373 protein-coding genes, 1 tRNA gene and 2 pseudogenes (2 of these 376 running past the window's edge) are annotated in these 461,373 nt (G+C 71.7%); 226 read left to right on the top strand and 150 right to left on the bottom strand.

Annotated features, from left to right (window positions below; translation table 11 throughout):
* On the bottom strand, positions 1-945 hold the start of the coding sequence (gene cas3 / locus F4559_RS12395) for a CRISPR-associated helicase Cas3' (RefSeq protein WP_246445171.1). 1,791 nt of this gene lie to the left of the window's left edge; 945 of the gene's 2,736 nt are visible here — the first part of the coding sequence; it begins with the start codon at positions 943-945; the stop codon falls past the left edge of the window.
* 337 nt (positions 946-1,282) lie between these two features.
* Between cas3 and F4559_RS12400 the strand changes: the two genes are divergently transcribed.
* Positions 1,283-1,840 carry an NUDIX hydrolase gene (locus F4559_RS12400; RefSeq protein WP_184668555.1) on the top strand — a complete coding sequence of 186 codons (558 nt, stop codon included), beginning with the start codon at positions 1,283-1,285 and terminating at the stop codon, positions 1,838-1,840.
* Here the strand turns inward: F4559_RS12400 and F4559_RS12405 are convergent.
* The gene (locus F4559_RS12405; RefSeq protein ID WP_184668556.1) at positions 1,814-3,205 is read right to left on the bottom strand and encodes a helix-turn-helix domain-containing protein; all 1,392 of its coding nucleotides are present in this window, start codon (positions 3,203-3,205) and stop codon (positions 1,814-1,816) included. The two genes, F4559_RS12400 and F4559_RS12405, sit on opposite strands and share 27 nt — an antisense overlap.
* 159 nt (positions 3,206-3,364) lie before the next feature.
* Between F4559_RS12405 and F4559_RS12410 the strand changes: the two genes are divergently transcribed.
* The 4 genes from F4559_RS12410 to F4559_RS12425 all read left to right on the top strand — a co-directional run bounded on the left by F4559_RS12410 (position 3,365) and on the right by F4559_RS12425 (position 5,388).
* A complete protein-coding gene (locus F4559_RS12410; RefSeq protein WP_184668557.1) occupies positions 3,365-3,631 on the top strand; it encodes a hypothetical protein in 267 nt (88 codons plus the stop codon).
* Positions 3,632-3,718: 87 nt separating this feature from the next.
* Positions 3,719-3,940, top strand: coding sequence for a hypothetical protein (locus tag F4559_RS12415; protein WP_184668558.1), 222 nt, complete (start codon positions 3,719-3,721; stop codon positions 3,938-3,940).
* A 36-nt stretch (positions 3,941-3,976) separates the two neighbouring features.
* On the top strand, positions 3,977-4,282 hold the full coding sequence (locus F4559_RS12420) for an HC3 family zinc finger protein (RefSeq protein ID WP_184668560.1): 306 nt from the start codon (positions 3,977-3,979) through the stop codon (positions 4,280-4,282).
* Entirely contained in the window at positions 4,279-5,388 is a 1,110-nt protein-coding gene (locus tag F4559_RS12425; RefSeq protein ID WP_184668562.1) for a hypothetical protein, read from the top strand. Before F4559_RS12420 ends, F4559_RS12425 begins: the two co-directional genes overlap by 4 nt.
* Before the next feature lies 1 nt (position 5,389).
* Here F4559_RS12425 and F4559_RS12430 read toward each other — a convergent pair whose 3' ends face one another.
* The 4 genes from F4559_RS12430 to F4559_RS12445 all read right to left on the bottom strand — a co-directional run bounded on the left by F4559_RS12430 (position 5,390) and on the right by F4559_RS12445 (position 9,023).
* Positions 5,390-5,590, bottom strand: coding sequence for a hypothetical protein (locus F4559_RS12430; protein WP_184668564.1), 201 nt, complete (start codon positions 5,588-5,590; stop codon positions 5,390-5,392).
* Between the two features lie 295 nt (positions 5,591-5,885).
* A complete protein-coding gene (locus tag F4559_RS12435; protein ID WP_184668565.1) occupies positions 5,886-6,428 on the bottom strand; it encodes a flavoprotein in 543 nt (180 codons plus the stop codon).
* On the bottom strand, positions 6,425-7,741 hold the full coding sequence (locus F4559_RS12440; protein ID WP_184668566.1) for a helix-turn-helix transcriptional regulator: 1,317 nt from the start codon (positions 7,739-7,741) through the stop codon (positions 6,425-6,427). Before F4559_RS12440 ends, F4559_RS12435 begins: the two co-directional genes overlap by 4 nt.
* A 469-nt stretch (positions 7,742-8,210) precedes the next feature.
* The gene (locus F4559_RS12445; protein ID WP_184668567.1) at positions 8,211-9,023 is read right to left on the bottom strand and encodes a dioxygenase family protein; all 813 of its coding nucleotides are present in this window, start codon (positions 9,021-9,023) and stop codon (positions 8,211-8,213) included.
* Positions 9,024-9,206: 183 nt separating this feature from the next.
* Here F4559_RS12445 and F4559_RS12450 point away from each other — a divergent pair, with 183 nt between their 5' ends.
* The 6 genes from F4559_RS12450 to F4559_RS12475 all read left to right on the top strand — a co-directional run bounded on the left by F4559_RS12450 (position 9,207) and on the right by F4559_RS12475 (position 17,381).
* Entirely contained in the window at positions 9,207-9,947 is a 741-nt protein-coding gene (locus F4559_RS12450; protein WP_184668568.1) for an AfsR/SARP family transcriptional regulator, read from the top strand.
* A gap of 87 nt (positions 9,948-10,034) precedes the next feature.
* Positions 10,035-10,226, top strand: coding sequence for a DUF6229 family protein (locus F4559_RS12455; RefSeq protein WP_184668569.1), 192 nt, complete (start codon positions 10,035-10,037; stop codon positions 10,224-10,226).
* A 5-nt stretch (positions 10,227-10,231) separates the two neighbouring features.
* Positions 10,232-13,078, top strand: coding sequence for a type 2 lanthipeptide synthetase LanM family protein (locus F4559_RS12460; protein ID WP_221447211.1), 2,847 nt, complete (start codon positions 10,232-10,234; stop codon positions 13,076-13,078).
* Positions 13,075-14,937, top strand: a complete 1,863-nt coding sequence (locus F4559_RS36300; protein WP_184668570.1) for an ABC transporter ATP-binding protein — start codon at positions 13,075-13,077, stop codon at positions 14,935-14,937. Before F4559_RS12460 ends, F4559_RS36300 begins: the two co-directional genes overlap by 4 nt.
* Entirely contained in the window at positions 14,930-16,297 is a 1,368-nt protein-coding gene (locus tag F4559_RS12470; protein WP_184668572.1) for an FAD-binding oxidoreductase, read from the top strand. The genes F4559_RS36300 and F4559_RS12470 overlap by 8 nt, the downstream gene beginning before the upstream one ends.
* 412 nt (positions 16,298-16,709) lie before the next feature.
* Complete coding sequence (locus F4559_RS12475) at positions 16,710-17,381, top strand: isochorismatase family protein (RefSeq protein ID WP_312865610.1); 672 nt, start codon at positions 16,710-16,712, stop codon at positions 17,379-17,381.
* A 166-nt stretch (positions 17,382-17,547) separates the two neighbouring features.
* Here F4559_RS12475 and F4559_RS12480 read toward each other — a convergent pair whose 3' ends face one another.
* Positions 17,548-18,276: a hypothetical protein gene (locus F4559_RS12480; RefSeq protein WP_184668574.1), complete on the bottom strand. Its 729-nt coding sequence runs from the start codon at positions 18,274-18,276 to the stop codon at positions 17,548-17,550.
* 108 nt (positions 18,277-18,384) lie between these two features.
* Positions 18,385-19,584, bottom strand: coding sequence for a cytochrome P450 (locus F4559_RS12485; RefSeq protein WP_184668576.1), 1,200 nt, complete (start codon positions 19,582-19,584; stop codon positions 18,385-18,387).
* A 71-nt stretch (positions 19,585-19,655) separates the two neighbouring features.
* Here F4559_RS12485 and F4559_RS12490 point away from each other — a divergent pair, with 71 nt between their 5' ends.
* The 8 genes from F4559_RS12490 to F4559_RS12525 all read left to right on the top strand — a co-directional run bounded on the left by F4559_RS12490 (position 19,656) and on the right by F4559_RS12525 (position 31,154).
* Positions 19,656-20,900: an MFS transporter gene (locus F4559_RS12490; RefSeq protein ID WP_312865611.1), complete on the top strand. Its 1,245-nt coding sequence runs from the start codon at positions 19,656-19,658 to the stop codon at positions 20,898-20,900.
* Positions 20,901-20,948: 48 nt separating this feature from the next.
* Positions 20,949-21,689 (top strand): class I SAM-dependent methyltransferase, encoded by a 741-nt coding sequence (locus F4559_RS12495; RefSeq protein ID WP_184668578.1) that lies wholly within the window; start codon positions 20,949-20,951, stop codon positions 21,687-21,689.
* A complete protein-coding gene (locus F4559_RS12500; RefSeq protein ID WP_184668580.1) occupies positions 21,679-22,722 on the top strand; it encodes a FecCD family ABC transporter permease in 1,044 nt (347 codons plus the stop codon). Before F4559_RS12495 ends, F4559_RS12500 begins: the two co-directional genes overlap by 11 nt.
* The gene (locus F4559_RS12505; RefSeq protein ID WP_184668582.1) at positions 22,722-23,531 is read left to right on the top strand and encodes an ABC transporter ATP-binding protein; all 810 of its coding nucleotides are present in this window, start codon (positions 22,722-22,724) and stop codon (positions 23,529-23,531) included. The genes F4559_RS12500 and F4559_RS12505 overlap by 1 nt, the downstream gene beginning before the upstream one ends.
* A complete protein-coding gene (locus F4559_RS12510; RefSeq protein ID WP_184668584.1) occupies positions 23,528-24,523 on the top strand; it encodes an ABC transporter substrate-binding protein in 996 nt (331 codons plus the stop codon). The genes F4559_RS12505 and F4559_RS12510 overlap by 4 nt, the downstream gene beginning before the upstream one ends.
* A gap of 5 nt (positions 24,524-24,528) precedes the next feature.
* On the top strand, positions 24,529-25,578 hold the full coding sequence (locus tag F4559_RS12515) for a pyridoxal-phosphate dependent enzyme (protein WP_376774636.1): 1,050 nt from the start codon (positions 24,529-24,531) through the stop codon (positions 25,576-25,578).
* Positions 25,575-26,768 carry an ATP-grasp domain-containing protein gene (locus F4559_RS12520; protein ID WP_184668586.1) on the top strand — a complete coding sequence of 398 codons (1,194 nt, stop codon included), beginning with the start codon at positions 25,575-25,577 and terminating at the stop codon, positions 26,766-26,768. The genes F4559_RS12515 and F4559_RS12520 overlap by 4 nt, the downstream gene beginning before the upstream one ends.
* Before the next feature lie 546 nt (positions 26,769-27,314).
* Positions 27,315-31,154 carry an amino acid adenylation domain-containing protein gene (locus F4559_RS12525; RefSeq protein WP_184668587.1) on the top strand — a complete coding sequence of 1,280 codons (3,840 nt, stop codon included), beginning with the start codon at positions 27,315-27,317 and terminating at the stop codon, positions 31,152-31,154.
* On the opposite strand, the gene F4559_RS12530 is transcribed toward F4559_RS12525, so the two are convergent.
* From F4559_RS12530 to F4559_RS12545, 4 genes are all read right to left on the bottom strand, one after another.
* Positions 31,102-31,953: a VOC family protein gene (locus tag F4559_RS12530; RefSeq protein ID WP_184668588.1), complete on the bottom strand. Its 852-nt coding sequence runs from the start codon at positions 31,951-31,953 to the stop codon at positions 31,102-31,104. The genes F4559_RS12525 and F4559_RS12530 overlap by 53 nt on opposite strands.
* Positions 31,954-31,985: 32 nt before the next feature.
* The gene (locus F4559_RS12535) at positions 31,986-32,165 is read right to left on the bottom strand and encodes a hypothetical protein (protein WP_184668589.1); all 180 of its coding nucleotides are present in this window, start codon (positions 32,163-32,165) and stop codon (positions 31,986-31,988) included.
* 275 nt (positions 32,166-32,440) lie between these two features.
* Positions 32,441-32,767 (bottom strand): hypothetical protein, encoded by a 327-nt coding sequence (locus F4559_RS12540; RefSeq protein WP_184668590.1) that lies wholly within the window; start codon positions 32,765-32,767, stop codon positions 32,441-32,443.
* Positions 32,764-33,366, bottom strand: coding sequence for a bifunctional DNA primase/polymerase (locus F4559_RS12545; protein ID WP_184668591.1), 603 nt, complete (start codon positions 33,364-33,366; stop codon positions 32,764-32,766). Before F4559_RS12545 ends, F4559_RS12540 begins: the two co-directional genes overlap by 4 nt.
* A gap of 554 nt (positions 33,367-33,920) precedes the next feature.
* On the opposite strand from F4559_RS12545, the gene F4559_RS12550 reads away from it, so the two are divergent.
* From F4559_RS12550 to F4559_RS12560, 3 genes are all read left to right on the top strand, one after another.
* The gene (locus F4559_RS12550; protein ID WP_184668593.1) at positions 33,921-35,177 is read left to right on the top strand and encodes a helix-turn-helix transcriptional regulator; all 1,257 of its coding nucleotides are present in this window, start codon (positions 33,921-33,923) and stop codon (positions 35,175-35,177) included.
* On the top strand, positions 35,174-35,689 hold the full coding sequence (locus tag F4559_RS12555) for an NUDIX domain-containing protein (RefSeq protein ID WP_246445176.1): 516 nt from the start codon (positions 35,174-35,176) through the stop codon (positions 35,687-35,689). Before F4559_RS12550 ends, F4559_RS12555 begins: the two co-directional genes overlap by 4 nt.
* Positions 35,690-35,917: 228 nt before the next feature.
* Positions 35,918-36,757: a DMT family transporter gene (locus tag F4559_RS12560; protein WP_184668596.1), complete on the top strand. Its 840-nt coding sequence runs from the start codon at positions 35,918-35,920 to the stop codon at positions 36,755-36,757.
* A 146-nt stretch (positions 36,758-36,903) separates the two neighbouring features.
* On the opposite strand, the gene F4559_RS12565 is transcribed toward F4559_RS12560, so the two are convergent.
* Positions 36,904-37,398 carry a hypothetical protein gene (locus F4559_RS12565; protein WP_184668598.1) on the bottom strand — a complete coding sequence of 165 codons (495 nt, stop codon included), beginning with the start codon at positions 37,396-37,398 and terminating at the stop codon, positions 36,904-36,906.
* Positions 37,399-37,546: 148 nt separating this feature from the next.
* On the opposite strand from F4559_RS12565, the gene F4559_RS12570 reads away from it, so the two are divergent.
* From F4559_RS12570 to F4559_RS12600, 7 genes are all read left to right on the top strand, one after another.
* Positions 37,547-38,911 (top strand): alpha/beta fold hydrolase, encoded by a 1,365-nt coding sequence (locus F4559_RS12570; protein ID WP_312865612.1) that lies wholly within the window; start codon positions 37,547-37,549, stop codon positions 38,909-38,911.
* A 138-nt stretch (positions 38,912-39,049) separates the two neighbouring features.
* Positions 39,050-39,904, top strand: a complete 855-nt coding sequence (locus F4559_RS12575) for a DUF4132 domain-containing protein (protein WP_184668600.1) — start codon at positions 39,050-39,052, stop codon at positions 39,902-39,904.
* Complete coding sequence (locus F4559_RS12580; RefSeq protein ID WP_184668602.1) at positions 39,901-44,718, top strand: NACHT domain-containing protein; 4,818 nt, start codon at positions 39,901-39,903, stop codon at positions 44,716-44,718. The genes F4559_RS12575 and F4559_RS12580 overlap by 4 nt, the downstream gene beginning before the upstream one ends.
* Positions 44,719-44,959: 241 nt before the next feature.
* On the top strand, positions 44,960-46,114 hold the full coding sequence (locus tag F4559_RS12585) for an ATP-binding protein (protein ID WP_184668605.1): 1,155 nt from the start codon (positions 44,960-44,962) through the stop codon (positions 46,112-46,114).
* Positions 46,095-49,544, top strand: coding sequence for a DUF5682 family protein (locus F4559_RS12590; RefSeq protein WP_184668607.1), 3,450 nt, complete (start codon positions 46,095-46,097; stop codon positions 49,542-49,544). Before F4559_RS12585 ends, F4559_RS12590 begins: the two co-directional genes overlap by 20 nt.
* Positions 49,541-51,268 carry a hypothetical protein gene (locus tag F4559_RS12595; protein ID WP_184668609.1) on the top strand — a complete coding sequence of 576 codons (1,728 nt, stop codon included), beginning with the start codon at positions 49,541-49,543 and terminating at the stop codon, positions 51,266-51,268. The genes F4559_RS12590 and F4559_RS12595 overlap by 4 nt, the downstream gene beginning before the upstream one ends.
* 76 nt (positions 51,269-51,344) lie before the next feature.
* Positions 51,345-52,256, top strand: a complete 912-nt coding sequence (locus F4559_RS12600) for an aminoglycoside phosphotransferase family protein (RefSeq protein ID WP_184668611.1) — start codon at positions 51,345-51,347, stop codon at positions 52,254-52,256.
* Here the strand turns inward: F4559_RS12600 and F4559_RS12605 are convergent.
* Positions 52,228-52,707, bottom strand: a complete 480-nt coding sequence (locus tag F4559_RS12605; RefSeq protein WP_184668612.1) for a hypothetical protein — start codon at positions 52,705-52,707, stop codon at positions 52,228-52,230. The two genes, F4559_RS12600 and F4559_RS12605, sit on opposite strands and share 29 nt — an antisense overlap.
* Before the next feature lie 137 nt (positions 52,708-52,844).
* On the opposite strand from F4559_RS12605, the gene F4559_RS12610 reads away from it, so the two are divergent.
* Positions 52,845-53,672, top strand: a complete 828-nt coding sequence (locus F4559_RS12610) for a hypothetical protein (protein ID WP_184668613.1) — start codon at positions 52,845-52,847, stop codon at positions 53,670-53,672.
* Between the two features lie 60 nt (positions 53,673-53,732).
* Positions 53,733-55,733, top strand: coding sequence for an NB-ARC domain-containing protein (locus F4559_RS12615; protein WP_184668614.1), 2,001 nt, complete (start codon positions 53,733-53,735; stop codon positions 55,731-55,733).
* An 82-nt stretch (positions 55,734-55,815) separates the two neighbouring features.
* Here the strand turns inward: F4559_RS12615 and F4559_RS12620 are convergent, their stop codons facing one another.
* The 4 genes from F4559_RS12620 to F4559_RS12630 all read right to left on the bottom strand — a co-directional run bounded on the left by F4559_RS12620 (position 55,816) and on the right by F4559_RS12630 (position 59,847).
* On the bottom strand, positions 55,816-57,441 hold the full coding sequence (locus F4559_RS12620; RefSeq protein WP_184668615.1) for a CDP-glycerol glycerophosphotransferase family protein: 1,626 nt from the start codon (positions 57,439-57,441) through the stop codon (positions 55,816-55,818).
* 93 nt (positions 57,442-57,534) lie between these two features.
* On the bottom strand, positions 57,535-57,657 hold the full coding sequence (locus F4559_RS35860; RefSeq protein ID WP_281386305.1) for a hypothetical protein: 123 nt from the start codon (positions 57,655-57,657) through the stop codon (positions 57,535-57,537).
* A 120-nt stretch (positions 57,658-57,777) separates the two neighbouring features.
* Positions 57,778-59,415, bottom strand: a complete 1,638-nt coding sequence (locus tag F4559_RS12625; protein ID WP_184668616.1) for a cellulose binding domain-containing protein — start codon at positions 59,413-59,415, stop codon at positions 57,778-57,780.
* Positions 59,416-59,574: 159 nt separating this feature from the next.
* The gene (locus F4559_RS12630) at positions 59,575-59,847 is read right to left on the bottom strand and encodes a GlsB/YeaQ/YmgE family stress response membrane protein (protein ID WP_184668618.1); all 273 of its coding nucleotides are present in this window, start codon (positions 59,845-59,847) and stop codon (positions 59,575-59,577) included.
* Between the two features lie 217 nt (positions 59,848-60,064).
* Between F4559_RS12630 and F4559_RS12635 the strand changes: the two genes are divergently transcribed.
* From F4559_RS12635 to F4559_RS12670, 8 genes are all read left to right on the top strand, one after another.
* Positions 60,065-60,913 carry an STAS domain-containing protein gene (locus F4559_RS12635; RefSeq protein ID WP_312865613.1) on the top strand — a complete coding sequence of 283 codons (849 nt, stop codon included), beginning with the start codon at positions 60,065-60,067 and terminating at the stop codon, positions 60,911-60,913.
* The gene (locus F4559_RS12640) at positions 60,913-61,287 is read left to right on the top strand and encodes an STAS domain-containing protein (RefSeq protein ID WP_184668620.1); all 375 of its coding nucleotides are present in this window, start codon (positions 60,913-60,915) and stop codon (positions 61,285-61,287) included. Before F4559_RS12635 ends, F4559_RS12640 begins: the two co-directional genes overlap by 1 nt.
* On the top strand, positions 61,284-61,697 hold the full coding sequence (locus tag F4559_RS12645) for an ATP-binding protein (protein ID WP_184668622.1): 414 nt from the start codon (positions 61,284-61,286) through the stop codon (positions 61,695-61,697). Before F4559_RS12640 ends, F4559_RS12645 begins: the two co-directional genes overlap by 4 nt.
* Entirely contained in the window at positions 61,685-62,701 is a 1,017-nt protein-coding gene (locus F4559_RS36305; RefSeq protein ID WP_184668624.1) for an ATP-binding SpoIIE family protein phosphatase, read from the top strand. The genes F4559_RS12645 and F4559_RS36305 overlap by 13 nt, the downstream gene beginning before the upstream one ends.
* A complete protein-coding gene (locus F4559_RS12655; RefSeq protein WP_184668626.1) occupies positions 62,698-64,404 on the top strand; it encodes an ATP-binding response regulator in 1,707 nt (568 codons plus the stop codon). The genes F4559_RS36305 and F4559_RS12655 overlap by 4 nt, the downstream gene beginning before the upstream one ends.
* Positions 64,401-65,930, top strand: a complete 1,530-nt coding sequence (locus tag F4559_RS36310; RefSeq protein WP_184668628.1) for a fused response regulator/phosphatase — start codon at positions 64,401-64,403, stop codon at positions 65,928-65,930. Before F4559_RS12655 ends, F4559_RS36310 begins: the two co-directional genes overlap by 4 nt.
* A gap of 69 nt (positions 65,931-65,999) precedes the next feature.
* Positions 66,000-66,182: a hypothetical protein gene (locus tag F4559_RS12665; RefSeq protein ID WP_184668630.1), complete on the top strand. Its 183-nt coding sequence runs from the start codon at positions 66,000-66,002 to the stop codon at positions 66,180-66,182.
* Positions 66,183-66,623: 441 nt separating this feature from the next.
* Positions 66,624-67,904 carry a hypothetical protein gene (locus tag F4559_RS12670; protein WP_184668632.1) on the top strand — a complete coding sequence of 427 codons (1,281 nt, stop codon included), beginning with the start codon at positions 66,624-66,626 and terminating at the stop codon, positions 67,902-67,904.
* Positions 67,905-68,092: 188 nt separating this feature from the next.
* Here the strand turns inward: F4559_RS12670 and F4559_RS12675 are convergent, their stop codons facing one another.
* Positions 68,093-68,713, bottom strand: a complete 621-nt coding sequence (locus F4559_RS12675) for a TetR/AcrR family transcriptional regulator (protein WP_184668634.1) — start codon at positions 68,711-68,713, stop codon at positions 68,093-68,095.
* 94 nt (positions 68,714-68,807) lie between these two features.
* On the opposite strand from F4559_RS12675, the gene F4559_RS12680 reads away from it, so the two are divergent.
* The gene (locus F4559_RS12680) at positions 68,808-70,541 is read left to right on the top strand and encodes an ABC transporter ATP-binding protein (RefSeq protein WP_184675725.1); all 1,734 of its coding nucleotides are present in this window, start codon (positions 68,808-68,810) and stop codon (positions 70,539-70,541) included.
* A complete protein-coding gene (locus tag F4559_RS12685) occupies positions 70,538-72,376 on the top strand; it encodes an ABC transporter ATP-binding protein (protein ID WP_246445179.1) in 1,839 nt (612 codons plus the stop codon). The genes F4559_RS12680 and F4559_RS12685 overlap by 4 nt, the downstream gene beginning before the upstream one ends.
* Before the next feature lie 34 nt (positions 72,377-72,410).
* On the opposite strand, the gene F4559_RS12690 is transcribed toward F4559_RS12685, so the two are convergent.
* From F4559_RS12690 to F4559_RS12700, 3 genes are read right to left on the bottom strand one after another with little or no spacing between them, the layout of a single operon-like run.
* Positions 72,411-73,427 carry a peptidyl-alpha-hydroxyglycine alpha-amidating lyase family protein gene (locus F4559_RS12690; protein WP_184668637.1) on the bottom strand — a complete coding sequence of 339 codons (1,017 nt, stop codon included), beginning with the start codon at positions 73,425-73,427 and terminating at the stop codon, positions 72,411-72,413.
* Positions 73,428-73,477: 50 nt separating this feature from the next.
* A complete protein-coding gene (locus F4559_RS12695) occupies positions 73,478-74,332 on the bottom strand; it encodes a class I SAM-dependent methyltransferase (protein ID WP_184668639.1) in 855 nt (284 codons plus the stop codon).
* A gap of 20 nt (positions 74,333-74,352) precedes the next feature.
* Positions 74,353-74,811, bottom strand: coding sequence for a MarR family winged helix-turn-helix transcriptional regulator (locus F4559_RS12700; RefSeq protein WP_184668641.1), 459 nt, complete (start codon positions 74,809-74,811; stop codon positions 74,353-74,355).
* 130 nt (positions 74,812-74,941) lie between these two features.
* On the opposite strand from F4559_RS12700, the gene F4559_RS34940 reads away from it, so the two are divergent.
* Positions 74,942-75,790: a serine/threonine-protein kinase gene (locus F4559_RS34940; protein WP_312865614.1), complete on the top strand. Its 849-nt coding sequence runs from the start codon at positions 74,942-74,944 to the stop codon at positions 75,788-75,790.
* A 38-nt stretch (positions 75,791-75,828) separates the two neighbouring features.
* Here F4559_RS34940 and F4559_RS12710 read toward each other — a convergent pair whose 3' ends face one another.
* Entirely contained in the window at positions 75,829-79,611 is a 3,783-nt protein-coding gene (locus F4559_RS12710) for a DEAD/DEAH box helicase (protein WP_312865615.1), read from the bottom strand.
* 172 nt (positions 79,612-79,783) lie between these two features.
* Between F4559_RS12710 and F4559_RS12715 the strand changes: the two genes are divergently transcribed.
* Positions 79,784-80,272 (top strand): CAP domain-containing protein, encoded by a 489-nt coding sequence (locus tag F4559_RS12715; RefSeq protein WP_184668644.1) that lies wholly within the window; start codon positions 79,784-79,786, stop codon positions 80,270-80,272.
* A gap of 3 nt (positions 80,273-80,275) precedes the next feature.
* Here the strand turns inward: F4559_RS12715 and F4559_RS12720 are convergent, their stop codons facing one another.
* Positions 80,276-80,959, bottom strand: coding sequence for a response regulator transcription factor (locus F4559_RS12720; RefSeq protein ID WP_184668646.1), 684 nt, complete (start codon positions 80,957-80,959; stop codon positions 80,276-80,278).
* A gap of 199 nt (positions 80,960-81,158) precedes the next feature.
* On the opposite strand from F4559_RS12720, the gene F4559_RS12725 reads away from it, so the two are divergent.
* From F4559_RS12725 to F4559_RS12745, 5 genes are all read left to right on the top strand, one after another.
* Positions 81,159-82,892 (top strand): sensor histidine kinase, encoded by a 1,734-nt coding sequence (locus F4559_RS12725; protein WP_184668648.1) that lies wholly within the window; start codon positions 81,159-81,161, stop codon positions 82,890-82,892.
* Positions 82,893-83,074: 182 nt separating this feature from the next.
* Complete coding sequence (locus tag F4559_RS12730) at positions 83,075-84,403, top strand: preATP grasp domain-containing protein (protein WP_184668650.1); 1,329 nt, start codon at positions 83,075-83,077, stop codon at positions 84,401-84,403.
* Positions 84,400-85,506: a scyllo-inosamine-4-phosphate amidinotransferase gene (locus F4559_RS12735; RefSeq protein ID WP_184668651.1), complete on the top strand. Its 1,107-nt coding sequence runs from the start codon at positions 84,400-84,402 to the stop codon at positions 85,504-85,506. Before F4559_RS12730 ends, F4559_RS12735 begins: the two co-directional genes overlap by 4 nt.
* A gap of 24 nt (positions 85,507-85,530) precedes the next feature.
* Positions 85,531-86,763, top strand: coding sequence for an MFS transporter (locus F4559_RS12740; protein WP_221447212.1), 1,233 nt, complete (start codon positions 85,531-85,533; stop codon positions 86,761-86,763).
* Positions 86,764-86,901: 138 nt separating this feature from the next.
* The gene (locus F4559_RS12745; protein ID WP_184668654.1) at positions 86,902-88,326 is read left to right on the top strand and encodes a NucA/NucB deoxyribonuclease domain-containing protein; all 1,425 of its coding nucleotides are present in this window, start codon (positions 86,902-86,904) and stop codon (positions 88,324-88,326) included.
* A gap of 60 nt (positions 88,327-88,386) precedes the next feature.
* Here the strand turns inward: F4559_RS12745 and F4559_RS12750 are convergent, their stop codons facing one another.
* The 7 genes from F4559_RS12750 to F4559_RS12780 all read right to left on the bottom strand — a co-directional run bounded on the left by F4559_RS12750 (position 88,387) and on the right by F4559_RS12780 (position 95,804).
* Positions 88,387-88,809 carry a hypothetical protein gene (locus F4559_RS12750; RefSeq protein WP_184668655.1) on the bottom strand — a complete coding sequence of 141 codons (423 nt, stop codon included), beginning with the start codon at positions 88,807-88,809 and terminating at the stop codon, positions 88,387-88,389.
* Positions 88,810-88,915: 106 nt separating this feature from the next.
* Complete coding sequence (locus tag F4559_RS12755; RefSeq protein ID WP_184668656.1) at positions 88,916-91,303, bottom strand: DUF4082 domain-containing protein; 2,388 nt, start codon at positions 91,301-91,303, stop codon at positions 88,916-88,918.
* 128 nt (positions 91,304-91,431) lie between these two features.
* A complete protein-coding gene (locus F4559_RS12760; protein WP_184668657.1) occupies positions 91,432-92,187 on the bottom strand; it encodes an IclR family transcriptional regulator domain-containing protein in 756 nt (251 codons plus the stop codon).
* On the bottom strand, positions 92,184-93,362 hold the full coding sequence (locus F4559_RS12765; RefSeq protein ID WP_312865616.1) for a thiolase family protein: 1,179 nt from the start codon (positions 93,360-93,362) through the stop codon (positions 92,184-92,186). The genes F4559_RS12760 and F4559_RS12765 overlap by 4 nt, the downstream gene beginning before the upstream one ends.
* Positions 93,359-94,105: a CoA-transferase subunit beta gene (locus F4559_RS12770; RefSeq protein ID WP_221447213.1), complete on the bottom strand. Its 747-nt coding sequence runs from the start codon at positions 94,103-94,105 to the stop codon at positions 93,359-93,361. Before F4559_RS12770 ends, F4559_RS12765 begins: the two co-directional genes overlap by 4 nt.
* Entirely contained in the window at positions 94,102-94,899 is a 798-nt protein-coding gene (locus F4559_RS12775) for a CoA transferase subunit A (protein WP_184668659.1), read from the bottom strand. The genes F4559_RS12770 and F4559_RS12775 overlap by 4 nt, the downstream gene beginning before the upstream one ends.
* Positions 94,900-94,946: 47 nt before the next feature.
* Positions 94,947-95,804 carry a TIGR03620 family F420-dependent LLM class oxidoreductase gene (locus F4559_RS12780; protein WP_184668660.1) on the bottom strand — a complete coding sequence of 286 codons (858 nt, stop codon included), beginning with the start codon at positions 95,802-95,804 and terminating at the stop codon, positions 94,947-94,949.
* A 75-nt stretch (positions 95,805-95,879) separates the two neighbouring features.
* Between F4559_RS12780 and F4559_RS12785 the strand changes: the two genes are divergently transcribed.
* On the top strand, positions 95,880-96,416 hold the full coding sequence (locus F4559_RS12785) for a TetR/AcrR family transcriptional regulator (RefSeq protein WP_184668662.1): 537 nt from the start codon (positions 95,880-95,882) through the stop codon (positions 96,414-96,416).
* Here F4559_RS12785 and F4559_RS12790 read toward each other — a convergent pair whose 3' ends face one another.
* Positions 96,417-96,755 carry an ArsR/SmtB family transcription factor gene (locus F4559_RS12790; protein WP_184668663.1) on the bottom strand — a complete coding sequence of 113 codons (339 nt, stop codon included), beginning with the start codon at positions 96,753-96,755 and terminating at the stop codon, positions 96,417-96,419.
* Between the two features lie 70 nt (positions 96,756-96,825).
* On the opposite strand from F4559_RS12790, the gene F4559_RS12795 reads away from it, so the two are divergent.
* From F4559_RS12795 to F4559_RS12820, 6 genes are all read left to right on the top strand, one after another.
* Positions 96,826-97,797, top strand: a complete 972-nt coding sequence (locus F4559_RS12795; RefSeq protein ID WP_184668664.1) for a cation diffusion facilitator family transporter — start codon at positions 96,826-96,828, stop codon at positions 97,795-97,797.
* A gap of 141 nt (positions 97,798-97,938) precedes the next feature.
* The gene (locus tag F4559_RS12800) at positions 97,939-99,015 is read left to right on the top strand and encodes a hypothetical protein (RefSeq protein ID WP_184668665.1); all 1,077 of its coding nucleotides are present in this window, start codon (positions 97,939-97,941) and stop codon (positions 99,013-99,015) included.
* Positions 99,015-100,145, top strand: coding sequence for a toxic anion resistance protein (locus F4559_RS12805; protein WP_184668666.1), 1,131 nt, complete (start codon positions 99,015-99,017; stop codon positions 100,143-100,145). The genes F4559_RS12800 and F4559_RS12805 overlap by 1 nt, the downstream gene beginning before the upstream one ends.
* Complete coding sequence (locus F4559_RS12810) at positions 100,142-101,752, top strand: VWA domain-containing protein (RefSeq protein ID WP_184668667.1); 1,611 nt, start codon at positions 100,142-100,144, stop codon at positions 101,750-101,752. Before F4559_RS12805 ends, F4559_RS12810 begins: the two co-directional genes overlap by 4 nt.
* A complete protein-coding gene (locus F4559_RS12815; RefSeq protein WP_184668668.1) occupies positions 101,749-102,348 on the top strand; it encodes a hypothetical protein in 600 nt (199 codons plus the stop codon). Before F4559_RS12810 ends, F4559_RS12815 begins: the two co-directional genes overlap by 4 nt.
* Positions 102,349-102,368: 20 nt before the next feature.
* Entirely contained in the window at positions 102,369-103,295 is a 927-nt protein-coding gene (locus tag F4559_RS12820) for a hypothetical protein (protein WP_312865617.1), read from the top strand.
* A gap of 153 nt (positions 103,296-103,448) precedes the next feature.
* On the opposite strand, the gene F4559_RS12825 is transcribed toward F4559_RS12820, so the two are convergent.
* The 4 genes from F4559_RS12825 to F4559_RS12840 all read right to left on the bottom strand — a co-directional run bounded on the left by F4559_RS12825 (position 103,449) and on the right by F4559_RS12840 (position 110,428).
* Complete coding sequence (locus F4559_RS12825) at positions 103,449-106,727, bottom strand: TIR domain-containing protein (RefSeq protein ID WP_184668669.1); 3,279 nt, start codon at positions 106,725-106,727, stop codon at positions 103,449-103,451.
* A gap of 92 nt (positions 106,728-106,819) precedes the next feature.
* Positions 106,820-107,509, bottom strand: coding sequence for a hypothetical protein (locus F4559_RS12830; RefSeq protein WP_184668670.1), 690 nt, complete (start codon positions 107,507-107,509; stop codon positions 106,820-106,822).
* 146 nt (positions 107,510-107,655) lie between these two features.
* Complete coding sequence (locus F4559_RS12835) at positions 107,656-109,215, bottom strand: hypothetical protein (protein WP_184668672.1); 1,560 nt, start codon at positions 109,213-109,215, stop codon at positions 107,656-107,658.
* Positions 109,216-109,228: 13 nt separating this feature from the next.
* Positions 109,229-110,428 carry an OmpA family protein gene (locus F4559_RS12840; RefSeq protein WP_184668673.1) on the bottom strand — a complete coding sequence of 400 codons (1,200 nt, stop codon included), beginning with the start codon at positions 110,426-110,428 and terminating at the stop codon, positions 109,229-109,231.
* A gap of 356 nt (positions 110,429-110,784) precedes the next feature.
* Here F4559_RS12840 and F4559_RS12845 point away from each other — a divergent pair, with 356 nt between their 5' ends.
* A complete protein-coding gene (locus tag F4559_RS12845; protein WP_184668674.1) occupies positions 110,785-113,136 on the top strand; it encodes an immune inhibitor A domain-containing protein in 2,352 nt (783 codons plus the stop codon).
* Positions 113,137-113,202: 66 nt separating this feature from the next.
* The gene (locus F4559_RS12850) at positions 113,203-113,772 is read left to right on the top strand and encodes a hypothetical protein (RefSeq protein ID WP_184668675.1); all 570 of its coding nucleotides are present in this window, start codon (positions 113,203-113,205) and stop codon (positions 113,770-113,772) included.
* 215 nt (positions 113,773-113,987) lie between these two features.
* Here the strand turns inward: F4559_RS12850 and F4559_RS12855 are convergent, their stop codons facing one another.
* Positions 113,988-114,218 (bottom strand): hypothetical protein, encoded by a 231-nt coding sequence (locus tag F4559_RS12855; RefSeq protein WP_184668676.1) that lies wholly within the window; start codon positions 114,216-114,218, stop codon positions 113,988-113,990.
* Between the two features lie 211 nt (positions 114,219-114,429).
* On the bottom strand, positions 114,430-114,771 hold the full coding sequence (locus F4559_RS12860) for a histone-like nucleoid-structuring protein Lsr2 (RefSeq protein ID WP_184668677.1): 342 nt from the start codon (positions 114,769-114,771) through the stop codon (positions 114,430-114,432).
* A gap of 202 nt (positions 114,772-114,973) precedes the next feature.
* Between F4559_RS12860 and F4559_RS12865 the strand changes: the two genes are divergently transcribed.
* Together F4559_RS12865 and F4559_RS12870 are read left to right on the top strand one after the other, a co-directional pair.
* Positions 114,974-116,173: a cysteine desulfurase-like protein gene (locus F4559_RS12865; protein WP_184668678.1), complete on the top strand. Its 1,200-nt coding sequence runs from the start codon at positions 114,974-114,976 to the stop codon at positions 116,171-116,173.
* Between the two features lie 134 nt (positions 116,174-116,307).
* Positions 116,308-118,392, top strand: coding sequence for a putative bifunctional diguanylate cyclase/phosphodiesterase (locus tag F4559_RS12870; protein WP_184668679.1), 2,085 nt, complete (start codon positions 116,308-116,310; stop codon positions 118,390-118,392).
* A 3-nt stretch (positions 118,393-118,395) separates the two neighbouring features.
* Here the strand turns inward: F4559_RS12870 and F4559_RS12875 are convergent, their stop codons facing one another.
* Positions 118,396-118,764 carry a VOC family protein gene (locus F4559_RS12875; RefSeq protein ID WP_184668680.1) on the bottom strand — a complete coding sequence of 123 codons (369 nt, stop codon included), beginning with the start codon at positions 118,762-118,764 and terminating at the stop codon, positions 118,396-118,398.
* A gap of 63 nt (positions 118,765-118,827) precedes the next feature.
* On the opposite strand from F4559_RS12875, the gene F4559_RS12880 reads away from it, so the two are divergent.
* The gene (locus F4559_RS12880; protein ID WP_184668682.1) at positions 118,828-119,274 is read left to right on the top strand and encodes a MarR family winged helix-turn-helix transcriptional regulator; all 447 of its coding nucleotides are present in this window, start codon (positions 118,828-118,830) and stop codon (positions 119,272-119,274) included.
* Between the two features lie 88 nt (positions 119,275-119,362).
* On the opposite strand, the gene F4559_RS12885 is transcribed toward F4559_RS12880, so the two are convergent.
* The gene (locus F4559_RS12885) at positions 119,363-120,034 is read right to left on the bottom strand and encodes a thiaminase II/PqqC family protein (RefSeq protein ID WP_184668683.1); all 672 of its coding nucleotides are present in this window, start codon (positions 120,032-120,034) and stop codon (positions 119,363-119,365) included.
* A gap of 152 nt (positions 120,035-120,186) precedes the next feature.
* On the opposite strand from F4559_RS12885, the gene F4559_RS12890 reads away from it, so the two are divergent.
* Entirely contained in the window at positions 120,187-122,517 is a 2,331-nt protein-coding gene (locus tag F4559_RS12890; RefSeq protein ID WP_184668684.1) for a diguanylate cyclase, read from the top strand.
* A 54-nt stretch (positions 122,518-122,571) separates the two neighbouring features.
* On the opposite strand, the gene F4559_RS12895 is transcribed toward F4559_RS12890, so the two are convergent.
* The 9 genes from F4559_RS12895 to hpaD form a co-directional block, all read right to left on the bottom strand.
* Positions 122,572-122,958 (bottom strand): nuclear transport factor 2 family protein, encoded by a 387-nt coding sequence (locus tag F4559_RS12895; RefSeq protein WP_184668685.1) that lies wholly within the window; start codon positions 122,956-122,958, stop codon positions 122,572-122,574.
* A gap of 8 nt (positions 122,959-122,966) precedes the next feature.
* Positions 122,967-123,740 carry a molybdenum cofactor biosynthesis F family protein gene (locus tag F4559_RS12900; RefSeq protein ID WP_184668686.1) on the bottom strand — a complete coding sequence of 258 codons (774 nt, stop codon included), beginning with the start codon at positions 123,738-123,740 and terminating at the stop codon, positions 122,967-122,969.
* A 90-nt stretch (positions 123,741-123,830) separates the two neighbouring features.
* Positions 123,831-124,619: an SDR family NAD(P)-dependent oxidoreductase gene (locus F4559_RS12905; protein WP_184668687.1), complete on the bottom strand. Its 789-nt coding sequence runs from the start codon at positions 124,617-124,619 to the stop codon at positions 123,831-123,833.
* A 57-nt stretch (positions 124,620-124,676) separates the two neighbouring features.
* Positions 124,677-125,276: an SDR family NAD(P)-dependent oxidoreductase gene (locus tag F4559_RS12910; RefSeq protein ID WP_184668688.1), complete on the bottom strand. Its 600-nt coding sequence runs from the start codon at positions 125,274-125,276 to the stop codon at positions 124,677-124,679.
* Positions 125,277-125,401: 125 nt separating this feature from the next.
* Positions 125,402-126,877: a 5-carboxymethyl-2-hydroxymuconate semialdehyde dehydrogenase gene (gene hpaE, locus F4559_RS12915; RefSeq protein WP_184668690.1), complete on the bottom strand. Its 1,476-nt coding sequence runs from the start codon at positions 126,875-126,877 to the stop codon at positions 125,402-125,404.
* A 35-nt stretch (positions 126,878-126,912) separates the two neighbouring features.
* Entirely contained in the window at positions 126,913-127,851 is a 939-nt protein-coding gene (gene dapA / locus F4559_RS12920; RefSeq protein WP_184668691.1) for a 4-hydroxy-tetrahydrodipicolinate synthase, read from the bottom strand.
* On the bottom strand, positions 127,848-128,528 hold the full coding sequence (locus tag F4559_RS12925; RefSeq protein ID WP_184668692.1) for a GntR family transcriptional regulator: 681 nt from the start codon (positions 128,526-128,528) through the stop codon (positions 127,848-127,850). The genes dapA and F4559_RS12925 overlap by 4 nt, the downstream gene beginning before the upstream one ends.
* Positions 128,525-129,922, bottom strand: a complete 1,398-nt coding sequence (locus F4559_RS12930) for a fumarylacetoacetate hydrolase family protein (protein WP_184668693.1) — start codon at positions 129,920-129,922, stop codon at positions 128,525-128,527. The genes F4559_RS12925 and F4559_RS12930 overlap by 4 nt, the downstream gene beginning before the upstream one ends.
* On the bottom strand, positions 129,919-130,782 hold the full coding sequence (gene hpaD, locus F4559_RS12935; protein WP_184668694.1) for a 3,4-dihydroxyphenylacetate 2,3-dioxygenase: 864 nt from the start codon (positions 130,780-130,782) through the stop codon (positions 129,919-129,921). The genes F4559_RS12930 and hpaD overlap by 4 nt, the downstream gene beginning before the upstream one ends.
* Positions 130,783-131,033: 251 nt before the next feature.
* Between hpaD and F4559_RS12940 the strand changes: the two genes are divergently transcribed.
* The gene (locus F4559_RS12940; RefSeq protein ID WP_184668695.1) at positions 131,034-131,999 is read left to right on the top strand and encodes an AraC-like ligand-binding domain-containing protein; all 966 of its coding nucleotides are present in this window, start codon (positions 131,034-131,036) and stop codon (positions 131,997-131,999) included.
* 89 nt (positions 132,000-132,088) lie between these two features.
* The gene (locus F4559_RS12945) at positions 132,089-133,516 is read left to right on the top strand and encodes an aldehyde dehydrogenase family protein (RefSeq protein WP_184668696.1); all 1,428 of its coding nucleotides are present in this window, start codon (positions 132,089-132,091) and stop codon (positions 133,514-133,516) included.
* 218 nt (positions 133,517-133,734) lie between these two features.
* On the opposite strand, the gene F4559_RS12950 is transcribed toward F4559_RS12945, so the two are convergent.
* The 14 genes from F4559_RS12950 to F4559_RS13015 all read right to left on the bottom strand — a co-directional run bounded on the left by F4559_RS12950 (position 133,735) and on the right by F4559_RS13015 (position 149,942).
* Positions 133,735-134,757 (bottom strand): helix-turn-helix transcriptional regulator, encoded by a 1,023-nt coding sequence (locus F4559_RS12950; RefSeq protein WP_184668697.1) that lies wholly within the window; start codon positions 134,755-134,757, stop codon positions 133,735-133,737.
* Positions 134,758-134,883: 126 nt separating this feature from the next.
* A complete protein-coding gene (locus F4559_RS12955; RefSeq protein ID WP_184668699.1) occupies positions 134,884-135,852 on the bottom strand; it encodes an aldo/keto reductase in 969 nt (322 codons plus the stop codon).
* A gap of 1 nt (position 135,853) precedes the next feature.
* Entirely contained in the window at positions 135,854-136,798 is a 945-nt protein-coding gene (gene lipP1, locus F4559_RS12960) for a LipP1 family hormone-sensitive lipase (protein WP_184668701.1), read from the bottom strand.
* Positions 136,799-136,801: 3 nt separating this feature from the next.
* Complete coding sequence (locus tag F4559_RS12965) at positions 136,802-138,949, bottom strand: N,N-dimethylformamidase beta subunit family domain-containing protein (protein WP_184668703.1); 2,148 nt, start codon at positions 138,947-138,949, stop codon at positions 136,802-136,804.
* Complete coding sequence (locus tag F4559_RS12970) at positions 138,946-139,689, bottom strand: SDR family NAD(P)-dependent oxidoreductase (protein ID WP_184668705.1); 744 nt, start codon at positions 139,687-139,689, stop codon at positions 138,946-138,948. Before F4559_RS12970 ends, F4559_RS12965 begins: the two co-directional genes overlap by 4 nt.
* Positions 139,689-140,654 carry a methyltransferase gene (locus F4559_RS12975; protein WP_184668707.1) on the bottom strand — a complete coding sequence of 322 codons (966 nt, stop codon included), beginning with the start codon at positions 140,652-140,654 and terminating at the stop codon, positions 139,689-139,691. Before F4559_RS12975 ends, F4559_RS12970 begins: the two co-directional genes overlap by 1 nt.
* An 11-nt stretch (positions 140,655-140,665) precedes the next feature.
* Positions 140,666-141,778, bottom strand: coding sequence for a zinc-binding dehydrogenase (locus tag F4559_RS12980; protein WP_184668709.1), 1,113 nt, complete (start codon positions 141,776-141,778; stop codon positions 140,666-140,668).
* A complete protein-coding gene (locus F4559_RS12985; protein ID WP_184668711.1) occupies positions 141,778-142,494 on the bottom strand; it encodes a dienelactone hydrolase family protein in 717 nt (238 codons plus the stop codon). Before F4559_RS12985 ends, F4559_RS12980 begins: the two co-directional genes overlap by 1 nt.
* Positions 142,491-143,354, bottom strand: coding sequence for a branched-chain amino acid ABC transporter permease (locus F4559_RS12990; protein ID WP_184668713.1), 864 nt, complete (start codon positions 143,352-143,354; stop codon positions 142,491-142,493). The genes F4559_RS12985 and F4559_RS12990 overlap by 4 nt, the downstream gene beginning before the upstream one ends.
* Before the next feature lie 11 nt (positions 143,355-143,365).
* Positions 143,366-144,529 (bottom strand): ABC transporter substrate-binding protein, encoded by a 1,164-nt coding sequence (locus F4559_RS12995; RefSeq protein ID WP_184668714.1) that lies wholly within the window; start codon positions 144,527-144,529, stop codon positions 143,366-143,368.
* Positions 144,526-146,316: a branched-chain amino acid ABC transporter ATP-binding protein/permease gene (locus F4559_RS13000; protein WP_184668716.1), complete on the bottom strand. Its 1,791-nt coding sequence runs from the start codon at positions 146,314-146,316 to the stop codon at positions 144,526-144,528. The genes F4559_RS12995 and F4559_RS13000 overlap by 4 nt, the downstream gene beginning before the upstream one ends.
* 5 nt (positions 146,317-146,321) lie before the next feature.
* Positions 146,322-147,032: an ABC transporter ATP-binding protein gene (locus F4559_RS13005; RefSeq protein WP_184668718.1), complete on the bottom strand. Its 711-nt coding sequence runs from the start codon at positions 147,030-147,032 to the stop codon at positions 146,322-146,324.
* A gap of 234 nt (positions 147,033-147,266) precedes the next feature.
* Positions 147,267-149,174, bottom strand: a complete 1,908-nt coding sequence (locus tag F4559_RS13010) for a primary-amine oxidase (RefSeq protein ID WP_184668720.1) — start codon at positions 149,172-149,174, stop codon at positions 147,267-147,269.
* A gap of 297 nt (positions 149,175-149,471) precedes the next feature.
* A complete protein-coding gene (locus F4559_RS13015; protein ID WP_184668722.1) occupies positions 149,472-149,942 on the bottom strand; it encodes a hypothetical protein in 471 nt (156 codons plus the stop codon).
* A gap of 214 nt (positions 149,943-150,156) precedes the next feature.
* Here F4559_RS13015 and F4559_RS13020 point away from each other — a divergent pair, with 214 nt between their 5' ends.
* Positions 150,157-151,365, top strand: a complete 1,209-nt coding sequence (locus F4559_RS13020; protein ID WP_184668724.1) for a cytochrome P450 family protein — start codon at positions 150,157-150,159, stop codon at positions 151,363-151,365.
* 8 nt (positions 151,366-151,373) lie between these two features.
* Here the strand turns inward: F4559_RS13020 and F4559_RS13025 are convergent, their stop codons facing one another.
* On the bottom strand, positions 151,374-151,781 hold the full coding sequence (locus F4559_RS13025; protein ID WP_184668726.1) for a hypothetical protein: 408 nt from the start codon (positions 151,779-151,781) through the stop codon (positions 151,374-151,376).
* 85 nt (positions 151,782-151,866) lie between these two features.
* On the opposite strand from F4559_RS13025, the gene F4559_RS13030 reads away from it, so the two are divergent.
* Positions 151,867-152,406: a hypothetical protein gene (locus F4559_RS13030; RefSeq protein ID WP_184668728.1), complete on the top strand. Its 540-nt coding sequence runs from the start codon at positions 151,867-151,869 to the stop codon at positions 152,404-152,406.
* Positions 152,407-152,408: 2 nt separating this feature from the next.
* Here F4559_RS13030 and F4559_RS13035 read toward each other — a convergent pair whose 3' ends face one another.
* Positions 152,409-153,302 (bottom strand): CE1 family esterase, encoded by an 894-nt coding sequence (locus tag F4559_RS13035; protein WP_184668730.1) that lies wholly within the window; start codon positions 153,300-153,302, stop codon positions 152,409-152,411.
* A gap of 89 nt (positions 153,303-153,391) precedes the next feature.
* Here F4559_RS13035 and F4559_RS13040 point away from each other — a divergent pair, with 89 nt between their 5' ends.
* Positions 153,392-153,799 (top strand): VOC family protein, encoded by a 408-nt coding sequence (locus tag F4559_RS13040; RefSeq protein ID WP_184668732.1) that lies wholly within the window; start codon positions 153,392-153,394, stop codon positions 153,797-153,799.
* Here the strand turns inward: F4559_RS13040 and F4559_RS13045 are convergent.
* Positions 153,786-154,520 (bottom strand): TetR/AcrR family transcriptional regulator, encoded by a 735-nt coding sequence (locus tag F4559_RS13045; RefSeq protein WP_184668734.1) that lies wholly within the window; start codon positions 154,518-154,520, stop codon positions 153,786-153,788. The genes F4559_RS13040 and F4559_RS13045 overlap by 14 nt on opposite strands.
* Positions 154,520-155,089: a TetR/AcrR family transcriptional regulator gene (locus F4559_RS13050; RefSeq protein ID WP_312865618.1), complete on the bottom strand. Its 570-nt coding sequence runs from the start codon at positions 155,087-155,089 to the stop codon at positions 154,520-154,522. Before F4559_RS13050 ends, F4559_RS13045 begins: the two co-directional genes overlap by 1 nt.
* A gap of 80 nt (positions 155,090-155,169) precedes the next feature.
* On the opposite strand from F4559_RS13050, the gene F4559_RS13055 reads away from it, so the two are divergent.
* The 3 genes from F4559_RS13055 (at position 155,170) to F4559_RS13065 (ending at position 159,203) form a co-directional block, all read left to right on the top strand.
* Positions 155,170-156,063 carry an SDR family NAD(P)-dependent oxidoreductase gene (locus F4559_RS13055; RefSeq protein ID WP_184668738.1) on the top strand — a complete coding sequence of 298 codons (894 nt, stop codon included), beginning with the start codon at positions 155,170-155,172 and terminating at the stop codon, positions 156,061-156,063.
* A 261-nt stretch (positions 156,064-156,324) separates the two neighbouring features.
* Positions 156,325-157,323 (top strand): IS481 family transposase, encoded by a 999-nt coding sequence (locus F4559_RS13060; protein WP_184668740.1) that lies wholly within the window; start codon positions 156,325-156,327, stop codon positions 157,321-157,323.
* Positions 157,324-157,367: 44 nt separating this feature from the next.
* Entirely contained in the window at positions 157,368-159,203 is a 1,836-nt protein-coding gene (locus F4559_RS13065; protein WP_184668742.1) for a CHAT domain-containing protein, read from the top strand.
* Between the two features lie 3 nt (positions 159,204-159,206).
* On the opposite strand, the gene F4559_RS13070 is transcribed toward F4559_RS13065, so the two are convergent.
* Both F4559_RS13070 and F4559_RS13075 read right to left on the bottom strand, forming a co-directional pair.
* On the bottom strand, positions 159,207-161,270 hold the full coding sequence (locus tag F4559_RS13070; protein ID WP_184668744.1) for a putative bifunctional diguanylate cyclase/phosphodiesterase: 2,064 nt from the start codon (positions 161,268-161,270) through the stop codon (positions 159,207-159,209).
* Complete coding sequence (locus F4559_RS13075; RefSeq protein WP_184668746.1) at positions 161,267-162,100, bottom strand: SAM-dependent methyltransferase; 834 nt, start codon at positions 162,098-162,100, stop codon at positions 161,267-161,269. Before F4559_RS13075 ends, F4559_RS13070 begins: the two co-directional genes overlap by 4 nt.
* Positions 162,101-162,337: 237 nt before the next feature.
* Here F4559_RS13075 and F4559_RS13080 point away from each other — a divergent pair, with 237 nt between their 5' ends.
* The 3 genes from F4559_RS13080 (at position 162,338) to F4559_RS13090 (ending at position 165,777) form a co-directional block, all read left to right on the top strand.
* Positions 162,338-163,681 carry a cytochrome P450 gene (locus F4559_RS13080; protein ID WP_312865619.1) on the top strand — a complete coding sequence of 448 codons (1,344 nt, stop codon included), beginning with the start codon at positions 162,338-162,340 and terminating at the stop codon, positions 163,679-163,681.
* Between the two features lie 53 nt (positions 163,682-163,734).
* Positions 163,735-164,739: an alpha/beta hydrolase gene (locus F4559_RS13085; RefSeq protein ID WP_184668748.1), complete on the top strand. Its 1,005-nt coding sequence runs from the start codon at positions 163,735-163,737 to the stop codon at positions 164,737-164,739.
* Positions 164,740-164,949: 210 nt separating this feature from the next.
* Positions 164,950-165,777: a bifunctional DNA primase/polymerase gene (locus F4559_RS13090; protein WP_184668750.1), complete on the top strand. Its 828-nt coding sequence runs from the start codon at positions 164,950-164,952 to the stop codon at positions 165,775-165,777.
* A 536-nt stretch (positions 165,778-166,313) separates the two neighbouring features.
* Here F4559_RS13090 and F4559_RS13095 read toward each other — a convergent pair.
* On the bottom strand, positions 166,314-167,414 hold the full coding sequence (locus F4559_RS13095) for a histone deacetylase-like amidohydrolase (protein ID WP_184668752.1): 1,101 nt from the start codon (positions 167,412-167,414) through the stop codon (positions 166,314-166,316).
* A 210-nt stretch (positions 167,415-167,624) separates the two neighbouring features.
* On the opposite strand from F4559_RS13095, the gene F4559_RS13100 reads away from it, so the two are divergent.
* Positions 167,625-168,737, top strand: coding sequence for a S1 family peptidase (locus tag F4559_RS13100; protein WP_184668754.1), 1,113 nt, complete (start codon positions 167,625-167,627; stop codon positions 168,735-168,737).
* Positions 168,738-168,787: 50 nt separating this feature from the next.
* Positions 168,788-169,060, top strand: coding sequence for a hypothetical protein (locus F4559_RS13105; RefSeq protein WP_184668756.1), 273 nt, complete (start codon positions 168,788-168,790; stop codon positions 169,058-169,060).
* On the opposite strand, the gene F4559_RS13110 is transcribed toward F4559_RS13105, so the two are convergent.
* Positions 169,051-169,542, bottom strand: coding sequence for a 5-methylcytosine restriction system specificity protein McrC (locus F4559_RS13110; protein ID WP_184668758.1), 492 nt, complete (start codon positions 169,540-169,542; stop codon positions 169,051-169,053). The two genes, F4559_RS13105 and F4559_RS13110, sit on opposite strands and share 10 nt — an antisense overlap.
* An 89-nt stretch (positions 169,543-169,631) precedes the next feature.
* Between F4559_RS13110 and F4559_RS13115 the strand changes: the two genes are divergently transcribed.
* Both F4559_RS13115 and F4559_RS13120 read left to right on the top strand, forming a co-directional pair.
* Positions 169,632-171,038 (top strand): aminobutyraldehyde dehydrogenase, encoded by a 1,407-nt coding sequence (locus F4559_RS13115; RefSeq protein ID WP_184668760.1) that lies wholly within the window; start codon positions 169,632-169,634, stop codon positions 171,036-171,038.
* A 17-nt stretch (positions 171,039-171,055) separates the two neighbouring features.
* Complete coding sequence (locus tag F4559_RS13120; RefSeq protein WP_184668762.1) at positions 171,056-171,766, top strand: AMP-binding enzyme; 711 nt, start codon at positions 171,056-171,058, stop codon at positions 171,764-171,766.
* Here the strand turns inward: F4559_RS13120 and F4559_RS34345 are convergent.
* A complete protein-coding gene (locus F4559_RS34345) occupies positions 171,708-173,297 on the bottom strand; it encodes a GNAT family N-acetyltransferase (RefSeq protein WP_221447215.1) in 1,590 nt (529 codons plus the stop codon). The genes F4559_RS13120 and F4559_RS34345 overlap by 59 nt on opposite strands.
* A 23-nt stretch (positions 173,298-173,320) precedes the next feature.
* The gene (locus F4559_RS13130) at positions 173,321-174,355 is read right to left on the bottom strand and encodes a hypothetical protein (protein ID WP_184668764.1); all 1,035 of its coding nucleotides are present in this window, start codon (positions 174,353-174,355) and stop codon (positions 173,321-173,323) included.
* A 283-nt stretch (positions 174,356-174,638) separates the two neighbouring features.
* Between F4559_RS13130 and F4559_RS13135 the strand changes: the two genes are divergently transcribed.
* A complete protein-coding gene (locus F4559_RS13135; RefSeq protein ID WP_184668766.1) occupies positions 174,639-175,085 on the top strand; it encodes a DoxX family membrane protein in 447 nt (148 codons plus the stop codon).
* Here F4559_RS13135 and F4559_RS13140 read toward each other — a convergent pair.
* Positions 175,082-176,200 (bottom strand): hypothetical protein, encoded by a 1,119-nt coding sequence (locus F4559_RS13140; RefSeq protein ID WP_184668768.1) that lies wholly within the window; start codon positions 176,198-176,200, stop codon positions 175,082-175,084. The genes F4559_RS13135 and F4559_RS13140 overlap by 4 nt on opposite strands.
* 200 nt (positions 176,201-176,400) lie before the next feature.
* Between F4559_RS13140 and F4559_RS13145 the strand changes: the two genes are divergently transcribed.
* Entirely contained in the window at positions 176,401-176,631 is a 231-nt protein-coding gene (locus tag F4559_RS13145; RefSeq protein WP_184676553.1) for a hypothetical protein, read from the top strand.
* Here F4559_RS13145 and F4559_RS13150 read toward each other — a convergent pair whose 3' ends face one another.
* From F4559_RS13150 to F4559_RS13160, 3 genes are all read right to left on the bottom strand, one after another.
* A complete protein-coding gene (locus tag F4559_RS13150; RefSeq protein ID WP_184668770.1) occupies positions 176,632-178,581 on the bottom strand; it encodes an NIDO-like domain-containing protein in 1,950 nt (649 codons plus the stop codon). It lies immediately after the preceding gene.
* A gap of 224 nt (positions 178,582-178,805) precedes the next feature.
* Positions 178,806-180,356: a beta-N-acetylhexosaminidase gene (locus F4559_RS13155; RefSeq protein ID WP_184668772.1), complete on the bottom strand. Its 1,551-nt coding sequence runs from the start codon at positions 180,354-180,356 to the stop codon at positions 178,806-178,808.
* 231 nt (positions 180,357-180,587) lie between these two features.
* The gene (locus F4559_RS13160; RefSeq protein ID WP_184668774.1) at positions 180,588-181,244 is read right to left on the bottom strand and encodes a TetR/AcrR family transcriptional regulator; all 657 of its coding nucleotides are present in this window, start codon (positions 181,242-181,244) and stop codon (positions 180,588-180,590) included.
* Positions 181,245-181,328: 84 nt separating this feature from the next.
* On the opposite strand from F4559_RS13160, the gene F4559_RS13165 reads away from it, so the two are divergent.
* On the top strand, positions 181,329-181,943 hold the full coding sequence (locus F4559_RS13165; protein WP_184668776.1) for a DUF4386 domain-containing protein: 615 nt from the start codon (positions 181,329-181,331) through the stop codon (positions 181,941-181,943).
* 70 nt (positions 181,944-182,013) lie between these two features.
* A complete protein-coding gene (locus F4559_RS13170; RefSeq protein WP_184668778.1) occupies positions 182,014-182,382 on the top strand; it encodes a hypothetical protein in 369 nt (122 codons plus the stop codon).
* Between the two features lie 103 nt (positions 182,383-182,485).
* Here F4559_RS13170 and F4559_RS13175 read toward each other — a convergent pair whose 3' ends face one another.
* The 5 genes from F4559_RS13175 to F4559_RS13195 all read right to left on the bottom strand — a co-directional run bounded on the left by F4559_RS13175 (position 182,486) and on the right by F4559_RS13195 (position 185,991).
* Positions 182,486-182,716, bottom strand: a complete 231-nt coding sequence (locus F4559_RS13175; RefSeq protein ID WP_184668780.1) for a hypothetical protein — start codon at positions 182,714-182,716, stop codon at positions 182,486-182,488.
* A gap of 10 nt (positions 182,717-182,726) precedes the next feature.
* Entirely contained in the window at positions 182,727-182,954 is a 228-nt protein-coding gene (locus F4559_RS13180; protein ID WP_184668782.1) for a hypothetical protein, read from the bottom strand.
* Positions 182,955-183,116: 162 nt separating this feature from the next.
* Positions 183,117-183,746, bottom strand: coding sequence for a helix-turn-helix transcriptional regulator (locus F4559_RS36315; RefSeq protein ID WP_184668784.1), 630 nt, complete (start codon positions 183,744-183,746; stop codon positions 183,117-183,119).
* The gene (locus F4559_RS36320; protein WP_184668786.1) at positions 183,743-184,864 is read right to left on the bottom strand and encodes a hypothetical protein; all 1,122 of its coding nucleotides are present in this window, start codon (positions 184,862-184,864) and stop codon (positions 183,743-183,745) included. Before F4559_RS36320 ends, F4559_RS36315 begins: the two co-directional genes overlap by 4 nt.
* Positions 184,852-185,991, bottom strand: coding sequence for a sensor histidine kinase (locus tag F4559_RS13195; protein WP_184668788.1), 1,140 nt, complete (start codon positions 185,989-185,991; stop codon positions 184,852-184,854). Before F4559_RS13195 ends, F4559_RS36320 begins: the two co-directional genes overlap by 13 nt.
* A 100-nt stretch (positions 185,992-186,091) precedes the next feature.
* Here F4559_RS13195 and F4559_RS13200 point away from each other — a divergent pair, with 100 nt between their 5' ends.
* Positions 186,092-187,705 carry a cation:proton antiporter gene (locus F4559_RS13200; protein ID WP_221447217.1) on the top strand — a complete coding sequence of 538 codons (1,614 nt, stop codon included), beginning with the start codon at positions 186,092-186,094 and terminating at the stop codon, positions 187,703-187,705.
* Positions 187,706-187,762: 57 nt separating this feature from the next.
* Positions 187,763-188,176, top strand: a complete 414-nt coding sequence (locus tag F4559_RS13205; protein WP_184668790.1) for a hypothetical protein — start codon at positions 187,763-187,765, stop codon at positions 188,174-188,176.
* Positions 188,177-188,236: 60 nt separating this feature from the next.
* On the opposite strand, the gene F4559_RS13210 is transcribed toward F4559_RS13205, so the two are convergent.
* The 5 genes from F4559_RS13210 to F4559_RS13230 form a co-directional block, all read right to left on the bottom strand.
* Positions 188,237-188,992: a hypothetical protein gene (locus F4559_RS13210; protein ID WP_184668791.1), complete on the bottom strand. Its 756-nt coding sequence runs from the start codon at positions 188,990-188,992 to the stop codon at positions 188,237-188,239.
* A gap of 32 nt (positions 188,993-189,024) precedes the next feature.
* Complete coding sequence (locus tag F4559_RS13215; protein WP_184668792.1) at positions 189,025-189,240, bottom strand: hypothetical protein; 216 nt, start codon at positions 189,238-189,240, stop codon at positions 189,025-189,027.
* Positions 189,241-189,636: 396 nt separating this feature from the next.
* On the bottom strand, positions 189,637-191,157 hold the full coding sequence (locus F4559_RS13220; RefSeq protein WP_184668793.1) for a PQQ-binding-like beta-propeller repeat protein: 1,521 nt from the start codon (positions 191,155-191,157) through the stop codon (positions 189,637-189,639).
* A 48-nt stretch (positions 191,158-191,205) separates the two neighbouring features.
* Complete coding sequence (locus F4559_RS13225) at positions 191,206-192,690, bottom strand: glycosyltransferase family 39 protein (RefSeq protein WP_184668795.1); 1,485 nt, start codon at positions 192,688-192,690, stop codon at positions 191,206-191,208.
* A gap of 150 nt (positions 192,691-192,840) precedes the next feature.
* Positions 192,841-194,388: an MFS transporter gene (locus tag F4559_RS13230; protein ID WP_184668797.1), complete on the bottom strand. Its 1,548-nt coding sequence runs from the start codon at positions 194,386-194,388 to the stop codon at positions 192,841-192,843.
* Between the two features lie 127 nt (positions 194,389-194,515).
* Between F4559_RS13230 and F4559_RS36325 the strand changes: the two genes are divergently transcribed.
* The gene (locus F4559_RS36325) at positions 194,516-194,986 is read left to right on the top strand and encodes an Lrp/AsnC family transcriptional regulator (protein WP_184668799.1); all 471 of its coding nucleotides are present in this window, start codon (positions 194,516-194,518) and stop codon (positions 194,984-194,986) included.
* Positions 194,987-195,879: 893 nt separating this feature from the next.
* Positions 195,880-195,962 (top strand) — tRNA-Leu (locus tag F4559_RS13240).
* Positions 195,963-196,015: 53 nt separating this feature from the next.
* Here F4559_RS13240 and F4559_RS13245 read toward each other — a convergent pair.
* From F4559_RS13245 to F4559_RS13255, 3 genes are all read right to left on the bottom strand, one after another.
* Positions 196,016-197,428, bottom strand: coding sequence for a recombinase family protein (locus F4559_RS13245; protein WP_184668801.1), 1,413 nt, complete (start codon positions 197,426-197,428; stop codon positions 196,016-196,018).
* A 522-nt stretch (positions 197,429-197,950) separates the two neighbouring features.
* Entirely contained in the window at positions 197,951-198,226 is a 276-nt protein-coding gene (locus tag F4559_RS13250) for a hypothetical protein (protein WP_184668802.1), read from the bottom strand.
* Between the two features lie 32 nt (positions 198,227-198,258).
* Complete coding sequence (locus F4559_RS13255; RefSeq protein ID WP_184668804.1) at positions 198,259-198,654, bottom strand: DUF6247 family protein; 396 nt, start codon at positions 198,652-198,654, stop codon at positions 198,259-198,261.
* A gap of 893 nt (positions 198,655-199,547) precedes the next feature.
* Between F4559_RS13255 and F4559_RS13260 the strand changes: the two genes are divergently transcribed.
* The 3 genes from F4559_RS13260 (at position 199,548) to F4559_RS13270 (ending at position 203,691) form a co-directional block, all read left to right on the top strand.
* Entirely contained in the window at positions 199,548-200,078 is a 531-nt protein-coding gene (locus tag F4559_RS13260) for an RICIN domain-containing protein (protein ID WP_184668806.1), read from the top strand.
* A 192-nt stretch (positions 200,079-200,270) separates the two neighbouring features.
* Positions 200,271-203,030: an AfsR/SARP family transcriptional regulator gene (locus F4559_RS13265; RefSeq protein ID WP_184668808.1), complete on the top strand. Its 2,760-nt coding sequence runs from the start codon at positions 200,271-200,273 to the stop codon at positions 203,028-203,030.
* A gap of 103 nt (positions 203,031-203,133) precedes the next feature.
* Positions 203,134-203,691 carry a DNA-binding protein gene (locus tag F4559_RS13270; RefSeq protein ID WP_184668810.1) on the top strand — a complete coding sequence of 186 codons (558 nt, stop codon included), beginning with the start codon at positions 203,134-203,136 and terminating at the stop codon, positions 203,689-203,691.
* A gap of 399 nt (positions 203,692-204,090) precedes the next feature.
* Here F4559_RS13270 and F4559_RS13275 read toward each other — a convergent pair whose 3' ends face one another.
* A complete protein-coding gene (locus tag F4559_RS13275) occupies positions 204,091-205,638 on the bottom strand; it encodes a serine/threonine protein kinase (protein ID WP_184668812.1) in 1,548 nt (515 codons plus the stop codon).
* 311 nt (positions 205,639-205,949) lie between these two features.
* Here F4559_RS13275 and F4559_RS34350 point away from each other — a divergent pair, with 311 nt between their 5' ends.
* Together F4559_RS34350 and F4559_RS13290 are read left to right on the top strand one after the other, a co-directional pair.
* Positions 205,950-206,258 (top strand): transposase, encoded by a 309-nt coding sequence (locus tag F4559_RS34350; RefSeq protein WP_221447218.1) that lies wholly within the window; start codon positions 205,950-205,952, stop codon positions 206,256-206,258.
* Between the two features lie 53 nt (positions 206,259-206,311).
* On the top strand, positions 206,312-207,013 hold the full coding sequence (locus tag F4559_RS13290) for a DDE-type integrase/transposase/recombinase (protein WP_184668813.1): 702 nt from the start codon (positions 206,312-206,314) through the stop codon (positions 207,011-207,013).
* Here the strand turns inward: F4559_RS13290 and F4559_RS13295 are convergent.
* On the bottom strand, positions 206,987-209,482 hold the full coding sequence (locus F4559_RS13295; RefSeq protein WP_184668814.1) for a tetratricopeptide repeat protein: 2,496 nt from the start codon (positions 209,480-209,482) through the stop codon (positions 206,987-206,989). The two genes, F4559_RS13290 and F4559_RS13295, sit on opposite strands and share 27 nt — an antisense overlap.
* 156 nt (positions 209,483-209,638) lie before the next feature.
* On the opposite strand from F4559_RS13295, the gene F4559_RS13300 reads away from it, so the two are divergent.
* The 8 genes from F4559_RS13300 to F4559_RS13335 all read left to right on the top strand — a co-directional run bounded on the left by F4559_RS13300 (position 209,639) and on the right by F4559_RS13335 (position 222,723).
* A complete protein-coding gene (locus tag F4559_RS13300) occupies positions 209,639-209,935 on the top strand; it encodes a WXG100 family type VII secretion target (RefSeq protein WP_184668815.1) in 297 nt (98 codons plus the stop codon).
* Positions 209,932-214,125 carry an FtsK/SpoIIIE domain-containing protein gene (locus tag F4559_RS13305; protein ID WP_184668816.1) on the top strand — a complete coding sequence of 1,398 codons (4,194 nt, stop codon included), beginning with the start codon at positions 209,932-209,934 and terminating at the stop codon, positions 214,123-214,125. The genes F4559_RS13300 and F4559_RS13305 overlap by 4 nt, the downstream gene beginning before the upstream one ends.
* Positions 214,122-216,578, top strand: a complete 2,457-nt coding sequence (locus F4559_RS13310; RefSeq protein ID WP_184668817.1) for a WD40 repeat domain-containing serine/threonine protein kinase — start codon at positions 214,122-214,124, stop codon at positions 216,576-216,578. Before F4559_RS13305 ends, F4559_RS13310 begins: the two co-directional genes overlap by 4 nt.
* Complete coding sequence (locus F4559_RS13315; protein ID WP_184668819.1) at positions 216,562-218,115, top strand: serine/threonine-protein kinase; 1,554 nt, start codon at positions 216,562-216,564, stop codon at positions 218,113-218,115. The genes F4559_RS13310 and F4559_RS13315 overlap by 17 nt, the downstream gene beginning before the upstream one ends.
* The gene (locus F4559_RS13320; protein ID WP_184668821.1) at positions 218,116-220,242 is read left to right on the top strand and encodes a serine/threonine-protein kinase; all 2,127 of its coding nucleotides are present in this window, start codon (positions 218,116-218,118) and stop codon (positions 220,240-220,242) included.
* Positions 220,243-220,373: 131 nt separating this feature from the next.
* The gene (locus F4559_RS13325) at positions 220,374-220,661 is read left to right on the top strand and encodes a Rossmann-fold NAD(P)-binding domain-containing protein (protein WP_184668823.1); all 288 of its coding nucleotides are present in this window, start codon (positions 220,374-220,376) and stop codon (positions 220,659-220,661) included.
* A complete protein-coding gene (locus tag F4559_RS13330; protein WP_184668825.1) occupies positions 220,658-222,181 on the top strand; it encodes a hypothetical protein in 1,524 nt (507 codons plus the stop codon). Before F4559_RS13325 ends, F4559_RS13330 begins: the two co-directional genes overlap by 4 nt.
* Positions 222,178-222,723, top strand: a complete 546-nt coding sequence (locus F4559_RS13335) for a hypothetical protein (RefSeq protein WP_184668827.1) — start codon at positions 222,178-222,180, stop codon at positions 222,721-222,723. The genes F4559_RS13330 and F4559_RS13335 overlap by 4 nt, the downstream gene beginning before the upstream one ends.
* Positions 222,724-222,951: 228 nt before the next feature.
* Here the strand turns inward: F4559_RS13335 and F4559_RS34950 are convergent, their stop codons facing one another.
* The 8 genes and pseudogenes from F4559_RS34950 to F4559_RS13375 form a co-directional block, all read right to left on the bottom strand.
* Positions 222,952-223,494, bottom strand: coding sequence for a hypothetical protein (locus F4559_RS34950; protein WP_184668829.1), 543 nt, complete (start codon positions 223,492-223,494; stop codon positions 222,952-222,954).
* Between the two features lie 87 nt (positions 223,495-223,581).
* A complete protein-coding gene (locus tag F4559_RS34955; RefSeq protein WP_184668831.1) occupies positions 223,582-223,989 on the bottom strand; it encodes a hypothetical protein in 408 nt (135 codons plus the stop codon).
* A gap of 154 nt (positions 223,990-224,143) precedes the next feature.
* Positions 224,144-224,308, bottom strand: a pseudogene (locus tag F4559_RS36710) (IS3 family transposase); the annotation flags it as partial.
* A gap of 269 nt (positions 224,309-224,577) precedes the next feature.
* Positions 224,578-225,126 (bottom strand): type 1 glutamine amidotransferase domain-containing protein, encoded by a 549-nt coding sequence (locus F4559_RS13355; RefSeq protein ID WP_184668832.1) that lies wholly within the window; start codon positions 225,124-225,126, stop codon positions 224,578-224,580.
* 1 nt (position 225,127) lies between these two features.
* Positions 225,128-226,288, bottom strand: a complete 1,161-nt coding sequence (locus F4559_RS13360; protein ID WP_184668833.1) for a glutathione-independent formaldehyde dehydrogenase — start codon at positions 226,286-226,288, stop codon at positions 225,128-225,130.
* Between the two features lie 199 nt (positions 226,289-226,487).
* Entirely contained in the window at positions 226,488-227,648 is a 1,161-nt protein-coding gene (locus tag F4559_RS13365) for a hypothetical protein (RefSeq protein ID WP_184668834.1), read from the bottom strand.
* Positions 227,649-227,843: 195 nt separating this feature from the next.
* Positions 227,844-229,019, bottom strand: coding sequence for a zinc-dependent alcohol dehydrogenase (locus F4559_RS13370; RefSeq protein ID WP_184668835.1), 1,176 nt, complete (start codon positions 229,017-229,019; stop codon positions 227,844-227,846).
* A complete protein-coding gene (locus F4559_RS13375; protein WP_312865620.1) occupies positions 229,016-229,963 on the bottom strand; it encodes an SRPBCC family protein in 948 nt (315 codons plus the stop codon). Before F4559_RS13375 ends, F4559_RS13370 begins: the two co-directional genes overlap by 4 nt.
* A gap of 302 nt (positions 229,964-230,265) precedes the next feature.
* On the opposite strand from F4559_RS13375, the gene F4559_RS13380 reads away from it, so the two are divergent.
* Positions 230,266-231,981: a hypothetical protein gene (locus tag F4559_RS13380; protein WP_184668836.1), complete on the top strand. Its 1,716-nt coding sequence runs from the start codon at positions 230,266-230,268 to the stop codon at positions 231,979-231,981.
* On the top strand, positions 231,978-232,289 hold the full coding sequence (locus F4559_RS13385) for a hypothetical protein (RefSeq protein ID WP_221447219.1): 312 nt from the start codon (positions 231,978-231,980) through the stop codon (positions 232,287-232,289). Before F4559_RS13380 ends, F4559_RS13385 begins: the two co-directional genes overlap by 4 nt.
* Before the next feature lie 352 nt (positions 232,290-232,641).
* Here F4559_RS13385 and F4559_RS13390 read toward each other — a convergent pair whose 3' ends face one another.
* Positions 232,642-234,768, bottom strand: a complete 2,127-nt coding sequence (locus F4559_RS13390) for a tetratricopeptide repeat protein (RefSeq protein ID WP_184668838.1) — start codon at positions 234,766-234,768, stop codon at positions 232,642-232,644.
* Between the two features lie 720 nt (positions 234,769-235,488).
* Here F4559_RS13390 and F4559_RS13395 point away from each other — a divergent pair.
* Together F4559_RS13395 and F4559_RS13400 are read left to right on the top strand one after the other, a co-directional pair.
* The gene (locus F4559_RS13395) at positions 235,489-236,454 is read left to right on the top strand and encodes an alpha/beta fold hydrolase (protein WP_184668840.1); all 966 of its coding nucleotides are present in this window, start codon (positions 235,489-235,491) and stop codon (positions 236,452-236,454) included.
* A gap of 478 nt (positions 236,455-236,932) precedes the next feature.
* Complete coding sequence (locus F4559_RS13400) at positions 236,933-237,187, top strand: hypothetical protein (RefSeq protein ID WP_184668842.1); 255 nt, start codon at positions 236,933-236,935, stop codon at positions 237,185-237,187.
* 49 nt (positions 237,188-237,236) lie between these two features.
* On the opposite strand, the gene F4559_RS13405 is transcribed toward F4559_RS13400, so the two are convergent.
* Positions 237,237-237,719, bottom strand: coding sequence for a hypothetical protein (locus F4559_RS13405; RefSeq protein WP_184668844.1), 483 nt, complete (start codon positions 237,717-237,719; stop codon positions 237,237-237,239).
* Positions 237,713-237,835: a hypothetical protein gene (locus F4559_RS35890; RefSeq protein ID WP_281386307.1), complete on the bottom strand. Its 123-nt coding sequence runs from the start codon at positions 237,833-237,835 to the stop codon at positions 237,713-237,715. Before F4559_RS35890 ends, F4559_RS13405 begins: the two co-directional genes overlap by 7 nt.
* Before the next feature lie 969 nt (positions 237,836-238,804).
* Here F4559_RS35890 and F4559_RS13410 point away from each other — a divergent pair.
* From F4559_RS13410 to F4559_RS13415, 3 genes are all read left to right on the top strand, one after another.
* Entirely contained in the window at positions 238,805-239,176 is a 372-nt protein-coding gene (locus F4559_RS13410; protein ID WP_184668846.1) for a helix-turn-helix domain-containing protein, read from the top strand.
* Between the two features lie 1,453 nt (positions 239,177-240,629).
* The gene (locus tag F4559_RS35895; protein WP_281386308.1) at positions 240,630-240,764 is read left to right on the top strand and encodes a hypothetical protein; all 135 of its coding nucleotides are present in this window, start codon (positions 240,630-240,632) and stop codon (positions 240,762-240,764) included.
* Between the two features lie 166 nt (positions 240,765-240,930).
* Positions 240,931-242,556, top strand: a complete 1,626-nt coding sequence (locus tag F4559_RS13415; protein ID WP_184668847.1) for an amidase — start codon at positions 240,931-240,933, stop codon at positions 242,554-242,556.
* A gap of 109 nt (positions 242,557-242,665) precedes the next feature.
* Here F4559_RS13415 and F4559_RS34360 read toward each other — a convergent pair whose 3' ends face one another.
* On the bottom strand, positions 242,666-243,094 hold the full coding sequence (locus F4559_RS34360) for a hypothetical protein (RefSeq protein WP_221447220.1): 429 nt from the start codon (positions 243,092-243,094) through the stop codon (positions 242,666-242,668).
* A 514-nt stretch (positions 243,095-243,608) separates the two neighbouring features.
* Here F4559_RS34360 and F4559_RS13425 point away from each other — a divergent pair.
* The 5 genes from F4559_RS13425 to F4559_RS13445 all read left to right on the top strand — a co-directional run bounded on the left by F4559_RS13425 (position 243,609) and on the right by F4559_RS13445 (position 249,691).
* Complete coding sequence (locus F4559_RS13425; RefSeq protein ID WP_184668848.1) at positions 243,609-243,746, top strand: hypothetical protein; 138 nt, start codon at positions 243,609-243,611, stop codon at positions 243,744-243,746.
* 93 nt (positions 243,747-243,839) lie between these two features.
* Entirely contained in the window at positions 243,840-244,571 is a 732-nt protein-coding gene (locus F4559_RS13430; RefSeq protein WP_184668849.1) for an HlyD family efflux transporter periplasmic adaptor subunit, read from the top strand.
* The gene (locus F4559_RS13435; RefSeq protein ID WP_312865621.1) at positions 244,568-246,724 is read left to right on the top strand and encodes a cysteine peptidase family C39 domain-containing protein; all 2,157 of its coding nucleotides are present in this window, start codon (positions 244,568-244,570) and stop codon (positions 246,722-246,724) included. The genes F4559_RS13430 and F4559_RS13435 overlap by 4 nt, the downstream gene beginning before the upstream one ends.
* 4 nt (positions 246,725-246,728) lie before the next feature.
* Positions 246,729-247,667 carry a hypothetical protein gene (locus F4559_RS13440; protein WP_184668850.1) on the top strand — a complete coding sequence of 313 codons (939 nt, stop codon included), beginning with the start codon at positions 246,729-246,731 and terminating at the stop codon, positions 247,665-247,667.
* The gene (locus tag F4559_RS13445; protein ID WP_184668851.1) at positions 247,664-249,691 is read left to right on the top strand and encodes an ATP-binding cassette domain-containing protein; all 2,028 of its coding nucleotides are present in this window, start codon (positions 247,664-247,666) and stop codon (positions 249,689-249,691) included. Before F4559_RS13440 ends, F4559_RS13445 begins: the two co-directional genes overlap by 4 nt.
* A 148-nt stretch (positions 249,692-249,839) precedes the next feature.
* On the opposite strand, the gene F4559_RS13450 is transcribed toward F4559_RS13445, so the two are convergent.
* Both F4559_RS13450 and F4559_RS13455 read right to left on the bottom strand, forming a co-directional pair.
* The gene (locus F4559_RS13450; protein ID WP_184668852.1) at positions 249,840-250,289 is read right to left on the bottom strand and encodes a DUF4383 domain-containing protein; all 450 of its coding nucleotides are present in this window, start codon (positions 250,287-250,289) and stop codon (positions 249,840-249,842) included.
* A gap of 257 nt (positions 250,290-250,546) precedes the next feature.
* Positions 250,547-250,951: a DUF6292 family protein gene (locus F4559_RS13455; RefSeq protein WP_184668854.1), complete on the bottom strand. Its 405-nt coding sequence runs from the start codon at positions 250,949-250,951 to the stop codon at positions 250,547-250,549.
* Between the two features lie 135 nt (positions 250,952-251,086).
* On the opposite strand from F4559_RS13455, the gene F4559_RS13460 reads away from it, so the two are divergent.
* Positions 251,087-251,533 (top strand): hypothetical protein, encoded by a 447-nt coding sequence (locus F4559_RS13460; RefSeq protein ID WP_184668856.1) that lies wholly within the window; start codon positions 251,087-251,089, stop codon positions 251,531-251,533.
* Positions 251,534-251,659: 126 nt separating this feature from the next.
* On the opposite strand, the gene F4559_RS13465 is transcribed toward F4559_RS13460, so the two are convergent.
* Together F4559_RS13465 and F4559_RS13470 are read right to left on the bottom strand one after the other, a co-directional pair.
* Complete coding sequence (locus tag F4559_RS13465; protein ID WP_184668857.1) at positions 251,660-251,875, bottom strand: CDGSH iron-sulfur domain-containing protein; 216 nt, start codon at positions 251,873-251,875, stop codon at positions 251,660-251,662.
* A complete protein-coding gene (locus F4559_RS13470; RefSeq protein WP_312865622.1) occupies positions 251,872-252,762 on the bottom strand; it encodes an iron-containing redox enzyme family protein in 891 nt (296 codons plus the stop codon). The genes F4559_RS13465 and F4559_RS13470 overlap by 4 nt, the downstream gene beginning before the upstream one ends.
* Before the next feature lie 584 nt (positions 252,763-253,346).
* On the opposite strand from F4559_RS13470, the gene F4559_RS34960 reads away from it, so the two are divergent.
* A complete protein-coding gene (locus F4559_RS34960; protein WP_312865623.1) occupies positions 253,347-254,393 on the top strand; it encodes a glycosyltransferase family 2 protein in 1,047 nt (348 codons plus the stop codon).
* 383 nt (positions 254,394-254,776) lie between these two features.
* Here F4559_RS34960 and F4559_RS13480 read toward each other — a convergent pair whose 3' ends face one another.
* Positions 254,777-254,968 (bottom strand): YhjD/YihY/BrkB family envelope integrity protein, encoded by a 192-nt coding sequence (locus F4559_RS13480; protein ID WP_312865624.1) that lies wholly within the window; start codon positions 254,966-254,968, stop codon positions 254,777-254,779.
* Between the two features lie 225 nt (positions 254,969-255,193).
* Between F4559_RS13480 and F4559_RS13485 the strand changes: the two genes are divergently transcribed.
* Positions 255,194-256,759, top strand: a complete 1,566-nt coding sequence (locus F4559_RS13485) for an eCIS core domain-containing protein (protein ID WP_184668860.1) — start codon at positions 255,194-255,196, stop codon at positions 256,757-256,759.
* A 17-nt stretch (positions 256,760-256,776) separates the two neighbouring features.
* Here F4559_RS13485 and F4559_RS13490 read toward each other — a convergent pair whose 3' ends face one another.
* On the bottom strand, positions 256,777-260,337 hold the full coding sequence (locus F4559_RS13490; protein ID WP_184668861.1) for a BTAD domain-containing putative transcriptional regulator: 3,561 nt from the start codon (positions 260,335-260,337) through the stop codon (positions 256,777-256,779).
* 383 nt (positions 260,338-260,720) lie between these two features.
* On the opposite strand from F4559_RS13490, the gene F4559_RS13495 reads away from it, so the two are divergent.
* From F4559_RS13495 to F4559_RS13515, 5 genes are all read left to right on the top strand, one after another.
* Positions 260,721-260,963 (top strand): hypothetical protein, encoded by a 243-nt coding sequence (locus tag F4559_RS13495; RefSeq protein ID WP_184668862.1) that lies wholly within the window; start codon positions 260,721-260,723, stop codon positions 260,961-260,963.
* 122 nt (positions 260,964-261,085) lie between these two features.
* Entirely contained in the window at positions 261,086-262,339 is a 1,254-nt protein-coding gene (locus tag F4559_RS13500) for an ABC transporter substrate-binding protein (protein WP_184668863.1), read from the top strand.
* Positions 262,339-263,226, top strand: coding sequence for a carbohydrate ABC transporter permease (locus F4559_RS13505; RefSeq protein ID WP_184668865.1), 888 nt, complete (start codon positions 262,339-262,341; stop codon positions 263,224-263,226). Before F4559_RS13500 ends, F4559_RS13505 begins: the two co-directional genes overlap by 1 nt.
* Positions 263,223-264,029, top strand: coding sequence for a carbohydrate ABC transporter permease (locus tag F4559_RS13510; protein ID WP_312865625.1), 807 nt, complete (start codon positions 263,223-263,225; stop codon positions 264,027-264,029). The genes F4559_RS13505 and F4559_RS13510 overlap by 4 nt, the downstream gene beginning before the upstream one ends.
* A 7-nt stretch (positions 264,030-264,036) precedes the next feature.
* Entirely contained in the window at positions 264,037-265,407 is a 1,371-nt protein-coding gene (locus F4559_RS13515) for a GH1 family beta-glucosidase (protein ID WP_184668868.1), read from the top strand.
* 3 nt (positions 265,408-265,410) lie between these two features.
* On the opposite strand, the gene F4559_RS13520 is transcribed toward F4559_RS13515, so the two are convergent.
* Complete coding sequence (locus F4559_RS13520) at positions 265,411-266,670, bottom strand: COG1470 family protein (protein ID WP_184668869.1); 1,260 nt, start codon at positions 266,668-266,670, stop codon at positions 265,411-265,413.
* 147 nt (positions 266,671-266,817) lie between these two features.
* Between F4559_RS13520 and F4559_RS13525 the strand changes: the two genes are divergently transcribed.
* Positions 266,818-267,444, top strand: coding sequence for a LuxR C-terminal-related transcriptional regulator (locus tag F4559_RS13525; protein ID WP_184668870.1), 627 nt, complete (start codon positions 266,818-266,820; stop codon positions 267,442-267,444).
* Between the two features lie 165 nt (positions 267,445-267,609).
* A complete protein-coding gene (locus F4559_RS13530) occupies positions 267,610-268,197 on the top strand; it encodes a hypothetical protein (RefSeq protein ID WP_184668871.1) in 588 nt (195 codons plus the stop codon).
* A gap of 72 nt (positions 268,198-268,269) precedes the next feature.
* On the opposite strand, the gene F4559_RS13535 is transcribed toward F4559_RS13530, so the two are convergent.
* The 3 genes from F4559_RS13535 to F4559_RS13545 all read right to left on the bottom strand — a co-directional run bounded on the left by F4559_RS13535 (position 268,270) and on the right by F4559_RS13545 (position 270,971).
* Positions 268,270-268,395 (bottom strand): hypothetical protein, encoded by a 126-nt coding sequence (locus tag F4559_RS13535; RefSeq protein WP_246445189.1) that lies wholly within the window; start codon positions 268,393-268,395, stop codon positions 268,270-268,272.
* Between the two features lie 161 nt (positions 268,396-268,556).
* Complete coding sequence (locus F4559_RS13540; RefSeq protein ID WP_184668872.1) at positions 268,557-269,474, bottom strand: phosphotransferase family protein; 918 nt, start codon at positions 269,472-269,474, stop codon at positions 268,557-268,559.
* 6 nt (positions 269,475-269,480) lie between these two features.
* Positions 269,481-270,971 (bottom strand): NsdA family TPR-like regulatory protein, encoded by a 1,491-nt coding sequence (locus tag F4559_RS13545; protein ID WP_221447222.1) that lies wholly within the window; start codon positions 270,969-270,971, stop codon positions 269,481-269,483.
* 156 nt (positions 270,972-271,127) lie between these two features.
* On the opposite strand from F4559_RS13545, the gene F4559_RS13550 reads away from it, so the two are divergent.
* The 11 genes from F4559_RS13550 to F4559_RS13600 all read left to right on the top strand — a co-directional run bounded on the left by F4559_RS13550 (position 271,128) and on the right by F4559_RS13600 (position 280,502).
* Complete coding sequence (locus tag F4559_RS13550) at positions 271,128-271,439, top strand: hypothetical protein (RefSeq protein WP_184668873.1); 312 nt, start codon at positions 271,128-271,130, stop codon at positions 271,437-271,439.
* Between the two features lie 223 nt (positions 271,440-271,662).
* The gene (locus tag F4559_RS13555; protein ID WP_184668874.1) at positions 271,663-272,010 is read left to right on the top strand and encodes a hypothetical protein; all 348 of its coding nucleotides are present in this window, start codon (positions 271,663-271,665) and stop codon (positions 272,008-272,010) included.
* Between the two features lie 18 nt (positions 272,011-272,028).
* Positions 272,029-272,181: a hypothetical protein gene (locus tag F4559_RS13560; protein ID WP_184668875.1), complete on the top strand. Its 153-nt coding sequence runs from the start codon at positions 272,029-272,031 to the stop codon at positions 272,179-272,181.
* Positions 272,182-272,434: 253 nt separating this feature from the next.
* Positions 272,435-272,914, top strand: a complete 480-nt coding sequence (locus F4559_RS13565) for a hypothetical protein (protein ID WP_184668877.1) — start codon at positions 272,435-272,437, stop codon at positions 272,912-272,914.
* Entirely contained in the window at positions 272,911-273,162 is a 252-nt protein-coding gene (locus tag F4559_RS13570; protein WP_184668879.1) for a hypothetical protein, read from the top strand. Before F4559_RS13565 ends, F4559_RS13570 begins: the two co-directional genes overlap by 4 nt.
* Before the next feature lie 187 nt (positions 273,163-273,349).
* Positions 273,350-274,630: a methyltransferase, FxLD system gene (gene fxlM / locus F4559_RS13575; protein WP_221447223.1), complete on the top strand. Its 1,281-nt coding sequence runs from the start codon at positions 273,350-273,352 to the stop codon at positions 274,628-274,630.
* A gap of 12 nt (positions 274,631-274,642) precedes the next feature.
* On the top strand, positions 274,643-274,834 hold the full coding sequence (locus tag F4559_RS13580; protein WP_184668881.1) for an FxLD family lanthipeptide: 192 nt from the start codon (positions 274,643-274,645) through the stop codon (positions 274,832-274,834).
* Positions 274,835-274,929: 95 nt separating this feature from the next.
* The gene (locus tag F4559_RS13585) at positions 274,930-278,109 is read left to right on the top strand and encodes a lantibiotic dehydratase (protein WP_184668883.1); all 3,180 of its coding nucleotides are present in this window, start codon (positions 274,930-274,932) and stop codon (positions 278,107-278,109) included.
* The gene (locus tag F4559_RS13590; RefSeq protein ID WP_184668885.1) at positions 278,106-279,314 is read left to right on the top strand and encodes a lanthionine synthetase C family protein; all 1,209 of its coding nucleotides are present in this window, start codon (positions 278,106-278,108) and stop codon (positions 279,312-279,314) included. The genes F4559_RS13585 and F4559_RS13590 overlap by 4 nt, the downstream gene beginning before the upstream one ends.
* A complete protein-coding gene (locus tag F4559_RS13595; protein WP_184668887.1) occupies positions 279,296-280,276 on the top strand; it encodes a thiopeptide-type bacteriocin biosynthesis protein in 981 nt (326 codons plus the stop codon). Before F4559_RS13590 ends, F4559_RS13595 begins: the two co-directional genes overlap by 19 nt.
* 88 nt (positions 280,277-280,364) lie before the next feature.
* The gene (locus F4559_RS13600) at positions 280,365-280,502 is read left to right on the top strand and encodes a hypothetical protein (RefSeq protein WP_184668889.1); all 138 of its coding nucleotides are present in this window, start codon (positions 280,365-280,367) and stop codon (positions 280,500-280,502) included.
* Between the two features lie 78 nt (positions 280,503-280,580).
* On the opposite strand, the gene F4559_RS13605 is transcribed toward F4559_RS13600, so the two are convergent.
* The 3 genes from F4559_RS13605 to F4559_RS13615 all read right to left on the bottom strand — a co-directional run bounded on the left by F4559_RS13605 (position 280,581) and on the right by F4559_RS13615 (position 282,689).
* Positions 280,581-281,096, bottom strand: coding sequence for an Imm1 family immunity protein (locus F4559_RS13605; RefSeq protein WP_184668891.1), 516 nt, complete (start codon positions 281,094-281,096; stop codon positions 280,581-280,583).
* Positions 281,097-281,263: 167 nt separating this feature from the next.
* On the bottom strand, positions 281,264-281,692 hold the full coding sequence (locus tag F4559_RS13610) for an Imm1 family immunity protein (protein WP_184668893.1): 429 nt from the start codon (positions 281,690-281,692) through the stop codon (positions 281,264-281,266).
* A gap of 166 nt (positions 281,693-281,858) precedes the next feature.
* The gene (locus F4559_RS13615; protein ID WP_221447224.1) at positions 281,859-282,689 is read right to left on the bottom strand and encodes a class I SAM-dependent methyltransferase; all 831 of its coding nucleotides are present in this window, start codon (positions 282,687-282,689) and stop codon (positions 281,859-281,861) included.
* An 817-nt stretch (positions 282,690-283,506) separates the two neighbouring features.
* Between F4559_RS13615 and F4559_RS13620 the strand changes: the two genes are divergently transcribed.
* The 19 genes from F4559_RS13620 (at position 283,507) to F4559_RS13710 (ending at position 303,420) form a co-directional block, all read left to right on the top strand.
* The gene (locus F4559_RS13620; RefSeq protein ID WP_312865626.1) at positions 283,507-285,930 is read left to right on the top strand and encodes a hypothetical protein; all 2,424 of its coding nucleotides are present in this window, start codon (positions 283,507-283,509) and stop codon (positions 285,928-285,930) included.
* Positions 285,931-285,943: 13 nt separating this feature from the next.
* Positions 285,944-286,627, top strand: coding sequence for a Pvc16 family protein (locus tag F4559_RS13625; protein ID WP_184668897.1), 684 nt, complete (start codon positions 285,944-285,946; stop codon positions 286,625-286,627).
* Positions 286,624-288,522: an ATP-binding protein gene (locus F4559_RS13630; RefSeq protein ID WP_184668899.1), complete on the top strand. Its 1,899-nt coding sequence runs from the start codon at positions 286,624-286,626 to the stop codon at positions 288,520-288,522. The genes F4559_RS13625 and F4559_RS13630 overlap by 4 nt, the downstream gene beginning before the upstream one ends.
* 103 nt (positions 288,523-288,625) lie before the next feature.
* Positions 288,626-290,140, top strand: coding sequence for a phage tail sheath family protein (locus F4559_RS13635; RefSeq protein WP_184668902.1), 1,515 nt, complete (start codon positions 288,626-288,628; stop codon positions 290,138-290,140).
* A 38-nt stretch (positions 290,141-290,178) separates the two neighbouring features.
* Positions 290,179-290,619 (top strand): phage tail protein, encoded by a 441-nt coding sequence (locus F4559_RS13640; RefSeq protein WP_184668904.1) that lies wholly within the window; start codon positions 290,179-290,181, stop codon positions 290,617-290,619.
* Complete coding sequence (locus tag F4559_RS13645) at positions 290,616-291,059, top strand: hypothetical protein (RefSeq protein ID WP_184668906.1); 444 nt, start codon at positions 290,616-290,618, stop codon at positions 291,057-291,059. Before F4559_RS13640 ends, F4559_RS13645 begins: the two co-directional genes overlap by 4 nt.
* Entirely contained in the window at positions 291,056-291,214 is a 159-nt protein-coding gene (locus F4559_RS13650; protein ID WP_184668908.1) for a DUF6760 family protein, read from the top strand. The genes F4559_RS13645 and F4559_RS13650 overlap by 4 nt, the downstream gene beginning before the upstream one ends.
* A 2,142-nt stretch (positions 291,215-293,356) precedes the next feature.
* A complete protein-coding gene (locus tag F4559_RS13655) occupies positions 293,357-294,208 on the top strand; it encodes a hypothetical protein (protein WP_184668910.1) in 852 nt (283 codons plus the stop codon).
* A 22-nt stretch (positions 294,209-294,230) separates the two neighbouring features.
* Entirely contained in the window at positions 294,231-294,653 is a 423-nt protein-coding gene (locus tag F4559_RS13660) for a phage tail protein (protein WP_184668912.1), read from the top strand.
* 21 nt (positions 294,654-294,674) lie between these two features.
* Entirely contained in the window at positions 294,675-295,397 is a 723-nt protein-coding gene (locus F4559_RS13665) for a CIS tube protein (protein WP_312865628.1), read from the top strand.
* Positions 295,394-297,070 carry a VgrG-related protein gene (locus F4559_RS13670; RefSeq protein WP_184668914.1) on the top strand — a complete coding sequence of 559 codons (1,677 nt, stop codon included), beginning with the start codon at positions 295,394-295,396 and terminating at the stop codon, positions 297,068-297,070. Before F4559_RS13665 ends, F4559_RS13670 begins: the two co-directional genes overlap by 4 nt.
* Before the next feature lie 13 nt (positions 297,071-297,083).
* Positions 297,084-297,401, top strand: coding sequence for a PAAR domain-containing protein (locus tag F4559_RS13675; RefSeq protein ID WP_184668916.1), 318 nt, complete (start codon positions 297,084-297,086; stop codon positions 297,399-297,401).
* A complete protein-coding gene (locus F4559_RS13680; protein WP_184668918.1) occupies positions 297,398-297,805 on the top strand; it encodes a gp25 family contractile injection system sheath assembly initiator in 408 nt (135 codons plus the stop codon). The genes F4559_RS13675 and F4559_RS13680 overlap by 4 nt, the downstream gene beginning before the upstream one ends.
* The gene (locus F4559_RS13685; protein ID WP_184668920.1) at positions 297,805-299,727 is read left to right on the top strand and encodes a putative baseplate assembly protein; all 1,923 of its coding nucleotides are present in this window, start codon (positions 297,805-297,807) and stop codon (positions 299,725-299,727) included. Before F4559_RS13680 ends, F4559_RS13685 begins: the two co-directional genes overlap by 1 nt.
* Positions 299,724-300,239: a phage tail protein gene (locus tag F4559_RS13690; RefSeq protein WP_184668922.1), complete on the top strand. Its 516-nt coding sequence runs from the start codon at positions 299,724-299,726 to the stop codon at positions 300,237-300,239. The genes F4559_RS13685 and F4559_RS13690 overlap by 4 nt, the downstream gene beginning before the upstream one ends.
* 317 nt (positions 300,240-300,556) lie before the next feature.
* The gene (locus F4559_RS34965; protein ID WP_312865629.1) at positions 300,557-301,483 is read left to right on the top strand and encodes a zinc ribbon domain-containing protein; all 927 of its coding nucleotides are present in this window, start codon (positions 300,557-300,559) and stop codon (positions 301,481-301,483) included.
* A gap of 138 nt (positions 301,484-301,621) precedes the next feature.
* Complete coding sequence (locus F4559_RS13700) at positions 301,622-302,572, top strand: NAD-dependent epimerase/dehydratase family protein (protein ID WP_184668926.1); 951 nt, start codon at positions 301,622-301,624, stop codon at positions 302,570-302,572.
* Between the two features lie 52 nt (positions 302,573-302,624).
* A complete protein-coding gene (locus tag F4559_RS13705; RefSeq protein ID WP_184668930.1) occupies positions 302,625-303,248 on the top strand; it encodes a helix-turn-helix transcriptional regulator in 624 nt (207 codons plus the stop codon).
* A 1-nt stretch (position 303,249) separates the two neighbouring features.
* Complete coding sequence (locus tag F4559_RS13710) at positions 303,250-303,420, top strand: hypothetical protein (RefSeq protein ID WP_184668931.1); 171 nt, start codon at positions 303,250-303,252, stop codon at positions 303,418-303,420.
* 60 nt (positions 303,421-303,480) lie between these two features.
* Here F4559_RS13710 and F4559_RS13715 read toward each other — a convergent pair whose 3' ends face one another.
* A complete protein-coding gene (locus tag F4559_RS13715) occupies positions 303,481-306,876 on the bottom strand; it encodes an ATP-binding protein (RefSeq protein WP_184668932.1) in 3,396 nt (1,131 codons plus the stop codon).
* 181 nt (positions 306,877-307,057) lie between these two features.
* Positions 307,058-308,827 carry an ATP-binding protein gene (locus F4559_RS13720; RefSeq protein ID WP_184668934.1) on the bottom strand — a complete coding sequence of 590 codons (1,770 nt, stop codon included), beginning with the start codon at positions 308,825-308,827 and terminating at the stop codon, positions 307,058-307,060.
* Between the two features lie 433 nt (positions 308,828-309,260).
* Here F4559_RS13720 and F4559_RS13725 point away from each other — a divergent pair, with 433 nt between their 5' ends.
* From F4559_RS13725 to F4559_RS13785, 13 genes are all read left to right on the top strand, one after another.
* Complete coding sequence (locus F4559_RS13725; protein ID WP_184668935.1) at positions 309,261-310,055, top strand: hypothetical protein; 795 nt, start codon at positions 309,261-309,263, stop codon at positions 310,053-310,055.
* A 119-nt stretch (positions 310,056-310,174) separates the two neighbouring features.
* Positions 310,175-310,654, top strand: a complete 480-nt coding sequence (locus F4559_RS13730) for a TY-Chap domain-containing protein (protein WP_184668936.1) — start codon at positions 310,175-310,177, stop codon at positions 310,652-310,654.
* 504 nt (positions 310,655-311,158) lie between these two features.
* Positions 311,159-312,145: a ParB N-terminal domain-containing protein gene (locus F4559_RS34970; protein ID WP_312865630.1), complete on the top strand. Its 987-nt coding sequence runs from the start codon at positions 311,159-311,161 to the stop codon at positions 312,143-312,145.
* Positions 312,146-312,178: 33 nt separating this feature from the next.
* Positions 312,179-312,715 (top strand): GtrA family protein, encoded by a 537-nt coding sequence (locus F4559_RS13740; RefSeq protein ID WP_184668938.1) that lies wholly within the window; start codon positions 312,179-312,181, stop codon positions 312,713-312,715.
* 115 nt (positions 312,716-312,830) lie between these two features.
* Positions 312,831-312,953 (top strand): lasso RiPP family leader peptide-containing protein, encoded by a 123-nt coding sequence (locus F4559_RS13745; RefSeq protein ID WP_184668939.1) that lies wholly within the window; start codon positions 312,831-312,833, stop codon positions 312,951-312,953.
* Between the two features lie 277 nt (positions 312,954-313,230).
* Positions 313,231-314,778, top strand: coding sequence for an asparagine synthase-related protein (locus F4559_RS13750; protein WP_184668940.1), 1,548 nt, complete (start codon positions 313,231-313,233; stop codon positions 314,776-314,778).
* Complete coding sequence (locus F4559_RS13755) at positions 314,775-315,200, top strand: lasso peptide biosynthesis B2 protein (RefSeq protein ID WP_184668941.1); 426 nt, start codon at positions 314,775-314,777, stop codon at positions 315,198-315,200. Before F4559_RS13750 ends, F4559_RS13755 begins: the two co-directional genes overlap by 4 nt.
* A complete protein-coding gene (locus F4559_RS13760; RefSeq protein ID WP_184668942.1) occupies positions 315,197-315,454 on the top strand; it encodes a lasso peptide biosynthesis PqqD family chaperone in 258 nt (85 codons plus the stop codon). The genes F4559_RS13755 and F4559_RS13760 overlap by 4 nt, the downstream gene beginning before the upstream one ends.
* 20 nt (positions 315,455-315,474) lie before the next feature.
* Entirely contained in the window at positions 315,475-317,211 is a 1,737-nt protein-coding gene (locus tag F4559_RS13765; protein WP_184668944.1) for a tryptophan halogenase family protein, read from the top strand.
* Positions 317,212-317,246: 35 nt separating this feature from the next.
* Positions 317,247-317,705 (top strand): flavin reductase family protein, encoded by a 459-nt coding sequence (locus F4559_RS13770; RefSeq protein ID WP_184668945.1) that lies wholly within the window; start codon positions 317,247-317,249, stop codon positions 317,703-317,705.
* Positions 317,706-318,203: 498 nt separating this feature from the next.
* Positions 318,204-321,122 carry an AAA domain-containing protein gene (locus F4559_RS13775; RefSeq protein ID WP_221447225.1) on the top strand — a complete coding sequence of 973 codons (2,919 nt, stop codon included), beginning with the start codon at positions 318,204-318,206 and terminating at the stop codon, positions 321,120-321,122.
* Between the two features lie 161 nt (positions 321,123-321,283).
* Positions 321,284-321,532 carry a hypothetical protein gene (locus tag F4559_RS13780; RefSeq protein ID WP_246445843.1) on the top strand — a complete coding sequence of 83 codons (249 nt, stop codon included), beginning with the start codon at positions 321,284-321,286 and terminating at the stop codon, positions 321,530-321,532.
* Between the two features lie 187 nt (positions 321,533-321,719).
* Positions 321,720-322,520 carry a metallophosphoesterase gene (locus F4559_RS13785; RefSeq protein WP_184668947.1) on the top strand — a complete coding sequence of 267 codons (801 nt, stop codon included), beginning with the start codon at positions 321,720-321,722 and terminating at the stop codon, positions 322,518-322,520.
* A gap of 35 nt (positions 322,521-322,555) precedes the next feature.
* Here F4559_RS13785 and F4559_RS13790 read toward each other — a convergent pair whose 3' ends face one another.
* Positions 322,556-323,473: a hypothetical protein gene (locus F4559_RS13790; protein ID WP_184668948.1), complete on the bottom strand. Its 918-nt coding sequence runs from the start codon at positions 323,471-323,473 to the stop codon at positions 322,556-322,558.
* Positions 323,474-324,875: 1,402 nt separating this feature from the next.
* Here F4559_RS13790 and F4559_RS13795 point away from each other — a divergent pair.
* The 4 genes from F4559_RS13795 to F4559_RS13810 all read left to right on the top strand — a co-directional run bounded on the left by F4559_RS13795 (position 324,876) and on the right by F4559_RS13810 (position 328,046).
* Positions 324,876-326,054 (top strand): hypothetical protein, encoded by a 1,179-nt coding sequence (locus tag F4559_RS13795; RefSeq protein ID WP_184668950.1) that lies wholly within the window; start codon positions 324,876-324,878, stop codon positions 326,052-326,054.
* A gap of 362 nt (positions 326,055-326,416) precedes the next feature.
* Positions 326,417-327,121: a hypothetical protein gene (locus F4559_RS13800; RefSeq protein ID WP_184668951.1), complete on the top strand. Its 705-nt coding sequence runs from the start codon at positions 326,417-326,419 to the stop codon at positions 327,119-327,121.
* Positions 327,122-327,184: 63 nt separating this feature from the next.
* Positions 327,185-327,553, top strand: coding sequence for a roadblock/LC7 domain-containing protein (locus F4559_RS13805; RefSeq protein WP_184668952.1), 369 nt, complete (start codon positions 327,185-327,187; stop codon positions 327,551-327,553).
* Between the two features lie 121 nt (positions 327,554-327,674).
* Positions 327,675-328,046, top strand: coding sequence for a hypothetical protein (locus F4559_RS13810; protein ID WP_184668954.1), 372 nt, complete (start codon positions 327,675-327,677; stop codon positions 328,044-328,046).
* Between the two features lie 10 nt (positions 328,047-328,056).
* On the opposite strand, the gene F4559_RS13815 is transcribed toward F4559_RS13810, so the two are convergent.
* The 4 genes from F4559_RS13815 to F4559_RS13830 are packed head-to-tail and all read right to left on the bottom strand — an operon-like array spanning position 328,057 to position 331,070.
* Positions 328,057-328,929, bottom strand: a complete 873-nt coding sequence (locus tag F4559_RS13815) for an SAM-dependent methyltransferase (RefSeq protein WP_312865631.1) — start codon at positions 328,927-328,929, stop codon at positions 328,057-328,059.
* Positions 328,899-329,492, bottom strand: a complete 594-nt coding sequence (locus F4559_RS13820) for a cysteine hydrolase family protein (RefSeq protein ID WP_221447226.1) — start codon at positions 329,490-329,492, stop codon at positions 328,899-328,901. Before F4559_RS13820 ends, F4559_RS13815 begins: the two co-directional genes overlap by 31 nt.
* Positions 329,493-329,509: 17 nt before the next feature.
* Positions 329,510-330,535, bottom strand: a complete 1,026-nt coding sequence (locus tag F4559_RS13825; RefSeq protein WP_184668958.1) for an isocitrate/isopropylmalate family dehydrogenase — start codon at positions 330,533-330,535, stop codon at positions 329,510-329,512.
* Position 330,536: 1 nt separating this feature from the next.
* Positions 330,537-331,070 (bottom strand): EF-hand domain-containing protein, encoded by a 534-nt coding sequence (locus F4559_RS13830; protein WP_184668960.1) that lies wholly within the window; start codon positions 331,068-331,070, stop codon positions 330,537-330,539.
* A gap of 476 nt (positions 331,071-331,546) precedes the next feature.
* Between F4559_RS13830 and F4559_RS13835 the strand changes: the two genes are divergently transcribed.
* Both F4559_RS13835 and F4559_RS13840 read left to right on the top strand, forming a co-directional pair.
* Positions 331,547-332,137: a hypothetical protein gene (locus tag F4559_RS13835; RefSeq protein ID WP_184668962.1), complete on the top strand. Its 591-nt coding sequence runs from the start codon at positions 331,547-331,549 to the stop codon at positions 332,135-332,137.
* A gap of 92 nt (positions 332,138-332,229) precedes the next feature.
* Positions 332,230-333,009 (top strand): hypothetical protein, encoded by a 780-nt coding sequence (locus F4559_RS13840; protein WP_184668964.1) that lies wholly within the window; start codon positions 332,230-332,232, stop codon positions 333,007-333,009.
* A gap of 211 nt (positions 333,010-333,220) precedes the next feature.
* Here the strand turns inward: F4559_RS13840 and F4559_RS35900 are convergent, their stop codons facing one another.
* Entirely contained in the window at positions 333,221-334,444 is a 1,224-nt protein-coding gene (locus tag F4559_RS35900) for a pentapeptide repeat-containing protein (RefSeq protein ID WP_184668966.1), read from the bottom strand.
* A 102-nt stretch (positions 334,445-334,546) separates the two neighbouring features.
* Between F4559_RS35900 and pip the strand changes: the two genes are divergently transcribed.
* The gene (gene pip / locus F4559_RS13850) at positions 334,547-335,524 is read left to right on the top strand and encodes a prolyl aminopeptidase (RefSeq protein ID WP_184668968.1); all 978 of its coding nucleotides are present in this window, start codon (positions 334,547-334,549) and stop codon (positions 335,522-335,524) included.
* Between the two features lie 10 nt (positions 335,525-335,534).
* Here pip and F4559_RS13855 read toward each other — a convergent pair whose 3' ends face one another.
* Positions 335,535-336,332 (bottom strand): alpha/beta hydrolase, encoded by a 798-nt coding sequence (locus tag F4559_RS13855; protein WP_184668970.1) that lies wholly within the window; start codon positions 336,330-336,332, stop codon positions 335,535-335,537.
* On the bottom strand, positions 336,332-337,159 hold the full coding sequence (locus F4559_RS13860) for an alpha/beta fold hydrolase (RefSeq protein ID WP_184668972.1): 828 nt from the start codon (positions 337,157-337,159) through the stop codon (positions 336,332-336,334). The genes F4559_RS13855 and F4559_RS13860 overlap by 1 nt, the downstream gene beginning before the upstream one ends.
* A 141-nt stretch (positions 337,160-337,300) precedes the next feature.
* Between F4559_RS13860 and F4559_RS13865 the strand changes: the two genes are divergently transcribed.
* From F4559_RS13865 to F4559_RS13890, 6 genes are all read left to right on the top strand, one after another.
* Positions 337,301-338,254 (top strand): helix-turn-helix domain-containing protein, encoded by a 954-nt coding sequence (locus F4559_RS13865; protein ID WP_184668974.1) that lies wholly within the window; start codon positions 337,301-337,303, stop codon positions 338,252-338,254.
* Between the two features lie 619 nt (positions 338,255-338,873).
* Positions 338,874-339,206, top strand: coding sequence for a hypothetical protein (locus F4559_RS13870; protein WP_184668975.1), 333 nt, complete (start codon positions 338,874-338,876; stop codon positions 339,204-339,206).
* A 327-nt stretch (positions 339,207-339,533) separates the two neighbouring features.
* Positions 339,534-341,192 carry a helix-turn-helix domain-containing protein gene (locus F4559_RS13875; RefSeq protein WP_184668977.1) on the top strand — a complete coding sequence of 553 codons (1,659 nt, stop codon included), beginning with the start codon at positions 339,534-339,536 and terminating at the stop codon, positions 341,190-341,192.
* Between the two features lie 687 nt (positions 341,193-341,879).
* A complete protein-coding gene (locus F4559_RS13880; protein WP_184668979.1) occupies positions 341,880-342,269 on the top strand; it encodes a hypothetical protein in 390 nt (129 codons plus the stop codon).
* Between the two features lie 236 nt (positions 342,270-342,505).
* Entirely contained in the window at positions 342,506-345,832 is a 3,327-nt protein-coding gene (locus F4559_RS13885) for a S8 family peptidase (protein WP_184668981.1), read from the top strand.
* 126 nt (positions 345,833-345,958) lie between these two features.
* Positions 345,959-346,492 (top strand): DM13 domain-containing protein, encoded by a 534-nt coding sequence (locus F4559_RS13890; RefSeq protein WP_184668983.1) that lies wholly within the window; start codon positions 345,959-345,961, stop codon positions 346,490-346,492.
* Between the two features lie 124 nt (positions 346,493-346,616).
* On the opposite strand, the gene F4559_RS13895 is transcribed toward F4559_RS13890, so the two are convergent.
* Positions 346,617-347,840: an alpha/beta hydrolase family protein gene (locus tag F4559_RS13895; protein WP_312865632.1), complete on the bottom strand. Its 1,224-nt coding sequence runs from the start codon at positions 347,838-347,840 to the stop codon at positions 346,617-346,619.
* A gap of 341 nt (positions 347,841-348,181) precedes the next feature.
* Between F4559_RS13895 and F4559_RS13900 the strand changes: the two genes are divergently transcribed.
* Entirely contained in the window at positions 348,182-348,652 is a 471-nt protein-coding gene (locus tag F4559_RS13900; RefSeq protein ID WP_184668987.1) for a hypothetical protein, read from the top strand.
* A 174-nt stretch (positions 348,653-348,826) separates the two neighbouring features.
* Here the strand turns inward: F4559_RS13900 and F4559_RS13905 are convergent, their stop codons facing one another.
* Entirely contained in the window at positions 348,827-349,516 is a 690-nt protein-coding gene (locus F4559_RS13905) for a type 1 glutamine amidotransferase domain-containing protein (RefSeq protein WP_184668989.1), read from the bottom strand.
* Positions 349,517-349,644: 128 nt separating this feature from the next.
* Here F4559_RS13905 and F4559_RS13910 point away from each other — a divergent pair, with 128 nt between their 5' ends.
* Positions 349,645-350,214, top strand: coding sequence for a TetR/AcrR family transcriptional regulator (locus F4559_RS13910; RefSeq protein ID WP_184668991.1), 570 nt, complete (start codon positions 349,645-349,647; stop codon positions 350,212-350,214).
* Positions 350,215-350,575: 361 nt separating this feature from the next.
* Here F4559_RS13910 and F4559_RS13915 read toward each other — a convergent pair whose 3' ends face one another.
* The gene (locus F4559_RS13915; protein ID WP_184668993.1) at positions 350,576-353,389 is read right to left on the bottom strand and encodes an AfsR/SARP family transcriptional regulator; all 2,814 of its coding nucleotides are present in this window, start codon (positions 353,387-353,389) and stop codon (positions 350,576-350,578) included.
* Positions 353,390-353,579: 190 nt separating this feature from the next.
* Here F4559_RS13915 and F4559_RS13920 point away from each other — a divergent pair, with 190 nt between their 5' ends.
* From F4559_RS13920 to F4559_RS34980, 6 genes and pseudogenes are all read left to right on the top strand, one after another.
* Positions 353,580-354,020 carry a hypothetical protein gene (locus F4559_RS13920; protein WP_184668995.1) on the top strand — a complete coding sequence of 147 codons (441 nt, stop codon included), beginning with the start codon at positions 353,580-353,582 and terminating at the stop codon, positions 354,018-354,020.
* Positions 354,021-354,659: 639 nt separating this feature from the next.
* Positions 354,660-355,655: an AvrD family protein gene (locus F4559_RS13925; protein WP_184668997.1), complete on the top strand. Its 996-nt coding sequence runs from the start codon at positions 354,660-354,662 to the stop codon at positions 355,653-355,655.
* Complete coding sequence (locus tag F4559_RS13930) at positions 355,652-356,152, top strand: hypothetical protein (RefSeq protein WP_184668999.1); 501 nt, start codon at positions 355,652-355,654, stop codon at positions 356,150-356,152. Before F4559_RS13925 ends, F4559_RS13930 begins: the two co-directional genes overlap by 4 nt.
* A gap of 10 nt (positions 356,153-356,162) precedes the next feature.
* Complete coding sequence (locus F4559_RS13935) at positions 356,163-356,933, top strand: AAA family ATPase (RefSeq protein ID WP_184669001.1); 771 nt, start codon at positions 356,163-356,165, stop codon at positions 356,931-356,933.
* 19 nt (positions 356,934-356,952) lie between these two features.
* A complete protein-coding gene (locus F4559_RS13940) occupies positions 356,953-357,669 on the top strand; it encodes an SDR family NAD(P)-dependent oxidoreductase (protein ID WP_184669003.1) in 717 nt (238 codons plus the stop codon).
* Positions 357,659-358,213, top strand: a pseudogene (locus tag F4559_RS34980) (HAD family hydrolase); the annotation flags it as partial. The gene F4559_RS13940 and the pseudogene F4559_RS34980, both read left to right, overlap by 11 nt.
* A 19-nt stretch (positions 358,214-358,232) precedes the next feature.
* Here F4559_RS34980 and F4559_RS13945 read toward each other — a convergent pair.
* A complete protein-coding gene (locus F4559_RS13945; protein ID WP_184669004.1) occupies positions 358,233-358,724 on the bottom strand; it encodes a MarR family winged helix-turn-helix transcriptional regulator in 492 nt (163 codons plus the stop codon).
* Positions 358,725-358,827: 103 nt separating this feature from the next.
* On the opposite strand from F4559_RS13945, the gene F4559_RS13950 reads away from it, so the two are divergent.
* The 7 genes from F4559_RS13950 (at position 358,828) to F4559_RS13975 (ending at position 365,351) form a co-directional block, all read left to right on the top strand.
* Positions 358,828-360,210: an MFS transporter gene (locus F4559_RS13950; RefSeq protein ID WP_184669006.1), complete on the top strand. Its 1,383-nt coding sequence runs from the start codon at positions 358,828-358,830 to the stop codon at positions 360,208-360,210.
* A 20-nt stretch (positions 360,211-360,230) separates the two neighbouring features.
* Entirely contained in the window at positions 360,231-361,331 is a 1,101-nt protein-coding gene (locus F4559_RS13955; protein ID WP_184669008.1) for an NADH:flavin oxidoreductase, read from the top strand.
* A 14-nt stretch (positions 361,332-361,345) separates the two neighbouring features.
* Positions 361,346-362,437, top strand: coding sequence for a Gfo/Idh/MocA family protein (locus F4559_RS13960; protein WP_184669010.1), 1,092 nt, complete (start codon positions 361,346-361,348; stop codon positions 362,435-362,437).
* Between the two features lie 2 nt (positions 362,438-362,439).
* Positions 362,440-362,811 carry a nuclear transport factor 2 family protein gene (locus F4559_RS13965; protein ID WP_221447227.1) on the top strand — a complete coding sequence of 124 codons (372 nt, stop codon included), beginning with the start codon at positions 362,440-362,442 and terminating at the stop codon, positions 362,809-362,811.
* A 96-nt stretch (positions 362,812-362,907) separates the two neighbouring features.
* Positions 362,908-362,997, top strand: a complete 90-nt coding sequence (locus F4559_RS36330) for a putative leader peptide (protein ID WP_312865633.1) — start codon at positions 362,908-362,910, stop codon at positions 362,995-362,997.
* 39 nt (positions 362,998-363,036) lie between these two features.
* A complete protein-coding gene (gene sfnG, locus F4559_RS13970) occupies positions 363,037-364,137 on the top strand; it encodes a dimethylsulfone monooxygenase SfnG (RefSeq protein ID WP_184669012.1) in 1,101 nt (366 codons plus the stop codon).
* Positions 364,134-365,351: an acyl-CoA dehydrogenase family protein gene (locus F4559_RS13975; RefSeq protein WP_184669014.1), complete on the top strand. Its 1,218-nt coding sequence runs from the start codon at positions 364,134-364,136 to the stop codon at positions 365,349-365,351. Before sfnG ends, F4559_RS13975 begins: the two co-directional genes overlap by 4 nt.
* A gap of 52 nt (positions 365,352-365,403) precedes the next feature.
* Here F4559_RS13975 and F4559_RS13980 read toward each other — a convergent pair whose 3' ends face one another.
* Positions 365,404-366,141, bottom strand: a complete 738-nt coding sequence (locus tag F4559_RS13980; protein WP_184669015.1) for a phosphotransferase family protein — start codon at positions 366,139-366,141, stop codon at positions 365,404-365,406.
* 89 nt (positions 366,142-366,230) lie between these two features.
* Between F4559_RS13980 and F4559_RS13985 the strand changes: the two genes are divergently transcribed.
* The 4 genes from F4559_RS13985 to F4559_RS14000 all read left to right on the top strand — a co-directional run bounded on the left by F4559_RS13985 (position 366,231) and on the right by F4559_RS14000 (position 369,529).
* Positions 366,231-367,256, top strand: a complete 1,026-nt coding sequence (locus F4559_RS13985) for a MerR family transcriptional regulator (protein ID WP_184669016.1) — start codon at positions 366,231-366,233, stop codon at positions 367,254-367,256.
* Between the two features lie 44 nt (positions 367,257-367,300).
* Positions 367,301-367,921: a DUF4360 domain-containing protein gene (locus F4559_RS13990; RefSeq protein WP_184669017.1), complete on the top strand. Its 621-nt coding sequence runs from the start codon at positions 367,301-367,303 to the stop codon at positions 367,919-367,921.
* A 40-nt stretch (positions 367,922-367,961) separates the two neighbouring features.
* Complete coding sequence (locus F4559_RS13995; RefSeq protein WP_184669018.1) at positions 367,962-368,564, top strand: DUF4291 domain-containing protein; 603 nt, start codon at positions 367,962-367,964, stop codon at positions 368,562-368,564.
* 95 nt (positions 368,565-368,659) lie between these two features.
* Positions 368,660-369,529 carry a tetratricopeptide repeat protein gene (locus tag F4559_RS14000; RefSeq protein ID WP_246445852.1) on the top strand — a complete coding sequence of 290 codons (870 nt, stop codon included), beginning with the start codon at positions 368,660-368,662 and terminating at the stop codon, positions 369,527-369,529.
* Positions 369,530-370,042: 513 nt separating this feature from the next.
* On the opposite strand, the gene F4559_RS34985 is transcribed toward F4559_RS14000, so the two are convergent.
* The 4 genes from F4559_RS34985 to F4559_RS14020 form a co-directional block, all read right to left on the bottom strand.
* Positions 370,043-370,294, bottom strand: a complete 252-nt coding sequence (locus F4559_RS34985) for an asparagine synthase-related protein (RefSeq protein WP_184669020.1) — start codon at positions 370,292-370,294, stop codon at positions 370,043-370,045.
* A 386-nt stretch (positions 370,295-370,680) separates the two neighbouring features.
* Positions 370,681-371,094 (bottom strand): hypothetical protein, encoded by a 414-nt coding sequence (locus F4559_RS14010; protein ID WP_184669022.1) that lies wholly within the window; start codon positions 371,092-371,094, stop codon positions 370,681-370,683.
* An 11-nt stretch (positions 371,095-371,105) separates the two neighbouring features.
* Positions 371,106-372,398 carry a NucA/NucB deoxyribonuclease domain-containing protein gene (locus F4559_RS14015; protein WP_184669024.1) on the bottom strand — a complete coding sequence of 431 codons (1,293 nt, stop codon included), beginning with the start codon at positions 372,396-372,398 and terminating at the stop codon, positions 371,106-371,108.
* 79 nt (positions 372,399-372,477) lie between these two features.
* The gene (locus F4559_RS14020; RefSeq protein WP_184669026.1) at positions 372,478-373,461 is read right to left on the bottom strand and encodes a hypothetical protein; all 984 of its coding nucleotides are present in this window, start codon (positions 373,459-373,461) and stop codon (positions 372,478-372,480) included.
* A 490-nt stretch (positions 373,462-373,951) separates the two neighbouring features.
* On the opposite strand from F4559_RS14020, the gene F4559_RS14025 reads away from it, so the two are divergent.
* From F4559_RS14025 to F4559_RS14150, 6 genes are all read left to right on the top strand, one after another.
* Positions 373,952-374,194: a hypothetical protein gene (locus tag F4559_RS14025; protein WP_221447229.1), complete on the top strand. Its 243-nt coding sequence runs from the start codon at positions 373,952-373,954 to the stop codon at positions 374,192-374,194.
* Between the two features lie 846 nt (positions 374,195-375,040).
* A complete protein-coding gene (locus F4559_RS34990; RefSeq protein WP_281386309.1) occupies positions 375,041-397,204 on the top strand; it encodes a type I polyketide synthase in 22,164 nt (7,387 codons plus the stop codon).
* A 5-nt stretch (positions 397,205-397,209) separates the two neighbouring features.
* Entirely contained in the window at positions 397,210-414,162 is a 16,953-nt protein-coding gene (locus F4559_RS34995; protein ID WP_246445195.1) for a type I polyketide synthase, read from the top strand.
* Complete coding sequence (locus F4559_RS36335) at positions 414,149-416,392, top strand: cytochrome P450 (protein WP_184669036.1); 2,244 nt, start codon at positions 414,149-414,151, stop codon at positions 416,390-416,392. The genes F4559_RS34995 and F4559_RS36335 overlap by 14 nt, the downstream gene beginning before the upstream one ends.
* Before the next feature lies 1 nt (position 416,393).
* The gene (locus tag F4559_RS14145; RefSeq protein ID WP_184669038.1) at positions 416,394-417,569 is read left to right on the top strand and encodes a macrolide family glycosyltransferase; all 1,176 of its coding nucleotides are present in this window, start codon (positions 416,394-416,396) and stop codon (positions 417,567-417,569) included.
* A complete protein-coding gene (locus F4559_RS14150) occupies positions 417,563-419,503 on the top strand; it encodes a carbamoyltransferase family protein (protein ID WP_312865634.1) in 1,941 nt (646 codons plus the stop codon). Before F4559_RS14145 ends, F4559_RS14150 begins: the two co-directional genes overlap by 7 nt.
* 30 nt (positions 419,504-419,533) lie before the next feature.
* Here the strand turns inward: F4559_RS14150 and F4559_RS14155 are convergent, their stop codons facing one another.
* The 3 genes from F4559_RS14155 to F4559_RS14165 all read right to left on the bottom strand — a co-directional run bounded on the left by F4559_RS14155 (position 419,534) and on the right by F4559_RS14165 (position 422,519).
* The gene (locus F4559_RS14155; RefSeq protein ID WP_312865635.1) at positions 419,534-419,749 is read right to left on the bottom strand and encodes a ferredoxin; all 216 of its coding nucleotides are present in this window, start codon (positions 419,747-419,749) and stop codon (positions 419,534-419,536) included.
* 3 nt (positions 419,750-419,752) lie between these two features.
* Entirely contained in the window at positions 419,753-420,937 is a 1,185-nt protein-coding gene (locus F4559_RS14160) for a cytochrome P450 (protein ID WP_312865636.1), read from the bottom strand.
* A 79-nt stretch (positions 420,938-421,016) separates the two neighbouring features.
* Positions 421,017-422,519: a caspase family protein gene (locus tag F4559_RS14165; RefSeq protein WP_184669041.1), complete on the bottom strand. Its 1,503-nt coding sequence runs from the start codon at positions 422,517-422,519 to the stop codon at positions 421,017-421,019.
* A 259-nt stretch (positions 422,520-422,778) separates the two neighbouring features.
* On the opposite strand from F4559_RS14165, the gene F4559_RS34395 reads away from it, so the two are divergent.
* The 6 genes from F4559_RS34395 to F4559_RS14190 all read left to right on the top strand — a co-directional run bounded on the left by F4559_RS34395 (position 422,779) and on the right by F4559_RS14190 (position 428,987).
* Entirely contained in the window at positions 422,779-423,174 is a 396-nt protein-coding gene (locus tag F4559_RS34395; protein WP_221447230.1) for a site-specific integrase, read from the top strand.
* Positions 423,175-423,219: 45 nt separating this feature from the next.
* The gene (locus F4559_RS34400) at positions 423,220-424,005 is read left to right on the top strand and encodes a site-specific integrase (protein ID WP_221447231.1); all 786 of its coding nucleotides are present in this window, start codon (positions 423,220-423,222) and stop codon (positions 424,003-424,005) included.
* A 322-nt stretch (positions 424,006-424,327) separates the two neighbouring features.
* Positions 424,328-425,773, top strand: coding sequence for a hypothetical protein (locus tag F4559_RS14175; RefSeq protein ID WP_184669043.1), 1,446 nt, complete (start codon positions 424,328-424,330; stop codon positions 425,771-425,773).
* On the top strand, positions 425,770-427,944 hold the full coding sequence (locus tag F4559_RS14180) for a site-specific integrase (RefSeq protein ID WP_184669045.1): 2,175 nt from the start codon (positions 425,770-425,772) through the stop codon (positions 427,942-427,944). Before F4559_RS14175 ends, F4559_RS14180 begins: the two co-directional genes overlap by 4 nt.
* A gap of 1 nt (position 427,945) precedes the next feature.
* Positions 427,946-428,389 carry a hypothetical protein gene (locus F4559_RS14185; RefSeq protein ID WP_184669060.1) on the top strand — a complete coding sequence of 148 codons (444 nt, stop codon included), beginning with the start codon at positions 427,946-427,948 and terminating at the stop codon, positions 428,387-428,389.
* Between the two features lie 91 nt (positions 428,390-428,480).
* A complete protein-coding gene (locus tag F4559_RS14190) occupies positions 428,481-428,987 on the top strand; it encodes a hypothetical protein (protein WP_184669061.1) in 507 nt (168 codons plus the stop codon).
* A gap of 180 nt (positions 428,988-429,167) precedes the next feature.
* On the opposite strand, the gene F4559_RS14195 is transcribed toward F4559_RS14190, so the two are convergent.
* The gene (locus F4559_RS14195) at positions 429,168-429,746 is read right to left on the bottom strand and encodes an HSP18 transcriptional regulator (protein ID WP_246445855.1); all 579 of its coding nucleotides are present in this window, start codon (positions 429,744-429,746) and stop codon (positions 429,168-429,170) included.
* 176 nt (positions 429,747-429,922) lie between these two features.
* Here F4559_RS14195 and F4559_RS14200 point away from each other — a divergent pair, with 176 nt between their 5' ends.
* From F4559_RS14200 to F4559_RS14215, 3 genes are all read left to right on the top strand, one after another.
* Complete coding sequence (locus tag F4559_RS14200; RefSeq protein ID WP_184669063.1) at positions 429,923-430,363, top strand: Hsp20/alpha crystallin family protein; 441 nt, start codon at positions 429,923-429,925, stop codon at positions 430,361-430,363.
* A gap of 355 nt (positions 430,364-430,718) precedes the next feature.
* A protein-coding gene (locus tag F4559_RS14210; RefSeq protein ID WP_446689142.1) for an IS3 family transposase occupies positions 430,719-432,160 on the top strand; the annotation gives its coding sequence in 2 pieces (ribosomal slippage) (positions 430,719-431,094 and positions 431,094-432,160; 1,443 coding nt in all).
* Between the two features lie 586 nt (positions 432,161-432,746).
* Positions 432,747-433,205, top strand: coding sequence for a DUF6292 family protein (locus tag F4559_RS14215; protein WP_184669064.1), 459 nt, complete (start codon positions 432,747-432,749; stop codon positions 433,203-433,205).
* Between the two features lie 58 nt (positions 433,206-433,263).
* Here F4559_RS14215 and F4559_RS14220 read toward each other — a convergent pair whose 3' ends face one another.
* Positions 433,264-433,590, bottom strand: a complete 327-nt coding sequence (locus F4559_RS14220; protein ID WP_184669066.1) for a MerR family transcriptional regulator — start codon at positions 433,588-433,590, stop codon at positions 433,264-433,266.
* 929 nt (positions 433,591-434,519) lie between these two features.
* On the opposite strand from F4559_RS14220, the gene F4559_RS14225 reads away from it, so the two are divergent.
* The 3 genes from F4559_RS14225 to F4559_RS14235 all read left to right on the top strand — a co-directional run bounded on the left by F4559_RS14225 (position 434,520) and on the right by F4559_RS14235 (position 435,700).
* Positions 434,520-434,951, top strand: coding sequence for an Hsp20/alpha crystallin family protein (locus tag F4559_RS14225; RefSeq protein ID WP_184669068.1), 432 nt, complete (start codon positions 434,520-434,522; stop codon positions 434,949-434,951).
* Positions 434,952-435,092: 141 nt separating this feature from the next.
* Entirely contained in the window at positions 435,093-435,488 is a 396-nt protein-coding gene (locus F4559_RS14230; protein WP_184669070.1) for a hypothetical protein, read from the top strand.
* Positions 435,485-435,700, top strand: coding sequence for an Rv3202a family protein (locus F4559_RS14235; RefSeq protein WP_184669072.1), 216 nt, complete (start codon positions 435,485-435,487; stop codon positions 435,698-435,700). The genes F4559_RS14230 and F4559_RS14235 overlap by 4 nt, the downstream gene beginning before the upstream one ends.
* Positions 435,701-435,803: 103 nt before the next feature.
* Here the strand turns inward: F4559_RS14235 and F4559_RS14240 are convergent, their stop codons facing one another.
* A complete protein-coding gene (locus tag F4559_RS14240) occupies positions 435,804-436,085 on the bottom strand; it encodes a hypothetical protein (RefSeq protein WP_184669074.1) in 282 nt (93 codons plus the stop codon).
* Between the two features lie 87 nt (positions 436,086-436,172).
* Between F4559_RS14240 and F4559_RS36715 the strand changes: the two genes are divergently transcribed.
* Positions 436,173-436,502: a DnaJ domain-containing protein gene (locus F4559_RS36715; protein WP_184669076.1), complete on the top strand. Its 330-nt coding sequence runs from the start codon at positions 436,173-436,175 to the stop codon at positions 436,500-436,502.
* Positions 436,503-436,752: 250 nt separating this feature from the next.
* Here the strand turns inward: F4559_RS36715 and F4559_RS14250 are convergent, their stop codons facing one another.
* Together F4559_RS14250 and F4559_RS14255 are read right to left on the bottom strand one after the other, a co-directional pair.
* A complete protein-coding gene (locus tag F4559_RS14250) occupies positions 436,753-437,193 on the bottom strand; it encodes an effector-associated constant component EACC1 (RefSeq protein WP_184669078.1) in 441 nt (146 codons plus the stop codon).
* A 402-nt stretch (positions 437,194-437,595) separates the two neighbouring features.
* Complete coding sequence (locus F4559_RS14255; RefSeq protein ID WP_184669080.1) at positions 437,596-438,048, bottom strand: GNAT family N-acetyltransferase; 453 nt, start codon at positions 438,046-438,048, stop codon at positions 437,596-437,598.
* A gap of 133 nt (positions 438,049-438,181) precedes the next feature.
* Here F4559_RS14255 and F4559_RS14260 point away from each other — a divergent pair, with 133 nt between their 5' ends.
* Complete coding sequence (locus F4559_RS14260) at positions 438,182-438,817, top strand: hypothetical protein (protein WP_184669082.1); 636 nt, start codon at positions 438,182-438,184, stop codon at positions 438,815-438,817.
* 39 nt (positions 438,818-438,856) lie between these two features.
* Here the strand turns inward: F4559_RS14260 and F4559_RS14265 are convergent, their stop codons facing one another.
* Together F4559_RS14265 and F4559_RS14270 are read right to left on the bottom strand one after the other, a co-directional pair.
* Positions 438,857-439,516, bottom strand: coding sequence for an ABC transporter ATP-binding protein (locus tag F4559_RS14265; RefSeq protein WP_184669084.1), 660 nt, complete (start codon positions 439,514-439,516; stop codon positions 438,857-438,859).
* Positions 439,513-440,565: an ABC transporter permease gene (locus F4559_RS14270; RefSeq protein ID WP_184669086.1), complete on the bottom strand. Its 1,053-nt coding sequence runs from the start codon at positions 440,563-440,565 to the stop codon at positions 439,513-439,515. Before F4559_RS14270 ends, F4559_RS14265 begins: the two co-directional genes overlap by 4 nt.
* 160 nt (positions 440,566-440,725) lie before the next feature.
* On the opposite strand from F4559_RS14270, the gene F4559_RS14275 reads away from it, so the two are divergent.
* The 4 genes from F4559_RS14275 (at position 440,726) to F4559_RS14290 (ending at position 447,774) form a co-directional block, all read left to right on the top strand.
* Entirely contained in the window at positions 440,726-441,892 is a 1,167-nt protein-coding gene (locus F4559_RS14275) for a sensor histidine kinase (RefSeq protein WP_184675776.1), read from the top strand.
* The gene (locus F4559_RS14280; protein ID WP_184669088.1) at positions 441,889-442,536 is read left to right on the top strand and encodes a response regulator; all 648 of its coding nucleotides are present in this window, start codon (positions 441,889-441,891) and stop codon (positions 442,534-442,536) included. Before F4559_RS14275 ends, F4559_RS14280 begins: the two co-directional genes overlap by 4 nt.
* Positions 442,537-442,666: 130 nt before the next feature.
* Positions 442,667-443,128, top strand: a complete 462-nt coding sequence (locus F4559_RS14285) for a TIR domain-containing protein (RefSeq protein WP_184669089.1) — start codon at positions 442,667-442,669, stop codon at positions 443,126-443,128.
* A gap of 2 nt (positions 443,129-443,130) precedes the next feature.
* Positions 443,131-447,774 (top strand): pentapeptide repeat-containing protein, encoded by a 4,644-nt coding sequence (locus tag F4559_RS14290; RefSeq protein WP_184669090.1) that lies wholly within the window; start codon positions 443,131-443,133, stop codon positions 447,772-447,774.
* A gap of 416 nt (positions 447,775-448,190) precedes the next feature.
* On the opposite strand, the gene F4559_RS14295 is transcribed toward F4559_RS14290, so the two are convergent.
* On the bottom strand, positions 448,191-449,366 hold the full coding sequence (locus F4559_RS14295; RefSeq protein WP_312865638.1) for a 4-hydroxybenzoate 3-monooxygenase: 1,176 nt from the start codon (positions 449,364-449,366) through the stop codon (positions 448,191-448,193).
* 183 nt (positions 449,367-449,549) lie between these two features.
* On the opposite strand from F4559_RS14295, the gene F4559_RS14300 reads away from it, so the two are divergent.
* On the top strand, positions 449,550-450,113 hold the full coding sequence (locus tag F4559_RS14300; protein WP_184669092.1) for a DUF3558 domain-containing protein: 564 nt from the start codon (positions 449,550-449,552) through the stop codon (positions 450,111-450,113).
* Positions 450,114-450,249: 136 nt separating this feature from the next.
* On the opposite strand, the gene F4559_RS14305 is transcribed toward F4559_RS14300, so the two are convergent.
* Positions 450,250-453,042: a hybrid sensor histidine kinase/response regulator gene (locus tag F4559_RS14305; protein ID WP_184669093.1), complete on the bottom strand. Its 2,793-nt coding sequence runs from the start codon at positions 453,040-453,042 to the stop codon at positions 450,250-450,252.
* Between the two features lie 238 nt (positions 453,043-453,280).
* Positions 453,281-453,433, bottom strand: coding sequence for an acetyl-CoA hydrolase/transferase C-terminal domain-containing protein (locus F4559_RS35010; protein ID WP_312865639.1), 153 nt, complete (start codon positions 453,431-453,433; stop codon positions 453,281-453,283).
* A gap of 704 nt (positions 453,434-454,137) precedes the next feature.
* On the opposite strand from F4559_RS35010, the gene F4559_RS14315 reads away from it, so the two are divergent.
* From F4559_RS14315 to F4559_RS14325, 3 genes are all read left to right on the top strand, one after another.
* Entirely contained in the window at positions 454,138-454,560 is a 423-nt protein-coding gene (locus F4559_RS14315) for a hypothetical protein (RefSeq protein WP_184669095.1), read from the top strand.
* 895 nt (positions 454,561-455,455) lie between these two features.
* Entirely contained in the window at positions 455,456-456,829 is a 1,374-nt protein-coding gene (locus F4559_RS14320) for an FAD-binding oxidoreductase (RefSeq protein WP_184669098.1), read from the top strand.
* Between the two features lie 50 nt (positions 456,830-456,879).
* Positions 456,880-457,080: a hypothetical protein gene (locus tag F4559_RS14325; protein WP_184669100.1), complete on the top strand. Its 201-nt coding sequence runs from the start codon at positions 456,880-456,882 to the stop codon at positions 457,078-457,080.
* Between the two features lie 54 nt (positions 457,081-457,134).
* Here the strand turns inward: F4559_RS14325 and F4559_RS14330 are convergent, their stop codons facing one another.
* Positions 457,135-457,317, bottom strand: a complete 183-nt coding sequence (locus tag F4559_RS14330; RefSeq protein ID WP_184669102.1) for a hypothetical protein — start codon at positions 457,315-457,317, stop codon at positions 457,135-457,137.
* Between the two features lie 130 nt (positions 457,318-457,447).
* On the opposite strand from F4559_RS14330, the gene F4559_RS14335 reads away from it, so the two are divergent.
* The 4 genes from F4559_RS14335 to F4559_RS14350 form a co-directional block, all read left to right on the top strand.
* A complete protein-coding gene (locus F4559_RS14335; RefSeq protein ID WP_184669104.1) occupies positions 457,448-457,702 on the top strand; it encodes a hypothetical protein in 255 nt (84 codons plus the stop codon).
* A gap of 170 nt (positions 457,703-457,872) precedes the next feature.
* Positions 457,873-458,304, top strand: a complete 432-nt coding sequence (locus F4559_RS14340; protein WP_184669106.1) for a contact-dependent growth inhibition system immunity protein — start codon at positions 457,873-457,875, stop codon at positions 458,302-458,304.
* Positions 458,305-458,635: 331 nt separating this feature from the next.
* A complete protein-coding gene (locus F4559_RS14345) occupies positions 458,636-459,322 on the top strand; it encodes a hypothetical protein (RefSeq protein WP_184669108.1) in 687 nt (228 codons plus the stop codon).
* A gap of 149 nt (positions 459,323-459,471) precedes the next feature.
* On the top strand, positions 459,472-461,373 hold the 5' portion of the coding sequence (locus tag F4559_RS14350; RefSeq protein ID WP_184669110.1) for a M14 family zinc carboxypeptidase. The gene runs 540 nt beyond the window's last position; only the first 1,902 of its 2,442 coding nucleotides appear in the window; it begins with the start codon at positions 459,472-459,474; its stop codon lies off the right edge, out of view.

Here is a 461,373-nt window from a genome sequence, read left to right on the forward strand (position 1 = left end):
GGCCAGCAACGCGGCCTCGGTCTTGCCGACGCCCATCGGGGCTTCCACGATCACCAACCCGGGGACGGACTGCGTGGCAGCCACCTCCACCGCCGCGGCCTGGACGGGCCGCACGACACCGCCGGGAATCGCGAACCGTTCGCTGAACGCCGCGTCCACGTTCGAGGAGACAGGCGACGCACGCCACCGTCGCGGCAGGGCCAACCGCTTCCAGGCATGATCGACCCGCGCGGCGGTGTCGAGATCCCGAGGCGGCTCATGGGCCTCCAACAACGGGAAATAGTCCGCGTTCGAGGCGATCCAGTCGGCCAGGATCACGATCGCGGTCAACAGCACCTGACTGGGCATGCTGAGCCGGATGTCCTGGTACCGCGACCAGTCCACACCCTCGGAAGCCCGCCGCAGGAAGAACTCCCGCGCCTCCTGCCACACGCCGCCGCCGATCAACTCGGTCAGCCCGGCGACCTCGGCCAGCGTGGAACGCTCCGGCGGCACGCCGTGATGAGCGGCCACGACGGAAGCCATCTGGTCGGCGAACACCGGTCCGACCTCGGCCGCGAGGAAGTCCCGGACGGCCAGGTAGCCCACGACTGTGTGGTGCGCCCGGCTCCGGTCGGGGTGCGTCATCAACATCGGGTTCGCGACGATCCCGGCGTCACGCATTCGATCGGCGAGCAATGGAACCTGGACGGCGAACGCACATGACGCCTTGGCTACGTCGTGCACCCGCGCCAACCAGCACGCCAACTCCCGGACCGCGTCGACGTCACCGCCCAGGTCCTTCGCGATCCGGCCCAGGACCTGAGGTGAGACCCAGTGGTCGACCAGCCGCGCGGCGACTCCGGCGGCATCGTCCAGATGCTGCTGCAATGGCAGCCAATGGGTCGGTCGCCCGTGGTCGTCCATCACTGACTTGGCCCACACCCAGCGAAGGTCGACAGGCAAGCACGCCTCCGTTGCAGCGGTAGTACTGGGCCGATTGGTCGGCCCAGTACTAGTCTGTTTCGGCAATGCTTCATACGCAGAAATGCGGATTGCACCTTGATGTCGTGCCGCATTGAGATCTGTCGGTGTCGTGCTGATCAGACCGCGGTCAGGTTGAGGGCCTGGCCCGGCTACGGCAAGGCAAGGTCGTGGTATCGGCAGAGGTCGTTACTGTTGATGACTGCTCGCGGCGACGAGGAAAATCGACGTGAACGCCAGTGTCCGTCTGACGGGCCGTCGTGGTTTGCACCCGGAGCGCATCGACTCCATCTGGCGTGAATGAGTAACGTTAGGCCACGTGGCCGATGAGCAGACCCCCGCCGAGCTGACCCGCTGGACGATCCACGGCGAACGACTGGTGGACGACACCCGCAAGCTCAACGTCAGCATCGCCCACGTCGAACTGCCGGACGGTGTCCACTTCGAGCAGTGGGTCCTGAGGATGCCCAGGGCCGTGATGACCCTCGTCCTGAACGACGAGGCGACCCACGTGTTGATGATCTACCGCCACCGGTGGGTGCCCGACCGCTGGACCTGGGAACTCCCCGGCGGCTACCTCGACCCCGACGAGGACCCGGCACGCTGCGCCGAACGCGAGGCGGTCGAGGAGACCGGCTGGAAACCCCGCGGCGTCCGTCTCCTCACGACCTTCCAGCCCCTGACCGGCACGGCCGACTTCGAGAACCTGATCTACGTCGCCGAGGGTGCCGAGCACACCGGAGAGGCCCCGGACGTGAACGAGGCCGAGCGGGTGGGGTGGATTCCCCTGGACCGCGTGAAGACCATGATCGAGGACGGCCGGATCATCGGGGCCGCGGCCCAGATCGGCCTACTGCACGTACTCGCGTTCCGGTGACGTCACAATCCCCATGGCCCGCATCTCCGCGAACAGCTCCGTCACCGCCGGGACGTCGGCGAAGGGCTTGAGCCGGGCGGCCACGTCGGCGAGGTACGCGACCGTGCGCACCGAGTTCAGGTTGCCCGCCATCTGCAACGCCGCCCGCCCGGCCTCGCACGCTTCCTCGATCCGTCGCTGATCGGCCAGGATCGAGGCGAGCAGCGCCGTGTTGAACAGCCGTCCCCGGTCGAACCCGGCCGCCATCTCCAACGATCGCCGGGCGAACCGTTCGGCTTCGTCCGACCGCCCCAGGTCACGGAAGCAGTGGGCGAACTTGGCCGCCAGGTAGGCTGCGTCGAAGTAGCGCAGCCACTCGGGAGCCGACTCGCCTTCCGCACCTTCGAAGCTGGTCTCGGCGTCCCGCAACGCGGACAAGGTTCCCTTTGCGTCCCGCAGCAAGGCCAGCCCGTGCGCTTCCATCACCGCGGCTTCCGCCTGGAGAACCCCGATGCCGGTGCGTGCGGCGCTGTCCCTTGCCCCGCGCGCCAGGTCGACCGCCACCAGCGGCGATCGCGAGAATGCCGCGTGGTGGCTCAGACCGGCGAGCATCTCGGCGGCGTGGGCGTCGTCGCCGACCTCGTTGCTCAGCCGCAACGCCACCCGCAGGTGTTTGCGACCGGCCGACGCGTCGCCGACGTCGTAGGCCATCCACCCGGCGAGGTGATTCATCTCCGCGACCGCGCCGAACAGCTCCCGCCGGACACCGTCGCGAAAGCGCCCGGCCCGGAGCATCGGCACGACCTCGCCCACCAGGTACTGGCCGACGGTCGATCGCGCGTGGCCGCCGCCGAAGCGGTTGTCGAGTTCCCGGAACATGCGGGTCATCGCCCGCAGCATGTCGACGTCCGCCAATTCGACGGTCCGGTCCATGACCGTGGGAGGCTCGCTCACCGCGAACCACCCGAACGGCCGCCCCTGCCGTTTCCCCCGCGCGACGGACGAGGACCCGCTCAGCCGGAACCACAGCAACGCCTGAGGCACCCGCAGCGCTCGCGCCCAACGCTCCAGCCGAACGAGGTCGCTCGGCGCGACCGCGTGGTCGGACTCCAGGTTCGACACGTGCGACTGCGACAGGTCAAGCCAGCCCGCGAGTCGCGACTGGGTGATCACAGGGTCGTGTGCGTGCCGATAGACCTTCATGATCCGACCGAAATGGCGGGACGCGAACGCCTCTCGGAATTCCGGGGTGGCCCAGAACTTCGCCGGAACCTCCGGAGCCCGATCGACCTGGACGTCCCGCCGCCCACAGGCCGAGCAGAGCCGCGAGCGGTTGTCGGCCGCCAGGTTCGCGCCGCAGTCGCGACACTGCCGATTCAGCTTCATCACCACTCCTGACCTGCGACTCGACCCGAGTGTAGCCACAGCGACACGCCTCGACCGTTGGATATCGGTACCACCGATAGCGCATCCACCGATGAGGTGGACCAAGGTCGATGCGCCGCTCATCGTGGTGATCGAAAGCCACGACGAAGGGAATCGGAAATGTCCTTTTACGTACTGGCACGCCCGGATGGGCACGCGTCGGCTGCCCTGGTCGAGCAAACACCGGGTCAACCCAACCTGATCGCGGAAGTGGGGGATGCCCAGATCGCCGTTCAGGCCGCCGACCACCCGGAGGGGCTCAAACTGGCCGCCGGCTTCGCCTGGAACCTGGCCAAGGCCGCCACCGAGTTCGCCACCCGGTGTCAGGAACTCGCGATGGCCCAGGATTCGGACGCCCATGGCCGGCGCTCCCGGTCCGTCGGCTGACAGAACCAGACAACGGACCCACCTCGCGGTCGTCACGGTGTGAGACCCCTGCGCTGGTCCTTCTTCCGAGAAAGAGGAGATTCTTCGATGAACAGTGTCCTGGCCATCCCGACCAGCGTGTGCGCCGCGATCGGCGACACCACCCCCATCCGGCACGAAGTCGTCGGCGACGAGGTCCGCATCGCCTTCGGCCGCAACGAGATCGACCTCGTCCTGAGCCCCCGGGCCGCACACGAACTCGCCACCCGCTGCACCGTCGCGCTGGACACCCTCACCGCACCCGAACCCGACGAGGACGTCCCGGCCTGACCGGTACCGGCAACGGTGTGAGGGAGGTGGCGGGGCGTGGCGCGCAGGTTCCGGTGGCTGCCCCACGACGGCGGTCGGCACGCCGTCCCGGTCGAGTTGGTGGCCGGGGCCGACGGGGCGACGTTGTGCGGTCTGGCGGTGACCGTCCCGTCCACGTCGCCTCCCCGCCACCCGCACGGGTGTTGGCCCACCTGCCCGGCCTGCGACACCGCCTGGCGACGCGCAGAGGGCATCCCGCTGCCCTCCGAGCGTCGGCGGGCCAGCGGGCCTCCCGGACGAGCGCGAGCCGCTACGGCGTTCGACGTCCACATCACCGATCGGTCCGAAGTGGATGAATCGTGATCCCGTCATCTGTGCCCGACGAGGCGGCGAGTGTCGCGCTGATCGGGATCGACCTCGCCGACGGGAGGTGGTGCGCCGCGCTCGACCGTGCCTTCCTGCTCCCGGGCCTGCCCGTGAGGGACAGGCACGATCCGGCACGGCGGCTCGGGATCATCGCCCACACCCTGGCCTGCGCGGGCCGCGCCTCCGGAGCGAGGCACTATACGGCACTCGCCTGTCAAGCATTGCCCGGAGGCGGTGATCAGCTCCGGTGGATCGCGGCGAGTCTCGGCGTGCCGTCCCGTGCGGGCTGCGACAGGACCGCGCCCGTTCGGCAGGGGACATCGCGGTCGCGAGGGATCGGCATCGACGCGGCGCGGGCGGTGGGGCGCGCGGAGGAGGCGTTGGCGTGGCTGGACCACACCGCTACCCGGTCACCCCGCGCGGACGCCTGGGCGCGGATGGTGTCGTGGTGCGAAGCCCGGGACTCGGCGCGTCTTGACGGGGTCCACGCCGCCCTGCTGGAGTTTCTTCACCGCGACCTTCCCCCGTCGGGCAATCATCCCGTCTTCATCGACCCCGACCTCGTCCCCTACCTCGCCCCGCCCGCGGACGTGACCCGATCCCCGCCCGACGACCTCGTCGACATCGCGGGCCGCCACTTCCTCCGGAGGTCGACCACCCCACACACGGAGCTGGCCGCCGACCTCTCCCGACACCTGTCCGGACCCTGGCTGCCGATTCAGGGAGCACTCGCCGACCGCCACCGCGCCGTCGACACCGCGACCGAGGTCGAACCGTTCACCCGGCTGATCGCCGACGCGACCACCGCCGCCTGTCACACCGCCGTGAACGCCTTGCACGACCTCGACCTGCTGTACCGCCGGCTCACCACTCGGCTGCCGTCCGGGCGCCTGTCCCGCCTGGCCCTGCGTGACCTGTTCACCCAGGGCCTGGTCACCGCCCCTGCCCTCGCCCGGCGGCACCCCATGTGCGCGAAAAGTGCCCACAACGTCCTCGACCGGTTCCTCGACCTCGGCCTGGCGGTGCCTTACGACCACCGCCACTATGCCCGAGCCGTCTACAACCCCGACCTGATCGATCTGCTCACCCGAGTCCGGGGGTAGGTCAGCGGGTCGGGGTGGGGGAGCCGGGCATCATGCCCGACATGCCCGACATGCCCGGCGGGAACGGGCCGGTCATCGCGTTGTCGTCGTTGCCGGTGACCTCGTCCGTCAGGTCCAGCGCGATGCCGAACGTGGCGCGGTGGCCGCGGCCCACCCGGCGGGGGTTGAGGAGTAGTTGGTCGCCGCCCGCCTGGTAGATCACGTCCGCCGCGTTGGTCGTGTCCTGGGGGCCGTTCGGCCTGTACGGCCCGTCAGGTAGGCCGCGTCGAAGTAGCGCAGCCGCTCGGGAGCCGACTCGCCTTCCGCGTGATCACCTGGTTGCCGAGCACTTTGGGCCGAACCCGAGATCACTGCCACTGTGTCGGTCGACGGCACACCCGAGTACTTCGAGTGGTTGAGTCGGACCGTCGCTTCGGAATCCTGAGCGTCGCGGGACCCGTCGGCCGACGAGCGGGCACGTCGTTCGCCACGCGTGGGGCAAACGCGGTCGGTCGGGATCAGTCGCCCACTGTTCGCCGGGTGGTGTGCGGTCGTGGTTCGTGTGTGCGGGTGAGGTCGTCGAGGGTGGCTGCCACCAGCTCCCAGTCGAAGGTGGTCTGCCCCTCGGGCGTCCGGGTCGTGACGGCGTCGGGGTCGAGGAGGTGGACGCCGGCGACGGTGAGGGTGTGGGTGCTGCGCGGGTAGGCGGGGTGGTCGCGCAGGGCTTGCTTGACGCAGGGGGCGGCGACGATCGGCAGGTCGGCGGCGAGGAGTTCGGCGAGTACCGACAGGGCGTGGTTGTCGGCGATGCCGGCGGCCCACTTGTTGAGGGTGTTGAACGTGGCCGGGGCGACCAGGACTGCGTCGGCGCGGGGTGCGGGGTCGGATCGGTCACGGGGATGGCCGGGTTCGTGGCGGGCGGGGGTGGTCAGCCAGGTGGCGGCGGTGGGGGTGGCGAGGAGGTGGACGTTCCATCCGGCCTCGTGCACGCGGTGGACGAGGCTGTCGACGTGCAGTGCGGGTGGTGCGGCGCAGACGACGAGGTGGAGGGTGCGGTTCACGCGATCACCCCGGTCCGGACGCCGAGCGGTCGCAGCCCCGGTGTCCTCGTGACGCGCTCGCGGGAAAGCAGTTCCCGCAGGACGGCTTTGCCCTGGCAGTCGGTGGCGACGAGTTGGGGTGCGAAGCGCTCGGCTTCAAGCAGGTGGATCACCGCGAGGGCGTCCTCACGTCGGCGGGTGTGCGCCCAGGCGTTGTCCAGATGGAAGCGGCCCCGACGACCGTGCAGGCCCGGCGGGAGCACGGTGACGTCGACCTCGGCCGCCTCGGCGAGCACGAGGTCGGGGTCGCCGACGGCCACGGCGACGCCGACGCGGTGGATGCTGACATTGGTCGGCCCGAACGCGGTATGCCCGATGTTCACCTCGCCGCGTAGCGCCTCGGCGAGTCGACCGGCCCGGTCCAGTCGCTGCCGGGCGCCGCGGATGTCGCCGTCGCGGGCGGCGAGGACCGCGGCGAGCAAGGTGGTCATGCCCTGCCAGGTGAGGGTGTGCGGGTCGTGGCCGCGCAGGGAGTCGGCGGTGTCGAGCGCGTGGCTTTCGGCGCGTTCGGCGTCGTCCAGTCGGATCAGGGCGCAGGAGAGTTGGTAGGCGGCCGACGCGCGGCCGAACGGATCGCCGGCTTCTTCCGCGGCGTGCCGTGCGCGTTCGGCCGCCTCGAAAGCGGTGATCCCGTCGCCGCGTTTGGTGGCCACTTTGGCATGCACGACGGCTGCCTGGCACCGCAACCGCAACAACCGTCGGCGATCCCCGCCGGAGTCGGCGAGCAACGCCTCGACGGTGTCGGCGACCTCGGGCAGGTGCTCTTCCACCTCGGCGTACTGGGCGGCCTGGTAATCGCGGTGGAGACGCTCGACGGACGCCGCCGCGTGGAAGATCGCCGAATCGACCGCCATCGACCGATCGTGATGCGGTCGGACATCGTCGTGTGACGACCGGGCTCGCATCGATTCCCGGTCCTGCTCGGATCGCGTGCCGCCGTGGAACGGCGAATCGGGCCGGGTGTCGGCTGTGTCGGAATCCGCAACGGCCTCCACGGTCTGCATGCGCAGGTTTATGCGTTCCTCTTTGGCTTTCTCTCGTAGTGCGACAAGGGCCCCGCGTGCGTCGAGGGCGGTGTCGAGTGCCCTGACCAGATCGATCGACGGCAGGTTGTGGTTGGGGCGTTCGGCCCGGGAGACGTACTGGCGGGTGTAGCCGATCAGGCGGGCGAGCTTCGGCTGGCTGAGTCCTGCCTGGTCGCGGCGTTGTCGGATCTGGCGGGCGAGTTCCTCGCCTGCGCTTTCGGGTGCCGGTGGGATCTGGTCGTCGTTCACGGTGACCGCCTGCGCGAAGTGGGGGCAACTGCTGATTGCTGGGGGCAAACCGGGGGCAACAGCATGGTTGACCCTGCCCGATCATAGCGCGCCCGGATTGAATGATCGCTGTCGCCGGATTCGGGATTGGAGGTCGTGGTGGACGGTGGTGAAGGGTCGTCGGTTCGTGGTGTGCGGTTGTTGGACGATCGGGAACTTTCGGGCATGCGGTCGGATTTGACTGAGGTGGTGGAGTATCGGAAGTCGGGGTTGAGTCTGAACTGGATCGTGGGGTGTCCGTTGGATTGCGGGTACTGCGTGCGGCGCCTGTTCGGGAATTTCGGGATGAAGGTGCCGCGGGCGGTAGTGCCGAAAAGTGCCCGCGACGTCCTCGACGGGTTCCTCGACCTCGGCCTGGCGGTGCCTGACGACCTCCGCCACTATGCCCGAGCCGTCTACAACCCCGACCTGATCGATCTGCTCACCCGAGTCAGCGGGTCGGTGTGGGGAAGGTGCCGGGCATCATGCTCGGCATGCCCGGTGGGAACGGGCCGGTCATCGCGTTGTCGTCGTTGCCGGTGACCTTGTCCGTCAAGTCCAGCGCGATGCCGAATGTGGCGCGGTGGCCGCGGCCCACTCGGCGCGGGTTGAGGAGTAGTTGGTCGCCGCCCGCCTGGTAGATCACGTCCGCCGCGTTCGTCGTGTCCTGCGGACCGTTGGGCTTGTACGGGCCTGTGGCCAGGTACTGCGCGGTGAACGTCTCCGGCAGGTAGAGCTGTGACGTGAACTCGTACGGGATGTTCGTCGCGCCCGTCGTCCTGATCTTCACGTGGTAGTGGACGGTCCTGCCCTTGTACCAGCCCGGCAGGATCGTGACGAAGCGTACGCGGCCGGCACGGTCCGTGACCTGGAGTCCGCGTAGGAACTTGGTGCCCTGGGTGCCTTCCGACGCGATGTCCGAGTACTTCCCCTTCGCGTCGGCGTGCCACAGGTCGACGATCGCGCCCTGTAGAGGTACGCAGTCCTTGCCTTCCAGGCGCGACACGACAAGGTCGAGGGTGAACAGGGTCCCCTCGCACAGCAGGCCGGTCGACGGCTCCAGGCGCAGGTCGGAGCGTTTGAGGCCCTCGTCGACGAAGTACGGGCCCTCCATCTGCTCCGGGACCACCACGCAGTCGGGGGCGCCCGCCGAAGCGGTCGCGATGCCCACGCCCGCCAGGGTGGCCGTGCCCGCCAGGCCGAGTAGTGCCAGGGCCTGACGCCGGCCGAGGACTCGGCCGACCGGTTCGTCGTCGTCGTGCATTGATCAACCTCGAAACTGTCGCGGTGGTCCGTGAAGTGTGAACGTCGCTCACCTCGACCTGAAGGCCCCGGTCTTCTGGATCGCTTCCGACCGCGTCCGTTCGGAATACCGTCGCAACGTCGTAACACGGCCGCGCGAAGACCAGGTGTCCGCACTGGTGCGGCGGAGACGGGGTGGTCTGTGGTGGTGGTCGTGCTGGGCCGGCCCGGTGTGCTCGTCGACGGTGTGGTCGTCCACCCCGCCCGGCGGCGGGTGCGGTTGCTCCTCGGGTTGCTCGCGGTGCGGGCCGATCGGGCGCTGTCGTCGGAGTGGTTGATCGACGCGCTGTGGCCCGGACGGCCGCCCGTGTCGGCGGCGGCGAACGTCCGTTCGCACCTGGCCGAGCTGCGCCGCGTGCTGCGGGCCGCCGACCCGGACGGTCCCGGGATCGTCGCTTCCGGTGACGGGTACGTGCTCGTCTCGGGTGTGGACGGGGTCGACGTGACGCGGTTCCGAAGGCTCAAGAGCGAAGGGCGGACCTTACGGTGTGCGGGGGCGTACGGAGCCGCCGCGCGCTGTCTCACCGACGCCGTCGACTTGTGGCGGGGGCCGGTGATGTCCGGTGTCCCGGTGCCCGACGCGGTGCGCGCGGACGTCACCGTGCTCGACGAACAACGGGTCGACGCCTGGGAAGAGCTGATGGACGTCCGGCTCGCGCTCGGCGCGCACCAGGACCTCGTGCCCGTGCTGGCCGGTCTGGTCGTCGAGCACCCGTTGCGTGAACGCCTCTGGTGTCAGCTCGTCACGGCGTTGTGCGGCGCGGGCCGTCGGTCCGAGGCGGTCGCGGTCTACCAACGCCTGGTCCGGGTGCTCGACACCGAACTCGGGGTCGAGCCGTGCCCGGAGAGCCGGGCCCTGTACGAGGCGATCCGGGGGAGGGCGTGACAGGAAGCGCGGAGGCGACTTCGTTGTGTACGCGTCCGTGTACACGGCATTTCTACACTTCCGGCTCCGTCAACGAAAGGAGTGCTCATGACCACCGCACTGCTGCCCGACGCCGAGGAACTGGTCGCCCGCTGGCGCGCGGGCCTGGACGGGATCGACAACCCGGCCGGTCCGCTGTTCGCCAACGGCGAGTTCGCCGAGGGCGACATCGTCGCCTGCAACCCGCCCGGCAGCCGCTGTTCGGCCTGCACGGCGTCACGTCCCGTGTACTGCTGCTGACCACGATGACCCACGACGAGGTCGGCGGACTCGACCGGACCCTGGACTGGCTCGTCGGACCGGCCCTGAGCCGGACGGCGAGCGGGCTGGCCGAGGTCGCCGGCCTCGCCGTCACCGAGGCGGACGCCGTGCTCGCCGCCACCCGGGAGGCACTCCTGGACGTGCTGCGGCGCAAGGTGATCCGCGTGCTCGTGCTCGAACTGAACGCGGCCCGCGTGACCGGACGCCTCACCGCGTCCGACCCGGAGGGCCGGTGGCGTGAGTTCGTGGCGAGCGCGCAGCGCCCGGAGTTCTGGCAGGACCTGACGAAGCACTACCCGAAGCTGGTCGACCGGCTGACCGCCGTGACCGACCGCCGGGTGGCCGCCGTGCTCGCCTTCGCGCGGAGGTTCGCCGCCGATCGCGACGCGTTGACCGACCTGCTCGGCGGACCGGCGGGCGAGCTGCGCGCGGTGGAGATCGGCGCGGGCGACAGCCACCACGGCGGGCACACGGTCGTGATCGTGCGCTGCACGGGCGGGACCGTGGTCTACAAGCCGAGGCCGATGGAGGTCGACCGCGAACTGGCCGGCCTCGTGTCCGTGCTCAGCGATGCCATCCGCGTCCCGCGTGCGGTCGTGCGCGACGGCTACGGCTGGGCCGAGCACGTCGACCACCGCTACTGCGCCGACGAGACCGAGCTGGTCCGCTTCTACCGCGCCCTCGGCCACTGGCTCGCGGTCATGCGCCTGGTCTCGGGCACGGACCTGCACGCCGAGAACCTCATCGCCCACGGGCCGGTCCCGGTCGTCGTGGACTGCGAGAGCGTCTTCACGCCCCGGCCCGCGCACCCGTCGACGGGTGCGGGCGAGGCCACCGACCTGGTCGCCGAACAGCTCACCGGCACGGTCATGCGCACCGGTCTGCTGCCCGGTCGCGGCGCGGGCCTGGGCTGGCGCGGCGTCGACGGCTCGGGCATGGGCGGCCTGCCCGGCGAGCAGCCCGAGATCGGCATCCCGGACCTGGTCGGCGCGGGCACGGACACGGCCCGGGTCGAGACCGTGCCGCACCGGGTGCCCACGACCGCCAACCTGCCCTCGCCCGAACCCGATCTGGTGCGCTACTGGCCCGAGGTCGTCGCCGGGTTCGACGAGCTGGCCGAGCGGATCACCGCGCTGGACAAGGCCGGTGAGCTGGAACAGGCGCTGTACCGGTTCGCCGACGTGACCGTGCGCGTGATCGTCCGCGACACCGAGTCGTACACGGAACTGGCCCGCATGCTGTGGCACCCGGCCGGTCTGCACGACCAGGACGCCGCCGAACTCAAGGCCCGGACGCTGCTGGCCCGGCACTCGATGAACACCCGCGGCCCGGGCGACCCGGACGTGCACGTCGCCGAGGTCGCGGACCTGCTCGTCGGCGACATCCCGGTGTTCACCACGACCCCGGCCGAGGGCACGCTGCACACGCCCGGCGACCACCGGTGCATGCCCCGCGCCGACCAGATCGCGCTCGCCCTGCGCCGGTGGCGCGACGCCGACTTCGCGCTGGAACGCCGGGTCACGCAGGCCGCGCTGGTCAGCGCGTACCTCAACCAGGGTGGCACCCCCGACCTGCACCGGATGTCCGAGCCCACGTCGAACAGGTCCGATGTGGACGGACGGCGACGCGTGCTCGCGGCCCGGCTGGTGCGCGAACTGCTCGGCGAGGCGGTCCGCGGCACCGACGGCACGGCGACGTGGTTCGCGCCCGTCCTGGACCGGGGCGGCTGGCAGACCACGCCGCTGACCCCCGATCTGTACGGCGGCACGCTCGGCGTGGCCGTGCTGCTCGCGGGCTACCGGAACGAGGTCGCGGCGGGCCGGGCCGACGAGGTGGACGGCGTCGACGACCTGCTCGCCGCGACCGTGCGTACGGCCCGGCTGACGCAGGAGTGGTGGATGGCGCAGCTCGCGCACACCAAACGCCGCCCCGACCCGGTCGGCGCGTACATCGGGCTGGGTTCGCAGATCTGGTGCTGGCTCACGCTGCACCGGCTCGGCCTGGACTGCCTGCCCGACGCCCTGTTCCTGGCCGACCACGTGCCCGCCGCCCTGGCCGCGAGCGAGGGCCCGGACCTGGTCGTGGGCACGGCGGGCGCGATCGTGCCGCTGCTCGCGCTGGCCGCCCGCACCGGCGACCGGCGGTGGCACGCCCTGGCCGTCGAGGCGGGCGAACGGCTGGTCGCCACGGCACTGGTCGAGGACGGGAAGGCCCGCTGGCCCGCGCCGACCTGGCCGGGCGGCATCGGCGGGTTCGCGCACGGCGCCACGGGCATCGGCTGGTCGCTGGACCGGTTGGTGCTGGCCGGCGAGGAGCGGTTCGCCGAGGTCGCCCGCGCGGCGGCGGCGTTCGAGGAGTCGGTCTACGACCCGGACCGGCAGGGCTGGCCCGACCCGAGGGCCGCCGACACGCTCGCGGCGGCGTGGTGCCACGGCGCGGTGGGCGTCGGCCTCGCCCAGGCCGACCTGTTGGACCGGGGCGGACCCGGTTCGCGCGGGGTACTGCGCCGGGCCGCCGAGTCGGCCCTGCGGGACGGACTGGGCTGGACGCACACGCTGTGCCACGGCGACAGCGGCACGTGGGAGCTGCTGGTGGCCGCGCTCGACCACGGCGTGGCACCCGAAGGACTCGACCGGGCCGCGGTCGACGCCCGGTTGATCGGCGGTCTGGAGGCCCACGGCGCGGTCACCGGCCTGGCCCGCGAGGTGTACTCGCCGAGCATGATGTCGGGCTCCGGCGGCATCGCCTACCAGTTGTTGCGCCTGCATCCCGACTGCGCGTTGCCGTCGGTGCTCGTCCTGGCCGACGCCGACGGCACGGAGCGCCGGTGACCGAATCCGACCCGAGGGACGGCAACCTCGTCACGCCGCACTGGCAGCTCGACCGGTCGGCGGCGGCACCCCGCCGGGTGCTGCGCGGGTTGCCCCGGGCGACCTGGCCGGTGCTGGGCATGATCAGGGCCGCCGCACCCCGGGCGGCGGCCGTGGTGCTGGTGTTGCAGGTGTTGTCGGGGCTGGCGGCGGCGTTCGGGCTCGTCGCCACGACCGGCGTGCTGGTCGAGCTGCTGGCCGGCGGGCCGTCCGGCGAGCGGGTCCTGGCCGCGTTGCCCCGGTTGCTCCTGGTGGGTGGCGCCTTCGCGTTGCGCGGCGCCTTGGAGGTCGGCGTCTCGCTGGCCCGCGCGCGCATCACGCCCGCCGTGCGGCGGCTGGCCGAGGAGCGCCTCTACACGGCGAGCCTGGGCGCCGATCTGGCCGCGTTCGACGACCCGACGTTCCACGACCGCATGCACCGCGCCCGCGACCGGGGCCTGTTCTACCTCGAACGCGCCGCCGACAACCTCGTGGAGCTGCTCGGCGCCCTGCTGGGCATCGCGGCGGCCGTGGGCAGCCTGGCCGTGCTGCACCCGGTGCTCGTCCCGGTCATGCTCCTGGCCGTCCTGCCCGACGGGTGGGCGGTGCAGCGCGCGGCCCGGCTCGCGTACGCCAGCGTCGGGCGGACGGTGGCGCTGGACCGGCGCGTGCAGATGGTCTCCGACCTGGCCACCGAGCGCGAGCCCGCCGCCGAGATCCGGGCCTACCAGGCCGAACCCTTCGTGCTGCACGAATACCGCCTGGCCGCCGACCCGCTGCGGGACGAGGAGGTGCGGCTGGCCACCGCCCAGGCGCGGGTGCGCGGCGTCGGCCGCGCGCTGGCCGGACTCGGGCTGGCGGTGACGTACGCCGTGCTGGGCCTGCTGGTCGCCGCGTCCTGGGTGCCGCTCGCGGCGGCGGGCACGGCGGTGATCGCGGTCCGGGTGGCCACGACCGCGCTCAACCGGCTGGTGCTGGCCGCCAACCAGCTCGTCGAGCAGGGCATGTACGTGGCGGACTACCAGGAGTTCCTGGCGACCGCCCGCGACACCGCCCCGGGCGCCGCGCGGAAGACGCCGGTCGAACCGGGCGAGGTCGCGTTGGAGCACGTCACGTTCACCTACCCCGGCGCGGACCGGCCGGCGTTGCGCGACGTGACGCTCACCGTCCGGCCCGGCGAGACCGTGGCGCTGGTCGGCGAGAACGGTTCGGGCAAGTCGACGGTGGCCAAGCTCGTCGCCGGGCTGTACGCGCCGACCGAAGGGCGCGTCCGGTGGTCCGGTGCGGACCTGGCCGGCCTCGACCGGTCGGCGGTGGCGGACCGGGTCATGGTGGTGTTCCAGGAACCCGTGCGGTGGCCGCACACCGCGCGCGTCAACGTCCGCGTGGGACGGCACGGCCGGGTCGACGAGCACGCGCTCGCCGACGCCGCCGGGCGGTCCGGCGCGGACGAGGTGGTCGACCGGTTGCCGGCGGGCTGGGAGACGTTGCTGTCCAAGCACTTCCGGGGCGGCGTCGAGCTGTCCGGCGGCCAGTGGCAGCGGCTGGCCGTGGCACGCGGGCTGTACCGGGACGCACCGCTGCTCGTCTGGGACGAGCCGACCGCGCCGCTGGACGCCAAGGCCGAGTTCGCGGTGTACGAGTCGCTGCGCGCCCTGGCCCGCGACCGGACCGTCCTGCTGATCACGCACCGGCTGGCCAGCGTGCGGCACGCGGACCGGATCCTGCTGCTGCACGAGGGCGAGTTGGTCGAGCAGGGCACGCACGCCGAACTGCTGGCCTTGAACGGACGGTACGCCGACCTCTACGCCCTGCAGAGCCGGATGTACGCCGATGCCTGACCTGGTGTTCCCCGCAGACCCGGCGTACGCGTTGTCCCGCAACAGGTTCATCGGCCGCCCCGACGAGGTGCTGCCCCGTGCCGTCGCCCGGTGCGCGGACGTCGAGGACGTACGGGCGGCCTTGGCCCTGGCCCGCGAAGAAGGGTGGTCGTTCGCCCTACGATCGGGGGGTCACAGCAACGCGGGCCACTCGTCGACCACCGGGCTGTCGATCGACCTCACGCCCTTGGACACCGTCGAGGTGCACGGCGACCGCGTCACGATCGGCGGTGGTGTCCGAAGTGGACGGCTCGCGCGCGTGCTCGCCGGGCACGGCCGCCTGGTCCCGCTCGGGTCGTGCCCGTCGGTCGGCGTGGTCGGTGCCGCGCTCGGCGGCGGGTTCGGCTGCGACGGTCGCGAGTTCGGCCTCACCTGCGACGCCCTGGTGGCCGCCCAGGTCGTGCTCGCCGACGGGCGGGTCGTCGAGGCGTCCGGCGACGACGACCTGTTCTGGGCGCTGCGCGGCGCGGGCGGCGGCCACTTCGGCGTGGTGACCGCGGCGACGTTCGCCGCGGTGCCCGCCCGGCCGCGCACGCACCTGGTGCTGGAGTGGGATTTCCGGTACGCGTCGGCGCTGGTGTCCTGGTGGCAGCGGATCCTCCCGGACGCGCCCGACCCGGTGTCGGTCGAGTTGCAGTTGGTGGTGCCGGAGGATACCGACGCCGACCCGGTGGCGCTGCTCGTCGGCGCGGTGCCCGACCGGGCCGCGGTCGACGCGCTCGTGGCGGACTTCGGCGTTCCGCCACGCCGGTCGGAGATCGTCGACCTCGACGCGGCCCAGGCCGTCGTCTGCCGTCCCACGCCGCACTCGGCGGCGGCGGTCGACCCCGAGCGCGACCCGCTGACCCACCACCGGCCGGGCATGATGACCTGCCGCACGGCGTTCTTCGCCGACCCGCTGCCCGACGACGCGACGGCCGCGCTCCTCGCGCACTTGACAGGAGAAAGAGAGTTCGGGGAGTCGAGGGAACTCTCGTTCACACCCTGGCGTGGCGCCTACGGGCGCGTGCCCGTCGCCGCGACGGCTTTCGCGCACCGCGACGCCGCGTTCCTGCTGAAGCACTCCGTGCTCCTCGGTCCCGGTGGCGCACAACGGCGTGGCGCGGCCGTGCTCGACCGGATCACCGCCGGGTGGGAGATCGCGCGTCCGCACGGTACCGGCGGGGTCTACCCGAACTTCCCCGATCCCGCGCACGCGGACTGGCCGACCGCTTACCACGGCGCCAATCTCGCCCGCCTTCGTGCGGTCAAGGCGCGCTTCGACCCCGAAGAGGTGTTCCGCCACGCGCAGTCGATCCGGCCGCGCGTCTCAAGCAGGTGAGCGATATTCACTCGTTTCGAGCACGTTCGGAACTCCATCGGGCGTGGTGCGGGACACTGCGGCGATGTCACTCTTCCTGACACACTTTTCTTGTAGGGGAGGAGCCGCCGTGAACCACGTCCCCGTTCCCGACACCGGCCGCGACCTCCGGGCGCTCCTGCGCGTCGCACGACACGTGGTTCGGCGACACCGTCCCCGAACCGGCGCGGCCGACCACGCCCCGGTCTGACCGCGTCATTCTTTCGCATCGCGAAATTCCTTGTCCCGCAACGCTTCCGCCGCCACGCATCCGACGAAACCGTACGGCCGTTCCCTGTGACGGCCGGTTTCGTTCTTCACGACAAGGTTTGTAGACCGAAAACGGGACGACCGTTCCGGGAGGAGGTCTACCTTGGGAACAGGGGAGGGACCCGTGGAAGCGAAGATGCACGTCTGGTACTTGGAGGAACCGGAGTACGCCCGACACGAGCGGCGGCGCGGCCGGCGGTTCGCCTACACCAGCCTGGTGCCGGAGCGCACCGCGCTGATCGTGGTGGACATGGTGCCGTTCTTCGTCGCCGGAAGTCCGTACTGCATGGGCATCCTGCCCAACATCGACCGGCTGGCCACGGTCGTCCGCGACGCGGGCGGCACGGTCGCGTGGGTGATGCCCGGCGTCGTCGCGCGCAGCGACGTCGGCGACGAGTTCTTCGGGCCGGAACGCTCGGCCCTGTACCGCAACTCCGGCGGCACCGGGCCGCTGGAGGCCCGCATCTGGCCCGACCTGACCGTGCACGACGGCGATCTGCTCGTCGAGAAGGGCGCGGCGAGCGCCTTCTTCCCGGGCCGCTGCGACCTGCCGCAGCGGTTGGCCGAGCGGAACATCGACACGGTCGTGATCACCGGCACGCTCACCAACGTGTGCTGCGAGTCGTCCGCGCGCGACGCCAGCACGCTCGGGCTGCGGGTGATCATGGTGGCCGACGCCAACGCGGCCCGCCGCGACCAGGACCACAACGCCACGCTGCACACCGTCTACCGGACCTTCGGCGACGTGCGGACCACGGACGACGTGGTGGCGCTGGTCAAGGGCGCGGCAGGCTGACGGGGTCGTCGGGCCCGGCGCCGGACGGGCCCGAACCACCATCCATTGTGGACATCCTCTGCGGTATGCCGACGCGTGGAGACCCATCCCGTCACGTCCCGGTCGGACTGACCGCGGGCGGGACCGGTGGCGCGGCGCGCGGGACCGCGCCACCGGAGTACGCGGGTCAGGCGGGCAGCGCGTCGACGAACCGGCTCCCCGACGTGGACGCCTTGGTGCGGCCGACGATGCCGTCGTGCACGGCACGCCAGTGGCCGGCCGCGGGCTCGGCGGCGCCGGTGTTGTAGATGTAGCTGCCGTTGTGGAACGGCGTGGCGCCGACGGTGGCCTTCGTCGTCCAGGCGACGCCGTCGGGCGAGTACTCGATCCGGACGTACACCGTGTGGTCGTAGGGCAGGTACTTGCTCGGGACGCTCAGTCCGCCGCGCACGTAGACGTTGCCCGTCGTGGTCCGGCCGGTGTCGACCAGGAAGGTGTCGGTGAGCTGCTGGACGTTGACGTACTCGGGGTACGCGGCGGCGGGGTCGGCGCCCGGGAAGCCGGGCTCGTGGGGCCACCCGTCGTAGCCGACCCGCCAGGAGCCGCTGGACACCGGCTTCGCGGCCACCGTGTAGTAGCCGTTCGCGTCGGTCTTCGGGAACTCGGTGCCGCCGAAACCGTTCCAGGCGTCGAAGCGCGCCCGGATGGTCTGGTTCGCCAGCGGTCGCTCGCCGGAGGGCGTGGTGATGGTGAGCCGGCCGCTGAGGGTGGAGGTCTGGCCGCCGTCGATCGACGCGGGCGCGACGGTGGCGGTGAGCGTCGACGGGTATGGCGTGGCGGCGAAGGCCGGGGTGGCGACGCCCGCGAACGTGGTCGCGAACACGGCGGCGACGACGACGGATCTTCGGAACGGCATGGTGTCCCCAAACTGTTCTCGTCGGACCTTGGTATCCGGTCTCGTCGCACTGCGTGCCCGAAGCGTTACCCGCTGCACCTTTCCGGGCAACGCGGCCGGCCGAGCGGCCTACCAGGCGACCGGCAACGCGTCGAGTCCGCGCACCATCCGCCCCGTCCGCCACGACAGCGAGTCCGGGTCGGCCGCCAGGCGCAGCCCCGGGAACCGCTCCACCAGCGCGCCGAGCGCGACCTGGATCTCGGCTTTGGCCAACCGCGCCGCCACGCAGTAGTGCGGGCCGAACCCGAATGCCACGTGCGGGTTGGGCCGGCGGGTCACGTCCAGCTCGTCCGGCCGGTCGAACACCCGGTCGTCGCGGTTGGCCGAGTCCAGGTGCACCATCACCGCGTCGCCCGCCCGCACCGGCACGCCGCCGATCTCCAGGTCCTCCACCGCGATCCGGGTGAACCCCGCCGTCGTGACCACGGGCGTGAACCGGAGCAGCTCGTCCACGGCGGTGTCCAGCAGTGTCGGATCGGCGCGCAGCGCGGCCCACTGCCCCGGATGCGTCAGCAGGTTGTAGACCACGTTGCCGATCTGGTTGGTCGTGGTCTCCAGGCCCGCGTACAGCAGGGTCGTACCGAGCACCACGAGTTCGTCCTCGCCGAGCCGGTCGTCCCGGTCGCGGGCCTCGACGAGCGCGCCGAGCAGGTCGTCGGTCGGCGTGGTCCGCCGCTGCCGCACCAGCTCCGCCAGGTAGGACTTGAGGTCGGCGAACGCCCGGTGGATGCGCTCGGCGGGGAACGCCGTGGTCGCCATGGCCACGTCGATCAACCCGGTGAACGCCTCCCGGTCGGCGAGCGGCACGCCCAGCATCCGGCAGATGACCTCGATCGGCAGCGGCAGCGCGAGACCGGTGACCAGGTCCGCGGGCGGTCCGGTCCGGACCACGTCGTCGAGCAGTCCGGCGGCGATCTCCCGGGCCTGGTCGGTCAACGCGTCCACCCGGCGCGGGCTGAACGCGTGCGCGACCAACCGGCGCAGCCGGTTGTGGTCCGGCGGGTCCATCGTGTGCAGGGTCGCGTCGGTCAGCCGGCGCGGCGACGTGCGCGGCACGTCCCGGTCCAGCACCGCGGCGCGGCTGAACCTCGGGTCGGACAGCACGAAGCGCACGTCCTCGTACCGGGTCGCGAGCCACGCCTGCCCGCCGTAGGGCAGGCTGATCCGGCACAGCGGTTCGCTTTCCCGAAGCCGGGCGTACTCCGGTTCCAGGTCGAGCCGGTGCGGCTCGCGGAACGGGTATTCCCGGGTGGTGCCGGTCCAGGCCATCGACGATCCCGCCCTTCGGACGATGTGCTTCCCCAGCGCAAGTCGGGCCGCCGACGTGGAAAGTTCCCCCTGTGCGCGAAAAAGCGGTGAAGGAAGGCGAAACACAGGCGGTGACCAGGCCCGGCGACCTGGCGATGGTCCGGGCGTTGGCACCGGTCCTGCTCGCTTCGGCGGTGAGCCTGCTGCCTTATACGGTCTACGGCACGTTCTTGGTGGCCATCGCCCACGACACCGGCGGCGGCATCGCCGCGGTCGGCGGCCTGCGCGGACTGGGCGGGCTGGCCGCGCTGGCGGTCGGCGCGCTCGTCGCGCCGTTGCTGGACCGGCTGCCCAGGATGCGCGTGGCGGCGATCGGCCTGGCGCTGATCGCGCTCGGGTCGCTGGTCGGCGCGCTCGCGGAGTTCCTGGCGTTGGTGGTGTTCTCGCTCGTCCTGGGCGCGGGCATGGCGGTCCTCTCGCCCGCGCTCGGCGCGGCGGCGGCCGACCGGTTCGGCGGGGGACCGGCGGCCGGCCGCGCGGCCACGCTGGTCAACGCCGCCCAGTCGGCGACCGTGATGCTGGCCGCGCCGCTGGTCGTGGCACCCGCGCTGCTGTGGGGGTGGCGGGGCGACCTGCTCGCCCTCGCGGTGCTCGCGCTGGCGCTGGCGGTGTGGTTCCTGCGCGACCGGACGCCACCGCCGGGCACGGACGTGCGGCTGGGCTACCTGGCGTCGTTCCGCGCCCTGGTCGACCTGCGGCCCCTGCTGCTGGTGGCGTTCCTGCGCAACGCGACGTTCATGGGCTACCTGTCCTATCTCGCCGCGCTCTACGACCGCTACCACCTGTCGGCCGGGCAGTTCGCGGCGGTGTGGACGCTCAGCGGCGCCTCGTTCTTCGCGGGCAACCTGACCGCCGGACGGCTCGTGGGCCGGCGGGTGCGGGCCGACCGGCTGCTGACCGGGTCGTGCGTGGTGGTCGCGCTCGGCGTGACCGGGATCTTCTTCAGCCCGTGGGTGTGGTCGGCGGCGGCGTGCTCGGCGGTGATCGCGTTCACCAGCTCGATGGCGATGGCGAGCGTCGTGGTGCTGATCGTCGACCGCGCGCCGACCGGGCTGCGCGGTGCCGCGCTCGGCGTGAACGGCGCGGCGAACAGCGTCGGCGTGTTCGCGGGCGCGGCGGCGGGCGGTGTCGGCCTGGCCGTCGGCGGCTTCCCGGGCATGGCCGCCGTGTTCGGCACGATCGGTGCGGTCGCGGTCGTGACGTCCCATCGGTTTTCCCGAAAGGTGGGAATTTCACACACGTCCGGGAACCACGCCACCGCCGCACCCGACCTGTAGGGCTGGACCCCGCGCCGGCGCGGGGGGAGCCGAGCGGGCGGGGTGTGCATGCACTGGTACGAGGACGACGGGCTGTGGGTCGGGTTCGCCGACGTCATGTTCCCGGCCCGGCGGGTGGCCGAGGCCGCCCGCCTGGTGGCCGAGTCGCCGCTGCTGCGGACGGACCCCGGCGCCAGGGTGCTGGACCTGGCCTGCGGCCCCGGGTTCCACGTCGTGCCGCTGGCCCGCGCGGGCGCGGACGTGACGGGTGTCGACCTCAGCACCGCGATGCTCGACCGCGCGGCGAAGGCGTGCGCCGAGGCCGGTGTCACCGCCCGACTGGTCCGGGCCGACATGCTGCACCACGTCGAGCCGGACACGTACGACCTGGTCGTGAACATGTACACGTCGTTCGGCTACTTCACCGACCCCGGCGACAACCTGGCCGTGCTGCGCAACGCGCACGACTCGTTGGTGCCGGGCGGGAAGCTCGTGCTGGACATGATGGGCAAGGAGATCTTCGCGGGCTGGGTCGGGCGTCCCCAGGCGGTGGACGTCGAGGGCGGCACGGCGTTCCTGCGCGACACCGTGCTCGACGACTGGACGCGGGTGCGCACGGACTGGACGCTCGTGCGCGGCGACGAGGTGCGGCGGGCGAGCATCGTCTCGGCGCTCTACAGCGCCGCCGAGTTACGGGCGTTGTTCGAGACTGCCGGGTTCGGCGAGGTCGAGGTGTACGGCGACTTCGACCTGTCGCCGTACGACAACCACGCCCGGCGGCTGATCGTGCGCGGCACTCGTGTCGGATGAGTCCCGGAGCCTCACGCTTCCCCTGCTGGTGCTGACGGTCGTGCTGCTGGTCTCGATCGTGGTCGGCATCGCGCTCGGACCGACGACGGTGCCGCTGCCGGACGTGCTGTCGTTCCTCTGGAAGGCCGTCACCGGCGGCACGATCCGGCCCGACGAGGTCACCGGCTACTCGATCGTGTGGCACGTGCGCGCACCGCGCGTGCTGCTCGCGGCCGTCGTCGGCGCCGGGCTCAGCGTCGTCGGCGTGGCCGTGCAGGCGTTGGTGCGCAACGCGTTGGCGGACCCGTTCGTGCTGGGCATCTCCTCGGGTGCGTCCGTGGGTGCCACGGCCGTGGTGGTGTTCGGCGTGTTCTCCGGGCTCGGCGTGCTGGCGCTGTCCACGGCCGCGTTCCTGGGCGCGTTGGGCGCGACCGTGCTGGTGTACGTGACCGCGCGCAGCCGCCTCGGGCTCACGCCGTTGCGGCTGGTGCTGACCGGGGTCGCGCTGGCGTACGCGTTCCAGGCCGTGATGAGCGTGCTGGTGTTCCTCTCGCCCAACGGCCAGTCCGCGCAGACCGTGCTGTTCTGGCTGCTGGGCAGCCTCGGCGCGGCCACCTGGTCGTCCTTGCCGCTGGCTCTGGTCGGGGTGTTGGTGGCGGTCGTCGTGCTGCTGCGCAACGGGACCGCGCTGGACGTGCTCTCGTTGGGCGACGAGACCTCCGCGAGCCTGGGCTTCGACGCGACCCGCCTGCGCCGGTGGCTGTTCCTGCTCACGGCCGTGGTCACCGGACTGCTGGTGGCGGTCAGCGGCGCCATCGGATTCGTCGGCCTGGTGCTGCCGCACGTGGTGCGCATGGTCGTCGGCTCGGGGCACCGGCGGGTGCTGGCCGTGTCGCCGCTCGCCGGGGCGGTGTTCCTGGTGTGGGTGGACGTCGTGGCCCGCACGCTGGTCGCGCCCGAGGAGTTGCCGCTGGGCGTGATCACCGCGCTGATCGGCGTGCCGGTGTTCGTCGTGGTGATGCGGCGGCGTGGCTACGCGTTCGGGGGTGCGTGATGGACGCGCTCCCGCTCTCACTGGCCGACGTGTCCGTGGAGATCGCGGGTGCCACGCTGGTGCGTGCGCTGCGGTTGGACGTGCGGCGCGGCGAGGTCGTCGGGCTGCTCGGACCCAACGGCAGCGGCAAGTCCACCGCGCTGCGGTGCGTCTACCGGGCGTTGAAGCCGACATCCGGCGCCGTGCTGCTCGACGGCGAGGACCTGGCCGGGCGCGGGTTGCGCGAGACCGCGACCCGGATCGCCGCGCTGACCCAGGACAACCGGGCCGAACTCGACTTCACCGTCGAGGAGGTCGTGGCCCTGGGCCGGGCCCCGCACCAGGGCGGCAACCTGCGGCTGAGCGCGCGGGAACGTGAGCTGTGCCGGGAGGCGTTGCGGCGCATGGACGTCACGCACCTGGCCAAGCGCAGCGTGCTCACCCTGTCCGGCGGCGAACGGCAACGCGTGCTCGTCGCCCGCGCCCTGGTACAGGAACCGGCCGTGCTCGTGCTCGACGAGCCGACCAACCACCTGGACGTGCGCCACCAGGTCGAACTGCTGCGGTTCCTGCGCGACTGCGGGCTCACCGTCCTGGTCGCGCTGCACGACCTCAACCTGGCCGCCGCCGTGTGCCACCGGATCGCGCTGCTCAAGGAGGGCGCGCTGGTGGCGTGCGGCAAACCCGCCGAGGTGCTCGCGCCGGACATGGTCCGCGTGGTGTTCGGCGTGGAGGTGACGCCGGTCGTCCACCCGGAGACCGGCGTGCCGCAACTGCTCTACGACGTGCCGGTGGACGGCACCGCGACGGCCGAGGGGAACACGTCATGATCCTGTCCCGCCCGACCGCACTGCTCGCCGCGGCGGTGGTGCTGACCGCGTGCGGCGCGAAGGTCGAATCGGCTCCGCCCGGCGAGACCGCGCCCCAGGAGGTCACGGTCGTCAACTGCGGCCGTGAGGTCACGTACCCGGTGCCGCGGCGCGCGGTGTCGTACGACGTGTCCGGCTCCGAGAAGGTGTTCGCACTGGGCCTGGGTCCCCGGCTGCGCGGCTACGTCATGAACGCGCTGGGCGACCCGTCCATCGCGGGCTCGCCGTGGAAGGACCAGTACGCCTCGGTCGAGCGGCTGGGCACGTCCCGCGTGACCAAGGAGATCCTCGTCGAGGCCAAGGCCGACTGGGTGATCGCGGGCTGGAACTCCGGGTTCAGCGAGGAGCGCGGCATCACGCCCAAGCTGCTCGACCAGCTCGGCATCCGCAGCTACCTGCACACCGAGACGTGCTGGGAGTTCCCGGACGCCAAGCAGGACGTGAACCCGATCGAGGCCCTCTACACCGACCTGCGCAACCTCGGCGACATCTTCCAGGTCCGGCCGAGGGCCGACGAACTGGTGAAGGAGTTGCAGGACCGGTTCGCCAAGGTCCGCGCCACGGCACCCAAGGACAAGCCGCCGGTCAAGGTGTTCGTCTACGACTCCGGCACCGACCAGCCCTACACCTCCGGGCGGCACGCCGCGCCGAACGAGATCATCGCGGCGGCGGGCGGGCGCAACATCTTCGACACCCTGGAGGACGGGTGGGGCGCGGTCGGCTGGGAGCCGGTCGTGCAGAGCGCGCCCGAGGTGATCGTGATCGTGGACTGGGCCGGGCAGACCGGCCAGGAGAAGATCGACTACCTGAAGGGCCTGCCGCAGCTGGCGAACGTGCCCGCGGTGCGCGACAACCGGTTCCACATCCTGTCGTACGGCGACCTGGTCAGCGGTCCGCGCAACGCCCAGGGCGCCGAGTCCCTGGCGGGCTACCTGCGGTCCATCGGGCGGTGACCGCGGTGACCGAGCCGGTGGTGCACGAGCACGTCACGGACGCGGTGAAGACACCGGACCTGGTGCGGCTGGCGCCCAACGTCGTGCTGCTGAGGTTCGAGACGTTGAAGATCCACGCCGCGCTGGGCGCGGTCCGCGCACTGCTGGGCGCGGGCGTGGTGCGGCCCGGCCAGACCGTGGTCGACAGCTCCAGCGGCATCTACGCCGTGGCGCTGGCCATGGCGTGCCACCGCTACGGGTTACGATGCCACATCGTCGCGTCCACCACGGTCGACGTCACGATGCGCGCCCAGTTGGAGATCCTCGGCGTCACCGTCGACCAGATGCCGCCGTCGGACGATTTGCGGCTGGACCAGCGCCGCCGGGTGCTGCGCGTGCGGGAACTCGTCGAACGCCACCCGGACATGCACTGGATGCGCCAGTACCACGACCCGGTGCACTACCTCGGGTACGCGGAGGTGGCGGGTCTGGTGGCCGGGGCGCTGCCCGGGCCGCTGACCGTGGTGGGCAGCGTGGGCACCGGGTCCTCGACCGGCGGGCTGACGCGGTCGTTGCGCGAGCGGGGCGTGGACACGCGGCTCGTGGGCGTGCAGCCGTTCGGCAGCGTCACGTTCGGCAGCGAGCGGTTCACCGACCCGGACGCGATCATCGCGGGCATCGGCAGCGCGATCCCGTTCGACAACGTCCGGCACGCGCTCTACGACCGGGTGCACTGGCTGGACTTCCAGCACGCCATGGCCGCCACGGTCGCACTCCTGCGCGACCACGCCGTGTTCGCCGGGCTGTCCACGGGCGCGGCGCACCTGGCCGCCGGATGGGAGGCCGGCCGCGAGCCGGGCCGCACGCACGTGGTGATCGGCGCGGACACCGGACACCGCTACACCGCGCGGGTCTTCGCCCGCCACCGCGAGGCGCTCGACCCGGCGGACCTCGCGCCCCGCGAGGTCGACGCCGTGGCGGACCTGTGCCCGCCGTGGTCCACAATGGACTGGCAGCGGCGTGCCTACGAACCGCTCGTGCCCGCGCAGGAACGACGTAAGGACCCGGTGTCGTGAGCATCGTGCTGCTGGAGTTCCTGTCCTTCGGCCTCGGTCGGCTCGCCGAGGCGGCCGAGGCGCTGGACGAGGAACTGGTCCTGTTCACCGCGCACCGGCCGCTGTACGCGCACGAGCTGGCGACCGTGCCGCCGGACCGCGTGCGCGTGGTGGACATCGACACCACCGACACCGCGAAGTGCGAGGCCGCCGCCCGTGACCTGCCCGACCTGCGCGGCCTGATCAGCTCGACGGACACGTGGGCGGCGCCCGGTGCCGACCTCGCGGCGCGACTGGGCCTGCCCGGTCCGGACCCGGCGGCGGTGCGCGTGCTGCGGGACAAGGCGGCCGTCCGCGCCCGGCTGTACGAGCACGGTCTGAGCCGGGGTGTGGCCGTGCCCCCGCACGAGGCGGCGTCGCTCGGCTTCCCGTTGGTGGTCAAGGACTCCGCGGGCACGTCGTCGCGCGCGGTGTGGGTGGTGCGCGACGACGCCGAACTCGCCGAGGTGCTGGCGCGCGCCGCCGATGTGCCGCTCAAGGGCGATCTGCTGGCCGAACCGTACTTCGCCGGGCCGCTCTACAGCGCCGAGACGATCACGTGGGAGGGGCGGACGCGGCTGCTCGGCGTGACCAGCCGGCACCTGTCGCCCGAACCGCTGCGGCGCGAGGAGAACTCGTCGTTCCCGGTCGTCCTCCCGCAGGACGAGCACGGCGCGCTGGTGGACTGGATCTCGCGGGTCCTCGCGGCGGCGGGCCACGGGCGCGGGTTCGCGCACACCGAGTTCGTGTGGACCGTCGACGGCCCCGAGGTGGTCGAGATCAACGCCCGGATCGGCGGCGCGCTGGTCGGCGAGGCCCTGTGCACGGCGTTGGCCACCAACGTCTACACCGCGCTGGTCGAGGTGGCGCTGGGCCGCGAACCCGACCTGCTGACCGCGCCCCTGGGCACCGGGCCCGCGGTGGCGTTCCAGGCGCTCTACCCGACCACGACCGGCGTGCTCGACGGGTGGACCGGACTCGACCGGCTGGCCGGGCTGCCCGGCTCGCCGCGCTGGTTCCCGACCACGACGCCGGGCGCGGTCGTCGAACACTTGGAGGACCAGCGCGGCTGCACCGGAATCGTCCTGGTGGAAGGGCCGACCGCCGAGTTGGCGCTGCATCGCGCGGCGGCGGCCGGAAATGTGATCGGGCACACCGTACGGGCGGGCTGACGGTTTCGGTCGGCACGAATCGAGACAGGCGCACGAGTCGGCGCCCGCTTCCGCCGGAAGCGGGCGCCGACTTGCGGTAAGGGGCTGTTCCGGCTGGTCCGCCGGGGCTATCGGCAGGGCATCCGACCTCTTTCCGGGGACGATTCGAGACCGGGTCCGGACACGGTCCGTGACTTCGGTGCGGAGTGGAAAACCGAAGGTCGCAGGACGGGCCGGCCGGTCGTGACGTGCCGTGTGCGGATACCTCGGAAAACACCACAATATGCTGTCGGTTTGCTGTCGATTTCGATCCCGGGCATCGGAAAGGCGAATCGCGGCTGGAAATAGGCCGTGCCCGGCCGCCGTTCGGCTCCTGTCGACCTTGACGATCACAGGACGGTTAACTACCTTCTGGTCCGGGTCGATCTGCCACTGTTTGTCAAGTCGACGCCGATTCGCGTACCCGTTCCTCCCTGCCGCGTTCCTCCGCTTGACGGAAGGATTCGCCGAATGCGCGATACGGGACGCGTGAACACTTTCCACGTGAGAACGGACCTGGGGTCACCAATGGAAACTTCGGTCGATGAAACGCCGACACCCGGCAGCGCGGGTCCCGGTCCCGGCACGCTGCCCGAGTTGCTCCGGGAGCACGCCCGGCGGCAGCCCGACGAACCCGCCGTGATCGCCGGGGCGGACACCCTCACCCGTCGTGAACTCGATACCCGTGCCGCCGCCGTGGCCGCCCACCTGCGCGCGCTCGGCGTGGGGCCCGACGACGTCGTCGGGCTGTACGTCGAGCCGTCGCCGGACATGGTCGTCGGCACGTGGGGCATCCTCACCGCCGGCGCCGCGTACCTGCCGCTCGCCCCCGAGTACCCGGAGGACCGGGTGCGCTACATGGTGGAGGACTCGGGCGTCGACGTCGTGCTGACCCAGCCGCACCTGCGCGGGCGGCTCGCCGGGCTGGCCGTGCCCGGACTGCGCGTGGTCACGCTCGACGAGGTCGACCCGGACGCCCGTGCCACCCCCGACGACTTCGCCGGCGGAAACCTCGCCTACGTCATCTACACCTCCGGCACGACCGGCCGGCCCAAGGGCGTGGCGATCGAGCACCGGGCGATCGTGAGCCAACTGGAGTGGCTGCGCGCGGAGATCGGTATCGACGACACGAAAACCGTGCTGCGCAAGACGCCCATGAGTTTCGACGCCGCGCAGTGGGAACTGCTCGCGCTCGCATGCGGCAGCCGGATCGTGGTGGGCGCGAAGGACGTCTACCGCGACCCGTCCGGTCTGATCGAGACGATCATCACCCACGACGTGACGACGCTCCAGTGCGTGCCGACCCTGTTGCAGGCACTGGTCGACGACGACCTGTTCACCCAGTGCACCTCGCTCACCCAGGTGTTCAGCGGCGGCGAGGCGTTGTCCAAGAAGCTCGCGTCCCGCTTCCTGGAGGTGCTGCCCGACTGCGAACTGGTGAACCTCTACGGGCCCACCGAGTGCACGATCAACGCCTCCACGCAGCGGGTCGACGCCGAGTACGTCCGGACCTGCGCGAACGTGATCGCGATCGGCACCCCGGTCGCCGGCACCACGTTCCACATCCTCGACGAACGGCAGCGGCCCGCGCCCTCGGGCGAGCTGTACATCGGTGGACGCCAGCTCGCGCGCGGCTACCTGCACCGCCCCGAGCAGACCGCCGAACGGTTCCCCACGCTCCCGCTCGGACCCGGCGGCACGCCGCTGCGCGTCTACCGCACCGGCGACCTCGCCCGGTGGAACGACGACGGCACCGCCCAGTTCACCGGGCGGATCGACGGCCAGGTGAAGCTGCGCGGCCACCGCGTCGAACTGGACGAGGTGCGGCTGGCGATCGAGAACCACGACTGGGTCAGGAGCGCGGGCGTGCTGGTGCGCACGGACCCGCGCACCGGACACCGCAACCTGGTCGCGGCCGTCGAGCTGAACCCGCGCGAGGCCGCGCTGATGGACCAGGGCAGCCACGGCTCGCACCACCAGTCCAAGGCCGGCCGCGTGCAGGTGCGGGCCCAGCTCGCGAACCTGGGCGTGCGGACCGACCTGGAACTGGCCGGGCTCCCGGCCGTCGACCTGCCCGGCCGGGAGGAGACGCCGGAGCAGCGGCGGTTCGCGTTCGCGCGCAAGACCTACCGGTTCTACGACGGCGACCCGGTCGACGTGGCGGCCGTCCGGCGTCTGTTCGAGAGGCCGGAGCGCGAGGTCGAGTCCCGCCCGCTCGACGGGCTCGGCCTGGCCGACCTCGGGGTGCTGCTGCGCAACCTCGGGCCGTTCCACAGCCCGGACCGGTTGCTGCCCAAGTACTCCTACGCCTCGCCGGGCGCGTTATACGCCGTGCAGACGTTCATCGAGGCACGTGGTGTCGCCGGATTGCCCGCAGGCCACTACTACCTGCACCCCGTACGACACCGGCTGGTACGCGTGACCGACCTCGATCCGGGTGCGGAGCCGGTGCTGCGGCTGCACCTGGTCGGCAAGCGGTCCGCGATCGAGTCGGTGTACCGCACCAACGTCGTCGAGGTGCTGGAGTTCGAGGCCGGGCACCTGCTCGGCATGCTCGACGAGGTGTTGCCCGCGCACGGCCTCGGCGTCGGCGCGGGCACGAGAGAGCCCGACGTCATGGCCGTCCTCGGCTGCGCGCCGGACCACGAATACCTGGCCACCTACGACGTGGTGCCGTTCGACCGGCGTCATCCGGCGGGACCGGTGGACCGGTACGTGCAGGCGCACCCCGGCAAGGTCGCCGGTCTCGCGGCGGGGCAGTACCGGGTGTCCGACGGCGACTTCGACCGGGTCGCCGACGACCTGGTGCTGCGCAAGCACGTCGTCGCGATCAACCAGGCCGTGTACGACCGGGCGAGCGTCGGCGTCACGCTGACCGCCCGCGCGCACCCGGCGTGGTCGCGCTACCTCGACCTGGGCCGGGAACTCCAGCGGTTGCAGCAGAACGACGCCGGGTTCGGCCTGATGTCGTCGGGCTACAGCTCCGAGTCCGGCCACGACCTGGTGTCGCACAAGCGGTTGCGCGCGATCCTGCCCGGCGTCGGGCCGACGTACTTCGCCGTCGGCGGCCCGGTGAGCCGCGCGCAGGTCGAGAGCGAGGGCATGCGGGAGGACGCCGTCCACACCAAGGGCCCGGCCGAGCTGATCAAGCAGGACATCGCCACGTTCCTGCCGGACTACATGGTGCCCGGCCGCGTCGTCGTCGTGGACCGGTTGCCGCTCTCGGCCAACGGCAAGGTCGACGTGAAGGCGTTGGCCGAGTCGGACGTGCTGGAGCAGGAGGCGGCCGAACGCGTCTTCGAGGCACCGCGCACCGAGACCGAACGGCTCGTCGCGCGGGCGTGGGCGAAGGTCATGAAGACCGAGGACGTGTCCGTGCACGACGAGTTCTTCGAACGCGGCGGCAACTCGCTGCTGGCCGTGATGCTCGTGCAGGAGGTCAACCGCACGCTCAACGTCGCGCTGCCGCTCCAGGTGATCTTCGACGAGTCGACGGTGGCGGGCCTGGCCCGCCACGTCGACCTGCGCGACACCCGACCGGCATCCCGGCTCGTGCCGCTGCGGGTCGAGGAGGTCCACCGGCCGGTCTTCTGCTGGCCGGGCCTGGGCGGCTACCCGATGAACCTGCGGCTGCTGGCCACCAGCATCGGCACCGGCCGCCCGTTCTACGGCATCCAGGCCGAGGGCATCAACGAGGGCGAGACGCCGTACCCCACCATCGCCGACATGGCCGCCGCCGACGCCGAGCGGATCACCCGCCTGCAACCGGTCGGCCCGTACACGCTGTGGGGCTACTCGTTCGGCGCCCGTGTCGCCTACGAGACCGCGCACCTGCTGGAGAAGGCGGGGGAGCGGGTCGACCACCTGTTCCTGATCGCGCCCGGCCAACCGCGCGTGCGCGAGAAGCCGACGACCGGGCGGGCGGACTTCGCCGACCGGGCGTTCGTGACGATCCTGTTCTCGGTGTTCGCCAACGCGGTGAGCGGCCCGCTGTTGGACGAGTGCCTGGCGACGACCCGCGACGAGGACACGTTCGCGGCGTTCGTCCACCGCCTGCACCCCGGCCTGCCCGGCGGGCTGGTGCGGCGGATCATCCGGATCGTGCGGCTGACCTACAGCTTCGAGTACACCTTCCGCGAACTGCGCGAGAAGAGCGTCACGGCGCCGATCACCATCTTCAAGGCGCGCGGCGACGACTACTCGTTCCTGGAGGGCGCGGTCGACTCGCTCGCCGTGCCGCCGACCGTGGTGGAACTGGAGTCGGATCACTACGGCCTGCTCAAGGCCGGGGGTGTGGAGGAGTTGGTGGCCGCCGTCACCCGGCGGACCGGAACAGCACCGCGGCACCGAATGTCTCCCGCGCACTGACGAGGAACCCGCCCGGCACGTCCCGCGTCGGCACGCCCGCGCCCTCGACCAGGGCGCGGGCGGCGTCGACGTCCGCCACCCCGACCTCCTGCGCGACGAAACCCGGCGACGACGGCGGGGTCTCGCCGGGCAGTGCCGCGTCGAGGTCGACGACGAGTTCCAGCCGGCCGCCGTCGAGGTCGAACACCCGGCCGTGGTCGACCTTTCGGGACTCCCGGTCGAGCAGCGTGGCGTAGCGGTCCCGGATCGAGTCCACTTCGGACCCGTCGGCGAACAGGAGGACGCCGGTCAGCGCGCGGGCGCCGTTGGCGTGCGGCACGGCCCGGACCAGTTCGGGCGTGAGGTGCTCGGCGGAGTGCACGATCCCTTCCGGCGTGCGCGCCCGGTCGACGTGGACGCTGCGGGCACGCAATACACCCGAGCCGACCGGCCGCTCCAACGACAGCACGCCGGACCCGGCCAACCCGGTGTCCCGCAACCGGTCGAGGACGCGGTCGGAGTCCCCGAGCCCGAACGACACCCCGCGCAACCCGCCGTCGCCCCCGGCGATCAGCGGCAGGACCCGCCACGGGTCGGGCGCGGCCTCGTCGATGATCCCGATCAACTCGACGAACCCGCCGTCGAGGTAGGCGCACCGGTTGGCCGTGCAGCCGAGCACGGGCGGACCGTCGGGTGTCGTGGTCACGCGATGGCGTGACACGGGACTGAGCGTGAACCCGAGCCGGGTGAACAGCGCCCACGCGTCCTCGGGCCGACGGGTGATCACGATGGAGTGGTCGAGCCGTGCGGGTGTCGCCACGAGTCCCCCCTGGACCGCCGGTCCTCCCGACCTTACTCGTCCGACTGCGGGATCTTCCGGAACCAGTCGAGGTCCACGCCCGGTCCGGGGTCCGACAGTGATCGCCTCTTGCCCCCTGCGGCGACGACGAAGTCGGCGGCGTCCGGGGCGGTCAGGCGGGGGTGGAGCCGCTCGACCCACTGCGTGTGGGACTCGACCGCGCGTTGCACCATCTCGTCCGTGATCCGAGGCAGCACACCAGTCGGCCAGGCGCCTTCCCCTCGGCTGCGAACCAAGCCGTCTGTCCCGGTGTCCGAGTCTCGCCAGTCGAGCGGCAGGGGACGGCCGGCCTTCGCTTCCCGCTCCACCAGCTCGGCCACGGTCACCGACTGCGGGCCATGCCCACGGAGATCACACCCCTCCATCTGAGGGCGCCAGGAAGCAGCTCGTCGCCAAGGACAGGCAGAGGAGGGGGGCTACCTCCTCCGAACCGTTCGCTGCGCGTCGTTTAGCCCTGGTGCGCCACGGCGGTTGTCTCGTCCAGCCACACCACGTGCACCTGATGTACCCCCGCCGACCGTGAGGAGATCTCGAACAGCGTCCGGGCGCGCTCCACGTCCTGGGACTTCAACGGGAAGTCGCCTTCCACGGAGTTGACGTCGGCCCGGTCGGTGTAGGCCAGGCCGTAGCCCGCGACGCGGACGTCCTCAGGCTCGCCGTACTCCTCCACGAGCGCGAACAGCCGTGGTGCCTCCTCTCGCGCCACCTCGTGCAGCAGGATCGTGAAGGCCGTGTCCACCTCGGCCGTCTGCTCGACTTCGGCCAGCCCGGTCACGCGCTCTTCCTCTCGTAGCTGTGGATCAGGTCGGCCAGGGCGTCACCAGGCATCAGGCGGTTGCCGGCCTGTTCGGGAGTGACGAGCCAGATCACGGGCGTGGTCTCCAGGGCGCTGGGCGGCAGGGGCATCGGCATCCCGGCTTCCACCACCCGTGCTTCGTGGCTCAGCAGCACCGAGGGCAGCGGTGGCCGAACCAGGAAGTAGGCGACAGGCATGTTCGGGAAGGCGAGTACCGGCGTCGGCAACTTCGAGAACCACGGGTCATCCGCGAGCATCATGACCAGCGACTCAACGACGGCGAAGGCCCCCAGTTCCGAACCGGTCACCGTGAAGACGTTCGGCTGGTGCAGCCCAGGCGTCGACCACCACGCGCGCACCAGCTCGGCGTCGGTGGTCGCTTCCTCGATCGGTTGGAGACAGGGGGTGGTGACGGGTAGCTCGTCAGTCGGGTTGGCGAGGTGGCCGTTCTTCCAGATCGCTCCCGGTATCACGGGCCAGCCCAGTTCGACGTAGTGCAGAGCGGCTTGCAGGGTCGTGGACGCTTCGGTGTCCGGCGTGCTGGTCGGCACTGCCTTGCCTTTCTGTCGGGGAATCATCTGCGGAAGTGGGAGCGGGTGCGACCTCGAACAGGTCGTCGAACTGCATGGGTGCGAGGGCGACGAGGGCGCCGCCGATGAACGCGGGACCGGGTTGCAGGTCACCGCTCACCACCCGTGCGACCGTGGAGCGGTTGACGCCCATCGCCTTGGCCAGCCCGTAGTCGGAGTGGAAGCCTGCGAGCTGTGCCGTACGAGCGAAGATGTTGGTAAGCAATCGGATGGTGTGCGGCATTCTCTGCGTCCAGTCCTATGTGGATGGGTAGACATTGCCGGGTGACATGGGTGCTGCTCCCTTGGCGTCGGTGTCGTCATCCGGTGACGCCCGGCACCAGGCGGCGCGGTAGCCGCCGGGGACTTGGGGAGGCAGGTTCCCCGGAGGGCTTGCCTGGTGCTGGGGTCGAGACCAAGGGTGGAATCCCCGAGGGGCGACGCACAGCGCCGTCATAGCGCCCGGGTGTCGCCCAAACGGGGCCAGCGTGATGCACCGCTACGCTCGACCAGCGGGAATGTTCACCCGAGGACGCGGTAGGCAACTGCCAGGAGGTCACCCGATGGCGGCACGACGCACGGGCTTGATTCGTGTCCGGAAGGCGGCCGGCTTCACCCAGGAGTCATTCGCCGAGGCCATGCATGTCGACCGCTCCACGGTGGCCCGCTGGGAGCAGGGAGCACGTGAACCCCTGCCCTACCAGCGTCCGAAGCTGGCCCGGCTGCTGAAGATCACCATGAACGAGCTGGACGAGCTGCTGCACGAGGAGGCGGGAAGCGTTGCGGTGAGGCAACATGCCGGCTCATCTCTTGGAGATAGGCTTGTCGACCACAACAGCTCCGTGGCGGTTGAGACTCTGCCCACTCCTGCTCAGCCGGTAGCCATGCGAGAGGTGATCGGCTTCCGCACCGTGTCCGAGGCGTTCCAGGCCGCTGACCGGAAAATCGGCGGCGGCGTTCTCTACGGGCAGGTTGTGCGTTTCCTGCAAGATGAGGTCGCGCCGAGGCTGCTTGCGCCGCCGTCCGGCGCAACCCATTATGAGGTTTTCTCGGCAGCAGCGTCCTTCTCGGAGTTTGCGGGATGGATGGCCCATGACAGTGGCCGTGACCCCCAGGCGAAAGTGCATCTGACGCAGGCGTACCACTTGGCTGCGACCGCACAAAACTTCCAGCTCGGCTCCAACATTCTTGCGTCGCTGGCCCATCTAGCCGTACAGATGAATGATGCCCAGGCTGCCGAACGATTGGCCCGTAAGGGAATCTCCCAAATGTCGGGCAGTCAGGCTCATGCGCCCCACCTGGTTGCACGACTCCACGCCATGCAGGCTCGGGCGCTCGCTCTACAAGGCAAAGAGTTGGAGACTCGTCTGGCGCTCGATGCTGGAGAGAGTGCTTTGGACTTTGTCGAACGAGATGCTCAGGACAGTTGGCTTTCTGGTTTTGACCGGGCTTCCTTCGCTGCTGAGGTTGCGCTTTGTATGTATGACTTGCGGCGGTATGAAGATGCGGCACGGGGTGCAGCGCAAGTCATTGCACTGCGAAGTGGCAGCGACCGCGTCCGGAGTCGAACTCTCGCCGGCTTGACGCTGGCAAATGCTCTGGTGGCGCTAGAGGATCACGCAGGTGCAGTGCGAGTCGGCATGGAGATAATCGCGGCTGCTCCGGGACTCAAGTCCGCACGTGTACACTCCGGCCTCGCGCAGTTGCAGCAGCGGATTTCGGAGCAGGCGGACTTGCCGGAGGTCAGGGAGATGAACGACCGTTTGGCGGCGTCTGCGAGCGCGCAGATTCCAACAGCACAAGCGGAATGGCCGGTATGAGCACGGAAGAAGACAACGACCCGGAGCGCTTTCGGTGGCTGGCCGAAGGAAACGCACGGCAAGCTCGTAAGCGCGTCTCGGCGAAGGTCGTCATCTGCGGCAAGGACGGCCGGGTTCTGCTGGTCAACCCAACATACAAGCAGTACTGGGATCTGCCGGGCGGCATGGCAGAAGCGAACGAATCGCCAACTACTGCGGCTATCCGCGAGGTTTCAGAGGAACTGGGCATCACTGTCCAAATCAACGGCCTGTTGCTCGTTGACTGGGTGGACGCGCATGGCCCCTGGGACGACCTGCTGGTGTTCATCTTCGACGGCGGGGCGGTTGGCGAGGAAGACATGCGCCGCATATCGGTGATGGACAAGGAGCTGTCTGAGTTTGCATTCTTCTCGCTGGAACTTGCGGAAGCACAGTTGAGGCCGGATATGTGGCTCAAGCTCCAACGTGCTGTCGAGGCGAAGCGGGTAGGCGTAGTGTCGTACGAGGAGTTTTGTCAAAGTCGGACGGAGTGATCAGCGATGAACGTTGAAGCATGGGAACTTGCTGTCCAGACCGGTTCCGGTTGCAACTGACGCCGGGTACGCGAGCTGCTGCCTCAGTTCCGGCCATGCCGGCAGCTCGGCGTTGTACGGACGTTGCTTGAGGCAGCCCCGTAGCATCGGCCCTGTGCCGTTTGAGCGTGAAGACCGCACCGAGAGCGCCAGGCGATGAACCGTAGGAGCCGGCTTCTGCTCGGAGCGTTGTCCTTCCTGTGGGGTGCCGCCTATCTGGTCATAGCGGTCGCGCTGCGTGGGTTCTCTCCGGTGGTCGTGGTGTTCGGGCGGGTCTTCCTCGCTGCGCTGTTTCTAATACCGCCGGCTATCCGCCGTGACGTCTTGAGGCCACTGCTGAAGCATCCTTGGTGGGTGCTGGTAACGGTGCTCGTGCAGTCCACCGCGCCTCTGCTCTTGCTTACCTATGGGCAGCACTGGCTGTCTGCCGGCCTCACGGGGGTGCTCATCGGAGCGCAACCGCTGTTCGTTGCGGCCCTCGCCACCTGGTTTGCGCCGGATGAAAAGCCGAAGGGTGCCAGAGGAATTTTCGGTCTCGTCATGGGATTCACGGGTATCGGGCTGCTGTTCGGGGTCGACATTGGCGGTGGTTCGCATTTGCTGCTCGGCGGCATCCTGGTCACTGCGGCTGCCTTGTGTTATGCCGTTGGCTCTATCTTGATTCACCGCAAGCTCGGCTTTGCTGAGCCGCTTGGTGTTGCCACGTCGGCCATGCTGGTGAGCAGCGCTGCGACTGCGATTCCAGCCGCGCTGATGCTGCCCCGGCACATGCCACCGTTCGCCAGTGTGATCGCCCTGGTCGCGCTTGGTGTGGTGTTCACGGCCCTGACGCTCACCATATTCTATGGCTTGATCGCACACGCTGGGCCAAGCAAGGCGACCTTGGCGTTCTATCTGTCGCCTGCCGTTACGGTTGTGCTTGGTTGGGTACTGCTGGACGAGCAAGTGCGCTGGTCGACGGTGGTTGGGCCGGCGGCAATTGTTATGGGGTCGGTGTTGGTGGCGGGCAGGGCGGAGGTTGGTGCGTAGTAGCCAGAGCATTTGCGAGGCTGGGAAGTGGCAGTTGCCCGTCTCGTTGCGCCCACGCGTCCTCGGGTCGACGGGTGATCACGATGGAGTGGTCGAGCCGTGCTGGTGTCGCCACGAGGCCCCCTGGACCGCCGGTCCTCCCGACCTTACTCGTCCGCCGGCGGCATTTTCCGGAACCAGTCGAGGTCCAAGCCCGGTCCGGGGTCCGACAGAGAACGCCTGCTTCCCCCTGCGGCGACGACGAAGTCGGCGGCGTCCGGGGCGGTCAGGCGGGGGTGGAGCCGCTCGACCCACTGCGTGTGGGACTCGACCGCGCGTTGCAGGACGAGCCAGGAGCGGCAGTTGTCCAGGAGCGGCTGGTCGCCCGCGGACCGTGTGGCGGCCACCAGTTCTTTCAGTCCGACGACGTGGCGGAAACCGTCGAGTTCCAGGATGACGAGGATGAACATGTAGTCCTCCCACCCGTCGCAACTCCAGTCGTACCTCAGACGGCCGTTCGAGTAGTCCACCTCCGAGGCCCCGACGAACCGGTTGTCGGCCGGTACCTCGATCAGACCAAACTGCTCCGCGAGAGGCCCGAACCGGCGCCGGACCTCCGTCTCGAACGTCTCGCCCTTGCGTCGTTTCCGCCCCTTGGCCATGCCTCGGATGATCTCCGAACACACCCGTCGTCCCTGCCGGCGGCAACGAACTGACCCGCAACTGGCCGGCCGCTCAGCCTCGGGGACGACCACCCACCAGACCACGGGATGACGCCCGCCTACCCGGCTCGATCCGAAGATCCACCCCGTGTGGAAAACCCTCGTCGTCACCACGGCGCTCACCCTCACCCTGACCCCCGCCGCCCAGGCCGGGACCGGACTGTCCTGGCGGGCCTGCGGCGACCGCGGTGCCGAGTGCGCCGACGTCTCCGTGCCCCTGGACTGGTCGAAGCCCGGCGGCGACCGGGTCACCGTCGCGATCTCCCGGATCAAGGCGACCGACCCGGCGCGGCGCCTCGGCGTCCTGTTCTTCAACCCCGGCGGTCCGGGCGGTCCGGCCGTCCCGATCGTCCGCGACCTGGCCGAGGAGGTCTTCCCGGCCCGGCTGCGGGAACGCTTCGACATCATCGGCATCGACCCGCGCGGCGTCGGCGACAGTCGGCCCGCCATCACCTGCGACCGCGACGCCCAGGACCCGGCCGTCGACCAGTTCCCGACCACCCAGGCCGGTTACCAGGCGCTCGTCGCGCACAACCGGGCCGTCGCCGACGGCTGCCGGCGCCTGACCGGACCCCTGATCGACCACGTCGACACCATCAGTGCCGCCCGTGACCTCGACGTCGTCCGCGCCGGGCTGGGCGAGCGGAAGATCTCCTGGCTGGGCGTTTCCTACGGCACGCTGCTCGGCGCCACCTACGCGGGCCTCTTCCCGAACCGGGTCCGGGCCGCCGTCCTCGACGGCGCCGTGGACCACACGATCGGCAGCCGCCGGCTCGCGGTCGACGAGGCCCGGACCGTCGAGCAGGTGTTCGCGAAGTTCGCGAAGTGGTGCCGCGAGAACTGCGGGCGGGACGACGTCGCCGCCGACTACCGGGCCCTGCTCGCCCGCGCCGCCGAACACCCGGTGCCCGCCACCGGCCACCCGGAGGGCGTGAACGCGCAGCGCATCGGCTACGTGACCTACTCCCTGCTGTCCTCGCCCAAGGCGTGGCCGGTGCTGGCCGAGGCCATCGCCGCGGCGACCGCGCCGACGCCCGACGCGCAGGCGTTCGCCGAGACCGGGGACGCCAGTGCCTACCGCGTGATCGCCTGCCACGACTTCCCCAGCGACGTCCGGGACCACGCCGGGCTGCGTGACCGCGTCCAGGAGATCCGCCGGATCGCCCCGACGACCCGCGGCCACGTGGAAGGTTGGGACGTCCAGGCGGGCTGCACGGGCTGGCCGATCCGGTCCGCCAACCCGTGGGCCGCGACCCCCGTGCGCGGCGTGCGCAACGTCCTGGTCGTCAGCGGCGCCTTCGACCCGGCCACGCCCCACGTCTGGGGCATCGGGCTGGCCTGCCAGATCGAAGGGGCCCGGATGCTGCACTGGTCCGGGGTCGGCCACACCGCCTACTTCAACGACGACCAGACCCGTGACCGTGAGGTGGAATACCTCCTCGACGCCGTGTGACCCACGTCATCGGAACTGATCCAGCCCACACGTCAGGGGTCACGTGCAGATTGCGAAGACGACCGTCCCGCCGGTTTTGTCGGACCCCGTCGCTAACCTCCCGCCATCGACTTCGTGAACGACTCGCAGGAGGAAACCGTGAGCTGGCTCGACGCCGCGTCCGGTTACCAGGTGCGGCTCGGGGAGAACGGTCGCGTCCAGTGCCGCAACGGCAAGGGAAAGACACTCTCCTCGGTGCCCGCGTCCATCAAGGACGATCCCCAGGTGGTGCAGCTCAGACAACTCGCCGAGTGGCTGTCGCGCCACGACGAGGAGTGCCGGTCCGCAGTGGACGGCTGGATGGTCCGGTCGCTGCCGGTGCCCACGGCCGTGCTCATCGAGGTGTGGGCGGACGAGGCGTGGGCGTCCGCGCTGCGCGACCTCGTCGTCACCGCCGACGGCGAGACCGGCTTCCTGCGGGACGTCGACGCCGAACGCGGCCTGGGCGTGGTCACCCTCGACGGCGAGACCCTGCGGGTCAAGCCCGAGACGGTGGACATCCCGCACCCGGTGCTGCTGGCGGACCTGGAGGAGCTGCGCGAGTTCGGCGCCGAACTGGGCGTCGAGCAGAAGGTGCAGCAGCTCTTCCGGCAGACCTTCGTCAAGCCCGACAGCTTCCCGAAGGGCCGCACCTCGGTCGCCGACTTCTCGAACGGCAAGTTCGAGCAGCTCAACCACGCGACGGGTCGCTGCCGCACGCTGGGCTACCCGGTGCGCGGCGGCGACGCGGTCTACGCCGCGTTCGAGGGCGGCCGGATCGTCGAGGCCCGGTTCTGGATCGGCTCGGACTACCCCGAGGGCGAGACCTGGACCGGCGACCTGAACTGGACGCTGGAGGACGGAACCACCGTGCCCCTTGCCGACGTCGGACCGGTCGCGTGGTCGGAAGGCATGCGCATGGCGGCCTCGATCCACGCGGGCCGCGTCGTCGAGGAAGCGAAGGTCGAGTCGTGAGCCGCAAGAAGGACCAGACCTCGGCGCTGCTCTCGGTCGGCGCGATCCTGCCCGGCACGCGGAGCAAGGGCGACGACCGCGACACGCTCACCGCGCGCCGCTACACCCACCCCGGCCTCGGCGAGCGCGCCGTCGTCCGGCTGGTGCCCGCCACCCTCGGCCAGGCCGAGGACCTCACCTGCGAGTTCCTCGGCTTCGGCACGCCCGAGCGGACGCCGTCGGTGGGCACCGCGCGCCGCGTCGCCCTGGGCTTCCCGGCGTGGGCGCTGGTCAACGACCCGGCCAACGCCCACCACGCGCTCAACCTCGTCAAGGAGGTCGAACGCCTGGCGCGCACCGCGAAATCACGCGCCGGTGCGGCCAAGGACGGGTTCACCCAGCTCGGCACCATGCTGGGCCGGTCCGCGCCGCACTTCCTGCCCACGTTCTACGAGCAGGCCGGGCGCATCTTCATCGAGCACAACAACCACACCTACGCCGCGTCCATGTTCGGCAAGGCGCGCGAGGCCGAAGAGGTGCACGACCTCGACGTCGATCCGCAGCGACTGCGCGAGGTCTTCCTGGAGTTCGCCTTCGCGGGCGCGTTGACGGCCAAGGCGCTGTCCGCCCAGTCGAAGGGCCTGACCCGCCGGCACGACCCGGACGACGCGTACGAGCTGTTCTTCACGCTGTGCGTGGAGCGCACGCGCGGCGGCCTGCCCCCGTACACCGGCATGCCCGAGGACCTGCGCCGCCTGGCCAAGGTCGCCAAGCGCGACCTCAAGGCCGAGGACGAGCGCGTCCTGCGCGCCGTGCTCGACAGCTCCGCGATCAGCCGTGCGGGCGCCGGGTTCTGGAAGTCCTACCGGGACTCGCTGATCGGCCTGGCCAAGCGCGACGCGGGGATCCGTGCGCTGCTGCTGACCTTCGTGCCGAACTCGGCGTCGTTGACCGACCAGTGGCTGGAGATCCTGGAGTCCGGCGGTTCGACGGCCGTGCTCGTCGCGGACGAGGCCGTCGAGGGCGCGCCCGTGCCCGCCGAGTGGTTGTCGTCGCTGCTGAACGTCCGCATGGCGTCCTGGCACGGCACGCCCCGGTCCGAGGCACTGCTCGACCTCGTCGACCGGATGGCACCCAGGCTGGTCGCCGACGACGTGCCCGTGCGCGTCCTGCGCCGCTGGTGGCAGGGCGAACTGGACCTGCTCGACCTGTTCGCCCTGCGCGGCGTGCCGATCGCCGAGTCCAAGACGAAGGACGTCCGGCTCAACGTCGAGGCGTGGCTGGAGGACGAGCGGCCCGGCCGCCGCGACCTCGTCGCCCTCGCGGCGCACCCGGACCTGGGCCGGGCGCTGGGTACCGGGCTCGTCATCTACCTGCGCAACCACCAGGTCAACGGCATCGCCGACCCGGAGCGCCTGGCGCCCGCCGTGGACGTGCCCGGCCTGCGCACCGCGTTGCGCGACTGGATCACCGCGCACGTGGACGAGGCCGTGACCCTGGCGTTGCCGGGGCTGGACAAGCACATGGACGTGTGGCGTCCGTTGCGGCTGCCCGCCGCGTTCGCCGACGTGCCGGAGGCGGCGGACAAGCTCGCCGCGGTCGACGTCGGCGCCGCGCTGCACCACACGCTGCGCACCGGTCTGGTCGACGAACTCGGCTGGCCGGCGCTGGACGAGGCGGTCGAGAAGCTCGAAGCCGACAACCAGCCCGGCAAGGAACGCGTGACCGTGGTCGGCGAGGGCTGGCCGGCGCTGGTGGTCCGCCGGGGCGACACGCTCGTCGTCGCCGGTCCGGACGGCATCCTGGCCGAGCACGTCGTCCGCATCCCGCCCGCGCGGCGGCACAGCTGGTCGTTCCTGCCCTACGGCCGGTGGTTCGACGGCACGCTGCTGGTGCGCTGGCGCAACCAGGACGGCGAGGACGAGGCGTACTGGAGCGACGCCCCGGACACGATCTTCCACCCGTCCGACGAGACCAACTACTACGGCGGGCCGGACGTCTCGCCGTCGATCCTGCTGCCGGACGGCTCCCGGTTCAACGGCCGCCGCGCGGTGCGACCCGGCGACACCGGCGTCCGGCTCGGCCGGGCGGTGCGCGGCGACGGCACCTCGCTGTGGGCGCTGACCAGGATCGACTGGAAGACCCGCTGGGTCGAGGTCGACCCGGCGACCGGCGAGTCCGGCCGGCAGAGCCTGCCGCGCTTCGTCGAGGAGTTCGCGGCCGACGGCACCACCCTCGACCTGGACGCGAGCGATCTGCGGCCGGCCGTGGCCGCGACCGCCGCCTCGCCGCTCGGTCTCGCCGACGGCCTGCACGGCTGGCGCGTGCGCCAACAGGCGGACGAATCGTGGCTGGGCGAGGGCGTCGACGGTCGGCGGGCGACCGCCGGGCCGGGCAACGACGTCCCGGTGGGCGTGCTGACCCTGCCCGGCTCGGAGCTGGTCCTGACCCGGGAGAACGACACGTACTCGCTGCGGGACCGCGCGGGCGTGGTCCTGGGCACCGTGTCCCCGATGGACCTGCGGACCACCTACGCGGCCGGCACGCCGCTCGTGGCGCCGTTCCGCTGGTGGCACCTGCTCCGGCCGCGCGACGAGGCCGGGTCCGCGGCGCTGCGCGCCCTGTCCCGGGAGACCGTGGACGAGTTGCTGGAGGTCGCCGTCGCCGAGAACTCACGGGTGCGGACCGCCGAGGTCGACCCGGTGGCGGAGAAGGCTTTCCGGGACCGCGTCGCCGCCCTGCTGCCGGCCGTGACCGACGCGCGACTGCTCGCGGGCGTCGTCGAGGTGGTGCGGCGGGCGGGCAGCCTGCTGTGGGGCTACCGCGAGTTCGGCGTGACCGCCGAGCAGGCGCGTGCCGTCGACCTGTCCTCGATGTCGGTCGCGGCGCACGACGTGACCACGACCGACCTGAGCGACGCCGTGGGCTGGTTCAACACCACCATCGTGCGGGAGAGCCGCGGCACGACGCGCACCGCCGTGCCCGAACTGCTCGCCGCGCTCACCGAGGCGGTGGCGAACCCCGTGGCGGGCCCGTTGCCGGACTCGCTGACGGCGTACTGGTACCCGGCGGTGCCGGTCGTCGAGTCGCTGGCCCACCGGGCGGTGTCGCCGTTGGTGCCCGACCGCCACCGGGACGCGTTGCTGCTCCTGCTGCGGTCGCTGGCCGACAGCGCGCTGTTCGCCGGCACCGGCAAGTGGCGCACGGTCACCGTGGTCGTGCCCGAGAACACGCCGAGCCCCCGCAACCGCGTGACGCCGGTCGGGGACGGCTTCCTCGCACTGCTCAACGAGCAGTGGCTCGACGGCAGGTCCACCCAGTACCACGGTCTCCAGTACTCGGTCGCCGGCACGTTCGAGCTGCCCGCGAAGTGGACGGCGTCGACGGAGAGCCGGTTCGCCGAGCACGTCGACCGCGCGTGGCTGACGAGGCTGCTCGACACGTACGAGGAGCGCGGTCCGGTGCCGTGGCACCCCGGTGCGGTCGAGGCACTGGCGGAACCGACCGGCATGACCGGTCCGGAGGCCGCGATCGTGCTCGCCGGCATGCCGGGCGTCGAGCGGTGGGACGCGGTCTACATGACGACCGAGCACCGCCGCCTGATCGGCCTGTCGCAGGCCGAGGCCAAGGCCGGGCGCCAGCGGCTCAAGCCGTTGAGCGACGACCTGCGGCGTCACCTGCTGGCCGCCGCGGTCCCGTCCGACCCGGCCGACCTGTGGACGTCGGGTCCGGACGTGGCCTCGCTGGCCGCGATGTGGAACGAGTTCATCGGGCAGCGGCTGCGCGTCCCGGACGAGATCGCCGTCGAGGCGTCCAAGGTGCTGCCGATGCGCGACTCGGCCGACTACCTCGTCGGCGTGCTCGACCCGGAGAACACGCACTGGCTGACGTCCGACCGCGACATGTTCCTGGGCGAACGGGGTCTGGAGAGCCGCAACAACGGGTTCGGCTCGGCGAACCTGCTGGCCGTGCCGCAGGTCCTGCTGTGGCTGGCCCACCGGCTGCCGGGCGGCTCGCCGCTGCGCGCGGCCCTGCCGAGGGCGCTGGAACTGGCCCGGCAGCGGGTCGCGGACCCGGGCTTCGCCCTGGAGCTGGGCCGCTGGGAGCACTGGGATTCGCTGCGCGGCGCGCTCGACGCCGAGCCGCCGGCGGACGGCACGCAGACCGCGGTGCGCGACTGGCTGATCGTCGAGCGGCGGGTCGACAACTACTGCACGGTGGTCGTGCGACCGGGCCTGGTCGGTCCGGGCGACCGGGAGCTGCTGGTGGCGGTCATGTCCGTGACGTCCTCCACCCGGTTGCTCGGGGCACTCGACCTGGTCGCCGCGCCCGGCACGGAGAGCGCCTGCGCCGCGTCGCTGCCCGAGGGCGCGGACCCGGAGTCCTACTTCCAGGACCCGACCGTGTCCGCGCCGCACCTGGTCGGCGAGGTCGCGGCGAAGACGGGCCTGTCCGAGGACGCGGCGGTGCTGTACCTGCAACTGCTGGCGATGCCCGACCCCACCGACGCCAACGTGGCGCGGTGGACCGGGTGGAAGCCGGCCCGCCTGCGCGCGGCGCGGGAAGCGCTCGCCGCGACCGACCTGGTGCTGACGGCGAAGCGGGCGCGGGCGGGGCGCACCCTGTTCCTGCCCGGCGGCTGGGAGGCGTTGAGCACCCCGCACCTGCCGCTGGAGTCGTGGAAGTTGCCGTTCTACTCGTTGGCCCAGGACCGCCACTGGACGGTGATCACCCCGCGCGAGCCGGCGGGGGAGCTGTTCGCCCGCGCCTGGCAGCGCGTGGTGGACGGCGACGCCCCCGCGTACGAGGAACTGCGGACGGGCCGTCGTCGATGACCCGTCGTACCACCCGCCCCGGCCGCACCACGCGGCCGGGGCGGGCGCCCCGCGCCAGTGTCCACAGTGGAATGATCGGGTCGATACGCGCCGGTTCGCGCGTCCCGTCGCGGACGACCTCCGGCCGGAGCCGCACGGGGATTCCCGACCGCCGCGGGCGGGCCGCCGGGCCGACGTGCCCGAGCACGACTGCCGACCACGACACCCCTACGACGCTCTGCCCCGAAACCGGAGGACGACGGTGACCGTCACCGCACCCAGGCAGGTTGATCCCGCCGAGGACGCCCACAGCGAGGAGCTGGCCTTCCTCGCGGCCTACGACGACGGGCCGCGCCCGCCCGGCTGGCGGCTCACGCCCCGCGCGGTCGTGACCTTCGTCGTCGGCAGCGGCGGCGACACGCTCGCCCTGCCCAAGGGCCGCAAGGCCGCCGGCGCCCCGGCCCGCCTGGAGATCAAGGCCAAGTTCGTCGGCGAACGCGCCCTGGTCGAGCGGGCCGTCGTCACGCTCGCGGGCGAGCGCGGCCTGCTGCTGGTCGGCGAGCCCGGCACGGCCAAGTCGATGCTCTCCGAACTGCTCGCCGCCGCCGTGTCCGGCAGCAGCCAGCTCGTCGTGCAGGGCACCGCGGGCACGACCGAGGACCAGCTCCGCTACGGCTGGAACTACGCGCTGCTGCTGGCCGAAGGCCCGAGCCCGCGCGCGCTGGTGCCCTCGCCCGTGCTGACCGCGATGCGCGGCGGCGGCGTGGTGCGCGTCGAGGAGGTCACCCGCTGCCTGCCCGAGGTGCAGGACGCGCTGGTGTCGATCCTGTCCGACCGGCGCATCGCCGTCCCCGAGCTGTCCGGCACGGCCGACTCGACGGTGCACGCCGCCCCCGGCTTCACCGTGATCGCCACGGCCAACCTGCGCGACCGGGGCGTGTCGGAGATGTCGGCCGCGCTCAAGCGCCGTTTCAACTTCGAGGCCGTCGGCCCGATCGGCGACCTCGCGGCCGAGACCGAGCTGGTCCGCCGCCAGGCCACGGCCGCGCTCGCCCGCGTCGAAGCCGAGTTCTCCGTGGACGCGGTGGTGCTCGAAGCCCTGGTCACCGCGTTCCGCGACCTGCGCTCGGGCGTCTCGCAGGAGGGCTGGTCGGTCGAGCGGCCGTCGACGGTGATGAGCACCGCCGAGGCCGTGGCCGTGGCGACCTCACTGGGTCTGTCCGACGCGTACTTCCCGGGCGACCGCGACACGCTCTCGCTGCTGCCCGGCCACCTGCTCGGCGTCGTGCGCAAGGACGACCCGGCGGACGCGGCGCGGCTGCTCGGGTACTGGGACGGTCCGGTGCGGCGCCGGGCCGAGTCGGGTGCCCGCACGTGGCGACGGCTGTGGGAACTCCGTGACGTCCTCGACGCCTGACGCGGACGCGGTGGTCGACCGGCTCGCCGACCACCGCGCGCCCTACCTGATCGGTGTGCGGCACCACTCGCCCGCGCTCGCCGCGGCGGTGCCCGAGCTGCTGGCCGCCGCCGATCCCGAGGTGCTGCTGATCGAACTGCCCGAGGAACTGGGCACCTGGCTGCCGCACCTGGCCGACCCGGAACTGGTCGCACCCGTCGCGCTGTCCGGCGCGCACCGCGACGGCGGCGGGCTCGCGTTCTACCCGTTCGCGGACTTCTCGCCGGAGCTGGCGGCCGTGCGGTGGGCGTTCGCCCACGGCGTCGAGGTGCGGCCGTGCGACCTGCCGATCGCCGCACGCGGCGACGGCTACGCCGGCGGCGGACGGTCGGGCACGCCGATGGCCGACGCGTTGCGCAAGGCCATCACCGGCCGCGACGACGAGGACCTGTGGGACCGGCTGGTCGAGGCCACCGCGCCCGGCCAGAGCGCCGAGGCCGTGCGCCGGGCGGCGCTGCTGGTCGGCTGGGCGCTGCGCCGGGACGCGGCCGGACCCGAGGGGACCGGCGTCGACCCGTACGACCTGCGCCGCGAGGCGTGGATGCGGCGGGCGATCGCCGAGGTCGGCGACAAGCGCTGCGCGGCCGTGATCGGTTCGTTCCACGCGTCGGCGCTCACGGCGGGCGAGCGAGCCGGCGAGGTCGACCGGTCCGGTCCGGAACCGGTCACGGCCCTGGTGCCGTACGGGTTCGCGCTGCTCGACGAGCGATCCGGCTACCCGGCCGGCATCCGCGACCCCGAGTGGCAGCAGGCCGTGTTCGAGGCGGCGGGCGATCCGCACGCCGTGGAGGCCGCCGCCGCGAGCGTGATCGTGCGGATCAGCGCCCGCATCCGCGAACTGGGCCACCCGGCCGGTCCGGGCGAGGCCCGCGAGGCGTTGCGGCTCGCGGTCGACCTGGCCCGGCTGCGCGGGCTGCCCGCACCCGGTCGCGGCGAGGTCGTCGAAGCCGTGCAGACCGTGCTGACCCACGCCGAACCGCTGGGCCGGGGCCGGGTCGTCGCGCGGGCGGCCGGCGACGTGCTGATCGGCCGCCGGTCGGGCGCGCTCGCGCCCGGCACCCCGCGTTCGGGCCTCGCGCCCGGCGTGGAGGACCTGCTGGCCGCGCTGCGCCTGCCCGGACCGGGCGCCAAGGAACCGGTCCAGCTCCGACTCGACCCGTTGCGGTCGCCGCTGGACACCCGGCGCGAGGTGGCGTTGCGGCAGTTGGCCGTGCTCGGCGTCCCGTACGCGGAGGAGACGGCCACGACCGGCGTCGGCGGCGGTGAGGCGTTGAGCACGCGGTGGACCGCGACGTGGACGCCGTCGACCGCCGCGACCCTGCCCGTGGCCGGCCTGTGGGGGCCGACGCTGCCGTTGGCCGCGCACGGCCGCCTGCGGGCGCGGCGGGCGGAACGCGAACGCGCCGGCGGCACCACGGCCGCCGAGCTACTCGGCGACCTCGACGCCGCCGCCAGGTGCGCGTTGCCGGAACTGGTCGACGACCTGCTCGGTGACGCGGCGAAGGCGCTGCCGTCCTCGGCCACGCTGCCGGAACTGCTGACCGCGCTCGGCCTGCTCGACCGGCTGCGCGCCGGTCACGTGCCCGGCCTGTCCGGCGACGTGCTCGACGGCCATCCGCTGCTGGTCGGCGACCTGGAGACCACCGCCGTCACCCAGCTCGAAGGGCTCACCGGGTCCGACGAGCCGGACGACGCGCGGGCGTTGGTCGAACTCGGCCAGCGGCACGACGCGAACGGCACCGGCGTGCGACTCGCGGCGACGTTGCGGCGCCTGGCCGACGAGGGCGTGCCGCTGATCGCGGGTGCCGCCGGAGCGGCCCGGGTGCTGCTGGACCTGGTGGCGCCCCAGGTGCTCGGCGAGCGCATCTCGTCCTGGGTGGACGGTGCCACGACGCCCGAGCGGCGGACCGTGCTCAAGCGCGGCCTGACGGGCGTGCTCGTGGCCGCCGGTCCGCTGCTGGAGACGCCCGAGGCGCTCGAACCGCTGCTGGAGCGAGTGGAAGTGTTGGGGGACAAGGACTTCCTCGTCCGCCTGCCCGCGTTGCGCGGGGCGTTCACCTCGATCGGTCCGGCCGCGCGGGCGCGCATGCTGGAGGTCGTGGAGCAGCGCACGGGCGACCGGGTCGACCAGGCGGACGCGCCGGACCCGGAGCTGCTCGCCGTGCTGGTGGAGGCGGAACGGGCGGCGGTCGCCTTCGCGACGGCGCACGGCCTCGTGTCGGCACCCGAGGTGCCCGCCGGTTCCGTGCCCGACGCCGAAGAGTCCGCGGAGAAGTCCACTGTGGACGCCTCTCGTGAGCTGTCGGCGATCCTGCGGTGGCGCCTGGTGCTGGGCCGCCGGGACGACCGACCGCAGGGCGGTGCGCGGTACGCCGCCGCGCTCGACGAGCTGTACGGGCACGACCGGGGCGAGGGCGCGACGGAGGCCGAGCTGGGCGCCGGTCGCGAGACGCCGTTCCCGGACGTGCGCGAGTGGTCGGACGAACTGCGTGCCCTGTTCGGCGACCGGGTCCGGGAAGAGGTCCTGGCCGCCGCCGCCGAAGGCGGCCGGATCGAGGCCGCGCTGGAGATCGACCCGACGTCCGTGCGGCCGTCGATGGACCTGCTGCGCACCGTGCTGTCGTTGGCGGGCGGGCTGTCCGAGTCGACGCTGGCCCGGCTGCGCCCGCTGGTGGCCCGGCTCGTGCGCGAGCTGACCGAGCAGTTGGCCAACCGCGTCCGCCCGGCGCTGACCGGCATCCAGTTGCCGATCCCGACCCGGCGGCCGGGCGGCAAGCTCGACCTGCCGCGCACCCTGCGGGCCAACCTCGCCACGGCGCGGCGCACCGAGGACGGCGGCGTGCTGGTCGTCCCGGAACGCCCGATCTTCCGCACGCGTGGGCGCAGGTCCAGCGACTGGCGGCTGATCCTCGTCGTCGACGTGTCCGGCTCGATGGAGGCGTCGACGGTGTGGGCGGCGCTGACCGCGTCGGTGTTCGCGGGCGTGCCCGCGCTGTCGACGAACTTCCTCGCGTTCTCCACGGAGGTCGTCGACCTGACCAACCGGATCTCCGATCCGCTGTCGCTGCTGCTGGAGGTCCGGGTCGGCGGCGGCACGCACATCGCGGGCGCGCTGCGGCACGCCCGGTCGATGGTGACCGTGCCGGAACGGACGATGGTGGTGCTGATCAGCGACTTCGAGGAGGGCGGCCCGGTGGGCGCCCTGGTCGGCCAGGTGCGCGAGCTGGTGACCTCCGGCGTGACCGTGCTGGGCTGCGCGAGCCTGGACGACACGGGCAAGGCCCGGTACTCGGTGTCGACGGCGAGCGCGCTGGTGGCGGCGGGCATGCCGGTCGCCGCGCTCAGCCCGCAGGAACTGGCCCGCTGGGTGGGGGAGAAGGTGCGCTCATGACAGTGCCTCCCGTGGCACCGGCGGTGGTGGCCGACGTCCTCGACGCCCTGCCACCCCGCCTGCGCAAACGCGTGGACGCGTCGCTGGACAAGGTCGCCTCGTGGACCGTGGCGACCGAGTCCGGCGCGGCCCGTGCGGAACTCGACGCGGACACCGTGCTGACGTGGACGTTGCACGACGGCGTCCTCACGTCGGCGGACGACCTGGTCTGCGGCTGCCTGCTCGCGCCCAAGTGCCTGCACCGGGGCATCGCGGTCGCCGCGGCGGACGTGTCGGACGCCGTGGTCACGGCGGACGAACCGGTCGAGGCGGTCGTAGCGGAACCCGAGGTCCGCGTGGAGGTCCGCGAGGACGAACGCGCGGCGGCCGGGGAACTGTGGGACGCGTGCTCGACCGTGCTGCGCTCCGGCGCGAGCGGCAGCGGCGTGGTGGTGCGGGCGGAGTTGCTCCGTGCTGTGCACGTCGCACGGGTCGCCGGACTGCACCGGGCCGCCGCGACGGGCCTGCGGGTGGCGTCCGCGTTGAACGCCGCGCGGACCGGTGCGTCCACGTTCGACCGCCGGGTGCTGACGGCCGACCTGGTCGACCTGATGCTGTTGTGCCACGACCTGCGCACGGGTACCGGGGACACGGCCGTGCTGCGCGGAACGGCCCGTCGCGAGTACACGCCGATCGGGTCGCTGCGGCTGTACGGGCTGTGCACCGAGGCGGTGGTGGCGTCGTCCGGCTACGCGGGCGTGGTCACGCACCTGGTGGACGACAGCGGCGTGCTGTGGACCGTGCCGTCGATCATGCCGGGTGGCCCGGAGCTGGTGGTGGCGGCGGCGAGCGGGCCGGTGGCCGTCGGTGAGTCCGGGCTGTCCCAACGGGCACTGGGCCGCGGTGGTCTGCTGCTGTCGGGTGGCACCGGTTCGCCGGATCGCCGGCTCGGCGCGGGCAAGGCCGTCCGGGCGGTGTCGGCGTCCGGGGCGGACTGGACCTCGCCTCCGCTCGCGGGTCTGTGGGAGACCCCGTTGGCGGACCAGGTGGCGCGGGCGTTCGCCGCCGCCGGGCAGCCGGAAAGTCACCGTCCGTCGGGAGATTCGCTGCTGTTCCTGGAGGGGACGGTGCTCGGCGCGGCCGGGCCCGCGGTGCGGTTGGCCGTGGGCGAGGGGCAGTTGGACCTGGTGGGCGCGGGGGAGCGGACGAGGGCCAACCTCAAGGTGCTGGCCGGGGCGACCGGCCGGGTCCTGCGGTTCGTGGCGCGGATCCTGCCGGAGCGGCCGGGCACGGCGGTGGCGTTGGCCGTCGCCGGGGACCTCGTGCTGCCCGCCGACCTGCGGCACCACGTCGACCTGGGGCTGGACGTGCTCCAACGGTCCCACGCGCCGGGTGACGGCGACGTGGAGTTGCCCGAGCCGGTGGCGGTGGGCGAACGGGTGCCCGCCGCGTTGCGGCCGTTGGACAACGTCCTGCACCGCGTGACGTTGGGCGGCCGGGCGGTGGCGGCGGTGGCGTCCACGGGTCGTGACGTCGCGGTGCTGGCCGGGCACGGGTTGACCGGCACGGCCGCCGTGCTGGCGGACCTGACCACGACGTCGCGGGATCGGCAGCGCGACGCGTTCGGCCGGGTGGTCCGGGACGCGGGCGACTCGTTCCCGATGGCCTGGCTGCGCGCGGGCGTGCACGTGCGCGAGTTCGGGCAGGCCGTCGCGCAACGGGCCTGGTTGGCCGCCGCGCAGTGAGCGGGGACGCCCCGGCTCCGGCCGGGGCGCCCCGTTCCCGGTTGGCGTCCGCCGCCATCCCGTGCACTGTGGGGCCATGGGGTTCGTGGTTCCGCGAGCGGTGGTGGCGCGGTGTCGTGACGCCGCCGAGGCGGCTTGGGTCGAGGCGTTGCCGGTGCTCGCCGAAGAGCTGTTCGGCCGGTGGCGGGTGGCGGTGGACGGGCCGGCCCGGTACGGCATGGCGGGGGTGGTCGTGCCCGTCGTCGGTGCCGACGGGGTGCCGGCCGCCGTGAAGTTCCAGCGACCCTCTCCCGAGAGCGCGGACGTCGTGGCCGGTCTGCGTGCCTGGCGTGGGGAGGGGATCGTGCGGTTGCTCGATCACGACCCCGACAGCGGGACGCTGCTCCTGGAACGCCTGGACGCCGACCGTCCGCTGTCGGTGGTGTCCGAGGACGAATCGCTCGAAGTCCTCGTCGGGCTCTCGCGGCGCCTGTGGGCGGTCCGCGCGCCCGAAGGCGTCCGGCGACTGGAGGACATCGCCCGGGACATGATCGCCCAAGTGCCCGGGGCGGTGCCGGGGTTGCGCGATCCGCTCGAACGGCGGCTCGTCGAATACTGCGCGGCCAGGGTCGCCGAGTTGGTCGACGACGCGGGCGACCGGCTGCTGCACTGGGATCTGCACTGCGACAACGTGCTCGCCGCCGAGCGCGAGCCGTGGGCGGCGATCGACCCGGAACCGCTGGCGGGCGATCCCGGGTTCGACCTGATGCCGATGCTGGACGGGCGGTGGGACGAGGTCGTGGCCGGCGGTGCCGCGGTCGCGGTCGTGCGTCGGCGGTTCGACGTGCTCACCGAGGGGCTCGACCGGGAGCGGGCGGCGGGGTGGACCTGTGGCCGGCTGCTCCAGAACGCCCTGTGGGAGGTCGAGGACGGTCGAGGCGCCCTCGCCCCCGAACAGCGCGTGGTCGCCGACGCGTTGATCAGCGCTGCGGCCACATCGAGTAGATGAGGTTGTCCTCGTCGGAGCAGACCACCTGCGCGAGTTGGCCCTCGGACGCCTGGTTGCACGCCAGCGGGCCCAGGGCCAGCGGCGGGCGGCCGAACAGCGGGTCGGGCCGCAGCGTGTAGTAGTCGAACAGGATCGCCTCGGCCTGGTCGCAGGTCAGCCGGCCCGCCGGGGTCTCCACGACCACCGCGGACATGTCCCGGCCCAGGGCGCCTTTGAAGGTCCGTTCGCAGTACTGGGCCGGTGCGCCCTCGTCCACCAGGGCGGGCGGGTCGAACGTCGCGGTGGTCTCGGTGGTCTTGGCTTCGGTCGTCGGTGCGACGTCCTCGGTGGTGGCGGTCTTGGCGGATGTCGGCGCGGCGGTGGTTGTCGTCGTGCCGCCGCCACCGGTGACCGTGACGGTACAGCCGGTGACCAGGGCGGACAGCAGCACGAGCAGGGCGACGGGTCTCATGGCGAGATTCTCACCCGACGCCTCCCACGTCCGGTCCACCACTCCGGCGGCCGTCCGGGCGAGTCCTTCACAGTCCTCTGTGGACTGTGATAACGCGCCGCCGAGCGCCGTCGATGCGCGGGTCGAGGAGGTGCGCCGTGGTCACGAAGCTCCGTGCTCGGCTCCACCCGTTCGACCTGCTGCCGCTCGTCGTCCCGCTGCTGTACGCCGTGCTGCTCGGCGGCCTCGTCGGCGTGGCACCGGGCCTGACCGACCAGACCATCCACAAGATCTACACGTCGGCCTTCGAGATCGACCAGGTCGACATCGACTGCGTCTCCGCGGGCACCCTGCGCGTGTGCGACACCGAGGTCGCCGGCCGGACCCTGCACATCGAGGTCGACACGGAGATCGTCCTCGTCGGCCCCTGCCACGCGAGTTACGCCGGTGAGCAGCTCGCGTGCGCGAAGCAGTCGCAGTACGGGCAGTCCTCGCCCACGGTGATCGTGACGGGCCTGCTCGGGTTCCTGTCCGAGGACGACATCGCCGCCATGCGCGACCGCGTCCCGTGGTGGCACCCGCTCGTCGAGGACTGGGAGTCCGCGCTCCTGCCCGTGCCGCTCGCCCTGGCGGCGCTGGTCTTCCTGATCGCCCTGTTCGAGCCGTCCCACGGTGGCCGACGGCTCCTGCCGCCGGCGGGACTCGTCGCCGTGGTGGCGATCGGGGTGTGGTTCGTGACGGCCGCGATCGCCGTGTTCGCGGTCCCCGCCGATCGGCCGAACCCCGTTGCCTGGGTGCCGATGCTGGCGGTCCACGTGGGCAGCATCGTCGCCGCCACCTACCTGGCCTGGGCGTTCGCCGAGTTCGGCCCGCGCCCCGGCGTGCTCAACCGGATCTGGTACGTCGCGGTGATCACCCTGACCACGGGGTTCCTCGCTTCGGCGGGGCTGCTGTACGTCGCGGTGTTCAGCGGGTTCCCGGACTGATCCGGGACGGCTCATGCGTTGCGCTGCGACACCGGCCCTGTCGTCGGTAGGCTGCGCGCGGTGAACGGTTCAGGGGGCGAGGCAGTGCGCAACGAGATGCCCGGCGTGGCGCACAACGTGGTTCAGGCCGGTGTGGTCCACGGCGACTTCCACCTGCACGGCCCGAGCCGGCCCCAACCGCGCCAGCTCCCCAACCCCGTCGACGAGTTGATCAACCAGGTGCGCGTGCTGGCCGAACTCGGCCGGGGCGCGGACGACCGGCCGGCCCTGGACGAACCGCTGGTGAAGGTCGTCGTCGGGCCGCGCGGCAGTGGCAAGACCGCGGTGGCCACGCACTGGATGCGCAGCCGCGACGCCGATTTCGTCGACGGCACCCTCTACGCGAACCTCGGCGCGTGGACCGACCACCAGGTGGCCCCACGCGAGGTCCTCGGCGAGTTCCTGGTGGCGCTCGGCGTCGCCCGCGCCGACCTGCCCGGCGACCTGGAGGGCCGGGCCGCGGAGTTCCGGTCGCGCACGCACGGCCGTGCGGTCGGCGTGCTGCTCGACGACGTGGTCTCGGCGGCGCAGGTGCGGGCCCTGCTGCCCGGTGCCGGACGCTCGGTCGTCGTCGCGACCGGTCACGGTGCGTTCGGAACGCTGGCGCGTGGACGCACCACGTTGATCGACGTCGACCCGCTCGAGGACGACATGGCGCCGACGCTGCTGCGCCGGTTCGCGGGCGACCGCGTCGATGCCGACCCGGCCGCCACCGCACGGCTGCTGGCGCTGTGCGAGGGACTGCCGGTGGCGCTGTGCCTGGTCGGCGGGATGCTCGCCGAGCGGCCGGACCTGACCGTGGCCGAGCTGCTGACCGAACTGGCGGACAGCCCGCTCACCTCGGTCGCCGTCGGCGACGACCCGACGCTGGCCGCCCTGTTCGACCTGACCTGGGCACGCCTGTCCCCGGTGGCCCGTGAGGTGTACCGGGCGCTGGGCGCGCACCCCACCGGTGACGTGCCCGTCGCCGCGCTGCGCGGCGTGCTGCCCGAAGCCGGTCTCGCCGCCGCGATCCGTGAACTCGGCACCCTGCGCGTGGTCGACAAGCCCGTGCCCGACCGCCTCCAGGTGCACGCCCTCATCCGTGAGCACGCGGCGAGTCGTGGTGGGCACGTGAGGTTCGTCGACTGGTACCTGACCGGGGTGGTCACCGCCGACGACGCCCTGATGCCCCGCCGGCCGTGGCGCCGTCGGCTGTTCCCGGACCTGTGTCCCGATCCCGCCCACCCGGCGGCCGGTACCGGTGCGCGGCGGTGGCTGGAGGCGGAACGCGTCAACCTGCGTGCGGCCGTCGCCGACGCCCACCGGCGGGGACTGCACGCCCAGACCGCCGCGTTCTGCCTGGTGCTGTGGTCGCTGCACGAGCCCGGCAAGTTCTACGACGACCTGCTCGCCATCGCACCCCTGGGCCTGGAATCGGCCCGGCAGCTCGCGGACCCCGTCGTCGAGTCGGTGCTCCTGACCCAGACCGGGTTCGCGCACCTGCACCTCGGCGCACCGGACGCCGCCGCCGACGCGTGCCGCCGTGCGGTGGCCGTCGCCGCCGGGGAACCGGAGGCCGAGGCCACCGCGCTGGAAGGGTGGGGACTGGCCGAACTGGACCTCGGGAACGTCGAGGCCGCGCGTGACGCGCTGCGCCGCAACCTCGCCCTGGCGGAACGCATCGCCGACCCCAGGCGCCACGCGCTGGCCCGCTTCCACCTCGCCAAGGCCGAACCGCCCGAGGTCGCGCTGGGGCTGCTCGCCGAGGCGCTGACGACGTTCCGGGACTCGGCCGACGCGCGCAACGTCGCCAAGGCGACCCTGTGGCAGGGCCGCAAGACCGCCGAGCTGGGACGCGCCGACGAGGCCGCCGTGCTGCTGCGCGAAGCCGAGACCCTGGCCGCCGACTGGCCTTTCGACCGCGCCCAGGCGGTCGAGGCGCGGGGCGTCCTGGACCCGGCCGAGTACGCGCGGGCGCACGCGCTTTACGTCGAGCACGGCTTCGTCCGGCACGCGGCGGCTGTGGGGCGTTTGCTCTAGGTGGTGCCTCTTCGGCGTCGTGCGCGTTCGGCAGCACGCGGCCTGGAATGGAGCCTTCGCCACGAGTATCCCGGGATACCGCCTAGCCCCGGGCGAACGCTGTGACCTCCGCGTCCGCGTGTTCGGCGCCGAGCCGGGCGGTGATCCGGGACGGTGGGGGGAGTTCACGGGTCCAGTGGTCCAGCAGGATCGACGCCCAGACCGGTCCGAAGCGGTCCGGTCCGGTGCAGACGAGCGGCTCGTCGCCCCGGATCGCCACCAGCCAACGGCCGGGTTCCAGGGGCATGGTCGCGACCAGGGCGCCGGGTAAGGCGTCGAACGTCTCCGCGGTCCAGACGTGTGCGTCGCCGGGCTCGGCGTTCACCACGACGTCGGCCGCCTCCAGCAGGTCCGCACGCGGGGTGTCCGTGCCCACGACCAGGTGGCAGCCGGCGGGTGTCGCCCGCGACGGGTCGGCGGGGAACCGGGTGACCCGGTCGTCCGCCACCCGGACCCAGTGCTGGACGACCGGGACCTCGGCCACGCGCGGCGTGGGAACCGTGCGCACCTCGGCCCGACCCGGCGGTTCGGGAAGATCGAGCAGTCGGTACAGCTCCGCCCGCAGGAGCGCGGCGGAACCACCCGGCGCGGACGTCACCAGACCGGCCGCCGCACGGGTCTCCGGCGTCGTCGCGGCCCGGTCGATCTGCGGCCCGACCGGGCGCGTCGGGTCGAGGTGCGGTGCCACGGCCAGGAACCTGCCCACCGCCGAGGCCGGGTCGACCGCGTCCACCGCGCGTGTGGCCAGCAGGACCGGGATGCCCAGCGCGGCACCGTAGTAGGTCACCGAGCCGTGGTCGCCCACCAGCACGTCGGCCGCCACCAGCGCGGCCCGCCAGCCTTCCTCCGGCGGCAGCACGACGACGCCCGCGCGCGTGCACTCGTCGAGCCACGTCCGCACCTGCCACGACGAGTGGCCGAACCACGTGTTGGGGTGCAACGCGAGCACCACCCGGTACTCGTCGACGGGCAGGTCGAACCGCAGCCGCCGCACCACGTCGGCCGCGTGGTCGAACAGGCTGTCGCGTCCCCACGTCGACGACACGACCACGAGCTTCTGCCCACGCCGGACACCGAGGGCCGAGCGGTAGGTCGCACGCAACGGCCGGGACACGAGCATGCGGTCGAAGCACGGATCACCCGCGACCACGGCCCGCGCGACGGCCGGCGGACACCCCACCGCCAACCGGTCGAGCTGTTCGGTGTGGGACAGGACCAACGAGGTCGGGATGACTCGGCCGTCGTGCACGAGCCACTCGGGGGACAGGCCGAAGACGGGCAGGCGATCGCCCTCGCCGCGGGCGAGGTACTTGTTGTACCCGATGCCATGGGGCAACACGACCAGCGGCACGTCGAGGCTTTCCAACGCCCCGTGGCTGGCCGACACGGCAAGGTCGAACCTGGTCCGGACGGCCTGGTCCCAGGGAACCGTGAGCGCGCCCAGGCCGGTCAGGTGCTCCACCGTGCCCGGCGTGAACGGCGACGAGCCGGTGCAGCTGAACACCACCTGGACCCGGGGATCGGCCGCCAGGAGCGGAAGGACGTCGAACAACCGCGTCGCGGACGTCACGTTGTGCACGACACCCAGCACCGACCGGGCCGCGCGCCGGGTGGCCCAAGGCGTGGCAACGGGCCGCGCGGGTACCTCGGCCCAGCGCTCGTCGAACACGCAAACGATCTTAACGGCGCGGCCGGCGCCCACGGTCCCGTAGGCACACACCGGTGGGGCAAGGACATTCGGGAGTCCGAGCCCGCAGCGCGTTCACCACTTCCACGGGGGAGCCGGGATGTCCCCGCCTTGCGCGCGATAACGTTCGGTGGACTCGTCGAGCACCTTGGTGCCTTCGGCGTAGCGCACGGTCCCACAGTTCATCACGAACAGCACCGTCCGCGTGGTCGGGGCCTGAGCGTCGGGAAACCGCCCGCGTCCTGGGCTTCGGGGTGCCTGCGGCGAGCGATCGCTCCGAAGCGCTTCCGTCGACTCCACCCACCCAGGCGCCGACGCCTACGGCGTCACCCCCACGTTGGTCAACCCCGTCACCGCCCGCTCCACCGTGTTGGACGCGTGCACCACGTTGGCCCGCTCCGCGCACTTCGACACCGAAGTGATCTTGATCGCGTACCGCCCCACCCCGCCGAGATCGGACCGGTTGCCCCGCCACACGATCCCGCACCCGTTGGGAAAGGCGGGCACCGTGACCGGGTTGTGGGTCTCGTACCCGTTGGCGAACGTCCCCGGCGAGGCGAACGAACCGGTGTTCTCCTCCACCAGGTAGTCGTACCCCTTCACGTCCACCCACGAATCGGCCGAGTTCTGCCCGGAGATCCCCGTCCCGTCGAACACGTTCCCCCTGATCACGCCGCCCGACGTCCCCTCCTTCACGTCCACCGCCTCGGCCGCCACGCGAGGCCCGACGCGATTGCCCAGCACGCGGACCCGGTCGCTGCGGTCGACCCCGTCGACGGTCCCGTGGCACCCCCAGTTCGACGCGGCCGACCCGACGTACACGCCCTCGCCGTAGCCGGGCTGCCCGAGTCCCGTGTCGGTGATCGTCGACGAGCGCAGCACCCCGTCCGCCGAGGAACCGCGGAAGTGCACCCCCTCCTCGGCGATGTGGTGCACGGACAGACCGTCCAGGACGGTGTGCGGGGACCGGTCCACGACAACGCCCTTCTTCGCGTCGCGGACCGTGAAGCCGGACAGGTTCCACCAAGGCGCCTCGTACACCCACACGCCGTACCCCGCGTCACGGTCGGGAGAAGGGCAATCCCCCTGGGCGGCCTCGACCGCGCCGACCAGGACGGCGGTCGGCGGCCCGGACAGCGTGATCGGCGCCTCCGCACGCCCCGGCCGCGTGATCGCGAACGGTCCCCGGTACACCCCGGGGGCCAGGCGGATGGCGGTGCCGGGCTCGGCTCCGGCCAGGGCCGCCCGCAACCCGTCCGCCGTTCGTACGTCCACTGTGGACAATGCGGGTGCGGTGGCGACGGCGAGCACCCCGGGCTCCGACGTGTGCCCGGCCGCGTCACGCGCCCGCACCGAGATCCGGTACCCGGTCCCGGGCGACAGCCCGTCCACCACCACGCCGGTCGTCGAGGTGGTCGTCACCTCGACATCGCCGACGGACACCCGGTAGTCGACCACCCCGACGTCGTCGGTCGCGGGGTTCCACGACAGGGACACCGACCCGATCGAGGCCCCGGTCACCACCAGGCCGGCGGGCGCCTCGGGCGGCCGGGTGTCGGGCAGCGGGGCGGACGAGTCGCACGCGACCCCGTCGACGCGGCAGTTCAGCGGCAGACCCAGTCCCTGGGAGGTGAAGCCGAACGTCGTCGACGTCCCCGCCCGGACGGTGTCGTTGTACCCGGTGCCGGTGAAGCGGTAGTGCCGCCCGTCGGTGGTGAACGTCGAACTCCACGCGCGCAGCACGGTGGTGCCCGGCGGGAGGTCGAACTCGACCACCCAGTCCGCCAGGTCCGTGTCGCCGGAGTTGACCAGCGTGTACTGGCCGCCGTACCCGGTGCTCCACACCGATTTGCGCTCGAACTCCGCGGTGGGTGCCGCCGGGGTGGACGCCCCGGACGTGGTGACCGCCGCGACGCAGATACCGGCGGTCGCGAGCACCGCCAGCCGTTTCCTCATGACACTCCGACCCGGGTAGGGGGGAGGGGCGGCGGCGGAGCACCCTTTCGACTCCGAGTGTTATAGGCCCCACCCGGCGGATCGGTCAACGCACCGGAAGTCGGGAACGGCCGCGGCCCGCCTCCTTTCGCGAAAGGAGGCGGGCCGCGGCAACGCGGGTCAGCCGTGCGCGCGGTGACCCCGGCTCCTCACGAGGTGGTAGATCGCCAGCACGATCACCGAACCGACGATCGCCAGCAGCCACGTGCTCAGGCTGAAGAACCCGCCCAGCCCGACGCCGAGCAGCGCGCTGCCGAGGAAACCGCCGAGCACCGCGCCGACGATGCCGAGCAGCATCGTGACGAGGATGCCGCCGGGGTCGCGGCCCGGCGTGATCGCCTTCGCGATGGCGCCGGCGATGAGGCCGAGGATGATCCAACCCAGAATGCCCATGGTCGCTCCTTCCCTGGTCGCCGCGATCTCGGTGTCGTGTGCGGCGTGATCGAATCGACGGGGGAGTGCCCCGCGCGGCGCCGTTCCACACCTGTCCGGAGTGGACGCGTGGCGACCGTCACGTCCGACACCGGGTCGGCGCGGGCACGGTCGTATGGTGAGCGGTGATCGGGGCGCCGCTAGTGTCCCGATCGCAGCGGTCCACGAGGAGGCGTGAGTGGTATCCGATAACCGTCTGACCGGGTTGTTGACCGGGCACCGGGACGTGATCGTCCAGCGGTGGGTCGAAGCGGTCGCCGTGACGACGCGCGGCCGGGCGACCAGTGCGGAACTCGACCGGGACTTCCGGGAGTTCTACGGCGCGCTGCTGGGCGCGTTGGAGGCCGGTGGCCGTGACGTGGCCGGCGAGGGCTACGGCGAACTCCGGTCGCTGCTGGCCGAGATGTCCCGGGCCCGGGCCCGGGCCGGCTACACGCCGTCGGAAACCGCTTCCAGCGTGTTCGCGCTGAAGAAGGTCGTCTTCGAGATCACCGGGCACGACGAGGACCCGGAGCTGTTCCGGCAGCTGATGGTGTTCTCCGAACTGCTCGACTCGCTGGGCCTGGTCACGTTCGAGACCTGGGCCAAGGCCCGCGAGGAGATCATCCAGGAGCAGTCCGAGCAGTTGCTGGAGCTGACCACGCCGGTGGTCAAGCTCTGGGAGGGCGTCCTGGCCGTGCCGCTGGTCGGCACGCTCGACTCGGCGCGCACCCAGGTCGTGATGGAGAAGCTGCTGGAGGCGCTGGTCGAGACCGGCTCCGAGCACGCCATCATCGACATCACCGGCGTGCTCGCCGTCGACACCCAGGTCGCCCAGCACCTGCTCAAGACCGTGGTGGCGGCCCGGCTGATGGGCGCGGAGTGCACGATCTCGGGCATCCGGCCGCAGATCGCGCAGACCATCGTGGAGCTGGGCATCGAGTTCGGCGACATCGCCACGAAGGCGTCGCTGGCCGACGCGTTGCGCCACGCCCTGCGCCGGGCGGGCACCGAGTTCGTGCGGTCGGCCGATCGGCGGAACGGCTGATGGAGCGGGTGCCGATCCTGGAGATCGGGGGCGTGCTCCTGGTGTCCATCCAGATCGACCTCCAGGACCAGAGCGTGCTCGCCCTCCAGGAGGACCTCGCCGAGCGGATCTGCGCGACCGGCGCGCACGGCGTGGTGATCGACATCTCCGCGGTGGAGATCGTCGACTCGTTCATCGGCCGGATGTTCGCCACGATCGCGTCCCTGTCCCGGCTGTTCGACGCCGACACCGTGGTGGTCGGCATGCGCCCGGCCGTGGCGATCACGCTCGTCGAGCTGGGGCTCACCCTCGGCGAGGTGCGGACCGCGCTCGACCTGGAGCGGGGCATGAAGATCCTCAGGGTGCTCGGCGAACGGCGAAGAGGAGCGCTGTGACCGCGGCCGGCGGTGCGGCGGAGGTGCTGCCCATCGCCGGGGACGACGACGTGGTGCGCGTGCGACAGCTCGTCCGTGCGTACGCGCAACGCGTCAAGCTGTCGCTGGTCGACCAGACCAAGCTGGTCACGGCCGCCAGCGAACTGGCCCGCAACACGCTGATCTACGGCGGCGGGGGATCGGCGTCGGTCGAGGTGGTCTCGGACGGGCGTCGGGAGGGCGTGCGGGCCTCCTTCGCCGACGAGGGCCCGGGGATCCCGGACACCACGCTGGCGTTCGCCGACGGGTGGAGCAGCGGCAGCGGCCTGGGCCTGGGCCTGAGCGGCGCGCGGCGGCTCGTCGACGAGTTCGACCTGGACACCGGTGTCGGCCGCGGCACGACCGTGACGGTGGTCAAGTGGAAGCGGTGAACTGCTGCCTCCCGGTGACCGAGGACGTGGTGTGGGTCCGTGTCGAGGAGGCCGCCGAGTCCGGCCGGGTGCGCCGGCTCGCCACGAACCTGGCCGAGCGGTTGGCCTTCCCGCCGACGCGCGCGGCCGAGGTCGGCCTGGCGGTGACCGAGATCGGCACGAACCTGCACCGGCACGCGGTCGAGGGACAGGTCGTGCTGCGCTCGGTGCGCGGCGCCGACCGGGCCGTGATCGAGGTGCTCGCGCTGGACCGGGGGCCGGGCATCGTCGACCTGGACCTGGCGTTGGCGGACGGCCAGTCCACGACCGGCACGCTCGGCGTCGGCCTGGGCGCGGTGCGCCGGCTCGCCGACGACTTCGCGATCACGTCCCGCCGCGACCGGGGCACGATCCTGTCCGCGCGGTTCCGACCCGAACGCCGCGATGCCGACGACGACGTGTCCGCGTCCGGCCTGACCCGGCCCCTCGGCGGCGAGGAGGTGTGCGGCGACGCGTACGCCGTGCGGACGGCACCGGACCGGCTGACGCTGATGATGTGCGACGGCTCGGGCCACGGCCCGCTGGCCGCGACCGCCGCGCGGGAGGCCGTGCGGGTGTTCTGCGCGGAACCGGCGTCCGCGCCCGAGGAGATGGTGGCCCGGCTGCACGCGGCGTTGCGCGGCACGCGTGGCGGCGCGGTCGCGGTGGCCGATCTCGACCTGGTCCGGCGCACCGTGCGGTTCGCGGGCCTGGGCAACATCGCCGCGTCCGTGCTCGCCGACGGCCGCAAGCGCGGAATGGTGTCGGTGCCCGGCGTCGCGGGCTACCAGGCCCGCACGATCCGCGCGTTCGACCACGAGCTGCCGCCGGGCGCGCGGGTCGTCCTGCACTCCGACGGCCTGACCGAGCGGTGGACGTTCGACCCCGAGCTGGTCACGCTGCCGCCGCTGCTCGCCGCGGCGTCGCTGCTGCGGGACGCGGGCGTGCGGCGCGACGACGCGTCCGTCCTGGTCGCGTCGTCATGAGCACCGAGTTGCTGCGGCTGGTCGCGCGTCGGGAACCCGACGTGTTCCTGCTGCGCAAGAGCGGGCGTGAGGTGGCCGCGGCGGTCGGGCTCGACGGCCAGGACCAGGTGCGCGTGGCCACGGCGTTGAGCGACCTCGGCCGCGAGGTGGTGCGCCTGCCGGAGCCGGTCGTGCTGCGGTTCGGGCTCGTGTCGACGCCCGGACCCGCGCTGGTGATCGTCGTGGAGACCGGGCAGGCGGACGGGCCGGGCTGGGACACCGCGCGCCGGCTCATGGACCGGGTCGAGGTCGCCGTGGACACCGTGACGCTGGTGAAGACGCTGCCTGCCGGCCACGACGAGCCGGACGCGGCACGCCTGACCCGGCTGCGACGCGAGCTGGCCACGTCCGACGGCGCCGACGCGCTGGACGAGCTGCGCGCCCAGAACCAGGAGCTGCTGGAGACCCTGGAGTCGTTGGAGGCCAAGCGGGTCGAGCTGGAACGCCTCAACGACGAGTTGGAGAGAACCAACCAGGGTGTGCTGGCGCTGCACAAGGAGCTGTCGGACGAACTGGAGCAGACCAACCAGGGCGTGGTGGCGCTGTACGCCGAGCTGGAGGAGAAGTCCACCCAGCTGCGCGAGGCCGCCGAGGCGCGGACCAGGTTCTGGTCCAACATCAGCCACGAGCTGCGGTCGCCGGTCAACTCCGTGGTGGGCCTGGCCCGGCTGCTGGGCGCACCCGGCGGCGACCCGCTGACCGACGAGCAGCGCCGCCAGGTCGACCTGATCAACAACGCCGGTCTGACCCTGCTGGCCCTGGTCAACGAACTGCTCGACACGGCCAAGGCCGAGTCGGGCAACCTCGAACCCCGGTACACCCCGGTCGACCTGGTGCCCACGTTGACCCAGCTCCGGGACGCCATGCGCCCCGTGGTGCGGCCCGGCGTCGACCTGGTCGTCGACCCGGTGCCGTCGGTGCCGTTGGTGACCGACGAGGTCATGCTCGTGCGCATCCTGCGCAACCTGCTGTCCAACGCCGCGAAGTTCACCGAGACCGGCAGCGTGCGCCTGGGGGTGTACCCGGACGACGGTGCGGGAACACTGCGCCTCGTGGTCACCGACACCGGGATCGGCATCCCGTCGCGGGAACTGGGCCGGATCTTCGAGGAGTTCTACCAGGTGCCCGGCCGCCTCCAGGTGGGCGCGGGCGGCACGGGCCTGGGCCTGCCCTACGCGCGCCGACTGGCCCGGATCCTGGGCGGCGACCTGACCGTGACCAGCGAACCCGGCACCGGCACGACCGCGACCCTGCGCCTGCCCGTGAGCGTGCCGGACGACCTGGCCGTGGAGACCGTGCTGTTGGTCGGACCGGACGACGAGGTGCGCGCCCGCCTGCGCGCGGCGCTCGGCGGGGTCGCCCGGACCGTGGTCGAGGTGGCCGACGGCCGGGCGGCGCTGGAAGCCCGTGCGGACCGTCCCGACCTGGTCGTGTCGGCGGTGGACGTGCCGCTGGTCGGCGGCATGGAGATCCTCTCGGTGCTGCGCGGCGACCCCGCGTGCCGGTCGGTGCCGGTGGTGCTGGTCGGCCGGGACCTGGACAGCGCGGTCGAGCGCACGGCGTCCACGCTCGGTGCGGCCGTCCTGGCGGCGGACCTGGTGGCCCCGGAGTCGTTGCGCCAGGCCGTCCGCGTGGCCCGCAACGTCCTGCGCGGTGAGCGGTGACCGCGGCGGACGCGGCACGCATCCTCGTCGTCGACGACACCGAGGCGAGCCGGTACATCCGGGCGAGCTGGCTGCGCCGCGGCGGGCACGCGGTGACCGAGGCGGTGACCGGTGGCGAGGCGTTGGCGCTGCTCGCCGAACGCGAGTTCGACCTGGTCGTGCTGGACGTCGACCTGCCCGACATGAGCGGGTTCGACGTGGCCGAGCGGATCAAGAGCGAGCCGCGCACGGCAGCCGTGCCGGTGGTGCACGTGTCGGCCGCGTTCCGCCAGGCCGAGGACCGGATCACCGGGCTCAACCGGGGAGCCGACGCGTACCTCACCGAGCCGGTCGAGCCGGGGGAGCTGCTCGCGACCGTCGAGGCGGCGTTGCGCTACTACCGGGCGCGGGCGCTGGCCGAGCGGCTCGCGGACCGGTTGGCGAAGCTGACCACGGCGACGTTGCGGATCAACGCGGCGACCACGTTCGACGACCTGGTGTCGGCCGCCGCGGCCGGTACCGCGACCGTGCTCGACACCGAGGCGACGGTGCTGGTGACGACGCCGACCGGCACGTCGCGGCTGGGCACCGTGACGGGTGCGGGTGCGACGCCCACCGTGCGGCGCGGCGACCCGGCCCTGCTGGACGCGTTGCCGCCGGACGGGACCACCGTGCTCGACCCGCCGTGGCGGCCGGGCGTGCCGGTGGTCGTGGCCGGCGGCAGTCCCCGGCGGACGCCGATCGGCATCGCCGTCGACCCGGCGGCGGTGGTCACCGACGAGGACCGCAACCTGCTGCTCCAGTTGGCGCAGGCCACGGCGTTGGCCGCCGAGGGGCTGCGGGCGTACGCGGAGGAGCACACGCTGGCGTTGACGTTGCAACGCAGCCTGCTGCCGCGGCGGCTGCCCGCGATCCCGTCGCTGCCGATGACGGCCCGGTACGCGCCGGCGTCCGCGCACGCCGAGATCGGCGGCGACTTCTACGAGGTCACCGCCCTGGGTGACCGGTTGCTGATCGCGATCGGCGACGTGTGCGGCCACTCCCTGGCCGCCGCGACCATCATGGGCGAGGTGCGGCACGCGTTGCGCGCGTACGCGGTCGAGGAGCACGACCCGGCGACGATCCTGCGCAAGCTGGACGCGATGCTGCAACGCTTCCACTCGACCAAGGGCCTGACCACGATGTGCCTGCTGCTGGTCGACCCGGCCGACGGCACCGCGCTCGTGGCCAACGCCGGCCACGTGCCGCCGCTGGTCGTGGACGACGAGGGCGCCCGCTACCTGGCGGTCCGCGGCCCGATCCTGGGCATCGGCCTGCCCCGCCCACCGGCGACCCCGGTCACGTTGGCGCCCGGTGCGCTGGTGCTGCTGACGACGGACGGTCTGGTCGAGCACTCGGGTGCCGATCTCGACGACGGGATGGACCTGCTGCTGGCGGCGGTGTCCCGGGACGAGGACATGGACCTGTTGTGCGATCGGCTGTTGGAGACGTTCGGCCGTGACAAGAAGGACGACATCGCGCTGTTGGTCTTCCGCCGGACCTCCTGACCGGTGTCCGGTCGTCCGTCCGGGGTGGCGGGACGTGGTAGCCGATCGGGAGGACCTCATCGGCCCCTGGTGGGAGGGACACGACCACGACGGACCGCCACCACTCCGGCCCGCGCGGCTTCCGGCACGCCGTGCTCGGCGACGCCATCCGGGTACCGGCGTTTCCGCGCGCTGCCGGTGTTGGTCGCCGCCGTGGTCCTGGTGGTCACGGGACGCGTGGAGGTGGCCGAACCCGGTGCCCTGCTCACCTGACCCGCGTCCACGAACGGCGGCGATCGGTCGCGCGTCACGCTCGTCATGCGGGCGAGGATGTCCAGGTGATCGGTTCCGGCGGGATGGGGCGGCGTGGTGCCGGGCGTCCGCCGACGATCGACCGGCGGGCGTTGACCGACCGCTGCGGCCCGGCCGGGTACGACCTGGTCTTCCTGCTGCTGTGGGCGGTGGACCGCGACTGCGAGGAGGTCCGCGCGACGGCCGTCCGCCTCGCGGTGCCGGACACCGCTTCGGGGGACCCGCCTCCTGGTCCACAGGCATCCTTGGGCATGGACCCGAGCGCGATCCGCGTACGTCGCGGTGGCGATCCTCGTGCCGACTCGGCCGACCTCCGGACGGGTCCACGAACGGCGGCGGCCGGGCGGGGGACGGTGGCGCGTCGCATCACGGGTCCGCCCGGCGCGGCGCGAGGATGTCCAGGTGATCGGTTCCGGCGGGATGGGGCGGCGTGGTGCCGGGCGTCCGCCGACGATCGACCGGCGGGCGTTGACCGACCGCTGCGGCCCGGCCGGGTACGACCTGGTCTTCCTGCTGCTGTGGAAACTCGCGCCGCAGGGTGGGTTCACGATGCTCGACGCCGCTCGGGACTGGGCCGCTCGCGAACCGGAGGCGGCTTTGGCGCACCGGATCCTGGTGGTGCGCGCGGCGGGTGGTCGGGACATCTCCCGTCGTCGGTTGTCCTGGACCTTGAGGCTGGACAACGGGCCGCCGCCGGCCGGGCTGGTCCGAGCGTTCCTGCGACTGTGGGCTGCGGACCGCGACACCGAAGAGGTCGATGCGGTGGCCGACCGGCTCGACACGCTGTGCCGCGAGGTGGCCGCTGCCCACGACCGTGCCACCACACCGGACCGGGCCTGCCCGTCGCGGGTGCGGGGCGAGTCGCCGCCGACTCGGGGGCACGAGGTCCGCTTCCGGGCGCTGCCCGTGTTCCTGGGTACGGCGCTGACCCGGCTGCGCGGCCAGGTCCCGGAAGAGCTACCCGCGTCACCGGGTGCGACCGACGATGTCGTCCTCGGCCAGGTGGAGGAGGAACCGCGTGAGGGCGACCTCCGTTTCACCCGCGACCACCTCGCCGACGACACCGATGCGCCGACGCGTGGCCCCGAGCGGCGACGCCTTGTCCGGCCGCCTCGCATCGCGGTGTCGCTGGTCGTGCTCCTGCTGATCATGGTGGGGACCCTCTCGACGGACTCCATCCCGAATTTCCCGATCGGGAGGCAGACCTCCTCGGCGTCCATGCCGACGGCACCGAGTACGACGACCGCGGGCATCACGGCCTGGGCTCCCAGCCCCACGTACTGGGAAAAGAAGGTCATCGGCAACGCGGTCCTCCGCGTGCCGTTCAAGACCCAATTCCGCAGTGTCAACGTGGGTACTCGTTACCTTTACCGGATGGCTCAAGCACTTGTGTGGGAGTTCGCCGGCGCCGTGGACATCGACCTGAGCTTGGTCCCCGAACGGGGGAATGCGCGTGACGACGTCACCGTCGGCGGAATGATGACTCTCGAAGGTGCCTGTGCCCCGGCGCGAGTCATGGCCCTGCTGCCCGGCCGCGCCGAACCGACCTCCGCCGTCCTTCTTCCCGCCGCTGGATCGTCGGTGCGATTCGATCTCCACTTCCCGCGCTCCACCGTCATGGCGGTGTTGCGGATCATCCCGGAAAACGGGTGCGCCGGCGAGATTTCCTGGCTGCTGGAATGAGGAACGGCGCGGCGCATTCGGCGACCCGTTCCACCCTCGACCACGTGGATTTCCGACGTGATCGGTAACCGGATGGGATCAGGTCCCCGCTGCAGATCCCGAAAATTCGTGCGATCCGGTGGTCGACCTGGCTGGGGCCCGACTGTCCTGGTCCACAGGGGTCTGTCACCCGGCCGGGCGAATCGGTGTCATTTGTCCGGATCGGTGGTGGACAATCCTTTGAGCAGCGGAAGGTAGATGTCGTCCACTATCTCCTCGATGACCGATTCGCCCGCCTCGCCAAAGCAGTTGCCCGGTTGGGGATACTCGGATCGGATGAGGACCAACGGCAATCGGGCGGTGCGATGCGGGAGTTCGATCGGCGGGAGTTCGCCCCGTTCGACGGCGCGTCCCACGATCTTCTCGACCGCCTCGGTCATCGGCGACGGTTCGTTCAGGCGCAGTTTCAGCAGTCGGCCGATCTCGGGGTGCCGGAACGCCTCGCTCATCACGCCCGCGGCCATCTCGGTGAGCATCTCGTTCGCCCGCCGCGCGATGGATCCGAACAGCAGGATCAGGTCCTCGCGCAGGGTCCCGGTGTCCTGGACGACGGGGATCTTGCTCGGCGACCGCGCGTTCCACGCGGCCAGCACCAGGTGCGGGCGGCCCGGCCACCGCCGGTAGATCACCGGCTTGCTCGTACCCGCCCGCGCGGCGACGCCCTCGATGGTCAGCCGTCCGTAGCCGACCTCGCGCAACTCCTCCCATGCCGCGTCCAGGATCGCGGCCTCCAGTTCCGCGCCCCGGCGGCGTGACTTGGGCTGTGTCACCGTGCTCCTTTAGATACTTTGCGTTTCTTAGTCGACGGGGCTACCGTGGCGTCGACAACTTGGATACTAGCCGTTTCTTATGGGGGAGTTCCTCTTGCTGAGCCGCCTGCTCCGCACACACTTGCGTCCGTACCGGCGCGACGTGGCACTGGTGCTGCTGCTCCAACTCTTCGGCGTGGTCGCCTCGCTGTACCTGCCGAGCCTCAACGCCGACATCATCGACTTCGGTATCGCCCACGGCGACACCGGCTACATCCTGAGCACCGGCGGGTGGATGCTCGGGGTCTCGCTCGTCCAGATCCTGTGTTCGGTCGGCGCCGTCTACCTGGGCGCGCGCACGGCCATGTCCGTCGGCCGCGACCTGCGCGCGGCCGTGTTCCACCGGGTCGGCGGGTACTCCGCGCGCGAGCTGTCCGCGTTCGGCCCGTCGTCGCTGATCACGCGCTCGACCAACGACGTGCTCCAGATCCAGACCCTGGTCGTCATGACGTTCTCGATGCTCGTCGCCGCGCCGATCATGTGCGTCGCGGGCGTCGTGATGGCGTTGCGCGAGGACGCCGGGCTGTCCTGGCTGCTCGCGGTCGCCGCACCCGGCCTTGCGCTGGCCATCGGCCTGATCATGATCCGGATGGTGCCGAACTTCCGGCACCTCCAGGTCCGCATCGACGCGGTCAACCGGGTGCTGAGGGAGCAGCTCTCCGGCATCCGCGTCGTGCGCGCCTTCGTCCGCGAACCCGTCGAGACCCGGCGGTTCGGCGACGCCAACGCCCAGCTCACCGACATCGCGCTGCGCATCGGCCGCCTCCAGGCGATGATCTTCCCGATCGTGGGCCTGGCGTTCAACGCCTCCAGCGTCGCCGTGCTGTGGTTCGGCGCCTACCGGATCGACGCCGGCGCCATGCAGATCGGCGCCATGACCGCGTTCCTCAGCTACCTGATGCAGATCCTCATGGCCGTCATGATGGCGACCTTCGTGTCCACGATGGTCCCGCGCGCGGCGGTCTGCGCGGAGCGCATCGGCGAGGTGCTGGACACCGAGTCGTCCGTCCTGCCGCCCGACGTGCCCGTGACCGAACTGCCCGCGAAGCTCTCCCTGGAGTTCAGCCAGGCCGGGTTCCGCTACCCCGGCGCGGCCGACCCCGTCGTGACCGACGTGTCGTTCCGGGCCGAACCCGGCCGCACCACCGCGATCATCGGCAGCACGGGCGCGGGCAAGACGACGCTGCTCTCGCTGGTGCCCCGGCTGGTCGACGTCACGGCGGGCGCGGTGCTGGTCAACGGCATCGACGTGCGCGAGATCGACGAGGACACCCTGTGCGCCCGCATCGGCCTCGTGCCGCAGCGGCCGTACCTGTTCACCGGCACGGTCGCGAGCAACCTGCGCTACGGCAACCCCGACGCGACCGACGAGGAACTCTGGGCGGCACTGGAGGTCGCGCAGGCGCGCGACTTCGTCGAGGCCATGCCCGACGGGCTGGCGGCACCGATCTCCCAGGGCGGCACGAACGTGTCCGGCGGCCAGCGGCAACGCCTCTCGATCGCCCGCGCGCTCGTGCGCAGACCCGACATCTTCGTGTTCGACGACTCGTTCTCCGCGCTGGACCTGGAGACCGACGCCCGGCTGCGCGCCGCGCTGCGCCCGCACACCGCGAACGCGATCGTGCTCGTCGTCGCCCAACGCGTGTCCACGATCCTCGACGCCGACCGGATCGTCGTGCTCGACGAAGGCCGGGTCGTCGGCATCGGCTCCCACCACGAACTGCTCGACACCTGCCCGACCTACGTCGAGATCGTCCAGTCCCAGCTCACCACGGAGCAGGCGGCATGAGCACCAACACGGCCACGAGCCGGCCCACCCAGGCCCCCATCGGCCGGGGCATCATGGGCATGGGCATGCCCATGGGCAAGGCCGAGAACTTCAAACCGTCGGCCAAACGCCTGTTCGGCCGGCTGCGCCCGGAGCGCACGTCGCTGATCGCGGTCGTCGTCCTGGCGTTGATCAGCGTGAGCCTGGGCGTCGTCGGCCCCAAGATCCTCGGCCACGCCACCGACATCATCGTCACCGGCATGCGTTCGGCCACCGGCATCGACTTCACCGCGCTCGGCCGGATGCTCGGGCTGGCCCTGGGCCTGTTCGCCCTGTCCGGCCTCTTCGGCTGGGTCCAGGGCCGCATCCTCAACGCGTCCGTGCAACGCGTGGTGTCGACGCTGCGCACCGACGTGGAGGCCAAGCTGCACCGGCTCCCGTTGCGCTACTTCGACAAGCAGCCGCGCGGCGAGCTGCTGTCGCGCGTCACCAACGACATCGACAACATCGCCCAGACCCTCCAGCAGACGCTCAGCCAGCTCCTGCTGTCGTTCCTCACGGTCGTCGGCGTCCTGGCGATGATGCTCACCATCTCGCCGCTGCTGTCGCTGATCGCCCTGCTGCTGATCCCGGTGTCCGCGATCATCACGGGCCGGATCGGCAAGCGCGCGCAGGGCCTGTTCGCCGCGCAGTGGAAGCACACCGGAGCGCTCAACGCGCACATCGAGGAGTCGTTCACCGGCCACCAGCTCGTCCGCGTGTTCGGCCGCCGCCGCGAGGCCGAGGCCGAGTTCCGCACGCGCAACGAGGCCCTGGTCGAGTCCGCGCTCGGCGCGCAGTTCGTCACCGGCCTGATCATGCCGTCGATGGTGTTCCTGTCGAACCTCAGCTACGTGGTCATCGCCGTGGTCGGCGGCCTGCGCGTCACGTCCGGCGCCATGACGCTGGGCGAGGTGCAGGCGTTCGTCCAGTACTCGCGCCAGTTCACCCAGCCGCTGACCCAGGTCGCGTCGATGGCCAACGTGCTCCAGTCCGGCGTCGCCTCGGCCGAGCGGGTGTTCGAGGTGCTCGACGAGGCGGAGCAGAGCGCCGACCCGGCCGATGCCGAGTCGCCGACGCTGCGGCACGGCCGCGTGGAGTTCCACGACGTCGCGTTCGCCTACGACCCGGACCGGCCGCTGATCGAGAACCTGTCGCTGGTCGCGGACCCCGGCCACACGGTCGCCATCGTCGGACCGACCGGCGCGGGCAAGACCACACTGGTCAACCTCGTGCTGCGGTTCTACGAGGCCGACTCGGGCCGCATCACGCTCGACGGCGTGGACATCACGCGGATGCGGCGCGACGACCTGCGGTCGCGCATCGGCATGGTCCTCCAGGACACGTGGCTGTTCGGCGGCACGATCCGCGACAACATCGCCTACGGCGACCCGGACGCGACCGACGAGCAGATCGTCGCCGCGGCCAAGGCCACCTACGTCGACCGGTTCGTGCGCACGCTGCCCGACGGCTACGACACCGTGATCGACGAGGAGGGCTCGAACGTCAGCGCGGGCGAGAAGCAGCTCATCACGATCGCGCGGGCGTTCCTGGCCAACCCGTCGCTGCTGATCCTCGACGAGGCGACCAGTTCGGTGGACACCCGGACGGAATCGCTGGTGCAGCACGCGATGGCCGCGTTGCGCTCGTCGCGCACCAGCTTCGTGATCGCCCACCGGCTGTCCACGATCCGCGACGCCGACCTGATCCTGGTCATGGAGTCGGGCCGGATCGTGGAGCAGGGCACGCACGACGAACTGATCGAGTCGCACGGCGCCTACCACCGGCTCTACTCGGCGCAGTTCGCCACGACGTGAGGCCCGCCCGTGAGGACCCCGGATCCCGGGGTCCTCACGGCGTCCACCGGTAGAGGGGCGGTCCGTTCAACGCCGCCACGTACAGCTCGCCGCGCGGCCCGACGGCGAGTTGGTGGGGGTCGGCGTTTTGGTCCGCCAGACGCCATCTGTCCTTCACGGAACCGTTGTCGTCCATGGACACCACGTAGCCCCGGTGTCCGCCGCCGTCCTCGTCGAGCGCGTCGCCGCCGTCGAGGACGTACAGCGCGTCGTCCGGGCCGACGGCCACGTCGTAGGGACGGCCGATCGCGGCGGACGCGTAGGTCGCCCTGTGCCGGCCGTCCGGTGCGAAGACCTGCACGCGGGCGTTGCGGCGGTCGGCGACCACGACGTCCCCGTTCTTCCGCAACGCGATGCCGTGCGGGAGGTGGAACTCGCCCGGCCTGTCGCCCAGTCCGCCCCACTCCAGGGCGAAGCGGTCGTCGTCGAACACGGCCACGCGGGAGTTGCGGTAGCCGTCGGCCACGAACGCGTGGCGGTCGGAGGAGACGGCGACGTCGGTCGGCCGCGCGAAGATCTCCGGATCGCCGGTGCAGGGCAGGTTCGTCAGTTCGTTGCGGATCGACAGGCATGTGTCCAGGCCCGGCCCGTAGTCGTGGCCGAGCGTGGGACCGTTGAACGCCGTGACCCGGTTGGTCATCACGTCGGTGACCCAGATACGGCCCTCGGCGTCGACCGACACGCCGTGCGGGGACTTGAACTTCCCGGCGCCGAGCCTCGTCCGCACCACGCCGTCCGGGGTCAGGACGAGCAGCGGATCGGTGTCGATCACCGTGTCGGACGCGAAATCGCCGCCCGCGCGGTGCAGGAACACCACGTCGCCCGACCCGGTCACGGCCACGCCGGAACCCGGCCGGGCGTCGGCCGGCAGTTCGCCCCACGGGCGCAGGACCCGCTCGGTCGTCCGGTCGGCCGGTCCGACGGACGGCACCGAAGGCGGTGCGCCGCGCACCACCAGACCGGCCACGACCAGCCCCGCGACGATGCCCGCCACCACGACCCCGCGTCTCATCGCGCCAGTGTCGGTGATCGTCTTCGGTCGGACATCGGGGTTCGCCCCGATCAGGCGTCAGGGCCGCCCCGGGCCGTGAGCAGGAACGCGGGCGACCACCAGTAGTCGTGCAGCCGGGTGGTGGTCACGTCGGCGAACCCGGCCTTCGCGACCTGCCGCGCCCACGAGTCCGCGGGCTGCTCCCACGTGGCGCGCACGGCTCCGGGCAGGAGTTGGCCGGTGAGCACGGGCATCAGGAAGCCCTGCGCGACAAGGTCGCCCTCGTGCTCGTGCTCGTACTCGGCGAGGCCGCGTTCGTAGGCGTCGGCCAGGAACTCCAGGTGTCCGGGCGTGCCGTGGGCGAGGTCGGGCACGTCGAACTCGACCACGGCGAGCACGTCGGTGCGCGGCCGGAGGGCGGCGAGCACGGTGTCGCGTTCGTCGTGGGGCAGGGCGTGCAGGGCGAAGGTCGACTGGACGAGGTCGAACCGGTCCCGGGTGGCCGTGAGGAAGTCCTGGACCGTGGTGTTGTAGCTGACGACCGGTCCGATCAGCGCGCGTTCGGCGGCGGCGAGCAGGGCGGCGGACGGCTCGACCAGGGAGATGTGGTCGGGGCGGTGCCCCCGGTGCAGTGCGGGGACGAGCGCGCGACCGTCGCCGCAGCCGACGTCGAGCAGCGAGTCGGGTAGTCGGGTGGCGTAGGTGGCGGCGAGGACGTCGACGACCGCCGCGTAGAGGCCGACGTTGCCGCCGCCGGCGATGAACGCGCCGAACGCGGCGGGCTGGTCGTAGACGTGACCGGCCGCGGGTCCTGAGAGGTGTCGGGCGAGCGCCCGCGCCAGGAGGCCGTCGGCGTGGGTAGCCGCGGTGCGGGCTTCTTCGCGGTCGCCCCGGGTGAGGGCGGCCAGTGCGGTGGTGATCCCCATCCGCCCATCCTGCCGGAGGATCACGGTCGCAGGCGGCGGGCCAGGAGGTCGGGCAGGGCGTCGGTGTGGTCGCTGAGCCGGCGCAGCGCGGTGATCAGCTTGTCGCCCTCGGGACCGAGCGTGGCGAGCAGTTCGCCGGTGACGTCGGCCCGTGCCCGGCGCGAGATCCGGACCGCCTCGTGGCCGCGACGGGTGAGCGAGACGAGGCGGACCCGGCTGTCGTGCGGGTCGGGGGAGCGGGACGCGTAGCCCGCGCGTTCCATGTCGGCCACGACCTTGGACGCGCCCTGCGCCGTCATGCCCAGCAGGTCGGCCAGGTCGGTGATCCGGATCGGCCCGTCGAGCAGGTGCCGGAACACGTAGCCGTGGATGGTGCGGACCTCGTGGTGCCCGGCGGCGGCCATGCGGCGTCGGACGTCCACGTCGCACGCGGCCGACAGGGCGGTGAACAGCAGGGTGAGGTCGTCACTGGAGTCCACGCGGCGGATGCTGGCATGATCAACTGGAGTTGTACAACGCCGGTTTAAGGCGTGGGAAGCGGCGGTCACCGAGGTTTTCCTCCGGCCGGGTGAGGGAACACCGAACCCGACGACGGGAAGAGGTGTGATCGTGTCGGTGTCTGTCGACGACCACCTGGTGGCCGGACGCTACCGCCTGGACGAGGCGGATCGCGGTAGGGAGATCCGCCGGGCGTGGGACACGCTCCTCCGCCGACCCGTCGCCCTCAGATTCGTGGACTCCTCGCCGGGAGTGGAGAACGGGATACGCACGCTGGCGGCGTTGCAGCACCCGGCGCTGCCCCAGGTTTACGACGCCGGTGCCGGTTATGTGGTGACCCACTACGCGGGGCCGCGCACGTTGGCGGGCACGCCCCCGTTGCCGTTGCCCGAGGTGCGGCGGATCGGGGTGCGGTTGGCGGATGCGTTGGCGCACCTGCATTCGTACGGACTGGTGCACCGTGATCTTCAGCCCGCGACGGTCCGGATCGACGCCTCGGACGAGCCCTGTCTGGCGGATTTCTCACCTTGGTCGGGGGTGCAGGGTGTCGGGTACCTGTCGCCGGAACAGGTGCGGGGGCAACGGATCGGGCCTGCTTCCGACGTCTACGCGTTGGGACTGGTCCTGTTGGAATGCCTTACGGGGCACCAGGAGTACGGGACTCCCGAGGAGCGGTTGCGTCGGCCACCCGTGGTGCCGCGGACGTTGCCGCCCGGGGTGGTCCGGGAGTTGTCGTTGATGACGGCGTTGTCGCCGCGGCGACGGCCGGCGGCGGGTGAGTGCGCTCGGCGGCTTCGTGAGGTCGATCTGACCAGGGTGGGGGGACGGGTCGGGCGGCGGCTCGCGGCGGCTTCGGTGACGGCGGTGTTGGGGTTGGGTGGTGCGCTTTGGGCGTCCCATTCGGCCAGTCCGACGATCTCGGCGCCGGCGCCTGATTCGTCTGTGGCCCATGGGTATTGAGGGTCGTTGGTGGTGTGTGGGGTGGTGCGGATTCGGCGTCAGGGGGTTCGTCTGCGGCCTAGGCTGCGGGGTGGTGGGGGTTCGGTTTCGTCTTCTTCTTTGTTGTTGGTGGCGTGGTAGTCGCTCAGCCAGCCGGTGGCGCGGTAGTCGCCGCGTCTGGTGAACACGGCTATGCCGGTGTCGGGGTCGGTGCCTTCCGGGTAGGGCACGGTGGTCGTGTGGCTTTTGCCGTGGACGGGTGTGGTGAAGGTGTCGCCGCGCCAGGCCACGATCGAGGCGCCGGGCAGGCCGGTGGCGGTGCCCGTGTCCGGGTTCGTGGTCAGGGACGCGGTGGTGGCCCGTTCGCGGAGCAACGCCGTGTAGCCGGCGTGGTCCAGTTGTGAGCCGGCGGGTGAGCGGCCAGGTGGCCAGTCGGGGGACGTGACCCCGCGTGCGGTCGCGGAACGCCAGAGGTCGGGGACGCGGTCGGTGGCCCTGGTCGCCAGTTGTTCGCACATCCACAGCAGGCGGCCCGAGCCGCGTCGTGCGCCCAACGTCCGCCACCGCACTCTTTGGTCCAGGTCGGCGGCCACGATGGCGATCCACGGGTGCACGGTGCCGAGCACGCCCTGGGCCGCGAGCCACGCCAGGAAGCGGGGTGCCTGGTCGTAGACCGGGTACAGCGTCGACAGCGGGATGCCGCCGGCCACCCGCCTGCGGGACGTGAACACGTGCGGCGACCGTGCGGCCAGCAGCAGGCCGGCCCACGCCAGGTCGCCCGGCGCGGTCGTGGCCTGCGAACCCAGGCCCTTGACCGACGTCGTGCCGGTGATCCGGGACGTCCGCCCGCCGGCCTTGATCACGGTCGCCACGGCCGGTCGCACGTGCTCGGGGACCGGCAGGCCCGCGAGGTCGCGCACGGCGACGGACAGGACCAGGCACAACGCGTCCTCGGCCGAGTCCGGGTCGGTCGGTACCGGCAGCAGGCCCAGCGTGCGGCGCAGGCGGTGGCCGATCGCGGTCGAGACCATCATCCGGGCGGTCAGGCGGCCCGGTTCGGTGATCGCCAGGCGGTCGCCGTCGGCCGTCAGGTGGCCCTCGTCGACCAGGAAGTCCACGGCTTCGCGCACCGGTTCCGCGTCGTCGTCGCCCTGGGCGTGGGCCAGCGTCTCGACCCACCACGCCGCCGCGTCGTCGACGGTCGTGATCCGGCCCTGGAGGACCTCGGCCAGCACGTGGTCGGGCAGCGACTCCCGGATGCGCGAGTACACCGCGTAGCCGCTGACCAGCCTGGTCTGCCACGCCGCCCGCTCGGTCTCGTCGACGAGCAGGTACGACCAGCCCTCGGTCTCGCCCGCACCGACCCGGCCGGCCCGGCCGAACATCTGGAGCACGGTGGACGTGTCCAGCGGTTCGCCGCCGATCGTCGTGTCGCGCACGATCACCGCCCGCGCGGGCAGGTTCACCCCGGCCGCGACGGTCGACGTCGCCACCAGCACGTCCGCCTCCCGCGACCGGAACGCCCGCTCGGCCGCGTGCCGGTGCTCGTACCCGGCGTAGTGCAGGCGCACGCCGACCTCCGCGCACACCCGGGCCAGGCCGTCCGCGTCGTCGGCCGCCACGGTGTGCACGGCCGCGCCGCGTTCGGCGGCCACGGCCATGGCGGTCGACCGCACGTTGCGCTTGGACCCGCAGAACACGAGCACGCTGCCGCGTTCGGCCGTGTGCCGGTGCACGAGGTCGACCACGGCCTGCTCGCGCAGCCGTCCCGACGCCCCGAACGCGGACGACGCCGGGAGCGTGGGCAACTGCCACGTCACGCGCGAGGGTCGCCACGTGGTCGTGACCAGGTCGGCCTCCAGCCACTCGGCCAGCTCGGCGGCGTTGGACACGGTCGCGGACAGGCCCACGATCCGCACCGGCGAGTCCGCGCCGCGCACGCGGGCCAGCAGCGCTTCCAGCAGCGCGCCGCGACCGGGCGAACCGAGCAGGTGGATCTCGTCGACGACCAGGCACCCGACCTCGCCGATGGCGGCCTGGAGCGAGGACGCCCGGCAGATCGCCTCGAACTTCTCCGTGGTGGCCACCCACAGGTCGGCGGCCTTGACCGCCTCGACGTCGACCGCGTACTCGCCGGACAGCCGCTCCACGCGCAGACCCTGGTCGCGCCAGGTCTCCAGTTCGCGGTCCAGTTCGTCGGTCAGCGACCGCTGCGGGACCAGCCAGGCTGCCTTGCGCCCCTCGTCGAGGACTGCCCGCAACACCGCGAGCATGCCCATGGTCGTCTTGCCCGCACCGGTCGGCGCGGTGACGACGACGTGCGAGTCCCCGTCGAGCAGGTGCGGCGCGGCCTGCGCCTGGGCCGGGTTGAGCAGCGGGAACGGCAGGTACCGCGCCCAGCGCGCGGGCACCGGGACGGGGTCGGGGACCGAGGCGGCCACCGGGTCGTGCAGGTTCCACGCGGTCTCGAACGCCAACCGCGCCGCGACCGCACCGTCACCCCCGACAGGCTCGCAGTCGTCCGCGACCACCCCGCCGAGCTGCGACAACGCCGCCTGGGCCCGGCCCGCGACCACCGTTTCGTGCTCGACCCAGTGCCGCACGGACCGGTGCGGGACACCGCGCGCGTCGAGCCGTGCCCGGAGGCCGTCGAACGCGGGCAGGTCGGGCAGCAGGACCCGCGCGTCGACGTCGGCGCCGAGGTCGGGTACCGCCAGGTCGGGATCGGCGGACTTGCACCACCACACCGGTCGCGGGTCGACCGAGGCCGCGACGCCGGGCGGCAACTCGGGCGCGGCGGCCTTGGCCGCCGCCGGTTCCGACCCGCCGAGGACGGACCGGATGCGGGCCGCCATGGCGATCGTGGACAGCCGTCGGCCGGGTGGGCGTGCGCCCGATCCGCCCGGCCCCGAGTCGCGGGGTGAGGTGGGGGTGCGGTCGGTGTCCCCGGCGGCAGCGGCAATGGTGGCCGTGTCGGGCGTGGTGTGGCGGCGGTCGTGCGGGGACGGTGCGGGGTGACCGGTGTCGGGAGCGGTCGGGGTGGGCCTTCGGGACGCCGGCCGCCCGGCTTGGGGGTCGGTGGCGTCGGGTGGTCCGGGGTCGTGCGGGGTCGTGGTGCGGTGGTCGGGCCGTCGGGATGTCGACGGCCGGGCTCGGGAATCGGTCGAGGTCGGTCGACCCGAGTCGCGCGGGGGTGGGGTGGCGGCTGTGCCCGGCACGGTCGAGGTGGGCCGGTCGGCCGTGGCGTCGGAATCCGCCACCGGGTCGGGCCCGGTCCGGTCGGGAACGGGGCGGTGGTGGGCAGGCCGGTCGAGGGCGGGGCGGTCAGGGGTGGACCGCCCGGGTACCGGCCGGTCGGGGCGGCGGGAATGGGTCCGTCCGGTGCCGGTGCGGTCCTGGTGGTCGGGTTCGTGCTGGTCAGGCGTGGTGGAGTGGGTGCGGCCGGGCGTGTTTCGGATCGGGTCCGTGCCAGTCGACGGGGTGGTTGCGGGGGAGTCGCGGCGGCGGTCGGCGGCCAGTTCGGCCAGCAGGGCGTCCTCGGCCAGGCGGCGGGAGACGGCGGCCGGGCGCAGGTCGCCGAGCACCGACTTCTGCGCGAGCTTCAGCTCCCGCAGCGTGAACGACGCCGGGCACGTCGGGCACACGACCGCGGCCTGGAGCTGTTGGCGACCGCGGTCCGGGTGCGCGCGGTACAGGCCGTGCAGTTCGCCCGAGCACGTGGGGCAACTCCGGTCCAGCGGCACGGGCGAGAGCTGCCAGCCCGGTTCCGCGTAGCGGGCGATCGCGGGTTCCGGGCGGACGCCCCAACGCGCCTCGACCACGCCCGCCACCGACGTGTCCACCCGCTCACCACCCCTCCGTCACCTCTCTGGCACGCGTCCGCACCGCGACTTTAGGCGGTGGCACCGACAGCGAAGACCGCACCCGAAACGCACCAGGAGCAGAACCGGACCACGACCCGACGGCCGAGAACCTGGTGACACAACGAAATCCACCGGATACAGGGAGTCGGAAATGAACATCATCGCCCGCCGCATCGCCACCGCCGCCATCGCCACCGGCATCGCCGTCACCGCGTTCCTCAGCGCGAACGCCGCCGCGAACGCCGCCACCACGCCCCCCAGCTTCGAGGCCCAGGTGCTGACCCTGACCAACAAGGAGCGCGCCACCGCCGGCTGCCCGGCCCTCGCCGCGAACGCCCAGCTCAACGCCTCGGCCAAGGCCCACAACGACGAGATGGCCAAGACCGGCAAGATGACCCACACCGGACTGGACGGCAGCACCCCGTCGCAGCGCATCGACAACGCCGGCTACTACTGGAAGATGGCGGGCGAGAACGTCGCCGTCGGCCAGAAGACCCCGGAGCAGGTCGTCAAGGACTGGATGAAGAGCCCGGCCCACCGCGCCAACATGCTCAACTGCGGCTTCAAGGACCTGGGTGTCGCCTACACCGTCGACGCCAAGAAGAAGGCGTACTGGACCCAGAACTTCGGCACCCGCTGACCGCTAGCGCGAGTCGTAGCGGTACCCCATCCCGCGTGCGGCCCGGATCGGCGAATCATCGGCCGACCAGCCCAGCTTGCGCCGCAACCGCATCACCGCGAACTTCACCTTCTCCGCTCCGATCCCCGTAGGGTCGTTCCAGACCTTGTCCATCAACTGCACGGGTGAGAGCACAGCCCCCCGATGCTGGACGAAGACCGCGAGCAGCTTGTACTCGGTGGCGTTGACCTCCACTTCCGCCCCGTTGACGAACACCCGACGTGCCCGGTGGTCCAACCGCACCACGCCGTCGTCGTAGACGTCCCCCTTGTCACCACCACCGGCCGACTCGGCCCGCCGCAGGATCGCGTCGATCCTGGCGAGCAGTTCCTTCGCCGAGAACGGCTTGGTGAGGTAGTCGTCCGCCCCACCCCGCAGGCCCCGCACCTTGTCGGCCTCCATGCCGTGGGCGGTGAGCAGCAGAACGGGAACATCGCTCACATCCCGGATGCGCTCCAGCACCATCCAGCCGTCCATCACCGGCAGGCCGATGTCCAGCAGCACCAGCGCCGGTTTGGCATCGTGGAGTCTGCGCAGCCCGGTCTTGCCGTCCTCGGCCACGAGCACCTCGTGGCCCTCGGCTTCGAGATTGAGCCGCAACGCCAACGCGATGTCCGGTTCGTCCTCCACCACGAGCACGGTGCTCATCGACTGGCCCTCCCCACCACGGAAAGTGTCACCTTACGAAGCGGGAGACCGGTCCGATCCGTAATGGGCTTGGTACGACGTTTTTTCACCGGTTCGAGTGGAGCCTGCCGATCCACCCGGTGCGGCTCGACCGGAGATGCGGTCGTTTCACGATGAGGTGGTGTGCCGCCGCCCCACTTGCCCGCCCGGGAGACCGACCATGCGCGATCACCAGTCCGACCCGTTCGACGTCGCCGCCGCCGTGCGCGTCGTCACCCGGGCCGGTCGCACCGCGCGCACAGCCGCCGTCGAGGTGCTGATGTCGGTGCCGGGGGTGCGGTCCGCACGGGTGGCCGGCGAGAAGCCGTGGCTCGGCGACGTCGTGGTGCCGCTCGAACTCGGCGGCGCGCTCGTCGTGACGTCCGACGAGGTGGACGGCCGGCTCGAGACCCTGGTCGACGCGGTGGCCGCCGCGTTGGACGCGGTCCGCTTCCCCAGCGACGGCGAGACGTTGCGCGACGCGGTCATCGCGGAGATGCCGGCGATGGTCTGCCTGTTCGACCCCGAGGGCCTGCTGTCCTGGTCGAACCTCGTCCGGTGGCCCGACGGCACCCCGTTGCACTACGGCGAGTCACGGCTGGACGCGATCGCGACCCAGGTTCATCCCGACGACCAGGCGGACGTCACCCGGTTGATGGGCGAACTCGCGCCAGGTGACACGGCGCGCTTCTCCGCCCGGGTGCGGAAGGACAACGGCGGGTGGCAGGTCCTCGACATCACGCTGCTGGAGCGCACCAACGACCCGGTGATCCACGGCATGGTCGCGTTCGCCAACGACGTGACCGCGCTGCACGAGGCCGAAGACCGGGTGCGCGCGACCGTGACCCGGCTGTCTTCACTGGTCGAAGCCCTGGACGTGGGCGTACTCGTGCAGGACGCCGAGGGGCGGCTGCTGGTGTCGAACACCGCGCTGGGCGCGATCGCCGGTCTGTCCGGCGCACCCGAGGACATGGTGGGCATGGCCCGGGACGAGCTGCGCACGCTGCGGACCCGGCCCGAGGCCGACTACGCGCGGCTGGACCAGTTGTCGCAGCGGTGCATGCAGGACCGCATCCCGGTGCACGGCGTGGTCGTGCCGTTGGGCGACGACCGGGCGCTGGAGCTGGACTTCCTGCCGATCGGCCTCGACGACCGGGGCCTCGGGCAGATGTGGGTGCTGCGGGACATCACCGAGCAGGTCGGGCTGCGACAGGCGCTGGAGCGGCGCAACGCGGAGCTGTCGCGGCTGTCGTCGTTGAAGACCGAGTTCCTGTCGGTGGTGTCGCACGAACTGCGCACGCCGCTGACCGCGTTGACCTCGCTGACGCCGGTGCTCGTCGCGGACCAGCCGGACGGGATACGGGTGGTGGCCGAGGCGGTCGAGCGCAACGTGACGCGGATGGCCACGCTGGTCGAGACGCTGCTGTTCCTGGCCGGGGTCGAGTCGCACAGCCTGGAGATGGCGACCATCGACGCGGACGCGGACGTGCTCGTGCGCATGGAGGTGGACGCGTTGCGCGCACTGGCCGCGACGTCGTCGGTCACGCTGGAGCTGGAACCGGCACCGGAGCGCACCCTCGTGCACGCCGACCCGGCGCTGTTCAGCCGCATGGTGCACCACGTCGTCGCCGCCGGGATCGGGTCGTCGCCGGCCGGCGGGCGCGTGAAGGTGCGCACGAGCGCGCGGCGGCCGGGTGTCTGGGCGGTCGAGGTGACCGACCAGGTGCCGCTGACCGTGCAGGCCGGTCGCCTGTTCACGACCGTGCCCCGGGGCAACCGCAGTCCGGATCCGCTGATCGGCTCGGGGCTCGGGCTTGCCCTGGCCAGGGCGATCGCCGAACGGCACGGCGGCGCGATCTACCTCGAACCGTCGCCCGAGGGCGGTACGACGGTCCGGGTCGAACTCCCGGCCTGAGTGGCGTAGATCACGGCAACCTTCGTCTGAGTGAACGATCGGTTACCGTTGGTCCAACGGCCGGTGTCGTGGCCGTACTTGGGGGATCGACCGCATTCGCACGCCCGGCACGCTCCGGGCGCAGCCGGTGTGCGTTCGTGGCGCGATCACAACTGAAGACAGGAATCGGGGGATTCTTGACCATGGCGAAACTCATCATCGCCAACAGCCGCACAGAAGAGATGGTCGGCGACCTTTCGCTGCTCACGCCGGACGAGCGCGTCGCCGGCGGGTGGGGTGCGCAGCGCCTGTTCTGGTTCGCGTCCGACGGCGACGTGCTCGTGCTGCCGTGGGTCGCCCAGGACCGGTACGTGGACTACGTGCTCGGCCTGACCGGCACCGACCGGGCGAGCCTGACGCTGGTCGTGCCGCCCACCGGGTACCTGGGCGAGGAACTGCTCACGCCCGACCGCCTGGCGGACGAGGGGTTCCGCGCGCGGCTGCGGGAAGCGTTGGCGGGCAAGGGGATCGACCGGATCGTGACGGCCTACGACGACGCGTACGTCGTGGACCTCGCCAAGCACCTGGGCATCGAGCACGCGCTGCCCGGCTTCGCCTTCAGCGAGCAGGGCGGCGACGCGCTGGTCAACAGCAAGGCCGCGTTCCGCGCGGTGGCGGCGGGCGTGGGCGTGGCGATCGCGCCCGGCACGATCGCGGGCCGCCCGGAACTCGCCGAGAGCACGATCGGCGCGATCCTCGGCCGCGGCGACAGCGTGATCGTGAAGAAGGAGTTCGCCGGCGGCGGGTTCGGCAACGAGATCCTGGCGACCGACGCGACCGTACGGCCCGCCGGCGCGCGCAACGTCGTGCTGCTGGCCGACGCGGACGCGATCAAGGCGTACGTCGCCGAGAAGTGGTCGTGGCTCACCGGCGGGCGGGACGACCGGCTCGTGATCGAGCAGTACTTCACCGGCTCGGCGACCGTGTACGCGGAGTTCGTCGTGGCCGACGACGCGAGCCACCTGCTGGGCACGGGGGAGATCCTCATGGAACCCGTGGCGATCGGCGAGATCGTGCCGCCGCGGTCGATCACGCCCGAGCAGCACGTCGAGCTGGTGGACGCCGGACGCCGGTTGTGCGACGCCTTCCGGGGACTGGGCTACCGGGGCAACATCAGCGCCGACGCGATCCGGACCGGGGACGGGCGGATCGTGTTCAGCGAGACCAACGGGCGGCTGACCGGGTCGACCCACCTGCACGCCGTGCTGCGGGACCGCATGCTGCGCCCGGATTTCCGGGGCGAGCGGGTCATGGTGGAACGGGCGGTGTGGAGCGTGCCGTCGTTCGAGGGCGCGGTGGACGCGCTCGTCGCGGCCGGGCTCGCGTTCGACCCGGAGACCGGGACCGGCGTCGTGCTGACCGGGAACTACGTGCCGGTCAACGGCAAGGTCATGTACTGCGTGGTGGGCAAGGACTTCGAGTCCGCCGAGGCGGTCGCGGCGTCCCTGGCGGGCTTGGCGGTCGCCCGATGACGGTCGGGCAACTGGTCACCGGCCACGACGGGGCGGCGACGCGTCCGGCCGTGCACTCGTGGGACGAGTTCACCGCGTTGCACGAGGTGGTCGTGGGCGACGCGACCGGCGCGCACCTGCCGGACCTGGTGCGGGACCGGTCGGCGTGGCTCAACTACTACCCGGACCTGGACGCGTCGTCGCTCCGTGAGGTCCACAGTGGACTGATGCCGCGGTGGATCGTCGACGAGACGAACGAGGACCTCGCCGGGTTGGTGGAGGTGCTGGAGCAGTTCGGCGTGACCGTGCGCAGGCCCGCGGTCGTGGACCACGCGGCGGGGTTCGGCACGCCGGAGTGGTCCACGACGGGGTTCAGCTGCTACTGCCCGCGTGACCTCACGCTGGTCGTCGGGTCGACGCTGATCGAGACGCCCAGTCCGGCGCGGTCGCGGTACTTCGAGCAGTTCGGGTTGCGCCCGCTGTTCCAGGACTACCTGCGGCAGGGCGCGACGTGGCTGGCCGCGCCGCGCCCGCGACTGGCCGACGAGCTGTTCCCGCTCGACGCGGACGGCCTGCCGTACCTGGGCGAGGCCGAGGCCGCGTTCGAGGCGGCCAACGTGCTGCGGCTCGGCCGGGACGTGCTCTACCAGGTGTCGCGCAGCGGCAACGAGGCCGGCCTGCGCTGGCTGGAGTCGACGCTGCGGCTGCTCGGCGACGTGCGCGTGCACCCGTTGCGTGACGTCTACGGGTACACGCACATCGACAGCACGATCGCGTTCCTGCGGCCGGGACTGGTCCTGCTCAACCCGTCGCGGATCACGCCGGCGGAGATCCCGGCGCCGCTGGCGGGCTGGGACGTCGTGTGGTGCCCGCCCGTCGAGGACCGGCCGATGGCGGCGGCGCACGGCCTGAGCGGGCCGTGGATCAGCATGAACCTGCTGATGCTCGACGAGCGGCACGCGGTCGTGGACGCCGACCAGCCCGCGCTGCTGCGCGCGTTGGAGCGGCACGGCATCACGGTCGTGCCGCACCGGCTGCGGCACCAGCGGGTGCTCGGCGGCGGGTTCCACTGCGTCACCCTCGACGTGGTGCGCGCCGGTGGTCCGGAGAACTACCTCGACTGAAGGCGGACGACGTTGTTCCACGCGGTGAAGCGCACCCCGTACTGGCCGGTGCTGACGCACCCGGTGTTGCGCAAGGTGTTGCCGGGCATCGGGGTGTCCAGCATCGGCGACGGCATGAGCACGATCGCGATCGCGTGGCTGGCGCTGCTCCTGGCACCCGCAGACCAGAAGGGGCTGTGGGTCGCGCTGGCCGCGGCGGCGTACGTGCTGCCCGGCGCGATCGGCGCGGTGGCGTTCGAACGGTGGCTGCGCGGCCGGTCCGGCGCGCAGCTCGCCGGGTGGGACGCCGTGCTGCGGGCGGTGGTGCTGGGCGCGATCGCCGTCGTGCACTTCGTCGGCCTGCTCACGCCGATGGTGTTCGTGGTGCTGCTGGCGGTGTCGTCGCTGCTGGCCGCGTGGGGCAAAGCCGGGCGGTACACGCTGCTGGCCGAGCTGCTGCCCGAGGAGCACGTGCTGGCGGGCAACGCCGTGGTCAACGTGCTGCTGGAGTTCTCGACGGTCGGCGGGCCGCCGCTGGCGGCGTTGCTGATCGCGTGGGCGGGCCCGGCGGCGGTGATCGCGCTCGACGCGGCCACCTTCGCCGTGCTCGCCCTGACCTACCGCGCGGCCGTGCCGCCGTCGGCGCGGGAGACCCGGATCAAGGCGCCGGCGTCCCGGTCGACCGGGCTGCGGACCATCCTGTCGAACCCGGAACTGGTCGGGTTGATGGTGCTGTCGTTCGGGTTCTTCCTGTTCTTCGGGCCGGTGACGGTGGCCCTGCCGGTGCACGTGTCGGAGGACCTGCACGGGACGGCGGTGCAATTGGCCGGGTACTACACGGCGTTCGGCATCGGTGCGGTGCTGGGCGCGATCGTGGCCGGGTACCTGAAGAACTGGCCGATGCGCGTGACGACGGTCGGCATCGTGCTGGGCTTCGGGCTGGCACTGCTGCCGTTGGGGTTGAGTCCGTCCACTGTGGTCGGATGGATCGCGTTCGGTCTGTGCGGCCTGATCTGGGGGCCGTTCCCGTCGACCACGACGGTGCTGTTCCAGCGGGCCGTGCCGGCGGACGGGCTGGCTCCCGTGCTGGCCGCGCGCGGAGCCGTGATGTCGTTGGCGGGTCCGGCGGGCGCGCTCGTGGGCGCTCCGGCCGTGGTGTTGTTGACGGCGCAGGGCACTCTCGCCGCGGCGGCCGTGGGCATGATCGTGCTGGCGGGCCTGACCGCGGCGTTCTTCCTGGCGTCGCATCGGAAGCGGGTCGTGGACGTGGTCGGCTGAGCGGCGGTCGCCTGACTTTTTCCTCTCGCGAGGAATCGTCATGTTGATCCGATCGGGCCTATGCGGCACTTGTCGGTGCCCATGGGTTCGACCCCGTGCACGCCTTGGGGAAGGCGAATCGCACAGGGGGAATTGAATATGTGGAACAGCCGAATACGCCGTGCTTCGACGGCGGTGATCAGTGCTGCGCTGATCGTCCTGGGAGGACTTCCGGTCGCGGCCCATGCCTCGCCGGCGGACGAGACCGAGTCGGCCGAGGTCTATGTGATCGAGGACGGCGAAACCGCCAGGGCCGTCGCTTCGGCGGCCGATCCCGGTGCTGCGGCCAAGGCGGCGGGTATCGCGCCGTTACCGCAGGTGGGGGATGAGGCAGTCAGGTCGGAAGTGGCAGTTTCCGCGGCGGAGGAATCCTACGTCGTCGACAGCGAACGGTTCGACCGCGGTGCCAAGCCGGAAGATCCGTACCAGTACGCGGATCGCGACCAGTGCCGGTCGAACGAGAAGTCCGACCGTTACCAGGGGTGGATCAAGAATCGCTATTCCTACTGCAAGGTCGAACTGGTCTACGTACCCGTCGTCAGTTGCAGCATCTTTCCGCCCCGATGCGCTGTCCGGGACGAGTACCTGGCATGGCACACGGTCGTCGGAGAGGGGAAGATCGGTTCGTACCGGGCTGATTCGTTCGACCGCTGGGCACGTTTCACCATCCACGTCTCGCCGGTGACGATCATCGGTCGGTTCGGCACGTCGGGTGCGCGGTTGGCCGTCGGCATGGAGTGCGAGGGCCGCTATCGCGACCCGGTACCCAGGACGCCGAGGGCCGCGTGCCGCACAGGCGAGGAGAACGGTCGCGACGACACGGTTCCGGGGTGGCGGGCCAACGGCGAGGCGACGATCGAGTTGGTGTCCGAGGCGGACAAACCGGCGGCCGAGCGCACCGCCCAGATCGCGATCGGCATCTTCAAGCCCAGGATCAACCTGAGTTGGCAACCCCTGGGCAGGCGCAACTGGCGGATGCCGGAAGGCGGGATGCGGTTCGACAGTGCCTGGTACGCCTCCCAGGCGACGGCAGAGCAGCTTGGTTCGGTATTCGACCGGGCGCGATCCGGAATGAGCTACCGGCTCGGCGACCCGAAGGTCGCCGGACTGGCCGCACACATCGACGACGCCCGGCGCAATCCCGACGGCACCCTTCCACCGGCGTCCGGGAAGCGGTTGCCGGGAGCGACGGCGGACGACCCGATTCGTCGGCTCGCCCGCCGTGCCGGGCAGGCGCAGGCCGATCGGTACCAGGACAACATCGACCTGACCCGGAACGGCTACTGCCGGACCGGTATGCCCCCGAAACCGCCCACGGGTTCGTTCGACTGCGACGAGTATCCGTTCGCCTCCACTTGTGAAGGGGCAGGCCGGGCCAAGCACGAAGGTGCGCAGTACAAGGACGCCTGGTCGGTACGCTGGGTCGACAGCGGTCAGAATCAGGAAGGCGGTCGTCGTCTTGGACGCTGGTACGCGAACGATCGTCTTCTCGACACGGATCCGTTCTTCGTGACGACACCCTAGGTTTGTTCGTGCCGTCCGGACGCCAAGGCGTCCGGACGGCATCGGCGTCGACCTGCTGGCTCAAGCGGGCCAGAAGCTGACTAATGCGTACGCCTCGGGTTCGGTTGTCGACGGGGGTGCGGGTCGCCAACCCAGGCGGGCGCGGTAACGGCCTGCGGGGACCGTGAACACGGGTCCGGTCACGCCCGCGACTCCTTCGTCCACGGTGAAGACGCCGCTCGGCAGGTGCAGGTCGATCTCGGTGGAGTGAGGCCATTGTGCGCTGTCGAGCGGTGGCCGGTCGGTGTGCCACTCCAGGTGGAGCCGAGCCCGGACGATGTCCTCCTCGCTCTGGAACATGACGAGCGAATCGCCCGCCGCGAACCACGCGCCGGGATCGGGGATCGGGGTGTCCTCCGTCGAGTCCGGATCACCCACTCCGAACCAGTGGTGTTCCACCAGGACGTCGATCTCGGTCGACGCTTCCAACTCGGCCACGGTCATCCCGCCTCTCGTGGATCGGATGGGTCATCGTGGCGCATCCGCACGGAGGTCCGGGGAGGAATCGGGAGGACTGGTCCAGCGCGAGGCCGGACCAGTCCCCGGTCCGTCAGGGTGTCCAGACCACGTCCACCCAGTAGTTGCTGCCGCCCACGCTCCGGTCCGGGAAGCCGGCGCCGATCTGGAACACGCCGTTGCCGCCCTCGGCTCCGTGTTGGGGTGCCGTGAGCGGTTCCTGTTGGCGTGGGGCGTGCGAGAAGTACTCCACGTCCGCCGAGAAGTGGCCCGTCGGCGTCAGGTACGACACGATGTACGTCGTGTTCGCCTGTACGTTCACGGGCGTGCCGAACGTCAGCGTCTGCCAACCCGACGAGGTCTCGCCGGTGAACGTGCCGGTCGCCAGCAGTTGACCCGACGTGGTCCACAGCGAGCCCGTGTGCACGCCGGAGTTGTTGGGCCCCTTGAAGAACCGCACGCCGCGTACCTGACCCGCCGTGGACGCCTTCCACTTCACGCCCAGTTCCAGGGCGATGCCGTCACTGAGGTCCAAAGCACGCGGTGTGTCGGAATCGGTGAACAGGCCGCACGGGCACGGTTTGGGCACGACCACGTGGGTCGTCGCCACCGGCACCGAGAGGTTCAGGGAATCGTCCACGGCCCGCACGCGCAACTGTGCCGTCCCCGAAGCCAACGGCGTGTACGTGTAGCTCCACGTCCCCTGCCCGGCCTGCCAGGACGCGGGGTGCCAGCGACTCCCGCCGTCCGTCGACACCTCGACCCCGGCCACCTGTCCGGCGTCCGACACCGTGCCCGAGAACGTGTAAGGCACGCCGACCGCCGCGCCGACCGGCACGGACGTGTAGGCGACGGAAGGTGCCGTCGAGTCCGTGGTGGGCGCCGTCTGCACCAGACCCGGGCGCAAGGTCCCGCCCTGCACTCCCATGTCCGCCAGGAAGTTCACGGTCGCCTGCTGGAGGCGGACGTCCGACGTCGGCGTCAACGTCTTGTAGGCGTGCTCGTCGTCGAGCCCCCACGCCCACTGCACCGTGCCCGCGCCGAACACCAAAGACCCGCTCGGGTGCTTGTAGTACGTGATCGCGTGCGTGGCGGTGCCGCTGCCGTACACGTCGCCGTGGTTCTCCAGGATGTACTGGCCCTGCATGGTCACGCTCGTGCGCGAGAACTGCCCGACCCCGGCGGGCTGGAAGCCGTTGTCCGGCACGGTGTTCCACTCGTAGCCCAACGTGCCCGGCTGGAACGTCACCGTGTCGCCGGCCGCCAGGTTCGGCAACGTGGTCTCCCGCCACAGCCGCAGCTTGCCGTACGCGGCGGGCACCTGAAGCGAGTCCGTACGCCGTCCGTTGACCGTGAAGATGTTGCCCAGCAACGCGTTCTCCGGCCGTCCGCCGTCCTGCGGCGGGCTGTACCGGGGATCGCGCCACGTGCCGGTCCAGTCGGGGAGTCCGTCGTTCTGGCTGCCCTTGGTCTCCTTGAAGGAGGCGATCGTGCGCCAGTCGGTCTGGGACGAGTCGGTGCTCTTCTCCCACCGGGTCTTCCAGAAGATCTCGTTGCCGGTGAGGAACGCCAGGTGCACGCCCGCGTCCCGGGCCGCCTCGACGTTGGCGCGCTGCTCGTTCGACCAGTACTCGTCGTGGCCCACGGCCATGAACACCCGGTGGTTGGTGATCAGGTGGCCGCGCCGGGCGGTGTCCGCGTCCGTGGTGTAGCTCAGGTCGTACCCGTTGGACTCCAGGAACCGCAGCATCGGGTACTCGGCGTTGAAGATCGTGTTGTCGTCGCCGTCGCCCCCGGTGTTCGGCCGGTTGTAGGAGACCTTGAACGCCTGCCCGCCCGAACCCGGCCCGTCGCCGAAGTACAGGCTGTTGCCGCCGTACCGGTTGTACGCCTGCCACGTCGAGTCCGACGTCTGGAACAGGATCTTCGAGTGGCTGGTGTCGTCGCGCACGACGAACGCGATCTCGTTGCGCCCGCCGTTGTCCGACCGGGTCAGCCGCGCGTAGTAGAGGCCGGACACGGCGTCGGCGGGCACGTCCCAGCCGACGGAGACCGCCCAGTTGCCGCAGTCGATCAACGCCGTGGGCCCGTCGCGCAGGCAGTCCGGCTGGGTCTGCGGCGTGGTACGGGCGACCGTGCCGATCAGCCGGGCGCCGCGCCCGCCGTACCAGCCGAGCCGGAACACGTCGACCGTGTAGCCGGGCGCGTCGGTCTTGACCTTGAAGTCGACCCGGCCGCCCGGCGTCGCGCTGATGTCGGTGGTGAAGCCGACGACGGTCGGGTCGCGGTAGGCGACCTGCCAGTCCTGGGCTCCGGTCTTCGTGTTCTCGCAGGCCACCGCGTTGACCACGGGCTCGTCGCAGGGCGCGACGGGCGCCGACTCGGCGGCCGGGACGACGACGAGGGCGGCGGCGACGGCCGCCACGAGCGGCCGGGTCACCGCCGCCCGCACTCTCCGGCGCCGACGGGGAGACCACACCATGACTCCTCCAGCCTGGGCCGGGCGGGGACGCTCGGCACCAAGCGTGGAGTCGGAGGCTCACCATGGGTCGTTAGCCGATTACGGACAGGATGCGACATCCGTGTCCGAAGCATGGTCCGGATGCCGCATCAGCGCGCGAGGTCCGCCGAGATCAGACCCGCGCAGTCCAGCAGCGGTGGCACGAGTTCGGCACGGGCGCGCTCGAGCGTCGTGCGGGCCGCGTGCGTGGACACGTTCACGGCCGCGACCACGCGACCGGCCCGGTCGCGCACCGGGGCGGCCACGGACCGCAGGCCCTCCTCCAACTCCTGGTCGGCCAACGCCCACCCGCGCGTCCGCACCGTCGCCAGTTCGGCGCGCAGCGCCTCGGCCGAGGTGACGGTGTGCCCGGTGAACGAGGTGAAGTCGGTCGACGCCAACCGGTCGGCCTGGTCGTCGGGGTCCAGCCCGGCCAGCAGCACGTGGCCCATGGACGTGGCGTGCGCCGGGAACCGCGTGCCCACGGTGATCGACACGGTCATGATCCGCGACACCGCGCACCGCGCCACGTACACGACGTCCACCCCGTCGAGCACGGACACCGAGCACGACTCGCCGACCCGTGCGGACAGCCGTTCCAGGTGCGGCTGGGCCACGTCCGGCAGCGCCATGCCGGACAGGTACGCGTAGCCCAGGTCGAGCACGCGTGCGGTCAGCGAGAAGTGGCGCCCGTCCGCCCGCACGTAGCCCAGTTCGCACAGCGTCAGCAGGAACCGCCGGGCCGCCGCCCTGGTCAGCCCGGTGCGCCCGGCCACCTCGGTGAGCGTCAGCGCGGGCGCGTCCGCGCCGAACGCCTTGATCACCGCGAGGCCGCGTTCCAACGACCGCACGTGCTCCACGCTCACGCCTCCAGCACCACGGCCAAGCCCTGGCCGACGCCGATGCACAGCGCGGCCAGCCCCCAGCCGCCGCCGCGCCGCCGCAGCTCGTGGGCCAACTGCGTCAGCACGCGCCCGCCGGACGCGCCGAGCGGGTGGCCCAGCGCGATCGCGCCGCCGTTGACGTTGACGAGCGCGGGGTCCAGTTCCGGCCAGGAGTCCAGGCACGCCAACGACTGCGCGGCGAACGCCTCGTTCAGCTCCACCGCCGCCAGGTCCGACCAGCCGATGCCGGCCCGGCGCAGCGCGACGTTCGCGGCCTCGACCGGTCCGATGCCGAACACGTGCGGGTCGACGCCCGCCGCGCCGCGTCCGGCGACGCGGGCCAGGGGCACGGTGCCCCAGCGCCCGGCGGCCGTGTCGGTGCCCAGCAGCACGGCGGACGCGCCGTCGTTGAGCGAGGACGAGTTGCCCGCCGTGACCGTCCCCTGTGGACGGAAAGCGGGCTTGAGCGAGCCGAGCTTCGCCAGGCTCGTGTCGGCGCGGACGGTCTCGTCGCGGTCCAGGTCCGTGTCGGGCACGGGTGCGACGTGGCTCGCGTAGAAGCCGTCGTCCCACGCGCGGGCCGCGAGTGTGTGGCTGCGCAACGCGAATTCGTCCTGCCGCGTCCGGTCGATGCCGTGGCGTTCGGCCAGCAGTTCGGTGCTCTCGCCCAGCGACACGGTCCACTCGGCGGGCATCGCCGGGTTGGTCATCCGCCAGCCCAGCGTGGTCGAGTGCAGCGTGGCGTCGCCGGCCGGGAAGCCCTTCGCGGGCTTGGGCAGGACCCACGGCGCCCGGCTCATCGACTCGACACCGCCCGCGACCACGAGGTCCGCGTCGCCCACCGCGATGGTCCGCGACGCCTGCATGACCGCGTCCAGGCTCGACCCGCACAGCCGGTTCACGGTCGTGCCGGGCACGGCCGTCGGCCACCCGGCCAGCAGCGCGGCCAGCCGGCCGACGTTGCGGTTGTCCTCGCCCGCCTGGTTGGCCGCGCCGAACACGACCTCGTCGACCGCGGCCGGGTCGATCCCGGTGCGGTCCACGAGCGCGCGCAGCACGTGCGCGGCCAGGTCGTCGGGCCGGACGTGCGCCAACGCACCGCCGAACCTGCCGAACGGGGTGCGCACGCCGTCGAGCACGTACACGTCGGTGGTCACGCCGAAGCCTCCTTCAGGGCGCGCAGGGCGGCGAGTTCGTCGTCGGTCGGCGGGGGAGTACGGCCGGGTTCGGGCACGACCCGCAGGTCCCAGCCGGTGGCCGCGCGCACGTCGTCGACGGACACGCCGGGGTGCAGGTCGGTCAGGACGAGTTCGGCGGTCGCCGGGTCGGGTCGGAACACGCCCAGGTCGGTGATGACCCGGGTGGGCCCGGCACCACGCAGGCCCAGGCGTGCCCGTTCGCCTGGACCGCGACCGTGGCCGAACGACGTCACGAAGTCGACCCGGTCGACGAAGCTGCGCCGACTCTGCCGCACGACCACGAACACCTCGCCGCACGACGCCGCGATCTCGGGTGCGCCGCCCGCGCCGGGCAGGCGGACCTTGGGGGCGTGGTAGTCGCCGATGACCGTGGTGTTGATGTTGCCGAAGCGGTCGAGCTGGGCCGCGCCGAGGAAGCCGACGTCGATGCGGCCGGGCTGGAGCCAGTAGTTGAACACCTCGGGCACGCCGATCACCGCGTCGGCGGTCTCGGCGAGGATGCCGTCGCCGATCGAGGCGGGCAGGCGGTCGGGCTTGGAGCCGAGCGTGCCCGACTCGTAGATCAGCACGAGGTCCGGCGCGTGCGTGCGGCGGGCCAGGTTCGCGGCGGTGGAGGGCAGGCCGATGCCGACGAACACGCGTTGGCCGCCGGTCAGCGCGCGGGCGGCGGCGACGGTCATCATCTCGTCGGGGTCGGTCATCGGCCCTCCTTGAGCGCGGTGAGCCATTCGGTGAACGTGTCGCGGTCGCGGCTGATCGGGTCCCACGCGGCGTAGTAGGCGTTGTCGCGTTCCGAATAGCCCTGGGCGTAGGAGGGGTGCGCGCCGCCCGGCACCGCCACGACGCGCGTGACCGCCCAGGACGGGAGCACGATCGCGCCGGGCACGGGTGTGAGTTCGTCGACGATCTCCTCGACCGTGACCAGGCTGCGCTTCGCGGCCAGCACCGCTTCCTTCTGCACGCCGACCAGGCCCCAGAGCTGGACGTTGCCCGCCCGGTCGGCGCGTTGGGCGTGGATGATCGCGACGTCCGGGTTGAGCGCGGGGACGGCCGCGAGCTGTTCGCCGGTGAACGGGCACGTGATGAACTTGATCGTCGAGGTGACGTTCGGCAGGTCCGTGCCGACGTAGCCGCGCAGCACCGCGAAGGGCAGGCCCGACGCGCCCGCGACGTAGCGGTTGGCCATGCCCGCGTGGCTGTGCTCCTCGACTTCGAGGGGTCGCGGCCAGCCGTGTTCGAGGGCGTCGCGGAACCGGTGCAACGAGCCGACGCCGGGGTTGCCGCCCCACGAGAACACCAGTTTCGTCGCGCACCCGGCACCGATGAGCTGGTCGTAGACGATGTCGGGGGTCATCCGGACGAGGGTCAACCCCCGTCGACCCTGCCGGATGACCTCCTGCCCGGCGGCGACCGGGATCAGGTGCGTGAACCCTTCCAACGCCACCACGTCGCCGTCGTGCACGAGGTCGGCGACGGCCTCCGCGAGCGATCCCAATCCCCGCTCCTTGTTCGTATAGCGAACACAAGTTCTTTATACGAACACTACGCCGGTCGGCTCAGCGGGGCCAGCCTCCGGTAGTCGGGCAGCGGGCTGTCGGGCGTGAGCACCTGGAGGCAGACCTGGTCGGCACCGGCCGCCAGGTGCTCGTCGATCCGCCGGGCGACGGCCTCCTCGCCGATCGCGACGAGCCGCTCGACCCGGTTCCGCTCGGTGAGACCGAGTCGGGCCCAGTTGGCGAGGTAGGGGCCGATGCCCGAGTAGAGGGCCACGTGCTCGTCGGCGCGGTCGGCGTGCGCCGGGTCGACCACCACGGCCTGCTCGACCACGAGGGTCCGGTCCGGGCCGAGGACCTCCCGGGCCTGCGCGGTGTGCTCGGGCGGGACGAGGTAGGTGATCGCGCCGTCCGCGTGGGTCCTCGACAGGGCGAGCGCCTTGGGGCCCAGGGCGGCGAGCACCCGGGGTGCCCTGGGCTCGGTGTCGGCGGTGCCGAACACGCGCTTGAGCGGGTCGATGGCGTCCATCTCCTCCAGGTGATCGCGTAGTGCCGCCAGCGGGCGCTTGTACTCCAGGCCCAGCACGCCCTCGACGACCAGCGGGTGGGAGATGCCCAGGCCCAGGACGAAGCGGTCGGGGAAGACGTCGGTGAGCGCGCGGGCGGCGACCTTGGTGCGCATGGGGTGGCGTCCCCAGATCACCGTGACGCCGGTGCCCACGACCAGCCGTTCGGAGGCGCCGAGCAGCAGGGCGGACTGCACGAACGGGTCGCGCATGAGTCCCTCGCTCAGCCACAGGGTCGAAAATCCCAGCTCGTCGACCTCCTGGGCCAGTTCGGTTGTCTCGGCTGCGGGACGGAAGTCCAGTCCGGCCAGCCACAGTCCAACTCGTCCGAGCGTCGGCATGGTGTCCTCTCTACAATCCGGAGTGTCGCTCCGATAATACGGAGTGGCACTCCGTTTCGTCGACGGGAGGGTTCCGTGCCACCGACCGGACGCGCCGACGCGCGCCGCAACCGCGAACTGCTGCTGGAGGCCGCGCACTCGCTGTTCACCGAGGTGGGCGTGACCGACGCGGCGATGAACGACGTGGCGCGGCGCGCGGGCGTGGGGCCGGGGACCCTGTGGCGCCACTTCCCGAACAAGGACGCCCTGCTGGCCGAGGTGATCGGCGCCGACCTCGACCGGCTGGCCGACCTCGCCGACGCGACGTCCGGCGATCGGCTGCGCGACTGGGTGGGCGCGCTGGTCGCGCACATCGCGCGGTACCGCGGCGTGGCCGAGGCGCTGGCGCGCGCCGTGGTGGACGGGCCGTTGGCCGGTCGCTGCCACGGGTTGGAACGGGCCGCCGCCGGGTTGGTCGACCGTGCCCGGTCGGCCGGTGTCGTGCGCGACGACCTCACGTGGGTCGAGGTGGTGGACCTGGCGAAGGCCGTGGCCTGGGTCGGCGAGTCGACGCCGGCCGCGGCGCGCTACGTGGACCTGGTCTTCGAGGGGCTGGTCACGCGGGTCCGCTGATCACGCGCCGATCCGGGCGTCCTGGTCCAGGTGGTCGGCGTGGTAGAGCGCCTGGGCGAGCAGGTCCTTCACGTGGTGGGTCGCGGCCGAGTAGTAGACGAACGTGCCCTCGCGCCGACCCTGGACCAGGCCCGCGAGCCGCAACTTGGCCAGGTGCTGGCTCACCGACGTCGGCGTCGCCTGCGCCAGTTCCGCGAGGCAGGCCACCGACGACTCGCCCTGCAGCAGCGCCCACAGCACGCGGATCCGCGTCGGGTCGGCCAGCATGCGGAACGTCTCGGCCGCCAGGTGGACCTGCTCGTCGTTCGGCATGTCGAAGTCCGGCAGCTCGCGGTGCATGTCCCGGAGTCTACAACTTGCGCATGTGCGTATCTTCGCAGTTGCGCAGGTATGTATCGAAGGAGGACGCATGGGCCGCGGAGACGGGCACGGACATGGGCACCGGAAGGGCCTGCGGTGGAAGCCGCACCGCCACACGACCGCCGACCGCGTCGACCCCGCGTTGGAAGGCAGCCGCAAGGGGGTCCGCGCGTTGGTGCTCTCGTTCGCCGCGCTCGCGGTCACGGCCGTGGTCCAGGCGGTGCTCGTCGTGGTGACGGACTCGGTGGCCCTGCTCGGCGACACGATCCACAACTTCGCCGACGCGCTGACCGCCGTGCCGCTGGGCATCGCGTTCGTCCTGGGCCGTCGCGCCGCCACCCGCCGGTTCACCTACGGGCTCGGCCGGGCCGAGGACCTGGCCGGGCTGGTGATCGTGCTGCTGATCGCCGGGTCCGCCGCGCTCGTCGGCTACGAGTCGGTGCTGCGCCTGGTCGACCCCAGACCGGTGGCGGAGGTGGTGATCGTCGCGGCGGCGGGCCTGGTCGGCTTCGCGGGCAACGAACTCGTCGCCCGCTACCGCATCCGGGTGGGCCGCGGGATCGGGTCGGCGGCACTGGTCGCCGACGGCCTGCACGCCCGCACGGACGGGTTCGCCTCGCTGGCCGTCGTCCTGGGCGCGGTCGGGGTCGCGGCCGGTTTCCCGCTCGCCGACCCGATCGTGGGCCTGGGCATGACGGCGGCCATCCTGCTCGTGCTGCGCGACTCGGCGCGCGAGGTGTTCGGCCGCCTGCTCGACGCCGTCGACCCGGCGACGGTCGACCTCGCCGAACGGCACGCGCGCGACGTGCCCGGTGTGGTGCGGGCGGAACGCCTGCGGATGCGCTGGATCGGCCACAGCCTGCGCGCCGAACTCGCGGTCCTGGTCGACCCGGTGCTCGACGTGGCCGCCGCGCACCGCATCGCGCACGACGTCGAGGCCCGGCTCAAGGCCGAGGTCCCGCACCTGGGCGCCGTGACCGTGCACACCGAACCGGCCGAGCGGTCGGTGATCGGGGCCTGATCGTCACGGCCGGCGGACCGGACGGGCGCCACGACCCAGCCCGGCGGTCCACCAAGCGTTCACCCGGCGTTCTTCTCCGCATGGTCACTTCGCGCGTCAAAAGTGTCGCGAGGACTGGAAGATCGCGGCGGAGCGTGAGGGGTGAACGTGGTCAAGCGCCGGTTGTCCATCGGTCTGGCGGTGGTCCTGCTGCTGGCCGTCGTCGCCGTCGTGGTGTGGGGGCGGCCCGGCGGCGGGGAGTCCGACGCCACGGCCACGACGACCGTGCGCGGTGTCGTCGGGTCCGAGAAGCTCGCCTTCTTCGCGGACCGGCGGGTGGTCGAGGTCTTCGCCCGCAACGGTCTGAAGGTGGAGGTCGACCCGGCCGGGTCGCGGCAGATCGCGACGACGGTCGACCTCGGCCGGTACGAGTTCGCGTTCCCCTCGTCGTCGCCCGCGGCGCAGAAGATCCAGCGGGATCGGAACGTGACCGCCGTGTACACCCCGTTCCAGTCGCCGATGGCGGTCGCGACGTTCGAACCGATCGCCGCACTGCTGGAGTCGGCCGGCGTGGTGCGCAAGGGCGCCGGGGACTACCGCGTGGTCGATGTGGCCAAGTACCTGGAGATCACGGGCACGCGCTGGGACCAGCTGCCGGGCAACACCGCCTTCCCCGCGCGCAAGAACGTCCTGCTGACCACCACCGACCCGGCCGAGTCCAACTCGGCCGCGATGTACCTGGCGATCGCCTCGTTCGTGGCCAACGGCAACGCCGTCGTCGGCACGCCCGACCAGGAGGAGAAGGTCGCGCCCGTCGTCGGGAAGCTGTTCCAGGACCAGGGTTACAAGCAGAACAGCACCGAGGGCCCGTTCGAGGACTACCTCGCGGCCGGGATGGGCAAGGCGCCCCTGGTGCTGGTCTACGAGTCGCAGTACGTCGACCGGCTCGTGCGCGGCGACGGGTCGATCCGGCCGGACATGCGCCTGCTCTACCCCGCGCCGACCGTGTACTCGAAGCACACGCTGGTCCCGTTGTCCGGCAACGGGGACCGGGTCGGCAAGCTGCTCGCGACCGACCCGGAACTCGGCCGCCTGGCCGCCACGTTCGGGTTCCGCACCGCGGACCCCCGGCACTTCGCCGAGGTCGTCGGCGACAAGGTGCCCGCCGACCTGGTCGACGTCGTCGAACCGCCCTCGTTCGACACCCTGGAACGCCTGCTCGACCGGATCGCCCGGTAATGGACGACTTCGCCCTCGCGCCGCCGGAGCCGGTGGCGGCGGTCCCGGTCGACCGCGCGGCCGGACTGGTCGCGATCGCCGACGAGGCCGCCACCACCCGTCGTGCCGAGGAGTTCGCCGAGCGGCTCGGCGCGCTCGACGTGCGCTCGCCGGAATTCGGTGCCGCCGTCGACGAGCTGCTCACGGTCGGGGAGGCCGACATGCGCGCGGCGGCGGGCGTCGCGGCGGTCATGCTGGACCGGGTGGTCGAGACCGGCACCGCGCCGCACGCACCGGTCACCACCAGTCTGGCCGACCTGCGCCGCACGGTCGCCGAACTCGACCCGGACCGGCTCCCGCTCACCGGGCGCAAGCTGCTCGGCATGTTCCCGGCGGCCAACGCCGCGAAGAAGGCCCTGGACCGCTACCGGGCCGCCGGCGCACCGGTGGACGCGCTCGTGCTCGACCTGCGTGCCCGCCAGGACCGCCTCCGGCGCGACAACGCCGTGATCAAGGGCGAACGCGTCCGACTCTGGCGCACGCTCACCGGCCTGTCCGAGGCGGTCGCGTTCGCGGCGGCCGTGGACGCGGCGGTCGACCGGCAGGCGGAGATCTTCGACCTGGCCGATCCCGACCGTGCCCGCGCGTTGCGCGCCGACGCCCAGTACCCGATCCGGCAGCGCCGGCAGGACCTGCTGACCCAGCTCGCGGTCACGGCCCAGGGCTACCTCGCCCTGGACCTGGTGCGGCGCACCAACGACGAGCTGATCCGGGGCGTGGACCGCGCCGTGACCACGACCGTGGCCGCGTTGCGGATCGCCCTGCTGGTCGGCGGTGCGCTCGCGAACCAGCGCGACGTGCTCGACGAGGTCGCCGCGCTCCAGGCCACGACCGACGGGCTCATCCGGGCCAACACCGACCTGCTGGGCCTCCAGGCGGCCGAGGTCCGCGCGGCGAGCCGGGACCCGGCGGTCGCGGTCGACACCCTGCGCACGTCGTTCGACCGGATCTACGCGGCCATCGACGCGGTCGACGGGTTCCGCGCCGAGGCCGTGCGCTCCATGGGGGTCACCGTCGACGCGTTGTCCGACGAGGTCCGCCGGGCGCAGGACCACCTGCGCCGCTCGCACCGCACCGAGGGGGATGGATGAGGAAGGCACTCGCCGCGGCACTGGTCGTGCTGCTGGCGGCCACGGGGTGCGCCGACGGGCCCGAGGCGGACCCGATCGGACCCGCCCGGCCCGGCGTCCTGCGCGTGCTGGCGAGCAGCGAGCTGGCCGACCTCCAGCCCGTGCTCGACGAGGCCGCGAAGGCGACCGGCGTGGAGGTGCGGTTCGCGTTCACCGGCACGCTCGAAGGCGCCGAGGCGTTGGCCAAGGGCGAGGTCGACGGGAAGTACGACGCCGTGTGGTTCTCGTCCAACCGCTATCTGTCCGGCGTGCCCGAGGCCGCGAAGCGTTTGGGGACCGCGACCGGCATCGCCGGGTCCCCGGTCGTACTGGGCCTGGCCGAGTCGACCGCGAAGCGGCTCGGCTGGACCGACCGGCGGCCCGGCTGGAAGGAGATCGCCGAGACCGCCGGCCGGGGCGGGTTCCGCTACGGCATGACCGACCCGTCCGCGTCGAACTCCGGGTTCTCCGCGCTGGTGGCCGTCGCGTCCGCGCTGGTCGGCACGGGCACGGTCGTGGACGCGGCGGGGATCGAAGCCGCGACGCCGGGACTCAAGGCGTTCTTCGGCGCGCAGGCCCTGTCCGCCGGGTCGTCGGGCTGGCTGTCCGAGGCGTACGCGCGCCGGTCGGCCGAGGGCGAGGCCAAGGTCGACGGCCTGGTCAACTACGAGTCCGTGCTGTTGTCGCTCAACGATTCCGGCACCCTGCCCGAGCCGCTGCGGGTGATCTACCCGAGCGACGGCGTGGTGTCCGCCGACTACCCGCTCACGCTGCTCACGTCCGCCGGCGACGACGCCCGCGAGTCGCACCGCAGGCTCGGCGAGTACCTGCGGACGCCGGCGGCGCAGAAGCGGATCGTCGAGACCACGGCCAGGCGCCCGGCCGTGCCCGGTGTCGACCTGGACGGCCGGTTCGCCGTGCGCGACCTGGTCGAGCTGCCGTTCCCGACGGCCGCCGAGTCCGTGGACGCCCTGCTGACGGCGTACTTCGACGAGCTGCGCCGCCCGTCGCGCACCCTGTACGTGCTGGACACGTCCGGGTCGATGGCCGGCGACCGGATCGCCGGGCTCAGGTCGGCACTGGTCGGCCTGACCGGTGCGGACGGGTCGATCACCGGCCGGTTCCGGCGGTTCCGCAACCGGGAGGAGGTGACGTTGCTGCCCTTCAACACCGGACCGGGGTCGCCGAGCACCTTCACGGTGCCGGACAAGGACCCCGGTCCGGAGCTGGCTCGGATCAAGTCGTTCGCCGAGGGGCTGGGCGAGGGCGGGGGCACGGCCATCTACGACAGCCTGGCCGCCGCCTACCGGGTGCTCGGGCCGCAACTGGCCAAGGACCCGGACCGGTTCACGTCGATCGTGCTCATGACCGACGGCGAGAACTCCAACGGGTCCGACCTCGACGACTTCAAGGCCACGTTCGGCGCGTTGACGCCGCAGCTCAAGCGCGTGCCCGTGTTCACGGTGCTGTTCGGCGAGGGCAGCGGCGCCGAACTCGGCGAGGTCGCGGCGATGACCGGCGGCAAGGTGTTCGACGCCCGCGAGGTCAGGCTCGGCAAGGTCTTCCAAGAGATCCGCGGCTACCAGTGATCCGGTACCTGGGGTCCACGAAGAACCTCGTGGGCTGCGTCGGCGGCCTGGTCGGGCTGGTCCTGCACCTGACCGGCGTCGTCGGCGCGCTGTGGCCGGTCGTCGTCGCGGCGCTGTACGCGGTGGGCGCGCTGCTCGCCCCGCCGGAGAAGGTCCGGCTGGTGCGCGAGGACGCGGCCACCGAGGCGTCGCGCGTGCGCACCGGGCTGGCCGAGCTGGTCGGGCAGGTGGAGGCGCACGCGTCGCGCCTGCCGGAGTCCACTATGGACAGTGTCCGGCGGGTGGCCGGCGTGCTCGACGACCTGCTCGGCCGCGCCGACCGGCTGGCGGCCGACCCGGACCTGCGGCACACCGTGGTCCGGCTCGCCGGCACCGACCTGCCGCTGTCCGTGCAGACCTACCTGAACCTGCCGTGGTGGCTCGCGGTCAAGCGGCGGGCCGACGGCGAACCGAGTCCGGCCGAGGAACTCGTCGGCCAGCTCGCGCTGCTCGACGCGCAGGCGCACGACGTCGCCGAGCGGCTGTTCGCCGCCGATCGCGACCGCCAGTCCGACCATACGCGTTACCTGCGGGATCGGGACGGGTACGACGGGTGACCTTCGCTAGACTGCGGCGTGTGTACGTCGACGTCCCGCGACTCGTTGACGAGCTGAAGGCGCTGCGCAAAGGGCGTGGCGTGCACAGCAGTCCGATCGACCGGCGCGTCGGCGAAGGACTGCGAGAGGTGCTCGCCCTCGACGCCGGCGCCGGGACCGCGAAGCTGCGCGACGAGGTCGCCGGCGTGTTGCGCGACCTGGCCGTGGGCCTGCCCGACGACCTGCGGATCGCGGTCTCGGCGGCGTTCGCGTTGGACGACGACGTCCGCCTGCCCCTGTACCAGGAGCGGGTGGCGTGGACGGCCCGGCGCCTGGACCGCGACCAGCGCACCGCGCGCCGCCGCATCGACGAGGGCATCGTGCGCCTGGCCGAACTCGCGATCGCCCGGCACAACGGCGGCACGGCGGCCCGCTTCGAGCCGCTGACCGAGTGGCACACCGCCGCGTTGACCGTCGTGCTGACGCTGGACTCGGACGTGCCCGAGGCGCTGGAGTTCCGGACGGTCGTGGCCAACCGGGACGACGTGCGCGGCGTCGACCTGGCGTTGACCGCGCCCGCGTCCGGTGGTCCGGAGATCTCCGTGCTGTACGGCGGCACCCTGGCCCGAGTGCACAAGGAAGCGACCGACCGCTACGGGTTCCGGCTGGTGCTGCCCGAACCGCTGACGCGGGGCACGCGGCATGAGTTCGGGTTGCGGATGCGCGTGCGCGACATGCGGCCGTACTACGCGTGCGTACCGCGCCACCCCTGTGCCGAGTTCGACCTCCGGGTCCGGTTCGCCGCGCGGCCCCGGCGGGTGGTGCGGCTGGCGGGCGTGTTCCAGAACGACGCGGGGGACCGCGCGGTCGACGGCGACGAGGTGGCCGTGGACGCGATCGGCGAGCTGCGCCAACGCTTCCACGACCTGACGCCGGGCCTGGCCTACGGCGTGCGCTGGGAGCCGTGACGGGAACGGATGCCCGGAGGAGTCCACGCGACGGCGGTGCGGACGCTCCGCCAGGGCGACCGTCGAGCCCGACCCGGCGTCCGGTCGGATCGTCCGCACCCGACCGGACGCGGACACCCTTCTCCGTGTCCTGACACCGCGCGGAGGGTGCGGCTACGGCGCGTGCCGTGAGTCGTGACCCCACCCGGTCTCGCCCCGGTGCCGGTCCAGCACCTGGTCGAACAGCGCGACCCGCTTGGGGAAGAGCTGGAGGAGCATCTGCCCGAACGAGGCCCGCCGGTCCGTGGCCAGGTCGAGCACGTCCCGCAGGTGCGACAGGGCGTCGTCGACCAGCGCCCGCGCCCGGGTCGGGTCGCCGGTGTGCGCCAGGGCGATGCCCAGGTCGACCTTGGCCTCCAGCGTGTCCGGGTGCGCGGCGCCGAGCGCGGCGACCTGGCGGCGCAACAGGCCGTCGAGGATGGCGCGCTGGCGGGGGAACTGGCGCAGTCGTCCGCAGGCCAGCCCGATCACCAGCCTGGTGCGGTAGCGCAACGCGTGGTCCTCGCCGAGGTGGCGGGCCACCAGTTCCTCGGTCCGGATCAGGGTGTCCAGCGCCTGGCCCGGCTTGCCCAGCGTCACCAGGGCGCGGTCCCGGTGCACGGCGGCGGTGAGCGTGAGCGGGTCCTCCTCGCCCAGCGTCCGCCGGTAGCGGGCGTGCAGTTCGTCCAGCCGGTGCTCCCAATGGTCGGGGCGCGGGTCGACGTCGGCCAGGTCGAGGGCGAGCGTGGCCTCGGCCCGCAGGCCCTTGGCCTCCAGGCAGCGGTCGTGCAGGTCGAGTCCGGCCGCGGCGTGGTCGGCGAGGACCTCCTCCGTCAGCCGGTGCGCGGTCGCGGGCTGCCCGGCCTGCAGGTGCAGTCGGGCGAGTTCGAGGCGCAGTTCGGCCCGGCGGTCGCGCCAGGCCGGTTCCCCCGGCGCGCGTTCCAGCACCGGCGCGAGCAGGGCGATGCCCTCGACCGGCCGACCCCGCAGCCGGCGGCTCACCGCCGCGGCGAGCGCGGCCAGGAAAGAATCCACAGTGGACAGACAGGTCGGCGGTCCGCCGGGCGCGGACGGCTCCGCGTCGGGGTGGTGGCCGAGGTGGTCGAGCGCACGCGCGGCCAGGGCGCGGGCCACGTACCGGGTCCGGTCGTCGACGGCCAGTGCGACGGCCCGACGCGCGTCCGCACCGGCCGCCTCGAACGCACCGGCCGCGATCTTGACCCGGGCCGCGTCGACCAGGTCGCGCGGATCGTGCGGCACCACGGCCGACGCGTCGTCCAGCATCGCCGCGGCGACACCCGGTTCGCCGATCCGCTCATGCCACCGGGACACCAGCCGCAGCAGTCCGGCCCGCCCGGTGTCGGGCACGAGGTCGACGGCGGCCAGCGCCCGCGCGTGGTACCAGAGTTCGACGACGTCGGGTGTCGTGAGCAGGCGTGACAGCACGGCGGCGGCGGCCCGGGCCACGGCGGCGAGGTCGGCGGGCGAGTCGACGCGCACCACGGCCGCGCCGACCATGGGGTGCACGCACCAGCCGCCGTCGGACTGCCGGGCCAGCCGCAACACGGCCAGCCCGTCCAACGCGTCGGGCACGTCGGTGCCGGGCGCGACCACGTCGACGACGGCCACGATCAGCGGCTCCGGCAGCGGCGCCGCGTCGAGCAGCGCGGCCAGCCGCAGCACGGTCCGCGCACCGTCGCCGACCCGCGCGAGGACGTGGGCCACCAGGAAGTCGACCAACGACCGCGGATCCCCGGCCGGTGCGACCGCCGCCGCGTCCGGGTCGACCCGCACCGCCGCCGCCGCGACGGTCAACGCCAACGCGTGTCCGCCGGCCAGGTCGAACACCGTCGGTGCCGGTGTGAAGCGTGGGTGGTGCGGCGTGGGTCCGGCGAAAGGCTTCCGGCGCGGCGTCGTCGTGGTCCGGGGACGGACGGGCACCGCCCGGTGGACGGTGGACGCCGACATCGGATTCCCGGTGGCGTGGCCCGCCGGACCCGTGTCGTGCGAGCCGGTGTCGGTCCCGATCGCCGCGTGCCGGGACCGTGCGGTGTGGCGGGACCGGTCCAAGGCCGCCCTGGGTAACGGCAGGGCGTGCACGGCCAGCAGTTCGGCGTCCACTGTGGACAGCGGATCCAGGTCGACCGTCGACCACGTCCACCGGCCGGGCACGCCGCGACCGGTCAGCACCGTGCAGACGTGGCGGGACGGGATGACGAGCTGGTCGAGGGTCTCGGGGGCCAGGTCGGGCGGCACGTCGTCGACCACCCACAGCACGCGCCTGCCCAGGGCGTCGAAGTGGTCGGCCACCAGCCGGCGCAGGCGTCGCCGCTCCACGCCCTCCACCGCGATGCGCAACGCCACCGCCACCCGCCGCACCTCGGCGTGGTAGCGGGCCAGGGTCTCGGCGTCGTCGCGGCCCGCGCCCAGCGGCCCGGTCCAGTGCACACCGCCCGGGAACACCGCCCGGAACAACGCCGCGTACCGCTCCACCAGGCTGGTCTTGCCGATGCCGTCGGCACCGCGCACCAGCACCACCGAACCGTCGTCCCGCAACGCCTCGTGCACACGGACCAGCTCGGCGAGTCGACCGACGAACCCGTCCGCGCCGACGTCGTCCCCGGTCGGCCCGAACGGCGCGTCGACCAGCGCCACGCTCTCGCGCACCCGATGGAGGAGGTCCACCTCGCCGCGCGGTGCCGTGTCGGGGTCGACCGTGAGGACCCGGTGCCCGTGGGCGCCGGCGGCCCGATGCGCCGCGAGCAACGACCACAGGCCGGCGGGCAGCCGGGGATGGGTGGCCGAGGAGTAGGCGAGGAAGACCTTGGCCGACGCCAACGCGTCCGGACGTGGCCGCGAGGTGTCGTCCATGAACACGTCGAGCCCGGCTTCGGCCAGCTGCTCGGCGAACGCGGTCATCACGGCGCGGTCCTCCTGCGCATGACTGATGAAGACGTCACGGACCTTGCCGGCGGCGGGCAGCGCGAGGGTGCGCAGGCCCGCGACGTCGCCGAACTCGCGGTGGGCGAACGCAGCCCAGCGCGCCAGCGCGTCGGTCTTGGCCGACTCGGTCAGGACGAACCACGTGTCGCTGTCGGCGTCGGTCGGCAGCCCGGTCGCGTGGCGCCAGATCTCCTCGCCGAGGTACTCGCGGGCCAGTCGGGCGGCCGGCCCCCGGGTCGACGCGAACCCGACCAGGCACACGCACACGGGCAGGGCGAGCGGGTCGCCGCCGTCGAGTCCGATGCTCAGCCCGCCGTGCCGGTCGACCTCGGCCCGGGACGTGCCGGGCAGCACGTCGACCAGCAGCGCGTCGTCGTCGGCGAGGTAGGTGAGGGTGATCGACGGCGACGCGGTCCACGCGATGCGCGCCGGCACCCGGTCGACCGGATCCGTGTTGCCCGCGGTGGTCATCTCGCCCCCTCTTGCCCTCGGACCTGGTTGTCCACTTTCCGGATACGTGCCGGGGGTGGTCGAATGTGACCCGAAAACTTGACAAAAAGTGGTCAATCCGGCGGTGGTCCGTCGAGGAACCGGGCCACCTTCCAGCGCGCTTTCTCCAGCGCGTCCTCGTCGGTGCACGGCCGGCCCTGGTGCCAGGCCAGGTAGGCGTTCAGTTCGCGCGAGCCCAGGCCGATATGGGTGCGCAACTTGCGCATGGCCCGTTCCTTGACCTTGCGGGCGTATGGCTCCTTGACGCCGAGCGCGGCGGCGAGTTCGCGCGCGGCCGTCGCCGGGTCCTCGGCGAGCAGCAGGAGCAGTCGGAACTGGTGGTCGGTCACGTCCGCCGAGCGCAGCAGGTCCGCGACCCACTCGCGGTCGCCCGGTTCGGCGACGTGCCAGCGCTCGTCGGGCACGTCGGGCAGCTCGGCGCGCGGCTCGGGTACCCGCCGCGCGGCTTTGAGCAGGTCGAGCGCGGCGTACCGGATGCAGTTGTCCACCCAGCCCAATAAGCCCTCGTGGTCGGGGTCGACGGTGGACTGGCGCAACAGCCGCTCGCACGCCGACTGGTACACCTCGGCCGGGTCGATCCCGTACCGGCGGGCGTGCACGGCCACCCGCCGCCGGAACTCGTCGTGGTACCGGCCCAGGATCCGGTCGACCACGGTGTGCCCGGCGCCGCGCCGCCGCTCGTGCTCACGGCGGATCTCGGCCGGCGTGCGCCGGTTCTGCGGGTGGCGGCCGGTGGGGTCCATGTTCCTCCTACGCGGCACGGCCGCGCACTTGTGACAGCCGGGCCGCGTAGCGAGAATGCCTTGCCGCGCAGGGGGAACAGCAGACCGAAAGAGGGACAGTAAGTGGACAGTCCCGGCCGGCACCCACGCCGGGACCGACCCGCGGACTAGATCATCGGCGCGAAGTACGCCGCGACCACCGCCGCCACGACCACGACGAGCGCCGACCCCGCGAGCAGCCACGGCGAGATGCCCGGCTCCTCGGGCAGTTCGTGCTGGGCGCCGTAGCGCACCACCCCGGCACCCGGTCGCACGGCGGGCAGCCGGAACTTGCCCGACGGCAACGCGAGCGGCGCCTGGCTGTGCGCCATGGGCAGCGGCGACGGCCGGTTGGCCAGCCACGCGTCGACCGCCTCCAGCTTGCCGTTGACCGTGCGGCACAACGTCTTCGAGTGGTCGGCGACCGGAAGCGAGCGGGGCTCGATCTCCAGGCGTCGCAGCACTTTCCGGTCCGCGCCCGACCACGAGCACGCGAGCAGCATCGCCTGGTGGTACCCGGCGATGATGTCGTGCCGGCGGCCGGTGGCCTCGGCCGCGATCAGGTCCGCCCGCAGCAGGTGCCGACGGGCCTCCTCGCGCCGCTCGGCGACCTTGTCCCGGCCCTCCTGCACGCGCCCGTCCACCTCGGCGACGACCGACCGGCCCCAGCGCAGCCGGTCGCCCAGCAGGTTGCCCCGGGCGCCCGCCATGCCCAGCAGGACCACGAGACCGCCCAGCACCAGGCCGACGACGGAGGCGAAGACGGCACCCTCCACCGCGGGCAGTCCGGTCGCCCCCGCGAGCAGCGCGACCCGCACCGCCGCCACGACGGCCGTGCACAGCGCGGCGGCGAGCAGCCACCGGCACGCGGTGCGCAGCTTGCGGTCCGCCTCGGCCACGCCGTCCAGACCGGGGTCCTGCGGGTTGAGCGCGCCCCGGCGCAGTTCGCGGTTGTAGTCGCGGACCGCGTCGCGCCGGTCCACGTCGTCGCGTTCGGCCTGCGTGTAGACGTGCAGCGCCCGTTCGATGAACAACGCCTGCCCGACCGCGAACGCGGTGCCGATCACCCACTTGAGCAGCATGTCGCTCGACCCCTGGAACCCCAGTCCCAACAGGGGTTTCCACAGCAGGAACACGTCCAGCAGGGCCAGCACGAACGCCGCGATCACGACCCACACGTGCTCGATGCGGTGCTTGCGGTGCCGGGTGTCGCCGTCGGCCTCGCGCTGCGTGGCCAGCACCTGGTCGCGTTCGTGGTCGGAGATGAGCCGACGGGCCGTGGTCGCGCCCTCCGTGCCGTCGACCACCTCGTCGAGCACGGTGTCGGTGTGCTCGATCCAGTCGAGCGCGCCGGCGGCCGAGGCCGCGGCCTCCTCGTAGGTGCGCAGCGCCTCCCGGTCCTGGTCCTCGGTCCGGTCGGCGGCCCACTTCTGGCACTGGGCGGCGGTCTGCTCCAGCGCGCCGATCGCGAGGTCGTCGACGTCGCCGTCGGCCCACGGCTTGCCGGTGCCGATGTCCACGACGTTGTTGTAGGCGTCGAAGGCGACCGACCAGACGCCGATGTCGGTCGTGCCGTACGCCCGGCGCAGCCGGTCGGGCAGCTCGCCGTCGTAGACGGTGCCGACCGGCAGCAGGGACTCGGGACGCGGCGGTGCCTCGGTGCCGCCGTGCCGGGACTTCTTCGTCATTGCTCGCGCCTTTCTAGCGGGGGAGGAGGTCGATGACGACGACGCGCTGCGCCGGGGAGTCGGGCGGCGCCGAGGCGTCGCCGCGCCGGTCGAACCCGGCACCGTCGGTGGTGATCGAGGCCCGGGCCACACCGGAGTCGGCGAGCAGCCCGGCGATCACGTCGGCCCGCCGCTTGGACAGGTCGCGCGCGCCGGCCGGGTCGCCGAACCGGGCGCAGTACCCGGTGATCCGGATGTCGTACGAGCCGGTGGCGATCTTCTCCACGATCGAGCCGAGCTGCGCCTTCGTCACGCCCGCGTCGAGCAGGTCCGGGCTGTCCGGGTGGAAGGCGAGGTTGTCCACGCGGCCGGGCTGGGCGGGCTTGGTCGGCGGTGGCGCGAACAGCGGCACGGCCGACACCTGGGACGCCTTCGACCACGCCGGGTCGGACGTGCTGTCGTGCAGCGGGTCGGCGACCGTGGCGCGCAGGCCCGTGCCGAGCTGTTCGACGAACGCGGTGCGCCAGGACTCCTCGACCGGGCCGAGCGGCTGCTGGTCCGGTCCGATCGGGTCGAGCAGCACCGGGTGCAGGTCGACCCGGCCCAGGTCGAGGCCGGACAGCTCGGCGCCGACGAGCTGGTCCGCCGCGGCGCCGGGGTCGGCCGCCGTCAGCGTGCCGACCGCGAGCGGCGGCACGGAGCCGGTGAACAGGGTCGTGGAGAACCAGACCTCGACCCGCCCGTCCCGTTCGGCCGCCGCGTCCGCCGCCGTTCGCAACGCCGCGTACAGGGAGAATCCCGACCGGCTGACCGCGACGTCGGCCATCCGGGTGGCCAGGTCGTCGAGGCGGGTGTCGAGGACCTTGGTCCGCCGCGCGTCGTCGGGCTCGGGATCGCCGTCGTGCATCACGGCCAACGGCATCTCGCCGGCCCGCTCGGCGCGTTCCCCGATCGCGTAGGCGACGAGTTCGCCGCCGCCTTTCGCGCCGAGTTCGCGGACCCGTTCGCGGATCTTGTCGGGTATGCCGCCGGGTGCGCGGGTCGACTTCTCCGCGAGCCACACGACGTGCGACTCCGGTGGCTCCTTCTCCACTCCGAGGACGATTCCCAACGCCACCAGCAGGACGACGACGGCGACCGCGCCCTTGACGATCAGGCCGGTGCGATCGGGTCGGTCGGCCCGGCTCCCGCGCGGCTTCGCTCTCCCTCTGACCTGGCCATACCGGTTGCTCATACTTCCGATACGCCACCGTGCCCGCGATGTGTGACACCACCGTGCGCGAATCTCAGTCCGACCACTCCTGGCAAATGTGCGTCTGCATGTCCAGTCCATTTCCGCTGGGCGTTCCCCGACTGTCGGAACCGTTATCGAGGACCCCTGCCCCTGTGTTAGCCCGGTGGTCGACGAATCGGCGCCCGATGTGTTCGGAGAGTTTTCGTCATATTTGCGGGTCCGCGGTCGCGACCGGGCCGCCGCCGCACGCGCGGCGAAGTCGGCGGACAGACCCGACTTCCGGCTGTGTCGGCGTACCCGATCAACTACGTAACGTCACGCGGCGGATGCCAGCCACCCGTAAGTGAGGGGGAAGTGTGCGAAGACTGTTGATCAGCGCGGCCACCGTCGCGCTGGTGACCACGACCGCTGTCGTGCCGACCACCGCCGTGGCCGCGCCGCAGCCGTCGACCGAGCAGCCGACGGCCCAGGTGGACGACCTGCCCAACCCGTTGGAGGCCAACCGGCGTGCCCTGCGCCAGGAGGCCCTCGCCAAGGTCCTGACCGGCGAGGCCACCAAGGAGAAGCGCGGCGCGAGCACGGTCGTCAAGCTCGGCAGCAAGCAGAAGAAGGGCGCCAAGGCCAAGGTCGGCCAGTACGTCGAACTCGAGCGCGAGAAGGTCGACAAGATCTTCGTCGTGCTCGCCGAGTTCGGCGACGAGCGGCACCCGCAGTACCCGGACCAGGACACCGCGCCCGGCACGCCCGGACCCGTCCGCTTCGACGGCCCGAAGCACAACCAGATCCCGCAGCCCAACCGCGCCGTGGACAACACCACGATCTGGAACCCGGACTTCAGCCGCCAGTACTTCCAGGACCTGTACTTCTCCACCCAGCCGGACGCGAACTCGGTGGCGAACTACTTCGACAAGCAGTCGTCGGGCCGCTACAGCGTGTCCGGCACCGTGACCGACTGGGTCAAGGTCCGCTACAACGAGGCCCGGTACGGCCGTTCCAACGGCTATCCGTGCGCCGGCAACACCTGCAACAACGCGTACGACCTCGTCCGTGACGCGGTCGCGCAGTGGGTGACCGACCAGAAGGCCGCCGGCAAGACCCCGGAGCAGATCAAGGCGTCGCTGGCCGAGTTCGACCAGTGGGACCGCTACGACTACGACGGCGACGGCGAGTTCAACGAGCCCGACGGCTACGTCGACCACTTCCAGATCGTCCACGCCGGCGGCGACCAGGCCGACCGCGACCCGTGGCAGGGCGAGGACGCGATCTGGAGCCACCGCGGCTACGCGTTCAAGAACTACAACACCGGTCCGGGCACCAACAAGCTCGGCGGCGCACCGATCGGCGACACCGGTCTGTGGGTCGGCGACTACACCATGCAGCCGGAGAACGGCGGCGTGAGCGTGTTCGCCCACGAATACGCGCACGACCTCGGTCTGCCCGACCACTACGACACGTCCGGTGGCGCGACCAACGGCGTCAACTGGTGGTCGCTGATGGGCCAGACCCGCGTCGGCGAGCCGAACGAGGCGCCGGGCACCCGGGCCAACGAGCTGTCCGCGTGGGACAAGCTCCAGCTCGGCTGGCTGGACTACGAGGTGGCGGTCGCGGGCCAGGAGCGCACCTTCGACCTCGGACCGCACGAGTACAACACGGACAAGGCCCAGGGCCTCGTGGTCGTGCTGCCCGACGTGGAGAAGACGTTCGACTACGGGGCGCCGTTCGCCGGCTCCCGGATGTGGTGGAGTGACAAGGGCAACGACCTCGACCACTCGCTGACCCGGTCCGTGGACCTGACCGGCAAGACGAGCGCGGCGTTGACGCTCAAGGCGCGCTACGACATCGAAGAGGACTTCGACTACCTCTACGTCGAGGCGCAGAACGCCGACGGCAGCTGGACCCAGCTCGACGGCACGGTCGGCGGCAAGCCGTTCGTCCGCGACTCGGGCGACGCGCCGGCGGTCAGCGGCTCCTCCAACGGCGGGTGGGTCGACTTCCGGGTGCCGCTCGACGCCTACGCGGGCAAGAACTTCAAGCTCCGGTTCGCGTACCGCACCGACGGCGGCCTGGCGTTGCAGGGCTTCTTCGCCGACGACATCACGGTCACCGCCGACGGCGCACCGTTGTTCGTCGACGGCGGCGAGGCCGGCACCGGCGCGTGGACGCTCAAGGGCTTCCGCACGACGGCCGGCACGGAGACCAAGAAGTTCGACCAGTTCTACGTGGCGTCCAACCGCACGTACGAGTCGTACGGCAAGTACAACCGGACCGGTCCGTACCGGTACAGCTTCCCGGACAAGCCCAAGTGGGTGGAGCACTTCCCCTACCAGGACGGCCTGCTCGTGTCGCTGTGGGACACCGCGTACCTGGACAACAACACCAGCGAGCACCCCGGTGAGGGGCTGATCCTGCCGATCGACGCCAACCCGGCGCCGATCTACAACCTGGAGGGCCAGGCGTGGCCCGCCACGGTCGCGGGCTACGACGCGCCGTTCGGCCTCCAGAAGTCGGACTCCTTCACGCTGACCGTCAACGGGAAGAAGTCCTACGTGCGCGGCCAGGCGGCCAAGCCGGTCTTCGACGACACCAAGAAGCACTGGTACGCGGAGACCCAGTTCACCGGCGTCAAGCTGCCGGCGGTGGGTGTCGGACTGCGCGTGTTGTCGCAGTCGGGTACCTCCCTGAAGGTGAAGCTCTTCAGCACCAAGTGATGCGCCGGCGCCGGACGTGATCGATCCACTGTCACGTCCGGCGCCCCGGCGGCGATGTAGACGGACATGCAGAGATCCCACGGTGCCGCCGTCGCCGCCGTCCTCTTGTGTGGACTGACCGCGTGCGCCCAACCGTCGGACGATCGGGCGTCCACCGCGTCCTCCTCGGAGGTGGCGGCGGGGCCGGTGCGGGCGAGCCTGTGCGACCGGCTCAAGCTCGCGGACCTGACCTCGTGGATGAAGATCGGCGGGTCGCCCGTCGACCAGGCGACGTGCGCCGCGCAGGGCAGCGGCGAGGCACGCGCGTACGGCCGCTGGACGTTCCCGTCCGGGTCCGTCGAGTACATCGAGATCGTCGTGCAGGACGACAAGCGCGCGGACGGCAGCCGGCTCTTCGACGAGCTGCGCACCGCGTACCCGGCCCACGAGCAGCGGACCGTGGCCGGGCACTACGCCCGGGTCGCGAACACCCGCGGCAAGACGCTGATCAACTTCCCGGACCTGGCCGAGCCGGTCGACATCGTCATCGTGACGAAGTCCACCTCGGGTACGGGCGCGGAGGAGACCTACGCCGGGATCAGGACGTCCCACTTCGGCGCGTTCGAACAGCTCGTCCCCGCCCTCGTCGGCGGCTGAGCGGGCCTGTCCCGACACCCCGCCCCGCGTCGGGGTGTCGGGGCGCGGCGCGGACGTTCACCCGGCTGAGGGAGCCTGAGCGCGTGTTTCGGGGTGCCTGAGTGGAGGACTCGCGCGCACGGTGACGCGGGCCGGTGCCGGAGCGCACGACTCGCGGTGTCCGAACGCATAACTCGCGCGTTTGCGTGACGGGTGGTCACCGCGTGCTATTGCGGTTATGACGCCCGCTGTCCCGCGGTGTGATTGTCCGCACGCGGTTCGAGGTGATTCGGCGGGTCCGGTGCGTTTGCCGACGGTTCGTGCCGGGCGCGTGCCGACGGCACCAGAGCGCTGGCCGCCACGACGAGCAGCAAGCCGAACACGACGGGCCACCACAGGCCGTCCGCCAGTGCCAGCACGAATTGAATGACCGCCAGCGCCAGGAACGTCGCGATGAGCGCGATCACGGTCCACTCGCGGGTGTGCCGGCGCCGTGCGGGCCGAACTCCACCTTGCGTTCCCAACGTCCACCTCCAACCGATGCTGACTGAGCCATCGGCGCAGGGGGCGTCCGAGTTACAAACGGCCCGGGGCGACCCGTGAAATAAAGCGGGATAATTGCCCCGGAACGAACGGCACCGCCGCGCGGGCGGGCGGCGGTGCCGGTGCGACCGGAGGTCAGGAGCCGTGTGCCTCCTGGAACTTCAGCAGCAGGCTCTGGGGGATGCGGCCCCGCTCGGAGACCTCGTGGCCCTCCTGGCGGGCCCATTCCCTGATCGCCTGGTTCTGCTCGCGGTCGCCGCCCGCCTTCACCGCGGTGCGGGAGGTCGCGCGCTGCTTGCGACCACCGGCACGACGAGCGCCCGCCACGAACGGCGCGAGCGAGTCGCGCAGCCGGGTGGCGTTGTCCGACGAGAGGTCGATGGCGTACTCGACGCCGTCCAGGCCGAACGTCACGCTCTCGTCCGCCGTGGTTCCGTCCAAGTCGTCGATCAGTTCGACGATGGTCTTCTGGGCCATCTCGGGTGAATCCAATCCGTCGCGCCAACAGGGTGTGGAGTGCCGCTGCGCACTTCAACGGGCGACCGGCTCCGCATTGCCGCGCACTATACCTACCGAACCGAACCCCGGTGTACTCGAACGGGCCTTTTTCGAAATGCCCGGCCGTGTTTACCCTCGGTGCCCGGACGGAATGCCGTACGTCGACCCGGAGTGGAGCCCCATGACCTACGACGTGGCCGCGCTGCGTGCCCGGATTCCCTCGCTCGCCTCGGGCGTGGCGCATTTCGACGGTCCGGGCGGTTCGCAGGTGCCCGACGCGGTCGCGGACGCGATCCGCGCCGCCCTCACGTCCTCGATCACCAACCGGGGTCGGGTGACCGCCGCCGAGGCCGCCGCGGAACGCGTCGTGGCCGACGCCCGCGCCGCGCTGGGCGACCTGCTCGGCGTCGACCCGCGCGGGGTCGTGTTCGGCCGCAGCATGACGCAGTTGGCGTTCGACTTCGCCCGCACGCTGTCCCGGACGTGGCGTCCCGGCGACGAGGTCGTGGTGACGCGCCTCGACCACGACGCGAACGTGCGGCCGTGGGTGCTCGCCGCCGAGTCGGTCGGCGCCACCGCGCGGTTCGCCGATTTCGACCCGGACACGGGCGAGTTGACCGTCGACCACGTCGTGGCCGTGCTGTCCGACCGCACCCGGCTGGTCGCGGTCACGGGTGCGGCCAACCTGATCGGCACCCGGCCGCCGCTCGCGGACATCGCCCGCGTCGTGCACGACGCGGGCGCGCTGTTCTTCGTCGACGGTGTCCACCAGGCCGCGCACGTGTCGGTGGACGTCGAGGCGTTCGGCGCGGACTTCTACGCGTGCTCGCCGTACAAGTTCCTCGGCCCGCACTGCGGGGTGCTCGCGGCGCGGCCGGAGCTGCTCGAAGGGTTGCGGCCGGACAAGCTGCTGCCGTCCACCGACGCCGTGCCCGAGCGGTTCGAACTCGGGACGCTGCCTTACGAACTGCTCGCGGGCTGCACGGCGACCGTGGACTTCCTGGCGGGGCTGGGGGAGGGGGACGACCGGCGGTCCCGCCTGGTGCGGGCGTTCACCGCGATCGAGGCGCACGAGGGCCGGTTGCGGGCGAAGGTCGAGGCGGGGCTGGCCGGGCTGCCCGAGGTGAACGTGCGGTCCCGTGCGGTGTCCCGCACCCCCACGCTGCTGCTGACGTTCGCCGACCACGATCCGGCGGCGGCGTACCGGTTCCTGGCCGCGCGCGGAGTGAACGCGCCGGCGGGGTCCTTCTACGCGCTGGAGACGTCCCGTCACCTGGGCCTGGGCGACTCCGGCGGCCTGCGCGCGGGGCTCGCGCCGTACTCGGACGACGACGACGTCGACCGCCTGCTGGCGGGGTTGGCGGCGTTCGTGCGCGGGTGACCGGCACCGGCCCGTCCGTCCACAGTGGATAGACCACGGCGATAGCCCGAATGGCGGTTGTCAAATGTTGACGTGATCGGGATAGTGCGGGCTTCCCAGTGCAATGCCGTTACGCGATATGGGGGTAACCGGGCTTGGCTCGTCCAACCCGCCCGCCGGTGGACGAGGCACCGCCGTCCGCCGGGCTGCGCCGGATCATGTTGCTGATCAAGGTGTTCTCGTGGTTGTCCGGTGCCGCGTTCGCCTTCCAGCTGGTGTACTCCGGCACGGGCCCGCTGTGCTTCGCCGTCGTGGCGCTGGTGCTCGTCGTCGTCGCCACGTGGCTGCTGCTGCCCGACCGCGACCCGTGGGTCGTCCCGCTGATCGAGGGGCTGGTCGCGTGCGGCGCGTTCGCCGTGCTGCCGACCTCGCAGCCGATCGTGGGCTTCCTGTTCGCGGTGACCGTGCGGCGGTCGTCGCGCGGGGGCGAACACCGGTTCCCCTTCAAGGCGTTGCCGGTCGTCGTCGGGTACGCGCTGGGCCTGCTCGGGTCGATGGTGTTCGGCTCGGGCAGCATCACGTTCGGCAGCGTGATGCCGTTGGCGGGCCTGCTCGTCGGCACGACGGCGCTGTACGAGGTCGTGCGCTCGGCCGGTCTGGTCCGCGACGCGCACCGGACCGTCGAGGCGGTCGTGCGTGCGAGCCCGGTCGGCCTGGTGCTGGTCGACGCCACCGGGACGCCGCGACTGCGCAACGCCCGCGCGAACGCCCTGCTCGACCCCGGTCCGGTGCCGTGCCCGCACGGCCCGGACGTGTCGCGGTGCGAACGCGGCTGCCGCACCGACGACGACCCGTACGAGGTGCGCGTCGACCGGGCGGACGGGACGAGCCGGGTGCTGTCCGTGCACGCGGTGTCCGTGGAAGGCCCGGACCACACCGTGATCGCGGCCGTGGACGTGAGCAAGCGTCGGCAACTCGAGGACGCGCTGCGCACCCGCGCGGAACGCGACGAGCTGACCGGCCTGGTGTCGCGGGCGCACTTCCTGCACCTGGTGGACGAGGCGTTGCGCACCGGCGAGGTCGTCGGCCTGCTGGTGCTCGACCTCGACCAGTTCAAGGAGGTCAACGACACCGAGGGGCACGAGGCGGGCGACCGCTACCTGGTGTCGGCGGCCGAGCGGATCAACCGGGCGGCCGGTCCGGTCGCGACCGTGGCCCGCCTGGGCGGTGACGAGTTCGCCGTGCTGGCGCCCGGCCACGACGTGCGCGAGGCCGCCCGCCTGGCCACCCACATCCTCACCGAACTGGGCCGGCCGCTCACAGGCATGGGCTACGAGGTCGTCGTGCGGGCGAGCGTGGGCATCTCGGTGGCGGCCGAGCCGGGCATGCCGACGGCCGTGCTGCTGCGCGACGCGGACACCGCGATGTACGTGGCCAAGCGCGAGGGCGGCGCCCGGATCCGGGTGTTCCGGCGCGAGATGGGGGAGCGGCTCCTGGCACGCCAGCGCGACAAGGCCGACCTGCGCGTCGCCGTGGACGAAGGTCAACTGGTGCTGCACTACCAGCCGATCGTGGACCTGGCGACGTCGGCGGTGACCGGCTTCGAGGCCCTGGTGCGGTGGCAGCGGCCCGGCCACGGGCTGCTCGGGCCGGGCGCGTTCATCGACCTGGCCGAGGAGACGGGCCTGATCGTGCCGCTGGGCAACCGGGTCCTGGTCGGCGCGTGCGAGCAGGCGGTGCGCTGGCACACGCAGGGGCGGATGCTGGGCGTGACGGTGAACGTGTCGACGCGGCAGCTCTCGTCCGCGTCGTTCCTGACCTCGCTGGACCGCGCGCTGGCCACGACCGGGCTGCCGCCCGCGCGGTTGACGCTGGAGGTCACCGAGTCCGTGTGGGCGGACGAGTCGGCCATGAAGGCGTTGATGGAGGTGCGGGGCACGGGCGTGCGCGTCGCCCTGGACGACTTCGGCACCGGGTACTCGTCGCTGAGCTACCTCCAGCGCTACCCGTTCGACGTGGTGAAGATCGACAAGTCGTTCACGTGGGCCCTGGGCGACACGGCCCGGACCGCGGGCGTGGTGCGCTGCATCATCGACCTGGCCGAGGTCCTGGGCGCGCACACCGTCGCCGAGGGGATCGAGACGCCGGCCCAGGCCGCGTGGCTGCGCGACGCCGGTTGCGCGTTCGCCCAGGGCTACCTGTTCGGCCGCCCCGACCTCCCCGACAAGTGGCCGGCCTGACCGTCAGGCGCGGTCGTGCAGGGTGATCCGGTAGCCGTCGGGGTCGGCGAAGGTGAACGTCCGGCCGAAGGGGCCGTCGATCGGCGCGGACACGATGGTGTGGCCGTCGGCGGCCAAGGCGTCGTGGATGTCCTGGACGTCCGTGGCGTGCAACCAGATGGCGACGCCGATGCCGGGTTGGGCGACGGCGTCCGGATCGGTGCCCGGGACGATGTCGCGCAGGGCGAACGCGATCGGCTTCGTCTCGAAGACGACGGCGTGCGGCGGTCCGGCCGGTGAGCGCACGAGGCCGAGGTACCGCTCGTAGAACGCCTGCGAGGCGGCGAGGTCGCGGGCCTGCAGCGAGATGAAGTCGGGTCCGGTGGTGGGCATGTCCGTGCTCCTTCGTCGTGTGTCAGTCTTCTGACACGGGACAAGGTATGTCAGAATACTGACATGAGTCAAGACGGGATCGACCTGGAGACCTCGCTGGGTTACCTGCTCAAGGAGGCGTCGAGTGCCCTGCGCGTGGCGATGGAGGAGGTGTTGCGCCCGCTGGGGATGAGCGTGACGCACTACGCCTGTCTGGAGTTGCTGGCGCAGCGGCCGGGTCTGTCGAACTCCGAACTCGCGCGGGGCGCGTTCGTGACCCGGCAGACGATGAACGTGCTGCTCCGGTCCCTGGAACGGGACGGCTACGTGACCAGACCCGAGGCGGCGCCCGTCGGGAAGGTGCTCCCCACGCGGCTCACGCCGCGCGGTCGGCGCAGCCTGGGGAAGGCGACCGCGGCGGTGCGGTCCGTCGAGGACCGGATGCTGGCCGGGTTGGGCGGGGACGAGCGGGCGGCGGCGTTCCGGATCCTGCGGAGCATGGTCCGTTCCCTGCGCGAGGGCGAGGCATAGGAGCGACGCCGGGCCTGAGCGTTCTCATCGGCGACGGGCCCGAGCGTGTGTTTCAGGGTGTCCGAGCGTGTGTTTCAGGGTGCGTGTTTCAGGGTGCCGGAGTGGCGGACTCGCGCGAGTGGGCGAGGGTGTTCCAGAACGACAGCTCGTACGCGTGGAGGAGGCGGGCGTACCCGATGGCGCGGTCGGGGGTCCAGCCGGTGGCGAGCACGTCGTCCAACGCCCGCAGGCCCAACGCGTCCAGCTCGGGCGCCGGTTCGGCGAAGAAGTCGAAGAACGCGGTGCCCTCGGCGTCGAAGCCGTAGTGCTCGCGCAGCGCCTTGGCGATCGCGGCGCAATAGCCGCCCCATTCGGCGAAGTTCGCGAGAATCGCCAGGAGGGCGTCGTGCGGGTCGCCGTTGAGCGTCAGCCAGGCCACGTAGGCCGGGTACGACTGGCAACCCGGAAGCGGCCGGTACGTGGCCAGGTCGTCGTCCGACAAACCGGTCGCGGCGGCGAAATCCCGCAGCTTCGCCAATGCGAGTCCCTCTCCCGAAGCCACGGTCGAGAAGAACTCGCGTTGCGCCTGGACGTTCGACTGCGCGGCCAAGGCGAGGAATGCTCGCCAATCGCTGCGCACGATGTGGAACTCCTCGGCCGCGAACGCGCGCAAGGTCTCCACAGGGGCCTGACCTGCGGCGATGAGTGGAACCAACAGATTCTCGCCGCCGCCGATCTCCCGTCGGACCCGCGCCAGAAGTTCCGCGCCGCTTCCCGCCATGCCGGTCGTCCCCCTTTGTCGTCGCGACGTCACACTATCGGGGGCGACCCGGATTCCACAGCACCCGGATGACGAGTCGGCCGACACCCATTGACGGCGCTTCGGATCACCGGTCTCATGGCCGCACCCGATGACGCAGACGGGAGCAGGGATTGCGCGCCGCAGGAACCGGGTCGGTCGCGACACGGGACCGACTCTGGTGGTACTACCTCGTCGTCGGGCTGGCCGCCGTCGGCGTCTATTACGCCCTGCCGATCTTCGTGGGCACGATCCCGCTGCGCGTCCTGGTCTACTGCGCGGTGAGCGCCTCGGCCGCCGTCGCGGTCGGGTGGGGACTGCGCCGGCACCGCCCCGAGCACCGGGCGCCGTGGATCTTCCTGGGGCTGGGCCAACTCGTCTACGCCGCCGCCGACACGACGTTCTACACCGCGCACTACGTCCTGCTGCACACCGAATACCCGTCGGTGGCGGACGTCCTCTACCTCGCGCACTACCCGCTCGCCGTCGTGGCCCTCCTGCTGTTGATCCGCCGCCGACGCCGCGACCGCGACCTGCCCGGCCTGCTCGACGCCCTGTCCCTCACGGTCGCGGCCGGTGTGCTGTCCTGGGTGTTCGTGATCGGACCGCAGACCCGCCTGGGCACGCCGCTGCCGGTCGAACTCGCCTCGCTGGGCTACCCGGTGATGGACCTGGCGCTGCTGCTGGCCGCGTTGCGCCTGCTGTTCGGCGCGGGTGCGCGCGGGGCGTCGTTCGTGCTGCTCACGGGCTGGCTCGCGGCCATCCTCACCGCCGATACGGTCTACGTCCTGCAACGCCTTTCGCAGACGTACGCGGCGGGCAACTTCCTCGACGCCATCTGGCTCACCGGCAACCTCGCCCTGGGCGCCGCCGCCCTGCACCCGTCCATGGGCGTGCTCGCCCGGCCCGCCGAACCCGCGCCCGCCCGGCTTACGTGGCCGCGCCTGGTCGTGCTGGCGGCGGGCGCGATCGTGGGGCCGATCGTGTTGATAGTGCAGTACTTCCACGGCGAGCAACGGGACGTGCCCGTGCTCGCGGCGGGGTGCGCGGTGCTGTTCGCGCTCATCGCGAGCCGCCTGGCCGGGCTCGCGGTGGACCAGCGCCGGCTCGCGATCACCGACAGCCTCACCGGCCTGTACGGGCGGCGGCACTTCGAGGCGTGCCTGGACGCCGAGGTCGCCCGGAGTCGGCGCACGGGCGCGGACCTGGGCGTGGTGATCCTGGACGTGGACCGCTTCAAGTCCATCAACGACCGGTTCGGCCACCCCGGCGGCGACCGGGTGCTGGTGGAGATCGCGGCCCGGCTGCGCGCGGTCGCCGGGTCGGGTGCCGTGCTGGCCCGGCACGGCGGCGAGGAGTTCGCGCTGCTGGCCGTCGGCGTGGCCGGGCCCTGCCTGGTCGAGTTGACCGAGCGCCTGCGCGGCGCCGTGTCCCGCACGCCGATCGAGGTCGGCGGACGCCACTCGGTGACGGTCACGGTGTCGGCGGGCACGGCCTCGTTCGCACCGCACCACGGCAGTGCGTCGGCCCTGGTGACCTCGGCCGACCAGGCGCTCTACCGGGCGAAGGAGGAGGGGCGCGACCGCGCCGTCGCCGGTGCCGCCCAGTCGTTCGCCACCCAGCCGTCCGCCACCCAGCCGCCCGACGGCGAGCCGGACGACTACCTCGACCGGCTCGCCGACGCGGTGGACGCCGCACGCGGCACGCCCGGCCGGTCGGCGGAGGTCGCGGAGTGGGCGCGCACGCTCGCCGAACGCCTGAGCCTCGACCCGGCCCAGGTCCGCACCGCCCGCCGCGCGGGCCGTCTGCTGGACGTCGGCCTGATCGCCCACCCGTGCCTGTGGGCGGTGCTGGAACGGGCCGCCTGCGGTCACACCGAGCACCACGCCTTCGACCGACTCCCGGTCCACGGCCGATCCTCGGGAGGAGTGGCCGGTGGCGGTGCCGTCGGGCCCGCGTCGTCGGTGCGGGCCCGGGGTGGTGGGGGCGCGGCGACGAGGTCCCCGGTGCCGGGTTCGGAAGGCGTGGTCGACGCCGGCCCGGGAGGGAGTGGGCTGGACGTCGTGGCCGCGTCCCCGAAGCCTCCGGGGAGTGCGGCCGGCACCGGACCGGTCGGACGCGAGGGGCATGTCGAGACCGGTGCCCTGCTGGTCGCGGTCGCGCCCGACCACGACGACGTGGCCGAGGTGGTGCGTCGGTACCGCGACCCGTGGGACGGAGCCCGGATCGAGGCCCGCATCGTGGCCGTCTGCGACACCTGGGCCGCCCTGCTCGCGGCGGGCACCCCGGCCGACAAGGCGGCCGACGAACTGCGGGCCGCCCGCGCGACCGTGCTCGACCCGGACGTGGTCGACCTCTTCCTGGCGCTGCGGGCGTCGGGGCACGCGGTGGCGGTCAGGGAGGCGACCGCGCACCGCGCACCCGGACGGGCATCCCGCTCCCGGGCGCGGTGGGAGCGGGCGTGACACCGCCCGGCGGACCGGGGGACGGTCACACCGGGCGGTGGGTCTCGCGGGGACTCAGGACTCGGCGGCCAGGATCAGCGACGAGTCGGCGACCTGCTCGAACGAGGTGACCTTGCCGTCGGCCACCTTCCAGATGTGGGTGAACCGGGCGGTCATGGACTTGCCGGTCGCGCGGTGGGTGCCGGCGTAGCGGCCCAGCGCGATCACGGTGTCGCCCGCGTCGAACAGCTCGTCCACGTTCGCCGCGAACGACGACCAGTCCGCGCCGATCTTGAAGAACACGTTCTCCTTGATCGCCTCGACACCGGTGTACGTGCCGGCGTAGGTCGTGCCGTCGCACTCGGTCCAGGTGGCGTCGTCGGCGAGCACGCCGAGCATGCCCGCCAGGTCACCCCGTTCGGATGCGGCGTAGTGGCCCTTGACGACGTCGTATGCGGTCATCTGCTTCCTCACACGGGTTCTTCGTTGGGGTAGGACACCCGGCCCAACGGGATGATGAACGCGCCGCCGGGCGCGTTGCGGATGTCGCCGGCACCGGACAGGCCGAAGAACGCGCCCGTCGTGCGCAGGGCGTCCATGTCGTAGAGCCAGGTCGTGGCGACCGGGATGCGGAACTCGCGGAACGTGAACACGTACTGGTTGTCCGCGATCTTGTACGCGGTCGCCAGGTCCACGTCGCCGTGCCCGAACTGCTCGCCGACCAGGCACTGCCAGGCGTACCGGGTCGAGGACAGGTACACGTGCTCGTACAGGTGGTTCGGGCTGTAGCGGTAGAGCGCCCGGAACCCGATCAGCTCACGGGTCTCGGCCGGCGCCTCGCCCGACGCCTCGACGCCGTCGCCCAGGTCCAGCACGCCCGGCCGGAACCGCTGTGACACCTGCGGCACGCCGTCGACCTTCTCGGCGGCGATGGTCGACTCGACGGTGAGCACCCGTCGGTTCGCCACGTGCACGACGTGCACCTCGGCCACGCGCTCGTTCGCGTCGGTCGTGCGCTCGACGAAGAACGTGCCGGGCACGCCCTCGACCGCGTCGTAGCGGTCGGTGCCGGACGCGTCGCCGACGGACCAGTTCACGGTGGACTCGTCCACGAACGACAGTTCGGTGGTCACGCCGTCGTCGTGGCGCAGCACCCAGCGGGTGCCGACAAGGGCCGAGCTGCGCGGCAACCGGTTGCCGTCGATGCCCTTGGCGAAATCGTCTACGGTCTTCCAGTCAGACAACGGTGTCCTCCCAGACGGGGTGTGGCTCAGACGGGATGTGGCTCAGACGGGATGTGGCCCAGACAGGGTGTCGCTGAGCCAGGTGTGGGCTCAGGCGAGCGCGATGGTGGGCAGGTCGACGGCGCTGGCGCCGGAGTCCGCGGTCAGGTAGATGCCGGTGACGGCGGAGGACTCGGGCCCGGCGAGGAACGCGATCACGTTGGCGATCTCGTCGGCCTCGGCGGGGCGGCGCAGCGGGGTGTTCTCGGTGACGAGCGTGTACGCCTCTTCGCGGGACAGGCCCTTGGTCTCGCCGATGTGGGCCATCTGGATGTCGGCCATGGGCGTGCGGACCCAGCCGGGGCACACGGCGTTGGCGCGCACGCCGTGCTTGCCGTAGTCGCGGGCGATCGAGCGGGTCAGGCCGATGAGCGCGTGCTTGGTGGCGGTGTAGCCGGCCACGGCCGGACCGGCGAACAGACCGGCCAGCGACGAGACGAACACGACCGAGCCGCCGCCGTCGACCAGGTCCGGCAGCGCGGCGCGGACGGTGACGAACGCGCTGGTCAGGTTCGCGTCCAGGGCGAGCTTCCAGTCGTCGTCGGAGGTGTCGGTCGCGGTGCCCAGGCCGTGGCCGCCGGCGTTGGCGACGACGAGGTCCACGCGGCCGAAGCGCTCGTGCGCCTTCTCGATCACGTTGGCCATGGCGGCGCTGTCGGCGGCGTCGGCCGGCACGACGAGCGCGGCGTCGCCGAGGCCCGCGGCGACCTCGTTGAGCGGGTCGGGGCGGCGCCCGGTGAGCACGACCTTGGCGCCTTCGGCGGCCAGGCGCGCGGCGGTCGCCGCTCCGATGCCGGTACCCGCACCGGTGATCAGGGCGACCCGGTCGGCAAACCTCATGGCACTCTCCAACTTGTTGTGCGGCCTCGGCGCGTGGGACGCCGCGGGGGTCTCAGGTCAGGGCCGGCCGGGGGCGTCGGCGACCAGGTCGTGGACCCGTTCGGCGGCTTCGGCCAGGTCGGGCGGGCAGGCGGTGGTCACGGCGTGCACCCGGAGGCCCAGCGGCGCGGCCTCCTTGGCCACCGCCTGGACCAGGGCGTCCACGCCGCCCGCGAGCACCGACCGGTGCAGCGCGTGCGTGCACTGCGCCGTCACGGCGACCAGTACGCCCGAGCGCATCACCCGCAGCGCGGCCCGGGTGGCGTAGAACGTGGCGTCGAGCCCGGCACCCAGGGTGGCGTGCCACCGCTCGTCGTCTATGTCCACAGTGGACAGCTCGGTGCACGGCCCGGTCCACGGCGCGGTGGTGACCAGCACGTCGAGCCGGCCGTAGTGGTCGACGACCGCGTCCACACCGGACGCGAGCTGCGCCGGGTCGGACGCGTCCGCGCGGACCGCCATGCCGCACCAGAGGTCGGCGCCGACCCGCTCCACGGCCGTGGAGTCCGCGTCGAGCACCGCGACCCTGGCACCGGCGGCGTCGAGTCGGTGCGCCACCGCCGCGCCCACACCCGAGCCCGCCCAGGTGACCAGCGCGACCTTGCCGTCCATAACCATGCGCCGGACGCTAGATCGCGAGACACCCTCGTGCCGAGAGGTCCCGGCACGAGGGTGCACCCGCGGTCAACGGCTGTTCACAGTCGAGCAACCACAAGCCCTGTCAGGCTCGCGGGGCTGTGACCTCAGGCACCGAAGCGAGGGGGCTTCAGGTCGCCGACGGCCACGTGGATCGCGCGCGTGTCGCTGTAGAAGTCGATGCTGTGCGCACCGCCCTCGCGGCCCACGCCCGAGGCCTTGATGCCGCCGAACGGCGTGCGCAGGTCGCGGACGTTGTGCGAGTTGATCCACACCATGCCGGACTGGATCGCCCGCGCGACGCGGTGGCCGCGCTGGAGGTTCGCGGTCCACACGTACGCGGCCAGGCCGTACTTGGTGGCGTTGGCCAGCTCGACACCCTCTTCCTCGGTGTCGAACGGCGTCACGCAGACGACCGGCCCGAAGATCTCCTCCTGGAAGACCCGCGCGGTCGGCGGGACGTCGGCGAAGACGGTCGGCGAGAGGAAGTTGCCCTCCTCGGGCAGGCCCTCGGGCTTGCCGCCGCCGGCGACGACGCGACCCTCGGTCTTGCCGATCTCGACGTACTCCATGACCCGCGCGTAGTGCTCGGGGTGGATCAGGGCGCCGACCTCGGTCTTCGGGTCCGACGGCAGGCCCACGCGCACGTTCTTGGCGCGCTCGGCGAGCGCGGCCACGAACTTGTCGTAGATGCCCCGCTGGACCAGCACGCGCGAGCTGGCCGTGCAGCGCTCGCCGTTGAGCGAGAACACGCCGAACACGGCGGCGTCCACGGCGCGGTCGAAGTCGGCGTCCTCGAAGACCACGCACGGCGACTTGCCGCCCAGCTCCATGGACACCTCCTTCAGGTTGTTCGCCGCGGTGCGCATGATGATCTGGCCGGTGCCGCTCTCGCCGGTGAAGGAGATGCGCGGCACGTCCGGGTGTTCGACCAGCGCGGCGCCGGCGTACTCGCCGATGCCGTGCACGAGGTTGAAGACGCCGTCCGGGACGCCGGCTTCCTTCATGATCTCCGGCAGCAGGCTGGCCGACAGCGGCGACCACTCGGCGGGCTTGAGGACCACGGTGCAGCCGGACGCGAGGCTCGGTGCCAGCTTCCAGGTCTCCAGCATGAACGGCGTGTTCCACGGCGTGATCAGGCCCGCGACGCCGGCCGGCTGGCGGACCGCGTAGTTGACCTGCTTCTCGCCGACGAGGAACGCGTCCTCGTGCTGGCCGACGATGACGTCGGCGAAGTAGCGGAAGTTCTCGGCGGCGCGGTGGGCCTGGGCCTTGGCCTGGGTCACCGGCAGGCCGGTGTCGAAGGTCTCCAGCTCGGCCAGGCGCTCCGAGCGGGCCTCGATCGCGTCGGCGATGCGGACCAGCACGTTGGCCCGCTCGCGGTCGGACAGGCGCGGCCACGGGCCTTCCTCGAACGCCTTCTTGGCGGCGGCGACGGCCAGCTCGATGTCGGCCTTGTCGCCCGCGGCGACGCGGCCGTACTCCTTGTTGCCGACCGGGTCGGCGACGGCGAAGGTCTCACCGCTGACGCTGGGCACGTCCTTGCCGTCGATGTGGTGCAGCAGCTCGGTAGGGATGCTCATGGGTGTGAACTCCTGTGGTGCGGAAGGACGGTCGGTCAGGCCTTGGCCTTGGCCTTGGCCGGGAGCAGCAGGTCCTCGGCCTGGGCGCGGAGCTTGTTGATCTTCTCCAGGCCGGCCGGGGTGGGCTCGACCAGCGGCGGGCGGACGTAGCCCGACGAGATGTGGCCCAGGTCGGCGAGCACGTGCTTCGCGGGCGCCGGGTTGGTCTCCACGAACAGCAGGTCGACCAGCGGGTGCAGGCGGTAGTGCAGGTCGATGGCGCCCTGGTGGTCGCCCGCCTCGTACAGCTCGTACATCTTCGCCACGGCGGCCGGCGCCAGGTTGGCCAGCGCCGAGACGAAGCCCCGGCCGCCGATCGCCAGCAGCGGCAGGCACAGCAGCTCGATGCCCGACCACATCAGGAAGTCACGGCCGCACTGGTGCAGCACGTGCGAGAAGTGCTCGAAGTCCTTCGTGGTCTCCTTGATGCCGACGATGTTGTCGTTCGCCTTGCGCAGGCGGGCGACGGTCTCGGGCGCGATGTCCACGGCGGTGCGCGACGGCACGTTGTAGACCACGATCGGCAGGTCCGGGTACTCGTTGGCCACCGTGTGGTACCACTGGAACAGACCCTCCTGGGTGGGCCTGCTGTAGTACGGCGTGATGACCAGCGCGAGGTCGGCGCCCAGGTCCTTGGCGTAGCCGGTCAGCTCCAGCGTGCTCTCCAGCGTGCTGGCACCGGTGCCGGGCAGGAACGGGATCTCGTCGCCGATCTCGTCGGCCACGACGCGCAGCGCGGTCTTGCGCTCGTCCAGGGACTGGACGAGGGGCTCGCCGGTGGAGCCGCCGATGGAGATGCCGTGCGAGCCCTGCTCCTTCTGCCAGCGCACGAGGTTGCGCAGGCTGTCGGTGTCGAGCTCACCGGTCGCGGTGAACGGGGTGACGACGGGGGCGATGGAGCCCTTGATGGTCGTCGGGTCGGAACGGAACCTCATGGCGTGGACTCCCCTGGGAGCGGAGCGGCGGACTTGCTGTCGACCGCGCGGAGGGTGTTGAGCTTGTGGTCGCGGGCGAAGCGCTCGACGACCTCGGCGGGTGCGCCGGCACGGAGCAGGCGCAGCAATTCGTCGTGCTCTTCGACGGACTCCCTGGCCCGTCCGGGCACGAGACTGAAGGTGGAGCGGCGGCTCAGGTCGAGCCGCGCCCACTCCTTCGTGATCAGGTCGCGCAATCTGGGGTTGGGCGACCGGTCGCACAGCAGGAGGTGGAACTCCCGGTTGAGGCGGGTGAAGCCGAGCGGGTCGAACACCGCCAGCGTCTCCCGCATCATGGCGTTGAGCAGCTCGGCGCGGTCCAGGATGGCGTTGGTGAGCCGCGCGGTGGCGACCGCGTGGCCCTCCAGGAGCGCGAGCGCCTCCATGGTGTGCCGGTACTCGTCCTGGGCGAAGTCGGCGACCTGCGCGCCGACGTTCGGTTCGAAGACCACCCAGCCCTCCGCCTGGAGGCGGCGCACCGCCTCCCGTACCGGAACCGGGCTCACGCCCAGCTCCCGCGCGATCCGGTCGAACACGAGCCGCGAGCCGGGGCCGTAGCGGCCCCCGACGATGCGGTCCCGCAGGACCTCGTAGGCGTACTGGGTCTTCGACCGGCCGGCGAGCACCGGCACGGTCATCGCGCCCACTCCTCGTACTCGGCCCGCTTGGCCTTGCCCAGCGGGTAGAGCCCGTCGATGGACTCGCCGGCCTCCACGCGTTCGAGGATGAACTTCTCCTCGTGTTCCTGCTGGACGGAGTCGCGGGCGACCTCGTCCACCAGGGCCGGCGGGATGAGGATGACGCCCTCGGCGTCACCCACGAGGATGTCGCCCGGCCGGACGAGGACGCCCGCGCACGCGATGTCCACGCCGACCTCCCACGGCACGTGCTTGCGGCCCAGGACGGCCGCGTGGGCGCCCGCGCTGTAGGAGGGCAGTTCGAGGTCGGCGAACATCGGGCTGTCGCGGAAGCAGCCGTCGGAGACCACGCCCGCCGCGCCGCGCTTGATCAGGCGCGCGGCCAGGATGTCGCCGAGCGTGCCGGCGCCGTGGTCGTCACGGGCGTCGATGACGAGGATCTGGCCGGGGCCGATCGACTCGACGGCGCGCTTCTGCGCGTTCATGCCGTTGCCGCGCTCGGCGAACTGGTCCTCGCGCAGCGGCAGGAACCGCAGCGTGTGGGCCACACCCACCATCTTCAGGTCCGTGCGCGCGGGCTTGAGACCGGTGAAGAACGTGTGGTGGATGCCGCGCTTGCGGAGCTGGCTGTAGATCGTCGCCGTGCAGACCTCGCGGAGCATCTTCTCGGTCTCCGGCTTGATCGCGGGGACCGCGCCGCCGACGGCCGCGTCCTTGTCGACCTGCGTGACCTTCGGCTGGGCGCCCGGCTTGGGCAGCTCGTCGTCGGACTCGACGATGACGTTGCGCAGGCGCTCGTGGTCGTCGATGCCGACCTCGACCACGTCACCGGGCTGACACGTCGTGGCACCGGTGGGGGTACCGGTGAGGATGATGTCGCCGGGCTCCAGGGTGATCGTGCGTGACAGGTCCGCGATCAGGTACGCGAAGTCGAACAGCAGGTCGGACGTGTTGTCGTCCTGGACGACCTCGCCGTTGACCCACGTGCGCAGCCGCAGGTTCTTCAGGTCCAGGTCGGCGGGGTCGAGGACCCGGCCGATCGGGGTGTAGCCGTCGGAGCCCTTGCTGCGCAGGTTCGAGCCGCGGTCGGCGTAGCGCAGGTCGTGCACGCCGAAGTCGTTGGCCGGCGCCACGCCCGCGATGTACTCCCACGCGTCGGCGCGGGAGACGTTCTTGGCGAACCGGCCGATGATGATGGCGATCTCGCCCTCGAACGCGGACAGCTCGGTGCCCTTCGGGCGGACCAGCTCCGTGTCCGACCAGGCCAGCGACGACGGCGGCTTGACGAAGTACGACGGCTCGTCCGGGAACCGCCCGCGCTCGGCGGCGCGGCTGCGGAAGTTCAGGTGGACGGCGATGATCTTGGACGGCCGGAGGCCGAGGGGGTGGCTCATGAACGCAACCGATCCGGGACGGGGAAGTCGACGATGACCTGGCCGGTACCGCTGCTCGGGAAGTAGTCGCACAGCTGCTCGCCGTGACCGTCGTAGGAGTCCCACCCGAGGATGCCGAACAGCATGCCGGTGTCGGCCATCGCGGCCTCGCCGGTGCAGCGCTGGTTGTAGGCGGGCAGCGCGGACAGGAACTCCGCGATGCGGCCCTCACGCCACTGGTCGAGCACGAGCCGGTCGATCTGCTCGTTGTACGGGTTGCTGATCGTGTTCAGGTACTCCGACGAGATCTCGTTCGGCGGGAACTGGTGCGACAGCGAACCGCTGGCCAGGAAGGCGATCTTGCGGTCGCTGCGCAGCGCGGCACGGGCGATGGCCTCGCCCACGCGCCGGTTCTCCTCGATCGTCGAGTAGATGTTGCACCCGATCGGGAGGACCCGCAGCGGCTTCTCCTCGCGGTTCATGAAGTGCATCGGCACCAGCGTCGCGTACTCGAGGCCGAGGTCGCGGACGTCGTGCACCATGGACTTCTGCCCGCCGGCGCGGATCTCCTCGCCGATCAGCTCGGCCAGCTCCGCGTCACCGGGGTAGTCGTACTCCAGGTCCGAGATGAAGTGCGGCAGCTCGTGCGACGCGTAGCTGCCCTGGTGCCTGGCCTTCCCGTTCACGTGGAAGCCCATGCTGTTCATCCAGTGCGAATCGGCGACCACGAATGTGTCGGCGCCGCGCTCGCGGGCCCGACGGCCGATCTCGGCCAGGCCGAGCTCGGCGGGACGGCGGATGCCGTAGTTCTTCCCGGGTTGGATGGAGAGCCAGATCGACGGGACGTGCGTGATCTTGGCGGCCAGCACTACCTCACCCATGGTCACCTCCGCATAGGGGATCGTGTAGCGGATCGCATACGATCCGGGCGAGCGATCGACTTCGAAGCCCGCCCTGAAGGTCTAACAGGACGGAGCTACTGTGGTGTTGACTAGCGACGCACGGACGTTGTCCGCGAGTGCACCGGTTGACTTGCCGTTCACGGTCTGGCAACGGACCCTTGACGGGAGGGTGGCCCGCGGACCTACTGTGCGTCACCCAGTGTCACATGGCACGCCAAGGAGGGCGATTCGTGTCCTACTCGCTGAGCACCACGGGCGTGCCCGCCACACAGCAGTTCGACCTGTGGCAGTCGGCCGTCTCGCAGACCTTCGTGCCCCTGGAAGCGACGACCGGCGAGCACGGCCCGTTCCGGGGCCGGCTGCGCGGCCAGAGCCTGGGCAGCGTCTCCGTGTACGAAGCGTCCGCGGACGCGCACACGGTGCGACGGACCGCGCGCACGATCTCCCGTGCGGCGCCGGACTTCTACAAGCTCAGCCTCCAGTTGCACGGCACCGCGAAGCTGAGCCAGGACGGCCGGCAGGCCGCTTTGCGCCCCGGTGATTTCGCCATCTACGACGTGACGCGTCCGTACACATTGGCCTTCGAGGACGTGTCGTCCACTTTGGTCCTCATGTTCCCCCGTTCGATGCTGTGCCTCCCGAGTGGACAGGTGGAGAACCTGACCGCCGTGCGGTTCGTCGGCGGCCAGGGCGTGAGTGGAATCGTCAGCACGACGCTCGTGCAGTTGGCCCGCAACATCGACGACCCGCAGGTGCACGGCAGCGTGCGGCTCGCGCGCAACGTCGTCGACCTGCTCGGCACGGCGCTGGCCGACCAGGTCGAGTACACCGACGTGCCCGCCGAGAGCACCCGGGCGGCGATGCTCGTGAAGATCAAGTCCTATGTCGAGGCGCACCTGGAGGACCCCGAGCTGTCGCCCGGCGACATCGCCGCGGCCCACCACATCTCGACCCGCTACCTGCACAAACTGTTCAGCGAGGCCGGGACGACCGTGTCCGCGTGGATCAGGCACCGCCGGTTGGAGCGCTGCGGGCAGGACCTCGCCGACCCGGGCAAGCACCAGTTGGCGATCGGCGTCATCGGTGCCCGCTGGGGGCTGGTGGACGCGTCCTACCTCAGTCGCGCGTTCAAGTCGGAGTACGGCTTGTCCCCGTCGGAATACCGTCAGCGCAGCGTCGAACACCGGGCGCGCTGACGGTCAAGTCCTGTGCGCGTGTATTCAAACTGATCCGGTCGCCCCCGCCCCACACTTACCGCCGGAAATACCTGTGGAGGGGAGCCGAAATGCGCTCGACAGCTCTGTACATCGACGGCCGTTGGGTCGACGGTGCGGATTCGTTCACCACGACCGACCCGGCGACCGGTGCGGCGTTGGCGCACGTGGCCTCGGCGTCGGCCGCGGACGTCGACGCGGCGGTCGCCTCGGCCCGCAACGCGCTGCCCTCCTGGACCGCGACCCCGCCGTCGGTCAAGGCCAAGCTGCTCTGGAAGCTCGCGGACCTGATCGAGGCCGACGGCGACGAGCTGGCCGCGCTCGAGACCAGCGACCAGGGCCAGCCGCTGGGCATCGCGCGCAACGTGAGCGTGACCGGCGCGGCCGAGCACTTCCGCTACTTCGCGGGCTGGGCGACCAAGATCGACGGCACGGTCAACACGGTGTCGTTCCCGAACACGCTCCAGTACGACCGGCGCGTGCCGGTGGGCGTGTGCGCGTTGATCGCGCCGTGGAACTTCCCGCTCATGATCATGGCGTGGAAGCTCGCGCCCGCGCTGGCGTGCGGCAACACCACCGTCCTCAAGCCCGCCGAGCAGACCTCGCTGACCACGGTCCGCCTGGTCGAGCTGGCGGTCGAGGCCGGCTTCCCGCCCGGTGTGATCAACCTGGTGACCGGTGGTCCCGAGACCGGCAAGGCGCTCGTCGCGCACCCCGGCGTGGACAAGGTGTCGTTCACCGGCTCCACCGAGGTGGGCCAGGCGATCGTGTCCGCGTCGGCGTCCGACCTCAAGCGCGTGACGCTGGAGCTGGGCGGCAAGACGCCCACCGTCGTGGCCCGCAGCGCCGACATCGACGCCGCCGTGGCCGGGACCGTCGCGGGCGGCCTGCTCAACAGCGGCCAGGTCTGCGCCGCCTACGCGCGGCTCTACGTCGACTCGAAGCGGCGGGACGAGTTCACCTCGAAGCTCGCCGCCGCCGTGGCCGGTCTGCGCATCGGCGCGGGTGCCGACCCGTCGACCGAACTCGGCCCACTGGTGACGGCCGAGCACCGGACCCGGGTGGACGGCTTCGTGCAGCGGGCGATCGCCGCCGGTGCGACGTTGGCGACCGGTGGTTCCGTTGTGGACGGACCGGGCAACTTCTATCACCCGACGGTCTTCGCGGACGTCAAGGACGACATGCAGATCGCCCGCGAAGAGGTGTTCGGCCCGGTGCTCGCCGTGCTGGACTACGACGACGAGGACGAGCTGCTGGCGCGCGTCAACGACTCGCCGTACGGCCTCGCGGCGGCGGTGTGGAGCGACGACCTGCGCTCGGCGCACCGGCTGGCCGACGGCATCCGCGCGGGTGCGGTGTTCGTGAACATGCCGTGCATCCCGGACGCGGCGGCGCCGTGGGGCGGCTTCCGCTCCAGCGGCTGGGGCCGTGAGATGGGCCCGTACGCGATCGACGCGTACACCGAGGTCAAGGGCGTGTGGATCCACCACGGCGCCTGATCTCCTCCAGACACGCGTCGGCGGGCGCCCGATCCCCGAGCCCGCCGACGCGTTCCACTTCGCGAGTCATGCATTCGGACACCGCGAGTTGTACGTTCAGGCACCGCGAAATGTGCATTCAGGCACCAAGGCTGTCCGGCCATGCCAGGCCGAGTGCACATTTCATGGTGTCCGAACGCACAACTCGCGGTGTCTGAACGTATAACTCGCGCGTTCGGTCAGATCCAGCCGGGGTCCAGGCCCCGGGTCAGGCGGGACAGTTCGCCCAGGCCGGTGGGCGAGGGGCGGACGTAGCCGGCACGGGCGGCCACGCCGGCGGCCTCGCCCCGCGACTGGCAGTCCAGCTTGGTGAGCAGCCGCTCGACGTAGGTCTCCACGGTCCGGCGTGACACGACCAGGCTCTCGGCGATCGCCTGGTTGCTCAGCCCGGCCACCAGACCGGTCGCGATGTCCAGTTCCCGCGCGGTCAGACCCGCGTGGTTCTCGAACGGCGTGCACGCGACGATGACGCCGCTGCGCGGACCGTCGACCACGCGCAGCAGCCGGACGCGGTACCAGCCCTCCCGGCCCGGCCACAGGAACGGCACCGTCCGCACGCCCAGGCCCGCGAACGAATCCGCCAGCGCCCGCAGCGCCGGGTCGCCGGCGATCGGCGCGGGGGAGCGGTCCGACACCGGCGCCACGGCCGGCAGCAGCCACGACGCCGACCAGTGCTCGTCGAACCACGCGTCGAAGCGCGGGCAGTGCAGCGGGTCGACGCGGCGGGCCAGGGCGGCGCCCACCGACGCCACGAACTCGCGGGTCTCCTCGGTGAACGAGTAGCGCACGGGTGCGTTCATGTGCAGCACGCCCACGACCTGCCGTCGGCCGACCTTCAACGCCGCCGAAAGACCGTCCTCGAAACCGGCCGGCCTCAACCTTTCCTGGTAATGCGGTGAATCACGGAAATCGTGCGGCATGTTGTCGGTCATCAACAACGGCACGGCGGAATCGAACAGCTGGCCGCCCCACCGCGTCCGCGGCAGCTCGTGGGCCAGTTCCTGGCTGCTGGACCGGTTGTACCCGTCCTCGGCCATCACCACGAAGCGGCGCACTACCGGGTCCCACCCGTTGATCTGCACGGCACACATCTGCGGCATCGCGGCGCGCAGTGCCCCGAAGACCTCTTCCCACTCCACCGCCGCGCCACTGCCCAGCGCGGAACCGAGTCGCACCGCCGCCGCGATGCGCGTGGAGTTCATCGGAAACCTCCTGGTGGGTGGACCGTCAAACCTACGGTGCGTGATGTGATCGCGACAATAGGGTTGACCCGCAGCGCACCCCAACGGTGCGCTGCGGGTCAAATGCGGTTCCCACCAGGGCAATACTCAGTGGCCGGTCGGGTCCACCACGTCACGGTCCAACCACAGGCCGTCGACGGCCTTGCGCAGCTCCAGGCCACGCGTCTCGGCCAGTTCGACCGCCTTCAGGTTCTGCTCGAGCTGGGTCAGCCTGCTGCACCCGACCAGCACCGTGGACACCGTCGGGTTGGCCAGGCAGAACGCGATGCCGGCCTGCGCCGGGGTGGCGTCGAACTCGGCCGCGATCGCGGCCAGGCCCCGCCCGGCGTCCGCGATCTGCTCGCGGATGCCGCCCGGGTCACGTCCGATCATCCGCTCGGGCTTGAAGTTGCCCGCGAGGATGCCGCCCTCAAGCACGTCGGACGCCTGGATCGTCACGCCCAGCTCCTCGACCAGCGAGCGGAACGGTGCGCCGTCGGGGATCGACCGCCGCACGACGCTGTACTTGAGCTGCGCCATCGACGGGCCGGGCACGCCCTGCTCGGCCGCCGCCGCGTGCGCGGCCCGGATGTGGTCGACCGACCAGTTGTTGACGCCCCACGCGCCGAGCTTGCCCTGCGCGACCAGGTCGCCGAGCTGCTTGGTCAGCAGCTTCATGTCCGGCTCGGTGCCGAACAGGTCGCCCAGGACCGCGTAGTCGGCGTAGTCCGTGCCCACCCGGAACAGCAGGCGGTCGAGCTGGTCGCCCATGTTCTGCTCGGGGAAGTAGTTGATCCACAGCTTCGCGGAGATCTTGTAGTTCTCGCGTGCGATGCCGGCGGCCTGGACGATCCGGCCGAACAGCACGTCGGTGTACGACTCGGGCACGGGCTTGCCGTCCAGGCTGAACCCGCCGTAGTAGCCCACGTCGAACAGGTCGACCCCGGCCTCGACCGCGCGGCCGACCATCTCGACGGCCTCGTGGAAGGGCATGCGGTCGTAGATGTGCCAGGAACCGAGCGCGAGGACACCGACCTCGGGTCCGTCGCGACCGATGCGACGCTTGGGGATCGTCACCTTAAGCCTCCTTGTGGAACGCGGCACGGAGAGCGGACGCGGCACGGGCGTGCGCGTCCGCGGAGACGCCGAGCTGGTCGACCAGCAGGGCGAAGAAGCCGTGGATCTGCCCCTCGTAGCGGAGCAGTTGCACCGGCACGCCGGAGTCGAGCAACCGGTGCGCGTACTCCTCGCCTTCGTCGCGCAACGGGTCGAACTCGGCGGTGAACACCAGCGCGGCCGGCAGGTCGCGGTGGTGCTCGGCCTCCAGCGGTGCGAGATGCGGGTGGACGAGGTCCTCGGGTTTCGCCGGGTACTGGCGGAAGAACCACTCCATGCTCTCGCGGTCGAGGAAGTGGTCCACAGCGTAGTCCACATAGGACTGCCGCTCGGACGGCGGTGCGATGACCGGCGAGGCCAGGAGCTGGAACACCGGCCGCGGCTCGTCCAGGTCACGGGTCCGCAACGACACCACGGCCGCCAGGTTGGCGCCCGCGCTCTCGCCGCCGACCGCCACCCGCGACGTGTCGACGCCGATCGCGTCGCCCGACTCGACCACCCACAGGTACGCGGCGTGCGCGTCGTCGACGGCCGCCGGGAACCGGTGCTCGGGCGCCAGCCGGTAGTCGACCGACACCACGACCATGCCGACCGCGTTGGCCAGCGCCCGGCACGTGGCGTCGTTCTCGTCCAGCGAACCGAGCACCCAGCCGCCGCCGTGGTACCAGACCAGCGCCGGGAACGGCCCCTCGCCCTCGGGCGTGTACACCCGGACCGGGATCTCGCCCGCCGGTCCGGGCACGGCCCGGTCCACCGCCGAGGCGACCTCCTGCCGGCGGAGCGACGGCCGCCAGGACGCGGCGAACCGCGCCCGGACGTCCGCCGCCGAACCGGCGTCGAGCGGGATCAGCCCGCCCTGCGCCGCCGTAGCCTCGATGACCGCCTGTGCTTCAGGATGCAGAGGCAATCGTCAGCCCTCCTCCTTGGCCGGTCCCACGCCCCAGGACCGCAGGACGTTCGCGGTCAGGCGTGAGACGTCGTTGTCGTCGCCGTCGTACGAGAGCGCGCCACACCAGCCGATCGACCCGGTCGAGAACACCTCGCCGCCGCCGGTCGTCGTGTACACCGTCATGTCCGAACGCCGCCGGTCGACCGGATCGCCCAACGGGTGGGGGATCGCCGGACCGGTGTCGCCGGAGATGTACATCCCGCCGAGCATCGCCCGCGCCAGCAGCGTGACGCCGGGCGGGCTGCCCAGCAGCGCGTCGATGCCGCACGTCTCGAACGAGGCCGCGCCGCCGAGCACCGCGCCGAACGCGCCCAGCGGCTTCGTGCGGTCGATCCCGTCCAGGAACGGGTGGTCGACGTCCTGGATCTCGTACGCGCCGCCGGTCGTCAGGCCCGCGGCGGCCGTGCCGATGCCGAACAGCCGGTGCGGCGCCCGGCCGCGTTCCTGCCACAGGCCGCCCGGTTCGGCGGTCGAGGTCAGGGTCAGCTCGCCCGGCTCGCTCTCCCAGCAGCGCACACCCACGTAGCCACGCCGCAGCTCGGCGAGGTGGCGGCGCTCCGGGTGGATCGCGGTGACCCAGTACGCGCCGTTGCCGCCCAGGTACCCCAGGTGGCCGCCGCCGTCCAGGTGCGCGCCGATCCCGTCGAGCATCCGCCGCGACCAGTACTCGGGGTGGCTGCCGGTGATCACGGCCGAGTACCCCTCGAACGCGGTCGCGCCCTCGGCGTCCAGGTCGTGGTCGGTGAGGATGTCGTACTCGACGCCCTGCCGGTCCAGCCAGCCCACGAGGAACAGGTCCTCGCTGAGCTGGTGCACGCAGCCGGTGGCCCGCAGGACGTGGTCGTCGCGCATGCCCAGCAGCGGGCGCAGCAGGGACGCGGTCGCCACGCCGCTGCCGTCGGAGTGCCGGTCGTACATGCTGTGCAACGAGTTGGCCCGCGCGAACGGCGCCGCGTACTCGGCCGGGTCCTCCGGCATGCCCGGCTGGTACAGGTGGTCGAGCGCGTACGCCAGGTAGGACAGCGTCGGGATCAGCAACGCCAGCCGGGCCTGCCGGGCGGCGGGCCGCACGAAGAAGGGCAGCCGGTCGACGCCCTCGTCCGTGGCCAGCTCCACCGCGTACACGCCGGTCGGCAGACCCTCCGGCACCTCGACGGTGAACAGCGGTTCCCACCCGCAGTCCGACAGGTCGTCGGAGTGGAAGTGCACCGCCGCGTAGCCCCGGTCGGCGAACCGCCAGTCGAGCACCTCGCCGGTCCAGTCGTGGCCGGTGACGCCGCGCAACGGCTGGTTGTGCAGCGTGCCGTGGTGCCCGCCGATGACGTCGAGCAGCTTGTCGCCGCCGATGTCCTGGAACAGGTCCCAGTGGGCCTTGGCGCCGCGCTGCCACGCCGTGGCCGTGTCGCGGAAGTGCTCGTCGACGTCGATGAGCGCCGTGCCGAACACGGTCGGCCCGTCGAGCTTGCCGTCGAAGTGGCCCACGCGGTCGCCGTCGACGAACCGGGCGCCCAGCAGCAGCGGCACCTGCCCGCCCACGAGCGCGCCCGCACCGGGTGCGGTGGCCACGGACGACGTCTCCTCGCCCGTGACCCGCGCGCCCGGCCGGACCTCCAGCCGCAGGCCGTCGGGACCGTAGCCGCCGACGAGCAGGTACCAGCGCCGCAGGTGCAGCGCCGGACCTTCGACCTCGACGACGCCGTTCTCGGCGCGGACCGCGAACCGCACGGTCCGGTCGGGCAGCAGCGCCAGTTCGACGTGCGGACCCTCGTCCGCGTCGCCCTGGCTCAGCAGCCCGACCCGGCCGCCCGGGTCGGCCGTCGGCCAGACCCACACCGCGAACGTGACCTCGGCACCCGGCGCCGGCGGCCGGGGGACCAGGCCGTACGAGCCGTGGTCGAAGTCCTGGTGCGGGATCGCGACGCGCTCGGGCGCCTCGACCGCGACGGGTGTGCGGGTGGGCGCCGTGCCGTCGTGACCGAGGCGCACGACGCGGACGCGGGCGTCCGGCACCGTCGCGGAGGCGTGCACGGCGAGCCGGTCGCCCGGTCGCACCGAGAGGCGGTCGGTGTACCCGACGACCTTGGCGTGTGTGTGGTCGACCGCTGTCATGCCGAGCTTCCCAACAGTTGGCCGCCGTCGACCGGCAGCACGGTTCCGGTGATGTGCGCGGCCTCGCCCGACGCGAGCAGCAGGACGATCGGGACGAGGTCGGAGGTCTGCGCGATCCGGCCCAGCGGGATGCGCTGGGTCCAGAACGCCTTCGCCTGGTCGTCCCGCATCGCCGCCGCGGTCAACGGCGTCTCCACGGGACCGGGCGCGATCGCGTTGACCCGGATGCCGAACCGCGCCAGTTCCAGCGCGGCCGACCGGGTCAACGCGTTCATCGCGGCCTTGGACGCCTCGTAGTGCCCGAGGCCGACCGTGGGCGCGAACGAGCCCGCCGAGCTGATGTGCACGATCGAACCACCCCGGCCGGCCGAGGCCATGACCTCGCCGACCGCCTGGGTGATCAGGAAGGTGCCGCGCACGTTCACCGCGAGCACCTGGTCCACCACCTCGACCGGCAGGGCCAGCAGCGGACCTCCGCCGCCGACGACGCCCGCCGCGTGCACCAGGACGTCGATCGACCCGAGTTCGGTCACGGTCGCGCCGACCGCCGCGCGCACCGAGTCCTGGTCGCCGACGTCCATCCCCAGGCCGAGCCCGCCGAACGTGCGGGCGTGCTCGACCGCCGCGGCGCCGTCGAGGTCGGCGACCGCGACCCGGTGACCGGCGCCCGCGAGCGCGGCGGCGAGCGCGCCACCGATCCCGCCCGCGCCACCGGTCACCAGGGCGACTTTGTCGCCCATCACACGGCCTCGGCGATGACCACCCGCGGCGAGCCCGGGATCGGACGGGTCTCCAGGAACTTCCAGCCCGTCTCGCCCAGCCACGAGACGACCTCGGCCTCGGGGTAGACCACGGTGCCGTCGATCACGAGGTACTCGCCCGCGAGGATCGGGTCGATGCGGCGGGCGTCGTCGGCCAGCAGCAGGAAGTCCACCACCAGCAGGCGGGCGCCCGGGTCGACGACCTTGCGCGCGGCGGTGAAGAACGTCTTGTTCTGCTCCGGCGTGAACCGGTGCAGCACGTGCTCCAGCAGGACCGCGTCGTAGTGGCCGGGGATCTCGTCGGTCAGCGGGTCGGCCGCCTGGAACTTGATCCGGTCGGCCAGCTCGCCGGTGAGCGAGCCCTCCAGCATCTTGATGAAGTCCGGCGTGGTGACGAACGCGCCGGTCAGCTCCGGGTTGCGCGCGGCGGCCTCGGTGAGGAACGAGATCGCCAGGCCGCCCAGGTCGAGCACGTTCTTGTGCAGGCGCCAGTCGTAGTGCTCGGCGAGCTGCTGCGCGTGCAGGCTGTTGTAGGTCTGGACACCGTTCATGAACTCGCCCATGTTCGATTCGTCCAACTGGAACGGACCGGGCTGCGCGGTGCGCATCGACTCGGTGTAGTGCAGCCAGTGCGGGTAGCTCATGCCGTTCCAGAAGCCCAGCCACGGCCGCAGGTCCAGGCCGTCGCCACCGGACAGGTACTCGGCGGTGACCGCCGTGTTGGTGTACTTGCCGTCGGCGAACGCGAGCAGCTCCAGGCCCACCATGGCGTCGGCGAGGATGCGGGCCGTGCGCTCGGGCAGGCCGGCGCGCTCGGCCAGCTCGGCCGATGTCGCCGGGCCCGCGGCGAGCGCGGCGAACACGCCCAGCTCGCTGGCCGCGAAGAGCTGCTTGGCGGCCATGAAGCCGGTCGCGACGTTCACCAGGGGAGTGGGATCGGTCATTGCGTTGTCTCCTAGTCCAGTCCGGGGTCGACGACGGCCTTGACCGCCGCCATCGACGCCATGTCCCTGATCGCCTGTTCCGCACCCGACAAGCCGACGGGTGCGGAGAACATGGCGTCCCAGTCGAAGCGGTCGGCGAACGCCGACAGGAAGCGCAGCGCGCGGGACAGGTCTCCCACGTCGCCGTTGAGCGAGCCGACCACGCGGATCTCGCGGCTGATCACGACGTCCATCGGCACCCGCGCGGCGTCGGGACCGGCCAGGCCGACCACGACGTGCGTACCGCGCTTGCCGCACATGAGGACGCCTTCGCGGTTGGCCGTCGGCGCACCCGCGAAGTCCAGTACCAGGTCGGCGCCGCGCGCACCGGTCAGCTCCTCGACCTGGGCGACCCGTTCGTCCGGGTCGGTGACGTCGGTGACGTCGATGGTGCTGTCCGCGCCGAAGCCGCGGGCCAGGGCGAGCCGGTTTCCCGGACCGCCCAACGTGATCACCTGTCCGGCGCCGCACGCGCGCGCCACGGCCGTCGCGATCAGTCCCAGCGGACCCGCGCCCTGCACGGCGACCGTCGAGCCCGGCTCGACACCGCCCGCGTTGGCGTACGCGCGCAGCACGGTCTTGACCGCGCAGCCCGCCGACGCGGCCCAGTGGTCGGGCATGTCGTCGGCCAGCACGATCCGGTGCGCGCCCGGCGGCAGGTATGCGTACTCGGACAGCCCGCCCACGACGTAGGGGGAGACGTCCGCGCGCTGGGAGAACCCGTACCCCCGGTCCGTGCACAGGACGGGCTCGCGCAGGACCGTGCACGCGTGGCACAGCCCGCACACCGACTCCGACCACACCACGCGGCTGCCGACCGACACCGGCCGGCCCTCGGCGTCGCGTTCCGCGCCCGGACCCAGCGCCACGACCTCGCCCGCCATCTCGTGGCCGAGCACGATCGGCAGCGCCACGAACGGCAGCACGCCCTGCCACAGGTGCGCGTCCGTGCCGCACAACGTGGTCTTCGTGATCCGCACGACCGCCGAGCCCGGGGGCAGTTCCGCCGGCAGTGGCACGTCGACCACGTCCAGCGGCGCCCTGAACTCGCGCAGCACCGCGGCGCGGGTCACCTTGGGGTGCATCAACTCTCCCGACTGTGTTCGCGGACGAACGCGACGACGCGCTGCCACGCATCGGCGGCGTTGTCCGCCTGCTCGGGGATCGCGCCGTCGACGAACGAGTGCGGCGCGTCCGGGTAGAGGTGGAACTCGTGCTCGACCCCGGCCAGGGTGAGTTCGCGGTCGAACGCGAGGTTGTCCTCGACCGTGGTGAAGAAGTCGTCCCCGGCGCCGATCACCAGCAGCGGCCCGGACATCCGGGGGATCAGCTCGCGGCACTCGGCCGGCCGCGCGTAGCAGCCGATCGCGCCGCGCAGCCGGGGTTCGAGTGCCGCCTGGCCCAGCGCCATCGCGCCGCCGAGGCTGAAGCCGAGCGCGAACACCGTCGACACCGGGCCCAGCGACCCGGAGAGCAGGAGGTCCACCCCGGCCCGGATGTCGTCGCGGGCGGCGGCCCAGTCCAACCGGGACACGTAGGACAGGCCGTCGAAGTCGTCGCTGCGGTCGTCGTTCCAGGCCAGGCGTGCCCAGTGGTCGACGACCAGCGCCGCGATGCCCTGCCCGGCGAAGCGCCGGGCAAGGCCGCGGTAGAACTCGTGCGCGCCGCGCACGTCGGGCAGCACGACCACGCCCGCGCCGGTCGGCCGCCGGGGCACCGCCCGGTAGGCCAGGACGCGGGCGCCGTCCGCCGAGACGAGTCGGAACTCGCCGGCGTCGGACAGGTGGTCGTGCGCGGTCATGCCGCGGTGTCCCAGCGGTCCCGGCGTCGCGTCCACACCAGCACGGCGAGGATCACGACGAACGGCAGGACGCCGCGGTACTGCCGGAGCGACTCGACCACCCCGGCGACGCCTTGGAGCACGCCCAGGCCGACGCCGCCGACGAACGTCCACGTGAAGCTGCGGAACGCGCCGACCAGCGCCGCCGCCAGCGCGGGCGTGACCAGCATGCTCTGCGAGCCGAAGTCGCCGGCCAGGGTGGGCGCCACGATCATGATGCCCAGGGCGCTCGCCGCGCCGGCGACGCCCCAGACCACCAGCGACAGCCGGGGCACCCGGATGCCGATCAGCTCGGCCGTGGTCGGCCGTTCCGACATCGCCCGCAGCAGCAGGCCGGTCCGGGTCCGGCCGAGCAGGACGGTGGGCAGCACGGCGAAGAGCACCGCGAGCAGCATCGTGACCACGGCGGTCCACGTGACCACCACGCCACCCACCGTCGCCGCCGGGGAGTCGAACGGCTTGGGGAACGCCTGGGGATGCGTGCCGAACAACCGCAGGCCCGCCGCGACGAGTCCGAGGTACACCGCGATCGTGACCGCGGCCTTCACGCCCTCGCCCGCCTCGGCGAACCACCGCACCATCACCAGGCCGAGCCCCATGTGCACCAGCGCGCCGACGACCAGACCGGCGAGAACGGCGAGGGGCAGGGCCAGGTCGGCGTCGAGCAGGGCGACCATCGAGAAGGCGCCGAAGGCACCGACCGACGCCTGCGCGAAGTCGACCACCGCCACCAGGCGGTAGGTGAGCAGGACGGACAGGCCGATCAGGGCGTAAGCCCCGCCGGTGGCCAGTCCCGCCACCGCGGCGGACAGTTCGAGCACGACGTCCCCCGTCAGTCGTTCGGGACCGTGATGAACGTGTCGTCCACGACCGCCCACTTCAGACCGGTGAGCCGGACGATCTTCGAGCCCTGGTTCGGCGCGTGCGCCTCGCCGGGGCCGAACACGAACGGCGACGCCATCATCGGGTCGTCGATCGGCGTCATGGTCTTGAGCGCCTCGTTGACCGAGTCGCGGGTGATCTCGCCCTTGACCGACCTGAGCACCTCGACCATGAACTTGGCCGACAGGTAGCCGCCCTGCGAGAACGCGGTGGGCGAGGCGCTCGCCCGGGTCACGGTCTCGCGCCACTTGGCGTTGGCCAGGCTGTCGGAGGTGAACGGCTCGAACTCGGACCCGGCGTAGACGTTCAGGCCCAGACCGCCGACGGCCTTCGCCACGCTGTCGGTGTAGGCCGGTGCCAGCAGCAGGAAGTCGACGTCGTCCATCTTCTGCGTCTTGGCCGCCTGGAGCCACGGCACGACCATCTGCTCGGCGGTGTTGAACATGACCGCGTCGCAGTCGGCTTCCTTGGCGCGCAGGATGTACGGCGTCAGGTCGCCGCTCTGCTGGACGGTCAGGTCGTTGATCACCAGCTTGAGCCCGCTGAGCCGCTCCCACTTGTCCAGCGCCAGCTTCACGGCCTCCTCGGAGCCGGGCAGCACGACGGTGAAGTTGCAGATGCGCTTGTCGCCGAGCTTCTGCGACGCGTGCAGCGCCACGGCGGTCAGCAGGGTGAACGGCCCGACGTTGACCGGGGCGATCTGCGGGCTGGCGTAGCAGGTCGGGCTCGCGCCGACGGCCATGACCGAGGAGATCTTCTGCTGGCGGTACAGGCCGTCGTTGACGTCGCAGTCGGTGAAGCTGGCGGAACCCGCCATCGCGACGACGCCGGCGTCCAGGAGTTCCCGGGCCACCTGCGCGGTGCGCTCGGCGTTGCCCGCGTCGTCCTTGACGATGTACTCGATCTTCTTGCCGTTGATGCCGCCGGCGTCGTTGGCGTCGTCGAACACGCGCTGCGCGGTCTTCACCACCTCTTCGGTGATGAACGTGCCGGTGAGCCCGGCGATCGCGCCGATCTTGATCGTGTCGCCGCTTCCGGCGCCGCAGCCCGCGAGCGCGGACGCGGTGAGCACGGTCGTCGCGAGGACGGCTCCCAACCTGAGCGGAGTTCTCATCGGGAGGTTGTTTCCCTTCGGGGATCGGGGGTGGGGAGGGCCGCGGTGCCCAGGTAGGCGGACACCACGACCGGGTCGCGGAGCACGTCGTCCGGGGGACCGGACGCGACGACCCGGCCGAAGTCCATCACCACCACCGAATCGCAGGTCGACCGGACCAGTTCAAGGTCGTGTTCGACCAGCAGCACGGCGGTGCCGTAACGCTCGGGGATCTCGGAGATCCTGCGCTTGAGCAGGCGTGTCTCCGCACTGGACTGACCGGCGGCGGGTTCGTCGAGCAGCAGGACCGGGGGACGTCCCAGTGCCAGACCCGCGACCTCCAGCAGTCGACGCGTGGCCACGTCGACGGTCTCCATCGGCGTGTCCGCGCCCGGACAGCCGAAAAGGGACAGTTGCTCGTCGACCTCCGCGGACGTGAGCGGTCTGCCGGCCGCCACGCGCAGGAACAGGCCGACGTCCAGCGAGGTCGGCACCCGCGACTGTTGGAAGCCGCGGCGCAGACCGGCCCGCGCGCGGAGGTGCGCGGGCAGCTTGTCGACCGGGCGGCCGTCGAGCAGGACCGTCCCGGTGTAGCGGTCGGTGAAACCGGTGACCGTGTTGACGAGAGTGGACTTGCCGGCGCCGTTGGGGCCGACGAGACCGACCACGTGTCCCTTGGGGACGATCAGGCTGACGTCGTCCACGGCCGTCAACGCGCCGAACCGGACGGTCACGTTCCGGACCTCCAGCGCGGGCTCGGCGTCGGGGTCGCGCACCGGCCACCCGTCGGCGCCCACCCGGACCACCGGTCGGTGCAGGATCGGCGCGGTCGAGTCCTCGTCGGTTTCCGCTTCCGCGCGTGCGACGCGCCGACGACGGCGCTTGGCACGCAGCAGGTCGGTCTGGCTCATGCCCAGCCGGAGCACCTGCACGGCGCCGACGGCGAAGAAGAGCGCGGCCAGGTCCTGCGGGACGCCGATGGTGTCGATCAGCACCGGGAAGGCCACGCCGAGCAGACCGCCCGCGATCGCGCCCTCGACGTTGTGCGTGCCGACGAACACCGCGATCGCGAACAGCGTGACCGAGGCGAACGTCGAGAACGAGATCGCCGACACCACGCCCAGGCGCCCGGCCATCAGCCCGCCGCCGATGCCCGCGATCCCGGCGCTGAGCGCGAACGCGGTCAGCTTGCCGTGCACGACGCTGATGCCGTGCGCGGCGGCGGCCCGTTCGGAGTGCCGGATCTCGACCAGGGCGCCGCCCGTGCGGGAGCGGTCGAGGAACCACAGGCCGACGGCCAGCGCGGTCACCACGGTCATGGTGAACACGAAGTAGCCCGCGTCGTCGGTGAACCCGGCGGGCCGGGGCACGAAGTCGAACTTCTCCCGGCCGGGGAACGGCACGCCCGCCAACACCACGTCGACCGCCATGGCGAACGCGAACGTGGCCACGGCCAGGTTCACGCCGCGCAGCCGCAGCGCGGGCAGGCCGATCAGCAGCCCGGCCACGACCGCGGCCAGACCGCCCAGCAGCAGCCAGACCGCGAACCCGCCGGGCACGTCCACGACGTGCGCCCAGCCGACCACGTACGCGCCGATGCCCGCGAAGCTGAGCTGGCACAGCGACAGCACGCCCGCGCGCCCGGTGATCAGGCCGTAGCTCTGGAGGTAGACCGTGTTCACGGCCGCGCCGATGGCCAGGAACAGCACGTAGCTCGACGCGGTCGAGGCGATCACGGCCGTGGCGACGACGGCGAGGAGCAGACCCGGCAGCAGCGGGTGCGGCGACCGGCGCAGGAGGGCGTCCATCGTGGTCAGACCCCGCTCTCGACAGGCTCGCCCAGGTACAGGCCGCGCAGCAGGTCGTGGTCGGCACGCAGCGTCGCGCCGTCGCCCTCGTAGACGATCCGGCCGCGCGACATCACGTACGCGCGGTCGGCGATGCGCAGCGCCAGCGCCGCGAACTGCTCGACCAGCAGCACGCCCACACCGTCGTCGGCGAGCGCGCGCACGGCCGCGGCCAGGCGTTCGACGACGATAGGTGCCAGGCCCAGCGACATCTCGTCGACCAGCAGGAAGCGCGGCTCGCCCAGCAGGGCGCGGCCGACGACCAGCATCTGCTGCTCGCCGCCGGACAGCAGCCCGGCGGGCACGTGGAGCTGCTTGCGCAACTCGGGGAACAGGTCGAGCGCGCGGTCCGGCGTGGTCCCGCGCCGGCACGCGGCGAGCAGGTTCTCCCGCAGGGTCAGGTCGCGGAACACCGCGCGGTCCTGCTCGACGTGGGCGATCCCGGCCCGCGCCCGGCGCCACGCGCGCAGCCCGTCGAGGCGGCGGCCGTCGAGCGTGATCGTGCCGGACGCGATCGGGGTCGCGCCGGACACGCCTTCGAGCAGCGTCGTCTTGCCCGCGCCGTTGGCGCCGAGCAGCACGGTCACGGCGCCCTGGTCCGCCCGCAGCGAGACGTCGCGGACCACGGCCAGACCCGACCGCTCGACCGTGACGTCCGCGAGGGACAGCACACTCACGTGTTCCACCGTCCTGTCGGTGCCTGCTGGGTGTCGGCACAGAGTGGTCTGGTGGGGGCGGTCGGGCGGTCCGTAGAAATACCGAATTGACGCCGCATGGAGCAATGGTGACCAGGGGCTTCCCCGGACGCAGCACAAGGAGCCCGGTGTCGGTCGGGACACCGGGCTCCTCGAATGGGACGGAAAATCGCGCCGACCGTACTTCCGGGTAACGGTCGGGACCCGGTCACCGGGTCAGTGCGAGCACCCGCACTGACCGGGCGGGCAGTGCTTGTCGGCCGAGAAGTCGGGCAGGTCCAGCGCCGGGTTCCGGTCGAGGAAACCCAAGGGGCGGAACATGAACCCGCTGTAGTCGACCGGCATGACCGGCCAGTCCTCGGGGCGCGGCAGGTGGGTCGGTCCGAACACGTGCCAGAGCACGATGTCCTCGTCGACGATCGACTCGTCCTGCTTCACCCAACCGGGCAATCCGGCGCCGCCCGGGTGCTGGTTCGGGTAATCGCCGGCCGGGTAACGTTCGTTTTCGTCGAACTTCGTCACCCAAAGGTGTTTGGTGGCGAATTCGGCCCGGCCGTGGACCGTCGCTTCGGGCTGCGCGAGCAGCGTGGGGCCCGGCTTGGGCACCAATTGGTATGCCTTCGGCTTGCCCAGCCGGTTGGTGCCGTCGGCGCTGCGGACCACCCACGTGCGGCCGACCAGCGGGTCGGCGAGGCGCGCGCCGTCCGTCTCGGTCTCCAGGACCTTGGTCGTGCTGGTGAACGCGTTGCCGCGCGGGTTGGCCGGGCCGATCGGGATGCGCGCGAAGTCGACCTCGTCGACCGTGTTGCGCTCGCCCGCGACCTCGGTGTCCAGCCGCGCGCAGAACAGGTGCTGGTGGACCGGTGCCATCAGGCCGGGCGCGATCTCCGCGCCGTAGGGCGACTCCTCGCCGGCGCCGCAGAACACCACGCCGGTGGCCTTGGCCTCCAGCTCGATCGTGCCGTCGAGGTAGAAGTACCAGAAGAAGCCGTAGTCGTAGTTGCCGATGGTGCTGAAGAACGACACGACCAGGCGACGCGACCGCCGCACGTCCGAGGCGCCGGTGAGGATGTTGGTGTGCTTCCACAGCACGCCGTAGTCCTCTTCGTGCATGCAGACGACCTGCGGGATCGTGATCGGGTTGCCGTGGTCGTCGGCCACCGCCGCGTCGAAGTAGTGGATGACGCCCAGGCAGTCGCAGCCCAGCTTCAGCGAGTTGGCGTTCTTGCCCAGCAGGTACTCGCCGGCGTCGAAGTAGCTGATCCAGTTGCGCCACGGCGCGGGGTCGCCGTAGGGGACGACCATCTCGGCCATCGACGCGCGGTAGAGCACGGGCTCGCCGTTGAAGGAGATGCGGTGCAGCGTCAGGCCCTCACGGGCGTTGAAGCCGACGCGCAGCTTCCAGCCCTCCCAGGTGACCTCGCTGCCCTCGACCGTGAAGCTGACACCCTCGGGCTGGGTGATCGAGATCGGCTTGAGCGTGGTGCGCGGCTCCGCCACCCCGGTGTAGTTGCCGTGCTCGGTCGGCACGGGCACGTCGCCCTCGTCGACGACCTGGAGGACCTCGCCGGTGATCAGGTCGACCTCGGCCAACAGACCCTCGACCGGGTGCGCCCACGGGCTGTCGTCCACGTGGTCGCGCAGGAAGGTCAGGGCGCGCAGGTACCGGCGGTTGTTGTCGAAGTTCTCCTCGAACGAGCCGGGGGACAGCGGCGCGACGAAGGCCAGCGACCAGTCGTCGACACCGCGCCGCTTCATCGCCGCCTGCCAGCGCGGGTCGGCGCGCACCAGGTCGGCGCACCGGTCGTACTCCTCGAACAGGATCGGGGCGCGGCCGTCGGCCGGGTCGAGATCCACAAAGGACTCCAGCGTGCCGGAGGCCGCGTCGACGACGGCTTCCTGCGTGACGCCGGTCTTGACGTCGAGCAGCACGGCCCGCACGCGGCGCGGTGCGGTGCTGCCGGGCGTGAAGGAGCGGACGAGGGCCTTGTCCGGCTCGACCGGGAGGACGCTGGGGAACCGCGTGGTCGGGCCTACCTTGCCCTCGGCGACGAGCACTTCCCGGACGCGGGCGATCTCCGCCTCGGTCAACGGGTCGAGCGGGTGCGCGGAAGACGTCGTCATGAGCGCGAGTATCGGCCTGATCGCCGCGCGCGGCTTGCCGCAGAGGGTACCGGTGTTGCCCTTTAGCGCACGTTCGCTGCTGGTCAACCGCAGGGCGCTGATCGACAAGACGGGCCGGGTGTGGGCGGCGACACTTCGCCCGATAACGACGGCTCTCTTGTCGGGGGCGAGTCCGCCGTGGACGGTCCGGCCGCGCGGCCGGACCGGTTCGACCCGAGGATCGGTCGGCGAGCCTTTCCTCCGCACCCTCGGCCACGCCGCTCCCCACGGCGTGGCCGAGGACTCGGAGCCGGGTCGTCACGGGCACGACGAGTAGCCCTGACCCTGGATGTGTGCCTTCGCCTCGTTTCCCACCATCACGTAGAGGTCCGCTCGGCCCCGCTGGTCGTAGATTCGAGTGAAACTGGAAGACCAGTACCGTTCGAAGTGCACCTTGTAGCACCATCCGGCGTCGACCCGGAGAACGTTCCAGGCTTGACTCGGGGGAGTGTGCCCGCCGTTCGGCGAGAGGAACGACAGATCCTGGGATACGCCGCTCTGGGCGCAACCGAGGAAGTACCCCTTCGAGTCGCCCGTCTCGCCGGGCCAGCACCAGTTGCGCAACACCGCGGTCCACAGGTCGGTCTCGTTGACCGAGTACGCACAGCCGGGCCACGAGCAAGGGCCTGCCGCGGCGTACGGTGTCGCGACTACCAGGCCTGTGAGGCCGAGCAACACGGCCATGAGCACGCGTAATCCGAACGGTCCTCCTGCCGGCCTTCTTCGCATGACGTCCTCCTTGCGGATCGTCCCTTCGAATCCGGAGCCCGTATCGTGTCGGGCGGTACCTGCCGAGTCTTCGGCGAACCGCCGGGTTCACCCGGAATGGCGAACAGCGGATTCTCCCGGTCGGCCCGGACGCGAATGGCTTCGTGGTGGCCGCGCCCGTTGCGACCCGGACGGCGACTTGTACCCCCGGTGATCGGCTCGACACCATGGGTGCATGGTGGAACCCGTGATCTTGGACCCGTCCGGACGGGACGTGCAGGGCGAGGCCGCCGCCCTGCGCGACAGTGGTCCGGCCACCCCGGTCGTCCTGCCGGGTGGGCTCGGTGCGTGGGCGGTCACGCGGCAGGAGACGCTCAAGCGGCTGCTGGCCGATCCCGCCGTGTCCAAGGACGCGCGGCAGCACTGGTCCGCGTGGCGGGCGGGCGAGGTGCCCGACGACTGGCCCCTGCACCTGTGGGTCTCGGTGCGCAACATGTTCACCGCCTACGGCGGCGAGCACCGGCGACTGCGGGCGTTGGTGGCGCGGGCCTTCACCGCGCGGCGGACCGAGGCGTCGCGGCCGGTCGTGAAAGCGATCGCGGACGGTCTGCTCGATCGGCTCGAAGCCGGTCCCGCCGAGGTCGACCTGCGTGCCGGGTACGCCCACCCGTTGCCGATCGAGGTCATCTGCGGGCTGTTCGGCATCCCCGACGCCGCCCGCTCCGGCCTGCGCGAGGCCGTCGACATCGTCTTCGACACCACGACCACGCCCGAAGCCGCGGTGGCCAACCAGCACCGGCTCTACGCACTCCTGCACGACCTGGTCGAGGACAAGCGCCGCTCACCCGGCGACGACCTGGCCAGCGGGCTGATCGCGGTCCGGGACGAGGACGGCGGTCGGCTGTCCGAGGCCGAGTTGATCGACACCCTCATCCTCGTCGTGGCCGCCGGGCACGAGACCACGGTCAACCTGCTCGACCACGCCATCACGGCCCTGCTCACGCACCCCGACCAGCGGCGACGCGTGGAAGCGGGGGAGTTCACGTGGGGCGACGTCGTGGAGGAGACGCTGCGCTGGCAGGCACCCGTGGCGAACCTGCCGCTGCGCTACGCCGTGCGGGACGTCGCGGTCGGCGACGAGACGATCGCGCGGGGTGAGGCCATCCTCGCGGGCTACGCGGCGGCCGGGCGCGATCCCGACGTGCACGGGCCGACCGCCGACGCGTTCGACGTGACCCGCGCCGACAAGTCCCACCTGGCGTTCGGCTACGGCGTGCACCACTGCCTCGGCGCCCCGCTGGCCCGGCTGGAGGCGACGATCGCCCTGCCCGCGCTGTTCGCGCGCTTCCCGGACCTGCGGCTCGCGGTCGACGAGACGGAGCTGGTGCCGGTCGCGTCGTTCATCTCCAACGGCCACCGGGAGCTGCCGGTCGTGCTGCGGTAACCCGATCCTCAGCGGCCGGAGGGCTCCTGGAACACCATGGTCGGCACGCTGGGCCGGTCCGCACGCGGCGCGGGCTCGGGTCGGTCCGGCGGTCGCACCTCCACGACCTCCTCGACGACGTCGGCCACCTCGGGCTCGGGCTCGGGCGCGGCCGGTTCGACGGGCCGGTTCAGGCGCTGCTGGGCCTGGGAGATCCACAACAACCACATGGCCTCGTCGCGGTGCCCCCGGAACTCCGCGCGCAACCCGGCCAACGCGCCCCGCACGCGGGCCGCGAGCACCTGGTCGGCCCGGACGACCTCCCACGCCTCGCGCACGTCGGCGTCCCTGCTCTTCACCGCCTGGCGTATCTGGTCGGTCAATTCCCGTGCCGAAAGCGACGACCACGCCGCCGCGATCCTGCGACCTCTGCTCACGTCCCCATCCTCGCGGACCACACTGGGAAGTGCCCGATCGACACGGGGTAACGCTGGTCTCGTTGTTTCCCCCGGAGAGGAATCCATGGAGCGCTCGTCCAAGCATCTGGTGTCCCGGGTCCTGGTGGCGGTCGCCGCCGCGGCCCTGCTCGGGGGTCTGGGCGTGGTGTTCATGCCGACCCGTGATCGCGTGCCGGCGTTCGACATCGGCTCCGGAACCGCCCCGGAATGCCCGGTCGACGCCTTACCCCGGCCCGAACCCTCGCCCGACGGCATCGTGCGGACGACGCTGTGCGCGTTCGCGCCGACGGCCGACGGCACCGGCCGGTACAGCCGGGCGCTGGTCCTGGAATCCGACGGCGAGGAGATCGTCGAGGAGCTGACCGACCTGCCCGACCGGCCGCTGCCCGACCAGGGCTGCTTCGCCGTGCTCAGACCCCACTACCGGCTTGTCGTCCACTACGCCGACGGTGCCGAGCGCGCGGTCGACGTCGACCTGGCGTGCGCCACCGCGACCAGCGCGGACCGGACCCGCTACGGCGACGTCCCCGCGGTCCTGGACGCGTTCGCCGAGGAGTACCGGGACCAGGGCGGCGACCTGCCGCCGCCCCCCTGGCTGTGGTGACGTCAGCGGCCGGGCACACCCGAGAAGAAGTCGAGCACCACCCGTGACGTGTCCGGACGCGGCGGCACCGGGTCGCCGCCGGACCGGGTGCGGGTGCCGCCGGGCCACGCGTGCGTGCCGCCCTCGACCGTGTAGAGCGCGACCCGGGACCCGTCCGCGCACCCCGACCAGGTCGTCACCTCGACGTCGTCGTCGCGCTGCCGGGTCGGCGCCGGGCAGGCGTCGTGCCCGGTCCAGAACCCGATCGAGTCGGCCACCGACCTGTTGTCCCACGTCCCGGCACCGGGAACGGGCCGGGACGGCGGGCCGCCCGCGTACGGCACGGACTGGTCCGCGGTGCCGTTGACGGCCAGCACGGACACCGGTCGCGCCGGTCGGCACGGGTCGACGTTGAGCGCACCGGCCACGGGCGCCACGGCCGCGATCCGGTCGGACAGCTCGCAGCCCAGCCGGTAGGCCATCATCGCACCGTTGGACATCCCGGTCGCGAACACCCGAGCGGGGTCGACGGGGTAGCGCGCGATCACGTCGTCCAGCACGGCCGACAGGAACCGCACGTCGTCGACGCCCTCGTCCCGGGCGTACGCGCAGCACCGCCCGGCGTTCCAGGTCAGCAACGAGGTGCGCCCGGTGCCGTCGGGGTAGACGGCCACGTACCCGGCCGCGTCCGCCGCGGCCGACATGCCGGTCTGCGCGGCGACCTGGGCACCGTCGCCGCCACCGCCGTGCAGCACCAGCACGACCGGCAGGCGTTCGCCGCGCGGCACGTGCACCCGGTAAGTCCGTTCGCGACCGTCCACGGTGAGCGTGCGGACGTCCTCGGCCCCGCTCGCCGTCGAGCAGCCGCCCAGGACCAGTGCCGCGACGACCAGCGCGGCGACGTGTCTCGATGCCATGCCGCCAGGACTACCAGGTCGGCGTCGAGTCGCGTCCGGTCGGTGGGTCGGGCACGATCCGTGCCGGAATCGACCGAGGAGGAGATCCGATGGCGTCCAGGCTCAACCCGTACATCAACTTCGCCGGACAGGCCCGCGAGGCGCTGGAGTTCTACAAAGGAGTGTTCGGCGGCACGACCACGCTGAGCACGTTCGGCGAGTTCGGCGACAAGGACGCGCCCGGCGCGGACCAGATCATGCACGGCCAGTTGGAGACGCCCGCCGGCTACACGCTCATGGTGTCGGACACGCCGCCGGGCATGCCCTACAACCCGGGCACCACCATCACGGTCAGCGTGAGCGGCGACGACGCCGACGAGCTGCGCGGCTACTGGGAGCGGCTGGCCCAGGACGGCCAGGTGACCGTGCCGCTGGCCAAGCAGATGTGGGGCGACGAGTTCGGCTCGGTCGTCGACCGGTTCGGCATCGCGTGGATGGTCGACATCACCGCGTCGTGAGCCGGTGCAGCAGCGCGGCGACCCCGTCCAGGTAGAGGCCGAGCGAGTAGCGGAACGTGTCGTCGTCGGGGTCGTCGGCCTCGTGGTCGAACACCCCGGCGTCGACGACCCGGCCGACGGCGGGCAGGTCGCGCGGGTCGGCCACCCGGCGCAGCAGCGCCGCGTAGGCCCGCCCGAACGCACCGGGGTCCTCGGCATGGACGCGGTCGAGATCGACGCCCATCCGCAGTTCGCCGTGTGCGAGCGTGATCAGTCCGAGGACGATCCGGACCTTCTCGGCCTCGGACAGCGGCGTGTCCGCGAGCGCGCCCAGACCCCGGTCGAACCAGCGCAGGTTGCGCGGTCCGGCGGGCGGTCCGGTCAGTGGCAGCCGGGCGAACCACGAGTGCCGGCGCATCGCCGCGAGTGCCGCGCACGCCCACGCGTGCAGGGCCGCGCGCCAGTCGCCCTCGGGCGGGTCGGGCGGCTCCTCCAACGCGGCGTCGGACATGAGGGCGAGCAGTTCGTCCTTGCTCTTCACGTACCGGTAGAGCGCCATGGTCGAGTTGCCCAGCCGCTGGGCGACCCGCGCCATGGAGACGGCGGCCAGACCTTCCTCGTCGGCGATCCCGATCGCGGCCCGCGTGATGTCGACGACGGACAGCGACGGCCGGCGTCCGCGCCGGGATTCGGGCGTGAGGCCCCACATGAGGGCGATCTCGGTGGGCAGCGCGTCGTCCATCAGCGCTCCGCGAGCCGGGCGAACGCGGCGTCGACGGCGGCGGGCAGCGCGGCCGGGTCGCCGCCTGCCAGGTCGAGCCCGGCGCGGTAGCAGGCGAACGCGGTGTGCGCGGCGAGTGCGGCGACCTCGGGTTCGGCGCCCCGGCGTTCGAGGCTGTGCCGGGCGGCCTGCGCCATGCGGTCGAACTTGCGGTTGGAGCGGTCGAGCAGTTCGGGGTTGTCGCGCAGCAGGCGTTGGTGGGCCAGGTAGTGCGCGGCGTCGGCGGTGTAGGTGCGGCACATGGCGACGGCGATCCGGCGCATCTCGGCGAGGGCCTCGGCCAGGGTCGTCAGGGGCGGGAGTTCGTCGAGCCAGCCGCCCCACAGCGCGCTCATGGCGTGTTCGTTGGAGAACGCGACCTCCTGCTTGTCGCCGAAGTGGCGGAAGAAGGTCGTGCGGCCGACCTCGGCGCGTTCGGCGATGTCGGCGACCGTGACGTCGGCGAACCCGCGTTCGGCGAACAGTGCGAACGCGGCGGCCACGATGCGTTCCCGGGCTCGTTCGCGGTTGCGTCGCCGGAGGTCGGTCACGCAAACGAGCATAGCGGAAACGGCACCGCGTCCATTACGGTACTCAGTACCAGTTCGTATCGAGTACCAGGAGTTGTCCCGTGGACGTCACCCTCATGACCGGAGCCACCCGCGGACTGGGCCGCGTGGCCGCCGAGCACCTGCTGCGCACCCGCCGCGACCGCCACCTCGTCGTGTTCGCCCGGAGCGGCGACCCGGCGGCCGAATTGGCCAAGGCCACCGGCAACCGCAACGTCTCCACGATCCGCTGCGACCTGAAGTCGTTCGACTCGATCCGCGCGGCCGTGGCCGACCTCCGGGAGCGCGACCTCGGCCCGATCACCGGGTTCCTGGCCAACGCGGGCGTGCAGGAAGCCTCTACCGACACCGCGACCGCCGACGGCCTGGAGACCACGTTCGCGGTGAACGTCCTGGCCAACCACCTGCTGCTGACCCTGCTGCGCGACGACTTCGCCCAGCCGTGCCGCATCGTGGTGGTGGGCAGCGACGTCCACGACCCGGCGCACAACAGCATGGGTGTGGTGCCGCCGCCGGTCTGGACCGACGCCCGCGACCTGGCCACGCCCCGCCCCGGCGGCGCGCGCGACGGCCGCCGTGCCTACGCCACCAGCAAGTTGGGCGTGCTGTACCTGGTCCACGCCCACCGCCGCCGCCTGCCCGAGGACGTGGACATCTACACCTACAACCCCGGCCACGTCCCGAACACCGGCCTCCTGCGCAACGTCCCGCCGGTCGGGCGTGCGGTCGCCCAGGGCGTGGGCGTCGTGCTCGCCATGGTCTCGCCGCGCTCGACCATGCCCGGCCCGGCCGGCCGGCTGATGGCCGCGGCGCTCGACGGCCCCCGGCCCGGGGAGAGCGGCGTGTACGTCAACAAGGGCGTCGTGGTCCCGTCGTCGGACGAGTCCTACGACCGCGAGCGCGAGGAGCGGTTGATCACCGTGGCCGACGCGTTGTGCGGCATCGTCCGCGCGTGAGCCGGTGACGGGAGCCGGCGGTGCCCTCCCGACGAGGGGCGGGGCGTGGACCGGCCGCCCGATCGCGTGTCCCGGCGGCGGGTCCGCTGCCAGGATGGCGGGATGGTCAAGTGGTTCCGCAAGTCCGCCGCCGATCCCCTAGCTGTACTGCCCTGAGAGGTTGTGGACGGTTCGACACGTAGTCGGATGATGTTGGAATGAGGGAGGGCCTCCGGGTTCGGTGTGGATTGCGACGTCGACACCGAGCCCACGGAGGCCCTCGTGACCCACGCTAACGCACCCTTGACCGAGCTGGGACGGCTGCGCCTGGCCCGGTGTGTCGTGGACGAGGGGTGGCCGCTGCGGCGGGCGGCCGAGCGGTTCCAGGTCTCGCCGACCACCGCCGCCCGCTGGGCCTCTCGCTACCGCGAGCTGGGCGAGGCGGGCCTGGTCGACCGTTCCAGCCGCCCGCACCGCAGCCCGCGTCGCCTGCCCACCCGCCGCGAACGCCGGATCGTCAAGGTCCGCCTGGCGCGTCGGTGGGGCCCGGCCCGCATCGCCCACCTGCTCGGACTGAACCCCTCCACCGTGCACCGGGTGCTGCGCCGCTTCGGCCTGGCCCGCCTGGCCCACCTGGACCGGGCCACCGCCACGCCGGTGCGCCGCTACGAACACGCCGCACCGGGCGACCTGGTCCACGTCGACATCAAGAAGCTCGGCAACATCCCCGACGGCGGCGGCCACAAGGTGCACGGACGGCGGGCCGGCGGGCGCAACAGCTCCGCCCACCGCGACCCGACCAGGCCCCGCAAGGTCCACGGCCGCCCGAACCTCGGCTACGCCTACCTGCACAACGCGGTGGACGACCACTCCCGGCTGGCCTACACCGAGATCCTGCCCGACGAGACCAAGGACACCGCCGCCGCGTTCTGGACCCGGGCACAGGCGTTCTTCCGGGAAGCCGGCGTCACCGTCCGCCGGGTGCTGACCGACAACGGCTCCTGCTACCGCTCACGGCTCTGGCGCGACACCCTCGCCAACGCGGGCATCACCCATAAACGCACCCGCGCCTACCGGCCACAGACCAACGGCAAGGTCGAACGCTTCAACCGCACCCTGCTCGACGAATGGGCCTACGCCCAGGCATACCGGTCTGAGACCGAACGCCGCGAGACGCTGCCGCGGTGGCTGCACACCTATAATCACCACCGCGGCCACACCGCACTCAAAGGCCAACCACCTGCCAGCCGCGTCCCCAACCTCACAGGACAGAACACCTAGCCGCGCTCCGGACGGCGGTCGCGACGTTCGACGCCTCCGGGGCGGTGGGCGACCTGGACACCGCGCTCGCCCTCGCCCGTGCCGAGTTCCACTCGTCGACCGACCGGTGGCACCTGGTCGCCGGTCCGCTGGTCCGCCTGTTACGGCTGAGATACGAGTACCTCGGCGGACCGGCCGACCTCGACGAGGCGGTGACGCTCGGCATCACGGTGGACGTCGCCGGCCTCGCGGACGTGTCCACCGCCGAGGAACTGTCCCGCGCGTTGGTCCTGCGGGGCTCGTACTACGAAGATGCCGCCGACATCGGGACGGCGGTCGACCTGGCCCGTCGCGCCCTGCGCACGACGGTGTCGGTCGACGTCGAGGACTCCCGGGTACCGGTGTTGTGCACGGCGGTCGCGGACGCGTTGCTCGCGGCCTATGAGCTGTCCGACGACCAGGCCCACCTCGACCAGGCGCTGGAGAGCATCGAGTACGCGGCCTCGTCGTCGGACGCGGCGGTCGTGGTCGGCACGTACGGCCGGATCGTGCGCGCGCGGTCGGACGACCTGTCCGGGATCGAGGAGGCGATCCGGCTGACGGCCCGGGCCGTCGTCATCACGCCACCGGGCACGCCGCAGGCCGCCGTGTACCAGGCCGACCTCGCCGAAGCCGTGCTGGACCGGGCCGACCTCACCGACTCGGACGCCGACGTCGACCAGGCGATCGGCCTGCTGCGACCGCTGGTCGGCTCGCTGCCCGAGTCCTCGCCGGTCCGGTGGCGGTGCCTGCACCTGCTGCGGGCCGAACTCGTGGCCCGCGGCGAGGACGCGCCGGCCGAGGACCGACCCGTGCGGTGGGGCGAACGGCTGCCGGCCGCGCTCGCGCTGGCCGAAGCCGCCTGGCAACCCCATCTCGCCCTGGCGGCCTGGCGGGCCGTGCTCGTCCTCGACCCGGCCGCCGACGTGGCGGCGCACGCGGCGGCCCGGCTCCTGGACCTCGACCCGGACCTGGCCCGGTTCGCCGTCGAACTGCTCCAGCGCGCCTCGACCCCCGACGGTCCGGAGTTCTCCTTCACCGACCTCGCGCCGGCCGCGCACGGCGGACCCGTGGTGCTGGTCAACATCGACGACCTGCGCTGCGACGCGCTCGTGGTGATCGACGGCGGCGTGGTCGTGGTGCCGCTGCCCGGCCTCACCGCCGCCGACGCCCGTGCCGCCGCGCACGCGCTGGTCGAAGCCGAGGACCGCCGCGAACGGCTGCCCGACCTCCTCCGGTGGCTGTGGAACGCGATCGCGGCGCCGGTGTTCGACGTGTTCCGGTTCGTCGGCGGCCAGGAGCCGCCCCGGCTGTGGTGGTGCCTGGCCGGTCCGTACCGGTTCCTGCCCGTGCACGCCGCCGGCGACGGGGAGAACTCGGTCATGGACCTGGTGGTTTCCTCGTACACCAGGGACCCGGCCGCGCTGCTCGTCCCCGAACGCCCGCGCTGCGCGCCGATCGCGTTGGTGGACACCGACGACCACCCGGTGCCCACCCGCGAGGTGTACGCGCCGACCGCGTCGCCGGCCGGGATCGGCACGGCGACCTGGCTGCACCTGGCCGCGCCGTCGGTCACGTTCGACCTGGCCGCGCTGTCGGTCCCGACGATCGACTTCGCCTACTTCTCGGCCCACGCCGCCGCACCCGTGCACGAGGGCAACGACCTGCCCGCCACCTTCCACGGCGGCGGACGCCTGCACGTCGTCGCCCAGCGGTGGCCGGCGCCGGACGTCACGGCCGACCTCTACCGCGAACTGGCCTTCGACTCCGAGCGCACGGCCAGAGCCCTGCACCGCGTGCTCACCGCACGTCGTGCGGCGCACCCGGCGGACTGGGCGGGGTACGTGCACTACGGGCCGTGAGGATCACGGCGCGAACAGGGGACCGGACGCGGTGTCGGCGCCCAGGTCCGCCCACCACCGGCGTTGGCCGGGAGTGGCGACACCGGTCACGGACACCTCGATGCCGCCGTCGCGCAGCACCTTCAGCGCACTCGTGAGCGTCGCCGCCACCACGGTGGTCGGCGGCGTGATCGGTGCCAGCCGTACGCCCCGGACCGGCAGGCCCAGCACCACGGGCAGGTCGGCCGGTGCGGCGGTGAACCCGTCGATCTCCACGCCGATCCCGTTCTCCGCCAGCAGTCGCACGTTGTCGGCGGCCTCCTCGCGGTCGCCGAACACCGCCGACGCGGGCATGGCCAACCACAGCGAGGACGGCGGCAGGCCGCTGCGCGTGACGGTCCCGAGCACCGAACCGAGCAGTTCCTGGTCGGTCGCCTCGCTCGCGGTCAGGCACACGCGCACCGGCAGGTCGCGGTCGAGTTCGGTCCGCCACGCCACGGCCTGCGCGCACGCCTGGCCCAGCAACCAGGTGCCCAGCGGCACGGCCAGGCCGATGTCCTCGGCCAGCGCCAGGCACTGCTCGTGCGGCACCGCGCCGATCTTGGGGTGGTCCCAGCGCAACCGGGCCTCCATGGCCGCGGTCGACTCGTCGGCGAGCGAGACCACCGGGCGGTAGCGGGCGCTGAGTTCGTCGTCGTGCCAGGCCGCCGTCATCGTCGCGGCCAACCCGAACTCGCGCCGCTCGCGGGCGTCCTGCGCCGGATCGGCCAGTTCCCACTGGCGGCGGCCGTTGTGCTTGGCCCGCCGCAGGGTCAGGTCCGCGGAGTCGAGCAGGTCCAGCGGCGAGGCGTCGGCGGGCGGCCGGTGCACGACGCCGATCGTCGCGGACGTGGCGACGCTCTCGCCGAACGCGTCCATCGGCTCGGCCAGCCGGTCGTTGATCAACCGGACCATGGTCACCACGTCCGGTGTGGACGGCGAGTTCTCCACCAGCACCGCGAACTCGTCGTAGCCGAACCGGGCGACCATCGCCTTCTCGTCGGCCACGACCTCCTGCAACCGGTTCGCGACCGTGCGCAGGAGCAGGTCGCCGAAGTGCCGACCGAGCCCGCCGGTCACCCGCGAGAACCCGTCGAGGTCCAGGTGGTACACGCTGATCCCGGTCGTCGGGTCGCACGTGCGCAACGCGCGTTCGAGCCGGCTGGTGAAGTACTGCCGGTTCGGCAGCCGGGTGAGCACGTCGTGCAGGGCCTGGTGGTTGAGCTGGCCCTGCAACAGGTTCACGTCGGTGTCGTCCTCGGCCATCACGATCACGTGCGTGCTGCCGTCGGGCCGGCGCAACGGCGACAGGGTGAGCGTGACCCACGCGACCTCGTCGTCGGCGCGCAACAACCGGCGCGGCTGCGTGATCGACGTGGTGCCGCCGCGTTCGAGTTGGGCGTAGTCGTCGCGCACGCCCACGCGTTCGGCCGGGTGCACGAGGTCGAACAGTGTGAGGCGGGCGAGTTCGGCGGCGCCGCGGTCGACGATGCGGGCCAGCGCACCGTTGGTGCGCAACAACTTCCCGGCCAGGTCGGTGGTCGCGATGCCGGTCGACGAGTAGCCCTCGACCGCGTCGAACCGGGACTCGCTGAGCTGGAGTTCGAGCTGTGCCTGGCGCATCGCCCGGTACAGCGAGCGGCCGAGCTGCTCCTGCTGTTCCATGGTGGTGCGCCGGATCTGCTCGACGTAGCCCGCGGTGAGCGCGGCGACCACCTCGACGACCCGGTCCTGGTGGCCGTCGGAGCGGCGCAGCGACCCCATGCCCAGCATGCCCTTGCCGATCACCTCGATGCTGCACTGCAACGCCTCGGGCGTGGTGCAGTTGAGGTCGACCAGCGCCGTGCCGACCTCGATGCCGATGTGCCGGGCGGCCCCTTCGCTGTACATGCCCGAGCACAGCCGTTCGACCAGACCGAGCAGGCGGCGTTCCAGCTCGGTCTGGCTCAGCGGTACGAACGTGCGGGTGCTGAGCAGGTAGGCCGACTTCTTCGCGAGCTTGGCCCGCTCGCGCAGTGCCTCGGAATCGCCGGGCAGCGATGCGGTCATGTCGTCGGTCCCGGTGGTTTTCGCGCCACGCCGACCCGGATCTGCATGTTGTCGTCGGGGTTGTCGGCGATCGAGCCGACGCCGTCCGGTCGCCACAGCCCGAAGCCGGTGACGCCGGGCTCGACGATGTCGAACCCGGCGAACAGTTCGGTCACCTCGTCGTGCGTGCGGTAGACGAGGTTGTCGCGCGAACGCGCGTCGCGCACCGCCTCGGCGGTTCTTCGCATCGTCTCGGGCCGTTCGTCGTCGGTGGCGTGGGAGATCACCAGGTAGCTGTCGGGCACGAGCCGCTCCCGGTAGCGGGCCATCATGGCGAGCACGTCGTGGTCGCGTGGGACGAAGTGGACCACCAGCAGCAGCAGCAGCCCGATGGGTCGGTCGAAGTCGAGCAGGCCGGTGACCTCGGGCCGGGCGAGCAGGTCGTCCGGTTCGCGCAGGTCGGCCTGCACGGCGGCGGTCCGCTCGTTGCCGTGCAGGATCAGCTTGCTCTGCGCGATGGCGACCGGGTCCTTGTCCACGTAGACGACCCGGCACTCCGGGTCGAGCCGCTGCACGATCTCGTGCACGTTGCCCACGGTCGGGATGCCCGAGCCGATGTCGAGGAACTGACGCACCCCGCTGTCGACGAGGTGGGTCACCGCCCGGCGCAGGAACGCCCGGTTGAGCCGCACGAGCTGCTTGATGGTCGGCATCACCTTGATGATCTGCTCGGCCATCGCCCGGTCGGCCGCCAGGTTGTGCGCGCCGCCGAGCATGTAGTCGTAGGTGCGGGCGACGCTGGGCACGTTGGGGTCGGTCCCGTCGGGCAGCCAATCCGGGTAGTAGCTCATGCGCGCTCCGTCCGCGGGTCGAGCCGGAATTCGCCGACGACGTGGGGTGATCGCGTTGGGCCACGTGATTCGGCGTCTTCCGCTGATGGTGAAACGGCGAACGCGAACATCCAACCGCTTGGTGAACACTAGCACCAGCGTATGGGGGAACTTAACCCGAATGCGCGATCCCCTTCGGGTCGAACAGCCCACTAGAGTGCTCGTCTCGAATGTCCGTCCGAGGCGAGGAGCGGCGTCGTGAACGCAGGCTCGAAATCCCTCCGACATCCGGCCGAACGCGAGGTTCCCACTGCTCCCGGGCGACTGCCGGTCATCGGCCACGGCATCGCCATGTTGCGCGGGAAGCTCGCCTTCACCGCAGGTCTGGCCGCTCATGGCGACATCGTCCGGGTCCACCTGGGCACACTGCCGGTGTACTTCGTGACCAGTGCCGAATTGATCGACCAGGTGCTGGCGACCGAGACCGACAAGTTCGACAAGGGCGCACTCGGCGACAAACTCCGGGACGTCTTCGGAAACGGCCTGGTCAGCACGAACGGCGATTTCTACCGGCGGCAACGTCGGATGATCCAACCCGCGTTCCATCGGCGCCCGATCGGTCGCTACACCGCGATGATGGCCGAATCGGCCGCCGAACTGGCCGATTCCTGGCGGTCCGGGCAGGTCGTCGACGTCGAACGGGCCATGCAGGACCTCGCGTTGGTGATCGCGGGCCGCTCGCTGTTCTCGCTGGATTTCGCGCGCGAGGTCCGCGACGTGATCCGGGACGAGATGCCGGTCATGCTGCGGTTGGGCGTGGTCCGCGCGATCACGTCCACGCCGCTGCTCGAACGGCTGCCGATCCCGGCCAACCGCAGGTTCGACCGGGCGATCGCCCGCGTGCACGCGGTGGTCGACCGCGTCGCCGCGTCGGCCCGGGAGGACCGCGACGACCTGTTGAGCGCCCTGGTGCGCGCACGCGACGAGAACGGCGAACCCATGTCGCGCGAACAGGTGCGCGACGAGGTCGTCACGCTGCTCGTCGGTGGCAGTGAGACCACTGGGAACACCCTCGCCTGGCTGTTCCACGAGTTGGCCGCCCACCCGGACGTGCTCGACCGGGTCACGGCCGAGGTCGAGGAGGTCGTGGGCACGCGGCCGGTGGCGTTCGAGGACCTCAACGCGCTGCCGTACACCCGGCGGGTCGTCTCGGAGGTGCTGCGCCGGTACCCGCTGTGGTTCATGCTCCGGCGGACCAACACGACCGTGAGCCTGGGCGGGGTGGAGTTCCCGCCCGGCACCGAGATCGGGTTCAGCACCCACGCCGTGCACCACGACCCGCGCTACCACCGCGACCCGGACGTGTTCGACCCCGATCGCTGGCTGCCCGAGCGGGTGGGCGCCCTGCCCCGGGGCGCCTACGTGCCGTTCGCGGCCGGTTTACACCACTGCCCCGGACACTTCTTCGCGATGGCCGAACTCATGGTCGTCGCCGCGACCGTCCTGTCCCGTCGGCGGCTCGTGCCCGTGCCGGGCCGGCCGCCCCGTCCCCGGGTCACCGGTCTGATCTACCCCGGTCCGCTGCCGATGACAGTCCACTGAGGATGGTCCGGTCGCCGGGCCGTCCGTGATCACCGAAAGGGAGCTGTTCCCCCTTGCGTTTCCCACTCGCCGCCGGCATCGCGGCGCTGCTCGTCGCGTCCACGTTGACGTCCGCCACGGCCGCGCAGGCAGCCACCTGCCGTGACGTCGACGCCCGCGTGAACGTGCTCGCCACGACCCACGTCGTCCACGGCACGCTCTGCACCCCCGAGGGCGGCTCGGGCACGGTGCAGGTGCTGATCCCCGGCGCGACCTACAACAGCACGTACTGGGACTTTCCGGACGGCACCCACTCGTTCCGGACCGCGCAGAACGCGGCCGGCTTCGCCACGTTCACCCTCGACCGGCTCGGCACCGGGGGCAGCAGTCGGCCGCTGTCGGTGCTGCTGACCTCGTTCGTCCAGGCCGACGCCGTGCACCAGGTGATCGACGGCCTGCGCGCCGGCGCGTACGGTCCGAGCTTCTCCCGCGTGGTCGTCGGCGGGCACTCGCTCGGCGCGGCGATCGGCGTGCTGGTCGCCGCCACCTACCCCGACTCGGTGGACGGTGTGCTGGTCACCGGGATCACCCACCGGATCAACACGGTCGGCTTCGCCCTGGCGTTCGCCAACTTCGTCCCCGCCAACCTCGACCCGAAGTTCGGCCTGCTGTACCCGGTCGGCTACCTGACCACGGCGCCCGGCACGCGGTACGCGAGCTTCACCGCCCCGGCCGTGCGCATCCCGACCGTGCAGACGATCGAGGAGTCGACCAAGGACGTGTTCTCGCCGACCGAGGCCGCCGACGCGCTCGGCTTCGGCATGCTCCTGCCCTACAGCCTCCAGATCACCGCGCCGGTGCTGGTCGTGGTCGGCGGCCAGGACTCGTGCCTGTGCGGCCTGCTCGCCACGGACTGCTCGTCGTCGGCGGGGCTGCGGGCGTCCGAAGCCCCGTACTACAACGCGGACCTGGAGACCTTGATCGTGCCCGGCGCCGGGCACTCGCTCAACCTCGCGTCGAGCGTGGGCGAGTACCACGCGACCGTGTCGTCGTGGGTGACGCGCAAGGTCGTCGGCTGAGCGCGTAGGGCCGCGGATGTCGTGAAGTGCCCGGCCGGGACGTCCCGGCCGGGCACTTCACGTGTACGGGGTTGGGGTTCGTCCGGTTCGGGGCACTACGCAGAGGCGCCGTCCACCGACCCGGACGGCGGTACGCGCGTGGCGGTCCGGCTGGGCACACTCGGACAGGACGGCGCGCTTCCCCCGACGCCGCGACGGAGGGGGATCATCATGACCACGAGCAGGTGGACCGCGGCACTCGCCGCCGTCCGACGCGGCTGGCCGGTGCTGCCGCTGCGGCCCTACCGCAAGGTGCCGGCCGTGCGGGACTGGGACCGGACGGCGACCCTCGACCCCGCGCGCGTGCGCGAGTGGTGGGCGTACAGCCCGTTCAACGTCGGGATCTCCTGTCGTGGCGCGGGCCTGCTGGTCGTCGACCTCGACCCGCCCGACGGGCGCACGACGTTCACGCGGCTCGGCGAGATCGAACCTACCTACACGGTCCGCACGCCCTCCGGCGGCGAGCACCGGTACTTCCTGGCGCCGCCGGGCGTGGAGTTGCGCAACACGGCAGGACGTCTGGGACCCGGCGTCGACACCAGGGCGGCCGGCGGGTTCGTCACCGCGGCCGGTTCGGTGTTGCGCACCGCGACCGGTTTCCGGGCGTACGAAACGGTTCTCGACCTGCCCGTGGCACCGGCGCCGGAGTGGCTGGTGTCGGCCCTGTCGCCGACGCCCGCGCCGACCCGGATCGTCGTGCCGGTCCAACGCCCGTCGCCGCGGCGGATCGCGGCCTACCGGGCGGCGGTGGTGGAGGGCGAGGTGGACCGCGTCCGCACCGCCCGGCCGGGAACCCGGGCGCATGTCCTGTTCACGGCCGCGTGCCGGTTGGGCGAGCTGGTCGGCGCCGGGTGGCTGGACGAATCGACCGCGACGGCCCTGCTGCTGGCGGCGTGCGCCGACCACGAGGGCGTCGACGGCTGGACCCCCAGGGAGGCCGCGCACCACGTCGGCAACGGCATCGCGACCGGTCGCCGGAGTCCGCGCGCCCTGGGGTGACCGCCCACGCCGTACCGATCACGCTCCCGGGGAGCGGGTCGGTCCGCCGGCAGGCGGTCGTTGCCCTGGGGTGGTTGCCCTGGGGTGGTTGCCCTGGGGTCGTGCACTGGGGGGGCGCGTGTGTGCGATGACACCGTGCGCCGGGAGGTCGACGGTCACCCGAACCTACGCCGGTGGCCGATCACCGTCCCGTCCGGACGGCCGGTGGAAAGTCGTTGCGGTCTCGAAAGGGTGGAACCGGAACGTCCTCTGTGGATAGATGTCGGGGGGTGTATTCCAGGGGGTTTTACCAGGGTTCGCAACGGATTTCCTTCCTCACATGGAGCCCGGTCGGCGGGTGTCGGTCGGACTCGACAGGAAGAGGCAGGACGATGTCGGACATTTCCCCGGCTGCGGGTTTCCCGGCCACGCCGCAACGCGGGACCACCTCGCCGCGCTGCACTACGCGCGGGCGAATGGGACCGGGTGGCGGTGGTGGTGGGCCGGGCGTGGACGGGCGGCGTCGGCTGCGCGACCACCTCGACGCGTCGTGACCGTCAGTGGATGTCGCCCAGCAGCGCCTCGGTGGCCTTGATCGCGGTGAGCTGGTGGGGCTGGAGTTCCTGCTGGCCCATGTTGTCGAACCCGAACGGGTCCGGGTAGGGCTTCTCGACGGCGGCCAGCACCTCGATCAGCGCCAACGCGCAGAACGGGACGTAGGCCGCCGCGTACCCGCCTTCGTGCGCGCACACCACGCGTCCGTCGCACAGCTCGTCGGCCGCCTTGACCACCTGCCGGGCGATCTCGCGGTAGCCGCGCGGCGTGAGCATCATGCGTGCCAACGGGTCCTGGGCGTTCGCGTCGAACCCGGCGGCGACCATGACCAGGTCGGGCTTGTGCCGCCGCAACGCGGGCACGACGACGCGGCGCACGGCCTCCAGGTACCCGCCGACCCCGGTGCCGGGCGGCAGGGGGAGGTTGAGGTTGTAGCCGAACCCCTTGCCGGCGCCGCGTTCGGTGACGAAGCCGGAGTTGGGCGGGAACACGCGGTCCTGGTGCAGGGAGATCGTGAGGACGTCGGGGTCCTCCCAGAAGGCGGCCTGGGTGCCGTTGCCGTGGTGCACGTCGATGTCCACGACCGCGACCCGGCCGACGCGGCGCCGGCGCCGTGCGACCTGGACGGCGACCGCGATGTTGGCCAGCAGGCAGAACCCCATGCCCGAGGCGGCCACGGCGTGGTGGCCGGGCGGGCGTACCAGCGCGTAGGCGTTGCGCACCCGGCGGTCGAGCACGGCCTCGACCGAGCGGATCACGCCGCCGACCGCGAGGCGCGCGATGTCGAACGAGCCGCGCCCGAACGGCGTGCCCCCGTCGCCGCCGTCGCCGCCGGTGTCGTTGGCCTGGGCGAGTCTGCGGAGGTGTTCGGGAGTGTGGACGAGGAGCAGTTCCTCGTCGGTGGCGGGCCGGGGCTGGAGCCGGGTGAGCTTGTCGACCAACCCGGAGACCACGACCAGTTCGTGCACCCGGCGCTTGGCGTCGGGGTTCTCGTAGTGCCGGTACGGTTCGAGCCCGCGCCGGGAGTCCGCGGGCAGCAACGACGCGTGCGTTCCCGTGTCGTGCCAGCCGTACAGCTCGTGGTACACGTAGCCGGTCGCCATGGGCCACGATCCTCGCGGCCCGGCCGGTGCGGTGGTCAAGCCCGGCCCACCGTTCGGTGGTCGGCTGAACGGGAAAGCCCTGTGCCCCAACGGATCGCCGCTCCGGGCAGTCGGCCCAACCGGTTCGGTCGGTTGCAGCCTGTCACGGCGGCGGTCACACCCCGTACGGTCGGGTGCGGATTCCGGCGTTCGCGGATCGGGGGAGGGCCCGTGTTCGGTGGTCGCAAGGTGGCGCTCGCGGTGTTGATCGCGTTGTCGGTGAGTCCGACGGCGCAGGCCGAACAGCCGGGCGTGGTGGACATGGTGGCGTTGTCCGAGACCAACGCCCTCCTTCAGGCGTCGGTCCCCGACAGCGGGGCCTTGGGCGTCTTCTTCGATGAGCGGATCGGCCGGTTCACGGTCGTCCTGCCGCCGGGGGTGTCGACGTTCGTCGCCGCCGACGGCACGAGGCCCGTCGTCAGGCGCACCGCGACGACCCGGGCGGCGCTCGACACGGTCGACCGCCGGATCACGGAGTTGGTGACCCGGGACAAGGCGCTCGGCTACGAGGTCGGCTCGGCGTACGACCTCCTGCGCGACACGTTGGTGATCCAGTCGAACGCACCCGTCGAGGCGTTGACCGCGTTGACGGCCGGCCTGCCGGTCAAGGCCGAGGTCCGCCGGTCGACCGAGCGGCTGCGCAAGTCCCGGCAGTACGACCCGGCGCCGCACCGGGGCGGTGCCGCCATCTCGACCGCGGCGGGCAACTGCACCAGCGCGTTCACCGTCGTGTCGCCGGACGGCGACCGCTACCTGGTCACCGCCGGGCACTGCGGCCAGTTCCCCGGGAGGCCGATCGGCGAGCCGGTGTGGAACACGGGCAGCGGCGAACACCTGGGCTACTTCTACAACTGGTTCTATCCCGACCGGGACGTCGCCCTGATCGCCAACTTCGACCCGGGCGTGTTCGGGCACCACATCTACGTCGGCGGTGCCGAGGGGACGCAGAAGCCGGTGCGCGCCGCGACCGACCCGGTGCCGGGTTCGTCGAAGTACTGCCACAGCGGCAAGAACTCGTTCGAGCAGTGCGGCCAACGCGTCGTCTCGCTCGAGGGCACCCTCACCTCGCCCGAGGGTACGACCCGTTCGCTGATCGCCTACGACAAGGGCGTGAGCCTGCGGTCGGGCGACTCCGGCGCACCGTTCTACTGGCACACCGACGACGGCCACGCGGTGGTCGTCAGCGGGATGTCCATCGGTGGCAAGTCGGACGGGACGAGCTACGCGGAGAAGTGGAGCCTCATCGCCCAGAGCCAGGGCGTGCAGATCCTGAAGGCCCCTTGAGAAGTCCCTATGCTGGGGAGAAGAACCCGAGCGCAGGGAGCACCCAGGCAATGACCACGCCCGAAAACCACGACCCGAACGTGATCGACGCGGAGATCGTCGAGCAACCCGCCTTCACGCCCGACTACACGACCGACGGCGTGCCGAACTTCGACTACGTCCGCGACCGCATCGAGCAACGCTCGGCGACGGCCCAGGGCTCCGTCGAACTGGCCGGCATCGGCAACCCGGAGGCCCGGTCGTTGGACGAGCAGCGGGAGGAGCGGGACAAGGCGGCGCGCGCGAAGCTCGACGAGATCCGCCGTTCGCTGGGTCAGGGCTGAGCGTCCCAGGCGGAGTCGGCCAGCCGCTGCACCTGGGCGAGGAGTTCGGGAGGTTCGACGTCCAGGTCCAGCGCGTACGTCGTGATCGTGACCGGTGAGTTCAGCACGTGGTGCGTCCGCGCCAACTCGGCCGTGCCTGCGTAGACGAGCCAGGTGTGGGCGACCTCGAGCGCGGTGGCATAGGCGAGTGCCTGGTAGTGGTCCGCATTGGGGTAGCGACCGGTCCCGGTCGCGAGCTTGTACTTGGCATCGACGACGATCCGGGGAATCTCGTCGACCAGGTGCACCACGTCGGGTGCCATGGCGATGCCGCGTTCGGCGTCGAGCAACGTCGGGGGCTTGGGCCGGGTGCGGCCGGGGCGGGACCGCCACGCCTCGGTCAGCGCGACCGTCACGAAGTCCTCGCATACGGACGAGTCCCCGTCCTGCTCGATCTCGAATTCCGCGTCCAGCACCGCGCCTGTGTCGTCCGTTGCCAGCACCTAGTAATCATCGCCTGATCGTGTGACGACGTCACGACCGGGTATGGCTGCCGTGACATGCTTCGAGACGTCAGACCGGAGGAGGACCCGTGTACAACGTCGTCGACGGCACAACGGCCGTCGGTGAAGCGACCACGACACTCGTGGACCCCTGCACCGGCGAGGCGTTCGGCACCGCTCCACTGTCCACAGTGGACGAAGTGGACGCCGCCTACCGTTCAGCCGTGGAAGCCTTCGAGACCTGGCGCGACACCACCCCCAAGGAGCGGCAGACCGCACTCCTGCGCTGCGCCGACGAGCTGGAACGCCGAGCCGAGGAGTTCCTCGAAGCCGAATGCCGCAACACCGGCAAACCCCTCGCCGTCACCAGGACCGAAGAGGTCCTGGCGGCGGTCGACGTCCTGCGCTTCTTCGCCGGCGCCGCCCGCCTGCTGCCCGGCATCGCCGCCACCGAGTACCTCCCCGGCCATACCTCGTACGTGCGCCGCGAACCCGTGGGCGTCGTGGGCCAGGTCGTGCCCTGGAACTACCCGCTGCTCATGGCCGTCTGGAAGATCGCCCCCGCCGTGGCCGCGGGCAACACGCTCGTCCTCAAACCCGCCGAGACCACGCCCGTCACGGCCGCCCTGTTCGGCTCGCTGGCCGCCGAGTTCCTGCCGCCGGGCGTGGTCAACGTCGTCTGCGGCGACCGGGACACCGGTCGGGCCGTCGTCGCCCACCCCGCCGCCGCGTCGGTCTCGATCACGGGCTCCACCAGGGCCGGGATCGAGGTGGCGCGCACGGCCGCCGAGCGCGTCGCCCGGACCCACCTCGAACTCGGCGGCAACGCGCCCGTGCTCGTCTTCGCCGACGCCGATCTCGACGCCGCCGCGACGGACATCGCCGCCGCCGGCTTCTTCAACGCCGGTCAGGACTGCACGGCCGCGTCCCGGATCCTGGTCGAGAGCCGCGTGTACGAGGAGTTCGCCGCGCGCCTGGTCGACCGTGCCCACAAGACCCGCACGGGACCGCCTTCCGACCCGGCGGCCGACTATGGTCCGCTCAACAACGCGGACCAGTTCGCGCGGGTCCGCGCTTTGATCGGCGGGCTTCCCGATCACGCCCACGTGGCCGTCGGCGGCGAGGTGGTGAGGGAGCGGGGCTACTTCATCGCGCCGACCGTCGTCACGGGTGTGCGCCAGGACGATCCGGTGGTGCGGCAGGAGAACTTCGCACCGCTGCTGACCGTGCAGCCGTTCACCGACGAGGCCGACGCGCTGCGCAAGGCGTGCGACGTCGACCACGGCCTGGCCGCGAGTGTGTGGACCACCGACCACGGCCGGGCCCTGCGACTGGCGTCCCGCATCGACGCCGGCACGGTCTGGATCAACACGCACCTCGTGCTCGCCGGCGAACTGCCGCACGGCGGGTTCAAGCGGTCCGGCTTCGGCAAAGACCTCTCGCAGTACGCGCTCGAGGAGTACACAAGGGTCAAGCACGTCATGCACCGGCACTGACCGCAGGGGAAGGGCGCATGGGCTACGAGGACGTCGAATCGGAACTGCGCCGCCACCCGAAGGTGAGCCAGTGCGCCGTCACGAAGATCCGGACCGGCCACCGCAAGGACACGCTGGTCGCCTACGTCGTGACCACCGGCCGTGTGCACCCGTCCGAGATCAAGGCGTTCCTGTCCGGCGCACGTGTGCGCCCCTCACGCGTGCCCCAATCCGTCATCCCGGTCGACTCCCTGCCCCGCACGCGGGAGGGGGCGGTCGACCGCGACGGACTGCCGCTCCCGGTCGTGCCCGCCCGGTCCAGGGGCACCAAGGGCCCGTCGGACGAACCCGTGTCGGTGGCCTTCCCGGCGTTGACCCTGGTCTTCGGGGTGGCCGCGTTCGTGCTGACGGACCGGTTCTGGCCGGGCTCCACCGACCTGTCCCTGGTGCCCCAGCCGTGGGCCGGGCTGTTCACCGGCCTGTACGTGGCCGAGAGCCTGGCGTTCGGCCTGGGCATCGCCGTGCTGTTCCTGGGCCGCGAACGGTTGTCGGATCCACACCGGCCGGGGCTGACCACGGCCGCCCACCTGTCGGTGGTCTGGCTGCTGGCGGCGTGGTGGCCGCAGGACAACTTCTACCGGCTGGCGGCGAAGAACGACTGGGCGACCCAGGCCGTCCTGGTCTACGGGTTCAACGTGTCCCTGATGATCGCCGCCGCCATCGTGGTCCTCTTCGTGACGCGGGAGTGAGGTCCGCGAACATCGCGCCGAGGTCCGCGTTGGCCGCGCGGACGGCCGCCTCGGTGTCGTCGAGTTCGCGCCGGGTGCGCCCGGAGATCGCCACCCCGAGGTAGGGCGCCGGGTCGAACGCGGCCGTGGGGATGGTGACGACCACGTTGCCCGGGAACCTCGCGACGTGGTCCCGCAGCGCGGCCGGGGGGAGCCGCGCCCCCAACGGCATCCAGTCCACGGTCCGTACGAGGGGCCGTCGGTCGAGGACGTCCCGGAGGTTGAACGCCGCGGCGGGTCCGGTGAGGCGGATGTTGATCTCGACCGGCGCCAACCGGCCGTCCCGGGCGGTCACGAAGTCGACGTCGTACCAGCCCCGGTACCCCTCGGCGGCCAACACCCGCCCGACGTCGAGGCCGAACGCGGTGGCCGCGGCGACCAGGTGGTCGGGCAGCAGACCGGGACCGACCGTGACGCCGCGGTAGCCCGTCCCCACGACCTCCATCACCCCTACGCCCACCGGGTGGACCCGCCCGTCGGCGTCGACGACCGCGTCGAACGTGGGGTTGTCGACGGCGTCGACGTATTCCTCCACGAGACTGCCCGCCCAGCGCCGCAGACCCCCGGTGCCGGCCGACACGACCAGGGTGCCGGACCCGCCGACCCCGTACTCGCGCTTGAGCACGACCCGGCCGCCGGCGGCCAGCTCCCGGGCCAGCGCACGACGCGACCCCATCGGCCGCTGGGCGGGGACCACGATCCCGGGTCGGGCCAACGCGCGGAACAGCTCGTGGGCGTTGCGCTTGGACTCGTAGCGCCTGACCGTCGCCAAGACCTGGGTCGACGCGAACGCGGCCGTCAGGCCCCAGGGCACCGGCCGTCCCGCCGGAGCCTCGGACAGGGCGGTCGACACCCTCAGGTTTTCCCACCCCAGCACCGTTTCGACGTGCCGGACCCACCACTCGTCGACCGGCTGGGGAAGGACGATCGCCGCGGGCCGCCGACCGCAGAACGCGACCAGGCACGAGTAGTGGTCGGGTCCCCGGGACCGTGCGCCGAACTGCCCGTTGAACTCGGCGACGTTGCCCACGCGCACCATCGGTGCGCCCGCGTTCCAGGCGGTTGACCACGCCGGTTCGGGGTACGCCACGAGCCGGCGGCCGTCCTGCCACGCGCCCATGGCCGCGTAGAACCCGACGGCGTGCGGGTCGGACTCGATCGTCACCTCGTCGAATCCGACCCGCGCGGCCTCGTCCAGCACGTGCCGGTACAGCAGACGCCCCACCCCGGAGCCGATCGCGTCCGGCTCGACGAACAGCAGACCGATGGTGCCGTGCGGCGGCTCACCGTCCACTGTGGCCACTCCGACGACCGTTCCGCCGCGCTCGGCGACCAGTGTCCGACGCGCGGTGACCTCGTCCGCCCGGAGCCTGAGCACTTCACGACAAGCGTCGAGGTGCGCCCGGTCGTAACCCCAATGGGCTTTGGAGCGCAGGATGAGGGCACTCAACGCCTCGGCCTCGTCCGGCCGCCCGGCCCTGACGGTCGTCACCGGGCCAGGTTCTCACAGTGGGGTCAGGAGTTCGTCCATTTGACGGCCTGGTGGGTGTAGGACGAGTCGTCCCCGGTCGAGCCCACGATCACGCCCGCGCCGTTGATGCCCGACGGGATCGCGGACGTGACACCGGCCGGGACGCCGAGGTCGAGCGCGGTGCCGTTCGCACTCCACCGGATCGGCCTGGTCGCGCCGTCGGCGGTCAGCAGTCCGCCGACCGTGACGCCGCTGTCGTTGATCGCCACGGCGTAGCCGCGGTGCGGCGATCCATCGTGCAGGTCGGTCGACGTCCCGTCGCGGTTCCACCGGACCGCGTGCTGGTTTCCGTCCGCGGCGATCGCCGTGCCGACCACGTCGCCATAGCGGTTCACCGACGCGGCGGTGGTGCCACCGCCGCCGGGCAGCGTGGGCAGGACGGTGGTCGTGCCGTCCCGGTTCCAGCGCACCGCGCGCAGCGGCGTGTTGTACGCGTACACCATCCCGGTTACGATGCCGTTCGGCGAGATCGCGCCGATCGAACTCGCGGTGTAGCCCGGCGGCAGCGGCAACGCGGTGGGCACTCCGTTCGCGTCCCAGCGCACGGCCAGCCGGTTGTAGTACGACCGACCCGAGGCCTGTCCGACCACCACCCCGTTGTCGTCGACGCCCGTCGCGAATGCGCCCTTGTCGTAGCCGGGCAACGTCCCGAGCACCGTGTGCGTGCCGTCGGTGCCGAACCGGACCGGCCGGGGCTTCCCGTCGGTCCCCGTCGCGGACCCGGCCGCGACGCCGTACCGGTTGACCGCCGAGGCGCCGATGTACAACGCGTCGGCCGGCCCGCCGAGATCGGTGACGACCCCGGTGGTGCTCCACTTGACCGCTCGCGACCCGCCGGTGTGCCCCGAGGTCCCCACCACGACCCCGGCCGCGTTGATCGCGGACGCCGACGTGGTCGTCGAGCCGGGCAACCCGGCGAGCACCGTGATGGTCGTGGCCGCCTGTGCCGATCCGGTGCCGAAGACGGTCGCGGCCAGCGCCGCGACCACCACCGCACCCATCCGTCTGTACGTGTTCATCCGCTCTCCTCGCCCTCTCTCCGGCAGTGACTCCGCGTGAGATCGAAGCACCGCGAGCGCGCACCGCACACGATGATCCACACGACCGGTCGCGGGCCGACCCGGCGACCCGACGCGGCGCGCACCCCGGTTTTGCGGCTTGTGCCGTACCCGGCGACGGCCGACCGGTGCACGCGTTCCGTCTGATCACCACGATCCAGTAGTGGTCTAGACCAAAGATCTTCCACTGGCTAGGCTGACCCGCGTTTACCGGTCGGCCGCCCGAGTAGTCCAGGAGATCACGATGACCAACACTCCCGGTCACGTCGGCGTGCTCGATCGCGCCGAGACCCTGTTGGCGCGGCTGGCCTTACCGTGTCTGCGCCTGTCGCTCGGGCTGGTCTACCTGTGGTTCGGCGTGCTCAAAGTGGTCGGCCGGTCGCCGGTCGCGGACCTCGTCCAAGCGACCCTGCCCTGGGTGCACGGCGACTGGCTGCTGCCCGCCCTGGGCTGGGTCGAGATCGTGCTCGGCATCGCGCTCGTCGTCGGCAGACCCCGCCGCCTGGCACCGGCCGCCGCAGCGGCGCACCTCGTGGGCACCTTCCTGGTGTTCGTCGAGGCACCCGCCCTGGCCATGTCGGACGGCAACGTGCTGCTGCTGACCACGACCGGCGAGTTCGTGCTCAAGAACGTCGTGCTCGTGTGCGCGGCGCTGGCGGTCGTCGGCTGGGGGAGAACCGCGCGGCACTAGGGAATCGTCCACCGGAACGAGCGGCCGGATCGTGCGACCAGCGTGGAACCGACCGCGATCCCCGCGTTGTTCAGCGCTTTGGGCTTCGCGGGGACGTTCTCGGGTGTCGGCAGACCGCTGAGCGTGCCGGCACGCCAGTGGAACGGATGCGGTGCGCCTTCCACGGTGTGCCAGCCGACGACGTCTCCCCGGTCGTTCACGGCCACCGCCTCGCTCGCGCCCGACGCGCCGAGGTCGACCAGGCGCCCGCCGCGCCACAGCGTCGCCCTGCGCACCCCGTTCTCGGTCCGCCAACCGACGACGTCGCCGTTCTCGTTGAGCGCCCGGACGTTGTCCGCGGCGCCGGCCCCCTCGCCGGGCAGGACGACGGCCCGGTCACCGGTCCACACGACCACGTGGGTCACCTGGCTTGTCGCCCTCCAATCACCGACGACCACGTCCGCGTCGTTGATCGCTTTCACGTCGTAATACCCGCCCGCCCCGGCGGCGGGCAGTCGGGTGCACCCGACCGCGGCGCAGCGGAACGCGTACGGGACACCGCCTTTCGGGTCGAGGGCACCCGCGGTCGTCCCGATCCCGTTGACCGCCCGGTGTCGGACGGTGCCCTTCTCGCCGAACGTGATGTCGGAGTACGTGCCGTCGCGCCACACCGCCGCCTGGTCAGGGTGGTACGACGCCGTCGGGTCCTTGGGGTTGTCGTACCCGATCGGGAGGGCACCGCCGCCGAGGTCGCGGACCGTCATGGGGCCGTACCCGTTGCTTGGGGGCGGAGTGCGCCTGGTCCGGACGCCGTCCGCCCACACGTCGATGTAGGTGAACTCCGCGCCGCCCTGCTTGTTGCCGTACACGATCACGGCCGCGCCGCGTTCGTCGATGCCGAGGGCGTTGCCGCTTCCCATCGACCCGGGAACGGTGCCCTCCCACCTCATCGCGCTGCCCCGGTACCAGCCCGGGGCCCACTCGGAGCCGACCGTCTGCCCGGCCTCGTTGATCGCCGTCACCAGGACCACCTCGCCGAGGGCCGGCCGGAGTTCCTCGAACCCGACATCGGCCCCGGCCGACGGGGCGAGCCCGACGAGTGCGATCAACGCCGTGGACACGGACAGCCACCGCATGGGGATCTCCTGACTGGTCGACGTGACCGACCGTAGCGATGGGCCCGGGTCGCCGGTCCCGCCAAGCGGTCCACGGCGACCGTGCCGCGCGGCGGAAAAGATCCACAAAGGATTGCCGGGAAAACGGCGCAAGTCCGCGCGACCGGCGCCGAACAGCAGGGGACGAAGCGCGTGGGACCACAGATCGGCGAGGTAGCCCAATGATCACTTCCATCGCGGAACAGACCAGCCTGCTCCTGCTCAACGCCTCCATCGAGGCGGCCCGTGCCGCCGGTCGGACGGACGCGAGGCCCGCGCCCGGCACCGAGGACGTCGCCGCGGTCGTCGCCCGCGTCAAGGCGGTCCACCCCGTCATGGCCATGGCCATCGACGAGCAGTTCGAGAACGCCGCCGAGAAGAGCGCCGACAAGAGCGACCACCCCGCCGAGTGATCACCCGACGGTGACCTGGACCCGGATGCCGAGCTTCGGCCGCTTGGGCGCGGTCGTGGGCAGTTCCAGCGTGGCCCGGTACGTGCCGGGCCGCAGGGACGTCGCGTCGACGGTGACCTCCACCGCGCGCGACTGCCCGGGACCGACCACGACCGGCGCCCCGCCGGCCAGCCACGGCAGTTCGGCGTACGTCGGCGTCGCCGACTGGATGTAGGAGACCTTCGGTACCCGGGGACCCTCGTACGGCCCGTTGGAGAACACCCACAGGTTGCCCGCCGGGTCGGTCTCCAACCCCGCGCCCGTGTACCCGCCCGGCTGCGGGTCGGGCAGCAGGTCCCGGCCGCCGCACCCGGCCGGCGCCACCAGGGACAGGTGGGCGACCCGCCCGTACCCGATCGAGACCGGGTAGATCCAGACCAGGCCGTCGGCCGACCCCGTGTCGACGTGGCCGATCCCGGCGATGCCGAGGCTCTGGTCGTACCTGCTCAATCCGCACTGGCGCACCACGGTGCCCGCGTCGGCGTGCGACGAGCCCTTGACCTGGACGATCGTCCGGGCGTTCGACACGAAGAACATGTCCGTCCGCGCCAGGTAGGCGAGGCCGTCGGTGGTGGCGCTCCAGCCGGAGCCCGCGACCGTGTACGCGACCTCGCCGGTCGCCGGTCGGATGCACCTGATCGCCGGACCGCCGACGACGTAGCAGAGCAGACCCTGGTCGCGGATCACGGCCAGGTCGCCGATCGCGTCGGCCGTGGGCCGGGTGTCCAGCAGCACGCCGTCGGGCGTCAGGCGGGACAGCGTCCTGTCCGCCCGACTGGAGATCCACACGTCGCCGCCGAGTTCGGCGATGCCGTAGCCGTGCGGGACGCCCGAGGCGACCGGGTTCCACGACCTGAGGATCGCGCCCGGCCGGTCCGGCTGGGGCGCGGTCGCACCGCCCTCGATCTCCCGCACCGCGTCCCACGTGCCCGGCAGTGCGCCGTTGTTGCGGATGGTGACGGTGGCGGTCCGCCGTTGCCCGGCGGGGACCGTGATCTCCACCGGTGGGGATTCCACGACGAGGGCGGGCGCCGGCAACAGGATGTCCCGCGCCGCGACGGTGTTGTCCGCGCCCGCCGGCACCTCGAAGCTCGTGGCGGGATAGTCCGCGGAGGTCACCTCGATCACCGCGCCGCGCGTCGACACCTCGAACCAGTACTCGCCGTCCCAGATCGTGTACATCGTGACGGTCCGCCCGTTGACCACGGTCTTGAGATCGGCGAGCGAGACGGGGGTGCGGTCGTTGGCGTTGCGCAGCACGCCGCGTGCCACCATCATCCCCGGCTTGCGGAACCGGACGGCGGTGGCGTCGGACAGCTTCGGCTGCCGGTTCGACCAGACGACCGCCGACGAGCCGGACCAGTCCTCGATGCCGACCACGGCCCGCGCGCCGGCCTCGGTGGGACTCCCGATTCCCTTGTACTGCAACACGATCTGGCCGCCCTCGTGCAGGACGATCTCCGCGCTCAACCGACTGCCGTCGGCCTTGAGCCGGACGTTGTGCCACTCGACCACGAATCGACGGGCGGGCTCGACACCGTCCACCTTGGTCCGGATCGCCGCGGCGTCGTCGATGACCAGGTCGTCCCAGAACGCGTAGACGGCACCGTTGGGCGCGTTGGTGGACGGCAGCGGTCCGGAGTCCGGTCCCAGGACGTCCGGCGTGTGGCCGAACGCCAGGTAGCCGTCATCGACGATGTCGGCCATCCGGACCACCTTGCCGTAGTACATGACGGGGAACGGCAGGGAGATGTAGTGCTTGACGTTGTCGCCCTTGAGGTCGAAGGCCGTGTCGCCTTCCACATAGGACGAAGAGGCGGTGGCGACCGTGTACCCCTCCTCGACGGCCGAGGCGTCCGGCGCGGTCAGTGCGGCAAGGACGAGGAGCAGGACGACGAGGACCCGACGCATCGCACACCCCAGGCGGTGGAGGGAGGATCGACCGCTCCACCGTGGCGGACCCGGGAGCCGCCCACAAGGAAGTTGGGCTGCCCGGCTGGATGCCTTACTGCGCCACGCCGATGCACCGTTGCGGCCGACGCTCCCTGACCGGAGGGTCGCTCACCTGTCCGATGTTCGAAGCGGTCCACGATGACGGGTGGTCGCCCGACGCGGGCCGGGCGACCACCACGCGCTCACTTCGTCGGCCAGGCGATCTGCGGCGACCGGTAGAAGTCGATGCCCAGCGCGGTCCACCGCTCGCCCTGCGCGGCCAGGCGGGTGCGGAAGCCCTCCCAGTCGTGCGTCGACCACGGCGACCAGGCCAGTTCGGCGATGGCCGCCAAGCGCGGGAACGCCATGTAGTCGATGTGCGCGGACGTCTCGATCGTCTCGGTCCACAACGGCGCCTCGACGCCCAGCACCGACGACTCCGGCACCCCGGTCAGGTGCGCACCGGGATTCCACTCGTAGGCGTCCTTGACCTCGATGTACCCCGCCCACTTCAGGCCGATCGGGGTGGTCGGGTCGTACTTCATGTCCAGGTAGGTCTTGTTCGCGGGCGACATCAACACCCGGTGCCCACGCGCCGCGGCGTCCTGCACCACCGCGTTCGACGTCGACCGGCCCCAGTACTGCGGCACGGCCGAGGTGTCGGTGGTCGTCTTGACGAACTCGTGCCAGCCCAGGACCTTCTTGCCGTACTTGCCGACCAGGGGCAGCACCTTGGACATGAACGTCTGGTAGTCCTCGTCCGTGGTCGCCTGCGCCTCGTCGCCGCCGATGTGCAGGTACTCGCCCGGCGTCGACGCGGCCAGCTCGCGGATCACGTCCTCGACGAACCTGTACGTGACGTCCTTCGACACGCACAACGAGCTGTATCCGACCTCGATGTCCGTGCGCAACGGCGGCGCGACGCCGTCGCAGTTCAGCTCGGCGTACGACGACAGCGCGGCGTTCGTGTGACCGGGCAGGTCGACCTCGGGGATGACGGTGATCTTCCGCGCCGCCGCGTACGCCACGATCTCGCGGTACTGCGCCTTGGTGTAGTACCCGCCGGGCCCGCCGCCGACCTGCGTGCTGCCGCCGTGGGTGGTCAACCGGGGCCACGAGTCGACCTGGAACCGCCAGCCCTGGTCGTCGGTCAGGTGCAGGTGCAGGTAATTGATCTTGTACAGCGCGAGCTGGTCGACGTACCGCTTCACGGCCGCGACCGGGTGGAAGTGCCGCGCCACGTCGAGCATCGCGCCCCGGTGCGCGAACCGGGGGTGGTCGGTGATCGTGACGCCCGGGACGGTCCACCGCACGTGCTGCCGGTCGCGTTTCTCGACCGCGGGCGGCAGCAGTTGGCGCAGCGTCTGCACGCCGGAGAACAACCCGGTGGTCGACGCGGCCCGCACCGTGACGCCGGACCTCGTGACGGTGAGCTGGTAGCCCTGGTCGCCGACGGCCTTCGGCACGCCGCCGAGGACCAGGGAGATCCCGCCGTGCGGCGCGGACGTCACGGGCAGCCGATAACCCGTCGACGGACGCAGGATCCCGGCCAGGTACTCGCCGACGCCGCGCGCGCCGGGGGAGGTGTGGATCTTCGTGGACGCGGAGAGGGTGTAACCGCCCGATTTCACCTGGACGGAGACAGGTTCGGGCACGAGGCGTGGGAGCGGCGTGGCGGACGCGGAGCCGACGGGGGCACCGCCGACGACCACGAGGGCGACGAGCACGCTCGCCACCCGATGCCGGACTTTCACCTGGTTCCTCCTCGGGGCAGGGCGGCCGACCGCATCACCGTCGTGGGTTTGCCCGATTCCCGTCAACGGGTGTGAACCGTCCGTCCGCCGCCCCTTCGGCCGCGTCCGTTCGCCATCCGAGACCGTCCGGCTCCCGAAAAGCCCGCGAAAAGTCCGACCAACGCCGCAACGCGCACCTCCGGACGATTCCGGCCGGATACGGCCGGATGGCGCAGGCACGTCGCTTCGGTGTCAGCCCACGAGTCCCGTGACGAAACGGTCCAGCCCCCACACGAACTGGTCGGTGGAGACGTACCCGGCGATCACGTCGGCGGCCCGCGCGGTGCGCGGGTAGGCGTCGGCGGGCACGGCGCCGAACGCGGCACGTCGCGCGGCGATCCGCTCGGCTTCCGGCGGCGCCGGCCGGGTCGGGTCGAGTTCGGCGGCCTCCAGGGCGATCGCGCCGAGGATGTAGACGATCAACGCGTACGAGGCGCGGGCCGCGTCGTCGGGTTCCAGACCGGCCTCGGCGAGCACGTCGAGCAGTCGTTCGCCCAGTTCCAGCGCGCGCTGACCGTCCATCGGCGCACCCGCCACCAGCGCCGCCGCGCCGGGGTGGCGCAGCAGGTCGGCGCGCAGGCGCAACGCGAGGTCGCGCAGCCGGTCGCGCCACGGCGCGTCGCCGGTGAGCAGGGCGGGTCCCTCCTCGCCGATCAACCGGTCCACGACCGCGCGCAGCACGGCGGCCTTGTCCGGGAAGTACGTGTAGATCGCGTTGGGCGCGACGCCGACGCGGGACGCGATGCCGCGCACCGACACCGCCTCGGCGCCGCGGTCGTCCAGCAGTTCCAGTGCCGCCGCGACGATCGCCTCCTCGGACAGCGTCCGCTTCGGTCCCGGCTTGACCATGCCGTCCTCCTCGACGAGGGATTGACCCGATCACTGTACAGAGTACAGACTCTGTACATCGTACAAAGTTCAGGAGGTCCGCCCGTGCGCGTCCCCACCGCCCTGGTCGCCGTCACCGCCGTCGTGGCGGCCAACGCCGCGTTCGTGCTGCTCGGCGCGTCGTTCGACTACCCCGACGTGCTCGGCCACGACAGCGCCGAAGCCCTGCGGGCGTTCCGGGCGAACCCCGCGATCGCCTGGCAATTCGCCCTGCTCGCCCTGAGCGCGGCCCTGCTCGCCCCGGTCGCGGTCCTCACCGCCCGCCTGGCCGGCGGTGCGCGCGAAGCCCTGGTCGTCGGCTGCGCGGCGGCCGTCGTGCAGGTCGTCGGCCTGCTGCGCTGGCCCCTGATCGCCACCGGCCTGTCCCCGGACGACCCGGCCGACGTGCACCTGTTCGAGCAGCTCAACCGCATCCTGGGCGGGGCGGTCGGCGAGACCGGCGGCTACCTGCTCACCGCGCTGTGGACCGTCCTGATCGTCCGAAGACTGCGCCCCGGCCGGTGGTCGACCGCCCTCGCGCTGGTGTCGGCGGCCGGCATCCTCGGCGGTGTCGTCGGCCTGGACAAGGTCAACTTCGTCGGGTACGTCCTGTGGAGCGCCTGGCTGCTGTGGTTCGCCGTCATCCTCCTCGTCACGCCTCGGGTCGAAGTGCCGTCCTGACGCCAGGCCGAGAACGACGAGCAAGGCGACGACCACGGCCACGACCGTCGTCCGCGACGACGACGTGCCGATGCTCGGCGCCGAATCCGCCACCACCGTCGCCACGAACACCGCCGCCCCACCACCGGTCGACGCCAGCTCGCCGCCGGTCAGCCGCCGCACCACCGGCACGGTCGCCCCGGCCAGGAACGCCGACACCGCGACCACGTACGCCGCGTGGTACCAGCCGGCGACGGAGAACGTGTGCGGCGCGGTCAGCAGCCAGTTCAGCCGCGGTCGCGGATCGGCCAACCAGGACGCCTGCACCACCGCGCCCGCGAAGCCGCCCGCGACCGCGCCCGGCACCGACAGCGGCGGATCGCCGAGCCGACGCCGGGCGTGGACCACGCCGTACACCACGAGCGGCAGCACGGCGTCGCCCAGCGTCCCGCTCCAGTAAGTCCACAGTGGAGGGACGCCGGGCAGTGCCGGCAGCAGCAGCGCCGCCGCCGACATCGCCACCACGCCCGTCACCAGGCACACCAGGGCCGCGCCCCGGGGGCCTAGTGCCACGTGACGTCCTTGGGGTCGACCGGTTGTCCCGCGTTCGGACCGCTCGGGTAGTACGGGTCACCGGTGCTGGACTGGACGACCTCGTTGCCCCACCGGTCCGTGCCGCCGTCCCAGCGGCCCTCGCCGAAGTGCACGGGGTGCGCCGTGCCGGACGTGTCGGGCACGTCGGGCGTGCCGTCGGCCAATCCCGAGAGCAGCTCGGCCAGGAAGTCGAAGACCACGACGGCCTCCTCAGTCGTCGAACGAGTCGAGGGCGTCGGACGCGCCGACGGCGTCGGCCATCGCCACCGAGGTGGCGAGGGCCCCGCCGACGTTCACGACCCTGCGGGTGGTGGTCACGATGCGCTCGCGCCGACGGCCGGTCGCGCCGGCCGCGTCCGCGATCGCCTCGCCGATCAGTTCGCCGGCCGCCTCGCGCACGGGCTTGAGCACGCGGTTGACCACGATGGAATGCGCCATGGGATCGCCTTTCGGGAATGCGGAGTCCGATGTGGCGGTGGGATGCGATGCCACCCGTCCCACCAGGCGTCCGGCATCGCACGACCCAGTCTCGTCCGCATCGGCCTCGGCGATAAGCACCCCGCGACGTGGTTTTCCACCACCCCCTCGGGGTGATGCCGCCTACCACCGTCCGTCGTAACCGTCCTCCTGCGCACGCGCGCCGAGTTCCGCGCGGGTCGACGCGGCCCGCCCCAGGTCGCGGTACCGCTCGCGGATCTGGCGCAGGTACGTCTTCACCGTGTCCTTGCTGATCCCCATCCGCTTGGCGATGTCGGCCAACGCCAGGTTGCCCGCGTACAGCCGCAACGCCTCGGCCTGGCGCGTGCTCAACGCGGCCCGCGCGGGCTCGCTGTAGAGGAACCGCGCCAACTCCGGCGGCGTGTACCATCCGGTCGCCACGACGTGGTCGATCGCCGTGCGCAGCGGCGCGTAGCCGGCGGTCTTGCCCACGAACGTCCGCGCGCCTCCGGCCAGCGCCCGACGCCGCATCTCCGGCGAACGGCCGTCCTCCGACGCCACCACGACCAGCGGGCCCCATCCCTCCAACGCCGCCAGGTTGTCGACGAGCAGCGAGCCGCCGAGCACCACGTCCAGCACGACGACGTCCGGCGGCTCGACGAGCAGGGTGCGCAACGCGGCGACCGAGTCGGCGACGCCGACCACCACGACGTCCTCGGTGTGCGCGGCGAGCCACGTGCCGACGCCGTCGCGGAAGATGGGGTCGTCGTCGACCACGCCGACGGTCGTCACGGTGCCCTCCCGGTCAGTGGCGCGTAGAAGTCGTGGAACAGCCCCGATCCGGTCGGGGTGGTCGAGCCGCCGAAGCGGTCCACCAGGTCGTGCCACCCCGGGGTGTCCGGCCCGGCACCGGTCACGGCCAGCATCACGTGCGCCCGACCGTCCACCGGCAGCACGGTGACCTCCACCGCCGCGCACGCCGACAGCACGTCGTCGAGTGCCCGGACCAGCAGGGTCCGGTCGGTGATCGCCAAGCGCCGCACCAGGTCCTCGTCGTCGTGCACGACCAGTACGGCGCCCGTGTCGGCGACCGCCGGTTCCAACTGGACCTCCAGCAGCGGCAGGCGGCTGCGGTGCAGCAGGTCCGGCGCGAGCGCGGCGGCGAGCCGGGCGCACTCGGCCACGACGTCCGGCGACGCGGGATCGCGTCGACCGTGCCCGATGTCGTCCAGCAGCCGTGCGCTCGCGGCTTCGACCGCGCCCACGACCACGTCCTGCCGCCCGACGGCCGCGGTCCGCGCGATCCGTTCCCATTCGGCTTCCCGCGCCCGCACGGCGAGATCCCGTCCGGCCCGCACGGTCGCGCGCATCACGCCGACCAGCAGTGCCGTCCCGGCCCCGATCGCCGCCGCCGCGCCACCGGACAGCACGACGGCGTGCAGTTGTCGAGGCGTGCCGGTCACGCCTTCGAGCACCACGGCCTGCACCACGACCAGGGCCGCGAGCGCCGCGACGACCTCCTCCACCGGACGGCTGAACGGCAGCAGCAGGACGGGCGCGACCGCGAACCCCGAGACCCAGTTGGCCAACCCGGTGAGCTGGTCGGCGGGGAGCTGCGTCGCGATCACGACACACGCGAGCGGCCCGGCCAGCACGCCGACCCCGGCCGCGACCGGCCCCAGGCCCGTGCGGGACCTGAACCACACCAGCGCCGTCGCCCCGGCGAGCCCGACCAGGACCGCCACCACCACGGGACCGTTCCGGTAGGACGACCAGTGCGCGAGCAACTGCGCCAGGTTCGCGAGCGCCATCACCGCGAGCCCCCACGGCAACGACGGCCACAGCAGCGGACCCAGACCGGCGAACCGCTCGGCGGCCCGCGCCCGGCTCCACCGGTTCACCCCGGCCACGCCACCGTCACCTCGGTGCCCCGGCCCGGCACGCTGTGGACGGTCGCCGTGCCGCCGACCTGGCGCATGCGCCGCCCGATCGCCTCCGGCACGCCGAACCCGCCGGGCCGCGTCGAGTCGAACCCCCGGCCCCGATCGGTGATCACGACCCGGACGCCGCCGGGCGACCACGTGACGCGGACCCCCGCGACGGCCACACCGCCGTGCCGCACGACGTTGCGCAGCGCGGCACCGGTCGCGCCCACGACCGCTGACGTCACGTCCGCGCGCAGCGGCACCGGCACGCCTTCGTGGTCCACCACCACCTCCAGCCCCAGACCCCGCACCTGCTCGGCCTTCACCGCGAGATCGCGGGTCAGGTCCGGCTCCGCGACCGTCGGCAGCCGGCCGCGCAGGATCGCCGCCTCCCGCCGGCACCGCGCCCGCGTCCCCGGCGAATCGACGACCACGCCCTCGGCGATCAACCGGATCGTGAACAGCGGCTCGTCGTGCGAGAGGCGGGCGTGCTCACGCCGCGCCACGTCGACCCGTTCCCACTCCGCGTCCTGACGGACGGCCGCGGCCAGTGCGGCGGCCGGCCCGTCGTACGTGGCGGCCCACCGCCGGAGTCGGCCGCCGCCGACCACCGCGGCGGTGAACGACGCGACCTCCAGCAACCCCAGCCCGAGCTGCTCGCCGAGGCCGCCCGTCCCGGCCAGGGCCAGGCCGGACCGGTGCGCCGCGATGAGCACGACGGCCGCCGTCCGCGCGGACGCCAGTCCGGCGCCGAACACCCCCAACCCGACCAGCGGCTCGGCCACGTTCGTGCCGCCGGTGTCGACCCCCGCGACGCCGACCGAGGCGGCCACGCTGAACCCGGCGCCGAGCCCGCACAACCGGGCCACCCACGACGACGGTGTCCGATCGGTCACCAGCCGTGCACACCCGAGCGCGAACACCGCGGCGACCACCGGCAGGACACCGAACCGGAACCACGACGGGTAGGCCGACCACGTCACCGCGACGCACACCGCCGCCTGCACCCCGGCCGCCGCGAACAACCCGCCGGCGGCCCGCCGCACGCTGAAGTCCACCACCGCCGACGGCGCCACCTCGGCCGACGCCGACTCGAGCCACCGCGTGCGCACCCGTCACAGCCTTTCGTCCGGGGACCGCCATCATCGGACCGACCGGTGCCGGGGGACACCGCACTTCTGCGCACGGCGGTATCAAGGCCGGTGTCCCAGCATGGAAGGCGTGCTGGAGATCGTCGCCGTGACCGTCCTGGGCCTGGTCGTCATCGCCGCCGCGGCCGTGCTCGCCCCGAAGCTGGGCGTGGCCGCGCCGCTCGTGCTGGTCCTGGTGGGCCTGGCCCTGGCCGTGACGCCGGGCATCGACGACGTCGAGGTCGAAGCGGAGTGGATCCTCCAGGGACTCCTGCCGCCGCTGCTCTACGCCTCGGCGGTGTCCATGCCCGCCATGAACTTCCGCCGCGAGTTCGGCGTGATCGGCGGCCTGTCGGTGCTGCTGGTGGTGGGCAGCGCCGTGGTCCTGGGTCTGCTGTTCGCGTGGCTGATCCCGGACCTGGGTTTCGTGTGGGGCGTGGCGCTGGGCGCGATCGTCAGCCCCACGGACGCCGTGGCGACGTCGATCATCAAGGGCACGTCCGTGCCACGCCGGGCCGTGGTGATCCTCGACGGCGAAAGCCTGCTCAACGACGCCACGGCCCTGGTGCTGCTGCGCACCGCGATCGTGGCCACGGCGGCGGCCTTCTCGTTCTGGGGCACGCTGGGCACGTTCGCCTACGCCATCGCCGTGGCCGTGGTCGTGGGGGCCGTGGTCGGCCGCGTGAACCTGGCGGTCCGACGCCGGGTCGAGGACGCGACCGTGAACACGATCCTGTCGTTCACCGTGCCGTTCGTGGCCGCCGTCCCGGCGGAGCTGCTCGGCAGTTCGGGCCTGGTCGCGGCGGTGGTCGCGGGCCTGGTCACCGGGTATCGCGGTCCGCGCGTGCTGCCGCCGTCGCACCGCATGTCGGACGCCCAGAACTGGGCGATGGTCGAACTGGTCCTCGAAGGCGTGGTCTTCCTCGGCATGGGGTTGCAGTTGTCGACCGTCCTCGGCGGCATGCGCACCGGGGTGGGGGAGGCCGTCGGGATCGCGGCGGGCGCCCTGGCCGTGACGCTGCTCGTCCGCGCCGGCTACGTGGCGCCGCTGCTGTGGGGGCTGCGCCGCCGGGCGTCGCGCTGGCGCGAGCGCCAACCCCACATCGCGAAGATGGGCGAACGCCTGGACGCGGGCGACCTGACCCCGTTGCGCGGGCGTCGGCCGTCCGAACGCCGGGCGCGTCGCCTGGCCACCCGGGTCCGCCGCTCGCTGGCCGACATCGACTACCTGCTGGACCACCCGCTGGGGTTGCGGGAAGGCGTGGTCGTGGTGTGGGCGGGCATGCGTGGCGCCGTGACCGTGGCGGCGGCCCAGACGCTGCCCGAGGACGCGCCGCACCGTCCGCTGCTGGTGTTCGTGGCGTTCGCCGTGGCCACGCTGTCGTTGCTCGTGCAGGGCGGCACCGTCGGACCGCTGGTGAAGATCCTGTTCCGGAACCGGGCCGAGGACGGGTCCGAACAGGACGACGAACGCCGGCAGATCCTGGCGTTGCTCCAGGAAACCGCCCACGGCATTTCGCGTTCGTCGGACATGTCGGTCAAACAACACAAACTGGCGATCGTGAAGGCACAACGCGACGCCCTGCTCGACGCCCGCGACGACGGCGTGTTCGACGCGGACACCCTGTCCAACGCCCTGCGCACACTGGACGCCGCCCAGCTCACCCTCGAACTGCGCGGTGGCCCGAACGGTTGAGTAACGGTTGGCCACCTGCCCCACGGGCGCTTCGGCGCGGCGTGTTTGCTGTGCGCCATGAACACGAAGGTCATGTCCGCGCTGCTCGCCGTGGCGTGCGCGGTCTCCCTGACGGCCTGCGCGAGCAACGAGTCCAAGTTCGTCGACGAACTGAAGGCCGCGGGCTTCACGAACGTCGGCCCGGCACGCAGCGAGTCGGAGAAGACGAGCAAGAAGGTCGGCAAGCGCACGGTCAAGTCGTCGCAGAAGGTCCTGGAAGTGACGGTCCGGGTCAAGGGCTGCGACCTGGAGTTCGAGAAGATCTCCGGCCAGTCCGGCTACTGGCTGGACGAACTGCACGTCAACGGCCAGGAACCCGACTGGCCCGGCTACCCGGAGAACCTCAAGCAGCCCGACGTCGTGAAGGCGTTCGCGGGCAACGACCCCAAGCCCGCGGGCTTCAAGGACTGCTACAAGCCCAACGAGGCGTAGAGCCCCGTGTTGCCCGACTCGTGCCGGCGCTGAAGGCGCCGGCACGAGGCGACTTCGACGCTAGGCGAGCACTCCGCTCAACCGGACGACGGTGACCTCCACCTGGCACTGGGCCTCCTCCCAGTACCCGATCACCTCGCCGCCGTCCTCGGTCAGCAGGCCGTCGGTCGTGTAGTCCGGGAAGAACGTCATGCCGTTCGTGCCCTTGGCGCAGAAGAACGAGACGTGCGCGCGCAGCGCGGGGTCCTCGACCGACTTCAGTTCCGCGGCCCACGCGTCGTCGGGTTCGACGTCGACGGACAGCGTGCCGCCCGGCTCCTCGCCGAGCGACAGTGCGACCCGCATCGCGTCGTACAGCGTGCCATCCGAGAAGAACTTCGGGAGGGTGACGTACCAGCGCCCTGACCACGCCTCGTCGGCGAGGTCGACGCCGTGCCGCGCCACGAGCACCGCGAGGTCGGCCCCGCGCACCAGGTTCTCGCCGACCGCCACCTCGGCCAGGTCGGCGGCGAACGCCGGGTGCGCCTCGTCCGCCCCGTCGAACTCGAAGACCGACTTCGCGCCGTCGAACAGGATCGGGCGGTCCACGTCGTACAGGGCGATTTCCAGCTCCAGGGGCTCCGTGCCGTCGAGCACGGCCGGCCGCACCCATTCCGGTGCGCGGTTGTAGTCGAACTCGTCGATGTGGTTGCCGTCCAGGAAGGCCCCGTAGGACGCGTCCGCCGGGTACTCGGAGAGGGGCCGGTCGAGCAGGATGCCGAACGCCCGGGTGAGCTGCCGTCGCCAGTCGTCGGACGGGGTGGGTGCACTGGTCACGCGCGCACCCTAAGTCCGGCTGTGGATCTCTGTCACCTGTTCGGCGGAACCAGCGCGGCGATCGTCCGGCGCAGGCGCTCGCGGTCGTTCGGCGCGGTGGGCACGCCGACGAGCGCCGGCGCCTCGGGGTCGGTGGTCGGCGCCACCCGGCCGAGCCCGCGTGCGGCGGCCAGGTAGTCGGCGACGGCCCGCGCGACGGCGTCGAGCCCGGCCGTCCGCTCGCCCAGGACGGCGCGGACGCGGTCCACCGGGTCCGGTCGGGCGGCGAGCAGACCGACCGAGGCCCGGACGGTCGTCGACGGGATCGCGTCGTGGGCGCGGGCATCGCCGGCTTGGCGAGCGCGCCGACACTGGGCCGAGAGGGCTGGGACGTGCTCGTGGTCGAAGGCGGTCCGTCGCGGCGGGGGCTACCTGGTCAACCCGCTCGGCGCGGGCTACGACGCGCCGGAAAGCCTCGGCCTGCAGGGACCTCGGCGTCTTCACGTCGGTGCTGGTCAAGGCCGACGGACAGCCGAAGGTCACCGTGCCCGCCGCGTTCGCACAGGCCGCGCTGGGCGCGCGGGCACTCCACATCCGGGTGCAGGACATGGTCATCCGGGCCGTCCGGCTCCCCGGCGTCCGCCGTCTGGTGACCCGTTGGCGGGTCAGCCCGCGAAGCCGACCACCCCGGTCTCGCCCAGCCGCACCAGGGCGACGAACCCCGGCGCGGGCAGGATTCCCTCCGACCAGAACGCCGACCGGAAGTCGCCGAGCGAGCGCGACGAGGGCCTGGCCCAGTCCGGCACCGGCGAGCGCCCGGTGCCGGTGCCGTCGAGGTCCTGCCAGACCAGCTCGGCGCCGTCCTCCGTGTCGCACAGGCGAAGGAAGGTGGTCGCCGTGGTGGCCATGGTCCGCTGACGCGGGCACGGCACCTCGGCGACCGGTGTCACCGCACCCGTGCCGGGGTCGACGACCGCGACCGACCGGATCTTGTCGTCCCGGTCCCGGACCACTCCGACGGCGAGCGGACCCGTACCGGCCCAGAACCGGTACTCGGACGACAGGTCGGTGGCGACCCGATGTCCGTCGTGGGCGCGGATCAGGGTGCCGGTGATGAAGTTGGACGTGACGGCGACGAGTCGGCCGTCCGTGCCGACGTCGGTGACGAAGTCCTGCGACTCGCCCTTCGGCACGGGGGAGAGGGCACGCCACCGCTCGGAACCGTCCCGGTCCGCGAGCCCGACCAGCCCCCAGTCGTCACCGCACGCCAGGATCGCGAGGACCGTGTCGGCCGCGCCGTCCACCACCGGCAGCGGCGCCCGACACCCTTCCGGCGCGCGCCACGTCCACAACTCCTGCCCGCCGCGCAGGTCGACCGCGGTGATCCGGAAGTCCTGCCCGCCCTCGGCCCGGTCGACGCCCTCCCACTCCACCAGGACGCGGTCGGTCGGGCGCGGCGTGGTCGGTGCCGCCTTGCGCCCGGCCCACTCCCGCACCACCTCGCCGGTCGACGCGTCGAGCAACACCCAGAGATCCTGCTTGCGCAGAAACGGTCCGTCACCCTCGAACGCGGCCACCACCAGCGTGCGGTCGGGCGTGGTGCGCAACGAGACGTTCGACGTCCCGGGCCGGGCGTAACGCCAGGTCGTCCCGCCTCCGGCCGTGAGGGAAACGACCTCGCCGGTCGCCGTGCCCACCACGATCCCGGGCCCGGCGACGACCGCGCCGGTGACCGGAGCCCCGGCCGTCCAGCGCCAAAGCACCCCGGCCGGACGCGCGACCACCGCCCCGACGTCCGCACGATCGACCGTCGCCGAGTCGACCGTCGACACCGCGAACGGCGCGACAACGGCAAGGACGACCGCCAGGACCGGCACACCCCACCACCCGGACAAGGCACCCGCGACACAGGCCAGTGCCCCGACCGCCAACACCGCCGAGCCCGCCCCGGAGACACCGGACGACAGGTCGCCGACCAGAACCCACCCCGCGAACCCCAAGGCGACGACCGAGACGATCAACGCCACCACCCGCCCACGGGCGAACAGGGTCAAGGCCGCGACCACGACAAGCCCGACCCCGACCACGGCCCACAACGGATCGGCACGGGGAACGTCGGACCACGGAAACGACACGGACACCACGGCACAGCCCAGAGCCACGACCGCCAGGACGACACGGACCACAGCCATCACCCCCGAGAAGTCGACGCCCCAGGGCGCCCGCCCGTTCCTTTACTTCAGGTGACGAATACGTGGCCATAGTTCGCTCCACGGCTCCGCGAGCCCTTCGCACAACCACACCTGTCCGCCCCACTCCTTGTTGGCGACACCCCGGTCGTTGCCCGTCACCGCGACCTGGCGAAGCCCCCGACAAGCGTCCCGCGCCCACTCCGGCGGACCAGGGGACCTGCCGGGCCGGACCAGCAACGCGGTGGTCACGCCATCGGGCGGATGTCCCCACTCCCCGTACCCCCGGTACCCGCTGTAGACCGGAGGACGACCGACCCCGTACCGCTCCAACGCCCCGGCCTCGCCGAAGTTCTCGGTCACGACCACGGTGTCGTCGGGCACTCCCCGGCGAACCTCCGAGATCGTCCGAGCCAACTCCGGCCACCCGAACTGCTCCGCCGCGAGACCGTTGAAGCGCAGAACGGGGACGACCGACAACTTGTCCACCGGAACCAGGGGAAGCGCCAACGGCACCACGAACGCCGCGGACCCCACCAACGACACCCCCACGGCGACCTTCCGGGCCCGAAGCCCCCGCTCCAACCACCCGTCGAAAGCCACCCCGCCGGCCGCGAGCAACCCCGGGTAGGCGCCGAACAGGTAGAGCGGCGACCCCGCCGCCGCCACGAACACGACGACCAACAGCACCCAACCCACAGCCAGGAACCTGAAGGGCCGCGCGTCGACCGAGCGCGACAACCGGACGAGCCCGGCCACCCACAACGGCACGAGGAAAGGGCTGACGTAGACCAACTGCATCGGCAGGAACGCCAACCGGGCCCCGTTGCCCCCGTTGTCGCTGAGGACCCCGGCCATCCGCCACTGCGGCCAGCCGTGGGTGAACTGCCAGACCAGGTTCGGCGACCACACGAGCAGAGCCACCAGCACCCCACCCGCCAACCACGGTCCGCGCAGCACTTCCCGGGGCCCGACCACCAACAGCCCGAGCACCAGCCCGACCGCCACCAGCCCGATCTGGTACTTGTTCAGCAGTCCGACCCCGAGCACCAGCCCGGCGACGAGCAACAACCGCCGATCCCCGGTCCGCACCACACGCACCGCGAGCCAGGCCAACGCCGCGGACAAGCAGATGTCGATCGTCGTGGTGTGCAACATGTGCCCGGGAACCAACACCGGCCCGGACACGGCGGCCCCCAGGGCGGCGATGACCTGGGCTCGGGCCCGTCCGCCCATCTCACGGGCGATGAGTCCCACGAACAACACCGTCGCCCCGGCCGCCAACGCGGCCGGAAGTCGGAGCACCACAAGAGAATCCGGCGCGACGATGTCCATGAGTCGCGCCAGGGCCGGCGTCAAGGGCGGCTGATCCGGATACCCCCAGGCCAACCGCCGCCCGCAGGCCAGGAAGTACAACTCGTCGCCGTGGTACCCGTACCCACCGGCGAACACGACCAATAACGCGACCACAGAAGCGGAAACCGCAACGACACCCCACGACAACCGCCCACCGATCTCCCTCAAGATCACGAAGAAAAACCTAGGCGGCCCCAGCGCTCCGGACGATGGTGCGCGCCCCAACATCAGGGGTAGGGCTGACACCCCGGACAAGGTCCTGCCGGTGGCGAGATCCTTGGCCGAGGCAGGACGGTAGACGCGGCGGACTTGGACCACGAGCGGTCACCCGCGACTGTGGCGGTCTTTGACCCGGGTGCGCCGACGAACGCGGAAGACGACGAGGCCGGCGGTCGCCAGTGCCGAGGCCGCGATGCCTCCGTAGAGCGTGATCAGGCCGAACCCGTGCGTCAACGCCGATCTCACGAGTGCCTCGGTCGACTCCGGGTCGGGCAGTGCGGGAAGGGCATGCGTCAGCGCGGCAAGGTCCGCCCCGTTGGCCACGTGTTCGGCGAGTGCCCGTGCCTGCGCTCCGCTGAGCTGTGGGTGGTCGTTCAAGCGTGCGGAGATGCCCAGGGTGAGGATCAGTCCCATCAGCGCGATGTTGACCGCCAGCGAGATCATCCGGGCGCTCATGTCGATACCGGAGGCCATGCCCGATCGTTCGGCGGGCACCGAGCCGGTGGTCGTGTTGGTGACCGGTGTGTTGGCCAGTCCGAGGCCCACGCCCGCCAGCACCGAACCGGGAAGGATCGTCACCCAGTTCGCGTCGGCCACGCCGCTTCCCAGGTAGAGCAGCAGGAACCCGAGCCCGATGAGGTACAGGCCCACGGGGATGATCACCCCTGGCCGGTACTTCACCGCGAGCCGCTCCGCGACCGGCGGAAGTGCCAACGTCGGGATCGTGTACGCCAACAGGCAGACGCCGGTCGCCGCGGTGCCGTAGCCGAGACCGCGCTGGAGGTGGATCGGCAAGTAGATCATGAGCGGCCAGTAGCTGAAGTTCATGGCCGCGGAGCCGAGCAGAGCGCCGGAGAACGCGCGGATCCGGAACACCGAGAAATCGACCATCGGGTGTGAACCGGACCGCTCGATGACAACGAACGCGACACCGAAAGCCGCCGCGAGCACCAGACTGCCGAGCGTCAGAACGCTGTCCAGACCCAGTCCGGGACCCTGGGTGATGAAGAAGACCAGCCCGAACACGGCGAGGGACAGCGTGACGATCCCGCCGATGTCCAGCCTGTTTCCCGTCGGGTCGCGGGACTCCCGCACACCCCGCATGGTCAGGGCCAGGGTGACCGCGGCCAGGACCGTGTGCACGAGGAAGACCCAACGCCAATTCGACAGCGCGACCAGTCCACCGCCGATGACCGGCCCGAATCCGAGGCCGGTGCCGAACACGATTCCCCAGGTGCCGAACGCGCGGGTGCGCTGTCGACCGGCCGGGAACTGCTGCGAGAGGATCGCCACCTGGCAGATCAGCATCGTCCCGCCGCTCATGCCCTGCAGTGCCCTGCCCGCGATCAGCACGGTGACGTCCTGTGCGAGCCCGCACAGCAACGAGGTGGCGCCGAACGTGGCGACCGCGATCACCAGCAACCGCTTGCGGCCGAACCTGTCCGCCAAGGCGCCCGAGGCCATCAGGACGGTCGTGCACGCGATCGTGTAGGCGTTCATCGTCCATTGCAGATCCGTGAAGTCGCCGTGCAGTACCTCGCCGATGGTCGAGAGGATCACCGGCACGCTGGAAATCTCCAGGCCGAACATCAGGGCGGACAAGCACAGCGCCGCCAGCGCGATTCCTTGTCCACGAGCAGGGATGACAGTCATCGAAAGGCCTCTTCGTCAGCGGGTGCACGAGCCGACGAAATGATGCCTTCCAACGTCCTGCGGCGGAACGGGGAAATGACGACATTCTTGCCCTTGAGGGCGTTGGAACGATGGTATATTCGCCCCTGTGCCTTCGGATCAGCGGCCGACGATCGATGCGACCGACGACCTCATCCTCCAACTCCTGCAACAGGACGGGCGGATGAGCACCGCAGACCTCGCGCGAGCGATCAACATGTCGGCCTCGTCCACCGCCGACCGGGTACGACGCCTGACCGACCAGGGCGTCATCCAGGGCTACCGGGCCGTCGTCGACCCCGCCGCCCTCGGCTACCCGCTGACCGCGTTCATCCGCGTCCGTCTCACGACCGGCGTCGCCAACCCGTTCCGCGAGTTGCTCCAGACCACGCCCACGATCACCGAGGCGCACCACCTCACCGGCGACGACTGCTACCTGCTGAAGGTCCTGGCCCGATCAATGCCCGACCTGGAAGAGCTGACCGGCAGACTCGTCACCTTCGGCCATCTCACCACCAACATCGTCTTCTCCAGTCCCGTAGACGGCCGCACCCTGCCACCCGCCGAAGACCACGCCTGACGCGTGTTCCAAGGCTGGGAGCCGGTGTGATGCCGGCTGGATCACAAGCTTGGAGCCCGTTCCCACCCCGACGTGGGTGACGAAGACGGCGCGGACGACGGACTCGCCGTCATCGACCAGATCCGGGAGCGGGCGGGGGTGACGAGCAGTCAGCGGCGGACACGCACCGTGGAAGTCGCCGTTCCTCGACTCCGGCTGCGTCCGCTGTGCAGGCGGATCAATTCCCGAGGAGACAGAAGCGAAGGCGTGCTTGGAGATGTGACACGGCTTGGTCGCATTGGCACGGCGCCGCTGCGGTTATGGGGTGAGTCGTCCCGGCTGGGCAGTCGAGGTGAGAAGTTGTCGGGCCCGTCGGGGGCTTCCGCTCGTCGGCGGGCGCGCAGCGCGCGCGTGAATGTTGACCCGCTTCTGCTCTGTGGCCGCGTCGGATGCCCGCCGCGGGCGGTCCGTGATCCGCTTGGCTTGCGGGTCGCCAGCGAGTTCGTGTGTCGTGCGGACTCCGGCGCCTCGGCAGGGATCTTGCCGGGAGCCGTGCGGAGAGCCTCGATCGCGTTTGCAGTGTGCGAGGAGAGCGGCTGATTCGTCTCTCGGTATGAGAGTGCGGTGGCCGTTGTGTTCACGTGGTCGGGTGGTCATCGGTGTGGACGGGGCCGCACGATGGCGAAGACGACCGTGTGCGTCCACGTGGCTGAAAGAGTCGAAGGCCGCCGTTGAGTCGCTGTTCGCACCTCAGAACCGCGACCTCACCCGCCGCCCGCCCCAGCGGAACGGCATCGCGATGGCGACGGCCGGCAACAGGGCCTTGACCAGGAAAAACGCCCAACTTCTGCCCCGGATTTTGGCGGCGGACAACGATCATGTAATCTATGCACACACCACGGCGCAAGCCGAGGGTCCGGGTGGCGGAATGGCAGACGCGCTAGCTTGAGGTGCTAGTCCCCGAAAGGGGGTGGGGGTTCAAGTCCCCCCTCGGACATAGAATTACCACACGAGCCCGGCATGATCGTAACATGCCGGGCTCGTGTCATGTCAAGACCCGGTCTGAACTGGGCTTTTTCCCACGGGGCGCGCATCCCACTCCGCGGTCTCCCGGTGGCAGACGACGCTCCGACCCGACTCCCGGAGAAGACCCGGCACATCGCGCGCCGCGACCTCGTCGCCCCGATGCGAAGCCAACGCGGTCGCGAGCCGCGTCAGCAGCACGTCCTCACGCCAGTACAGCATCCTGTCCGCCGCCGGATCGGGCGCGCTCGCACTGGTGCGCCCGTGCCGACACCGGTAGCCCGCCCGACCGTGCACCCAGTGCGAGTCCATCCGCCGCCCGCAGATCCCGCAGACCGCCAACCCGCTCAACAGGTAGGTCCGTCCACCGCCGTCGCCTGTGGGCCGGGCCGCCCGGACCTTCTGCGCCGCGGTGAACACCCTGGTGCCCACCAGCGGGGTGTGGGCGAGCGACGCCGAGACCGCCCACCGGTCGATCGCGTTCGGACGCTGCGCGGCACGCTTGGAGGTGAGCGGCGTGTTCTCCCGGTCGTTGGTCACCCGGTTCCACACCTGCCGGCCCGTGTACCGGGGATTGCCGAGGATCGCCGCCACCGTCGGCACCGCCCAGACACTTCCGACGCGATGCCGATTCCGGTCTCTGTCCACTTGGGATGGTGAGGGGACGCCGCGTTCGTTGAGCGCCCGCGCGATCCCGGCCAGGCTCCGCCCGGCGACCCGCTGCTCGAAGATCCACGTCACGTGCGGTGCCGTGGCGGGGTCGGGCTCCAGGCGCTGCAGGCGCCGCCCCCATTTCGCGTGCGCCCGGTTGGGATGCGGACCCCCGTCCACTAGCCGGTACCCGTACGGCGCCCGACCGCCCAGGTACCGCCCCTGCTCGCGGGTCTGGGCCCGCATCGCCTCCAACGACCGGGTGCGGCTGCGGATGGCCTCGCGCTGCGACTGCGCGGCCAACGTCCGCATCAGGTTGCGGTGCTCCGGATCGTCGAAGTCCACCGGCCCGTCGGTCTCCGGCAACCACAACCGGACGTCGTGCTCCGTCAGGACCTTCGCGACCTGCCAGATCTGCCGGCCCGCGAACCCCCGCTCGAACTCGCCGAGCACGACGGCCTCGATCCGGCGTGCGGGATCGGCCAACGCCGCCAACAGTCGGGCCGCCTCGGGCCGCCGGTCCCACGACCGCAACCGCGAACACCCCTCGTCGAAGAACGACTCGACGATCGTCCCGTGCCCGTCCACCACCCGCCAGGCCACGTCGAGCTGCCAGGCCCGCGAGGACCTCGCGTCCTGGTGCCGAGTGGTCGACGTGCGCCCGTAGAAGGCGAACCGCAGCCCGAGGTGGACGTACGGATCCTGGGACTTCCCGCGCTCTGCCTTGTCCCGCTCCGAACGGAGCCACTCGTCGAACAACGCCTGGTCGTCGTCGGTCTTCGCTGCCATCGGGCCACCTGCCGGGGGAGGGGATCGGGTCGTGGCGTGGACTCCGGCAGCCGACGGACGTGATGCCGCCGTGCCGTGCGGACATCCGAACAGCGCAGCAGCCTCACTCGAACGGCAGAAGGTCGTGCTTTGACCGGAGAAGGTGGCCGGTGGACAGCCTGGTTGGAAGGAAGTCTCTCTCCGGCACCACGACCAGCACCGGCGGGAACCACGGGTCGCACTCGGTGCCCAAGCGCCTGACCTGATGCATGACCTTGGCAGGGTGGGGTGCAGGAGGGGGCAGACCCGAATTCGGATACCTGGACACGCGATCAGCGTGCTGCGGAGGCCCGACACCCTCGTCACCTCGGTGTGTCGCTGTTGCCATCAGGCCCGCCAAGCACGCGCCGACCGGGATGTCCACCGGCCGGCGGAAAGCAGCCGCCCCAGGGGGACGCTGCCGGTCGACGTACCCGTCGTCGCCGCGTGCTTGGGCGCCAACGTCCTGTTCTTCCGACCGACCCACGTCGAGTCGGAAGTGCGTCAGATGCCTGGTGGGTGTTCGAAGGACACCCACGTCACGACCAAGACATCGACACGATCCTGGAAGGTGAGCAGCAGGTAGGTGATCAGACCGCGCCCGTCACCGAAGGTCAACTGGAACAGGCCTCCGTCGGGGTTGTCCGGGTTGAGAGGACGGCCTCGTTCCGGGACGAGGGACAGCACTTCGAACGCCTCCGCCAGGGCATCCAACGCTACGGGAGGAAGCGCGCGGATCTGATCCTGCGCGTCAGGATCGATGTCGAGGGAATAGGTCATGATCGAGTCGACTGTCGCTCGACGGACAGTCGCTATCGCCCCAGTTCTTCGCGGAGCGAAGCCCACGAGACGGTACCCGGACGCGCCGCACGGGCACGGCGTATCTCGGAGGTCGCGGCAACCAGGCGGCCTGCTGCAGCGGGATCCTGCCTTGTGAGCAGGGCGATCCGCCTCCACACCTGCAACGTCTCTCGCAGCCGGTCCAACCGCAGGGTACGGCGGGCCGCCGTCAGCGCGGTGTCGAATGCCGCGTCGAACTCGACCGCGTGCTCGGGCAGGAGCGCATCCCGGATCGCCTCGGGCGACCCGAACAGCGATGCCGCCTCGACATCGCCCACCCACTCGGGCGCGGCATCGAGCCCGTCCTCGTCCAACCCCTTGCCGGGAGGTCGGCCAGGCTCGTGTGGATGCGCAGCCGGGAAACTCACGCCTCGCATCCTAGCCCACATCGACACGTCTGCCGGTTGCGCAGCGTAACGGCAGAGAGTCGACGCCTGCGTCTTGTTGGCCACAGCTCAATGGGAACTGCGGCGGGCAAACCTCTTTCCACTCGAACCATAGACGTCGGGAAATGAGGACACCGACACTGTCGACTTCACACCTCAGTTCTTCGTCGAATTTTCTCGGTCACTCGTTCCGATTGAATCGCGCAGCACGTAGACGATCGTGGTGAACACCTCCGGTCGTCCACAGGCGTCGTCCCGGCACCCTTCGGACGCGTCGCGAACATGCCGTTCGAGGAGAAAGACGAGGCCAAGAGGATCGCGAAAGCTCGGTAGGACGCCAAGGCCGAGCTCTGGTACATGCCACAAGACACTCCCCGGAACCTCGTAGAGCGGTGGCTGTGACACACCCGGTGCGGCAGCCGAAATCAATGGAACCAAACCGCTCGATATCGGCGGGCGGGCGCGTGCGGCGACGCGAATGTGATGTCGCGGTAAGCCTGATGGGCACCCCGGTGGGCGGGCATCCGCAGCGGAAACTTCCTCTACGAGGATGCTGAGAACAACGCCTCGCCGCCCGGACACGGTCGAAGTCGGCGTCACAGCCCAGTCGCCGGTGGGGCCGTGCTTCGTTTCAAGTCCCACGCGCCCGTGACTGTTGGTTCGGGGCGTCGCGCCTGGGACCGACGTCCTCCAGTGTGTCGGCGACCTTCTGGGTGTGGCCGAATCCGCCGCAAGGTTGTTCGCAAGGTGTTCCCAGGGCCGATTCCCGACCATCGACAGCGTCGGTCGAGCGGGCGCTGGAATCCCGGTGAAGCCACGGGTTCCGATCCGGTCGACCGCCCACCGGAAACCTTCCAGGTCAAGGGGAATCAGGGATGAGTATGCGTGTAATCGTGGCCGCCGCAGCGGGATCGCTCGCGGTACTGCTGTCGGCCGCGCCGGCCCAGGCGCAGATCGCGTCGCCGACCGACGCCGTGGTCACGTCCGTCGCGGTGCTCGGTTCGTCCGACCGCGCGGACTCCGGCGAGCAGGGCTCGGTCGGTGTCGCCACCCTGTCGCAACTGCACAACAGGGGGCTGCCAGGCAACTGGTGCCTGGCCAACCGCCACCCCAAGGTGTTCATGTGGGAGTGCAACAGCTCGTACAAGGACCAGCGGTGGACGTTGAACGGCAAGGGCCAGTTGGTGAACGCCGCGAGCGGCAAGTGCCTGGCGATGCACGCCAACGGGCACGTCTTCACCCACACCTGCACCGCCTCGTACACGGATCAGCGGTGGTACAAGCACGTGAAGACCGGCGGCTACCAGTACGAGAACAAGAGCCACCACGGAAACTGCCTGGCCGCGCACAACGACCGCGAGGTCTTCGGCTGGCGGTGTGACAACGCCTACCCCGATCAGCGCTAGTATTGATGCCATCACGGCAGGGTGGCTCCGGGCCCACGGGCCCGGAGCCACCCTGCCGTGGGCAAAGGCGACCGCGGCGTGCCCGTGAGGCCGAAGCCGATCGGGTGGGCGGGGTCGTGATCGCGGGGAAACGGTCCTTCGTCGTGTTATCGCTGGACCTGGAACGTTCCGTCGTCCGTCGGAGGGTCGACGATGGGAGAGTTGCGGGTTCTCGGCGCGGTCGAAGCGTGGACGGGGTCCGGCCGGGTCGACCTGGGGCATCCTCGGCAGCGATGCGTCCTGGCCGCGCTCGTGGTGGACGCCAACCAGGTCGTGGGCGCCGACCGGTTGCTGGACCGGGTGTGGGGAGAGCGGATTCCCCAGCGGTGGCGCGAGACCCTGCACAGCTACCTGTCGCGTCTGCGGCGTGCGCTCGACGGGTTCGCGCACACCTCGATAGCGCGGCGCAGCGGAGGCTGGGAGCTAGTGGTCCCACCCGACACGGTGGACCTGCACCGGTTCCGCCGGCTGGTGGCCAGGGGCCGCGACGCGGCGGACCCGGCGACCGGCGTCGCCGCGGTGGAGGAGGCGATGGCGCTGTGGCGCGGTGAGCCGTTCACCGGGTTGGACACGGACTGGATCGACTCGATGCGGGCCTCCTTGCTCCAGGAACGCTGGGCGGCGGAGTTGGAGCGCACGGATCTGGCCCTGCGTGTCGGACGGCACGCGGAAATCCTGCCCGGCTTGGCCGTCCGCGTCCGCGAGCACCCCTTGGACGAGCGGCTCGCCGCCCAGTACCTCGTGGCGCTCTACCGGAACGGCCGGCAGGCCGACGCCTTGGCGCACTACGGCGCGATGCGCGAGCGCCTCGCCGACGAACTGGGTGCGGATCCGGGTCCGGATCTGCGGGCCGTGCACCGGCGCATCCTCACCGCCGATGTCACGTTGACCGTCGGGGCCCTGTCCCGTCGGCCGGTGCCGCGGCAGCTACCGCCGCCACCGCCGCACTTCGTCGGCCGTGCCGACGAGTCGGGCGTGCTGACCGGAACGGAGGCCGGGCTTTTCGCGCTGGTCGGAGCCGGAGGCATCGGGAAGACCTCGCTGGCTCTGCACTGGGCGCACCGCCACGCGGACCGGTTCCCCGACGGTCACCTGTTCGTCGACCTGAGAGGGTTCAGTCCGGCGGGTGAACCCCTGGCGGCCCGGGATGCGCTGCGCGGGTTCGTCACGGCGCTCGGCGTCGTCGATCACGATGCCGACGACCTCGACGGCCTCGCGGCCTTGTTCCGCAGTCTGGTCGCGGACCGGCGGATTCTGGTCGTGCTGGACAACGCGGCCACTTCCGACCAGGTCGTGCCTTTGCTGCCGGGCACGGGCACGTGCACTGTGCTCATCACCGGCCGCCGTGAACTCGGCTCCCTGGTCGACCGGTACGGCGTTCGCCATTTGCGTCTGGACGTCCTGTCCCGCGACGAGGCGCGCTCCGCGCTGACCGGCCGCCTGGGCCGGGCACGGGTGGACGCGGAACCCGAGCCGGCTGACGACCTGATCGGGTTGTGCGGCGGCCACCCGCTCGCGTTGTCGATCGTGGCACGGCGGGCTTCGACCCACCCCGCGATTCCGCTGGCGGAGTTCGCCGACGAACTGCGCGACTTGGGTCTGGAAGTGCTGGACGACGAGGATCCCGCCGCGAGCCTTCCCACGGTGCTCTCCTGGTCCCTCAGGGGTTTGAGCGCGGAACAACGGGCTGTGTTCGGGTGGATGGGCACCGCGCCGGGACCCGACATCGGACTGCCGGCTGCGGTCGCCCTCTCCGGGTTGTCGCGTGCGGCGACCCGTGCGGCGCTGGGCTCCCTCGTGAGCGCGTCGCTGCTGGAGCGGCGTCCGGGAGGTCGTTTTGCCATGCACGACCTGGTCCGCGACTACGCGGCGACGGTCGATCCGGAGTCGGCCGAACCGGCACTGCGCAGAGTGGTGGGCTACTACCTGCACACGGCCCACGCCGCCGACCGGCTCCTCGACCCCCATGCCGAGCCGATCCGGCTGACACCGCCCGAGTCCGGCGTCCGACCGCTTCCACTGCCCGACCACACGTCGGCGATGGCCTGGTTCGACGCCGAGCACGCGGACCTGCTCGCGGCGCAGCGCACGGCCGTCGCGCACGGGTGGCACGACATCGTGTGGCAACTCGCTTGGACGCTTACCACCTTCCACACCCGGCGGGGCTATCGCCATGACGAGCTAGCGGTTTGGCAGGCGGCGGTGGACGCGGTGGCACACGCTTCCGACCCGGTCGCCGGCGTCGTCGCCCATCGGGTGCTCGGCACCGCCTACGGCAGGCTGGGACGTTACGTGGAAGCCACATCCCACCTGTACGAGGCGTTGTCGCTGGCGGGAGACGACCTGACCCAACAGGCGCTCACGCATCGGCATCTGCCGTGGATCTGGGAGCGACGTGGCGACCTGCGTCGGGCGTTGGAGCATGCCCGGCTCGCGCTGGACCTGCACCGTGGGCTCGACCGCCCGGTCGGCGAGGCCCGTGCGCTCAACTCGGCGGGGTGGTACGCCGCCAAGGCGGGCGACTACGACACGGCCGACCGGCACTGCAGGGAATCCCTCGTGCTGCACCGCGAACACGGCAACCCCACCGGCGAGGCGAACGCCTCCGACAGCCTGGGCTACATCGCCCAGCAGACCGGACGGCACGACGAAGCGGTCGGGTACTACACCAGGGCCGTCGACCTTTTCCGCGCGCTCGGCTACCTCTACGAGGTCGCCAACACTCTCGACAGCCTCGGTCACCCCTACCTCGCACTCGGGCGAACCGATGACGCACGGGCGGTGTGGCAGGACGCGTCGGAGCTGTACCGGAGTCAACGGCGCGATGGCGACGCCGACAGGGTGCGCCGCCAACTCGAGGCACTCGACGCACTGCGTCGACCCGGCCGCGCGGCCTCGTCCGAGGACGACTGAACCGACGGTGGCCTCGATTCGGCGAGTCGAAGGTGTTAGCATTCACTTCACGTTAGTGAATATCGCGTGAAGTGAGTGAAGCGGCTGAGAGTGAGGGGTCGACATGGCACACGAAGGTGACGGCGATCCGGACCCCACCGTCGTCCTCGACCGCAACCGCGAGCAGCAGGCCACGGTCTACGGGGAATCGCTCGGGGTGCTCTTCGGCCGGTTGGGCACACAACTCGGACTGACGCAGGCCCGGATCGGCGGACTGCTCGGCCTGTCCGCGCCCATGATCTCGCAACTCGCGAGCGGGCGACGAGTGAAGATCGGCAACCCGATGGCGGTCCAGCGTCTGCAATCCCTCGTCGACCTGGGCTTCAAGGTCACCTCAGGGGAGGTGCCCGCCGCGGATGTCGAGGCACGGCTGGCCGACATAGCCGGTCAGGGTGCCGTCGTGACGAAGGGCGTGCAGACCGGAGGCACGCCCTCCGCGCGCGCCGCGGCACGGGCAGTTCAGTCTTTGCTGCGGGCGGTGGCGGGTGCCGAGGAACTGCTCGACGCCGCCTCGATGATCGAGGCCAGGCACCCGGACATCGCGGCCGTGCTGCGCGTGTACGGCGCGGGTCGGACCGGCGATGCCGTGGAGCACTACGCCGCCAACGTCGACCAGATGTAGGTCGCGGCCGTCCTTCGGGACGATGCCGCTCCGTACAGGACTCGCCGTTCCGACCTCACCCCGTTGGCCGAGGTGTTTACTATCGAAACGTGCTAACTTTGCTGTAGGGAAGTTACAGCGAAGAGTTCGACTCGACGAGCAGAGTCGCCCAAAGGCGCGAAGGGGAAGGTCATGGCGGGATGTCGGATCGGCGGCCAAGGGGCGAGAGAGGCCGGTCGTGGGGCAGGTGCGGCAGGGATGGGCAGGTCGACGGGCGGAGTTCGCCACCGCCCGGTCGGCGACGCACTGGACGGGATCAAGTGGCTCCGTGCGGACATCCCGGCACGTTACGGCGCGCCGGGATTCGTTCCACTCGAGCATCGCGAAGGGTGGTCGATGTAGAGAAGGCGCCGGTACGCGTCAGCCGGTGGTCAACGAGCAGTCGTCGACCAGCAACGCGTCGCCGCCCGCCCGCAGGTTGTTCGAGAACACGGTGATGGGCAACAGGTTGCCGCCGCGCGTGGCCGTGTAGGTGACGGAGACCGGGAACCAGCGTCCCGGGTCGTCGAGGGCGGTCTTCGCGGACGGGACGGGTTCCCCGACCCGCTGCCAATCGGGCGTGTACTCCTGGACCTGGAGAAAGACGCCGATCCTGCCGGACGACCGGACCCAGCACTCGGCCCGGTAGGTCGTGCCCTCCGCGGTGCGCGACGAGTCGGATCTCGTCGTGGCACCAGCGCTGTTCGCCCCGGTCGCCGTTGTGGTGACCCGAAGGGACTTCGACCCTGTACGGCGGATGTCGTCCTGACCTACCACCCCGGAGCCGAACGCGGTCCAGTTCGGCGGGTACGCCTCGGCTCCGGGATCGGGCAGCAGGTTCGTTCCCGGGGGCGCGGCTACGAAGGGCGGGCTGCCGTCGCGCGTCGCCACGGGGCCGGATGTCGGCGCGACCGCCTTCCCGGAAACATCCATCGTGGACATCGTGATCGGGGTGACGATCCCTGCGGCCACCGCGAGGCAACCTGCAGTCACGGCCACCCTCCTGCGGGTCGGGCGCGCGCGGGACGGCTGTGCGTCGGCGGCCATCTCGTCGGAGGCGGCGACCGTGACCGGCCCGTCCGGCCCGTAGCCCGGCGGCAGCGGGTCCAGGTGCTCGAAGACCTCAACCGGGTGCGGATCCGCAGGGTCGAGCGGTTCCGACCCGGCGAGGTCCATTGCGGCGAGCCAATCCTTACGCGCGGCCGACGCGGACGCGGGCCGATCGTCCGGAGATTCGGCGCACAGCGCCGACACCAGCGGGCGCAACGACTGCGGCAGGTCGTCGAACGCCTCCGTCGAGGGCGGTTGCCCCGTCAACAGGCGGCAGGTGAGTACGCCGACGGCGTAAAGGTCCTGGCGCACGTCCGGCAGGGCACCGAGTACGCATTCCGGCGCGATGTAGCCACGGGTGCCCACTGCGATGCGATCATCGGTCAGCCGTGGTTCGCCGATCACCGCCGCGATACCGAAGTCTGCCAGCCGCAGGAACGGCCGTCCGGTGCCGGTGGGTTCGAGCAGCAGGTTGGCGGGTTTGATGTCGCGGTGCACGATGCCGTGTCCGTGCACGACCGTCAGCGCGTCGAGCAGTTGATCGACCAGCGCGGCGGCGAACGTCAGGGGCAGCTTCCCGAAGTCGCCCAGCAGGCGTTCGACATCCCCGCCGCCGACCAGGTCCATGGTCAGGAGAACCTCGTCCTCCTCCGCCGCCCACCCCGACGGCGCCACCACGTGCGGGTGGTCGACCCGCAGCGACTGCTCCCGGACGAACCGCAGCAACGCCGCGGCGTCGGCGGCGCGCAGCAGCTTGACCGCGAGATACCGTCGGGACCGGAGATCCCACACTCGCCATACCGACCCGGCCCCACCCTCGCCGAGGGGGTCCACGAGAAGGTAGCGACCCACGAGGCAACGCCCGCTCCAGCGGTCCACCGAGACGATTATGCCGATTTCGCGGACGGGCCGGCAGGCGCCGATCGTGGAAGCCGGGCCGTACCCGTGGACGGATCATCGGCTGGAACTCCCGAACGGAAGCCGTCGAAGTCACAGGGCGTGGTCCAACGGTCGAGGCGCTCAGGGAACCGGTCTGCGTGCTGCACTTCCTGCACGCACTCACCGAGAAGGCCGCCGACATCGTGGCGGCGGCTGAACTCGCCAGGTCCGCGGAGTGGGTTCGGGTCTGCTGCACGAGTAGGTGACATCTGAGATGGCTTGCCGTGATGGCGAGCTGGGAGGATGTCGCTGTGCCCAAGCCCTATTCCCGGGAGTTCCGCGACGATGTCGTGCGGGTCGCCCGTGATCGCGAGCCCGGCGTGACGGTCGAGCAGGTCGCCAAGGACTTCGGGGTCCACCCGATGACGCTGTTCAAGTCGCTGCGCCAGGCCGACACCGACGAGGGCGTCAAACCAGGTGTGGGCGGGAACGACTCGGCAGAGCTGCGCGAGGCGCGCAAGCGGATCAGGCTGCTGGAGCAGGAGAACGAGGTCCTGCGACGCGCGACCGCGTACTTGTCGCAGGCGAATCTGCCGGGAAAAGGCTCTACCCGCTCGTGACCGGGCCGACCACGGGCGGGACTCCCGTCGCGGTGACGTGCCGGGTCCTGGGCATGGCTCGGCAGCCGTGCTACCGGTGGCGTGCCCAACCGGTCACCGTCACCGAACTCGAGCGGGCGTATCGGGCGAACGCGCTGTTCGACGCGCACCGCGACGATCCGGCCTTCGGCTATCGGTTCCTCGCCGGCGAAGCCCGGCAGTCAGGGCGGCCGATGGCCGACCGCACAGCGTGGCGGATCTGCTCGTCGCCGGGCTGGTGGTGCGCGTTCGGCAGGAAACGCAGCCGCAACGGCAGGAAAGCCGGTCCGCCGGTGCACGACGACCTGGTCCGGTGCGACTTCACCGCCACGGCACCGAACCGTCTGTGGGCGGCCGATATCACCGAACATCGCACCACAGAAAGGAAACTGTATCTCTGCGCGGTCAAGGACGCCTGCTCCAACCGGATCGTGGGCTACTCCATCGACTCCCGGATGAAGTCACGCCTCGCCGTCACCGCGCTCACCAACGCCGTCGCCCGCCGCGGTGACGTCGCCGGTGGCGTGATCCACACCGACCGCGGATCCCAGCCAGTTCCGATCAAGGAAATTCGTCCGTGCGCTCGGACGCCACGGGCCGACCGGCTCGATGGGCAGGGTCGCAGCAGACCCAGGCCTCGCCCTCGTGGCATGAAATCCGGTGTCCGGTCTTCGGGGACAACATCAACCGGCGGCGTGATCGAGCACGGTTCACACGGTACGGCGAACGGTGCGTAGGCGGTGGTCCAGTTCGGCGGCCTCGGGGTCTGTCGCGTAGCGGTCGCGTGCGCGTGTCCAGTGCGACACGGCCTCCTCGGGCGCGCCGAGCGCGGCGTGCGCGTCCCCGGCTCCGGTCAGGGCGCGGGCCGCCTCACGCCGTTCGCCGATGTCGTCCGCCGCGGCCAGTGCCATTTCGTGGTGTGCCAACGCTTCTGCTGCCCGGCCCAGTGTCAGCAGCACGCCGCCGGTGTCGTTGAGTACCCCGATCCGTTCGAAGTCACCGGTCGCCTCCAGGGCTGCCGATGCCTCCTCGTAGTACGTCAACGCCTCGTCGTGCCGGCCGAGTGCGGCCTGTGCGGCACCGAGGTTGGCCAACGCCAATCCCGCTCCGTAGCCGAATCCTGCCTCTCGTGCGATGGCCAGCGCCTCGACGTGCAGCGGCACCGCTTCCTCGACGCGGCCGAGCAGGCGGTGCGCGTGGCCGATGTTGTCCAGCGCCAGGCACTCGCCGGTGCGGTCGCCCACTTCGCGCGTGATCTCCAACGACCGCTCGTAGTGCACCAGCGCGTCCTCGTGCCGGCCCAGGTATCGGCTCACCAGGCCGACGTTGGTCGACACCCGTCCTTCGCTGAGCCGATCACCCGTGTCGCGGGCGATCCGTAGCGCCTCCTCGTGGCAGGACAGCGATTCCTCGTACCGGCCCTTCAAGGTGTGCACGTTCGCCAGGTTGCCCAGCGCGCGGCCCACCGCGACCACGTCACCGGCGTCCCAGTACGCCTCCACGGCGCGTGCCAGGTACGCGCCCGCGCGGTCGTACGAGCCCTGCCGCGCGGCCGAGATGCCCAGGTTCATCAGGGCGTGCCCCTCGTCCAGCCTGCTGCCGCGCGCCCGACCCGCCACCAGGACGTGCTCCTGCAACGCCACGACCGTGTCGTACCGGCCCACGGTGTCCAGGTGGCGGTTGAGGATCGTGGCCAGGTCGGCGGTGTGCTCGGGCCACCGGCGTGCGTCGTGGCAGGCGATCGCCACGAGGTTCGGCAGCTCGACGTCCAGCCACGCACGGGCCGCCTCGACGGTGTCGGGCGTCGGGAGGTCCGGCGTCACGGCCGCCAGTCGGGGCCGGCGGCCCTTCTCGAACGGGTACAGCAGGTCGACGGCAGCCAGCGCGGCGAACCGGTAGCGGTCGAACAGGCGGCCGACGGCCGCGCGGGTGCGGCTCGGCGGGTCCTCGATGGCGGCCCGCTCCCGGCCGTACGCGCGGACCAGGTCGTGTAGCCCGTAGCGGTCGCCGCGCCGCTGGACCAGGTGCGCCGCGGTCAGCGCTGCCAACAGCGGTCCGACTTCGGGGCTTCCGGCGACCGCGGCCGCCGCGTGAGCGTCGAAGTCCGGTCCTGGGTGCAGCGAGAGCAGGCGCAGCGCGGCGCGGGCGTCGGCGGGCAGGCCGCGGTCCGACAACGCGAGGGCGGCCCGTGCTCCCCCCTCCAGTGCCAGGCCGGTCAGGGACTCGAGGTAGTCGACGAGCGGCCAGTCCGGGTGGTCGCGCAGGTGGCTGCCCGCGATCGCCAGCGCCAGCGGCAACCGACCGACCAGTTCGGTGATCCGCGTCGCCGTCTCCGGGTCCTGGTCGACGCGGTGGCCGCCCGCCGTGCGGCGTAACAGGTCCAGCGACTCCGCCGCGTCGAACGCGTCGAGTTCCACCCGCACCGCGGCGGGTTCGTCCGGTCTGCGTCGGGTGGTCACGAGCGCGACGCAGTGCGGTCCGTCGGGCAGCAGCGGTCGCACCGATGCGGCATCGGCGGCGTTGTCCAGCACCACCAACGCGCTCGCGCCCCGCAGCAGGTCCCGGAACCGCGCGGCCCGCGCCTCCAGGCCCGGCGGCACACGGTCGCCGGGTACGCCCAGCGCCCGCAGGAACTCGCCCAGCACGGCCGCCGGGTCGGCCGGCGGCGCGACCGGGTCGAACCCGCGCAGGTCCACGAACAACCGCACGTCACGGCCGTACCCGCGGCGCGTCAATCGGTGGGCGGCGTGCACGGCGAACCGCGTCTTGCCCACACCCGCCATGCCGTGCACCACGACCAGGGGCGCGCCCGCTTCGACGATCGCCAGGTCCGCCGCCCTGCCTACGAAACCGGGCGGGTCCGGCGGCAGGTCGTCGTACGCCGCCACGATCGCCGCGCGCACCGCGTCGCCGCGCATCGCCCGCAACGCCGATCGCCATGCCTCGACGTACCCGGCGTCCGGTCGCAACACGTGGACGACCGCCGCCAGAAGTTCCTCGTCCATCCGCCTGCGTCCGGTGCGGAAGCAGTCGGCGACGGTGCTGCGGCGCGGCACCTCGCCGCGGTCGCGCCACAACCCGGCGACCCGGGTCGTGATCACGGCGTAGGACGGGTCGCCCGCCCAGACCTTCAGCAGCCGCAGGCAGGTCACCAACCCGTCGAGGTCGGTGGCGGTCGTCGGGTCGGGTAAGCCGAGGTCGGTCACCGAGGTCCCCCCGCGTCGTCGGCGAGGGTCCGACCGTAGTCCATGCGGGGCAGCCGTCGTCCGGGATCGTCCGGGAACCGGCCGACGCGCACCCGGACGGTCGACGATCGAAGCGCCGGCCGGGGGACCAGGCACGGCGGACAGGGGAGGAAGACCGTGGCTGACGTCAACATCGGATACGACGGACTCCAGCGGGCGGCCGGGCAGCTGCGGGCCGGGTACGGCGAGATGGCCGACCGCTTGCGCGCTTTGCGGACGATGATCGACCAGCTCGTCTCCAGCGAGTTCCGCACCCGACTGGCCTCCGGCCGGTTCCAGGAGTCGTACCAGCAGTGGACCTCGGGCGCCGAGAACATGATCAGCGGTCTGGAGGGCATGTCCGGGTTCCTCGACGACGTGGCGCGCGAGTACCAGGACCTCGACCAGCGCCTCGCCGGCGGTGCGGGCGGATGAGCGTCGTACTCCGGTTCAGCGTGCGCGCCGACCGCGCCGGCGACGGGTCCGACGTCGAGCTGGCCGCGGCACCGGGCACCGCGGTGGGCGAGCTGCTCGACCGGCTCGACGCGCGTGGTCGACCGTGCTACGTCGGGTCCACCCGGCTGGACCCGACGGCACGACTGGCGGAGGTCCCGCTCGTGCCCGGTGCCGTGCTCACCGTCGGCGCACCCGGCCCCGTGGCGCGGGCGGTGCCCGACGACGCAGCCGGGGACGCGGTGGTCGTGCTGACCGCCACCGCCGGCCCGGATTCGGGGCTCGTGGTGCCGCTGGCACCCGGCCGGCACGTCGTGGCGCGTGCGTCGGGTGCGGCGGTCCCGTTACGGGACACCGACGTCTCACGGGGCGGGCACGCGCGTCTCGACGTCTCGTCGGCCGGACTGATCACCGTCACCGACCTCGGGTCCACCAACGGCACCTATGTGAACGGCGTCCGCGTGACCACTCCGGTCGTCCTCGCGCCGCGCGCCGTGCTCCAGGTCGGCTCCGACGAACTGGCGTGGGCGCCCGCGAGCGCGAGCGCACGGCGGCGGATCGCGCCGGACCGCCGGGTCGAGTTCGACCGCGTGTTCACCGCGACGCCGGAGATCCCCGAACTCGTGCTGACCCTGCCCACACCACGCACCACGGACGACGGCACGACCTCGACCGCGTGGATCGGCCTGCTCGCCGGCGCCGCGTCCGTCGCGTTCGCGATCGGCACGGGTCGGGCGTGGCCGCTGGTGTTCGGGCTCATCGGCCTGCTCGGCTACCTCGCCATCCGGGAGAACGAGCAGAAACGCCGCAAGAAGGCGGAGTCCACTCAGGACCGGGAGCGTCGGGCCGCCGTCGCGGAGCTGGCCACGCACCTGGACGCCGAGGCCCGCGCCCGCGCCGCCCTGGCACCCGGCCCCGCGGAGATCGCCGACGCGGCCACCGGCGCGTCACCGCACCTCTGGCCGCGACGCGCCGACCTGCCCCACGGGCTGGAACTGCGCCTCGGTCACGCCGATCTGCCCGCGTCGGTGCGCCTGTCCGGCACGCCGTGGCCGGACTTCCCGGCGGCGGTGCTGCGCGCCGCGCCGGTCACCGTCGACCTGCGGGCCACCGGCGTGCTCGGTGTCGTCGGCCCGCACCGCGACGGCTGCCTGCGCTGGCTGCTGGTGCAGCTGGCCGTCCTGCGCGGACCCGACGACCTGCGGCTGGTCGTGATCACCGCCGACGACGGCCACGGCCTGGCCTGGACGCGGTGGTTGCCGCACGTCGACGGCGGCGACGCCGGTGTGCCGTGCCTGATCGGCAACACCCCGGACACGCGTGCCGCCCGTATCGCGGAGCTGCGCGGCCTGATCGCCCACCGCCGCGCCGACCGCGTGCCGGCCGGCGCGGAGGTCGTCGTCGTGCTCGACGGTGCCTCGACGTTGCGTGAACTGCCCGGCCTGGCCGACGTCCTGCGCACCGGGCCCGCGGTCGGGGTGCGCGTGGTGTGCGTGGACCGGCACGCCGTCAACGAGTGCGCCGCCGTGCTCGACACCGGGGATGTGGCGCGCCTGCTGGGAGTGGGCGACCCGCTGCCGCTCACCCCCGACGTGCTCGACCCGGCCACCGCCGACCGCCTCGCCCGCGCGCTCGCGCCGATGCGCGACCGGCTCGCCCGTGCCTCCTCGCGCGAGGCCGTGCCCGCGCACGCGCGGTTCCTCGACCTGGTCGGCATCGGCATGCCGACCGCCGACGACGTGTTGCGCGGCTGGGTCGGTCGCGGGCCGCGCACGGCGGTGCCGCTGGGCGCGGACGAGAGCGGCGTGGTCTCCGTCGACCTGGCCCGTCAGGGACCGCACACGATGCTGGGCGGTGCGACCGGCGCGGGCAAGAGCATCCTGCTCCAGACCCTGGTGACCTCGCTGCTGCTCGCGAACCGGCCCGACGAGCTGAACCTGCTGCTGGTGGACTTCAAGGGCGGCAGCGCGTTCCTGCCGTTCGAGCACTGCCCGCACGTCGTGGCGCTGGTGCGGTCGACCGGCGAGACCGCCGCGGACGTGTTCGACGAGGCGGCGGCGGCCCGCGTGCTGACGTCGATCCGCGCCGAGGTCGGCCGCCGGGAGTCGCTGCTGGCCCGCTACGACGGCGAGATCGACCGGTACTGGGCGCGGCGTGCCGCCGACCCCGGCCTGCCGCCGCTGCCACGCCTGGTGATGGTGTTCGACGAGTTCGCCCGCGTGCTGGAGTCGTCGCCGGACTTCCTGCGCGAACTGGTGAACGTGGCGGCCAAGGGCCGATCGCTGGGCATGCACCTGGTACTGGCCACGCAGTCGTTGCAGGGCAAACTCTCACCCGAGCTGAAGAACAACGTCTCACTGCGGATCAGCCTGCGGCAGAACGAACCCTCTGACAGCGTCGAAGTGCTCGACGTGCCCGACGCGGCGACGCTGCCCGGATCGCTGCGCGGGCGTGGGCTGATCGTGTGCACCACGGCGGAGTCCCGGCTGCCGCACACGTTCCAGACCGGCTACCTCGGCGACCCGCCGCCCGACGGCGGCACGCCGGACGCGGTCGTGCGGGTGCTGGGGTGGACGGAGGTCGGCACGCCCCGACCGGCGGTGGCGCGGCCCGCCGACAACCGCGCCACCGACCAGGCGCTCGTGCTCTCGGCGATCGAGGAGGCCGGTCGGCGGCTGGACCTGCCCGCGCCGTTCCGGCCGCTGTGGCCGGCGCTGCCGGCCGACCTGGGCGCCGACGACCTCGACGGTCCGGTACCGGCGACGGCCGTGCCGTTCGGGCTGCTGGACGACCCGGCGGCCCAGGCCCGCCCGACGGACTTCCTCGACCTGGCGGGGACGGACCGCCTGCTCGTCGCGGGCGGACCGCAGTCCGGCCGCACGACGTTCGCGCGCGCCTTCGTCGCCGCGCTGGCGACCCGCTTCGGACCCGACCAGGCGCACGTCTACGTGGTCGAGCGACACCCCTCGGGGCTGACGGACCTGGGCGATCTCCCGCACTGCGGCGGGGTGTTCGGGCCGGGCGACCCCGAGCGGCTCCGGCGGCTGATCACGTGGCTGGCCGCGGAGACCGGGCGCCGCGCGACCGCCGGGCGTCGCGGGCCGCACGTCGTGGTGGTCATCGACGGGTGGGAGCTGCTGGAGGACCACTCGGACCCCGCCTACACCCCCACTTCGCTCGTCACGACGCTGCACGACGTGGTCGCCAAGGGTGCGCCGCTGGGTGTGCACGTCGTCGCGATCGGCGGGCTGGACATGCTCAACCACCGCCTGCCCGCCCTGTACTCGCGGCGCCTGCTGCTGCCGTTCCCCAAGGAGGAAACCCGACGCGCCCACCTGACCGCGACGACGGCGAGCCCGCCGGCGGTACCCGGTCGCGCGGTCGACGCCGCCACCGGGCGGCACGTACAGTTCTGCCGACCGCCTGCGGTGGTCGTGCCTCGGACGGCGGAATCCGGTGCGCCACGACGATTCCCGCCGCTGCCCACGCGCGTCGACGCCGCCGTGCCGGCCGATCGGCCGTCCCCGACGTGGATTCCGTTGGGCGTGGGCGGACCGGACGCGGCGCCGCTGGGCGTCGACCTGTTCGGCGGCACCCGCGGCGTGCTGCTCGTGTCCGGGCCCGAGGGCTCGGGCCGCAGCACCACCGCGGCTTCGGTGGCCCGGTCGCTCTCGGCGGTCGGCGTCCCGGTGCTCGCGCTCGCGTCGCCGCGTTCGCCATTGGGCGGGACGCGGGACCCGGGCGTGCACGTGCTCACCGGTGCGGGGCTGCCCGACACCGAGTTGCGCGCCGCCGCGGCGGACCTCGGACCGCGCTACGCGGTCGTGGTGGACGACGCCGACCAGATGTCCGTCGTCCCCACGCAGGAGGGGTTCACGGACGCGCCGACGTTGCTGGACGACTTGGCGAACCCGGCGGTCCGGGGTGACCGGGTGCTCGTCCTGACCGCCGACGCGGCGCCGCTGGCGACCGGCTTCCCCGGTCCACGCGCCCGGCTGGTCCTCGGCGCGCTGACCACCGGAGTGCGGCTCGTGCTGTGCCCGACGGACCGGGCGACCGCGTTGGCCCACAACCTGCACCTGGAACCGGACCAGTACCTCGACGGCCCGCCCGGTCGCGGCTACCTCGCCACCGCGCGCACGGCCGTCCCGATCCAGGTGGCGATCGCGTGAGCACGGGGGTGTCCGAGGTGGACGGCAGGCTGATCGGCGGGCGCTACCGCCTCACCCGGCGGACCGGGCAGGGAGCCAACGGCGTGATGTGGCACGCCGTCGACGAGGTGATCGGCCGCGAAGTCGCGGTCAAGGAGATGCGCCCTCCCGGCGGTCTGACGGCCCACGAGCGGGGACTGTTCGTGGCGCGGGCCCTGGGCGAGGCGCGCACCGCCGGGCGGATCGACCACCCCGGTGTCGTCGCCGTGCACGACGTGCTGCCCACCGACGACGCGGTCCACCTGGTGCTGGAACTGGTCCGCGCGCCGAGCCTGGCCGAGGTGCTCGACCGGGAGGGACCGCTGCCGGCCGAGCGGGTCGCCGTGCTCGGCGGGCACATCCTCGACGCGCTGCGGGCGGCGCACGCCGCGGGCGTGGTGCACCGGGACGTCAAGCCCGCCAACGTGATGGTGCTGCCCGACGACCGGGTCAAGCTGGTCGACTTCGGCATCGCCCCGACCGTTGGGGACGAGCGGTCGACCCGCGAGGGCGTGCCCGGTTCGACGGGGTACATGGCGCCGGAGTTGTTCGACGGGGCCGAGCCGTCGGCGGCGAGCGACCTGTGGGCGTTGGGCGTCACGCTCTGCCAGGCGCTGACCGGCGTCGGACCGTTCGAGCGGGACACCGCCGCGTCGACCGTCCACGCGATCCTGTTCGCGGACCCGCCGCCGTTGTCCGGACCGCCGGCCGAGGTGGTGACCGGCCTGCTCACCCGGCCGGTGGAGCGCCGGCTGGACGCGGCGGGCGCCGACCGCCTGCTCCGCGCCCCGGCCACCGGGGGAGCCCCGACGGCAGAACAGTCCACTGGGGACTCCCGGGTCACCGCGCTGTCGTCCCGGCGACCCGACGTGCCGTACCGGACGCGGTTGCGCCTCGTGCGGCCACCGAGGTCCGGCACCGTCGTGCGGGCCGGGTTCTTCGTCGTCGCGGTGCTGTTCGTGGTACTCGCCGCCACCCTCCCGCTGCCCGTGGGCGTGTGGGCGGTCCTGGGACCGTTGTCGCTGATGTCGGCCATCACGTTCCACCTGCGCTTTCCCCACAGGTGGTGGGACGCAGTCGAGTTCCGGGAGCGAGGCGTCGTCCTGCTGCGCACGCACCGCCGGGGCGGCGGGACGGTCGTCCACGACCTGGCGCTGCCGTGGTCGGACATCACGGGCGTGGCCGGTGCGGCCGTCGGCGCGCGCACGCGACTCAGCCTGCACATGGCGCCGCGACCGAAGGCCGAGCGCAAGTCCGAGCCGTTCCGCGGCTTCGTCGGCCGGGTCGCGCCCGACCGGTCGTTCACGTGGGTGGTGGGCGACCTGGAAGCGCCCCCGGACGAGGTCGTCCGGCGGGTGGGCGACGTCGCACCGCCGACGATGCGCGTGCTCGGACCGGCCGAGGCCGTCGGCCCGGTCTACCTGAGGCGCGACTCCTACGTCGTGTCCGCCGTCATCGGTGCGCTCGTGCTCGTGGCGACCGTCGTGGTCGCGCTGCCGAACGTCCGCCACGACTACGCGGAGCAAGTGGCCGCGGACAGCCGCTTCACCGTGCTCGCGGCGTCGTTGCGGGGCAACGCGGTGGCCGCCGGAGCGGCCGACGGCACGGTGTCGTTGTTCCGGACCGGTGCCACCGCGGCGCACGCCGTCGTCCGCGGCACCGCACCCGTGAAGCTGCTCGTGCTCACTTCGGACGGGACCACCGGTGCGTCCGCGGACGCCGACGCGGTGCGGGTGTGGAGCGCGGACACCGGCGAGGTCGTCGGCACCCCCCTGCCGCTTCCCGCGCGGGCGCTGGCACTGGGCGAGTCGGGCGACGTGCTGGCCGTGGCGGGCGAGGACGCGGTGCGGGTGTACACGAAGCGCGACAACGGATTCGCGCCGGCAGCCGTCATCGACGTCGCGCGCGACCTCGGTCTGATCGCGGTACGCGCCGAGCGCACGCGAGCCGAAGTGGTCGGCCTGGACGCGCACGGCACCGGCCATCGCCGGGTGTTCGGCTACGACCGGCTGAGCGGGGTGCTCGACCCCGTGCCGTCGCCGCCGGGCGAGGTGGTCCCGCCCGGGACGCCCTCCGGGGTGGTGCTGACCGCCGACGGCATGTCCTGGTCCCTGCCCACTTCGACGGCGGACGTCGAGGTGCGTCGTGAGAGCGGGCAGTCCTACGCCGTGCCGACGGGGCACACCGGCGCGGCGCGTGTGGTGGCTTTCCCCGACGACGACGCGCTCGTCACCGCCGGGCCGGACGGGATCAAGGTCTCCGACGTGGTGGCGGGCACGGTCGAGGCGTCGTTCGACCCGGACGGGGAGATCGCGGTCGCGACGGCGGCCATCGGCGACGACCTGCGTGTGCTCGTGTTCCTGCGCCCGGACGAGCCGGGCCTGTGGATGTGGAAGACCGGGATGCGAGGGGGATGTGATGGCCGAGCAGGGTGACCGCCTGGGCGGGCGGTATCGGGTGACCGGGGTGTCGGGGCGAGGCGCGGTCGGGGTGGTGTGGCATGCGGTGGACGAGCTGATCGGCCGCGAAGTAGCGGTGAAGGAACTGCGCCCGCCTGCTGCGGACCGGGCCGCGGCGGCCGAACGGGCGTTGCGCGAGGCGCGCAACCTGGGACGGCTCAACCATCCCGGCGTGCTCGCCATCCACGACGTCGTGCCACCATCGTCGCAGGACGAGGCCGTCTACCTGGTCGTGGAGCTGGTGCGCGCGCCCACGCTGGCCGATCTCGTGGCATCGGACGGCGCGTTGCCGCCGAACCGCGTGGCGGCGCTGGGCCTGCGCGTGCTGGAGGCGCTGACCGCAGCGCACGACCTCGGCATCGTGCACCGGGACGTCAAGCCCGCCAACGTGATGGTGCTGACCGGGGACCGGATCAAGCTGGTCGACTTCGGCATCGCGCTGGCCGCCGGGGACGAGCGGTTGACCCGGGACGGCGTCGTCGGCTCGCCCGGCTACCTGGCGCCGGAGCTGTTCGAGGGCGCGGACCCCTCGCCCGCGAGCGACCTGTGGTCCCTGGGCGTCACGCTGTTCCACGCGGTCGAGGGCACCGAGCCGTTCGACCGGGGCACCGCCGCGTCCACGATCCACGCCGTGCTGTACGCGGACCTCCCGCGGCCGACATGCGGGGGCCCGCTCGCCGAGGCCGTCACGGGGTTGTTGGACCGCGATCCCGCTCGTCGGTTCACGGCAGCCGACGCCGTGGCGCTGCTGGAAAAGGGCAGTGCTGACGATGGCGGCCCGGCCGTCGCGCCGCGGCCGCGGTGGGAGGCGAGCGCGACGACTGTCTCCCGGGTGGAACCCCGGCGGCGTCACCCGGATCGTCCCGCGTTTCCGGTGGTGCGTCCGGGTTGGGACCTCGCGTTCCGGTGGGCGACGGGTGTGGGCATCGTGGCGTATGCCGTGTTCGTGGCCTGGCGGTTGGTCGACCGGGTCGCGGACGGTGACGTCCGGGTGCGGTTGCTCGCTGTGGGCGCCGCCGTCCTTTTCGGACTCGCGGCCCACATGAGGATCATCGGTCTGCGGTGGCACTCGGTGGAGGTGTCAAGGGAGGGCCTGACCTTTCTTCGCGCGCCCCGGGGGCACCGGTTCGACGTGGCCTGGGAGCGGGTGCGGTCCGTGGACGTCGCCGATGTCGCGCACCGCACGCGGTCGGGCAGCGCCGCGCACGCCCGGCTCACCGTCCGGATGCGGGTGACGGAGGAGCGGGTCGGCTGGAACCACAGCGGTTTCCAGCCCGTGGCCAAGGTGGGCGACACGATCACCGCCACGCTCGCCGACCTGCGCGGTCCGAGCGCCGACGTGGTCGCGGAACTGCGCCGGTTCGCGCCACCGGTCGTCACGGTCTCCGGGCCCGCCGACGGCATCCGGCCCGCACCGGAGGTGGTGGACCGCTGGTACCTCCTCCTGCCGAGACTGGTGCTGATGTTCGGCCTGCTGGCGGGACTCACCTGGTTCTTCACGAGGGTGATGTGAGTGGGAACCGCGGGTGGGCTGTTGGCCTGCCGTTACCGGCTGGACCGGGTGAGCGGTCGCGGGGCGGCGGGTGTGGTGTGGCACGCGGTGGACGAACTGATCGGCCGCGAGGTCGCCGTGAAGGAATTGCGCCCGGCGACCGACGGGGTGCCGGGCATCGGCGGGCCCGCCCGCGCGTTGCGCGAAGCCCGTGCGCTGGGTCGGATCTCGCACCCCGGCGTCATCGGCATCCACGACGTCGTCACCGAGGACGACACCGTGTACCTGGTCGTGGAACTGGTTCGGGCACCGGCGCTGGAATCCGTGCTCTCCGAAGGCCCGCTGTCACCGGAGCGGGTGGAGGTGCCGACGGCACGCCTGCTCGACGTGCTCGCCGCCGCGCACGGACACGGCGTCGTGCACCGGGACGTCAAGCCGGGCAACGTGATGCTGCTGCCGGGTGACGAGGTGAAGCTGGTCGACTTCGGGATCGCGCTGACCGCGCGGGACGAGCGGTTGACCCGTGAGGGTGTGCTGGGCTCGACCGGGTACCTGGCACCGGAGTTGTTCGACGGGGGAGAGCCGTCCGCGGCGAGTGACCTGTGGGCGTTGGGCGTCACGCTGTACCAGGCCCTGACCGGAGTCACGCCGTTCGAGCGCGGCACGGAAGCGGCGACGCTGCACGCGATCCTGTTCGCCGACCCGCCACCGCTGCCCGTGACCGGTCGGCTCGCCGACGTGATCACGGGATTGCTCACGCGTCCCGTCGAGCGGAGGCTGACCGCGTCGGCCGCGGTCGCCCTGCTGCGACGGACCGAAGCGTGGGACCCGCGGGCTACCACGGTGTCATCGGCGCCCCGGAGGCCGGGCGAGGCGCGCTACCGCGTCATCCGCCCGCACCCGGCCCTGGTCGTCTCGGCGGCGGCGCTGATCGTCGCGCTGTCCTCCGTCGTGCTGGTGGACCTGGTGCTCTCGGGCCGATTGCCCTGGTGGACCTTGGTCTCGGTAGTGCTCCCGTCGGCCGTGGCTGGCGGGGAGGCACATCTGCGCCATCTGCGGCGCTGGTGGGACACCGTCGAGGTGTCCGCACGCGGTGTCGTGCTGTCCCGGACGGGGGACCGGCGCGAGCGGGTGCTCCCGTGGCCGGCCTTCTCCCGGCTGGAGGTCGCGAAAGTGCGCACAGGAGCCCGGCTCACCATCGGCGACGTTCGCGTGGACGTCGCGCGTCCCGCCGCCGAGGTGGTACGGGACCTTACCGGAATCGCACCGCCGGGCGTGCTGGTGAAGGCCGGCGTCGCGACCCCTGTGCCCCACGCGATGCCCACCCTGTCGGCGGGTGTGGTGTTCGTGGCGCTGGTGCGGCTCATCGAGGTGCCGGCGCAGCGGGAGCCCCTGGTCGACTCGTCGAAGCGGTACACCGCGCTGGGCGGGGCGGCGCGCGCGGACGTCGTGGTCGGCGTCGCGGACGACCGCACGGTGGCCGTCCTGCGCACCCGGACGGCCGGCGCCGTCGCGGAGACCTTCAGGCCGCGGGGTGGCCCCGTCGACCTGATCGCGGTGAGCACCGACGGGACGACGTTCGCGTCGAGCGGCCCGGACGGCACCACGATTCACGGCACGGCTTCGTTGCGCACCCTGGTCGGCGGTGCGCGCGACCGGGCGGCCGGGCTCGCGTTGGACGAGCACGGTCGCGTGGCCGTGCTCCTCACCGGGGAGCCGGGCCGACGCGTGATCAAGGTGCTGGGCACGGACCGCGTCGCCGAGCCGGTGACGATCACCGACCGGACCGGGGACGTGTCGGCGGTGCGCGTCGTGGTGCCCCCGGGGGCCGACCGCGTGGAGGTCGTCGGCGTCGACACGGCGGGCGGCCACCACACGTGGACGTTCACGGACCCGACCGACCTGCGACCGGGTCCGGCCCGGCACCGCGACCCGCCGGCGGACTGGCCCGGCGGACCCGCCGCCTTGACCGAGGACGGCCGCACGTGGGTCGTCCCGGCGGGTCCCGGCTCGGTGCGGCTGTACGAACCGGTCGGGTTCACGGTCCCGCCGGGCGACTCGCCGTCCGCGCGTTCCCGAACCGCGACAGCCTCCTCACCCAGGGAACGGACGGAACCCTGCGCACCCACAGCCTCACCACCGGCGTGACCACCACCTGCCTGCCCTGCGCCGACCCGAGGTCGCCGAGCCCGACCGACGGTGGCCGCACCATCGCCTACCTGACCGCCGACGGCGGCGTGGGCCTCTGGCACCCCGGTGCCTGACCCGAGGAGACCCCAATGGCACCAGGATTCGGCGCGAACACCGCCGCCGTGAAGGAAACGGCCCATGAGCTGGCCCGCATCGGTGTGGACGTCGGCGACGCGGTCAGGGGCATGGGGCAGCCGGAAGTCGCGGAGGAGGTCAGGGAGTCGTTGCGGCGATTCCTGGAGAGGACGTCGATGGCGTCCACCCGGGCGGGACGACAAGTCGTCCTGGCGGCGCGACGGTTCCGCGCGGTGGCCGACGAACTCGCGGACCTCGACGCGAGCCTGGCGGGCGACGTGCCGACGGAGAACCAGCGATGAGGGATTTGTACGCCTTGGATCCGGACGGCGTCCACCGCGACATGTGGGTCCTGTCAGACCTCGATCCAGGCAGTGTCGGGCAGAGTGTGCGATTCCTGCGGAATCAGGCCGTGCGCTACGACAAGAACGAGCAGCGGCTTCGTGCGGTCTCCAGTGGCAGTGGCAGGATGGAGATGCGCGGCGACTACGCGCGCGAATACACGCGAGTGCTGAAAGAACTCCCTGCCGGACCTCGCCGCCTGGCCATCGCGTACGCGGAAGGCGCCAAAGTTCTGGACGACTACGCTGCCGTGCTCGCCCGGACGCATGCGGAGGTGCATGCCGCCGCGACGACCGCGCAGCTGGCCGACACCGGGTATCGCGGTGCGCTGGCTGCTTTTTGCTCGCTCGTGCCCGTGACTCTGTCGGGCACGGGAGTGTGGCGCGGCCTCAACCAGCAGAGTGCGCGAACGCTGAGCGCCGGCCTGCCTCCGCCGGTACCGGACTACGCCGTGAAGCTGGGCAGCCAGGCAGAGCAGGCGGAGACGACGCGGCGTAACGCGCAGCGACAAGCACTTTTCGCCACGGCCTGCCACCGGGCCGCGGCGCTACTCTGCGCGGCTGCCCTCGACTCGGCCGCAGATTTCGCGGGCGGGCCAGGGGGCGACATCGGACGTGGCGGGCGTCCGGGCGGCCAACGGCATTTCCTGTTGTCAGCGCCGACCCTGTCCGATCCAGGGCAGTCGCGGGACGGCCGCGCGAGAGGCGACTTTCGCGTGCTGCGCAGATGGGCCCGCAAATTACGGGCGCAGGGTGTGGCCTCGGTCCGCGAGATGGACGGCAATTCTGTGAAGGACAGTAGACGGCGCCCACGCGAACGTGCGATCACGACTGCGCGTTATCGTAGGGGTGAATTCGAAAAGGTCGTCAAAGTCTACAACTTCAGCGGTCAGAAGCACGACTGGACGCCGGCCGACAGGGCGCCGGACCGCCCGGACAAAGGACGGCTCTTCGAGACTTCGCCCGCGCCGTCCTACGATCCGAAGGCGCGCGACTGGAGCGTGGACGGGGACCGTGACCGGACGCACGACGCGGAGGCGAAGTTGTTCGAAGACCTTGCCCGGCTTCACCTCCGCGAGTACAGCGGCTTGTCGGCGAGCGAGGTCGACCAGGCGCTGGAAAAGGCGGCGAGGCAGGTGAAAAGCCTCGACTCGGTGGATGGCAAGTTTTATGAGCCTAATTTGCGTGGGCAATTGCAGCGCACCCAGGATCGCCTCGATCTTGCCATATCGGAACTCAACAAACGTGCCTCGAAGAAGGCAGAGGGGAAGGGCGGCTCGTACTCCCCGTTCGTCGCCGAGGATATTTCGGGTGATCTTCGAATGATTGTCGACCTGCCATCGGCGAAACTCGACGGTGTGCCACCGGAATTCCAGGTTTGCCTGTCGTGTCAAAAGGTCATGATAGCCTACGAAAGCGCTTTCCCCGGTGTGCGCCTGGAAGTCGTGAACCTTGACGGAGAAAGGCTTTACCCACCGTGAACAGTCCCAACGCGGACGATCGCGTCCGCGCGGTGTTCGACCGAATGGTCGCCGACGGCCTGCGCCGCGATTCGTTCCAGGGCGCGTCCGACGAACGGATCGACCGCATGGCCGCCGAACAGGGCGTGGCCCGCGTGCCCGAGGCCGTCCGCGAGGTGCTGCGCCTGATCGGCATCCGGTCGGGCCTGTGGCTGGCGGGCACCGCCTTCGGCGTCGAGGAGATGACCGGCGAACGCAAACGGCACGCGATCGCCTCGCTCGGCGGACTCGACCACGACCTCGTCGACGCGGAGGGTCTGCTCGCGCTGACCGCGCACCAGGGCTACGCCTACCACGTCGTGGACGGTGCGGACCTGGACCGGGACGACCCTCCGGTGTGGAGCGTCGTGGAGGGCGAATCCGTCACGAAGGCGTGGGACAGCGTGTCCCGATGGTTCGCCGCGACCGCGCCGGACGTGGCGGACCTGCGCGACGTGCTGGACGTCATGGCGGAGATGGGCAAGAACCTCCCGGCCTGGGCCCGGGACGTCGAGCCGCGGTGACGTCCAACGGCTCATCTGGCACCGGTGACGTGGCGACGAGCGCATCGGATGCCGCCGGGTCGATCGGCGTCGCCGCGCCGTTCGTACTGCCCGTTTCGCTGCCTTCGACGTCGAGGCCGCACGATCATCGGCAGACGGAGTCAGGTTGTCCCCTTGAACCGGACACCGGATTTCATGCCACGAGGGTGAGATCTTGACGATAGCCGACGCGGGCCGGTGCCACGCCCCTCAGCCGTAGGGGCGGTCCGCCTCCACGTCGTAGAAGGTGGTGCGTCGGTCAGTCACCTTCTTGATCCTGACCTTCTCGCCGATCCCGCGGAATGCGTCCAGGGTCCGCAGCAGCGACTGGGTGGTCATGCTGTGGTACAGGGTGAAGGTGTCCATGGCGATGTCCAGGTGGACGACGATCTCGTCGGTTTCGCGGACCTCGTCGTCCTCGTGCTCGTGCACCACGACGGTGCGGTGGCCACGTTGGATCGGTCGCACGACGAGCCACTTGTCGAGCGAGTACGTGTGTGTCTTGCCGCTTCGACTGCGCACCAGGAGTTGCCGGGCATCCCGGTCGACCTCCACCGCCACCACAAGCCGCCGCGTGTTGGTCCACTTCGAGATCCCCCGCCACGCGAACACGGCCACGCCCACACCGGTCCAGAACGCGACCCCCGGCACGAGGAACACGAGCACCGCCGTCACCGGGGCCAGCACCGCCACCGGCCGCACCCCCGGCTCCCGGTACCACTCGCCCGGCTTCCCCCGCCATATGCACTCCATGGTCATCAGGATGGCCGTTCCCCTGCCAGGGCACCACGGTAGTTGTCAAGTCAAGTGAGGTCGTCCTCGGTGACCGGACACCGGACTTCATGCCACGAGGGCGACGCCTCGACGACGGCCGACACGGGCTTCGTGCGGGGTGCGGTAGCCGAGTGTCGAATGTAGACGGTCGTGGTTGCGGTAGCCCGGGCAGGCCAACACATCCCGGCGGGCGTCGTCGCGGCTCTCCCGGACCGTCGTGCCGATCTCGGTCTTGAGGGTGGCGAAGAACGACCCGAAGCACGACCCGGTCCGCCCCACCGGCGGCCCGATGCCGTGCCCGGTCAGGGTGCAGCGGAACGGTCCGCAGGTGTGTTGCGAGCCGCGGTCGGCGTGAATGATCGCGCCGTCGCCGGTCAGGCCACCTCGGACGGCCAGGTCGAGGGCGCCCGGCTCGGCGCGCATGTGCTCCGCCATCGCGTGCCCGACCACCTCGCGGTTGTGCAGGTCGATCACCGCGGCCGGGTGGATCCCCCTCCCGCGTGGGCAAGTACGTGACGTCCCCGACCAGTCGCCTGCCCGGCGCCGGGGCGGTGAAGCCGCGGCCGATCAGGTCCGGCACCGGTGTCGCGACGGCATCGGGACTGGTCAGGGACCTGCGTCGTCTACGGGTGAGCCCGACGACCCCACGCTCGCGCATAAGACGACCGCCCCGTTTGTGGTTCACCCGGCGACCTCGGCGGCGCAGCGCGACGACGATCTGCGGACGCCCGTAGGCGCCCCGGTGACCGGCGTGGACCCCGCTGGTCCCGGCGGCCGGGTCCTCGTCGGCCACAGCCCGCTTCGTCCCGGGTCCACGACGTGCCGCCGGTCTCCGGCGCGGCCACGAACGAGTACGGCCATCCCGGGATCATGCGGTGCTCGCCTCTGCCGCGTCCGTGGACGTGGCAGAACGTGCGGTCCGGCCAGGTCGCCCGCCGGCCTGCCTCCTCGAACGAGGCCGCGTCGAACCCCGCCCGATCCCACACCCGCCGCGAGGAGAGGCGACCTGGGCTGCGGACAGGCTCGGGACCGAGGTCGCGCCCGCCCGGCCGCCGTGGCGGCTCACGGGTTTTTGGCGAACTCGCGCACGATGCGCTCGCAGAATGCCGGCAGGTCGTCGGGCGACCGGCTGGTGGTGATGTTGCCGTCGGTGACGACCGGCTCGTCGACCACCTCGGCCCCGGCGTTGCGCAGGTCGGTGCGCACGCTCGGCCACGAGGTCAGCCGGCGGCCCCGCGCGACGTCGGCCTCGACGAAGTTCCACGGGCCGTGGCAGATCGAGGCGACCGGCTTGCCCGACCGGACGAAGTCCCGGACGAACCGCACCGCGGCGGGTTCCATCCGCAGCTTGTCCGGGTTCACCGTCCCACCCGGCAGGAGCAGCGCCTCGTAGTCGTCCACCGACACCTCGCCGACCAGGCGGTCCACCGCGAAGGTGCCGGCGTCTTCGAGGTCGTGGTCACGCGCCTGGATCTCGCCGTCAGCGATGGAGACGACGACGGTGTGGGCTCCGGCGTCGTCCAGCGCCTGCCGCGGCTGCTCCAGCTCGACCCGCTCCACGCCGTCGGCGGCGAGGATGGCGATCCGGCGTCCGTTCAGCTCTCCGGCCACGTCAGGCACCCGCCCCCGCCATCGCCGGGTGCAGGACGACCTTCGTCCAGCCGTCGTCCCGGTTGTCGAAGTGCTCGTACGCCTCGGGCGCGCGGTCGAGGGGCAGCTCGTGGCTGACGATGAAGGACGGTTCGGCCTTGCCCGCGGCGATCAGGTCGCGCAGTTGCCGGTTGTACCTCTTGACCGGGGCCTGGCCGCTGCCGATGTGCTGTCCCTTGAACCAGAACGTGCCGTAGTCCAAGGCGAGCTTGCCCTGCTTGGCCAGCTCGTCCTCGGCCCCGGGGTCCTGGGGCACGAAAACGCCGACGTTGCCGATCCGCCCGGTGAAGCGCACCGAGGCGACCAGCCGGTTCATCGTCAGGTTGGCCTGCTCGCGACCATCGGGCTCGTGCGCCTGGTAACCGACGCACTCGCAGCCGTTGTCCGCGCCCAGCCCCATCGTCTCCTCCAGCACGGCCTGTACCGGGTCGACCTTCGAGTCGTCGATGGCGATCGCGCCGATCGACTCGGCCAGTCGCAGCCGGTCGGCGTGCCGGTCGACGACCATCACCTTGCTCGCACCCCGGATGGTCGCCGAGAGGGCGGCCATCAACCCGACCGGACCCGCGCCGTAGACGACCGTCTGGTCACCGGGCCGCACGCCGGCCATCTCGGTGGCGTGGTAGCCGGTCGGGAAGATGTCGGCGAGCATCACGTAGTCGGTCTGGCGTTCCTCGGCGTCCTCGCCCAGCCGCAGGCAGTTGAAGTCGCCCCACGGCACGCGCAACAGCTCAGCCTGCCCTCCGGCCCACGGGCCCATGTCGGCGAAGCCGTACGCGGCACCGGCCATCTTCGGCTCGGGCTGGGCGGTCAGGCAGTAGTTCGTCAACTGGCGCTCGCAGTTCTTGCAGTGCCCGCACGAGATGTTGAACGGCAGGACGACCCAGTCGCCCACTCCGACCTTGTCGACCCCGTCGCCCACCTCGACCACGTGACCCAGGTTCTCGTGCCCGAACCAGCGGCCGGTCTCGAAGTCGGTGCGCCCCTCGTACATGTGCAGGTCCGAACCGCAGATGTTCGCCGACGTGATCCTCACCAGCACGTCGGTCGGCCGTTCGATCCGCGCGTCCGGCACGTCCTTGACGCTGACCTGCCGCGGCCCTTCGTACACCACTGCTTTCACGACTACCTCCTGCTCGCCGTCGCCTCCCGCCGTCCGGGCGGCCCTTCAGGCCCGAATACCCTGGGAGAACCGTCCGAACCGGCATCCATTGCGGATGGTGTCCGAGGGCGCCCGCTGTCACGCCGCAGAGGACTCGAAAGGGTGATCCGCCCGCCCCGACGGGATCTTCGGACGTGGCGGTGGCGGTCGGCGGGACGAATCACCGGCGCTCGTGCCCGGACGGGCTCGACGTGGCGCGCTCTTGGTCCGCGGCCTCGTGGTGTTCCCGCCGACGCCGGTTCCGTTCCTGGCGTTGCCGTTCGCGGCGGCCGTAGGTCGCGTTGCGGACGGTCTCCTCGTCCTCCAGGCTCGACCCGAGCGCACCGGCGACGATGCCGACCGAACTGCACAGCCACACCAGCTTCAGGTACGAACCCGCGCCGACCGGGTGGCCCAGCGCCTGCGCGAAGTAGCCGCTGTCGATCAGCACGACCGCCGCGAGCAGCGCGAGCGCGAACAGGATCGCGTACATGCACGCCACCCCGATCGCCAGTGTCGTTGCCGTGGACATGTTGTACAGCAGGGCTTTGCGTCGCTCGGAGGTCCCGGAAGGCCGGTCCCAGAGGTGGTTGTAGGCGGTCAACCACACCGTCATGACCAGGATGGTGACCACGGTGATCGCCGCCAGCCGCAACGGGGGCAGCGCGTCCGCGAGCTTCCAGAACGAACTGGTGATGATGCCGTAGGCGGCGGTCCCCGCCGCGGCCGCGGTGGCGCCCGCGAGGTGCGGGACGAGCCGCCACGGACGGTTGTCCCGCACCATCCCCGCCAGCAGGCGCAGCCGGCCGCGCAGACCGGTCAGGGCGAGGTGCGTCGCGGACGACTCGGGCCCGCCGGACATCCGCCCCGCGGGGGCCAGTGCTCCAGGTAACCGCGTCGCCGTCCTCGGCCCGTCGTCGTCCCCGTCGATCCCGAGCTGCCGCGACGCCAATCGCCGCACCACGTGGACCAGCAACGCCCGTGCCCGACGGCGCACCAGGACGGCGCCGAGCGCGGGCAGCGAGATCATCGCGACGCCGTGCTCGACGTCGATCCCGGCGACGACGGGTTTCGTCCCCGCGCGCCGAGGCAGATCGGTGACCAGGACCAGCAGGTCCCATCCCCGGTCCCGCCGACGCTGCTCCGACAGCATGCGCGTCGGGATGTTGCCGTCCTCGTCCAGCGGCACCTGGTCCGCCTCGTGCTCCACCCGCCACCGCACCTGCCCGCTCACCCGGGCCGCGAAGAGGTCGGGCAGCTCGTCGGTGACTGCCGTGATCACCCGCTCGGGCAGCCCTTCGTCGGCCAGCACCCCCACGACCACTTGGCGTGGTGCGCTCACGTGGTTCACCTCGTTGCCTCGCTTCCGCTGGAGTCGGACGAACTCCACGGCGCCCGGGGCCGGTGGTGCTCCTCGTCGGCGTCCGCGCGGGAAGTCCGGGCACGTTCATCGACCACGCCGAGAGCATCGGCGCTGCCGAACGGTCACACGGCGTCCGGCCACGCTCTCGCCGCGGTGTCCGCACGTCGGTGACCGTCAGGGTTTGAGGACGACCTTCTCGCAGTCGTCCTGCTTGTTCTTGAAGATCTCGAAGCCGCGTTCCGCCTCGTCGAGCGGCAGGGTGTGGGTGATGATCCGGGTCGGGTCGATCTCCCCGCGTTCGATGCGCTCCAGCAGCGGCTTCATGTAGCGCTGCACGTGGCACTGGCCGGTGCGCAGGGTCAGCGACCGGTTCATCCACGCGCCGGCGGGGAACTTGTCCATCAGGCCGCCGTACACGCCGATCACCGAGACCACACCGCCGCCGCGGCACGACAGGATCGCCTGGCGCAACGCGTGCGGGCGTTCGGTCTCCGACCTCACCGCCTGCTTGACCCGGTCGTACGCGGAGATGTGCGCACTGCCGTGGGCGGCCTCCATGCCGACCGCGTCGACGCACTTGTCCGGGCCGCGCCCGCCGGTCAGCTCCAGCAATCGGGAGCGCACGTCGACCTCGTCGAAGTCCACCGGCGTGTGGCCCGCCCGTTCCGCCATCGCCAGCCGGCAGGGCTCCTTGTCGATGGCGATGACCTGCGCGGCGCCCAGCAGGCGGGCGCTGTCCATGGCGAACTGGCCGACCGGGCCCGCACCCCACACCGCCACCACGTCCGTGGGCTGGATGTCGCACATCTCCGCGCCCATGTAGCCGGTGGGCAGGATGTCGGACAGGAACAGCACCTGCTCGTCGGCCAGGTCCGACTCGATCTTCAACGGACCGACGTCGGCGAACGGCACCCGCGCGTACTGCGCCTGACCGCCCGCGAAACCCCCCGTCAGGTGCGAGTAGCCGAAGATCCCGGCGACCGGGTGCCCGAACATCCCCTCCGCGATCCCGGCGTTCGGGTTGGAGTTCTCGCAGCAGGAGTACAGCTCGGCGGCGCAGGCGGCGCACGCGCCGCACGCGATCGGGAACGGCACCACGACCCGGTCGCCGATTCGGAGTCGTGCCGGGTCGACGCCGGAGCCGACCTCGACCACCTCGCCCATGAACTCGTGCCCCAGGACGTCGCCGTCCTGCATGGTGGGCACGTGGCCGTCGACCAGGTGCAGGTCCGAGCCGCAGATCGCGCTGGAGGTGATCCGGACGATCGCGTCGCGGCCGTTGAGGATCCTCGGGTCCGGCACGTCGCGGACCTCGACCTTGTTGCGGCCCGCCCGGGTGTTCGCCCTCATGCGTCCGCTCCCTTCTCCCGTTCGGCGTCCGACAGCGGCTGCGCCGGCCGTTGCGGGAACTCCGCACGTGCCCGCTTGCCCCACGGGGCACCGTCGGAGCGGACGACCTCGCCGGTCTCCAGCACCTGCTTGAGCCGGCGCAGGTCGTCGTCGAGCTGCTGGTGCGGCTCCTCACCGAAGTACTTGGCGACGGCCTTGCCGACCGCGCCGCCGGGGATGTCGTAGACCAGGACGACGTGCACCTCGGTGCTCACACCGTCCGGGGCGGGCGTGAGGTGGACCGTGCCGGCGTTCGGCACGGCGGCCTTCCCGGTCGACCGCCACACGATCTTTTCGCCGGGCGTCTCGTCGGTGATCTCCGCGTCCCACTCGACGTCCTTGCCGAACGGCGCACTGGCCGACCAGTGGCTCGTCCGGTCACCGGTAGCGCGGACCTGTTCGAGGTGCGCCATGAATGTCGGGAGGTTCTCCACCTCGCGCCAGAACGCGTAGACCTCCGACGCGGGTTTGCGAATGGTCGTCGTTGCTGTCAGCTCCACGGATCCTCCTTTGCGCACGCCCCGCGCCGGCGGGGAACTGGTGCGTGCCTCTCGGGTGGCCTGTACGGCGGTCAACAGGTCCAGTGCCGTGATCCCGGCGACGGCGCCGGTGACACCGACCAGCCGCCGTCTGCGGCCCCCGTCGCGGCGGGAGAGGGCCACTCCCAGCGCGGCCAGGTCCATCGCGTCACCCGCGACCCTGGTCCACGCCCAGGCACCCTTTCGCCGGCTCGTCAGAAGCCCGGCCGCATGAACCAACTCCCGCACCCCGACGACCGGCACCACCGCCCGCGACCTCGCGGAGTCGTCCACGCCGCCGAGCCTGCGCACCGCTCCCGGTGCTGCCAGTTGGACCACGCCCAAGGCGAAGCTCAGCCAGCCCAACCGCCGGCCCCGCCTGCGCACCTCGTCTCGTCTTCCTCGCCTTCCCATCACGCTTGGCGGTTGTGTCATGGGCAGCCTCCGCATCCGATCGCGCCCTGTCGAACGCCCGGTACAGCACAACCCGGGACGCGACTGACGTGGCCTCGGCTACCCGTGAGCGATCCACCCAACCCACCTCTCCACCACAGCGTGAAGATGGGGTCTGCCGCACCGACGTGACATCCGAGTTGGCTAGCCGTGAGGCCGGCCTGGGAGGATGTCGCTGTGCCCAAGCCCTGCCCCCGGGAGTTCCGCGACGATGGCGTGTGGGTCGCCCGGCCTGTGTGACCGATGTCGACCGGCGGGTGGCCGCGTCGCGGATGATCGGCCACGACCACACGGTGTTGGGCGAGGTCATCGCCGCCCAGGGCGTGCTGTTGCGCGCCTCGGACCCGGACCTGGTGGCGTTGGCGCGTCTTGCGGTGCACCGCACCAGCCTTCACCTGCACAACGACTGGATTCCCGAGCGTCTCCCGGCTGTGTGGGCGGCGGTCGGCCGGTTCGACCACGCCGAGGAACTCGCGGGTTCGGTGAGCCAGTTCTTCGGGGCAGGGCCACTGGTCGGACTGGCTGAGACGGCGATGACCATGGGAGATCGTGACCGGGCCAGCCGGGTGTTGGATGCCATCGGGAACTCGGGGAGTCGTGCCCGGCTGTGCGCCCGATCCGCGCACATGGCCCTGGACCGCGCAGACGACGGCGACGCGGCGGCGTGGTATGCCGAGTCCGAAAGTCCGATGGCACAGCGAAGGGACGACTACGACGCGGAGACCCTGGCCCATGTCGCCGCCGTCGCGGCACGACTCGGACGTACCGCTGTCGCGGCAACGCACTGCGCAGGTATCCAGGGCCGGCTCGCCCATACGAGCGAGTGGACGACCGAATCCGGCGACGGTGAACCGGACAGGTCCGAACCGTCCGACACGACCACGCTGAGTCGTATCGACGCGAACGAGGCGAGTGCGGTCGCGGCGGCACTCGGTCGAGGAGGCCTCGTCGACCACGCGTGGTCCGTCACAAGTGAAATCGACGACCCGGAGTACCGGGAGTACGCGCTGTTCGACGTCGCGCGCACCCTCGCCGCCACGGACCCGGATGCCCCAGAGGAGTTCGCCCGGCATACGGGCGCCGTGGAGTACCTGGCCGCACGACTCGCCGGAGTCGCGGTGGTGGCGGGGCGGCGGTCCGAGCGGCAGGGGGTCGACCGGCCGTTCGCCGAAGTCGACGCCGCGTTGCGACGTCGTCCCGACAGCGCGGAACGGGAGTACGTCACCCGGGCGTCGGCTGTCGCCCTCGCGAGCGTCCGCTACGACGAACGGGTGGAGGCCGCGGTCGCCGGGTTGTTGTCCGCCGGTGACATCGGCGGGGCCGTGGGCGTGGTGTCGGCGTTGGCACGCCGGGCGGAGACCGGGCACGCCACCCGCCTGATCGCATCCGTCGAACAGGCCGCGCGGACAGCGTCGACCGGGATCGACGACGAGCGTCCGCGGTGGTGGGCCGAGGTCCTGGTCGACTTCCGCGACTTCGACCGCGCCGAGCACCTGATCCGGTCCTTCCCCTCCGCGGGGGCACGCGCGGAAAGCCTGGCGTCCCTCGTCGAAGGACTTCTCGCCGACGGCGCCGTCGACCGCGCCGAACTCCTGCTCGCCGAGATCACCACCGTCGGCGCGCAACGCCGACCCCGTCTGGAACTGATCCGTGCCCTGCTGGACCGGGACCGGCCGGACAGGGCCGTGCGACAGGCCCGGTCGGCTCCTCCGCCGCTGCACCGCGCCGCCGCGCTCACCCTGGTCGCGGTCAGGACCCGACGCCTCGACCCGCTCGACGAAGCCCTCGCCACCGTCCAGGACACCACCGACCACGACACACGCATGAAAGTGGTCGCGACGATTCTCTTCGTGCCGCGGCCGAACTCGGCGACCGTCCGCGCGTCATGGAGCTGTGGACGCGGTTGCGGTCCGCCGCCACCCGGCGATCGGGACGAGCGGCCGGGTCGGTGACCTACTTGGGATTCGATGCGCCGCCACCGCGGACCTTGACGGAGGTCGTGGAAACCGTCGACGAGTCCCTCCGCTTCACCGACGTCGACGACAGTTTGAGAGGACCGGCCGCCGGACCCGGCGCGCTGTGGAGGATCGGCCATGACCTCCCTGGGCGCCAAGGCATTGCTCATGGCTTGGCGGTCCACTACTGGTTCGACGTCGTTGACGACCTGGTCACCGCCGAGCCGAAGGCGTTCGACGCCATCGTGTCCGAACTGGACCGTCTCGGCGACCATGCCGCGCTCAACCCGATTCCGGCTGACTGACCGATCCGCCAACGAATGGCGCTGCCTCTGGCACTTGCCTGTGTGGTAGGCCAGGGCAAGACGGTCCGGAGGTTTCCGTGATCGCTTGTGGCCGGGACGGCGATGCCGGCTGGCGTGGCGTCGATCGTGGGATGGGGTTTCGGTCACGGATGCGGGGTCGGCAGGCGGTGACGAACCGGATGCGAAGTCGAACGTGGGGTGCACCGACACACGAAGCCGTCGGTGACGGCCCTGGTCTGGATCGAGAGGTCGCCCATCGGAGTTCCGCCGTGTCTGCGGCACGCACCGCAAGTGCGATGGCGCGCTGTCGCTGCCGCGCAACCAAATGGTGTTGCTGTCGATCGCAACGCGGTCAGCGGCGGCGATAGGGCCAGGTGTGCTCGGAGAGCCGGTCGGACTTGCGTCCTTCCAGTTGTCGTCGCACGCGGCGGGCGTCGGTGACGCGGAGCTGGTCGCGATAGAGCGCCAGTGCCTGCCGCCACATGCGGTCTGCGTCGTCGGTGCGGCCGAGGGCGTGCAGCACGCGTCCGGTCCGGTCGAGGGTGTCGGGGACGTGGTAGACGTCCCCGAGTTCCCGGTACAGCGCCAACGCGCTGCGGAAGAGATCGAGCGCGTCGTGGTCGCGGTGATTGCGATGGGCGATGAATCCCAGGGTGTCGAGGGTGTCGGCGGCACCGCGGGGGTCGTAACGGCTCAGCACCGGGTACGCCTCCCGCGAGAGGCGTTCCGCTTCGTTCATCCGGCCGAGCAGGGCCGCGCACCAGCCGGCGGCGTTGACCGCATCGGCCTCCCAGAGCGGCTCGCCGGTGCGACGGAACAACGCCACCGCTTCGCGGGCGTGGTCGTACGCGGGTTCGAGCAGTCCCTGGTACTCGCACATCACCGAGGCGATCCGGTGGACGAACCCCTGGCTGCCGGCATCGTCCGTGCGCTCGGCCTCGTGCAGGGCACGGACCAGGTGGTGGCGTGCTTGCTCGAACTCCCCGACTTGGACGTAGGCATGCCCGAGGTGTCGGTGCACGAGGGCGTCGACGACCGGATCGGGCCACATGTCCGCGGCCGCCTCCGCGTGTACCCAGGCCCGGACGTCGTCGCCGAGCAGGCCCGACAGGCGGTGGTAGGCACTCATCGCCCACGCCAGCTGCCACCTGTGCCAGGCCGCCGAGGAACGCGGTACGACCAGCAGATGCCACAGGCACCGGTGCTCGGCCGCGAACCACGCCAACGCGTCCGTGCGATCGGACAGCGGCTTGGGACCACAGGATCGCAGGCGCGCCGGCAACTCGATGTGGATGTCGTGGGGTTCGAGCAACCGTCTGGCCGCGTGGGCCGTGCGCGTGTAGAAGTCGGCCAGGCGGTCGCGGGCCGCGTCCCGGACCTGCTCCGGGACATCGTGCTGTGCCCGGTCCCAGGCCAGCGCGTGGACGAGGTCGTGCGCGCGGTACCTGTCCGCGTCACCGCGGGTGAGCAAGGACGACTGTTCCAGGCCGCGCAGGACCGCCCTGGCGTCGCGGACCGGTATCCCGGCGAGCGCGGCGGCGGCCTCCACGGTGACGTCCGGACCCGGGGCAAGGCCCAGCAGCGCGAACATCTGCGCGTGTCGCGGGTCGAGCGCGCGGTAGGACCACGACAGCACCGTCTTCACGTCGGTGCCGGGCTCCCCGTCCTCCAGACCGTCGAGTCCCGCCTCCCGCAACTCGTCGACCACCGTGCTCAACGGCAACCGCGAGTGTGCCGCAGCCCGCCCCGCCACGACGCTCAACGCCAGCGGCATACCACCGCAGCCCCGCAGCAGGGCCTGGACCGCCTCGGGCTCGCGGGCGAGCCGGGCCGATCCCAGCCTCGCGGCGAGCAACGCGAGCGCCTCCCGGTCCGGCAGCGCGTCGAGCACCAGGTGCCGGGCACCGACGCTGTTGATCAACCCGCCCGGCCTTCGCCGGCTGGTGATCACCACCAGGCACGTCGACGATGCCGGCAGCAGCGGTGCCACCTGATCGGAGTCGGCCGCGTTGTCCAGGACGACCAGCATGCGACGTCGGGCAGCCAGCGTCCTGAACTGCGCCGTCTGCGCGTGCTCGTCGACCGGGATCGTCGCGGGGGCGACGCCGAGCGCGCAGAGGAAACCACGGGCCGCGGTCGCCGCCGCCAAGGGTTCGCTGTCGGGACTGAACCCGCGCAGGTCGACGTAGAGCTGCCCGTCGGGGAACTCGTCCGACCGGCTGTGTGCCCAGTGCAGCACCAGCGACGTCTTGCCGATGCCCCCGGCACCGCCGACCGAGGTGACCACGACCGTGCCCGCGGACGTCGGGAGCAGTGCGTCGTCCAGCGCGTGCAGGTCGTCGGCACGGCCGACGAAGTGTGGTGGTCGGGCGGGCAGCTGGCGTGGCACGAACGTCTCGGCGCGCACGGCCAGATGCACGTCCCCGCCCGCTTGGACGACCATCGAGCCGGCCACCGCGACGGCGTGCTGGTGGGTCACCCGCGTGACCATAGTGCGGCCACGATCGGCTCCTGGCCGCAATCATGCGGCCTTGCCCGAGGAAAGTCGCCGAGTCCCCAGGGCCCAGGCGGTCGTGGACGACGTGCCGGCGCGGGCGGCGAGGCGACGCCGGCCCAGGTTCCGGGGGTGTGCCTGGAACCGTTGCCCGCCTCCGGAATCATTGCGCACCTGACGGCTGGTCGTGTGGAAGCGGAGCGCCGGTGGGCGAACCTCGCGGCGCGACTGCGCCGGACGGAGCCGCTGAGGCAGGCCCTCTCGTCTCCGTTGACGAACGGCCTGAACAGGACCGCGTGAACCTCGGCAGACTCCGACCTGACGAACTGTTGACACTGGACACCGCGGACACGGTGGAACGGCACCTGACGGACCCCGTCTACCGGCGAAACGACTACTGCCGGGCTCGGTCGGGCAGCTTGCCCGAGGCAGAGACTGTGGGAACAGGGGACGGGTGGCGTTGGAGGCACACCCCGTCCGGAGTGTTCGACGTCCGTTGCCGTGTGTGGGCCAAGCGAACGAACGGTCTGAGCAAGCCATCCTATTTCCACGGTGAACGCCTGGATTCGGGTGCGGACCGCTCGCTACGCTCCGGACGGCCGCCGCCCCCGCCCGACTCGGCACGTGATCACCGATGCGCCGGTGGTTCGGCTCCTCGGCACGTCCGCCACGTCGGCGGGTACCCGTCACCCGAGATGAGGTCGCATGGGCAACGCCGAGGCCGATCCGGACCCGTCGCTTCCGATGTCCCGCCGGACCCTGTTGCGGGGAACCGGGCTCGCCCTCGGCGGCACGGCCCTGGCCAACGGGACCGCCGACGCGCACCCGCCGGGCGTTCCGGTCCCGGGCCCCGGCAGCCCGGTGCGCCCGATCCCGGTGCCCGGGCAGGTTCCGGCCACCGAGGGCTTGTTCGAGGTGCCCGGGGCGCGGCTGTGGTACTGGGACACCGGCGGGCCCGGCCAGCCGGTGGTCCTGCTGCACGCGCTGAGCGGCAGTGGCGAGAGCTGGCCGTACCAGCAGCCGTACCTCGCCCGTGCGGGGTACCGGGTCATCGGCTACTCGCGTCGGGGCTACGCCCACTCGCCGGTGCGGGACCCGGACGACCCGAGGACCGGCATCGAGGACCTGCACGACCTCGTGGACTTCCTGGGGGTCGGGAAGTTCCACGTCGTCGGCGTCGCCGGCGGCGGCTGGTACGCGATGGACTACGCGCTCAACCACCCGGACCGGTTGCGCAGCCTGGTGATCGGCGCGTGCGTGCTCCAGGTCCAGGAGCGGGACTACCAGGACATGGTGGGGCGGTTGCGGTCGCCCGAGGTCGACGCGCTGCCCGTCCACTTCCGGGAGTTGGGCCCGTCCTACCGCGCGATCGACCCGGAGGGTGTCGCCGGGTGGCTGGACATCCACCACCGGGCCGGGCCCGACGGGATCGTCCAGCCCAGGGCGACCACGTTGAGCTGGGCCGTGATCGAACGGCTCACCGTGCCCACGCTGCTGCTGTGGGGGGACGGCGACCCGTTCACCGCACCGCCGGTGCAGCGTCTGCTGGCCGGGCACTTCCGGAGGGTGCGCACGGTGGTGGCCAACGAGTGCGGGCACAACGTCCACTGGGAGCGGTCGGATGTGTTCAACCCCGTGCTGCGGAACTTCTTCCGGGCCAACCGGCACTGACCGTCCGGGCCGCGGGGTGATCCGAGCGAGCCCGCCGAGCGTGTCGTGGGAGCGCCCTCACCCCCCGTCGAGCCCGTCGGACGGGGTGTGAGGCCGGGCAGCGGAACAGGAACGAGGGACGGGCGGCTGGAGGGGTTCGGCGGATCCGGCACATCCTCCACGACCCGTCGCTGAGCTGCGTCGTCGTCGTCGACATCGAGGAGGACTGGTACGACGACGTGCGCGCGGCCGACCTGGTGTCGACCCTGGCCACCCGGCTCGACCTGGGCGACGAGCACGTCCAGCAGTCCCGTGCGGTGCGGGACCTGGTGCACCAGTACGTGGGCAGGTTCCGGCGACTGCCGCCACGCCTGCGGTGGCTGTTCATCGACGGCTTGGACCGGCCCTGGGTGCGGCCGTGCGTCCACCTCGCCGTGGCCCGGCTCGCCAAGGAGATCGAGGCGGGCCAACTGCGGGCCAACTGCGGGATACGCGGCTCGTGGTCACCGGGCGCCCCGGCGAATTCTCCCCGGACGTGCTCGACGTGCTGCTGGCAGCATCGCCGGACGGCATCACCGAGAAGCACCTGCGCGACTTTTTCCAGGAGGTCGCGACCGCGGTGGGCGCCCCGCTCACCGCGGACGAGGTGTCCTCGATCGTGGCCGACGTGCTGACGGAGACGGACCTGCGGGCAGTGGGCGCGTCCGTCGGTCGGGCGGCGCGCGCCCTGTTCGCCCCGAAGGTGACCGCGTGAACCACACCGCCCCGCTCGACCTCGACCAGCCACGACGTGGACACGGTCGTCACCGGGGTGGTGACCCGGGAACCGCGAAGGGCGTGTGGTGGTAGCCGATAGTCCGATAATGGACTATCGGTGGCGAACGGCCGTCGCGGCCACCGTTCGCGTGCCCCGGGCTGTCGCGGTCGAGGTGGTTCGGTCGCGTCGTGGAGTCGGAACGGGGAGAGTCGACGACACGCCGGGTCTTGTGGTCATGGGTGCCGACGCCTCGGCGTTCCGGTGGCCGGAGGGCCCGTGACGCGCCGCCGTCGGCCGTCGCGTCATCCGGCATCGCCACCGCCGGACCGGTCCGAGGCGGGGGAGTACATCCATGGGCGATCCCGCGCGGAACGTGGTGGCGGTGCCCGACGGTCACGGGGTCGCGCGGGCGCACATGGTGAGAGTCGAGCGCGAGCAGGCCCTCCAGCAGGTTGCGGCCGGGCGGGTCGAACTCCTGCACGGTGAGCAGGTCGCCAGGGCGCAGGTAGTCCAGCGCGGCGGTCAGCATCGGCGGGCGCCCCGGGCGAGCGTGCCGCCGGGCCTCGCCTCGAACACCTTCGCGCGGATGCCGTCGAGCGCATCGTGCTGCCGCGCGGTTTCCTGCCCGCTCGTGGTGACCCTCATCAGGTCCACAACACCATGCAACCCCCTTCGGCTCGTTCAGCAAACACGTTCAGCAACCGCGGTGGAGCCTTGGGTTGTTGAACGCCTCCACCCGGTCCGGGGGCCACGGCGGTGCGGCGGCGGGCGGGGGCTCGGCAATCGATCCTCCGTTGACCACGCAGGCCGTCGGGGTGCCGGGGCCCCCGGCCGACGGATGGAGGGAATCGGCTTCTCCGCCGCCGCCCAGGGGTGGCCGACGACCGGAAGGCTCCGACCGGCGATCTGCGGCCGACCGTCCCATGCCGTCGCCGCAGGTGAGAGAGCCTTCGACATGTGGTCGAGTAAATCTGTGCTGACTGGAGTAGACATTCGGGTGCGGGTGTGTGTAGTCTTCTCCTTGTTGAGAGCGAAGTGCAGCGGCACGGGAGATGACGAACTACCCGTGGGATCGACAGCGAGACGGCCGGACGGGACGGGGCCGGTCGGTGAACCGACTCCGTGCCAGTGGGTCAGGGGTCGATCGGCGGATGGGATCGGAGTGACGGTCCCGGTGCCGGCGACCGGATGAAGTGGTGAAGTAGTTGCGGTCGATAGTGCAAGTGCAGTGAGGCCGAGTCTGTCGGAGCCGATCAGTGGACGGGGCTCTTGGCAGGTGGCCGGGATGGTCGGTGAGGTGATTCCGGCGTGTGCATCAGGACCGGTGCCGACCGTCACGTGAGGTTGCCAGTGAAGTTGATCAGAGGAGAAGGGAAGGGTTGCACACCATCGGATCGCCCGTCTTCGGCAGGACCAGGCCGGACGGGTACCGCGGTGCCATCGGATTGGAAGGTGGTCTTCGGTTACGCACAAGCGATCCCCGCAGCACCCGCGCCCGGCGCGGGTCGTGCGGACAGAGGAAGCCGGTCTCACGGTCGGCTAGGTGGAAGTGAAACCCAACACCCCGGGGCCCCGGCGCTACTGCGCCGGGGCCCCTCGTGACGCGGAGGCGCGATGACCCCAGAGGGAACAACCGGACCGCAGGTGCCGCAGGCGCAGACCACGGCCGAGAGGTTCGACGACGAGGACTACCCCGCCTACACCATGGGTCGGGCCGCGGAGATGCTGGGCACGTCGGCAGGGTTCCTGCGCAGCCTGGACGAGGCGAAACTGATCGAGCCACAGCGCTCGGCCGGCGGCCACCGCCGCTACTCCCGCTCCCAATTGCGCTTGGCCGCCCGCGTCCGGGAACTGGTCGACCAGGGCACCGGCCTGGACGCGGCGTGCCGCATCGTCACCCTGGAGGACCAGCTCCAGGAGGCAAGGGACGCCAACCGACCGCAGCACCCTCCGGGCGAGCCCTACCCGCCACTGCACGGCGTGTAGACCCACTGCCGGCCGGTCGGGTCGAACGGCACCGGAACACGCACTGCGGATTCTCCGGTGGTTTTCCGCAAGAACTGCCCGGGGGTCCCGCAGCCTGTCGTCGACCAGGTCGTGTGGCGGGAACTCCGGGTCGGCGGCGAGTCGGGCGTGCGATCCGTCCACGCGGCCGACAAGGTCGCCCCGACGCCCTCCGGTTCCAGCCCACCCGCTCTCAGTCCAGCGTCGGTGCCTGTGTGGCGCCGGCCCGGTCGGCACGGCCCTCCGAGGTCGCATCCGGGTGTGGATCCCGCCCCGACACAGGCTTCGGCCTGTGTCGAGTTCCGTTCGACCCGGAGGGTCTTCGCCCGGCCGATCCGACGGCCACAACGGTGCGTACGGTTGTGGGGGCACCTCCGAAGCGAACCTCATCCACGGGGGTTCAGGGGGCTCCGACGGCGTTGGTCCTGTGTGGATGGTCCGTTGAGGCATCCGACGGCTCGGCGGGCAGTCGGTTTTCCTGCGATCCCGGCGCGCACGGCGTCCAGGATGCGCGCGAACCCGCCCGGCGCCGAATCGCTTACGGCCCGGAGGTGCGCAGGCGCCTTGACACACCGGGATGAACGGCGTTTCGGTCGGGCCTACGGCCCGTCGGTCGATGCTTCTCGGTGCACGCCGTGATCATGGCGCCTCCGACTCCACGGCCAACACCCTCCTGCCGGCCTATTCCGAGCTGATCACTCGGGTAGGGGTCGCCCGGGTGATGTCCAGGACAAATGGGAGCGTGCGTCGGCTGGTGTCGCGTCGGATCCCCATGGCCTGCTCCTCCAAGCAGGTCCGCAGCGCCGAGGGCTGCCGGGTGCCGGTTTCCTCCGATCTCGACGGGCACGGCGAGTGCGGTGACCGTCCCGGCGGAGTCACAGCCTGGACGAGGATATCGGGTCGCTTTCCGGAATCTCCGGCGTCGGTGGGGAGGATCATGGTCTCGCGATCGGCATGGTCCCGGTCACCGCGTCCGCCCCGTCCGCGGTCGAGCCCGGACGCGGAGTCCGGCCCGCCACTGTTGCCATGCCTTCTGGTCCACGAAAGCGGTCGGCGGTCGCGAACCCGGCCAACTCGTCGATGCCGAGGGACACGCCGGTCGGAACGCGCCGAACTGGCGTATCCGGGCCCGCCCGACGGGATCGCGGGCGAGCTGCGTCGGCGTGGTATCGCCGTGCACACCGGTCGGCAACGCGGGGTTCGGTTCCGCCGGCCGGTTCGTGGACGTCCCCGCCGGCGTCGATCAGACGCGGGTAGCGGTCAACGTGGGTGCGTCGGTCGGGCTGACTCGCGCGCCGGCGCCGGGCATGCTCGACCGGGGTGCCGGCGTGGTCGTGGACGTCGCTTCCGCGGCGTGAGGGTGCTGTGGCGTATGTCCCGGCTCGACCGGGACGGAGTTCTTCGACGAGATCGGCACAGGACCGCCATCGGCCCGATGACGGAGCCCGCGACCGTCGTGTACGCCGCGCTCAAGGCCCTGGCCCTGGCCCGCGACCGCGACCACGTCGCGCCGGCGCGACGCCCACCTGCTGCCGCGCCGGCAGGGCTCATGACGCGCTCGGTCGGGTAGGGCGGGCTGCGGCGCTGTGGTGGTGCAGGCACTACCACAGCAGGGATGCCAGGGGCATTTTCGCGCCGGGGACATGGGCCTAGCGTCGTTCCCACGGGAAAGACCTGCACCTCAAGTCCTCAGTGGACTTTGTATGGGTGCGGAACCTGCGGACGAAGGGGATCCGATGCGGTCAACAGCAGCAAGGTGGTCGGTGCGCGGGGCGGCGGTCGGCCTCGTGGCGGCCTGCGCGTTCACGGCGCTGCCGGCGCGGGCCTCGACCGACGTCGTGCCCGCGGCACTGCTGGGCGCGGTGCTCGACCGGGTCACGGTCTTGGACCTCCAGCAGGGCATGGACGCCCGGGTGTTCACCTCCGAGCAGGTGACCCGCGCCTACCTCCGGCGCATCGACACCCTCAACCCCCGGCTCAACGCGGTGCTCGGGGTCAACCCCGACGCCGTCGAGCTGGCTCGCCAGAGCGACGCCCGGCGGCGTGAGCACCGGTCGCGTGGGCCGCTCGAAGGCATTCCGGTGCTGATCAAGGGCAACACGGACACCGCCGACCGGCAGCCGACGACGGCCGGGTCCACGGCCCTGTCGGAGGCGAAGCCCGCGAAGGACGCGTTCCTCGTCTCCCGGCTGCGCGAGGCCGGCGCGGTCATCCTCGGCAAGGCGAACCTCTCGATCTGGTCGAACTTCCGCGGCTCCGACGCCCTCGCGGGCTGGAGCGCGACCGGCGGCCAGACCCGCAACCCCTACGTGCTGGACCGCAGCCCGTGCGGCTCGTCCAGCGGCTCGGCCGCCGCCGCGGCGGCGAACCTCGCGGCGATCACGATCGGCACCGACACCGACGGGTCGATCGTCTGCCCGGCGGCGATGACCTCGACCGTCGGCGTCAAGCCCTCGCTGGGCCTGGTCAGCCGGACCGGCGTCGTCCCGATCACCAGCCGGCACGACAGCCCCGGGCCCATCACCCGCTCCGTGACCGACGCGGCCGTGACGCTCTGGGCGCTGCACGGCACCGACCCCGCCGACCCCGACTCGGCGGCCGCCGCCGGCGCGCTGCCCGCCGACTACACCCGGGTGCTCAGGACCGACGCGCTGCGCGGCAAGCGCATCGGCGTCTGGCGCAAGGGGCACCAGGGCATCGACCCCGACGCCGACCGGGTCTTCGACGCCTCCGTCGCGAAGCTGCGCGACCTCGGCGCGACGGTTGTGGAGGGCGCCGACCTGCCCGACTTCCAGGAGGTGGTGGTGCCGCACCTGCTGCCCGCCGTCCTGACCGAGTTCAAGCACGACCTCGACGCCTACCTGGCCAAGACGCCCGGCTCACACCCGAAGAACCTCACCGGCCTGATCGAGTACAACCGGCGGCACGCGGACGTCGAGTTGGCGACGTTCGGCCAGGACCTGTTCGAGATGGCCGACAAGACCGACGGCGACATCACCGACCCGGAGTACCGGTCGCACCGCGAGGCCGCGACGACCGCGGGCCGGCAGGGCATCGACGACGTGCTCGCCGCGCACCGCCTCGACGCCATCGTCACGCCCACCGAGCTGCCCGCACCGCCTGTCGACTACCAGGGCGGCGACCCCGTGCGTGACTCGTTCGCGGGCACGAGCCGCCACACGTCGGCGGCCGGCTACCCGCACCTGTCCGTGCCGGCGGGCTTCAGCCGCGAGGGTCTGCCGCTGGGGCTGTCGTTCCTGGGCACGCGCTTCAGCGACGCGAAGCTGCTCTCGTTCGCCTACGCCTACGAGCAGGCCACCCACGCCCGCAAGGCGCCCCGCTACCTGCCCACCGCGAAGTGAACACCCGCAGAGGAGTCGTGCGTGCGACGTGCACCGCGACGCGGGTGCTCGCGCCGGCCACGGTGGCGCTCAAGCCGGACGAGTAGACAGGAAGAACTTCGATGGAGCCTCAGCGTGGAGCCGAGGGTGCCGGTGCCACATCCCGACGGGGTGGAAAGGGGCCTGCTGGCTCCCGCGGCGCCTTGATCAACCCGGCGCAGGTCTGGCGGTGCGGCTGTGCCCGTAGCCGGGTTTCGTGCCGATCAGGCGACGACGGCTCCATCGGCGGCGGGGCGTGGCCGGTGGAGCGGTCGCGGGTCGACTCGGTCGAGCAGCCGGGTGCGTGCGGTAGGCGCGCGGTGCCGGTGAAGCTGGAGCCGCCGTCGAAGAACGTGATCGCGGCGGTGCCCTGGTCACCGCTCCACGTGACGGTGGTGCCGGTCGACGGCGCGCCGGATCCGGGGACGACCTGGCTGCGGGCGGAGATCTGGATGGTCAGGTCCTGGTCGGCCTGCCGGCCGCCGCCACCGGTGTGGATCTCGGTGCGGTAGGTCGCCATGGGGGCCTCCTCGTGCTGCGGTGGTCGTTGCCCGATCACTGCCACCCGGGCATTGGTCCCCGCGCTCGCGACGGTGAACGCCTTGCCGCTACCGGGCGGAATTCCGTCCAAGAGGTGATCGTCACCGGTTCGGGGGAAGTGGTCTCGACAAGGTTGTGGATGTGAGATGCGGTCACGAATTGAAATCGGTGCCGGTCACCACGGCCGACCGGGCCGTAGTGGCAGTCGCGAGCCGACTTGTGCTGAACCCCGCCTGCGCGGTACCTATTGGACACTTGCGCTTAATCCTTTGTTCCGTGCCGCGTCGTGCGTCCGACGGAAGGCCCCGGAGCGGCTGGTTCCGCGGAAACCGGCAGAATGGGCGGAAGTTCTTTTCTGCCTGTTCCTCCGCGTGTTCTGCCGCCTGGGCGGGGTCGTACTTTTCTCTCGTGGCCGAAAGGCGACACCGCGAGGACGACGGCCTCCGGATCCGCAATGGGCTTCTGACGAAGCGCGTCCGACCAGGAGAAGAACAATGGCGAACGACCAGATCAACCCGGTCTCCGACGACGTCGAGATCACCGCTGTCGTCGAGCTCGACGACGCCGACCTGGACACCGTTGCAGGCGGTTACGGCGAGTACGGCAGCGGCCGTCGCATCCCCCGCGCGTAAGTAGACCGCCAGTCTGACTGTTGCGACGACGGGCGCGTCGGGATTCGTTCCCGGCGTGCCCGTTCGCGTTTCCGGTCGACCTAGGAGGAGCCGGTGAAGTTCCGCAAGCGCGCCCTTGAGTCGCTTGAGTCTCCGGAGCAGTTGGACGAGGTCGCGCGGCTTGCCCCGGTGCCTGCCTGGCTGACGGCGCTTGCCCTGACCCTGGTGGTGGTCGCCGCGGGCGCCTGGTCCGTCTTCGGGACGGTGCCCAAGACCGTTTCCGCGTCCGGCGTGCTCACGCGCGCCTCCGGTGTGTCTACTGTGGACGCCACGCGCGCGGGTCTGGTGACCGGCGTCCTGGCCCGGTCCGGCGAGCGGCTGGAAAAGGGGCAGGCGCTTTACGAACTGACCGACGACGGCGGCACGGTCACCGTCGGCTCGCCCTGGACCGCGTACGTGGTCGGCACGCTGGTCTCGCCCGGACAGTGGGTGGAGACCGGGACCGGGGTCGCGAATCTCGAACGGCTCGACACTCCCGACGACCGGGTGCGGGCCGTGGTCTACGTCGCCGCCTCGGCGGCGCGGTCGGTGCGTGCCGGGATGCGGGTCGAGTTGACCGGGGTGCCCGGTGCGGGGGTGGTGCGTGAGGTCGGGTCGTTCCCGGAGACCGCCGATTCGTTGCGCGCCTTCCTCGGGCGGACCCGTGACGTCACGCCCTTCCTCGCCGGCGGGCCGGTCGTGGCGGTCATCGTCGAGCCGACCGGTGACCTCGCGCGCTCGCAGGGTGTCGTCACGGCCCGCATCACGATCGCCGACGAGCGGCCGGTCGACTGGCTGTTCCCGTGACGGCCGTCGCCAAGCGGACCGCGCGCCGGCGGGTCCGCACGCCCACGCTGATCCAGATGGAGGCGACCGAGTGCGGCGCGGCCTCGTTGGGCATCGTCCTGTCCCACTACGGCCGGCACGTGCCGCTGGAAGAACTGCGGCGGGACTGCGGCGTCGGGCGGGACGGTTCTACGGCGTCCGGGCTGGTCAAGGCCGCGCGGCGGCATGGGCTGACCGCCAAGGGTAAGCAGTGTGGGATCGCGGGCCTTGGCGAACTGCGGCTGCCGGCCGTCCTCTACTGGCGGTTCGAGCACTTCCTGGTGCTGGAGGGGATGAATCGCCGGCGGGTTCGGGTGAACGATCCGGCGTTGGGGCCCCGCGCCATCGGGTGGGACGAGTTCGAGCGCTCCTACACCGGCATCGCGATCGACCTGGAACCCGGGCCCGCTTTCCGGCGCGAGGGTCGACAGTTCAGCCTGCTCGCGGCGGTGGCCCGGCGGTGGCGTCACCTCGGCTCGGTGGTCCCGTTGACCGTGCTGCTCGGCTTGCTCGTGGCGGTGGTGGGGATCGCGTTCCCTTTGCTGTCGCGGGTGTTCGTCGATCGGGTGCTGCTCGGCGGGGACGCCGGCGTGACGGGCGGTCTGGTGTCGGCGTTGGCGATCGCGACGGTGATCACGTTCGTCGCGGCGCTCGTGCAGCGGCTTCTGCTGGTCCGGGCGGAGACCGCTGTCGCGCTCGGTGGGGCCGCCCGGTTCTTCCGGCACGTGCTGCGGCTGCCGCAGGCGTTCTTCGACCAGCGGCAGGCCGCCGACCTCGCCCACCGGGTCGAGACCAACGACGCGGTGGCCGAGGTGTTCACCCGGCGGCTCGCCGCGACCGCCGTCGACCTTGCCCTGGTGCTGGCTTACGGTGTCCTGCTCTGCCGGTACGACCCGGTGCTCGGGCTGTGCGCCACGGCCTGCTCCGGGCTCAACGTCGTGGTGCTGCGGTGGTTGTCGGGGTTGCGCACGGCCGCCGTCGCCGGAGTCCAGGCTGAGCGGAGCCGTTGGTACGGCACTGTCGTATCGACTATCGCGATGATCGAGACGACGAAGGCGAACGGGCAGGAGGACCTGGCTTTCCGGCAGTTCGCCGCCCGCCAAGCCGCGGTGAGCAGTGGCCGGCAACGGGCCGGGGTGCCGGCCGCCGTGCTCGGCGTGGTCCCGACGCTCGTGCTGGCCGTGACCACCGCCGTGCTGTTGGCCGTCGGCAGCGGGCTGGTCGTGGCGGGCACCCTGACCGTCGGCCTGCTCGTCGCGGTGCAGACCCTGGTCACGGCGATGAACCGGCCGATCGACGACCTGGCCGACGTCAGCGCCCGCGTGGCGGAGGTCGGCGTCGACGTCCGGCGGCTGCTGGACGTCGAGCACTACCCGGTGCCCCCGCCCCCGCCGCACCCCGTCGCGGACGTGCCGATGGAGGGCCGGGTGGTGGTCGAGTCGGTCACCTTCGGCTACAACCCCTCGGCAGCGCCGCTGTTGACCGACTTCTCCCTGGATCTGCCGCCCGGCGCCCGGGTGGCGCTCGTCGGCGGTTCCGGCAGCGGGAAGTCGACGGTGGGCCGGCTGGTCGTCGGGCTCCACCGGCCGTGGCGCGGGCGCGTCACGATCGACGGGTACGACCTCGACGACCTCGACCCGGACCTGCGGGCGGCGATCACCGCGGTGGTCGACCAGGACGGGACCCTGTTCCAGGGCACCGTGCGCGACAACGTCACGTTGTGGGACCCCACCATCGGTGACGACGACGTCCTCGCCGCTCTGGCCGACGCGCAGATCCTGCACGAGGTCCGCGACCTGGACGCCCCGGTGCGCCAAGGCGGCCGGAACTTCTCCGGCGGGCAGCGGCAACGCCTGGTCATCGCCCGCGCCCTGGCCCGCCGACCCCGGCTGCTGGTGCTCGACGAGGCCACCAGCGCCCTGGACACCGCGACGGAAGCGCTCCTCGACGCCGACCTCCGGCGACGCGGGGCGACCTGCCTGATCATCGCCCACCGGCTGGCCACCGTCCGCGACTGCGACCTGATCGTCGTGCTGGCGCACGGCCGGGAGGTCGAACGCGGCACGCACGACGAGCTGCTTGCCCGCGACGGTGCCTACGCCGACCTCGTCCGGCACCACGAGACCCGGAGGTGACGCCGTGCTCCACGCTCCGGCGTACTGGGACTTCCTCACCGCCTCGGCGTCGGCGGCGTCCGCGCGACCGCGCCGGCTCGACGGGTGGCGGCTCGCCTACCTGGTCGAGGGCGGCCCGGTCGACGTCTTCGGGGTGCGGGAACTCCCCGACGGCCGCCGGTCCCGCCGCCGGTTCGTGGCGCGCTGCCCGGTGTTCAGCGCCGTGCCGCCACCGGCCCTGACGGGCGAGTGGCAGCTCTACGCGGTGCCGCTGCCCGGCGGTCGCCTGCGGGAACTCCACGAGCCGGGGTTCCCCTGGTGGGCCGCTCTCGCCCCTGCGCTGGACCGGGCCTTGCAGGCGATGTCCGGCCGGACCCGACCGGCGCACCCGCCGCGTGACAGCGTGCCGCTGTGGCCGGGCCCGCTCGCCGCCGGCCGGTCCGCGCTGTGCGTCCGACGCCCGCTCTGGCTGTGGGCTCGCGGCGGGTTCCGGGTCAACGGCGGCGACGTGGTCACCGCCCGGCGGGACGCCGTCCTGCTCACGGCGGGGGACTGGATCGGCGCCGAGGACGACTGCGTCCTCGCTCTCCGCACCACGGAAGAGGTTCTGCGCGCCGGCGGGCTCACCGACGTCGTCGGCGGCCACCTGACCCGGCTGGCCTGGGCTGCCATGGCCGAGGCGCGCGCGGACGACGAACGTCTCCTCGCCGCGCTCGCCGAACGCCGGCGTGCCCACCGGTCCGCGCTCGCCGCGACCGCCCACCGCGCCCTGGGCGAACTGGGCCTGGGCGCCCGCACCGGCCCGGTGGACCGGACCGGCGGTGGGCCCCGCGGCCCGGTGGTCCGGTCCGGAGAGCCCCGCGACCTGGCGGGCCGGGCCGGTGGGGAGCCCCAGGACCTGATGGGGCGGGCCGGTGGAGAGCCCCACGACGTGCTGCGCGCGGTGACCGGGTGGGGGCGGTGAGCGCGTCGCCGGTGGACCCGTCGGCGGTGCTGCGGTCGCACGCGCGGCGGTCCGGGATCCGGCTGCGCCGGACCCGGCTGGACCGGGGCTGGGGGCGTCGCGACGTCGGCCCGCTGATCGGTACGCGCGCCGACGGGACGGGCGACCCCGTGCCGCTGGTGTTCGCGCGTGGTCGCTACCACGTGGTCCACCCCCTGACCCGGGCGCGCACGCCGGTGGACGCGACCGCGTTCGCCGACAGCGCCGCCGCCCCGCACCTGCCGTTGCCCGCGCGGGCCCGCCTGCGGCACCTGCTGCGCCGGGGGCTCACCGGCAACGGCCGCGACCTGCGCGGGATGCTGGTGGCCGGCGCGCTCGTCGCGGTCCTCCACCTGGCGACCCCGCTGATCATCGGTCGGGTCCTCGGCGGGCTCGTCCGGGGCGACCTGCGCGGGATAGCCTGGGACGTCGTCCTCTACCTGGCGACCGCCGTGGCGGCGGCGTTGCTGGAGGTCGTGCTGAACCTGCGCGCGTTGCGGTTCGAGGACCGGTTCGAGGCGAATCTTCACCTGGCGGTGTGGGATCGGCTGCTTCGGCTGCCCACCGGCTTCTTCCGGGGGACGACCAGCGGTGCGCTGGCGAACCGGGTGCTTGGCGTCGCCCACGCGCGGCAGGCCCTGGACGGGGTGCCGGCCAGGGCGCTCCTCGCGTTGTGCACCGCCTGCGCCGGGGTCGGGCTGCTGCTCGTCGTGGAGTCGGCGCTGACCTGGGTCGGGTTCGGGCTGGTCGTCGGCACGGCGTTGGTGAGCACCGCGCTCGGCGCGGTGGTCGTGCGCCGGCAGCGGGCCGCGCTGCCCGCCGAGCACCGTGCGGCCTCGGTCACCGACGAGGTGTTGGCCGGCGTCACGACGATCAAGACCGCCGCCGCCGAACCCCGGGCTTTTGGCCGGTGGGCTGAGGCCGCGGTGGCGGCACGGGCCGGGGTGCGGCGCGTGCGGCGGGTCCAGGCGGGGTTCGCGGCGCTGGTCACGGCGTTGCCGATCGGCACCCAACTGGTGTTGCTGGCGGTGCTGTCGGGTCCGCTGAGCGGGCAGGTGCCGGCCGACCGGTTCTTCACGGCCAACGCGGGGCTGGCGCTGCTGGTGCAGGCGACGATCACGTTGTGCGCGGCCGGGGTCGACGTCGCCGCCGCGTTGCCCCGCCTCGAAGAGGTGACCGACGTGCTCGCCGCGTCGCCGGAGAGCGAGCCGGGGGCGCGGCAGGTGGAACTCGCCGGCGGGATCGAAGTCTGCGGCGTGACGTTCCGCTACCCGGGCTCGGACAAGCCCGTGCTCGACGACGTCTCCCTGCACGTCCGACCCGGCGAGTTCGTCGCGCTCGTCGGACCGAGCGGGTCGGGCAAGTCGACCCTGCTGCGGCTGCTGCTGGGGTTGGAACGGCCCGAGGCGGGGACGGTGCGCTACGACGGGTACGACTTGGCGGCGCTGGACGTGGGGGCCGTGCGCCGCCAGTGTGGCGTCGTTCTCCAGGACGGGCGGCTGTTCGGCGGCACCCTGCGCGAGAACATCTGCGGCGCGGACCCGTTGCCACTGGAGGAAGTGTGGGAGGCGGTCCGGTGGGCGGGGCTGGAGGAGGACGTCCGCCGGCTGCCGATGGGGCTGCACACCGTGGTGCCGTACGGGGGCGGCACGTTGTCGGTCGGGCAGCGCCAGCGGGTGCTGATCGCCCGCGCGCTCGCGGCGAAACCCCGGGTGCTGTTCTTCGACGAGGCCACCAGCGCGTTGGACAACCGGACCCAGGAGCTCGTGACCGCCGGCACCCGCCGGTCCGCCGCCACCCGCGTGGTCGTGGCACACCGGCTGTCGACCGTGCGGGACGCGGACCGGATCTTCGTGCTGGACCGGGGCCGGGTCGTGCAGGCCGGCACGTTCGCCGAGTTGTTCGCCGACGCCGGCGGCCTGTTCCACCGGCTGGCGGCACGGCAGGTGGTGGGGGCGCACTTGGCCGTCGGCTCGGCGGGGCGCCCCGCGCTGGAGGTCGACTGACCTCACCGTCGACCAGGACCCGGCACGGTCCGGTCACAGCGGAACCGCTGTGACCGGACCCGACGGGTTGGTGTACATGACTTGGCGTGACGGCGGTTGCCGTTGGCGGGGGAGACGTGGTCGTCGGAGCGGATCACGGGAAGGTCGATCACACCCGGTGGCCGTCGCGCGGGGTGGCAGGACGGCTCAGGGCGACGCCGAGTGCGATCATGCCCACCGCCAGACCGAGGTGGAGCCAGTTGTCGGCGTTGTCGACCGGGACGAAGTTGGCCGCGCTGTCGTGGTCGATCAGCAGGCCGTACAGCCAGAGGACGAGGTACACGGCGCCGCCCCCGATCAGGTACGCCCGCGCGGTGTTCGCGGCACGGGCCAGCGCGACCCCGGCGACGCCGAATAACAGGTGGACGATGTTGTGCAGCACCGAGACCTGGAAGATGCCGAGCAGCTCGGCCTCCGAATGGTGTCCGGCGAAGCTCAGGGCGTCGTAGTCGGTGGTCACGCCGGGGATGAACCCGGCGACACCGACGAGCAGGAACACCACACCGAGGGCGAGGGCGGCGGTCTGTACCGGAGTACGGGTGGTCGTGGTCGAGGACATCTCATCTCCTTCGAGTCGAGTGACGGCTACCCGACCAGCCGGCGATGAACCCGCGACCCTCCGCGAGCACGTCCGGGACAGGCGGACAAAGCTGAACGGAAGGCGCTCCGGCAAGGTGTCGGTATCAGGACCCGCGCCGACTGGCCGACCGGTACCCGTCCGCCTCCTGGGCGGTCAGGTCGGCCCGATGACCTCGACGAGATCCTTCCCGTGTCGGCGGGTTCCCCCGCTCCTTCACCGAATCCGGCCCCTACGGGTCACGCCACGCGCGTGAGGTCGTCCACCGCCTCGGTGCGGAGGAGGTCGGCCGCCCAGGCGGCCACGTCGGCGGGTGAAGCCTTTGCGGGGCCGGTGAATCGCTCCAGCACCACGTCCGCGCCCCCGGTGGTCTCCAGGGACGCCGACCAGCCGGCCTTCTCGTCCCACAGCAGTGCCACGTCGTGCTCGGGGAACGCCGCCACGCGGCCGTCCAACGGCAGATAGATGCCGCCCCGCGGCTCCTCTTCCACACACCAGCAGTCGCCGCCCAGGCTCAGCGCCACACCCACCGCCCGCGCGTACTGCCTCAGCGCCCGTATCCCGCTGTCGTCGAAGTCCCACTCGGCCACGCCGTCGCCACCTTCGTCCGGTTCACCCGACCGCGCCGACTGTTTGACGCGCATTCCTGGTACCCACCGCAAGTCCGCGGAAACCGGCCACGACGACGTATGCCGAGCCGGTGATCGCCGCCGACAGGGTCACGGCCCCGGCTCGCGCCGAGCCGGTTTTCCCGGTGGTGACCCGGGTAGTCGCCTGCCGTGAAGATTCGTGGAGCACGGGAGGACGGGCTCGCCGCGGCCGCGCGGTGGGGTGCCGCGCTGCGCGGGAAGCGGCTGCCGCACCCCTCCGGGACCACCTTCGAGGGAACGTTCACCTCGTTGCTGCCCTACCGCGTGGGCTCGCGCAACCGCTACGTCGCGGCGTTCCCGGACGACCCGCGCCGTCGGGTACCGGTGGACGCCACCGGCCTGCGCGACGCCGTCCTGGCCCGGCCGTTCACTGTGTCGATCATGATCGCGACGCTGACCTCCGCGTGGCAGCGGGTCGCGACGCTGCGCGTCGAGCGTCCCACCGAAGAGGACCCGGATTTCGACGTCGTCTCCCACGTGCTGCCCGGATTCGCCTTGACCGGCGCGGTCAACCGGCTGCGGGGTCCTGTCTACCGCGGGTCCCAGGAGGGACGGAGAGGTCATCGCCGGGGGTGAACAGGAGACTGTGCGACGTCGGCCGAACAGCTCCGCCTTCCCGGTGCCAAGTGGACGGTGAACGGGGCCGACGTCGCCCCTTCCGAGGTCTCCGGCCTTGGTGCCGGAGCGGACGCCTCGGGTCGCCTAGCGTTCGCGGTCCCCACCGGACGCCCGGAAGTTGGCGGCCTTGTGGGTCCCGTCGCAGAACGGCTTGAGCGCGGACTTCCCGCACCGGCACAGCGCGACGGTGCCGCGCCCGGGGTCGATGAGCTCGCCGTCGTGCGTGCGCAGTTCGAAGTCCCCGCGCACGAGCAGCGGCCCGTTCTCGTATGAGGTGATGGTGGCGCGCTCGGCGGTCATGCCGTCCGTCCCAAGGTCGGGACGAGCAGCGCCGGCAGGCCGCGTGCCCACCGGTGCAGGAGTTGCCCGCCGAACCGCGCTTCCACGGACAGGCAGGCCGCCGCGCCGAACAGCACGTCACCGGCCGCCTCGGGGTGGGCCTTGGCGTAGGAGCCGCACAGGTCGTGCGCGGCGATCTGCTCGTGGACCGCGTCGGCCTCCACGTGCTCGTCGAAGAAGCGGGTGGCCCGCGCGTCGCCGCCCAGGCGCCGCAACCCGGTGCCGTAGCGGCGGTTGGGCAGCGACGAGGTCATCTCGAACGCGGCGAGGTGGCCGACCAGCGCACCCGTGAGGCGCCGGTTGAGGCCGAACAGCGAGATGGTGTTGGTGACCGCGAGGGTCGCGGCGGACGCCTGGTTCACGTAGTGGCCGTAGGTGTCGTCCAGGTCCAGGAAGCGCATGAGGTCGCGGAACAGCTCCGAGTGCATCCGCTCGACGCGCCCGCCGCCGTACTCGTCGGCCTGGATCTCGACCAACGCGGCCTTGGCGCCACCGTCGAGCCGGGGAATGGCCCACGAGTGCGGGTCGGCCTCCTTCAAGTGGTACACCGAGCGCAGTGCCACGAACTCGCGGAACTGGTCCAGCGTGGCCTCGCGCTGGAGGTACCCGGCCAACGGCGGCCCGTCGTCGGCCGCCACGAGGTCCGCCAACGCGTCCGGTACCTCCTCCGGGGTCACGTCTTCGACCGGGGCGATCGCGCGCAGCCCGGCCAGGAAGGTCTTCTCCAGCAGACCGCGGAACACGATCACCTCGGGTGACCACTCGCACGTGTCGTCGACGTCGTCGAAGCCCCGGTAGTGCAGTTCGTAGCACGTCCACAGACTCAGCTGGAGGTCTTCGTCGTGCACCACCTCGGATGGCCCGCCATCACGCGGTCCGAGTGCCTCGAAATGTCCTGTGCGTAGCGCGGCCACCAGCGCCGAACTCATCGGACCGCGTGGATGTGGCAGTCGCATGGGTGTGCTCCTCGAAAGTCGAGCCCGGCCTCGATGAGAGGGACGTACCCCGACTGGAGCAGTCGAAGCGTCCACTTCGAATACCGGCCGCACGTCACGCTCGGGAAAGCGGACTTTGTGACCACCGCCACGCACCCGGGCGCGCTGGAACGGCAGCACCACGGCGGCGCGGTGCAGCCGCCCGCAGTCACGCCAGGCCCCCCACGCGGCGCCCGGCGAGCTGCGTCAGGGCCTCGTCGACCACGTCGGCCGGGTCGTCACCGACCACTACGCCGGCCTCGGGGCCGGTGCCGCGCCACCATCCCACGCGCCGACGACCTTGGCGTGCCGGCAGGCCTCGGCGACCCACAGTTCCCCGCGCGCGTCCACTGTCGCGCGACCGGCCTGATCGGGCTTGGGCGGGAGCGGCTCCCGCAGTGCTTGACAGGCTCTGTGGCGGGCATACCGGCAGAGTGGAATCGAGTGCGGTACCCCGTGTGCCCGTCAGTTACGTCCTCTCGCTGCGGTGGAGCGGGGATCACGGTCTCGCCGGCCTGACCGCGTACCTCCGGTGGCTCGCCGACCGGTGCGAGGTCGTCGTCGCGGACGGTTCACCCGAACGAGTGTTCGTCGCCCACGCGCAGCGGTGGTCCGGGTGGATCACGCACGTGCGGGTGGGCAGCGCGGGTCCTGGACGCAACGGCAAGGTGCTCGGGGTCCACGTCGGGATCCGGGCCGCTCGGCATGAGAAGGTGGTGATCGCGGACGACGACGTGCGCTACGACGACGCCGCGCTGGCCGGCGTCGCCGCGTCCCTGGACGACACCGACCTCGTGGCACCTCAGAACTACTTCGGACCGCTGCCGTGGCACGCCCGGTGGGACACCGCGCGGATTCTGCTGAACCGGGCCTTCGGCGGCGACTATCCCGGCACGTTCGGCATCCGCCGCCCGGTCTTCCTGGACATGGGCGGCTACCGGGACGACGTGCTGTTCGAAAACCTGGAGCTGATGAGAACAGTGTCGGCGGCCGGTGGCCGGGTGCTCCGGGCCGCGGACCTGTTCGTGCGGCGGGAGCCCCCGACCGCGGTGCACTTCCGGTCGCAACGCGTACGCCAGGCGTACGACAGCCTGGCGCAGCCGGCACGCCTGTGCGTGGAACTCGCCGTGCTTCCGGTCGTCGCCATCGCCGTGGTCAGGCGGAAGGGCGTGGTAGCCGCGGTATCCGGGACGATGGCTTCGGCCTTCCTCGCCGAACTGGGGCGGCGGCGTGCGGGTGGAACCCGCGTGTTCCCGGCGACCGTTCCGCTCTTCGCGCCGCTGTGGGTGGCCGAGCGCGCGGTGTGCGCGTGGGTCGCGGTCGCGCACCGCGTCCTGCTCGGAGGAGTCCGCTACGGCGGCGGGCGGCTGCGGGTCGCCGCGTACTCCGCACGCGAAGGCCACCGCATGGCCGGTGGGTGCGGCGCGACGATCAGCGGCGGAGGCCGACCGCTCCGCGCTCGGCGCGGGGATCGACAGGTCGGCCGCCGGGAGGCCGAGGAGTAGCCCGCTCGGCGAACGCGGTGACCTGCCCGGCGGCGATGACGGTGAGGGAGCGCGGGTGGTGCCGCAAGGCGGCGGAACCGGTGTCGGTGCTGTGGTGGCACCGGACACGAGCGTGGTGTGCGGGACAGGCCACGCCCGGCGCCCATGATCGCCGCGACGAAGCTCACGCCGGCCACATCGGCCGGCAGGGTGAGTGTGGAGAGGCAGCCGAAGTCGGGCACGGCGGTGCCACGCCGGCAGCGCGTCGATCCCGTGGCCGAGGGTACCGTCGCGCATCCGCCGCCGGTCATACCCGTTCGGCCGTCGCCGGGCGCGGGGCGCGGGGCAGTGCGCCGAAGCGAGTGCGAGGTCGTCGCCGGGATTCGGCCCGGCGGGGCATGCGATCAGTCCATCGCCCGGGTGTCGCGTGGTGGTACGACGGGGTCCTCTCCGGAGGATTCGCCGGTGGCCATGCGTCGGCCGCGTTCGAGTTCGGCGTCGAGTTCCGCGCCGAGCAGGAGAGTGATGTCGGAGATCCACAGCCAGAACAGGAAGACGACGACGCCGGCCGGCGAACCGTAGGTCTTGTTTGCCACACCAACGCCGTAGTGTCACGCCGCTGTTCCCGCAGAAGTACCTGGACCGGCCCAAGTCGACTTGGGTCGACGGTCCGTCCGTCGCCTGCTCCCGGCGTTTCCCCGTGGAGGCGCGAGCCGGTTCCGGGCCGGCTGGAAGGAAGGTCGCTTCGGGGCACGAAGTCTGCCTCCGGACTGCCCTCGCGGACCTTCGCCCGCCACCGGACGGGTGGGAGGGTCGGTGTCATGCGCGCACGGGCGAAACCGGAACACGAGGAGTCCGCACGACCTCGGCCCGCGGCGGTCGGCGCCACTCCGGCCACCGCGCCGGCCGTGTTGCGGTCGCTGCAACGCACCGTCGGCAACGCGGCCGTGGTCGCGTTGCTGGCCGGTGACCACCGGCTGGATGACGAACCGTCGGCGATGGCGGCGGTCGACGCGGTGACGCGGCGGTCCGGCAGTCCGATGAAGGCCGACCTGCGCGACCGGATGGAGCACGACTACGGCGGTGAGGACTTCGGCGACGTGCGCACGCACGTCGACCGGGACTCGGCGGAAGCGGTGGGGGCCAAAGCCTACACCACGAAGACCAACCACATCGTGTTCCGCAGCCCGGCCGACATGGACGACCACACCGTCCGCCACGAACTCCAGCACGTCCGCCAGCAGCGGCTCGGCGGCGTGCCCGCCGGGGTCAGCCGGCCCGACGACCCGTGGGAGCGCGACGCCGAGGACACCGCGACCGACATCGGACGGGGTTCGCCCGAGGTGCAGCGGGTCGCCGCCGACGGGCATCGGGCGTCCGGGGACGGTGTCCAGCGGGTCCGGGCCACAGACAAGGACTTCTGGGCGCGGTGGGCCGGGGCGGACACCACGCTCACCGGGGACCAGAAGCGCTGGGTGTTCGAGGCGCTCAACGAGTTGGCCAAGAAGGGCCGTACTAAGGTACGGGACCTGAAAGTCGACGACGCCGTGAAGTTGTTGTACGACAACGACGTGACGCCCGCCTCGATGGCACAGGGGATGGACCAGGCGTCAGCCGCCGAGCGGGAGCGGCATTCCGAGCGTGCGCACGAGACCGTGAAAGGTGCGGGCGAGGTCTGGCAGCAGCGGCAACCCGATCTGCCCGAGCCCCGCACGGTGTCCTTCGACATCGGTGGTCTCGGACGGGGGACCGTCGCGGTGCTCAAGGGTTCCTCGCCCAAGCACAAGAACATGCTGGCCTGGTTTTCCCACGGCTACGAGGACGTCGACAGCACGATCATGACCGCGACCGCGCGGCAGTACGGGTTCGCGGTCGCGGTCGAGACGAGCCTGAACCGGATCAAGGGGTCGCCGGAGGAGTGGAGTTCGCTGCCGGACGCCCTGGCCGAGTCCGACATCGAGCCCACGAACGCCGCGCCCGCCGAGTACGTCCGCCCGCACCACGCCACCGAACTCACCTCGCAGGTCCACCTGCTCCACGGGCTGTTGGGCGAGTGCGACGTGGCCGTCCTGTTGGACTTCGACTGGGCCGACAACGTCGAAGCGGAGTACGCCGACGCGCTCCGGGCCAACACCCCGCCGTTGCCCACGATCGTCGACCGGGAGCCCGCCCTGGCCGAGTACCGGTCGTTGCTGATCTACGCGTGTCGGACGCCGTGGGGCGTGGACGCGGCGGCCGTGGGCAGCAAGCTCCTCAAGGACGCGGAAGTCGAGCGGATCAGGACCGAGGAGCCGGACACCGACGCCGCGGAGGCCAGGAGGCGGGCCGAGGAGCGCTACGAGAGCGGTCCGACGGGCGGCGTGGTCCACCGGGGCGGGCGCGGCTGAACGGCATGCCGGGAGGGTCAGGCCGGCGGTGGGCTGTTGGCGTGGACGTGGCCGGTGATCCCGGCCCGGGAGTCGGTGCGCAGCTTGGCGGTCAGGCGGGCCACGTGGGACTGCACGGTCCGGCGCGGCAGGGCCAGTTCACCGGCTATGTCCGGATTGGACAGGCCGGCGGCGACCAGCCGGGCGATGCGGACCTCCAGCGGTGACAACGCCTGCCAGCCGCTCTTCGCCGGCGGGTGGCCCGGGTGGTGGACCACGCCCGCCGCGCGCCGACGGCTCTCCGCGCGGTGCACGTCCCACCGCGCCGACAGCGCCCCGAACGACTCCACCGCCTCGGCGAACGCCGACGACGCCTCGTCGGCACGTCCGGCCGCCGCCAAGAGGACACCCGCGTCCTCCAAAGCGGTCGCGCACTCCACGACGCGGCCCACCGACCGGTAGTGGGCGGCGGCCTCCAGGACCGGGTCGGGGTCGTCGGCGAGCAGGCCGCGGCAGTGCGCGGCGGCGGCGTGCGCGCGGGCCGGGACGACCTCCTTGGCGGCTTCCTCTTCGCACACCGCCAACGCCGTGCGTGCCGTGGCGTGGTCATCCACCGTGAGCGCGAGGCGGATCACCAGCGGAAGCCATTGGTGGCGCAGCATCATCGGGGCGTAGTCGGGTCGCAGCGCCGGAGCGAGGTGGGCGAGCGCGCCGACGACGTCGCCGCGCTGCTCGGCCGCCAACGCCTCGGCCGCCAGGTGGAAATCGCAGTTCTCCCGTTCCGCCCGGGTCGCGGCGGTGTGCTCGCGGGCTGCCGTGAGGTGTGCGGTCGCGGCGACCCGGTCGTCGCGGTGTCCGGCGATGAGCGCGGCCACGCCGTGCACGAGCAGGGTGGTCGGCCCCGGCTCGCGCAGGCCGAACAACCCGGTGCCGTCCTCGGCGAGCGCGTCGAGTCCGGCCAACGCCTCGTCCCACCGCCCGGTCCAGTGGTGGTGCACGGCGGCGGTCACCTGAAGACAGGTCGGCGGGTCCGGCACACCCCGCAGGGCCCGCTCGGCCTCGTCCAGGCGGTCGAGGTTCTGGAGGCTGAACACCCGGTTGTCGAGCAGGTCGAAGCGCAGTTCGGCCAACCCCGGCCGGTCGCCGACCACGGCGAGCGCGTCGTCCACGTGCCGCAGCGCCCGGCCGTGGTCGCGGCGGATCGAGCGCACGAGCCACAGGGTCTGCGCCGCGCGGGCGGCCGGGTGCGCGTCGACGGCCCGCGCGCGTGCCCGTTCGGCCGACAGACGCGTCCGGTCGAGGTCGTCCAGGTCGCCGCGCTGGAAGTCGGCCAGCAGGGCGACGTGCCGGAGACGCCAGGATTCCGGGACGTCCGGCGCGTCCAGTGCCTCGCCCAGCAGGGTGATCGCGGTCGCGGGGTCGCCCCGGCGGTGGCGCATGGCCGCGCGCAGGTGGCGCAGTTCGGCCGCCTGGTCCGGGTCGGTGGTCAGCGCGAGCGCGCGTTCGGCGTCCGCCTCGGGGAACCGCCCGACCCGGAACCGCGCCCGCACCAGCGCGGTGAGCAGGCACGCCCGTTGCGCCGGGGTGGGCAGGTCGGTGTCCACGGCGCGACGCAGCAGTTCGGCGGCGGCCCCGGGCGCGCGGGCGGCCACCGCGGCGTGGTGGTCGGCCAGCCAGCGCACGACCCACCCGTCCGCCGGGATCTCCTCGGCCACCAGGTGTCCGGCGACGCGTTCGACCGGCACGCCGGTGCCGGCCAACGCCTCGGCGGCGTGCCGGTGCAGCGCGACCCGCATCGGCCGCGGCACGTCCTCGTGCAGCACCTGCCGCAGGTACGGGTGCCGGAACGCCAGGTCGTCGCCCGCCTCCACGACCACGGCCGCCGCCACGGCCTCGTCCAGCACGCACACCAGCTCCAGCGGCGACCGGCCGGTCACCGCGGTCAGCTCGGCCACCCGGAACCGCGCGCCCAGCAGGGCCGCGAGCCGCAGCACCTCGCGGGTCTCGGCGGAGAGCAGGTCGAGCGTGCGTTCCACAGCGGCCGACAGCGAGCGCGGCACCCGTTCGGCGGCGTCGGGGTCGACCTCGGCGACGCCGCCCACCACCCGCACCGCCGACCCGCGCACCAGGGCGTGGGCGACCTCGGTGAGGTAGAGCGGGTTCCCGGCCGCGAAGCCGATCACCTCGCGCAGTCCTTCGCCGGCCGGCGCGCCGACGGTGCGGGCGAGCAACGCCTCGGCGTCGGCGGTCGTGAGCGGACCCAACGCCAGCACGTACCCGTTGTGTGCCTCCACCGCGCGCCGCACCCGGGCCAGCTCGCGCCGGGCCGGATCGGGGCGGGTCGCGGCCACGAGCAACAGCGGCAGTTGCCGGGTCGCGGCGGCCAGCCGGTGCCACAGCAGCACGCTGGCGTCGTCCGCCCAGTGCAGGTCGTCGATCACCAGCACCAGCGGCGCGGTCGCGCACGCCTGGTCCACCAGGGCCGCCAACCGGTCCACCGCGGCCGGCACGTCGATCGGGTCCGGGTCGCCGCGCAGCCGTGCCGCCAGATCCGCGCGCCGCGGATCCGGCGACTCCGGGTGCACGGCCAGGCAGTCCAGCACGACCCGCAACGGGTTGCGCCGGCCCAGTTCGTCGGCGACGGCCCACGCGACCTGGCACCCCCGGTCGCCCGCGTCGGCCAGTGCGGCGGCGAGCAGCGCGGACTTCCCGATCCCGGCCTCGCCCTCGACCCACACGGCCGTGCCGCGTCCGGCGAGCACGTCGGAGACCAGCTCGCGCAGCTGGGCGGTGTCGTCGTCGCGCCCGACGAACACCCCGCCCGGCGTCACACCCGGCGCGGAGAACAGCGGTCCGGACGGGCCGGCCAGGATGTCGCGGTGCAGCTCGCGCAACGCCGGTCCGGGCTCCACGCCCTGCCCCGCCACCAGCGCCCGGCGCGCGTCCTGGAACGCCTCCAGCGCCTCGGCCCGCCGACCGGAGCGGTGCAGCGCGACCATCACCAGTTCCCGCAACGACTCGTGCCACGGGTGTTCGGCCACGAGTTCCGCCAGGTCCGCGACCACCTCGGCGTGCTCGCCGAGTTCCAGCCGCGCACGGGCCCGCCGCTCGGCCACGCCCAGCCGCAGCTCGGCCAGCCGGTGCCGTTCCCGCTCGGCGAACGGGCCCGGCAGCCCGGCGTAGGCGGAACCGTGCCACAGCCCCAACGCGTCCTCGAACGCGTCCCGGGCCTCGGCCCAGCGCCCCGCGGCCGACAGCCGACCGCCGTGGTCCCGGGCCCGGTCGAACCGGGCGGTGTCCGCCGCGTCGTCCGCGAGCCGCAACGAGTACCCGTGGGGGCGTGATTCGAGCGCCTCGCGGTGCGGGCCGAGGACGCGGCGCAACCCGGACACGTAGGTGTGCAGACTGCCGACGACCCTCGCCGGCGGTGCCTCGCCCCACACGGCGTCGACGAGTTCCTGCCGGGACACGACCTGGTTGGCCCGTGCCACGAGCACCGCGAACACCGCGCGCCGGCGCGCGTGACCCAACGCCAACTCGGTGTCGCCCGACCACGCGCGCACCGGCCCCAGCACACTCACCCGCAACCCGGCCGGCACGCGTCACCTCCCGCTTCGGCGGGGCTATGTGGACCGTGCGGCGGCCCCGTCGGTTCGGTGTCGCCCGACCGCGCGCGTGCCGGTCCCCACATCGGCACGTGCCACCCCCGCTTCGGCCGGTCGGTCCGTTCGCCCACGAGCGGGCGCCGTGCCCGGTCCATCCTGCCGCGACGCCGCCCGCGCCTTGGCCCGTCGTCCGACGGGATTCCGGTGCGACCGGTCCCGTCGGACACGTCCGGGGTGACGGATCACCCGGGTGGCGCAGGCGGCCGGGCAGCGGACGGGTACGGACGGGCACAACCCGGCCGCCGGCCTTGACCACAGGGGTGACCCGTGTGGTCCGCTCGGGCGACAACCGGTTCCGGCGTGGAGGTTCGGTCGACATGCGACCCGAATGGCACGACGGGGTCGACCCGGTGTTCATGGGCGACCTGCTGCTGTGCGCGGCCCTGGAGGGCCGGTTGGTGATGTCCCGGGCGCAGGCCGACCCGGTGATCGCCGACCTGCGGCACACCCTGGCCGACCTCCGCGACCGGGCCGAGCCGCTCGACGACACGTGGGCGCAAGCCCTGGTGGAACTGCCCAAGTACATCGAAGCGCTGCGCATCGCGGCGGGTTACCGGTGACCCTTGCCCGAAGGGGCAACGATCACCGTCGGCGGGGGCAGAGCCGGCGCGTGGATCTTCTACGCGACCGGGCGCGGGTCCGACGATGGCGGGCACGTGACAGGTTCTGCGGAGGGGGTCCGATGCGGGCGTGTCGACCGCTGTGGCTGCTCGCGGCAGTGCTCCTGGTGGTGACCGGGTGCTCGGGCGGCGACGGCGACCTGCGGCTCACCGTGGCCACGTTCGGCAGGTTCGGCTACGAGCCGCTGTTCGAGGAGTACGAGCGGGCCCACCCCGGCATCGAGGTCGTGGGTCGGGTGGCGGACTTCGAGGCCCACCACAAGGGGCTGATCACCGCGCTGGCCGCCGGCGCCGGTGCCGCCGACGTGGTCGCAGTGGAGGAGCAGTACCTGCCCCGGCTGCGCCGGTCCGCCGACAAGTTCGTCGACCTGTCCCGGTTCGGCGCCCAGGACCTGCGCGAGCGGTGGACGCCGTGGAAGTGGCGCCAGGGCGTGTCCGAGGACGGCAAGGTCGTGCTCGGCCTCGGCACGGACATGGGCGGCCTGGCCCTGTGCTACCGGCGTGACCTGTTCGAACGCGCGGGCCTGCCCACGGACCGCACGGCCGTCGCCGCCCTGTGGCCCACGTGGGAGGACTTCGCGGCCGTCGCGGACCGGTTCGCCGACCGCGTGCCCGACAGCCGGTTCGTCGACTCGGCGGGCACGGTCTACACGGCCGTGCTCGACCAGTCCGAGGAGAGTTACTTCGCCAAGGCCGACGACTCGTTCATCGCCGACACCAACCCGGCGGTGCGCCGGGCGTTCGACATCGCGGGCGCACTGGCCGCGAAGGGCCGCACGGCCAAGGTCTCCGCGTTCACGCAGCCGTGGAACGTCGCGATCAACCAGGGCGGCTTCGCCACCGTGACCTGTCCGGCGTGGATGCTGTCCCAGATCGAGGACGCGGGCGGTCCGGCCAACGCGGGCAGGTGGGACGTCACCGCGATCCCCGGCGGGGGCGGCAACTGGGGCGGCTCCTACCTGACCGTGCCCGCGCAGGGCGCGCACCAGCGTGAGGCGTACGAACTGGCCAAGTGGCTGACCGCGCCCGAGCAGCAGAAGCGGCTGTTCCTGTCCGACGGCATCCTGCCCAGCCAACCCGAGGTGTACCGGGACCCGGCCGTGCTCGGCCACCGGGACGAGTACTTCGGCGACGCGCCCGTGGGGGAGTTGTTCGCCGCCTCGTCCGACACCGTGCGACCACACCACCGGGGTGTGCGCGAGGCGGACGTCCGTCCGGTGTTCGGCCGTGCGCTGGGTCGGATCGAGGACGGCTCGCAGTCGGTCGACGAGGCGTGGCGGCAGTCCGTCGGCGAAGCCCGCGACGCGCTCCGGTAATGGCCGTGTCACACCGCAGGCACACGCCTTACCTTTTCGTGGCACCGTTTTTCGTGCTGTTCGCGGTGTTCGGCGTGTATCCGTCGGCACGCACGGCGTGGATGTCCTTGCACCGCTGGGATCTGCTCGCCGGACCCGTCCGCTTCACCGGGCTGGACAACTACGCCCGCCTGGTGAGCGATCCGGACTTCTACAACGCGCTGGGCAACACGGCGAGCATCTTCGTGCTGGCGACCGTGCCGCAACTGCTCGCGGCGCTGGGCATCGCGGCGTTGCTCGACCGGTCGGGACGCGGGTGGCAGGCGGTCGTGCTGCTGCCCAACGCCGTGCCGGTGGTGGCGGTGGCGCTGGTGTTCACCCAGTTGTTCGGCCGCGACCAGGGGTTCGTGGCGTGGGTGCTGTCGTGGTTCGGCGCGGACCCGGTCGACTGGCAGACGCGCGCGTGGTCGGCGCACCTGGGCGTGGCGATCATGGTGATCTGGCGGTGGACGGGTTACAACGCGCTGCTCTACCTGGCCGCCATGCGGTCCGTGCCCCGACAGCTCTACGAGGCCGCCGCGCTCGACGGCGCGTCCCGGCTGCGGATGTTCCGGTCGATCACCCTGCCCGGCATCCGGCCCACGCTGGTGTTCACGGTGGTCGTGGCGGCGATCGGCGGACTCCAGCTGTTCGCCGAGCCCCGGCTGTTCGGCAGTGGTGTCTCCACGGCGATCTACGGTGGTGACGACCGGCAGTTCCAGACCCTCGTGATGTACCTGTACGAGAACGGGTTCGAGCGGTTCGACGCCGGGTACGCCGCGACGGTGTCATGGGTGCTGTTCGTGCTGTGCGCCGTGCTCGCGTCGGTCAACGCGCTGCTGGTGCGCGGGCTGGTGGGCCGCCGGTGATCGTGCGTCGGGCCGTGCTGGCGGTGGTCGTGGTGGCCTCGCTGTTCCCGCTCTACTGGGCGGTCGTGGTGGCGTCGCACGACAACGCCGCCATGTCCGCGCGCGTGCCGCCGTTGCTGCCCGGTGGCGAACTCGGCCGCAACGTCGACGCGGTGTTCGAGGCGGTCGATTTCGGGGCCGCGCTGGGCAATTCGGCGATCGTGGCGTCCACGGTGGCCGTGGCCACCGTGCTGTTGTCCACGCTGGCCGGGTTCGCGTTCGCCCACCTGCGGTTCCGCGGCCGGCGGGTGCTGTTCGGGCTGGTCCTGGGATCGGTGCTGGTGCCGGGACAGCTCGGCGTGGTGCCGTTGTTCGAACTGGTGGCCGGTCTCGGCTGGTACGGCCGGTTGGCGGCGGTGATCGTGCCGGGCCTGGTGAGCGCGTTCGGCGTGTTCTGGATGCGTCAGGCGTGCCTGGAGGCTGTGCCGTGCGAACTCGTCGACGCCGCGGCGATCGACGGCTGCTCGCTGCCGCGGACCTGGTGGCACGTGGTGCTGCCGGCGGTGCGGTCGCAGGCCCTGGTGCTGGGGGCGGTGACGTTTTTGGCCGCCTGGAACGACTTCCTGTGGCCGCTGGTGGCGCTGGACCCCGTGGAGTCGCCCACCGTGCAGGTCGCGCTGTCGCACCTGGCGGGCGGCTACTTCACCGACTACCCCCTCGTGCTGACCGGAGCGGTGCTGGGCACCCTGCCGGTCGTCGTGGTGTTCGCCCTGATGGCAGGGAAATCGCTCACCGGCCTCCTGCGGGGCCGGGTCAACCCGTGAGGTGGTCGTGGACCAGGTCTTCCCGTCTGACTTCCTGTGGGGGGCCGCCACCGCGGCCTTCCAGATCGAGGGCTCGGTGCGCGCGGACGGGCGCGGACCGTCCATTTGGGACAGTTTCGCGGCGGTGCCGGGCGCCGTGCTCGGCGGCGCGGGCGGCGATCCGGCCTGCGACCACTACCGCCGTCATACCGAGGACGTGGCGCTGCTGAGCGAACTGGGACTGCCCGCGTACCGGTTCTCCACGGCGTGGCCGCGGGTGATGCCCGACGGGCGCACCCCCGAGTCGCGCGGGCTGGCGTTCTACGACCGGCTGGTCGACGACCTGCTCGACCGGGGCATCCGGCCGCTGGTCACGCTCTACCACTGGGACCTGCCGCAGGCTCTCCAGGACGCGGGCGGGTGGGGCGCGCGGGACACGGCGTCGCGCTTCACCGAGTACGCGTGCGCGGTGTACGACGTCCTCGGGGACCGGGTCGAGGACTGGACGACGTTCAACGAGCCGTTCTGCTCGGCGTTCCTCGGGTACGGCACGGGGGTGCACGCGCCCGGCGTGCGGGACGAGGGCTTGGCGTTCGTGGCGGCGCACCACCACCTCGTGGCACACGGCACTGCGGTTCGGGCGTTGCGCGGGCGTGGCGCCCGGAAACTGGCGATCGTGCTGAACTTCTCGCCCGTGCTGGCCGATTCGTCCGACGACGCGCACCTCGACGCGGTCCGCAGGTTCGACGGGTTGCATAACCGGTTCTTCCTCGACCCGGTGCTGGGGCGCGGGTATCCGGAGGACGTGCGTGCCGACCTGGCGCACGTGCCGGAGTTCTCCCGGGCGGTCCTGGACGGCGACGAGGCGCTCGTGGCCGCGCCGGTCGACTGGATCGGGGTCAACTACTACGCGCCGACGCGGGTCGTGCCGTTGTCCGGTCCGGAGATACCGAGCAACAGCGGCCTGCCCGGTTTGCGCGGCGTGGACGTGCTGCCGCCGCGCGGGCCGCTGACCTCGATGGGCTGGGAGCAGCGGCCCGAGTCGCTGACGGATCTGCTGGTGTGGTTGGGGAAGCGGTGCGGCGGCGTGCCGCTGGTCGTGTCGGAGAACGGGTCCGCGTTCACCGACGTAGTGGAGCCCGACGGGCGGGTGCGCGACGTGCGGCGCAAGCGGTATTTAGCCGAGCACCTGCGCGCCGTGCACGCCGCGATCGCCCTGGGGGCGGACGTGCGCGGGTACCTCGCGTGGTCGTTGCTGGACAACTTCGAGTGGTCCTTCGGGTACACGCAGCGGTTCGGGTTGGTGCACGTGGACTTCGAGACGCAGCGGCGGACCGTGAAGGACAGCGGCCGGTTCTTCGCCGAGGTGGTGGCGCGCAACGCGGTCCCCGCCGAGTGATCCTTACGGCAGGTCGCCGAGTTCGCCGCTGACGTTGGCGACCTGGAAGCAGTCCGGCGCCTGCTGCCCGCTGGCGGGGGTGCCGGGCTTGCCGCACGTGACCGTGAGAGTGACCGACGCGCCCTGGGGGATGTCGATCGGCGTCACCCAGTGGTAGTCCTGGTTGCGGAACGTCTCCAGCGCGATCGGGGTGATCGTGCGGTCGCCGAACGCGAACGTGAGCACGCCCTCGTCGCCCTGGTGGTTGCCCAGGACGATGTCGGTCACCCGGAAGACCTTGCCCTCGGGGACGACGTAGGTGCCCGTGCCCTGCCCGCCGGCGGCCGTGTGCACCTCGATGGTCTGGGACCACTGCTGGTGTCCCGCCTGACCCGGTTGCTGTCCCTGGCCGGGTTGCTGTCCCTGACTCGGTTGCTGACCTTGGCCGGGGTTCTGGCCCTGTCCGGGTTGGTTCTCGTTGCCGGGGAGCGGCTGGTCGTGCTCGGCCTGCACGATCTCCTGGGCCCGGTCGTCGGCGGCTTCCCGTGCCGCGCTGCGCACGGCGGGGCGGACCAGGAACAACCACAGCAGCAGGAGCGCGAGCAGCGCGCCGAGCAGGGCCAACAGCCACCGGGGCAGGATCGGGAGCTGGATCAGCTCGCCTTCCACCTCGTGCCGGTCCTCGTCCGTGCGGGCCTCGAACCGCAGCGGCCAGTGCTCGGGTTTGCCGAACCACAGCAGCTTGGCGACCCGCACCCGCACCTCGGCCTCCGCGCGGTCGCCCGGGTCGGCGGGCGTCGGTTGCCGGGGGAGGGAGAAGGCGAGCCGGTCGTCGGCCTCGGGCGCGTCGACGGTCAGGGAGACCGGCGTGTTGCCCGCGTTGCGCAGGGCCACGTGGTAACGCGCGCTGCGCCAGGCCCTGCGGCGTTCGGGCACCAGCTCGGCCTGCTGCTCGGCGAACGGCTCGACCACCACCGTGGTCTCGCCGACCACCACCGCCTCGGGGCGTTCGGTGGGCAGGACCCGCACCCCCAGCGGGCGTTCCCCGGCCCGCACCGCGGGCGAGCGCGGCGGGCGCAGGCGGACGGTCACCTGTCCGGACGTGCCCGGGTAGAGCGAAAGTCGTTCCGGCTCGACCACCGTCCAGGGGGCGCACTCGCCGACCACCTCGAACCCGTACGCCTCGACGATGTCGCTGTCGTTGCGCACCGTCATCGTCGTGCTGGTCTCCTGGCCGGGCGTCACGACCACCGTGGGGAGACCGAATTCCGTCGTCGCGGTCACGGTGACCGACGGTAGGGAGGGTGCGTCGGCGTCTGGCAGGGAGAAAAGGGCAGTGTGCGGGCAAACCGGTGCACTGAAGCACCTTGCCCGGTGCTTTTGGTGCGCCCATGCCATGACGATGGTCGCAGGTGTTCGAAGGGAGCCGCCATGACAACCCGAATCCCGGTCGCGGTCTACGCCGAGGACCCGGTCCTGCGCACCGGCACCACCCACCAACTGCGCCCCCGACCCGAAGTGGAGGTCCTCGGTGCCGACGAAGCCCACCGTGCGGTCGTGTCGCTCGTGGTGGTCGACGCCGTGGACGAGCCGACCACCCGCCTGCTGCGTCGACTGAGGCGTTCGTCCGCCACCCGCACGGGCGTGGTGGTGAGCCGCTTCGACCACGACTCGTTGCAGATCACCGTCGATTGTGGAGTGTCGGCCGTGGTCCGCCGCGCAGAGGCCGACCAGGACCGTTTGGTGACCACGATCCTGGCGTTGGCGAAGGGCGAGGCTGTGTTGCCTGGCGACCTGGTGGGTCGCCTGCTGGACCATGTAGGACGGTTGCAACGCAGCGTCCTCGACCCCGACGCACCCACTCTGGCGACTCTGACCCCGCGCGAGGCCGACATGCTGCGCCTGGTCGCCGAGGGTTTCGACACGTCCGAGATCGCCACCAAGACGTCGTTCTCGGAACGCACCGTGAAGAACGTCCTGCACGAGGTCAACACCCGCCTCAACCTCCGCAACCGGGCCCACGCCGTGGGCTACGCCATGCGCCACGGCTTGATCTGAGCGTGGCGTTTGACGCACTCGAACAGGTCTTCGAAGGTCCATGGCGCGGCTGCCGGGCGTCTCGGCCCGAAGACGACGAGGTGCGATTGTCAAGCTACCACACGAGTGACAGCCTGGATGTGCGGCTGTGGGCCATATACAACAATCAAAGGTACGATGCGTTCTATGCCTGGCGTGTCGTCTGTGCGGCGTGAGTTCAAGATGAAACCAGTCGTATTCGCGTTCTGCGCAGTGGCCGTTGCGTCGGCGGGCTGCTCGTCAGGCGAGGTCGGACCTGACTGTCGGACTGTCTCCGACCCGGCGGTCGGTGAGCGGATCGGGACTGCGGTGCGAGATGTGGTCGAACACCGGGCGCGTGCGATCGTCAACACAGCGGAAGGATCTGCGCCCCTGGTGTTGAGCGATAAATCCGTCCAGGTCTCGCCTGAGGCGGAAGAATTCGCACAACGCGCCTATAGCGTGCTGTCGTGGTTCTATGCGAATCGCGGCTACGTGCGATACGAGATCAACGATGTAAAGGTGGACCCCGTCTCCGCATGCGGGAGTACCGTGGTTGCCGAGGTGAACGGATCGACGAATCTGTACCGGAGAGCCGGGGACTACACGGGGTCGGCGTTCGGCCCGATGGAGTTCGAGTTCGACACCACGGGCGGGCGGTGGACTTTGAATGGGCATCGGTTGGTCGGCGTGGTGAAACAACGCCCACTGATCGAGCCGGAGGATTCGATGTACGCGGAGTTCGACAGGCGGTGAGCGCGCCGGGCCACCCTCGGCAAACCCAACGCAAGATGTCTGCACGACTCAGGTCCGCGCGCGCTGATGAAGCTATGTGCTGCCGTTGTAGTCCGAGGTTCGTCCGGTGCCCCGGTATTGCTCGATCGGGATGGGTAGGTGGTCGCGGCACAGCACGCTGCGGAGGTGGTCGACCTCGTGGGCGACGAGTCGGGCCATGCCGCGTTCGAAGACGGTGATGCGCTTGTCGCCGGTGATGTCGGTGTGCTCGACGTGCAGGACAGCTCATCGTGAACAGGAGGAGGAACGGCGCGCCGCCAGGCTCCTGTGGACTCGTGAACAGGGCTGAGGGCCCGTCGGTTGGCCTGGTGCTCGGTCGGTCAGGGGATCGCGCTCCAGCGGGCGGACCGGTCTCCGGTGCGCAGGGACCGGATGCGGTGCCGCAGTTCGGCGGCAGCGGCCGGTTTGCCGGGGGCCAAGCGGATGTAGGCGCCAAGGGCGCGGAGTTCGGTGATGTCGCGCAGCAGGGTCCATCTCGGCCAGTCGAGGATGTTGCGGCCGTAGGCCGCCAGGAATCGGGTCCGCTCGGCTTCGGGGTCGTGGAAGTGGTCCGGGATGCCCGTGAGCAGGTCCAGTTCGCGGGGGCCTAGGCAGGCGTTGTCCCAGTCGATGAGCAGCCAGTGGCCGTGATCGGCATCGCGGACCAGGTTCTCGCTGTGCGCGTCGGCATGGACGAGCCCTTCGCCCAAGGGGAACGAGGTGGTGGTGAAGATGTCGACCAACGCGTGGGCGCGGTCGAGCAACCAGGCGCGGTCGTCGTCGGCGACAACCGGGCGTGCGCGATCGCGGTCGAGGTCCACGGCCTCGAACAGCCGCTGCAACGGCGTGTAGCGGGGTATCGGGAACGGTGGGGCGGGCAGCGTGTGCAGGCGGCGCAGCGGCACCGCCAGGTCGGCCGGCGACGGCGCCGGCGTGGTGGGTCGGTGGGGCCAGAAGGTGGCCACCGCCCCGGCCGCGACGACCGGCTGCTCGCCGGGCATCGGTGCCAGCGCGATCGGCTCGGGCTGTGTGTCCAACCAGCGGGTGACTTCGACGCTGATCCGGGCGCGGCGACGGCGCACCGGGGTGTCCGGAGCCAGACGGGCGACGAGATGGTCACGGGGCAGCAGGTACACCGCGTTGGATCGCCGGTGCAGCGGGCGGGCCTCGGCAGGGTCGGCGCCGAAGATCCGGCACGCCTCTCGCAGCGCGGGCAGGCCGGGCAGACCGGAGTCATCCTGGCGGGTGGGTAGGGCCATCGGCGGTTACGCAGCCGTGCCGGCCGGCGTCCTGCGGATGTGCTCGCGCAGTTCGGCGACTTCCGGTCGTCCGGCGTGCGGGGCGGCCACGGTGTCCAGCACGCGCAGGCGGGCATAGCCACGGGTGGAGGACAGCCCGGTGATCGCGTCCACCGCGTCGTACCCGGTGGACACGGCGGCGTCGAGGTCACCGGCCTGGAACTGCACCGACGCCAGCGGCGGCAGGATCACCGCGCGGCTGCGTTCGTACTCCGCGCCGTACCCGGTCGCGGCGCTGGTCAGCTTCTCGATCGCCTCCGGGGCGAACTCCGGTCGGGTCAGCGACAGCAGGTACAGCGAGTGGCCCTGTTGGGCGGTGATCTCGGCGTCGGTGACGAACCACGCCCACGGCGGGGTCGTGGCCGGGTCGGCGGCGGCGTAGATGTCCTGGGCGTTGCCGACGGCCCGGCGGGTCGGCTCGGCTTCGCCGAGCGCCGCCCGGCACCACCCGAGCACGGCGGAGATGTAACCGGAGGTGATCGTGGAGACCGGGTGGCGGCGGTTGGCGGCGGTCGCCGAGGCGAGCTGGACCAGGTGCAACGCCTCGCCCGCCCGGTCGGCGTGCGCGACCGGATCCAGACCGTGCAGGTGCAGCGCCTGGTGCGCCATGTCCAGCAGCAGGTCCACGGCCAGGTCGGGGGCGCGGGGATGGTCCTCGGCGCGACGGGCGGTGTCCAGGGCGTAGGTCCACAGGCGGCGGGCGGCGTCGTGGTCCTCGACGTCGTAGGCCAGCCAGCCGGCCATGCCGGCCAGCTCGGCGACCGCGACCAACAGCCGGGTGCGGACCTCCGGAGTGCACACGGCGTCCTCCAGCCGACGCACCTGGTGCAGTTGCGTGACCGCGGCAGCGCGGCACAGGCCGCCGCCGTGGGCGAAGTCCGAACGGCGGAACCCGTCGGTGATCGCCTCGATCGCGTCGACGTCGGCCGCGCCGATGCGTGGACGGGTCACCGGCTCGACCTGATCCGGCAGCAGCGAGCCCAACCGGGCCAGCTCGGGATGCAGACTCGATCCCAACGTGGCGGCCGTGACCAGGGCGAGGAAGTCTCTGCGCTCCAACCAACTCACCTCCTCCTGCGTCGTCACGCTACCGCCGGTCCCGACGGTGAAGCCGAGCAATCCCGGCGGGATGCGCAGGAGAGTGGACAGACGGGCGACCAGCTTGACGTGGGTCAGCCGACGCTCGCCCCGTTCGACGGCCGACACCCTGGACTGGGACAGATCCAGCAGCGCGGCGAGCTGAAGCTGGGACAGCCCGGTGTGCTGCCGCACCGCGGCGAACACCGCGCCGAAGTCGTAGCGGGCCAGTGCGGCGCGCAGGTCCGCGTCCTCGTAGAACCCCTTCGGGATCGGATTGCGGAATCCGGCGGCGCGGGCGCAGTAACCGCACATCGGGTCGGTGTCGGAGGCCGGCGCGGTGCCGCACAACCGACAGCGCTGTCGTCCCTGACCAGTCATGACTCGCCTTCCGACGCCGAAAGGTGTTCGCGCAGGTTCACGGCGTAGCCCCCGCTGGATACCAGCCAGTCCTGTCCGGCCGGCGATGTCAAGCCCCAGTGGGGCTAGCACCATCGGGGATCGGGAAGATCGACGCGAGCCGCGACGGTGGACGTCATGGCCACGCCGATCCCGATGACCGACCAGCCCGGACCCGGACCGATCCGCGCCGGTCTGCGCCGCTGTGCGACCGCGCCGGACTCGTCGAAGGCGGTGGCCGACGCCGGCCCCCGGTGGCCCGACGCGGACCCCCGACCCGGGCCGGGCCACCGGGTTCCCACCTCACCGGCACCGGCCGCACGCCCGGTGCTGACCTTTCCCGCCGGCGGCCACCGCTGCGGCCTGTACCGGCTGGTGTGCGGGTTCTACGAGTGCGTGCACGGCCATGTCCGCCGGATCGACGCCCACATCGGAGCAGGTGCGCGATGAGCACCCTGAACCCTGCCCTGCGCCGCGACGGGCACCCGACCAATCGCCCCGGCCCGACCGGCTTGCCGGTCGGGGTGCCGAGCACCTCCGGGACGCGATCGTCGGACTGGTCGGCCCACCGGCCGGACACGCCGCGCCCGCCGGCCGGTGGCGGCAGCGACTCGGCGGGAACGGTGGCCGGGCGGCCCCGTCCACGGCAGGTGTGATCGGGGTGCGGCCGTTGATGCAGGACAGGACACCGGTCTACGCCATCGGATCGTCGACGGGGTGGTGGTGGGGGACCAATCGGCCCGGCGGCACCTTCTACGCCGGCCGTGCCCACGTTGTGCATCCCGCGCGACCGACGGCCGGGTTGTGCGGCCTGCCCGTGGACGACGTGGGGGAACTGCGCCCGCCGACGCCCGAGCACCTGTGCCCGGACTGCTGCGTGCCGGCGATGGCCGCCTCCCACCCGCCGTTCCCCCTCGGATCCGCGCCCCCGCCGCCGAGGGAAGCAACCGGTCCCGATCAGCCGGTCCCGGCCGAGCGGACAACCGCGATGCCGGTGGTCGGCAAGGACGACGACCCGTGAAACCCATCCGTGGACCAAGTGCCCGCAGCGGTACTGCCCTCCGCCCGCGACCTCGACGACCCGAGCACGGCCCCCGATGAACGCACCGCCGCCGCGGACACCCTGCGCAACCCTCGCCGGATCGACTCGGCGCTACTGCGACGTGTGCTCGACGGGCTCCGGCGGCTGTGACCAAGACGGAGGACGCACCGATGTCCGACCACGACCATCGCCGCGCGATCCACGCACTCCGACCGGCGTGCGGCGGGCGATCGCCGTCCTGCTGCCGAGTGGCGTTCCCGACGATCGTCGACGCGCTCTGTCGTTGCCGACTCAGCCGGCACCACCAACCGGTCCGCATACCCGGCGACCGGTCCGCACCTCGTCCCGATCGACTCGTCTCCGCCCACGGAAAAAGCCGGCCTTGTCCCCACCCATCCCGCCCGTGTCGCCCAGAACGCTGCTGGACCGCACGGGGCGCCTCTGGCAGTGGAACCCGACCCTGTCGCGGCGTTCAGGTGTCCCACTGGGCGTGTTCTGCCACCGCGGGCACCGGCGCACCGAACAGGAACTGGAGAACGAGGCCGAGCCGATCATCGAGGTCCGCGACCCGCGCGTCCTGGCCGTGGCCCTGGAGCCGGTGCCCGCCCGCCAGATCCGCCTCAACGACCTCGTGGTGCTGCCCGGCCTGGGCGAGCTGTCCCCGGTGATCGGCGTCTGGCCGTGCACCGACCGGTACGCGAGCCTGCTGTACGTGTGCACCGACAACGGCGACTGGGCACACCGGCCCGTGGACAGCCTGCTGCTGCGCGCGGACATCAGAACCCCTGGCCGTCCCGCTGCCCCGTCCATTGTCCCGACGTCCACGATCTCCAAGTCGCCGCACTCTCCGGCATTGCAGGACGAGGAACCCCGTGATGGATGAGATCCCGGCCGACACCGCCCAGCGCGGTACATGACCACCTGGACTACCTGGACAAGTTGGCCACCGACGGCGACCTGCGTTCCCGCGCCGCGCCGGCCGGCACCGAGATCACCCGGCTGACCTCGGCGTGGCGCAGCCTGCTGGACGCCACCGACTCGACGAGCACGGTCGCTGCCGGCGGTGCTCGGGCCGGCTTCGCCTCCGCGTCGGCCCCCGCACCGTCTGGACCACCGCACACCAACACCTGATCACCGCCGACAGCCCTGCCGCCCATCGAACCGGCAGGCACGCGGCTGCCCCCGGTCGGTCGACCGCTGCGGCATCCGAGGCTTCCTGACCAAGGGGGTACGCCCCGCCCCGATCGCGGCATACCCCCTGGTCCAACCGGCTGTGAACCGGCACGTCATCGAAAAAACCCTCTGAAAGAGTAACCAGGTGAACACACTCCGACACGACGAAGCGAACGTCTCAGAGGCCCGCGACGCCCTCGTGGACAAGCTCCTCACCCGCCGCATGATCACCTCGCCGGCGGTGGAACGGGCCTTCCGCACGGTGCCCCGGCACCTGTTCGTCGCCGAGGGCACGCCGCTGGACCTCACCTACAACGTCGACAACCCGGTGGCGATCAAGCGCGACCCCGACGGTGTGATCATCTCCTCCACCAGCGCGGCGTACATCCAGGCCCGGATGATCGAGCAAGCCGAACTCGGCCCGGGCATGAGCGTGCTGGAGATCGGGTCCGGCGGGTACAACGCCGCTTTGCTGGCTGAGATCGTCGGCCCGGACGGGCGGGTCGTCAGCGTGGACATCGACCAGGAGGTCACCGACCGCGCCGGCGAGCTGCTGGACGCGACCGGATACGGCAGCCGGGTCGCGGTGGTGCAGGCCGACGCGGAGAACCCGCTGCCGGGGCTTCACGAGCCGTTCGACGCGATCCTGGTGACGGTGGGGGCGTGGGATCTCGCGCCGGCCTGGCTGGAGCACCTGTCCGCGGACGGCAGGATCGTCGTTCCGTTGCGGATGAACGGGATCACCCGCGCCATCGGTTTCCGCCGCGAGGGCGACCACCTGGTGAGCACGTCGGCGGAGGTGGCCGGGTTCGTCGCGATGCAGGGCGAGGGCGCCCGCGACGAGCGGGTCTTCCTGCTGCCCGACCGCCATGGCCGGCACGTCAAGCTGCGCTTCGAGGGCGACGTGCCGCAGGGGATGAGCCTGTTGGACGGCGTGCTGGCCACCGACCGCGGCGAGGTCTGGTCCGGCGTCACGATCAACCACGGCGTGTCCTTCGCCGACCTGCACCTGTGGCTCGCCGCGTTCCTGCCCGGCTTCTGCAAGCTGGCCGTGGACGAGGGCACCGACATGGCCGCCGAACGCAAGAGCTGGTTCCCCTTCGGCGTCGTGCGCGGCGACTCCTTCGCCTACCTGGCCGTACGCCCTCTGTCGGCAGGCGGCGGCGTGGAGTTCGGTGCGCGTGCCTACGGCCCGCACGGCGGCGAGGCCGCCGTCACCGCGATGGTCGAACAGATCCAGGCGTGGGACCGCAAGGCCCGCACCGTCGAACCCGCCTTCGCCTACTGGCCGGCCGGCTCACAGCCTCCCGAGTCCGGCGAGTACACGGCCGTGCTGGTCAAGGCGCACGGCCTGGTCACGATCTCCTGGCCGCCCACGGCGGACGCCGCGGCCGGTCAGGTTGCCCCGCACAACCCCGAGAAGTGAGGAGCGAACCGAATGTCAGCAGCACTGGCCGTTGACCACACGGAGTCCCCGGACACCGCGGTCGACGACGCGGAGTTCGAGCTGGACATGCGCGTGGTGGAGTCCACCACCAAGCTCGTGATCATGATGTGCGACACGAGTGACGGCTGCGGCGACACCTGCAACACCAGCGCGTGCAGCACCGGCTCCAACGACCCGTTCTGATCCAACCCCTTGCCGTCGTCGGTGCCCGAGCCGTGCCCGGGTACCGACGGCGGTGCCTGCGACCGGCCGTGACCGGGTGAGGAGAACGAATCGCCATGACCGTGTCCCCGCGTTATCGGCACACCGGCCTCGTGCTGGCCCGCGTCACCACCGACCCCGGCGATCTCGACCCGGTTACGCAGACGGACCCGGCGGACCCGGTCGCGGTGGAACAGGACGGCCGTGCGTGGCTGGCGAAAGTGTGGGCGCGCCCGGAGGCCCGCGACGCGCTGACGCTGGCCAGCCCCGTCCTGGGCGCGCGCCTGGACCGGATCCTGGGAGAGGACACAAGCACGCCCACGGCGAAGGAGTTACGCCGTGCCGTGGTCTCCGTGGCGTCCTACCTGCTGCGCTGGCAGCGCCGGGCGACGCCGTTCGGTCTGTTCGCCGGGGTCGGGCCGGTCGCTGTCGGACCCGCGACCGCCGAGGTGGGAACACGTCACCGGGCCGTGGCGCGGGCCGACGGAGAATGGCTCACCACGCTGATCGACAGACTCGACCGACACCCCGGCCTGCGCCCACGCCTGACGGTCGTGGTCGACACCGCGCGGATCGTGCGGGACGGGCGGGTGATCGTGCACCGGCGGGCCGAGGTCGGGGCCTCCGCACCGGGGCCGCTGCGGGAGTCGTCGGTCCGGCTCACCCGCCCGGTGCAGTACGTGCTGACCGCAGCCGGTTCCCCGGTCCGCTTCGACACGCTCGCGGAGAAGACGTCCGTCCGCTTCCCCTCCGCGTCCCCGGACAAAGTCCACGCACTGCTGCACGGCCTGGTCGACGCCGGTGTCCTGATCACGAGCCTGCGGCCCCCGACGACCGGCGTCGACGCCTTGTCCCACCTGATCGGCGCCCTGCACGCGGCCCAAGCGTGCACCCTGGACGACCTCGCCGCGCCACTGCGCGAACTCGACGCGATCCGCGCCGATCTCGCCCGGCACAACAACGCCGGCGACCCCGCACAGGCCCGCCGGATCCGCGCGGCGGTCGCCGCACGCATGACCGCCCTGGCTCCCGGGGTGGGTCATGCGCTGGCCGCCGACGTGCGCCTCGACGCCACGATCGCCGTCCCCGAGCGGGTGCTCGACGAGGCGGCGCGCGCCGCCACGGTGCTGCTGCGGACCGGCACCCGACCCTTCGGGTCGGCCGCGTGGCTGGACTACCACGCCCGGTTCCGCGCCCGCTACGGTCCCGGCGCGTTGGTGCCAGTGCGCGACCTGGTCGCCGACTCCGGTCTCGGTTACCCGGCCGGCTATCTCGGCGCGCCCCGCGCCCGACCCGCGTGGCGTGTGCTGACCGACCGCGACGCCGCCCTCCTGGCGCTGATCCAGCAGGCCACCCTGACCGGGGCGCGGGAGGTCGAGTTGGCCGACGCCGACGTCCAGGCACTGACCGTCGGCGAACACGTCGACACCGTCGCGCCCCAGCGGATCGAACTGGGCGCCGAGGTGCACGCCCCGTCGACCGAGGCGATCGACCGAGGCGAGTTCCGGCTCCGCATCACCGCCGCGCCGCCCGCCCACACCAGCATGGCCGGACGGTTCGCCCATCTGCTCGACGACGCCGACCGTGCCCGCCTGGCCGCCACCTACACCGCCGGACCGGCGCAGCCCCCGAGCCGAGAGGTGTTCGACACGGCGGTGGCGGTGCAGTTGTCCTTCCCGCCACGCCGCCCGCACAACGAGAACGTGGTGCGGGTGCCGCCGCTGCTCGACGACGTCGTGTCGCTGTCCGAGCACCCAGGGCATCCCGATCCGGCCCGCCCCGACCCCACCGTCATCGAGGTGGACGACCTGGCGGTCACCGCCGATGCCGAGCAGATGTACCTGGTGCAGGTCTCCACCGGTCGGCGGGTGATGCCCCGCATCCCGCACGCCCTGGACACCGCCGTGCAAAGCCCGCCGCTGGCCCGGTTCCTCGCCGAGGTCGCCGACGCCCGCAGCGCGGTGTTCCGCGGCTTCGACCTCGGCGCCGCCCGCGTCCTGCCCTACGTGCCGCGCATCCGCTACCGACGCACGGTGTTGTCCGCCGCCCGCTGGATCCTCACCGCCGCCGACCTCGACACCCGCCCCGAAGCCGACCATCCCGAAACCGACCGCCCCGGAGCCGTGGACGGCGAGCAGCCGTTGCGGTCGTGGCGGCAACGGTGGGGCGTACCGGCACGCGTGGTGCTGGTCCAGGGAGAGCTGCGCCTGCCTGTGGACCTTGACCACGTACTGGATCGCGCGTTGCTGTACACCCGTCTGGAGCGCACCGGCCGGATCGAGTTGCACGAGGACGGCCCGCCGGACGGGCACGACTGGATCGGGCGACCGGCGGAGCTGCTGATCCCGATGACCGCGATCACCCCGCCCACACGGCCCCTGCCTGCCACCGCGGCACCCGATGCCGTTCTCCAGCCCGGCGATTCCGCCGTGGTCCACGCGCAACTGGCGGGCAACCCGGCTCGATTCGACGAAATCCTCACCACGCACCTGCCCCGGTTCGTCTCCGAACTCCACGACCCGCGTGACCCGGACCCATCGGTCCGGTCCTGGTGGGTGCGGCGGCACCGCGACATGATCCGGCCCGAAACCGATCACCACCTCGCCCTGTTCCTGCGCCTGAGCGACCCGCGGCACTACGGAGCCCTCGCCGCCCGCCTGGCCGCGTTCGCGGCCGACCTGGACTCCCGGGGACTTCCCGGCCAGCTCACCCTCGCCCCGATGCCGCAGCACCCCGCCCGCTACGGCCACGGCCCCGCACTGGCGGCGGCCGAGCAGGTGTTCGCCACCGACACCACGGCCGCCATCACGCAGCTCGCCGCGGCGCGGGAATCAGGGATTCCGGCCCAGGCCCTGGCCGCTGCCTCGATGGCCCACCTGGCCGCCGCGTTCGCGCCCGACCCGGTGGCCGGGCACCGGGCGCTGCTGGAATGCCTGCGTCAGGAGCGCGGTCCACTGGATCGGGTCCTGCGCGACCGGGCGCTCGCCGTGGCGGACCCCGAACGGAAGTACCGCGCCGTTCGCGCTCTGCCGGGCGGACAGACGGTCGTCGACGCCTGGCACGCCCGCGACACCGCACTGGGCGCCTACCACCGTGCGCTGGTCCAGCAGGACCGCGACCCTGGCACGGTGTTGCGCACGCTGCTGCACGAGCACCACATCCGCGCCGTCGGCGTCGAGCCGGCCTTCGAGAAGGAGACCGGACGACTCGCCCGCGCCGTCGCGCTGCGCCATCTCGCCCTGGCCGGCGCCCGATGAGCGCCGAGGCGAACCTCCGCCCGGACAACGGCGAGGTGACCCTGACCCGCGGCGAGGTGACCGGCCAGTCTCTGGCCCGTGGCGCGGTGGGAACCGCGCTGCTGCACGTCGAACGCGCCCGGACCGGCTCCGGCAGGTGGGAGACCGCGCAGGCCCACATCCGGCGGGTGGTGGCCGGGCCGGTCGATGCCGCCGAGCACGCGGGCCTCTACTACGGGGCGCCCGCCGTCGCGTTCCTGCTGCACACGGTGTCAGACCGTCACCCCCGCCATTACACCGCCAGCCGGACGCTGGACGAACACGTGCTGCGCCTGACCCGGCAGCGGCTGGCCGGCGTTGCCACCCGCATCGACCGTGGTGGGTCTGCCACGTTCGGCGAGTACGACCTGTTCTACGGGCTGACCGGCATCGGCGCACTGCTGCTGCGCCACCACCCCGACAGCGACGAACTGGCCGGAATCCTGCGGTACGCGGTCACACTGGCCATCCGGCCGTGCCCCGAGGACGACGAACTGCCCGGCTGGTGGGTGGCGCACGACCCGGACGAGATCCTGCCGACCCCTGGCGGGCACGCGAACTTCGGCATGGCCCACGGCGCGGCCGGCCTCCTGTCCTTCCTCGCCCTGGCCACCCTGAACGGGACTGTGGTCGACGACCAGCACGAGGCGATCGCCGCGCTCACCGCGTGGTTCGACCGGTGGCGGCAGGACGGACCGGACGGCCCCTGGTGGCCGCAGTGGATCACCCGCGGGGAACTGCGCGCCGGCCGCCCCGCCCACCCCCATCCCGGCCGGCCCTCCTGGTGTTACGGGACGGTCGGCATCGCCCGCGCCCAGCAACTGGCCGCCCTGGCCACCGACGACCCGCGACGCCGGCAGACCGCCGAGGACACCCTGGCCGCCGGCCTGGCCGACACCCATCTCGACCGGATCACCGAGCCGGGCCTGTGCCACGGCATCGCCGGGATCTACCAGACCACCTATCGCGCCTCCCGCGACGCCCTCGGCCCCGCCCTCGCCCACCGGCTCCCTGCCCTGGCCGGTCGGCTCGCCCGGCACGCGCCGTCGCCCGACGAGGTCCCGGAGGACGACGACGCAGCCACCGGTCTGCTGACCGGGCGTACCGGAACGGGCCTGGCGCTGGAGACCGCGCGGCACAGCACGCCGCCTCACACCGGATGGGACACATGCCTGCTGATCGCCTGACCGCCACCTGCCGCACGGCCGCACCCGCCGAACTCGCCGCCGCCGTGCTGGCGGTCCTCGCGGGCGCCGATCCCGGCACCGTCGCGGCCGGCCACGACCTGGACTCGGCCGACCTCCACGACGCGGTGCGCACCTACCGGGCCGCCGGGCTCGCGGCACTGGAGAGCGCCGCCGAGAACACCTGGTACCAGGTCCGGGTCCGGTTCGCCGACTGGTCGCACGCCGAGACCGCCGGCGCCACGACGCTCGGGCCCGCCCTGTACCGGCTCAGCGCCGACGGGGCGGTGGCCGGATGGTGGTTCCTGCGCAAACACCCCTGCTGGCGGCTGCGGCTGCTGCGCGCGGACACTGCGGCCGTCAACGGGGTGCTCGACGAGCTGGCCGACGCCGGAGTCGTCGCACGGTGGTGGCCGACGGTGTACGAGCCGGAGACCATCGCGTTCGGCGGCCCGGCCGGCATGGACACCGTCCACGACCTGTTCTGCGCCGACAGCGCCGGCGTGCTCGACTACCTGCGCCACGACGCCCCCGGCCTCGGCCGCCGGGAACTCTCCATCCTGCTGCTGAGCGGGCTGATGCGCGCCGCCGGGCTGGACACGTTCGAGTGCGGCGACGTGTTCGACCGGGTCGCCCGGCTACGCCCCGCGCCCACCGACGCCGACACGACGCGCACCGGCACACTCGTGGACAACCTGCGCGTGCTCCTGTCGATCACCGACCTCGCCGACAGCGAGCTGTTCACGCCCGGCGGGCCGGTCGCGCACGCCGCGCCGTGGCTCGCCGCGTTGCGCACCGCCGGCCAACGACTCGGCCACGACGCCGCGAACGGCGTCCTGGACCGCGGCCTCCGAGCGATCCTCACCCACTTGGTGATCTTCCACTGGAACCGATTCGGCCTCTCGGCCACCAGCCAGGGCATCCTCGCCCGTGCGGCGAGCACCGCTCTGCTGCCTCGAAGCTGACGATGACCCCCGCGCCGAACACACCCACACCAACGACCGTGATCCACCGCTTCCCGCTGCTGGGCGGCCCCTGACCGCCTGCCTGTACTTGCCCGAACGCGTCCAGGAAATCGCCGCTGGTTTCCGCGCCGCCGGACACGACGCCGGCGACCGGTTGGCCGCCGGCGTCGAGGAGCTTGTTGACGAACTGGGCGATCTCGTTCCGGCTGCGCAGCACGGCGGCTGAAGGTCGTTGTGGCAGAAGGCTTCCAGATGGACCACATCGGGTCGCTTTCCACGTCGGCGTTGTGACGCACAGAGTCGTTCAGAGGGTGATTTCTGAGTCTTGCCAGTCCACACAGGTCGGCCGTTGGGCAGTGATCATGAGTTCCAGCAGGGCCGTGCGCAACCGTTCCAGCGGGATCGCCGCGTTTCGGGGGAACTCCGTGCGAGTGTCGACGTCGACGTAGAGCGGCTTTCCCGGCGTTCGGCTGTCGTTCGTCGTGGTGTCGGCCCGGGAGACCCACCCGCGTAGGTACTGTGTCGTTTCCGCGTCGTCGTGGGAGCGGGTGTTGTGCGGGACGAAGTCGGGCGTGCCGGCGGTGTGGATCGCAGCGACCTGGATGTCCGGGTCGATGTCGAACTTGAGCTGGTGGTTGGGCAGCTCACGGCGTCCGTTGGTGGGGCGGTCCCGAACGTAGACCACGGTGGGGTGTGGCTGTGGGTTGGTGGTGATGTCGTGGAGCACCCGGGTCAGATCGGCTTCCGTGCGCATGGTGACGGAGTCACAGCCGTGAGGGTTGTCGGCGGTGAAGTAGTACACGTCGATCGCGTGGTTCACGGGTCGTTCCTCCCGGTGAAGGTCTCCGACCCTACGGGGGTATTGGTCTACATGCGTCCTGGATTGTGGATTGTTGTTCCGCGCCGCTGTGGGCCTGGAGGCGTGAGGTTCACCACCGAACGGTGGATGGTCGGAGTGCTCACTGACTCGCCACGGTTGAGCGCTGTTCAGTCGAGCTGGTCGGTCGCTTCCTGCCACGCGACGCAGTGTGGACGTTGCCCTCCGGTCCCGAGTAACTCGTCGAGCGCGTCGTGGATGAGGTGCAGGCGGACTTCGGAGTCCGCGGGGAAGTCGTGCCCGGTGTCGAAGTAGACGTAGACGACGCCGCCCCGATTGGTGCGGTCGCCTCTGCTGTACCAGGTGCCTTCGTCGTTGGTGTAGCGGAGGCCGCCCATGCCGGTGTCGGGGTCGACCCCGATGGTCAGTTCGTGGTCGGGGAACTCCTTCCTGTGGTCCGGGTCGACTGCGTGGACAGTGGCCGCAGAGTGCTCCCAGTCGGCGGCCAGAAGTTCCTGGACGAACCGGGCGACGTCCTCGCGGTCGCGGAGTACGGAGACGGGACGGTCGTTGTGGTAGACAGCTTCCAGGTGCGTCACGTCAGGTGGCTCCTCCGTGACAGGTCTTGTGGCCGGTCGGCTGGTGGATCGTGATCGCCTGTCCGGTGCGCAGTATTCGGTTTCGTCCTTGCCGGTCGTTGTCGTCGAAGATCTGGGTGCTGTGACAGCTCTGGGGCTCTGTCGAACGCGAGCTTCTGGAGCGTGCTCAGGCGGGCTTGGTGGCCTTGAGCCCGTAGAGCAGCGGGATCTTGGGTTCCTCGGCGGGCAGGGTCCACCAGCCGTGGTCGTCCTCGGTCATGCGGGGCCAGCGGGGCCAGGGGAGTCGGTCGGTTTCGCGGAGGCTGGTGATGTGGAGGCCGGCGGCGATGAGGGCGTTGACGAGTTCGCCGATGCCGTGGCTCCACTCGTAGTTGGTGCGGTCATGGGGCAGGGGCGGGCCGTCGGTGTAGGTGTGGGTGCCGTCGTGTTCGGTGGGGCCGCGGCCTTCGAGGTAGTCGTGGCGCAACGTCAGCGTGTCGTCGTCCTGTGGAGTCGGGCCCAGTGCCCAGAGAACAGGGTGGAACTCGGCGATGTAGGCGAAGCCGCCGGGGCGCAGCAGGTCGGCGACGACGCGGGCCCAGCGGTGGAGGTCGGGGAGGTAGCAGAGGGCGCCTTTGGCGGTGTAGACGATGTCGAACCGGCCGGTGCCCAGGACTTCCGCGGCGTGGTGGACGTCGCCGTGGCGGTAGTCGATGTCGAGTCCGGCTTCGGTGGCGATGCGCTGGGCTTCGCGGATGGCGTTGTGGGCGAAGTCGAGTCCGGTGGTGCGGGCGCCGCGTCGGGCGAGGGCGAGGGTTTCGACGCCGAGGTGGCATTGGAGGTGGACGAGGTCGCGTCCGGCCAGGTCGCCGAGGTCGTCCCATTCGAAGTGGGCGAACCAGGTGTCGTTGTCGCGGATGCCGATGCCGTAGAAGTCGCTGGCGACGTGGATGGGGGTGCGGGCCTCCCAGTTGCGTCGGTTGGCTTCGATCATCGCCTGCACGGTCGCGTCGGACATGCGCCCAGAAGTAGCAGAGTCCAGTGCGGACAAGGGGTTTCGTCACTCGTCCGAGTGATGCGGCCCGACAAGACATTCCCGGCGTGTCGCCTTGGTCGGACGTCGGTTGCCCGAAGGTGCCCTGGGATTGCCCTCGTGCTGTCCGGTGGGGCCTCCTGGGATCCGGGTGGTGTGGGGAGGCTGGGGGCCGGGCGGAGGTGTCGGGATGTCGGCTGGTGCTGGGAAGCGGGGCGTCGCCGTCGTGGCGGCTGCGGTCGTGTTCTGCGGGGTCTTGGTCGGGGTGCGTGGGGTGACGGCGCCCGCTGCCGCGCAGGAAGTGGCGTCCGCGGTCGGCCGTATCGCGTTCGCGGGGACCGGGCATCGGAGTGTGGGGGTCCTGGCCGATCCTGTTGCCGATCTGCCCACGCCGGTCGGGACCGAGCCGATCGCGGGTGGGGCGGCGCATTTCGACGATCAGGTGTCCGCTCGTGGGGATCTGGTGGTGTTCACGAGCTTGCGGGACGAGGCCAAGCCGCAGGTGTACGTGCGGCGGGCCGACGGTTCCGTTCGGCGGCTTACCAGCGGGCTTGACGTGGGGCATCCGCAGTTGTCGCCCGATCTTCGGTCGGTGGTGTTCGACTCCCTCGGTGACGGTGGGCGACGGGGGATCTGGGTTGTCGGGGTCGACGGGACCGGGGTTCGGCGGGTTGGTGATTCCGACGCCGACGAGAGGTGGCCTACGTGGTCGCCGGACGGGACCCAGGTCGCGTTCGCCACGGACCGGGACGGGGAGTCGGAGATCTATCGGCGTGCCGTGGCCGGGGGGCCCGCGGTCAGGGTGACCGATGAGCCGACGGGGGCTGCTGAAGAGCCCGCGTGGAATCCGCTGAACGGGCGGATCGCTTACACGCTTCGTAGTTATGGGCAGTCGTTCCTGCGGGTGCTCGACGATTCCGTGGTCGGTTCGCCTGTGCTCGGTGGTGGGCAGGCCGGGTGGCAGGGGCGGTGGCCTTCCTGGAAGCCGGACGGCTCCGGGCTGTTGTTCCTCAGTTTCGACCAGACCTGTTCGTGTACGGCCGATCCGGCTGTGGAGAAGGTGTACCAGGCCGACCTCGGGGGTGGGGTGCCGGTCGAGACCGTGCCCGGGTTGTTGCTGGCCGAGGATCGGTCCGTGTCGTCCCCGGCGTGGTCCGATGTGGGGCGGCCTCGGTTGTTGGTGTCGCGGACGTCCGCTTCCACCCGCAACACCGCCGATCTCCAGGACATCCGGCCCGACGGGGTGGACCCGCGTGATCTCGGGTTGTCCGTGTTGCGTGAGGACCCCGGTATCGCGCAGGACCCGAACCGGTTGTTCCACCCCCGTCCCGGTTACGACCCGTGGACGCAGCGCCAGGGTTACTCGCCCGATGGGCGTCGGCTTGTGGTCACGCGTTTCGAGGACGTGGACGGCGTCCGTGCGCAGCGGTTGTGGGTGGTCGACGCGGACGGGAGTGACGCGCGGCGGCTTCCGGTGGCGGATCGGCGGACCGCGGACTGGGAGTTCGACCCCGCCTGGTCTCCGGACGGGAAGTTCCTGGCCTTCGCGCGGCGGTCTCCCGGTGGGGTGCGGCCGGACGCCGGTGGGTTGAGCCGGGTCGCCGTGGTGGACGTGGAAAACGGTGCGGTTGTGGGGAATCTTCGCCCTTCCGTGGACATTCCCGACCTGGAGGACACGCAGCCCGCGTGGTCGCCGGACGGGGACACGCTCGCGTTCACGCGGGGCGTCGTGTCCCGCGACGGCAACGGGGTCGAGGTCCGGCGCAACCACATCTGGACGGCCCGTGCCCGGACGCTGGACCAACAGCGTGACCTGTCGGCGGCTGTGTGCGGGTTCGCGTGCGAGGTCACCGACGACAGCGCCGCGTTCCGCCCCGACAGCCGGTCCCTGGTGTTCAACCGGGAGTTCGACGGACTGGTCGAGGTCTCCTTGTCGGACAACGGCTGTCGGGTCCTGCTCCCCGGGAACGGCACGTGCTCGGCTCCGGTGACCGCGCCGCCGACCGGGCCGTTCCAGCCCCGGGACGCCGCCTACTCGCCCGACGGGGGTCGGCTGGTGCTGACCACGCGGCGGGAGGGGCCGGCCGCCTCGCCGGAGGAACTGGTCGTCCTCGACAACGGTCGGCTCGACCGGATCACGCGTGGTCTGCCCGGACGGCAGAAGGAGCCGACCTGGCAGCCCTCGGTCGACCTGAAGGTCGAGGCCCCGCAAGACGTGCCCGAGGTGGTCGTCGGTACGAAGACCACGATCGACGTGACCGTGACCAACCGGGGACCGGCGGCCTCGCCGGACACCGCGTTGACCTTCGCGGTGCCCGAGGGCGTGCGGATCGACGCGATACGTCCGGACCAGGGGACGTGCGAAGCGCGCTGTGACCTCGGCACCTTGTCGGAAGGTCAAGACGTGCGCGTCTCCGTCGACGTCGTCGGCACGGTGCCGGGGAGGTGGCGGCTCACCTGGACGGTGACCGGCGGCGTCCTCGACGTCAAGCCGCAGGACAACTCGACGGGCACCGGCGTTCCGGTGCGGGAGCCCGAGAAGCCGCCGCCTCCACCGCCCCCGCCGCCACCACCTCCGCCGGTGGCCGGTCCCGGGTTGACGGTCGTGGTGCAGCCCAATCCGTCCTATGTGGGCGGACGTGCCGCGGCCACCTTCACCACGAGGAACGGCGGTGACGGGTTCGCCACCGGTCTGCGACTGGACTTCGTACTGCCCCAAGGGGTTCCGGTGGCCGCGCTCCCGCCAGGCTGCACGGCCGCGGGCTGCGCCTTGCCCGACCTCGCGCCCGGCGCGAGCATGATCACCCAGGTCCTGTTCGCGCCCGACGCCCCGCTGGAGACGACCGTGCGCGGCGTGCTGCGGACGACCGGGACGGACGCCGACCCGAACGACAACGCCGCCCAGGCCCCGATGCGGGTCCTGCTGCCGCGCATCGTGGCCGTGCCGCCGATCGGCGAACCCGGGTTCGTGACCTCGGTGCGCGGTCTCGACTTCCCGCCCGGCACGCCCGTGCGGCTCGCGTGGTCGCCGGGCATCACGGCCGCCGCCGCGCCCACGATCCCGCGCCCGGACGGCCGGTTCACCGCGCAGCTGCTGATCCTGCACAAAGACGCGACCGGCCCGCGCACGATCACCGCGACCGGGGTCGGATTCCGGCCCGCGACGACGCCGTTCCTGGTCGTCCCGGGCACGGTCGGGCCGCCGGACATGGTGCGCCGGCGATGACAGGGAGGCACCGGTGATCCACGAGGTCGACGAGGGGGTCCGCCGCCTGCTGCACGCGGGCGGCGTGCCCGGCGACCGGGGCGACCTGGCGTTCGAGGCACCGACGAAGGACTGGGCGGCCCGGCGCAACGCACCCGCCGTCAACGTGTTCCTCTACGACATCCGCGAGGACCTGACCCGGCGCACCGCCGGCGAGAGCGAGGTGTACGACGACGACGGCACGCTGTTGGGCCGGCGCGGCGCACCACGCTGGTTCGACCTCTTCTACCTGGTCACGGCCTGGACCAACCGGCCGCAGGACGAACACCGGCTGCTCTCGGAGGCGCTCGCGTGTCTGGTGCGCGCCGAACGCCTTCCCCGTGAGCTGCTGACCGGGTCGCTGGCCGAACTCGACCTCGCGATCGGGATGCAGGTCGCCGGGCCGACCCCGGAAGGGCGCTCGGCTCCGGACGTGTGGTCCGCGCTCGGCGGCGAACTCAAACCCGCCGTCACGCTCCGGGTCACCGCGCCGCTGGCGGGCGAGTGGACGCCGAGCGGGCAGCCGGTCACCGAAGGCATGGTCCTGCGCAACACCGGCTCCGGCGCCCGCCGGCTGCGGTACGAAGGCCCGACCACCGCCGAGGGCGACGGGCTCGCCGTGACCCGTCCCCGTCCGGCACCCTCGCCCCGGCGTCGGCGTGGCGAGCCGATCCGATGACCGACCTGTGGACCAGGCTCGCGGCGGTCGAGGCACGGGTGCGGCAGGCGGTGGAGAAGAAACTGGCCGGGGACCCGTCGCCCGACGACCCGTTCCGCGGCCTCTACCTGACGCCCGAGGCGGTGCGCCGGGTGCTCGACCCGCGACCCGACCCGGACGTCCTCGTGCCCGCCGAGCCCGGCTCCCGACTGTCCACTGTGGCCGAACGGTTCCGGCTCGACGCGCTGGACGTCGAACTCCTGCTGGTCGTCCTCATGCCCGACGTCGACGCCCGGTTCGAACGCCTCTACGGCTATCTCAACGACGACGTGACCCGGCGCCGTGCGACCGTCGGCCTCGCCCTGGAGCTGTGCGGACTGCCCCAGGCGGGCACGGGCCGGTTCCGGTTCGACGCCGGGTCGAGGCTGGTCGCGGGCGGTCTGGTCGAGGTGCGGGAACCGGACCTGCCCGCGCTTTCCCGACCTTTGCGCGTGCCCGACCGCGTGGTCGCGCACCTGCTCGGCCACGACCCGCAGCCGGACCTGGTCCGTGTGGTGACCGGCGAGCCCAAAAGCGGATTCGTCCGCCGCGTCGGCGACGCGCTGCGGGCCGGCATCGGCCCGATCCACCTGCGCGGCGAGGGCGGCGCCCACGTGGCCACGTCCGCGTTGGCATGTGCCGGTCTGGACGCGGTGGTGCTCGACGTGGCCGCGCTTGTCGACCGGGACCACCCCGCGCTCGACGCCGTCGTGCGCGAAGCCCGGTTGCGCGGCGCGGGCCTGGTGGTCGGCCCGGTCGAACTCCTCGTGCCGGCGAAGACCCGGCTGCTGCGGGAGCTGGCGGCCCACGACGACCTACCGCTCGTGCTGCACGGCCGGCAGCACTGGGACCCGCACTGGACCGATCGCCCGGTCGTCCCGGTCACCGTGCCGCCGGACGATCGGGAGCCGCCGGACAGCGCCCTGAACGGTTACCGGCTCGGTGCGGACGAGACGCGGCACGTGGTGTCGGTCGCGACCGGGCTGGCGGCGCTGGACGGTCGCCCGGTCGCCGACGAGCACCTGCGGGCCGGTGTGCGGGCGCGCAACGGCGCGGGCCTGGACCGGCTGGCCCGCCGGATCACCCCGTCGGTCGGTCCGGACGACCTCGTGCTCCCCGACGCGACCCGGCGGCAGCTCGACGAACTCGTGCTGCGTGCCCGACACCGCGACCGGGTGCTCGGGAGTTGGCGGATGCGTCCCGGCGGCGGCCGGGGGCGGGGCGTGGTGGCGTTGTTCGCGGGCGAGTCCGGCACGGGCAAGACCATGTCCGCCGAGGTGGTCGCGGCCGAGATCGGCGTGGACCTGTACGTGGTCGACCTGTCCACGGTCGTGGACAAGTACGTGGGCGAGACCGAGAAGAACCTGGAGCGGATCTTCACCGAGGCGGCGGGCGTGCACGGCGTCCTGTTGTTCGACGAGGCCGACGCCGTGTTCGGCAAACGCTCGGAGGTCAAGGACGCGCGCGACCGGTACGCCAACGTCGAGTCCGCCTACCTGTTGCAGCGCATGGAGTCCCTCGACGGCATCGCCGTGCTCACCACCAACCTGCGGTCCAATGTGGACGAAGCGTTCACGCGGCGGATCGACGTGATCGCCGATTTCCCGCTGCCGGACCGCGTCCAGCGGCTCGCGTTGTGGGACCGCTGCCTGGGCACGGCGATGCCCCGCGGTGACGACCTCGACCTGGAGTTCTGCGCCGAGCGCTTCGAACTGGCCGGCGGCTCGATCCGGTCGTGCGCCGTGACCGCCGCCTACCTGGCCGCCGCCGCCGACCGTCCACTCGCGATGGCCGACGTGATCTCGGCCGTGCACCAGGAATACCGCAAGCTGGGACGCCTGGTCCTGCCGAACGAGTTCGGCCCCTACTGCCCCTAAGGGCACCGGTCTGCCCCCGCGCGAGGGCTGCCGGGCCTGCCGGTCGATCACCGGAGGCAGCACGCTGGGTGAGGCGAGAATCGCACACCAGACAGGAGCGACCATGCCGCAGTACCTCTCACCCGGCGTGTACGTGGAGGAGGTCCAGTCCGGGGCACGGCCGATCGAGGGGGTCGGCACGGCCGTGGCCGCCTTCGTCGGCTTCGCCGAACGCGGACCGTTCCACCGGGCCACCCTCGTCGCGAACTGGAACCAGTACGTGCAGCTCTTCGGCGGCTTCGTCGAGGACGCCTACCTGCCGCACGCGGTCTACGGCTACTTCGCCAACGGCGGCGGCGCGGCCTACGTCGTGCGCGTCGGCGGCACGCCCGAAGGCGCGCAGCCACAGCAACCCGCGCGCGAACCCGTGCGGCTGGGCGACCTGCGGATCGCCGCACTGCCCGGCGTGGACGGCGACGTGTCCGTCGAGGTGGCCGACGCCGACGGCGAGAACCCGCCCGACGACCGGTTCAAGCTGCTCGTCCGCCAGAACGGCAAGGTGGTCGAGACGCACGACGTCACCACCCGCAAGAACGCCAAGAACTACGTCGCCACGCAGCTCGCCGAGCGTTCCAAGCTCGTCGGCGTGACCGAACAGCCGACCGGCGCCCTGGCCCGCCCGGACAAGCAGACCGTGTCGCTGCCCGCCGCCGCCACCGCGCCCACGACCGTCGACGCCCAGGAGTACCTCGGCGACCCCGAGGCCCGGACCGGCTTCGGCGGGCTGGAGAGCGTGGACGAGATCACGATCGTCGCCGTGCCCGACCTCATGGGCGCCTTCCAGCGCGGCCTGATCGACCTCGAAGGCGTGAAGACCGTGCAGTTGGCCCTGATCTCGCACTGCGAGCAGATGGGCGACCGGGTCGCGGTCCTCGACACCCCGCCGGGCTTGAACGCGCAGCGCGTGCGCACGTGGCGGCAGGACGAAGCCGGCTACGACTCCCGTTACGCCGCCCTGTACTACCCGTGGATCAAGGTCTTCGACCCGGCGGGCGGACGGACCACGCTGGTGCCGCCGTCCGGGCACGTCGCGGGCGTGTGGGCGCGCAGCGACGTGGAACGCGGCGTGCACAAGGCACCGGCCAACGAGGTCATCCGCGGCGCGGTCGACCTGGAGACCGGACTGAGCAAATCCGAACAGGACCTGCTCAACCCGGTCGGCGTGAACTGCGTGCGCGCGTTCCCCGGCCGCGGCATCCGGATCTGGGGCGCGCGCACGCTGTCCTCGGACCCGGCGTGGCGCTACCTCAACGTGCGGCGGCTGTTCAACTTCCTGGAGGAGTCGATCCTGCTCGGCACCCAGTGGGTCGTGTTCGAGCCGAACGACGACCGGCTGTGGTCCAGCATCCGGCGCAACATCACCGCGTTCCTCACCGAGCAGTGGCGGCAGGGCGCGCTGTTCGGCCGCACGCCCGCCGAGGCGTTCTACGTCAAGTGCGACCGGGACAACAACCCGCAGGAGTCCATCGACCTCGGCCAGGTCGTGTGCGAGATCGGCGTGGCACCGGTCAAACCGGCGGAGTTCGTGGTGTTCCGGCTGGCGCAGTTCTCCGACAGCACCAGTCTCGTCAGCGAATGAGCCCCTCGCGGGCCTGAACCGGAAAGGGGACCGCAGCCGTGGCAGAAGGCGACGCTCTCTCCACCCACATCTTCGGCGTGCAGCTCGGCGGGTTCATGGTCGAGTCCCTCCAGGAGGTCAGCGGGCTGACCGTGGAGGAGGACGTGGTCGACGTCTTCCAGGTGACGCCGACCGGCAAACCGATGATCCGCAAGCAGCCCGGCGCGCAGAAGGGCGGCGAGGTCACGCTCACCCGCGGGCTCGACCAGAGTTCGGAGTTCACCAACTGGCTCAAGGAGACCCTGGAGAAGGGCGCGGTCACCGCGGCCCGGCAGAACATCACCATCGAGGTCAAGGATTCCGAGGGCAACACGGTCCGGCGCATGCAGCTCACCAACGCCTGGGCCAGCAAGTGGGAGGGACCGTCGCTCAAAGCCGGCGAGTCCTCGGCGGCCACCGAGAAGGTGACCCTGGTGTTCGAGGAGATCAAGGTCGAATGAGGCGCCGGACGATCGCCCTGGACCAGCTCGACGAACTGGTCGACGAGAGCCCGAAGCGGGAACGGGTCGAGCTGCGCACGGAGTTCGCGTTCGAACTGCCGCGCGGCTACGTGGACCAGAGCGGCACGGTGCACCGGCACGGCCGCATGCGCCTGGCCACCGCGCGCGACGAACTCCGGCCGCAGATCGACCTGCGGGTCAAGGAGAACCCGGGCTACCTGGGTGTCGTGCTGCTCAGCCAGGTGATCACCGAACTGGGCACGGTCACCGAGATCCACCCCGGCGTGGTGGAGCTGATGTACGCCACCGACATCGCGTTCCTGCAGGACTTCTACCGGCGGATCAACAGCGAGGGGCACACCCGGGCCGGGGTGTCGTGCCCGGCGTGCGGCACGGCGTTCGAGGTCGACCTCGCCGGTGGTCGCCTGGGGGAATCGTGACGTACGCGGCCGAGAGGCTGCTGGCGGAGGTCGCGTACGTGGCCTACCACTTCCACTGGTCGCGCTCGGAGGTGCTCGACCTGGAGCACCACGAGCGGCGGCGGTGGGTGGAGCAGATCGGGCGGATCAACACGCGGGTGAACGAGGGGAGGTGAGCCATGTCCTGGTGGGACAGGCTGTTGCGGCGGTCGCGGACGAAAGCGGTCGGCACGGTCGCGCGGTCGCCGTGGGACGGCGGCTGGCGCACGGTCCGGCCGTTGCGTCCCACGCTCGGGCCCGACGACCCGAGCGTCGCTTCCGGCCTGCGCTTCCGGGACCGGTTGACCTCGTGGCAGAACCCGGCTTTCACCACCGCGCCGGGACACGCGGTCGATCCGGCGGCACCGGCGGGGGTGATGCACGGGGTGGCGACGCCGGGGGAGGTCGGCGACTCGCCGAGCGTGATGCGGCTTCCGGTGGCGGGGTCGGCGGACAGTGGCGCGGAGCCGGCGGGTGGGACTTCGGGGACGGATGCGGTGTTCCGGCCGCCGGTTCCGGAAGCCGCGGGCACCGGTCCCGACGGTGGTGACGGCCTGGACCGGTCGGACCCGGGTGACGTCGGCAGAGGTCGACCGGGACCGCCGGCCACTCGCCGGGACCCGGTCGGTGTCGCTTCGGATCGGCCGGGACCTGTGGTGTCCCGTGCCGCGTCGGGTGGCGACGGCCTGGACCGGTCGGGGTCGGCGGGGGCCGATCCCGGTGCGGGTGGGGCAGGCGCCGTTCGACTCGGACCGGTCGGGGCCGGATCCGGCGGGAGGGGAACCGGTTCCGACTCTCCAGGGTCGGTGGTGACCCGTTCCGGCTCGGGTGGCGACGGCTCCACCCGAGCCGGGTCTCCGGAGGGGCTCGGCGCGGGTGGGTCCGAATCGCCCGCGCCTCGCTCCGGTCCGGGTGCGGTGGGCTCGGGTCGACCGGCGTCGCCGGCCGCCGGGCCCGGTGCCGGCGCGGCTGGGCCGGGATCGGTGGTGCCGCGTTCGGCATCGGGTGCGGTCGGCTCGGGTCGGATGGGATCGACGGCGGTCGGGTCCGGTGTGGGGCAGGCCGGTGGGGATCGGCCTGGTCCGGGTGCGTTCGGCGCGGGCGGACCCGGACCGGTGGTCGCGCGCTTCGGTTCGGGCGGTGACGGCGCGGACCGATCGGGCATGGTTGCCGGGTCCGACGCGGGCGGTGCCGGTGCGGACCGGTCGGTTCCGGCGGGGACTCGCCCCGGTTCAGGCAGTGGTGGCCAGAGCCGGTCGGGTCCGGTGGCGGCCGAGTCCACCGAGCCCGGCGTCGACTCGGGACGGCCGGGCTCGGTGGACTCGGCCGCCGGCCCGGGGCGAGCGGTCCGACCGGAGGTAGTGGTGTCCCGTTCCGCACTGGACGGGAACGTCTCGGGCCGGCAGGTCCACTCCGGGGCGGGCCGGACGACGGGTGCGGGCCGGCCCGGGGCGGTGGAGATGCCGGTGGTCGACTCCGGCTCCGGCGAGGTCATGGAGGTCCCGGTGTCCCGAGCGGTCCTGCCCGGGGCGGCGGGCGTGTCCGCCGTCGAGTCCGGGACGGCCGGCGAAGTCGGCCCCGGGCGCGCGCCGGTGTCGCGGACCGGACCGGTGGACGACCCCGGGTGGAGCCGGTCGGGGACGCCGGTCGGGGTACGGCCCGTGTCGGGTTCGAGCTTGTCCGGTCCGGTGGCGACGCCCGTCGTCCACCCCGGATCGAGCGGCGACGAGGAGGGGCGGGGGGTTCCTCCCCGTCGACCGGCGGAGTCGGCCGATCGTTCCGGGCCGGGTGGGGCGGCGGCCGGCCCCGTGCACCCGTCGGGTCGGTCCGGATCGGGGAAAGTCGCTGCCGCGCGGCCCGTGGTGGCCGGGGACCCGGGTCCGCGCGGGTCGGCCGTGCCCGGCGCCCCGGACCAGGTGCCGAGGAAAGCTCCGGGTGCCCCCGGACTGGGGGTCGGTCCGGTGGGCGAGACCGGGGTCGTGGCGAGGGGGCCTGCGGGGGCCGACCTGGTCGCACGAGGGTCCGGGGATCCCGCGGTGTCCCGTTCGGCGTCCAGGCCGGACGGGGCGACCGGTCGGGGAGCGGGCAGGGCGTCGGCCGCCCGGTCGAGTCCGGTCGGTGAGCCCGCGCCGGTGGCCGCCCGGTCGTCGGCTCCGCGTCGAGGCGAAGCGTCCCGGCCGGTCGTGGGCAGCGGTCCGACATCGCCCCGGTTCCGGGTGGGCGAGCCCGTGACTTCGGTGCCGCGATCATCCGTCGACGTGGCAGGCGCGGTCATGCCGATGATCCAGCGAACGGAGTCCGACAGGACCCCTGCCGCGCAGGGAAGTCCGGAAGGGGAAGCGCGGCGGACCGGAGTGGCGGGTCTGCGGCGGGTCACGCCGTCGCCGACCCGGGCCGCCCGGCAGGACCTGCCCATGCGCACGTTGCCGGTCGTGGGAACGGCCATGGCAGGTGAGTTGGTACCGCCGGCGGCAAGCCCCGACCGGCCCACCGTGCGACGGCCGTCCTCGGCGCCGGTACTGGGCGAGGCGTTGAGCCGCGTCCCCGACACCGCTGCCACCCCGGGACGGGAGTCGGCGCGGCGGACGACCCCGTCGCGCGAACCGGACCGCGGTCGACCGCCGACGGAACAACCGTCCCTGGTGGTTCCGTTGACGCGAAGCGAAGCGCGTCTTCCCGGCGGCGAAAGCGGACCGCTCGTCCCGCTGCTGGGAGACCGTCCCCTGACGCCACTGCTGCGCGTGGAAGGCGGCCCGCCGACGCGACGCCCGGTGGTCCGGCCGCGCTGGACCCCGGCCCCGGACGTCGGCGTCCAGCGCACGACCCCTCGCCACGCCCCGCCGCCGCGTGGCCCCCTGACGATGCCGGTCGCCGGGTCGACCCAGCGGACGGCCACACCCACGTCGGAAGCCTTGCCGGACAAGGGGATCCCGAAAGCGCACCCGACGGTCACGACATCGAAGACGACCACCTCCCCGAAGCCCGCCGACTTGGCGAAACCGGCCAAGGACGAGCACGAGCAGATCGACCCCGACCGCCTGGCACGCCGGCTGATCGAGCCGGTCGCCCGGTTGCTGCGCGCCGAACTGCGCAGTGGCCGCGAGCGGTCCGGACGGCTGCACGACCGCTGAGCCCCGACAGGAGCGCACCCGCATGACCGACGTATTCGCCAGCACCGTCTTCTTCCGGCTCTCCGTGGCCGGCAACGACCTCGGCGCGTTCCACACCTGCCAGGGACTGGGCGCGCAGTTCGAGGTCGAGCAGTACGCGGAGGGCGGCAACAACGGGTTCACGTGGCAACTCCCCTCGCGGATCACGTGGTCCCCGGTCACCATGACCCGGCCCGTCACCGCCGACTCGGCCAAGGTCCTCAAGTGGTTCGGCGAGGTCGAGCGGCGGGCCGAGCGCAAGGACGGCGAGATCGTCGCGCTCGCACCGGACCTGACGCCGATCGTGCGGTGGCAGGTGTTGGGTGTGCTGCCGCTGCGCTGGCAGGGACCTTCGTTCGACCCCAGCGGGTCGCAGGCCGCCGTCGAGACGCTGGAGTTCTCGCACGAGGGCCTCGAAGCGTCCTGACGCGGGAAGGAGGACCACGTCGTGGCACGCCGACCCGGAGCGAGCCTGGTCAAGGCCCGCCTGGTGATCATGGAGCCGCCCGTCCGGGTGGGCGCGAAGCCGGGCGCCCGGTTGTCCACGGTCGCCTTCCAGTTCAACCCGGGCACGTTGGCGCTGGAGAAGTCCGTCGAGTGGCGCCGCCAGCCCGCCCGGATGGCCGGTCAGGCGTCGATGCCGGAGTTCGTCGGCAGCGGACCCCGCACGCTGAGCGTGGACGTGTTCCTCGACGCCACCGCCACCCACGACAACTCGGTCGAGACCAGTGTGGAGAAGCTGATGGTGGCCTGCGTGCCCACGAGGAAGAGCATCGGCGCCCGCAAGCCCGCCAGCCCGTGGGTGCGCTTCGAGTGGGGTGCGGCCAAGTCCGTGTCGTTCGACGGCGTGCTGTCCGGTCTGTCGGTCGCCTACTCGCTGTTCGACGTGGACGGCAAGCCGTTGCGCGCCACGTGCTCGCTGTCGATCGAGGAGGCGGGCGTCGACACGCCCGGCCAGAACCCCACGTCGGGGTCGCGGGAGGCCCGGCGCGCGCACCGCGTGGTCGCCGGGGACAGCCTGCCGCAGTTGGCGTGGCGGGAGTACGGGGACCCGGCGGCGTGGCGGGTGATCGCGCGGGCCAACGGCATCGACGACCCGCTGGCCCTGGTGCCCGGCACGGAACTGCTGCTGCCCGGCGTGGACGAGGTCGAACCCGAGGAGGCCCGATGAGCAACACCGCGCGGGGCGGACGCGCGTTCGCCGCGTCCCCGGTCGTCGTGGCGAACGGCCCGGTCGACGGCCCGTGGGACGACGAGCTGGTGAGCTGTGTCGTGGACGAGAACGTCGGCCTGCCCGACACGGCCGTGCTGACCTACCACGACGGCACCCGGGAGTTCCTGGCCAAGACCGGGATCACGATCGGCTCGCCGCTGCGGATCTCGGTGGCCTCCGCGCGCACCGGTCCGCCCGAGCCGCTGTTCGACGGCGAGGTCACGGCCGTGGAGATGGACGTGGACGGCACCGGCGCGTACACCGTGGTCCGGGCGATGAGCAAGGCGCACCGGCTGTTCCGGGGCCGCCGGGTCGAGGCGTTCCGGAACATGACGGCGTCCGCGATCGTCGCCAAAGTCGCGAAGAACGCCGGTCTCGCCGTCGGGAAGGTCGAGACCTCGCGGATCACCTACAAACACCTGAGCCAGCCCGGCATCTCGGACTGGGACTTCCTCCAGTCGTTGGCCCGCGAACACGGCGCGGTCGTGCGCGTGGACGCCCGGGGCCGGCTGGAGTTCACCAAGCTCACGCCCGCCGCCAAGGCCCCGGCGCCGTCGACCTCGGCCGACAAGAACCCGCTGGTGCTGGAGTTCGGCCGCAACCTGCTGGCGTTGCGGGCCGGGCTCAGCAGCGTCGAGCAGGCCAACGGCGTGGAGGTGCGCGGCTGGGACGTGGCCCGCAAGAAGCCTTTGGTGGCCGTGCGCAACAACACCAGAAGCAAGACCACCGACCCCGGTCTGTCCGCGTTGACCGCGAGCCGGGCGTTCCGCACCAAGAACCGGACGCTGGTGACCGACGTCCCGCACGCCACCCAGGCCGAGGCCACCGCCGCCGCCCAGTCGCTGGAGGCGTCGATCAGCGCCGGGTTCGCCGAACTGGAGGCCGTCGCCGAGGGCAACCCCAAGCTGCGGGCGGGCGTGCCGATCGCGTTGGGCAACGTCGGCGACGCGTTCACCGGCCGCTACACGCCGACGGCCGTGACCCACGTGCTGGAACCGGACCGGGGCTACCGGACCACGGTCGTGGTCAGCGCGTCGCACGACCGTTCGCTGGCCGGACTCGCCGCGGGCGGTGTCCACGACCACCGCATGCCCGGCCTGGCGACGGGCGTCGTCACCGACATCCGCGAGGAAGGCGGCCAACGCGGCTGGGTCCGGCTCAAGTTCCCCTGGCTGGACGACAAGTACGTCACCGACTGGGTCCGCACGGTCCAGCTCGGCGGCGTGGGCGGCGGCGGGGTGTTCAGCCCGGACGTCAACGACGAGGTCCTGGTCGGGTTCGAACAGGGCAGCCTCGACCGGCCCTACGTGATCGGCGGCCTCTACAACGGCGTGGACAAGCCCTCGCCGCACGACAAGCCGCTCGTCGACCGGGCGAGCGGCAAGGTCAACCGGCGCTCTCTGGTGTCCCGCAAGGGACACCGGCTCGAACTGCTCGACGCGCCCGGCGCCTCGGGCGTGCGGCTGGCCAGCGGTGACGGCCGCCTGGAGGTGAAGGTCGACCAGAGCCGCGGCCGCGTGGAGCTGCGCGGTCCGGGCGGCGGTTCGGTGGTGCTCGACCGCACCGGCATCACGCTCGACGCGCGCAACGGCGTGGTCCAGGTCAAAGGTCGGCTGATCCGGCTCAACTGACAGGAGGTCCGACATGCCCAAGGCCGCCCGGGTGGGCGACAAGACGTCCCACGACGGCACGCTCGCGGTCCCGTCGCAGGCCGCGCTGGCGATGAAGATCGCCACCGTCCTGATCGAGGGCCGACCGGCCGCCGTCATGGGCTGCGTGCACGTGTGCACCCAAGGCCCGCACATCCGGCTCGCCACGGCCAACGTGCTGCTGCCCCGGCCCGGACCACCGCCGACCGTGTTCGTCGGCGGCGCTCCGGCGGCCGTGGTCGGCGACCGTTCGGTGTGTCAGGCGACCATCCGCTTCGGCGCGACCACGGTGGAGATCGGCGGTGGGCGGTGAACGACTTCATCGGCCGCGGCTGGGGTTTCCCGCTGCGGGTCGACCCGACCGGCGGCATCGGCATGGTCGACCGGGACGTGGAGATCCAGCAGGCGATCCGGCTGATCCTGGCCACCGCGCCCGGCGAACGCCCGATGCGCCCCGAGTTCGGCTGCGGCATCCACGAGCACGTCTTCGCCACCGCCGACCACGCCACGGCCGGCGACATCGCCCGCGAGGTGCGCGTCGCGCTCGACCGGTGGGAGCCGCGCATCGAGGTCGCCGACGTCGTGGTGGCCTTCGACGCGGTCGAGGTCGGCACGCTCTACATCGACGTGCACTACACCGTCCGCACCACCAACGACCGGCGCAACCTGGTGTTCCCCTTCTACACGATCCCCGCCGAGGAAGGAGGCGGTACCTGATGGTGCTGCCCGCACCGAACCTGGACGACCGGCGCTTCCAACAGCTCGTCGACGAGGCCAAGCGCTACGTCCAGCAGAGCTGTCCGGAGTGGACGGACCACAACGTGTCCGACCCCGGCGTCACGCTCATCGAGACGTTCGCGCACATGGTCGACCAGTTGGTCTACCGGCTCAACCGGGTGCCGGAGAAGAACCACCTGGCGTTCCTCGACCTGCTGGGCGTGCGGCTGTTCCCGCCCACGGCGGCACGCGCGGACGTCACGTTCTGGCTGTCCGCGCCGCAGCCGGACACCGTGCTGCTGCCGGTCGGGACCGAGGTCGCCACCGGCGGCGGCGACGCGGACGAGGCCGTGGTCTTCGCGACCTCGGCCGAGCTGCCGATCGTGCCGTCGTCGTTGACCAGGCTGGTCACGGTGTCCGCGCGCGGCGACCACGTGGACCGGACCAGGGACCTGGACTCGGGCCGGGACGTGCCGTGCTTCCAGGCCCGACCGGAGGCCGGCGACGCCACCCTGTTCGGGCTGTCCGCGCCGGTGCCGCGCTGCGCCGTGGTGCTGCGCCTGGACAGCCGGGTGGAGGGCATCGGCGTCGACCCGCGGCAGCCGCCGCTGGTGTGGGAGGCGTGGGACGGGCACGACTGGGTCGCGTGCGCGGTCGACTCCGACGCCACCGGCGGTCTGAACCGGCCCGGCGAGGTGGTGCTGCACGTGCCGGCCGGGCACGCCGCGTCGGTGGTCGCGGGGCACCGGGCGGGCTGGCTGCGGTGCCGGGTCACGTCGCCCCTGGCCGACCAGCCCTTCTACAGCGAGTCGCCGACCGTGCGCGAGGCCGAGGCGTTCACCATCGGCGGCACGACGACGGTGGAGCACGCCGAAGTGGAGACCGACGTGGTGCTGGGTGCTTCGGCGGGCGTGCCGGGGCAGCGGTTCCGCCTGCCGACCGCGCCCGTGCTGGTCGACGGGCCGCCGGTGGTGGTGCAGGTGTCGAACGGCGCGGGCTGGGACGACTGGACCGCGGTCGAGGACTTCGGCTCGTCCGGGCCCGACGACCGGCACGTGGTGCTGGACGCTGCCCTCGGCGAGATCTGGTTCCCGCCCGCCGTGCGCGAACCGGACGGGACGCTGCGGCGCTGCGGGGCCGTGCCCGCGAAGGGCGGGATGATCCGCGTGCCCCGATACCGGACCGGTGGCGGGCGTGCGGGCAACGTGGCGCGTGGCGCGATCTCGGTGCTGCGCAGCTCCGAGCCGTACGTGTCGACCGTGGAGAACCGCGAGGCCGCGTCCGGCGGCGTGGACGCGGAGACGGTCGACGAGGCGAAGGTGCGGGTACCGCACCAACTGCGGGTGTGGGACCGCGCCGTGACCGCCCGGGACCACGAGTTGATCGCGCACCAGGCCGTGCCGTCGTTGGCCAGGGTGCGCTGCCTGCCGGAAGCGGGCGGCGCGCGGGTGCTGGTCGTGCCCGATGCCGTCGCCGACTCGGGCGACCGGCTGCGGTTCGAACAGCTCCTGCCGTCCGACGAGGTGCTCGCGGCCGTGGCGCGGCGGTTGGACGAGCGTCGCCTGTTGGGCACGCGCCTGGTCGTGGAACCGCCGCGCTACCAGGGGATCACGGTGGTGGCCAGGCTGGTGGCGTCGTCGGGCCGCGTGCACGCCGAGGCGCTGGACGCGCTGTACCGGTACCTGAACCCGTTGCGCGGCGGGCTGGACGGCACCGGCTGGGATTTCGGCCGCGCGGTGGGCTACGGCGAGGTTTTCGCGGTGTTGCAACGGGTTCCGGGCGTGGCGTCGGTGGCGGAGGTCAGGATGTTCCCGGCCAACCCGCTCACCGGGGAACGGGGCGCGGCGACCGAACGGGTGGAGCTGGCGCCGAACGCGTTGGTGTTCTCGCAGCAGCACCAGATCGCGGTGGGCGCCCGATGAGGGCCGCGCTGCCGTCGTTGCCGAGCACCCACCCGATCGGTGCGATGCTGCCGTCGCTTTATGCCGCCGACGACTTCGCGTCGCGGTTCACGTCGGGGTTGGACGCCGTGCTGTCCGCGATATTGTCCACTTTGGACTGCATCGCGGCCTACGTCGACCCGGTGCTGGCGCCGGAGGACTTCGTGGAGTGGCTGGCGTCCTGGGTGGCGGCCGACCCCGACCCCGCGTGGCCGCTCGACCGGCGTCGTGAGGTGGTGCGCCGGACCGTGGACCTGCACCGGCGTCGGGGAACCGCGCGGGGGTTGGCCGACCGGTTGGCGCTGGCGCCGGGCGTGCGGGCCGAGGTGGTGGACGGTGCCGGGACGCGGTGGTCGAGCACCCCGGACACACCGTTGCCGGACGCGGCGGACGTGGTGGTGCGAGTGTACGAGGGGGACCGCGCGGCGGTGGAGGCGCTGGTGGCGCCGGTGTGCCCCGTGCACGTCCGGTGCGTGGTGGAGACCGCGTCGTGAGCGGGCGGTCGTGCCCGCAGTGCGGTGCGGCGGTCGGGGAGTCGGACGAGTTCTGCGGGAGCTGCGGCAACTACCTGGGCTGGGACACACCCCGACCCGGCCCGGTGCCGGACACCGGTACGCCGCCCGGATCGGATGTGGCCACGCCGCCGGACCGCGGGTCGCCACGCGACGACCCACCGCGAGCGGGCTCGACCGGCCGGGGCCCGGTGGGCGCCGCCGCATCGGGTGTGTCGGAGGGACATGTCGTACCAGGTGTGTCGACGGGCGCCGCCGCGTCGGGCGTCTCGGAAGGTGATGCCACGCCAGGCAGGTCGGTGGGCGCTGCCACGCCGGGTGCGTCGAGGGGGGACGTCGGGTCGGCGCCCGGTTCGGGTGCCGCGCCCGGTGCGTGGGTCGACGTGCCCGCCGAGTCCGATCGACGAGACCTGTCCCGCTCCGGGGCGGCGGGCGGCGTCGGCGAACCGCGGTCGGAGCGGGAGGCGGGGTACCTGGGGCCGGTGGCTCCCGGGCGGCCGGACGCGAAGCGGCCCTTGCCGAGCACGCACGTCGACGGTGCGGTGGACGGGCCGCCCTGTCCGCGTTGCGGCGTGCCCAATCCGCCGGGGCGGCGGTTCTGCCGGCGGTGCGGGGAACCGTTGTACGACCAGGCCGTCGCCTCGTCCGGGCGTCGGCGCAAGCGGCGGTGGCGCGGAGACCGGTCGCGGTGGCTGCGGCGGTCGGCCGCCGCGGCGGTGGCGGTCGCGTTGGCGGTCACCCTGTGGGTGTTCCACCCCGAACTCCTCGCGCTGTGGGAGGACCTGCGTGACCGGCTCGCCACCCCGGCGCCCGTCGCGCCCACGTCCGTGACCGCGAACGCCGCCGTCCCCGACCACCCGGCGACCGCGGCGGCCGACGGGTTGTCCAACCGGTACTGGGGTGCGCCGGCCGTCGGCGACGCGGTGGAATTCGGCTTCGCCGCGCCCTTCCGGCTGTTGTCGGTCGTGGTGCACACGGGGGCGTCGGCCGAGAAGGACGGGTTCGCGGCGCAGGCCCGGCCGTCCGCGCTCGACATGGTCGTGACCACGGCCGACGGCACCACCCGGACCGTGCCGATCACGCTCGCCGACCAACCCGGCCCGCAGCGCACCGACACCGGCATCGGGAACGTGGTGCGGGTACGTCTCGTCGTGCGGTCCGCGACCGGTCTCGGCGAAGGCCGGCACATCGCCCTGGGCGAGGTCGAGTTCTTCCGCCGCCCCTGAGACTCCCGCCGCCCCGGGGACTTCCGGGCACCGTCCGGGTCGGCGAGGGCAGCGTGCGGCACGGGTCGTGCGCATCGGGCGCATCATCGAGGTGCGTCCCCGAACAGTCGAATCCATTGTGGACGGAGAGGGTGGGGTATGGACATCGCGGTGGTCACCGGACCCGGCGGACCGGTCGGGGCGGCGGCCGTGCGGGCGCTGTCGACCAGGTTCGACCTCGTCGTCGGCCACGACGTCGACCGGGACGACCCGGGCGCGGTCGACCGCGTGCTGCGCGAGTACGGCACGGACGTGCGGCTCGTGGTGCACACGGCCGCCCACCCCGGTCCGAAACCCGCGCCGGACTCGTTCGACCGGGCGGCGCCGGTCGCCGTCGCCCTGCTCGACGCGGTCCTGGCCCACTGCCCGGACGCGGTGGTCGTCGTCGAGTCGACGGTCGACGTGCACGGCGACCTCTCCGGGTCGTTACCCCTGGTCGAGTCGACGACCCGGTGGGATCTCGACCCGACCCACCCGTGGTACGAGCACGGCGTGGACAGCACGGTGTTCGCCGACCGCGTCGACCGGGACCGACGGGCGGTGGGCGTGCTCGCGGCCGACCTCGCCGCCCAGCACTACGCCCGACGGCACGGCCTGGCCGTCGGCGTCGTCCGCACGGGCCCGGTGGCCTCGGACCGGTACGGCCTCCCGGCCCGGCTGGTGCGCGCGGCCCTGACCGGCACGTTCACCATCCGCGGGCACGGCGGCAAGCAGGTGCGGGACGTGCTCGACGTGTCCGACCTGGTGGAGATGTTCTGGCACTACTACCGGGCGCCCCGGCCCGGCGAGGTCTACCAGGCGGGCGGCGGCCGGGCGCGTGGCCACTCGGTGCTGGAGGTCATCGGGACGTACGAGCACTTGTCCGGCCGTGAAGTGCGGTTCGAGTACCTCCCGCACACGCCCTTCGCCGAACCGCGCTGGTGGCTCACGGACACCCGCGGGTTCCGCCGCGACTACCCGGGCTGGCGGCCCACCCGCGCCCTCGCGGACATCCTGACCTCGGCGGATGCGTTCTGGAGAACCTCGGTAGACGCGTTTGAGAGGACGTGAAGCCGCGTCTCGCACACTCGGAGGGGCATTCCGGGGACTGTGGGAGGCAGTGGTGGAGAAGCGGATCCGAGTGGTGGTCCAGGCCGCGGACCAGCTCAGCGCGGCCGGTCTGGTCGGTTTCCTCGAGGCCCGACCCGAGATCGTGGTGCTCGACGCCGACCGGCGGGACGAGGCCGACGTCGCGGTGCTGGCGGTGGGTCGGTTGGACGAGGAGGTGGAGGCGGGCCTGCGCCGGCTGGCGGCCCGTGCGCCCGTGCCCGTGGTGCTCGTGCTGGACGAGATCGAGGAGACGGACGTGCTGACCGCCGCCGAGTGCCGGGTGGTGGCCCTGCTGCCCCGGTCCGGCGCGACCGGCGAGCGGGTGGCGCGCGGCGTGCTGGCCGCCGCGTCCGGCGGCGGGGTGATGCCACCGGGCATGGTGGCCGACCTGCTCGACCACGTGCGCCGACTGCGTCGGCAGCTGACCGCGCCCGCGTCGGAACGGGGCCGGTTGACCACCCGTGAGGTCGAGGTGCTGCGCCTGATGGCCGACGGGCTGGACACGGCCGAGATCGCCACGACCCTGTCGTACTCGGAGCGGACGATCAAGAACGTGTTCTACGGGATCACCAGCCGCCTCAACCTGCGCAACCGGCCCCACGCGGTCGCCTACGCGTTGCGCCGGGGAGTGATCTGACATGGCCGGCTCCACGACCGACAAGGCCCGCATGCGCCACGCCGTGGACCTGGTCGTCCGCGACCTCAGGGCCCGCGACCCGCGCACCCACACCGACTGGACCCTCTCCGCCGAGGGGGTGATCCAACCCCCACCCCCCGACCCGCGCGAGTCCTCCGCTCAGACACCCTGAAATACGCATTCGGACACCGTGAAACACGCGCTCGGACACCAGACCGACCGTGGACCGGCATCAGCCCGACCCGCCCAGCAGCCGTCGCACATCCCATTCGGCGCCGAAGCCCCGGTAGAGCGCCACGGCCTCCTGCCGCACGTCGGCCGCTCTCGGCGTGCGGCCCAACAGGGTCGCCGCGTCGTCCAACGTCCGGGCCGCCTCGTAGGCACGACCGACCGAACGATAGTGCGCGGCCACCGCCAACAGCCCGTCCGGATCACGGTCGAACAACGCACGGCAACGTCGCGCCGCAGCCGCCGCACGGGCCACCGACGTCTCCCGGGCCGCCTCCAGCTCGCACGCCTCGACCGCGCCGAGCGCGGTGTCCCGGTCCTCGATCCGCGACGCGAGGCGCACCAGCTCGGGCAGCCACTGGTGGCGCAGGGTGGTCTCGACGGCGGTCCGGGGATCGAGCATGGCGGCCAGCAGCTTGACCGCGCCCTCGTGGTCGCCGCCGCGCTCGGCCGTCGTCGCCTGCGCCGCCACCAGGAAATCCCGGTTCTCCAGGTACGCCACGGTCACCTGCGGCATGTCCGCCCCGGCCGCCAGGTGGGTCCGCAGCCCGACCTCGTCGTCGCGGTGCGCGGCGATCAACGCGGCCACGCCGTGCACCAGCACCGGTCCGCCCTCGCGCAACCCGAACCCGGTCAGGTCCGGGTCGTCGGCGAGCAGGCGGTCCAGCCGCGTCACGGCGTCGTCCCAGTCGCCGAGCCAGAACCGGTGCACGGCGGCGCCCAGGTGCAGGCTCGCGGCCGGTGTGTGCTCGCCGGCCACGGCGAACGCCGACCGCATCGTCTCGGTCGCCTCGTCCAACCGGTCCAGGCACTGGAGGGTGAACACCCGGTTGTCCAGCAGTACGAGCCGCAGGTCCGTCGTCGCCGGGTCCGAGCCGACCACCTCCAACGCGTGGTCCAGGTGGCCGACCGCGCTGAGGTAGTCCCGGCGCACGGCGTCCACCTGCCACAACACCTCCAGCGCCTGGCCGATCGCGAACGGGTCGCCCGCGCGGCGGCCCGCCTCGATGGCCTGGCGCGCGCTGTCGGCCGCCGCGTCCAGCTCGCCCACGCCCGCCCGTCGCACCAGTCCCAGCAACGACAGCAGCCGGGCCCGCCAGGTGTCGGTCAGGGTGGTGTCCACGAGCGCCTCGCGCAACGCGTCGAGCGCGGCCCGCGGCCGGGACGAGCGGAACGGCACGTAGGCCAACGTCCACCGCGCCTCGGCGATCCGGTCCGGGTCGCGCAGCCGGGGGAGCGCACGACGCGTCCACTCCTCGGCTTCGGCGTCGAGCCCGATCCGGAACAGCGCGTTGCCCAGGCAGGCGGCCAGCACCGGCTGCCGGTCGTCGGACTCGTCGAGCGAACGCAGACAACGCCGCAGCAGGTCCGCGGCCACCAGCGGCGCCCGGTGCACCAACGCCGGCGCACGCGTCGCCATCCACTCGACCGCCCACCCGCCGATGCCGTCCGGGACCGCGAGCAGTTGCCCGGCCACGTGCTCCACGGGCGCGTCGGCCGCCGCCAGTGCCTGCGCGGCCTGGTGGTGCAAAGCCCCGCGCACGGCCGGGGACGTGCCGTCGTGCAGCGCCTGCCGGATCAGCGGGTGTCGGAACGCCATGCGCGGCCCGGCGTCGCGCAGCACTCCCGCCGCGAGGGCCTCGGTGAACGCCGGCAGCAGCGCGGGCACCGGCCGACCGAGCACCACCGACAGGTCGCCCACGGCGAACTCGCCGCCCAGCACCGCGGCGAACCGCAACACCTCGCGGGTCGGCGCGGACAGGAACTCCAGGCGGTCGGTCACGGCCGACACCAGCGACGGCGGCGTCCGGTCCAGCACGTCCGGCGGCACGTCCGCCAACGGTCCCTCGAACCGCACCGCGTGTTCCCGGACCAACGCGTCGGCGACTTCGCGCGCGTAGAGCGGGTTGCCGCCCGCACCGGCGGCGATCCGGCGCAGCCCGGGACCGGGCTCGCCGCCGACGCGGGCGGCCAGGATGTCCGTGACCGCCCCGTCGGTCAGCGGAGCGAGATCGAGCACGACGCCACCGGCCGCCACGTCCCGCCGCAGGCGGGTCACGCCCGCCGGGCGCGGCACCGGCCGGGCGGCGCCGATCAGCAGCAGCGGCAGCCGACGGGTGCTCGCGGCGAGCATCCGCCACAGCTCGACGCTGCCGTCGTCGGCCCACTGGAGATCGTCCAGGGCCAGCACCAGCGGGCGTTCCGCGCACAACCGCTCGACCAGGGCGGCCAACCGGTCCACGGCCTGCGCGACCGGATCGCCGGCGAACACCGACCCGGCCGCCGACCGGCGGTCACGCAGCGCCGCCGCGATCTCCGCGCGCCGGGGGTCGGGGGAGAGCACGTCCACGCCCAGGCAGTCCAACGTGGGCCGCAGCGGGAACCGCGTGCCCAGTTCGTCGGCCACGGCGTGCGCCACCTCGTGCCCGGCGGCGGCGGACCCGGCCAACACCACGTCCAACAGCGCGGACTTGCCGATGCCCAGCTCGCCCTCGATCCACAGCGCCCGGCCACGCCCGCCGGCGAGATCGCCGACCAGCCCGCGCACGACCGCGATCTCGGGGTCGCGTCCGACCAGCACCGGACCGGCCGGACGTGCCACCGGGGCCGGGCGGGGCGCGGGCCGTGCGGGTCCGCCGCCGAGTACCCGTTCGTGCGCGGCCCGCAGCCCGGGACCGGGCTCGACCCCGAGTTCGTCCCGCAACACCCGCCGGGCCTCGCGGAACACCTCCAACGCCTCCGCGCCGCGTCCGGCGTGGTGCAACGCCGACATGAGCAGTTCGCGCGCCCGTTCCCGCAGGGGTTCCTCGGTGACCAACGCGCCCAGGTCGGCGATCACGTCCGGGTGCGCGCCCGACGCCAGCGCGGCCTCGGCACGAGACTCCCGTGCGGCGGCCCGCACCTCGCCCAGCCGCAGCCGCTGCGCGTGGGCGAACGGCCCGTCCAACCCGGCCAGCGGCGTGCCCCGCCACAACGCCGACGCCTCGTCCAGGAGCCGTACGGCGTCCGCCGGCCGGCCCTCGTCCACCGCCGACCGCGCCCGTCGGCGCAGGTCCTCGAACCCGGCCACGTCGGACGCGTCCGACCCCAGGACCAACCGGTACCCCGGGCCGACCGACTCCAGCAGCCGGGACGCCGCACCGCGCGGCCGCTCGGGCTCAAGTGCCTTGCGCAGTGCGGAAACGTAGGTGTAGACGCTGCCTTCCGCGGTGGCCGGCGGCTCGTCGCCCCACACGGCCCGGACGATCTCGTCCCGGCGCACCACGACCCCCGGCCGCAGGGCGAGCACCGCGAACACGCCGCGTTGGCGTGCCGACCCGAGCACGACCTCCCGCCCGCCCACCCAGGCCCGCACCGGACCCAGCAGGGCGACTCGGAGGGATCGGTCCGCTGTGGTCATGACGCTCCGGTTTCCTGTGGTGGTCCTCGTGCGACGACGTCGTCACCCGGCTGTGGAGCAGGACATCGGGAACGGGAAACTCCCCCTTCCCATTGTTCCGCAAAGCCGGGATGCGCTATTCGAAAGCCGATTCGAAAGCCCGCCGACTGCGGTCCCCGCGCGGATTCCGGCGCCGAACGGGTCATGACGTGCCGTCCGCCAGGTGACGCGCCACGACGTCCGCCGGGGCACCGGCCTCGGCCAGCACCCGGGCGGCCTGGCCGTGCAGGGCGGTGCGCACCGCGGCGGGCATACCCCGGTACAACGCCCGGCGCAGCAACGGGTGGCGGAACGCCAGGCGGGGGCCGGCGTCGGCGAGGACACCCGCCGCGGCGGCCTCGTCGACCGCCGCCACCAGGTCGGACACCAGTTCGCCCGCGACGGTCGCGACGTCGCCCGGTGCGAACTCGTCACCGAGCAGGGCCGCCCACCGCAGCACGGTGACCGTCCCGGGCGACAGGAAGTCCAGCCGGGCGGTCAGCGCGGACGCCACGGCCCGGGACAGGTCCCGTCCGGTCTCCACGACCCCGTCGCGGAACGCGAGCGCCCCGTCCCGCAGCAGCGCGTCCACGAGTTCCGTGACGTAGCGGGGGTTTCCGCCCGCCTGCTCGCACAGGCCGCGCAGGACGGGACCCGGTGGAGCGCCCACCATGCCGGTCACGAGCGCGACCACGTCGTCGGCGGGCAGACCGCCCAACCCGACCACCTCGCCGCCTTCGAAGTCCGCCACCGCCCGCCGCGCGCGGGCCACGTCCGCCCGTCGGGGCACGGGCCGTGCCGTCGCGATCAGGAACAGGGGGCGGCGGGTCGTGTGCGGCAGCAGGTCGGTCCAGAACCGGACGGTGTCCTCGTCGACCCACTGCAGGCCGTCCACCACGAGGACGAACGGGCCGTCGGCGCACAGGTCCTCCGCGTGGCGGCCGTCCACGGCGTCGAGCAGCACGCGCAGCGGGAGCCGACCGTCCACCTCGTCCCCGGTCACCCGTGCCACGCGGCGGTCGGCGAGCCCGGCGGCCAGCAGCGCGGACTTCCCGATCCCGGGCTCGCCGTCCAGCCACAGCGCCCGCCCCGGCGGTCCGCGCAGCAGGTCGAGTTCACGGTGTCGTCCGACGATGCCGGTGCGCGCGACCTCGACGGACGGCGTGCGTGGCGGGCGCGCGACGTCGCCCACCACGCGCTGTCGGGCGGTGCGCAGCGCGGGGCCGGGCTCGATGCCCAGTTCGTCGACCAGCACGCGCTGCGTGTCCTCGTAGGCGCGCAACGCCTCGGCCTGCCGACCGCCCAGGTGCAGGGCGGTGATCAGCAACGCGCGCAGCCCCTCCCGGACGGGGTGTTCGACGACCAGGCCGGACAGCTCGGCGATCACGTCGGCCACCCGGCCCGCGGCCAGCGCCAGGCCGGCTCGCGCCTCGACGGTCGCCAGCCGCAGGTCGGCCAGTCGGGCGCGCTGGGCCAGCGCGAACGGTCCGGGCACACCCGAGAACGCCGCACCCCGCCACAACGCCAACGCCCGGTCCAGTTCGGCCAGCGCCCCGGCGTCGGCGAGCGTCCGCGCGTGCGCCCGGTGCCGCTCGAAGCGGTGCACGTCGAGCGCGTCGGGTGCGACGTCCACCAGGTAACCGCCGCCGGTCGACACGATGATCCCGCCCGCCGAGCGCCGGGACCGCCGGGGTTCGAGGGCGCGGCGCAGGCCGGACACGTGGTTGTAGAGCCCGGCCTCGGCGGTGGCCGGTGCCGCGTCGCCCCACACGCCCGCGACGAGTTCCTCGCGTGAGACCGCCCGCCCGGCCTGCGCGGCGAGGACCGCGAAGACGGCCTGCCGCCGTGCGGGTCCGAGATCGACCTCAAGCCCGTCGCGCCGCACGCGGACGGGGCCGAGCAGTTCGACGGTGAACGTGCCGGGTCCGGTCACGTCGGGTCACCGGGTCGGCGCCGCGTGCCGCGGCTGTTCCACTTCGGCGAACCGCATTCGCCGGTGCCGGTCACGCGATCGGACATGGCTTCGACGCTAACGACAACGGGATCGTTTGTCATCGTCCGGGAAGATCGATTCCTGTCCGGACAGGGCGTGACCTGGTGAGAAGTTCCCATCGGATGCGGATGTGTTCCACTGTGGACCGACGGCCTGCGGAAATCGCGCGGCCGGCGCACTCGTGCCGATTGCGACCGCCGTTTTGCGGAATAATGAATCGGCACCCTATGTACGGAATGTGACGACGCTTACTTCGGGTGCCAGACGGCGCACGGCCGACGGCGACCCCATGAACTCCTGCTGGTCCGTGTGACACCTAAGATCATCGTGCGGGCCGGTCGGCCCGACATCCCGGTAGTGCTGAGGAGTGAAGGTGACTGCTGTGCCCGATTCCGAGGCATGGGGACGAGAGCTGGCCGGTGCCTTCGAGGTGCTGCTGGGCAAGCCGCTCGACGCGTTCCGGGCCGGGCCCGAGTACGCGCTCTACCACTGGAACGACATGTTGCAGTACGACATCCTGGAGGACTTCCTCGCCGGCACCGCGGATCAGGACGCGACGGCAGCCGCCGAGGCGGACGACCACCCCTTCAGCCCGGACGAGTGGACGTTCGACCACGGGCGGTCGATCTGGCTGTTCACCGAGGACGCACTCGACGCCGAAGGCCCGTTCGGCGAGACGGTCGGCGCGGCCCTGAAGGCGGTGTCGACGGCCGTCGACGACAGTGAGTACGCCGTGTCCGGTGTGGACTTCGCACGCGTTCTGGCCGAGCACCGCGACGCCATCGACGGGATCGACGGCGAGGAGCTGGTCGGGGAGGTGTCGCTGCTGCTGCGGATCGACACCGACGGCACGCTGTTCGACGCGATGCGCGCCGCCACGTGGACCACCGGCGGCCCGGAGACCCTGGTCGCGCTGGACGACGACGTCAAGGTGGCGCCCGAGTGGGCCGAGAAGCTGCTCGGCGTGCCGGACGTCCGGCTGCGGGGCCACCTGGGGATGCTGTCCCTGTGCGCACAGGACGCCCGGTCCGACGGCGCGTACTACCTCGGTCCCGGCGACCACTCCGGCGACTTCGCGTCGATCGCCCGACGGCCCGGTCACCAGCCGGTGGCCGGCTGGGAGTTCGGCGAGGGCCAGGCGTCCTCGGTGATCTTCCAGGTCGGCTGACGGATCGCCACCGCGGGAGCGCCGACGGGACACGACGTCGATCCGTGTCCACTCGTTAGGCTTGGCACGCGACGGGACTCCGGTCGTGGTGGTCCGAGGTCGATCGGAAGGCGGGCTGGATGTCCGGGTGGGCGGAATTCGGCGAGCGCTTCGCCGAGACCTTGCGTGAAGTGACCGATCGGGTCTTCCTGGTCGTGTTCCTCCAAACGGACCCGAAGGTGTACGTGCAGTTCGCAGGGGAGAAGCACGAGCTGCACGCCCAGGCCGCCGGGCCGGAAGTGGTCCCGTGGGCGGACTTCGGCGGCATGGTCGAGGCGGGGTGGGCGGCGCCGTCGGGTTTCGACCCGCCCAACTGGACGTTCGCGTTGCCGCTGCCCGCGGCCGACGCGGACTACTCCGCGCCGGCGGCGCGCTGTGTCGTGGCACTGCGGGACGCGTTCGCGCTCTCGGGCCCCGATGGGTTGGTGTACAAGGCTTGGCGTGACGGCGAGTGGCCCTTGGCGGGGGAGACGTGGTCGCCGGAGCGGATCGCGTCACGGGACGTCGGCGAGAACCCGCTCGTCCTGTCCCGCCTGGGTTTGCCGTCCGTCCAGGGGTGAGCCGGGCGGGCCGCCTTGATGGTCGATGTGGCAGTGGAACGTGCGACCTCCTCGCCGTCGACAGCCTCGGGTGTCGACGGCCCGGGACCCGCCACGTCCGCACCGGCAACGTCGCCGTGCCGGCCCGGCTATCGGCAGGAGGTCATTCCTGTCAACCCTTTAAGGTCGGGACTAAATCGGCTCGATGGGCGGAAGGTCGACGACCGCGTTGCGGTCCGCCGTCACCGGGCAATCAAGATTTCATCGTATGTCTTATCGGCGACAGGTCGCGTGTGGGACAATCTGCCGTCTGTTCCGCTGGTGGAAACCGTCCAATCGGGACCTGTGCCGTCGAATCAGGACTCCCGTTGTCCGGGCGGTTGCGGGTCGGGTGTCGATCCGGTTGTGGTCAGGTTCCGCGGCGGAGTTGACAGCCGAGTCGGCGTCAGTATCGTGGAATGCGAGTGTCGTGAGAGGTGGGGATCCGGTTCCGGGTGCGGTCTGTATGCGGTGTGGGGGTTCTGCGTGGACGTGCGTATTGCCGGTGTGGTCGAACCGGATCCATCTTCGAATACCTGCCAAGAGTCGGACGATCCGGACAGTCGATTCACACTCGTCACCCTGCCCGTCTGCGACCTGCTGCGCAGCGAATCTCCGCGCACAGCCGGCGAGAGCGAGGAGCATGCGAAACTGCTCGCGGAGTCGCACGGAGAGCTGCCGCCTATTCTCGTGCATCGGGAGACGATGACGGTGATCGACGGAGCGCACCGGTTGCGGGCAGCCGAACTGCGAGGCGAGCGGATGATCCGTGCGCAACTCTTCGACGGCTCCGAGATCGACGCATTCGTGCTCGCGGTCGAGGCGAACACCACACACGGGTTGCCGCTGTCGCGAGCCGACCGCCTCGCCGCCGCCACGCGGATCATCGAATCGCGTCCCCAGTGGTCGGACCGTGCGGTAGCGCGGGTCGCGGGCATCTCGGCGCGGACGGTGGGGGTGATCAGGCGCCGGGCAAGTGCGGACCGTGCTCAGTTGCCTGCCCGCGTCGGGCGGGACGGGCGGACGCGCCCGCTCAGCACCGCGGCCGGCCGCAGGATCGCCGCTGATCTGCTCAGGTCGAATCCCGGCGACTCGTTGCGGCGGATCGCCGCTGCCGCGGGCATCTCGACGGGGACCGTGCGCGACGTGCGTGATCGGATCGACCGAGGTGAGGACCCGGTGCCGCCGAAGTCGCGACGGGCGGAGGAGCACGCGGTCGAGGTCATCGCGCCAAGGGTGGGCGATTCGCTGTCGATCGCGCGGAACTTGAGGATGGACCCGGCGTTGCGGTTCAGCGAGACCGGTAGGTCGCTGATCAGGCTCCTCGACGCGCACGTGCCGATCCTGGAGGACAGGGAAAGGCTCGCCACCAATGTGCCGCCACACGCTGCGGGAATGGTGGCGGAGTTGGCGCGCGGTTATGCGGAAATTTGGCAGAGATTCGCGCGCGAGGTAGAGCGGGGTGGCCGCTGAACTGCGGTACTCCGGTTACGATACGCTTGGCGGATGTCAGTCGTTCGCAGGGTGCTGTCCGTGTTTCCAGGTCCGGTACAGGCGCTCGCGCTCAAGCACCGCGAGGTGCTGAAATTCCTGTTCGTCGGTGGTGCGAGTTTCCTCGTCACCTCGGCTTTGAACTACACGCTGAAGTTCACCGTCCTGAAAGCGAAACCCGTCACCGCGCTGGTCGTCGCCACCATCGTCGCCACGATCGTTTCGTACATCCTGAATCGGGAATGGTCCTTCAGCACCAGGGGTGGTCGCGAGCGTCATCATGAAGCCGCGTTGTTCTTCCTCATCAGCGGTGTCGGTGTGGCATTGAACTCGGTCCCCTACGCCCTTTCGCGGTATGTGCTGCAGCTTCAGGTCCCGCACGTGGGCCTGCTGGCGCAGGAAATTGCCGACTTCGTCAGCGGCATGGTCGTGGGTACGCTGATCGCCTCGATCTTCCGATTTTGGGCGTTCCGCCGCTGGGTATTCCCGGTGGAGGGGGCGCGTGTACCCCGGAAGGAGTACGGGCAGGAAGGCGTCGATCGGGCCGCGTAAAATTCGGCGGACAAATTCTGTGCAACACATTGGAGCTTCGCGAGTCTCTCGCTAGATTTGTCCGTGCGGGGAGGAAAATCCCTTCCGGCATGTCGATATCGGTGGGAGAAACGCTATGGAAGAGATCAAGCCGGGTGAGTACGAGCAGCCGTTGATGGTCGAGATCGGTGACTTCGCCGAGCTGACCAACGGCATCGGCAGCCAGAACCCGTGGGACACCGCCTGGCTGTGGGACTGAGAGACAAGTAGTGCTCCAGTCCCACGCTGACGGCGGCGAGAGCGCGTTCATCGTCCTTCCGGACGCTGACGGCGCTCTCGCCGCTCGTCCTCGACGATGCGGGGCGGAGGTGTTGCTCACCCATCCGTCCGGCCGCCCGTTGCTCGTGGGCGTCCTCCACGATGATGACCTTCGGACCTTCCGCAGCAGACATGGTGTCGTCGCGCTGGTCGGCTTCTGCCCCTTGGCCGGCGCTCGATTGGAAAGCCTGCTGCGTGACATCACCGATGTTCGACAGTTGGACCGGGTAGTCGGTGCACTGCCCGGCAGCCACCACGTGATCGCCTCGCTCGAAGGCGAGGTGCGCGCTCAGGGAACGATCTCCAACACGCGGCGGATGTTCGTGGGTGGGGATGTCGCCGCGAACCGGGCAGACCTCGTCGCCGAGCTGGTCGACGCCGGTGTGGACGAGGAGGCCGTCGCACTGCGGCTGCTGTTCCCGTCGGTTCCCCACCCCCTCACCTCGTCGACGATGTGGCGCGAGGTCGCCGCGGTTCCCCCCGGCCACTACGCCGCTCCGGGCAGCACGCCGGACGTGGTGCGCTGGTGGACGCCACCGACTCCCCACCTTGCGCTCGCCGAGGGGGCGGAGCGGTTGCGGGACGCACTGACCTCGGCCGTCGCCGACAACGCCAGGTCCAGGCCGTCGATCAGTTGCGACCTGTCCGGCGGCATGGACTCCACTCCCGTCGGGTATCTCGCCTGGCAGCACAACCCCGACCTGCTCGCGGTCACCATGACGGAACTGACCAGCGATGACGACGACACCGGGATCGCCGTCGACGCCGCGGCGCGGATGCCGGGCGTCGAGCACCTCCTGATGCCCGCGAGCGGACTGCCGTTGCCGTTCGAGGGGCTGTTCGACCCCGACCAGCCTCACGACGAACCGTTCCTGGGCCTGCAGGGGGCACGGTTTCGGGAAGTCGCCCGCCGGGTGCGGGCACACGGTTCGACTTTGCACTTCACCGGCCACGGTGGAGACGAGGTCCTGTCCGCGCCACCGAATTACCTGCATGGCCTCGCGCGGCGCGATCCGTGGCTCGCGCTCGACCACGTACGTGGTCATCGCGGGCTCAAGCGCTGGACGGTGAGTCAGACCTGGCACGCGCTGCGGGACAACCAGTCCTATCGGGACTGGCTCGAGCGGAGCGCACGGGAGATCACCTCACCATTGCCCGGCGGACGGCTGCCGCCCGCGAGCTGGAACCACCCCTTGAGGCTGTCACCGTGGCTCACCCAGGACGGCGTCCATCTCGTGTCGGAGGCGCTCGGCACGGCCGCGGTGGGCGCCGAGCCGCTGGCGGAAGACCGAAGCGGGCATCTCGCGCTCGAACAGATCAGGGCTTCCGGCCGAGTCGCTCGGCTGATCGGGCAGCTCACCGCCACCCAAGGCGTGCGAACGGTGACACCATTCCTCGACGACCGGGTGGTCGAGGCGTGCCTGTCCGTGCTGCCGCACGAACGCAGTACTCCCTGGGCCTTCAAACCGCTGCTCACCGCGGCGTTGCGCGACGTCGTGCCCGCGGACATCGTGCGGCGGTCGACCAAGAACGACATGTCGGAGGACGTGCACGCGGGGTTGCGCGCCCAGCGATCGAGGATCGCGGCGCTGTGTGACGACCTGCTGTTGGCCCGGCTCGGGCTGGTCGACGCCGAGGCGTTGCGGCTGGCAGTTCTCGGCCCGCCACCGCCCGGACCGGCGTTGCCGATCATGGTGATGACCTTCAACTGCGAGATGTGGCTGCGCGGCGCCACCTCTTTGTCGACGAGGAGTGGGAGCGGATGAAAGCCAGGGCGACGGCACTCGTCAAGCCGGCGGGAAACACGTTCAGCGGCCTTCCCGCCGCGTTCTCCGTATTGGTGGCCAAAGTGCTCGGCAGGCAGTCTCCGCACCGCATTCGTCGCGTGCTCACCGCGGTGTCCCGGGGTGCTCGTCCCGCGACACTCGCCGAGGCGGAAGCGGCACACCGGGCGGTGCTCGGCAGCAGCGTGATGATGGCGGGCGACGGGTGCCTGCCGAGGTCGATCGCCGTCGCCTTGCTGTGCAGGCTGCGCGGCAGGTGGCCGACCTGGCACGTGGGTGCGCAGATCCATCCGTTCCGCGCGCACTCGTGGGTGGTGGCGGAGGGTGTGGCGGTGGGGGAGACCGGTGACATGAGCCGGTGGAAGTCGTTGATCACGGTCGGCTCGCAGGGAGATCCCCGATGACGTTGCGCCCACGTGCACAGGTGACGATGACCCGCGCCGACGACGGCATGGTCGTGTTGGACGAGCGGACGGGCCGCTACTGGCAGCTCAACCACAGCGCCGCGTACATGCTGGAGCGCTTGGTGGACGGGGACACCGTCGACCAGGTCGCCGAACACGTCGCCGCGAGTGCGGGTGTCGACACGGCCGACGTGCGGTCCGACGTCGACGCGTTCATCGGCCGCCTGCGCCACGCCGGCCTCATTGCCGAATGACGACTTCTCAAGGGGGGAACGTGGAGACGAACGCCGGACGGCGGTCGGAGTTGGATGAACTGGTGTCGACATTCCCGGACGACGAGGCCGCCGCGGTTCGCGGATGGCTCGGCGGCGCTGCGGGCACGTCGCACCTGCCGGGGATCTCTTTGCGCAGCAATCACGAGCCGCTCGTGGAGAAGCTGCCCAGGCCCGCCGCGTACGACCCGAATGCGATACGTCGCGTCGCCATCGTCGGAGGCGGCACGGCAGGCTACCTCACCGCGATTGCTCTGCGTACCAAGCGACCGTGGCTCGAGGTGTCGCTGGTCGAGTCACCGTCGATCCCGATCATCGGCGTCGGTGAGGCGACCGTGCCCGGCATCGTGATCTTCCTGCACCACTACCTCGGCATCGACGTCGAGGACTTCTACCGACAGGTTCGGCCGACCTGGAAACAGGGCATCCATTTCCGGTGGGGACCTCGGCCGGAGGGGTTCATGGCCCCGTTCGACTGGGACAGCAATTCGATCGGCACGGCAGGGGCGGTCGACTCCGGCAGCGGTATCGACGGATACACGCTGCAGTCGTTGTTGATGAGGACGGACCGCACGCCGGTGTTCGACGCCGGCGGCGAACAGGTTTCGCTGATGAAGTACCTGCCGTTCGCCTACCACCTCGACAACGCGCGCTTCGTCGGCTTCCTGACCGACATCGCCAAGCAGCGCGGCGTGCGGCACGTCGAAGCGCGAATCGAGGACGTGGTCCTCGGCGGTGAGGACTGGGTCGACCACCTGCGCACCACCGACGGGCGCAAACTCGACTACGACTTGTACGTGGACTGCTCGGGTTTTCGGTCGATTCTGCTCGGCAAGGCTTTCGGGACGCCGTTTCTGAGCTACGAGAGCAGCCTGTTCACCGACTCGGCCGTCACCGGCAACGTCGGCCACGGCGGGCACCTGAAGTCCTACACCAGTTCGATCACGATGGACTCCGGCTGGTGTTGGGGCATTCCGACGCCGGAAGATGACCACTTGGGCTACGTGTACTCGTCGAACGCGATCTCCGACGACAAGGCTGCCGAGGAACTCGCAGCGCGGTTCCCGGGCGTCGGCGACCCCCGTGTGGTCCGGTTTCGCGTCGGCAGGTACGAGAAGGCGTGGCGCGGCAACGTGATGGCGATCGGCAATGCCTACGCGTTCGTCGAACCACTCGAGTCGACCGGCATCCTCATGATCACTTCCAGCGTGCAGGCGTTGGTCGCCTCCTTGCCGGCGTCGTGGTCGGATCCGCAGTGCCGTGACATGATCAACGTTGCTCTCGCGAACAGGTGGGACGCGCTGCGGTGGTTCCTGTCCATCCACTACAGGTTCAACACCAGGCTCGACACGCCGTTCTGGCGGGAAGTCCGTTCCACGACCGACATATCCGGTGCGCAACCGATGCTGGACATGTACGCGACCGGTGCGCCGCTGCGATATCGCAATCCCTTGCTCAGGACGTTTCTGCAAGGAAACACACCGACGTTCTACGGGCTGGCCGGAGTGGAGACGATCCTGCTCGGACAGGAGGTGCCGACACGGCTGCTGCACCGTGCGGAGCCGCCCGAACGGTGGCGCGCACGCCGGGACGCCGCCATGGCGATCACCCGGCGCGCATTACCCCAGAACGAGGCGTTGGCGCGGTTCCACGACAATCCGGGCTTGAACCGGCAGCTTCTCTTCGACCCGGACAGTTGGGCGAGCCCGTTGCGTGCCGAGCCGATCGGAATGCTGTGACGGACGAGGCGCTCCGGACGGTGTTCCGTTCGTTCATGGCGGGGTTTCCGACCGGAGTCGCCGTCGTCACCGCCGTCGACGCCGACGGGACGCCACATGGGATGACGTGTTCGTCCCTGTGCAGCGTCACACTCCTTCCACCGACGCTGGCGGTGTGCCTGCGCAGAGGCAGCCCGACACTCGCGGCTATACAGCGCCGCAACTTCTTCGTGGTGAACCTGATGCACGACGAGGCACGGATCACCGCGGAGCTGTTCGCCTCCGGGGAGGCCGACAGGTTCGACCGGGTGCGCTGGCAGGCTGGAGCCGCCGGGCCGCACCTGCCCGACGACGCGCACGCGATCGCGGATTGCTCGGTGCGCCGGACCGAGCCGGTGGGAGACCACGAGGTGGTGTTCGGAGAGGTACTGGGAGCAGGCGTATCCGAGATGCCCAAACCACTGCTCTATGGCATGCGCCGCTACGCCAGGCTGTGGACGGAAGCCGGGCGGTGAACGGTCTCGAAGCCACCTGCGGGGGCGAGGTGGTCAGGGCCGGGAGCACCATGATCTCGCCGTCGTGGTAATCGTGTAACGAACCCTGGCTCGGCCACGCTGCCGACCACCGCTCGACCTGTTCGGAAGTCGACGGAGGAGGCGTCGATCTGCCACCCACCCGAGTCCTCCTTGTATCCCATGCCCACAAACCGCCGGCATGCCGGGTCCCTGTTGTCGAACAACGGTTCCCGGCTCGCGGGAACGAGCCGCCGTGCGCCTCCAGGTGCGGCCGGGCCACCGAGGTCTGCGGCGGGTGGTCGAGGGTCCGGCCGGCCATCCGCCCCCGTGCGATCGACGACAGCAGGGCGTGCCCACGGCTTCGGGCCGCGATCGCGCGATCCTGGTCGCATGATCACGAGCGGCGGGGTCCGCTTCGCTTCTCCCGGATCGGCGACGTCCGATTATCCGCGCCCGGTACCGTGAGTCACGGGGCGTGTGCGGGGCGGGGGTGGCGTGGTGTCCGCCGAGGCAGTGGGGGATCAGCCGGAAGTGGCCGAGTTGCTGCGTGCGGTCCGCGCGGAGATCGACGCGACTCTCGGCGCGGAGACCGGGTTCGACAAGGTGGTCCTCACCGAAGGTCGGGTCGTGGGCGGTGGGGGCGACCGGCACGAGTACTCGTTCGCCGCCCGGGGCTGGAAGGACTCGTCCGCCGCCCGGCCGCTGCTGATTCGTGCCCGCCCGCGTACCGCCTGGGAGTCGGCGGAACTCGTCGTCGCCGAACGCGGTCGGTTGCGCCTGCGCACGTCCGCCGTGCTGGGTGCGAAGGCCGAACTCCGCGAGGACGACACGTCCGGCCTGGTCGCGTTGGCCGAACAGCTCGACCGGACGATCTCGGGGGCCGGCGGGTTGAACCTGACCGCGGCCGGGTGGCTGGTCGGCCGCGACCTGCCCGCGGCCGGTCGGTGCCCGCACCCGGAGCGGTACGTGCGCGGGTGGCGGTCCTTGCAGCTCAACGACCGGCAGCGCGATGCCGTGGCACGGGCCCTGGGCAGCGACCTGACCTTCGTCTGGGGGCCGCCCGGCACCGGCAAGACCGAGGTCGTCGGCCACGTCGTGGAGGGCAACCACCGGCAGGGGCACCGGGTGCTGTTCCTCGCGCCCACCAACGTCGCCGTGGACCAGGCGGTGGAACGGCTGTGCGAGCTGTTGAGCGCCGAGGACGGCTTCGCCGGCGGGCTCGTGCAGCGGGCCGGGGACATCGCACCCGGTTCGCTCAAGGAGAAGTACGGCGACCGGATCGAGCAGCGGAAGATCGTGGCGCGGCTGAGCGCCGGCCTGACCGCCGAGATCGGGGAGTTGCGCGAGCGCCTCGACGTCGTCGACAGCCGCTTGGCACTGCACCGCGAGCACGCGGAACTCCTCGGAAGTCTCGAACAACTGCGTGGCGACGCTCGGCGGGCCACGCGGGACGTCGCCACGGCCGCGGCCGAGTGCGAGCGCGCCAGGCAGGAGGCAGCCCGGCTGCGTGCCGAACTGATCGCGATCGGAGTCCCGACCGGCCCGTCCGCCGCGCGGAAGGCGCGACAGCAGGAAGAACTCCTCTCCCGACTCCAGGTGGTCGACCAGGACGTCGCCGACCTGGTCGCGCGGCACCTGCTCGCCACCGCCGAACAGCGGCGCCACGCGGCGCGAGTACAGGCAGCCGAGCGCAAGGCGAGCGCACTCCGGACGACACTGGTCGGCAGCGCCGACCAACTCGCCACCACGGCCAAGAATCTGCGGGAACGTCTGGAAGACCGGCAGGACAAGCTCCGCGCCGTCGAAGTGGAGGTGCGTGGCAACTGCCGTGTCCTGGCGACGACCGTGGCCAAGGCCGTGCAGTCCCGGTACCTGATCGACAGGTTCGACACCGTCGTCCTCGACGAAGCGGGCATGGTCGCCCTTCCCGCGGCCTGGTACGCGGCGGCGTTGGCGAGGAAACGGGTGGTCGTGGCCGGCGACTTCCGGCAGCTCCCCGCGGTGACCCGGGCGTCCGGCGATCACGACGCGGACCCGGCGACGCGGGCGCACTCCGCGCACTGGATGGACCGCGACGCCTTCCACGCGGCCGGCCTCGTCGACGGTCGGGGACGCGTGCGACCCCACGGCTGCCTGATCGGTCTGGACACCCAGTACCGCATGCGTCCGGCGATCTGCGCGGTCGTGAACACGATCGCCTACCCCGACGCGCCGTTGACCACCGGCCGGGCGGACGGCAGCCGGTTGCCGCCGTCGCCGCTGCTGGAGTCGCCGCTGGTGCTGGTCGACACCGCGACCCGGCGCTCGGCCGCACAAGGCGGTCCCAGATCCAACCCGGTGCACGAGGCCGTGATCCACGAACTCGTCCGGGGACTGCAGTACGACGGTGTGCTGCCCGCGCGCAAGGAGGACGGCGGGCCGGGCGACCGGATGGCGGTCATCGCCCCCTACCGCGACCAGGTCGGGGCGCTGAAGGGCAGTCTCGCCTACCGGTTCGGCGCCGACTACGACGGTGTCGTCGACACCGTGCACCGGTTCCAGGGCAGCCAACGACCCCTCGTGGTGATCGACACCGTCGCCGGTGCCGGTGACCGGGTCGGCCGCTTCTACGAGGGAACGGGCCTGTCGTCGGCCACCTGCCGACTGCTCAACGTGGCGGTGAGCCGCGCGCAGGACCACCTCGTGGTGGTCGCCGACGTCGACTTCCTGAGCCGCAACCTCAAGCCCCACGGCGAAGCCGCCCGCCTGGTCGACCACCTGCGGCGGCACGCGCACCACCTCGACGTCGGCGACCTCGTCCCGTTCCGCGCGGCGGACGACCTGGCGGGACTCGACCCGCACGAGCTGACCCGACCGGCCTTCTTCCCGGCCGACGAGGTGCCGCGCGCCGTCGCCTGGGACTTCGCGCACGCCCGACGCGGCATCGACATCTACTGCGCGTTCCTCGACGCCGACCCCGTCGAACGGTGGCTCGCGAAGCTGACACCGCGGATCGAGGACGGTCTGACCGTCACCGTCCACACCCGACCGGCCCGGCGATCCGACGACGAACGGCAGATCGCGAGGCTCGAGGCGGCCGGGTGCACCGTGGTCCGACGCGAGCGCATGCACGAGAAGGTCGTGATCGTCGACGACGAGGTGCTCTGGCACGGGTCGCTCAACCTGCTGGCCCGCACCGGGCCCACCGACCTCATGATGCGCATCACCGATCCCGGTGCCTGCGAACGCGTGCGCCGGATCGTCGAGCGCGCCCGTGCCGAGCCCGGACCGAAAGCCGGCGGCCGGTTGTACCTGAACGTGCCGTTCGCGGAGAACGACCTGGCCAGGCAGACCGCGAAAGCCCGATGGGATCCCAAGTCCAGGCGTTGGTACGTGCCGCACGACACGCCTCGACACCTTGTGGAGCGGTGGTTGTAGCACGTCCGGGCGTACAGGGGGAGCAAGGATGAGGATCGTCGCGTTGCAGTCGAAGCAGCCGTCCACGGTCGCACCGGCCGTGGTGTTCCCGCCCGCCAAGTTCGATCTCGTGGTGTCGACCGGCGGACGTGGTGCCGCGCGAGGGGACCTGCGTGCTGGAGATGGGGGTTTCGATGTCGGAAGAACGTGATACCTGGGAAATCAGGATCGGCGTCCACGCCACGGAGGAACAGGTGCGGGAGTTGATCGAGAAGATCAAGCTGCTGTTGTGCCCCGTGCCCGAGCACGCCGGTCCCTGCCCCGTGCCGTGGGCCACCGGCCTCGTGCCGCGCGACGCGTTCCCCGACGGCTACGGCTATCCGGAGTTGGAGGAACAGTTCCGGATCGAACACGGCCACGACGACGCTTGATGGTCCGGCTTCTGCCCCGACGAAATCCGCGCCTCGCGCCTGCACGCCTCGCCGCAGTCTGCGGAGACCCTTCGACCTGGTCGCGGGCGGCACGCGCGAATGAACGCCCGCGCGCACCGTGCTGTCCCGCAGGCCGGTGTGGGAGCTGCGTAGGCTGGCTCCAGTCGCCGGTTCAGGGGGAATATCCATGGGGCGGGTCGCGGTCATCGGTGATGTCGGAGGACACGCGGACCAGTTGCGGTGGGCGTTGGAGTGGCTGGGCGCCGGCGCCGGGCGGTTGCCGTCCGATCTGACGGTGATCCAGGTGGGCGATCTCGTCGACCGCGGTCCGGACAGCACGGGAGCGCTCGACGTCGTCGCGAGGCTGCTCGACGAACAGCCGGACCGGTGGATTCAACTCGTCGGCAATCACGAGGCGCAGTACCTGCCCGGCGGGACGGTGTTCTGGCCCGATCCGGTGGAGGTCTGCGATGTCGAGCGGCTGCGGGCTTGGTGGGCGGATGGGCGTCTGCGGGTGGCCACCGCCGTGCGCACTGGGGACGGTGAGGAACTGTTGGTGACCCATGTGGGTTTGACCCTGGCCGGCTGGCAGTGGTTGGGGGAGCCCACGTCCGCAGTGCGTGCGGCGGAGTCACTGGACCGGCGTCCGGAGTTGATCTGGCGCATGGGCGAGCACGCGCGTGACGAGCAGGCGGGTCCCTTGTGGGCCGAGTCGGGGGCGGCGTTGCACGAGCCGTGGATGGGGTATGTCGGTGTGGTGCCGTTCGGGCAGGTGCACGGGCATTCGACGGTTGTGGCGTTCGGCGAGGAGCGTTGGCGTTGTACGGGTCGGGTCCGTCAACGGGCCTCGGTCGACTGGCAGGCACGCCACGTGCGTGTGCGTGTCGGGGGACGGGTGTTCACCGGCGTCGATCCCGGGCACGGCCGGACGGGCGCGACCCGTTGGCAGCCTTTGGTCTTCGACGCCGCCACAGTGGTCTCGACCTGACCGGGGGCGCCCTGGATCATCGGAAAGTGCCCCGCTCAGCCGAGGCCGGACGAGCGGCGGCCGTCGACCAGGGCAGGAGGCACCGTGATCTCGCCGTCGTGATCGGCGTGGAGCGGGCTGTCGGGAAGCAGTACGAAGTCGTCGGCCACCACGGCGATGTACCCGTTGTGCCGGAAGTCGCCCACGGCGGTGGCCTCGACCATGGTGCGTGGAGTTCGGGCAGAGGTGCCGAGGAAGTCGGCGGGCAGCGGGTCGTCCGGGCGGTGGACCATCGTGGCGACGGTGAACCGGCCCACCCGCCGCACGGCGCGGTCGGCGGTGAACAGGATGGCGTGGCCGCCGGGGTCGAGTCGGACCAGCACCCCGACCGCCCGGTGGGGCTTCGACAACAGCCTCCGGCCATGGATCCTGACCGCGACCGCACGCCCGGCGAGCACGGCCACCAGAAAGGCCGGCACGGCCGCACCGGCCGGTCCCCACGGCCACCACAGGAGCCCGGCGGCGATCGCGAACAGGCCGAGCATGATCGGCCGAGACCCCGATCCGGGCGTGCTCTTGCCGTCCGCCGGGACACCCACGACGACCACGGGCAGGTCGCCCAACGCCCGCCGCTGCCGTCGGGCCCACCACGGCCGCAGCGCCGACATCACGAGGCACACCAGGGCGTACACGCCGAAGCCGATGCGTGACACCGGATCGTCGAACGCCCACACGGCCGCGATCAGGACCGCGACCGCACCGGCGGTCGGCCGCCACACCAGCAGTGCCGGTGCCGCCCAGACAAGCGGGTTGGTCGAGCCGCCCGCCACGAGCACCGCCACCACCGCCACGACCCACGCGACCAGGGGCGGACAACCCTGGTTCGGCCACGCGGCGGACCACCGCTCGGCCTGTGTGGAAGTCAACGGAGGCGCGTCGATCCGCCACCGACCCGGTTTCCCCTCGGATCGCATGCCACAAAACTACCGGCGTGCCGGGCCCCTGTTGTCGCACAACGGGTTCCGGCGCGCGAGGCGGTCGCAGTCCGCGCACGACCTTCCGCCGACGGTGACGATCAGGAACTGGACGTCGCCACCGAGCGCTGGGCTTCACGCAGCGTTCGACGCGGTCGGAGCGCTTTTCTCGGACGGCGGGACGAGGCGAGCCGTCGTGCTTCTGCTGGTAGTACTGCCTGGCGCCCGGACGAAATTCCCGGTCAACTGGAATCGGATCACGGGAACGAGCCGCCGCGCGCCCCCAGGCGCGGCCTGGCCACCGAGGTCCGCAGCGGGTGGTCGGGGGTCCGACCGGCCACCCGCCCCCGTGCGATCGACGACAGCGGTTCGGACCACGCGGCGTCTATTCCTGCCCGAAATCGGGCGGGTGCCGGTCGCGTGATCACGAGCGGCGGGGGTGTCCGCCGAGACAGTGGGGGACCGGCCGGAACCGGCCGAGTTGTCGCGTGCGGTCCGCGCGGAGATCGACGCGACCCTCGGCGTGGAGACCGGGTTCGACAAGGTGGTCCTCACCGAAGGTCGGGTCGTGGGCGGTGGTGGCGACTGGCACGGGTACTTGTTCGCCGCACATGGCTGGAAGGACTCCGGATCTACACCTCGACGGGCGCCGGCAGCGAGCGCATGATCCGGCTCGGCCAGGCTTCACCGCCGTGCGGACCATGGTCGCGGTCAACCGCGACCTTGCCGGGCTGGAGGCCGCTCTCGGCACAGGGTGATCGAGGTGGAGCGGACCGCGACCCGAATTGGACTGTTCAGCTCAATCTCGTTGATGCATAAGGTCCAATATCGCGGCGAACGTCGGATGCGCCTGCCCTCCGTCGGTCGGTATCGCCGCCGCCGCGCACGTGTCGGGCACGGCGCGCGCCATGTCCGACGACCGGTTCCTGCCGGGTTCGATACAGCTTGTAGGGGGTCTTGCCGTCGGACGACTTTTGAGGTCAACTTGTCGCCGGCAGCGCCACCGGGGAGGTCAGGGTGTCCCGCTTCGTCGCCCGCCGCGTGATCGCGGGCCCCATCGGGTGCGAAGTCCCGACCGTCGTCGGTGACCACCGGTGAGACCACCTCCGGCCGTGAACGGGGCACGGCCGAACCTGACAGTGCGGAGAGCCCCGTGAAGAAGCGTGTGATCGTTCCCCTCGCGGTCGTCGGCCTGGCGGTGGCCGGTGTCGTCGCCTTCTCGCCGTGGGACAGACCTACGGCGGGTGTCGGTAGTGTCGCCGCCTCCTGCGACCCGGGCCCCGGGTGCGCGAGCGGGACGCTCCCACTCTCGACATCCGCCTCCCCGTCCTCCGCCTCTGCTTCTTCGTCCGCCTCGGCGACGCCGTCCTCGGTCGCGAGTGCCACGCCGACGCAGGGTCCGGTGCGCAACGCGCTCTCCCTCCCGCTGGTCCCGTGGGAAGGCGGCCCGAAGTACTACGGCCAGTTCGCCAAGTCCTCGGCGTGGAACGACCCGAACTTCTTCCCCATCGCGGTGTGGGGCGCGACCGTGGGGTCCCAGAAGGACATCGACCTGGACAAGGCCGTCGGGATCAACACGTACCTGGAGCTGTACGACACGCCCCGGCTGGACCTGATCCGCGACGCGGGCATGTTCGCGATCCACGACCAGACCACCAACCCGAACCTGGGGTCCGAGACCGTCGGCTGGCTGCTGGCCGACGAGCCGGAGCAGTTCGGCCAGGGCGACGCGCTCAACCTGCTCAAGTCGACGTCCGCCAAGCTCCCGAACGACGGGCGGATGCGCTATACCAACTTCACCGCGAACATGATCTGGCCGAACTACGCGCCCGAGGACGGCATGGCCGCGCAGTGGCTCGAGGTGAACGGCGCGGTCTCGTTGGACACCTACTGGTACGGCCGGTTCATGGGCTGTGACCGACTGTCCCACCCGGACCTCCCGGCGCGGAACCAGAGCCTGCTGACCGAGGACGAGTGCTACCGCCCGTCCAACTACGGCTACGGCGTGACCAAGCAGCGGGAGATCGCGGCCGAGTCGGGCAAGACCGAGAGCGTGTTCGGGTTCGTCGAGAACGGCCGGCCGTACGCGGAGAACCCGGCGATCAAGCCCGACCACCTCCAGGCCGCGGTGATGAGCATGATCATCCACGGCGCGCGCGGCATCAACTACTTCAACCACACGTACGGCGACTGGTGCCCGAGCAGCAACAACTTCCGGTACACGGCGTTGTTCGGCGGCGACTGCTACGCGGCGATGACCAAGGCCGCGACCAAGGTCAACGGTCAGATCAAGGCGCTGGCCCCGGTGCTCAACTCCCAGAGCTACGCCTGGACGTTCAACCCGTCGCTGGACACGATGCTCAAGGTCCACAACGGATACGCGTACGTCTTCGCCATGGGCAGCGGGATCCCGGGTGGCACCGCGACGGGCAGCTTCGCCCTGAACCTGCCGCCGGAGGCCGCCGGCAGCACCTCGGTGGAGGTCGTGGACGAGGGCCGCACCATCCCGGTGGCGGGCGGCAAGTTCACCGACACGTTCGCCTCCTCGACCGCTTACCACATCTACAAGATCCGCCTCTGAGTCGCTGATCGGACCCGGCGGGCGCGGACTCCGCGCCCGCCGGTTCGCTGTCCGCCTCGACGGACGCATGGATTCTTTCCCGATGGAAAATCGACGGCGAGTTCGGGAACGTCGGGAATCAGAAAATGCTCACGGTGAGTTAGCTGGTTACATCAGTGGGAATGGTTCACTCGATCGTGTGACACTTGGCACAAAGTGTGGTGTCGTCGGGTAAGAATTAGCGCATGGGCCACCCTTTCGATAAGGGGTAAGTGCCTGATCGGCTGTCCGATCGACCGGACACCGGCCTGTAGTCCCGAATCGACACGGAGTGACCTCTGAGAAGTGATCACCGAACCGCTTTCGGCGTTCTCGCGCACGCGTTGGCGCAGTGCCGCGAAAGTCGGGTCACCGGCGCGTTGTACATCGCGGGAAATCCGGGCGGCCTGTTCTACCTGCGTGACGGCGTGGTGACCGGCGTGCGCAGTCCCGGATCGCCCGGTGCGGACACGCTCGTCGCCCGGGGAAACGTCGGGAACGCGGATACCCGAGCCCTCACCGCGACCGTGCTGCACGACGGCGCGTTCGCCATGGTCACCGGTGACATCGAGCGTTATGTCATCGGCGGATCCGCCGAGCTGCCGTTCGTCCCGGCGTCCGACGGCGTCACCGTGGACCAGTTGCTCGCGGAGACGACCGACCGGCTGGACGTCGTCGCCTCGTTACCCGTCCTCGTTTCACCTCATCGCGACCGGGTGGTGCCCGCCCGTTCCGCCGGCCCCGCCGAGCTGGGCGCGGAACGGCAGGAGATCGTCGCCCACGCGACCGGGCGGCGTACCGCACGGGACATCGCCTTCGCGATCGGCGCGAGCCTTTACCCCGTCACGGCGGAGATCTCGCGGATGCTCGACGAAAAGCTCCTGGAGACCGCCCCGGCGGCGGCGGCGTTCAATTTCGTGCACGGTGGACTCGCTTCACTGCGGCCACGGGCGGACACGGTGACCGACCGCCGCGCCGAGGAGGTCGGGGTGCCGCCGCTCCCCACCCGCCGACCGGGTCGGACCAGGTCCGGACCCGCGCCGGGGTAGGCGTGCCGATCGTGGAGTGCCCTGCGTGATCAGGGTGGATCCTCGGAATCAGGAAGGAAATTTGTGGACTACGACGCCCTGGCCGCGGAATTGCGGAAGCTTCGCGAGAACGTCTCCGGAGTGACCGATACGGTGATCGCCGCGACCGACGGGATACCGATCCTCACCGACGTGGCGAAGCGGGTCGAACCCGCGCACATCTCCGCACTCGCCGCCGCCGACCTCGGAATCGCCCGCCAGGCGGCGGAGGTGATCGGTCTGGGCAAACTCAGCCAGACCGTGGTGTTCGGCAGTGCGGGCTACATGGCCGTGTACGCCATCGGTGGCATGTCGCTGATGGTCGTCCTCGGGGACGAGGGGTTGAACCTCGGCCGCCTCATCTACGAGACCCGGCCGGTGATCGAGCGGGTCAACTCGATCCTGGCCTCTTAGCCTGCCGGTCGAGCCGACCTTGATGACCTCGTTCATTCGGAAATGTTTCCAGGCGTGGCCGACGCGCAGGCGGCCGGCCGCGTCCTCACCATCGCCGGTCGACACAGGAAAGTGGGATTTGATGAACATCGATACCGCACTGAAAGAGGCCATGTCCATCGCCGGCGCCGTCGGTGTCGCCCTGGTCGATTACGACAGCGGGATGTCGCTCGGCACGAGCGGCGGCGGCGACTGGCTGGACCTGGATCTCGCGGCGGCCGGGAACACCGAGGTCGTCCGGTCGAAACTCCGGGTGATGTCGACGCTCGGGCTCAACGACAACATCGAGGACATCCTGATCACGCTGCACCGCCAGTACCACCTGATCAGGTTGTTGAGCGGGGTGAAATTCCGGAGTTCGCTCTTCCTCTACCTGGTGTTGGAAAGGGACCACGCGAACCTCGCCCTGGCCCGGCACCAGCTCAAGCGCATCGAAGTCGACCTCCAGGTGTGAGGGCCGGGAGTCATGCGGTGATCTTGGCGGTGATCTTGTCCGCGAAGATCCAGCGGTTGGCGGCGAGGGCGTCGTGGGGTTCGGGGCGTGGGCCACGCCCGTGCACGTCGGTGAAGTGGAAAGGCGTGCGGGTGCTGGTGCGCCAGCCGTAGGAGGTCAGGGCGATCGTGGAGTCGGGGCGCGGGTCGTCGTCGAACAGGCCGAGCAGGTCCACTCCGATCTCCTGCCGGGCCCGGCGGTAGACGGGGCTGTCGCGGATCCGCGGCACCTCGCGGACGGACTTGATCTCGTAGGCGAGTCGGCTGCCGGGGGCGCTGAGCCGGTCGACCGCGGTGATCAGGGCCTGTTCGGCGACGGCGGGCAGGTAGAGCAGCAGTCCCTCGGCCAGCCACGTCGTGGGGCGAGCGGGGTCGAAACCGGCCGCGAGCAGCGCCGGTGCCCAGTCCCGCCGCAGGTCCACGGGGACCGGCACCCGCCCGGCGGCCGGGTCGACCCCCGACCGGTCGAGCACGTGGTGTTTGAAGCCCAGCACCCCGGCCTGGTCCAGTTCGTACACGGTGGTGCCGCGCGGCCAGGGTAAGCGGTAGGCCCGGGAGTCCAGTCCCGCGCCCAGCAGCACGACCTGGGTCGACTCCGCGACGAAGTCGTCCAGGACCCTGGTCCGCAGGCCGAAGTAGCGGGCGAGTCTGCCCCACACCGGGTGCGCGTCGCCCTCGGGAACCTCCCGCGGGTGCACCGGCCAGGCCCTGGACACGGTCGCGGCCCGCACGAAGTGCTCCGCGAACCGGTCGTGGGCCAGCGCGTCGGGGCGGCGGTGCTCGATGGCGCGGGCCGCGGCGACCATCAACGCCGTCACCCCGACGCCCCGGTCGATCCCGTCCACGCCTGGTTCCTTTCCGTCGCCCACACGTCCAGCGGCAGGGTGCGCGCACCGTAGACGCGGTTCATGAACCGCAGCACGTCCGGGCAGGGCAGGTGCAGGCTGGTCGTGCAGTCGGACAGCACGGTGACGTGCAGTCCCTTCTGGAACGCGGTGCGCGCGGTGGAGTCCACGCACACGTCGGCGTAGAGACCGGCAAGCACAAGGTGATCCACGCCGCGTGCGTGCAGGTGTGCCTCGAACCCGTCGGCCAGAAAGGCGTCGAAGCACGCCCGTTTGGTGAACACACGCTCGTCGCCCGCGGGCGTCACCGCGTGGAACTCCGCGCCCCACGTGCCCTCCAGGCACTGGGGTCGCTTGTCCAGGACGGCGTCACGGGCACGCCAACTCGCGCCCTGGTGGACGAAGTCGCCCAGGAAGCGGACGAACACCACCTCGACACCGTCCGCGCGCGCCACGTCCACCGATCGCACCGCCCGCGCCACCACCCCGCCGAGGTCTTCGGGGACGGCGCCGTGGCGGGCGGCCACGACCTCGGGCGCGCAGAAGTCGTTTTGCAGGTCCATTACGACCAATGCCCGCATTACGCGTGCAGGAGATCGGGAGAAGCGATGAGCGCGTCGACCACCTCGGTGGTCGTGTGCCGGCCACCCCGGTCCGGGGTCGCGATGCCCTCGTCGGCCACGGCCGCCAACGCCCGCTCCACCGCCACGACCGCCCCGGCGCACCCGACCTGTCGCGCGACTGCCGCCGCGGCGCGGACGGTGGCGGTCGGGTTGACCAGGCCCCGTCCGGCGATGTCGTCGGCGGACCCGTGCACCGTCTGGAACTCCGTCAACCCGGCCACGTCGGGGTGCAGGTAGACGTTCTCCGTGCAGCTTTCCTCCTGCCGCCGCGACCCGTACCGGTCCAGCAGCAGCACGTGCATGATGTCGCCCCACTCGTTCCCGGCCACGATCACCGTGCGCGGAACCGGTCCGCGTTCGAGCAGGTCCCGGTTGACGGTGTCCGGCTGGCACAACCGCACCGCGACACCCGCATCCGCCGCGGCCTCGCGTACCCACCGGTCGAACTCGCCGTCGAGCAGGTGGAACTTGTACGCCAGGACGATCTCCGCGGGGCCCTCCGGCCACAACTCGCGCGCACGTTCCACCGCGTAGGACAACACTTCCCGGGTGATCTCCCGGCGGAACACCGTGGTCCGCGTGATGATCCCCGGGCCGTGCTCGTTGTCGCCGGTGTAGAAACCCTGGGCCTGGTCCCGCACCACCAGCAGTCCGGCGGTGATCTCGTCCACCTTCACCGCCCGCAACCGCTGCCGGACCAGGTAGAGCGACTGGGCGTTGATCGCGGTGCGGAACACGGCGCGCGCACCCCGTGCCGCCAGGTCCCGGCAGAACCGCTCGTAGTGCCCGGCGTCCGCGAGCGTCCGCTCCCGCATCGCCGGCGTGCCGGAGTCGTTGTCACGTAACGAGAAATACGAGTCGTACACCCGCGGCGAACGCTCGACCGCCACCCCTGTGGCGAGCACCCCTAGCACCCGCTCGAAGACGTCGGCCAACTCCGCGCCGGTACCACGCCCCACGGCCAGTCCGACGACCGCGCCCACCTCAGCCCACCCCGCCGCCGACCAGCAGGTCACCCGGGATGTCCGCCTTGTCCGGGGCGTAGAAGTCGACGATGCCCCGACGCCAGGTGTCCACCGCGACCAGGTCGTCCTCGGACGGGCCGAACGCGTCGAACAACGCGTGGACCTTGCCCTCCTCGAAACCGATGGCCTTCATCAGAGCCAGAAACCGCGACCGCTCGATCAACCCGTCGCCGTCCGGGTCGCCCAGTTCCGCCAACGCGTCGGCGAACCGCGCCACGGTGGCGTCGAACCGCTCCGGCGACAGCACACAGGTCCGGAACTCCTCGAACGTGACCTCACCGTCCCCGTCGACGTCCAGCTCGGCGACCAACGTCGCCCAGTAGGCCCGGAACGCCTCGACCATCTCCCGCAGCGCCGGCTCACCGGACCCGTCGGCGGCCACCACCACCCGCCTGGCCATCAGTTCGAAGTCCTCGCCGTCCAACTTCCCGCTGTCGTTCGCGTCGAACAACGAGAACACCACCGACACCCGCTCGACCGCCGCGTCCCGCATCCCCGACCGACCCCTTTCCGGCCCACGCCGTGCGGACCACGGCCGACCGTAGGGGGCTCGCCGAGATCGGGTACACGTCGTTCACCCGAAGTGGTGATGCCCGAGCGGGTCGCGCCGGGTGCCTCGTCGATCGAGATGAGGATCGGTCGGGTCGAAATTCAACGTCCGGCGGGGAAACTCTTTCCGTCGAAAAAAGATCACGTGCCACCGTCTGTCCGACGTCCCGATTCAACGGATTCCGATCGGCGGTGGCAGGTTCATACGTTCGGCCGTCGCGTCCCGGGACCGCTCGGGAGAGACTGTGTCTCGGCGTTCGTCGGGTCTGATTATACCGGGCCGTGGTCCGGTCCCCCTGTATCGGTCCGCACTATGCCAGTCGACATCGGAATTATTCCGCGGTCCTCGAGAGGGTGACGTCGGCGGCCGGGGTGACAGTCGATTTCGGTCAGGGTGGTCGGACTCGGCAGGGGGTTCACGTGATTCGGAAGACCGTGCTCACGGTCGTGGTCGCCATGCTGCTGATCACAATCGTCGCCGTACCCGCCGAAGGTGCTGCCCGGGGCGTACTGGTCGACAACGGCTGCGTCGGGGTGTCCGGAATTTTCGATCCCCGCTGGAAAATGCACCCGCACACGTACGGATGTGCCATATCGCCGTTGTGGGTGACCTATGACGGCCGCTATCAGAACTTTGAGCGTGGCCAGATGGTCTGGTCACCCGGAAAGGGTGACTACATGGTCATATCGGGATGGTGGTCCAGTTTCGCATACGGTGGGACGACTTCGTTCAAGCTCGACCTGGAATGGGGCACGAGCGCTCCCTTCGCGTATGAACGTTGGCATATCCGACTCGACCGGGACAATCAACTGGGCCTGGCCGAGGGGACCTGCTTCGTCGTGGCCGGGTCCCGATGCCATCCGACGAGCGGAAGCGCGAGCTTCACGGACACCGTCCTGTGGCCGGGTGCCATTGCCCCGGGGCACAGCTATCAGCTCAAGGTGCGAGGTTGCCACTCGCACTACGACTGTCCGGAAGGGTGGACGATTCCGGTGTGGCTCTGGTTCTGAAAGCGGCCGGTCTCCCGTGCGCGGCTGACGGGACGAGGCGGGTTCCGTGCCGGGTCCGACGTACGACCTGACCTGGAAAGGGGTTGAGATTCATGAAGACGACCCGCGGTCGCGAGACCGTCGACAGCAAGCCCGGGTGGCGGTTACCACGGTCGGTGGTCAGGTGGTCGGCCGCGGCGCTGCCGGCGATCCTGGGTGTTTTCGTCGGAGCCGGACCGGTTCCCGCGATGGCGTACGCGCCGGAGACCGCGTCGGCAGTCCGTGACGCGGCGGCGATCCACCACGTTCCGACGGTGCCCCTGTCGATCAACGGCAGACCCGTGCCCGGCGAGACGATTCTCGCCTACAACGGTTACGTCCTGCACATGGCCTACTTCCCGGGCAGCGACGGCGCACCGGGCCGGCTGCACACGTTCACCACTCCCGACGCGTTGGAGAAGTTCGTGCACTCGCGGGGCGGCCCGGAGCACGCGCTGGCCAAACCGTCGAAGCACGCCAACCCGGACACCCCCGGTGTCGGCTGGCGGGTTGTCGGTCCCGGCGCACGGGGCGGTGACGGAGTCTCCTCCTACGGCTGGGACACGACCGGAAGCATCATCTTCGAGCACATGGAATTCAGTGGCTGCGGGCTCTTCCTGGAGAAGAACTACGGCTACCAGCGGCTGACCCACGTGTACGGGTGCATGTGGCCCAACGACTGGAATGACGAGACGTCCTCGGTCAAGAACTCGCCGTACGGCTCCACCGCCACGGTCCTTTACGAACACACCTACTACAACGGCTCTACGCTGTACATTCCGTACAGCGGATTCAACCACTACCTCGAAGGCGTCGGGTGGAACGACCGCACCTCGTCGTTCGCCTCGATATAGGCGGAGAACGCGAAGTGCGACCGGCCGCGATTCCCGCCACCGATGCCGCGTCGGTGCCGGGCGCGACGGAGCCGCGACCAGCGGCCTGACCGACGCCCCGGTCGCCGTGCCCGGGTTTCGACGGGGGCCGGCCCCACCGGTGGACGAGTGGAGCCCCCGGCCTGCCGGTGTGCCTTCCCGGGTCGTCCGGATACCCGTTCTCGGGTGGCGGTCACCACCACGCACCCGCGGTGTCCGCGTCGGACAGGACACCGGTCACGACGGTCTTCTCGTCGTGGAGCGCGCCGGCGAGGTCCGCGCCGCGCAGGTCCGCGCCGAGGAGGTTCGCGCTTCGGAGGTTCGCGCCGGTGAGGTCCGCTCCGCGCAGGATCGCCTTGCGGAGGTCCGCGGCACCGAGGTCCACGCGGCGGAGGTCCGCGTCGGTGAGGTTCGCGCCGCCGAGGTTCGCGTCGGCGAGACTCGCGTCGGCGAGGTCGGCGTCCGTGAGGTCGGCGGTGCCGAGGTCGGCCGCGTGGAAGTCCGCGCCGGTGAGGTCGGTGTCGGCGAGGCGCGCGCCGGTGAGATTCGCACCGGTGAGATCGGCGTTGGCGAGGCTCGCTTCGGTGAGGTCCGCGCCGCTGAGGTGTCCGTCGCGCAGGTCGGCGCCGGTCAGTTGTGCGCGGGTGAGGTTCGCGCCGCGGAGGTTCGCGGTCCGCAGGTCCGCCCTGGTGAGGTCGGCGTCGGCGAGGTGGGCGCCGGTCAGGTCCACCTCGGTGAGGTCGGCTCCGCCGAGGTCCGCGTCGGCGAGCGTCGCGTTCGACAGGTGCGCGTCGCGGAGCTTCGCGCCGGTGAGGTCCCCGCGGGTGAGATCGGTGCCGGCGAGATCCGTGCCGACGAGGTTCGCGCCCGTGAGGTCGGTGCCGGTGAGGCAGGTGTCGCGCAGGTCGATCCGGGTGGTCTGGTCGTGGCTCTGGTCGCGGCGGCCCAGGACGGTGAGCGCCGCCTGGACGTCGGGGCTGACGGTCTGGTCCGGGCACGTCGTGGCGCCCGTGCGGGTGGGGCGGGGTGTGGTGGTGCGGACGAACGCGGAGAGGACCTCGACGATGGTGGGGTGGTCGCGGGGTGAGTCGCGGGCGAGGCGTTCGAGGGCGTAGACGGCGCCGAGACGGCCCTGGAGGTGTTCCGGGCCGGTGCGGTCGAGCTGGTCGACGGCCTTGCCGTACCGGTCGGTGAGCTGGCCCTGTTCGGTCAGGGCGTTCTGCGCGCGGCTGGTCCGCAACGCCAGGCCGGTGAACACCACACCGGCGACCGCGGCCAGTGCGGCGAGCAGCGAGGCGACCGCCGTCCAGTTCACCGGTCGACGGGGACGTGGTCGCGGCCGGTGCAGCCCGGCCGGGCGGGCGACCGGTCCGGACGGGCGGGGTGGGACGCGGCGGCGCGGGGGATGTCCGTTCATCGGCCCAAGCTTGTCCCTGCCGACTGACGGTTCGGACACGCCCGAGGACGACGGTCGGACAAGGAGGCGGCGGGGAGGTGGCCGCCGCGCGATCATGCCCCCATGACGAACACTTCCGACGACGGGCGCCATCCGTCGAGCGAGCCGTACGAGTCGGGCATGCTGGAGGTCGGCGACGGGCATTCGCTGTACTGGGAGGTGTCGGGCAACCCCGACGGCAAACCGGCCGTCGCGTTGCACGGGGGACCCGGATCGGGGAGCACGCCGCGCATGCGGGGGCTGTTCGACCCGGACCGCTACCGCGTGGTCCTGTTCGACCAGCGCAACGCCGGGCGCAGTACTCCGTCGGCCGCCGATCCGGTCGTCGACCTGTCGGCCAACACCACCGGGCACCTCGTCGACGACATCGAGGCGCTGCGGGTCCACCTGGGCATCGACCGCTGGCTGGTTCTGGGTGGTTCGTGGGGCGTCACGCTCGCGCTCGCCTACGCCCAGGCGCATCCGGCGCGGGTGACCGAAATGGTGCTCGCGGCCGTGACCAACGGCGACCGCCGCGACACCGACTGGATCACCCGTGACATGGGCCGCGTCTTCCCGCGTGAGTGGGAACGGTTCCGTGCCGGTGTGCCCGCCGCCGAGCGCGACGGCGACCTGTCCGCCGCCTACAGCCGACTGCTCCACGACCCCGACCCCGAGGTCCGTGCCACGGCCGCACGTCGGTGGTGCGAGTGGGAGGACGCGCACATGTCGTTGGCCCCCGACGCCACACCCTCGCTGTCGGTCGCCGATCCGGCGTTCCAGCTGGTCTTCGCCCGCATCGTCACCCACTACTGGTCGAATGGCTGCTTCCTTGACGAGGGACAGCTGCAACGCGGGATCGATCGGCTCCACGGGACTCCCGCCGTGCTGATCCACGGCCGCTACGACGTCAGCGGACCGCTCGGCACGGCCTGGGCGTTGCACCGGGCCTGGCCCGGCAGCGAACTCGTGGTCCTCGACGACACCGGTCACGGCGGGGGCGGCATGAGGGCGGCGATGATCGCCGCCCTCGACCGCTTCGGCCGCGGTCAGGACGGGTGATCCCCCGCCGTCACCGGGCGTGCCGCAGTGCCCAGTCCAGGACGTGGTCGGCGATCTCCTGCCACCCCGGCTGCGCCGGCAGCAGGTGGGCGAAGCCGGGTCGTTCCTCGATCTCGGTGACCGTGTCCGACCTGTAGTGCCCGGCGTTGGACCGTTGCACGGCCGGCGGCATGATGTGGTCCTCGCCGCCGGCCACGAACAGCAGCGGAGCGCGGGCGTCGTTGTGGTAGTCGACCCACGTGTCCTGGTGCCCCGGCTGGAAGTTGGCCAGCACGCCGCCCCACACGATGCCGCCGTTGACCGGGATCGCGTACCGCTCGTAGAGCGCGCGGGACTCGTCCTCGGTGAACGTGTTGGTGAACGCGTAGTTCCACTGCGCGAAGCTGATCGGGACCGCGCGGTGCCGGTTGGCCGGGTTCTTGAACACCGCGAACGTCGACTTGACCTGGCTGAACGGCACCACCCGGACGCCTTCGGTCGGCGCGGAGTTCAAGGCCACGCCGACCGCGCCGCGACCCCGGTCGAGCAGGATCTGGGTGAACGCCCCGCCCGCCGAGTGGCCGATCAGGATCGGTGGGGCGTCGAGCGCGTCGATCACCGACGACAGGTGGTCGATGATCCTCGGGACGGTCAGTTCGGCGATGGGCGTCGGGTCGGCCCGCAGCGCCTCGACCTCGACCTCCAACCCGGGGTAGGCCGGGGCGAGTACGCGGAAGCCCTTGCTCTCGTAGTGCGCGATCCAGTGCTCCCAGCTGCGCGGGGTCACCCAGAAGCCGTGGATCAGGACGATGGTGTCGGGCGCGGTCATCACAGGCTCCTGAGGAAGGCGAGGAGGTCGTCGGACAGGCGCTGCTTGTGGGTGTCGGTGATGCCGTGCGGCGCGTCGGGATAGACGATCAGCTCGGCGTGCGCGATCCGGGCGGCGGACGCGCGACCGCCGACGTCGATCGGCACGACCTGGTCGTCGTCGCCGTGGATGACCAGCGTGGGCACGTCGAACGCGTCCAGGTCCGCGCGGAAGTCCGTGGCGGAGAAGGCGGCCACGCACTCGTAGGCGTTGTGGTGCCCGGCCTCCAGGCCCTGTCGCCAGAACGCGTCGCGAATCCCCTGGGACACGGCCGCGCCGGGGCGGTCGTTCCCGAAGAACGGGCCGTCGGCCAGGTCCCGGTACAGCTGCGACCGGTCGGCGAGGGATCCGGCGCGCAGGTCGTCGAACACCTCGCCCGGCACGCCGTCGGGGTTGTCGTCGGTCCGGAGCATGAACGGCGGCACGGCGGACACGAGCACCACCTGCGCGACCCGGGACGTGCCGTGCCGGCCGACGTAGCGCGCCACCTCGCCGCCGCCGGTGGAGAAGCCGACCAGGGTGACCTCGCGCAGGTCGAGGGCGTCGACGAGGGCGGCGAGGTCGTCGGCGTAGGTGTCCATCGCGTTGCCGTGCCACGTCTGGTCGGAGCGCCCGTGGCCGCGCCGGTCGTGGGCGATCGCGCGGAAACCGTTGTGGGCCAGGAAGAGCTGCTGCGCCTCCCAGCTGTCGGCGTTCAGCGGCCACCCGTGGCTGAGCACCACGGGGCGGCCCTCGCCCCAGTCCTTGTAGAAGATCCGCGCACCGTCGGCGGTCGTCACGTGGGGCATCGTCGACACTCCTGTTCGTCGCCCGGGACTCCCTGGACCGTAGGCACCGGGTAGATCTTGTCCGGCAGCCTCGTGTGCACGGTCCGCTGCCCACTGTGCACACTGGCCGCCGGCATGGGAACGCCCGGAGGCAGGGGAGCGATGGCCTACATCCTCGACACCGCGGAGTTGCCGTCCCGTGACCGGGTCGAGGCGTTCCGGACCGCCATGGCCCAGGCGTCCGCGCCGTGCCAGGTGATCCACGAGGACCCGGACGGCGACGTGCGCGCCCGCATCGGCCTGTGGGACCTGGGCGGCGGCAACATCTTCACCACCCACGCCACCGGGGTCCGGTTGTTGCGCACCACGAAACAGGCCCGCCAGGACGTGATGCCGGTCGTCGCCCTGTCCGTCCAGCAACGGGCGCATGCCAGGCACGAGCAGTTCGGCCACCGCCGCGTCGTCGCGCCGGGTGAACTGATGGCCGTCGACCTGTCCGCACCGTACGACTTCTCGTGGTCCGGTCCGGGCGGCGCGGGCTGCGTCCAGGTGCCCCTGGACCACCTGGCCCTCCCGGTCGACCTGGTCCGCCGCGCCGTGACCGACCTGACCCGGAGCCCGCTGCACCGCCTGGTCACCGAGCACGTCGCCCACCTGGTGGCGAACGCCGACGACCTGGCCGCCGGTCCCGGCGCGGCGGCCCTGGGTGCCGCGAACGTCGAACTGACCAGGGCGCTGCTGCTGTCCGCCGGTCACTCCGACGCGCACACCAGAGCCGCCCTGGCCGACACCCTCCTGACCCGCGTCCGGGCCCACGTCCGCCGCCACCTGGGGGACGCCGACCTGACACCGGCCACCATCGCCGCCGCCCACCACATCTCCGTGCGCCACCTGTACAAGCTCTGTTCCGGGGCGGGGTTCAGCCTGGAACAGTGGATCATCGAGGAACGCCTGGCCCGCGCCCGTGACGACCTGGCCACCACCGACGACACGATCGCCACGACCGCCCACCGCTGGGGATTTCGGAACGCGACCCACTTCGCCCGCAGGTTCCACGCGCGCTACGGCCGGAACCCGAGCGAGTGGCGCCGTGACCCCACCGGCTCTTCCGACTGATCCTCGGCGCTGTGCGAGCTGCCTCGATCAGGCCGGATGTGCCGCCCGATCCGGTGGGCGCGACTGAATGGCCTGCGTGCGACCACTACGTTGCCGCACGTGTGGAAATACGTCGTTGCCACCACCGGCGCGGCATTCCTCGGCGCCACGCCCGCGTCGGCCGACGACCACCAGTCCACCGAAGGCGGCATCCGTATCACGGTGTCGTCACGGTCGTCTGCACAGCGCTGATCGCCTTCCGCCGGACGGCGATACGGCATCAGGGCGGCACTGCGAGGTGGGGTGCCGTAAGCGGATCGCCGAGGATCGCCGATGTCGTGTCCGGACTGCGGGCGGTGGGGCAACCTGTGCTCGTACCACGAGCAGGAAAGTGAAGGGTGGCTGCGCATACGGGATCAGGAGCGCCACGGGGATCCTCATGTCCGGCAGCGGGGCGACCGCGCGGATGAGGAGTTCGGTCGCCGGGGACGGCTGATGGTCCGGGTGCTGACGAAGATCGTCCAGCTCGTCGCGGTCGTCCTGGTCTTCCTGTTGATCGTGTGGCTGCCGCACGGTTTCGACGGCACGCCCGCCGTCCCGTGATCCGGGGCGGAACCGCGTTCGAGGTACCGTCGCGGTCGTGGATACCGGGAGGCAGAGCCGGCCGTGGTCGACCAAGGACTTCGTCGTCGAGCACCGGGTGCCGGTCGGGTCGGTCGGCGGTGCGGTCGCGGCGGGTGTCGCGGTCGTGTACCTGGTGGTCGTCCCGGCCGAGGGTGGGACGACGGCGGGACTTGTCGGTGCGATCCTCGAGTACGGGCACCCGGCCTGTTGGCTCCTGCTTGCCGTCGCCTGTGCCCTCTTCGCGTCCGACCGCGCGAAGCGGACTCGTCGTGTGCTCGCGCGGTCGGCGTTGGCGGTCTACCTGGTGTTCATCCTGACGTTGGTGCTCACGCAGTCGGGAGCGTTCTGAGACGACTGCCGAACGCGTCACGGTCGGGCCGGCCCGTGCGCCGCACACCGCGAACCCGGACGCGCCGGTGGAGCGAGCCCACCTCACGGGACAAGTGGCAGTACGAGGTCCGGAGGGCTCGTCGACTCTCGTCCGACCGGGTGACGACCGCACTCCGCTGAACCGGTGGTTGCCGTGGGACGTTCCTGCTGAGACCGACGCGTCGGATCGGGCGCACCCACCGAACGGCACACGATCCGGTGCGGCGCGGGGACGGTGACAGCTGTCGGCTTGGCCGTTGCGCATTGTGGCGTGCGCCGGGACGAGTGGCGATTCGGGGGGATGGTCATGACCGACGGCACGCACGTCCGAGAGCTCGGGAACCACCTCGAGCGGCTCAAGGTGGCCAGCGGTCTCAGCTACGACGGCATCGGGCGGAAGATCCACCTGAGCAAGTCGGCGGTGCACCGGTACTGCACGGGATCGAGCGTGCCGCGCGAGTTCGCCACCGTCGAGCGGATCGCCTCGACGTGCGGTGCCGGCCGGGGCGAAATGGTCCGGCTGCACCGCCTGTGGCTGCGTGCCACGGCACCGTCGGACGATTTCGCCGACGGGGAAACGGTTTCCCTCCCCAGCCCTGTCGAGCACTCCGCCGCGGCGCCCTCCCGTCCGCCCCGGTTCGACCGGTTCCGGCGCCGGCTCGTGATGGGCGTGGTGGCCGCGACAGCGGCGGCGTTCCTGGTCGCCAGCTCTCCCGGCAGCCCGGCCGACATCACCGACAACCTGGCGCAGCAGCAGCGGGCCTCCGGCCCGGCGTGGACGCTGCCGGCGGCGCCGGTGTCGGACAGGTTGTTCGGCGTCACGATCAACAGCGGCACCGGGGCGATGCCCTCGTTCCGCGTCGGTGCCGTCCGGTTCTGGGACAGCGGGACGCGGTGGTCGGAGATCCAGCGCCGGCGAGGCGAGTTCGACTGGTCCGCGTCGGATCGGCTGGTGGACGGTGCGGAGAAGGCGGGCATGCCGCCGCTGTTCGTGTTCGGCAGCACGCCGAGGTGGGCCAATCCCGACGCTTCGGCCGGTCCGTATTCGGACGGTACTCCCGCGCCGCCGGTCGACCAGGCCGACTGGGAGTTGTTCGTCCGCACCGTGGTGGATCGCTACCGGGGCCGGATCGAAGCGTACGAACTGTGGGTGCTGGCCAACGACCCGAGGTTCTACGTGGGCAGCGTGGAGACCCTCGTCGAGATGGTCCGTCGCGCCGGCGCCGTGATCCGGTCGGGCGACCCGAAGGCGACGGTCGTGTGCCCCGGAATGGGGCAGTTGTGGACGGCCGAGGGCGTGTCCTTCTACCGGCGGTTCGCCGAGCTGGGGGGATACGACCACTGCGACGTCGCGAGCGTCAAACTGTTCCAGCGCCAGGCGTCGGACCCGCCGGAGACGATGCTGGAACTCACCGCCTCGATCGACCGCGTCATGCACGAGGTCGGGACGCACCCCAAGGTGTGGAACACCGGGACCACGTACTCGGTCGTGTCGCAGCCCCGGCTCGACGAGACCACCGCCCGGAACCACGCCGTGCGGTTCTTCCTGGTGGGGATCTACGCCCGGAAGAGCAACCTGGAGCGCATGTACTTCTACAACTGGGGCGGCACGAACATCCCGCTCGTGCTGCAGCCGGTCGGCGGGGTACCGACCGACGCCGCGCTCGCCGTCGAGCGGCTACAGCACTGGCTCCGCCACGCGTACAGCCGTTCTTGTGGCCACGGCAGCGCCGCGCGGTTGCCGGAGAACGTCTTCCAATGCGAGTTCACGGTCCGGGAACCCGGCCGGACCTACGAAGCGACGATCAGGTGGACCGACAAGGGCACCGCGGCGGTCGTCGCGGACAGGAACGCGGAGGCGATCCACTACCTCGACGGGAACGTCAAAGCGGTGCGGCCCGGCGACACCGTCACCGTCACGGAGGAGCCCGTGCTGATCGCCGCGAAAGCGGCGGTGAGCGGTTGAGCGCTGTCCGGTGACGGCAGCCGACCGGCCGTTCCCGTGCCCGATCCGGTCGCCGGAAGTCGGTGCCGTGCGGCTGTCACGACGCCTGTCCCGGAAGTCCCGTCGTCGACAGGGGACCCAGGTCATCGCCATGGTGCCGTCCCGGTGACGGCAGGGGACGTCTCAGCCGATGCACGGGTTCGTCCGCCGATACACGGTTGTAGGGCGCAGGTTCGCCTTCCGACCCTGTGGCGCGAATCCTGAGGAGCATCGATGAAAAACCTCCTGAAGACCGCCGCATTCCTTTCGGCCATGATGATGGTCCTGCCGATGGTGCACCCGGGCACGACGAACGCGACTTCATCCGAGAGGTCGTCACCCGCGTCGGCGAAACTCCGCCGCTGCCCGACCGATGGGTTGGTGTCCCTGGATCTTCGCCGTTCCGTGCGGGTCGTACTCCCTGCCGCGAAACGACCTTGAGTCATTCTCGTCGTGCTGTCGCGGAGTGTGAAACGGACTGGGCAGTCGTCCCCGAGTGGCGCGTCGTCGCAGCTCAGAGTGTCTATGGCGTCCCATCCGTCCCCGGTTCGCCGGCCGGTCTTGTCGGGCCCGCGGAGTCCGCCGGAGACTGATGTGGCTCAGGTCTCTCGAACGAAAGGTCGGCTTGTGAAACTGTTACTGAAAACCATTCGGCGGCGTGTCGCCGCCATGGCATGCGTGCTCGGGGTGTCGGTACCGCTGCTCCAGGCGACAACGGCCGTGCCCGCGCACGCCGACGACCGCTGCACCGCCGGAGTCATCTGCTCGGCCACGACGAACCTGTCCGCCTTCCGAGTCCTTGCCGTCGAGAAATGGAATTGCAAGGAGCCGTGCAAAGGTCGTCAGGAGTGGCTCGCCCCCGGGAAGTCGACCCCGCTGCTGGAGGACTGGGACGGGTTCCGCGTCGACTCCGGCTGGTGCTACTCGTACGTCATGTCGCCGCCCAATCTTCTCGTCCGCACCTACGGCAGGAAGAACGGGACGTGGATCCGGGTCCACAACGGCGTCCGGGCGACCATCGTCGGGCAGGCGCGGGTGCCGTCCTTCCTCTGCTTGTAACGGGGATTCGTCATCCGTCGGTTGCCCGTTGGGGAAGGTCCGGTGACCGAAGGTGCCGCGGTGGTCGGCCGGTCGTGGACGGGGGTTGTGAGTCATGGTCGGATTCCCTCCGTTCACGGGCTGGTCGACCATCCGGCCGGGGGAGTCCGCCGTCTTCGGGATCAGCCCTGAGCCGGACTCCTGAATGCTCGGCTCGACCGCCCGCCACACCGGACAATGGGGGATGGTGTTGTCGGATGAACAGGGAAAGAAGGCCCCGCGGAACAGGCACGTTCGTCGCGGCCGTGGTCGTCGCGAGTGCGCTGGTGGCGCCGGAGGCGACGGCCCGACCGGCTGAGGCGGACGTTTCACAGCCGTCGGGGGAGCGGCACACGATCACGTTGGTCACCGGGGACCGGGTCGACCTGTACAGCTCGGACGACGGACAGCACAACGCGGTGTTCACGGCCGCACCGGGACGTGAGCACGTCGGGTACACGACGCGCACGGTCGACGGGCGGTTCCACCTGGTCCCCGGCGACGCGGCGGCGTTGATCGACGCGGACCGGCTGGACGCGGCGCTGTTCGACCTGACCGGACTGGTCGCCGCCGGGTACGACGACGTCGGCAGCCCGCTGTTGCCGTTGATCGTGCAGTACGACCCCGACGCGGCGGGGGTCCAGTCGACGGCGCTGCCGCCGGGCGTGACCGAGCGGTTCGTGTTGGAGAGCATCAACGCGCGGGCGGTGTGGCAGCCACGTGACCGGGCCGCCGCGTTCTGGCCCTCGGTGGCGGCGACGGCCGCGGTGCGGAAGGTGTGGCTCAGCCGCAGGTTCCAGGCCGTCCTGGACCGGAGCGTGCCGCAGGTGGGCGCGCTGTCGGCGTGGGCGGGCGGTTTCGACGGGACGGGCGTCAAGGTCGCGGTCGTCGACTCCGGCATCGACACCGCGCACCCGGACCTCGACGACGGGAAGGTCGTGGCGGCGGCGAACTTCTCCACCGACCCGGACGCCGCGGACCGCAACGGGCACGGCACGCACGTGGCGTCGACCGTCGCGGGCACCGGTGAGGCGTCCGCGGTGGTGCGCAAGGGTGTCGCACCCGGCGCGAAGCTGTTGAACGCCAAGGCCCTCAACGCGAGAGGACTCGGTTCCGACGCCGCGGTGATCGAGGCGTTGGAGTGGGCCGCCGCCCAGGGCGCGGACGTGGTCAACATGAGCCTCGGTTCCCTGGACCCGGCGCGGGGGCCGGACCCCCTGACGATGGCGGTGGACGCGGTCAGCCGGACCAGTGGCACCTTGGTCGTGGTGGCCGCGGGCAACCAGGGCGAACGGGGCACGAGCACCATCACCAGTCCGGGATGGGCGGACGAGGCGCTCACCGTGGGCGCGGTGGACCGCGAGGACGCGGTGGCCGACTTCTCCAGCCGTGGCCCGCGTCTCGGCGACCACGCGATCAAACCGGATCTGGTCGCACCCGGCGTGGACATCGTCGCGGCCCGTGCGGAGGGTACTCGGGGCGGTCCCGTGGTGGACGAGCGTTACCAGCAGCTGTCCGGCACTTCGATGGCCACCCCGCACGTGGCCGGCGCGGCGGCGATCCTGGCGCAACAGCACCCGACGTACACCAACAGCGAACTCAAGGGCGCGCTGATCTCCACCGCGCGCACGGCCACCGGGGTGGGTGTGCACGACCAGGGCGGCGGTCGGCTCGACGTCGCACGGGCGTTCGCCCAACGGGTGCACGCGGTCCCGGGAACGCTGGACCTGGGCTACCTCCGGTGGCCGCATCCGACGCCGGTGACCAGGAACGTGACCTACACCAACACGACCACGTCCGAGGTGGCGTCACGCCTGTCCCTGGACGTGTCCAAAGAGGACGGTACGGCGCCGCCCGCGGGAATGTTCACCCTCGGCAGCCCGCAGGTCACCGTGCCGGCCGGGGGTACCGCCTCGGTGGCCGTGTCGGTCGACCCGACCGCCGGCCCGGCGGGTCGTTACGAGGGCTACCTGGTCGGGACCGCCGGTGACGTCACCGTGCACACTTCCGTAGGGGTGTACGTCGAACCCGAGGTGTACGACGTGACCGTCACCGCCGTTCCTCGCGACGGCGAGCTGGACGAGGTCAGTCAGGTGGTGCTGTGGAGTCCCGGCAGCGGTACCGCCGTGCGGTCGGTGTCCGCCGACAAGTCGACGGTGACGTTCCGGCTGCCGCCCGGCACCTACATCGCGGCCGGGTTCCTGATCAAGACCGAGGCCGGCCCCGGCCGGAGGTTCGAGGAGGTGACGTTCGTCGGCGACCCGCGGTTCGAGGTGTCCGGCGACACCGCGCTCACCCTCGACGGCCGGACGGCGAACGAGATCGTGGTGGACACGGAGCTGCCCGCCGTGACGGTGGCGGCGACGTTGGGCGTCCACCGGGCCGCGGGCGGTCGGGAGATGAGCTTCCACCAGGTGGCGCCGTACCGGGTCCGGGCCTACGCGGCACCCACGGAGACCGTCACGGACGGCGAGTTCGAGTTCCTGAGCAGGTGGGACCTGATGGCACCGTCGGACGAAGGAGGAGCACCCCCGTCCTACGAGTACGACCTGCTGCTGCCGGAGAAGCAACGCGTGCCGTCGTCGTTGGCGTACACCATCGATCGCTCCAACACCGCGATCGTGGACACGTTCTACAGGGCCGACGTCGAAGGCGAGGCGGGCTCCGACATCCGGATGCCCAGGCGTCCGTACGAGGCCGACTTCGGGGAGCATCCGCGTACCGTTCCCCGGCCGTCGCACCGGACGTACTTCGTGTCGGCCGACGACACCCAGTGGCAGCACGCCGTCCAGCCGACGAGGTCCGGTGCGGAGGAATTCCTGGGCCCGTTCACGGCCTACAAACCCGGGGAGGTGATTCGGGAGGAGGCGCTGGGTCGTCCGGCGCTGCCGGGCACGACCCCGTCGATGACCCCGTCCGAGCGCACCGGCGACACGTTCACGTTCAACGTGTCCCCGCTGGTGGACTCGGGCGGACACCGGCGGCTGCTCCCCGACTCGGGCGAGGCGCACCGCACCGGGCTGTGGGCGAACGGCGAACTGCTGGACGAGGGGCCGGTACCCCCGCACCGCGGCTGGCCCATGACCGTTCTGCCCGACCCCGCCGTCTACCGGCTGCTCTACACGAGTGAGCAGTCGGCACCGTGGGCGCCGTACTCGACACGCATCCGCACCGAGTGGACCATCCCGTCCGGCCGTCCGGCGGACGGGACCACCGATCGGGTGCCGTTGATGCGGCTCGACTACCGGCCGGCGCTCGACGACCACAACCGCGCTCCGGGTGGGGCATTCGGGTTCCCGCTGCACGTGGGCCACGTGCCCGGCGTGCACGGTGCGCCGGTGGCGACGGTCCAGGGCTGGGCGTCGTCGGACGACGGCTCGACGTGGGAGCCGATGTCGTTGCTCGACCTCGGCGACGGCGACTACGTGGCCCGGCTTCGCCACCCGTCGTCGGGGGCGGTGTCGTTGCGCGTCGTCGCGGCGGACACGGCGGGCAACGGCATCGACCAGACTGTGATCAGGGCGTACGGGGTGAGCGGGCCGTAGGGGATCGCGGTGCGGGACCATGGTCCCGCACCGCTTTTCCCCGGTGTCGCCGTTCCCTGCTGTCGACCGGGCAGGGTCGACCGGCGAACCGGGATCGGTGGTCGACTCGCTGACCGGGAGGGAACGATGCGTGGCCTGTCGCGCAAGAGGGTGACCTGGGTGGTGCTCGGATTCGTGGTGGTGGCCGTGATCGTCGGGTTGTGGGCGTTCCAACCGTGGCGGGTGTGGACGCGCAGCGAGGTGGACGAGGCCCTGCCCACCGATTTCGCCGTCACCACGACCACCGGACCCGTGACCGGCGCATCGATACCCACGGCCGCCCCGGCCGTGCTGGCCACGGGTGAGTTCGTCACCCAGGAACACGAGACGCACGGCACCGCCAGCGTGCTGCGCAACGGGGACACGCGCATCCTGCGTCTGGAGGGATTCTCCACTTCCGACGGTCCCGACGTGCACATCTGGCTGTCCGACGCGACCGCGGGTGGCGACTGGGGCAAGTACGACGACGGCCGCTACCTGCCACTGGGCCCGATGAAGGCCACCGACGGCAACCAGAACTACACCATCCCCGCGGACGCCGACCTCACCGGCCTGCACAGCGTCGTGGTCTGGTGCGACCGGTTCAACGTCGCCTTCGGTTCCGCCCCGCTGGCCCTCTGAACCGGGTCCGCCACCATCGCCGCCCTGATTCGTTTCCGGTGGGCACGGCCCTGGTGTCCGGTGGGCAGCCGACGGTCCGCCCGGACGAGGTCGTCCGGGCGGACCGTCGGCACCGCGGGTGGGCTCAGCGCACGAACCGCGTCGCCGGGTACCGCGGGTCGTCCCGGTCGAACAGGCCCCGGTCGCGGTGCTTGAGGTGCAGGTCGAAGAACGCGGACAGGTACTCGTGCTGCGCGGCGGCGGACTTGGCCGGGTCGATGGTGCCGATCACCGACTCGGCCACACCGGGCTTGAGTACCCGGGCCAATCGGGGAATCGCCACCTGGTAGTCGGTGAAGCCGAGGTGCGCGGCGCCGCTGAAGTGCAGGTCCCGCTTCCACCCGCGCTGGTTGGCCCAGAACAGCGCCCACGACGGGTCGCTCGGGTCGAGGTGGGTGTGCGCGGACCGCTGCCCGGTGGCCGGGTCCGTCGAGTCGGCGCCCACGAGCATGAACGGTCGGTCCAAGCCGTGCTTCGCGGCGTCACCGGGCTCGCCGTCGCCACCGATCGCGATGCCGCCGTCGAGGTTCACGCCCGCGTCGAAACGCCTGTCCCGGTACATCGTCTCGGCCGCGGTGAACCCGCCGTAGGAGTGCCCGAGCACCCCGACCGAGGTCAGGTCCAGCGCTCCGGACAGCCCGCGTGGCAACGGGTCCCGCTCGGCGTCCGGGTTGGCGCCCCGGGCGAGCCGGGTCAGCTCGTCCAGGGTGAACCGGGTGTCGGCGACGCGGACGTCGAGTGCGGTGCCGAACGTCCCCGCATCGCCGGCGACGGTGCCCTCCACCATCCGTCCGCCCGGGAACTCCACCCACCGCGACTCGTGCGTGTGCGACATCGAGACGACCACGTAGCCGTGACTCGCCAGGTCGTCCGTGATCGTGGCGTTCACCTCCCTGGCCATTCCGAAACCGGGCGAGAACAGCACGACCGGCCACCGACCGCGCTCGACCGGTGCGTTCGTGCGCGCCTGCCGCCGCGTCCCGGCCCAGTCGACCGGGCCGGTGACGGCGTCTGCCACGTCGGCCTCCTGCACGCGGGCGGCACCGGGCGACAGCCACGGCGCCCGCTCACCACCGCGCTGTGCCGGGTAGGTCACGGTGACCATGACCTCGCGCCGGTCGGCCGGGTGCCACGGGTCGGCGCGGTCGCCGTCGACCAGGTGCAGATCGGTCGTGCCGATCAGGTGGTGCCCGCTGGTGCCGGGCAACGTGACGCGGACGGGTGGGGCGGCTTGAGCGGGAACGGCGAGCAGTGCGGTCGTCACGACTCCGGCCACCAGTGCCGCCGTTCGTCTGTAGGGAGTGGACACTCCGGGGTTCCCCTCGGTCGTCGGGTGGTTCCGCGTCATCGTGGCAAGGCAACCGGGTCGGACGCGTCCAGCCGTGGAACCAGTTCCGAGTCGCGAAAGCATGATGGCGCCTACCACCTTGGTCTCGTCGAACCCCGAGTCGGGCCCTGAGTCGTCCCGCGGACGGTCAGGGGCCAGTCGGCGAGGGCTACGGCCACGCGCTGTCGTTCGCGTCCGATCCTCCGGTCCGGTACCGCGAGCCGGTCGGGGAATAGGGTGGCGACGACGGCCCCGGGACACGTCGGAACCGACCGCGGCCCGCTGCCGGACGGCCCTGGAGAACCGGAAAGGAACCGCGCCCGGTGACCCGAACCACCCGCCACTTCGCCGTGGCCCTTCTGCTGCTGATCGCGACCGCCTGTGGCACGACCCGGCCGGAGCGGGGACGCCCTGCCTCGCCCGTCAAGTCGGGTACCGGCGAACTCCGCACGGATCTCGACCCGCTCACCGCCCGCTTTCCTCTTCTCGCCGCGGCGGTGAAGGCGGAATGGATGTCCGGCACTCTCGGTGACGACCGGGTCCCCGGTCCGTCCACCTACTGGATCGACGCCGTCGTCACCCTGCCCGAGGCCACGCTCGCGGAGATCGACAGGGGAACGCGGGAAGACACCACTCCGCCCGCTGTCGTCGAAGGTCTGCGGGACCGCCTTCCCGGCGGCCCCTACCTCACCGGTCGATCCCTCGACGACGCCTTCACCACCGCGACCTGGTCCGCGTCCGCCTACCGGGCCAAGGGCACCGACGTCCTGGTCCTGGTGGCCAGGGGGCAGTAGGCGGCACGGGGTTTGCCGGTGGGGCGGTGGAAGAACACCGGTGAATGTGCCGAAAAGAGTGCACAGGATCGGATGTTCCTGCTGCCACGCCGGCTGGGCGGTGCCGGGTTCGCGGCATGGTCCGGGTCGGGGGATCGGGCGGCGGCCGGTCGTGCTCGCCGGCCGCCGCGGTGGTCAGGCGAGGTGGTCGACGAGCGCCTTGGCGATCACCGGGGCGCTCGCCGGGTTCTGGCCGGTGAGCAGCGGGCCGTCCTCGACGACGTGCGGCTGCCAGTTCGCCGTCGACCTGGTGAAGTCCGCGCCTCGCAGGACGAGGTCGTCCTCGAGCGAGAACAGCAGGTGGCGGGACAGGTCGAGTTCGTCGTCCTCGGTGTTGGAGAAGCCGGTGACGGTGCGCCCGGCCACGTAGGGGGTGCCGTCGGGGGACTTCACGTCGCGCAGGATGCCGGGCGCGTGGCACACCATCGCGACCGGCGTCCCGGTGGCCAGGGCGTGTTCGACCATGCGGATCACCCGCGAATCGGCGGCCAGGTCCCACAGCAGGCCGTAGCCGCCGGGGAAGAACAGCGCGTCGAAGTCGCGGTGGTCGACGTCGGCCAGGACGTTGGTGTGGCGCACGGCCCGCATCCCGGCCGGGTCGTCGAGGAAGCGGTCGGTGTTCGCGGTGGTGAACGGCGCCTGCAGGCTGAGGTGGTCGATCGGCGCCTCACCGCCCAGGGGCGAGGCGAAGACGACCTCGAACCCCGCTTCGGTGAACACGTAGTAGGGAGTGGCGACCTCTTCGAACCAGGTGCCGGTCTTCTTCCCGCTGACGCCGAGGTCGGCGTGCGAGGACATGGTGACGAGGATCCGTGGTCGGGACATGAACTGCTCCTTCGGTTGGCCTGCCTACTAGTAGGTAGGGCAGGGTCAGCCTGACCGGCTCCGGCCGGGTCCGTCAATCGGGTTGAGACCGGCGTCACGCCTACCTGTCGACAGGTAGGCTGGGGCTCATGGGTCGTGTCGACACGCAGGGCGCTCTGCTGGACCACGCGACGCGACTGGTCCGCACCAAGGGCTACGCCGCGTTCAGCTATGCCGACCTCGCCGAGGCCGTCGGCATCCGCAAAGCCAGCGTCCACCACCACTTCGCGACCAAAGAACAGCTCGGTGTCGCGCTCGTGGCCGGCTACACCGAACGGTTCCGGGCCCGGCTGTCCGACATCGACCGGCAGGCCACCGGCCCGGTGGACGCGCTGGAGCGGTACGCCGCCCTCTTCCGCGACGGGCTGTCCGACGGCGAGGCGTGCCTGTGCGGGGTGATCGCGGCCGAGATCGCGGCTGTGCCACCCGCGGTCGCCGCGGGCGTCGCGGAGTTCTTCGACGTCAACCGGACGTGGCTGACCGCCCTCGTCGAGGCCGGTCGCCGCTCCGGAGCCCTGCGTCCGCGGCGGACCTCCGAGGAACACGCCGCGGCACTGCTCGCCGCGTTGGAAGGCGCCGTCCTCATCGCCAGGGCGCACGGCGACGTCGCCGCCTTCGACCACGTCGCCGACGCCATGATCGCCGCGCTCGTGCCGTGACCCGGTCCGACGTCGGATCGGAGGCCGGGCGGAAATTCCTTGGGACGGCGCATGGATTCCGATTCGGAGGGTCCCGCGCGATGCGCCGGAACGTTCGGGTCCCGGCCACTCGTCGTGCCACAATCCGGCGGCACCCCCGCTCTCACGGGAGAGGAGCGGCCGGTGCCCGTTCCGCCTCGCCGTCCACCGTGCGGACCAAGACCTCGAAGTCGGGGACGCCCGCGCCCGGTGACACCTACCGGGCCGGTCGGGGGACCCTGGCCTACGTGGGCACGAGCGTGCTCGACCCGGAGACCGGGGAGCAGGGCCCGGGTGCCGCCGTGGCCGGAAACGGTCGTGACGGCGCGTCGACTTCGCGGCATCAAGGGTCGTCGACCGGTGCTTGTCCCGATGTCCGGGCGAGCACCGCACGTATCCGGTCGGCGTCGGGATGTCCGACCTCCTCCATGATGGACAGCGCCTGCCGCCAGGCCCGGGCCGCCGCGTCGAGGTCGCCGACGGCCTGTCGGGTCTCACCGAGGTGGCAGAGCGATTCGATCTTCCCGTTGCGGTCGCCCAGCTCGTCGTAGAGCGAGAGCGCCTGCTCGAAACAGGCCATGGCCCGGACGTGATCGCCGAGGTGGTGGTGGGCGTGGCCGATGCTGTCCAAAGTGGACGCCTCGCCGTCGGTGCTGCCCAGCTCCCGGTGCAGGGCGAGTGCGCTTTCGCACAGTCGCAGGGCGCTCGCGTGGTCGCCGAGCAACGAGTGGTACCACCCCACCGCGTTCACCGCGCGGGCCTCACCGCTGCGGTGCCCGGCCGCCTGGAACAGCTCCAGCGCGCACGTCGCATGGTGGAGGGCCTCGGTGAACCGGCCGCGTTGACCCAGTAGCCAGCAGATCGCCCGGTGTGTGCGTGCCAGACCGACTCGGTCACCGGTGTCGTCGTACAGGTCGAGCGCTTCCCCGAAGTGCTTCCGGGCGTCGTCGTCGCGGCCGATCCGCCCCAGGGCATTGCCGAGCAGTCGGTGTGCCCTGGCCTGCCCGTCCCGGTCGTCGCGTCGGCGTGCCGCGTCGAGGGCGGTCCGCTGGGTGGCGACGTAGTCGGTCCACAGGCCGCTGCGGTCCAGGAAGGTGACCAGTGTCCACGGCAGCTGCCAGGCGTGCTCGTCCAGCCGGTGCCCCGCGGCCAGTCCGACGGCACCGACCAGCGCCGGCAGTTCGGTCCGGAACCAGTCCAGCGCCCGGCGGTGGTCCGTGATCCGGTCCAGCACCGCGCCCGGTACCGCGGCGGCCAGGACGAGCGGGTCCCGGAGCGGCTCCAGGAGCCGGTCGGCGGTGTGCGCGGTGTGCAGGTAGTGGTCGAGCAGCCGGTGGACCGCGCGGCGCAGGTCGGCCTCGGTGTCGTGGCGGTCCGCGAGTTCGATCGCGTATGCGCGCAGCAGGTCGTGGAACGCGAACCGGCCGTGCCTCGACTCGGTGAGCAGGTGGGCCCGGACGAGTTCGGCGAGCAGCGGGCGGACCGTGCCGGCCGGCGTGCCCGCGAGACTCGCGACGGCGGAGCCGCCCATCTCGGGACCGGGGTGCCGGCTCATCAGCCGGAACAGCTTCGCCGTGGCCGGGCCGAGGGTGCGGTAGGACCACGAGAACACCGCACGCGCGTTCAGTTCGTCACCGGTGTCCAACGCGTCCAACCTGGTCGAGAGATCGCGGAGTTCCCCGGCCGGTACGGCGAGCGGCATGCCCGGGTCGGTGGCCACGCGAGCGGTGACGATGCCGAGCGCGAGCGGCAGTCCCGCGCAGTACCGCAGCAGGTCCTCCGCCGCCTCGGGTTCGCCCGCCAGTCGGTCCGCTCCGAGATGACCGACGAGCAGTTCGTGCGCTTCGTCGTGGCTGAACATGGTCAGCGGCACCGGCAGGGCGCCATGCGTGGCGACGAGGCTCGTGAGTCGGTTCCGGCTGGTGATCAGCACGGCGCAGGGCGGGCCTCCGGGCAGCAGCGGGGCGACCTGTCCGGCACCGGCGGCGTTGTCCAACACGACCAGCACCCGTTTCCCGGCGACCAGGGTGCGGTAGAGCGCGGCTTGGGCGTCGGGGTCCGAGGGGATCGCACCGGCGGCGACGCCGAGCGCGTCGAGGAAGCCCCGGATCGCCACCGCCGGGGCGACCGGCCGCGCGCCGGGATCGAAGCCGCGCAGGTTGACGTACAGCTGCCCGTCGGGGAAGCGGTCGAGGTGCCGGTGCGCCCAGTGGAGCGCGAGCCACGTCTTGCCGACCCCTCCGGTCCCGCTGATCGTGGCGATCATCAGGTCGGCCTCCGGCCCCGCGCCGAGGACGCCCAGTTCACGGGAGCGGCCGGTGAACATCCGCGGCGGTGCGGGAAGCTGCCGCGGCGGCGTCGGCGGCGCGGTCGCGGACTTGGCCGCCGCGGTGTCGGACGGTGTGTCGAGCGTGGTGGTCAGCGTGGGGTCGGCGGTCAGGATCCGCTGGTGCAGTCGGCGGAGTCGTGGCCCGGGATCGGCGCCGAGTTCGTCGGCGAGCCGGGAACGGATGCGCTGGTAACCGTCCAGGGCCTCCGCCTGGCGTCCGCAGCGGTAGAGAGCGAGCATCAACTGTCCGGCCAACCGCTCGTCCAGCGGTCGTTCGGCCGCCCGGGTCACCAGTCCCGGCAACGGTTCGTGGTGGCGGCCGTGCCGGAGCAGGAGGTCGGTGCGGTCCAGTTCGGCCTCGACCCGCTCGGCCTCCAACTCGGTGCGCACGGCGCTGATCCAGTGACCGTCCAACCCGGCGAACGCCTCGCCCCGCCACAGCGCCAGTGCCCGGCCGAACAGGTCCGCGGCGGCCTGCCCGTCGTCGGTGGTCCGAGCCTCGGCTGTGAGTCGCCGAAAGCGGTGCAGGTCCACGGCCGCGGGATCGAGCGTGAGCACGTACCCGCCCGCGCGGCGTCCGATCCGCACCTCGTCGGTCACGGCGAGCGCCCGGCGCAGGCGCGTGAGGTAGGTCCGCAACGTGTCCCGCGCCCCTCGCGGAGCCCGGTCGGCCCACACCCGCTCCACCAACCGGTCCGCCGTGACCGGCTGATCGGGTTCGACCACCAACGCCGTCAGCAGGCAGCGCAGCCGGGCCGGGCCGAGGTCGACCGCGAGTCCGTCCACCCATGCCTCGACGCTGCCCAGTACGCGCAACTCCACGACCATCCCGGCTCCCCGGCCACCGACGTGCCTGCCGCACCTGTGTAGTCGTGGCGACCACCGGACTCAACGATGTCGCAACGTTTTGCCCACGGTCGGGCGCGCACCATGGTCCGCACGGGGGCTGCGGGGACGAACAGGTTCCCGCTGCCGCCGGACCACGGAAGATACCGGCAGAAGGGGGAAGACAATGGCGATGTCGTTCTTCGGAACCATCGGCGCGACCGTTGCCGCCGTCGCGTGCGCGGCGGTCACAGTGACCTCACCCGCCTCGGCGGAGCCGTCCGCCGCGGTGTCGCGGTCCACGTCCGGGGGTGCTTCGACGTCCGCCGCGGCGGACTGCCCCGTCGACCGCTACGGCTACCGCGGGTACGCACTCTGCGGGACCAGGGTCCTGGACGTCGACTGGGGGAACCGCCGCTACGAGACGTTCGTCGTGGGCACGAACCGCGAGGTCTGGCACGCGTGGCCGGGCAGCGGCGGCTGGAAGTCGATGCACGGGTGGGCGTACGACATGAAGGACGCCCGGTGGGAGGGAAAGGCGCGAGTCGTCGAGCACAAGGGTCGGGACAACCGGAGCTGGTGCCACAAGGACCCCGGCACCGGCAAGTGGTCGGGCACGTACTTCTGCGGGTGATCCCCTGAAGGAGAAGGTGATTCGGTGTGGCCCCGCCCGGCGGCGGGGCCACACCCCTGCGGTCGTCGGGGCGCGGACCGCACGCGAGAGCGCCGTCGCCATGAGCGCCTGGACCACCGTGCCGGGATCCTCCGTCCACATCGGAGGGTCGGTCGAGGTGGCCTGGCGGCGAATTCCGTCGACATTTCCGATTCCGCGCGGCTCCGGTCCGGTCGCGTGATCCGAGGCGGCCGATCGTTATCGGTGGTCCGACCGTTTTGTCCTTGGCGGCAGCCGGTCGTCCTCGGCGCGTCCCCCGCGATGCCGGTCGACACCGTAACGCGGTGTGCCCGCCTGTCCAGTGCCCGTCAGGGGGAATGTGGAGGGTGAAACTGTTGTGCGCATGGGATGTGCGCGCGATCCGGCACGGTGACGTCGGTGTTTCCATGCGGATCGGACTACCCGGCGTGACGACCGCCGTGTGTGAACTGGACCACATGTCCATCCAGTTGAAATAGTTGCAGCTAGATCTATCTCGATCTACTGTCGATCGCAGCGGCGGTCATGGGGGCCTGCCCGATCGCACTTCCCGTAGGAGCTTCGGAGCGTTCTCGCTCCGGTTCGGCGTGCGCGCCGACGACGCCTATCAGGGGGAACGAGATGAATGTCCGAAAACTCAGATTCGCGACGATCGACGACCACCTGGGTCCGAGTGCCGGCAGGTTCTTCGGTTCCGGCTTCACGAGGGTGTCCCACCGGGTCGGCGACCTGGTGGTCGACCACGACCGCGAGTCCGTCACGGCGCGCGCCGCGTTGCACTACCCGGCCGACTGGTCCACCAAGTCCACGTCCCGCTCGCTCACCCCGCACCTGAGCACGATCGACGCGGCGGTGTTGAGCGTGCTGCTCGGCGAGGCCTATCTGACAAGGGCTTTCGGCCTGGGTGCCGAAGCGCGCCGGACGATGTGGTTGCGCGCGTTCAGCGTCAAGGCCGGGGTGAAGCCGCAGGAGCAGTTGGCGGACTTCGGGATCTCGGCCGCGTACCGGGGGACCGCGGTGGGCCACGGCGGCGCGGTGTCGACGCTCGAGTGCCGGCTCGGCGGCCTGCGCACCCGGATCGAGATCGTGCACGACCCGGGCGAATCCCTGCCGGGCGCCGGGCGTGAGGTGTTGCCCGACGACTTCCTGGGCGATCCGGCACGGCGCTACTTCGGCGACGGGTTCCGGGCACGTCGGCAGGAGGTGGTCGACGTCGAGCTCGACCCCGATGCCGCCGAGGCGTCCGCTCTCGTGCGGATCACCGGCGACCACGACTTCCCGGACGGGTTCGGCGGCGACCACCAGCCGTCCGTGTCCATTGTGGACGGGATGGTCGTGCTCGCCCAGCTCGCGCAATCACTGCTCTACCGGCTCGACGACATCGAGCGCGGCGACAGCAACACGTTGTGGATGCGGCAGGTGGACGTCTCGACGACCTCGCCGCACCGGCCGCTCGGCGGGGAGTTCGGCACCACCACCTCGATCACCCGCAACCGCCTCCTGGACTTCGACGGCGGCCGGTGGCGCACGACGGACTGGTCCGCCGAGTTCCAGGGCATGCACTACGCATACCGGCTCGCGCACCGCCTGCCCGTCGCGCGGCTGGTGACGCTGTGACCCCGACGGTCGCGGTGGCGCACGACGACTTCCTGATCGTGGTGGAAGGCCCGGCGCGGTTGACGTGGTGCCGCACCGGTTCCGCGCGGTGGCGGCCGACCGGGCTGTGGCCGACGCCCGCGCAGCAGGCCGACGTGTGCGACCGGATCCGCCGCGGTTCGCCGCTGCTGGTCGTGCTGGACGAGCCGACGGCGATCCCGCTGCTGGCGGAGGAGATCGCGGACGCGCCACCGGAGTTGGCGGCACTGGCCGAGTTCGCGGGGGACGTGGGCGAGCTGCGCATCCCGTTCCTGGGCTGGCTGCCGCCCGACCTGGCCGAGCGCGGCCGGCGGTTCCTGCGGTGCGGACGCCCGAGCCGGCCGGACGTGCTGGTGCCGCCGCTCGTGGTCGACGCGCCCGATCCGGACGTGCCGCACGTGCGGTTCGCCCGCTGGTCACGCCGGGTGCCCAACCCCACCGAAGCCCTGGTCGCCGCGGCGACCCACCTCTTCTCCTAGGGATCACGCGATGCAGCAGAAACCCTTGCGCCTGGCCATTTCGGGCACCTACTCGACCGGCAAGAGCACGACCACCGAAGCGCTGTCCGTGGCCACCGGCATTCCGCGCACGCACGCCAAGACCTCCCGCGAGATCCTCATGGACATCGTGCCGGGCAAGCAGGTCCAGGAACTGTCGGCGATGGAGCTGGTCAAGCTCGGCCTGCGGCGGTTCGAGGAACGGGTGCAGAACGAGTCGGTCGACGGGTCGTTCATCTCCGACGGGTCCGTCGTGCACGAGTGGGTCTACGGCGAGGCGCGCATGCGGGTCGGCATCAACCCGGGCGCGTCGTTGCCCCTGCGGCTGGTCAAGACCGTCGTGGGTGCGCCCGTGCGCCGGTTCTACCAGCAGTACATGGACGTCTACGGCCAACTGACCAAGGATCGGGCGAAGCGGCTCTACGACGCCTACGTGCACCTGCCGGTCGAGTTCGACATGGAGTCCGACGGGCACCGGCCGGTCTCGGAGAAGTTCCGCCGGTTGTCGGACGACCTGCTGCTGGCGTCCCTGGAGGAGATGGGCCTGCCGTACCACGTGGTCGGCGGGTCGGTCGCCGAGCGGCTGGAGAAGATCGTCGCCCTTTTCGACCTGCGTCTGGTGATGCCGCTGGACGAGGCCATCGGGATCGCGCGGTCGCGGGTGAAGGCGGCGATCGACGTGCTGCACGACGACGACCGCTTCCACGAGGCACGTCGGCGGAAGTCGTTGCGCACCCGCGTCGCCTACGCATTGCGCTACTGAGCGTTCGGAGGGGGAGGTCATGAGGGTTGTCGCGCTGACCGGCGCGGGTCGTGGACTCGGGCTGCTCACGACACGGGTGTTGCTGGACCAGGGCGTGACGGTGGTGGCCAACCACCGGTCGGCTTCGCCCGAGCTGTCGGCACTGTCGGACAAGTACCCCGACACGCTGCACCTGGTGCCCGGCGACGTGGGCGAGGAGGCGGCCGGTGAGGCGATCGCCCGCTGCGCCAGGGAGATCGGCCGACTGGACGCCGTGGTGCTCAACGCGGGCATCACCCGGGACCGGCCGCTGGTCTCGACGTCGGTGGAGGACTGGGACGAGGTGCACCGGGTGAACCTGCGCGGCGCGTTCCTCACCACGAAGCACGCGCTGCGGTTGATGATGCGGCAACGCTACGGGCGCTTCGTCTACCTCTCGTCGATCGCGGCGTTGTCGGGCAACGCCGGGCAGGCGGCCTACGCGACCAGCAAGGCGGGACTGCACGGCCTGTCCCAGGCGGTCGCGCAGGAGTACGGCCGGTACGGGGTCCGCAGCGTGGTGCTCGTGCCCGGGTTGCTCGACACCGGGCTCGGCGCGGCGCTGGCGCCGGAGTTGCAGCAGCGGAAGATCGACCGGTCCCTGCTGGGACTCGGGTCCGCGGAGCAGGTGGCCGCGACGGTGGCGTTCCTGGCCGGGCCGGACGCCGACTACATCAACGCCACGGTCATCCGCCAGGACGGCGGCCTTGTCTACTAGGAACGCGGCGGCGTTCTTCGACGTCGACGACACGCTGATCCGCGGCAACAGCATGGCCGGGTTCCTGCGTCACCACCTCGGTTCGGACGACGCGGTGGCCGCGGTCGCCGCACGCCTCGCGGGATTGCCCAGGGCACAGGCGAACCGCGCGTACTTCCGGCTGTTCGCCGGGGTGCGCGCGGACCTCCTGGCCGCGCGGGGCCGGGAGTGGTTCGACCCCGGTCTGCTGCGGCCCGACACGCTGGAGGCGTTACGACGGCACGCGAACGCGGGCGAACCGGTGTTCCTCGTGTCCGGTTCGTTCTTCGCCTGCCTGGACCCGATCGCCGAGGCGGTCGGCGCGACGCGGGCGTTCGGCACCCGTCCGGTGGTGCGCGGCGGCGTGCTGACGGGCGAGGTGCTCGCCCCGATGCTCGACGGGGTGAAGGCCGAGGTGGTGCGGCTGACCGCCGCGGTGCTCGGCGTGGACCTGGGCCGGTGCAGCGCGTACGGCGACCACGCGACCGACCTGCCGATGCTGCGCCTGGTCGGTCACCCGGTCGTGGTGGGCGACGACCCGGTGCTCACGTCGTGGGCGCGCGGTCGAGGGCGCGCAGCAGGTGGTCCCGGAGGCGGTCGCGTTCGGACCCCGACAGGTGCGCGAGCGGCGATTGGCGGGACACCTGGTCCAGCAACCGGTGCCGCAGTTCGACCCCGGCCGGGGTGAGCACGAGGTGGCGTGCCCGGCGGTCGTGGGGGTGCGGCTGACGCCGGACGAGACCGGCGGCCTCCAGCCGGTCGATGACGAAGGTGACGTTGGACGGTTCGCAGCACATGCGTTCCGCCAACTCGCGCGTGGTGAGCGGGGTGCCGAGGTCGCGCAGGGCGTTGGCCTGGGACAGCGTCAACCCCAGTTCGGTGACGCACTGCCGCGAGTGCTCGTCGAGTCGGCGTGACAACTCGTAGACGAGGGCGCGCAACTCCTCCGTGACGTCCGTGGCGACGTCCGTGGCGACGTCCGTGGCGACGTCCGTGGCGACGTCCGTGGCGGGGGGCCGCGACGTGCTGGGTGACATGCGGTGATTCTAGCAGCGACCACTCAAGCTGTAGTACTTGCAGATTGGATCATTCAAGCTTTACGTTTATCGCGACACCCGCGCCTACCCAGAGGGCTGAACGATGACCACACTCGCGGGCACCGGGCCTGCCGCCACCTCCGATCGAGGGGCGATCAAGTTCGCCGCGATCGCCGTCGGCTTCGTCATGGCGGCGCTCGACGCGACCGTGGTGAACGTCGCGGGCGCGAGCATCAAGGACAGACTCGGACTGGGGCTGGACCACCTCACGTGGGTCGTCGACGGCTACATGCTCACGTTCGCCTCCCTGTTGCTGCTGGCGGGCGCGCTCGGCGCGCGGTTCGGCGCGAAGCGCGTCTACCTGATCGGCATGGCGTTGTTCGTGGTGTCGTCGGTCGCCTGCGGCCTGGCGCCCAACGGTGACGTGCTCGTCGCCGCCCGCGTCGTGCAGGGCGTGGCGAGCGCGCTGTTCCTGCCCGGTTCGCTCGTGCTGCTCGTGGGCGCGTTCCCGGAACCCGCACGCCGGGCGCGCATCGTGGCGCTGTGGTCGGCGGCCGGTGCGGGCGCGTCCGGGCTCGGGCCCGTCGTCGGGGGCGTGCTGGTCGACTCGTTCGGCTGGCGCAGCATCTTCATGATCAACGTGCCGATCGGTCTCGTCGGCTTCGTGCTGACCGCCAAGCTGATCAAGCCGGTCGACGAGGACACCACCCGCCGCGTGAAGCCGCTGGGCCACCTGTTCGGCGTCGTCGCCCTGGCCGGCCTCGCCTACGCGCTGATCGAGGGTCCCGACCAGGGCTGGGGTTCGCCGGGGATCGTGGCCGCGATCGCCGTCGCCGTCGTGTTCGCGACGGCCTTCGTGGTGCGCGAACGGCGTGGCGACGACCCGATCCTGCCGGTGGAGTTGTTCCGCGCCAAGGCGTTCTCCATCCCGAACGCCGTGGGTGTGCTGCTCAACTTCGGGCTCTACGGCGTCCTGTTCATGATCGGCCTGTTCCTCCAGCAGGTGCACGGCGCGACGCCGTTGCGGGCCGGTCTGCAGATGCTGCCGATGATGATCGTGTTCGTGGTCGGCAACCTGGTCGTCGCGCGGTTCGTGCCGAAGATCGGCACCCGGCTGCCGATGATCGTCGGACTGTCGGTCGCCGGGGTCGTCTCGGTGCTGATGGCGGCGGTCTCGCCGGCGACGCCGTACTGGGTGCTGGCGCTGGCGATGTCGGTGGCCAACCTCGGGCTCGGCATCACCGCCCCGGCCATGACCGCGGCCCTCGTCGAGGCCGCCGGGCCCGCGCACGCGAGCGTCGCCAGCGCCACCTTCAACGCGGGCCGCCAGGTCGGCACGCTCCTGGGCGTCGCGGTGGCGGGCACCGTCCTGGCCTCGTTCGCCGACTGGTACGGCGGCGCGCGCACGACGTTCCTCGTCGCCGCCGCCGCGTACCTGGTCGCCGTCGCACTCGTCCTGCGCCACATCCGCCGCACACCACAGTGATGCGTCCACAGAGGAGAGTCATGAGCCGGTCAGAGCACGCCGCGCCCCTGTTCGCGCCCGTCGACATCGGCGGGCTGACCGTGCCGAACAGGGTCGTGATGGCACCGATGACCCGGGCGTCGTCGCCCGGCGGCGTGCCCGGTCCCGACGTCGCCGAGTACTACGCACGGCGGGCGGCGGGCGGCACCGGCCTGATCGTCACCGAGGGGGTCGTGGTCGACCACGCGCCGAACATCGTGCCCGACGGCATCCCGCGCTTCCACGGCGAGGACGCGCTCGCCGGCTGGCGCCGTGTCGCCGAGGCCGTGCACCGCGTGGGCGGGCTGATCTTCCCGCAGCTGTGGCACCTCGGCGCGTACGACGGGCCGGACGCGGCGCCACGCGGCGACGTGCCCGCCGTCGGCCCGTCGGGGCTCGGTGTCAGCGGCGAACGGGTCGGCGAGCCCATGACCGAGGCCGAGATCGCCGCCGCGATCGGGTCGTTCGGCCGTGCCGCGTCCGACGCGCGCCGGATCGGGTTCGACGGCGTCGAACTGCACGGCGCCCACGGCTTCCTGATCGACCAGTTCCTGTGGGACTTCACCAACAGGCGCACCGACGCCTACGGCACGCGGTCGCGGTTCGCCGCCGAGGTCGTCGCCGAAGTGCGCCGCGTGACCGCGCCCGACTTCCCGATCAGCCTGCGCTTGTCGCAGTGGAAGATGGGCGACTACGCGGCCCGCATCGCGGGCACTCCCGAAGAACTGGCCGACCTGCTGCTGCCGCTGGTCGAGGCGGGCGTCGACGTGTTCCACCTGTCGACCCGGCGGTTCTGGCTGCCGGAGTTCGCCGGCTCCGACCTCACGCTCGCGGGTTGGACGCGCAAGATCACCGGCAAGCCGGTCGTCGCCGTCGGCTCGGCGGGGTTGGCGGCCAGCGACTTCGAGAGCGCCTTCGCGGGCGAGGGCGCCGCGCCCGAGGGCGTCGAGACGATCGTCGCCGCACTGGAACGCGGCGACTTCGACCTCATCGCGCTCGGCCGCGCGCTCGTGTCCGAACCGGACTGGGCGGCCAAGGTCCGCACCGGTCGCACGGCCGAGCTGAAGCCGTTCTCGCCGGCGGACCTCGCCGCGCTCAAGTGACCTCAGGGGGAGAAATGACCGAGCGGATCCGTGTCGGCATCGTCGGCGCGAACCCGGACCGGAGCTGGGCCGCACGGGCCCACGTGCCGGCGTTGCGGGCGTTGCCCGAGTACGAACTGACCGCCGTGGGCACGAGTCGGCAGGAGAGCGCGGACGCGGCGGCGCACGCGTTCGGCGCGCGCCACGCCTTCGCCGACGCCCGCGCGCTCGCCGAGTCGCCCGACGTCGACCTGGTCGTCGTCGCGGTGAAAGTGCCGGCCCACCGCGAACTCGTCGGGATCGCTTTGGACGCGGGAAAGCACGTGCACGTCGAGTGGCCGCTCGCCCGCACCACGGCCGAGGCCGAGGAGCTGGCGAAGGCCGCGGCGGACACGGGAGTCCACACCTCGATCGGGCTCCAGGCGCGGTTCTCGCCGGAGATCGCGCACGCGCGCACGTTGATCGCGGACGGCGTGCTGGGCACCGTCACGGCCGCCACCGTCTACTCGTCGCGGTTCCGCGGCACCACCAACGCCATCCCGTCCTTCGCGGCGTACGTGCTGGACCGCGAGAACGGTGCGGGCACGTTGGAGGTCGCCGGCGGCCACACGATCGACGCGCTGGAGTTCCTGCTCGGCGGCGTGTCCACGCTGTCCGCGCACCTGGCCACCCGACGCACGGAGTACGTCGACGCGGAGAGCGGGGCGCCGTTCACCGCGACGGCACCCGACAACGTGCTGCTCAACGCCACTTTGGCCACCGGGGTCGTGGCGTCGGTGCACATCAGCGACGGCCGGGTGACCAACGCGCACACCCGGTTCGAGATCTCGGGCACCGCCGGCAGCCTCACCATCGAGTCCCACGGGCCCGCCGGTGTCGGCGGCGTGCAGTTGGCCGACCTGCGGCTGGTCGGCTCGGAAGGCGGCACTCCGGTCGTGCTGCGGGTCGAACCGGACGGGCTCGACCTGTCCAACCCGGCGGGCAACGTCGCCCGCCTGTACCGGGCGCTGGCCGCCGATCTGCGCACCGGCTCGCGCACGACGCCGGACTTCGCGGAAGGTCTGCGGGTCCACCGGCTGCTCGACGCCGTCCGCGCATCGGCGGCCGACAGCCCGACCGCGGTCTGACCGTGGACGCCCGGGGCTTCGCACGCGACTGGGAGAGGTGGTGGAACGACCGCGACCTCGAACCCCTCCTGGCCCGCTACGCCGACGACGTCGTGGTGCGCTCGCCCGCCGCGGCGCGGTTGCTGGGCGACGGGGTGCTGCCCGATGGGGTGTTGCCCGATGGGGTGTTGCACGGCCGCCGGGCGGTGCGCGAGTTCTGGGCTCGCGGCCTGGCGGCCGTGCCGCACCTGCGGTTCGCGGTGGTCGGCGTGTTCGAGGGGGTGGGGACGGTGGTCCTGCACCACCGTGACCAGGACGGGCGGTTCGGCGTGGACGTGTTCACGTTCCGCGACGGGTACGTGGTCGAGGTCGTGGGCGCGGCGGAATCGCGCTGACCCGTCTCGTGAGGGATGCTCCGGTTCCGGTACGATCGGGTTCATCTGGTGGAACTCGCACGCCATGTGTTGACCTCGTCACCCTCTGCTGTTGAAGTGGGTGCCGTGCCGCGCCCGATCGTCCTGACCAAGCGCCGCCACGTGGACCTCGTCCGGGTGGCCGCGCAGGGCTGTCCCACCCGCTAGTTCCGTCGGTACGTCCACGCACACCACTGGAGTTCCGCCGTGCCCGAAGAACGGGAACGGGGGCCGCTGAAGTTCGCCTACTGGGTGCCCAACGTCAGCGGCGGCCTCGTCGTCAGCACCATCGAACAGCGCACCGACTGGTCCTACGAGTACAACCGCGCGCTCGCGGTCCTCGCCGAGGACAACGGTTTCGAGTACGCCCTGACCCAGGTCCGCTACCTCGCCAGTTACGGCGCGTCCTACCAGCACGAGTCGACGAGTTTCAGCCTCGCGCTGCTGCTCGCGACACAGCGGTTGAAGGTGATCGCCGCCGTGCACCCGGGGCTGTGGCACCCGGCGGTGCTGGCCAAGCTGATCGCGACCGTCGACCACGTCTCGGGTGGTCGGGCGGCGGTCAACGTGGTCAGCGGGTGGTTCAAGGGCGAGTTCACCGCGCTCGGCGAACCGTGGCTCGAACACGACGAGCGCTACCGCCGCGCCGAGGAGTTCATCCGCGTGCTGCGGGCGAGCTGGACCGAGGAGTCGGCCGAGTTCGCGGGCGACTTCTACCGGCTGCGCGGCTACGACCTCAAGCCGAAACCGCTGTCGCACCCGGAGATCTTCCAGGGTGGCAACTCCACCGCCGCGCGGGCCATGGCCGGTCGCGTCTCGGACTGGTACTTCAGCAACGGCAAGGACTTCGAGGGCGTGAGCGAGCAGGTCGCCGACGTGACCGCCGCCGCGAACGGCCGCCGCGTGCGCTTCGGGCTCAACGGTTTCCTCATCGCCCGCGACACCGAGGCCGAGGCCCGCGAGACGTTGCGGGAGATCGTCGCGAAGGCCGACGTCCCGGCGGTACAGGGGTTCCGCGACGCCGTCGCCCAGGCGGGCGCCTCCACCGCCGACCGCAGGGGCATGTGGGCGGACTCGTCGTTCGACGACCTGGTGCAGTACAACGACGGCTTCCGCACCCGGCTCATCGGCACGCCCGAGCAGATCGCGCACCGGATCGTGGAGTACAAGCGACGCGGCGTCGACCTGCTGCTGCTCGGTTTCCTGCACTACCACGAGGAAGTCGCCTACTTCGGCCGCCACGTGCTGCCGATCGTCCGCGCACTGGAAGCGGACCTGCCCGCCGAACCGATCGGAGTCCGACCGTGACCACATCCGCTCCGCACACCTGGACCACCGCGCCCGCGACCGCCGACGGGTGGATCGACCGCGCCCGCGAGGTCGCCACGCTGCTGGCGACCGACGCCGTCGAACGCGACCGCGCGGGCGCCACCCCGCACGCCGAGGTCGCGCTGCTCAAGGACAGCGGTCTCGTCGTGCTGCTCGGCCCGGTCGAGCACGGCGGCGGCGGACAGGACTGGACCACGGCGTACCGGGTGATCCGCGAGGTGGCCGCCGGCGACGGCTCGGTCGGCCAACTCCTGGGCTACCACTACCTCTGGTTCTGGGCCGCACGGCTGGTCGCGACGCCCGAGCAGATCGCGGCCGTCGAGGAACAGGCGACCCGCGACCGGTGGTTCTTCGGCGGCGCGGTCAACCCGCGCGACAACGACCTGGTCATCACCGAGGACGGCGACGACCTCGTGTTCACCGGCCGCAAGTCGTTCTCGACCGGCAGCAAGGTGTCCGACGTGACCGTGCTGGAGGGCGTGATCGAGGGCACGGACAAGCACGTGTTCGCGATCGTCCCGTCCGCACAGGACGCGATCGTGTTCAACGACGACTGGGACAACCTGGGCCAGCGGCTGACCGAGAGCGGCAGCGTCGAGGTGCGCGGCGTGCGCGTGCCGTGGGCGCAGGCGGCGGGCTACGTCGACCGCGAGTTCACGCCGCGCGTGTACAACACGCTCAACGTGCCGCTGATCCAGTTGGTGTTCGCCAACTTCTACCTCGGCATCGCCAAGGGGGCGCTCACGACGGCCGCGACCTACACCCGCGACCGCACCCGGCCTTGGCCGTACGCGGTGGAGGTGAAGGACGCCGCGGTCGCGGAGTTCCACGTCCTGGAGACCTACGGCGATCTGCAGGCCAAGCTGTGGGCGGCGGAGGCGCTCGCGGACCGCGCGGCGACCTTGATCGAGGCGATCAACACGCACCCGGACTCCGTGACGCCGCGCGAGCGCGGCGAGGCGGCGGTCGTGATCGCGGCGGCCAAGCAGCGCGCGGTCGACGTCGGGCTGGAGATCGGCAGCCGCGTGTTCGAGGTGACCGGCGCCCGCGCGACGACCAACTCCGTCGGCCTGGACCTGTACTGGCGCAACATCCGCACGCACAGCCTGCACGACCCGATCGCGCACAAGCGCGCCGAGGTCGGCCGCTACGCGCTGCTCGGCGAGGTGCCGGAGCCGACCTGGTACACGTGACGGTCCGGGCGGTGAAGCGCCCGGCCGTTCCGGTCGGGCGCTCCGTGCGGTTTCACCGAAGGGATTCGAGCACGGCGGACTCGGGGAACCCGCCCGGCGAGCCGTAGCCGTGCTCGGCCAGCCAGCGGATGTTGGTCAGGCAGCGGAACGCCCACCAGGCGCGGATCGGTTCGCGGTCGATTTCGGTGCCGTAGCCGGTGAGGACGTCGTCGAGGTGTTCGGGGTGTCCGAGGGTGAGGACGGCGAGGTCGAAGTGCGCGTCGCCCCGGGACGCCTCGGACCAGTCGAGGATGCCGGTGATCTCGTCGTCGGCGACGAAGACGTGGTCCACCTGGAGGTCGCCGTGGACGAAGACCGGCGTCCAGGGCCGCAGGGCGGTCTCGGCGAGCCGGCGGTTGCGGGTGATCACCTCGGCGGGGAGGACGTCGTGGGCGGTGAGCCACTCGCACTCGGCGGCCAGGCGTGCGGCGAGTTCGTCGGGGCCGGGACCGGGCCGGGGTGGTGGCGGCGCGTCGTGCAGCCGCCGGACGGCGGCACCCGCCGCGACCCACGCCGCCGCCGACGCGGTCGACGGCTCGCCGAGGCGGCCCAGCGCCGTGCCGGTGAGGGCCGCGAGCGCGAGCACGGGCGGGGTGTGCCAGAGGACGCGCGGTGTCGGTACCGGCGCCAGGGCCATCGCCGCCACCTCGTCGTCGGTGCGGTCCCGGTCGGCGTCGACCTTCAGGAACACGTCGCCGACACGCAAGGTCACGCGTTCGTCATGGGCGACGACCACCTTCACCGGGTCCATGCCGGTCATCTTTTCGGGGTTGCGCGCCGACGTCACCCGATTTGCCGTGTGCTTGCGTCTCCCGTAGGGGGAGATGTGAGGGTGAGGGCGTGAACGGCGACGCGCTCCACTCGATCGGCGAACTGGCCCGGCGGACCGGGCTGACGGTCAAGGCCATCCGGTTCTACTCCGACCGCGGGATCGTGCCGCCCGGTGACCGCAGCCCGGCGGGTCACCGCCGCTACGACGCCGATGCCGTGGCACGCCTGGACCTCGTGCGGACACTGCGCGACCTGGGAGTGGACCTGGCCACGATCCGGAAGGTCGTCGACCGGGAGATCCCGCTCGCCGAGGTCGCCGCCGCCCACGCCGAGGCGCTGGCCGTGCGGATCCGCGTGCTGCGGTCGCGGCGCGCGGTGCTGACGACGGCGGCCCGACGGGCGTCGACCCCCGAGGAGATGGAACTCATGCACAGACTGGCCAAGCTCTCCGACGACGGACGCCGCCGTCTGGTCGACGACTTCCTCCAAGCCGCCTTCGGTGGTGTGGCGGCCGATCCCGCCTTCGTGGGGATCATGCGGTCGTTGACCCCCGAGCTGCCCGACGACCCCGAGCAGGACCAGGTCCAGGCGTGGGTGGAGTTGGCGGAGCTGTCCCAGGACCCGGACTTCCGCGAGAGCATGCGCCGCGTCGCGGATTCCCTCGCGACCGAACGGGCACACGTCGACGGCGTGTACCGCGACCCCGTCGCCGCCGTCCGCGAGCAGGCCGGTCCGGCTTTGGCGGCCGGCGTCGACCCGGCCTCACCCGACGCCGACCCGGTCGTCGCGGCGGTCACCGCCCACTACGCGGACCTCCGCGGCGAGGCCGACGATCACGACCTCCGCCGCCGGTTGCTGACCCGGTTCGAGATCGCGAACGATCCCCGTCGGGAGCGGTACCTGCGGTTGCTCGCCGTGGTCAACGGCTGGCGGGCACCGGAGAGCGCGACACCGGCGCTCGAGTGGTTCATCCGGGCGTTGCGCGTCCGGACAGCGGGCCTTTCATCGGCGCCTTCACCTCTTTCCCGTACGGACGGCACCAGGACCGCCGGAACCGTCCCGGCGGTGGAGTCGGTCCCGGACCCGGCGCGTTAGCGTGTGGTGCCGTCGTCGGGCTCGTCCTCGGGAGAGGTGTGCTCATGCTGAACACGGCAACGGCGGCGGTCCTGGCCCTGTCGACGGTGGCCCCGGTGCACCGGGTGGCCGATCCGCCGCTCCACGTGGACCTGGTGTCGGCCGTCGGGTCGGGTTGTCGTGGCGCCTTCGTCGGTGTCGCCGCGGACAACCGGTCGTTCGAGATCGGCTTCGGCGACTTCGTCGCGCTGGTCGACGGCCACCGGCCCGTGGACCGGAAGTCCTGCCGACTGGGGCTGCGGATCGTCCTGCCCGCCGGCTACACCTACGGCATCGCGGGCGCCACCTACCGGGGCTATGTCGATCTCCGCCCGGGTGCCGCGGCGTCGCACCGGGCCAAGCACCACATCCAGGGCGGGATCGGCCTCGGCGGCGTGGAATCGCGGTTCGCCGGTCCTCGCGTCGAGGAGTGGCAGGCGGACTACGCGCCGGACCTGCCCATGATCGTCTACGCCCCGTGCGGCGAACGCCGGGACCTGATCGTCGACTCGGAACTGCGGGCGGCGCTGGGCACCTCGAACCCGGCCACGCCCAGTGGGATCGCGGCGGACACCGTCGCCGACCGGCCCGGCCACATGGTGTTCCGACTCGCGACCAAAGCCTGCCGAGTGATCGAGGCGTCGTAAATCCGGTCGTGCGCGTCGACGTGTAGGGGACGATGGCGCGATGACCGCGGAACGACCAGAACGCGAGGTGCGCGCCTGGTACGACGACGACACCATCAGGGTCTACCAGGCGTACCCCGCGCCCATCGCGGACGCGGCGCTCGCCGCCGGGACGTTCGTGCCGCCGTTCAAGCGCGAGCGCATGACCTGGATCAAGCCCTCGTTCCGGTGGATGGCCTACCGCTGCGGCTATGCGGGCAAGCCCGGCCAGGAGCGGGTGTTGGCGGTCGACATCACGCGCGAAGGGTTCCACTGGGCGTTGGCCCATGCGGCGCTGAGCCACTTCGTGCCCGCCGTGCACGGTGATCAGGACGCGTGGGACGCGGCGGTGAAGGCGTGTCCGGTGCGGGTGCAGTGGGACCCGGAGCGGACCCTGCGGCACGGGCCGTTGACGCACCGGTCGATCCAGATCGGCCTGCGTGGGGAGGCGGTGCGGCGCTACGTGGCGGAGTGGATCACCGGGATCACGGATGTCACCGACGTGATGCGCGCGGTGGGCGGATTGGTCTCGGCCGGCAGGCTCGACGAGGCGACGGCGCTGTTGCCGGTGGAACGTCCCTATCGACTGCCCGCGGCCCTGGCGACGCGGCTCGGTGCCGGCTGAGTCCGTGCGGAATCGCTTCTTCCCCGGCATCGATATTGTCGCGGGAACATCATTGAGGTGATCTCACCAACGGTGGCTCAAGCATCGAAGGCGTGATGGCGCGCGGAGGCATGATCGGGCTGCTCACTCGACGAGTTGCACAGTCCCGGAGAGGTGGGACGAGGGACTCCTGGTACACGCGTGGACACGGCGACGGCTGGTTCGAACACCTCCAGGAAACTCTCGCACGGGCACGCCACGCGACCCGGTTCGAGGCCGAGGTCTCGATCCTGAAAGTCCTCGCGATCGCGCACCTGTGGCACGGCAGGACGCGCGAGAGCATCGAGACCTTCGGCCGTGTGCTCGACCTGTACCGGGACCACGAGGACTGGGACGGTGTCGGCGCGACGTTGAACAACCTCGGCGCCGCGCACGCCGAACTCGGGCAGGACACCGAAGCACGCGCCCTCTACCAGCAGGCGGTCGACCTGCACGACACCCGGCACCCGAGACCGCAACACGCGGGCATCCTCGCGAACATGGCGCTGGTGGTCGCACGCCAGGGAGACCTCGACACCGCCCGGTCGCTGTGCGAACGCGCGCTGGCGATGGTCGCCGACCACCCGCCTCCCGCGACAGGACCGGTGGCCTCCACGGCGTACGGCCACCTCGGGATCGTGCACCGCCTGGCGGGACGCGTGGACCTGGCCGTCGAAGCGCTCGGGACGTCGCTGCTCCTGGCCCGGCAAGCCGGGGATCGCCTCACCGAATGCTTCTTCCTCAACGAGATGGGCGAAACGCTGAGGGTCGGCGGCGACCTCCCGGAGGCCGTCGTCAACTTCCGCCGGGCACCCGACCTCGCCACCACCATGAACCACTCCCCCCAAGCTTCACGGGCACACGCCGGCATCACCGACTGCGGGCCTGCCCACCTCTCTCACGGCACACCACCGCCACGCACCACGCACGGGCCGGCTTCAGCCTGATCCCTCACAAAGACACACTGCGTCCCGGACCTCCGTACGACACCACCGGCCGGCCCGCGCCGGCGAGCACACGCCGCCCCGGTCGACCGGCCGCCGATAGTCCGAAGTGGACTCCCAGGGACAGCCGTGCGGGCTTCCCGCCCGGTACCGACGGATGTGCGCGCGGCGCACGGGCAAGCGCGAGCACTCCGGCACCGGCACGTCTGTGGTGACCGGGCCGAAGGTCCCCTCACTGTCGCCAAGACCGCGCCGCGTCGCCGTCGGTCCTCGGCACTACGACTTCGCCGGCCGGACCCGGATCGCGAGCGTTCCGGTGTCCACGTCGAAGTCGACCGGCCCCGCCAAGCCATTCGCGACCGCACAGCCCGTATGCGCGAGCAATCGGAATAGAGCGCAAAGCCGATGTTGGGCGGCGAAGTCGGAAATGGCGCCGTCCGGGCCATGACCTCGCCGGGGATCTTTCCCTCCCCTCCAGCGGACACGGCAGAGGGCATCGATCCGCGCCGGCGGCAGTCAGGCGATCGCGTCGAAGCCGCCCTTGGTGGCGCGATGCAGGACGTGGTCGGGCACGAGGCCGGTGCCGGCGAACGCGGCGTGCGGCAACGGTTTGCACCGGTGCGGGTTGCCGCGCAGGCGGCCGGGGACGGCCGAACAGAACCGGACGACCTCGGAGTCCGGGTACGGGGCGACGACCTCCACGCCGTGGCGGGTTCGAGCGGTCTCCTGCCGGCCGGTGACGTCGACATCGAGGTGGTGATGGCGCACGCTGGGGTCGGTGGTGGCAACCGAGGTCCCTCGGGGGCCTATCGCGCCCTCGTAAGCGTTGCCGACGCAGGCGCCGCTACTGTTGTGTCGTGTCGACTCGTTCGGGTGGCAGACGCGGACAGCTATGGTTGGCCGCTCTGTGTGCGGCGGTGGCGGCGGCCGGTACCTGGTGGGCCGTGCGGAATGCCGGTGGCCCCGACGAAGGAAACGTCCCCGGCGACGAGACGGTCGTCGACCGGGTCGTGGAAGGGCCACTGGGCGAGATTTCCGCGACCGGTCCGGTCAGTCTGGTGACGCCCTCGACCACACAGCCCCCGAAGACCCCGTAGCCGTCGGTCCCGGGCCCCGTCGGTCCCGGGCCCCGTCGGTCCCGGGACCGACGGCGTTCACTGGACTTCCGGCCACAGGCGCAACAGCCACTGCTCTCGCTCGCCGCTCTCCCGGTAGCGGACTTCGAGGACGAAGTGCGGTGCCGGCAGCGCGACCTCCCACTCCTCGGCCATCTCGATGTCGAGCTGGCCGACCCGCGCCGTCGTCACCCGCTCCCAACGCACGGTGGCGATGACCGACTCGTGCCAGGTCTGCGGGGAGGCGGGTGGTAGTTCATCGTGGACCTCGACGGTGAGGTCCACCGGACCGTCCTCGCGGCCGGTGAGCAGTTCGAGCTGGCCCGAGCCCGGGTCGACGAGCAGTGAGCCGTACTCGGCCCGCTGTCCGTGTTGCGGCAACTCGTCGGCTTGGAGCAGGAAGCACCCGCGGGAAGCTTCCACGACGCCGGTGCGCCGGTCGATCAGAGTCATGGGATCGCCGCTCAGCCGATGAGGTTCACCCAGAAGGTGTCTTCCTGGATGATGCGATCCCATTCATACCAGTTGTTGAGTTGGATGCCGCCCTCACGGTTCTGCGCGGCGGGGATCAACCTGCCGGACACCGGACCGCCGCTGGCGCCGCCCTCCTTCACCGAGGCGAACGGGTACTCGTCACACTGCTCGACGCGCCAGTTCCAGCCGCCGGGACGCGCTGTGCGGCACTGGGCTTTGGGCTGCTTGCGGTTCTCGTCTTGGAGGTCGGAATTCCGGGTCCGGGTCAGCGGCGGGCCGTCCGGTCCGGCATTGCGCCACCGGCCGGGTGCCCTCAACTGGTCCTGCGCGTATCGGATGTGGTCGATCAGGGAGGCGACCGGGTAGGCGGTGTCGTTCTTGTCGTAGGTGAGGAACGGGCGCACGTTGTTGAAAATGCACGCCTTCTTGGAGCGCAGTTGCGCGGAATCGCAGCGGCTCGCGACCCGGTTGCCGACGCTGTCCAGGATGCTGGCGGCGTGTCCCGCGCCACCACGGCCGGTGAACCAGCTGTAGATCTGCAGCGGCGCGATGGCGTCGCCGGTCAGCCCGATGTCTGCGATGCTGGTGTCGGTTAACACCGATTCGAAGACGTTGTTGCGTTCCTCCTTGATGTCCTCAAGAGTCGACCGTCGGTCAGGCTGATAGCGCTTGCTGCACGCGGACTTGCCCGGCTCGCCCGCGCAGTCGGCCCACGCCGCCACGAGCGCGTCGTCCTCGAACTCGCCTATTGTCTCGACGGTGTCGAAGGTCTTGCCCCAGATGTGGAACTTCCGGTTGCGGGCGTCAGCGTAGCCCAGCCACATGACCTCGATCAGGATCTCGTCGGTCAGCCGGCACCCGCTGGTGCCGCACTTCAGCCGCTGCCAATGGACCGTGGCACCGCGGCACCACCGGTAGTGGTTCTGCGTCCACCCCTCCAGGCTGTACACGTTGCCCGCGTTGGCGGGACTCCGGCACTCGTTCTCGTGGCCGACGTCCCAGCCGCTCGGGACATCCGGCAGCGGCAGCGCGGCCTTGGTCGCACCGACCTGGCCTGGTTGGGCGACACCGAAGTCGGTGGCCTTCGCCTCGTAGAACCGGCCGCCGGTGGGGACCAGCGGCTTCCCGTCGGGAGTGGTCTCGAACGCGCGGCTGACGACGGTCTCGGCGGTGCCACCGGTCGGAGGCGCGGAGGAGGGCTCGGCGGTCGCCGCCGGAATCAACGTGACCAGGAGAGTGCCGCCGGCCAGGACGGACCACACCTTGCGAACGTGCCTTCTCATCGTGATCTCGACTCCGGGTTGCTCGGGATGCGGCGGGGGATGACGTCGTCCAGTCGGACGGGCCGTGTCGACACGGGGCTCACGCGATCAGGTCCATCGCGTTCCACCCGTAGCCCACGACTGTCGGGCTGTGGAACGTCGAGTCGCCGTTGTACCCGCCGGCGTTGCGGTAGACGACCAGTTCCCCGTTGCCGTTGCGGGTCACGACGTCGGTGAAGTCGTCGATGGTCACCGTCACCAGCGTCATGATCTGCACCGAGTGCCAACCGAGACCGACCCGCACGGGCCCGACGAAGGTGGAGGTGCCGTCATACCAGAGGTTGTGCGGGTACAGCTGCAGCGTGCCGTCGTCATGGCGACGTGCGACGATGTCGGCGCGGGAGTCGTCGGAGGTCAGTTCGGCGATGCCGATCCAGTCCATGATGTTCCAACCGGTACCGATGGTCTCCGGGGGCGACCAGGTGTTGGTGCCGTCGAAGATGCCGGTGTGCGGGTAGACGGACAGGGTGCCGTCCGGCCATCGGGCGACGAGGTCCTGTTCGCCGTCGTCGGTCACGTCGGCCACGGCGAGTGCGGTGATGACGTTCCACCCGGTGCCGACCTCGACCGCCTCGCCGAAGGTCAGACCTCCTTGCAGCCGACCACTTCCCGGATAGACCACCAGCGTGCCGTCGGCACGCCGGCCGACGAGATCCGCGGCGAAGTCGCCGGTCACCTCGTTCACCGCGATCCAGTTCAATGCCTCCGTGCCGAACAGCACCGCATGTCGTCCGCCGAACGTGCTCGTGCCGTTGTAGGAGCCGCTGTGCGGATAGACGTAGATCGTGCCGCTGGACGCCTCCCGGGCGACCAGGTCGGACCTTCCGTCGCCGGTCAGGTCGTGCCACTGTGACGGGATGGTCGCGGCCGCCAACACGTACGACCCGGTCGCGCGGGGGTCACGGCCGTCGGGCCACGGCGCACCCGAGGCCGGTGCCGTGAAGGTCGCACCCATTATCACGGCGACGGTTACCGAGGCCGCCATGCGCAACCCGCGAAACCGGCGGGGGTACAAATGTCTCACGCGGTCAATCCTCTCCGAAAAGCTCTCGCCTATCCCGACACGGCGACAAAGGAAGATGGGCATGCTCGGATACGATAGGAGCGAGCGCCCCGCCGACGACACAGAATGGCGGACCGCACAATTAGGCAAAAATGGCACGCACGGTCAGCGGCGCGCAAAGTACTGCAGAAATAACGCGAGCGAAGCCCCATCCCCCTTTAATCATCCCCAATCGGACACTAGCGCTCGGAGCGGAAGAAGCCAAGGGATTCGTCTTCTATCGCCGGAACGCCCTACCCGCGCCAATCTTCCGTCGGTCCATCGGCGGCTGATGTGACGGCGGGTGGCCGATCCCGCCGGCAACGCTCGCCCGATCGTCGCCGTCGCGTCTCAATCGGCCGACGGGACTTCGTCGGGTCGCGGGCTCATAGAGCATCGAGGTTGCGTTCGAAGTCGACATCGGCCGGATCGGGTCAGCTTGCGCACCTTGACCATCACTCAGAGAAACTCCATGGACGACACCACACAGGACGCCGAACACCCGATCGTCGACGTCGACGCGACGACCCAGGCCGTAGGGTACGGCGACCTGACCCTGCTTTCTTTGTCCGAATGTTTTCGACCGGTGGCGAAGAGTCTTTGTGGGCTGTCCCGTCGAAATGTGGGATTTGCCTTCCTGTCCGGTGTGGAAGAAGGAGTGCGCCGATGCGTGGAAAAATCCGCCGACGGAAGTCGGGGGGTGTGGCCGCGGTGATCGCTGCCCTGGTGCTGCTGTTGATGGCGGTCGGTACGGCGGCCGCGGCGCCTTTGTCGGGCGGTGTGGACGGAGTGTCGCGGTACTCGACGGGTGTCGTGCCGTCGGTCGTGGGGTGGGATGTCGCGCCCGCGCGCGGCCGTCCAAGCCGCGGGTTTCGCGGTGTGGACCACCGGGGGCTACGTGGATTGCGGGCCGCCCTACGTGCGGGCGCAGAGCCCGGCAGGCGGGGCTTCGGCGCCGCTGGGTTCGCTGGTCACCTTGAGGATCAACCAGCGGCCGGGGCCCGGGCGGCCCTGCCTGTGATCCGGGTGGCATGACCGTTCGACGGGACTTCGCGAGCGGTGTGCGCACCGGCGTGTGTCCGGGGCGTCGAAATGGTGGCGACCTACGCGGCGGTGGTCATGGGACGGTCATTTCCCGGGCATTGGTGTTCCATTCAGTGTGGCGTGACATGTGCCATCCCGGAACGTTGTGGTCGAGTCCGAACTTCGGTGTGCCCCGGGGGCGTCGTGCGGGTTCTTCTCGCGCGCGGCCGGCTTTGTCGGGCCGTTTGGTGTCGCCTGACCCGCGGTCGAACGGTCGTAGGGTTGGGCCGTTTGTCGTCGTGTCCGGGGTGTGGCGGGCGTAAACGCGCCCGGTGGCGGTGACTGCGGCACTGTCGGGAAGCCGATGCGTTCCATTTGGAATCCGGGACGGTCATAGCCGGCGAACCGGATGCGAGGTACGTTCGAGTCGTCCTATTCAGGGTCGAGGGGAACGTATTTCTTGACGCTGCGGTCGGTGTTGTCCGCATTGATTTCGTCCGGGAACGGTCTCGACTTCTCGTGTGCGGGAGTGGGTTCGATGGGGCGGGCGAAGTCTTCCGGGGAAGAGTCTGTCGCGATCGTCGGGATGTCCTGCCGGTTGCCGCAGGCACCCGACCCGGCCGCGTTCTGGCGGTTGTTGCGGGACGGCCTGGACGCGATCACCGCGCCGCCCGAGGGGCGTGCGGGCGTCCTGCCCGGCGGTTTCCTCGACGACGTTTCCGGGTTCGACGCCGGGTTCTTCGGGATATCGCCGCGCGAGGCCGCCACGATGGACCCGCAGCAGCGGCTGGTGCTCGAGTTGGCATGGGAAGCGCTGGAGGACGCGCGGATCGTGCCGGGCACGCTCGCCGGCGGGCAGACCGGCGTGTTCATCGGTGCCACCTGGGACGACTACGCGGCGTTGGGGCGGGGTTCGGCCGCCACCCCGCACACCATGACCGGCACCAACCGGGCCTTGATCGCCAACCGGGTGTCGCACTTCCTCGGCGTGCGCGGGCCCAGTCTGACCGTCGACTCCGCGCAGTCGTCCGCGTTGGTCGCGGTGCACCTGGCGGTCGAGAGCCTGCGGCGTGGCGAGACCGACCTGGCGTTGGTCGGCGGGGTGAACCTCAACCTCGACGGTGGGCGCGAGGCGAGCGCGGTCGAGTTCGGTGCGCTGTCACCGGACGGGCGCAGTCGCACGTTCGACGCGGACGCCGACGGGTTCGCCCGGGGCGAGGGCGGCGGTGTCGTCGTGCTCAAGCCGCTGGCCAGGGCGCTCGCGGACGGCGACCGGGTGCACGCGGTGATCCTCGGCGGCGCGGTGAACAACGACGGACCAGCGCGCGGGCTGACCGTGCCCAGTGCCGAGGCACAGGCCCAGGTGGTGCGCTCGGCGCTGACCGGCGCGGGCGTGCGGCCGGACGAGGTCCAGTACGTCGAGCTGCACGGGACCGGCACGCCGGTCGGCGACCCGGTCGAAGCCGCCGGACTCGCCGCCGCGCACGCCGACCGCGCCGAGGAGTTGCTCGTCGGATCGGCCAAGACGAACGTCGGTCACCTGGAAGGTGCGGCGGGCATCGTCGGGCTGCTCAAGACCGTGTTGAGCCTTCGCCATCGGCTGCTGCCGGCGACGCTTCACCACACGACCCCCAACCCGGACATCGAGGCCGGGAAGCTGCGCGTGAACACGGACCTGGCGCCGTGGCCGCGCGCGGACCGGCCGCTGATCGCCGGCGTGTCGTCCTTCGGCATGGGCGGCACCAACGCCCACGTGATCGTGGCCGAACCGCCGCCCGCGGACGAGACCGGTCGGCCGGACCCGCACGGCGCGGTGCCGTGGGTCCTGTCGGGCCGGACGGCCGAGGCGCTGCGGGCCCAGGCCGGTCGGTTGCGCGACCATCTCGCGGCCGGGTCCGGGGTGACGGCCGCGGAGATCGGTGCCGCGCTGGTCGGCACGCGCACCCACTTCGCGCACCGGGCCGTGATCGTCGACGGGACGGCCGGGCTGGACGCGCTCGCCGACGGGAGGCAGTCGCCCGGCCTGGTCGTGGGACGGACCGCCGACCTCGGCAGGACGGTGTTCGTGTTCCCGGGTCAGGGTGCGCAGTGGGTCGGGATGGGTCGGGAGCTGTACGCGGCCGAGCCGGTGTTCCGGGAGGCGATCGACGCGTGTGCGGAGGCGTTGGCTCCGTTCACCGACTGGTCGTTGGTGGAGGTGTTGGGCGGCGGGTCGTTGGATCGGGTGGACGTGGTGCAGCCCGCGTTGTTCTCGGTGATGGTGGGTTTGGCTGCGTTGTGGCGGTCTTACGGTGTCGAGCCCGATGCGGTGGTGGGTCATTCGCAGGGTGAGATCGCGGCGGCGTATGTGGCGGGTGCGTTGTCGTTGGCGGATGCGGCGCGGGTGGTCGCGTTGCGCAGTAAGGCTTTGGTGTCGTTGTCGGGTCTGGGCGGTATGACGTCCGTCGCCCTGCCGGTGGCCGAGGCGGAACGACTCGTCGCCCGCTGGGACGGGCGGCTGACGGTGGCCGTCGTGAACGCGGCCGGGTCCGTGGTCGTGTCCGGACCGGTGGCCGAACTCGCCGAATTGTCGGCCGTGTGCGAGTCCGAGGGCATTCGGGCACGGGCCGTTCCGGTCGACTACGCGGCTCATTCGGGTCAGGTGGCCGCCATCCGGGACCGGCTGCTCGCGGATCTCGCCGACGTGCGACCGCGGGTGGGGGCGGTGCCGTTCTACTCGGCGGTGACGGGCGGTGTCGTCGACACGTCCGCGCTGGACGCCGACTACTGGTACCGGAACCTGCGTGAGCCGGTCCGGTTCGACCTGGCGACCGGGGCGCTGCTCGCGGACGGACACGACGTGGTCGTCGAGGTCAGCCCGCATCCGGTGCTGGTGCCCGCGGTGGAGCACGGGACCGTGGTCACCGGGACGTTGCGTCGTGGGCACGGGACGCGCGAGGAGTTCCTGGCCGCCGTGGGCCGGGTGTTCACGGCGGGCGGGCACGTCGACCTCGGTTCGGCCTTCCCCGGCCCGACCAGGCTGGTCGACCTGCCGACCTACGCGTTCCAGCGGCGGCCGTACTGGTGGGACCGGCCGGTGGCGGAACCGGCGCCGGTCGCGGCCGACGCCGGAGCCGATCCCAGCGATCGGGTGATGGCCGCGATCGCGGCGGTGCTCGGGTATGTCGATGTCGCCGACATCGATCCGTCCCGCACCTTCCAGGAGCTGGGTTTCGACTCGGCCATGGGTGTGGCGCTGCGCGACCGGGTCAATCGGGTGCTGGGGCTTCGACTGCCGTCCGGACTCGTCTACGACCACCCGACGCCCGCCGCGCTGGTGGGCTACCTGCGGGACGACGTCGTCGAGGAGTCGTCCGCCCCGGTGGCGGTGTCCGACGATCCGATCGTCATCGTGGGCATGGGCTGTCACTACCCGGGTGGTGTGGCGTCGCCGGACGACCTGTGGCGGCTGGTCGTCGGCGAGGTGGACGCCATCGGCGACTTCCCGGCCGATCGCGGGTGGGACCTGGCCCGGCTGCACGATCCCGAGTTGCGCGGCGGCGGCACGACTTCCGTGGCCAAGGGTGGTTTCCTCGGCGACGTCAGCGGGTTCGACGCCGGGTTCTTCGGGATCTCGCCGCGTGAGGCGTTGGCGATGGACCCGCAGCAGCGTCTGGTGTTGGAGACGACGTGGGAGACGTTCGAGCACGCGGGGATCGACCCGACTTCGTTGCGGGGTAGCCGGACCGGCGTCTACACGGGCATCTGGTCGTCGGGCTACGCCGTCGGGGTGCCGGTGCCCGAGGACGTCGAGGGCTACCTCGTCACCGGCACGGCCACCAGCGTGACCTCCGGTCGGGTCGCCTATCACCTGGGGTTGCGCGGACCGGCGTTGTCGGTCGACACGGCGTGTTCGTCGTCGTTGGTGGCACTGCACCTGGCGGCGCAGGCGTTGCGGTCGGGGGAGTGCGACCTGGCGTTGGCCGGCGGTGTGACCGTGATGGCCACGCCCGTGATCTTCACGGAGTTCTCCCGCCAGCGCGGTCTCGCGCCGGACGGGCGCAGCAAGCCGTTCTCCTCGTCGGCCGACGGGACCAGTTGGGGCGAGGGCGCGGGTCTGGTGTTGTTGGAGCGGCTGTCCGACGCCCGGCGCAACGGCCACCGGGTGTTGGCGGTGCTGGCGGGTTCGGCGGTCAATCAGGATGGTGCGTCGAACGGGTTGACGGCGCCGAATGGCCCGTCCCAGGAGCGGGTCATTCGTCAGGCGTTGGCCAGTGCCGGTCTTGAGCCGTCCGATGTGGATGTTGTCGAGGCGCACGGTACGGGTACGACGTTGGGTGATCCGATCGAGGCGCGGGCGTTGTTGGCGACGTATGGCGCTGGTCGTTCTGAGCCGTTGTGGTTGGGGTCGGTGAAGTCGAACATCGGTCATACGCAGGCGGCTGCGGGTGTCGCGGGCGTGATCAAGATGGTCGAGGCGTTGCGGCACGGGGTGTTGCCGAAGTCGCTGCACGTGGACGAGCCGACCTCGCACGTCGACTGGTCGGCGGGGAACGTCCGGCTGTTGACCGAGGCCCTGCCGTGGCCGGAGACGGGTCGGCCGCGTCGGGTGGGTGTGTCGTCCTTCGGCATCAGCGGCACCAACGCGCACGTCGTGCTCCAGCAGGCACCGCACGAGATCGCGGCTACCCCGGTGGACCAGGACCGGGTGGTGCCCTGGCTGGTGTCGGCGAAGACCGAGGCGGCCCTGAACGCCCAGGTCCAGCGGCTGCGTGACTACGTGCTGACCCACCCGGACGTACCGGCCGCGACCATCGCACGGGAACTCGCCGGCCGCGCCAGGCTGCCCTACCGCGCGGTGCTCGTCGGCGCGACCGGCGCGGACCCGCTCGTCACCCCGACACCGGCCACGCTCGGCAAGAAGGTGTTCGTGTTCCCGGGTCAGGGTGCGCAGTGGGTCGGGATGGGTCGGGAGTTGTATGCCACGTCGGAGGTGTTCCGGGAGGCGATCGACGCGTGTTCGCGTGCCTTGGCTCCGTTCACCGACTGGTCGTTGGTGGAGGTGTTGGGCGGCGGGTCGTTGGATCGGGTGGACGTGGTGCAGCCCGCGTTGTTCTCGGTGATGGTGGGTTTGGCTGCGTTGTGGCGGTCCTACGGTGTCGAGCCCGATGCGGTGGTGGGTCATTCGCAGGGTGAGATCGCGGCGGCGTATGTGGCGGGTACGTTGTCGTTGGCGGACGCGGCGCGGGTTGTGGCGTTGCGCAGTAAGGCTTTGGTGTCGTTGTCGGGTCTGGGCGGCATGGTGTCGGTGGGCCTGCCTGTGGACGCGGAGTTGTTGTCGCGGTGGGGTGATCGGGTTTCGGTCGCGGTGGTGAACTCGCCGACGACGGTGGTCGTGTCGGGTGAGGTCGACGCACTGGCCGAACTCCTGGCTGTGTGTGAGCGGGAGGGTGTTCGGGCCCGCCGGATTCCGGTGGATTACGCGGCGCATTCGGCGCAGGTGGGGGCGGTTCGGGAGCGGCTGCTGGCGGATCTGGCGGACATCACGCCGTTGCCCGCGCGGATTCCGTTCCACTCCACGGTGACCGAGGGCTTGGTCGGCACGGTCGACGCGGACTACTGGTACCGGAACCTGCGCGAGCCGGTCCGCTTCGACCGGGCCGTGGAAGAGCTGACGGCGTCCAGGCACGACGTGTTCATCGAGGTCAGCCCGCACCCGGTGCTGGTGCCGACGCTGGACGCGACCGTCGTCACCGGCACACTGCGACGTGACCGGGGTGGGATCGCGGAGTTCCTCGCGGCCGCCGGACGCCTGTTCGTGGCCGGGGTCGAGGTCGACTGGACCCCGGCTCTGCCGCCGGCGGGTCGGGTCGACCTGCCGACCTACGCGTTCCAGCACGAATCCCACTGGCTCACGCCTGTCGCACCGCCTGCGGACCCGTGGCGCTACGAGGTCGCCTGGGCGCCGTTCACCCCCACGGGCGGGCCCACCGGGAGATGGGCGATCCTGCGGCCCGACGGCGCGCACGAGTGGATCGACGCGGTCGTGGAAGCGTTGCGGGACAACGGTGTCGAGGTGGTCGACACCGTCGACCAGGCCGACAGTGTGTTGTCGTTCCTCGCGTTCGACGAGTCACCGCACCCCGACCACCCGGCCGTGCCGGTCGGGCTGGCCCGGACCCTGGACGCGGTGCGCGAGTTGTCCGTGCCGCTGTGGTGCGTGACGAGCGGCGCGTTCGACACCAACCCGGCGCAGGCCCTGGTGTGGGGCCTGGGCATCTCGGCCGCGCTGGAGTTCCCGGACCGGTGGGGCGGGCTGGTCGACGTGGCCGAGCCGACCCCGGCGGCCGTGCGACGGCTGCTCGCCGTGCTCGGCGGCCCGGAGGACCAGGTCAGGATCCGCGACGGCGAGGTGTCCGTCCGCAGGCTGCGCCGGGCCGGGCCGACCAAGCCGGTCCGCGCCTGGCGGCCCGCGGGCACCACGGTGATCACCGGCGGCACCGGCGCGCTCGGCGCCCGGGTGGCCCGGTGGCTGGCCGACCAGGGCGCCGAACACCTCGTGCTGGTCGGTCGCGCCGGGCCGGACGCCCCCGGTGTCGACGGGCTCCGCGCCGACCTGGCCGCGTCGGGAGCCCGGGTCACGGTCGCCGCGTGCGACGTGGCCGACCGGGAAGCCCTGGCGGACCTGCTGGCCGGACTCGACGACGTCCGGTCCGTGTTCCACGCGGCCGGGGTGATCAGGTCGGGCCGGGTGGCCGACGACGACCTGGCCGCGTTCGCCGACGTGCTCACCGCGAAGGTCGCCGGTGCGGTGAACCTGGCCGAGCTGCTGCCGGACCTCGACACCCTCGTGCTGTTCTCGTCGACCGCCGGGGTCTGGGGCGACGGGCACGGCGCGGCCTACGCGGCGGGCAACACCTTCCTCGACGCCCTCGCCGCCCGGCACCGCGTCGAGGGTCGGGCGACGACGTCCGTGGCGTGGGGCATCTGGGCCGAAGGCGGCATGGCGCGACTGGACTCCGTCCGACGACAGCGCAGGCTGCTCGGCCTGGGCGAGATGGCGTCCGGGCGGGCGCTCGCCGCGCTGCGCGACGTGCTCGACCAGGACGTGTCGCACGCGGTCGTCACGCCGGTCGACTGGGCCGAGTTCGCGCCCGCGTTCACCCGGCAGCGACCCGGCCGGTTGCTCGCCGAGCTGTCCGAGGCCCAGGTCCGGGTCGAGCGGGCCGAGCCGGTCGCGGGCGACGTCCTCGACGTGATCACCACGCATACGGCGGCCGTGCTGGGGCACGCCTCGGCGGACCTGGTCGACACCCGTCGGGCGTTCAAGGAGCTGGGCTTCGACTCGTTGACCGCGGTCGAGCTGCGCAACCGCCTGGCCGCCGCCTTCGGGCGGAAACTGCCCGCCACGCTGGTGTTCGACCACCCCACACCCGAACGCCTCGCCGCCCACCTGCGCGGGGAGGGCACCGCGACGGCGGTGCGGGTCACGGCCGCGAGCGACGACCCGATCGCGATCGTCGGCATGGGCTGCCGCTTTCCCGGTGGTGTCGAGTCGCCGGACGACCTGTGGCGGTTGGTGTCCGGCGGTATCGACGCCATCGATGGGTTCCCCGACGACCGGGGTTGGGACCTCGAACGGCTCTACGACCCCGACGGCACCCGGCCGCGGACGTCGTCGACCCGGCAGGGCGGGTTCCTCGCGGACGCCGCCGGGTTCGACGCGGGGTTCTTCGGGATCTCGCCGCGTGAGGCGTTGGCGATGGATCCGCAGCAGCGGGTGTTGTTGGAGACGGCGTGGGAGACGTTCGAGCACGCGGGGATCGATCCGACCTCGTTGCGGGGCAGTGACACCGGGGTGTTCACCGGGATCTGGTCGACCGGCTACGCGAGCGGCGTGATCCCGGACGACCTGGAGGGCTACCAGGTCACCGGCACCGCGACCAGCATCGGCTCCGGTCGGCTGTCCTACCTGCTCGGGTTGGTCGGACCGGCGTTGTCCCTGGACACCGGGTGTTCGTCGTCGTTGGTGACGCTGCACCTGGCGGCGCGGGCGTTGCGGTCGGGGGAGTGCGACCTGGCGTTGGCCGGTGGCGTGACGATCAACGCCGATCCGTCGCTGTTCACCGGGATGTCCCGGCAGGGCGCGAGCGCGCCGGACGGTCGGAGCAAGTCCTTCGCGGCTGCCGCCGACGGTGCGGGGTGGGCCGAAGGTGCGGGTCTGGTGTTGCTCGAACGGCTGTCCGATGCCCGGCGCAACGGTCATCGGGTGTTGGCGGTGGTGCGGGGTAGTGCGGTCAACCAGGACGGTGCGTCGAATGGTTTGACGGCGCCGAATGGTCCGTCTCAGGAGCGGGTGATTCGTCAGGCGTTGGCGAATGCCGGTCTTGAGCCGTCCGATGTGGATGTTGTGGAGGCGCACGGTACGGGGACGACGTTGGGTGATCCGATCGAGGCGCGGGCGTTGTTGGCGACGTATGGCGCGGATCGTGCGGAGCCGTTGTGGTTGGGTTCGGTGAAGTCGAACATCGGTCATACGCAGGCGGCCGCGGGTGTGGCCGGTGTGATCAAGATGGTGTTGGCGTTGCGGCACGGGCGGTTGCCGAAGACGTTGCACGTGGACGAGCCGACCTCGGAAGTCGACTGGTCGGCGGGGAACGTCCGGCTGTTGACCGAGGCCGTGCCGTGGCCCGAGGTGGGACGGCCGCGTCGGGCCGGGGTGTCCGCGTTCGGGATCAGCGGAACCAACGCGCACGTCGTCATCGAGCAGGTGCCCGGGGCCGAGCCGGTCGAGGCCGATGATCCGCTGTGGTTGCTGTCGGCCAGGACACCGGAGGCGTTGCGGGAGCAGGCCGGCCGACTCCGTGACTTCGTGGCCGAACAGCCGGACGACGTCGGAATCGGTCGGGCGCTCGCCCGACGGGCGCGTTTCGATCACCGTGCGGTGGTGGTGGAGCGGGCGGCCCTGGACGCCCTGGCCGAAGGGCGCGAGCACCCAGGGTTGGTGACTGGGACGGCTTTGTCTCTGGGCCGCAAGGTGTTCGTGTTCCCGGGTCAGGGTGCGCAGTGGGTCGGGATGGGTCGGGAGTTGTACGCGGCCGAGCCGGTCTTCCGGGAGGCGATCGACGCGTGTTCGCGTGCCTTGGCTCCGTTCACCGACTGGTCGTTGGTCGAGACGTTGAACGGCGGGTCGCTCGACCGGGTCGACGTGGTGCAGCCCGCGTTGTTCGCGATGATGGTCGGGTTGGCGGCGTTGTGGCGTTCGCGTGGTGTGGAACCCGATGCGGTGGTGGGGCATTCGCAGGGTGAGATCGCGGCGGCGTATGTGGCTGGTGCGTTGTCGTTGGCGGACGCGGCACGCGTAGTGGCGTTGCGCAGCAAGGCCCTGATCGGATTGTCGGGCCTGGGCGGCATGGTGTCGGTCGGGTTGCCTGCCGACGCGGAGTTGCTGGAACGGTGGGGTGATCGGGTCTCGGTCGCGGTGGTGAACTCGGCGACGACCGTGGTCGTGTCGGGTGAGCCGTCGGCGTTGGACGAGTTGGTGGCCGCGTGTGAGCGGGAGGGTGTGCGGGCACGCCGGATTCCCGTGGACTACGCCGCGCATTCGGTGCAGGTGGAGGCGGTCCGGGATCGGTTGCTGACGGACCTGGCGGATATCACGCCATTGCCCGCCGGGATTCCGTTCTACTCCACGGTGACCGAGGGCCTGGTCGGCTCGGTCGACGCGGACTACTGGTATCGGAACCTGCGCGAACCGGTCCGGTTCGACCGGGCCGTGGAAGAGCTGACGGCGTCCGGGCACGACGTGTTCATCGAGGTCAGTCCGCATCCGGTGCTGGTGCCGACGCTGGACGCGACCGTCGTCACCGGCACACTGAGACGTGACGACAGCGACTTCCGACCGGCCCTCGCGCGGCTGATCGTCAGTGGCCACCCGTTGCCCGAGGACGGATTGGGGCGGATCGGTCTGCCCACCTACCCGTTCCAGCGCTCGCGTTACTGGCTCATGCCGACGACGGGCGAGCCCACGTCGGGGCACCCGCTGCTCGACGACGTGGTGGAACTGCCCGACGGGCAGGGCGCGGTGCTGACGGGACGCCTGTCCACCCGCACCCACCCGTGGCTCGCCGGTCACGTGGTCGACGGCACGATGTTGCTGCCCGGCACGGCCTTCGTCGAACTGGTCACCGAGGCCGCGCGCGTGCTCGGCCATCCCACGGTGGCGGAACTGGTCCTGCACGCACCCCTGGTCGTGACCGAACGCCCCATCCACGTCCAGGTGTCCGCCGGCGCACCGGACCACGACGGCCGACGGCCGGTGACGGTGCACTCCCGGGTCGACGGCGAGTGGGCCCGGCACGCGTCCGGGACGATCGGCTCGGAGCGCGTCGTCGGCACGGCGACCTGGACGCCGACCGGCGACGCCGTGGATCCGGCCGCCTTCTACGAGCACGTCGAAAGCCTCGGCTACGACTACGGGACCGCGTTCCGCGGACTGCGTTCCCTCCGGCACACCGCCGACGAGGCGTTCGCCGAGGTGACCGTGCCGGAGGGCGGCGGGTTCGGCCTGCACCCGGCGCTGCTGGACGCGGCGCTGCAACCGGTGATCCTGCTGCACCCCGACGACCGCGTCCGGCTGCCCTTCTCGTTCGCCGGGATCACCGTGCACGCCACGGGGGTGTCGACGGCCCGGGTCCACCTGTCCCGCACCGGCCCGGACACCTTCGCGGTCGTGCTGACCGACCTCGCGGGCACGCGGGTGGCCACGGTCGACGTGCTCACGGTGCGCCCGGCCGCCGACACCGGGGTGACGCTGCTGCGGACCGCCTGGTTGCCGCTGACCGGGGCCACGCCCGTGCCGGTCCGGCTCGCCCCGGAACTGTCCGGCGACGCCGTGCACGAGGTCACGCGACAGGCTTTGGCCCTGGTACGGGACCACCTGCGGTCCGACGACCCCGAGCGGCTGGTCGTGCCGACGCGGCCGGGGGACCTGGCGGGCGCGGCCGTGCGCGGGCTGGTGCGCAGTGCCGCCGCCGAGCACCCCGGTCGGTTCGTGCTGGTGGAATCGGACGGGCTCGCGCCGGAGCGGCTCCTGGAGGCCGGCGCGGTCGCGGGCGACGAGCGTGAACTGGCGGTTCGCGGCGACGAGGTGCTCGTGCCCCGGCAGGTGTCGTTCCAGCCCCGGCCGTCGTCCTCGGACGGGTCGTGGCGGCTGGTCGAGTCGGCCACCGGCAGCCTGGACGACCTGGCGTTCGTCGACGTGCCCGAGGTCCCGCTGGAACCGGGCCAGGTGCGGCTGCGGGTGCGGGCGGCGGGCCTGAACTTCCGGGACGTGTTGATCGCCCTCGGCATGTACCCGGACGCGGCGCTGCTGGGCGGCGAGGCGGCCGGGACGGTCCTCGAAGTCGGTCCCGGCGTCACGCGGTGGCGGGTCGGCGATCGCGTCCTGGGTATCGCGAGCGGCGCCTTCGGGCCACGTGCGGTCGCGGACCACCGGGTGCTCGCGCCCGTGCCGGACGGGTGGTCGTTCGCGCGGGCGGCGGCGGTGCCGGTGGCGTTCCTGACCGCCTGGCACGGTCTGGTCGATCTCGGCGGGGTGCGGGCCGGTGACCGGGTGTTGATCCACTCCGGTGCGGGTGGTGTGGGGATGGCCGCCATCCGGTTGGCACGCCATCTCGGCGCGGAGGTGTTCGCGACCGCGAGTCCGGGCAAGTGGGATGTGGTGCGGGGCTTGGGTTTGGACGACGGGCACATCGCGTCGTCGCGGACGGTGGAGTTCGCGGAGCGGTTCCCCCGGGTCGACGTGGTGCTCAACTCGCTCGCGGGCGAGTTCACGGACGCGTCGTTGGGGCTGCTCGCGCCCGGCGGCCGGTTCGTGGAGATGGGCAAGACCGACATCCGCTCGCCCGAAGGTGTGGACTACCGCGCGTTCGACCTCAACGACGTCGACCCCGCCCACCTGGGCGACGTGCTCGCCGAGGTGCTGGGGCTGATCGCCGCCGGCGCGCTCGACCTGCCCCCGATCGCGACCACCGACCTGCGGCGGGCCGGGGACGCGTTCCGGCTCATGAGCCGCGCCGGGCACACCGGCAAGCTGGTGCTCACCGTGCCCGCGTTGTCCGACGGCACGGTGTTGATCACCGGTGGCACGGGCACGTTGGGTCGGCTGCTGGCCGAGCATCTGGTGTCGCGGCACGGTGTGCGGCGGTTGGTGTTGGTGGGTCGTCGTGGTGGCGAGGCGCCGGTGCTGGACGCGGACGTCCGGGTGGTGGCGTGTGACGTGTCGGATCGTGGGCGGGTCGCGGACCTGGTCGCGTCGATCCCGGATCTGACCGCCGTGGTGCACGCGGCCGGTGTGCTGGACGACGCCGTGGTGTCCGAGCTGACCCCGGACCGGCTGGACCGTGTGCTGCGGCCCAAGGTCGACGGCGCCAGGCACCTGCACGAACTGACCTCCGACCTGGAGGCGTTCGTGCTGTTCTCCGCCGCCGCCGGGGTGCTGGGCAACGCCGGGCAGGCCAACTACGCGGCGGCCAACTCCTACCTCGACGCCCTGGCCGCGCACCGGCACGCGCTCGGCCTGCCCGCCGTGTCGATGGCCTGGGGGTACTGGGCCGAGGCGAGCGGCATGACCGGACACCTCACCGCGACCGACCGCGAGCGCTTCGCCCGTGCCGGGATCGTGTCCATGCCGACCGCGCAGGCGTTGGCGCTGTTCGACGCGGCCCTCGCGAGCGGCGAACCCGTCGTGACGACGGCTCGGCTCACGACCCGGACCCGGGCGCTCCCGCCGCCGGTCGCACCCGAAGCCGACCTGTTGTCCCTGGTCAGGACGCACACCGCCGCCGTGCTCGGGCACGGCGACGCCGCGGCGGTCAGGTCGCGGTCGGCGTTCCGCGATCTCGGGTTCGACTCGCTGACCGCCGTGGAGCTGCGCAACCGGCTCGCGTCGGCCACCGGGCTGCGGCTGCCCGCGACGCTGACCTTCGACCACCCGACCCCGGAGGAACTGGCCGAACACCTCGGTTCGGCGCTGACGGGTGTCCGTCGGGAGATCGCGGCGCCCGTGGTCGCGGCGGCCGGCGACGACCCGATCGTGATCGTGGGCATGGGCTGTCGACTGCCCGGCGGGGTGGATTCGCCGGACGACCTGTGGCGATTGGTGTCGGACGGGGTGGACGCGATCGGCGACTTCCCGACCGATCGCGGGTGGGACCTGGACGGGCTGTACCACCCCGATCCCGACCATCCGGGCACCAGTTACACGCGATCTGGCGGGTTCCTGACGGACGCCGCCGGGTTCGACGCCGACTTCTTCGGGATCTCGCCCCGCGAGGCGTTGGCGATGGACCCGCAGCAGCGGGTGTTGCTGGAGACGGCGTGGGAGACGTTCGAACATGCCGGTATCGACCCGACTTCGTTGCGGGGCAGTGAGACCGGGGTGTTCACCGGCCTGTGGTCGTCGGGGTACGGGGGCCGGGTCGACCAGGCGCCCCGCGACGCCGAGGGTTACCTGGCGACGGGCATCTCGCCGAGCGTGACGTCCGGCCGGGTCTCCTACCTGCTCGGCCTGCGTGGTCCATCGCTGTCGGTGGACTCCGCGTGTTCGTCGTCGTTGGTGGCGCTGCACCTGGCGGCGCAGGCGTTGCGGTCGGGCGAGTGTGACCTGGCGTTGGCGGGCGGCGTGACGGTCATCGTGAACCCGTTGGGGTTCACCGAGTTCTCCCGCCAGCGCGGTCTGTCCGCCGACGGCCGGTGCAAGCCGTTCGCGGCGGCGGCCGACGGCACCGGGTGGGCCGAGGGCGCGGGCCTGGTGTTGTTGGAGCGGTTGTCCGATGCCGAGCGGAACGGTCATCGGGTGTTGGCGGTCGTGCGGGGCAGTGCGGTGAACCAGGACGGCGCGTCGAACGGGTTGACTGCGCCGAATGGTCCTTCGCAGGAGCGGGTGATTCGTCAGGCGTTGGCGAATGCCCGGTTGGAACCGTCCGATGTGGATGTTGTGGAGGCGCACGGCACGGGCACGACGTTGGGTGATCCGATCGAGGCGCGGGCGTTGTTGGCGACGTATGGCGCGGATCGTGCGGAGCCGTTGTGGTTGGGTTCGGTGAAGTCGAACATCGGTCATACGCAGGCGGCCGCGGGTGTGGCCGGTGTGATCAAGATGGTGTTGGCGTTGCGGCACGGGCGGTTGCCGAAGACGTTGCACGTGGACGAGCCGACCGCGTACGTGGATTGGTCGACCGGGAACGTCCGGCTGTTGGCCGATGAGGTGGTGTGGCCCGAGGTCGGCCGTCCGCGCCGGGCCGGGGTGTCGTCGTTCGGGGTCAGCGGCACCAACGCGCATGTGATCATCGAGCAGGCGCCCGCCGCCGAGACCGTCGCCGACACCGGCCACGCGCCGTGGGTGATCAGTGCCAAGTCCGAGCAGGCCGTGCGTGACCAGGCGCGGCGGCTCGCGCCTTACTCCGGTGCCGCGGTGGCACGGGCGTTGGCCGGCCGGTCGCGTTTCGATCACCGTGCGGTGGTGGTGGAACGAGCGGCCCTGGACGCCCTGGCCGAGGGGCGTGAACATCCGGGGTTGGTGGCCGGGACGGCTTTGTCGTTGGGCCGCAGGGTGTTCGTGTTCCCGGGTCAGGGTGCGCAGTGGGTCGGGATGGGCCGGGAGTTGTACGCGGCCGAGCCGGTGTTCCGTGAGGCGATCGATGCGTGTGCGGAGACGTTGGCGCCACACGTGGACTGGTCGTTGGTGGAAGTGCTGGACGGCGGGTCGTTGGAGCGGGTCGATGTGGTGCAGCCCGCGTTGTTCGCGATGATGGTCGGGTTGGCGGCCTTGTGGCGTTCGCGTGGTGTCGAGCCGGATGCAGTGGTGGGGCATTCGCAGGGTGAGATCGCGGCGGCGTACGTGGCGGGTGCGTTGTCGTTGGCGGACGCGGCGCGCGTGGTCGCATTGCGCAGCAAAGCTTTGGTCTCACTGTCGGGTCTGGGCGGCATGGTGTCGGTGGGCCTGCCTGCCGACGCGGAGTTGTTGACGCGGTGGGGTGACCGGATCTCGGTCGCTGTGGTGAACTCGCGGGATTCCGTCGTGGTGTCCGGAGAGCCCGGCGCGTTGGCCGAGTTGGTGGCCGCGGGCGAGGCCGAAGGCGTGCGGGTCCGGGTGCTGCCGGTGGACTACGCGGCGCATTCGGTGCAGGTGGAGGCGGTTCGGGATCGGTTGCTGGCGGACCTGGCGGACATTACGCCGTTGCCCGCGCGGATTCCGTTCCACTCCACGGTCACCGAGGGGCTGGTCGGCACGGTGGACGCCGACTACTGGTACCGGAACCTGCGCGAACCCGTGCGTTTCGATCGGGCGGTCGAAGAACTCACGGCGTCCGGGCACGACGTGTTCATCGAGGTCAGCCCGCACCCGGTGCTGGTGCCCACGCTGGACGCGACCGTCGCCACGGGCACGCTTCGCCGGGACGACGCCGACTTCGCCTCCGCGTTGGCCCGCGTGTTCGTCGCGGGTGTGGACGTCGACTGGACGCCCGCCGAGGCGGGACACGCGGACGTCCCCACCTACGCCTTCCAGCGTCGGCGGTACTGGATGGTCGGGGAGGGTTCGGCCGACGTGAGCGCGGCGGGCCTGGACTCGGCGGGTCATCCGCTGCTCGGCGCGGCCGTGGACCTCGCCGACGGGCAGGGTGCCGTCCTCACCGGGCGGTTGTCCCTCGCGACCCACCCGTGGCTGGCCGATCACGCCATCCACGGCTCGGTGCTGGTGCCCGGCACCGGCCTGGTCGAGTTGGCGCTGCGCGCGGGCCGCCAGGTCGGTCGGCCCGTCCTGGACGAGCTGCTGCTGGAAACCCCGCTGGTCCTCCCGCCCGAGGGTGCCGTTCCGGTCCAGGTCGTGGTCGACGCCGCGAACGCGGTCACGATCCACTCCCAGGTCGACGGCGCCTGGGTGCGGCACGCCGTCGGTTCACTGGGCGTGGACGCACCGACTCCGGGCCGGCTGGAGTGGCCGACGGACGCGGAACCCGTGGATCTCGGCGACTTCTACGACGACCTGGCCGCCCGGGGCTACGAGTACGGCCCGGCGTTCCAAGGGGTCCGGGCGGTGTGGCGACGCGGGGGCGAGCTGTTCGCCGAGGTCGCCCTCGACCACCGCGACGGGTTCGGCCTGCACCCCGCGCTGCTCGACGCGGCGTTGCAGCCGCTCACCCTGGTCGCGGCCGGTTCGGTGCCGTTCTCGTTCGCCGGGGTGGCCGTGGTGACGGAGGGTGTGTCGGCGGTCCGGGTGCGGCTCACCCCGGCCGGCGACGCCTTCCGCGTGCTGCTCGCGACCGACAGCGGTGATCCCGTGGCCGTGGTGGACGCGCTGACCGTGCGACCGATGACGGCGGACTTCCACGCCCGCGACCGGCGGCTGTTCCGGCTCGACTGGGTTCCCGTCACGCCGTCGTGGACACCGGCCGCCGTGCACCGCGTGACCACCGCCGAGACCGATCCGGTCCGGGCCGCGCACGCCGTGGCCGCCGAGACCCTGGCCGTCGTCCAGGACTTCCTGCGCGCACAGGACGAGGGGAAGCTCGCGATCGTCACGCGCGGCGCGGTGGCCGTCGGCCCCGACGACGTGATCGACCCCGCCGCGTCGACCGCGTGGGGACTGGTGCGGGCGGCCGAGACCGAGCATCCCGGCCGGTTCACGCTCGTGGACGTCGACCACGACGGCGACGTCCAGGCACCCGCCGACGAGTTCCAGGTGGCGGTGCGGGGCGATCGGGTGTTCGCGGCCCGGCTGGACCGCGTGACGCCGCACGCGGGTCCGGTCGACCTCGGCGGGACCGCGTTGATCACCGGCGGCACGGGCACGCTCGGCCTGCTGGTGGCCCGGCACCTGGTGGCGCGGCACGGTGTCCGGCGGCTGGTGTTGCTCGGCCGTCGGGGCGGCGATGTGGTGATCGAGGGCGCGGACGTGTCCGTGGTCGCCTGTGACGTGACCGACCGGGCGGCGCTGGCCGAGGTGGTCGGGTCGATTCCCGACCTGGCCGCCGTGGTGCACGCGGCGGGCGTGCTGGACGACGGTGTGGTGGCGTCGTTGACGCCGGACCGCCTGCACGACGTGCTGCGGCCGAAGGTGGACGCTGCCTGGCACCTGCACGAGCTGGTCGGCGACGTGCGCGCGTTCGTGCTGTTCTCGTCGGCGGCCGGTGTGCTCGGCGGTCCGGGGCAGGCCAACTACGCCGCCGCCAACGCCTTCCTGGACGCCCTCGCCGCGCACCGGCATGCGTCGGGACTGTCGGCGGTGTCGTTGGCGTGGGGGCAGTGGGCGCAGACCAGCGGGCTGACGGCCGCCCTGTCCGAGGTCGACCAGCGGCGGCTGGAGCGGTCCGGGATCGTGCCGCTGTCGACGGAGCACGCGCTCGCGTTGTTCGACGCGGCCCTTGCCGACGGCACGCCCGCGCTGGTGCCCGCGCGGCTCGACCTGACCGCGTCGGCGCTGCGCGGCCTGACGAGGCGGACCCGACGCACCGCCGAGCCGGGCCTGGCGCACCGGCTGGCGTCGCTGCCCTCGGACGAGCAGCGGGCCGTGCTGGTCGACCTGGTCGACACGCACACCGCCGCGGTGCTGGGCAGGTCCGACGGAGTCGCGACCGACCGGGCGTTCAAGGACCTCGGGTTCGACTCGCTCACGGCGGTGGAGTTGCGCAACAGGCTGGCCGGGGCGTTGGGCGTGAAACTGTCCGCGACGGTGACCTTCGACCACCCGACGCCGGACAGGTTGGCCGAGCACCTGCGGGAGGTGTTGTCGGGGAAGGGCCGGGCGGCGGTGGTTCCGGTGGCGGTGGCTTCCGGAGACGACCCGATCGTGTTGGTGGGTCTGGGGTGTCGGTATCCGGGTGGCGTCGGTTCGGCCGCGGACCTGTGGCGGGTGGTGTCGGAGGGTGTGGACGCGATCGGCGACTTCCCGACCGACCGGGGCTGGGACCTCGACCGGCTTTTCGACCCGACGGGCACGTCCGGCACCAGCTACGTGCGATCGGGCGGGTTCCTGCACGAGGCGGCGGCCTTCGACGCCGGGTTCTTCGGGATCTCGCCGCGTGAGGCGTTGGCGATGGATCCGCAGCAGCGGGTGTTGTTGGAGACGGCGTGGGAGACGTTCGAGCATGCCGGGATCGATCCGACCTCGTTGCGCGGCAGTCGGACCGGGGTGTTCACCGGGATCTGGTCGTCCGGGTATGGCGCCGGGGTCCAGCCGCCCGATCTGGAAGGCTACCTGTCGACCGGGGTCGCGACGAGTGTGACGTCGGGTCGGGTGTCGTACCTGCTGGGGTTGGAAGGTCCGGCGTTGTCGGTGGACACGGCGTGTTCGTCGTCGTTGGTGGCGCTGCATTTGGCGGCGCAGGCGTTGCGGTCGGGTGAGTGCGATCTGGCGTTGGCCGGTGGCGTCACGATCATGGCCACGCCGTCGGGGTTCGTGGAGTTCTCGCGGCAGCGCGGCTTGGCGTCGGACGGTCGGATCAAGTCGTTCGCCGCCGGAGCCGACGGCACGAGCTGGTCCGAGGGCGCGGGTCTGGTGTTGTTGGAGCGGCTGTCGGATGCGCGTCGTCGTGGTCATCGGGTGTTGGCGGTGTTGGCGGGTTCGGCGGTGAACCAGGATGGTGCGTCGAATGGTTTGACGGCGCCGAATGGTCCGTCTCAGGAGCGGGTGATTCGTCAGGCGTTGGCGAATGCCGGTCTTGAGCCGTCCGATGTGGATGTTGTGGAGGCGCACGGTACGGGGACGACGTTGGGTGATCCGATCGAGGCGCGGGCGTTGTTGGCGACGTATGGCGCGGATCGTGCGGAGCCGTTGTGGTTGGGTTCGGTGAAGTCGAACATCGGTCATACGCAGGCGGCTGCGGGTGTGGCCGGTGTGATCAAGATGGTGTTGGCGTTGCGGCACGGGGTGTTGCCGAAGACTTTGCACGTGGACGAGCCGAGCCCGCACGTCGATTGGTCGGCAGGCTCGGTCCGGCTTCTGGAGGACGCCGCGCCGTGGCCTGCGGCGGGTCGTCCCCGTCGGGCGGGTGTGTCGTCGTTCGGGATCAGTGGCACGAACGCACACGTGATCCTCGAACAGGCGCCCGAGGTCGAGCCGGTGGAGGTTCCCGGGTTCGTGCCGTGGTTGTTGTCGGCGAAGTCACCGGAGGCGTTGCGGGAGCAGGCTGCGCGGTTGCGCGGGTTCGTGGACGAGCCTACGGCGGGTGCGGCTTTGACCGGCCGGGCGAGGTTCCCGTATCGCGCCGCGTTGACCGACCGGGCCAACCTCTCGGCCGACCTCGAAGCGCTCGCCCACGGCGATGTGCCCCTCGTCCCGGCCGAGGCCGGGAAGGTCGCGTTCGTGTTCTCGGGCCAGGGTTCGCAGTGGCACGGCATGGGTCGGCGGTTGTATGACGCCTATCCGGTGTTCGCGCGCACGGTGGACGAGGTGTGCGAGGCCCTCGGACTGGCCCTGCACGAAGTCGACCTGGATCAGACCCGGTTCACGCAGCCCGCGTTGTTCGCGGTCGAGGTGGCGCTGTACCGGTTGGTCGAGTCGCTCGGGATCACCCCCGACTACCTGGTGGGTCATTCGGTGGGCGAGTTGGCCGCCGCGCATGTCGCCGGGGTGTTGAGCCTGGAGGACGCGTGCACGCTGGTGTCGGCGCGTGCCCGGCTGATGCAGGACCTGCCACCGGGTGGGGCGATGGTGTCGATCCGGGCCGCTGAAGCCGACGTCGCGCCGACGTTGCCCGAGGGCGTGTCGATCGCCGCGGTCAACGGGCCGGAGTCGGTGGTGATCTCCGGTGTCGAGGATGCCGTGCTGGAGGTCGCGGGACGATGGGAGTCTCGCCGACTCGTGGTGAGTCACGCGTTCCACTCGGCGCTGGTGGAGCCGATGTTGGTCGAGTTCGCCCGGGTCGCCGGGAGTCTGACCTACCACGCGCCGTCGGTGCCGGTCGTGTCGACGGTGACCGGCACGCCGACCGATCTGTCCACTTCGGACTACTGGGTGCGGCAGGTGCGGGCGACGGTCCGGTTCGCCGACGCCGTGGAGTGGGCACGGGCCAACGGGGTCACCCGCTTCCTGGAGATCGGCCCGCACCCGACGCTGGTGCCGGACGGGGTCATGCGCCGGGACCACGACGAACCCGAACGCGTTCTCTCCGCACTGGGCCGCCTGTGGGAACAAGGCGGCGAATGGACCCTGCCCAAAGCCCACGCCGACCTGCCCACGTACCCCTTCGAACGCGACCGGTTCTGGCTGCTGCCCACGACCTCGGCGGACGTCACGGGCGCGGGTCTGGGCACGGTCGACCACCCGCTGCTGGGCGCGGTGGTCGAACTGCCGGACGAGACCGTGGTGCTGACCGGGCAGCTCTCCCCGGCTACGCAACCGTGGCTCGCGGAGCACGTCGTCCTGGGTGCCGCGCTGCTGCCGGGGTCCGCGTTCGTGGAACTGGCGGTCCGCGCGGGTCGCCAGGTCGGCTGCCCGTCGGTCGAGGAGCTGGTGGTGGAGGCACCGCTGACGATCACCGGCCCGGTCGACGTGCGCGTCACAGTCGGTCCACCCGATGACACCGGACGGCGGACGATCGCCGTGCACTCCCGCGACCGCGAGGACTGGACCCGGCACGCGACCGGCACGCTGGGTGCCGGATCACGGCCGGAACCCTGGCACGAGCCCGCCACCGAACCGGTGGAGGTGACCGGCTTCTACGACACCGCCGCCGATTCCGGGTTCGAGTACGGCCCGACGTTCCAGGGTGTGCACGCGGTGCGGCGCGCGGGCGACGACCTCTACGCCGACATCGCGCTGCCCGGCGACGGCGGCCGGTTCGCGGTCCACCCCGCCCTGCTGGACGCCGCGCTCCAGCTCGTCACGATCGCCGACGGCACCGCGAAGATGCCGTTCTCGTTCACCGGCATGGAGGTCTGGGCGACCGGCCGCGCGACGGCCCGGGTCCGGCTGGCGGCCACCGGTCCGGACACCTACCGCGTCGACCTCGCCGGCCCGGCGGGCGAACCGATCGCGGCCATCCGCGCCGTGACCCTGCGCGCACCGTCGTCGGCCCGCGGCCGACAGGACCTCTACCGGGTGGTCTGGCCGGAGGCGGACCTGCCGGTCGGTGCGCCCGCCGAGCGGGTCCACCACGCCACCGACCCGGTCGCCACGCTGCACGTGGTGCGGGAGTTCCTCGCCGAGGTCGAGCGCGCCGACGACCCCGACGCTCGCCTGACCGTGGTCACCCGGCACGCGGTGTCGGTGCGGGGCGAGGACGTGCCCGAGCCGCGGGCCACCGCCGTGTGGGGCCTGGTCCGCGCCGCCGCCACGGAGAACCCCGGGCGTTTCGTGCTGATCGACACCGACACGGACGAGCTGCCCGACGTGGGCGACGAGCCGCAACTTGCCATCAGGGCCGGCAAGGCGCACGTGCCCCGGCTGGAACGCACCGGCTACGAGCCCTTGCCGTCCACCCTGCGCCCCGGCGGGACCGTGCTCGTCACCGGCGGCACGGGCGTGCTCGGCAGGGAGGTCGCCCGGCACCTCGTGGCCCGGCACGGCGTCACCCGGCTGCTGCTGGTCGGGCGGCGTGGCCCGGACGCGCCGGGTGTGCGCGAGCTGGTGGCGGAACTCGACGCCGAGGTCACGGTCGTCGCCTGTGACGTGGCGGACCGCGACGCCGTGGCCCGACTGCTCGCGGACCACCCGGTGACCGCCGTGGTCCACGCTGCGGGTGTGCTCGACGACGCCGTGGTCCCCGCGTTGGACGCCGACCGGTTCGCCCGGGTGTGGGGTCCCAAGGCCGATGCGGCGTGGCACCTGCACGAGCTGACCGCCGATCTGGACGCGTTCGTGCTCTTCTCCTCGGCTGCGGGTGTGCTGGGCGGTGCGGGCCAGGCCAACTACGCCGCCGCGAACGCCTTCCTCGACGCGTTGGCGACCCACCGGCACGCCCGCGGGCTCCCGGCCGTGTCGCTGGCGTGGGGTCAGTGGGAGCGGGACAGCGGCATGACGAGCGGGCTCACCGACGCCGACCGGCGGCGGATCGCGCAGGCCGGGGTGTTGCCCCTGTCGACCGACGACGCGTTGGACCTGTTCGACGCGGCTCTCACCGCCGGGGAACCGGCGCTCGTGCCGGTGCGGCTCGACCTGCCGGCCCTGCGCCGGGCGGGCGACCCGCCCGCGTTGCTGCGCGCGCTGGTGCGACCGCGTCCCCGCGAGGCCGTCGATCCGACGGCCGACGTGGACACCCTGGTCCTGCGCGCGGTCGCCCACGTGCTCGGACACGCTTCCACGGCGGCGATCGACCCGCACCGACCGTTCAAGGACCTCGGCTTCGACTCGTTGACCGCCGTCGAGCTGCGCAACCGGCTCGACGTCGACACCGGGACGCGGCTGCCGGCCACGATCACCTTCGACCACCCGACGCCCGCGCGGCTCGCCGACCACCTGCGATCCCGGCTCGCCGCGCCGGACCCGGTGCTGGCCGAGCTGGACCGCCTGAAGTCCACTTTGGACAACACGGTGGACGTCGACCACCGGGAGATCGCGGCCCGGCTGGAGGCGCTGCTGGCGTCGTGGACGGCCCGGCACCACGAGGACGCCGACGACCTGGACGCCGCGACCGACAGCGAGCTGTTCGGGATTCTCGACGACGAGCACCGCAGGACCCGGGTCATCCGCTCCGGCGAGCACCACAGCGTGGGGGAGTAGCCGTCATGGCCGACGAAGACAAGCTCCGCGGTTACCTCAAGCGGGCCACGGCGGACCTGCGGGTGCTGGGCCGACGCCTGGACGAGGTGGAGGAGGCCGCCCGCGAGCCGATCGCGATCGTCGGCATGGGGTGTCGTTACCCCGGCGGGGTCGAGTCGCCGGACGACCTGTGGCGGCTGGTGTCGGAGGGGAGCGACGCGATCGGGCCGTTCCCGACCGATCGCGGCTGGGACGTGACCTACGACCCGGACCCCGACCGGCCCGGCACCACCTACGCCCGCTCGGGCGGCTTCCTCGCCGACGGCGCCGGGTTCGACGCGGGGTTCTTCGGGATCTCGCCGCGTGAGGCGTTGGCGATGGATCCGCAGCAGCGGGTCCTGCTGGAGACGGCGTGGGAGACGTTCGAGCACGCCGGGATCGACCCGAACTCCCTGCGCGGCAGCCGGACCGCCGTGTTCACCGGGGTCTGGTCGTCGGGCTACGCCGCCCAGCCGCCGCCGGACCTGGAGGGCTTCCTGGCCACCGGCATCGCGACCAGCGCCACCTCAGGCCGGGTGTCCTACCTGCTCGGCCTGGAGGGCGCGGCGGTGTCGGTCGACACGGCGTGTTCGTCGTCGCTGGTGGCGATCCACCTCGCGGCGCAGGCCCTGCGCGCGGGGGAGTGCACGCTCGCGCTGGCCGGCGGCGTCACGGTCATGGCCACGCCCGCCGGGTTCGTGGAGTTCGCCCGGCAGCGCGGGCTGGCCCCGGACGGGCGGGTCAAGCCCTTCGCGGACGCGGCCGACGGCACGAGCTGGGGCGAGGGCGCCGGACTCCTGCTGCTGGAACGGCTTTCCGACGCGCGCCGCAACGGTCACCGGGTGCTCGCGGTGGTGCGGTCGACCGCCGTGAACCAGGACGGCGCGTCCAACGGTCTGGCCGCGCCCAACGGTCCGGCGCAGGAACGGGTGATCCGGCGGGCGCTGTCGTTCGCGGGCCTGGAGCCGGCCGACGTGGACTACGTCGAGGCGCACGGCACCGGCACCACGCTCGGCGACCCGATCGAGGCGCAGGCCCTGCTGGCGACCTACGGCCAGGCGCGCACCGAGCCGTTGCGGCTGGGCTCGGTCAAGTCCAACATCGGGCACACCCAGGCCGCGGCGGGCGTCGCGGGCGTGATCAAGTCCGTGCTGGCCCTGCGGCACGGCCTGCTCCCGGCCACCTTGAACGTGGATCGGCCCACCTCGCACGTGGACTGGACGGCGGGACAGGTCCGGCTGGTCTCCGAAGCGGAGCCGTGGCCCGCCGTCGACCGGCCCCGCCGCGCGGCCGTGTCGTCCTTCGGCATCAGCGGCACCAACGCCCACCTCATCCTCGAACAGGTCCCGGACGAAGTCGAGTCCACGGTGGACTCATGGGTGCCGTGGGTGTTGTCGGCGCGCACCCGCGAGGCCCTCGAAGCCCACGCGGCGCGACTCGGCGCGGTGGACGCGTCCGACACGGCCATCGGCGTGGCACTGGCCCGCCGCACGCCCTTCGAGCACCGCGCCGTGGTCCTCGCCGACCACCGGGCCGGGCTCGCGGAGCTGGCCGCCGGTCGGGGCGCACCGGACCTCGTCACCGGACGTGTCGATGTGCCGGGCCGCACCGTCTTCGTCTTCCCCGGCCAGGGTGCGCAGTGGGTCGGCATGGGCCGTGAGCTGTATGCGACGTCGGAGGTGTTCCGCGAGCACGTCGACGCCTGCGCCGCCGCGTTGGCGCCCCACGTGGACTGGTCGCTGGTCGACGTCCTGCGCGACGGCCCGCTCGACCGCGTCGACGTGGTCCAGCCCGCGCTGTTCGCGATGATGGTGGCGCTGGCGGGGTTGTGGCGGGCGCACGGCGTGGTGCCGGACGCGGTCGTCGGCCACTCGCAGGGCGAGATCGCCGCCGCGCACGTCGCGGGCATCCTGTCGCTGGACGACGCCGCGCTGATCGTCGCCCGGCGTGCCAAGGCCCTGGTGTCCCTCGCCGGACAGGGCGGCATGGTGTCCTTGGCGCTCTCGGCTGTCGACGCCGCCGAGTACCTGGCCCGCTGGAACGGGCGGCTCACCGTCGCCGTGGTCAACGGACCCGGCTCGGTCGTGGTCTCCGGCGGTGCCGCCGACCTGGCCGGGCTGCTGGCGGAGTGCGCGGCCGACGACATCCGGGCCCGCACGCTCCCGGTCGACTATGCGGCGCACTCCGTCGAGGTCGAGGCGTTGCGCGACCGGTTGCGGGTCGACCTCGCCGGTGTGACGCCCAGGCCGGCCGTGATCCCGCTGTTCTCGACCGTCACGGGCGAGTGGGCCGAGCAGCTCGACGCCGACCACTGGTACCGGAACCTGCGTGAACCGGTGCTGTTCGACCTCGCCACGCGCGGCCTGGTCGACGCGGGCCACGGCGTGTTCGTCGAGGTCGGCCCGCATCCCGTGCTGGTGTCGGCGATCGAGGCGACCGCCGAGCGCGACGTCCTGGTCACCGGCACGCTGCGACGCGACCGGCCCCGGGAGTTCCGGGCCGCCCTGGCCCGCCTGCACGTCCGGGGCGTCGAGGTCGACTGGCTGCTCCCGTCCGGCGTCACCCCGGCGGCACTCCCGGCCTACCCGTTCCGGCGGCGGCCGTTCTGGCTGCGGCCGGGCACCGTCACGACCGGTGGGCACCCGTTGGTCACCACGGCCGTCGACCTGCCCGACGGCGGCGCGGCGTTGTCCGGCACGGTGTCCCTGTCCACCCATCCGTGGCTCGCGGACCATGCCGTGCGCGGCTCGGTGCTGCTGCCCGGCACCGTTTTCCTCGACCTCGCGGCGTACGCGGCGACCGTGGTCGGCGTGGACGCCGTGCACGAACTGGTCCTCGAAACACCGCTCGTGCTCGGCGAAGAGGCCGTTCGGCTGCGCGTGGTGGTCGGCCCGCCTGACGAGACCGGCCGTCGGGCCGTCGCCGTGCACTCCCACACCGACCGCTGGGTCCGCCACGCCACCGGCACGATCGGCGTTGCCGAGTCCACTGTGGACTTCGAAGGACTGCCGCCGGACGCCGAACCTCTCGACGTGACCGACCTCTACGACACGTTCGCCGCCCACGGCTACGAGTACGGACCGGCGTTCCAGGGCGTCACGGCGGCCTGGCGCGCGGACGACGTCGTGTTCGCCGAGATCGAGGTGTCGGGCAGCGGCTTCGCGGTGCACCCGGCGGCACTCGACGCGGCCCTGCACCCCCTCGCCCTCCTGGACCGCCCGGCCGGGCTGCCGTTCGCGTTCTCGGACGTGGTGCTGCGGCCCACCGACGCCGAGGTGCTGCGGGTGCGGCTGTCCGGCGGTGCGGACGGCTACTCGGTGGCGGTCACCGCACTCGACGGCACGCCGGTCGCGTCGATCGGGGCGCTGACGGTGCGTGCCTTCGCCGACGCCCCGGACGACCTCTTCCGCCTCGACTGGGTGCCCGTGACCGGGCACGCCGACGACCTGCCCGTCCACCACGTGTCGACGCCCGCCGGGGATCCGGCCGATGCCGCCCTGGCCGTCGTCGAGCAGGTCCTGGTGGCGATCCAGGCCGCCGACCGGCTCGTGGTCGTGACGCGCGGCGCGGTCGCGGCCGTGCCGGGTGACGCGGTCGACCCCGCCCACGCCGCCGTGTGGGGGCTGGTGCGCTCGGCGCAGGCCGAGCACCCCGGCCGGTTCGTGCTGGTCGACGCCGATCCCTCGTGGGACGGCTCGCTCGCCGACGAGACGGAACTGGCCGTGCGTCGCGGAGTCCTGCTCGCGCCCCGACTGGTCCGGGTGGACCGCGCGCTCGCCGTGCCGGACGGGCCGTGGCGGTTGGAGGACGTCGGCACGGGCAGCATCGACGACCTGGCGCTCGTGCCGCGACCCGAACTGGCCGAGCCGTTGGCGCCGGGCCTGGTCCGGATCGCCTTACGCGCGGCGGGGCTGAACTTCCGCGACGTGCTCATCGCGTTGAACGTGTACCCGGGCGAGGCATTGATGGGCGGCGAGGGCGCTGGCGTCGTGCTCGACGTCGGCCCGGACGTCGACCGGTTCCGACCGGGCGACCGGGTGTTCGGGCTGGTGCCCGGCGCGTTCGGGCCGATCGCGATCGCCGACCACCGGTTGCTCGCTCCCGTGCCCGAGGACTGGTCGTCCGCACGGGCGGCGGCGGTGCCCGTGGTGTTCCTGACCGCCTGGTACGGCCTGGTCGACCTGGGCCGGCTGGGCGCCGGCGACCGGGTGCTGATCCACTCGGGGGCCGGTGGCGTCGGGATGGCCGCCATCCAGCTCGCGCGTCACCTGGGCGCGGAGGTGTTCGCGACCGCGAGTCCGGGCAAGTGGGACGTGGTGCGGGGCCTGGGCTTGGACGACGGGCACATCGCCTCGTCGCGCACACTGGAGTTCGCGGAACGGTTTCCTCAGGTCGACGTGGTGCTGAACTCGCTGACCGACGAGTTCCTGGACGCCTCACTGGGTCTGCTCGCGCCCGGCGGCCGGTTCGTCGAGATGGGCAAGACCGACATCCGCGAGCTGCCGGACGTCGACTACACGGCGTTCGACATCGCCGACGCCGGGCCGGAGCGGCTCGGCGAGATCCTCGCCGAGACCGTGCGTGCCTTCGCGGACGGCGTGTTCACGCCGCTGCCGCTCGACGTCCGGGGCGTCCGCGACGCGGTCGACGTGTTCCGGCACATGAGCCAGGCGCGGCACGTCGGCAAGATCGTCCTCGACCTGCCGGCCGACCTCGACGGCACGGTGTTGATCACCGGTGGCACGGGCACGTTGGGTCGGCTGCTGGCCGAGCATCTGGTGTCGCGGCACGGTGTGCGGCGGTTGGTGTTGGTGGGTCGTCGTGGTGGCGAGGCGCCGGTGCTGGACGCGGACGTCCGGGTGGTGGCCTGTGACGTGTCGGATCGTGGGCGGGTCGCGGACCTGGTCGCGTCGATCCCGGATCTGACCGCCGTGGTGCACGCGGCCGGTGTGCTGGACGACGCCGTGGTGTCCGAGCTGACCCCGGACGGGTTGGCCGGGGTGTTCGCGCCCAAGGCACGGGCGGCCTGGCACCTGCACGAGGCGACCCGCCACCTCGACCTGGCCGCGTTCGTGCTGTTCTCGTCCGCCGCGGGGGTCCTGGGCAGCCCCGGCCAGGCCAACTACGCCGCCGCCAACACCTTCCTCGACGCCCTCGCCGTGCACCGCCGGTCACTCGGCCTGCCCGCCGTGTCCCTGGCCTGGGGGTACTGGGCCGAGTCGAGCGGCATGACCGGACACCTGTCCGACGCCGACCGGGAGCGCCTCGCGCGGTCGGGCGTGGTGCCGTTGACCACCGAACACGCGCTGGGCCTGTTCGACGCGGCCCTGGCCGCCGACCGGGCCGCCGTCGTGCCCGTCGCCCTGGACCCGCGCGCCCTGGCCCGGACGTCCGTGCTGCCGTCGGCCCTGCGCGGGTTGGCGGGTCGCCCGACGGCCAAGCGCGCGACCCGACGGGGCGGGCTCGCCGACCGGCTGCGTGCGCTGTCGGCGGCCGACCAGGTCGCCGCCGTGCTGGACGTGGTCGGCGCGGAGACCGCGATCGTGCTCGGCCACGGCTCGGCGGACGCCGTCGACCCCCGGCTGCCGTTCCGCGACCTCGGGTTCGACTCGCTGACCGCCGTGGAGCTGCGCAACCGGCTCGGCTCGGCCACCGGGCTGCGGCTGCCCGCGACGCTGACCTTCGACCACCCGACCCCGGCCCGGGTCGCGGAGTTCCTGCGCCTGGAGCTGCTGGGCACCCGTCGGGAGATCGCGGCGCCCGTGGTCGCGGCGGTGGCCGACGACCCGATCGTGATCGTGGGCATGGGCTGCCGCCTGCCCGGTGGGGTCGGCTCGCCGGACGATCTCTGGCGGCTGGTGTCGGACGGGGTGGACGCGGTGTCGGCGTTCCCGGCCGATCGCGGCTGGGACCTCGACCGGCTCTACCACCCCGATCCCGATCATCCGGGCACCAGCTACACCCGGTCGGGCGGGTTCCTCGACGACGTGTCCGGGTTCGACGCCGACTTCTTCGGGATCTCGCCCCGTGAGGCGTTGGCGATGGACCCGCAGCAGCGGGTCCTGCTGGAGACGGCCTGGGAGACGTTCGAACACGGCGGCATCGACCCGACCTCGTTGCGGGGCAGCCGGACCGGCGTGTTCACCGGCAGCTGGGCCTCCGGCTACGGCACGGGCGGGGCCGCGGAGGTCGAGGGGTACTTCGGCACGGGCGCGGCCACGAGCGTGGTGTCCGGCCGGGTCGCCTACCTGCTCGGGCTGGAGGGCGCGGCGGTGTCCATCGACACGGCCTGCTCGTCGTCCCTGGTGGCCATGCACCTGGCCGCGCAGTCGCTGCGGTCCGGCGAGTGCGATCTCGCGTTGGCCGGTGGCGTGACGGTGATCGCGACGCCCGTCGGCTTCACCGAGTTCTCCCGCCAGCGCGGTCTGGCCGCCGACGGCCGGTGCAAGCCGTTCTCCTCGTCCGCCGACGGGACCGGGTGGGGCGAGGGCGCCGGTCTGGTGTTGTTGGAGCGGTTGTCCGATGCCCGGCGTCACGGGCACCGGGTGTTGGCGGTCGTGCGGGGCAGCGCGGTGAACCAGGACGGCGCGTCCAACGGGTTGACGGCGCCGAACGGTCCTTCGCAGGAACGGGTCATCCGTCAGGCGTTGGCGAACGCCCGGTTGGAACCGTCCGATGTGGACGCTGTGGAGGCGCACGGCACCGGCACGTCCCTGGGCGACCCGATCGAAGCGCAGGCACTGCTGGCGACCTACGGCGCGGAGCGTGCGGAACCCCTGTGGTTGGGGTCGGTGAAGTCGAACATCGGCCACACCCAGGCCGCCGCCGGGGTGGCGAGTGTGATCAAGATGGTCGAGGCGTTGCGGCACGGCGTGCTGCCGAAGACCCTGCACGTGGACGAGCCCAGTCCGCACGTGGCCTGGGACAGCGGTGACGTCCGGCTGCTCACCGAGCGGATCGACTGGCCGGACACCGGAAGACCGCGGCGGGCGGGTGTGTCTTCGTTCGGCATCAGCGGCACCAACGCGCACATCGTGCTGGAACAGGGGCCGGACGCGGCCGACATCCCCGCGGCCGACGTGCCCTGGTTGGTGTCGGCGCGGAGCGAGACCGCGCTGCACGACCAGGTCCGAAGGCTGCGGGAGTTCGCCGCGACCCGGCCCGACGTGACGGGCATCGGTCGGGCGCTGACCGGCAGGGCGGGATTTCCCCATCGGGCGGCGGTTCTCGGCGCGGACGTCGTGTCCGGCGTCGCGGGCGTGGTCGACCGGGTCGTGTTCGTGTTCCCCGGCCAAGGTGCGCAGTGGGTCGGCATGGGCCGCGAGCTGTATGCCACGTCGGAGGTGTTCCGGGCGGCGATCGACGCGTGCGCCGACGCGTTGGCGCCGCACGTGGACTGGTCGTTGGTCGAGGCGTTGAACGGCGGGTCGCTCGACCGGGTCGACGTGGTGCAGCCCGCGCTGTTCGCGGTGATGGTGGCGTCGGCCGCGCTGTGGCGGTCGGTCGGCGTCGAACCGGACGCGGTCGTCGGCCACTCGCAGGGCGAGATCGCCGCCGCGCACGTCGCCGGCGCGTTGTCGCTCGACGACGCGGCACGGGTGATCGCGTTGCGCTCCCAGGCCCTGGTCGCCTTGGCCGGGTCGGGCGGGATGGTGTCGTTGGGCCTGTCCGCCGCCGACGCCGCGCCCTACCTCGCGCCGTGGGGCGGTCGGCTGACCGTCGCCGTGGTCAACGCGCCCGGCTCGGTGGTCGTGTCCGGGGATGTCGACGCCGTCGGAGAGCTGCTTGCCGCCACGGCGCGCGACGGTGTTCGTGCCCGTCGGTTGCCGGTGGACTACGCCGCGCATTCCGCCCACGTGGAAGCCGTCCGCGACCGGCTGATCACCGGGATCGCCGACCTGCGGCCGTCGTCGGGCCGGATTCCGTTCCACTCCACGGTGACCGGCGAACCGCTCGACACCGCCGCGCTCGACGCCGACTACTGGTACCGGAACCTGCGCGAGCCCGTGCTGTTCGAGCCGGTCGCCCGTGCGCTGGCCGGGGAGTCCGCCGTGTTCGTGGAGATCAGTCCGCATCCCGTGCTGGTGCCCGCGCTCGACGAGCTGGACGCCGTGACGGCCGCGACCGTGCGCCGTGACCAGGGTGCGCACGCCGACTTCCTGGCCGCCGCCGCCCGGCTGTTCGTGCTCGGCGTCGACGTCGACTGGGGTGGACCGGTCGCGCCGCCGAGCGGGCTGCCCACCTACCCGTTCGAGCACCGGCGGTTCTGGCTGACCGGCGGGCACGGCGACGTGTCCGGCGCGGGGGTGGACGCGGTCGACCACCCGTTGCTCGGCGCGGCCGTGGACCTGCCCGGCGACGGGGGCGTGGTGCTGACCGGCGCGTTGTCCACGGGCACGCACCCGTGGCTCGCCGACCACGCGGTGCGGGGGTCCGTGCTGCTGCCCGCTTCCGGGTTCGTGGAGTTGGTGGCGCACGCGGCCGGTGTCGTCGGCTGCGCGACGATCGAGGAACTCGTGCTCGAAGCGCCCCTGACCCTGTCCTCGGACGCCGTCCCGGCGCAGGTGGTCGTCGGTGCGTCGGACGACACGGGTCGTCGGTCGGTCGAGGTGCGGTCGCGGGCGGGGGAGTGGGTGCGGCACGCCGTCGGCACGCTCGCCGTCGAGCCCGTCGACGCGCCCGCTTTCCCGACCACTTGGCCGCCGGCCGGAGCACGTCCGGTCGACGTGCGCGAGCTTTACGACATGCTCGCGGGCGCGGGCTACGACCACGGCCCCGCGTTCCAGGGCGTGCGGGCGGTGTGGCGGTCGGACGACGAGGTGTTCGCCGAGGTCGAGACGACCGGCGCCGCCCGTTACGGCCTGCACCCCGCGCTGCTGGACTCGGCCCTGCAACCGTTGGCGTTGCTCGCTGACACGGACGTGGGCGAGGTGCGGCTGCCGTTCTCCCTCACCGGGATCACGGTCCACCGCGCGGGCGCGTCCGTGGCCAGGGTCCGGCTGCACGGCGACGGGCTCGCTCTCGTCGACGAGTCCGGTGTGCCGGTCGCGACCGTCGGTCGCATCACCACCCGACCGCTGGCGCGGCAGGCCGACGACGGCCTGTTCCGGCTGGACTGGGTCCGGCGCGACGGTCTCCAGGTCAGTGGCGACGTGCCCACACGGGTCGTGACGCCGCGCACGGCCGACGAGGCTTTGGCCCTGCTCCAGGACTTTCTCGCGTCGGACGAGTCCCGACTCGTCGTGCACACCGGTGGCGCGGTCGTCGCCGCGCCCGGAGACCGGATCGACGACCTCGACGGCGCGTCCGTCTGGGGCCTGGTGCGCTCCGCGCAGGCCGAGCACCCCGACCGGCTCGTGCTGGTCGACACCGACGGCTCCGACCCTGTGGTGTTCGCCGACGAGGACCAGATCGCCGTCCGACGCGGTGTGGCCTACGTGCCCAGGCTCGTCCGCGCCGTTGCCGACCCGGTTGTCACGGGCACGCTCGGCCATGCCGACTCCGGCGACCTGGACGACCTGGCGTTCACCGAACAGCCTGCGGAACCGTTGGCGCCACACGAGGTCCGGGTCTCGGTGCGTGCGGCGGGCGTGAACTTCCGCGACGTGCTGATCGCCCTCGGCACCTACCCGGTCCCGGCCTCGCTGGGCAGTGAGGGCGCGGGTGTGGTCGTCGAGGTGGGCTCGGCGGTCACCGACCTGCGTCCCGGCGACCGGGTGCTCGGTCTGCTGTCGGGGGCCTTCGGACCGGTCGCGGTCGCCGACCACCGGGTGCTCAGGACGATGCCCGACGACTGGGAGTTCAGCCGGGCCGCCGCCGTCCCCGTGGTGTTCCTGACCGCCTGGTACGGACTGTTCGACCTCGGTGGTTTACAGGCCGGTGAGCGGGTGTTGGTCCACGCGGGCGCCGGTGGCGTCGGCACGGCCGCGATCCAGCTCGCCCTGCGGGCCGGTGCCGAGGTGTTCGCCACCGCGAGTCCGGGCAAGTGGGACGTGTTGCGGGACCTGGGTTTGGACGACGACCACATCGCGTCGTCGCGGACCCTGGAGTTCGCCGATCGGTTCCCGCGGGTCGACGTCGTGTTGCACGCGTTGGCGGGAGAGTTCACCGACGCCTCGCTGCGGCTGCTGTCCGCCGGTGGCAGGTTCGTCGACCTCGGCAAGGCCGACCCGCGCGAAGCGCCCGGCTACCGGGCGTTCGACCTCGCCGAGGCGGGTCCGGAACGGCTGGGCGAGCTGGTGGCCGAGGTCGTCCGGTCGCTCGTGGCGGGCGAGCTGCGCGCGCCGCGCATCACGGCGTGGGACGTGCGGCGTGCTTCGCGGGCACTGCGGCACATGAGCCGTGCCGAGCACATCGGCAAGGTGGTGCTGACCGTCCCGGCCCCGCTCGACGGCACCGTCCTGATTACCGGGGGCACCGGCACGCTCGGCCTGCTGGTGGCCCGGCACCTGGTGGCGCGGCACGGTGTCCGGCGGCTGGTGTTGCTCGGACGCCGGGGCGGCGAGGTGTCGATCGAGGGCGCGGACGTGTCCGTGGTCGCCTGTGACGTGACCGACCGGGCGGCGCTGGCCGAGGTGGTCGGGTCGATTCCCGACCTGGCCGCCGTGGTGCACGCGGCGGGCGCGCTGGACGACGGGGTGATCGGCTCGCTGACCCCGGAGCGGCTCGCCGGGGTGTTCGACGTCAAGGCCCGCGCGGCCTGGCACCTGCACGAGCTGACCCGGCACCTGGACCTGGGCGCCTTCGTGCTGTTCTCCTCGGCGGCCGGGGTGCTCGGCGCGGCCGGGCAGGGCAACTACGCGGCGGCCAACGCCGCCCTCGACGCCCTGGCCGAACACCGGCGCGGGCTGGGGCTCCCGGCGGTGTCCGTGGCCTGGGGCCAGTGGGCGCAGGCCAGTGGCCTGACCGGCGGGCTGGGCGAGGGTGACCTGCGGCGGCTGGACCGGGCGGGCGTCGTGCCGCTGACCACCGAGCACGGCCTGGCGCTGTTCGACGCGGCGCTCGCCTCGGCCGACCCGACGCTCGTCGCGGCCGGACTCCGGGTGGCCGCCCTGGGCGATCGGCCGGTGTCGCGGGCGCTGACCCGGCGTCGGCCGGTGTCGACCGCCGCGCGTGACCTGAGCGCGCTGCCCGAAGCCGAGCAGCGCGTCGCGCTGCTGGAGCTGGTCACCACGCACGGCGCGGCCGTGCTCGGGCGCACCGATCCGGTGGACGCCGACCTGGCGTTCAAGGACCTCGGGTTCGACTCGCTCACGTCGGTGGAGCTGCGCAACCGGTTGTCGGCGGCGGTCGGCGTCCGGTTGTCGGCGACGATGACCTTCGACCACCCGACGCCGCTCAAGCTGGTCGAGTACCTGCGGGAGGTGTTGTCGGGGGCGCGTCGTGCGGTGGCGGTGGCTGCCCCGTCCGCTTCGGGGGACGACCCGATCGTCCTGGTGGGTCTGGGGTGTCGGTATCCGGGTGGCGTCGGTTCGGCGGCCGACCTGTGGCGGGTGGTGTCGGAGGGTGTGGACGTGATCGGCGACTTCCCGACCGACCGGGGCTGGGACGTGGCCGGGCTGTACGACCCGGACGGCGGACCCGGCACCACCTACACCCGGTCCGGCGGGTTCCTGTCCGACGTGGCCGGGTTCGACGCCGGGTTCTTCGGGATCTCGCCGCGCGAGGCGTTGGCGATGGACCCGCAGCAACGCCTGGTGTTGGAGACCGCCTGGGAGACCTTCGAGCACGCGGGGATCGACCCGACCTCGTTGCGCGGCAGTCGAACCGGTGTCTACACAGGCATCTGGACCTCCGGGTACGCGGGCGGGGTCGACCAGGTGTCCCGTGACGTCGAGGGGTATCTCGCCACCGGCACGGCCACGAGTGTGACGTCGGGTCGGGTGTCGTACCTGCTGGGGTTGGAAGGTCCGGCGTTGTCGGTGGACACGGCGTGTTCGTCGTCGTTGGTGGCGCTGCATTTGGCGGCGCAGGCGTTGCGGTCGGGTGAGTGCGATCTGGCGTTGGCCGGTGGCGTGACGGTCATGGCCACGCCCGCGAGCTTCGTCGAGTTCTCCCGGCAGCACGGGCTGGCCGCCGACGGGCGGTCGAAGACGTTCGCCGCCGCCGCCGACGGGACCGGTTGGGGCGAGGGCGTCGGCCTGGTGTTGTTGGAGCGGCTGTCGGATGCGCGTCGTCGTGGTCATCGGGTGTTGGCGGTGTTGGCGGGTTCGGCTGTGAATCAGGATGGTGCGTCGAATGGTTTGACGGCGCCGAATGGTCCGTCTCAGGAGCGGGTGATTCGTCAGGCGTTGGCGAACGCGGGTCTTGAGCCGTCCGATGTGGATGTTGTGGAGGCGCACGGTACGGGGACGACGTTGGGTGATCCGATCGAGGCGCGGGCGTTGTTGGCGACGTATGGCGCGGATCGTGCGGAGCCGTTGTGGTTGGGTTCGGTGAAGTCGAACATCGGTCATACGCAGGCTGCCGCGGGTGTGGCCGGTGTGATCAAGATGGTCGAGGCGTTGCGGCACGGTGTGTTGCCGAAGTCGCTGCACGTGGACGAACCGAGCCCGCACGTCGACTGGGAAGCGGGTGCCGTCCGGCTGCTCACCGAGCGGATCGGGTGGCCGGAGGTGGGTCGGCCGCGTCGGGCGGGTGTGTCGTCGTTCGGGATCAGTGGCACGAACGCGCACGTGATCCTGGAGCAGGCGCCCGAGGTCGAGCCGGTGGAGGTTCCCGGGTTCGTGCCGTGGTTGTTGTCGGCGAAGTCGCCGGAGGCGTTGCGGGAGCAGGCTGCGCGGTTGCGCGGGTTCGTGGACGAGCCTGAGGCGGGCGCGGCGCTGGCCACGAGGGCGAAGTTCCCGTATCGCATGGCGTTGACCGACCAGACCCAGCTCGCCGACGACCTCGCCGACGCGCCGATCGTCCAGGCCCGTCCCGGCGGGACCGCGTTCGTGTTCTCGGGTCAGGGTTCGCAGTGGCACGGCATGGGACGCCGGTTGTACGAGGCGTATCCGGTGTTCGCGCGCACGTTGGACGAGGTGTGCGGACTGCTGGACCTGTCGTTGTGGGAGGTGGACCTGGATCAGACCCGGTTCACGCAGCCCACCTTGTTCGCCATCGAGGTCGCGCTGTACCGGCTGGTGGAATCCCTCGGGATGGCTCCTGATTACCTGGTGGGTCATTCGGTGGGCGAGTTGGCCGCCGCGCATGTCTCCGGGGTGTTGAGTCTGGAGGACGCGTGCACGTTGGTGTCGGCGCGTGCCCGGTTGATGCAGGAGTTGCCGCCGGGCGGCGCGATGGTGTCGATCCGCGCCACCGAGGCCGAGGTCGCCGCCACGCTCGGAGCGGGCGTCGATCTCGCCGCTGTGAACGGTGCCGATTCGGTGGTGATCTCCGGTGCCGAGGATGCCGTGCTGGAGGTCGCGGCGCGGTGGGGTGAGACGCGTCGGCTGACGGTCAGCCATGCGTTCCACTCGGCGCTGGTGGAGCCGATGTTGGTCGAGTTCGCCCGGGTCGCCGGGAGTCTGACCTACCACGCGCCGTCGGTGCCGGTCGTGTCGACGGTGACCGGCACGCCGACCGATCTGTCCACTTCGGACTACTGGGTGCGGCAGGTGCGGGCGACGGTCCGGTTCGCCGACGCGGTGGAGTGGGCACGGGCCAACGGGGTCACCCGCTTCCTGGAGATCGGCCCGCACCCGACGCTGGTGCCGGACGGGGTGATGCGCCGGGACCACGACGAACCCGAACGCGTCACGGCCGCCTTGGGTCGCCTGTGGGAACAAGGCGGCGAATGGACCCTGCCCACGGCCCACGCCGACCTGCCGTCCTACGCGTTCCAGCACGACCGGTACTGGCTGGTGCCGAGTGCCCCGGCGGACGTCGCGGGCGCGGGTCTCGACGCGCTGGACCACCCGCTCCTGCGGGCGTCGGTCACCCTCCCCGACGGTCAGGGCGTGGTGCTGACCGGTGTGCTGTCCCGGGCCGCGCACCCGTGGCTGGGCGAGCACACGGTCCTGGCCACGCCGTTGCTGCCCGCCACCGCGTTCGTCGAGCTGGCGCTTCGAGCGGGCGTGCTCGTCGACTGCCCGGAGCTGGCCGAACTGATCCTGGAAGCACCGTTGCCGCTGCACGACACCAGGCACGTCCAGGTCACCGTCGGCACGCCGGACGAGCGCGGGCAGCGTCCCGTGAGCCTGCACTCCCGCGTCGGCGACGACGACTGGACCCGGCACGCCACGGGCTTCCTGCACGCCGAGCACACGCCACCGGGACAGACCCCCGCCGTCTGGCCGCCGACCGGCGCGACCGCCGTGGACATCGCGACCCTGTACGACACGCTCGCCGACGCCGGCTACGACTACGGTCCGACGTTCCGCGGCCTGCGCGCCCTGTGGCGGCACGGCGACGACCTGCACGCCGAGGTCGTCTTCCCCGGCGACACCACGTCCGGGTACGGCCTGCACCCGGCCCTGTTCGACGCGGCGATCCAGCCGCTGACACTGCTCACCGGGATCACCGTCGGGAACGACGTCGGCGACAGCCTGGCGCGACTGCCGTTCTCGTTCTCCGGCGCCCGGATCTCCCGCACCGCCGCCGCGCTCCGGGTGACGTTGTCGCCGACCGCGCCGGACACCTACGCGGTGCGGATCACCGACACGGCCGGCGACCGGGTGGCCGCCGTCGACTCCCTCGTGCTGCGCCCGGTCGGGACCGCCGACCTGGCCCGGCAGCCCGACACGCTGTTCACGCTCGACTGGACGCCGCTGCCGTCCACCCAGGCCCCGGACATGGTCCCGGACGTGGCCGTGGTGGTGCACGAGGTGTCCGGCGACGGTGATCCGGTGGAGCGGACGCACGCGCTCACCCGTCAGGTGCTCGGCCTGCTCCAGGAGGCCGGCGACACGCGCCTGGCCTTCGTCACCCGGGACGCGGACAGCCCGCCGGTCGCGGCCGTGTGGGGCCTGGTGCGCAGTGCGCAGGCCGAACACCCGGGTCGCTTCCTGCTGGTCGACCACGACGGGACGGTGCCGCCGGCGGTCGCGGCGCGGACCGGCTTCGGCGCCGAGGAGCGGCAGATCCGGGTGCGCGACGGCGAGTTCCTCGTACCCAGGCTGACCAGGTCCACCCGGACGGGGACGCCCGCACCGACGCGCGGCACCGCGCTGATCACCGGCGGGCTGGGCGTCCTCGGCGGCCTGGTCGCGCGGCACCTCGTCACCGGGCACGGCACCCGCGACGTGGTCCTGGTCGGCCGTCGTGGTCCCGACACCCCCGGCGCCGCCGAACTGCGAGCCGAGCTGGTGGAGCTGGGCGCGTCCGTGACGGTGGCGGCGTGCGACGTGGCCGACCGCGATGCCCTCGCCGAACTCCTGGCCGGCATCGACGACCTGCGCGTCGTCGTGCACACCGCCGGGATCGTGGACGACGCGGTGATCACCTCCCTGAGTCCCGAGCGGCTGGACGCCGTGCTGCGGCCCAAGGTGGACGCGGCCTGGCACCTGCACGAGCTGACGTCCGACCTGGACGCGTTCGTGCTGTTCTCCAGTGCCGCGGGGGTGCTCGGCAGTCCCGGCCAGGCGAACTACGCGGCGGCCAACTCGTTCCTGGACGCGCTCGCCCGCCACCGCCACGCCCTCGGCCTGCCCGCCGTGTCGCTGGCGTGGGGCCAGTGGGCACAGGAGAGCGGCATCACCGGCACGCTCACCGCCGCGGCCCGCGACCGGCTGGCCCGCGCGGGTCTGAAGCCGCTGGCGACCGACCGGGCGCTCGCGCTGTTCGACATCGGGCTGGCGGCGGGCCTGCCGGTGCTCGTGCCCGCCCACCTGGCCCCGACGCGGACGGCACGCAAGCGGCGCACACCGGCCGTCGTGCCGACCGACCTGATCGGCCGACTCGCGGCGCTGGCCGAACCCGAGCAGCGTGCGCTGCTGCTGGAGGTCGTCAACACGCACAGCGCGGCCGTCCTCGGGCACACCACGCCGCTCACCGCCGACCCGCAGCAGGCGTTCCGCGACCACGGCGTGGACTCGCTGACCGCGATCGAACTGCGCAACCGGCTCAACGCGGCCACCGGCCTGGACCTGTCGGCGACCGTGGTGTTCGACTTTCCCACGCCCGCGCAGCTGGTCAACCACCTCTTCGGGCACCTGGGCGGCGCCGCGAACCGGGCGGCCGGACCGCTGGAGACGTTGCTGCGCACGGCGATGGACGTCGGTCGCGGCGCGGAGGGCGTGGGCCTGCTCGCGTCGGCGGCCCGGCTGCGCCCGGCGGCCGAGCGGCTCGACGTGCCGCCGGTCAAGCTCACGACCGGGTTCGTGCCACCGGCCCTGGTGTGCCTGCCGTCGGCGTTGGCGTTCACCGGCGTGGAGGAGTACGCGCGGTTCGGCGCGGCCCTGGAGGCGATGCGGGACGTCACCGCCCTGCCGCTGCCCGGTTTCGCCGGGGACCCGCTGCCCGCCGACGCCGACGCGCTGGTCGACGCGGTGGCCGACGCGGTCGCCGGGGTCGTCGTCGGCGAGTTCGCGGTCGTCGGGCGGTCGGTGGGCGCGTGGCTCGCGCGTGCCGTCGCCGCACGCCTGGAGAGCCGGGGCCTGGCGCCCGCCGCGCTCGTGCTGATCACGCCCGTCGACGACGCTGGTCCGCTGCTGTCCGGCGTGCTCGACCCCGCGCACCAGCTCCACTCCGTCGACGACGACCGGCTCGCCGCGATGGGCCACTACCTCGACCTGGCCGGGCGGTGGGACCCGGAACCGGTCCGCGCGCCCGTCCTGCACGTGAGCACGGACCGACTGTCGGGCCGGGAATCGGTGGTGGTGCCCGGCGACCACTTCACCGTGCTCGAACAGCACTCGGCGTCCACCGCGCTCGCGATCAGCAGTTGGCTCACGGACTTCCGCGGGTACGGCGCGGGGCTGTCCGAACTCAGGGAAAGGGACGTCCATGATCTGGGATGACGTGTTCATCGCCGGAACCGGTCACCACCTGCCGCCGCGCACCCCCGCGACGGAGGCCGTGCCGGACACCGACACCATGCGCCGGCTGCTCGCGCTGTCGGACTTCACGTCGTTCACCCACTCCGACGACGTCACCGAACACGGCATGGCGGTGCGGGCGGCGATCGGCGCGTTGAAGCAGTCCGGGCTCACCGGCGCGGACATCGCGATGGCCGCCTACGCCCAGATGGACTCGCAGGACCACATGGCGCCGTCATGCCACCTTCAGCGCGTGTTGGGCCTGGGCCACGCCCTGGTCTACGAGGTGGAGGCGACCAGCAACGGCGGCTCGGCCGCGCTCCAGGCCGCCGCCGCCCACCTGGTGGCCGACCCGTCGGCCACCGCCACCCTGGTCACCGCGACCGCGCGGTTCCGGCCGCCGCGCTGGGAACGCTGGCAGCCCACCATCGGCATCTTCCTGGCCGACGGCGCCGCGTCGGCCGTGCTCACCCGCGACGGCGGCCGGGCCCGCCTGCTGGCCACGGCCAACGGGTCGGCCACCCAGATGGAAGTCCTGGCCGTGCCGTCCATCCCGGACCCGCAGGGCCACCGCGACCGCACGCCCATCGAGGTCACGGGCCTGGCGCCCTACCTGACCCTGATGAGCGAGGCGCTGGTCGGCGCGGTCGAGCGGGCCGCCAAGGAGGCCGGAGTCGCGCTCGGCGACATCACCCGGTTCGTGATCACCGGGCTGGGCCTGGCCCAGTTGCAGGTCGTGGTGCTCGAACCGCTGGGCATCTCCCTCGACCGCACGACGTGGCCCTTCCTGCGCGAACTCGGGCACGTCGGACCGTGCGACCAGCTGCTCGGCGTCGACCACCTGCTCAACCACCCGTCGACCAGAACCGGCGACACGATCATGGTCATCGGCCTGGGCATGGGCTCGCGGTTCACCGCGTCGCTGCTGGAGGTCACCGAGCCGCCGCGACGCGGCACCACGTTCGTGACGGAGTCGGTCGAGATCCCGGCGGTCGAGCGGTACGGGATCGACGCGGCCGGCGCCGACATCTTCGGCGAGGCCGCGCGGCTGCGCGAACGCGGCGCCGCCACCCCGGTCGAACTGCCCGGCGGGATCGGCGCGTGGGCGGTGACCGGCCACGACGCCGTGAAGCAGGTCCTGCTCGACCCGAACGTGTCCAAGGACGCCAACCGGCACTGGCCGGCGTGGCGCAACGGCGAGATCCCGCCCGACTGGCCGCTGATCATGTGGGTGGCCATGAAGAACATGTTCACCGCGTACGGCGACGACCACACTCGGCTGCGCAAGCTCGTCGCCAAGGCGTTCACCGCCCGCCGGATCGAGGCCACCCGCCCGCACGTCGAGGCGATCACCGCCGAGCTGGTCGACCGGCTCGGCACCGTGCCGCCCGGCACGACCGTCGACCTGCGCGCCGAGTTCGCCTTCCAGCTCCCGATCCGGGTGATCAGCGGCCTGTTCGGGCTGTCCGAGCGCACCGGCGCCGACCTACGGCGCCTGGTCGAGGCGGTGTTCAGCCTCGACGCCGATCCCGCCGGGGTGCGGGACGCGTCGGCCGAGCTGTACATGCTGCTCAAGGGACTCGTGGCCGAGAAGCGCGCGGAGCCGGGCGACGACCTGACCTCCGACCTGATCGCGGCCAGTGACGACGACGGCAACCGGCTGGGGGAGCAGGAACTGCTCGACACGCTGCTGCTGACCATCAGCGCCGGCTTCGAGACCACCGTCAACCTGCTCGACAGCGCCGTCCACGCCCTGGCCACGCACCCGTCGCAGCTCGGCCTGGTCACCTCCGGCGTGGCCGACTGGAACGACGTGGTCGACGAGGCGCTGCGGTGGCAGGCCCCGGTGCCGAACCTGCCGCTGCGCTACGCGGTCGAGGACGTCGACGTGGACGGGGTCCGGATCGCCAAGGGCGAGGCGATCCTGGTGTCGTTCGGCGCGGCCGGACGCGACCCGGCGCGGCACGGCGCGAACGCCGAGGAGTTCGACCTCACCCGGCCGTCGCGGCGCGACCACCTCGCGTTCGGCCACGGCGTGCACTTCTGCCTCGGTTCGCCGTTGGCCCGCATGGAGGCCGTGACCGCGCTGAGCGCCCTGTTCGCCCGCTTCCCCGACCTGCGCCTGGCCGTGCCGTCGGCGGACCTGGAGCCGCTCGGGTCGTTCTTCACCAACGGGCACAAGACGTTGCCCGTCGTGCTGCGGGAGGACTGAGATGGCGCACTTCGCCTTCGTCAGCGCACCGGCCGCCGGACACGTCAACCCGACTCTGCCGCTGGTCGAGGAACTCGTCCGCCGCGGACACCGGGTCTCCTACGCCACCGGCCCGGCCACCGCCGACGGCACCGCCCGTGCGGGCGCGACCCCGGTCGTGCTGCCGTCGGAACTGCCGCCCGACATGGACTCCCTCGGCGGGTTCACCCCCGAGGACCTGGCGATCACGCTGGAGCACTTCGTCGGCGACGCCGAGGCGTCGTTCCCGGTGCTGGCCGAGCACTTCGAAGCCGACCGGCCCGACGTCGTGTGCTACGACTCGGTGACCTTCACCGGCCGGATGCTGGCCAACCTGCTGGGCGTGCCCGAGGTGGCGTTGGTGCCCACGTTCGCCGAGAACGAGCGGTTCTCCGCGACGAGCGTCTACCTGCCGCCGACGTTCGACCACGGCCACCCCCGGCTGGTCGCGGCGATCGGGCGGATGGCCGAGTTCGCCGCCGGGCACACGTTCCTGGAGAACCCGAACCTGATGTTCGGCCACGTCGCGCCCACGAGCGTGGTCTTCCTGCCCCGGTCGTTCCAACTGGCCGCCGACACGTTCGACTCGCGGTTCCACTTCGTCGGACCGTCCTTGGGGTCCTGGCAGGACGCGGAGGAGTGGACGCCCGCGTCGGACGACCCGGTGCTGCTGATCTCCCTGGGCACGGTGTTCAACGCGCGGCCCGAGTTCTACCGGACGTGCGTGGAGGCGTTCGCCGACACCGGGTGGGAGGTCGTGATGTCCGTCGGGTCGCTCGATCCCGGGACGTTGGGGCCGTTGCCCGCCACCGTGTCCGTGCACACGCGTGTGCCGCAGGTGGCAGTGTTGCGGCACGCGTCGGTGTTCCTCAGCCACGCGGGCATGAACTCGGTCCTGGAGTCGCTGTGGCACGGCGTGCCGCTGGTGACCGTGCCGCAGATCCCCGAACAACGCGCGGTCGCCGCCCGCACGGCCGAACTGGGCCTGGGCGTGGTCGTCGACCGGCCGACCCCGGAGGCGCTACGAGCGGCCGTGGCCTCGGCGACCGTCCTGCGACCCGCCGCCGAGGCGGTGGGGGAGACGTTGCGCTCCCGTCCCGGCGCACCGGTCGCCGCGGACGTACTGACCGGACTCTTGACACGGGAGACGACGTGTTGACGTTGGGCATCAGCGGTCACTTCGACCTCCTCCCGGCGCTGCACCGCGCCTACATGCACGACGCCGCCGCGTGTCTGGTCGCCGACGGCGAACTCGTCGCGGCGGTGGAGGAGGAGCGGTTCAACCGGATCAAGAAGACCAACCGGTTCCCGACCGGCGCGATCCGCGCGTGCCTGGACGTCGTCGGTGCGCGACCGTCCGATGTGGACGCGGTCGGCTACTACTTCAACCGGGACATGGTCGAGCTGGGCCTGCGGACGTTCCAGCTCACGGCACCGGCCACACCGGTGCGCACCGGCGCGGACCTGATCCGCGACCGACTGCGCGCCGACTTCGACTGGGCACCCGACCACCTGGTCTTCACCGAGCACCACGAGGCCCACGCGTGGTCGTCGTTCGCCCGTTCGGGCATGTCCGACGCGCTCGTCGTGGTCGCGGACGGGCGCGGCGAGCACGTCTCCACCACGGTGTACCTGGCGGGCGGGGGCGGACTGCGCGAACTGCGCTCCTACCCGGTGCGCAAGTCGCTCGGCCTGTTCTACCAGGACGCGATCGGCCACGTCGGCTACGGCTTCGGCGACGAGTACAAGGTCATGGGCCTGGCCCCCTACGGCGACCCGGCCCGGTACCGGGACGTGTTCGGCTCTTTGTTCACCCTGTTGCCCGACGGCGACTACGACCTGACCGCGTCGATGCCGGACATGAACCCGGTCGCGGCGGCGTTCCTGGACTTCCCGGCCCGCCGTACAGGCTCGCCCGTCACCCAGGAACACCGGGACTTCGCCGCGGGGCTCCAGGAGACCCTGGAGGTCATCGCGCTCCACGTGCTGACGCACTGGGCCCGTGCCACCGGTGCGCAGCGGCTGTGCTTCACCGGCGGCGTCGCGCACAACAGCAGCCTCAACGGCCTGATCCTGCGGTCGGGCCTGTTCGAGGAGGTGTTCGTGCACCCGTCGTCGCACGACGCGGGTGCGGCGGAAGGCGCGGCGATCATCGCGGCCAGGGACCTGGGCACCCCGCACACCCGCGTCGAACCGTTGCGCAGTGCGAGTCTCGGGCCGTCCCTGGGGACGGACGTGGAACGGGAACTGCTCGCGTGGCAGGGGATCGTCGACGTCGAACGCCCGGCGGACGTCGTCGCCGCGACCGCCGAGCTGCTCGCCTCCGGCGCCGTGGTCGGCTGGGCCCGGGGGCGGTCCGAGTTCGGCCCCCGGTCGCTGGGCAACCGCAGCATCCTCGCCGACGCCCGGCCGGTGGAGAACCGCGACCGGATCAACGCGATGGTGAAGAAACGCGAGGGCTTCCGGCCGTTCGCGCCCGCCGTCCCGGCGGAAGCGGCGGCGACCTACTTCGACCTGACCGCCACCTCGGCCAACCACGCGTTCATGTCGTTCGTAGTGCACGTCCACGAGGACCGCCGCGCCGAGCTGGGCGCGGTGACCCATGTGGACGGGACCGCCCGCGTGCAGGTGGTCAGCCGGGACGCGAACCCGGACTTCCACCGCCTGATCACCGCGTTCGGCGACCTCACCGGGACGCCGGTGCTGCTCAACACGTCGTTCAACAACAACGCGGAGCCGATCGTACAGTCGGTGGACGACGCGTTGACGTGCTTCCTGACCACCGACATCGACGTCCTGGTGGTGGCGGACTTCCTGGTGCGGCGGCGGACTTTCGCGGTGGACGACCTGGTGCCCGCGTTCCGCCCGGACACCCGGCTGCGCAGGGACTGGCGTCCCGGGGAGGACGTGCCGGCCGAGATCTACCTGGACCACTCCCACGGGCCGTCGGCGCCCCTGTCCCCGGCCCTCTTCGACCTGCTGAACGCCGTGGACGGCAAGTCGACGCTCGCGGAGCTGGGCGAGGTCACCGACGAGGTCCGGGACGGGGTCCTGGACCTGTGGCAGCGTCGGCTGATCACCCTGCGGCCGTGACCGGCCCGAGCCGTGGCCCCTGCGCGGGGGTCACGGCTCGGGCGCGAGCACCGTCCCGTCCGCGTCCCGGACGAGGATCGCCTCCACCGGGCAGGACTCGGCCGCGTCGAGCACGACGTCGTCCGGCTCGAGTTCCGTCCGCTTCGGCACCGACACGGCACCGTCGAGCCGGAAGTGCCCCGGCGCGACCGCCGCGCACATCCCGCTGCCGATGCACGTCCGCCCGTCGACCGCGACGCACCACACGGTTCACCAACTCACCGGCAGGCTCTGCGGCCCACGGACCAACCTGCCCTTCTTGAAGACGACCTCGTCCGCGAGTCGCAGGTTCGGGAAGCGCTTGAGCAACGTCCCGATGGCCACGGTCAACTCCATACGTGCCAACGGAGCACCGATGCAGTGGTGCACACCGTGCCCGAACGCGAAGTGCTGGTTCGACGGCCGGTGGAAGTCGATCACGTGCGGGTTCTCGAAAACTGTGTCGTCGCGGTTGGCGACCAGTCCGTCCGCGAACACCGCCTCGCCCGCCGCGATCGTGACGCCGCCGAGCACCACGTCCTCGGTGGCGAACCGGGGGAACGCGGGCGAGCCGGACAACTTGGTGATGCGCAACAGTTCTTCGAGCGCGGCGGGCAGCAACGACGGGTCGTCACGCAGTTCGGCGAGCCGCTCCGGGTGCGTGAGGAGCTGGTGGGTGAAGTTGGCGATCTCGCTGCCGGTCGTCTCGTGGCCCGCGATGAGCAGCGTGACGGCGAAGGACACCAACTCCTCTTCGGAGAGGCGGTCCTCGTCGTCGTGCGCGGTGACCAGGGTCGTGAGCATGTCGTCGGCGGGGTCGCGCCGCTTCTCCTCGACCAGTTCACGCAGGTAGCCGTGCAGCGAGGCGAACGCGGCCTGGATCTCCGGCACCGTGAACGCCGTGATGGCCACCGCGGCGTCCGACCACTCGCGGAACTTCGCCCGGTCGAGGTCCGGCACGCCCAGCATCTCGCTGATCAACGTGATCGCGGTCGGCATCGCCAACGCGTCGACCAGGTCCGCCGGCGGTCCCTGCTCTTCCATCCGGTCGAGCAGGTCGTCCACGATCTTCTGCGCGCGTTCCCGCAGGAGGGCGGTACGCCGCGCCGTGAACGCCTTGGCGAGAATCCGCCGCAGCCGCGTGTGCTCGGGCGGGTCCATGCTCAGGATCGTGCTGAAGTGCGGCACATCGGGCATCGTGCGCGGCGGGTCGCGGTCGGCGTCCATGACCGGCGCGCGGACGAACCGGGGATCACCCATGACGGTCTTGATGTCGGCGTACCGCGTGACCAGCCAGGCTTCGGTCCCGTAGGGCAACCGCACCCGCGCCACCGGTTCGTCCCGCTGGAGCCGCAGGTAGGTCTCGTCGATCCCGAGGTCGTCGGGCTCGGGGAACGGGTAGGACAGCACCGCCACGCCACACCCCCAGGCAGGGAACACTGTTCCGCACAGTAGGCACCCGCGCATACGCAGTCCACGGGATGTGACCGTGCCGCTACGGGTTTCCGGGCAGAGTCCACTTCGGACACCGCTGCGCGGCCTGGGCCCGTTTTCGGCGGCAGCGGATCGACAGTGCGAACAACACCGACACCAGGAGCATGATTCCCGTGCCGAAGACAGCCGATCCCAGGGCGCTTCCCGAGGACGTGGGCGATGTCGTCCACCGGCCCACGGCCATGGCGACGGTGGTCGGCGCCGTCATCGCGAGCACGATGACGGAGACGGCGGGGGGAATCCTGCTCAACGGACGGAGCAACACCACACGGAGAGCGAGTCGGGCGGGTACCGGTGACCTCCCGGCCCGCCACCGTGCGACCGGCCACCGGAGCAGGACCGCGCAGCAGACGCCGATCATCAGGGAGGCGGCCCCGCCGGCGAGGTCGCCGGCGGTCGTCTTGCCCGGGGGCGGCGTGCCGAACAGGAAACCCACGACACCGGCGAGCGTGCCGGCCACCCCGAAGATCACCCCCAGCCACAGTGGGATCAGGAGAAGTCCGCTGACCACCCGCGAGACGCCGCTCGCCGCTCCCCGCGCCGACGGGGCCGGGCGGACCGGCGGGACGGACGGTGGTCCGACCGCCGCGCCGGCGAAGAGCGGGGACATCGGCCGGTATTCGAGAGGTCGCGGATTTTCGGGCCACGCCACCGGGGCGGGAGGGGGCACGACGGCGGTGGGGATCGGGGCGTTGGCGACCGGAGCGGGTGGGACCTGTGCGGGAGTGGCGGCGGCGACCGGGACGGCGACGGGCTCGGGGACCGGCGGTCGGTCCCCGCGCAGCAACAGGTCGGCGCTCGTGCCCGTGCTCTTGAACCTCGGCTCCGGAATGCCGTGGTTCGCTGTGGCGGCGAGCAGCGACCGGTAGAGGGTGTTGATCGTCAACGGTGCCGAGGCGAGCGACGCTCCGCGCGTGAGGATGTCGATGAGTTCGGAGGTGAAGGCGGTGTTCCGATGGCCCTCGGAGGCGAGTGACACCCGGTTCGGCGCCGACGACGTGATGACCGTCGTCCCCGCGACCGCGATGTCCCGCGCACCGATCCCGCCGGCCGACATCGCCCCGAGAGCGGTCCCGGAGTAGCAGCAGTCGAGGATCAGGAGCTTGACCCGTGCCGGACTGTCCGCCAACACCTCGCGCACGAAGTCGAACGGCACGGCGGTACCGGCGAGACCGTCGCGATCGGAGTCGCGGACGGTCAGGTACAGCTCGTCCCTGACGTCGTGCCGGACACCGTGGCCCGCGTAGTAGACGACCAGGAGGTCCTCGGCCTGGTGCGCGGTCTTGCGCAGGCGCTCCATGAAGCTGCTCACCGTGTCCGGGGTGTCGACCAGCACGCACTGCTGCCAGCCCAGGATCCCGGTGTCCGCGGCGGTGAGCGCGCACATGAGGTCGAACAGGTTGTTGCGGACGGCGGGCAACGGCGGGAAGTGGTCGGCCCGCTTGAAATCACTCGTGCCGATGAGCACGGCCCGGGAGTGCGTCCGGTCGGGGAGGCTGGTCATCACGCCTCCAGGAATCCCCGGGCCGCGGCGACCGCGGCCTCCACGTCGTCGCCGGAGCCGCACGTCAACTCTTCTCTCCGCTTAGTTGCCGTGTCTCGATAGCGGCCTCGAACCGGCAGCGGCCGGCAACAACTGCGTTGCACTCTTGTCCGGTCCGCGGCCGGCGACCGTCGTCAATCAGTGGCTGCGCGAGTTGCCGTCGAGCGGGTGCCCGGCACCGTCCTCGTGGGAGTCGTATGCACGGGTCCTGCGGTCGTGGATGGAGTTCATCGTCCCGTTCGGGGTGAGTCTGTTCGACGAGCGGCGCCCGCTGAAGGACGCGCCGGGTGCCTACGCGGTGCACCGGGCGTGCGGCCCGGTCGAGGCTCGGTTCGAGGTAACGACCTGGGATCGGCACGTCAGCGTCTTGTCCTCGTTCTACCGGTGGGTGGTCGCCGAAGGCTACGCCGCGGCCGAGCCGTTCACCTACGCGCAGGCCAAGACTCTCTACGGCGATCAGTTCCGCGACCGCCGAATCAACCTGGCGATCCGGCGCCGCCCCAAGGCGCACGTGACGATCAAGTACCTGGAGGAGGACTTCGAGGCGCTGTTCCTCAAGGCGTTGGCGGGGTTGACGCCGGAGGGCGAGGAGGACACCGGCTACCGGGGCCGGTAGCTCGCGCGCAATTCGGCGATCGGCCGGCTAGGTCTCGCGACAGGGTTGCGCCGCCAGGAGTTCTCCTATCTGCTCGTGCCGGAGATCCCCGCGCTGCCGCCGAAACCGTCAGGCTTACCAATCCTGTTCCATGTGCCGTCGGGGGTGACGAAGGGCCGCAAGTTCCGCACGACGTGGATCAGCTATCGAGCGTTGGTTGAGGTACACCACTATCTCGACCTGACTCGTCCTCTCGCGGTCGAGGGATCGACCTGGCGGCCTCCGCCGAGGGCTGGTGAGCCGCTGCTGGTCGCCGAGGTTGACCCAGTCGCGGGCCGGGTGAACGGAAAGCGGGTGCGGTGGGCGTCGCTGCGCCCAGCTGAACGCCTGCGGCTGGTCGCTCCGGACGGCGGCTCGATGTTGGTCGCGGTGCGCGGCGACGGAGGTCCGTTCACCGCGTGGGCGACGGTGTTCGAGCGAGTCTCCGATCGCATCCGGGACCGGTTCGAACCTCGGTTCCCCATGGTGTACCCGCACCGGCTGCGGCACACGTTTGCGATCCGGACGCTGGAGATGCTGGTCGAGGGCTACTACGCCCAGGCCGCCAAGCTGGTCAAGGATACCGACGGGGACGCCGCGCTGGCCTTGTATCCGTCCAAAGCGGACCCGTTGATGGTGTTGCGAGGCCTGCTCGGTCACTCCTCGGTGCTGACGACAGAAGCGTATCTACGTCGGCTGGACATGACCCGGATCTACCGCAACGCCTACGAACGGGCCGGCCAGGAGCACGGGCTCGCGGAGATCACCGCAGCCGAACGCGAAGCTGATGCCGAGTTCCAGGATGCCATCTGATGCCCGCAGAACTGATCGGCGACCCGCTGGGAATCGAGTTCGTGTCCACCGCACGGCGCACCACGGCGACCATCCACATCGGGCAGACCTGCAATCCGCGGCTGGCCCGCGAAATGCTGATCGGCCTGACCAATCTGGTCCCATCCCCACGGACCGATCGACGAGCTGAAGTCCCTCCAGCAGTACATCACCGCGATCCGCCGGTTCGTGGCCGAGCTGGCCGATCGCGGCCACCTCGGCGGAGTCGCCGACCTGTCTCGCGCGAGGCTGGCCGAGTACTGGATGAGCGCCGGCAACGCCCGCGAGTAACAAGACCCGCCGCATGGTCGCCGCGCTCGACCGGGACGCGTCCGTGCTCACGCCGGAAGTGCGGGCGCTGGTCGCAGGGCGCCACTTCAACCCGCAGCGCCGCCGGGACAAGCGCCCCTCGGTGCCCTATACCGAAGGCGAGTGGCAGCGGCTGCAACAGGCGTGCCGCACGATCATCCGCGCCACCTTCGCCGAGCACCGCGCGGCGCTGGCAGCAGCCGAGCGTGGCCGTGATCCCCGTGCCCAGGGCTGGTCGTTCGACAACCTCGGCTGGCTGCTGCGCCGGCAGGGTCCGGTGACGTGGACCGCGTTCGGCCGGGAGCACGGCTCCGCGGCGGGCAAGGCGTGCGTCGAGCTGCTGCCCAAGGCGTGCGCGGCGTTGTTCGTCGACACCAACGCCGCGCTGGCGTATCGCCTGTTGCTGGGCACCTACATCGGGATCGTCCCGGACGGCATCGAGGCCCTCGGTGTCGAGGACCTTGATTGGGCCGGTGATGCCACGATCCTGCTGGGCTACCTCAAGGGCCGCACCACCCAGGAGAGCGTGACCCTCAACCGGCGGTCCGTGCGGCTGCTGGAACAGTGGCTGGAGCACTCGTCGCCCACCCGGAACCTGGTCGCACCAGACGCACGGGCGATGCTGTGGACCCGGTACGCACCTGGCCGCTACGACGACGTCGTCACCGTGCCGTTCACCTCTGGGCAGGTCGCGGAGTGGGCGGAGCGTGGCCATCAGGCGTTGACCGCGGCCAATCTCGCGCTGGTCGCCGACGACGGCAGCCCGCTGCGGCTCGACCGGCGTCGCATCCGCACCACCTTCACCTCGCTGCGGGACCGCAATTCCTGGTTCGGCAGCAGCCGATCCACCGTGGATCCCAACCACACGCCCGCGATCGAGGGTGACAGCTACCTCACCGCGACCACCCCGGCACAACGCGACGCGGTCGAGACGATCATCGAGAACAGTCAGGCTGACCTGCTACGCAAGGCCCAGCCGCCCATGGTGCTGAGCACCGAGGCCACCACCGAACTCGCGCAGCGGTTCCCGGACGCGATCCGCGCGATGGGGCTGGACAACGCGACGGTCACCGAACTGGTCGGCACCGCGAACAGAGACGTGTTCGTCGCGGCGTGCGCCGATCAGCTCTCCGGCCTGCACGGACCGGTCGGCAAACCGTGCCCGGCCCGGCCGTGGGTGTGCCTGCTCTGCCCGTTGGCGATCTTCACGCCCCGGCACGCGGTGAACCTGCTGTGGATGCAGGCGTTCTTCGCCCGCCAATGGCAGCAACTGCCGTCCGCGCAGTTCATGGTGCTGTTCGGCCCCTACGCGCAGCGCATCGACACCGTCCTCGCCGCCTTCCGCGACCGCGATCCGGCGCTGCTGGCGCGGGCGGCCCGCGACGTGGCCGACACCGACGCTGAACTGCCCCTGCTCCCGGAGGAACGCACCACCTCATGACCTCACCCATCGTCAGCGCCGACCCCGTCGGCCGGTCCCCCTTCGCGGGCCTGGACTTGTGCCGCGCGATCGGCATCACGGTCGCACCCGGCGCGCGGGGGCCGAACTTCGACCAGGATGTCTGGGACTTCAATTCGGTCACCGACCTGGCCGCCTACATGGCGACGTCGCACAAAAGCTGGAACCTCGCCGCGATCCGCAATCCACTGTGGAGGGTCCTGGCCAAGGAGTATCTGGTAGCGCTAATGGTTCCCACCCACGAGGCGGTGCGGGAGCTGCCGAGTGCGTTCCGGGTCGCGCGCACGGTTCCGGCGTGCGTCAACAAGCACTACGAGCTGATCCGCTGGCTGAACTGGCTGACCGACAACGGTGTCACCGAACTGGGACAGATCACCGATCACTTCTGCGAGTCCTACATCGCTGAGCGGCGCACCGGGCACGACAAGGACGGCGCGATCATCGAGAAGCGCGGCGCGGTCAACGGCGCCGCCCAAGTCGTCAGCGGTCTCGCCCAGTATCGCGACCTGTTCACCACCGACCGATACCCAGCCGGCTTCCGCCCGTTCGGCGGGAAGGCGGCCGTCGCGGTCGCCGGGCTGAAGACGCCGGCCGAGAACAGCACGCCCCCGGTGCCCGCCGACATCCTCCAGCCGATGCTGGCGGCGGCGCTCTACATCGTGGACACCCTTGGCCCACAGGTGGTGTCGCTGACACGCCACGTCACGGCGGAGCGGGAACGGATCAACCGGCTGCCCCAGCCGCGCAATCCGGGCTGGGGCGTGCTGCTGCGGGCGATCAATCAGCGGGTGGCCGAGGGCCGGCCGCTCAACCGTGTTCCCTCCCGCATCGAGCCGATCACCCGCTACGCCGTCGACGAGTCCGACCCGCTGTGGGGGATCTCGCTGCGCGACGTCGCGGCCGAGGCCGCCTTCGGTCACTTCCGCGGCGAATGGCTGGCGGTCCTGCGGCCCGCCTTGGAGCGGGCCGTCGCCCAGGTGGGGATCGACGATCCCTACGGCCGCGACGGACCGCTCGTCGCGCGAGCCGACGGCCAGGGTGAGGTGCCCTGGACATTGCCACTGTCCGAGCGCCACGCACGCGTCCTGCCCGACGTGGTACGTACGGCGTGCCTGCTGGTGGTCGCCGCCGCGACGGGCATGCGCTCCAGCGAACTGTTCGAGCTCGCCATGGGATGCCGGCTCGCGCCGGAGCGCAAGGCGGCCGGTCTGGTCCGCTACAGGCTGGCGGGGAAGGTCATCAGACACCGTGGTTACGGTGGCGAGGCTGACGAATGGGTGGTCGTGGGCCAGGTCCATCGTGCTGTCGCGCTCGCCGAGCAGTTGCTGGACGCCGATGCCGAGCCCGGCACGTTGCTGTTCGGCCGGACGGTGTTCAAGAACACCTACGGGACGTTCCGGAAATGGGTGAACGGCCCGGCGGGCCAGCGACTCGGGCTCGCACCGATCCCCGAGGCACCAGAGGAGTTGCGGATGCTGCGCCGCACCCTGGCGATCGAGCTCGCGTACCGACCAGGCGGGCTGCTGGCGGCCAAGGTCGCGCTCAAGCACACCAGCGTGGTCACCACCGAGGGCTACGCCGGGCGGCCCGGCGGCGCTCAGGCGAAGTTCCTCGTCGAAGTCGGGAAGGAGGAGCAGAAACGCAACCTCGGCCTGCTCGTGGACGAGATCGGCAACTACCAGCGCGGTATCCGACCCGCCGGGCCGCACGCACACGAGCTGATCGAGTTCTTCGCCGCCGTCGACGGCAAGCTCACCGAGGAGCAACGCGCGGCGCCGAAGATCATCCTCAACGATCAGGAGCTGCGCCGGATGCTGGCCAAACGCGCGAAGACGCTGCACCTCGGCGTGGCGAACTACTGCTGGTTCACCGACCCCGGCAAGGCGCTATGCCTGCGGCTGGCCGGCACACCAACCGCCGACCGGCCGCTGATCGGCATGTGCGACTCGGCCCGCTGCCCCCAAGCCACCCACCACCCCTGCCACCGACCCGTGTGGGACCAGGCAGTGCAGAGCACGACGGTGTTCCTGGGCAACCTCAGCCGCGGCCAGACGGGCGAAAAGGCACGGCTGGAGACACAGCTGGCCCGAGCCCGGCACGTCTTGGCCGACCTCGACACCGCGACGGCCGGCACCGACGAGGAGCGATGCTGACGTGGGGCGGCTTACCGACCAGGCCCGTGCGCAGAAGGAAGCCGCGATCCGGGCGGCCATGGACCGGCTGCTCCGTGGCGAGATCCCGGCAGGCGGCAAGTGCGACGTCAAGACCCTCGCCCACGCCAGTGGCATCACTCGCGCCGCGCTCTACAGCACCTACGTGCACCTGAAAGAAGAGTTTGAGCGGCGCCGCGACCAGCTCCGCGACGCCGGGATCATCGCCGACCCCCGCGACGCCCAGATCGACCGCCTGAAAGAGCAGGTCCGCCACCTCACCAAGCGTCTGGAAGCCACGCAGCAGGAGAACAACGACCTGACCGCTTTCCGCACCCTGGCGCTGTCCCGGCTGGCCGCCCAGCACGAGGACATCCTCTGGCTGCGTGCCGCAGCCAGCACCGGAAACCTCCACGACCTGGCCGCTGTCCGCGACCGACGAGCGTGATCGGGGCAGGCGCGGCATCCCCGCAACGGGGGTTACTCGTTCGAGTGAACCCACGCGGCGCGCGACCAGCGACGACGTAGGGTCACCTACTGTGACTGCGCTGCTGCCGGTGTCCGGGCCGGGGACCGAGCAGGACACGGTGGTCTATGTGGTGGTGTTTCCCGAGGGGCTGCTGGTCGTGCGGCACGCCGCCAGCGGATGCGAGCCCCTCGACGACGAAGACGTCCCGCCCTACCAGGCCGGGTTGTGGTCAGCGGTAGCCGACGACGTCGATCCGGACCGGCACGAGGTCAACGGGATCGCACTGGACGGCGACCTGCGGGCAAAGCTCGCCGACGCGGCCGATACAACGCCCGCCGAGTATTCGGACAATCCGGTGGCGACCCGGATGCCCCTCGCCCTGGGCGCAGAGCCGCAGCCACGGCGCGGTGCCGTGGCCATCGTGGCCGAGGAGGACCCTCAGACGGGGTTGACCGGATCGTTGAGCGCGGGGCAACTGGCCCTGATCGTCCAGACCCATCAGACCGCGCTGCTGCCGGCGACCGGGCGGTCGCGCCGCAAGCAGATCGCCCGCGAAGTCCCCGCGGTTGACAGGTAGACGTTCTGCAGGTGCCGAGCGGGTGAACGAGACGAAGAGTTGAGCTTCTTACCGCGTTCTGGATGGCGATGTCACCGCATAGACCGCACAGCATGAGGAGATCGCGAGACTGCGGCCCCGCTGGCGAGCGCGACCAACCCGCGCAGTTGGATCCGGGACGGTCCTCGGGGCTGTCTGCGCTCAGCCGGGGTTGCCGGTCCGCTGCTCCGCAGCCGGTGCTGAGTCCGACCGCGTCATGTCGCTGGTGTGGCGGATCTGTGTGGCCTGGTCGGTGAGGGACCGGACTTGGGCGGCCAAGCTGGCGTGTGTTGCCTTCAGGTGGGTGTGCGTGTCCGCCAGCGGAGGCAACAGACGGGCTGGGTCGTCCTCGGCGAGGGCCTGACCGACCAGGTCGACGTGGCGCTGGGCGCGCCGGGACAGACCCTGCACGGAGCTAACCTGCCCTGCCAGTTGACGCAGGACTGCGGCGTTGTCCCGGGCCCAGGTGGCCACCGCCCGGTCACCCGCACGTTTGTCGCGCTGGGCGCGTACCCGTTCCTCACCGGTCTGCTCGCCGGTGTCGGAGGGCCGCAGGCGCAGGTAGCGACGTTCGGCGGCCTGACGGCTGGTGACGCCGAGCGCGGGAGCCAGGGCAGCCCAGCTGACCTTCTGCTCGCGGGCCGCAGTGATCAGCTCGGGCTCCCAGCCGGCCAGCTCCTCCCGCAACTCGCGCAGCACCGTGAGCGCCGCCACCAAGTCGCCAGGACTTCCCGCGCCCATGTGAGTTCGGGCCAGCACGCCCTGGACCAGGGCAAGTGCTTCGGCGGCGGTGTATCCGCCTGCACTGTCGTTCAATGTGTCATCCTTTCGGCGACATTGATACTTGTCATCGTTCCGACGACATGATAGATCTGTGGTGTGCGTCGACACCAGAGCCGAGACGACAGGGAGGAATCATGTTGATGCGCACCGACCCGTTCCGCGAGCTCGACCGGCTGACCCAGCAAGTTTTCAACAACGTCGCCGGAACCTGGTCGCGTCCCACGGCGATGCCGCTGGACGCCTACCGCGCCGGCGACGAGTTCGTCGTCGCCTTCGATCTGCCCGGCGTCGATCCCGACGCCATCGAGTTGAACATCGAGCGCAACGTGCTCACCGTCAAGGCCGAGCGCCGGCCCACCGTGACCGACCAATCGGTGGAGATGCAGGTGTCCGAACGGCCCCTGGGCGTGTTCTCCCGACAGTTGTTCCTCGGTGACACCCTCGACACCAACCAGATCAACGCCGACTACAACGCGGGCGTGCTGACGCTGCGGATCCCGATCGCCGAGAAGGCCAAGCCCCGCAAGATCGAGATCAGCGGTGGGCAGGCCACCCGCAAGGAGATCAACGCCTGACCCGGCGACGCGAATCACCGAGCTGATCACGGGATGCTCGCCATGGTGTCGGCTGCGCCGACAGAGCCGTAGGAGCAGGTCCTCGCCCTGCTGTGCGCGGACGAGGACCTGCTACACGCCAAGTTCGACGCGATCGTGCAGGCGAACTGGGATAGGCCCAGGCCGCCGCGACCGACCCCGCCGAGTCAGCCTTCGGATGGTCGCGCTGGCCGCTGTGGCAGGCGACCTGGGCTCGGTCAGTCCGCCGACGACGCGGGTTGGGTGTGGCGTCGGGGCCAGTCCCTCTTGGTCAGACTTACGTGAGACACCCTGTGTGAGGGTGGGTTCATGATCGAGGGCGGGATCGGAGATCCTGATGACCGTGTCCTCGCCATCCGACAAGCAGTCCCGGCCCTCCCGCGACGACCAGGCCGACCCGGCGCCGCGTCCGTCGCGCCGGGTGTTCACCCCGGACTACAAACTGGCCGTGGTCACCGAGTACGAGAACGCCCCCGCCGGGGAGAAGGGAGCGATCCTGCGACGCGAGGGCCTCTACTCCTCCCACATCATCGAATGGACCCGGGCACGCGACGCGGGACGCCTGACCGGCCAACCCGCCGAGCCCGGCGCCCAGACGAAACCGGCGAGGAAATCCGCCGAACAGATCGAACTGGAGAGACTGCGCCGCCAGAACGAGAAACTCGCCTCCGATCTCGCGAAGACCCGAATGGCACTGGACATCATGGGAAAAGCACACGCGCTCTTGGAGGAACTGTCCGGGAGCGCGGAGGACGACACGCCGCCTCGCAAATCCTGACGACCGCGTTCACCGAACTGCGCGCGGCCGGTCTCTCGGTGAAGAAATCATGCACGCTGACCGGGACCTCCCGGGCGACGCACTACCGGCACGCCAACCCGACAGGCCCGATGCACGGGCCGCGGCCGGCGCGGACACCCCCACCCCAGGCCCTGGACGCCGACGAGCGCGCCCGGGTGCTGGAGGTGCTGACGTCACCGGCCTACCGGGATCTGGCGATCCCGCAGGTGTGGGCGCGCGAACTGGACGAGGGCCGCTACTGGTGCTCGATCTCGACGATGTACCGGATCGCCCGCGCCCAGGGCCAGGTCCGCGAACGCCGCCGGATCGCCACCCACCCGCCGCGGACCCGGCCCGAGCTGTCCGCCCGCGGCCCGGGCGAGGTGTGGTCCTGGGACATCACCGCGTTGAAAGGACCGGTCAAAGGCGTCTGGTACAAGTGCTACGTCGTGCTGGACATCTTCTCCCGCTACGTCACCGGCTGGCTGGTCGCCGCCGCCGAGGACGCCGTCCTGGCGAAGGACTTCCTCGCCGAGGCCATCGCCCGCAACGGCACCGAACCGCACACGATCCACGCCGACAGAGGCGGCGCCATGGTGTCCAAACCGGTCTCCGAACTCCTGACCGACCTCGGCGTCCTGCGTTCGCATTCCCGCCCCCGCACCTCGAACGACAACCCCTATTCCGAAGCGCAGTTCAAGACCCTGAAGTACATGCCCGACTTCCCCGACCGGTTCGGCTCCCTCGCCGACGCCCGCCTGTTCTGCGAAGGATTCTTCCTGGCCTACAACCACGAGCACCGCCACTCCGGCATCGGCATGCACACCCCGGCCTCGGTGCACTTCGGCACGGCCGGACGGATCCGCGATCAACGCCAGGCCACTCTCGACCGCGCCCACGCCCGACACCCGGAGCGATTCGCCCGCCGACCCCGCCCACCCGCGCTGCCCGAGGTGGCCTGGATCAACCAACCCCTCGACCAACCACAACCGGCCCCATAGACACAACGTGTCTCACTTGACTTGACAACTACCGAGTCGCCGCCTCACAGGACCGCTGCCCACGCCGAAATCCGGGAGAGTCAGGAAAGGACGGTGATCGCACGACATTGCAGGACAACGCGGGACGTGCTGTCAGGCCGTTCGCCACAGTGAACACGACACCGCGGGCCGCCACACCAACAAGCCCGCCAACGCCACAACGGTATTTGACACAGCGAACCGAGCTGACAGCCTTCGTCCGATGCTGGGTGGTCCCGACAGACAGCCGGGACCACCCGGCAGTCTGATCGGTCAGCAGTCTGATCGGAGTGCACGCCGCGCGGGAGTCGATGGGCTCTGCGAGTGATCCGGCTGGGCGCACCGCCCGTGACCGGCAACGCCGGTCACCACACGAACATCAGCCTGCTGCCCACCCCGCTGTGAGAGCCGCCCCCGCGCGTGGCCTCTATCGCGGCCACGGCCCACCCCACCGAGGACACCAGTGACAACGACTCTGGCTACTGAACAGCTGCCACACCCGGCCGCTCACCCCAGGCGAGCGGAAGGTCCCGGCCGTCCGGCTGACCGGGAACGTGCCGTGATCCTGATGCCTGTCATCCGACACGCGGACGACTCGGCGGACGACGAGGTTCGGCCTGAGCTGGCCGAACACGGCTTACGGCACTACACCGCCCGGATCGCCAGCGCAGTGGGTGCCGGAGCGGAAGCGGCCTGGTGCGAGTGGGCCGATGCGCCCAGTGCCTACATCGCGCTGGACCACCGGCTGTCCGACTACCCGGACCGGGACGCGGCCCTGATCTGGGCCGCCGAGCGCGGCTGGGCGGTCGCGGTGGAAACCGGTTGCGGGGAGGACCTGCTGATCACCGCCCCATTGGGCGGCGATGTGCTGCCTGCGCCCGAAACCGTCGCCACCTGGGTCCGCGCCGTCCTCGCCGGCAAGCACGCCGACACACCCAGGCGTCCCTGCGCGGCGGCGAGCACCGACGTCATCCGCCGGCTCGCGAACTGGGCCGGGCACGAGCCGACTCTCGACGGGCGCGGCTGACGGGGCAGGGACTGGCGGGTCACCGGATCCCGTCACCGGATCCTGCGGTGCCCGGTGATCACTGTTCTGTGTCGTTGTCGAGTTGACTGCGCAAATCGGCGATCTGGTCGTGCGCGGCCGTGAGGTCGTCTTCCAGCCCGATGATCCGAGCGGTCGCGGCCAGGCTGTGGCCCTCGTCGAACAGGGTACGGATGCGAGCGGCGAGCTGGAGTTGGCGGCGGCTGTAGCGGCGATGCCCGCCGTCGGAGCGCTGGGGACGCAGCAGGTTGGCGGTGTCCAGGCTGCGCAGGAACGCCTGCTGCGCGCCGAGCAGGTCCGCGGCCTGCCCGGTGGTGAACGCCGGATAGTCGAGATCATCGAGGTTGTCGAGGTTGTTCGCGGCCACAGGCGTCGTACTCCTCCGTTGCCGGAAGGCCACCGTGGGTGGCCCAGTTCCTCCAGATTATCTTCACTACAGACTTGACACAATCTACAGTCGGTGCTATAAAAAAGTATCGGTCAGGAACCTGGTGACGGTGACCCTGGGAGTGATCGAGATGGACGGCACGAGCATCCCCCGCACTGCGGGACCCGAATGCGCGCGGCTGCCGGAGACCGAGCAGCGCGGCTTCGCCGAACTGGTCTGCGCTGACCCGGTATGGGTGCGCGCGGAGTTCGACGCGATCATCGCCGCCAACTTCGGCGCCGCCGAGTGGCCAGAGGTTCCCCCGCACCGTCCATCACGTCCTGCGCGGGATCGCCGCGGTCGCCCCGGTGGTGCGGACCGGAGGTTCGGTCCCCCGGCATGGGCGGGACGAGGTGATCTCGCGAGGATGGCTCGTCGGGCAGGGGCTCGGGAGCGATCTCCTCCGCCACATCGCTGCGGTGTCGCATGTCGGGCCATCGAGTGAGCACGATCGAGAAAGCGAGTGACCGACAAGGAGGTGATGAGCAGGAGGGCACGGCGCGAGAGATGAATGAGTCTGCTGTGGACAGTCAGCCGAGGTGCTCGCCGGTAACCGCCCGCGAGGAATGCTGGCCCGGCGTCTCGTGACGCAATCCAGGCGACAACGTCCCGGCACAGTCGGCATCGATCGCCCGTCGTACGCCTCTCCGACATGAGCGAGTGTCCGCCTTCCTCGACAGCTGAGTCCGATCCGCCCGTCACAGCCCCGCGCTGCGGCGGGCATCGGCCTGTTCGGGGAATGACCAGCCGCGCCTCCATCGAAAATCTTGCAGTGTCGGGAACAGGAAACCTGAGTGGGCCGTTGTCAGGAGTAAGAGGCGGGTGGGACCGCCGATCCTGAACCAGATGGTGTGGAAGGAGACTGTGACATGTTGATGCGTACCGACCCGTTCCGTGGGCTCGACCGGCTGACCCAGCAGCTCTTGGGCGCCAACGGGACGCTGACCGGCCCGGCGGCGATGCCGATGGACGCCTACCGCGCCGGTGACGAGTACGTCGTGGCCTTCGATCTGCCCGGCGTACACCCGGACACCATCGACCTGGACATCGAGCAGAACGTGCTGACCGTCAAGGCCGAGCGTCCCCGCCCGGACGAGGACGGCGCCGAGTACCAGGTCGCCGAGCGGCCCCGCGGGATGTTCAGCCGACAGCTGTTCCTGGGCGAGACCCTCGACGCCGAGCACATCCAGGCCAACTACGAAACGGGCGTGTTGACGCTGCGGATCCCGGTTGCCGAGCGCGCCAAGCCCCGCAAGATCGCCATCAGCGCCAGCGGCGACACCAAGCAGATCAACGCCTGACCAAGACCAGCCCGCATCGGCCCCGGAGGAACACCGGTTCTCCGGGGCCAGGCTGGAACCGGTGCTGACCACCACCAGAGCTCAGCACAAACGGACACGCTGGGAAGGGCGGACGGACAGTGGAGCTGGAGGGAGGGGCCGATGCTCGACGAGACTCACACCCAGGACGGGGCGACGCCGGCCACCGGTGCGCCGGCTCACAGTGCGCTGGCCGACACGCTCGCTGACGCTCGACGCCTGCTCGCCGATGCCGCGACCGCCCTGCACACCGCAACACCCGACGCGCGCGACGTAGCCGCCGTGATCACCGAAACCCGCGCGGTCACCACCACCCTGGCCGGCGTGGTGGCCGCGGTGATGGACCACACCACGATCCTCGCCGACCGACACGCCCCCGAGATCAGAACCGAGATTCTCGCTGACCTGCGGGCGCTGCACGGGTGCCTGACCACCGGCGCCCTGCTGCTCGCCCCCGCACTCGACGACCTACGCGCCACCGCGGCCGACACCACGCACGAGAGGGAAGGATCGCGATGAACCTGGACAAGCCGTGGAACGACGTGGCCGATCAACTGCGCCCCGCCCAGCCCGACCTCGATACCCCTGACGACGAGGTCCTCGACGACCTCGACACGGAGCCAGGCACCGAGCCGATCGACGTCATCGAGGCCGACCCCGCCGATGTCGCCGACCAGCGCTGGATAGTACCGCTGCCCGACGACCGCGTCGACGATCAACCGTGGCCCTGAGCGCCAGGTGAGGTGTGGCGATGAGCGACAACCGCCCACAATCGTCGCCATCCACGGCGAGCACGATCACCGCGGCGCTGGACACCGCCACCCGCACCGTCGATCACGCCGTGCGCGAGCGCGGGGAATCCGACCAGCTGCCAGGTCCCACCACGGTGTGTGCCGAGACCTGGCAGCTGGTCCATCTCCTCGGCGCGCTCGGTGAACTGGCCGCCACGTTGGCACCCAGGTCGGCAGCTACCCGCAGCGCTACCTGCTGCACACCGACGACGACACCAACCCGGCTCAGCAGGTCGCGCACGCCTGCCGGGAGCTGGCCGCGCTGCGGCACGCCCTCGACGACGGTCACCGTGCCGCCCGCGAGATCCACACCGCGCTCAGCCACCTCAACACCCTGCCCCCACCGAATAGCCGAGGGCCCGGATCATCCAGTGACGCCCAACAAGATCCCCGTGGCGAAGAGGGCTGAGCCATGCCGCAACCGCGCGATCCGTACCAGGTACTCGGCATCGCCCGCGCGGCCACGCCCGCCGAAATCGCCACCGCCTACCGGGCCCTGGTCCGTGCCCTGCATCCCGACGCCCAACACCAACCCGCCGACCCCGCACGCCTGGCCGAGGTCCTAGCCGCCTACACCCTGCTGCGCGACCCGCGGCGCCGAGCCACCTACGACCGCCAGCATCCGGTGACCGCGCCACCACCGGATCCGGGGTCGACGTCGATCCCAATCCGGGTACATCCGGCCCATCCGCGTCGGCAACCCGACCTCCGAGTCGGTCCGGTCCGCCACCATCCCGAATAACCCCACCACCACCGCGGCGCGCCGCCAGAACTGTTTGCTGGGCGGCGATGCGTGGCGAACAGTGCTGATCACTGGGGCGACAGGCACCGGACCAACTGCAAACACGGTGCGCAAGACACTTGTCATCACGCGGAGCGGTCGGCTCGGTGCACCAGGTGTCGTCGGATAGCAGGCGATCGTACTCCGGACCTAGCTCGACTCCACGACATCCAGGGCCACTGCCGATCGGTCGCCCGAAGTCGCTGACCGACTAAACGCAACACCTGCCGCCGGTATGATCTACAACACAATGAAGCGTCAGGAAACGGGACACGTGGCCGTCCAATCGAGTCTCAGGACTGTCCGACGCAAACCCGCCGGACCAGGACACGGTCCTATCTAGACACGGCGACTGCGGCGAGAAACTGTCCAGTTCCCGCCCGTGCTCGCCACGCACGCGGAGAGTGACCTTCGACGTGGTGCGGCGATGCTTGAGGTAGTCGAACAACGACCGCACGAGAACCGACGCGGTCCCGCCGGTCAACACGACCACGACCGCGTCCAGTGCCGCGCCCATCTCCCCTTGGCCAGGGGACGAAGCGGCAAGGCTTACGCGGCCACGCAGACCGTCTTCGTCGCGCAGCCATTTCACCAGCGCGCCCAGGTCGTCTTCCGGGCCTTCCGTCCGAAGGCTCGCCGTCGCGGTCGTCACCCTGGCACCCCCTTTGGAGCGGGCTCAAGACACACTTGCCGGAACAACAGCGCTGTGCCGACTACGTCGCGTACGAGCCGGCACCCGTTAACTCACGAATGGGTGAAGTCGGTGGCGAGGGCGGCGATCCGGGGATCCTCCGCCGTGCAACCGGTGACCTCGGCGCCGCGTCTGGCCGGCTCGACGAAACCCGGGTCCCGCAACGCGTGCCCGATGTCGGTCAGGTAGTCGTCGAAGCTCTCCGGGACCAGGGCTTTGGTCCGGCGACCGGACCCTGCTGCCCGACCGTGCGGTGGCGTTGCCGGAGGGGATGCCGACCGTCGGGACCGCCCGCTCGTCGAAGGTGATGTGCCGCCACCCGGGGGCCGGGCTCGGCGATCGCCCGCCGCCACGACGGGGAGTTCACCTGGGATGTCGGTCCAGCTCCTTCAGGAAGCGTGCTGAGGTGTCGCGGACGTCCGGGTAGCCGAGGTCGCGGTAGAAGCGGTGCGCGGCGGCGCGAGTACGGGAGCTGGTGATCTCCACGTGCCGACAGTCGAGTCGGCGTGCCTCCCGTTCGACCTCGGCCACAAGCCGCCGTCCCACGCCTTGGCCGCGACAGGAGTCGTCGACCACGAGCGCGGCCAGGCGGCCGAGGCAGCCGTCACGTTCCAGCAAGGGCATCACGTGCAACGCCGCCAAGCCCGACACGAGCCCGTCGAACTCGGCGGCGAGCAGCACGCTCCGTCCGTCCGCGAGCCAGACGTCCAGGTGGGCGCCGACCTGTTCCGTGTCGGTCGGATAACCCGGTTCGCCGAGCAAGGCCGCGATCCGTGCGACGTCCCCGACGCCGGCGGGCCTGATCGTCACGGTCATGCCACCCAGTCTGCCGACGGTCGAAGGTGGCCCGGAACAAAACACTCCGACACGGGCTCGGCCTGCGAATACCCTTCGCCGGTACGTCCGCGTTCCGCGGAGTTCATCGCGAGAACCGGCAGGGAGAGTTGCGATGACCGAGAACGGTCAGGCCGTCGACCGGAGCGGGTACCTGGAGATCCGCTCCCGGGTGGCCACCACGTTCCACCTCGATGCCCGGTTTCCCGACCAGGTCTTCACGGGTGGCGTGCGCAACCCCCTGTTCGGCGATTTCGCCGATGTCGCGGACCCGGAGTTCTGGCCCGCCCTGAGCGCGATGGCCCAGTGGCACGGTGACACGCGGGTCGGGTTGCTGGTCCTCGGACCGGACTTGGATGAGTGCTACCTCCCGTACCGCGGGACGTTCCCGGCGGTGTCGCTGTCCGTCGACGCCGACGAGGACGAGTACTGGGCGGCGATCGGGTGGGACGACGACAACGACGATCGCCGGTTCGTGGACTCGATCGCGGTCTCGTCGAGAGTCGTCGCGGTGACGGGACCGTCCGGCAAGTGGGGCTGCTGGGGCGAACGGGACCCGGAGATCGCCGTCCACCACGGCTTCCCGGACCCGACCACGCGCACCGAATGGCGCCGCCGGTTCGGGCCCTTCGACGAGGTGGCGGAAACGCTGAGGTTCCACCTGCCCGTGACCTTCCGGGGCAGCACCGTTCCGCCCGAGCACGCCCGGACCCTGACCGCCAACTACGGTCCCGAGGACGACCGGGGGTGACCGGGACGGGTGATCCGGCGACCACTGTGGACGGAACGGTCAGCCCGGGACCGTCGTGTCGCGGAGGCGTCCGTCGTGGACCTCGACCACGCGGTCGACGTCCTTCAGGTGGACGGGGTCGTGGGTGACCAGCACGGTGGCCGTGCCCAGTCGGCGGGTGAGCCCGATGATCAGGTCGACGACGGCGGCGCCGCGTTCGTGGTCCAGGGCGCTGGTGGGCTCGTCGACCAGCAGCACGGTGGGGTCGTCCATCAGGGCACGGGCGATGTTGACGCGTTGGCGTTGACCTCCCGAGAGCTGGTGGGGCCGGCGGTCCGCCTGGTCCGCCAGACCCACGGCGTCGAGCAACTCCAGGGCACGGCCGTCGCGGCGGGACAGGACGCGCAGCTGTTCGGCGGCGGTGAGCGACGGCAGCAGGTTGGGCTGCTGGAAGACGATGCCGATCCGGCGCCGCCGCAGCTCCGCGAGCGCGCGGCGGCTCAGACCGGTGGTCTCGACCCCGTCGACGGTGACGGTGCCCGCGTCCGGGGTGACGAGTGTGGCCGCGACCGCCAGCAGGCTGGACTTGCCGGACCCGGACGGGCCGAGCACCGCCGTGACGGTGCCCTTGGGCACGTGCAGCGTGACGCGGTCGAGCGCGGTCAACCGCGTCCCGCCGTCGGGATAGGTGAGGGTGACGTCGGTCAGGACCAGGCTCATCGGGCACTTCCCAGGGCGGTCGACGGGTCGACGGAGGTGATGCGGCGGACGGACAGGGCCGCGCCGAGCAGGCCGAGCAGGATCGTCACGGCGGCCGGGGCCAGGGCCGTGGCGGGGGTGAGCACGAACGGCACGGAGTCGCCCGCCAACGCGCCCAGGCCCGCGGCGGCACCGGTGCCGACCAGGGTGCCGCCGACGAGCAGGACGGCGGCCTGGCCCAGGGCGTCCCCGAGGAGGTACGCCGTGGACGCGCCCAGGGCCTTGAGCACCGCGATGTCACCGCTGCGCTGGATGGTCCACACGGTGAAGAAAGCGCCGATGACCAGCGCGGAGATGGCGAACAGGAAACCACGCATCAACTGCAGCGAGCCGTTCTCGGACGTGTACGAGCCGATCGCGGACAGCGAGTCGGCCAGGGAGACCGTGCGGGTGCCGGCGGCCCGGTCGCCTTCCTCGAGGTCGGCGCCGGCGGTCTCCAGGGCGACGACGGTCGCTTCCGCCCGCGTGGTCCGCTGCCAAGTGGCGAGCCCGATCCACACGACCGGGGTGTGGCTGAACGAGGCGTCGCCCTCGACCGCGGCGACCGTCAGCCGCTGCCCGGCCAGGGTGAAGGCCTGCCCCGGCGCGAGACCGAGGGCGTCGGCGGCGGGGACGGACAGCACCGCGCCGCCGTCGTCGATCTTGTCGCCGGCCGGGGCCAGTGCCGAGCCGGGACGGACGCCGAACGCGGAGACCGCGGTGCTCCGACCGCCGGCCTCGGCCTTGGTGGTGGTGATGCCCAGCGGTTCGGCGGAGACGACGCCGGGCGTCGCCGCCCACCGCCGCCACTGCGACTCGGTGACGGCCGAGTCCGCGTAGGACGGCTCCGGTCCGGCTTGGAAGGCGATCGCGTCGACCGGCAGGCCGGTGATGGCGGACACGTTCTGCCGGCCCAGCCCGGCGGTGAGGCCGGACAGCAGCCCGACCAGCAGGGTGATGAGCACGATCACGGCGCCCATCAGGGCGAAGCGGCCCTTGGCGAACTTCAGGTCTCTCCAGGCGAGGAACACGGCGGACCTTTTCGGGTGGGGAACGTGAGGGCTCCACCGTCGCCCCTTCCGGGGGTCGTGCGCGTCGGGCGCAGGAGGTCACTTCGCGGGCCGAAAGGCGTCCGCCGGATTACCACTTTCGACAGAGGCCGCCCGCGCGGGCGGTCCGTACGCTGGGGCCATTGTGGACACCGCCCCGACCGCACGAGCCCTGTCCTGGGGTCCGCACCTGCTGCTCCAGGCCCTGCTCCTGCTCACCGCCGGACGTGCCGTGGTCGACGGCCTGCCGCACGTCGTGCCGACGGTCGCCGCGGCGGTGGTGTGCGCCGGCGTGTGCGCGGCCGGTCCGCTGGTGCCGCGCATCGGCCGTTCCCGGGGGTGGCTCGCGCTCGTCGGCGCGTGCTGGCTCGGGTTGCTCGTGCTGTCCGCCGACGCCGTCTGGGTCGCGTTCCCGCTGTACTTCCTCCAACTCCACCGCCTGTCGCGCCCTGTCGGCGCGACCGCCGTGGCGGCGACCGCGTTCGCCGCCATCGCCGCGTTCGCCGCCCACTCCGGGTCGTTCGGCATCGCCATGGCGATCGGACCGGTCCTGGGTGCGGTCGTCGCGGTCGCGGTCGTGTGGGGCTACCAGGCCCTGCACCGGGAGAACGAACGGCGCCGCGCGTTGATCGGGGAACTCACCGCCATCCGCGCCGACCTCGCCACCGCCCAGCACACGGCCGGCGTGCTGGCCGAACGCGAGCGCCTCGCCCACGAGATCCACGACACCCTCGCCCAGGGGTTGTCCAGCATCCAACTGCTGCTGCGCGCCGCCCAACGCGCCCTGCCCGCCAATCCCGACGACGCCGCCGGCCACGTGGAGCACGCCCGGCGCACGGCCGCGGACAACCTCGCGGAGGCACGCCGCTTCGTCGCCGCCCTGACCCCGCCCGCCCTGGACGGCACCACGCTGGCCGACGCGCTGGAACGCCTGTGCGTCGGCACCGGCACCCGACACCGGATCGCCACCCGCCTGCACGTGACCGGCGAGCCGACCCCGTTGCCGACCACGCACGAGGTCGCCCTCCTGCGCATCGCGCAGTCCGCCCTGTCCAACACGGTCCGGCACGCCCAGGCCACCACCGCCGACGTCACCCTCGGGTACGGAGGTGATCACGTCACCCTGGACGTCGCCGACGACGGCACCGGCTTCGACCACCTGCCCGCCCCCGACCCCCGACACGGAGGCTTCGGCCTGCCCTCGATGCACGCGCGGGCGACCGCCCTGGGCGGCACCCTGGTGATCGACTCCGCCCCCGGACACGGCACCACCCTGTCCGCCCGCCTGCCCTTGGACGACCGACCATGACCGAGCCGATCCGCCTCCTCCTGGCCGACGACCACCCGGTCGTGCGCGCCGGCCTGCGCGCCGTCCTGGAGACCGAACCCGACCTCGTCGTGGTGGCCGAGGCGGCGACCGCCGAAGAGGCCGTCGACCGGGCACAGCGCGGCGACGTCGACGTGGTCCTGCTGGACCTCCGCTTCGGCAAGGGCATGACCGGCGCCGAGGCGACCGCCGCGATCACCGCCCGCCCGGACGCGCCGCGGGTCCTGATCGTCACCACCTACGACACCGACGCCGACACCCTGCCCGCGATAGAGGCCGGCGCCACCGGCTACCTGCTCAAGGACGCCCCGCCCGAGGACCTGGCCGCCGCCGTGCGCACCGCCGCCGCCGGCCGCACCACGCTGGCGCCCACCGTCGCCGACCGCCTCCTGAACCGGCTACGCCACCCCACGACCGCCCTGACCCGCCGGGAGACCGAGGTCCTGACCCTGGTCGCCCAGGGCCTGTCCAACCAGGCCGTCGGTACCCGCCTGCACCTGACCGAGGGCACGGTCAAATCCCACCTGGCCCGCATCTACGCCAAACTCGGCGCGGACTCCCGCACGGCCGCCGTCGCCACCGCCACGGATTTGGGTCTGATCCGCCGCAGACCGCGGCGCCGATGACGTATGCGCTACGCTCCCGCGCCATCGTGTTGTCACGACATCATCCGACAACTATGTAATCGGGAGCGTTTTCATGGACGCGGTCGGACCTGGCTTACACCCCGCCACGGGCGAATCGAACAAACCGGTGGTGCGAGTTTTCCTCAGTTTCGCCAAGAAGGACGCGAAAGTCGCCGACCGACTGTGGAAGCTGCTGGACGAGGCGACCGCGGTGGACCGGGTGTACGAGTTCCGGCTCTGGCGATTCGACGAGGCCATCCTGATCGGCGACGACTGGGACACGCGGATCAGGCAGGCGTTGGCCGTCAGCGAGTTGGGCGTGCTGGCGTTGAGCAACGCGTTCCTGGGCAGCGGATACATCACCGGGGTCGAGCTGCCCGCGCTGGTGGACGTGCCCGGCAAACACGCGTTCCCCCTGGCCTTGCGGCCGGTCGGCGACCACACCGACTGGAAGGGGTTGGACGCCAAGCAGATCCACGGGTTCCGGAAGCCCTTCGAGCAGGTGCGTGGCGCGGCCCGGCGGGATGAGTGGGTGAATGCGCTGGTCGACCAGTTCCACCGGGTGCTGACCCGCGACGGGAAGGTGGCCTGAGAGTGGACCTGCGCAGGATTCCCCCCGGCGCCGCAAGGGCGCGGTTGGACCGGATGCAGATGGGCGATGCCGACCGCGCCGCCGTGGAGACGCTGCTGGGCGTGTTGGGCGACGACCACGAGACGCCGGTCGAGCGGGCACTGGAGGCGCTGTTCGGCGAGCGCACGCCGGGTGCGGCGACCAAGGCGCTGGAGCGCCTGGTCAAGGTGGTCAACGCGGTGGCCGAGGCCGAGGAGGTCGACCTGACCCTGGAGGTGCGCGGCGGCCGGAAGTTGGGCGCCCGTGGCCGCACCGTGGGCTTCTCGGCGCACCACCTCGAACCGGCCCGCGATCCGCTGCGCGAGCGCGGAGCGGTCGGCGACGCCCTGATCCTGGACCGGCACGCGACCGTGTTGGGACCGCGCAGGATCGTGCTGTGCCACGCACCGGACGACGCCGATCCGGCAAGCCGGTTGTGGGACCGGCTGATCGAGGCGGTGGGCGCCGAAGGGCCGCGACTGTCGTGGTGGCGTGCTGATCGGGACGTGGTGGCAGGCGACGAACCGGAGTCCCGATTGCGCCAGGCCCTGTCGAAGGGCGAGCTGGCCGTGGTCGCGCTGAGCAACAGCTGGCGGGCCGCGCCCGGCCTCGACGCGATCGTGCGCGACCATCGTCGGACCGCGGGCCTGCACGTCGTTCCGGTCGCGCTGCGACCGGAACGCGCGAGGACCGGACTGCCCGAAGACGACCCGGTCACCTTCTACTGCCCCGAGGGCAGAACGTTCATGGACCTGCGTGGACCCGCGGCCGTGGACCGGTGGGTCAATGGCCTCGCGGCGCAGATCGAGCGGCTGCTGGCACGCCCCGAAGGCCGGGCATCGGAGAGCGTGCCGCACCCGCTCCCCGAGATCGTGCTGGCCGACCGGCGTGCGCTCAGGGACGACAAGGACGACCGTTACTACAAGCTGTTCAGCCAGTTGGGGAACATGGACCCGGACGTGCGGTCCGTGAGCGCGGACGGGCGACCGGTCGACGACGTCGTCGCGTTCCTGACCCGCTGGGCACACGAACCGGATTCGGCGCCCTTGGCCGCACTGCTGGGCGAGTACGGCACCGGGAAGACCATCACCTGCCAGGAACTCACCGAACGCCTGCGCGAGGACCCGACCGGTCCCGAGACCCTGTACTTCGACCTGCGCCGGCTGGGCGGCCTGGACCATGGCGTCCCCGCGCTGGCCGACATTCTCACGGCGTGCATCAAGGGCGGGTGGGTGCCCGGCGACCTGCCCCTGCCCACCGGCGAGCAGATCATCGCGCGGGCCGCGCGCACGCCGACGCTGTTCGTCGTCGACGGCCTCGACGAGGTCCTGGTCCGACTGGACACCGCGCAGGGCGTCGCGTTCACCCACGAACTGCTCAAGCTGCGCCCGATCCGTACCCGCGACGGCGTGCGCGCCCCGTTCGCCGGCGCGCACACCAAGGTGTTGATCTCGTGCCGCACCCACTACTTCCGTTCCCTGCGCGAACAGTCACGCCACTTCCTGGAACACGACCGGGACCTGGCCACCGCCGAGGACTACCACGCGGTGATGCTCCTGCCGCTGGCCGACGACCAGATCCGCGACTACCTCGCGAAGACCCTGCCCGACCGGGACGCCGCGGCCGTGATGGACATGCTGCGCGCGGTGCACGACCTGTCCGACCTGGCCACCCGCCCCTACACCCTGACCAAGGTCGCCGCCCAGGTCCCGTTCATCGAACAACGCCTCGCCCACGGACGTCCCGTGCACGCCGCCACGATCTACCGGCAGGTCCTGCGCGACTGGCTCGCCCGTGACCGCGGCAAGCACCGCCTGCGCCCGGACCACAAACTCACCCTCATGGCCCGCCTCGCCGCCTGGGCCTGGAAACGCGGCGACCGACGCCTGGACGCCGCCGAACTCGACGACTGGCTCGACGAACAGCTCGCCGAGGATCCGGTCCTGCGCCGCCGCTACCGGACGTGGTCCCGCGACCAGCTCGAAGAGGACCTGCGCACCGCCACCTTCGTGACCCGCGGCGACCACCACGGTCCCGACCGGCCGGACTTCCGCTTCGCGCACAGCTCCATCCACGAGTACTTCCTCGCCCAGTACCTGTGCGACGCCCTGCGCGAGGACCGTCGGGAGGACTGGTGCCTGCCCGTTCCCTCGGCCGAGACGCTGGACTTCCTCGGCCAGTTGATCCTGGACGACGACGAGCCCGACGCCCTCCTGACCCGACTCGGCCGGTGGCGTGCCCCCTACGTGGCCGAGGCCAGTGAACTGTGGCTGCGCTACCTGCTGCACGCCCGCGAACACGGCCTGCCGCACCCCCTTCCCGCCGCGAGCGACCTGTCCGGCGCCGCACTGCGCGGCTGGCACTTCACGGGCACCGAAGGCGATCCGCTCGCCTTCACCGGGGCCACCCTGACCGGAGCCGACCTGCGCGACACCCGCTGGGACCACGTCAACCTGACGGGCGCCATCCTCGACCGCGCCCGGCTGGAGCGGGCCGTCCTGCACGATGTCACGCTGACCCGAGCCAGCGTGCGCGGCGCCGACCTGTCCGGTGCCTTTCTCCGACGGTGCCGACTGGACGACACCGACCTCGCCGACGCGCACACCCACCGACTCCGACACCACGACTGCGGCACCGCACTGCCCGAACCCGCCACTCCGCACCACACCCGACTCCACCCCCTGACCGGTCACGGGGGTTTGGTGTGGGGTGTGGCGTTTGGTCCGGACGGGTCGCGGGTGGCTTCTGCCGGGGGTGACGGTTCGGTGCGGGTGTGGGATGTGGTGACGGGTGAGTGTGTGGTGACGCTGTCCGGTCACGGGGATTGGGTGCGGGGTGTGGCGTTTGGTCCGGACGGGTCGCGGGTGGTGTCCGGTGGTGATGACGGTTCGGTGCGGGTGTGGGATGTGGTGACGGGTGAGTGTGTGGTGACGCTGTCCGGTCACCGGGGTTCGGTGCGGGGTGTGGCGTTTGGTCCGGACGGGTCGCGGGTGGTGTCCGGTGGTGATGACGGTTCGGTGCGGGTGTGGGATGTGGTGACGGGTGAGTGTGTGGTGACGCTGTCCGGTCACCGGGGTTTGGTGTGGGGTGTGGCGTTTGGTCCGGACGGGTCGCGGGTGGCTTCTGCCAGCCATGACGGTTCGGTGCGGGTGTGGGATGTGGTGACGGGTGAGTGTGTGGTGACGCTGTCCGGTCACCGGGGTTTGGTGTGGGGTGTGGCGTTTGGTCCGGACGGGTCGCGGGTGGTGTCCGGTGGTGATGACGGTTCGGTGCGGGTGTGGGATGTGGTGACGGGTGAGTGTGTGGTGACGCTGTCCGGTCACGGGGGTTCGGTGTGGGGTGTGGCGTTTGGTCCGGACGGGTCGCGGGTGGCTTCTGCCAGCCATGACGGTTCGGTGCGGGTGTGGGATGTGGTGACGGGTGAGTGTGTGGTGACGCTGTCCGGTCACGGGGATTGGGTGCGGGGTGTGGCGTTTGGTCCGGACGGGTCGCGGGTGATGTCCGGTGGTGATGACGGTTCGGTGCGGGTGTGGGATGTGGTGACGGGTGAGTGTGTGGTGACGCTGTCCGGTCACCAGGGTTTGGTGCGGGGTGTGGCGTTTGGTCCGGACGGGTCGCGGGTGGCTTCTGCCAGCCATGACGGTTCGGTGCGGGTGTGGGATGTGGTGACGGGTGAGTGTGTGGTGACGCTGTCCGGTCACCGGGGTTCGGTGCGGGGTGTGGCGTTTGGTCCGGACGGGTCGCGGGTGGTGTCCGGTGGTGATGACGGTTCGGTGCGGGTGTGGGATGTGGTGACGGGTGAGTGTGTGGTGACGCTGTCCGGTCACCGGGGTTTGGTGTGGGGTGTGGCGTTTGGTCCGGACGGGTCGCGGGTGGCTTCTGCCAGCCATGACGGTTCGGTGCGGGTGTGGGATGTGGTGACGGGTGAGTGTGTGGTGACGCTGTCCGGTCACCGGGGTTTGGTGTGGGGTGTGGCGTTTGGTCCGGACGGGTCGCGGGTGGCTTCTGCCAGCCATGACGGTTCGGTGCGGGTGTGGGATGTGGTGACGGGTGAGTGTGTGGTGACGCTGTCCGGTCACGGGGGTTCGGTGTGGGGTGTGGCGTTTGGTCCGGACGGGTCGCGGGTGATGTCCGGTGGTGATGACGGTTCGGTGCGGGTGTGGGATGTGGTGACGGGTGAGTGTGTGGTGACGCTGTCCGGTCACCGGGGTTCGGTGCGGGGTGTGGCGTTTGGTCCGGACGGGTCGCGGGTGATGTCCGGTGGTGATGACGGTTCGGTGCGGGTGTGGGATGTGGTGACGGGTGAGTGTGTGGTGACGCTGTCCGGTCACCAGGGTTTGGTGTGGGGTGTGGCGTTTGGTCCGGACGGGTCGCGGGTGGCTTCTGCCAGCCATGACGGTTCGGTGCGGGTGTGGGATGTGGTGGTAGGTGACCCGGTGTGGCTGGCCACGCAGTTCAGTGACGGATCCACTGCCTCCTGGTCGCCCACCGAGGACCGGCTGCTGGACACCACCGAGGGCGCCTGGAGATATCTGCGAGCTGCCTGCTACGACGACCACAACCGCCTTCTTGGCCTGCAACCCCACGAACTGTATTACGCACAGCCAAACCCAAACGCGCGTCCATGAGCCCGGGACTCCTGTGCTCGACCGGAAGTCCTGCCGGTGGGTTGATTCCGGCATGACCGAAGGAACCTCCCGGCCGTTCGAAACGTGACGGCCTGCCCTGTCGCCGTCGCGGTGACGAAGGAGGTCGAAGCGGCCTGAGGCCAGGAAGATCCGGTCCCCGCGACACCCCGCAGGACTCTCGGGACGGGCGGCGATGCTCGTCGAGGCGACATCGCGCCGCGAGTCACGCAGAGCCCGTTATGGGTTCGGGGCGCAGCAAGGCCAAATGCCCCGGGCCTTCGGCACGGGGCTGGTCCGGGATCGGGCTTGTCTGTCGCAGGCACCTGCCCCGGATGCCGGCGGCGTTCGACGGGGAGCGAACGCATCGATCGCCGTCCGCCGTCGCACGGGCCTCGACAGCGCTCTGGCCTTGAACGTCAGGCCGTGCCGGCCATCAGGTCCGCGAACGCCCTGGCCGCGTTGGTGGACGTGAAGATCCGGTCGAGTCGCGACCGGGCGAGGTGCCAGTGGAACGGGCCGGCGGTGGACTGGTCCGCGCCGTGGAACACCATGTCGCTCAGCCATCGCGAGTACTCCTGGTCGTTCCACACCCGCCGCAGGCAGGTCGCGGAGTACGCGCGCAACGGGCCGTCGTCGCCGTTTCGCACGGCGGCGTGCAGCGCGTGGGCGAGTACGTCGGCGTCCGCGATCGCCAGGTTCATGCCCTTGCCGCCCATCGGCGGGACGATGTGGGCGGCGTCGCCGACCAGGAACAGCCGCCCGTACGACATCGGGTCGACCACGAAACTCCGCGCGTCGATCACCGCCTTCTCCACCACGGGGCCGTCGGGCAGGGTGTCGTCGGCCAGGCGCAGGCGCAGTTGCCGCCAGACGCGTTCGTCGGTCCACGCGTCGAGGTCGTCGCCCGGCGGGCACTGGAGGTAGAACCGGCTCGCGTGCGGTCCGCGGCCGAAGTGCGCGGCGAACCCGTGCCGGCTCAACGCGAGCAGCGGGTACTTCGGCGGCGGCGAGTCGGTCAGCACGGTGAACCAGCCGACGTCCTCGGCGTGCCGGTACGTGGTGAGGGCATCCGGCGGGACGACCGACCGGCTGACGCCGTGGAACCCATCGCACCCGGCGACGTAGTCGGCCTCCAGTCGTTGCGCATGGCCGTTCGCGTCGAGGTAGGTGACGTACGGACGGTCACCGTCGATGTCGTGTGGCCGGACGTCGGCGCTGTCGAAGCGCAGGTCGCCGCCGCTGTCGACGAACGTCTCGATCAGGCGTCGCACGAGCACCTGCTGCGGCAGCAGCCGACCGGCCCGGCCGTCGGTGTGCGCGGCGGCGTCGAACAGGCGGGACACCCCGTCCACCCGGATCTCCAGCGACCCCGACGCGGGCGCACCCGCCAGCAGTCGGTCGTCGAGTCCGGCCCGCACGTAGACCTGCTCGGCCGCGAAGTCGAGCACACCGGCCCGCTGCCGCCGCTCGACGTGGTCCCGGTTGTGCCGTTCCAACACCACGCAGTCGATCCCGGTACGCCGCAACAGGTTCGCCACGGTCAGCCCCGCGACCCCCGCGCCGATGACCACGACCGTCGTCGTCCCGTCCACCTCGGCCACGTTAGGCCCGTCCGGCCGATCGGCGGTACCGCCGTGGGCGGCGTCCCCGTCGCGACGACGACTTCGAACGGACTTTCCCGGCGGCCGGCGAATTCTCCCCGAGGCACCCGGAGCGCCGGCCCGGCCTCGTGCGTCCGACTCGACGAGTCGGATGTCCCCCGTGGAAGGATCGCCTTGACGCCCCCGTTGCGCACCGTCGCGGCCCTGGCCGTGGTCCTCGTCCTCCTCGCGTGCACCAAGACCGAACCCGGCCACCCGGCCGCCGCACCGACGACCTCCCGCGCACCCGTGCCCGACCTGGACATCGAGAAGTACCTCGACGCGCCCTGCGCCATCCTGACCCGGGAGCAGCAGGCGGAGCTGGGGACGTTCCGCGCGGTGATGCCCGTCCGCAAGCCCTTCGGGCCGAGCTGTGAGTACCTGGCCCCGAACACGGCGCGGGATCCGTCGTACGACATCACGTTCGTGGGACGTGGCGCCACGATCGGCGAGATGTTCAGCCGCCTGAAGGACGCCGGGATGCCGGTCTACCAGGAGACCTGGATCGCCGGCCGCCGAGCGGTCGTGTGGGACAACGTCGACGGCAAGTCCGCTTGTGTCGCCGGGGTCGCCACGTCCGAGGAGAACGGCGTGTCCGTCGTGGTCACGACGGCGTCCCTGGTCGAGAACCGCCGCGGCGACCCGTGCGAGACGGCCCGACGTCTCGCCGCCACCGTCCTGGCCAACCTCGAACGGTGACGCCCCGATCGCCTGGTCGCGAGGTCGACCCGCCGGTGGTGTCGCGCGAGCGGCGTGTCCGCCTTCTCCGGGTGCGTGCCACGGGGACCAGGTGGCTTGGCGAGCCGGTATCGACGACGGACTCGGCCACGTCGGGTCAGGACGGGCCGACGCCGCGACGTCCGAGGTGACCGCGGTGGCGCTGGGTCCACTTCTCCAAGGTGTTGCGGAGGGTGACCGGGTCCACGGGCTTGGCCACGTAGTCGTCCATCCCGGCGGCCAGGCAGGCCTGCTTGTCCGCGGCGAGCGCTCCGGCCGTCATGGCGATGATCGGGGGCAGTTCGTCGTGGGTCGGCCGCCGTCGCAGTTCCGCCGTCGCGGTGAAGCCGTCCATCTGCGGCATCTGGCAGTCCATGAGAATCGCGACATACGGCTTCGCGTCGACCAGGGCGAGCACTTCGAGGCCGTTGCCGGCGATGTCGACCTGGTAACCCAGCTTGGTCAGGATGCCGACGGCCACCATCTGGTTGATCTCGTTGTCCTCGGCGAGCAGGATCGTGCCCTTGCCCGCCTCGGTGCGGTCCCGCTGAACGGGGACGGGGGTGGCGCCGACGGCGTTTCGCGCCGTGGGGTCGAGCGCCGTGACGAGGCACTCCTGGAGCTGTGCGGGATTGATCGGCTTGGGCAGCACGGCCGTGGCCCCGGCCTTGATCGCCCGCTGCTCGTCGAGGTAGGAGCCGGAGGTCAACACGACGGTGACCATGTCGGACAGGTTCTCGTCGTTCGCGATGGCGGCGGTCAGGTCCGCCGTGCCGCGGCCCGCGAGCTGCTGGTCGATCGCGACCACGTCGAACGGCTCGTCCCGACAAGCGGCGTGCAGGAGGTCGAGCGCGGCGCCGACGTCCGCCTCGACCTCCGGCACCATTCCCCAGGCCCGGCTGTGCTCCACGATCAGGTCACGGCCGGCCGGGTGTTCGCAGACCAGGAGCAGCCTGCGGCCGGAGAGGGCCCGAGGAGCGGGTTCGTCCGCATCCGGTCGGGAGTCGAAGGCCAGCGTGAAGCAGAACCGGCTGCCGCGGCCCGGCTCGCTGGTCACCTCCAGCTCTCCGCCCATGAGTTCGACGAGCTGCCTGGTGATGGTCAGCCCGAGCCCCGTCCCGCCGAAGCGGCGGTTGGAGGCGGCCTCCACCTGGGAGAAGGGTTCGTAGAGCGAGGGAAGGTCCGCTGGCGCGATCCCGATCCCGGTGTCGTCGACGGCGAAGCCGACCCTGACCCTTCCGTCCTCGTCGTCGCCGGGCAGGGGCTGGGCCCGCAGCACCACCGAGCCCCGCTCCGTGAACTTGACGGCGTTGCCCAGCAGGTTGAGCAGTGCCTGCCGCAGTCTGCCCGCGTCACCGCGCACCGCCACCGGCAGGCTCGGCGGGTAGTAGGCGATCACGTCGACGTCCTTGTCGCGGGCGGCCTCCGCGGCGGCGTGGACGACCTCGGTGAGCACCTGGTCGAGCGCGAAGTCGGTGTCCACGAGTTCGACCTTGCCCGCCTCGATCTTGGAGAAGTCGAGGATGTCGTTGATGATGGTCAGCAGCGCCTCGCCGGACGCCCGGATCGACTGGACGTAGCGTTGCTGGGAGGGGTTGAGCGGGGTCTCCGCGAGCAGGTCGGTCAACCCGATGACGCCGTTCATCGGCGTGCGGATCTCGTGGCTGACCATCGCGACGAACTGCGACTTCAACCGCACCGCGGCGAGCGCTTCGTCCCGTGCCAGGGCCAGCGCCCGTTCGGTCCGGCGGCGCTCGCTGGTGTCCCGGATCGCGGCCGAGACCAGCACGCCCTGTTCGGTCTCCAGCGGAGCGAGGCTGATCTCCACCGGGAACTGGCTTCCGTCGCTGCGCTGACCGATCAGCGCCAGACCCACGCCCATGCCGCGATAGGACGGGGACGTGAGGTACTCGTGCCGGTGCCGGATGTGGTTGCGCCGGAACTGCTCGGGGATCAGCACCTCGACCGGGCGGCCGACCAGTTCGTCGGCGCGGTAGCGGAAGAGCCGTTCGGTCTGCTGGTTGACCAGGGTGATGAGTCCCCGCTCGTCGACGATGACCATGGCGTCCGGCGCTCCGAGCACGAGCCTGTGGAATCGCTGCTCGCCCTCGGAGGCGTTCGTGCGGGAGTCCCGCCGCGTCGCGCCGCCTTCGAGCACGAGTCCGGTGAACAGGGCCGTCACCAGGGCCGCGACCGCCGCGGTCGCGGGATCGACGACGCCGGACCGGGCCGCCGCCGGACCTGCCAGGAGCACGACGGCGGCGATGACCGCGGCCGTCGGGACCCTGGTGTGCCGGCCCGGCCCGGTGAGGACCCGGGCAAACGCGCGGTCTGGTCGGACCGTCAGGACCGCCACCCACGCCGCGACCAGCCCCACTCCCGTCGGGTAGGCCATCGCGTCCCCGTCGGCCAGGCCGTAGCCCGCGGTGATCAGCCCGACCACCGCGACCAGCGCGCCGGCGGTCGCCGGCACGGTCCCCGCGTCGAGCAACGCGACGCCACAGGCCATCGCCGCCACCGCCGCGGCCGTGGCCGCGTCCCACCCGGCCGCCCCCGTCGACCACTCGGGGAACAGCGGCACGCCGAGCCCGGGAGGTCCGCCCGCCGCGTGCACCACAAGTTCCACGGTGCCCGCCACCGCCACCGCCGCGGCCAGCGTCCGGCCGATCCGCCGTGGGACGAGGGAACCGTCAGGGGATCCCGTCAGGATCAGTGCCAGACCGATCAGTACCAATGAGACCGCCGTGGCGGAATCCGTCACGGCGGCACCGGGAATCATCCACGCGGGCAACCGCGAACCCGTGACCTGCCCCGCCAGTGCGAAGACGCCGACGGCCAGGCAAAGGGCGATCGCCACGACGGACAGGCGGGAGCGACCACTGCCCTCCGACGTACGAGCGAAGTGCTCCATACGGCTCAGCGTGTAGTTTCGCCGACGATTGCACCACCTCCCGTTCGTCTCACCCCGGCAGATTCCACCCGATCGTGTTGGTGGCGCTGTCCGCAGGCACCTTGCTTCACCCCGCGTGTGGTCGGTGATGTCGCATCACACCCGACCCGCTGACGCTCCCGCCGCGCGGGCCGCGGCTGTCGCCGCCCGGTCGAGTCGGACCGGTGGGACGTCGGCGTGAGCGCGCCGTCCTCCGGTGCTACGACGGCAACGCGATGACCGCGTGCCCGCCGGGGGAGTGCGGAGCCCCGACGACGAAGTCCGTCTGCCCGCCGAAGCCGGAGTAGATCCGCCCGCGCACCCGACTGGCGTCGGCTTGGGCGAACAGGTCGACGCGCGACGCGCCGTCCACGACATGGGGACGCGCCGCCGGGTCTCGTCGGTCTTCTCCATCCGCGGCAGGCGTACGCGCGGGTTGCGATCCGCCCGCGAGTACAGCCCGGCACCGCCGAGCGCGAAGGACACGGTGATCGGCGTGCCGGGGTCGAGAGCACCGGCGGCGTCCGGTGACAGGACGCCGTCGTCGAACGTCTCCGACCACACCGCCGGCCCGTGTCTGCGGGTCGGCGCGGCGAGCACCGCGTCCGACCCGGCACCGATGCCCGGCCGCGACGTCGCGCCGTTCTCCACCAGGGCCCCACCCGGTCGCCCGTCTCCCGCGAGACGTCCGTCGGCGGCCGGGGCGAGGGGGAGCAGCGTTTCGAGGACCGCGGAGTTCCGATCCGGCACGCCGTGCCGTGCGTTGAGGACGAACGGCCGGTATTCGGCCAGGGCCTTGTCGGGCAGGCCCCGCGCGGTCCAGGGCGTGGCGAAGTTTCCGCTCACGACCACGGGTCGACCCGGGACGGCGCCGCTTCGGACTCGGCCGAGGAGACGATTCGCATCTGTTCCGGGTCGCTCTCGACCCTGTGCGCACCGTGTCGCGTCCCGATCGGCATGGGCCTTGGCGCCGCCGGTTCGCTCCTCGGCCCCGGTCCCGCCTCCGTGGAATTCCTTCCGGCACCGGAGAATCGTGGTCTCGGTCGGCTATGGTGACCCTGGACCAGGGGGTGGCCCATGCACCAGTACTGGCGGCCCGGGTGGCCACGTCACCGGATCGTGTGGGCGGTCGTCGTGGTGGCGGTCGCGGTGGGTGTACTGCTTCCCTGGGACCGCGGCGCGATCACGGCTTTCGTCCTGAGGAGCGAGTGGCGAGGACTGCTCGTGTTCTCGGCGAGCTGCGGCCTCGGCTGGGTGGTCCACCGGCTGTCCGCGGAGCGCGAGTTCACCGCTCTCGCGGCTGCGCCGCTGGTGTTCTTCTCGCTGTTTTTCGGCCCCGCGTGGTGGTCGGTCGTGGGGTGGGCGCTCGTGCTGTGGTTGTCCATCGTGGTCCCCAAGGAGCATCGGACGGACGAGATCATCGTGCCGGACCACGGCACGATCCGGCCGACGACCGCGGAGCTGTTCGCGTACCTGGAGAAGAAACGCGAGCGGGGCTGAAGGGCGGTTCGTCCGGTCCCGCTCCGATTCCCGGCGTTGGTCACCGCGCCCGGCAGGGCGGCCCCGACGCCGATCCGGGCGGCAGACCGCCGCCCTGCCCGGCGGCGTGGTCGTGGTCGCGCACAACGCCCGGACCTGCGCCTCGGGGTTCAGCGGCAGCCTGATCGTCCTGCTTTCCGTGACCCCCACCAGCCGTCCCTCCCCCCGCGTACCACCGCCGCCGGGTGCGGCGGCGGTCCTGCGCGGCCACTCCGCCCACCGCGTCCACGTGCGCGCCGGCGCCTCGTGCGCCGACGCCACGACCTCGGACCGGTCGACGTCCTGCCGGATCGCCGCGCCACCAGGCGGGCCGGGCCCGACCGGCCCCGGCCCGCAGGTCGTCGCCCAGCCGGTTCAGCCGGACGGCGGGCGCGTGGACCCGCCGTCGGCGGATGCGTGGCGAGTCGCACCGGCAAGCGGCGCGTCCCGGAGCGGTCGGCATCGGTGAGGCGGTCGAGGGAGAAGGTGTTCGGCCCAGTCGGCCGGCGTGCCCCGCGACGCAGCCGAACGCGGTGCAGGCGTCGTGCGTCGGCACGGCACCGTGCCGACCACAGCCGGATCAGCGCGAACCGCACCAGAGGCACCTTGCCCGGCGCACCGGCCGCGTCCCCGAACCGGTCGAGGTCCGCGGTCCGCGCGCCGATCACCCGTCGGCCGAGCGCACCCGGTGCGGGATTCGTCCGGCGAGGTCCTCGCCGGCCCGGGCGGACGCAGTCGCGAAGAGCCCCCGGTCCGCACCGAACCCGGCGGACGGTTCCCGGGTCACCAGGCTCGCCCCGGGCGATCACCGGGGTTGACCGCGGGTGGGATTGCGGTCACTCTGAGTGGGGCCGCCTTTCCGTGACGGGAGGGTTCCATGGGGTTCGGTCGCAGGACGTTCCTGCAGCTCGCCGGAGTGGGCGCGGTGGGCTTGACCGGCCACGACTGGTCGCGGTTGCGGCTGGACGGTCGGTTGGTGTTGCCCGGCGACGCCGACTACGACCGGGTGCGGCTGCCGTTCAACCTGGTCTACTCGGGCAACAAGCCCGCCGCCGTCGCGTTGTGCGCCGGCGAAGCGGATGTGGCGCGCTGTCTGGAGTTCGCCGCCCGCAACCGGATCCCGGTCGCTGCGCGCGGCGGGAAGCACAGTTACGCCGGGTACTCCACGCCTGCCGACGGGCTTGTCGTGGACCTGTCGGCGTTGAACCGCGCCCAGGTCTCGGGCGATCGGGTCGTGGTCGGCGGCGGCATGCGGTTGCGGGAGCTGTACGAGGAGTTGGGCGCGGCCGGGCGGCTGCTGCCCGCCGGCACGTGCGCGACCGTGGGCATCGGCGGGTTGGCGCTGGGCGGCGGGATCAGCGTCGTGGGCCGGCGGCACGGGCTGACCTGCGACCGGTTGCGGGCGGCACGGGTCGTGACGCCGGACGGCGTGGTGCGGCGGGTCGCGGCCGACGCGGACGAGGACCTGTTCTGGGCGTTGCGGGGCGGTGGCGGCGGGAACTTCGGCGTGGTCACGTCCTTCGAGTTCGAGACCTCCCCGGCCGGCGACCTGGTGGTGTTCTCGCTGTCGTTCCCGGCGGGCTCGGCGGTCGACGTGCTCGGGGCGTGGCAGGAGTGGTTCGCTTCGGCACCGGACGAGCTGTGGACGGCGTGCGAGGTGCGGGCCGGGTCGCCGACACCGGTGAGCATCGCGGGTACGTGGTCCGGCCCGGAGACCGGGTTGACGCCGTGGCTGAACCGGCTCGCGGCACGCGTGCGACCCACCCGGAGGCAGGTGCGCGTGCTCAGCCACCTCGTGGCCATGCGGTATTTCGCCGGGTGCGAGGTGTCGTGCCCGCCGGTGCGGGGCGCGTCGTTCGTGGCGTCGTCCCGGTTCCTGGCGAAGCCGGCGGACCCGGCGAAGGTCGTGGCGCTGCTGACCGGCAAACGGGCCGGGTGGGCGCAGTTCGACTCGTTCGGCGGCACGATCGGCCGCGTGCCGGTCACGGCGACCGCCTTCCCGCACCGCGACGCGTTCGCGAGCATGCAGGCGTACGTCGACGTCGGCCTGGTCGACCAGGCCGAGGCCCGCCGCACCGTGGCCGCGTTGCGCGACGGGATCGGCGGCGGCACCGGGTACGTGAACTACATCGACCCGGACATGCCCGACTGGGCCACCTCGTACTACGGCCCCAACCTCCCCCGGCTGCGCGAGGTGGCGGCCCGCTACGACCCGGACCGGGTGCTGGCCTTCGCCCAGGGCGTGCGGTGACACGGCTGTCGCTTCACCGGCGGCACAGCGGATGAGCCGTAGGGCGCCGGATGCGCGCGACCGACGTCGAGGTGGCGATCCGGGCGGCCGAGGCCGGGGTCGTGCGCGCCCGGTGCGGCGCCCGGCTGAAGCGGTTCGCCCAAGCCGGGGACGACTTCGCGACGGAGGTGGACATCGCCGCCGCCGACGCCCGGACCCCTGCCGAACCGCTCGACCTCGTGTCCCGCGGGCGACGGCCGGGAACGCCCTGATCCCGACGCGTCGCGGGGTCCGCCGCGGCCTGTCCGAAGTGCCGGGTTTCGACGTCATCGCCGCTCGTCCGCGCGTTTCCCCACGACTATCCGCACGTCCGACTCCGTCGCACCGTTCTCGACGTAGCGATTTGTGAGGGTGACGCTCGCCCATCGGTCCTCGGAGGTGAGGACGCACAGTGCCGGCCCCTTGTGGATGTCGCCGTTCCGGACCTCCTTCTGCTCCTTCGAGTCCACGCGATCAGCGCAGGTGACACTTCTCGGGAAAGGGGCGAGCCGGCGAAAGCCGATCACGGCGACCATTCCGGACGGTCCGCGCTTCGGACCGGGATGATGGTGGCAGGGCCGGACCAGCGGAGGCGAACACATGGACGTGCCGGACCGTTCGACGGGAAAGGGTGCCTTGTGGACGGCGCTGCGGTGGGTCGTCCTCGGCGCGTTCGCCTGCACGGCGGCGGTGATCGCGCTGTTGGTCGGTCGGGCCGTGCTCAGCGCGTTCGGCTCGGTTTTCGATCCGCACGGCTACGGAATGTTCGCGGGCATCCTGTTCTCGGTAGTCCTGACTCCGGTGGCGGTGGCCCTGTGGGCGCTCTACCGATCACTGCGACGACGTGGCAGGTGAACCCCGCTCTCCAGCGCGGGCTTCCTGCCGGTGCTCCTGCGGCGCACATCGGCCTGGTCGGGGTCTCGGCGGGCAGCGCGGCCGGCGGAACGCTTCGAGCGGAGTAACGGCGTCGACCGCTTCGGGCGGGCCCGCGGTAGGGTCCCGCACCACTCGGGGAGGTGAGGCGGGTGCGGGCACGGCGCGTTGACGACTCGTCGTCCATCGAGCAGATCGAGAACGACCGTTGGGGACCCGCACCGCCCGGTGCGACAAGGCTTGTCAGGACCATTCACGAACTCCGCGGCAAGTCGTTGCGCGCCCTGACGCCCGAGGACCTCCGCATGCTGTTGGGGCAACACGAGGGCGTGGCGCTGCTGGTGCCGATCGCGCTGACGGCGCTGGAACACGACCCGCTGCTCGAAGGCGACCTCCATCCCGGCGACGTAGTGGTCTCGGTACTCCACGCGCCGGTGTCGTACTGGCGGGCACACCCGGACCAGCTCGCTCGTCTTGAGCGTGTGTTGGCCGTCGTCGAGCACGTGCCGGCCGTTGACGCGCCCTCCGACGCGGTCGTGGCGGCGAGGATCGAGTCGTTCCGCGCCCGCCTGCGCGTGGGCTGAAGCGACGGGTTTCGACTCGCGTCGTCCTCCGACTTCCGGCTGAGGTCGGGTTCCGCACCGGTCGGATCCGGCCCGTGAAAGCCCGGTCCGAATGCCCGTCTTCCGGCCACGTCTGTGCCGGCTTCGATCCTCGGACGTTCGATCAGTCGCCGGCCGCCGAGGGCTGATCTTCGGCTTCGGAGGAAAGGCGGTGGGTGAAGGTCCGGCCGCGAGGACGGCGGAGATTGATGCCTCCGGTCGACGACGCTGGTGCGAACGTGTGGCCGTTCGCGGATCCGATCCCGCGTGGCAGGAGCCATGGGACGTTCGGGGCCGGTGACCGGAGGCGGCTGTGCGTCGGACGTGGTCGGTGGTCGGCCCGGTGGTGAAGGCCCTGCTGGTCGTCGCGGTGTGCGTCGGCCCGCAGTACGGGGCCGCGTTGCTGCTCGCCCTGGAGTGGGGACTGCGCTGGGCGCACACGCTGGTGGCGTTGAGCCTGATGGTCGGCGGGGTGGTGGTGATCGGCCCGATCACCAGGAGCGCCGTCCGGGCGGCGGGTGTCGAGGACGCCATGGACTTCTCGGCGGGAATCGCCGCCCGGTCCGTGTCCGGCGTGCTGTTGTTCGTCTGCGCCCTCCAGTCGCTGGACGCGGCGCCGGCGCCCGTGCGGACCTTGGAGACGTGCACGAGCGTGCGGTCCTACATCGTCGTGGAGGAGATCGATCGGCCGGAGGAGGCGAAGTACTTCGACCTCGTCCGCCCGAGCGGTCGGACGCTCGCGGCGCGCGGGAAGCTGCACTACGAGGTCGGCCGCACCTGGGTCGTCGAGTTCGACCCCAACGACCCCGAGCCGTACACGGACCCGGTTTTCCTGTGGTCGGCGAGGACGAGTTGGACGATCATGGCGGTGTGCGCCGCCCTGATCGGCGTTGACGTGCTGTGGCTCGGATTGTGCGCACGACGCGTCGCCCGGCCCCGGGACACCCCGCCGTCGGCGGAGTTCCGGCTTCAGGATTTCCGTCCTCCCGGCCCGGGGTGAGGCGGACGACCGCTGCCGACCGGCCCACGCCGACCCGGTCGTGGGTGCGCCCGGATGGCATTCCAGGGGCCTGCGGACGGCTGTCGTCGGCGTGTCCGCCGTGCCCTAGCGTCGATCCGTCGGTGGGACGATCGGACGGGAGTGCGGCGATGAGATCAAGATCCACCGCGATCGCGGTGGCGGCGGGGCTGGTGCTTGCGGGTGTCGCGGCTTCCCCGGCCGCGGCGCAGGATCGGGTGTTGCGGGCCGACCGGTCGGTGGTGCGGGCCTGCCACGAGGCGCTGTTACCACCCGGCACGGCCGGGGTCGATCGGCGCGAGGTGACGTCCGGTGTCGACGGCCTGATCCAGGCGCGGTTGACGCCGGGTGGCGGGAGCGAGGGGGACTGGGACCTCGCGGTGTTCGACAAGGCCGGTGGCAAGGTGGTGGCGGGTTCCGCCGCGTTGCGCAGCCGGGAGCTGGCCGAGAGTTTCGTGACCAAGGGGCAGCGGCTCGTCGTCCAGGCGTGTCGGTACGGCGGTCCGGCCCGTACGGTCACGTTGGGGGTCGACTTCCTGGCCCTCACGCCGCAGGGCACGCCGACGCGTGCCGAAGTCGTACGGGTCGACACGCCGGAGCGCGCGGACAAGGACAAGCTGCTCGGCCTGGACCTGGACCTCACCGAGAAGGGCGACGCGACCGGGGTCGAGGTCGTGCTCGCCGACGACGCGGACCGCAAGACGTTGCGCGACAGCGGGTTGACCTACACCACCGTCGACGCGGACCTGTCCCGCACCTCGCGTGACGCCGCCGCGCGGGACCGGTCGTACGCCACGACCGTGGCGGCATCGGGCCTGCCGTCCGGCCGGACCTCCTACCGGCACCTCTACGACTACGAGTACGAGCTGAAGGAACTGGCCCGGCGCGATCCCCGGCGGGTCAAGGCTTTCACGTTGGCCGAGCCCACCGTGGAAGGCCGTGACGTGGTCGCGGTCGAGATCGCCGAGAACGTCGGCAACGCGGCCGACGGCAAGGCCGTCAACCTGCTCATGGGCGTGCACCACGCGCGGGAATGGCCGGCGGGCGAGCACGCGATCGAATGGGCCTACGAGCTGGCCCGCGGCGGCGACCAGGCGGTCCGGTCGTCGGTGCGCGGCACCCGCAACGTCATCGTGCCGATCGTGAACCCGGACGGGTTCGCCGTCTCGCGCGAGGCCGAACCCAAGGGCGACTTCACGCGCTTCGACTACGAGATGAAGCGCAAGAACTGCCGTGCGGCCGACTCGCCGCCGGAGTTGCGCACCGGCATCTGCAAGGCGAACCCCGGCGGCACCGCGCGGGGCACCGACCCGAACCGCAACTACGCGGGCTTCTGGGGCGGCAACGGCGCGGGCCTGGCCTGGAACAGCGAGACGTTCCGCGGCCCGGCGCCGTTCTCCGAGCCGGAGACGCGCAACATCCGCGCGATCGTCTCCGGCCGCGCGGTCACCAACCTGATCACGTTGCACACCTACGGCAACCTGCTGCTGCGCCCGCCGGGCGTGGCCGACGTCCGACCGCCGCTGGAGGAGCCGGTGGTCAAGGCGCTGGCCGACAAGATGGCCTCGCGCAACGGCTACCGGAGCATCCCGTCGTGGGGCCTGTACGACACGACCGGCACCACCGAGGACTGGTCGTACTGGGCCACCGGCGGGTTCGGCTTCACCTTCGAGATCAACACGGCGGGCTTCCACCCGGCCTACGAGAACGCCGTCGTCGCCGAGTACCTCGGTACGGCACCGGCGGCCGGCGCGGGCAAGGGCGGCAACCGGGCCGCGTTCCTGGACATGCTGACCAACGCCGCCGACCCCGCCGCGCACGCCACGATCGTGGGCACGGCGCCCAAGGGCCACAAGCTCCAGGTGCGCAAGACCTTCCGGACGCCGACGTCCCCCGTGCGGCAGCCGGACGGCACCACCACGGCGCCGATCCAGATCACCGACACGGTCGAGTCGGACTACACCTCCACCGGCGGCCGGTTCACGTGGGCGGTCAACCCGTCGACGCGCCCGTACGTGGCGGGTCGCTACGGC

Origin of the sequence: Saccharothrix violaceirubra (assembly GCF_014203755.1) — a bacterium.
GTDB lineage: Bacteria > Actinomycetota > Actinomycetes > Mycobacteriales > Pseudonocardiaceae > Actinosynnema > Actinosynnema violaceirubrum.

Excerpts from the sequence above, each read along its gene's own strand:
- F4559_RS12975 (WP_184668707.1), bottom strand. The coding sequence starts at position 140,654 with ATGACCGATCCCACTCCCCTGGTGAACGTCGCGACCGGCTTCATGGCC.
- F4559_RS13855 (WP_184668970.1), bottom strand. The coding sequence starts at position 336,332 with ATGACCGCGCCCGACACCATCGTCCTGATCCACGGCTTCTGGGTGACC.
- F4559_RS12755 (WP_184668656.1), bottom strand. The coding sequence starts at position 91,303 with ATGGTGTGGTCTCCCCGTCGGCGCCGGAGAGTGCGGGCGGCGGTGACC.
- F4559_RS12510 (WP_184668584.1), top strand. The coding sequence starts at position 23,528 with ATGATCCTGTCCCGCCCGACCGCACTGCTCGCCGCGGCGGTGGTGCTG.
- F4559_RS13170 (WP_184668778.1), top strand. The coding sequence starts at position 182,014 with ATGCTCGGCGCCGAATCCGCCACCACCGTCGCCACGAACACCGCCGCC.
- F4559_RS13860 (WP_184668972.1), bottom strand. The coding sequence starts at position 337,159 with ATGCCCCACGTGACGACCGCCGACGGTGCGCGGATCTTCTACAAGGAC.
- F4559_RS13955 (WP_184669008.1), top strand. The coding sequence starts at position 360,231 with ATGAGCCGGTCAGAGCACGCCGCGCCCCTGTTCGCGCCCGTCGACATC.
- F4559_RS13485 (WP_184668860.1), top strand. The coding sequence starts at position 255,194 with ATGCGCGCACGGGCGAAACCGGAACACGAGGAGTCCGCACGACCTCGG.
- F4559_RS13205 (WP_184668790.1), top strand. The coding sequence starts at position 187,763 with ATGAACACGAAGGTCATGTCCGCGCTGCTCGCCGTGGCGTGCGCGGTC.
- F4559_RS12865 (WP_184668678.1), top strand. The coding sequence starts at position 114,974 with ATGACCTACGACGTGGCCGCGCTGCGTGCCCGGATTCCCTCGCTCGCC.
- F4559_RS34360 (WP_221447220.1), bottom strand. The coding sequence starts at position 243,094 with ATGGCGACCTACCGCACCGAGATCCACACCGGTGGCGGCGGCCGGCAG.
- F4559_RS13740 (WP_184668938.1), top strand. The coding sequence starts at position 312,179 with ATGTCAGTCGTTCGCAGGGTGCTGTCCGTGTTTCCAGGTCCGGTACAG.
- F4559_RS12930 (WP_184668693.1), bottom strand. The coding sequence starts at position 129,922 with ATGAGCCACCCCCTCGGCCTCCGGCCGTCCAAGATCATCGCCGTCCAC.
- F4559_RS13645 (WP_184668906.1), top strand. The coding sequence starts at position 290,616 with ATGAGGCGCCGGACGATCGCCCTGGACCAGCTCGACGAACTGGTCGAC.
- F4559_RS12605 (WP_184668612.1), bottom strand. The coding sequence starts at position 52,707 with ATGAGACCCGTCGCCCTGCTCGTGCTGCTGTCCGCCCTGGTCACCGGC.
- F4559_RS13920 (WP_184668995.1), top strand. The coding sequence starts at position 353,580 with ATGTCGTTCTTCGGAACCATCGGCGCGACCGTTGCCGCCGTCGCGTGC.
- F4559_RS14215 (WP_184669064.1), top strand. The coding sequence starts at position 432,747 with ATGCCTGTCATCCGACACGCGGACGACTCGGCGGACGACGAGGTTCGG.
- F4559_RS14015 (WP_184669024.1), bottom strand. The coding sequence starts at position 372,398 with ATGAGAAGGCACGTTCGCAAGGTGTGGTCCGTCCTGGCCGGCGGCACT.
- F4559_RS13990 (WP_184669017.1), top strand. The coding sequence starts at position 367,301 with ATGCTGAACACGGCAACGGCGGCGGTCCTGGCCCTGTCGACGGTGGCC.
- F4559_RS14225 (WP_184669068.1), top strand. The coding sequence starts at position 434,520 with ATGTTGATGCGTACCGACCCGTTCCGTGGGCTCGACCGGCTGACCCAG.
- F4559_RS13880 (WP_184668979.1), top strand. The coding sequence starts at position 341,880 with ATGGCATGCGTGCTCGGGGTGTCGGTACCGCTGCTCCAGGCGACAACG.
- F4559_RS12950 (WP_184668697.1), bottom strand. The coding sequence starts at position 134,757 with ATGAACTCCACGCGCATCGCGGCGGCGGTGCGACTCGGTTCCGCGCTG.
- F4559_RS12895 (WP_184668685.1), bottom strand. The coding sequence starts at position 122,958 with ATGACCGCATACGACGTCGTCAAGGGCCACTACGCCGCATCCGAACGG.
- F4559_RS13090 (WP_184668750.1), top strand. The coding sequence starts at position 164,950 with ATGACCACGAGCAGGTGGACCGCGGCACTCGCCGCCGTCCGACGCGGC.
- F4559_RS12525 (WP_184668587.1), top strand. The coding sequence starts at position 27,315 with ATGGAAACTTCGGTCGATGAAACGCCGACACCCGGCAGCGCGGGTCCC.
- F4559_RS34395 (WP_221447230.1), top strand. The coding sequence starts at position 422,779 with ATGGAGTTCATCGTCCCGTTCGGGGTGAGTCTGTTCGACGAGCGGCGC.
- F4559_RS12790 (WP_184668663.1), bottom strand. The coding sequence starts at position 96,755 with ATGCACCGCGAGCTGCCGGACTTCGACATGCCGAACGACGAGCAGGTC.
- F4559_RS12795 (WP_184668664.1), top strand. The coding sequence starts at position 96,826 with ATGGGCCGCGGAGACGGGCACGGACATGGGCACCGGAAGGGCCTGCGG.
- F4559_RS13265 (WP_184668808.1), top strand. The coding sequence starts at position 200,271 with ATGGGAGAGTTGCGGGTTCTCGGCGCGGTCGAAGCGTGGACGGGGTCC.
- F4559_RS13690 (WP_184668922.1), top strand. The coding sequence starts at position 299,724 with ATGAGGGCCGCGCTGCCGTCGTTGCCGAGCACCCACCCGATCGGTGCG.
- F4559_RS13180 (WP_184668782.1), bottom strand. The coding sequence starts at position 182,954 with ATGGCGCATTCCATCGTGGTCAACCGCGTGCTCAAGCCCGTGCGCGAG.
- F4559_RS14180 (WP_184669045.1), top strand. The coding sequence starts at position 425,770 with ATGACCTCACCCATCGTCAGCGCCGACCCCGTCGGCCGGTCCCCCTTC.
- hpaD (WP_184668694.1), bottom strand. The coding sequence starts at position 130,782 with ATGGGTGAGGTAGTGCTGGCCGCCAAGATCACGCACGTCCCGTCGATC.
- F4559_RS12735 (WP_184668651.1), top strand. The coding sequence starts at position 84,400 with ATGACGGTCGGGCAACTGGTCACCGGCCACGACGGGGCGGCGACGCGT.
- F4559_RS13305 (WP_184668816.1), top strand. The coding sequence starts at position 209,932 with ATGAGCGTCGTACTCCGGTTCAGCGTGCGCGCCGACCGCGCCGGCGAC.
- F4559_RS13035 (WP_184668730.1), bottom strand. The coding sequence starts at position 153,302 with ATGGCATCGAGACACGTCGCCGCGCTGGTCGTCGCGGCACTGGTCCTG.
- F4559_RS13770 (WP_184668945.1), top strand. The coding sequence starts at position 317,247 with ATGGCGGGGTTTCCGACCGGAGTCGCCGTCGTCACCGCCGTCGACGCC.
- F4559_RS14335 (WP_184669104.1), top strand. The coding sequence starts at position 457,448 with ATGGACGTGCCGGACCGTTCGACGGGAAAGGGTGCCTTGTGGACGGCG.
- F4559_RS13250 (WP_184668802.1), bottom strand. The coding sequence starts at position 198,226 with ATGACCTATTCCCTCGACATCGATCCTGACGCGCAGGATCAGATCCGC.
- F4559_RS12545 (WP_184668591.1), bottom strand. The coding sequence starts at position 33,366 with ATGATTCCCCGACAGAAAGGCAAGGCAGTGCCGACCAGCACGCCGGAC.
- F4559_RS12875 (WP_184668680.1), bottom strand. The coding sequence starts at position 118,764 with ATGCCCACCACCGGACCCGACTTCATCTCGCTGCAGGCCCGCGACCTC.
- F4559_RS13395 (WP_184668840.1), top strand. The coding sequence starts at position 235,489 with ATGGGCAACGCCGAGGCCGATCCGGACCCGTCGCTTCCGATGTCCCGC.
- F4559_RS13160 (WP_184668774.1), bottom strand. The coding sequence starts at position 181,244 with ATGGTCAAGCCGGGACCGAAGCGGACGCTGTCCGAGGAGGCGATCGTC.
- F4559_RS13910 (WP_184668991.1), top strand. The coding sequence starts at position 349,645 with ATGGGTCGTGTCGACACGCAGGGCGCTCTGCTGGACCACGCGACGCGA.
- F4559_RS13755 (WP_184668941.1), top strand. The coding sequence starts at position 314,775 with ATGAAAGCCAGGGCGACGGCACTCGTCAAGCCGGCGGGAAACACGTTC.
- F4559_RS13540 (WP_184668872.1), bottom strand. The coding sequence starts at position 269,474 with ATGGCCCTACCCACCCGCCAGGATGACTCCGGTCTGCCCGGCCTGCCC.
- F4559_RS13370 (WP_184668835.1), bottom strand. The coding sequence starts at position 229,019 with ATGAGGGCGAACACCCGGGCGGGCCGCAACAAGGTCGAGGTCCGCGAC.
- dapA (WP_184668691.1), bottom strand. The coding sequence starts at position 127,851 with ATGAGGTTCCGTTCCGACCCGACGACCATCAAGGGCTCCATCGCCCCC.
- F4559_RS35900 (WP_184668966.1), bottom strand. The coding sequence starts at position 334,444 with ATGAACGGACATCCCCCGCGCCGCCGCGTCCCACCCCGCCCGTCCGGA.
- F4559_RS12410 (WP_184668557.1), top strand. The coding sequence starts at position 3,365 with ATGTCCTTTTACGTACTGGCACGCCCGGATGGGCACGCGTCGGCTGCC.
- F4559_RS13745 (WP_184668939.1), top strand. The coding sequence starts at position 312,831 with ATGGAAGAGATCAAGCCGGGTGAGTACGAGCAGCCGTTGATGGTCGAG.
- F4559_RS12725 (WP_184668648.1), top strand. The coding sequence starts at position 81,159 with ATGCGCGATCACCAGTCCGACCCGTTCGACGTCGCCGCCGCCGTGCGC.
- F4559_RS13675 (WP_184668916.1), top strand. The coding sequence starts at position 297,084 with ATGCCCAAGGCCGCCCGGGTGGGCGACAAGACGTCCCACGACGGCACG.
- F4559_RS13150 (WP_184668770.1), bottom strand. The coding sequence starts at position 178,581 with ATGCGTCGGGTCCTCGTCGTCCTGCTCCTCGTCCTTGCCGCACTGACC.
- F4559_RS35890 (WP_281386307.1), bottom strand. The coding sequence starts at position 237,835 with ATGAGGGTCACCACGAGCGGGCAGGAAACCGCGCGGCAGCACGATGCG.
- F4559_RS34990 (WP_281386309.1), top strand. The coding sequence starts at position 375,041 with ATGGGGCGGGCGAAGTCTTCCGGGGAAGAGTCTGTCGCGATCGTCGGG.
- F4559_RS12405 (WP_184668556.1), bottom strand. The coding sequence starts at position 3,205 with ATGAAGCTGAATCGGCAGTGTCGCGACTGCGGCGCGAACCTGGCGGCC.
- F4559_RS13500 (WP_184668863.1), top strand. The coding sequence starts at position 261,086 with ATGCGGGCGTGTCGACCGCTGTGGCTGCTCGCGGCAGTGCTCCTGGTG.
- F4559_RS13780 (WP_246445843.1), top strand. The coding sequence starts at position 321,284 with ATGGGGGTTTCGATGTCGGAAGAACGTGATACCTGGGAAATCAGGATC.
- F4559_RS12485 (WP_184668576.1), bottom strand. The coding sequence starts at position 19,584 with ATGGCCTGGACCGGCACCACCCGGGAATACCCGTTCCGCGAGCCGCAC.
- F4559_RS12470 (WP_184668572.1), top strand. The coding sequence starts at position 14,930 with ATGCCTGACCTGGTGTTCCCCGCAGACCCGGCGTACGCGTTGTCCCGC.
- pip (WP_184668968.1), top strand. The coding sequence starts at position 334,547 with ATGACGAACACTTCCGACGACGGGCGCCATCCGTCGAGCGAGCCGTAC.
- F4559_RS13785 (WP_184668947.1), top strand. The coding sequence starts at position 321,720 with ATGGGGCGGGTCGCGGTCATCGGTGATGTCGGAGGACACGCGGACCAG.
- F4559_RS13960 (WP_184669010.1), top strand. The coding sequence starts at position 361,346 with ATGACCGAGCGGATCCGTGTCGGCATCGTCGGCGCGAACCCGGACCGG.
- F4559_RS13925 (WP_184668997.1), top strand. The coding sequence starts at position 354,660 with ATGAATGTCCGAAAACTCAGATTCGCGACGATCGACGACCACCTGGGT.
- F4559_RS14145 (WP_184669038.1), top strand. The coding sequence starts at position 416,394 with ATGGCGCACTTCGCCTTCGTCAGCGCACCGGCCGCCGGACACGTCAAC.
- F4559_RS13875 (WP_184668977.1), top strand. The coding sequence starts at position 339,534 with ATGACCGACGGCACGCACGTCCGAGAGCTCGGGAACCACCTCGAGCGG.
- F4559_RS12630 (WP_184668618.1), bottom strand. The coding sequence starts at position 59,847 with ATGGGCATTCTGGGTTGGATCATCCTCGGCCTCATCGCCGGCGCCATC.
- F4559_RS14235 (WP_184669072.1), top strand. The coding sequence starts at position 435,485 with ATGAACCTGGACAAGCCGTGGAACGACGTGGCCGATCAACTGCGCCCC.
- F4559_RS12745 (WP_184668654.1), top strand. The coding sequence starts at position 86,902 with ATGTGGAACAGCCGAATACGCCGTGCTTCGACGGCGGTGATCAGTGCT.
- F4559_RS13075 (WP_184668746.1), bottom strand. The coding sequence starts at position 162,100 with ATGAGCTACTACCCGGATTGGCTGCCCGACGGGACCGACCCCAACGTG.
- F4559_RS12445 (WP_184668567.1), bottom strand. The coding sequence starts at position 9,023 with ATGCACGACGACGACGAACCGGTCGGCCGAGTCCTCGGCCGGCGTCAG.
- F4559_RS13410 (WP_184668846.1), top strand. The coding sequence starts at position 238,805 with ATGACCCCAGAGGGAACAACCGGACCGCAGGTGCCGCAGGCGCAGACC.
- F4559_RS13130 (WP_184668764.1), bottom strand. The coding sequence starts at position 174,355 with ATGAACACGTACAGACGGATGGGTGCGGTGGTGGTCGCGGCGCTGGCC.
- F4559_RS13015 (WP_184668722.1), bottom strand. The coding sequence starts at position 149,942 with ATGCGAAGAAGGCCGGCAGGAGGACCGTTCGGATTACGCGTGCTCATG.
- F4559_RS12885 (WP_184668683.1), bottom strand. The coding sequence starts at position 120,034 with ATGGCGGGAAGCGGCGCGGAACTTCTGGCGCGGGTCCGACGGGAGATC.
- F4559_RS13315 (WP_184668819.1), top strand. The coding sequence starts at position 216,562 with ATGGCCGAGCAGGGTGACCGCCTGGGCGGGCGGTATCGGGTGACCGGG.
- F4559_RS13730 (WP_184668936.1), top strand. The coding sequence starts at position 310,175 with ATGTCCGGGTGGGCGGAATTCGGCGAGCGCTTCGCCGAGACCTTGCGT.
- F4559_RS12840 (WP_184668673.1), bottom strand. The coding sequence starts at position 110,428 with ATGAGCAACCGGTATGGCCAGGTCAGAGGGAGAGCGAAGCCGCGCGGG.
- F4559_RS13885 (WP_184668981.1), top strand. The coding sequence starts at position 342,506 with ATGAACAGGGAAAGAAGGCCCCGCGGAACAGGCACGTTCGTCGCGGCC.
- F4559_RS13000 (WP_184668716.1), bottom strand. The coding sequence starts at position 146,316 with ATGGACGCCCTCCTGCGCCGGTCGCCGCACCCGCTGCTGCCGGGTCTG.
- F4559_RS12565 (WP_184668598.1), bottom strand. The coding sequence starts at position 37,398 with ATGGCCAAGGGGCGGAAACGACGCAAGGGCGAGACGTTCGAGACGGAG.
- F4559_RS13550 (WP_184668873.1), top strand. The coding sequence starts at position 271,128 with ATGGCCACGCCGATCCCGATGACCGACCAGCCCGGACCCGGACCGATC.
- F4559_RS13425 (WP_184668848.1), top strand. The coding sequence starts at position 243,609 with ATGGCGAACGACCAGATCAACCCGGTCTCCGACGACGTCGAGATCACC.
- F4559_RS13905 (WP_184668989.1), bottom strand. The coding sequence starts at position 349,516 with ATGTCCCGACCACGGATCCTCGTCACCATGTCCTCGCACGCCGACCTC.
- F4559_RS13670 (WP_184668914.1), top strand. The coding sequence starts at position 295,394 with ATGAGCAACACCGCGCGGGGCGGACGCGCGTTCGCCGCGTCCCCGGTC.
- F4559_RS13570 (WP_184668879.1), top strand. The coding sequence starts at position 272,911 with ATGAGATCCCGGCCGACACCGCCCAGCGCGGTACATGACCACCTGGAC.
- F4559_RS12625 (WP_184668616.1), bottom strand. The coding sequence starts at position 59,415 with ATGAGGAAACGGCTGGCGGTGCTCGCGACCGCCGGTATCTGCGTCGCG.
- F4559_RS34995 (WP_246445195.1), top strand. The coding sequence starts at position 397,210 with ATGGCCGACGAAGACAAGCTCCGCGGTTACCTCAAGCGGGCCACGGCG.
- F4559_RS12830 (WP_184668670.1), bottom strand. The coding sequence starts at position 107,509 with ATGGACCCCACCGGCCGCCACCCGCAGAACCGGCGCACGCCGGCCGAG.
- F4559_RS13820 (WP_221447226.1), bottom strand. The coding sequence starts at position 329,492 with ATGGACCTGCAAAACGACTTCTGCGCGCCCGAGGTCGTGGCCGCCCGC.
- F4559_RS13840 (WP_184668964.1), top strand. The coding sequence starts at position 332,230 with ATGAAGACGACCCGCGGTCGCGAGACCGTCGACAGCAAGCCCGGGTGG.
- F4559_RS13505 (WP_184668865.1), top strand. The coding sequence starts at position 262,339 with ATGGCCGTGTCACACCGCAGGCACACGCCTTACCTTTTCGTGGCACCG.
- F4559_RS12805 (WP_184668666.1), top strand. The coding sequence starts at position 99,015 with ATGGACGACTTCGCCCTCGCGCCGCCGGAGCCGGTGGCGGCGGTCCCG.
- F4559_RS36715 (WP_184669076.1), top strand. The coding sequence starts at position 436,173 with ATGCCGCAACCGCGCGATCCGTACCAGGTACTCGGCATCGCCCGCGCG.
- F4559_RS12695 (WP_184668639.1), bottom strand. The coding sequence starts at position 74,332 with ATGGGGATCACCACCGCACTGGCCGCCCTCACCCGGGGCGACCGCGAA.
- F4559_RS13045 (WP_184668734.1), bottom strand. The coding sequence starts at position 154,520 with ATGGACGACGCGCTGCCCACCGAGATCGCCCTCATGTGGGGCCTCACG.
- F4559_RS34950 (WP_184668829.1), bottom strand. The coding sequence starts at position 223,494 with ATGGAGTGCATATGGCGGGGGAAGCCGGGCGAGTGGTACCGGGAGCCG.
- F4559_RS14165 (WP_184669041.1), bottom strand. The coding sequence starts at position 422,519 with ATGACCAGCCTCCCCGACCGGACGCACTCCCGGGCCGTGCTCATCGGC.
- F4559_RS13105 (WP_184668756.1), top strand. The coding sequence starts at position 168,788 with ATGACCACGCCCGAAAACCACGACCCGAACGTGATCGACGCGGAGATC.
- F4559_RS13030 (WP_184668728.1), top strand. The coding sequence starts at position 151,867 with ATGGAGCGCTCGTCCAAGCATCTGGTGTCCCGGGTCCTGGTGGCGGTC.
- F4559_RS12770 (WP_221447213.1), bottom strand. The coding sequence starts at position 94,105 with ATGACCGACCCCGACGAGATGATGACCGTCGCCGCCGCCCGCGCGCTG.
- F4559_RS13145 (WP_184676553.1), top strand. The coding sequence starts at position 176,401 with ATGATCACTTCCATCGCGGAACAGACCAGCCTGCTCCTGCTCAACGCC.
- F4559_RS13890 (WP_184668983.1), top strand. The coding sequence starts at position 345,959 with ATGCGTGGCCTGTCGCGCAAGAGGGTGACCTGGGTGGTGCTCGGATTC.
- F4559_RS12985 (WP_184668711.1), bottom strand. The coding sequence starts at position 142,494 with ATGACCGCGCACGACCACCTGTCCGACGCCGGCGAGTTCCGACTCGTC.
- F4559_RS13810 (WP_184668954.1), top strand. The coding sequence starts at position 327,675 with ATGAACATCGATACCGCACTGAAAGAGGCCATGTCCATCGCCGGCGCC.
- F4559_RS14230 (WP_184669070.1), top strand. The coding sequence starts at position 435,093 with ATGCTCGACGAGACTCACACCCAGGACGGGGCGACGCCGGCCACCGGT.
- F4559_RS14025 (WP_221447229.1), top strand. The coding sequence starts at position 373,952 with ATGGACGACACCACACAGGACGCCGAACACCCGATCGTCGACGTCGAC.
- F4559_RS13935 (WP_184669001.1), top strand. The coding sequence starts at position 356,163 with ATGCAGCAGAAACCCTTGCGCCTGGCCATTTCGGGCACCTACTCGACC.
- F4559_RS12455 (WP_184668569.1), top strand. The coding sequence starts at position 10,035 with ATGACCACCGCACTGCTGCCCGACGCCGAGGAACTGGTCGCCCGCTGG.
- F4559_RS13660 (WP_184668912.1), top strand. The coding sequence starts at position 294,231 with ATGACCGACGTATTCGCCAGCACCGTCTTCTTCCGGCTCTCCGTGGCC.
- F4559_RS13635 (WP_184668902.1), top strand. The coding sequence starts at position 288,626 with ATGCCGCAGTACCTCTCACCCGGCGTGTACGTGGAGGAGGTCCAGTCC.
- F4559_RS14200 (WP_184669063.1), top strand. The coding sequence starts at position 429,923 with ATGTTGATGCGCACCGACCCGTTCCGCGAGCTCGACCGGCTGACCCAG.
- F4559_RS14265 (WP_184669084.1), bottom strand. The coding sequence starts at position 439,516 with ATGAGCCTGGTCCTGACCGACGTCACCCTCACCTATCCCGACGGCGGG.
- F4559_RS12860 (WP_184668677.1), bottom strand. The coding sequence starts at position 114,771 with ATGGCCCAGAAGACCATCGTCGAACTGATCGACGACTTGGACGGAACC.
- F4559_RS13010 (WP_184668720.1), bottom strand. The coding sequence starts at position 149,174 with ATGACGACGTCTTCCGCGCACCCGCTCGACCCGTTGACCGAGGCGGAG.
- F4559_RS13330 (WP_184668825.1), top strand. The coding sequence starts at position 220,658 with ATGAGGGATTTGTACGCCTTGGATCCGGACGGCGTCCACCGCGACATG.
- F4559_RS13465 (WP_184668857.1), bottom strand. The coding sequence starts at position 251,875 with ATGACCGCCGAGCGCGCCACCATCACCTCATACGAGAACGGGCCGCTG.
- F4559_RS13095 (WP_184668752.1), bottom strand. The coding sequence starts at position 167,414 with ATGGCGACCGGCTACGTGTACCACGAGCTGTACGGCTGGCACGACACG.
- F4559_RS12925 (WP_184668692.1), bottom strand. The coding sequence starts at position 128,528 with ATGACCGTGCCGGTGCTCGCCGGCCGGTCGAAGACCCAGTACGCCTAC.
- F4559_RS13865 (WP_184668974.1), top strand. The coding sequence starts at position 337,301 with ATGGCCTACATCCTCGACACCGCGGAGTTGCCGTCCCGTGACCGGGTC.
- F4559_RS12780 (WP_184668660.1), bottom strand. The coding sequence starts at position 95,804 with ATGCCGACGCTCGGACGAGTTGGACTGTGGCTGGCCGGACTGGACTTC.
- F4559_RS14000 (WP_246445852.1), top strand. The coding sequence starts at position 368,660 with ATGGCGCGCGGAGGCATGATCGGGCTGCTCACTCGACGAGTTGCACAG.
- F4559_RS13760 (WP_184668942.1), top strand. The coding sequence starts at position 315,197 with ATGACGTTGCGCCCACGTGCACAGGTGACGATGACCCGCGCCGACGAC.
- F4559_RS12550 (WP_184668593.1), top strand. The coding sequence starts at position 33,921 with ATGGCGGCACGACGCACGGGCTTGATTCGTGTCCGGAAGGCGGCCGGC.
- F4559_RS13685 (WP_184668920.1), top strand. The coding sequence starts at position 297,805 with ATGGTGCTGCCCGCACCGAACCTGGACGACCGGCGCTTCCAACAGCTC.
- F4559_RS13120 (WP_184668762.1), top strand. The coding sequence starts at position 171,056 with ATGGGCTACGAGGACGTCGAATCGGAACTGCGCCGCCACCCGAAGGTG.
- F4559_RS12685 (WP_246445179.1), top strand. The coding sequence starts at position 70,538 with ATGAGCACCAACACGGCCACGAGCCGGCCCACCCAGGCCCCCATCGGC.
- F4559_RS13325 (WP_184668823.1), top strand. The coding sequence starts at position 220,374 with ATGGCACCAGGATTCGGCGCGAACACCGCCGCCGTGAAGGAAACGGCC.
- F4559_RS13830 (WP_184668960.1), bottom strand. The coding sequence starts at position 331,070 with ATGCGGGACGCGGCGGTCGAGCGGGTGTCGGTGGTGTTCTCGTTGTTC.
- F4559_RS13555 (WP_184668874.1), top strand. The coding sequence starts at position 271,663 with ATGCAGGACAGGACACCGGTCTACGCCATCGGATCGTCGACGGGGTGG.
- F4559_RS13415 (WP_184668847.1), top strand. The coding sequence starts at position 240,931 with ATGCGGTCAACAGCAGCAAGGTGGTCGGTGCGCGGGGCGGCGGTCGGC.
- F4559_RS14305 (WP_184669093.1), bottom strand. The coding sequence starts at position 453,042 with ATGGAGCACTTCGCTCGTACGTCGGAGGGCAGTGGTCGCTCCCGCCTG.
- F4559_RS12835 (WP_184668672.1), bottom strand. The coding sequence starts at position 109,215 with ATGACGAAGAAGTCCCGGCACGGCGGCACCGAGGCACCGCCGCGTCCC.
- F4559_RS12965 (WP_184668703.1), bottom strand. The coding sequence starts at position 138,949 with ATGACAGCGGTCGACCACACACACGCCAAGGTCGTCGGGTACACCGAC.
- F4559_RS12810 (WP_184668667.1), top strand. The coding sequence starts at position 100,142 with ATGAGGAAGGCACTCGCCGCGGCACTGGTCGTGCTGCTGGCGGCCACG.
- F4559_RS13630 (WP_184668899.1), top strand. The coding sequence starts at position 286,624 with ATGACCGACCTGTGGACCAGGCTCGCGGCGGTCGAGGCACGGGTGCGG.
- F4559_RS12910 (WP_184668688.1), bottom strand. The coding sequence starts at position 125,276 with ATGGTTATGGACGGCAAGGTCGCGCTGGTCACCTGGGCGGGCTCGGGT.
- F4559_RS14320 (WP_184669098.1), top strand. The coding sequence starts at position 455,456 with ATGGGGTTCGGTCGCAGGACGTTCCTGCAGCTCGCCGGAGTGGGCGCG.
- F4559_RS13715 (WP_184668932.1), bottom strand. The coding sequence starts at position 306,876 with ATGACCACAGCGGACCGATCCCTCCGAGTCGCCCTGCTGGGTCCGGTG.
- F4559_RS12495 (WP_184668578.1), top strand. The coding sequence starts at position 20,949 with ATGCACTGGTACGAGGACGACGGGCTGTGGGTCGGGTTCGCCGACGTC.
- F4559_RS12415 (WP_184668558.1), top strand. The coding sequence starts at position 3,719 with ATGAACAGTGTCCTGGCCATCCCGACCAGCGTGTGCGCCGCGATCGGC.
- F4559_RS12980 (WP_184668709.1), bottom strand. The coding sequence starts at position 141,778 with ATGCACCCCAAGGTGACCCGCGCCGCGGTGCTGCGCGAGTTCAGGGCG.
- F4559_RS13945 (WP_184669004.1), bottom strand. The coding sequence starts at position 358,724 with ATGTCACCCAGCACGTCGCGGCCCCCCGCCACGGACGTCGCCACGGAC.
- F4559_RS13595 (WP_184668887.1), top strand. The coding sequence starts at position 279,296 with ATGCCTGCTGATCGCCTGACCGCCACCTGCCGCACGGCCGCACCCGCC.
- F4559_RS12480 (WP_184668574.1), bottom strand. The coding sequence starts at position 18,276 with ATGCCGTTCCGAAGATCCGTCGTCGTCGCCGCCGTGTTCGCGACCACG.
- F4559_RS14260 (WP_184669082.1), top strand. The coding sequence starts at position 438,182 with ATGACCGAGAACGGTCAGGCCGTCGACCGGAGCGGGTACCTGGAGATC.
- F4559_RS12880 (WP_184668682.1), top strand. The coding sequence starts at position 118,828 with ATGAGTCAAGACGGGATCGACCTGGAGACCTCGCTGGGTTACCTGCTC.
- F4559_RS13980 (WP_184669015.1), bottom strand. The coding sequence starts at position 366,141 with ATGGACCCGGTGAAGGTGGTCGTCGCCCATGACGAACGCGTGACCTTG.
- hpaE (WP_184668690.1), bottom strand. The coding sequence starts at position 126,877 with ATGAGCATCCCTACCGAGCTGCTGCACCACATCGACGGCAAGGACGTG.
- F4559_RS14010 (WP_184669022.1), bottom strand. The coding sequence starts at position 371,094 with ATGACTCTGATCGACCGGCGCACCGGCGTCGTGGAAGCTTCCCGCGGG.
- F4559_RS13270 (WP_184668810.1), top strand. The coding sequence starts at position 203,134 with ATGGCACACGAAGGTGACGGCGATCCGGACCCCACCGTCGTCCTCGAC.
- F4559_RS14195 (WP_246445855.1), bottom strand. The coding sequence starts at position 429,746 with ATGGGCGCGGGAAGTCCTGGCGACTTGGTGGCGGCGCTCACGGTGCTG.
- F4559_RS12970 (WP_184668705.1), bottom strand. The coding sequence starts at position 139,689 with ATGGGCGACAAAGTCGCCCTGGTGACCGGTGGCGCGGGCGGGATCGGT.
- F4559_RS13590 (WP_184668885.1), top strand. The coding sequence starts at position 278,106 with ATGAGCGCCGAGGCGAACCTCCGCCCGGACAACGGCGAGGTGACCCTG.
- F4559_RS13290 (WP_184668813.1), top strand. The coding sequence starts at position 206,312 with ATGGCTCGGCAGCCGTGCTACCGGTGGCGTGCCCAACCGGTCACCGTC.
- F4559_RS13545 (WP_221447222.1), bottom strand. The coding sequence starts at position 270,971 with ATGACTGGTCAGGGACGACAGCGCTGTCGGTTGTGCGGCACCGCGCCG.
- F4559_RS13615 (WP_221447224.1), bottom strand. The coding sequence starts at position 282,689 with ATGTCCGACGCGACCGTGCAGGCGATGATCGAAGCCAACCGACGCAAC.
- F4559_RS13655 (WP_184668910.1), top strand. The coding sequence starts at position 293,357 with ATGATCCAGCGAACGGAGTCCGACAGGACCCCTGCCGCGCAGGGAAGT.
- F4559_RS13455 (WP_184668854.1), bottom strand. The coding sequence starts at position 250,951 with ATGCGCGTCAAACAGTCGGCGCGGTCGGGTGAACCGGACGAAGGTGGC.
- F4559_RS13200 (WP_221447217.1), top strand. The coding sequence starts at position 186,092 with ATGGAAGGCGTGCTGGAGATCGTCGCCGTGACCGTCCTGGGCCTGGTC.
- F4559_RS13260 (WP_184668806.1), top strand. The coding sequence starts at position 199,548 with ATGAGTATGCGTGTAATCGTGGCCGCCGCAGCGGGATCGCTCGCGGTA.
- F4559_RS13580 (WP_184668881.1), top strand. The coding sequence starts at position 274,643 with ATGTCAGCAGCACTGGCCGTTGACCACACGGAGTCCCCGGACACCGCG.
- F4559_RS13535 (WP_246445189.1), bottom strand. The coding sequence starts at position 268,395 with ATGGCCCGACTCGTCGCCCACGAGGTCGACCACCTCCGCAGCGTGCTG.
- F4559_RS13405 (WP_184668844.1), bottom strand. The coding sequence starts at position 237,719 with ATGCTGACCGCCGCGCTGGACTACCTGCGCCCTGGCGACCTGCTCACC.
- F4559_RS13915 (WP_184668993.1), bottom strand. The coding sequence starts at position 353,389 with ATGGTCGTGGAGTTGCGCGTACTGGGCAGCGTCGAGGCATGGGTGGAC.
- F4559_RS12750 (WP_184668655.1), bottom strand. The coding sequence starts at position 88,809 with ATGACCGTGGCCGAGTTGGAAGCGTCGACCGAGATCGACGTCCTGGTG.
- F4559_RS12850 (WP_184668675.1), top strand. The coding sequence starts at position 113,203 with ATGCAGAGATCCCACGGTGCCGCCGTCGCCGCCGTCCTCTTGTGTGGA.
- F4559_RS13995 (WP_184669018.1), top strand. The coding sequence starts at position 367,962 with ATGACCGCGGAACGACCAGAACGCGAGGTGCGCGCCTGGTACGACGAC.
- F4559_RS12995 (WP_184668714.1), bottom strand. The coding sequence starts at position 144,529 with ATGAGAACTCCGCTCAGGTTGGGAGCCGTCCTCGCGACGACCGTGCTC.
- F4559_RS35895 (WP_281386308.1), top strand. The coding sequence starts at position 240,630 with ATGACGGAGCCCGCGACCGTCGTGTACGCCGCGCTCAAGGCCCTGGCC.
- F4559_RS36335 (WP_184669036.1), top strand. The coding sequence starts at position 414,149 with ATGATCTGGGATGACGTGTTCATCGCCGGAACCGGTCACCACCTGCCG.
- F4559_RS12505 (WP_184668582.1), top strand. The coding sequence starts at position 22,722 with ATGGACGCGCTCCCGCTCTCACTGGCCGACGTGTCCGTGGAGATCGCG.
- F4559_RS13585 (WP_184668883.1), top strand. The coding sequence starts at position 274,930 with ATGACCGTGTCCCCGCGTTATCGGCACACCGGCCTCGTGCTGGCCCGC.
- F4559_RS12640 (WP_184668620.1), top strand. The coding sequence starts at position 60,913 with ATGGAGCGGGTGCCGATCCTGGAGATCGGGGGCGTGCTCCTGGTGTCC.
- F4559_RS12600 (WP_184668611.1), top strand. The coding sequence starts at position 51,345 with ATGGGGTTCGTGGTTCCGCGAGCGGTGGTGGCGCGGTGTCGTGACGCC.
- F4559_RS13525 (WP_184668870.1), top strand. The coding sequence starts at position 266,818 with ATGACAACCCGAATCCCGGTCGCGGTCTACGCCGAGGACCCGGTCCTG.
- F4559_RS12905 (WP_184668687.1), bottom strand. The coding sequence starts at position 124,619 with ATGAGGTTTGCCGACCGGGTCGCCCTGATCACCGGTGCGGGTACCGGC.
- F4559_RS13530 (WP_184668871.1), top strand. The coding sequence starts at position 267,610 with ATGCCTGGCGTGTCGTCTGTGCGGCGTGAGTTCAAGATGAAACCAGTC.
- F4559_RS14280 (WP_184669088.1), top strand. The coding sequence starts at position 441,889 with ATGACCGAGCCGATCCGCCTCCTCCTGGCCGACGACCACCCGGTCGTG.
- F4559_RS13495 (WP_184668862.1), top strand. The coding sequence starts at position 260,721 with ATGCGACCCGAATGGCACGACGGGGTCGACCCGGTGTTCATGGGCGAC.
- F4559_RS13710 (WP_184668931.1), top strand. The coding sequence starts at position 303,250 with ATGGCCGGCTCCACGACCGACAAGGCCCGCATGCGCCACGCCGTGGAC.
- F4559_RS12945 (WP_184668696.1), top strand. The coding sequence starts at position 132,089 with ATGCGCTCGACAGCTCTGTACATCGACGGCCGTTGGGTCGACGGTGCG.
- F4559_RS13950 (WP_184669006.1), top strand. The coding sequence starts at position 358,828 with ATGACCACACTCGCGGGCACCGGGCCTGCCGCCACCTCCGATCGAGGG.
- F4559_RS13040 (WP_184668732.1), top strand. The coding sequence starts at position 153,392 with ATGGCGTCCAGGCTCAACCCGTACATCAACTTCGCCGGACAGGCCCGC.
- F4559_RS13140 (WP_184668768.1), bottom strand. The coding sequence starts at position 176,200 with ATGCGGTGGCTGTCCGTGTCCACGGCGTTGATCGCACTCGTCGGGCTC.
- F4559_RS12595 (WP_184668609.1), top strand. The coding sequence starts at position 49,541 with ATGACAGTGCCTCCCGTGGCACCGGCGGTGGTGGCCGACGTCCTCGAC.
- F4559_RS13070 (WP_184668744.1), bottom strand. The coding sequence starts at position 161,270 with ATGACCGCATCGCTGCCCGGCGATTCCGAGGCACTGCGCGAGCGGGCC.
- F4559_RS14325 (WP_184669100.1), top strand. The coding sequence starts at position 456,880 with ATGCGCGCGACCGACGTCGAGGTGGCGATCCGGGCGGCCGAGGCCGGG.
- F4559_RS13790 (WP_184668948.1), bottom strand. The coding sequence starts at position 323,473 with ATGCGATCCGAGGGGAAACCGGGTCGGTGGCGGATCGACGCGCCTCCG.
- F4559_RS14315 (WP_184669095.1), top strand. The coding sequence starts at position 454,138 with ATGCACCAGTACTGGCGGCCCGGGTGGCCACGTCACCGGATCGTGTGG.
- F4559_RS13450 (WP_184668852.1), bottom strand. The coding sequence starts at position 250,289 with ATGTCCTCGACCACGACCACCCGTACTCCGGTACAGACCGCCGCCCTC.
- F4559_RS12535 (WP_184668589.1), bottom strand. The coding sequence starts at position 32,165 with ATGGTGCAACGCGCGGTCGAGTCCCACACGCAGTGGGTCGAGCGGCTC.
- F4559_RS12655 (WP_184668626.1), top strand. The coding sequence starts at position 62,698 with ATGAGCACCGAGTTGCTGCGGCTGGTCGCGCGTCGGGAACCCGACGTG.
- F4559_RS14255 (WP_184669080.1), bottom strand. The coding sequence starts at position 438,048 with ATGACCGTGACGATCAGGCCCGCCGGCGTCGGGGACGTCGCACGGATC.
- F4559_RS14175 (WP_184669043.1), top strand. The coding sequence starts at position 424,328 with ATGGTCGCCGCGCTCGACCGGGACGCGTCCGTGCTCACGCCGGAAGTG.
- F4559_RS12460 (WP_221447211.1), top strand. The coding sequence starts at position 10,232 with ATGACCCACGACGAGGTCGGCGGACTCGACCGGACCCTGGACTGGCTC.
- F4559_RS13700 (WP_184668926.1), top strand. The coding sequence starts at position 301,622 with ATGGACATCGCGGTGGTCACCGGACCCGGCGGACCGGTCGGGGCGGCG.
- F4559_RS12720 (WP_184668646.1), bottom strand. The coding sequence starts at position 80,959 with ATGAGCACCGTGCTCGTGGTGGAGGACGAACCGGACATCGCGTTGGCG.
- F4559_RS12690 (WP_184668637.1), bottom strand. The coding sequence starts at position 73,427 with ATGAGACGCGGGGTCGTGGTGGCGGGCATCGTCGCGGGGCTGGTCGTG.
- F4559_RS13230 (WP_184668797.1), bottom strand. The coding sequence starts at position 194,388 with ATGACTGTCATCCCTGCTCGTGGACAAGGAATCGCGCTGGCGGCGCTG.
- F4559_RS12730 (WP_184668650.1), top strand. The coding sequence starts at position 83,075 with ATGGCGAAACTCATCATCGCCAACAGCCGCACAGAAGAGATGGTCGGC.
- F4559_RS13245 (WP_184668801.1), bottom strand. The coding sequence starts at position 197,428 with ATGGCAGCGAAGACCGACGACGACCAGGCGTTGTTCGACGAGTGGCTC.
- F4559_RS13940 (WP_184669003.1), top strand. The coding sequence starts at position 356,953 with ATGAGGGTTGTCGCGCTGACCGGCGCGGGTCGTGGACTCGGGCTGCTC.
- F4559_RS13135 (WP_184668766.1), top strand. The coding sequence starts at position 174,639 with ATGACCAACACTCCCGGTCACGTCGGCGTGCTCGATCGCGCCGAGACC.
- F4559_RS13020 (WP_184668724.1), top strand. The coding sequence starts at position 150,157 with ATGGTGGAACCCGTGATCTTGGACCCGTCCGGACGGGACGTGCAGGGC.
- F4559_RS12825 (WP_184668669.1), bottom strand. The coding sequence starts at position 106,727 with ATGACCACCGCGGGCAACACGGATCCGGTCGACCGGGTGCCGGCGCGC.
- F4559_RS12555 (WP_246445176.1), top strand. The coding sequence starts at position 35,174 with ATGAGCACGGAAGAAGACAACGACCCGGAGCGCTTTCGGTGGCTGGCC.
- F4559_RS12715 (WP_184668644.1), top strand. The coding sequence starts at position 79,784 with ATGAACATCATCGCCCGCCGCATCGCCACCGCCGCCATCGCCACCGGC.